Raw genomic sequence first — 347,946 nt, 5'->3', positions numbered from 1 at the left:
GACCGACGTACTGATCGTGCCGCGCGGGCGCAGCCAGGACGTCAAACTGCTGCTGGATGCGATGAAGAAGTAACGGTCAGCCCAGCAATTCGGCGCGGTGGCGCGCCACCAGATCGGCCAGCCATGCGCGGAACGCGCGGACCCGCGCGAGGCGGCGGGTGTCGCGGTGGGTGACGAGCCAGAAGGCGCGGCGGATCGCGATATCGGGCAAGACGCGCACCAGCGCGGGGTTCGCGCCGGCAATGAAGTGCGGCAGCACGCCGATGCCGGCCCCCGATTCGATGAGGCGCGCCTGCGCCTGGATGCTCGACGAGCGCAGGTGGGGGACGAGTCGCGCGTCGATATCGTCGAGGTAGCGCAGCTCCGGCGCGTAGAGCAGGTCGGGGATATAGCCGACCAGACGGTGCTGCGTGCCCAGTGTCGCGCGCGTCGGCGCAGGGTGCGCGGCCAGATAGTCGCGCGCCGCGTAGAGGTGCAGCGCATAATCGGACAGCTTGGCCGCCACCAACGGGCCACTGCGCGGGCGCGCGAGCAGCACCGCGACGTCCGCCTCGCGCCGCGACGGGCTCAGAAAGCCGCTACTGGCCACCAGATCGACGGTCAGCCCGGGGTGCGCCTGCGCGAAGGCGGGCAGGTGGCGCGCGACGAAGAAGGCGCCGAACCCCTCCGACACGCTGACGCGCAGCACGCCCGTCAGCGTCCCCGTCGCGCCGTCGCTGGCGATCGCGTCGGCGGCGCGCGCCATGCGCTCGACCTGCGCCAGCAGCGCCTCGCCCGCCTCGGTCAGCACCTGCCCCTCGCGCGTCTGTTCGAACAGCGTGCGGCCCAGCCTCGCCTCCAGCCGGCGCAGGCGGCGGCCGATCGTGGTGGCATCCACCCCCATCGCCGCGGCGGCGCGCGCCAGCTGCCCCGACCGCGCGATGGCGAGGAAGTCCTGCAGGTCGTTCCAGGGTACCGGCTGCGTCATTGCAGGTGAGCGTTGCAGAATTGCCGCTTGCCTGCAACGCGCCGGCGGGCGCACACCCCGCCCACGGAATATCAGGAGAGAGAAGCCATGCGCACGATCGACCATCATATCGTGGGCGGTGCAGCCGGGGCCGCCGCCCGCACCGGCGAGGTGTTCGATCCCAACAGCGGACAGGTGCAGGCGCGCGTCGCGCTGGGCACGACCGCCGACCTCGACCGCGCGGTCGCCGCCGCGCAGGCCGCGCAGCCCGCCTGGGCCGCGACCAACCCGCAGCGCCGTGCGCGCGTCATGTTCCGGTTCAAGGAACTGGTCGAGGCAAACATGGAGGAGCTGGCGCGCACCTTGTCCAGCGAACATGGCAAGGTGATCGCCGATGCGAAGGGCGACATCCAGCGCGGGCTGGAGGTGATCGAATTCGCCTGCGGCATCCCGCATGTGCTGAAGGGCGAATATACGCATGGCGCGGGGCCGGGGATCGACGTCTATTCGATGCGCACCCCGATCGGCATCGGCGCGGGGATCACCCCGTTCAACTTCCCGGCGATGATCCCGATGTGGATGTTCGGCGTGGCGATCGCGTGCGGCAACGCCTTTATCCTGAAGCCCAGCGAGCGCGACCCGTCGGTGCCGGTGCGGCTGGCCGAGCTGATGCGCGAGGCCGGGCTGCCCGAGGGCGTGCTGCAGGTGGTGCACGGCGACAAGGAGATGGTCGACGCGATCCTGGATCATCCGGCGATCGGCGCGATCAGCTTCGTCGGCTCCTCCGACATCGCGCATTACGTGTACCGGCGCGGCGTGGACGCGGGCAAGCGCGTGCAGGCGATGGGCGGGGCCAAGAACCACGGCATCGTGATGCCCGACGCCGATCTGGACCAAGTGGTCGCGGACCTGTCGGGCGCGGCGTTCGGTTCGGCGGGCGAGCGGTGCATGGCGCTGCCGGTGGTGGTGCCGGTGGGCGAGAAGACCGCCGATGCGCTGCGCGAGAAACTGATCCCCGCGATCGCCGCGTTGCGCGTCGGCGTATCGACCGATGCGGAGGCGCATTACGGCCCGGTGGTGAACGCGGCGCACAAGCAGCGCGTCGAAAGCTGGATCCAGACCGGCGTGGACGAGGGCGCGGAGCTGGTGGTCGACGGCCGCGGCTTCACGCTGCAGGGGCATGAGCAGGGCTTTTTCATCGGCCCGACGCTGTTCGACCGCGTCACCACCGACATGAGCGCGTATCGCGAGGAAATCTTCGGACCCGTGCTGCAGATCGTGCGCGCGCCCGATTTCGAGACCGCGGTGCGGCTGCCGAGCGAGCATCAGTACGGCAACGGCGTCGCGATCTTCACCCGCAACGGCCATGCCGCGCGCGAATTCGCCGCGCGCGTCAACGTCGGCATGGTGGGGATCAACGTGCCGATCCCGGTGCCGGTCGCCTATCACACGTTCGGTGGGTGGAAACGCAGCGCGTTCGGCGACACCAACCAGCACGGGATGGAGGGCGTCAAGTTCTGGACCCGCGTGAAGACGGTGACGCAGCGCTGGCCCGACGGCGGCACCGGCGAGGGCGCCAATGCGTTCGTCATCCCGACCATGGGGTGATGACGGGGTGACGCGATGATGCCGGTGCCTGTTTCGATCCGCTTCGCACGGCGCGGCCGCCGGGCGCTGATATTCGTCCTGCTGAGCGCGCTGGCGGCCTGTTCGTCGCCGCAAGGGGATTACGGCAATGTCGCCGTCCCGGAGCGCGAGGCGGCGGCGCAGCAGGCGATCGAGGCGGCGGCGGCCACCAACGGCGTGCGGGCGACCGCGCGCACCGGCGTGCCGATCGAGGTGAAGCCGCTGACCGCGGCACGCGGCCGCGCGCTGCCCGCGGACTACCAGGGCTATTGGGGCGTCACCCCCGACGATTGCGAGCTGGCCAACACCGCCGCGACGGGGCGCATCAATATCGACGCCGACACGATCCGCTTCCACGAATCCAAGGCGCGGGTGCAGTCGATCGCGCTGCGCGACCCTTATGCGCTGAGCGCCGAGCTGCGCTTTTCGGGGGAAGGCGCGGGCTGGACGCGGCGCAACGATTTCCGGCTGGAGAACGGCGGCACCATGCTGGTACGGCAGGACGGCGCGCAGGTGGTGCGGTACCGGAAATGCTAGGGCGTTCAAACGGCGCGCTGCGTGACGACGGCGCGGGCGATGACAGGATGAGGACATGACCGACCAATTCGACCTGACGGGCGACCAGCGCGAGATCCAGGAACTGGCGCGGCGCTTCACCGCCGACCGGATCACGCCGTTCGCCGCGGAGTGGGACGAACAGCACATCTTCCCGCGCGACACGATCAAGGCGGCAGCCGAGCTGGGCTTCGCCGCGATCTACGTCAGCGAGGAATCGGGCGGGATCGCCCTGGGGCGGCTGGAAGCGGCGCTGATCATGGAGGCGATGGCATACGGCTGTCCCGCGACCAGCGCGTTCATCTCGATCCACAACATGGCCGCGTGGATGATCGACCGGTTCGCCGACGCCGATCTGAAGGCGCGCTACCTGCCCGATCTGGTGACGATGGAACGGATGGCGAGCTATTGCCTGACCGAGCCGGGTTCCGGGTCGGATGCGGCGGCGCTGAAGACCAGCGCGCGGCGGGACGGCGACCATTATGTCGTCAACGGCACCAAGCAGTTCATTTCCGGCGCGGGCGAGAACGAGGTGTACGTCACCATGGTCCGCACCGGGGCGGAGGGGCCGAAGGGCATTTCCTGCCTGGTGATCGACAAGGACATGCCGGGCGTGTCGTTCGGCGCGAACGAGCGCAAGCTGGGCTGGCATGCGCAGCCGACGCGGCAGGTGATCTTCGACAATGTCCGCGTGCCGGTGGCCAATCGCGTCGGCGCGGAGGGCGAGGGGTTCCGCTTCGCGATGATGGGGCTGGACGGCGGGCGGCTGAACATCGGCGCCTGTTCGCTGGGCGGCGCGCAACGCTGTCTGGACGAGGCGATCGCCTATACCCGCGACCGGCAGCAGTTCGGCAAGCCGGTGGCGGAGTTCCAGAACACGCAGTTCATGCTGGCCGACATGGACACCGAATTGCAGGCCGCGCGCTACCTCCTTTACGTCGCCGCGGCGAAGGTGACCGCGGGCGCGCCGGATAAAACGCGCTTCGCCGCGATGGCCAAACGGCTGGCGACCGACACCGGATCGAGCGTGGTCGACCGCGCGCTGCAGCTGCATGGCGGTTACGGTTACCTGATGGACTATCCGATCGAGCGGTTCTGGCGCGACCTACGCGTCCATTCGATCCTGGAGGGGACCAACCAGGTGATGCGGATGATCGTCGGGCGGGAGCTGGTGCGCGCATGACGGACGAACTGATCGTCGCGGTGGAGGGTGCGGTCGGGCGCATCCGCCTGAACCGGCCGAAGGCGCTCCACGCGCTGACCACCGCGATGTGCGCGGGCGTGCTGGACGCGCTGGAGGCGTGGCGCGGGGATGCGGCGGTGCGCTGCGTGGTGATCGACCATGCGGAGGGCCGCGGTTTCTGTGCGGGCGGCGATATCCGGATGCTGGCGGACAGCGGGGCGGGGGACGGCGCGGAGGCGCGCGCGTTCTTCCACACCGAATATCGCATGAACCACCGGCTGTTCACCTATGCCAAGGATACGGTCGCGTTCATGGACGGGATCACCATGGGCGGCGGGGTGGGGATCAGCCAGCCGTGCCGGTATCGCGTGGCGACCGAACAGACGAAGCTGGCGATGCCGGAAACGGGGATCGGGCTGTTCCCCGATGTCGGCGGCGGCTGGTATCTGTCGCGGCTGCCGGGGCGGATCGGCCAGTATCTGGCGCTGACCGGGCACCGGCTGGACGGCGCGGAATGCCTGGCGCTGGGGCTGGCGACGCATTTCGTCCCCGCCGACCGGGTCGAGGAGGCCAAGGCGGCGATCGCGGCACGGCCCGACGACGTGGCGGCGGCGCTGGACGGGCTGTCGGCCGATCCGGGTGCGGCGGCGATCCTGGCGCAGCGCGCCGACATCGACCGGCTGTTCGCGTCCGACCGGCTGGAGGAGGTGTTCGCCGCGCTGGCGGCCGACGACGGCGACTTCGCGCGCGCGACGCTGGCGACGCTGAAGGCGAAGTCGCCGCAGACGATGAAGGTCAGCCTGAAGCTGCTGCTCGACGGGCGCACCATGCCGACGTTCGAGGACGAGATGCGGCAGGAATATGCGGTGGGCAGCCGCGTGGTGCAGCGCCACGATTTCCTGGAGGGCGTGCGCGCGGTGATCGTCGACAAGGACAATGCCCCGCGCTGGGACCCGGCGACGCCCGAGGGGGTGAGCGATCATGTGATCGACCAGATCTTCGCGCCGCTGCCGGATGACGAGGCGTGGACGCCGAACTGACCGTCACCCCAGCGAAGGCCGGGGTCTGGCGCCACGAAGGTCGCGCTCGCGGCCGGAGACCCCAGCCTGCGCTGGGGTGACAATACGGGGAGAAGACAATGGCCGAATACGAAACGATCCTGGTCGAACGGCGCGGCGCGGTGACGCTGGTCACGCTCAACCGGCCGCAGGCGCTCAACGCGCTCAATTCGCAGGTGCTCGCCGACCTGCTCGCCGCCTTCGCCGCGTTCGATGCCGATGCGACGCAGGGGTGTGCGGTGCTGACCGGTAGCGAGAAGGCGTTCGCCGCCGGCGCGGACATCAAGGAAATGGCCGCGCAGGGCTTTGCCGACATGTACGGCACCAACTTCTTCGGCGGGTACGAAACGCTGACGCGGACGCGCAAGCCGGTGATCGCCGCGGTCGCGGGCTATGCGCTGGGCGGCGGGTGCGAGCTGGCGATGATGTGCGACTTCATCCTGGCGGCGGATACTGCGAAGTTCGGCCAGCCGGAGGTCAAGCTGGCGGTATCCCCCGGCATGGGCGGATCGCAGCGGCTGGCGCGCGCGGTCGGCAAGGCCAAGGCGATGGAAATGTGCCTGACCGGGCGGATGATGGACGCGGCCGAGGCGGAGCGCGCCGGGCTGGTCAGCCGCATCGTCCCCGCCGCCGATCTGGTCGAGGACGCGGTGAAGACCGCCGCGACGATCGCGTCGATGGCGCCGCTGGCGGTGATCGCGAACAAGGAAATGGTCAACGCCGCTTACGAGACGACGCTGTCGGCGGGCGTGCAGTTCGAACGCCGGCTGTTCAACGGCCTGTTCGGCACCGCCGACCAGAAGGAAGGCATGGCCGCCTTCGTCGAGAAGCGCGCGGGGCAATGGACGGGAAAATAGGCCGCCGCCGTCGTCGTAACGAGATGGATCGGAGAGGATAATATCATGGCGCGGGTCGGGTTCATCGGACTGGGCAACATGGGCGGCGGGATGGCCGCGAACCTGGCGAAGGCGGGGCATGACGTGCGCGCGTTCGACCTGTCCGCCGACGCGCTGGCGCGCGCGCAGGCGGCCGGGTGCCTGCCCGTCGACAGCGCCGCCGCGGCGGCCGACGGCGCGGAGGCGGTGGTCACGATGCTGCCCGCCGGCGCGCATGTCGAACAGGTCTATGCCGACAGCCTGGGCGGGGTAGCCGCTTCGACGATCCTGATCGACTGTTCGACGATCGACGTGACGACCGCGCGGCGCGTCGCCGACAACGCGGCGACGCGCGGGATCGCGGCGGTCGACGCGCCGGTCAGCGGCGGGATCGCGGCCGCGAATGCGGGCACGCTGACGTTCATGGTCGGCGGCAGCGCGGAGGCGTTCGAGCGCGCCCGGCCGTTCCTGGAGGACATGGGCAAGGCGGTGATCCATGCCGGCGCCAGCGGCGCGGGGCAGGCGGCGAAATTGTGCAACAACCTGATCCTGGGTTCCACGATGATCGCGACGTGCGAGGCGTTCGTGCTGGCGCAACGGCTGGGGCTGGACGCGCAGACCTTCTTCGACATCGCCAGCAAGGCGACCGCGCAAAGCTGGTCGATGACCAGTTATTGCCCGGTCCCCGGCGTTGGCCCCGAATCGCCCGCCGATCGCGACTATCAGGGCGGGTTCGCCGGCGCGCTGATGCTGAAGGACCTGAAGCTGGCGATGGCCGCCGCCGCCGACGCACACGCCGACGTGCCGATGGGCACCCGCGCCACCGAACTGTACACCGCCTTTACCGAGGCCGGGCGCGGCGGAGAGGATTTTTCGGGGATCATCCGGATGCTGGCGGACGCGGCACGATAGGCCGCGCCGGTTCGGCACGCTTGCCAATGGCTCCGAACCGGGCATAACTGCAATGACGACGGGTCGCCGTACAGGACGGCCCGCGACAGGAGGGGATGCCAGCGATGCCGAGCCAGGAGGTGGCGGCGGCGGACCACGGGCGCACGCCGCCCGCGCGTTCGCGCAAGCGCAGCACGACGTCGCGACGGCGCGGGCGCCACTCGGGCGACGTCCTGCTGGACGCGGCCAGTGCGCGGATGATCGAGCGCAATTCGATCACCGTGACCTTTGCGGAGATCGCGGCGCGCGCCGGGCTGAATTCGGCGCTGATCCATTACCGCTTCGGCGGCAAGGACGGGCTGTTCCGCGCGCTGATCGAGCGGGACGTGGGCGGCACCTTCCCGATGCTGGCTGAACTGGTCGCGGCCGACCTGCCGGCGGTGCGCAAGCTGGACCTGCACATCCGCGCGATCACCCAGACCTATTTCGACCATCCGTACATCAACCGGCTGGTCGCGGTGCTGACCCAGGACGTGGAGGGGGAGGGCGCGCGCTTCGTATCGGAACGAGTCGTCCGCCCGCTGCACGAGGCGCAGGCCGCGATCCTGGCGCAGGGGCAGGCGGAGGGGGTGTTCCGCGCGGTCGACCCGATGCTGTTCTATTTCTCGCTGATCGGCGCGTGCGACCATCTGTTCCAGGCGCGCTACGCGCTCAAATGGGCGTTTGCGGTCGGCGACATCGACGACAGCTTGCGCCGCGACTATGCGCAGCACGTCCTGGGGCTGCTGATGGGCAGCCTGATGGTGCGGCCGGGGGAATAGCGGGCCGGATGATCCACGGAAGAGGTTTGGATCACGCGAAGACGCGAAGAAGTAGAATGCGACGCGAAGCGTCCTTGCATCCGCGATTAATGATGATGAGGCCACTTTGTGGCGGGTAGAGATACCTCTTCGCGTCTTTGCGTCTTCGCGTGAACCCAATCGGCTAGTCCGCCGCGACCGGCCCGGACGGGGCGGAGGGGCGGCGGCAGAGCCAGACGAGGACGATCAGCGATCCGGCCAGCCATGCCGACAGGCGGAACAGGTCGGTGGAGGCGAGCAGATACGCCTGCCCGACCATCTGGCGGGTGACCGCGCCGGCCGCCTGCGCGGCGTTCAGCCCCATGCGCTGCAGTTGGTCCGCCGCCATCTGATACGGCACGCCGGTACCGATCGCCTCGGCCAGCCGGCTCTGGTGGAGCGCCTCGCGACGGTCCCAGGCGGTGGTGATGATCGACGCGGCGAAGCTGCCCGCGACGATGCGGCAGAAATTGGAGATGCCGGTCGCCGACGGCAGCCGTTCGGGCGGGATGCGATCCAGCGAGATCGTCAGCATCGCCAGGAAGAACGTGCTCATCGACACGCCCTGCACCAGCAGCGGCAGCACGAAGTCGGAGAAGCTGGCCTGCGTCGTATAGCCCGACCGCATCCAGTAGCTGACCGCGAAGCCGCCGAAGGCGATCGTGGCGAGGATGCGCGCGTCGATCTTTCCCGACAGGCGCGCGACGAACGGGGTCAGGAACACCGCCACCACGCCGCTGGGCGCGGCGACCAGCCCGGCCCAGGTCGCGGTATAGCCCAGCTGCGTCTGGAGCCACAGCGGCAGGATCAGGATGTTGGCGAAGAACACCGCATAGCCCAGCGCGAAGGCCAGGTTGCCGATCCAGAAATTGCGCCGCGCGAACAGCGTCAGGTCGACGGTGGGGTTGGCGTCGGTCAGTTCCCAGATCACCCAGGCGACGAAGCCGACCGCGGCGACGATCGTCAGCACGACGATGGTGGGATCGTTGAACCAGTCGGCGTTCTTGCCCAGGTCCAGCATCACCTGCAACGCGCCGACCCACAGCACCAGCAGCACCAGGCCGATGGTGTCGATCGGCAGCTTCATCGTGGGCGTCTCACGCGCCTTCAGGTTCGTCCAGCACACGATCGCGGTCAGCACGCCGAAGGGCACGTTGATGAGGAAGATCCACGACCAGTGGAAATTGTCGGATATATAGCCGCCCAGGATCGGCCCCATGATCGGCGCGACCAGCGTCGTCATCGACCAGATGCCGAGCGCGGTGGCGCGCTTCTGCGGTGGGAAGATCGAGATCAGCAGCGCCTGGCTGCCCGGCATCATCGGGCCGGACACCGCGCCCTGAAGGACGCGGAAGGCGATCAGCGAATTGAGGCTCCACGCCACGCCGCACAGGAACGAGGCGATCGTGAACAGCACCACCGAGGTGCAGAAGACGCGTACCACCCCGAAGCGGCGCATCAGCCACCCGGTCAGCGGCACCGCGACACCGTTGGCGACCGCGAAGGCGGTGACGATCCACGTCGAATTGTCGCTCGACACCCCCAGGTTCCCGGCGATCGTCGGCAGCGAGACGTTGGCGATGGTGGTGTCGAGCACCATCATGAACGTCCCCAGCGCCAGCGCGAAGGCGGTCAGCCCCAGCCGCGCGCCGGACAGCGGCGCGGGGTCGGAGGATGGGGACGAGGGCGTGGCAGCAGGCGCGGCGGCAGGCTGGGCCATCAGTTCGATCCACCACGTTCATGTTCCCCGGCCAAGGCCGGGGGCCAGTTGCGGGCGGCGCGTGGCATGAGCAAACGATCCGTTCCTGGGCCCCGGCCTTCGCCGGGGAACAGGACGGGGGCATCGTCCGGCGGGGCGGCGGCCGGGGTGGCCATCACCGGTTGGCCGCGACGATCCGGCGGATCTCCGCCTCCACCTCGGGCGTGGTGCCCTGCGCGGTGTCGCCGCGATAGGGGGCGGTCGCCGCCTGCGCCAGCCGCGCGCCGCCGCGGTCGGCGGTGTCGACCGTCGCCTTCACTGACAGTCCCACGCGCAGCGGGTTGGCGCGCAATTCCTTCGGGTCGAGCGCGATGCGCACGGGCACGCGCTGCACGATCTTGATCCAGTTGCCGCTGGCGTTCTGCGGCGGCAGCAGCGCGAAGGCGTTGCCGCTGCCCGCGCCGACGCCGACGACGCGGCCGTGATAGACGATATCGTCGCCATAGGTATCCGCCACCAGCGTCGCGGGCTGGCCGATGCGCAGGTCCTTGAGCTGCGTCTCGCGGAAATTGGCGTCGACCCACAGGCGGTCGAGCGGGACGATCGCCATCAACGGCGTGCCGGCGGCGATCTGCTGCCCGACCTGGACGGTGCGCTGCGCGACCACGCCGTCGATCGGCGCGGTGACGCGCATGTGCCCGCGCACGATCGCGGCGCGGCGATAGGCGGCGATCGCGGCGAGGACGGCGGGGTTGGTGCCCACGTCGGTGCCCTGCACCGCGCTTTGCGTCTGGCGGCGCTGTTCGCGGGCGAGGCGCAGGCCGGCGGCGGCGACCTTCACCGCATCGGCGGCGTGATCCAGTTCCTCGCCCGATACCGCGCCCTGCGCGGCGGCGCCGCGGCGGCGGGCGTAATCGTCCTGCGCGCGCGACAGCTGCGCCTGCGCCTCGATGATCGCGGCATCCGACTGGCCGACGCGCGCGACGTCCGCGCGGGTGGCGCGGACCGCGCGCGCCAGTTCGGCGGCGGCGGCGGCCAGGTTCACCTCTGCGGTGGTCGGGTCCAGCTCGATCAGCGGCTGCCCGGCCTTCACGCTTTGCGTGTTGTCGGCGTGGAGCGCCAGCACCGTGCCCGGATCGCGCGCGGTGATCGCCACCACGTCGCCGGCGACATAGGCGTCGTCGGTTTCCTCCTCGGGCTTGGCCAGCAGGAAGTGGAATACCGCCCAGACGATCAGCGCGACCAGCAGCACCGCGCCCAGCACCGCGAAGGCGCGGCGGCGCCCCTTGGGGTTGCCGGCGGGGGCGGGGGCGGCGGCTTGCGGGGTCTCGGCGGCGGCGGGGGCAGGCGTGTCGGTCATCGGGCGAGGTCCTGGACGGGGGCGAAGCCGCCGCCGAGCGCGGTGGCAAGCTGGGCACGCGCGGCGAGCGCGTCGATGGAACGGTTGGCGACGGCCAGATCGGCGTCGAGGAGGCGGACGTCGTTGTCGACCAGGTCGAGCCGGCTGTTGAGGCCGCTGGCGACGCGCACCGCGTTGAGGCGGTTGGTTTCGCCCAGCGCGCGCTGCATCTGCGCGGTGCGCGCCCGCGCGGCATCGGCGGCGCGGACGCGGGCGACCGCGTCCGCCGCCTCGCGCGCGGCGGTGACGATCGCGCCGTTATAGGCGGCGGTGGCGGCGTCGAGCGCGGCGGTCGCGCCGGCCAGATCGGCCTTGCGCCGCCCGGCGTCGAACAGCGGCAGGTGGATCGCCGCGCCCGCGCCCGCGGTGCCCGAATCGAGGTCGACGAAATTGGCGAAGCCCACCGCCTGCAATCCGACCAGCGCCGACAGGTTGATGTTCGGATAGAAGGCGCGGCGCGCGACCTGCCGTCCGGCGGCGGCGGCCTCCACCCGCGCCTGCGCCGCGGCGACATCCGCCCGGCGCGCGAGCAGGTCGGCGGGCAGCACCGCGGGCACCGGCAGCGCGACCGCGTCGGGCAGGCGCGTGGGGCCGAGCGCGGCGGCATAGTCCGCGCCGCGCCCCGCCAGCGCCGCCAGCGCATCGGCCGCCAGCGCGCGCGCGCCGTCGGCCTGCACCTGCGCCAGCCGCGCCTGCGCCAGCAGCGTGTTGGCGGCCTCCACGTCGATGCGGCTGGCCAGCCGGTTGCGTTCGCGCACGCCGACCAGCTTCAGCGAATTCTCCCGCGCGGCGATGGTGCGCGTCGCGATCGCACGCTGGCGTTCGGCGCGCGCCAGTTCGGCATAGGCCTGCACCACCGATCCGGCCAGCATCAGCCGCGCGGCGGCCAGGTCATAGGCGGCGGCGCGCGCCTGCGCCGCGGCGCCCTCGATCGCGGCTTTCTGCCGGCCGAACAGGTCGAGGTTCCACGACAGCCCCGCCTGACCGGTGCCGAGCGCGCGGACGGTGCCGCGGAAGGGCGGCGGGATGGTGTAATTGCCCGACAGCCGCGCGCCCTGCACCTGCGCGTCGAGCGCGACGTCGGGCGCGCGTTCCGCATCCTGGCGCGCCAGCGCGGCCTCCGCCTGGCGGACGCGCGCGGCGGCGGCGTCGAGCGAGGGGTTGCCCGCCAGCGCATCGGCGACGATGCGGTCGAGCTGCGGATCGCCGATCGCGGTCCACCAGTCGGGCGCCAGCACCACCGCCGGCCCCGCCAGCGCCAGATCGGCCGCGCCCTTCGATGCGACCGACGGGGGGGAAGCGGGCACGGCGCATGCGCCCGTCAGCAGCGCGGCGGCGAGCGGGGGGATCAGGCGGCGCATGGGGCGGCACTTTCCAGCGTGGTGCGCAGCCTTTGCAGCTGCGCGATGAAGGTGGTGATCTCGTCGTGCGACCAGCCGGTCAGCCATTCGTTCCAGCATGCGATGACCCGTTCGCGGCAGCGCATCGCCGCCGCCTCTCCCGCCGGCGTCAGCGACAGCTGGATCACGCGGCGGTCGTCGTCGTCGCGCAGGCGGCGGACCAGCCCCTTCTGCTCCAGCGTGTCGATCATCCGCGTCATCGCGCCCTTGTCATGCGCCAGATCGCGCGCGAGCGCGGCGCAGGTCGGGCCGCGGCCGAAATGGATCGAGATCAGCGCCGACCATTGCACCGCGGTCAGCCCCTCGTCCGCGAAGACGCGGTCGAGCTGCGCCATCCCCAACTGGTTGCACACCCGCACGAGGTAGCCGATCGACGAATCGGGATAGAGGTTGGTGGTATCGTAGAAGCTCACAGGTCGTTGCATTGGCAATGATTGCATCGGCAGTCAATATCGTGTCCGTGGCGCTTGCCGGGCGATGGCCGCGCGCTATGGTGTCGGGTGTAACCATCGCGTGGAGTAACCCTTCTTGTCGCATCGTTCCCTGCTGGCGGCCGGCGTCGCCATGGCCGTTCTGGCGTCCCCCTTCGCCGTCCCCGCCGCCGTGGCGCAGGCCGCCGCCACGCCCGCTCCCGCCGCCGCGCCGGTTTCCACTTTGGTCAAGGCGGTCGACATCCCCTTCACGCAGTTCACGCTGAAGAACGGGCTGCGCGTCATCGTTCACACCGACCGCAAGGCGCCGGTCGTCGCGGTCAGCGTATGGTATGACGTCGGGTCGAAGCACGAGCCGAAGGGCAAGACCGGCTTCGCGCATCTGTTCGAACATCTGATGTTCAACGGCAGCGAGAATGCGCCGGGCGACTTCTTCGAACCGCTGGAACAGGTCGGCGCGACCGACCTGAACGGCACGACCAGCTTCGACCGCACCAATTATTTCGAGACGGTGCCGACCGCGGCGCTGGACCGCGCGCTGTTCCTCGAATCCGATCGCATGGGCTATCTGACCGGCGCGATCACGCAGAACACGCTGGATGTGCAGCGGGGCGTCGTCCAGAACGAGAAGCGGCAGGGCGACAACCAGCCCTACGGCCTGCGCCGCTACAAGCTGACCGAGGGGCTGTTCCCCGCCGACCACCCGTACGGCCACACCACGATCGGGTCGATGGCCGATCTGGACAAGGCCAGCCTGGCGGATGTGAAGGAGTGGTTCCGCAGCCATTACGGCCCGAACAATGCGGTGCTGGTGCTGGCCGGCGACATCGACGTCGCCACCGCGCGCCCGCTGGTCGAAAAGTATTTCGGCGCGATCCCCGCCGGCCCGAAGAGCGTGACCCCGCCCGCGCCGGTCCCCGCGTCGCTGCCCGGCCCGGCGAGCGAGGTGATGAAGGATCGCGTCGCCGCGACGATGATCACCAAGGCCTGGGCGGTGCCGGGGCTGAACGACCGCGACGCCGCGCCGCTGGACGTGGCCGCCGGCGTGCTGGGCGGGCTGGCCAGTTCGCGGCTCGACAATGCGCTGGTCAAGCAGGACAAATTGGCGACGCAGGTGTCGGCCAGCTACCAGAATCTGGCGCAGGTCGGCATGTTCGTCATCACCGCGATCGTCCGCCCCGGGGTCGATCCGGCGACGGTGTCGCAGCGGATCGACGCGATCGTCGCCGATTTCGTGAAGAACGGCCCGACCGCGGACGAGGTGAGCCGTTACGTCACCGGCAGCGTCGTCGATCGCATCGGCGGGCTGGAATCGGTCGGCGGCTTCGGCGGCAAGGCGGTCGCGCTGGCGGAGGGCGCGCTCTATTCGAACGATCCGGCGCATTACAGGAAGGAACTGGCCGACCTGGCGGCGCAGACCCCGGCGAGCGTGCGCGCGGCGGCGGCCAGGTGGCTGACGCGGCCCGCCTACCAGCTGTCGATCGTCCCCGGTGCGCGCGATGCCTATGCCGAGGCGCAGGCGACGCCCGCCAAGGAGGTGCCGGCCGAGGCGCCCGCGCCGGCGGTGAAGGGCACGCGCGGGCCGATCCCGGGCGTCGCGCAGGTCGCCGACCTCAGCTTCCCGGCGGTGGAGCGGACGCGCCTGTCGAACGGGATCGAGGTGGTCTACGCCCGACGCACCGCGGTGCCGATGACGCAGGCGGTGATGAGCTTCGACGCGGGCGTCGCCGCCGACGTCGCCGACAAGCTGGGCACGCAGGCGCTGGTGCTGGCGATGCTGGACGAAGGCACGGCGACGCGCAATTCGATCCAGCTGGCCGAGGACAAGGAGCGGCTGGGCGCGGAGATCGGCGCGGGCAGCAGCGCCGACCGCAGCACCGTGTCGCTGCGCGTGCCGAGCGCCAATCTGGCGGCGGGCGCGCAGCTGTGGGCCGATATCGTGCGCAACCCGGCCTTCCCCGACAGCGAGCTGGCGCGCGTCAAGAACCAGCAGCTGACGCAGATCGCGCAGGAGCTGACCAGCCCGAACGGGCTGGCGCAGCGCGTGCTGCCGACATTGGTGTCGCCGGGGTCGCCCTATGCCAAGATGCGCGGATCGGGCGATCCGCGCGCGGTGGCGGCGCTGACCCGCGCCGATCTGGTCGCGTTCCGCGATGCGTGGCTGCGCCCGGACAAGGCGAAGATCTTCGTCACGTCCGACCTGCCGCTCGCCACGGTGCGCCAGACGCTGGAGGCGCAGTTCGGCGACTGGCGCGCGACCGGTGCGGGCGGGACCAAGTCGTTCCCGGCGACGATCGCCTCCGCTTCGCCGCGCATCGTCCTGATCGACCGGCCGGACAGCCCGCAATCGCTGATCCAGGGCGCGATGCAGACCGGGCTGAAGGGCACCGACGACCTGCTGCCGGTGCAGATCGCCAACGAGGCGCTGGGCGGCAGCTTCCTGGGGCGGATCAACATGGACCTGCGCGAGGAGAAGCACTGGACATATGGCGCGAACGGCAATTTCAGCCGCAACGCCTTTGCCGCGCCCTATGTCCTGTCGGCGCCGGTGCAGGCGGACAAGACCGGCCCCGCGCTGGCCGCGATGAAGCAGGACGTCGCCGCCTATCTGACGACGCAGCCGATGACGGCGGCGGAGTTCGAACGGTCGATCAATTCCGCGACGCGGTCGCTGTCGGGCGAGTTCGAGACGTCGGGCGACGTGCTGACCGCGATGCAGGCCAACGACCTGTATCGCCGCCCCGACGACTACTACGCCACGGTCGCGGCTCGTTACCGCGCGCTGACGCTGCCGCAGGCGACCGGCGCGCTGAAGTCCGCGATCGACCCGGCGAAGCTGGTGTGGGTGGTGGTCGGCGATGCCGCGAAGGTGAAGCCGCAGCTTGACTCGCTGGGCCTGCCGGTCGAGGTCATGCCGGCGTCCGCGGTGGCTGGCGGTCAGGCGGCATCCGCCGCCCCCGCCGCCGCGCCCGCGGCGAAGTAACGACGTTAAGGGAGAGCAAGATGGCCGGAGTGGACGGAACCTACGATTGCACCGTGAAGTCGCCGCTGGGCGACCAGAACCTGACGCTGACGGTGAAGGCCGACGGCGGCAGCTTCACGGGCCAGGCATCGGGCGCGATGGGCGCCGCCGACGTCACCGGGACGGTCGACGGCAACACGCTGTCGTGGAAGCAGCAGATGACGTCGCCGATGCCGATGACGCTGGACATCACCGCCACCGTCGACGGCGACACCGTGACCGGCAACGTCGGCGCGGGCGCGTTCGGCAGCTTCCCGCTGAACGGCAAGCGCACCGCCTGATCGCGGCGTGACGTGAACGCGGCGGCGCGGACGGGCGATGGCCGGTCCGCGCCGCCGTCACATATGGGTTGTGCGGTTCACGACGCCTGTCTGGACAGCTGGATGCGAAACGTCACTACGCCCCGCACGGGCCTTCCCTGATGGTCATGCGCGGGCGTGACCAACGTCTTGCCGGCGATGCGGGAGCATACCGCGGCGACGACGGTGGCCGGAATGTCATCGGACTGAGGTTGGCACTCTGCCGCTACGCCCGTAGCGGAGACGGCGACACGGAATGTTGCATCCAGCACGGGGGCGGGGGACAAGCCCATGATCGCCAGAAGGTCGCGGTTGGCGAGCCAGTCGTCGCGGTCGCGCAGGGCGACCGGCGGCTGTCCCCCCGGCGCGAATTGTGCAGGGTCGGCGCCCCATTCGATCAACTGATCCGCTACGCATCCGCGTAGGGCGGTCACGGCACGGGCGACGCCGGGCAGCGACAGCACGACCGGATCGCTCCCGTCGATGCGAAGGGTCAGCGGGCCTGCACCGTGCAGCCCGTCCAGCAGCTTCGGAGGCAGACCGGCGATTCGTGCGATCACCGTCCCGTCGCGGGCCAGGCGTATCTGCGCCAGCCCACGTACTTCGGCCGCCGCGTCGGTACCGGCGATCGTCACCCGCATCAGCCGGTCGGAGTGGCGAAGTCCCGGCCCAGCCACCACCAAGGCAAAGGTGTCGCTGCCGGGCGTGGTATCGACGGCGAACCGCACCGAAGCATCCTGGCGCTCCAGAACGCAGCGGGCCTGATCGGCGTGCAACACCCATTTGGCAGGTGAGGCGCCGGAGGTTGCAGCCGCCTGCGGGAGTGAAAGCAACGTTGCGGATATCACGATTCCGAACATGCGCCTTCCCTCCGTAACCCGCTTCAGACGCGCGTGATGCGCGTGACATGCCCCATCTTGCGGCCCGCGCGCGTCTCGCGCTTGCCGTAGAGGTGGAGATAGGCGTTCGGTTCGGCGACCAGATCGGGCCAGCGTTCCCAGTCGGCGCCGATCAGGTTTTCCATCTCCACCTGCGTGCCGATCAGCGCGGTGTCGCCCAGCGGCAGGCCGCAGATCGCGCGGACGTGGTTGGCGAATTGCGACGTCGCCGCGCCCTCGATCGTCCAATGACCCGAATTGTGGACGCGCGGCGCCATTTCGTTGAACACCGGGCCGTCCGCGCCGGCGAAGAACTCGCACGTCAGCACGCCGACATGCCCCAGCGCGTCGGCGATCCGGCCGGTCAGCGCCGCCGCCTCGGTCCATTGCGCGGCGATTTCGGCGGGGGCGGGCAGGGTGGAGCGGTGGAGGATCGCGTCGCGATGCTCGTTCCACGGCGGGGGATAGCTGGTGACGGTGCCGTCCTGCCCACGCACCAGCACGATCGAGAATTCGTGCGTGAAGGGGACGAACGCCTCCAGCACCGCGGGCGCGCCGATCGCCTCGAACGCGGCATCGGCATCGGCGGGGGAGGACAGGCGCATCTGCCCTTTCCCGTCATAGCCGAAGCGCGTCGTCTTGAGCACCGCGGGGCAGCCGATCGCGGCGACCGCATCGTCCAGGTCGGCGCGGGTGGCGATCGCGTGCCAGCGCGCCGGGCGGCCGCCGACCTGTTCCACGAACGACTTTTCGCGCACGCGGTCCTGCGCGACCTCCAGGCTCAGCGGGGAGGGGTGGACCGGCACGCGCTCGGCCAGCCAGCGCACCGGCGCGGCATCGATATTCTCGAATTCGTAGGTGACGACGTCGCATTGCGCGGCGAAATCGGCCAGCACCACCTTGTTGTGATAGTCCGCGCGGGTGAGCGAGGAGGCGGTCTGCGCCGCGACGCTTTCGCGGTCGGGCGCCAGCACATGGGTGCGATAGCCCAGGTCCGCCGCGGCGCTGGCGATCATCCGGCCCAGCTGCCCGCCGCCCAGGATGCCGATCGTGCTGCCGGGGGGAAGCGCGGTCATGCCGGGTCGGTCGCCACGCCGTCGGTCTGCGCGCGGCGCCAGTCCTGCAGCCGCTGCGACAGCGCCGGATCGCCCAGCGCCAGGATCGCGGCGGCCAGCAGCGCGGCGTTGATCGCACCCGCCTTGCCGATCGCCAGCGTGCCGACCGGAATGCCGCCGGGCATCTGAGCGATCGACAACAGGCTGTCCATGCCCTTCAGCGCCTTGGATTCGACCGGCACGCCCAGCACCGGCAGGTGGGTCATCGATGCGGCCATGCCGGGCAGGTGCGCCGCACCGCCCGCGCCCGCAACGATCACCTTCAGCCCACGATCCGCCGCGCCGGTGGCGTAATCGTACAGCCGCTGCGGCGTGCGGTGCGCGGACACCACCTTCGCCTCATAGGCTACGCCGAGCGCGTCGAGCGTCTCGGCGGCGTGCCGCATCGTCTCCCAGTCGGAGGTGGACCCCATGATGATGCCGACGTGCGCCATCGCGCGCGACTAGCCGGGCGGGCCGGTGGCGTCCAGCCCCCATGGGTGCGGCCGGTCAGGCGGCGGCGCGGTCCAGCGACGCCATCGCCTCGGCCGTCAGCGCGACCGACCGCTTGCGCGCGTCGTGATCGTAGATCGCGCTGGCGACCATCACCTCGTCCACGCCGGTGCGCGCGACGAATGCCGCCAGCCCGCGCGCCACGTCGTCGCGGGTGCCGATCGCGCTGGCCGACAGCACGTGGTCGAGGATCGCGGCATGGGCGGGCGGCAGCGTTGCGCGATAGCCCTCCACCGGCGGGCGCATCCGTCCCGGATTGCCGGTGCGCAGCGCGACGAACGATTGCTGCTGCGACGTGGCGATCAGCTCCGCCTCCGCGCGCGTATCGGCGGCGAAGACGTTGAACCCGGCCATCGCATAGGGCCGTTCGAGCACCGCCGAGGGGCGGAAATCGCGACGATAGATCGCCAGCGCCTGATCCAGCGCATCGGGCGCGAAATGCGACGCGAAGGCGTAGGGCAGCCCGAGGATCGCGGCCAGCTGCGCCCCGAACAGGCTGGAGCCGAGGATCCACATCTGCGGCCGCGCACCCGCGCCGGGGGTGGCGCGGATGCCGGTGCGCCCGTCGTCCGCGAAATAGCTTTGCAGCTCGACGACGTCGTTGGGGAACTGGTTGGCATCGCTGTTCAGGTTGCGGCGCAGCGCCTGCGCGACGCGCTGGTCCGAACCGGGCGCGCGGCCCAGCCCCAGGTCGATGCGGCCGGGGAACAGCGCATCGAGCGTGCCGAACTGTTCGGCGATCTGCAGCGGCGCCGAATTGGGCAGCATGATCCCGCCCGCGCCGATGCGGATCCGCGACGTCGCCTGCCCGACATGCGCGATCACCACCGCGGTCGCGGCGGACGCGATCCCCTCCATGCCGTGATGTTCCGCGACCCAGTAGCGGTCGAACCCCACCGCCTCGGCATGACGCGCGAGATCGGCGGCGTGGGCGAGCGACTGCGCCACCGTGCCGGTGTCGGTGACGGGGACGAGATCGAGCAGGGAAAGCCGTGTCATGTAGGCAAGGTGGGGATGCCTGCGCCGGGATGCCAGCGGTTCGCGCTTGGGGCGGGTGAAGCGGGGCTTTGGGCGAAGTCGTCACCCCAGCGAGGGCTGGGGTCTTTGCGGGGCGGGCGCTGGTCTGTCCAAAGGGGAGGCCCCGGCTTTCGCCGGGGCGACGATTGTGTTTGAAGCCGTCACCCCAGCGAAGGCAGGGGTCTCCGTGGGGCAGTGGCCGGTTTGTCCCACGGGAAGACCCCGGCTTTCGCCGGGGCGACCCTGTCGATCAGAACGCGGCGATGCCGGTGATCGCGCGGCCCAGGATCAGCGCGTGGACGTCGTGCGCGCCTTCGTAGGTGTTGACGGTTTCCAGGTTCATCGCGTGGCGCATCACCTGATATTCGCCCGAAATGCCGTTGCCGCCGTGCATGTCGCGGGCCATGCGCGCGATGTCGAGCGCCTTGCCGACGTTGTTGCGCTTGACGATCGAGATCATCTCCGGCGCGTAATTGCCCTCGTCCAGCAGGCGACCGACGCGCAGGGACGCCTGGAGGCCCAGCGCGATCTCGGTCTCCATATCGGCCAGCTTCTTCTGGAACAGCTGCGTCGCGGCCAGCGGGCGGCCGAACTGCTGGCGGTCGAGGCCGTATTGCCGCGCGGCGTGGAAGCAGAATTCGGCCGCGCCCAGCGCGCCCCAGCTGATCCCGTAGCGCGCGCGGTTGAGGCATCCGAACGGACCCTTCAGTCCCTCCACGTTGGGCAGCAGCGCATCCTCGCCCAGTTCCACCTCGTCCATCTGGATCATGCCGGTGATGCTGGCGCGCAAGCTCAGCTTGCCCTCGATCTTGGGCGCGGACAGCCCCTTCATGCCCTTTTCCAGGACGAAGCCGCGAATCGCGCCGCCATGCGCGTCGCTCCTGGCCCAGACGACGAAGACGTCGGCGATCGGCGCGTTCGAGATCCACGTCTTGGCGCCCGAGATGACGTAGCCGCCGTCGACCTTGCGCGCGCGCGTGGTCATGCCGCCGGGGTCGGAGCCGGCATCCGGCTCGGTCAGGCCGAAGCAGCCGATGTACTCGCCGCTCGCCAGTTTCGGCAGATACTTGCGGCGCTGCTCCTCCGAGCCGTAAGCGTGGATCGGGTACATCACGAGGCTGGACTGCACGCTCATCATCGAGCGGTAACCGGAATCGATGCGCTCCACCTCGCGCGCGACCAGCCCGTAGCTGACGTATCCGACGCCGACGCCGCCATATTCAGCCGGGATGGTCGGGCCGAGCAGCCCGAGCGCGCCCATTTCGCGGAAGATTTCCGGATCGGTATGTTCGTCGGCGAAGGCGCGGATGACGCGCGGCGCCAGCTTGTCCTGCGCATAGGCGCGCGCGCTGTCGCGGACCATGCGTTCGTCGTCGCTCAGCTGCGCATCGAGGAGGAAGGGGTCGGCCCAGTCGAAACGGATCATGCGGATGAAATGCCTCTCGTTTTGACGACCGCGTTACCGGATCGGCGCGCGCGGGGCCACCCCGTCAGCGCGGCTGCACCGCCAGCAATGCGGCGACCAGCTGCCGGTCCTGCGCCGGGTCGAGCGGGGCGTGATAGGCCTCGCGCATCTTCGTGACGGTCGCCTGCCATTTCTCCGCGGTCAGCGGCGGCTGGCGGGTGACGAGGTCCGCCGAATGGCAGGCGGTGCAATGCTGCGTCAGCAGCTCCCCCGCCGGGCCGGCGGGGAAGGCGGCGGTTTCGGCGGGCAGCGCGATCGCCACCGGTGCCGCGTCGTTCGCTGGAGCGGCGGGCGCGTCCGGTTCGGCCGAACAGGCCGCGAGCGCCATCAGCGCAGCGGGGAGCAGCCGCCTCATGCCGTGCGGATCGCGATCGAGGGGGCGGGATTGCGCATATAGCCGCCGGGGTTCCAGATCGCGTCCATCGCCTGCGTCTCGCCCGCGGTGTTGGTGCAGCGCGCCCACAGGCGATAGCCGCCCGCGCGCAGCCCCGCGATCGTCGCCGACCAGCGGCGGAAGCCGTAGCGCCCCTGATCGGGGCCGAGCCGCGCGGCGTGCCACGTCCGCCCCGCGTCCATCGACAGGTCGACGCGCGCGACGCCATGCGCCCCGCCCATCGCCAGCCCGCGCACGGCAAAGGGCTGATCCGCGACCAGCTTCGCGCCGTCGGGCAGCGGGGTGATGAACGCGCGCGGCACCATCGCGCCGATCGGCACGGTCGGGAAATCCTTCGCCCCCGGCACCACGTTCGCGCCCGGCGTGGCGGGGATGCGATAGGCCTTCGCCATCCAGTAACCGGTGTCGGGCGCGGTCAGCACCTCGATCCGGTCGAGCGACTTGATCCAGTAGGTCGAATACCAGCCGGGCACGACCAGCCGGATCGGGAAGCCGTTGAGCAGCGACAGCGCTGCGCCGTTCATGGCGAACGCGATCATCACCTCGCCATCGCGCGCATGGTCGATCGCCAGCGACTTTTCGAACCATGGCGCGCCGGGCGGCGGCCGGTCCAGCCCCGCCAGCCGCACCGCGACCGCGCCGGGCGCGACGCCGGCCATGTCGAGCACGTCGCGCAGCCGCACGCCGGTCCACATCGCATTGCCGATCGCGCCGTCGCCCCATTGCGCGCCGGGGACGCGCGGGGTGAAGAAGCCGCGCGAATTGCCCGAACACTGGTTCACCGCCGCCAACTCGACGCGCGGCAGCCGGCGCAATGCGTCCAGCGACAGCGCCAGCGGGCGGCGCACCGCCCCGCCGACGCGCAGCCGGAAGGCGGCGGGATCGACCGACAGCGGAATGTCGTCATAATGCCAGCGGACGAAGAAGCGGTCGTTGGGGGTGAAGACGTCCTCCCCCAGCACGTCCATCGGCGTTTCGAGCAGCGGCGCGCGTTCGCGCAGCACGATCATCGCGCCCTTCTGCGGCCAATTGTCCGCCAGCGCGCGGCGCCCTCCGGCAAAGCCCAGGTCGATATCCTGCGCCGCGGCGCGCCCCGCGATGCCGGCCGCGCCCAGCCCGATCAGCCGCAGCGCGTCGCGCCGGTCAGGCATCGGTGAACGACGGCGCCAGGGCGCGCGCGGGCGCGAAGCGCGCCACCTGCCGCCCGACCAGCCGCAATTGTTCGACCACCGCGGCGTCGCTGGCGCCGCCATCGGCATCGAACTTCGTCTGCGCCGAATTGACCGCCGCGGCGAAGGGCGTCGGCCAGCCGCGCAGCGCGTGGACGATCGAGCGCAGCGCCGCGATCGTCGATCCGGTCGCCTGCCAGCCGTAGGCGGTGGCGATCAGCCCGACCGGCACGTCGTGCAGGTACGGGCGATCGGCATCGCGCGCGGTTTCCTCCAGCAGGTCGAGCGCGTTCTTGACCACGCCGGAAATGCTGCCGTGATAGCCGGGGCTGGCGATGATGACCGCCGATGCTTCCCGCACCGCGGCGACGAAATCGCGTTCGTCCGCGGTCCGCTCGGCCGCGCGCGGATCGTACAGCGGCAGCCGCGCCAGCGCCTCGCCTCCGAACAGGCGGGTGCGATAGCCTTCCTCACCCGCGGCGGCGAGCGCGATGCGCAGCGCATGTTCGGTGGAGGACGGGCCGCCGACGGTGCCGCCGATTCCCACCACCAGCGGTTTCGTATCGGCACTGCCCACGGTCTGCTCCCTCACAATGGCGCGTGGTCGATCCGCGGCAGCACGTGGCGCGCGAACAGATCGGCTTCGGCGGCGTGAGGGTAGCCGGACAGGATGAACGCGTCGATGCCCATGTCGCGATACATCTGCAGCTTCGCCAGCACCTGATCGGGATCGCCGACGATCGCCGCGCCGCAGCCCGAGCGTGCGCGGCCGACGCCGGTCCACAGATTCTCCTCGGCATAGCCGTCGTCCGCGGCATTTTCGCGCAGCGCCGCCTGCGCGGCGACGCCCGCGGACGCCGAATCGAGCGACTTGGCGCGGATCGCGGCGCCTTCCTGCGCATCCAGTTTCGACAGCAGGCGATCGGCATAGGCGCGCGCCTCCGCCTCGGTATCGCGCACCACCATATGCGCGCGATAGCCGAAGCGCAGCGTCCGGCCGTAGGCGGCGGCGCGCTGTTTCATGTCGGCGATGATCGCGGCGACATTCTCGCGCTTGTCCGGCCACATCAGGAACACGTCGCAGGCACGGGCGGCGGCGTCGCGCGCATCCGGCGACAGGCCGCCGAAGTAGAGCAGCGGCGCCTTGCCCGATACGGTACCGACGCGCGGCGGATCGACGTCGAGCTGCCAGAACTCGCCCTGGTGATTCAGATGCTCGCCGTTGAGCAGCGTCTTGAGGATCTCCATCGCCTCGACCGTGCGGCGATAGCGCGGGGCGGAAGCCAGCGTCTCGCCGGGCATGTCGCTGGAGATGATGTTGACCTTCAGCCGCCCGCCGCCGGTCATCCGGTCGATCGTCGCGATCTGGCGCGCCAGCTGCGGCGGCCACATCTCGCCGATGCGCGTCGCCATCAGCAGGTGGATGTTCTTCGTCACGGTCGCGATCGCGGCGGCGAAGGCGGTGGTGTCGATCCCCAGCGCATAGCCCGACGGCAGCAGGATGTTGTCGAACCCGCCGGTTTCGGCCTGCATCACGATATCGCGGCAATGCTCCCAGCTGGAACGCAGCGCCGGATCGGGCACGCCGAGAAATTCGTAGTCATCGTCGCACAGCGCGGAAAACCACGCGATCTCGCACGGATTGCTCACTTCCCTCTCCCCTGCCATGTCGTTGCTGCCGGTCGCGTCGTCGCGCGGGGTTACGGCAGCCGTTCGCCGCGTGCCGCGACCAGCACGTCGTACCAGTCCTGCCGCGACCAGCGGATGCGGAAGGCATCGGCCAGCTCGGCGATGCGCGCCGCATTCTGCGTCCCCACGATCGGGATGACGCGCGCGGGATGCGTCATGATCCAGCTGTAGGTCGCCGCGGTGCGCCCGACGCCGAACCGCCCAGCCACCGCGTCGAGCGCGGCGGCCACCGCTTCCTCGCGCGCAGTGCCCGGCTGCGCGATCCGCCCGCCGCCCAGCGGCGACCAGGCGAGCACCGCCAGGTTCAGCTCCATCGCCTGATCGATCAGCCCGTTGGTCAGCGGATCGAGGAACAGGGGCGAGAATTCCGGCTGCTGCGACGACAGCGGCACCGACAGGAACGACGCCAGCGCGCGCGTCTGGTCGGCGGTATAGTTGGACACGCCGATCGCGCGCACCTTGCCGGCGGACACCATGTCCTCCAGCGTGCGCGCCACTTCCTGCGGATGGGTCAGGATGTCGGGGCGGTGGATCTGGTACAGGTCGACATGGTCGACGCGCATCCGCCGCAGCGAGGCGTCGAGCGCCTGCATCAGGTAATCGCGGCCGCTGTCGTACGGGACCGGCGGGGTGATCCCGCCCTTGGTCGCCAGCACCATCCGGTCGCGCAGCGCCGGCGCCTCGGCGAAAATGTCGCCCAGCAGCGTCTCGGCATCGCCGAACCCGCCCGCGCCGTCGAAGCCGTAGATATCGGCGGTATCGAACAGCGTGACGCCGGCGTCGAGCGCGGCCTCGATCAGCGTGCGGCCCTGGGCGGCGCCGGCGCCGGCGAAGCGCCACATCCCCCATGCGATCGGGCTGACGGTGATTCCGCTCTTGCCGAGCGGACGCGAATCGGGCGATAGGGTGATTTCAGACATCGTTGTCATACATAAGGACAAGACGCGTGGGAGAGCAAGTGCGTTACGGCCTGGTCGGCACCGGCATGATGGGGGTCGAGCATCTCAACAACCTGGCGATCACGCCGGGCGCGGTGGTGACAGCGATCGCCGATCCGGTATCGACCTCGCTCGGCTGGGCGAAGGATGCGCTGGGCGACAAGGCCGACGGGGTGCAGGCCTTCGCGACGTCGGCGGAACTCGCGACCAGCGGGATGGTCGACGCGGTGATCGTCGCCAGCCCGAACCATACCCATCGCGACGTGCTGGTCCCGCTGTTCGGGGAAGGGCTGGCGATCCTGTGCGAAAAGCCGCTGGCGACCACGGTGGAGGATGCGCGCTGGATCGTCGAACAGGCGGAGGCGAGCGCGCGGCCGTTCTGGACCGCGATGGAATATCGCTACATGCCGCCCGCCGCGGAGTTCATCCGCGCGGTCCACGCCGGCAGCGTCGGCGCGCTGCGGATGCTGTCGATCCGCGAGCATCGCTTCCCGTTCCTGGAGAAGGTCGGCGACTGGAACCGTTTTGCCGCCAACACCGGCGGCACGATGGTGGAAAAGTGCTGCCACTTCTTCGACCTGATGCGGCTCATCACCCGGTCGGAGGCGGTGCGCGTCTATTGTTCGGGCGCGATGGACGTGAACCATCTGGACGAGGCGTATGACGGCCGCCGCCCGGACATCATCGACAACAGCTACACCACCGTCGATTTCGCCAACGGCGTGCGCGCGATGCTGGACCTGTCGATGTTCGCGGACGGTGCGGAGAATCAGGAGGAGATCACCGCGGTCGGCGACCAGGCGCGGCTCGACGTGCTGATCCCCGAAGGCGCGATCGTGCGGTCCCCGCGCGTCGGCTTCATGAACCCCAAGCAGGTCGAGCGCCGCGTCGTGCATGTCGACGAAGCCGCACTGAACGCCGGCAGCCACCATGGCTCCACTTTCTACGAACACCAGCGCTTCAATGCGGCGGTGCGCGGGGCGGGCGCGGTGGAGGTGACCGCGCGCGACGGGTTGATGGCGGTGGCGATCGGAACCGCAGCCGAAATCAGCGCGCGCGAGAAGCGCGTGGTGGAGATGCACGAACTGGGTTTCTGACACTAAAGACGAACTTGGCTGACAACGCGGTCAGTCGTGATACCCCACCATCAGAGTGGGAATTTCCGGGGAGGTTGAGATGATGACGACCAAGAGCCTGTTTCTGACTGCCGTCGCCGCCGGCGCGCTGACCGCGGCGATGCCCGCCGCCGCGCAGGTGGCGCCCGCACCCGCACCCGCACCCGCCGCCGCCCCCGACCGGGGCGAGACCGACGATGCCCCCGCCGGCGACATCATCGTCACCGCGCAGAAGCGGTCGGAGCGGTTGCAGGACGTGCCGGTCGCGATCACCGTGGTGTCGGGCGATGCGCTGGCGGCGCGCGGCGCGGTGAATATCGAGGGCGCGCAATATCTCGTCCCCACGCTCAACTTCCGCAAGTCGGGCACCGCGATCAACCAGTCGCTGTTCCTGCGCGGCGTCGGCACCTCGACTTTCTCGATCGCGGGCGAACCGTCGATCTCCACCGTGGTCGACGGCGTCGTCTACAGCCGCGCGGGCGAGGCGTTCAGCGACCTGATCGACATCGACCGGATGGAGGTGCTGCGCGGGCCGCAGGGCACGCTGTTCGGGAAGAACACGTCGGCGGGCGTCATCAACATCGTCACCAAGCGGCCGGGCAAGGACCTGGGCGGCTATGTCGAGGGCGGGTTCTTCTTCGACAACGGCAACGAATATCGCGTGCGCGGCGCGATCGACCTGCCGGTCAGCAGCGACGTGGCGCTGCGCGTCACCGGTTTCTACGGCACCTATGACGGCAATATCCGCAACCTGGCCTATGGCGGGGAGCGGGTGAACGGCTACGAGCATTACGGCGCGCGCGCGATGCTGGTGGCGAACCTGGCGCCCAATTTCACCGCGACGGTGATCGCCGACTATCGCGAATCGAAGGACAATTGCTGCGCCGAGGTGATCGGCACGACGCCGACGGGCGCGGCGGGCAGCGCCGGCGCGTTCGCCGCCACCGTCCTGCCGCCCGCGCGCCGCGACGAAACGCGCGAGATCAACCAGGACCTCATCACCCGCACCAACGAAAAGAGCTGGGGCGTCAGCGGCCAGTTCGACTGGGAGCTGGGCAACCAGACCGTCACCTACATCGGTTCGTACCGCGAGTATGATAACGAGGAGATCCGCGACGGCGACTGGCTGCCGCGCGCCTATTCGGGCCTCAACCAGCTGCACGACGTCGGGCCGCAGGTGTCGAACACGATCACGCAGGAACTGCGGCTGACCAGCCCGGCGGACCAGTTCTTCAGCTACGTGCTGGGCGCCTTCTACTCGCGCGCGGAAACGACGCGCACGTTCACCCGCAACGATATCGTCTGCAACGCCGCGCCCGTGGGAACGCCGTGCAGCACGGTGCCCGCACTCACCACGCGCCCGACCGGCACCGCGGTGTTCGGTTCGGTGTTCAAGAATTTCGCGCTGTTCGGGCAGGGCACGCTGAACTTCACCGACCGGTTCCGCGGCATCGTCGGCATCCGCTACACCACCGATCAGCTGGACGTGTTCCACCGCCGCGTCACCACGCTGGCGGGGCCGGGCATCCAGCCCAGCTTCGGCCCGTTCACCGGCAAGACGACCAACGACAACTGGTCCGGCAAGGCGGGCGTGCAATACGATATCGTGCCGCAGTCGACCTTCTACGCCACCTATGCGCGCGGCTATAAGGGGCCGGCGTTCAACATCTTCTACAATCTGACCGCGACCGGCACGAACGTGATCGAGCCGGAGACGGCCGACAGCTACGAAGCCGGGCTGAAGAACACGCTGTTCGGCGGCAAGCTGGTCGTCAACCTCGCCGCTTATTACGCCAAGTACAACAATTTCCAGGCGAACAACCCCGATGAGGTGGCGGGCGTGCTGGTGACGCGGTTCACCAACGCGGGCCGCATCTCCACCCGCGGCGGGGAGCTGGACCTGTTGTTCCAGCCGGTCCGCGACCTGTCGTTCAACGGCGGCCTGGCGTACACCGACGCGCGCGTCGACCAGTTCAAGCTGCCGACCAACGGCAACGTCACCGGCGTGGTGCCGTCGGGCACGCCGCTGGGCTATGCGCCCAAGTGGAAGGGATCGCTGGGCGCCGACTGGCGCGCGCGCACCGGCGGGGCGGTGGACTTCGCGCTGGGTGCGCAAGGGTCGTACCAGTCGAGCCAGCTGTCGCAGCTGGACGCCAATGCCGCGATCCGCGCCGCCACGACGATCAAGGGCTATGGCCTGGTCGACCTGTCGGCGGCGGTGATCGACGCCGACGACCGCTATCGCGTGACCTTCCAGGTCAAGAACCTGTTCGACCAGAGCTTCGCCGCGGCGATCACCTCCGGCGGGCCGGGCGGCAGCTACCGCTACATCATCCCGCGCGAGGCGGATCGCTATTACGGCGTGACCGCGCGGGTGAACTTCTGAGGTAAGAGGAGGGGCCGCCACCGGAAGGTAGCGGCCCCTTCTTCATGTTCGGGCTCCTGCGAATGCAGGAGCCCAGGGTGACGGGCGATGCCGTTCGCGGCCCTGGGTTCCTGCCTTCGAAGGAACGCCGAACGACCTGTCAGTGCGCCACCACCAGCGGCGCGCCCGCGTCCGGCTCCACTGGCACGATCCGCGGGATCAGCACGTGGATTGCCAGCAGTGCCAGCAGGTACGAACTGGCGCAGATCGCCAGCGCGGGGGTGTAGCCCCAGCCGTTCGCCAGCGCCCAGGCCTGGAACTGGATCATCCCGATCGAGCACAGGTTGCCGCAGAACGCCGCGATGCCGATCGTCGAGCCGACCGCGCGCGCCGGCGTCACGTCGGTCGCCACGCCGAACACGTTGGTCGAGAAACCCTGATGCGCGAACAGCCCCAGGCCGAGCAGCAGCGCGGCGCTCCACGGGCTGGACACCGACAGTACCAGCGGCACCGGCAGGACGAGCAGCGCGTAGAGCAGCATCGTCGTCTTGCGCGCGCGGTTGACGCTCCACCCGCCCGCGATCAGCCGCGTCGGCAGCCACCCGCCGGTCAGCGCGCCGCACGCCGCCAGCGCATAGACCAGCGCCACCGGCCAGCCGAGCGTCCCCTGCGGCAGCGCGAACAGCCGGTGGAACAGGTCCGGCAGCCACAGCAGCATGAAGAACCACACCTGGTCCGACAGCACCTTGGCGATCGCGATCGCCAGCGTGGTGCGGCGGCGGACGATGTCGCCCCAGCGGATCGGCGCCGCCTCCATCGCGTCCAGCGCGACCGGCTTCACGCGCAGCGCGAACCACACCGCCACCCACACCAGCCCCAGCCCGCCCGCCAGCAGGAATGCCGCCTGCCATCCGAGGGCGACCGCCAGCGGCGGGATCAGCGCGGGCGTCACCACCGCGCCGACATTGGGGGCGGTATTGCCGATGCCCAGCGCGATCTGCCGGTCGCGATGGTTGAAATAGGTCGCCGCGGTCTTCACCGCCGCCGGGGTGCCGATCGATTCGGCCATCCCCAGCACCACGCGCGCACCGATGAATCCGGTGACGGTGGTGGCGACGGCATGGGCCATGCCCGCCAGGCTCCACACGCCCACGCCGATCCCGAACCCACGGCGCAGCCCGACGCGGTCGATGAACCAGCCGGTGCCCAGGAACGCGAACGCGGTCGCGATCTGGAACGCGGTGCCCATGTTGGCGTAATCCTGATCCGACCAGCGGAATTCCGCCTCCAGCGTCGGTTTCAGCAGCGCCAGGATCTGGCGGTCGACATAGTTGAGCATGATCGCGACGAACACCATCGCTACGATCACCCAGCGCGCGCGATTGGCGCCTTCGCTCATCCTCTTCCCTCCCGCAATTTTCTGTCCGATAACGTTGTCATACGTTTTCGTTCGGCGCTAGTCCTCAACGGACGGCGGCGTATAGGGGGGATCATGACCGGCACCCGTTCACCTTCGTCGTTTCCGATGGCCGCGGACCTGTATGGCGACATCGTCCCCCTGCCGCATAGCACATGGCGCGATCATGTGCCGGGGCTGGTGGTGGTGGCGGCGGGCACGCTGGCGGCGGCGTTCATTTCCGATCACTATGGCGCGCCGCTGACGCTGATGGCGCTGCTGATCGGGCTCGCGCTCAATTTCCTGTCGGCGGACAAGCGGCTGGCGACCGGCACCGCCTTTGCCAGCCGCGCGCTGCTGCGCTGGGGGATCGTGCTGGTGGGGGTGCGCGTCACCTTCGGGCAGATCGTCGCGCTGGGGCCGGTGGCGCTGCTGGCGGTGGTGGCCATCGTCGCGCTGACGATCGGGTCGGGGATCCTGATCGCGCGGCGGCTGGGCTTTTCCGATGCGTTCGGCACGCTGGCGGGCGGGGCGGTGGCGATCTGCGGTGCCAGTGCGGCGCTGGCGCTGGCGACGACGCTGGGCGAACGCCGCGCCAGCCAGGCGCAGCTGACGCTGGTGCTGGTGGTCATCTCCGCGCTGTCGGCGCTGGCGATGGTCACCTATCCGTTCGTCGCGCACTGGCTGGCGATGAGCGACCTGAAGGCGGGTTTCCTGCTGGGCGCGTCGATCCACGACGTCGCGCAGGCGCTGGGCGCGGGCTATTCCTATTCCGATGGCGCCGGACAGATCGCCGCGATCGTCAAGCTGACGCGCGTCGCGCTGCTGGCGCCGGTGCTGGCGGTGGTGGCGCTGTTCCTGCCGCGCGGCGAAGCGGGCAAGGGGCAGGGGGTGCCGTGGTTCGTCATCGGCTTCTTCGTGATGGCCGGGGTCAATTCGACCGGCATCGTTCCCGCCTCCGCCACCCACGCCGCCGAGCGTGCGGCCGCCGGGCTGCTGGCGGCGGCGGTCACCGCCACCGCGATCCGTTCCCCGCTGTCGCAATTGCTGGAGGCGGGGCCGCGCCCGATGGTGATCGTGGCGGGCGCGACGGTGGTGGCGTTCGCGCTGTCGCTGGCCGCGGCGGTGTTCCTGATCGGCTAGCGCCGCGCGGGCGCGGCGGTCGAATCGCGCACGACCATCCGGTGGTCGAGCCGCCGATGCTCCGGCTCGCGGTCCGCGGTCAGCAGCAGGTCGGCGGCGTTCCACGCGAGGTCGCGCACCGGCTGGCGCATGGTGGTGAGCGGGGGCCAGACATAGCCGGCCAGCGGATCGTCCCCGAACCCCGCCACCGACAGGTCGCGCGGCAGCACCAGCCCGCGGCGATGCGCGGCGGTCAGCGCGCCGGCGGCCATCTCGTCCGATCCGGCGAAGATCGCGGTCGGGGGCTGGGGCAGGTCGAGCAGCCGCTCGGCCGCGGCGGCGCCCGATGGGAAATCGTAGCTGCCGCTTTCGATCAGCGCCGGGTCCGTCGCGATGCCCGCATCCGCCAGTGCGGCGAGATAGCCGTCGCGGCGCTGCGCCGCGGTGGCATAATCGGGGTGTCCGCCGATATGCGCGATGCGGCGGTGGCCCAGCGACAGCAGGTGTGCGGTCATTTCCCGCGCGGCGCCGCGATTGTCGATCGACACGGCTGCGCTGTCCTCCGTCTCGAAACCGGGCGACACGCGCACCACCGGGATGCCGCGCCGCGCCAGCAGGTCGAGCACCGCCGCGTCGTCGCTGACCGGGGGGGTGAGGACGATGCCGTCCATCCGGCTGGTATCGACCAGCGCCTCGATCTGCTCCGCCAGATGGGGGGACGCGCGGTCATAGGGCTGGGCGATCATCCGCACGCCGTCCGCCTCGCACCGGTCGCGGATGCCGGTCTGCATCGCGTAGACGTAGCTGGGGCTGGGGTTGTCGCACACCAGCGCGATCTGGAACGCGCGCCGCCCGGCCAGCGCGCGCGCGGCCAGGTTGGGGCGGAAGTGCAGCGCATCGACCGCCGCCTGCACGCGCGCCCGCGTCTCGGCCCCGACATAGCGTTCGTTGTTGAGCACGCGGCTGACCGTCTTGATCGAGACGCCGGCATGTTCGGACACATGCTTGATCGTGGCGCGCAGGGGTTTGCCGTCCGTCATCGCGCGGCTTCTGCCACGGGGCGGCAACTGCCCGCAACCATGGCGCGGCACGGGCGTTGATGCGCGGCCCCGGTTCCGGGGCTGGGAGGGGAAGCGTTAGTGGGCGGCTATTCGAACGACGGTACGGCGCATGACCGCGCCCGCGAGCTGGATCGCCAGGCCGAATCGGCGCGCACCTTCGCCGAGGCGCAACTGCTGGCCGCGCAGGCCGATGCGCTGCGCCGCGCGGCGGCGCGACGCGGGCTGGGCGGTCTGGTGCCGCTGCTGCGCAACTGACGTCAGGTGAGCGACGTCAGGTGGACGAAGCGACCAGCGCGTCGATCTCGTTCGCGGTGATGTTCAACAGCCGTTCCAGCACGGCGTCGTCGATCGCGCCGTCGTTGCCCAGCCGGTGGTGGAAGATGCCGCCCGACAGGACCATGATCGTCTCCGCGACGCAATCGATACGCCGGGCGTCGGCCGCCGGCGCCAGGATATGGAACGCTTCGACCAGCCGCCCGCTCAGCCGCGCGTCGACGGCGCGGAAGATGTCGGCGACGCGGACGTTGCGCGCCGCCTCCGCCATGATCTCGGCGATCAGCCGGCGATCGGGAATGTCGCTGCAAGCGACGAACCGCGCAATCCACGCGCGCACGGCCGCCGGGTCGTCGCAGGCGCAGGTTTCGTGCAGTTCACCCTCGCGCAGATATTCGTCCAGGTCGCGTTCGACGATCGCCGCGACGATCGCCTCCTTGTTCGCGAAATCGCGATAGATCTGGCCGACCAGCACCCCCGACGCCTGCGAGATCGCGGCCATGCCGGTGGCGTGAAAGCCCTGTTCGGCAAAAAGATTCCGCGCCGCCTGGACCACTTTCTCCCGTCGTGCGTTGGCCTTGCCGCCTCTTTCGAGCGGCGCAGGGGGATCATCCATGTCGGTGTGCGTCATTGCGTCTCTCTACTTGACGGCATGGGTTGTTCGCAGTAGCAGCATTTGTGAGTGAGCGATCACTCACACTTTAGAACGAGATTCGCATGACATACAAGGGGTACGCGTTTGCCGCGCTGCTGTTCCTCCCGCTCGCCGCGTGCGGTGGTGGAAAGGAGGCCGCGCAACAGCAGCAGCAGGCGCAGGCAGGGCCGCCGCAGGTCGGCGTCGTGACGGTGCAGCCGCAGTCGGTAACGCTGACGACGACGCTCCCCGGCCGGCTGACCGCGTATGAGACGTCGGAGGTGCGCCCGCAGGTCAGCGGCCTCATCACCGCGCGGCTGTTCCGTGAGGGCGATCAGGTGTCGAAGGGGCAGGCGCTCTACCGCATCGACCCGCAACCCTATGTGACGCAGGTCGCCAATGCCCGCGCCGCGCTGGCGCGCGCCCGCGCCGCGATCGCCTCCACCTCGGCGCTCCAGCGGCGCTATGGCGAGCTGGTCAAGATCAATGCCATCTCGCGACAGGATTACGACAACGCCCTGACGCAGGCGCAGCAGGCGCAGGCCGACGTCGCGGCGCAGTCCGCCGCGCTGCGCTCGGCGCAGATCGACCTGGCGCGCACCACCGTCCGCGCGCCGATCTCCGGGCGCATCGGGCGTTCGGTGGCGACCACCGGCGCGCTCGCGACCGCGGGACAGGCCAATGCGCTGACGACGATCCAGCGCCTCGACCCCATCTATGTCGACGTGCCGCAATCGGCCGCCGACCTGCTCAAGCTGCGGCAGAAGATCGCCGCCGGCGACCTGTCGCGCGGCGGCGGTGCGGCGCGCGTCCGGCTGCGGCTGGACGACGGGTCGGTCTATCCGATCGAGGGGACGTTGCAGTTCGCCGACGTCAGCGTCGATCCCGCGACGGGGACTCAGACGATCCGCGCGCTGTTCCCCAACCCGCGCGCGCTGTTGCTGCCGGGCATGTACGTCCGCGCCGAGCTGGTCGAGGGGACGCAGGCCAATGCGATGCTGGTGCCCCAGCGCGCGGTCAGCCGCGACGAAAAGGGCAATGCGCTCGCGATGGTCGTCGGCCCCGATGGCAAGGTGCAGCCGCGCCCGCTGACGACGTCGCGCACGATCGGCGACGACTGGCTGGTGACCGGCGGGCTGAAGCCGGGCGACAAGGTGATCGTGGAGGGCGGCATGATGCTGCGCCCCGGCATGCCGGTGAAGGCGGTGCCGTACAATCCCAACGCCGCCCCGGCCCAGGGGCAGGGCCAGCCCGGCCAGGGCCAGCCCGCGGCGCAAGCGAAGTAACGCCCCATGTCACGCTTTTTCATCGATCGGCCCATCTTCGCATGGGTCATCGCGATCGTGCTCATGCTGGCGGGCGCGATCGCGATCCGCAGCCTGCCGATCGCGCAATTCCCGGAAATCGCGCCGCCCGCGGTGACGATCAACGCCATGTATCCGGGCGCCGATGCCGAAACGCTGGAACGCACGACCACCCAGGTGATCGAGCAGCAGCTGCGCGGGATCGACAACCTGCGCTATTTCTCGTCCTCGTCCTCGTCGGCGGGGATGCTGACGATCACGCTGACGTTCGAACAGGGCACCGACCCGGACATCGCGCAGGTCCAGGTGCAGAACAAGCTGCAGGCCGCGACCCCGCTGCTGCCGCAGGAAGTGCAGCGCCAGGGATTGCAGGTCGCCAAGTCGGCGGCGAACTTCCTGGTCATCGTCGGCATCTATTCCGACGACAATTCGCACACCGCCAACGACCTGGCCGACATGATCGTGTCGAAGTTCCAGGACCCGATCAGCCGCGTCAACGGCGTGGGCGAGCTGCAGGTGTTCGGCGCGCAATATGCGATGCGCATCTGGGTCGATCCGCTCAAGCTCAACAGCTATCAGCTGACGATCGCCGACGTGTCGGCCGCGGTGCAGGCGCAGAACGCGCAGGTTTCCGCCGGCCAGATCGGCGGCCAGCCGTCGCCCAAGGAGCAGGAGCTGAACGCGACCGTCTCGGTCCAGTCGCGGCTCCAGACGCCCGAGCAGTTCGGCAACATCCGGCTGAAGACCGATGCGGCGGGCGCGGTCGTGCGGCTGCGCGACGTCGCGCGGGTGGAGCTGGGCGCGGAGAATTACGGCTTCGACACCAAGTATAACGGCAAATATGCCGCAGGCTTCGGCGTGAAGCTGGCCGCGGGCGCCAATGCGCTGTCCACGGTCGAGGCGGTGAAGGCACAGGCGGCGCAGATCGCCAAGTCGCTGCCGGCCGACGTCAAGCTGGTCTACCCCTACGATACCACGCCGTTCGTGCGCCTGTCGGTGGAGCAGGTGATCCACACGCTGGTCGAGGCGGTGGTGCTCGTCTTCCTCGTCATGTTCCTGTTCCTGCAAAACTGGCGCGCGACGCTGATCCCGACGATCGCGGTGCCGGTGGTGCTGCTGGGCACGTTCGCGATCATGGCGGTGGCCGGCTATACCATCAACACGCTGACGCTGTTCGGCATGGTGCTGGCGATCGGCCTGCTGGTCGACGATGCGATCGTCGTGGTGGAGAATGTCGAGCGGCTGATCGTCACCGAACACCTCAGTCCCAGGGAAGCGGCGCGAAAGTCGATGGACGAGATCAGCAGCGCGCTGATCGGCATCGGCCTCGTCCTGTCGGCGGTGTTCCTGCCGATGGCGTTCTTCGGCGGATCGACCGGCGTCATCTATCGCCAGTTCTCGATCACGATCGTGTCGGCGATGGTGCTGTCGGTGGCGGTCGCACTGATCCTGACCCCGGCGCTGTGCGCGACGATCCTGAAGCCGCACGACCCGAACAAGGCGGAGAGCAACGGGCTGCTGGCGCGGTTCTTCCGCTGGTTCAACGAAAAGTTCGACAACGGTCAGCGTCATTACGAGCAGGGCGTGCGGCGTTCCGCGCGCAGCTGGAAGCGGTCGATGCTGGTCTATCTGCTGATCGTCGCGGGCGTCGCGCTGCTGTTCGTGCGGCTGCCGTCGGGCTTCCTGCCCGATGAGGACCAGGGCACCGTCATCGCGCTGGTGCAGGGGCCGTCGGGGGCGACCAGCGGGCGCACCGACAAGGGGCTGGATCTGGTGCGCAACCACTTCCTGGGCGCCGAGAAGGCCAATGTCGCGGGCGTGTTCACGATCAACGGCTTCAGCTTCGCCGGGCAGGGGCAGAATACCGGGCTGGCGTTCATCAACCTGAAGCCGTGGGAGGACCGTTCGGGCACCGCGAACAAGGCGCAGACGATCGCCGGGCGCGCGATGGGGGCGTTCAGCCAGTATAAGGACGGCCTGATCTTCGCGCTGGTGCCGCCGGCGGTGCAGGAACTGGGCAACGCCACCGGCTTCGACCTCCAGCTGGTCGACACCGGCGGGATCGGTCACGAACGGCTGACCCAGGCGCGCAACATGATGCTGGGCATGGCGATGCAGGACAAGACGCTGGCACAGGTGCGCCCGCTGAGCCTGGAGGATGCCCCGCAGCTGAAGGTCAACGTCGACGAGGACAAGGCGCGCGCGCTGGGGCTCGACCTGAGCCAGGTCAACTCGACCATCTCGACCGCCTGGGGCGGCGCCTATGTCAACGACTTCATCGATCGCGGGCGCGTGAAGCGCGTCTATGTGCAGGCCGATACGCCCTATCGCCTCCGCCCGGAGGATATCGGGTCGTTCTTCGTGCGCGGTGCCGATGGCCAGATGGTGCCCTATACCGCGTTCACCACCCTGTCCTGGGCCAATGCGCCGGTCGCGCTGACCCGCTACAACGGCCAGCCGGCGATGCAGCTGCAAGGCTCGCCCGCGCCGGGGCAGAGCACGGGCGCGGCGATGAAGGCGATGGAGGCGATCCATGCCAAGCTGCCGCCGGGTACGTCGCTGGAATGGACCGGCCTGTCCTATGAGGAGAAGCTGTCGGGCGGGCAGGCGCCGGCGCTCTACGCCCTGTCGCTGCTGATCGTGTTCCTGTGCCTGGCGGCGCTGTACGAAAGCTGGTCGGTGCCGATCTCGGTGCTGCTGGTCGTGCCGCTGGGCGTGGCGGGCGCGTTGCTGGCGGCGTGGCTGACCGGGCTGAACAACGACATCTACCTGCAGGTTGGCCTCATCACCACGATCGGCGTGGCGGCAAAGAACGCGATTCTGATCGTCGAATTCGCCGAGGAGCGGATCGCGGAGGGGATGAAGCCGTTCGACGCCGCGGTCGAGGCCGCGAAGCTGCGGTTGCGCCCGATCCTGATGACCTCGCTCGCCTTCGTGTTCGGCGTGCTGCCGCTGGCGGTATCGACCGGCGCGGGCGCGGGCGGACAGAATGCGATCGGCCGGTCGGTGGTGGGCGGGATGCTGTCCGCCACGGTACTGGGCATCTTCCTGGTGCCGGTGTTCTTCGTCGTCGTCCTGCGGCTGTTCGGCCACGAGCATGACGGGAAGGCCGGCGACCATGCGCAACGCGATGCGGACGGCGATGCCGGCCCGCAGGGCGACCACCCCCGACCGGCTCATGAAGGAGCCTGATGTGACGACCCGTACTTCCTTCGTGGCGCTGCTGGCGCTCACCACCGCGCTGGCGGGCTGCAACCTGGCGCCCAAATACCAGCGCCCCGACGGCGCGGTGCCCGCCGCGCTGCCGCAGGGCGGGGTCTATCCGCGCGCGGCGACCGATGCGCCCGACGTGACGCAGATCGGCTGGCGCGATTTCTTCCTCGACCCGCGGCTGCAGGGGGTGATCGAGCTGGGGCTGGCCAACAATCGCGACCTGCGCATCGCGGCGGCCAATGTCTTGCAGGCGCGCGCGCAATATCGCGTCCAGCGCGCCGATCTGGTCCCCAATACCACGATCTCCGGTTCGGGGACGTTCACCAACAACCTGTTTGGCGCGGCCGGTGCGGCCGGCGGTGCAGGGGCGGGTGCCGGGGCCGGAGCGGGTGCCGGGGCCGGAGCGGGCGCCGGTGCCGGTGCTGGTGCCGGCGCGGCGGTCGGGACCGGATCGTCGAACATCGAATTCTATTCGGTGAACGCCGGCTTTTCCGCGTTCGAGCTGGACCTGTTCGGCCGGGTGCGCAACCTGAACCGCGCGGCCCTGGAAAGCTATTTCGCGTCGGAGGAGGCGCAGCGCGCGACCCGCATCAGCCTGATCGCGGAGATCGCGACCGCATGGCTGACGCTGGCGTCGGACCAGGAGCAGCTGCAGCTGTCGCGCGATACGCTGAAGGCGTTCGAGGAGACGCAGCGACTGACCCAGGCGCAGTTCCGCGTCGGGGTCGCCTCCGAACTGGAGGCGCGGCAGGCGGAAACCAACTACCAGTCGGCGCGCAACGATATCGCCGCGCTCCAGACGCGCATCGCGCAGGACCAGAATGCGCTCAACCTGCTGGTCGGCACCACGGTGCCCGCCGAACAGCTGCCGACCGGGCTGGGCGATCGTCCGCTGACCCGCGACGCGCTGCCCGGCAACGTCTCGTCGGAGGTGCTGTTGCGCCGTCCCGACGTGTTGCAGGCCGAGCATCAGCTGATCGCGCAGAACGCCAATATCGGCGCGGCGCGTGCGGCGTTCTTCCCGCGCATCTCGCTCACCGCGACGATCGGGACGATCTCGACCGCGCTGTCCGGGCTGTTCGGCGGTGGGTCGTTCACCTACACCGGCGCGCCGTCGGTGGCGCTGCCGCTGTTCGACGGCGGGCGCAACGCGGCGAACCTCGATTATGCCAAGGCGTCGCAGCAGGCGGCGGTCGCCAGTTACGAAAAGGCGATCCAGACCGCGTTCCGCGAAGTGTCCGACGCACTGGCGACTCGCGGCACGATCGGCGAGCAGGTGGCGGCGCAGACCGCGCGCGCCAACGCCGCCAACGTCACCTCGCGGCTGTCGACCGCGCGCTACCGCGCCGGGGTCGATTCGTTCCTCGTCTCGCTCGATGCGCAGCGCACCGCCTACGCCGCGCAGCAGCAGCTGGTGACCACGCGACTGGCGCAGGCCAGCAACCTGGTGGAACTGTACCGGCGGCTGGGCGGGGGACTCAACTGATCCATATTGCGTAACGGACCGTTTGGCGTACACTCTCGTTCATTAGACGAGAGGATGAGCCGATGATGCCGCAAGAGCGCAACGGTGACGAGGCGATGGTGATCCTGCAGACGCTGCTGTGCGTCATGCGGGAAAAGAACCTGTTGTCGCGCGCCGATATCGAGGATCTGTGCAGCCGGGTGGCGATGCGCGCCGCGCAGGCCGAGCGCGATCCGATCCCGTGCTGCGCCCAGGCGGCGAACGCCGCTGCGCACGAGATGGCGAAGATCGGCGATTACATCGGCAAGCATTACGGCGGGAAACACCGCCGCATCTGAGCGGGCGAGGTCGGCGGCGGGCGCGCGTCACGGCGCGTTCGCGACGGACATCCGTCAGGCGCCTCCGTCATGCCGGACTTGATCCGGCATCCATGTGTCCGCGGACGCAAGGTCCGTTACTTTTGCGGCGCCATGGCCTCCGGCCTTCGCGAGACCGTTGAAAAGTCGGTATTCCCGCCGCTTCTTTCCGTCACCCCGAACCTGTTCCGGGGTCCACTGTGCCGCAAATCAGGCGCTTGCCGGTGTGCCGAAACGTGGATGCCGGAACAAGTCCGGCATGACGGCGTGGGTTTCGCGAAGGCCGGGTATCAGATGAAAGCAGCGCGAAAAGCGCCGTTAAGGGGCGGGTAACGCCTCCCCGGTGACAAGCGCCGGCCAACCCTCGAACCCGCCGGGCCGACCGGCCGCCTTCCTTCCCTCTCCGAAAAGAAAGGCGCCGCATCGCTGCGGCGCCCTTTCCGTCTTCCCGCAGTCCCAGGCTCAGTCCAACCGGCGCGCCAGTTCCACGTTCAGGCCCAGCGCGATCAGCGTGCCGAGCGCGCCCGACAGCAGGTAGGCGCCCGCCGCGACCAGCCCGAATGCCTCGGTCAGCGCCAACGCCGCCAGTGGGGCGAAGCCCGCGCCGAACAGCCACGCCAGGTCCGACGTCAGCGCCGCGCCGGTGTAGCGCGCGCGCTTCGGGAAGTTGTTGGTGACCGCGCCCGACGACTGGCCGAACGACAGGCCCAGCAGGATGAAGCCCATCACCATGAACAGCACCTCGCCCGCGCTGCCCGCGCCCAGCAGCTGCGGCGCGAAGCCGCTGAACACCGCGATCCCCGCGGCGGTATAGCCCAGCACGCTGCGCCGCCCGATCCGGTCGGCCAGCATCCCCGACAGCACGATCGCGCCGATCCCGACGAACCCGCCCGCCATCTCGATCAGCAGGAAGCGGGTGATGTCCTCCTGCGTGTACAGCGCCACCCACGACAGCGGGAACACCGTGACCATGTGGAACAGCGCAAAGCTGGCCAGCGGGGCGAACGCGCCGATGATGATGTTGCGCCACTGCGCCTTGATCGTCGCGGTGACGCGCGAGGGGGTCAGTTCGCGGCTCTTGAACGATTCCTCATATTCCGGCGTCACGACGATCCGCAGCCGCGCGAACAGCGCCACGACGTTGAGCGCGAAGGCGACGAAGAACGGATAGCGCCAGCCCCAGGACAGGAAATCCTCGGTCGGCAGCAGCGACACGAACGCGAACAGCCCCGACGCCACGATCAGCCCCAGCGGCGCGCCCAGCTGCGGCACCATCGCCCACCAGCCGCGGTGCTTTTCCGGCGCGTTGATCGCCAGCAGCGAGGGCAGGCCGTCCCACGCGCCGCCCAGCGCGATCCCCTGGCCGATGCGGAACAGCGCCAGCAGCACCGCCGCCAGCCCGCCGATCGTGGCATAGGTGGGCAGGAAAGACACCAGCACCGTCGACGTGCCCAGCAGGAACAGCGCGATCGTCAGCTTGGTGCCGCGGCCGTAGCGACGGTCGATCTTCATGAAGATCTGCGTGCCCACCGGCCGTGCGATGAACGCCAGCGGGAACAGCGCGAACGACCACAAGGTCGCGGTGATCCGGTCCAGATAGGGGAACACCACCGCCGGGAAGACGAGCACCGAGGCGATCGCATAGACGAAGAAGTCGAAGAATTCCGACGTGCGCCCGATGATGACGCCGATCGCGATGTCGGCGGGGCGGACGTGCGGATCGCCGTCCGCGTGGAGCGCGCGGGCGTCGCGTTCGAGCGATGCGGAGGTCGAGGTGGTCATAGGGCGCTGGCCATGAAAGGGTTCCGATCGGGCGTATTGAACCGCGCAATAGCGTAGCGCGTTCAACGATGGGATGGGACAAAATGTCCTATTCCGCTGCACCGCACAAAAGTCTAGGCGCGCCGCATGATCTTCTGTGTTTCCCATCGCGCCAGGATTCGCGGCGCGCTGCTGGCCGGGGCGCTCGCCGCGCTCGGCGGATGCAACACCGTGGTGATGAATCCGGCCGGCGACGTCGCGCGCCAGCAATCGTCGCTGATCGTCTGGTCGACGGTGCTGATGCTGCTCATCATCGTGCCGGTGATGATCCTGACGGTGCTGTTCGCCTGGCGGTATCGCGCGGGGAACGAGGATGCGCCCTACGAGCCGGACTGGGATCATTCGACCCAGCTGGAACTGGTGATCTGGTCGGCGCCGCTGCTCATCATCATCGCGCTGGGCGCGCTGACCTGGGTCAGCACCCACCTGCTCGATCCGTACCGCCCGCTCGCCCCGGGCGCCAAGGCCGCGCCGGGCAAGACCACCGCCCCGCCGGCCGCCGCACCTGCGCCGCTGGTGGTGGAGGTGGTGTCGCTCGACTGGAAATGGCTGTTCATCTATCCTGAACAGGGCGTGGCGACGGTCAACGAACTGGTCGTGCCGGTCGATCGCCCGGTGCGGTTCCAGATGACTTCGTCCAGCGTGATGAACACGCTGTGGATCCCCGCGATGGCGGGCATGATCTACACCATGCCGGGCATGGAGACGGTGCTGCACGGCGTCCTCAACGAACGCGGCACGTTCCGGGGCCAGTCCGCCAACTATAGCGGCGCGGGCTTCTCGGGGATGCATTTCCAGACCCACTCGGTCACCCCGGCGCGCTTCGATCAGTGGGTGGCCGGCGTGAAGCGCCAGCCGCGCCGGCTGGACGCGGGCACCTATCTGCAGCTGGAGCGGCCGAGCGAGAACGTCCGCCCGATCGGCTTCGGCGCGGTCGACGCAGGCCTGTTCCGCCGCATCGTGGCGATGTGCGTGAAGCCGGGGACGTCGTGCATGCAGGGCATGTCGCATGGCGGCCCGGCGGTGAACGACCGCGCGCCGCGCGCCGGCGAGGCGGAGGGCGCGCTGACCCGCGACGCGAGCGAGAAGGGCGAAAGCCCGCACATGAGCGCGCCGCACGGCGCCGCGCATGGGCAGGGCGATCCCGGCGACGCCAGCAACCGCAACATGACGATGCTCGATCATTCTCCCGCGCGCCCGCGCGCCGATGCCCGCCAGCGGGCCTGAGGACACCATGTCGGACGACCTCATCAAGACCATCTTCGGGCGGCTGACGCTCGACAGCTTCCCGATCCACGAACCGATCCTGGTCGGCACCTTCGCGGTCGTCGCGCTGGGCGGCATCGCGCTGCTGGGTGCGCTCACCTATTTCAAGCTGTGGCGCTATTTGTGGACCGAATGGTTCACCAGCGTGGACCACAAGAAGATCGGCATCATGTACATCGTGCTGGCGCTGGTCATGCTGATGCGCGGGTTCGCCGACGCGATCATGATGCGCCTGCAACAGGCGCTCGCCTTCAACGGCAGCGAAGGGTATCTGAACGCGCACCATTACGATCAGGTGTTCACCGCGCACGGCGTCATCATGATCTTCTTCGTCGCGATGCCGTTTGTCACCGGGCTGATGAACTATGTCGTCCCGCTGCAGATCGGCGCGCGCGACGTCAGCTTCCCGTTCCTCAACAATTTCAGCTTCTGGATGACCGTCGCGGGCGCGGTGACGGTGATGGCCAGCCTGTTCGTCGGCGAATTCGCGCGCACCGGCTGGCTGGCGATGGCGCCGCTGTCGGGGCTGGATTATTCCCCGGACGTCGGGGTCGATTACTATATCTGGGCCTTGCAGATCGCGGGCGTCGGCACCTTGCTGTCCGGCGTCAACCTGATCGCGACGATCGTGAAGATGCGCGCACCGGGCATGGGCCTGATGAAGATGCCGATCTTCACCTGGTCGGCGCTGGTCACCAACGTGCTGATCGTCGCCGCCTTCCCGGTGCTGACCGCGGTGCTCGCGATGCTCAGCCTCGATCGCTACGTCGGGACCAATTTCTTCACGAACACCGGCGGGGGCAACCCGATGATGTACGTGAACATGATCTGGATCTGGGGTCACCCGGAAGTGTACATCCTGATCCTGCCGGCGTTCGGCGTCTTCTCCGAAGTCGTCTCGACCTTCTCGGGCAAGCGGCTGTTCGGCTATACGTCGATGGTCTATGCGCTGATCGTCATCTGCATCCTGTCGTACCTGGTGTGGCTGCACCATTTCTTCACGATGGGGTCGGGCGCCAGCGTCAACAGTTTCTTCGGCATCACCACGATGATCATCTCGATCCCGACGGGGGCGAAGATCTTCAACTGGCTGTTCACGATGTACCGCGGGCGCATCCGCTTCGAGCTGCCGATGATGTGGTCGGTCGCGTTCATGCTGACGTTCGTGATCGGCGGGATGACCGGCGTGATGCTGGCGGTGCCGCCGGCCGACTTCCAGTTCCACAATTCGCTGTTCCTGGTGGCGCATTTCCACAACGTCATCATCGGCGGCGTGCTGTTCGGGATGTTCGCGGGCGTCAATTACTGGTGGCCCAAGGCGTTCGGGTTCAAGCTGGACAAGTTCTGGGGCACGATCAGCTTCTGGTGCTGGGTCGTCGGCTTCTGGGTCGCGTTCACGCCGCTCTACATCCTGGGCCTGATGGGCGTGACCCGCCGGCTGCGCGTGTTCGACGATCCCAGCCTGCACATCTGGTTCATCATCGCGGGCGTCGGCGCGGCGATCATCGCCGCGGGGATCGGTGCGATGCTGATGCAATTCTACGTCAGCATCCGCGACCGCGAGAAGCTGCGCGACACCACCGGCGACCCGTGGAACGGGCGCACGCTGGAATGGGCGACCTCCTCGCCGCCGCCGGCCTATAATTTCGCGTTCACGCCCGTCATCCACGATCTGGACGCCTGGCACCACATGAAGTCGAAGAAGGCGGCGCGCCCGACCGAGGGATTCCGCGCGATCCACATGCCCAAGAACACGGGCGCGGGCGTGATCCTGGCGGGGCTGTCGCTGGTCTTCGGCCTGGCGATGATCTGGTACATCTGGTGGCTGGCGGCGGTGGCGTTCGTGGCGCTGCTGGCGACCGCGATCGGGCATACGTTCAACTATGACCGCGATTTCCACATCCCGGTCGAGGACGTGATCGCGTCCGAGGACATTCGCACCCGCCAGCTCCAGACCGCGGAAGTATAAGACGATGGCGACCACCACCCCCACCGCCGCGGCCGGCGAGCCGCCGGCCTATTACGATCTGGACGAGCATCCGCACCCGCCGGGCGGCAGCACGATGCTGGGCTTCTGGCTGTACCTGATGAGCGACTGCCTCATCTTCGCGATGCTGTTCGCCGCTTACGGCGTGTACGGCGGCAGCCTGGCGGGCGGCCCCGGCCCGCGCGAGCTGTTCGACCTGCCGCTGGTCGCGATCAACACCACCATGCTGCTGCTGTCGTCGATCACCTACGGCTTCGCGATGATCGCAACGGACGAGAAGCGCCAGTCGGCGGTGCTCGGCTGGCTGGGCGTCACCGCGCTGTTCGGCCTCGCCTTCCTGGCGATCGAGCTGTACGAATTCAGCCACCTGATCCATGAAGGCGCCGGGCCGCAGCGCTCGGCGTTCCTGTCCGCCTTCTTCACGCTGGTCGGCACGCACGGGCTGCACGTCACCTTCGGCCTGATCTGGCTGGCGGTACTGGTGGTGCAGGTGATGCGCCGCGGGCTGATCGCCGACAACGTCCGCCGGCTGCAATGCCTGTCGATGTTCTGGCACTTCCTGGACGTCGTCTGGATCGGCGTCTTCACCTTCGTCTATCTGCTGGGAGTGCTGCGGTGAGCGCGCACGACAATCCGCCCGTCCACAGCCATGAGCATGGGCATGAGCATGGCCACGGCCATCACGCGCACGACGACCATGGCGGTGCGGCGCACGGCACGCGCAAGGGGTATTGGACCGGGTTCATCCTGTCCGTCCTGCTGACCGCGCCCGCGTTCGCGCTGGTGATGACCGGGGTGATCGCCGATGCGCGGATCACCGCCGGGATCGTCACCGCGCTGGCCGCGGTGCAGATCATCGTCCACATGGTCTACTTCCTGCACATGAACAGCAAGTCGGAGAACGGCTGGACGCTGCTGGCGCTGATCTTCACCGTCATCATCGTGGTGATCGCGATCGCCGGGTCGTTGTGGGTCATGTACAACATGAACGTGAACATGATGCCCGGGATGCACGCGGAGATGACCAGCGGCGGCATGTGATGCGCGGCCGCATCCCGCTGGCGCTCGGCGCGCTGCTGGCGGCGCTGCTGCTGGCCGGGCTGGGGGTGTGGCAGGTCGAGCGGCGCGCGTGGAAGCTCGCGCTGATCGCGCGCGTCGATGCGCGGCTGGCGGCGGCGCCGGTCGCGGCGCCCGGGCCGGGACGCTGGCGCGCGATCGGTGCGGATGACGCCTACACCCGCGTCGCGGTGCGCGGGCATTGGGTGCCGGTGCCGCCCGCTTATGCGCAGGCGGTGACCGATCTTGGCCCGGGTTTCTGGGTGATCGCCCCGGTGGAGACCGGCGCCGGCATCGTCATGGTCAACCGCGGTTTCGTCCCCGCCGACCGGCGCGGGCAGGAACGCGTGGCGACCGGCGCGGCGTGGGTCACCGGGCTGCTGCGCGTCAGCGAGCCGGGCGGCGGGTTCCTGCGCCGCAACGATCCCGCCGCCGACCGCTGGTATTCGCGCGACGTCACCGCGATCGCGCATGCGCGCGGCCTGACGCGCCCGGTCGCACCTTATTTCGTCGATGCCGATGCCGGTTCGCAGGGGGCCGGGCAGGGCGGGTGGCCACGCGGCGGGTTGACCGTGGTGACATTCCGCAACAGCCATCTGACCTATGCGATCACCTGGTTCACGCTGGCCGCGATGATGCTGTATTTCGCCTGGCGGATCGCCCGCGCGGGACCGGCGCGTGACGACTGAGCGCGTGATCGAGGCGCCGCCGGTCGACGAGACGCGGCGCCGCAACGTCCGGCTGCTGTCGGTGCTGCGCTGGCTGGCGGTCGGCGGACAGCTGGCGACGATCCTGACCGTCCATTTCGTGATCGGCGTCCAGCTGCCGCTGGTGCCGATGCTGGGCGCGCTGGCGGCGCTGGTCGCGCTCAACCTAGCGGTGCTGGCCTGGGACCGGATCGGCGAGGATCAGCTGTTCGCGATGCTGCTGGTCGACGTCACCTGCCTGACGATCCAGCTGTACCTGAGCGGCGGGGTCGGCAATCCGTTCGTGACGCTGTACCTGTTGCAGGTGGTGCTGGCCGCGGTTCTGCTGCCGCCCTGGTCCAGCTGGGCGATGGTGGCGATCACCAGCGCGCTGTTCGCCTGGCTGGGCTGGGCCGCGCCGCCGTTCGCGCTGCCGGCGGGGTGGGGATCGACGCTGTCGGTGCCCTATGTCGTGGTCAGCTGGTTCAACTACACGCTCGCCGCGATGCTGCTGGTGCAGTTCGTGACGCAGATCGTGCGCAACCTGTCGGAACGCGACGCGCGGCTGGCGGCGCTGCGCCAGCGCGCGGCGGAGGAGGAGCATATCGTGCGCATGGGCCTCCTGGCCAGCGGCGCGGCGCACGAACTGGGCACGCCGCTTGCCTCCATCGCGGTGATGCTGGGCGACTGGCGCGGCGAACCGGCGATCGCGCGCGATCCGGCGCTTCTGGCGGACCTGGACGACATGCGGGCCGAGGTGATGCGCTGCAAGAACATCCTGTCGGGGATCCTGCTGGCATCGGGCGAGGTGCGCGGCAACGCGCCCGCGCGCACGACGGTGCGCACCTTCCTGTCCAGGATCGTCGCCGACTGGCGCGGCAACGGCGCGGCGCAGGCGCAATACGACCATCTGATGAGCGGCGACCCGCGCATCGTCGCGGACCGGGCGCTGGCGCAGACGATCACCAACCTGCTCGACAATGCGGCGGAGGCGGGGGCGACGGCGATCCGGCTGTGCGCCGCGATCGACGGCGACCGGCTGGTGCTGGCGGTGCACGACGACGGCGCGGGGTTCGCCGCCGATATTCTCGACGGGATCGGCAAACCCTATCTCAGCACCAAGGACCGGCGCGGCGCCGGGCTGGGGCTGTTCCTGGCCACCAACGTCCTGCGCACGCTGGGCGGTACCGTGATGGCGCGTAACCGGGCGGATGGCGGCAGCGAGGTGACGCTGGTGCTGCCGCTGGCGTCGCTGGCGATCGGGGAGGACGGCGGATGAGCGACGGCGGCGGCGACGGCGATGGGGACGGGCAGGGGCAGCGGCGGCTGCTCATCATCGAGGACGATGCGATGTTCGCGCGCACGCTGGCGCGTTCGTTCGAGCGGCGCGGCTATCGCGTCGCCGCGATCGCCGGCCCGGCGGAACTGGAGGCGGCGGTGGCGGCGCTGCGCCCCGATCACGCGGTGGTCGACCTGCGGCTGGGCAATGCCTCCGGCCTCACCTGTGTCGAGCGGCTGCACGCGATCGACCCGGCGATGCGGATCGTCGTGCTGACCGGTTTCGCCAGCATCGCCACCGCGGTGGAGGCGGTGAAGCTGGGCGCGACCAACTATCTGTCGAAACCGGCCAATTCCGACGATATCGAGGCCGCGTTCGAGGCATCGGGCACCGGCGACGCCAGCGTCGAGCTGGACGCCGCGCCCACGTCGCTGCGCACGCTGGAATGGGAACATATCCACCAGACGCTGGCCGATTGCGGGTTCAACGTATCGGAAGCCGCGCGGCGGCTGGGGATGCATCGCCGCACGCTGGCGCGCAAGCTGGGCAAGCGCCACCTGTAGGGCCGCGGAGGTCGCCTTATCTCGACGTCGCCCCAGCGAAGGCTGGGGCCTTTTGCGGCTCCTGCCCGCCCCGTCACCGGGAGATCCCAGCCTTCGCTGGGATGACGCTTACCGGTAAGCCACCGCCTTTCGCCTCAAGCCGGCGTGCCCTCCAGCGCCGCCAGGTCGCCGCGCGCGCGGGCGCGGCGGCCATAGGCAAGCTCGAACAGCGGCGAGGCGATCAGCGTCGTCAGGATCGCCATCATCACCAGGATCGCGAACAGCGCCGGGCCGATGATCCCGCGCTGCAGCCCGATGTTGATGATGATCAGCTCCATCAGCCCGCGCGCGTTCATCAGCGCGCCGATCCCCAGCGCGGTGGGATTGTCCTGCCCGGTCAGCCGCGCCGCCGCCCAGCACGCGCCGCCCTTCGCCAGCACCGATGCGGCGAAGATCGCCAGCGCGACCGCCAGCAGCGCCGGGTCGGCGATCAGCGCCAGCTGCGTGTTGAGGCCGGAGAAGGTGAAGAACACCGGCAACAGCAGCAATACCGTCACCGGCTCCAACTGCTGGCGCAGCCCGGTGGCGAACGCCCCGCGCGGCATCACGACGCCCAGCAGGAAGCCGCCGAACACCGCATGCATCCCCACCGCATCCATCGCGAAGGCGGCCAGCAGGAACAGCATCAGCGCCACCCCCAGATCGCCGTGCGACACGCGCCCGCTGTGCGCCGCCCGCCGGCCGAGCGGCGCCAGCAGGCGCGGGCCGATGCCCAGCACGATGATCGCGAACAGGATCGCCCCGCCGATCGCCTTCACCGCCACCGCCGGCCCGTCGCCGAACGTCGCCAGCACGATCGCCAGCACCGTCCACGCGCCCGCATCGTCGATCGCGCCGGACGACAGCGACAGCGTGCCCAGCGGCGTGTCCGACAGCCCGCGTTCGTGGATGATCCGCGCCAGCATCGGGAAGGCGGTGATCGCGATGCACGCGCCCAGGAACAGCGTCGCCTGTACCGGCGTCACCTGCGCGCTGAACAGGCCGGGGATGGTGCGCAGCCACGGCGCCAGCGCGGCGGCGACCAGGAACGGCGCGACCATTCCCGACAGCGATACCGCCGCGGCGCTGCGCGCGCTCGACCGGAAATGATCAGCGCGAAAGCCCAGCCCGACGATGAACATGTACAGGCCGACGCCCAGCTGCGCGATCGCGTAGAGCAGCCCGCGCATCTCGCGCGGGAACAGCCATTCCTGCACCCCGGGCGCCAGCAGCCCGAGCAGCGACGGGCCGAGTACGACGCCCGCGATCATCTCCCCCACCACCTGCGGCTGGCCCAGCAGCCGGCGGGCCAGCCAGCCGACGCCGCGCGCGGTCGCGACGATCGCGAACAATTGCAGGAAGAACAGCACGCTCATCTGCGCCGGCGCCATGCGATCGTCCCCTGCCTTGCCCCGCCGTCCGTCCCCCGCGGCCGGTGGCGGCCGCCGTAGTGGGTTGCGCGCGGCGGCTCAAGCGGCTGTTTACGCGGCCATAACCCCTGCCGCGTTACGCCGCTTCCCATGATACGCCGAACCGGGGAATCGATGTGACCACGCTGGTGGCGACGCTATACTGCCACGACGCGCGCGGGCGTGCGCGCCATGCGGTGGCGCTGGGGGGCACGCTGCGCGATCCGGTGCGCGCGCCGCACGACGTGCTGGTCAGCGAGGTATCGGCGACCGGATTCCGTATTCCCGCCACGGTCGCGCTGGCGCCGGGCGACGCGATCACGCTGGGCCTTGCCGGCATCGGCGCGCGCGCGGCGCGGGTGGTGCGGGAGGATGCCGGCGGCCAATATGGCTGCGCCTTCATCAGCCCGCTGGACGAGGGGGAATTGGCCGCGCTGCTCGGCCCGCCCGCCGATCCGGTGGTGCCCTGGCCGCTCGTCGCGCCGCCCGCCGAAACCTCGATCGGCGACGGCGTGCAGGGGACGCGCGCGCTGCTGCTGACGATCGCGGCCTGCCTGGCGGGGTGGATCGCGACGATCTGGGCGGCGTTCCGGCTTTTCTAGGCTAGGGCCGCTCGCTCATCACCAGCACTTCGGTCGCGCGCTTGCGGCGTAGCGCGACGATCAGCACCCCGCCCAGCGCCAGCGCCGCCCCCGCGATCATCCGCGCGTCCAGGTGGTCGCCGGTCATCGCGACGCCGAACGCCATCGTCGACAGCGGCGTCATCAGCGTCAGCGGCGCGATCATGTTCGCCTCATACCGCCCGATCAGCCCGTAATAGGCGGTGTGCGCGAACACCGACACCAGCAGCGCGGCGAACAGCAGCGCGGCGACGAACGGCCAGCCCGCCGCGACCGACGTGCTCCATTGCCCGGTTTCGAACGCCGCCGAGGCCAGCGCCAGCGGCAGGAACGAGGTGAGGCCCACCCACGCCTGGAACCGCAGCGGCGGCACGTCGCTCATCTGCTTCATCAGGATCGCGCCCAGCGACCCGGCAAAGGCGCAGGCGACGATGTACAGCAGCCCGCCGGAGATCGCGACCCCGCCGGGCCGCCACACCACCAGCAGCACCCCCGCCAGCGTCAGCGCGATGCCCAGCCCGCGTCGCCAGTGGATACGCTCATGCAGGATCACCACCGACAGAAGCGTCGTGAACGGCACCCCGATCTGGATGACCACCGCCGCGGCGGAGGGGGAGGCGGTCTGCAACCCCAGGAACAGCAATGCGAAATTGCCGCCGCCCATCAACAGCCCGATCGCCACGATCCGCCACGCCGGACGCGGCATCGGCAGCAGCCAGCGCGCGGTCGCCGCGATCACGATCGCGAAGCGCGCCGCGGCGAAGAACAGCGGCGGGACGTGCCAGTCGCTGACCACGATCTTGCTGACGACGTTGCTGAACCCCCAGATGAGGCACACCGTCACCAGCAACAGGAAATCGCGCACCCGCATCGCGCTGCCTTGGGCGGGCGGCGCGCGTAACGCAAGCGGGCGCGGCGCTCAGTCCGCCTCGATTCGCGCCAGCAACGCCCCCTCGGTCACCTGCGCGCCGGTGGCGGCGTTCAGCGCCGCCAGCGTGCCGTCGAACGGCGCGGTCAGCGCGTGCTCCATCTTCATCGCTTCCAGCACCATGAGCTTCTGCCCGCGCACCACGCGGGCACCGGCCGCCACCTCCACCGCGATCACGCGGCCGGGCATTGGCGCCAGGATCGCGCCGTCGCCCGCGCCGCCGCCCGCACCGCCCGCCGCGCGGAACGGCGCCAGCGCCCAGGTCTGCCCGCCTTCGGAGATCAGGATGCTGGTATCGACCGCTTCGTCGGCGATCGGCGCGTCGGTGAAGTCGATCGCGATCGGCTGCCCGTCGAGCAGGAACGCGCCCGCCCGCCGCGGCGCGGCGTTGAGGCGGAAGCCGGGCAGGAAGGCGGGGCCGGTCAGCTCCGCCGCGGCGGCGACCAGCGCCTCCTCGCTCGGCTCGGCGGGCGGCATCAGCGCGTCGCCCGCGCGCGCGATCAACCCGGTGTCCATCGCCTCCGCGACGAAATCGGGATGGTCCAGCGCCTCCACCAGGAAGCCGGCGTTGCTGCGCACCGGCCACACGATCGCCTCGTCCAGCGCGTCGGCGAGCCGTGCGCGCGCTTCCTCGCGTGTGTCGCCATGCGCGATCAGCTTGGCGATCATCGGGTCGTACCATGGCGAGATGACGCTGCCCTGTTCCACCCCGGTATCGACGCGCACGCCGGTGTCCGCCGGGTCGCCCAGGTCGAACGCCTCCAGCGTGCCGATCGACGGCAGGAAGCCCTTGGCCGGGTCCTCGGCATAGAGCCGCGCCTCGATCGCATGGCCGTCGATCGACAGCTCTTCCTGCGTGACCGGCAGCGGCTCGCCCGCCGCGATGCGCAGCTGCCATTCGACCAGGTCGACCCCGGTGATCGCCTCGGTCACGGGATGCTCCACCTGCAACCGGGTGTTCATCTCCATGAACCAGATGCGGTCGGCGGACAGGCCGTCGCTGGCATCGGCGATGAACTCGATCGTGCCGGCGCCGACATAATCGCCCGCGCGCGCCGCGCGCACCGCGGCGTCGCACACCGCGGCGCGCGTCGCCGCGTCCATGCCGGGGGCAGGGGCTTCCTCGATCACCTTCTGGTGGCGGCGCTGGAGCGAACAGTCGCGTTCGAACAGGTGGACGACGTTCCCGTGGCGGTCGCCGAACACCTGCACCTCGATATGGCGGGGCGACAGGATGTATTTCTCGATCAGCACCCGGTCGTCGCCGAACGCCGCCGCCGCCTCGCGCCGGCACGACACCAGCGCATCGGCGAAGGCGGCTGCATCCTCAACCTGCCGCATCCCCTTGCCGCCGCCGCCGGCCACCGCCTTGATGAGGACGGGATAGCCGATCGCGTCCGCCTCCGCGGCCAGCCGTTCGGCCGACTGGTCCTCGCCCAGGTAACCGGGGGTGACGGGCACGCCCGCGGCGATCATCCGCGCCTTGGCCGCGTCCTTCAGCCCCATCGCGCGGATGCTGTCGGGGTTCGGGCCGACCCAGATCAGCCCGGCGTCGATCACCGCCTGCGCGAAATCGGCGTTTTCGCTGAGGAAGCCGTAGCCGGGGTGGATCGCCTGCGCGCCCGTCTCGCGCGCGGCGGTCAGGATGCGGTCGGGCAGCAGATAGCTCTCCCGCGCCGGCGCCGGCCCGATCGCCACCGCCTCGTCCGCCTCGCGCACGTGCAGCGCGGCGGCATCCGCCTCGGAATGGACCGCGACGGTGCGGATGCCCATCGCGCGTGCGGTGCGGATGATGCGGCAGGCGATCTCGCCGCGATTGGCGATCAGCAGGGTGTGGATCATGGGTGGCTCCTGATCCTCCCCGAGCTTGTCTCGGGGAGGGGGACCATGCGAAGCATGGTGGAGGGGTGGACACGATGTTCAAGGACGTTGCGCCGCACGCGCGCGATGGCGGTATCGGCCGCGCACGGCGGTTGCGGCGGCAGATGACCTTGCCGGAGGTACTGCTGTGGCAGCGGCTGCGCGGCGCGCCGCGCGGATGCAAGTTCCGCCGTCAGCATCCGAGCGGGCCGTATGTGCTCGACTTCTATTGCTCCGATGCGCGTCTGGCGATTGAGGTCGATGGGGCGGCTCATGCGATGCGGCGCGAGCGGGACGAGCGCCGGGATGACTGGCTGGCGCAGGCGGGGATCGACACCCTCCGCATCGCCGCGGCGCGGATTCTGGCCTCGCCGGATGACGTCGCCGACGCGATCCTTGCGTGCGCCATCGCGCGGCTGCCCCTCCACCACCCGGCTGCGCCGGGCGGTCCCCCTCCCCGAGACGAGCTCGGGGAGGAGCGCTGATACCTCCCCCCTCACATCCGGAACACGCCGAACGCGGCGCGCTCCGGGATCGGGGCGTTCGTCGCGATGCGCAGCGCCAGGCCCAGGACATCGCGGGTCTGCGCCGGGTCGATCACGCCGTCGTCCCACAGCCGCGCGGTGGCGTGATAGGGGTTGCCCTCCTCCTCGTACTTTGCGCGCACCGGCGCCTTGAACGCCTCGGCCTCCTCCGGCGTCCAGCGGTCGGCGTCGCGGTGGACGGTGGCGAGCACGCTGGCGGCCTGTTCGCCGCCCATCACGCTGATCCGCGCATTGGGCCAGGTGAACAGGAAGCGCGGGGAATAGGCGCGCCCGCACATGCCGTAATTACCCGCGCCGAAGCTGCCGCCGATCAGCACGGTCAGCTTCGGGACGGAGGCGGTGGCCACCGCGGTGACCAGCTTGGCGCCATGCTTGGCGATCCCCTCCGCCTCGTACTTGCCGCCGACCATGAAGCCGGAGATGTTCTGCAGGAACAGCAGCGGCACGCGCCGCTGGCACGCCAGTTCGATGAAATGCGCGCCCTTCTGCGCGCTTTCGCTGAACAGCACGCCGTTGTTGGCGAGGATCGCGACCGGCTGGCCGTGGATCTGCGCGAAGCCGCACACCAGCGACGCGCCGTACAGCGCCTTGAATTCGTGGAAGCGGCTGCTGTCGACCAGCCGCGCGATCACCTCGTGCACGTCATAGGGCGCGCGCACGTCCTGCGGCACGATGCCGTACAGGTCGTCGGCGGGCAGCAGCGGCGCCGTGCCCTCCGGCACCACGCCGTCCGACAGGCCGGGGGGCAGGGTGGCGACGATATCGCGCACGATCGTCAGCGCATGTTCGTCGTCCTGCGCGACGTGATCGACCACCCCCGAACGGCGCCCGTGCGTCTCCGCGCCGCCCAGTTCCTCGGCGGAAATGACCTCGCCCGTAGCGGCCTTCACCAGCGGCGGCCCGGCGAGGAAGATGGTGCCCTGTTCGCGCACGATCACGGTCTCGTCGGACATCGCGGGCACATAGGCGCCGCCCGCGGTGCAGCTGCCCATCACGCACGCGATCTGCGGGATGCCCAGCGCCGACATAGTCGCCTGGTTGAAGAAGATGCGGCCGAAATGGTCGCGGTCCGGAAACACCTCCGCCTGGTGGGGCAGGTTGGCGCCGCCCGAATCGACCAGATAGATGCACGGCAGACGGTTTTCCTGCGCGATCTCCTGCGCGCGCAGATGCTTCTTCACGGTCAGCGGATAATAGGTACCGCCCTTCACCGTGGCATCGTTGCACACGATCATCACCAGCCGCCCGCTGACGGTGCCGATCCCGGCGATCATCCCGGCGCCGGGCACCTCGTCATCGTACAGGCCGTTCGCCGCCAGCTGCCCGATCTCCAGGAACGCGGTGCCGGGATCGAGCAGCCGCTCGACCCGCTCGCGCGGCAGCAGCTTGCCGCGCGCGACATGCCGCTCGCGGCTCTTCGCATTGCCGCCCAACGCCGCGGCGGCGACGCGCTCGCGCAGTTCGTCCGCCAGCGCGCGGTTGTGCGCATCATTGGCGCGGAACGTCGCATCGTCGCGCGACAGCGCGGTGGCAAGCGTCGGCGCGGTCACGAGGCCGCCCCGATCAGCTCGCGCCCGATCAGCATCCGGCGGATCTCGTTCGTCCCCGCGCCGATATCCAGCAGCTTGGCATCGCGCAGATAGCGTTCGACCGGCCAGTCCTTCGTATAGCCCGCGCCGCCCAGCGCCTGCACCGCCTCGCCCGCGACGCGGAAGGCGTTCTCGCTGGCGTAGAGGATCGCGCCCGCCGCATCGAAGCGCGTCGTGCGCCCCGCATCGCACGCCTGCGCCACCGCATAGACATAGGCGCGCGCCGAATTGAGCGCGACATACATGTCGGCGACCTTGGCCTGCATCAGCTGGAAATGGCCGATCGGCACGCCGAACTGCTGGCGTTCGCGGACATAGGGCAGCACCGTGTCGAGGCACGCCTGCATGATGCCCAGCTGGATGCCCGCCAGCACGGTGCGTTCGTAATCCAGCCCGCTCATCAGCACGCCGACGCCGCCGTTTTCCGGCCCCATCACATTGGCGGCCGGCACCTCGCAATCGGTGAACACCAGCTCCGCCGTGGGGCTGCCGCGCATCCCCATCTTGTCGATCTTCTGCCCGATCGAAAAGCCGGGCATGTCCTTTTCGATCAGGAACGTCGTCAGCCCGCGGCTGCCCTCGCCGGTGCGGGCATAGACGACCAGCACGTCGGCATAAGGCGCGTTGGTGATCCAGAATTTCGTGCCGTTCAGCACCCAGCCGGCGTCGGTCCGCTCCGCCTTCAGCTTCATCGACACGACGTCGGACCCGGCCGACGCCTCCGACATCGCCAGGCTGCCGACATGCTCGCCGCTGATCAGGCGGGGCAGGTATGTCGCCTTCTGCTCGGGGCTGGCCCAGCGGCGGATCTGGTTGACGCACAGATTGGAATGCGCGCCATAGCTGAGGCCGATCGACGCGGACGCGCGCGCCACTTCCTCCTGCGCGACGACATGCTCCAGATAGCCCAGGCCCAGCCCGCCGTCGGCTTCCTCCACGGTGATGCCGTGCAGCCCCAGCTCGCCCATCGCCGGCCACAATTCGTCGCGCGGGAACCAGTCCCGCGCGTCGATCCGCGCCGCCAGCGGGGCGATCCGCTCCTCGGCGAAGCGGCGCGTGGTGTCGCGGATCATCTGCGCGTTCTCGCCCAGCGCGAAATCGAGGCCGTTCATGCGTCTCTCCTTTTCGCGCATCCTATCGGCGGCGCGCGCGACAGTAAAATTGCCGCGACGCGCGCCAAACGATAGACACGGTCTATGCTTGACCGCGCGCTGCTGCGCTATTTCCTGGCCGTCGTCGATCACGGCAGCTTCACCCGCGCGGCCGCCGCGTGCCGGGTGACGCAACCGACGCTGTCGGCGGGGATCGCGCGGCTGGAGGCATTGCTGGGCGAACCGGTGCTGACGCGCACCAGCCGCCGGGTCGAGCTGACCGCGGCGGGCAGCCGTCTGGTCGGCGCGGCGCGGCGGATCGAGGCGGAGTTCGCGCGCGCGGAAGGCGGCGGCGTGGCCAGCGCGCCGGCCCGGCTGATCCGCATCGGCATCGTCTCGACCTTGCCCGCCGCGCTGGTCGGCGCGGCGGTGGCGCGCGCGGTGGCGGCGGCGCCCGACGAGCGGCTGGAGGTGGTGGAGGGGCGCGACCGCGAACTGGCCGCCGCGCTCGACCGCGGGCGGATCGACGCGATGATTGGTCCCGACAATGGCGGGACGCGATTGTTCGAGGAAGGCTATGGCGTCGCGATGGCCGCCGCGCATCCGCTGGCGGGCGAGCCGGCGGTGGCGGCGGAACGGATCGCGGGCGAGCCGATGATCGTGCGCCGCCATTGCGAGGCGCTGAGCGAGGTCAGCCGCCATTTCACCAGTCGCGGCGTGCGCCCGTTCATGGCCGCGCGCACCACCAACGACGATCGCGCGCTGGCGCTGGTCGCCGCCGGGCTGGCGGTGACGGTGATGCCGGACTGTTTCGCGCAGCCCGGCGTGGCGCTGGTGCCGCTGGAAGGGTTCGCGCGGCGCCGCGTGATCGGGCTGGCGACGGTGGCGGATTCGGCGCGGCGGGTGGCGGACAGCGCGGCGGTGGCGGCGCTGGCGGCGGGGTTGCGGGAGCAGGCGCCATAGGCCGTTCGGAGCGGCGCCCCCTCCCGTTCGTCATCCCAGCGAAAGCTGGGATCTCTGCGGAGGATGAGCGACGGTCGCCACCATCCGGAAGACCCCTGCTTTCGCAGGGGTGACGGCGGTGGGGCGGGGCAGCGACCCACGCTTGATGGTGACGACGCCGCCAATGCGGCTTACACGTAACATCCGAAACCAAGGGGATGAGATGAGCCTGTTGCGCCGGAAGCCGATCGCGGTCGATCACAAGGGGGGCACCGAACTGGCCCGCACGCTGTCATGGCCGCATCTGGTCGCGCTGGGCGTGGGGGCGATCGTCGGTACCGGCATCCTGACGCTGATCGGCGTCGGTGCCGACCGCGCCGGGCCGGCGGTGATCCTGTCGTTCGTGATCGCCGGCGCGATCTGCGCCTGCGCCGCGCTCGCCTATGCCGAAATGGCGACGATGATCCCGGCATCGGGCAGCGCCTATACCTACAGCTATGTCGCGCTGGGGGAGGTGATCGCCTGGGTGATCGGCTGGTCGCTGATCCTGGAATATTCGCTGGTGGTGTCGACCGTCGCGGTCGGCTGGTCGGGCTATGCCTCGGCATTGCTGACGCCGTGGGGCTTCCCCGTCGCGCTGACGCAGGGGCCGGAACTGGGCGGGCTGGTCAACGTACCGGCGGTGTTCATCATCGCGGTGGTCGCCGGGCTGCTGATGCTGGGGACGAAGGAAAGCGCGACGCTGAACGCGGTGCTGGTCGCGGTGAAGCTGGTCGCGCTGGCGGTGTTCGTCGCGGTCGCGCTGCCGCATTTCGACGCGGCGAACCTGACCCCGTTCATGCCCAACGGCTTCGCCAAGTCGGTGTCGCCCGACGGGACGGAGCGCGGCGTGATGGCGGCCGCGGCGATCATCTTCTTCGCCTTCTACGGCTTCGACGCGATCTCGACCGCGGCGGAGGAGACGAAGAACCCCGGCCGCGATCTGGCGATCGGCATCGTCGGGTCGATGGTGGGGTGCGTGGTGATCTACATGGGCGTCGCGATCACCGCGGTGGGCGCGCTGCGCTACACCGCCTTCGCCGACAGCCCGGAACCGCTGGCGCTGATCCTGCGCGGGATCGGGCGGCCGGGCTTCGCCACCTTCCTGGCGGCCAGCGCGGTGATCGCGCTGCCGACCGTGCTGCTGGGGTTCCTGTTCGGGCAGAGCCGCATCTTCTTCGTGATGGCGCGCGACGGGCTGCTGCCGGCCTCGCTGGCGAAGGTGTCGCGGCGCGGCACACCGGTGCGGATCACGATCCTGACCGCGGTGCTGGTGGCGATCATTGCCGGCGTCATGCCGATCGACGCGATCGCCGCGCTCGCCAATGCCGGGACGCTCGCGGCGTTCGTCGCGGTCTGCGTCGCGATGCTGGTGATGCGCCGCCGCGCACCCGACGCGCCGCGCACCTTCCGCACCCCCGCCGCGCCGCTGGTCGGCACGATCGGCATCGCGGGCTGCGTGTACCTGTTCTTCAGCCTGCCGACGACGACGCAAGTGTATTTCGTCCTGTGGAACGTGGCGGGGCTGGCAGTGTACTTCCTGTGGGGGCGCAAGCGCGCCGGGGCGGCGCTGGCGGGCTAGGCTGGCTGGCCATCACGGCGTCACCCCAGCGAAGGCTGGGGTCTCGCAATTGGCTGGCGGGCCGCCTTGCCGGCGGGAGATCCCAGCCTTCGCTGGGATGACGGTGGTGTCTCACGGATGCGGCGCGATCCCGTCCCACATATCCCGATGGTCGGCGTTATGCCCGTCCATCCCCGGCTTGGTCAGATAGCCGCGCGCCTCGGGGATGTGGCTGTAGATCATCCGCAGCGGGCGTTCGTGCCATTGCACGTTGACGGTCCATCGCTCGGGAAAAAATTCCAGCGACGAATAGGGCAGGTGATCGTGGATCCACCACGCCAGCCGCTTCCAGTCGTCGGGCGCGGTGAAGGCGTCGGCAAAGCTGGTGACGACGATCGCCGCGGTCGCGCCCATGTGGCCGCCCGCGTCGCGCCGGTCCCAGATATGCCCCGCCAGGCTGCGTTCGTTGGGCGCGCAGCCATAGCCCTTGGCCGCGCCCAGTGCGTTGACCTCCGCCGAGCGCAGGCCGGAGCGGATCGACAGCCGCCCGAACGCATCCTGCAACGGTTCCAGCACGTCGGTGCACAGCCGCGTCCCCGCCGCGATCGCCAGATCGGGGTCGTCGGGCACATTCGCCAGCCCGTGCAGCGCGGCGATCTCCGAATAGAGGAAATCGCGCATGTAGAAGCTTTTCGACAGCGGCACCCGCCCCAGTTCGGCCAGCCGCGCGACGGTCTGCGGTTTGTTCACACGCACTCTCCCTGCCGCGCGACGTAGCGGCAAGCGGGGGGCGGTGCGAGCGTTTGTGACAATGATGTGTCCGCCGACGGGACTCAGCGCTTCTTCACGAACTCCGCGCGCAGCACCAGCCCCTTGATCCCGTCGAAGCGGCAGTCGATCTCCTGGTCGTCGCCGGTCAGCCGGATCGACTTCACCACCGTCCCGCGCTTCAGCGTCTGGCTGGTGCCCTTGACCTTCAGGTTCTTGATCAGCGTCACGCTGTCGCCATCGGCGAGCAGGTTGCCGACCGCATCGCGCACCTCCACGCCGTCGCCCGCGGGGGCCGCTGCCGGCGCGCCCGCCTCGCCCGCCGGCACCCATTCGCCGGTCGCCTCGTCATAGACGTAATCGTCGCTCATCCGCTTGCCCCCCAAAAGAAGAAGGGAGGGCGTTGCGGCCCTCCCTTCGAAAAACGATGCTGTTCCCGCGCGTTATGCGGCGAGCTTGCGCAGCACGTACTGCAGGATGCCGCCGTTCAGGAAATATTCCAGCTCGTTGACGGTATCGATCCGGCAACGGGTCATGAACGTCTCGGTCGAGCCGTCCGGACGGGCCAGCGTGACCTCGACGTCCTGGCGCGGGCGCAGCGAGGCGACGCCGTGGATCGTGAACGTCTCGTCGCCGGTCAGCTTCAGCGTCTCGCGCGTCACGCCCTCCGCGAACTGGAGCGGCAGGACGCCCATCCCGACCAGGTTCGAACGGTGGATACGCTCGAAGCTTTCGGTGATGACCGCGCGCACGCCCAGCAGGTTGGTGCCCTTCGCCGCCCAGTCGCGCGACGAACCGGTGCCATATTCCTTGCCCGCGACGATGATAAGCGGGGTGCCGTCCGCCTTGTGGCGCATCGCCGCGTCGTAGATCGGCATCACCTGGCCTTCGTAGCGGCTCATTCCGCCCTCGACGCCCGGCACCATCTCGTTCCGGATGCGGATGTTGGCGAAGGTGCCGCGCATCATCACCTCGTGATGGCCGCGGCGCGCGCCATAGCTGTTGAAGTCCTGCTTCGACACCTGATGCTCCTGGAGCCAGGTGCCCGCCGGGCTGTCCGCCTTGATCGAACCGGCCGGCGAAATGTGGTCGGTGGTGATCGAATCGCCCAGGATTGCCAGCGGCTTGGCCTCGATGATGTCGGTCACCGGCGCCGGGGTCATGCCCATGCCCTCGAAATAGGGCGGGTTGGCGACATAGGTGGAGCCGGCGCGCCACGCATAGGTGTCCGAACCGGTCACGTCGATCGCCTGCCACTTGGCATCGCCGGCATAGACGTTGCCGTAGCGGGCACGGAACATGCCGTCGTCGATGTTGGCGGCCATCAGGTCGGCGACTTCCTGGTTGGTCGGCCAGATGTCCTTCAGGTAGACGTCCGCGCCGTCCGAACCCTGGCCGATCGGCGTCGCGTTCATGTCGGTGGTGACGGTGCCCTTCAGCGCATAGGCGACGACCAGCGGCGGCGAGGCGAGGAAGTTCGCGCGCACGTCGGGCGACACGCGGCCTTCGAAGTTGCGGTTGCCCGACAGGACCGATGCGGCGACGATGTCGTTGCCGTTAATCGCGGCGCTGATCGGCGCGGCCAGCGGGCCGGAATTGCCGATGCAGGTGGTGCACCCATAGCCGACCAAGTTGAACCCGATCGCGTCGAGGTCCGCCGACAGCCCGGCCTTGTCGAGATAGTCGGTGACCACCTGCGACCCCGGCGCCAGCGACGTCTTGACCCACGGCTTGGGCGTCAGGCCCTTTTCGCGGGCCTTGCGCGCGACCAGACCGGCGGCGACCAGCACCGACGGGTTCGACGTGTTGGTGCAGCTGGTGATCGCGGCGATCACGACGTCGCCGTCGCCGATGTCATGCCCGCGATCATCCACCGCGACGCGCGCGGGGGCGGACTTGCCATAGGTCTTCGACAGGTCGGCGTTGAACACGTCGTCGACCTTGTCCAGCGCGACCTTGTCCTGCGGGCGCTTCGGCCCGGCGAGCGACGGGACGACCGTCGACATGTCCAGCTCCAGCGTGTCGGTGAACACCGGATCGGGGCTGTCGGCATGGCGCCACATGCCCTGCGCCTTGGCATAGGCCTCGGTCAGCGCGACCACCTCGTCCGGGCGGCCGGTCAGGCGCATGTAATCCAGCGTCTTGTCGTCGACCGGGAAGAAGCCGCAGGTCGCGCCATATTCGGGCGCCATGTTGGCAATGGTCGCGCGATCGGCCAGCGTCATCTGGTCAAGACCGGGGCCGTAGAATTCCACGAAGCGGCCGACGACGCCCTTGGCGCGCAGCATCTGCGTCACGGTCAGCACCAGGTCGGTCGCGGTGATGCCCTCGCGCAGCGCGCCGGTCAGCTTGAAGCCGACGACCTCGGGGATCAGCATCGACACCGGCTGGCCAAGCATCGCGGCCTCCGCCTCGATCCCGCCGACGCCCCAGCCGAGCACGCCCAGACCGTTGATCATCGTCGTGTGGCTGTCAGTTCCCACCAGCGTGTCGGGATAGGCGATCGTCGCGCCACCCTTGGCATGGTCGCCGGTTTCCTGCGACGCCCAGACGGCATGGCCGATATATTCCAGGTTTACCTGATGGCAGATGCCGGTGCCCGGCGGCACGACCTTGAAATTGTCGAGCGCCTTCGATCCCCACTTCAGGAATTCGTAGCGCTCGGCATTGCGAGCATATTCCAGGTCGACGTTATCCTCGAACGCCTTGGGCGTGCCGAATTCGTCGACCATGACCGAGTGGTCGATGACGAGGTGGACCGGCACCTGCGGATTGATCTTCGCCGCGTCGCCGCCCAGCTTGGTGATCGCATCGCGCATCGCGGCCAGATCGACCACGCACGGCACGCCGGTGAAATCCTGCATCAGCACGCGCGCGGGGCGGTACTGGATCTCGCGGTCCGAACGGCGCTCCTGCTGCCAGTCGACGATCGCCTTGATATCGTCCTGCGTGACGGTCACGCCGTCCTCGAACCGCAGCATGTTCTCCAGCAGCACCTTCATCGAGAAGGGCAGGCGGCTGATGTCGCCGAACTTCTCCTCGGCGGTCTTGAGCGAGAAATAGTCGTAGGACGCGCCCCCGGCCGACAGGGTGGTACGGGCGTTCAGGGTATCCTGGCCGATGGCCGTCATGGGCGTGATCCTTCCTCAAGGGCCGGGCGCGCTCGGGGAGGCGGCGGGTGCCGCACGGGCGCGCGCGGAGGCGAATGTCCGATTTGCCGCGGGCGATAGCAGCGGGGGCGGCGGGGGGGAAGGGGGTTGCCGCTGCGGTTGCGAACGCCGCTCCTTGCCCCCGCCGCCAACGTCACGCCGGCAGCAGCAGGCCTTCCTTCGCGATCTTGTCCTTCCACACCAGCGGGGCGAGCTGGTGGACGTTGTTGCCCTCCGCATCGACCGCGACGGTGACGGGGAAGTCGGCGACCTCGAATTCGTAGATCGCTTCCATCCCCAGATCCTCGAACCCGACGACCTTGCTGCCCTTGATCGCGCGCGCCACCAGATAGGCCGCGCCGCCGACCGCCATCAGATACGCGCTCTTCGCCTCGCGGATCGCGTCGGTGGCGGCGGGGCCGCGCTCGGCCTTGCCGACCATCGCCAGCAGCCCCTGGTCGAGCATCATGCGCGTGAACTTGTCCATCCGCGTCGCGGTGGTCGGGCCGGCGGGGCCGACCACTTCCTCGCCGACCGGATCGACCGGGCCGACGTAATAGATCACGCGGCCCTTGAACTCGACCGGCAGCTCCTCGCCCTTGGCCAGCATGTCGGCGATGCGTTTGTGCGCGGCGTCGCGGCCGGTCAGCATTTTGCCGTTCAGCAGCAGCCGGTCGCCCTGCTTCCACGACTGCACCACTTCCGGCGTCAGCGTGTCGAGGTCGACGCGGATCGCGGCCTTGTCCGGCGTCCAGTTGACGTCGGGCCATTCGTCCAGCTTCGGCGCCTCCAGATAGGCCGGTCCCGAACCGTCGAGCGTGAAATGTGCGTGGCGGGTCGCCGCGCAATTCGGGATCATCGCCACCGGCTTGCCCGCCGCATGGCACGGCGCGTCCTTGATCTTGACGTCGAGGATCGTCGACAGGCCGCCCAGCCCCTGCGCGCCGATGCCCAGCGCATTGACCTTGTCGAAGATCTCGATGCGCAGCGCCTCGATATCGTTCCTCGGCCCGCGCGCCTTCAGCGGCCCCATGTCGATCGGTTCCATCAGCGCCTGCTTGGCGAGCAGCACGCAATGCTCCGCGGTACCGCCGATGCCGATGCCCAGCATCCCCGGCGGGCACCAGCCCGCGCCCATCTGCGGCAGCATCTCGATCACCCAGTCGACGATCGAATCGCTGGGGTTCATCATCTTGAACTTCGACTTGTTCTCGCTGCCGCCGCCCTTGGCCGCGACGTCGACCGATACCGTCGCGCCCGGCACCATCTCGACATGCAGCACGCACGGCGTGTTGTCGCGGGTGTTGCGGCGGGTGAAGGCCGGGTCGGCGAGCACCGAGGCGCGCAGCTTGTTCTCCGGGTGCAGGTACGCGCGCCGTACGCCTTCGTCGACGACCTCCTGCAACGAGCGCGAGGTATCGTCCAGGCGGCAGTCCATGCCCCATTTGACGAAGACGTTGACGATCCCGGTGTCCTGGCAGATCGGGCGATGTCCTTCCGCGCACATCCGGCTGTTCGTCAGGATCTGCGCGATGGCGTCCTTCGCGGCCGGTCCCTGCTCGGCCTTGTAGGCCTCGCCCAGCGCGCGGATGTAATCCATCGGGTGATAGTAGCTGATGAACTGGAGCGCGTCGGCCACGCTCTCGATCAGGTCGGCTTCGCGGATGATCGTCGTCGTCATGGCCGCGCGGTGTAGGGCGCGTCGTCGTTTCGGGCAATATCGCAGGCGACTTCGCCCTCCCGAAGCGCACGGCTAAGCACTTCGGTAACCAGCGTCGGGCTAACCGGGCAGCATGACCCGCCTGCGCGAGCCTGACCTTGATCCCGATGCCGGCCGTGGCCTGGGCGACCTGTTGGGGCTGACCCCGGCGCGCGACGACCGGTGCGAGGACGAACGGCGTGACACGCTGCGCGCGGCGGCGGCGCGCTGGCCGGCGGCGCTGGCGCTGCTGCTGCTGGTACCCGCGACGCTGATCGCGCTGGCGGCGCAGCTGGGCCGCCACGATCTGGCGCTGTCGCTGGCGTTGCGCGCCGCCCCGGCGCTGGTGCTGGCGCCGGCGTGCCTGGTGATTCTGAACGGACGCGGGCTGGGGTGGATGATGGCGCACCGCCGCGCCGCCGCGCTCAGCCTGGCGGCGGCGTGGATCGCGCTGTCGCTGTCGCTGCTGGGCAGCGACGTCGCGGCCTTCGCCGACGGGATCGAGGAAGCGGCGACGGTCGCGCTGACCGGCACGGTCGTCGTCGTCGCGATCGGGCTGCATCCGGTGCGCCCCGCCGCGATCGCCTTCGCGCAGATGTTCGCGGCGGTGATGATCGCCAACGACGGTGTCACCCCCGCCTCGCTGGCCGCGCTGGCGATCGCCACGCTCTACACGCTGGATCAGCTGCGGGTGGGGGTGGCCGAGCGGCGCGACGCCCGCGCGCGCCGGCTGGCGGATGCCGAGGGGACGCGCGCGCGGCTGCTGCTGGGCGAATATGAAACGCACGGCGCGGGCTGGTTCTGGCAGACCGACCGCCACGGCCGGATCAGCTATCTGTCGGCGAAGGTCGCGCAGCAGGTGCGCGGCGCGTCGGGGGCGGACGTTGGCGACGCCGACCCGATCGGCCAGCCGCTGACCGCGATCTTCAGCGTCGAATCGCAGCAGCTGGACACCGAACGCACGCTGTCGTTCCACATGTCGTCGCGCACGTCCTTTTCCGACTATACCGTCTGCCCCGCCGCGGCGGACGCGCCGGAGCGCTGGTGGTCGATCTCCGGCCGCGCGATCCATGACGACCTCGGGCGGTTCCAGGGCTTCGCCGGATGGGGCGCGGACCTGACCGCGCGGCGCCGCGCCGATGCGGAGATCGCGCGGCTGGCGCTGTTCGACAGCCTGACCGGGCTGGCCAACCGCCAGCGGATGCGCCTGTCGCTGGAACAGGCGCTGACCCCGCAGGCCGGCGGGCACGGATCGACCGGGCTGTTCCTGCTCGACCTCGACCGGTTCAAGGCGGTCAACGACACGCTGGGGCATCAGGTCGGCGACGAATTGCTCAAGGAGGTCGCGCAGCGGTTGCAGCGGACGATCGGCGATGCGGGGCTGGTCGGCCGGCTGGGCGGCGACGAATTCCAGGTCGTGATCCCGCGCGAGGGCAATCGCGACCGGCTGGCCGCGCTGGCCGATCGCGTCATCGCTGCGCTGTCGCTGCCCTATCATATCGATCATGCGACGCTGTCGATCGGCTGTTCGATCGGCATCGCCGTCGCCCCGCTGCACGGCGATTCGCCCGAAACGCTGGTGCGCAACGCCGATCTGGCGCTCTACGCGGCCAAGGCCGACGGGCGCGGCGTCCACCGCTTCTACCGCGAGGAGCTGCTGGAGGGCGCGCAGAACCGCAAGCGGCTGGAGGACGACCTGCGCCAGGCGCTGGGGCGCGACCAGTTCCACCTGACCTATCAGCCGGTGGTGTCGACGAAGGACGCGCTGATCGTAGGGTACGAGGCGCTGCTGCGCTGGGAACATCCGCAGCGCGGCGCGATCAGCCCGACCGATTTCGTGCCGGTGGCGGAGGAATGCGGGCTGATCGAATCGATCGGCGAATGGGTGATGCGCACCGCCTGCATGGAGGCGGCCGGCTGGCCCGACCATGTGCGCGTCGCGGTCAACGTATCGCCGATCCAGTTCGCCAACAGCGCCCTGCCCGCGATCGTGACCAGCGCGCTGGCCGCGTCGGGCCTGGCCCCGCACCGGCTGGAGCTGGAGATCACCGAGGGCGTGTTCCTCAACGAGGATGCCTCGTCCGAACAGATGTTCCGCACGCTCAAGGCGATCGGCGTGCGGCTGGCGCTCGACGATTTCGGCACCGGCTATTCCAGCCTCGGCTATCTGAAGAAGGCGCCGTTCGACAAGATCAAGATCGACCAGAGCTTCGTGCGCGGCGCGATCCAGCCGGGCAACCGCAACGCCGCGATCATCAAGGCGATCGTCAGCCTGGCCGACACGCTGGGCATGGAAACCACCGCCGAGGGGGTCGAGCAGCAGGACGAGATCGCGCTGATCCGCGACCTGGGGTGCAGCCATATCCAGGGCTATGTCTATGGCCGTCCCGCGCGGCTGGCGACGGTGCGCGACCAGCTGGCGGCGGCGGGCGGCTATGCCGTGGCGATCGGGCACAAGACCAGCCGCGCGATCCGGCAGAAGATGCTGCGCACCGCGCGGCTGACGCTGGGCGACGAAAGCGGCGAGGTGCGCATCCGCGACCTGTCCGCGACCGGCGTGATGATCGACGGCATCGACCTGCCGGACGAAGCGGTCGGCTATCCGGTGCGGATCGAGCTGGAGGAGGGGCGCTGGGTCGCGGCGGTAATCCGCTGGGTCGATGACGGACGCGCCGGGCTGCGCTTCGACCATGCGCTGGCCGGGCGCGAGAAGGACGATGCGGGTGAGGGCGAGGCACGCGCCGCGGGGGCGTCGTCGTCGTCATCCCCCTCGCCGCCGGCGCGGCGGGCGCGCGGACGTCGTTAACGCACGCTTTACCATGCGATCATAGACCGGGCGGGTTCCGCCTGCGCGCCCGCGGGCGACGGGGGAGCGCCGCGCATGTCCGTCCATCAACCGATCGTGCTGAGCGAGGAGATGCTGCTGGCCACCCGCTTTGCCGGGGCGACGCGCCATCCCAGCCCGCTGGTCGAACTGTGGTCGATGCCCGGCTTCCTCGATCCGGGCGAATGCGACGTGCTGATGCGCTATATTGACGCCAACCGGCGCCCGTCACAGATCGCCTATGGCGCGGCGGACGCGCGCACCAGCGAGACCTGCGCCTTCGATCCCGCGGCGCCGGTGGTCCAGCTGCTCGACCTGCGGCTGTCGTTGCTGCTGGGCATCGCGCCGACGCTGGGCGAGCCGATCCAGGGCCAGCGATATGGGCAGGGGCAGGAATATCGCCTGCACCACGATTATTTCGAGCCGCATCACCCCGATGCCGGCACCCATGCGGCGCGCTGCGGCAACCGTACCTGGACCGCGATGATCTACCTCAACGAACCGGAAGAAGGCGGCGAGACGCATTTCGCCTATCTGGAGGAGGCGTTCATTCCCCGGCAGGGGACGATCCTGTGCTGGAACAACATCGGCGCCGACGGGCGGGCGAACCGCCACACGCTCCACGCCGGGCGCCCGGTGACGCGCGGCAGCAAGTATATCGTCACCAAATGGTATCGCGAGCGCGACTGGAGCGCCGCCGCGCCCGCTACCGGCGCCGTCCCCGCCACGCGCCGCCGTCCGGGCAAGCATCGCCGCTGATCCGACGGCGCGACGCCCGGGGTGGGGTTGGGCGCGGGGTGGGGCAGGGGGTGGCCAGCGGCCGCGCGATCCGATATTCCGTTGCCAAACGAAACGCGACGAGGAGAGTGGTGATGGCGACGCTGGCTCAGGTGGATACGTCCCGATACGCACCCGGCGAGTGGGAGGCGCGCGTCGATCTGGCCGCCGCCTACCGGCTGGTGGCGCTGTACGGCTGGGACGATCTGATCTTCACGCACCTGTCGGCGCGCGTGCCGGGGCCGGAACACCATTTCCTCATCAACCCCTATGACATGATGTTCGAGGAGATCACCGCCTCCTCGCTGGTCAAGATCGACGTCGAGGGCAATCCGGTCGGCCCGTCGACTCACCCGGTCAATCCGGCCGGCTTCACGATCCATTCGGCGATCCACATGGCGCGCGACGATGCCCATGCGGTCATGCACCTCCACACGCCCCACGGGCAGGCGGTGAGCGCGATGGAATTCGGGCTGCTGCCGCATACCCAGACCGCGATGATCGCGGGGCATGACGTCGCCTATCACGATTACGAAGGCATCGCGACCGACCTGGAGGAACGCGAGCGGCTGGTGCAGGACATCGGCGACAAGAGCGTGATGATCCTGCGCAACCACGGCACGCTCGCGGTCGGCGATACCGTCGCGTCCTGCTTCCTGCGGCTCTATTTCCTGGAGCGGGCGTGCGAGGCGCAGGTGCTGATGCTGTCCGCCGGGCGCGAGCATCTCAACAACCCGCCGCAGGGGGTTGAGGACAAGGTGGCCGGCCAGTCCAACCCGAAGGGGATGGGGATGCTGGCACAGAAGCTGGCGTGGCCCGCGCTGCTGCGCAAGCTCGACCGGATCGACCCCAGCTATCGCGACTGACCGCGCCTCACCCGATTGAGGGAGGCCGCCTGCTCCATCGCCCTGTACGGTCATCGGCATCGACGGGGAGATGGATCATGGCGGTGTTGAAGCAGATGTTGAGCATGGCCGGGTTCGGCGCGGAGGCGGCGGCGATCGACCGGCATCTGGACACGATCCAGGAGTTCGCACGCTCCCAGCAGCGCGCGCTGGCCCCGATCCTGTCGCGCGACGGCAGCGACGAGCAGAAGGCGAGCGCGATGAGCGCGCATCTGTCGGCGGGACCGCTGCGGTCGCTGTTCGACCGGCTGGCGGGCGAGGCGGCGCATCCGCGCGAGCGTTCCGTGTTCAGCACCGCGCGGGTCGGATTGCCGCGGGTCGGGGTGGCGCAGGCGATCGTGGCGGTGCTGGCGATCGCGCTGCTGGCCTATGTCGAGGCGTGGATGCTGATCGCGGTCATCATCGGCGTCATCATCGCGCAATTGCTTACCCTGGCGATCCAGCGTGTGGGGACCGATGCCTTGGACACCTCGCTCAACCAGTTCGACTGATCGCGTCGTTCGGCGGCGCGCGGTTCGCCACGAAAAAGGCCCCGGCATCGCTGCCGGGGCCTTTTCCTTTTCAGTCCTTGCGGACCGATCGCTGTCAGTCGCGATCGCCGGTCAGGAACGCCGGGGCGAAGGCCGGGGCGTCGCCCTCGTCCTTGCCGCCTTCGCGGCGCGGGCCGCGGCCTTCGCGGCGGGGGCCGCGATCGCCGCCGCGATCGCCGCCGCGCTCGCCGCCACGGCCGCCGCCGTCACGGTCGCCGCGCCCTTCGCGGCGCGGGCCGCGGTCGCTGCGCTCGCCGCGCGGCTCGCGCGCCGGGCGGGTGTCTTCCAGCTCGGCGCCGGTTTCCTGGTCGACGACGCGCATCGACAGGCGAACCTTGCCGCGCGGGTCGATCTCCAGCACCTTGACCTTGACCTCCTGCCCCTCGGACACGACGTCGCCCGGCTTCTCGACGCGCTCGTTCTTCATTTCGGAAACGTGGACCAGACCGTCCTTGCCGCCCATGAAGTTCACGAACGCACCGAAGTCGACGATGTTGACGACCTTGCCGGTGTAGATCTTGCCGACCTCGGCCTCTTCGACGATGCCCTTGATCCAGTTCATCGCCGCCTCGATCTGCGCGCCGTCCGACGAGCTGATCTTGATGACGCCCTCGTCGTCGATGTCGACCTTGGCGCCGGTCTGCGCGACGATCTCGCGGATCACCTTGCCGCCGGTGCCGATGACGTCGCGGATCTTCGACTTGTCGATCTGCATCGTCTCGATCCGCGGCGCGTGCGCCGACAGTTCGGTGCGCGTGCTCGACAGCGCCTTGGCCATTTCGCCCAGGATGTGCGCGCGGCCTTCCTTGGCCTGGCTCAGCGCGACCTTCATGATCTCCTCGGTGATACCGGCGATCTTGATGTCCATCTGAAGGCTGGTGATGCCCTCCGACGTGCCGGCCACCTTGAAGTCCATGTCGCCCAGGTGATCCTCGTCACCCAGGATGTCGGACAGGACCGCGAAATCCTTGCCCTCTAGGATCAGGCCCATCGCGATGCCCGACACCGGGCGCTTGATCGGCACGCCCGCGTCCATCAGCGCCAGCGACCCGCCGCAGACGGTGGCCATCGACGACGAGCCGTTCGACTCGGTGATGTCCGACGTCACGCGGATCGTGTACGGGAACTCCTCCTTGGTCGGCAGCACCGGGTGCAGCGCGCGCCACGCCAGCTTGCCATGGCCGATCTCGCGGCGTCCCGGCGCGCCGAAGCGGCCCACTTCGCCGACCGAATAGGGCGGGAAGTTATAGTGCAGCATGAAATGCTGGTACGACAGGCCGTTCAGTCCGTCGATCATCTGCTCCGCATCGCGGGTGCCCAGCGTGGTGGTCGCGATCGTCTGCGTCTCGCCGCGGGTGAACAACGCCGAACCGTGCGCGCGCGGCAGGAAGTGGACTTCCGATTCGATCGGGCGGATCTGCGTGGTCGAACGCCCGTCGATGCGGCGGCCGTCCTTCAGGATCGCGGTGCGGACGATGTCCGCCTCCAGCTTCTTGACCAGCTTGGCCGCGACCAGCTGTTCCTGCGGCGTGCGGTCCGCCATCGCGTCCTTCGCCTTGGAACGGGCCGCCGCCAGCGCGGTCTGGCGCGCCTGCTTGTCGGTCAGCTTGTAGGCGGCGGTGATGTCCTTGCCGATCAGCTTCTTCAGCTCGGCCTTGACCGCCTTTTGGTCGTCGCCCGCGGGCAGGTCCCAAGGATCCTTCGCGGCCTGCTCGGCCAGGTCGATGATCGCGTCGATCACCTGCTGCGACGCCTTGTGCGCGAACATCACCGCGCCCAGCATGACCTCTTCCGACAGCTCCTTGGCTTCGGATTCGACCATCATCACCGCGTCATGCGTGGCGGCGACGACCAGGTCCAGGTCGCCCTCGACCGCCTCGGCATCGGTCGGGTTCAGGATGTAGTCGCCATCCTTGTAGCCGACGCGCGCCGCGCCGATCGGGCCCATGAACGGCACGCCCGAGATCGTCAGCGCCGCCGACGCCGCGACCAGCGCGACGATGTCCGGCTCGTTCTCGCCGTCATACGACAGCACCTGCGCGATGCAGTTGATCTCGTTGTAGAAGCCTTCCGGGAACAGCGGGCGCACCGGACGGTCGATCAGGCGGCTGATCAGCGTCTCGCGCTCGGTCGCGCCGCGCTCACGCTTGAAGAAGCCGCCGGGGATACGGCCGCTGGCCGAGAACTTTTCCTGATAGTGGACGGTGAGCGGGAAGAAGTCCTGCCCTTCCTTCACCTTCTTGGCGGCGGTCACCGCGCACAGCACCACCGTTTCGCCGAGCGTCGCGATCACCGCGCCATCGGCCTGACGGGCCACGCGGCCCGTTTCGAGAGTGAGGGTCTTTCCGCCCCACTCGATCTGCACCTTCTTGGTATCGAACATCTGTTTTCCTTCACACCGGCGACCCTATGTCGCCGGGGCCTGTGTTCGAACGGGCAGGTCCCGTTCGTGTGGCGGAGTGTTCCGCCGCCGCCCGCTTGGCCGAATTGCCGGAGGGCGGATACGAGAAGGGCGCCGCGAGGGCGCCCTTCCGAATTACTTGCGAAGACCCAGCTTCGCGATGAGGGCGAGGTAGCGGTCCCCGTCCTTCTTGCGGAGATAGTCGAGCAGCGAACGACGCTTGTTGACCATCATCAGCAGGCCGCGGCGCGAATGGTTGTCCTTCGCATGGCCCTTGAAATGCTCGGTCAGGTTCTTGATCCGCTCCGTCAGGATCGCGACCTGGACCTCGACCGACCCGGTATCGCCTTCGGCGCGGGCATTGTCCTTGATGACGTCCTGGCGGCGTTCAGCAGTGATCGACATTCATATTCCCTAGATCGACATCGTTACAGGTTGAAGCCACGGGTGACGCGGACGTTGCCGTCCTCCACCTCCACCAGCGCGACGGGTATGTCCCCCAGCATGGCGAAGGCCTGACCGTCATCGGCGGCGATCCCGACCAGCACGCGCCCCTGGCGGAGCGCCCCTGCCTGATCGGGGGTGAGCGATAGAGCCGGGATGTCGTCCAGCCCCGCACTCAACGGCAGGAGTTTCTGTTCAAGGCTGCGCGCCTTAGCGATTTCGTCCAGTTTGTCCAGCGTAATCGCATCGGCAAGCGCGAACGGACCCGCCTTCGTCCGCCTGAGATAGGTGACGTGCCCCACCGTGCCAAGGGCCAGGGCGATGTCGCGCGCCAGGCTGCGAATGTACGTCCCCTTGGACACATGCGCGGTAAGGGCGACGCAATCCAGTTCTTCCCCAAGCTCCGCTTGGGGAGGGGGACCGCCAGCCGTAGGCTGGTGGTGGAGGGGCGGATGCGGCACGTTCGCGGCTTCCACCCCTCCACCCCCCGGCTGCGCCGGACGATCCTCCTCCCACGATACGCCGTCACCCCAGCGAAAGCTGGGGTCTCGTGGGGATGGGCCAGCGTTCTCCACGGAAAGATCCCAGCCTTCGCTGGGATGACGTATCCGCAGCCCATGCACCGTCACGTTGCGCTTCGCCAGCACCACCTCCTCGCCCGCGCGCGCCAGGTCATAGGCGCGCTGGCCGTCGACCTTCAGCGCCGAATAGGCGGGCGGCATCTGCGCGATCGGGCCGGTGAAGCGCGGCAGCACCGCGTCCAGCGCGGCGGCGGTGGGGCGCACCTCGCTCGTCGCGATCACCGTGCCCTCGGCGTCGAGCGTGTCGGTCTGCTCGCCGAAGCGGATCGTGAAATCGTACACCTTGTCGCTGTCGAGCATCCGCCCGGCCAGCTTGGTCGCCTCGCCGATCGCGATCGGCAGCACGCCGGTGGCCAGCGGGTCCAGCGTCCCGCCATGCCCCACCTTCGCCTTGCCATAGCCGCCGGTGCGCAGCGCGCGCTTGACCGCCGACACGCCTTGCGTCGACCCAAGCCCCAGCGGCTTGTCGAGGATCAGCCAGCCGTGCATCGCCTCACCCCCCGATCGTGGTGGCGAGCGACAAATACAGGTTCGTCAGCGCCTGCGCCGGCGGCGCGACCAGCCGCTGGACGATGTTCGCCTGCGGCACCAGCGCGGGCAGCACCAGCAGCAGGATGATGAGCAGCGGGAAGCCGAACCGCGCCAGCCCGTCCCATTTCAGCGCCAGCCGCTCCGGCAGCAGCCCGGCGACGACGTGCCCGCCGTCGAACGGCGGCAGCGGGATCATGTTGAACACCGCCAGGAAGACGTTGATGAGCAGGAAGTTGACCAGGTTCGACGCGACGAACGCTGCCACGCTGCCTTCCGCCGCGGTCTCGATCGACTGCGCGAACAGCCCCAGCAGGATCGCACCGACCAGCGCCAGCGCCAGGTTCATCGCCGGCCCGGCCAGCGCCACCAGCATCATCGCGCGGCGCGGATCGCGCAAATGGCGCGTATCGACCGGCACGGGGCGCGCCCAGCCGAACACCGGCGCCTTGGCGATCGCCAGCATCAGCGGCAGCGCGACCGTACCGATCGGGTCGACATGGCGCAGCGGGTTGAACGACAGCCGGTTCAGCCGCTCCGCGGTGCGATCGCCCAGCGCGCGCGCGGCCAGCCCGTGGCTCACCTCATGAAACACGATCGCGATGATGAGCGGGATCAGCCATATCGCGACCGACCAGACGATGCCGTTGGGGTTCATGCCGCGTCAGATAGGCGCACGCGCCGCGTCAGGAAACCCATGTGCGCCGGCGCGCGACCGTGTGCCAGCCGTTGGGGGTGCGGTGCATCGCCCAGATCTCGCCCGCCCCCGACAGCGGCGCGCCGACGATCCCCACCTCGACGAAGGCGATGTCGCCGTGGCGCGCGACCGCGGCCAGCGTCAGCACCGGAAAGCCGCAGCCGTCCGCGGTGCCCAGCCGCTGCCCGGGCGCCAGCCATTCCGCGGCGAGCTTGCCGACGTCGCGCGGCGGGGCGGGGGGCGCGGCGCCCGCGCCGTCCGGCGTATCGCTGGCGTTGAGGTCGCCGACCGCCTCGTCCTCGACCGGCGTCGGATCGCCGCTTTCCGCCAGCGTGTAGGCCGCGTCCTTGACCTGTCGGCGCAACGCCGCGTCGGCGGGGCGATCGGCGGACCATTCCCAGTCGGCGGTCATCGCGCGGATCGTCGTGCGGCGTTCGGCGGGGCCGGGGGCGGCGCGATCGTGGTCTTGCGCGTATTCGTCGATCATCCGCCGGATGCCCGCGAACGGCGCCTCGGTCAGCTGCGCGGGAACGCACATGGCGGCGCCGTCGCGATCGGTCGCGGCCAGCACGCGGCGCAGGATGCCGGCATCTTCATCGGCAACCGGCACCGCCGCGCCGGCGAGCAGCGCCAGCGGCACGATCGTCCAGCGCATCGTCTGCACCCCTACTCCCCCGATCCCGATCCCGATCCCCGCCACGCTAGCCGCAGCGCGTGCGACCGCAAGCGCGTTCACGCATCCGGCTGGAACGCCTGCGTGAAATGCCGCCGGCACAGCGCGACATAGCGGTCGTTGCCGCCGATCTCGGTCTGGCGCCCCTCCGCCACCGCACGTCCCTCGCCATCGACGCGCAGGTTCATCGTCGCCTTGCGCCCGCACGCGCACACCGACTTGATCTCGATCAGCGCGTCGGCCAGCGCCATCAGCCGCGCCGATCCTTCGAACAGCGCGCCGCGGAAATCGGTGCGCAGGCCATAGGCGAGCACCGGGATGCCCGCATCGTCGGCCAGCACGGCGAGCTGCGCGACCTGCGCCGCCGACAGGAACTGCGCCTCGTCCACCAGCACGCACGCCAGCGGCGCCTCGGCATGACGCGCCAGCGCCAGCGCGGCCAGATCGGTTGCGGCATCGAACATCGTCGCCGGCGCGGTCAGTCCGATCCGCGAGGTGATCGTCCCCGGCGCGAAGCGATCGTCCACCGCCGCGGTGAACAGCATCGTGCGCATCCCCCGTTCGCGATAGTTGAAATCGGCCTGCAGCAGCGTGGTCGATTTGCCCGCGTTCATGCTGGCATAATAGAAATACAGCTTCGCCATCAGCCGAGCGTCTCGACGGGGACGGGCGCGTCGGGTCCGGCGCGGCGCGTCAAGCGGCGCTCGAACGTGGCGAAACGTCCGGCGGCGCGCGCCGATGCGATATGAAGATAGTCGGCAAGCTCGCCGGACAGCGCATAGCGCTCGATCGCCCACCGCGCATCGTCGTCGTCCTCGTATCGAAGGCTCAGCAGATCAGGCAAGGCGCGCAGTGCAGTGACGATCTGATCGCGGCCGTAGCCGAAGCGCGACCGCAATACCCACTCGACCTCCTCCAGCACCGTGAAGGAGACATAGAAGACGTCGCGCGCTGCCAGATCGAGCGCGACGGCGACCTGATCGGGATCGTCGCCGACGATCAACCGGATCAGGACATTGGTATCCACCGCGATCACCGGTACGTCAGTCCGTCCAGTCGCGGAACAGATCACCCACGCGGCTCGTCATCTCCTCGACCGGAACAGGCGGCCCCTGGTATTTCGGGACTCGGCGCCGGAACTCTTCATAGCTGATCCGCGGGCGGTCCGGCTGCGGCACTTCCAGAATAATGCGGCGTCCTGCGCGTTCCAGCGTCAGCTTGCCCCCTGCCTCCAGCCCCAGGGCATCGCGCACTTCCTTTGGAATTACGATCTGTCCCTTTGAGGACACCCTGATCTCTATACCCATCCCGGTAAGATGCGTCTTACCTCATTCCCCGTCAAGGTCGCGCGCCACTTCCGGGCGGCGCAGCAGCGCGTCGATATGGCTGCCCTCGTCGAAGCTTTCGTCGGCCAGGAACTTCAGCCGCGCGGCATATTTCATCTTCACGCGCGTCGCCACCTCGCGCTGGAGATAGGCGGTGTTGGTGCGCAGCGCCTTCAGCACCGCGTCCTCGTCCTTGCCCAGCAGCGGTTTCACGAACACCGTGGCATGGCGCAGGTCGGGGGACATGCGCACCTCGGTCACGCTGACCATGTGGCTGGACAGCGTGTCGTCATGCACGTCGCCGCGCTGCAGGATCTCGGACAGCACGTGGCGCACCTGTTCGCCGACGCGAAGGGTGCGGACGGACTTTTCGGGTTGGTTGGTCATGGCGCCGCCCCATCAAGACGTCACCCCGGCGAAGGCCGGGGTCTGGAGCCGCGGGGACGACGCCGATGGTCGTCCCCGCGGCACGAGATGCCGGCCTGCGCCGGCATGACGGTTGCTTCCTTACAGCGTGCGCTCGCGCAGTTCGACCTCGAAGGTTTCGAGGAAGTCGCCGGCCTTGATGTCGGTGAAGTTCTGCGTGAACGTCACACCGCATTCCAGCCCGGCGCGAACCTCCGGCACGTCGTCCTTGAAGCGGCGCAGCGACGCGATCTCGCCATTGTAGATGATGACGTCGTCGCGGGTGATGCGCGCCTTGAGCGACTTGCGGATCGCGCCCTCGACCACCAGCAGGCCGGCGGCGCGGCCGTGCTTGCCCGCGGAGAAGACCTCGCGGATCTCGGCGCGGCCGACCACCGTCTCGAACGCTTCCGGGCCCAGCTCGCCGGCCATGCCCGCCCGGATCTCGTCGATCAGGTCGTAGATGACGTCGTAATATTTCAACGCCACCTTCTGCCGCTCGGCGATCTCGCGCGCCTTGGCATTGGCACGCACGTGGAAGCCGATGATCGGCGCCCCCGACGCACCCGCCAGCGTCACGTCGCTTTCGGTGATGCCGCCGACGCCCGCGTGCAGCACGCGCGCGCGGATCAGGTCGGTCGAAATCTTGTTGATCGACGCGACAATCGCCTCGACGGTGCCCTGCGTATCCGCCTTCACGACCAGCGGATATTCGATCGCCTGGTTCGCCTTCAGCGCGGAGAACATGCTCTCCAGGCTGGCCGGCGCCTGAGTCGTGCGCTTCTGCAGCAGCACGCCCTGGCGATATTCGGCCACCTCGCGTGCGCGCGCCTCGCTCTCGACCACCTGCAGGCTGTCGCCCGCCGATGGCGTGCCCGACATGCCCAGCACCTCGACCGGCATCGACGGGCCGGCGGACTTGAGCTGGCGTCCCTTGTCGTCGACCAGCGCGCGCACCTTGCCGCTTTCCGCGCCGATGACGAAGACGTCGCCGACCTTCAGCGTGCCGCGCGTGACCAGCACGGTGGCGACCGGGCCGCGGCCCTTGTCCAGCTTGGCCTCGACCACGCTGCCCTCGGCGGCGCGATCGGGGTTGGCGGTCAGCTCCATCAGCTCGGCCTGCAGGTGGATCTTCTCGATCAGGTCGTCCAGGCCGGTCTTCTTCAGCGCGGACACCTCGACGTCCTGCGTCTCGCCGCCCATCGCCTCGACCTGCACGTCATGCTCCAGCAGGCGCTCGCGGATGCGTTGCGGGTTGGCGTCGTGCTTGTCGACCTTGTTGATCGCCACGATCATCGGCTTGCCGGCCGCCTTGGTGTGGTTGATCGCCTCGATCGTCTGCGGCATCAGCCCGTCGTCGGCCGCGACCACCAGCACCACGATGTCGGTGACGTCCGCGCCGCGCGCCCGCATCGCGGTGAACGCCTCATGGCCCGGGGTGTCGAGGAACGTGACCTTCGACTTGTCCTTCAGCGTCACCTGATAGGCGCCGATATGCTGGGTGATGCCGCCGGCCTCGCCGCGCACCACGTCGGTGCCGCGCAGCGCGTCGAGCAGGCTGGTCTTGCCGTGGTCGACATGGCCCATGATCGTGACGACCGGCGGGCGCGGCTGGAGCGTCTCCACCGCATCCTCGGTCGTGTCGATCGCCAGGTCGACGTCCGAATCGGACACGCGCACGATGTTGTGGCCGAATTCGGTCACCAGCAGTTCGGCGGTATCCTGGTCGATCGTCTGCGTCATGGTGACGGGCATGCCCATCTTGAACAGCGTCTTGACCAGATCGGCACCGCGTTCCGCCATGCGGTTCGCCAGTTCCTGGACGGTGATCGCCTCGGGCACCTGCACGTCGCGGACCTGCTTGGCCTGCGGCTCGCGCGGGCCGCCGAAGCCACGCTTCTCCTTCTCGCGCGCACGCTTCAGCGCAGCGAGGCTGCGCGCGCGCGCGCCATCCTCGTTCAGCGCGCGGTTGACGGTCAGCTTGCCGCCGCGGCGCTCGTCGCCCTTGCGGTCGCGCTGGGTCGGCCGGCTCGGCGGTGCGTTGCGCGGCGTCGCCTGCCCGCTGGGCAGGTTGCGCGGAGCGGAGGCGGACGAACCGCCCGCGCCACCGGTCGGCTGCGCGGTGGCGGCGGGTGCCGGCTCCGGCTTCGGCTCGGGCTTGGGCTGCGGCTTCGGAATCTCCGGGCGCGCCACCGGCGAAAATCGGCGCGGCGCGGGCATGGAGGGATCGCGGCCCAGCTCCAGCACCGGCGGGGGTGCGGGGGTGGGGGCGGGCGCCGGCGCCGGCGCGGGGCGCGGCGCGGCAGCCGCCGGGGCCGGCGTGCTGTCCGCTACCGGCGCGGGGGCCGGGGCGGGGGTGGGGGCCGGCGCCGGAGCGGCGGGCGCCTCGGCCTGCGGTTCCGCGACGGGAGCAGGCGCCGGAGCCGGCTCGGCCGGCTTGGCGGCAGCGGCCTGGGCTTCCGCCTCGGCACGCGCGCGTTCCTGCGCCTTCTCCTCGGCGCGGCGACGCTCTTCGTCGGCCGCGCGCTGACGCTCGGCCTCCTCGCGGCGGCGCGCCTCTTCCAGCGCCTGCATCCGCTGGTCCTCGGCCTCGCGCAGCAGGCGGGCCTGCCGCTCCTGCGCGGTCTCGTTCGAGGGCGCGGGGCGCTGCGGCGCTGCCGCGACGGGGGCAGGGGCCGGCGTGGCCGGCGGCGCGACGGGCGCGGCGGGGGCCGGCGTCGCCTCGGGCGCGCCGCCCTGCGGACCGAGCACGCGGCGACGCTTCACCTCGACCACCACCGTATTGCTACGGCCGTGGCTGAAGCTCTGCTTCACCTTGCCGGTCTCGACCGTGCGCTTCAGCCCCAGCGGCTGGCGCATTCCGAGTTTCGGCTTGTCGTTGTCGGTATCGCTCACTCACATTCCTCGTCTGTCGTCACGGCCGTTTGCGCCCGGACGGAACCGGGCGCCGATGCGCCTTGCGCGGCCGTAGCGCAAGGTGCGGGGATAGGATCAGGGCCGATAAATTGCAGCCAGCGGCCGAGCGCTTCGCCCAGCCGGCCGGCCGCCGCGCGGTCGATGACGCCGATGTGTACCACATTTTCGCGGCCCAGCGCCAACGACAATATGGGGCGATCGACCGGCAACGCCAAGCCCTTCAGCGAACTTCCTTCTTCGTCGCGCCCGACGCGCCACGCCTGCGCCAGCCGGCGTACCCCGTCGTCGCTGGCGTCGGCGGCGTGATAGAGCGCGTGCAGCTTGCCCGCGCGCGCCGCCTTCTCGATCCGTTCCGAGCCGGTCAGCAGCGTCCCCGCCCGCGATTCGAGCCCCAGCCGGTCCAGCGCGTTGCGCTCCAGCGCGGCCGCGACCAGCGCCGGCAGGTCGTCGGGCACGGTCAGCGCCGCGCCCTTGAACGCCCGCGCCAGCGCGCCGCGCAGCTTGCCCTTGGCGACCGCCGCCTCCAGCCCGGCACGATCGACCCCGATCCACGCGCCGCGCCCCGGCGCCTTGGCGCGCACGTCGGGCAACACCCGCCCGTCCGGCGCCAGCGCCAGCCGGATCAGCTCCCCCGGCGACGCGCGCTCGCGGCCCAGGATGCAGGAACGAACGGGCGCGGTCATGCGGCGGCTCCGTCCGTCATGCCGGGCCTGACCCGGCATCCATCGCGCCCCGGACGCTGGCGCTCGCGGAGGGATGGACCCCGGGTCAAGCCCGGGGTGACGATGGGTTGTGTATGCGCGGCGATCATCGCACGTTGCGGTCCATGCGCGAGCGCCAACCCTGCGTCTACATCCTCGCAAGCGACCGCAACGGCACGCTCTACGTCGGCGTCACCTCGAACCTCATCGGCCGCGTGATGCAGCACCGCGACGGCACCTTCGGCGGCTTCACCGCACGTTACGGCGTTCATCGACTCGTCTGGTACGACGTCGCCGACACGATGGACGCCGCGATCGCCGCCGAAAAGCGCATCAAGCGCTGGCGACGCGAATGGAAGGTCGAACTGATCGAACGCGACAATCCGCACTGGAACGATATCGCTCCGGGGATCGGACTGCCGCCGCCGCAATAGCGCCGTCATGCCGGGCCTGACCCGGCATCCATCCATCCGCGAACGCAGCGCGTGGCGATCCATGGACCCCGGCGCAAGGCCGGGGTGACGGAAGCGGGGGTGTGCGCCTAGCGCCTCATTGCGAGGGTTCCGCATGCGCGTCCTCCCTCGGTTGCGCGGCCGGCGGCTCGTCGCGGTGCGCGATCAGGATGCCGCCGGCGCCGTAATTCTCGGGCGACACTTCCTCGATCACGACCTGGACCGCGGCGGGGTTCTTGCCCAGCCGCGTGACCAGCGAGGACGTGACATCGGCCACGATCCCCGCCTTTTGCTCGACACTCGCGGTGCCGGCCAGTCGGATCGATACGAACGGCATCAGGCGTCCTGCTGCTCCTCATCGGCCGTTTCGCCCGCCGGTTCCTCCGACGATTCGTCGTCGAACCAGTGCGCGCGCGCGGCCATGATGATCTCGTTGCCCTGCTCCTCGCTCAGGCCGTATTCGCCCAGCACGCCGCCCTTGTGCTCGGGACGCTTGGGGGCGTCGTCGTTGCGGCGGCGCGGCTCGACGCGCTTCTTCTCGATCAGCTCGTCGGTGGCCAGGTCCGCCAGATCGTCGAGCGTCTTGATCCCGGCCTTGCCCAACGTGACCAGCATCGCCTCGGTCAGGTACGGCAGCTCGGCCAGCGCATCCTCGACGCCCAGCGCCTGCCGCTCCTCGCGGTTGGCCTGTTCGCGGCGGTCGAGCGCTTCCTGCGCACGGCTCTGCAGCTCCTGCGCCAGATCCTCGTCGAAGCCCTCGATGCCGGCCAGCTCGTCCAGCTCGACGTACGCGACCTCTTCCAGCGCGCCGAAGCCCTCGGCGACCAGCAGCTGCGCCAGCGTCTCGTCGACGTCCAGCTCGTTCTGGAACGTCTCGGAATTCTTGACAAACTCCTGCTGGCGCTTCTCGCTCGCGTCGGTCTCGGTCAGGATGTCGATCGCCTTGGCGGTCAGCTGCGACGCGAGCCGCACGTTCTGGCCGCGACGCCCGATCGCCAGGCTCAGCTGGTCGTCGGGGACGACCACCTCGATCCGGTCCTCTTCCTCGTCGATCACCACGCGCGCCACGTTGGCGGGCTGCAGCGCGTTGACGACGAAGGTGGCGGTATCGGGGGACCAGGGGATGATGTCGATCTTCTCGCCCTGCATCTCCTGCACGACGGCCTGCACGCGGCTGCCCTTCATGCCGACGCACGCACCGACCGGGTCGATCGACGAATCGTGGCTGATGACGCCGATCTTCGCGCGGCTGCCCGGATCGCGCGCGGCGGCCTTGATCTCGATGATGCCGTCGTAGATTTCGGGCACTTCCTGCGCGAACAGCTTCTTCATGAAGTCGGGGTGCGCGCGGCTCAGGAAGATCTGCGGCCCGCGATTCTCGCGCACCACCTTCAGGATCAGGCTGCGGATGCGGTCGTTGACGCGCACCACTTCGCGCGGAATCTGCGCGTCGCGGCGGATCACGCCCTCGGCGCGGCCCAGGTCGACCACGATATGGCCGAATTCCACGCGCTTGACGACGCCGGTGATGATCTCGCCCGCGCGGTCCTTGAATTCCTCATACTGGCGCTCGCGCTCGGCATCGCGGACTTTCTGGAAGATGGTCTGCTTGGCGGCCTGCGCCTGGATGCGGCCGAATTCGATCGGGGGCAGCGGATCGACCAGATAGTCGCCCACCGCGGCGCCGGCCTGCAGCTTCTGCGCGCCCTTGACGTCGACCTGCTTGTAGATGTCGTCGACTTCCTCGACCACCTCGACGACGCGCCACAGGCGCAGGTCGCCGTTGTTCGGGTCCAGCTTGGCGCGGATGTCCATTTCCTGGCCGTAGCGCGTGCGCGCGGCGCGCTGGATCGCGTCCTCCATCGCCTCGATGACGATCGCCTTGTCGATCATCTTCTCCGACGCGACCGAATTGGCGATCGCGATCAGCTCCGCACGGTTGGCGGTGACGCCGGTGGCCATCAGTGGGTTTCCTCTGCTTCGTCCGTCGTGGCGGACGTGTCCAAAATCTCTTCGTCGGCGCCGTCCATCGACAGCGGCACCGTGGCGGCGATCAGCCGGTCGGTCAGCACCAGCTTGGCATCGGCGATCAGCGCGAACGGCACCCTGGCGACGTCGCCGGTGCGCGGGTGGCGGATCGCGATCGTGCCGTCGGCGTCGATGCCCTCCAACTCGCCCTTGAACTGCTTCTGCCCGTCGATCGCCTCGTTGAGGACGATCCGCGCCTCATGCCCGCTCCAGTCGGTAAAGTCCTGGCGGCGGGTCAGCGGGCGGTCGATCCCCGGCGACGACACTTCCAGCCGGTACGCCCCCTCGATCGGGTCGCGGCCCTCGGCCTCCAGCGCGTCGAGCCGGTCCGACAGCCGCCGCGACAGGTCGGCGCAATCGTCGATCGTCAGCTGGCGCGTGTCGGCCCGCTCGGCCATCACCTGCAGCGTGCGTTCGTCGTCCTTCCCGAACAGACGCACGCGCACCAGCGCGAAGCCGAGCGCCTGCGCCTCCGGCTCGATCAGACGGGTGAGGGTGTCGATATCGTTCAAGCGGACCTTCCGGACATGCGTTTTTCGCCGCCGCGGAGCGAGCCCCGCAGCCCCTTGCACCTCGCGATGTAAGAGAAAGCACGACGGATATAGCCGCGTTGCCGCCCGCCCGCAAGCTTCTTGGCGGAACCATGCCCGCACTGGCCGCTTTGACCGGCATTACGATACTCTGTCGAGGACCACCCGCGATGATCCGCCCGCTGATGTTCGCCGCCCTGCTCGCCGCATCGACCGCCTGCACCGGGGAGGAAGCGCAGAATCCCGCCCCGACCCCGGCCCCCGGCGCCAGCCCGTCGCCGTCACCGTCCTCCAGCCCGGCGCCGACCGGCGGGTTCGCGACCACCGCGGTCGCGCAGTTCGATTCGCCCTGGGCGATCGCCTTCCTGCCCGACGCGCGCCTCGTGGTGACGCAGAAGGACGGGCAGATGCTGCTGGTCTCCGCCGACGGCCGCCAGCGCCGCACGATCGCGACGCTGCCGGTCAGCTCGGCGGGGCAGGGGGCGTTGATGGACGTCGTCCCCGCGCCCGATTTCGCCCAGTCGCGGCGCATCTATTTCAGCTATTCGGCGGCCGGCAACGGCGGCAAGGGCGTGGTGCTGGCGCGCGGCGTGCTGGACGGCGCGACCGGCGCCGAACAACTCCGCTCGATCGAGACGCTGTACCGCGCGACGCCGCTGGTCGACGGCGACGGGCATTTCTCCGGCCGGATCGCCTTCTCGCCGGACGGGCAGTATCTGTTCTTCACCGCCGGCGACCGGCAGAAGTTCACGCCCGCGCAGGACAAGGACAAGTCGCTCGGCAAGGTGCTGCGCCTGACGCTCGACGGGAAGCCCGCGGCGGGCAACCCGCTGGCGGCGCAGGGCTTCCTGCCGGAGGTATGGAGCTACGGCCACCGCAACCTGCTGGGCATCGCCTTCGATGCGCGGGGCAATCTGTGGGAACAGGAAATGGGGCCGCAGGGCGGCGACGAGCTGAACCTGATCCTGCCGGGGCGCAATTATGGCTGGCCCAACGTGTCGAACGGGTCGCATTACGACGGGCGCGACATCCCCGACCATGCGCCCGGCGACGGCTATGAGGCGCCCAAGGTGTCGTGGAACCCGGTGATCTCCCCCGGCGGGCTGATGATCTATTCTGGCAAGCTGTTCCCGCAATGGGCGGGCGACGCGTTCATCGGCGGCCTGTCGTCGCAGTCGCTGGTCCGCGTCGACCTGAACGGCACGCAGGCGACGAAGGGCGATCAATGGCCGATGGGCGCACGCATCCGCGACGTAGCGGAGGGGCCGGACGGCGCGATCTGGGTGATCGAGGACGGCGCGAAGGGCCGGCTGCTGAAACTGACGCCGCGGACGTAAAGGGATGGGGTAGCGCGGCCATCACATGCGTCATCCCAGCGAAAGCTGGGATCTCCCAGTGGTCCGCAGCGCCCTGTCCGCAAGAGGCCCCAGCCTTCGCTGGGGCGACGTGATGGGTCGGATGGGGACGTCGCAGGACGGGGCAACCCAAGTCACCCCGCCCCCCCATCACCCCGCCCGCAGCATCACCTCTGCGAGTCGCGCCCGGAAGTCCGCCGGGATGCTCCCCTCCGCCGGATGCGTCATCACGATCGTCGTGTCGCAGGTGGCGATCGCACGGCCGTGCTGGTGCATCACCGCCGCCACGTCCCACGATCGGTTGCCGATGCGCGCGACGCCGGTCGCGATCTCCACGTCGTCGGGGTAGCTGCCCTCGGCCAGATAGTTGATTTCGTTGCGGGCCACCACCGCGCGCAGTCCGTCGGCGCGATCCATCCGGCCCAGCGCGCGGTTGAAGCGGACGCGCGCATCCTCGAACAGGGCGGCGAAGGCGACGTTGTTGATATGCCCCATCGCGTCCAGGTCCTGGAAGCGGGTGGGGATGACGGTGCGGACCGGATAGCTGGCGAGCAGCAGCCGCTCGGGCGATGGCCTGGCCATGGGAAGGGTGGCCGGGCGGCGCGGGACAGGCCCGGCCGCCCGGCCCGGCCGATCAGCGCGGCGCCATGCGGATCGCGCCGTCCAGGCGCACGTCCTCGCCGTTGAAATAGCCGTTCTCGATCATCGTGAGCGCGAGGCTGGCATATTCCTCCGGGTTGCCCAGCCGCTTGGGGAAGGGCACCTGCGCGCCCAGCGCATCCTTCACGTTCTGCGGCGCGGCGGCCAGCAGCGGGGTGTTGAAGATGCCCGGCAGGATCGTGTTGACGCGGATGTTCTCGCTCATCAGGTCGCGAGCGATCGGCAGGGTCATGCCGACCACGCCGCCCTTCGACGCCGAATAGGCCGCCTGGCCGATCTGGCCGTCCTCCGCCGCGACCGACGCGGTGTTGACGATCGCGCCGCGGTCGCCGTCTTCCAGCGGCGGCAGCGTCATCATCCCCGCCGCCGACTTGGCGATGCAGCGGAACGTACCGACCAGGTTGATCTGGATGATCATGTTGAATGCATCGAGCGGGAAATGCTTGATGCTGCCGTCTTCCTTGCTGCGGCTGGCGGTCTTGATCGCGTTGCCGGTGCCCGCGCAGTTCACCAGGATGCGCTCCTGCCCAATCGCGGCGCGCGCCTTTTCGAAGCCGGCGTCGACCGATGCCTCGTCGGTGACGTTCACCTTGCAGAACACGCCGCCCAGCTCGGCGGCCAGCGCCTCGCCCTTTTCCTCGTTCAGGTCGAACAGCGCGACCTTCACGCCCTTCGCCGCCAGCACGCGCGCGGTCGCCGCGCCCAGCCCGGAAGCGCCGCCGGTGATGACGGCCGAAATGCTGTTGTCGAGTTTCATCAATCCTACTCCCCAGAAAATATCCGCCATACCGGCGAAGGCCGGGATCCCGCCCCGCGGGAGCGCGCCCGCGGCATGAGACCCCAGCCTGCGCTGGGGTGACGACAAGATAAGGTTATCGGTCCGTCATGCCGCCTTGGCGTCGTCGCCCTGCCAGTCGCAATTCTCGATGATCGTCACGTTGGCGACGCCGCCGCCCTCGCACATCGTCTGCAGGCCGTAGCGGCCGCCGCGGCGGCGCAGTTCGTGGACCAGCGTCGTCATCAGCTTCGTCCCCGACGCGCCCAGCGGATGGCCCAGCGCGATCGCGCCGCCGTTGACGTTCAGCTTCTGCGGATCGGCCTTGGTGTGGTGCAGCCACGCCATCGGGACCGATGCGAACGCCTCGTTCACCTCGTACAGGTCGATGTCGTCGATCGACAGGCTGGCGCGCTTCAGCGCCTTGTCGGTGGCGAACAGCGGCTCTTCCAGCATCACCACCGGGTCGCCCGCGGTGACCGTCAGGTTCACGATCTTCGCCAGCGGCTTCAGGTCGTACGTCTTCAGCGCCTCCGCGCTGACGATCAGCACCGCCGATGCGCCGTCGCAGATCTGGCTGGACGATGCGGCGGTCAGCACGCCGTCCTCCGACAGCTTCTTCACGCCCGCCATGCCCTCGGCCGATGCGTCGTAGCGGATGCCCTCGTCGGCGGTATGCTCCTCTGCGCCATCGGCGGTCTCGATGGCGATCGGCACGATCTCGTCGCGGAACTTGCCGCCCTGCGTCGCGGCCACCGCCTTGCGGTGCGAATTGAGCGAGAACTCGTCCAGCGCCTCGCGCGTGAAGCCGTATTTCTTCGCGATCATCTCCGCGCCGGCGAACTGGTTGAAGACGATGCCGGGGTATTTCTCCTCCAGCCCCGGCGACTTGTTCTTGCCCAGCCCCGCATCGTAGAACAGCTTGAAGGTCGACCCCATCGGCACGCGCGTCATGCTTTCGACGCCGGCAGCGATCACCACGTCCTGCGTCCCGCTCATCACCGCCTGCGCCGCGAACTGCACCGCCTGCTGCGACGAACCGCACTGGCGGTCGATCGTGACGGCGGGGACGCTCTGCGGCAGCTTGGAGGCGAGCACCGCGTTGCGCCCGACCTGCCCGGCCTGTTCGCCGCCCTGGCTGACGCAGCCCATCACGACATCCTCGACCGCCTCGGGCGGGATGCCGGACCGGTCGATGATCGCGTCCAGCACCCGCGCCGCCAGATCGACCGGGTGGACCCCCGCCAGCTTTCCGCCGCGGCGCCCGCCGGCCGTGCGTACTGCTTCGACGATATAGGCTTCGGCCATCTTCCGACTCTCCGTAACAACTGTTATCCCGCGTCTGATCGCGCAGATTGACGCGAACGGCAAGAGGTGGAGAGGCGAATGGACGTTGCGGACGCAATTCGGGCACGGCGGTCGGTGCGCGGCTATCTCGATCGCGCGGTCGATCCCGCGCTGCTCAGGCAATTGGCGCTGCTGTCGGCGCGCGCGGCGACGGGCGGCAACATCCAGCCGTGGCACGTCGATATCGTCCACGGCGAATCGATGGCGCGGCTGAAGGAGATCATGGCCGGCAAGATCGAGCGGCGCGAAACCGAAACGCCGGGCTACGACATCTATCCGAAGGAGATGGACGACCGGTACCGCCAGCGCACCTTCGCCATCGGGGAGGAGATGTACGGCCGGCTCGGCATCCCGCGCGACGATCGCAAGGCGCGCGCGATCTGGTTCGCGCGCAACTTCCAGTTCTTCGGCGCGCCGGCGGCCTATTTCGTCACCGTCGACCGCCGCATGGGGCCGCCGCAATGGGCCGATCTGGGCATGTACCTGCAGAACCTGATGCTGCTGGCGGTGGAGGAGGGGCTGGCCACCTGCCCGCAGGAATGCTGGGCGGTCTATCCGCAGACGGTCGAGGCCTTCCTGGAGGTACCGGCCGAGCGGATGCTCTTCTGCGGCGTCGCAATCGGTTACGAGGATACCGACGATCCCGCCAACCTGACCCGCTCGGCACGTGCGCCGGAGGAGGAGTGGCTGCGCATCCTGGCGTAGGATCGCGCACCCGCCCGCCGTCACCCCGGAGTCGTTCTAAACCCTCCGTCATGCCGGACTTGATCCGGCATCCATGGCTCCCCGAGCGCACACGTCGGTGCTCTTGCGGCACCGTGGACCCCGGCGTGCGCCGGGGTGGCGGACGGGGCGGCAAGCCGGGCCATAACGGCAAGGTTGTCGTCCCTGCCGGCGTCGGACGATCCCCACCTTACCCCACGCCCACACCGCGGGGTTGACGCTGCACTGCACAATGGCCAGCTATGCCGCGATAACCACCACCATCGGGGACGCGCCATGGCCACCGCCATCGCCGACCGGCCAGCGGCGCCGGTCGGCCTCATCCATCTGTCGCTGGCGGTCGGCGGCTTCGCGATCGGGACGACCGAATTCGCGACGATGAGCCTGCTGCCCGACATGGCGCGCGACCTGGGCGTCGATGCGCCGACGGCGGGGCATGTCATCAGCGCCTACGCGCTGGGCGTCGTCGTCGGCGCGCCGCTGCTGGCGGTGCTGGGCGCGAAGATGGCGCGGCGCACGTTGCTGATCGTGCTGATGGCGATGTTCGCGATCGGCAATGCGCTGTCGGCGGTCGCGCCGGACTATGCGACGATGATGGCGTTCCGCTTCGTCAGCGGGCTGCCGCACGGCGCCTATTTCGGGATCGCGACGCTGGTGGCCGCCTCGCTGGTGGAACAGGGGCGGCGGACGCAGGCGGCGGCGCGCGTGCTGCTGGGGCTGACGGTGGCGACGATCGTCGGCGTGCCGCTCGCCAACGCGCTGGGGCAGGTGGTCGGCTGGCGATCGTGCTTCGTGATCGTCGCGGTGCTGGCGGGGGTGACCGCCGCACTGGTCGCGCTGTTCGCGCCGCGCGACCGTGCCGATCCGGACGCCAGCCCGCTGCGCGAACTGGCCACGCTGCGCACGCCGCAGGTGTGGCTGACGCTGGGCGTCGGCGCGATCGGCTTCGGCGGGCTGTTCGCGGTCTACACCTATCTGGCCGATACGATGGCGGCGGTGACGAAGGTGTCGCCGTCGGTGGTGCCGGTCGCGCTGGCGGTGTTCGGCGTCGGGATGACCGCGGGCAATCTGATCGTGCCGCGTTTCGCCGACCGCGCGCTGCTGCCGACGGCGGCGGGCGTGCTGGCGTGGAGCGCGGCGTCGCTGCTGCTCTGGCCGTTCGCGGCGGGGCATTTGTGGTCGGTGATCGCCGCGGTGCTGCTGATCGGCGTCGGCGGATCGCTGGGCAGCGTGCTGCAGATCCGGCTGATGGACGTCGCCGGCGATGCGCAGGGGCTGGCCGCGGCGCTCAACCATTCGGCGTTCAACGTCGCCAACGCGCTCGGCCCGTGGCTGGGCGGGCTGGCGATCGCCGCGGGCTACGGCTGGACGTCGACCGGCTGGGTCGGCGCGGCGCTGGCGCTGGGCGGGCTGGCGATGCTGGCGGTGTCCGTCGCGGTGGAGCGGGGCGGGCGCCGCGCTACATGACGATGCCGGCGGGCCGCGCCTCCTTGATCGCGGCCAGCACCATCCGTTCCCAGATCGCCACGTCGCCCGCCGCGGCCATCGCCTCGCTGGGCGCGCGCAGCGTGTGGAGCACCGCGACCGCATCGTCGCGATAATCCTTCCACGCCGCGTCGACCGCGCCGGCGGCGGATTCGGTCTGCCCCTCCGCATTGGCGCTCAGCCGTTGGCCGGCGAGCACGCGGGCGATGCGTTCGACGGCGCTGGTATGCGCGATATCCATGGCCTTCCTCTCCGTTGTGGCCGGTTATCCTGCCACAACCGGCGGCGGCGGCAACGGCTCCCGATTGACTCGCCCGGCGCGTCGCGTAGAGGCGGTGGCGTCGATGCCGGGCAACCGGCATGGGCACGCGCGGGAGAGTGCGACGGGCCTTTCAGGCCGCGGGTCGCCGCCGAAGGAGCAACCACCCCGGAATCTCTCAGGCACCATGGACCGCGCGGGCCATCGACACTCTGGAAAGCGGCGGGCGCGTCCACGCGCCGGCCCACCGAAGGGGTAATCCGCCGCCGGCGCGACGGAGAAAGCTCTCAGGTTCCGTGACAGAGGGGGACACGGCATCGACGGCGCGGGGCAGCGGTTCCGTGGCGGCGTTCCACCCTCGTGACGGACATGGATGATGAGCGACACGCTTCCCGACGACGAACTCGAACCGATCGAGATCCTGACGCTGCCGCTCGATGCGTGGCACCGCGCGAAGGGCGGGCGGATGGTCGAATTCGCCGGCTATCACATGCCCGTCCAGTACGACGGCATCATGGCCGAACATCTGTGGACGCGCGAGAATGCCGGGCTGTTCGACGTCAGCCACATGGGCCAGCTGACCTTCACGGGCACTGGCACCGGCCCGGGCGTCGTCCCGGCGCTGGAGGCGCTGATGCCCGCCGACATCGCGGGCCTCGCGCTCAACCGCGCGCGCTATTCGCTGCTGCTGGATGACGAGGGCGGGATCCTCGACGACCTGATGCTGACGCGCCAGGCGGACGAGCAGGTCTATATGGTCGTCAACGGCGCCACCAAGTACGACGACATCGGCCATATGATCGAGCGGCTGCCCGACGAGGTGACGCTGAACCTGATGGAGGATCACGCGCTGCTGGCGCTGCAGGGGCCGAAGGCGGTCGACGCGCTGGTGCGGCTGATCCCCGGTGTCGAGAAGATGGTGTTCATGCAGGCGGGCGCGTTCGACTGGAACGGCCACGCGCTGTGGATCAGCCGCTCGGGCTATACCGGCGAGGACGGGTTCGAAATCTCCGTCCCCGGCGACGCGGTGGAGGCGCTGGCCGACGCGCTGGTCGCGCAGCCGGAGGTCAAGCCGATCGGGCTGGGCGCCCGCGATTCGCTGCGGCTGGAGGCGGGATTGCCGCTCTACGGCCACGACCTCGATCCCACCACCACCCCGGTGATGGCCGACCTGGGTTTCGCTTTGTTCAAGCGCCGCCGCGAGGCGGGCGATTTCCCCGGTGCCGCGCGCATCCTGGCCGAGCGTGAGGGCGGCGCCGCGACGAAGCGCGTCGGCCTGCTGGTCGACGGGCGCCAGCCGGTGCGCGAAGGCGCGGCGGTGGTCGATGCCGCGGGCGCCGCGATCGGCCGCGTCACTTCCGGCGGCTTCGCCCCCAGCGTTGGTGCGCCGATCGCCATGGCCTATGTCCCCGCCGCGCTGGCCGCGCCGGGCACCGCCGTCCAGCTTTCGCAGCGCGGGAAGGTCCATCACGCGACCGTCGCCGCGATGCCGTTCGTTCCCCACCGCTACTTCCGAGGAGTGAAGTAAGATGAGCCGTTATTTCACCGAGGATCATGAGTGGATCGACGTCGATGGCGACATCGGCACGGTCGGCATTTCCGATTATGCGCAGGGCCAGCTGGGCGACATCGTGTTCGTCGAGGTGCCCGACGACGGCCGCCGCATCGCCAAGGGCGACGAGGCCGCGGTCGTGGAAAGCGTGAAGGCCGCCTCCGACGTCTATTCGCCCGCGTCGGGCACCGTGCTGGAAGGCAATCCGGCGCTGGTCGACGATCCGTCGCTGGTCAATTCCGATCCGGAAGGGGAGGGCTGGTTCTTCAAGATCACGCTGTCCGACCCGGCGGAGCTGGAAGAGCTGATGGACGAAACCGCCTACGCCGCGTTCGTCGCCAAGCTGTGATGACGCAGGCCGTCATGCCAGCGCAGGCTGGCATCTCGCGCCGCAGGGACGACGCCGCGATCGTCGCTCACGCCGCCTGAGACCCCGGCTTTCGCCGGGGTGACGGTCTTTTCGAGGGAATATCATGCGCTACCTGCCGCTTACCCCCGCCGACCGGGCTGAAATGCTGTCGGTCATCGGTGCGTCCTCGATCGACGATCTGTTCGCCGACGTGCCGGAAGCGGCGCGGCTCGACGGGCCGATCCGCGATTTGCCCGGCCATGCCAGCGAACTGGCGGTCGAACGCCACATGACCGCGCTGGCGCGCAAGAACATGGTGGCGGGCGACGTGCCGTTCTTCCTGGGGGCGGGTGCGTATCGCCATCACGTCCCCGCCAGCGTCGATCACCTGATCCAGCGCGGCGAATTCCTGACCGCCTACACGCCCTACCAGCCGGAAATCGCGCAGGGCACGTTGCAGATGCTGTTCGAATTCCAGACGCAGGTCGCCTCGCTGCTGGGAACGGACGTGGCGAACGCCAGCATGTACGACGGGTCGACCGCCTGCTGGGAAGCGATCGGCATGGCGCGGCGCATCACGCGGCGGGGCAAGGCGATCCTGTCGGGCGGGCTGCACCCGCATTACGTCTCGGTCGCGAAGACGATGGCGAAATATACCGGCGACGTGCTCGACACCGCGCTGCCGGTTCTGGGCGCCGACACCGATATCGACGCGCTGATCGCGAAGATCGACGACGAGACGTCGTGCGTCGTCGTGCAATATCCCGATATCCTGGGCCGCATCGCGGACCTGACCCCGCTGGCCGATGCCTGCCATGCGAAGAAGGCGCTGCTGATCGCGGTGGTGACCGAGCCGGTGGCGCTGGGCGCGATCCGCTCGCCCGGCGAAATGGACGCCGATATCGTCGTGGGCGAGGGGCAGTCGCTGGGCGTCGGCCTGCAGTTCGGCGGGCCGTATGTCGGGCTGTTCGGGTGCAAGGAGAAATATCTGCGCCAGACGCCGGGGCGCTTCTGCGGCCAGACGGTCGATGCCGATGGCAAGCGCGGCTTCGTGCTGACGCTGTCGACGCGCGAACAGCATATCCGCCGCGAAAAGGCGACCAGCAACATCTGCACCAATTCCGGCCTGTGTGCGCTGGCCTTCTCGATCCACATGACCCTGCTGGGCGAGGCGGGGCTTCGCCGGCTGGCCGGGATCAACCACGCCAATGCCTGTCGCGCGGCCGACCGGCTGGCGAAGGTGCCGGGCGTGCGCGTCGTCAACGATACGTTCTTCAACGAATTCACGCTGGATATCGGGAAGGAGGCGCGACCGGTGGTGCGCGCGCTCGCCGATCGCGGCGTGCTGGCGGGCGTGTCGCTGGGGCGGCTCTATCCGGGTGAGGACGCGCTCGCCAACGGGCTGGTCGTCGCGGTGACCGAAACCGTCACCGACGATGACGTCGAGGCGCTGGCCACTGCGCTGGAGGAGGCGCTGGCGTGACGCGCGACCTGCCACTTGTTCTCCCGTCACCCCGGCCTCGCGCCGGGGTCCATCGAGCCGCGTACGCACCGGCCGACGGGGCGACGAACGGGTGCCTCCCCGTACCACGCCAAACCGACGAACCGCTGGCCATGTTGGAATTCCCGTGCTTTGCCAACCACATGGCACCGGGTCTCAACATTCGCGAAAAGGCCGCGATCGTCTCAACATTCGCAACATTCGTTTTCAGCAACCGTCGTGCCGGCCCCGCCGCCGCGACGTCGAAAGGTCTGTGATCCGATGGCACTGAACCAGAGCGGCTGGCGCCCTAGCACTCCGCAGCAGGGCGATGGCGCCCCGGCGACCTTCACCGGCAATCGCGCGCTGATGCTGGAAGAGCCGCTGATCTTCGAGATCGGCTCGACCGAGACGACCGGCGTCGATTTCGCCGCCGGCGACGTGGCCGGCTCGCGGCTCGGCGACCTGACCCGCACCGCGCCGATCGGGCTGGCGGGCCTGTCCGAACAGGAAACGGTGCGCCACTATACCCGCCTCAGCCGACAGAATTACGCCATCGACCTGGGGCTGTTCCCGCTGGGGTCGTGCACGATGAAGCACAATCCGCGCCTCAACGAAAAGGTCGCGCGGCTGCCCGGCTTCGCCGACGTCCATCCGCTCCAACCGGTCGACACGGTGCAGGGTGCGCTGGGCGTCATCAACGAACTGGCGATGTGGCTCATCAAGCTGACCGGCATGTACGGCGTCGCGATGAGCCCGAAGGCGGGCGCACACGGCGAATTGTGCGGCATCCTGTGCATCAAGGCGGCACTGGAGAAGCGCGGGGAGGGGCATCGCAAGGTCGTGCTGGTGCCCGAAAGCGCGCACGGCACCAATCCGGCGACGGCGGCCTTCGCGGGCTTTACGGTGGAGGATATTCCCGCCACCGCCGACGGGCGCGTCGATACCGCGGCGCTGAAGGCGCGGCTGGGGCCGGATGTCGCGGCGGTGATGATCACCAACCCCAATACCTGCGGCCTGTTCGAACGCGATCTGAAGGAGATCAGCGACGCGGTCCATGCCGCGGGCGGCTACGTCTATTGCGACGGCGCGAACTTCAACGCGATCGTCGGGCGCGTGCGCCCGGGCGATCTGGGCGTCGATGCGATGCACATCAACCTGCACAAGACCTTCTCCACGCCCCATGGCGGCGGCGGGCCGGGGTCGGGGCCGGTGGTGCTGTCGGAGGCGCTGGCACCGTTCGGCCCGCTGCCGTTCACCGCGCGGACCGCCGACGGCTACGTCCACCTGATCGAGGAGGAGCGCGCCGAGGAATTCTCGAACGAGCATTTCGACGGCACGCTCGACAGCTTCGGGCGGATGACCGCCTTCCACGGCCAGATGGGCATGTTCACGCGCGCGCTCGCCTATATCCTCAGCCATGGGGCGGACGGGCTGCGGCAGGTCGCCGAGGATGCGGTGCTCAACGCCAATTACGTGCTGCGTTCGCTGGAGGACACGCTCGACGCGCCGTTCGCGGCCAGCGGACCGTGCATGCACGAAGCGATCTTCAGCGACCGTGGGCTGGCGGAGGGCTTCTCGACGATCGACGTGGCCAAGGGGCTGATCGACGAGGGCTTCCACCCGATGACCATGTATTTCCCGCTGGTGGTCCACGGCGCGATGCTGGTCGAGCCGACCGAGACCGAGAGCAAGGCCGCGCTCGACCAGTTCATCGGCGCGCTGCGCTCGGTGGCGGAACGCGCGAAGGCGGGCGACATGGCGCTCAAGACCGCGCCGCACTTCGCCCCGCGCGCGCGCCTCGACGAAACGCTCGCCGCGCGCAAGCCGGTGCTGCGCTGGAAACCCCCGGTCGCGGTGGCCGAGGCGGCGGAATAGCGGTCGGGCTCTAACGTCGCCCTGGCCGCCGGATCATCAATCGTCCGGCGCCGCCGTCATCGTCTGCTGCCGGCCCAGCCGGTGTTCGCGCCACACGATGAACAGCCCGCTGGCGATGATGATCGGCGCCCCCACCCATGTCATCGGCGCGGGCAGGGCGCCGAACAGCAGCCACCCGTAGATCGTTGCCCACAGCAGCCCCGAATAGTCCATCGGCACCACTGCGGTGACCGGCGCGAGCCGCGACGCGGCGGTCAGCGACAATTGCCCCAGCGCGCCGACCACGCCGGTCGCCGCCAGGATCGCCCAGGTCCCGGCATCGTGCGGCTTGAGGTGGAAGGCATAGGGGATGGCGATCAGCGGCAGCGTCAGCGCGGTGAACCAGAACACGGTGGTGCCGGCCGGTTCGTCGCGCAACTGGCGCAGCAGCACCGCGACCAGCGCGACAAACAGCGCCGCCAGCAGGCCCACCGCCGCCCCCGCCGGCGCAATATGCGCGCCGCCCGGCTGGGCGACCACCAGCACGCCTGCGAACCCCACCAGCACCGCCGCCCACCGCTGGATTCCGGTCGGCTCCTTCAGCAGCGTCGCGCCCAGGATGGTCGCGAAGATCGGCACCGTGAACTGGAACGTCGTCGCCTCCGCCAGCGGCAGCAGGATCACCGCGCCGAACGTGAACACCATCCCCACCAGCCCGACCATCGCCCGCGCCAGATGCCCGCGAAACCGCGTCGTCCGCAACGACGCCAGCCCGCCCGGCCCGCGCATCACGAACGCCAGCACCACCGGCAGCGCACACGCCTGCCGCCAGAACATCCCCTCGAACAGCGTCGCGCCGCGATGCTCGCCCCACTTCACCAGCGCGGACATGGTCGACAGGAAGAAGATGGCCAGCAATCGCAGCGCGATGCCCGCCAGCACGCGATCGCCGGACATGCGCTGCGCGTAGCGGCGCGCGCGGGGCGAAGGAACCCCGCACCGCTCCGGTTGCCAAAATCGCCGGTTCGTTTAGGTCGCGGATCATGAAACACGCCCTTTCCGTCACCCGCGAGGCGGACTTCGCCGCCTGGTACCAGACCGTCATCACCGAGGCCGACCTGGCCGAGGAAAGCGGCGTGCGTGGGTGCATGGTCATCCGGCCGTGGGGCTATGGCATCTGGGAACGGATCCAGCGGCTGCTCGACGATCGCATCAAGGCGACCGGCCACGAGAATTGCTATTTCCCGCTGTTCATCCCGCTGTCCTATTTCGAGGAAGAGGCCAGCCACGTCGATGGCTTCGCCAAGGAGATGGCGGTCGTCACCCACCACCGGCTGGTCGCCGACGGGAAGGGTCGGCTGGTCCCCGATCCCGCCGCGAAGCTGGAGGAACCGCTGGTCGTCCGCCCGACCAGCGAGACGGTGATCGGCCACGCCTTCGCGCGCTGGGTCCAGTCGTGGCGCGACCTGCCGGTGCTCATCAACCAGTGGGCCAATGTCGTGCGCTGGGAGATGCGCACCCGCATGTTCCTGCGCACCGCCGAGTTCCTGTGGCAGGAGGGGCATACCGCGCACGCCACCGCGCAGGAGGCGCAGGCCGAAACGCTCAAGATGCTGGAGGTCTATCGCGAGTTCGCCGAAACCTGCATCGCGCTGCCGGTGATCGCGGGCGAAAAGCCGGAGAACGAACGCTTCCCCGGCGCGGTCGCGACCTACAGCATCGAGGCGATGATGCAGGACGGCAAGGCGCTCCAGGCGGGCACAAGCCATTTCCTGGGCACCAATTTCGCCAAGGCGCAGAACATCCGCTTCCAGAATGCCGAGGGGCAGCTGGAACTGGCCAACACGACCAGCTGGGGCGTGTCGACGCGGATGATCGGCGGCCTCATCATGGTGCATGGCGACGACGACGGGCTGCGCGTGCCGCCGCGCGTCGCGCCGTGGCAGGTGGTGATCGTGCCGATGCTGCGCGACACCCCCGAGGACGAGGCGCTGGTCGCCTATTGCAAGGAATTGCAGGCCGCGCTGTCGCGGGAAAGCGCGCTGGGCGAACCGGTACGCGCGCTGCTTGACCTGAAGGCGGTGAAGTCCACCAACAAGCGCTGGGGCTGGGTCAAGAAGGGCGCGCCGATCGTCATCGAGGTCGGCGGGCGCGACATGGCGGCCGGCAACGTCTCGGTCATCCGCCGCGACCGGCTGTATCGCGAGGACGGCAAGCTCGACAGCGTCGCGACGGCCCGCGACGCCTTCGTCGCCGCGGCGGGGGCGATGCTGGAGGAAATCCAGCAGGCGCTGTTCACGCAGGCGCGCGACCGGCTGCACGCGAACATCACCCCCGCCGCGGACTGGGCCGCGGTGGAGGCGCATTTCGCGGAAGGCGCCAGGAACCCCGGCTGGCGCGAAGTGCAATGGTCGCGCCCGACCGGCGCCGCGCTGGAGGCGGTGGTGGAGAAGCTGAAGGCGTTGAAACTGACACTGCGCAACGCCCCCATGGATCAGCCTGCGGCCGACGGCGCGTGCGTCTTCACCGGCGCGCCGGCCGTCGAACGGGTGCTGATCGGCCGCTCCTACTGATCGGCTGCGGGGGCGGCGGCCTGCCAGCCTAGCCGCAGCCGTCCGCCTGCCACGCCCTCCGTCGCCGCGCCACCGCGCGCGACGATCCCGGCGGCAACGGCGCGGCGCTGCGCCGCGCTGCCACCGTCGATCGTCACGGTACGCCCGCTGCGCATCGCGGCCCAGGCGGCGCTGCCCATTGCCGCATCGTCGATCACGCCATCGGTGATCGCGAGCGTCGGCAGCGGGGTGTCGGTGGGCGGCACCAGCGCGACCGACCAAGGTGCAGCGGCCTGCGTCGCGCGCTGTTCCAGCGACCGATATCCCGCGAGCGGCAGCCCGGGCAGCGCGGCGGCCGTGACGTGGAGCGTGCGCGCGTCCCCATCGGTGCGCACCGCCGTGGCGGGAACGCCCGCAATCAGCGCGACATCGGCGATCATCCGCTGGCGGCGGCGATCGTCGCCGTCGTCGCTTTTGGCACCGGCCGCGGCGCGCGCCAGTTGCGCCGCCTCGGCGCCGCCGTCGTCGGGCGCGACCTGCAACTGGTCGACGTGCAGGTCGATACCATGCGCCAGCCGCCGACGCAGGTCGCCGGCCAGTGCGCGATCCGCCGCGGGGTCGAGGCGCGGGGTGAAGACGACGGCGCGGATGCGGATCGGCTCCGCGCCGAAATCAATGTCGAGCTGCCCCAGCCGCGATGCGGTGGGAAAACGGTTGGCGATCGTCTCGCGCACCTGGCGCTGGGCGATCGCCTCGAACGCGATCTGGCGCAGCGCCGCACCCAGCGGCACCGACAGCAGGCCGAGCGAGACGACGAACAGGACCAGCTGCCAGCCGGTATGCTGCGGCGACAGGTGGCTGCCGAAACCATAGAGCCGCGCGACCAGCGCCGCAGTCAGCGCGATCGTCACCGCATTGGTGGTGAACAGCAGCAGCGCGCCGGTGAAGACCGTCCAGTTGAGCGTCGCGATGCCGAAGCCGACGACGACCAGCGGCGGCATCAGCGCGATCGCGATCGCGACGCCCACCACCGTGCCGCCCCGCCCGCGGATCAGCGCATAGGCGCCCGCGACCGCGGACAGAAGCGCGACGAGCAGGTCGAACAATGTCGGGCGGGTGCGCCCGGCGATCTCGCTGGTGATCGTCTGGATCGGCGACAGGGCGACGCATATCACCGTCAGCGCGATAGCCAGCGCGGCCCCGGCCAGCAGCGCCACCGCCGCGCGGCGTATCTCGCGCGGGTCGACCGTGGCGATGCCGAAACCCAGGCCGATGATCGGCATCATCAGCGGCGATAGCAGCATCGCGCCGATCAGCACCGCCACCGACGGCATCAACAGCCCCAGCAGCGAAATGGCCGCGGAAATGACGATCAGGAAGGCGTAGCGCCCCGACCAGCCGGAATCCTCCGCGATCTGGCGCAGCACCGCATCGTGATCGACCCCGCGCACCACCCACATCGACCACCAGCGGCGCAGCTTGCCCCGCCGCTGCGGTGCCGTCGTTGCCATTCTTCCTGTTCTCCCCGCTCGATGCCAATGCCGGCAGGGTACATACGAAAAAGCCGCCGTCCGGTATCCCGGACGACGGCCTTTCGCGTCAGTTACCCGATCGGGCGGGGAGGATTATTCCCCGGCCTCGTTCAGATACTCGCCGGCGTCCGCATCGGTGCCGTGGCCCGACGGGACCACCGCGGCCAGCGGATCGCTGCCGGTGCCAACCTCGTCGCGCGGGTTGCGCGCATCCTCGGCCGCCTTCACCTGCGCGGCGGTACCGGTCAGGATCATCGCCTCCTGCAGCTTGCGCTGCTGGACCCGCAGCGCGGCGTCGCGGCTGGAGGCCGCCACGCGCAGGCGGTTCATGCCCGCACCGGTACCCGCCGGGATCAGGCGGCCGACGATGACATTCTCCTTCAGCCCCATCAGCGTGTCCTGCTTGCCCTGGACCGCTGCCTCGGTGAGGACGCGGGTGGTTTCCTGGAACGACGCGGCCGAGATGAAGCTGCGGGTCTGCAGCGACGCCTTGGTGATGCCCAGCAGCACCGGCTTGCCCTGCGCAGGCTGCTGGTTCTTCTCCAGCTTGGCGTTGATCGCGTCCATCTCCTCGCGGTCCACCTGCTCGCCGACCAGCAGCGTGGTGTCGCCCGATTCGATGATTTCGACCTTCTGCAGCATCTGGCGAACGATCACCTCGATGTGCTTGTCGTTGATCTTAACGCCCTGCAGTCGATAGACTTCCTGGATTTCGCTGACCAGATATTCGGCCAGCGGCTCGATGCCGAGCACTTCCAGGATGTCGTGCGGATCGGGGCTGCCGCCGATCAGGTTGTCGCCACGCTTGACGTAGTCGCCTTCCTGAACGTCGATCACCTTCGACTTCGGCACCAGATATTCCACGACCTCGCCGCCGTCCTCGGGCTGGATCCCGATCTTGCGCTTGGCCTTGTAATCCTTGCCGAACACCACCCGGCCGGAAACCTTGGCGATGATCGCATTTTCCTTCGGCTTGCGCGCCTCGAACAGCTCGGCGACGCGCGGCAGACCGCCGGTGATGTCGCGGGTCTTGGCCGATTCACGCGCGACACGCGCCAGCACGTCGCCCGCCTGCACCGCGGCATTGTCCTCGACCGACAGCACCGCACCTGCCGCCAGCATGTAGCGTGCGGCCTCGCCCGAACCTTCGTCGAGCAGGGTCAGGCGCGGACGCAGATCCTCCTTCGACTTGGTCGAGGCGCGATATTCGATCACGACGCGTTGGGCGATACCGGTGGCCTCGTCGACCTGCTCGGTCAGCGTCTTGCCCTCGATGAGGTCCTGGAACTTCACCGTACCGGCGGTTTCCGTGATCACCGGCATGGTGAACGGATCCCATTCGGCCATCCGGTCGCCCTTCGACACGATATGGCCGTCGTCGAACATCACGTACGCGCCGTACGGGATCTTGTGCACGGCCAACTCGCGGCCGTCCATGTCGACGATCGCGATCTCGCCCGAACGGCTCAGCACGACGCGGCGGCCGCGCTGGTCCTCGATGATCCGCAGGTCGCGGAACTCGACGGTGCCGTCGACCGGCGCCTCCAGGTTCGACTGTTCGTTCAGCTGCGCCGCGCCGCCGATGTGGAAGGTCCGCATCGTCAGCTGCGTGCCCGGCTCGCCGATCGACTGCGCCGCGATGACGCCGACCGCCTCGCCGATGTTGACCGGCGTACCGCGGGCAAGGTCACGCCCGTAGCACTTGCCGCACACGCCGACCTTGCTTTCGCAGACCAGCGGCGAGCGGATCTTCATCGCTTGAACGCCCAGCGCCTCGATCTGCGCGACCATCGGTTCGTCCAGCAGCGTGCCGACCGGGATGATGACCTCGCCCGACTTGGCGTCGACCACATCCTCGGCCGTCGTACGGCCCAGGATGCGCTCGCCCAGCGAGGCGATGGTCGACCCGCCCTGCACGATCGCCTTCATCTCCAGCGCGCGCTCGGTCCCGCAGTCGATCTCGACGATCGTGCAGTCCTGCGACACGTCGACCAGACGACGGGTCAGGTAACCCGAGTTCGCGGTCTTGAGCGCGGTGTCCGCCAGACCCTTGCGGGCGCCGTGCGTCGAGTTGAAGTATTCAAGGACGGTAAGGCCTTCCTTGAAGTTCGAGATGATCGGCGTCTCGATGATCTCGCCCGACGGCTTGGCCATCAGGCCGCGCATGCCGGCCAGCTGCTTGATCTGCGCGGGGCTGCCGCGCGCACCGGAGTGGGCCATCATATAGATCGAGTTGATCGGCTTCTCACGGCCGGTCTCCTCGTCGATGCGAACGGCCTTGATCTCGTTCATCATCGACGCCGCCACCTGGTCGCCGCAACGGCTCCAGGCGTCGATCACCTTGTTGTACTTCTCCTGCTGCGTGATCAGGCCGTCCTGATACTGCTGCTCGAAGTCCTTCACCTGCTCGCGCGTCTCGTCGACCAGCTTGTCCTTGTCCGGCGCGATCAGCATGTCGTCCTTGCCGAACGAGATGCCGGCGCGGAACGCGTGACGGAAGCCCAGCGCCATGATCGCGTCGGCGAACAGCACCGTCTCCTTCTGGCCGGTGTGGCGATAGACCTCGTCGATCACGTCGCCGACGTCCTTCTTCGTCAGCAGGCGGTTGACGACGTCGAACGGCACCTTGTGGCTCTTGGGCAGGCATTCGCCCAGCAGCATGCGGCCCGGCGTGGTTTCATACCGCTTGAGATACTGCTTGCCGTCCTCGTCGGTCTGCGGAACGCGGCTGACGATCTTGGAATGCAGCGTCACGGCGCCGGCGTTCAGCGCCTGGTGCACTTCCTGCATGTCGGCCAGCAGCATGCCTTCGCCCGGCTCGTTCTGCTTCTCCATCGAGAGATAGTAGAGGCCCAGCACCATGTCCTGCGACGGCACGATGATCGGCTTGCCGTTGGCGGGCGACAGGATGTTGTTGGTCGACATCATCAGGACGCGCGCTTCCAGCTGCGCTTCCAGCGACAGCGGGACGTGCACGGCCATCTGGTCGCCGTCGAAGTCGGCGTTGAACGCGGAGCAGACCAGCGGGTGCAGCTGGATCGCCTTGCCCTCGATCAGCACCGGCTCGAACGCCTGGATGCCCAGGCGGTGGAGCGTCGGCGCGCGGTTCAGCAGCACGGGGTGCTCGCGGATCACCTCGTCTAGGATGTCCCAGACTTCCTTGCGCTCCTTCTCGACCCACTTCTTCGCCTGCTTCAGGGTCATCGACAGACCCTTGGCGTCGAGGCGTGCGTAGATGAACGGCTTGAACAGCTCGAGCGCCATCTTCTTCGGCAGGCCGCACTGGTGCAGCTTCAGCTCCGGCCCGGTCACGATGACCGAACGGCCCGAATAGTCGACGCGCTTGCCGAGCAGGTTCTGACGGAAGCGACCCTGCTTGCCCTTCAGCATGTCGGACAGCGACTTCAGCGGACGCTTGTTGGCGCCGGTGATCGTCCGGCCGCGACGGCCGTTGTCGAACAGCGCGTCGACAGCTTCCTGCAACATGCGCTTTTCGTTGCGGACGATGATGTCCGGCGCACGCAGTTCCATCAGCCGCTTCAGGCGGTTGTTGCGGTTGATGACGCGGCGGTACAGGTCGTTGAGATCCGACGTCGCGAAGCGACCGCCGTCCAGCGGCACCAGCGGGCGCAGTTCGGGCGGGATGACCGGCACGACCTCCAGGATCATCCACTCCGGACGGTTGCCCGATTCCAGGAAGCTCTCGACGACCTTCAGCCGCTTGATGATCTTCTTGGGCTTCAGCTCCGACTTGGTCGTCGCCAGCTCCTCCAGGAGCTGCACCTTCTCGCCCTCAAGGTCGAGGTTCTCGAGCATGATGCGCACCGCCTCGGCGCCGATGCCGGCGGAGAAGGCGTCCTCACCATATTCGTCCTGCGCCTCGAGCAGTTCGTCCTCGGTCAGCAACTGATACTTCTCGAGCGGGGTCAGGCCCGGTTCGATGACGATATACGCCTCGAAGTACAGCACGCGCTCCAGCTGCTTGAGCTGCATGTCGAGCAGCAGGCCGATGCGGCTGGGCAGCGACTTCAGGAACCAGATGTGCGCGACCGGCGCGGCCAGCTCGATATGGCCCATCCGCTCGCGGCGGACCTTCGACACCGTGACCTCGACACCGCACTTTTCGCAGACGATGCCCTTGTACTTCATGCGCTTGTACTTGCCGCACAGGCATTCATAGTCCTTGATCGGACCGAAGATGCGCGCGCAGAACAGGCCGTCACGCTCGGGCTTGAACGTGCGATAGTTGATCGTCTCGGGCTTCTTGATCTCGCCGAAGGACCAGCTGCGAATCTTGTCCGGCGACGCGATCCCGATCTGGATCTGGTCGAAGGTCTCCGGCTTCGCGAGCGGATTGGCGAAATTGGTCAGTTCGTTCATCTTGATGAACCTCTTTCAATTCGTAGCCCTCTCCCCGCCGGGGAGAGGGTTGGGTGAGGGGGCGCCGCAGGCGCTGGCCTCTAGGAGGCGCCGCCCCTCACCCCGACCCTCTCCCCGCCGGGGAGAGGGCGAAGGGCTGTTTACTCCGCGGCTTCGGCCATGCCGTCGTCCTGCGCCTCTTCCATCGACTTGAGGTCGACGTTGAGACCCAGCGAGCGCATTTCCTTGACCAGCACGTTGAAGCTCTCCGGGATGCCGGCCTCGAACGTGTCGTCGCCCTTGACGATCGCCTCATAGACCTTGGTGCGGCCGACGACGTCGTCCGACTTCACCGTCAGCATTTCCTGGAGCGTGTAGGCGGCGCCATAGGCCTGGAGCGCCCACACTTCCATTTCGCCGAACCGCTGGCCGCCGAACTGCGCCTTGCCGCCCAGCGGCTGCTGGGTGACGAGGCTGTACGGCCCGATCGACCGCGCGTGGATCTTGTCGTCCACCAGGTGGTGCAGCTTCAGCATGTAGATGATGCCCACCGTCACGCGCCGGTCGAACGCATCGCCGGTACGCCCGTCGTACAGAACCGACTGGCCCGACGTGTCGAGACCGGCCAGTTCCAGCATCTCCGACACGTCGCTTTCGCGCGCGCCGTCGAACACGGGCGTGCCCATCGGCACGCCGGTGCGCACGTTGTGGACCAGCTCGGCGATCTCCTCGCCGTCGCGTGCCTCGATCTCGTCGACATAATGGTCGCCGTAGATCTCCTTGAGCCGGGTCTTGACCGCGTCGGGCATCTCGCCCGCCCTGGCGTCGGGATTGGCCTCACGCCAGTCCTCCAGCTGCCGCGCGACCTGCATGCCCAGGTTGCGCGCCGCCCAGCCCAGGTGCGTCTCGAAGATCTGACCGACGTTCATGCGGCTCGGCACGCCCAGCGGGTTGAGCACCAGGTCCACCGGCGTCCCGTCGGCGAGGAACGGCATGTCCTCGACCGGCAGGATGCGGCTGATGACGCCCTTGTTGCCGTGACGGCCGGCCATCTTGTCGCCCGGCTGCAGCTTGCGCTTCACCGCGACGAACACCTTGACCATCTTGAGCACGCCCGGCGGCAGCTCGTCGCCACGCTCCAGCTTCTCGCGGCGATCCTCGAACTTGTCGCGGATGCGCTTGGCGGCTTCGTCATACTGGCCCTTCACGGCCTCCAGGTTCGCCTGCACGGCATCGTCCTGGACCGCGAACTTCCACCATTCGTGACGGTCGACGCTGTCGAGCACGTCCATGTCGATGGTGACGCCCTTCTTGACGCCCTTGGGGGCCGCGGTGGCGACCTGATCCAGCAGCATCTCGCGCAGGCGCGACCAGGTGGCACGGTTGAGGATCGTGCGCTCGTCGTCGGCGTCCTTCTTCAGGCGCTCGATCTCCTCGCGCTCGATCGCCATCGCGCGCTCGTCCTTGTCGATGCCGTGGCGGTTGAAGACGCGCACGTCGACGATCGTGCCCGCCACGCCCGGCGGCAGGCGCAGCGAGGTGTCGCGAACGTCCGACGCCTTCTCACCGAAGATGGCGCGCAGCAGCTTCTCTTCCGGCGTCATCGGGCTTTCGCCCTTCGGCGTGATCTTGCCGACCAGGATGTCGCCCGGCTCCACTTCGGCACCGACGTACACGATGCCCGCCTCGTCGAGGTTGCGCAGTGCTTCCTCGCCGACGTTCGGGATGTCGCGGGTGATGTCCTCCGGCCCCAGCTTCGTGTCGCGGGCCATCACCTCGAACTCGTCGATATGGATCGACGTGAACACGTCGTCCTTCACGATCCGCTCGGAGATGAGGATCGAGTCCTCGTAGTTATATCCGTTCCACGGCATGAACGCGACCAGCGCGTTGCGGCCCAGCGCCAGCTCGCCGAACTCGGTCGACGGGCCGTCGGCGATCGTGTCGCCGGCGCGCACCACGTCTCCCACCTTCACCAGCGGGCGCTGGTTGATGCAGGTCGACTGGTTCGAACGCTGGAACTTCATCAGCGTGTAGATATCCACGCCCGATTCGGTCGCACTGACCTCACCGGTGGCGCGGATCACGATGCGGCTGGCGTCGACCTGGTCGACGATGCCGGCGCGCCGCGCCGAGATCGCCGCGCCCGAATCGCGCGCCACCGTCTCTTCCATGCCGGTGCCGACGAACGGCGCCTCGGCACGGACCAGCGGCACCGCCTGGCGCTGCATGTTCGAGCCCATCAGCGCGCGGTTCGCGTCGTCGTTTTCCAGGAACGGGATCAGCGAGGCGGCGACCGACACCAGCTGCTTCGGGCTGACGTCCATCAGCGTCACCGTTTCCGGCAGCGCCATCAGGAATTCGCCCGCCTGCCGCGCCGACACCAGCTCCTCGGTGAAGCGGCCCTCGGCGTCGGTTTCGGCCGATGCCTGTGCGACGGTGTGCTTCTGCTCCTCCATCGCCGACAGGTACACGACCTCGTTGGTCACCTTGCCGTCGAGGACCTTGCGGTACGGCGTCTCGATGAAGCCGTACTTGTTGACGCGCGCGAACGTCGACAGCGAGTTGATGAGGCCGATGTTCGGGCCTTCCGGCGTCTCGATCGGGCAGATGCGGCCATAGTGCGTCGGGTGGACGTCGCGGACCTCGAAGCCCGCACGCTCACGCGTCAGACCGCCCGGCCCGAGCGCCGAGACGCGGCGCTTGTGCGTCACTTCGGACAGCGGGTTGGTCTGGTCCATGAACTGCGACAGCTGCGACGAGCCGAAGAATTCGCGCACCGCGGCCACCGCCGGCTTGGCGTTGATCAGGTCGTTCGGCATCACCGTCGACACGTCGACCGACGACATGCGCTCCTTGACCGCACGCTCCATGCGCAGCAGGCCGACGCGATACTGGTTCTCCAGCAGCTCGCCCACCGACCGCACGCGGCGGTTGCCGAGGTTGTCGATATCGTCGATCTCGCCCTTGCCGTCCTTCAGGTCGACCAGCGTCTTGACGACCGCCAGGATATCCTCGGTGCGCAGCGTCGTCACCGTGTCCTCGGCATCGAGGTCGAGGCGCATGTTGAGCTTGACGCGGCCCACCGCCGACAGGTCGTAGCGGTCGGGATCGAAGAACAGGCCAGCGAACAGCGCCTCGGCCGTCTCCAGCGTCGGCGGCTCGCCGGGGCGCATCACGCGATAGATGTCGGACAGCGCCTGCTCGCGCTCCTCGGCCTTGTCGGCCTTGAGCGTGTTGCGGATCCACGGCCCGGTCGAATGATGGTCGATGTCGAGCAGGTCGATCTTCTCGATGCCGGCCTTGTCCAGCTTCTCGAGATTGTCGGGACCGATCTCGTCACCGGCCTCGACGTAGATTTCGCCGGTGCCCTCGTTGATGAGGTCATAGGCCGAGTAGCGGCCGTAGATTTCCTCGGTCGGGATCAGCAGCGTGGTCAGTCCGTCCTTCGCCGCCTTGTTCGCGGCGCGCGGGGTGACCTTGGTGCCGGCCGGGAACACGATTTCGCCCGACGACGCGTCGATCAGGTCGAACGTTGGCTTGGCACCGCGCCAGTTCTCGGCGTTGAACGGGATCTGCCAGCCGCCTTCGCCGCGGACGAACGTCACGCGGTTGTAGAAGTGGTTGAGGATCTCTTCCGAATTGAGGCCCAGCGCATACAGCAGCGCGGTGACCGGCAGCTTGCGCTTGCGGTCGATACGGACGTTGACGATGTCCTTGGCGTCGAACTCGAAATCGAGCCACGAGCCGCGGTACGGGATCACGCGCGCGGCAAAGAGATACTTGCCCGACGCATGGGTCTTGCCACGGTCATGGTCGAACAGCACGCCCGGCGAGCGGTGCATCTGCGACACGATGACACGCTCGGTCCCGTTGATGAAGAAGGTGCCGTTCTCGGTCATGAGCGGCATGTCGCCCATGTAGACGTCCTGCTCCTTGATATCGAGCACCGAGCGGGTTTCCGTATCCGGATCCACCTCGAACACGATCAGGCGCAGCGTGACGCGCATCGGCGCGGCATAGGTGATGCCGCGCTGGCGGCATTCCTCGACGTCGAACTTCGGCGGCTCCAGCTCGTAATTGACGAAGTCCAGCTCGGCGGTGCCGGCGAAGTCGCGAATCGGGAACACCGAACGCAGCGTCTTTTCCAGGCCCGAGACATAGCCGATCGACGGATCGGAACGCAGGAACTGTTCGTAGCTTTCGCGCTGAACCTCGATCAGGTTCGGCATCTGCACCACTTCGTGGATGTTGCCGAATACCTTGCGGATGCGCCGCTTGCGCGTGCCCGCCTTGTCGGTCCGCGCGGTCCCCGCGTCGATCGGATTGGTCGCCATAAGAGCTTTGTGCCTCGTCAGCCAGAATTCACGGGCGCTGGGGTCAGTAACGACGAAAGGCCGCACGTCTAATCCCGATCATCGGGAGACGGCAGCCTGTCAGCGTCCTGTCTTTCCAGCCCCCATCCGTACGACGCGCTGCGCGACGGCGCGCCATGTCCCGAGGCTGTGGAAAGTTGCCGCGATATAAGCCCGCACTGGCACAGCGTCAACCGCGCGCTGCTATCGCCGCGCGGGTTGAAGGGGTAGGGGAGGGGCATGTTGCGTGTCATCCTCTTGCTGGTCGGTGCCCTGCTGGTGCTGCTCCCCCGTTCCGCCGATGCGCAGGAGGTGTTCGTCGGCGTCCTGTCGCACGGCGTCGACACCCCGCTGACCAAGGCGACCGGGGAGGGCGGCACCGACCTTCAGCTGGGGGTGCGGGGCAAGCCGGTACTGAACGCGGGCGTCGCGACGCTGCGCCCCTATGCCTTCGTCTCGGCGAACACGCGCGGCGACACCAGCTTCGCGGCGGCGGGTCTTGCGCTGACGGTGGGGCTCCCGGGCTTTTTCGTGCGGCCGGGGATTGGCCTGGCGGTGCATGACGGGCCGTCCTATCGCGTCGGGGCGGACGGATTTCGCACCGATCTGGGCAGCCGCGTGGTGTTCGAGCCGGAACTGGGCGTAGGGTTCACGATCCTGCCGCGCGTCACCGCGGAGGTGCAATGGACGCACCTGAGCCATGCGCAGCTCTTCAGCCGGCAGAACCCCGGGCTGGACATGATCGGGACGCGTGTGACGATCCGTTTGCCGTAAATGCGCCTCGCTGACGGTTGACGTCGGCGTGCGGGCGGGTAGCGGGGGAGCGATGAGTTCGCGTCCCTTCGCCCTGCTGGCCGGCGTGTCGGCCGCCATCGCCCTCTTTGCCCCCGTTGCCCGCGCGCAGGACGTGCCCGTTCCGGCGGCGACCGCCTTGCCGGCCGATGCCAGCGCGGTGCCGCCGCCGATCCGCGTGCCGCTCCCGCTCGCCAGCCCGTCGGCTACCGGTGCCGTGCCGCTGACCACCGTGCCACCGGTCCGCACGACGCCCCGCCCGGTCGCGACGCCGACCCCGCGGGCGCGGCCGACGACCAACCCGACACTGGCTCCGACGCCCACGCCAACACCCACTCCGCGCGTCAGCCCGTCGCCCAGTCCGACACCGACGCCTGTCCCCGTGGAGCGGGCGACGCCGGCCCCGCCCGTTCCGGTGGAGACGGCCATACCGGCGCCCGTCGTGACCGCCACGCCGTCCGCTCCGCCGATCACCGCCTCAACGCCTGCCGATGATCGCGCAGGCATCCCATGGTGGGCGATCGTGCTGGCCGTGCTGGCGGCCGGCATCGCGGCGGTGTGGTGGTGGCGACGCCGGTCGGGCACCCTCGTCGCCGATGAGGTGCGTGCGGGGCCGTCGCCGCGGCCCGTCGCCCCCGCGGCGCCGCGCCCGCCGGTCGTCCCGGTTGCCCCGACGCCGCCGGTCGCGCCGGCGCTGCGGGGCTGGGTGGCGTTCGATCTGGTCGCGCGCCGCGCCGGGGTGAACCTGCTGACCGCGACGCTGGATGCGCAGGTCACCGTCCGCAACGACGGCGATCGCCCGGCCGAGGGCATCCGCCTCGACGTCCGGCTGCTCAGCGCCAGTGCGTCGCAGGACGACGAACTGGGCGCGCTGTTCGCCCAGCCGGTGAACGCCCCCGCGACCGCGCCGTTCGCGCTGGCACCGGGTGAGGAGCGGGTCGTCAACGTGCTGGCGACGCTGCCGCGCGCGGCCATCACCGTTCTGACGGCTGGCGGGCGGCCGATGTTCGTGCCCGTCGCGGCGGTCAATCTGCGGTACGTCACCGACGGGGTGGCGGGGCAGACGGCCGGCGCGTTCGCGGTCGGACTGGAGCGCGACGGCGCGGCGAAGCTGGCGCCCTTCTGGCTCGACGGACCGGGACGGATGCACGATTCGGTGGCGGTGCGCCCGCACGCCCTCTCGCTGCGCAGCTGACCGGCGCCGGGCGGCGCGTCAGCGTCGGTGCGCGGCGAAGAACTGCCAGATCGTCGCGCTCGCATCAAACGCGCCGTCCGCCCCGCGGGCATCGGGCCATTCATGCTCGCCCGCTCGCCGGTCCACGAAGCGGACCTCGGCGCCGCTGGAGCATCCGGTGCTGGTTTCCACCACCGCGTCGGCGGTGCGCGTCATGGTCGGCGCGGCGGTGCAGCCGTTGGTCGTCCGCCACGCGTCGACCGACCGGCGGGTCGCCAGGAACGGCCGGGTCTGCATCCGTCCGACGAAGCCCTTCGGACTGGTGCCGCCCGCGAACGGCACCACGTCGTCGCGCTCGCCATGGATTACCAGCATCGGCACCGGCGCGACCGCGCGCGGCTCGTTGCCGAACATCGCGCCCGAGACGACCGCGGCGGCGGCGATCCGGTCGCCCAGCGCGATCGCGACGCGGTGCGTCAGCATCCCGCCGTTCGAAAATCCGGTGACGTAGATGCGGCGCGGATCGACCGCCGTGCGCCGCGCGACATCGTCGATCACCGCCGCGACGAAGGCGACGTCATCGACCCCGCGCGATGCCGCCTCGCCGCAGCAGCCGCCGGCATTCCACGTGCCCATGCGATCGTTGCGACCGATGCCGTCGGGGGCCGCCACGATCGCCCTCGCGCGGCGTGCCTGGTCCGCCCAGCGCGCGATCATCGACGCGCCGTTGCCGCCGCCGCCGTGCAGCGCGACGATCAGCGGGGCCGGGCCACTGCCGCGGTGCGCGTCGAGCAGACGGTAGCGCCGCTGCTGCGCGGCGATCGACAGGTCATGGACGGTCGCATCGGCGCTGGTCCGCTGTTGCGCGCCGCGTGCGTCGCGCCATCGCGCCAGCAGGCCGGGGCGCTCCGCCAGCCCCGCATCGGCTGCGAACGCCGCCAATGCCATCGCCCCCATCAATATTGCCTTGTTGCGCACGTCCCTCGCTCTCGCAGATGGATGTTGCGTATACGTAACGGTGTCATGCCTTCCCGGCGATGAACGACCATGCCGCCAAACGAAAAAGGGGCGGCCCCCATCAGGAGCCGCCCCTATTCTGTCGCTGGCCGTCACGGAAGGACATTCCATGACGTCGCGCGGGTAGCCGGGCCACCCGCCGGCCGTGCGCAGGCGGGACGCGACGCGCCCCGCCCGCGCGTTCGGCTTACTTGAGCTCGACGGTCGCGCCGGCTTCTTCCAGCTGCTTCTTGACCTTCTCGGCCTCGTCCTTCGACACGCCTTCCTTGACCGGCTTCGGCGCGCCTTCGACCAGCGCCTTCGCTTCGGTCAGGCCCAGGCCGGTGATCGCGCGGACTTCCTTGATGACGTTGATCTTCTTGCCACCGTCGCCGGTCAGCACGACGTCGAATTCGGTCTTCTCTTCAGCGGCCGGCGCACCGCCGGCGGCGCCACCAGCGGCCGGAGCCGCCGCAACCGCCGCAGCGGCCGAAACGCCCCACTTCTCTTCGAGCAGCTTCGACAGCTCGGCGGCTTCGAGGACGGTCAGTTCGCTCAGCTGGTCAACCAGCGCGTTCAGGTCTGCCATGATCTTACTTCCTATCAAGCGGGGACAGGTGCCCCAAATTCCAAAACATCAACAGGATGCTGCCTGAAATCAGGCGGCTTCCTTCTCCGAATAAGCTGCCAGCACGCGCGCGATCTGCGCGGCCGGGGCCTGGGTGATGGTCGCCAGCTTCGTGGCGGGTGCCACGATCAGGCCGACGATCTTCGCACGCAGCTCGTCCAGCGACGGCAGCGTGGCCAGTGCCTGCACGCCCGCCACGTCCAGCGGGGTCGTGCCCATCGCACCGCCGACGATCTCGAACTTGTCGGTCGTCTTGGCGAATTCGACGACGATCTTGGCCGCCGCGACCGGATCGGTCGAGGAAGCCAGCCCGACCGGACCAGTCAGCATGTCGCTGAGCGAACCGTAGTCGGTGCCGTCGAGTGCGATCCTGGCAAGCTTGTTCTTCGAGACCTTGTAGGTCGCGCCGGCTGCCCGCATCCGGTTGCGCAAGTCGGTTGACTGCGCCACCGTCATGCCGAGGTTGCGGGTGACGACCACCACGGCAACCTCGGAAAAGGTGCGGTTCAGTTCGGCGACGGCCGCGGTCTTCTGACTACGATCCATGCCATTCTCCACGTTGGGAAGGGGCCGCGCGAACGGACCCTTCCGGGTACGAACCGCCATCCGCAACTGCGGCCGGCGGCATTGTCCAGCGATGGGGAATGGGATGCCCGCTAACGGGCGACGGGCCGCACGTGCGGCTTCCATGGGAAGGCGGCACGACCGGCGCGATCAATCCTGTCCCCGCCTCGGCGGGAGATTAAGGCATCCGGGGATGCCACCCGCTGTCTCGGACGGTGCGCCCTGGCCATCCGGCCGGAGCACGCGGGCGGCGTCATAGACGATCGGCAGCGGGCGTCAAGTCTCCACCCGCACCGGCCCGCCTGTCACCGAACCGACGCCGATCTGTCGTGGGGATGTCGCGGTACCTTCATCGCCATGCCTTTTACCGCGGCCAAGGACGGGCGGGAACATCGCATCGCATCGGGGGATCACCGTGACTGACCTTATCATCGGTAACGATTACGACGGCAACGTCGACGCCAATCCGTCGACCACCACCACGCTGGGCGAACTGGTCGAACAGCGTTATTCGCGCCGCCAGATGATGGGCGGGATGAGCGCGATGACCACCGCCGCGTTCGGCGCCTCGCTGCTGGCCGGGTGCAGCGACGACGAAGACGGCCGCAACGACGTCATCACCGTGTCGGACGGCACCACCGTGCAGGCGCAGGGCGGCCGCGTCGTGACGCTCAGCTCGACGGCCAGCAGCAACGCCACCTCCAGCACCTGGACGCAGGTGAGCGGGCCGACCGTCGCGCTGACGGTCAGCGGCACCTCGGTCAGCTTCGTGACCCCCAACGTCACCGCCACGACCAACATCGTCCTCCAGTTTACCGCCTCCGGTCCGAGCGGATCGAGCAGCGAGCGGTCGACCGTCGTCGTCAGCCCGGCGACGCTGGCATTCACCGCCGTGGCGAAGAACAAGAACGACATCGTGACCGTGCCGACCGGCTATACCGCGACGGTGCTGTACCGCGCCGGCGACCCGATCGCCTCGGGCGTGGCGGCGTTTGCCAACAACGGGTCGGACACCAATTACGCGCAGCGCGCGGGCGACAACCATGACGGCATGAGCTATTTCGGGCTGGCCGCCAGCGGCAGCGCCCCGGACGCCGGCAACAGCACCCGCGGGCTGCTGGCGATCAACCACGAGTATATCAACCCGCAGTACATGCATGTCGGCGCGCCGACGACCGCAGCGGACGCGGCCGGCGTGCAGCGCCGCCCCGAAGCCGAGGTGGTCAAGGAGATCGAGGCGCACGGCGTGTCGGTGGTCGAGGTGCTCCGCGCGGGCAACACCGGCGCGTGGAGCTACGTCGCGGCGAGCGCGCTCAACCGCCGCGTGACGCCCAACACCCCGATGGCCTTCAGCGGCCCGGCGCGCGGCGATGCGCAGCTGCGCACGCGCTATTCGGCGGACGGCACCACGGGGCGCGGCACGATCAACAATTGCGCCAACGGCGCGATGCCGTGGGGCACCTATGCCACCTGCGAGGAAAACTGGGCGGGCTATTTCGCGCGTTCCTCGACCGATACGGCGGTGCGCACTGCGGCGGGCAATGCCCGGCAGGTGACGTCGATGTCGCGCTACGGCGTCGGCACCAGCAGCCGCTACGGCTGGGAAACGGTCGCCCCGGCGGATGCGAGCAGCACGATCTTCACGCGCTGGAACGCCTCGGCGGTCGCGGCCAACGCCGCGGACGGCACGGGCGATTTCCGCAACGAGCCGTTCACCTTCGGCTGGGTGGTCGAGATCGACCCCTATGACCCCAGCTCGACCCCGCGCAAGCGCACCGCGCTGGGCCGCATGGCGCACGAAGGCGTAATGGCGGGCCGCATGATCGCAGGCGTAAAGCCGGCGTTCTACATGGGCGACGACGGCCGCAACGAATATATCTACAAGTTCGTGTCGGCCACCGCCTGGTCGGCGGCGGATGCCACCGCGTCGAACCGGCTGGCGACCGGCGACAAGTATCTGGACACCGGCACGCTGTATGTCGCGAAGTTCAACGCCGACGGCACCGGCATCTGGCTGCCGCTGGTGTTCGGCCAGAACGGGCTGGACGCGAACAACGCGCGCTATCCGTTCGCCAGCCAGGCCGACGTGCTCATCAACGCCCGCCTCGCCGGTGACGTGCTGGGCGCGACCCCGATGGATCGCCCGGAATGGACCGCGGTGAACCCGGTCAACGGCGAGATGTACTGCACGCTGACCAACAACTCGAACCGTCGCGGCGTGGCGTCCAGCAGCAGCACGCGCGCGGTCGATGCGGCCAATCCGCGCGCCTATGTCGACACCCGCACCGACGGCGGTACCAACAGCGGCAATGCCAACGGCCATATCGTGCGCCTGCGCGAAGCCAACGACTCGACCGAGTCGCTGACCTTCACCTGGGACGTCTACGCCTTCGGTGCGCGTGCCAACGCCAATGCCGACAACGTCAACCTGTCGGGGCTGGACGACACCAACGACTTCTCGTCGCCCGACGGCCTGTGGTTCGGCCTGCCGACGAACGCGGCGGGTCAGGCGTCGCCGCTGCTGTTCGTGCAGACCGACGACGGGGCGTATACCGACGTCACCAACTGCATGATGCTGATCGGAATGCCCGGCCGCGTCGGCGACGGCACGACCAAGAGCGTCACCACGACGTCGGGCGGCACCGCCACCACGACGACGCGCGTCGGCGCGGCGCCGGGCGCCAAGCTGAAGCGGTTCCTGGTCGGGCCGAAGGAATGCGAGATCACCGGCATCACCTCGACCGCCGACGGCCGCACGATCTTCGTCAACGTCCAGCACCCCGGTGAGGACGGCAACTTCGCCAACATCACCTCGAACTGGCCGCAGAGCCAGGCGACCGGCACCGGCACCGGCCGTCCCCGCGCGGCGACGGTGGTCATCACCAAGGACGACGGCGGCGTCGTGGGCCTGTAAGGCGCACGCTCTTCGGGCGATCCTGCGCGGCGCCCCGTCGTCCGGCCGTCACGGTCCGGGCGGCGGGGCGTCGTCGTTGTCGGGGGCGGTGGCGGGCGCGTCGATCCACCAGCGTTGCTGCCAGCCGCGTTCCTCGGCGCGGGGGACGCCGCCCGCATCGCGCGCCGGTGCATAGCGGAACCGCTGCTCGATCAGGCGACACGTCGTCGCGTCGAGCGACCCGTTGCCGCTGGATCGCATCGTGCGACAGGCGGTCGCGCGGCCATCGGGTGTGACGGTGAAGCGGACCGTCACGACCCCTTCGATCCGCGCGCGGCGTTCGGCGACGGGATAGTCGCGCGCGCGGATCGCGCCGCGCAGCAGCCGGGCGGGTGTGCCGGCCGCGCCGTTGCCGTCGCCTTCCGCGCCGGTGCCCTTGCCGGTCGCCGTGCCACCCGCCTGCGCGCTGGTGCCGCTGCCGGCGACCGGGGCGGCGACCAGCGGAACGGGTGGCGGGACGGTGACAAGCGGCGGCGGCGCGACCAGCGGTGCCGGGTTCGCGGCCCGGGCGGGTGCCCGGACGGATGATCGCCCCGAAACGTCCGTCGCCAGCGGCGGCGGGGCCGGCGCAGGCGGCGGCACGTCGAACGTCGCGAGCGAGACGCTCGGCGTGGGACGGGGCATCGCCTCACCCGGCGCGAGCAGCCACCATCCCGCCGCGGCATGAAGCGCGATGACCAGCGACCCCACGACGACCCGCTCAGCTCGCCGCGTCCCGGTCATGATCGCGGGTCAGCGCCGCGGGCGGGGCGTGCGTTGGGCCTGATAGCGCCGCTGCGGCGGGCCGCCGGCGCCGCCCTGACCGCCGCGCATCGGCGCGGGCGCGCCCTGCATCGGCTCGATCCGCACGCCGCTCTCGTCCTCGCCATCGGCGTTGGCGCTGGCGCGCACCGCGGCGGCGAAGCGACCGGCGAGCGCGCTGGGCACCTGGAACTGCGTTTCCATCGCGCCGATGCGGATCGCGCCGATCTCCGCCTTGGTCACATGCCCGCGGCGGCACAGCAGCGGCAGCACCCAGCGCGGGTCGGCATTCTGGCGCCGGCCGACGTTCATGCGGAACCACACGACATCGTCGAAGCCCGGGCGGTGCGCCTTCTGCCGGTCCTCCGGCGCGCGGTCGGACAATTCCTCGGGCGCGGGCAGGCTGGCGCGCTGCGCCGCGACGAAGGCGGCGGCGATCTCCTCCGCCGATCGCTGCGCCAGCAGTTCGGCGGCGAGCGCCTGATCGTCCTCGTCCACCTCGACCGGGGCGAGCAGGCGTTCGAGCAACCGCTCGCGATCCTTCGCACGGATCGCCTCGGCGGTCGGCACCTCGCCCCATTCGGCGGCGATGCGCGCGCCGCGCAGCATCATCTCCACACGGCGACGGCGCGGATAGGGGACCAGCAGCACTGCCGTACCCTTCTTGCCCGCGCGGCCGGTGCGGCCCGAACGGTGCTGCAGTACCTCGGCATCGCGCGGCAGCTCGACATGCACGACCAGGCTCAGCGTCGGCAGGTCGATGCCGCGCGCCGCCACGTCGGTCGCCACGCACACCCGAGCCCGTCGGTCGCGCAGCGCCTGTAGCGCGTGGTTGCGCTCGTTCTGCGAATGCTCGCCCGACAGCGCCACCGCGGCGAACCCGCGCTCGACCAGCCCGGCGTGCAGGTGGCGGACATTGTCGCGCGTGGCGCAGAACAGGATCGCGGTCTCCGCCTCGTAGAAGCGCAGCAGGTTGATCACCGCATGCTCGATTTCCGACGGGGAGACGGTGACCGCGCGATAGGTGATGTCGCCATGCCCGCGCTGCTCGCTGACAGTCGAGATGCGCAGCGCGTCGCGCTGATATTTGCGCGCCAGTGCGACGATCGTCTTGGGCAGGGTGGCGGAGAACAGCAGCGTACGCCGCTCTGCGGGCGTCTGGTCCAGCAACGCCTCCAGATCGTCGCGGAAGCCCATGTCGAGCATCTCGTCCGCCTCGTCCAGCACCGCGGCGCGGATCTGCGACAGGTTCAGCGCGCCGCGCTCGACATGGTCGCGCAGGCGCCCCGGCGTGCCGACGACGATATGCGCGCCATGGTTCAGCGCACGGCGCTCGCGGCTCGGGTCCATCCCGCCGACGCAGGTGGCGATCCGCGCATCGGCGTAGAGCCAAGTCAGCTCCTTGGCGACTTGCAACGCCAGTTCGCGGGTCGGGGCGATCACCAGCGCGAGCGGCGCACCGGGCTGTGGCAGCTGGTCGTTGGTCAGCAGCTGTCCGGCGATCGCCAGCCCGAAGGCGACGGTCTTGCCGGAGCCGGTCTGGGCGGACACCAGAAGGTCGCGGCCGATCGCCTCGTCGGCGGTCACCTCGCTCTGGACGGGGGTGAGCGCGGCATAGCCACGCGCTTCTAGCGCGCTCGACAGTGCGGCGGGGATGTTCGTTGCGTTCATGAGATCGTCCAGATGGTATCGCGAGGGCGGAAATGCCAGTGGTGCCGGGTTACCAGCGGTAGTTGAAACTGATGCTGATGCGGTCCGCCTTCGCGGCGTTGGGCATCACTTCGTGCCGCAGCCAGCTTTCCCACAGGAAGATCGTGCCCACCTGTGGTTCGGCGTAGACGAAGGTGTCGGCACGCGGCGGCGCGGCCATCAGCATCGGCAGCCGCGGATCCTCCAGCTTGAGCGCGCCCGATCCCGGCGGCACCGCGACGTAGAAGGTGCCCGACACGACGCTGTGCGGGTGGATATGTCCCGAATGGGTGCCGCCCGGCTTCATCACGTTGACCCACAGGCTGTCCAGCTTCAGCCGGCGCCCGCCCAGGTCCATCCCCGCATCGCGGGCGAAGGCGGCAACGTGCCGGTCGAGATGCCGTTTCAGATCGCCGAACGCCGGGTCGCGCAGCGGCAGATCGTCGAGCGAGGCGTAGCTGGTGTAGCCGCGATAGCCATGCTCCTTCGACCAGCGCCGGCCCGCCATATCGTCCTGCGCCAGCGCGCGGCACGATTCCTCCAGCTCGGCGAGCAGGTCCGCGGCGTCGATCGACGCGTCGTAGAAGTGGGTCGGGAACAGCTGGCGTGTCGGCATCGGGGCGATCCTGTCGGCGGAGGGGGAGGGCGGGTGCGGCATCACCCCAGGCGCAGCGCGACGTCGTTCATGAAGCGCGTGTCGTCGCCCTTCGCCAGCCAGTCCGCCTCCGCCGCGACCGCGCCGAGCAGGTCGGACAGCGGCTCGATCTCCGTCTTGGCGTAATTGCCCAGCACGTGACCGGTCACACGGTCCTTGTGCCCCGGATGGCCGATGCCGATCCGCACCCGGCGGAAATCGGGGCCGAGATGCTGGTCGATCGAGCGCAGCCCGTTGTGCCCCGCGGTGCCGCCGCCCTGCTTCACCTTCACCTTCATCGGCGCCAGGTCGAGTTCGTCGTGGAACACCGTCAGCGCCTCGACGCCCAGCTTGTAGAAGCGGATCGCCTCGCCCACCGAGCGGCCGCTGTCGTTCATGAAGGTCGCGGGCTTGAGCAGCAGTACCTTGTCGCCGCCGATCCGCCCTTCCTGCAACCAGCCCTGGAACTTCTTCGCCGGCGGGGCGAAGCCATGGACCTCGGCGATCGCGTCCAGCGCCATGAAGCCGACATTGTGCCGGTTCATCGCATATTGCGCGCCCGGATTGCCCAGGCCGACCCACAATTGCATGTCGCGTTCCTTCAAAAGGCGAAGGGGCCTCAAAAAGCGAAGGGGGCAGGGGAGCGTCGCCGCTGCCCTGCCCCCGTAAGACTTGCCGTAGGCGGCAAGGCGGCGCGATTACTCGCCCTTGTCCTCGCCCTCTTCCTCTTCGGCGGCGGCTTCGGCAGCAGCCTCGGCCGACGCGGCTTCGGCCAGCGCGGCCTCCTCGGCGGCCTGTTCCTGCGCCTCGGCGAGCATCGCCGACGGGGCGACGATCGTGGCGACGGTGAATTCCGGATCCTCGATCGCCAGCGTCGCGCCCTTGGGCACGCGCACGTCGCCGATGTGGATCGTGTCGCCCACGTCCTTGCCCTTCACCGACACGACGATTTCCGACGGGATGTTCGCGGCGTCGACGGTCAGTTCCAGCTCGGTGGCGACCAGCGTCAGCACGGCGCCCTTCTTCACGCCCGGCGACAGTTCCTCGTCCACGATCACGACCGGGACCGGCACGGTGACGGTTTCGTGCGCGGCGATGCGCAGGAAGTCGACGTGCGTCGGGCGATCGGTGACGGGGTGGAACGCCACGTCCTTGGCCAGCGTGCGCTGACCGTCGACCATGATGACCGAGTTCATGAAGTGGCCGGTCATCAGCGCCTTGACTAGCGCCTTCTCCTCGAGATGGATCGAGACCGGCTCTTTCTTCTGGCCGTAGATCACGGCGGGGACGCGGCCGTCACGACGCAGTGCACGGGAGGCTCCCTTGCCAACCCGGTCACGCGTCTCGGCTGCGAGCGTGATGGTGTCGCTCATGCGATATGCTCCGAAACTTGTGAGTACGTTTCCCGACACGCCTCCAGGGATGACCATGGCGGGAAGCCGGCGCGCTTAGCGGCAACGCGCCGGAAACGCAAGGTCGGCCGGTTCGGCGTCAGTAATTCACCCGCACCGCGTTCAGCTTGTACGCGCCCAGTTGCGCCTGCACGCTCTGGTCGCCCGCCAGATGCCCGGCGCCGACCGCGATGAAGACGGTACCCGGCTGCTTCATCCGCTCCGCGATCCACGCCGCCCAGCGCTTGTTGCGGTCGGTCAGCAGCGCCTTGGCGACCTCCGGCGAATCCTTGAGCGAATCGTTCATCTCCGCCGCGACGCCGTCGGGATTCCCCTTGGCCCAGGCCGATACCATCGTCTCGAACGTGGTCTTCACCTTGGGCAGTTCGTCGAGCGTGCTTTCCAGCAGCTGGAGCTGCCCGTCGCGCGAGATGCTGTCGAAGATGCCCAGCTGCCCCTCGAACGTCTCCAGCCCCTCCACCTTCTTGCCGGCGTCGCGCGCGGCCTTGGCCAGCACGGCTTCGGGGCCGTTGGACGGATCGTAACCCAGTTTCTGGATCGGCAGCAGCGACAGGGTGACCGCGGCGAACCACGGGCGCATCCTGTCGTAGGCGGCGGCGGGGACGTTGCCCTGGCCCATCGCGGTGGCGAAGGCGGCGCGGTAATTGGGGGGCAGCGCCTGGGTCAGCGGGGTGCCGGCGGGGTCGAACGCCTTGGCCATGACGACGCGCTGCTGGGTGGCGGCGTCGGGTTCGACCATTTCCAGCACCAGCGTCTGCGAGGCGTCGAACGCCTTCTTCACGCCTTCGTCGAACCAGCTGAGACCCGGCTTCAGCACGTGGATGGTGCCGAACAGATAGATGGTCGTGTCGGCGTCCTTCACCACCCACAGCGCGGGATCGGCGTCGGCGGGGGACGAGTCGGGCGCCTGTTGCGCACAGGCGGGGAGCGCCAGCAGCAGGGCAATGGCGGTGGTGGCGGTCTTCATGAAGCGGTTCATGCGGCAGGTTCCTGACGAAGGAAATGGGGTGGTGGGAACGGGGTCAGCGATACTTTCGCCACAGCCAGACGATGCCGGAGACCGCGATCATCGCGGCGAGGACCGCCGTGGCGTCGACCGGCGGGAGCACTCCCGCGCGCCAGAACGCCCACCAGACCGGCGCGCCGATCGCCACGGCGTAGAAGCCCGCGACCGCGCCGTCGCGATACGCCTCGCGCTCATGTTCGTCGACGACACGGTGCCAGCGCCACGAAATGACCGGCAGCACCACGCCCCAGGCAAGCGCCAGCACGATCGCGAACCACAAGGGCAGCGGCGCGGACAGGAGATCGGGGTGGCCGCCATCCGGCGCCTCGTGCGTCGCGACCAGGGCGATGCCCAGGCCGATCGCGCCGCCGAGCAGCCCCGACAATGCCAGCAGGCGGTGATTGGCGCGCTGTCGCCCGCCCGCTCGATGGATCCGCGTCATCCCGATCACCCCCGTATCCTGGGCCACGCGAACACCGCCATCCCCGCGGCGAGCGATGCCCACCACAACGGCTCGGCCAGCGCCCCCCTGCCCAGCGGCCCTTCCAGATATTGCGCCAGCGGATGGCCGACGAAGCCGACCAAGCCGATCGTCGCCCAGACCGAAAGGGCGTGGCGGCGCTGCACCTCGTCCGCCTCGCGCCAGCTCCACATGTCCGCGCCGATCGACACCGCGGCGAAGGCCAGAACCGTGCCCAGCACCTCCGCCAGCGGCGCGGCGGCACGATGCGGTCGGCCGAGGAAGCCGTCGGCGAACCCCGACAGGAACGGCAGCGCGGTCATCGCGACGAAGGCGGCGACCAGCACGACGCCCGCGCGGCGCGCCCGGCGACGGCGGCGGTCGCGCACGCGCGCCTCGCCCCAGCCGGCGTCCGTGGCGAGAGGGGCAGGGGTCATCGCCATTCCACCGCGACGTTGACCGCCAGATGCGGCAGCCGCCACGACGCGGACGGCGCGGCATCGCCGGTCGCGCGCCTCAGCACGGTGAGCGGATCATGCCCCATCACCATCAGCCCCAGCACGATGCCCAGCACCAGCTGCGCCACGATATTGCGCCCGCGCGGACGGTCACGCATGGTCCGCATCCCTTCCTTCGCCGTCATCGAAAATCTCCTCGATCGTCAGGCCGAACAGCCGGCCGATGCGGAAGGCGAGCGGCAGCGAGGGATCGTATTTCCCCGTTTCGATCGCGTTCACCGCCTGGCGCGACACGTCCAGCCGCCCGGCCAGTTCGGCCTGGCTCCAGTCGCGTTCCGCACGCAGCACCTTGAGGCGATTCTTCATGTCGCGTCCTTGCAACATCCGCAGCCTCTTGTCAGCATCGCCTGACCCAATGTCAGGTGACCATGACAAAGTGTCAGCGAGTCGCGTCTTTGTCAAGTGTACCTGACAAAATGTCATTCAAGGCTGGCGATGGCGACGCGGCGCGCGCGGTGGCGAGTTGATTCCGGCGGGCGGTTCCGCCACAGGCTGCGCGCGTGAGCGACCCGTCTGCCCCCCGCCCGCTGTCCTTCCAGGCGATGATTCTGCGGCTCCACCAATATTGGTCGGAGCATGGATGTGCGATCCTGCAACCCTATGACATGGAAATGGGGGCGGGCACGTTCCACCCGGCCACCACGCTGCGCGCGCTGGGGCCGGACGCGTGGAACGCCGCCTATGTCCAGCCGTGCCGCCGCCCGACCGACGGCCGCTATGGCGAGAACCCCAACCGGCTGCAGCATTATTACCAGTATCAGGTGATCCTGAAGCCCAGCCCGCCGAACCTGCAGGAACTGTACCTGGGATCGCTGGCGGCGATCGGGGTGGACATGCGCGTCCACGACATCCGCTTCGTCGAGGACGACTGGGAAAGCCCGACGCTGGGCGCCTGGGGCCTCGGCTGGGAAGTGTGGTGCGACGGGATGGAGGTGACGCAGTTCACCTATTTCCAGCAGATGGGCGGTTTCGACATGAAGCCGGTCGCGGGCGAGCTGACCTACGGGCTGGAGCGGCTGGCAATGTACATCCAGAACGTCGACAATGTGTACGACCTGGCGTTCAACGACGCGGGCGTTTCGTACGGCGACGTGTTCCTGGAAAACGAGCGCCAGATGTCGACGTGGAACTTCGAGGTGGCGGACACCGACCGGCTGTTCGACGCGTTTCGAAAGGCGGCGGCGGAGTGCGAGAACTGCCTTGAGGCGAAGCTGCCGATCGCCGCCTATGAACAGGCGATCAAGGCCAGCCATACGTTCAACCTGTTGCAGGCGCGCGGCGTGATCTCCGTCGCGGAGCGGCAGGCCTATATCGGCCGCGTGCGCGATCTGGCGAAGGCGGCGTGCGCGGCGCACATGGAGAAGAACGGATGGGCGGCGTGACGATGTTCACGCGGCGCCGCGACGACGCTGTCGATGTTTTCGCGCAGAGGCGCAGAGGCGCAGAGATGGCACGCGTGGGTTTCGATCGCGCGGCAGCAACGGTCGTTCGGCAGCGTGGTGGCGGCGGAATGCCAGCCGCTGGCGCGGCCTCTCTGCGGCTCTGCGCCTCTGCGCGAACCACCCTTCTTCGCGTCTTCGCGCCTTCGCGTGAACCCTCCTTCCAGACGGCGACCTTCGCATGACCGACTTCCTGCTCGAACTTCGTTCCGAGGAGATCCCCGCCCGGATGCAGCCGAAGGCGCGCGAGGATCTGGCGCGGCTGTTCGCGGGTGAGCTGGCGAAGGCCGGGCTGACCGCGGCGGAGACGGTGACCTATGCCACGCCGCGGCGGCTGGCGTTGATCCTGCGCGGGCTGCCGGATGCGACCCAGGCGGTGAGCGAGGAAGTAAAGGGGCCGAAGGCGAGCGCCCCGCCGCAGGCGCTGGAGGGGTTTCTGCGCAAGACCGGCCTGACGCGCGACCAGCTGGTCGAGCGCGACGGCGTGCTGTTCGCCGTCAACGAACGCCCCGGCCGCGCCACGCCCGAGGTGCTGGCCGAGGCGATCCCGGCCGTGATCCGCGCCTTTCCCTGGCCCAAGTCGATGCGCTGGGGCGCGGCGTCGGCCTCGACCGAAAGCCTGCGCTGGGTGCGGCCGTTGCAGGGCATCGTCGCGCTGTTCGGCGAGGCGGTGGTGCCGGTGGAGGTCGCCGGGATCGCCAGCGGCGCGGCGACGGTGGGGCATCGCTTCCACCACCCCGACGCGGTGACGATCCGCTCGGCGGCGGACTATGTCGAGGCGCTGCGCGATGCGCACGTCATCGTCGACCAGAACGAGCGCGCGGCGATCATCGCCACCGGCGCGGCGATGGCCACCGCCAAGGCGGGGCTGACGCTGGTGCGCGACGAAGGGCTGCTGGCGGAGAATGCCGGGCTGACCGAATGGCCGGTGCCGCTGCTGGGGCGGTTCGACCCCGACTATCTGTCGGTTCCGCCCGAGGTGATCCAGCTGACCGCGCGGGTGAACCAGAAGTATTTCGTGTGCCGTGATGCCGACGGGAAGCTGGCCAACGCGTTCGTCTGTACCGCGAACATCGACGCCGACGACGGCGGCGCGAAGATCGTCGAGGGCAACCGCAAGGTGCTGGCGGCGCGGCTTGCCGATGCGCGCTTCTTCTACGACACCGACCTGAAGGTGCCGCTGGAGGAGCAGGCGACGAAGCTGGACCGGATCGTCTTTCACGAAAAGCTGGGCACGGTCGCCGACAAGGTGGAACGCGTCGCGAAGCTGGCGCGGTGGCTGGTGGAGGAGGGAATTATCCTCCCCGGTACGGGGAGGGGGACCAGCGCAGCTGGTGGAGGGGGTGCGCCACAGGCGCTGCTGCCCGCGGATGCCCCCCTCCACCACCAGCCTGCGGCTGGCGGTCCCCCTCCCCGTGCCGGGGAGGATAATGTCGCGCTACTGGCCGATCAGGCCGAGCGCGCGGCGCGGCTGGCGAAGGCCGACCTCGTCACCGGCATGGTCGGCGAATTCCCGGAATTGCAGGGGCTGATGGGCGGCTATTACGCCGCCGCGCAGGGCGAGGACGCGGCGGTCGCGAATGCGATCCGCGATCATTACAAGCCGGTCGGGCAGGGCGACGACGTGCCGACCGATCCGGTGACGGTGGCGGTGTCGCTGGCGGACAAGCTGGATACGATCGGCGCGTTCTTCGCGATCGGTGAAAGGCCAACAGGCTCAAAGGACCCGTTTGCTTTGCGCAGAGCTGCCCTTGGCGTCCTTTCTCTAACTCAGACGAACGGATTAAGGCTTTCTCTGATTGATCCTCTTGTTCAGGTGTCAACGGCCGCCTTGATCGGATTTATGACGCGGGGTGCTCAGAGTTCAGTAGCGTCCGCAGCTAGATCAATAGTGTCAATGCGAGAAGCAGGCGCAAAGGTTGACGGCGCGACCAGGGAAATTATCGACGCGATACGTCCAATGGTTCAAGAGGTTACCAAGGGGGCGAGTTCGCAGATTGCTGAAAATTTGATACTGACCCTCGACTTCTTCGCCGACCGCCTCAAGGTCCAGCAGCGCGAGGCCGGCGTTCGCCACGACCTGATCGACGCGGTCTTCGCGCTGGGCGGGGAGGACGACCTCGTCCGGCTGCTGGCGCGGGTCCATGCGTTGCAGGCGTTCGTCGCCACCGATGACGGCGCGAACCTGCTCGCCGGGTACAAGCGGGCGGCGAATATCCTGAAGAAGGAGGGTATGACGGCGGACGTCACCCCGGTGAAGGCTGGGGTCTCCGACGAGGGGGCGGGGCAGGAGCCGCGAGAGGCGCCGGCTTCCGCCGGGGCGACCTATGATCGCGAACCCGCCGAGGCGGCGCTGGTCGCCGCGCTCGACGCCGCCGAACCCGCCGCCGCGGACGCGGTCGCGCGTGAGGATTTCGCGGGGGCGATGGCGGCGCTGGCGACGCTGCGCGCGCCGATCGACGCCTTTTTCGATGCGGTGACGGTCAACGATGCCGATCCGGCGAAGCGCGCCGCGCGGCTCGCGCTGCTGGCGCGGGTGCGTGACGCGGTGCACGGCGTCGCCGATTTCTCGCGCATCGAGGGGTAGGCGCGCGTCCGCCGCCGGCGAAAGCCGGGCTGTCGCGCGGTGAGGCGAATCCATATTGCATTCCGGCGCGCAACGGTGTGTTGCGTTGCAACAACGACACGGATGCAAACGGCATCGGCACGGACAGGGACAGGAGACGAACGCATGGCGACGGCGGCTGGGGCAGCGACGGATACACGCTACGTCTATCGCTTCGGCGGCGGCGTGTCCGACGGCGGCAAGGGCGACAAGAACCTGCTGGGCGGCAAGGGCGCGAACCTGGCCGAAATGGCGTCGATCGACCTGCCGGTGCCGCCGGGCTTCACCATCTCCACCGCGATGTGCACCCGTTATTACGAGGAGGGGGAGGCGTTCCCCGACTCGCTGCGCGCCGAGGTCGCCAATGGCATCGCGCATATCGAGCAGGTGACCGGCAAGTCGTTCGGCGATGCCGCCGATCCGCTGCTGGTGTCGGTCCGTTCCGGTGCGCGCGTGTCGATGCCGGGGATGATGGACACCGTCCTCAACCTGGGCCTCAACGATGCGACGGTCGAGGGGCTGGCCGCGGCGAGCGGCGATGCGCGCTTCGCCTGGGACAGCTATCGCCGCTTCATCCAGATGTACGCCGACGTGGTGCTGGAACTGGACCATGGCGCGTTCGAGGAAGCGCTGGAAATCGCCAAGGAAGATCGCGGCTTCACGCTCGACACCGAATTGTCGGCGGACGACCTGCGCGCGCTGGTCGCCGAATACAAGAAGCTGGTCGAGGCGGAATGGGGCAAGCCGTTCCCGCAGGACGTGCACGACCAGTTGTGGGGCGCGGTCGGCGCGGTGTTCGGATCGTGGCAGTCGGAACGCGCCAAGGTCTATCGCCGGCTGAACGACATTCCCGGCGACTGGGGCACCGCGGTCAACGTGCAGGCGATGGTGTTCGGCAACATGGGCGACACGTCCGCGACGGGCGTCGCCTTCACGCGCGATCCGTCTAAGGGCGACCGCGCCTATTACGGCGAGTTCCTGATCAACGCGCAGGGCGAGGACGTGGTGGCGGGCATCCGCACCCCGCAATATCTGACCCGCGCCGCGCGCGAGGAAGCCGGCGCCAAGCCCGCGTCGATGGAAGAGGCGATGCCCGAGGTCTATGCCGAGCTGGCGGCGGTATTCGACCGGCTGGAAACGCATTACCGCGACATGCAGGACATCGAGTTCACCGTGGAGCGCGGCAAGCTGTGGATGCTGCAGACCCGGTCGGGTAAGCGCACCGCCAAGGCGGCGCTGAAGATCGCGGTCGACATGGCGAACGAAGGCCTCATCACCCGCGACGAGGCGATCGCGCGGGTCGAGCCGCAGGCGCTGGACCAGCTGCTCCACCCGACGCTGGACCCGAACGCGCATCGCGACGTCCTGACCAAGGGGCTGCCCGCGTCGCCCGGCGCAGCGAGCGGGGCGGCGGTGTTCGACGCCGATACCGCCGAACGCTGGGCCGCGGACGGCAAGGCGGTGATCCTGCTGCGCACCGAAACCAGCCCGGAGGACATCCACGGGATGCACGCGGCGAAGGGCATCCTGACCGCGCGCGGGGGCATGACCAGCCACGCCGCGGTCGTCGCGCGCGGCATGGGCCGCCCGTGCGTGTCGGGTGCGGGGACGCTGGCGATCGACGCGAAGGCGAAGGTCGCGCGCGTTTCGGGCCGCGAGGTGCGCGAGGGCGATACGCTGACCATCGACGGCAGCACCGGCGAGGTGATGATGGGCGAGGTCGCGACGATCCAGCCCGAACTGGCCGGCGATTTCGGCACGTTGATGGAATGGGCCGACGGGGTGCGCCGGCTGAAGGTGCGGGCCAACGCCGAAACCCCGCTCGACTGCCGCACCGCGCGTGATTTCGGCGCGGAGGGCGTCGGGCTGTGCCGTACCGAGCATATGTTCTTCGACGGCGCGCGCATCACCGCGGTGCGCCAGATGATCCTGGCCGAGGACGAGGCGGGGCGTCGCGCGGCGCTCGAAAAGCTGTTGCCCGAACAGCGCGCCGATTTCACCGCGATCTTCGAGGTGATGGCCGGCCTGCCGGTCACCGTCCGGCTGCTCGACCCGCCGCTGCACGAATTCCTGCCGCATGAGGAAAACGAGTTCGCCGAGGTGGCGAGCGCGGCGGGCGTCGGCGTCGAACAGCTCAAGCGCCGCGCCGCCGAACTGCACGAATTCAACCCGATGCTGGGCCATCGCGGCTGCCGGCTGGGCGTGACCTATCCCGAAATCTACGAGATGCAGGCACGCGCGATCTTCGAGGCGGCGATCGACGTCGCCGAGAAGAGCGGGGAGGCGCCGATCCCCGAAGTGATGATCCCGCTGGTCGCGACCAAGCGCGAACTGGACCTGATGAAGACGGTGGTCGACGCCGCCGCGCAGGCGGTGTTCGCCGAGCGCGGGCGAACGGTCGACTATCTGGTCGGCACGATGATCGAGCTGCCGCGCGCCGCGCTGAAGGCGGGCGAGATCGCCGAGACGGGCGAATTCTTCTCGTTCGGGACCAACGACCTGACGCAGACGACGCTGGGCGTCAGCCGCGACGATGCCGCGCGCTTCCTGGGCGTCTATGTCGAGAAGGGCATCTACGCCAAGGATCCGTTCGTCAGCCTGGACGTCGACGGCGTGGGCGAGCTGGTATCGCTGGCGGCGGAGCGCGGGCGCGCGACGCGGCCGGCGATCAAGCTGGGCATCTGCGGCGAGCATGGCGGCGACCCGGCGTCGATCGCCTTCTGCGAAAGCGTGGGGCTGGATTACGTGTCCGCCTCGCCCTACCGTGTGCCGATCGCACGGCTGGCCGCCGCACAGGCGGCGCTGAAGGCGAGGGGCTGAGCGGACGGGAGCGGCACGATGAAACCCTGGGCGCGATATCTGATCTGTATCGCGCTGGGGCTGATCGTCGGCGTCCTCTACGCCGCCTGGGTCGTGCGGGCCGGGACGTTGGGCTCCGGCACCGCGATCGGCGCGTGGCGCACCGGCACCGATTTCGGATCGCAGGACCAGAGCGCGCGCACCCGCGCGGTGGTGGCGCTGCGCGGGCTGCTGGCGCTGCCCGCGCGCGAGGCGCGTTATTACACCGCCGCCACGGATGACGCCGGCCGTCCGCTGGACGGGCGGTGCCGGTATCGCGTGACCGGCGGGGCGCTGCCGGCGCGGTGGTGGAGCCTGACGCTGTACGACGGCGCCGGCTATCTGGCCGGCGACGGCCCCTATTCGATCGGCAGCGCGTCGCTGTCCCCGGCGGAGCAGGAGCGGTGGACGGTGCTGATCGCGCCGACGCCGCAGCCGGGGCACTGGCTGCCGACCGCGAAGCTCGACCGGTTCGAACTGACGCTGCGCACCTATCTGCCCGCAGATGCGGGACGCACCAGCCCGGCGCGCGATCAATTGCCCTCGATCCGGAAGGAGGCCTGCGCATGATCCGCAACTGGCGCTGGCCGATCGTCGCGGGGCTGCTGGTCGCCGCGCTCGCCTATGTCGTGACGCTGCGCCGCGCGCCGACGATGCTGATGGCGGCGGCGGAACGGCGGCTGGAGAAACTGGGCGGGGTCAATCGCTTCGCGCACGCCCCGCTGGCGACCGCCGCGTCGCGCGCGGTGGTGCGGCCCAGCCCGGACCTGGCCTATTCCAGCTGCGTGTTCGATGCATCGAAAGCGCCCGTACTGGTCGATGTCGCCCCGGTGCCCGCGCGCTACTGGTCGCTGTCGGTGTTCGGCGCCAACACCGACGTCGCGTTCGTGCGCAACAATGTGGAGGCGGGCAACGCGCCGATCCGCGTCGCGCTGGTGATGCCGGGGCAGGCGGTGCCGGCTGGCTATACCGGCGTGCTGGTGCCCGGCGGGCATGGCGTGGCGCTGATCCGCATCCTGATCGACGACCGCGCGCGGTTTGCGCTGGTCGATCAGGCGCGGCGCGTGTCGACATGTGGGGTGGCGGCTGCGGGGTGAGCGGGGTGTGGGGGAGATGGGCTGATCGCGGCTAGAGCGGTTTCCGACCAGGTTGAACCACCGCCATCGCCCTGCGGGCGCCCGCTTCGCGGCGGGGCGCTGTCGATCCGTTGCGGCGTTGCTTGTCGGTCACGATGCCTTGGCATCGCTCCCTCCGCGCGCCTTGCACCGAAGCGACAACGCCTCCGTGCCGATAATTCAACCTGATCGCAAACCGCTCTAGTGCCTCGATCATAACGTTACGGCAGCATGGGGCGGCTGCGAAAGCTCTCATCGTCATGCCGGACCCTTCGGCTTCGCTCAGGAGAGCCTTGTTCCGGCATCCACCGCGCGGTTTACGCGCTGGCGGCTGGAGGTACGGAGCGGTGGACCCCGGAACAAGTCCGGGGTGACGGACTTTGCTGGAGCAGCGGTTCCGAATTCACGAAACTATCAGGCACGTGCGGGGCTGACGACTCGATCATCCGCGAGGGCGGATGATGGCGGGACGTTGATCCACCATCACGCCCGCACCACCCACGTTCAGATCACCGTGCGGTCGTCGCGATAGGCCGGCTCGGCGGCGGGGCGGGCGAGCGGGCGATCGTCGTGGACGATCCGCTCCTCGACGACCGGACGTTCCTGCACGACCGCGCGCTCCTCCGCCACCCGGCGTTCCTCGATCGCGGCATGCTCCTTCACCAGGCGGGCGTTGTCGCGTTCCAGTTCGGCGATCCGCTTCGTCGTGGCGGCATGGGCATCGCGTTCGGCGGCGTAGCGCGCCTTCCATTTCTTGCCGCCCGGATGGCTGGCGAGGCCGAAGAGCCAGCCGGCGACGAGTGCGATCGCCAGCGCGATATATTGCGTGGGGGTGGTGAACAGCATCGCTTCCTCCCTGTTACGCCGTCACAACGACAGGGGAGGAAGCGCGTTCCCGCGGACCTATTTGGGGCCGTTGTTGATGAAGCTGTCGTTGATCGAACAGGCCGCCGGACCCAGGATGACGACGAACAGCACCGGCAGGATGAACAGGATCAGCGGCACCGTCATGATCGCGGGCAGGCGCGCGGCCTTTTCCTCGGCGCGCATCATGCGTTCGTTGCGGAACTCCGCCGACAGCACGCGCAGCGCGCTGGCCAGCGGGGTGCCGTATTTCTCGGTCTGGATCATCGTCGTGACGACACCCTTCACCGCATCCAGATGGACGCGCGTGGCCAGGTTCTCGAACGCCTGGCGCCGGTCGGTCAGGAAGCCCAGCTCGATCGCGGTCAGCGCGAATTCCTCGCCCAGTTCGGGATAGGCCTTGCCCAGCTCCTTCGACACGCGGTGGAACGCCGCGTCGACGGTTAACCCCGCCTCCGCGCAGATCACCAGCAGGTCAAGCGCATCGGGCAGCCCCTTGCGGATTTCCGCGCTGCGCTTGTTGATGCGGTTGGTGAGGTACAGGTCGGGCGCCTTGTACGACAGGATCAGCGTCACCGCGACCAGCGCATAGCGCTTGATCGCGCTCCAGTCCGGAAAGGCATCGAGCAGGTAGACGTAGACGATCATCAGCCCGCCGAACACGATCGGCAGGATCAGCCGGCCGAAGATGACCGCGACCGCCCATTCCTTCTTGCGGATGCCGGCCTGCATCAGCTTGAGCTGTGCGACCTTGACCTGTTCGTCCTGCAGCACGCGCAGCGACGACAGGACATTGCGCAGCCGGTCGGTGGTGGCGTTCTGGCGCACCAGCTTCGCACGTCGCCTGCTGGTGGAGGCGGTGATGCCCGCCTTCAGCTGTTCACGCCGGTCGTTGAGCGCCTTGACCCGGCGCGTCATCGGATCGCGCACGCTGATCGCGGCGAAGATCGCGACGAACACCGCCGCCGCGGCGACCGCGGACAGCAGGGTGGCGAGCGTGACGGCGTCGAGGCCGAGCAGGATCGGGCGGGCGGCAGGTTCCATGGCTCAGATCTCGAAACTGATCATCTTGGACATGATGAACGCGCCCAGCGCCATCCAGCACATGCCCCCTCCGCCGATCACCATCAGGCGGATGTCGCTGAAAAAGCCCAGCATGTACGGCGGGTTGATCATGTAGATCAGCCCGAAGACGATGAACGGCAGCGACCCGATGATATAGGCCGACGCCTTCGATTCCGACGACATCGCCTTGATCTTCAGCTTCATCTGCGCGCGCTGGCGCAGCACGGTGGCCAGGTTCTGGAGCGTTTCGGCCAGGTTGCCGCCGGTTTCGCGCTGGATCGCGATGGTGATGCAGAAGAACTGGAATTCGGGCGTGCCCAGCCGGTCGGCGGTTTCCTGAAGCGCGACGTCCATCGAACGGCCGATCTTCATCTTGTCCGACACCGAACGGAATTCCTCACCCACCGGGCCGGGAACCTCGGCGGCGACGACCTGCATCGTCTCCGAGATCGGCAGGCCCGAACGAAGACCGCGCACCAGCAGCTCGATCGCGTCGGGGAACTTGGCGTTGAACTTGCCGATGCGCCCCTTGATGAGCTTGCCGATCACCATATGCGGGATGAACGCGCCCAGCGCGATCCCCAGGAACATCGCCAGCAGGAACGGTAGCCCGCGCAGCGACAGCAGCGCCGTCACCAGCACCGCCAGCCCCACCGTGGCGGAGGCATATTGGCCGACGGTCCAGCTCTTTCCGGTCATGTCGAGCCGCTTCTGAAGCTCCGCGGGCTTGGGGAAGAAGCGCATCGCCGCCAGGTCGGCGCGCGACGCGCTGCGCCCGGTGATGCGGCGCATCTGCGCCTCCATCGCGCTGGCCTGCGTCACGACATGGCGTTCGCGCACCGCCACCAGCCGGCGGGCGCTGGCCTTGTCCGATGACGGACCGGCGAAGGCGAGCACGACCAGCCCGACCGTCAGCAGCCCGCCGAGCGCAAGCAGCAGCAGGGAGATCATCGGTGTCATCGCCGCCAGGCTCCCCCGCGGGCCATCACTTGGCCTTCGCGCCCTTCTTGCCCACCAGCCCCTTCAGGCCCGCGAACTTGGACAGCAGCGATGCGCCCTTGGCGCTGCCGCCGCCGACGCCGTCGAACGCGCCGTCGTCGGTCATCGCGATCACCCGGTCGGCCACCTCGGCCAGCGGGGCGACGGTCTTGCTGCCCTTGCCCGCCTCGGCCAGCGGCTTGCCCAGCTTGGCGGCCTGCGCGGCCAGTTTCTGATCGAACGGGACCATCACGTCGATCTTGCGTTCGATCGACCCCTCGAAATCCTTGCGTGAGATTTCCAGCTGCGGCCCGGCGTGGACGCGGTTGGCCATCACCGTGACCTGCACCTGCGGCGCATGGGTGCGCAGCCACGACAGCAGCCGGATCGTGTCGCGTGCTGCCGCCAGCGTCAGTTCGGTGACCAGCACCACGGCGTTGATATCCGACAGCAGGTGCGGATGCTGGACCAGCATGCCCCGCGGCAGATCGACGACGGTGCATTCGAACGCGGCGCGCATCTCCTCCTGCAACTGGTAGAAGGCCGCGCCATCGGTGACGATCGGGGTGTTGATCGGCGCCTCGGCCGACAGCACCGACAGCTTTTCCGAAGCGCGCACCATCGCGCGTTCGATGAACAGTCCGTCGATGCGGCTGGGGTTCTCGATCGCGTCGGTCAGGCCGCGGCCAGGCTCCAGGTCCATCGCCAGCGCATCGGTACCGAAATGGACGTCGAGGTCGAGCAGCGCGGTCGAACGCTTGCCCTTTTCGCTCAGCAGCCAGCCGAGCGAGGTCGCCACCGTCGAGGCGCCCGCGCCGCCCCGCGTGCCGATCACCGCCACCGCGCAATGCGGACGGTCCAGCGACGCTTCGGCCAGCTTCGGCGCGCTGACGATCGCATGCGCCTGGGAGAAGGCGTCGCGCACCATGTCGGGGCTGAACGGCTTGAGCAGATAGTCCTGGATGCCGCTGGCGACCAGATCGCGGTACAGCCGCACGTCGTTGACCTGCCCGGCGGCGATGACGACCGTCCCCGGCTCGCACACTTCCGCCAGGCTGTTGATGTCGCCCAGCGGGTCGCCCGATTCGGCCAGGTCCACGAACAGCACCTGCGGGCTGGACGTGACCGACAGCGTCTGCACCGCATTGCGCAGCCCGCCCTTGTAGACATTGTCCGCCGGCCAGCCGAGTTCGGACGCGATCGGGCGCAGCAGCTCGACCGACGCATCGTCGCAGGCGAAGGCGAGGAACGGCGCGCGCGTGCCCGTGCCGCCCGGTTTCCAGGGTGCGTTCACTTGCTGCTTCCTCCCTGCGAGGTCGATTCCGAACGGAGCGTGGTGCCGCCGCCGCCGGTCGGCTGCGCGGCGCGCAGCGTGGTGATGGCGCGCGTGCCCATCTGCGTGTCGTAGACGCCGCTGCCGGCGTTGCCGCGCACCAGATCGGCGGGATTGGCGACCATCGCGGCCAGATTGCCGTTGACCGCGCAGCCATAGTCGGTGGTGTTGTCGTGCTGGAACGCCGGTTCCAGATTGCGGCGCAGGTCGTTGCAGCTGGGCACCGAGGCGCGCGTGCGGCTGACGACGACGCGAACCGTGCCCGGCGCGACCGGCGCGCCGGTGACCGGCGCATCGGCGGTCAGCAGCAGGCCGTAGCGGGCCGCGGCGGCGGCGATCGCGCCATGCGCTGGTGCGCCCGCGCCATTGGGATCGTCGATCGCGACGCTGTCGCCATAACCGAGCCGCAACGCGTCGAGCCAGCCGTACAGCCGCTGCGTTTCCGCGGGCGACAGGCCGTCGTCGCCGCCGGTCTGTACGTCGAAGACGTAATCGGTGCGCGTGACGACCGGCTGGTTGACCGATTCGACCCCGCGGTTGACCGGGCCGCACGCCGCCATCGGCAGCGCGGCGCCGGCAAGGGCGACGAAAAGGATCGGGCGCTTCAACATGATGGGATCCCTTTCAGCTCAGTTGACCGAGAAGCCGGGCGCGGCCGCGGCGGGCCGGCGATCGGCCGGCTTGGCCGCCTTGCGATCGACGGCGGCGGGCGTCCCGGTATCGAGGTTGGGGACCGGCAGGACGGGCACGTCGCCCGCCGCGCCGATCGCCGGCGCGGCGCCGGTGCCGGCGGGGGCCACCTGCATCACCGGCTTGGGCCGGCCAAGCCCGCGCTGCCCTTCGTCCACCGACCCCAGCAACAGGCGTTCCATGTCGCCCGGCGCGCGATAGCCGTCGGTCGGCAGGCGGATGTCGTTGCCGTTGACCGGCTTCACCAGATACGGGGTGATGACGATCACCAGTTCGGTTTCGTTGTGCTGGAACGCGTTCGACCGGAACAGCGCGCCCAGCACCGGGACGCTGCCCAGCCCCGGCGTCTTGTCGAAATTGTTGTTGTGCATGTTCTGCATCAGGCCGGCGATCATGAAGCTTTGCCCCGATCCCAGCTCGACCGTCGTTTCGGCGCGCCGCGTCGTCAGCGCCGGCACGCGCCCGCCGCTGATCGTGATCGCATTGGCGTAATCGAGCTGCGACACCTCCGGCCGGACGCGCAGCGAGATGCGGCCATCGGACAGCACCGTCGGCGTATAGGCCAGGCTGACGCCGAACTGCTTGTATTCGACCGAGGTGGTGCCCAGCGCCTGCGCCAGCGGGATCGGGATTTCGCCGCCCGCCAGGAAGGTGCCGGTTTCACCCGACAGCGCGGTCAGGTTCGGGTTGGCGAGCGTCGTCACCTGACCCATCGTCTCGCCCGCGTCGATCGCGCCGAGCAGGTCGAGGCCCAGCAGCTTGCCTGCCAGCGCGAAGGTCGAGTTTTCCGACCCCTTGGTCACCTGCGATCCGTTCGGCGGCGCCTGCGTGAAGCCGACCCCCAGCGGCCCGCCGGGGACGTATTGCGTCGCGGCGCCGCGCCCGCGGGTGACGCCGAACTGAAACCCGCCGGTGCCGTCGACCGACTGGAGGTTGGCGCCGATGTTCTTGAGGAACGTGCGGCTGACCTCGGCGAACTTCACCTGCAGATTGACCTGCAGCGGCGTCGCGGTGCGCAGGCGGTTGACCACCATCACCTTCAACGCGGCGTTGGGCTGGGTCGCGTCGACGCCGGGGTTGAGCGCGCTGGTCACCAGCCGCTGCGCCTGCGCGCTGTCGTCGGGGGAGGCGACGGTGCCGTTCAGCACCGCGATCTGCCCGACCTGCGTCACATGGATGTCGGCCTCCGGCATCGCGGCCTTCATCATGCGATCCAGCGAGGTCGAATTCTGCGACACGCGGATCGTCGCGGCATAGGCGACGTTGCCGGCCTTGTCGGTCGCGAACAGCGTCGATTCGCCGAAGCCCTTGCCGAACAGATGGATCTGGCGCGGGTTGGCGACATAGACGTCGGCGACGTCGGGGTTCGACGTCCACACGTCGACCACGCTGGCGGGCAGGGTGATCAGTTCGCCCTCGCCGATCGACAGCCACTTTTCGACCGCCGGCTTGGTGACGCCGGGCGGCGGCGGGCCGACGCGCGCGGCGCGGCCGGTGCCGTTGTGGCGCACCGCGGGCGCGGCGCCGGCGGTGGCGGCGGGCAGGATCGCACCGACGGTCATCGCGGCGAGCGCGATGCCATGGGCAAGCGGGCTGGTGACACGCATCTTAATTCTTCCCCCCGACCGGAACCTCGGTCACGCTGTTGCCGCGGGTGACGCGGACGACCGGCCCCACGATGGGTGCGCCCGGCACGCCGCTGCCCGGACCGGCGGTGCCGGTGACCGCCGTGCCGGCGGCCGGGGCCACCAGCGACGGGACCGAGCGGCGCTGGAACCGCGACACGTCGGCGCCGACGACATAGGTGGCGTTGCCGGCCTGCGGCGTGTTCGCCAGCTTGTCGATCATCGCCTTTTCGGCGCGCGGATCCTTGCCGTCGCCGACGCTGGCGGCCCCCGATGCGATCGCCTGTTCGAGTTCGGACGCATTGTCCGCGATCGAGCGCAGCGACAGCGACAGCGTGCCGATGGTCTGCGCGACCGCGATCTGTTCGGCGATGCGCGGCGTCGCCTCGACCGTGACGGTCGAGAAGGTGCGCACGACGGTATTGCCCTGATCGTCCTTGTCGTCGCTGGTCCGCTGATCGGTGGCCAGAACGCGCAGGTTGCGCACGACCGTCTCGCTGGTCTTCAGCGCGGGGCCGTCGTTGGCGCTGACCGACTGGGTCAGGATCAGGTCGATATGGTCGCCCGGAAACACGAAGCCCGCGACCGACGTCTGCGCCGACACCGGCACCGTCACTGCGCGCATCCCCGGGCCGAGCGCGGCGGCCAGGAAGCCGCGGTCGCCCGGCTTGACCAGCTGGCCCTGCGTCACCGGCTGTCCGGCGGTCACCGGCAGGCGCACGACGGTGCCGATCAGCTTCGACAGATCGGTGCCCTCCCGCTTGAAATAGGCGTTCTCGACCAGATCCTTGGGCCACGGCTGGAACTTCAGCGCGGTCGCATCCAGGATCGTGCCGACCGGCAGCGCGCGGGTGGCGACCAGCACCTCCGGCCCGTCGATGACCACCGGCGCGGCGGCCGCGGCCTCCGGCGCGGCGGCGCCCGCCACCAGCGAACGCGCGGCGAACGCGGTCACCGCGGCCACCAGCAACGCCCCCAGCAGCATCATCACCTTGCGACTGTCCATCTGATCCTTGTCCCTCGGGTTCGCGCCAGGTCGTTGAAAGATTTCAGGCGATTATTGGGTAAACTGGTTAAGAAGCGGTTCGCGAAACATCAGCAGCCCGGCCACCGCGATGGCCACGCCATAGGGGACCTCGACCGGCCCCTCGCGCGGGCGCCAGCGTCGTTCGATCATGAACACGATCGTCAGCGCGCCGCCCGCCAGCGACATCATCAGCAGCATGTCGAGCAGCCGGAACGGCGCCAGCCACAGCGCCAGTGCGCCGATCAGCTTCACATCGCCCCCGCCCATCTGGCCGATCGCGAAGGCGCCGACGAACAAGGCGAACACGAACGCGGCGACGCCCAGCTGGATCGCCATGCCGGGCCATGGGTCCAGCCCGATCGCCACCCACCACAATGGCGCCATCAGCGCGATCGCGGCGTTCTTCCAGTTGGCGATCTCCCGCGTGCGCGCATCCTGGATCCCCGCCGACAGCAGCAGCAGCGCCATGATCGCGGGCAACGCCCAGGAAAGAATGTTCCATCCCATGCGACGACCGCTAGACGACAGGGTTTGAGAAACCGTAACCACGCCCGATGACCATCCAGACCGCCCTTGCGCCCTCGCCGATGCCGCGGGTGGCGCGCGCGATCCCGCCCGACGCGCGCGTGACGCACTGGCGCGCGGCGGACGGCTGGGCCGTGCGGCGGTTCGACCGTGACGGGGCGGGTCGCGGTGCGATTCTGTTCCAGGCCGGCCGTGCCGACATGTTCGAGAAGTATCTGGAATGTTTCGATCACTGGCACGCCGCCGGCTGGTCGGTGACCGCGTTCGACTGGCGCGGGCAGGGGGGATCGGGGCGGCTGGGCGCCGACCCCCATGTCGGCCATTGCGCGTCGTTCGCGCCATGGATCGACGATCTGGCGGACTTCTGGCGCGACTGGCGGGCGGAACGCGCCGGGCCGGCGGTGCTGATGGGCCATTCGATGGGCGGCTATCTGGCGCTGCGCGCGATGGTGGAGGGGCGCGTCGCGCCGGACGCGGCGGTGCTGGTCGCGCCGATGCTGGGGCTGCGCTCCCCCGTGGGCGCGCGGATCGGCGGACTGGCGGCGCGCGTTATCGCCGCAATGGGTAATCCCGCGCGCGCGGCGTGGAAGGGCGAGCGCCCCGGCGCGCCCGATCGCCGCGCGCTGCTGACCGGCGATTCGGACCGTTATGACGATGAGGCATGGTGGTTCGCGCACGATCCGTCGCTGAAGCTCGGCCCGCCGAGCTGGGCGTGGCTGGCGCAGGCGTTCGCGGGCACCGCCGCGCTGCGCGCCGACCCGCGGCTGGCGCGGGTGGCGACGCCGGTGCTGACGCTGGTCGCGGATCGCGATGCGCTGGTCGATCCGCATGCCGCGATCGCGACCACCGCGCGGCTGCCCGATGCGCGCACGATCCGCTTTCCCGACGCCGCGCATGAAATCCTGCGCGAACGCGACGCGGTGCGCGACCGCGCGCTGGCGGCGATCGACACGTTCCTGGCCGAGCGGGCGCCCGCGGCATGACCCATGACATCGCGATCGTCGGCGCGGGGATCGCCGGCGCGACGCTGGCCGCCGCGATCGGCGCGCGCGCGCGCTTGCTGCTGCTGGAGGGGGAGGATACCCCCGGCTATCACGCGACCGGGCGGTCGGCGGCCTTCTGGTCAGAAACCTATGGCGGTGCGGGCATCCAGCCGCTGACCACCGCGTCGCAGGCGCCGCTGCGCGATGGCGGCTATCTCGATCCGCTGGGCGCGCTGCACATCGGGCGCGCGGGCGCGGACGAAGGCGCGGCGGCGGCGCTGCTGGCGGAGTTCGCAGACACGCCGGTGGCGCTGGAGCCGGTCGACCCCGCCGCGCGCGTGCCGGGGCTGCGCGAGGGATGGACGCTGGGCGTGTGGGAGCCGAGCTGCGCCTATATCGACGTCGGCCGGCTCCATGCCGATGCACTGGCCGATGCGCGCCGCGCGGGGGCGCAGCTGGTCACCGGCGCGCAAATGGTGGCGGCGGAGCGGCACGGCGGCGCATGGCAGCTGGCGATGCGCGACGGGCGCCATTTCGCGGCCGACGTGCTGGTCGATGCCGCTGGCGCCTGGGCCGATGCGGTAGCGGGCATGGCCGGGGCGCGGCCGCTGGGGATCCGCCCGTATCGCCGCACCATGATGCAGCTGGCCACGGATCCGGCGGCGCCCGCGGGGATGCCGTTCGTCAACCACCTGTCCGGCAATTTCTATTTCAAGCCGGAGGCGGGCGGTAAGCTGTGGCTCAGCCCGCACGACGAACATCCGGTGGATCCGCACGACGTCGCGCCCGAGGAGATCGACGTCGCGATCGCGATCGACCGGTTCGAAGGTGCGGTCGACTGGCGCGTCACGCGCGTGGAGCGGCGCTGGGCGGGGCTGCGATCCTTCGCGCCCGATCGGCTGCCGGTCTACGGCGCCGATCCGCGCACGCCGGGCTTCTTCTGGTTCGCGGGGCAGGGCGGGTTCGGCATCCAGACCGCGCCGGCCGCCGCCGCGATCGGCGCCGCGCTGCTGCTGGGGCAGGGGGCGATGCCCGCGGGGGTGGACGCCACGATGTACGCGCCCGCACGCTTCAGGTGACCCTAGCGGCGGCCCCCCGCCGCCACCGCGGCATCGCTGGCCAGCCGGTCGGCGCGTTCGTTGTCGGGGTGGCCGGCATGGCCCTTCACCCAGGTCCATTCGACGCGGTGGCGGCGCGATGCCTCCAGCAGCGCCTGCCACAGTTCGGCGTTCTTCACCGGCTTCTTGTCGGCGGTCTTCCAGCCGTTCTTCTGCCAGCCGTGGATCCACTTGGTCAGCCCGTCCATGACGTAGCGGCTGTCGGTGGACAGGCGGACCCGGCAAGGGCGGGTCAGCGCGTTCAGCCCCTCGATCGCGGCCATCAACTCCATACGATTGTTGGTGGTCAGCGGCTCGCCGCCCGACAGTTCCTTCTCATGCGCGCCGGCGCGGATCAGCACGCCCCAGCCGCCGGGGCCGGGATTGCCCTTGCACGCGCCGTCGGTGGCGATCTCCACCAGCGTCAGTTCCTCGCCGCCGCTCATGCGAAGGCTCCGGGATGGGCGCGATACCAGTCGAGCCGCCGCGCATAGGCGAGCGGGTCCTTGCGCATCACCAGCGCATCGGCCGGGGTATGCAGCCAGTCCCACGCGCGGCTGAGCAGGAAGCGGATGCACGCGCCCTGCGCCAGCACCGGCAGCGCGGCGCGTTCCGCCGCGGACAGCGCGATCCGCTCGGCATAACCCGCCAACAGCGCGGCGCCGATCGCCGCGTCGGCGGTCCGGCCGGTCGAATCGAACGTCCAGGCCGAATGCATGATCGCCAGATCATAGGCGCGCACGTCGGTGCACGCGAAATAGAAGTCGATCAGCCCGCTGACCGTATCGCCCAGCATCAGGACGTTGTCGGGGAACAGATCGGCATGGATCGCGCCGACCGGCAGCGTGGCGGGCCACGCGGCCTCGACCTCGCGCAGCGCCGCGTCGACCTGTGCGAACAGGCCGGGGGCGATCGTATCCACGTCGGCGCCCATCCGTTCCAGCAGCGGGCGCCAGGTGGCGATGCCCATCGAATTGGCGCGCGTCGGCGCGAAATCGGCGACCGCCATATGCATGTCCGCCAGCGCGCGCGCCGCCGCCAGTGCCTGCGCCGCGGTGGGGTGCGACACCGACACGCCGGTCAGGAACTTGATGAGGCAGGCCGGGCGGCCTTCCAGTTCCTGGATCTCCACGCCCGCACGATCCTTGATCGCGGGCGGCACGGGCAGCCCCCTGGCGGCGAGATGATCGAGCAGCGTCATGAAGAACGGCAGATCGTCCGCCGACACGCGCTTTTCGTACAGCGTCAGGATGAAGCGCGCGGTCGTGGTATCGACCAGATAGTTGCTGTTCTCCACGCCCTCGGCGATGCCCTTGGCGGACACCAGTTCGCCGACGTCGTAGCGCGTGAGGAAGGCGGCCAGCGCCTCCGCGGAAACCTGTGTATAGACTGCCATGAATCGTCCCGCCGGCGTCGGCCGGCCCCCTTTTATCGTGGGATCACGCCGCTTCGGCGGCGTCCAGCCCGCGCGGCAGCTTGAACGAGATGGTCTCGCGCGTGGTCTCCTCCTCGCGCTCGGTCACCGCGAAGCGCGTGGCGAGCAGGTCGACCAGCTCGCGCACCAGCAGTTCCGGCGCGGACGCGCCCGCGGTAATCCCCAGTGTGCCGACCCCGTCGAGGAACGACCAGTCGAGATCGGCGGCGCGCTGGATCAGCGCGGCGCGGATGCCCTGCCGCTCGGCCACCTCGACCAGTCGCAGCGAGTTGGACGAATTGGGCGCGCCGATCACCAGCACGGCGTCGCAGGCCGATGCGATCGCCTTCACCGCCGCCTGCCGGTTGGAGGTGGCGTAGCAGATATCCTCCCCGCGCGGCGCCTGGATCGCGGGGAAGCGCGCCTGGAGCGCGGCGACGACCGCGGCGGTATCGTCCACCGACAGCGTCGTCTGGGTAAGGAAGGCCAGGTTGGCGGGATCGGTGACCGTCATCACCTCCACGTCGGCGACGGTTTCCACCAGCGTCATCGCGCCGTCGGGCACCTGGCCGAACGTCCCGATCACTTCCGGGTGGCCGGCATGGCCGATGAAGACGATATGCCGCCCCATCGCGACCAGCCGTTCGGCCTGGCGATGCACCTTCGACACCAGCGGGCAGGTAGCGTCGAGATAGTCGAGACCGCGATCCTGCGCCGCGGCGGGGACCGATTTGGGTACGCCGTGCGCGGAAAAGACCACCGGCGCGCCATCGGGCACCTCGTCCAGTTCCTCGACGAACACCGCGCCCTTCGCCTTTAGCGAATCCACGACGAACTTGTTGTGGACAATTTCGTGGCGGACGTAGACGGGGGCGCCGTGCTTCTCGATCGCCAGTTCGACGATGCGGATCGCGCGGTCCACCCCGGCGCAGAAGCCGCGCGGCGCGGCGATCAGCAGCTCCAGCGGGCGGCGGTCAGTTGCGGTTTCGGCCATGTGCCTGCGCTTACGCGAATGCTTGCTCCCGCGATAGTCGGTTCCTATGGTGGCGCATGATCCGGGGCCGTGTCCTGCCGTCTGGCGGGGAGCGGCCCCGAACCGTATGTGCCCAACGTGCCCAACAGTCCGGGATATTTTCGTGACCGCTCGCTCGCTCGCCGCCCCGCTGGTCCTCCTCATCGCCGCCGGTTGCGCCAAGAGCGGTGAAATCGACGTCACCGGGGGCGTGGGCATCACCTCGGTCCGCTCGGCGTGCCCGGTGGTCGGGGTGCCGGCGGGCACCGGCGACGTGACCCTGTTCGATCCGCCTGCCAGCCGCGATGCGGCGGCGCTGGACCTCAGTGCCGCGATGAGCGACGTGCGCTCGACCTGCGACGATCAGGGCGACGACGTCATCACCCGCGTCACCTTCCAGGTGGATGCCCGGCGCACCCGCACCGACGCGCCGCGCGATGTGACGCTGCCGTATTTCATCGCGATCACGCGCGGCGGCACCAATGTCGTCGCCAAGCGGGTGGGGCAGGTGCAACTGCACTTCGACGCCGGCCAGGGTCGCGCCACCGCCACGATCGAGGCGACCACCGCGGTCAGCCGCGCGCTCGCCACGTTGCCGCAGGAGGTGCGCGACCGCCTGACCCGCAAGCGCAAGGCGGGCGACGAGGATGCGGCGGTCGATCCGCTGGCCAGCCCGGAGGTGCGCGCCGCGGTCGCCTCCGCCACGTTCGAGGCGCTGGTGGGCTTCCAGCTGACGCCGGACCAGCTGAAGTATAACGCGACGCGCTGAGCCGGGCAGGGGCGGGGCCGATCGGCCTTCGGTCACCCCGGCGAAGGCGTGACCTTTGCAAAACCCACGCCGTCATGCCGGACGAGTTCCGGCATGACGGAGGGGGTTAGACCGAGGCGTCGAACAGGATCAGGCGGTCGGGCGCGCGCCGCCGCCACTGCCGCCGGCACCACGGCCGCGGCCGCCACGGCGACGACGGCTGGCGTTGGCGTAACGGCTTTCGCCCGGCTGCGACGATCCGCTGCCGCCGCCGCGCGCCTGCTGGCCGCGTGCCTGCGGCGTGCCGCCGGTCGCGCGCGGCTGGTGCGTCGCCTTCGGGCGCGCGGGCGGGCGGGCGCCGCGCGGGCGATCCTCACGCGGGGCCGGATCGGCGCCGATCGCCTTTACGCGCTCGGCCTTGATCGCCTCGGCACGGCGCAGGAAATCTTCCGGCAGCGCGACGACCGGCACCTTCTGGCGGGTCAGCTTCTCGATATCCTTGAGGTACGGACGCTCGTCCTCGGCGCAGAAGGCGATCGCCTCGCCGCTCGCCCCGGCGCGCGCGGTGCGGCCGATGCGGTGGACGTATTGTTCCGGCACGTTGGGCAGTTCGAAGTTGAACACGTGGCTGACGCCCGACACGTCGATGCCGCGCGCGGCGATGTCGGTGGCGACCAGGATCGGCACCTCGCCCGACTTGAACAGCGCCAGCGCGCGCTCGCGCTGCGGCTGGCTCTTGTTGCCGTGGATCGCGCTGGCGGCGATGCCGTTGCCCGCCAGCAGCTTCACGACGCGGTCGGCGCCATGCTTGGTGCGGGTGAACACCAGCGCGCGGTCGATCGGCATGTCCTTGACCAGCATGGTCAGCAGCGCCTGCTTTTCCTGCTGATTGCAGAAGATCACCGACTGGTCGACACGCTCCGCGGTGGTCGATTGCGGCACGACGCTGACGGTCGCGGGATCGGTCAGGAACTGATCGGCCAGCTGGCGGATCGACGGCGGCATGGTGGCCGAGAAGAACAGCGTCTGGCGCTTGCGCGGCAGCATCCGCACGATCTTCTTGAGCGCGTGGATGAAGCCCAGGTCCAGCATCTGGTCGGCTTCGTCCAGCACTAGGATCTCGATCATCGACAGGTTCAGATAGCCCTGCTCGACGACGTCGATCAGCCGGCCGGGCGTGGCGACCAGAATGTCGACGCCGCGCGCCACGTCGGTGCGGTTCTTGTTGATGCTGGTCCCGCCGAACACGGTCGCGACCGACAGCTTGGAAAACTGCGCATAGCCGCGCGCATTGTCGGCGATCTGGCTGGCCAGCTCGCGCGTCGGCGCCAGCACCAGCATCCGGCAGTGGGTGGGCAGGACGCGCTTGTTCGCGGCGACCAGCTGCTGGATCGACGGCAGGACGAACGCCGCGGTCTTGCCCGTGCCAGTCTGCGCGATGCCCAGGAGGTCGCGCCCTTCCAGCAGCGTCGGGATGCTGTCGCGCTGGATCGGGGTGGGTTCGTTATAGCCCTTCGCGGCGAGCGCGCGGACAAGCGGCTCGGCAAGGCCGAGAGCGGAAAAAGGCATGAAATACAATCCTGTACGACGCCGACCCGGCGCGTTAAGACGCGCCGGTGGCGGGGAGAAGATGACACCCCGCGTGACTTGGGAAGCCGGTGGACATACTGACCGAAACGGAGCCTGGGCACGGTGGCCCGATCACGCTGCCGACGTCTCGATACCGATCCATGTGCATGTTGCGACGCAAAAAGTCAAGGTGACCGCAAAGATCGCCTGCCGCCGTGAACCACCGCGTATCTGCCGTGTTCAGCCCTTGTCCCCCACCATCCGCAAGATATGCCCGACACCATGACCCTGCCGCCGCCCCCGCCGTCCCGCCGCCAGGCCGATGCCACCAGCGTCGGACGCTGGGACTGGGATATCCTTTCGGATCGGGTGACGTCGGATGCGGGCTTCGCGGCGCTGTACGGCGTACCGCCCGATGTGGCGGCGGCGGGGGCGCCGCTGGCGGAGTTCTTCGACGGTATCCATGCCGACGACCGCGAGCGGGTGCGCGTGGCGATCGACGCGGCGATCGCGTCGGGGGGCGTGTTCGAACAGGAATATCGCGTCGTCGGGCTGGACGGACAGAGTCGCTGGCTCGCCGCGCAGGGGCGGGTCGAGTGCGACGAGGCCGGACGTGCGGTGCGCTTTCCGGGCGTCAGCTTCGACATCGACACGCGCAAGCGCGGCGAACTGCGGCTGGCCGCGATTGTCGAGCTGGGCGACCGCTTGCGCGAACCGGGCGATCCGGGCGATCTGGCGCTGGCGGCGGCGCAGGTGCTGGGGCGCGTGCTGGACGTCAGCCGCGCCGGCTACGGCACCGTCGATCCGGTCGCCGAGACGATCACCACCGAGCGCGCCTTCTGTGCGGAGGGGATCGCGCCGCTGCCCCCGATCCTGCAGTTCCGCGATTACGGGACCTATATCGAGGATCTGAAGCGCGGCGTCACCGTCGCGATCGAGGATGTGCGTGAGGATTCGCGCACCCGCGACACCGCCGAGGGGTTGCGCGAACTGGCGGCGATGTCGTTCATCAACATGCCGATCACGGAGCGCGGCGGGTTCGTCGCGCTGCTGTATCTGAACCACGCCGTCCCGCGCCCATGGTCGCCCGAGGAGCTGGCGTTCGTGCGCGAGGTGGCGGAACGGACTCGCGATGCGGTGGAGCGGCGCCGCGCCGAGCATGAACTGGCCGCGCTCAACGCGCGGTTGGAGCAGGCGGTGGAGGCGCGCACCGCCGAGCTGATGGTGGCCGAGGCGCAACTGCGCCAGGCGCACAAGATGGAGGCGGTCGGCCAGCTGACGGGCGGGCTGGCGCATGATTTCAACAACCTTTTGACCGGCATTTCGGGGGCGCTGGAGATGATCCAGGTGCGCGTCGCTCAGGGGCGCGTCGGCGAGCTGGACCGCTACGTCACCGCGGCGCAGAGCGCGACGCGGCGGGCGGCGGCGCTGACCCACCGGCTGCTGGCCTTTTCGCGGCGCCAGACGCTGGATCCCAAGCCGACCGACGTCAACCGCCTGATCCAGGGGATGGAGGAGCTGATCCGCCGCACCGTCGGCCCGGCGATCTCGCTGGAGGTGGTCGGCGCGGCGGGGCTGTGGCCCGCGCTGGTCGATCCCAACCAGCTGGAAAACGCGCTGCTCAACCTGTGCCTCAACGCGCGTGACGCGATGCCCGACGGCGGGCGGATCACGATCGAGACGGCCAACAAGTGGATGGACGAGCGCGTCGCGGCGGCGCGCGACCTGCCGACGGGACAATATCTGTCGCTGTGCGTCACCGACACCGGCACGGGGATGAGCCCGGAGGTGCAGGCGCGCGCGTTCGATCCCTTCTACACCACCAAGCCGCTGGGCGAGGGGACCGGGCTGGGCCTGTCGATGATCTACGGCTTCGCGCGGCAGTCGGGCGGGCAGGTGCGCATCTACAGCGAGCCGGGGCAGGGCACGACCCTGTGCATCTATCTGCCGCGGCATTACGGCGCCGCCGCCGCGGAGGATGCCGCCGCGCACCGCGCCGAGGATGCGCCGGTCGCGCAGGACGGCGCGACCGTGATGATCGTCGACGACGAACCGACGATCCGCATGCTGGCGGTCGAGATATTGTCCGAACTGGGCTACACCACGCTGGAGGCGGGCGACGGCGCTAGCGCGCTGCGGCTGCTGCGTGCCGGCGCGCGCCCGCACCTGCTGGTCACCGACGTGGGCCTGCCGGGCGACATGAACGGGCGGCAGGTGGCGGATGCGGCGCTGGCGCTGATCCCGGGTCTGAAGGTGCTGTTCATCACCGGCTATGCCGAAAATGCGGTGATCGGCAACGGACAGCTGGCGCCGAACATGGCGCTGGTGACGAAGCCGTTCGCGATGGAGGCGCTGGCCGCGAAGGTGCGCGCGCTGCTGGCGGGATAGCGGCTCAGGCGGCGGACAGCCCCGCCAGGAATTGCGACAGCCGCTGGTCGATCGTCGCGCTGCGCGTCGCCAGATCGGCGGCGAGCGCGCGCATCGCGCCCGCGTCGCCGTCCGCATCGCGCGTGCCGTCGAGGATCGTGGCGATGTTGCGTTCGATATGCGCTGCGGCCACGCTGGCATCGTCGACATTGTCGCTGATGACGCGCGCCGCGCCGCCCTGTTCGCGCACCGCCTCCATCACGCTGGCGGACAGCGCGTCCACGGCGCCCACCGCGGCGGCGACCGCGGCATGCCCGTCCGATACGTCGCCGATCGCCTCGCGGATGCGGCCGACATGGCCGGTGATCCCGCCCGCGGCGTGGCGGGTCTGTTCGGCCAGCGCCTTCACCTCGCCCGCGACGGTGGTGAAGCCGCGTCCAGCATCGCCCGCGCGCGCCGCCTCGATCGCGGCGTTGAGCGCCAGCATCGACGTTTGCTGCGCGATCGAATCGATCAGCGCGACGACGGTGTGGATCGCTTCGGCCGCGTCGGCCAGTGCGGCGACCTGTGTCGCGCTGCGATCGGCCTGCTCCACCGCGCGGCGGGTCGCGTGCTGCGCATCGGTCATCCGCCGTTCGACCGCGTCGAGCGAGCCGGTCAGCGCGCGGCCGCGTTCGGCGATACCGCCCAGGCTCGTGGCGGCCTGTCCGATCGCGCCGGCGACCTCCATCGTGCGCTGGCCGATGTCGCCGGCGCGCGCCGCGATCCGCGCCGACGTCTCCTCCACCGTGGTGGCGGCGCGTGCCAGCTTCGCGACCAGTTCGCGCGCGTCGCCCTGGAATTCGTCCGACAGCCGGTCGATGCGGTCGGCGCGCGCGGTGCGGGCGGCGGTGATCGCGCTGTCGCGCCGGGCCGCAACCGTCAGCAACGCCTGCTGATCGACCACGCCGGCGAAGCGCCCCTGCGACGTCATCACCAGCCCTTCGCCGCCGTCGTCGGTGCGACGCACCTGTTCGAGCGCGAGCGATACCGGCGCGCCTGACTCCACCACCGGGCAGGGGCGCCGCAGCGACGCCACGCCGATCGACAGGCTGCGGTTGCACAACAGCGCATAGCCGAACGGGCTGAACAGCAGCGGGCGAACGTCGCGTTCCAGCAACGCGCCGGTCGGCCGGCCGTCGGCATCGATGAGCGCGATCAGCCGCAGCGTGGGATGCGCGCGCAGCAGATGGACCGCATCAATCAGCGGCGCATCGTCCGGCAGGGCATGGCGATGCGTTATCCAGGCGGGCGACACGGTGTCGCGGTCGACCAGCCTGTCACTGTCCATCCCGCGTCCCATCGACCGATCATCCCGCTTGCGTTGCGGGAACGGCAGTATCCCGATGGTGTGAAGACAGACTTTACCGGGTGTGACGGACAGATGACAGCGATGCCCGCGATGGCGCGGGCATCGCCGTTGGAACGGGTATCACAATTTGCGCGCGATCACTTCCTTCATGATCTCGTTCGTGCCGCCGTAGATGCGGCTGACGCGCGCACCGCGCCACATCCGCGCGATCGGATATTCGTTCATGTAACCCGCGCCGCCGTGCAGCTGCAGGCACTTGTCCATCACTTCCCATTGCAGGTCGGTGTGCCACAACTTGGCCGCGGCGCCTTCCTCGTTGGTCAGTTCGCCCTTCAGGTGGCGGGCGATCGCCCAGTCGAGATGCGCCCAGCCGACCTGCAGCTTCGCCTTCAGATCGGCGAGCACGAATTTGGTGTTCTGGAAATCGAACACCACGCCCTTGAACGCCTTGCGCTCCTTTACGAAGGCGACGGTGTCGTCGAACGCCTTCTGACAGGAGGCCATCACACTGACCGCGATCGACAGCCGTTCCTGCGGCAGCTGGCTCATCAGATAGACGAAGCCCATGCCTTCCTCACCCAGGCAGTTGGTGATCGGCACGCGCACGTCCTCGAAGAACAGCTCGGACGTGTCGGCGGCGTCCTGCCCGATCTTGTCGAGCTTGCGGCCCTTGCTGAACCCTTCGCGGTCGCTTTCGACCAGGATGATCGACATGCCCTTCCACGCCGGCTGCGCATCGGGATCGGTCTTGGCGACTACCAGCGTCAGGTCAGTGTTCTGGCCGTTGGTGATATAGGTCTTCGACCCGTTGATGACGTAGTGGTTGCCGTCCTTCTTCGCGGTGGTGCGGATCGACTGCAGGTCGCTGCCGGTGCCCGGTTCGGTCATCGCGATGGCGGTGATGACGTCGCCCGACACCATCTTGGGCAGCCATTCGGCCTTCTGCTCCTCCGAGCCGTAGGTTTCCATGTATCCGGCGACGATGTCGGACTGGAGCGAGAAGCCGGCGGGGACGCCGGCATAGGCCATTTCCTCGTCGACGATCGCGTTATAGCCGAAATCGAGGCCCAGCCCGCCATAGGCCTCCGGTGCGGTCGGGCACAGCATCCCGATCTCCCCGGCCTTCTGCCAGAACGCCTTGGGCACCAGCCGTTCGCGTTCCCAGGTGTCGACGTGCGGCACGCCTTCCTTGGCCAGGAAGCTGCGGACCGTCTGGCGGAACGCCTCGTGATCCTCGGTATAGGCAAAGCGGCCGGCGACGGTGTCGAGCGTCATGATGATATCCCCTCCGGATAGTTCGTTGCCTCTATCATGCGGCCCCCGCGCGGCGGGTCAAGTAACTTTTGTTATGGCGATGGCGCCGAGGAGCATGCGGTGACGAGGGCGGCGGTGCGCGCGCCATTCAATCCGCGGCGGGTATCGGCGCAGATGCGGCCCGCGCCATCCAGGGCGACGGCATAGGGTAGCCCGGCGGTCGCGGACAGAAAGGCGCGCCGCGCCGCGCCGTCGGGGGGTGTCCAGCGTCGATCGGCAGGCACGCGGGCGAGCAGGCGGTCATCGGGCGCGGCATCGCCCTGCGCGACCAGAACGCGCCACGGCCGCGCGGCGGCGACGATCTCCGGCAGCCGATCGATCTCGGCATGGCAGGGCGCGCACCAATCGGCGACGAACAGGATGATCGTTCGTGGCGGACCGGCCGGCGGGGCGCCGGCGGTCAGCGATAAGGCGGCGAGGATTCGGAGCCGTCGGAGGGGCGGGAGGCTGATCGACATGGGCGCAGCGATGATGCAACGTTCCTGGCACAGGGGAAAGCGGGCAAGGGGGGAAACGGACATGACGGCAGCATTGGTGATCCTGCTGGCGGCGCAGGCGGCGGGGGCGGCGGGGGCGACACCGCCCGCCGCGACCTTGCAGGCGCGGTTCGATGCGGCGAACGAGGCACAGGCCGGTCTGAAATGTGCGGAGGCGATACGGCTGTACACTGCGCTGGAGCAGGAGCCGAAGATCCGTGGCAATGCGCTGGCGAGTGCCGCCATCGCGGTGCGAAAGGGCATCTGCCTGGTCGCCGATGCGACCGCCGACGCGGGGGAGGCCTCGATCCGCCGCGGACTGCCGGCGCTGGAGGCGAAGGGCGCCGAATTCGAGCTGGACGTCGCGCGGGCGTATCGTGCGCTGGGCGACGTCGCCACGCTGCGCTTCGACTATCCGGCCGCGGCGCGCGAGTATCGGCGAGCGGTCGACAGGTCCACGGGGGGAAGCCGGGCGGGGCATCTGCTGGCGCTGTCGCGGGCGACGATGTTCGACGGTGACGGGGCGGGCGTTGCCGCGGCGGGGGAGGCGCTGCGGCTGGCGCTGGATCTGCCGGCGCAGCCGGCATCGTCCGATCCCCAGGCCATCAGGAAGGGCGCTGACGAGCGCCGCGAAACGATCGCCGCCGTGCGGACGCAGTATGCGCGCGCGCTGTTGAACATGGGCAGGAACAAGGAGGCCTATGACCAGCTGAAGGCGTCGTTGCGCGAACAGGGTGGGCTGACGACGACGGTGGGGTTCAACGACATTTCCACCCGCTCGGACCTGGCGATAGCGGCGAAGCTGGCAGGCGATATGGATGCCGCCCGCACTTACCTGTCGTATACGGGAGCGGGCCGCATCGGAAACTCGCCGTTCCAGAGCGCCGACCAACTCGTGTCGGCGCCCTGTGGCGGGGCGGCGGGACTGAAGCCGGAAGACGTGGCGATCGTCGAATTCTCGGTGGAAACCGACGGGCACGTGTCGAGCGTGTCCCCGATCTACACCACGGCGGGGCGCGGCGCCGCGACGGCCTTCGCACAGGCGGCGGCGCGCTGGTCATGGCAACCTGATTCGATCGCCAAGGTGCCGGCGCTGTTCCGTTACCTGACGCGGGTGGAGATGCGCTGTACCCGCGCCAGCGAGCGGCCGCCTTTGACCCAGCCGTTGCAGGATGCGGCGATGGAATGGCTGGCGACGCGCGGTGCGGGCGATACGGCGTGGCGCGACAGGCCGGTGGCGCTGGCCGCCCCGATCGAGCGCGCCGCGCTTGCCAAAGCGCGGTCTGCGGGGGACGATGCAGGCGTGTTCGCGGCGCTCCTGGCCCTCGCGTCCAACGGCGTGGTGACGAACGCGGAGCGCAATGCGCTGGCGAAGGAGGCGGTCGACGTTGCCGGGCGGGCGAACGCGCCGGTTGCGGTGCGGACCTACGCCGCCCTCACCCTGGCGCATCTGCAGGAGGACGGTCGCAAGGAAGCGACGATGACCCGCGCGATCCTGTCCGATCCGGTGGCGATGGCCGATCCGCTGACCGCGGCAACCGTCATGATGCTGGCGGCACAGGCGCCGCGGATCTCGATGGAATCGAAGCCCCCCGCCGACGCGCCGGTCCTGACGCAGCGTGTCATCGACCTTGCCGGATTGCCCGATCAGCATCCGCTGAAGGTCAGCGCCTTGTTGCAGCGGGCCAATCAGTTGGCGAAGGCGGGTGACCTTCCCGCGGCCAGGGCGCTGTTCGATCGCACCGGGCTGACCGAGGAACAATGCGCGATGATCGAGCCCAAGCCCGATGTCAGGCGGAGCGGTTTCAGCGCGCGGAATTATCCGATGGAGGCGCTGCGGAATGGTTTCGAAGGGTGGGTGCAGGCCGAGTTCGATATCGCCGCGGACGGTACGACCGTGGAGCCCCGCGCGACCGTCGCCTATCCGCCGTTCGTGTTCGATGAGGCTGCTGTGGGCATGTTCAAGGCGACGCGCTTCACCAGCAGCTATCGGCCAGCGGGCAGTCTGGCCTGCACGGCGAACCGGAACAAGGTGATCTTCCGGCTTCCCTAGCAGGCCCGCCAGCGGGGACTGCCTTTGCCCTTTTCCGTCCCGACCAATCGCGCTAGGCCGAGGGCAAAGGAGATGGTTGCGCATGAAACTGGCTAGTCTCAAGCACGGGCGCGACGGGAAGCTCGTCGTCGTCTCCGACGATCTGGCATGGTATGCCGACGCCTCGCATATCTGCGCCACGATGCAGGCGGCGCTGGACGATTGGGACCGGATCGCGCCGCATCTCCAGCTGCTGGCGACCGACCTGCGCAACGAGGCGATCCCGCGCGAGCGGTTCCATGAGCACGCCGCCGACGCGCCGCTGCCGCGCGCCTATCAATGGGCGGACGGCTCGGCCTATGTGAACCATGTCGCGCTGGTGCGGCAGGCGCGCGGGGCGGAGATGCCCGACAGCTTCTGGCACGACCCGCTGATGTACCAGGGCGGCTCCGACGGCTTCCTGGCGCCGCGCGACCCGATACCGCTCGCGGACGAGGCGTGGGGCTGCGACATGGAGGCCGAGGTGGTCGTCGTCACCGGCGACGTGCCGCAGGGCGCGAGCCGTGAGGAGGCGCTGGCGGCGGTGCGGCTGGTCGGGCTGACCAACGACGTGTCGCTGCGCAACCTGATCCCCGGCGAACTGGGCAAGGGCTTCGGCTTCTTTCAGTCGAAGCCCGCGTCGGCCTTCTCACCCGTGTTCGTGACGCCCGACGCACTGGGCGACTGGTGGCAGGGCGGGAAGCTGCACCGCAAGCTGATGGTCGACCTGAACAACGCGCCGCTGGGCCGGGTCGAGGCGGGCGAGGACATGACGTTCGATTTCGGCACGCTGATCGCACACGCCGCGAAGACGCGCGCGCTGGGGGCGGGGACGATCGTCGGATCGGGCACCGTGTCCAACCGCGATGCCGATGGCGGGCCGGGGCGCCCGGTCGCCGATGGCGGCGTCGGCTATTGCTGCCTGGCGGAGGTGCGCACGGTCGAGACGATCCGCACCGGCACTGCGACCACCCCGTTCCTGAAGAAGGGCGACACCGTCCGCATCTGGGCCGAGGACGATCGCCACCACCCGATCTTCGGCACCATCGAACAGACGGTCGCCTGACGATGCGGGCATGGAAGGTGCTGCCGCTGGCGGCGGCCGCGGCGGCCTGTGCCGAACAGCCGGCGGCGCGCCCGGCGGTCACCACCCCGCCGCTGGCGGCGCCCGCGACCCCGGCGGACCTGTATGGCGCGCTGTTCCAGGCGGTGCAGATGCGGCGCGTCTTCGCCGACGGGAAGACCTTCGTCGATGCGGTGCCGCGGCGCGACCCCGCGGCGATCATGGCCGATTATCGCGCCGCGCCGCCCGCCGACGATGCCGCGCTGAAGGCGTTCGTGCTCGCCAATTTCGACGTGCCGGCGGAGGCGCCGACCGTCGCGCCCAGCACCGAGCGCCCGCCGCTGGCCGACCATATCCGCGCGCTGTGGCCGCAGTTGACGCGCCCGCCGCTGGTGCCGCCGGCCGGTTCCTCCGCGCTGGCGCTGCCGCGCCGCTATGTGGTGCCGGGCGGGCGGTTTCGCGAAATGTATTACTGGGACAGCTATTTCACGATGCTGGGCCTGGAGGCGGACGGCCACGGCGACCTGACGCGCGACATGATCGAGGATTTCGTGTCGCTGGTCGCGCGCTACGGCCATGTCCCCAACGGCACGCGCAGCTATTACGTCAGCCGGTCGCAGCCGCCGTTCCTGTACCTGATGATGGGGCTGGTGCCCGACGTCGACCGCACGACGCAGGCGCGCTGGCTGGACGCGCTGATCGCCGAACATCGTTTCTGGACCGCGCAGCGCAGCGTGGCGATGCCCGATGGCGCGACGCTGCAACGCTATGGCGACGCGCGCTTCACCCCGCGCGATGAATCGTGGCGCGAGGATGTGGAGACCGGCGCGGGCGACCGGCAGCGGTACAACGACCTGCGCGCCGGGGCGGAAAGCGGCTGGGACTTTTCGTCGCGCTGGCTGGCGGACGGGCGAACGCTGGCGACGATCGACACGACGCGGATCGTGCCGGTCGATCTCAACAGCCTGCTGTACGGCATGGAGCGGGCGATCGCAACGCGGTGCCGCGCGCTGGGCCGCGCGGCGTGCGCCGGGGAGTTCGACCGGATGGCGGACACGCGCCGCGCCGCGATCGAACGCTGGCTGTGGAGCGCGGACGAGGGGCGCTACGGCGATTTCGACCTGGCCGCCGGGCGGCTGCGCGCGGGCGTGACCGCGGCGACCGCCTATCCCTTGTTCACCGGCGTCGCCGCGCCCGATCGCGGCGCACGCACCGCCGATACGATCGCGCGCGTGCTGCTGGCGCCCAACGGGCTGCGCACCACGACGGTGGCGACCGGGCAGCAGTGGGACAGGCCCAACGGCTGGGCGCCGCTGCAATGGATCGCGGTCGAGGGGGTGGCGCGATACGGCCGCGACGACGTGGCGCGGATGATCGGCACCCGCTTCCTGGCGACGGTGGAGCGCGAATATCGCGCCTCGGGCAAGCTTCTGGAGAAATATGACGTCGAGGAAAGCCGCCCGGGCGGCGGCGGCGAATATCCGACGCAGGACGGCTTCGGCTGGACCAACGGCGTGACCCGCGCCTTGCAGGAGCGGTTCGCGCGCTGACGGTCCCCGCCCCGCCGCCTCAATAAGCGGCGGTGAAGCGCGCGCGGGGGTGGCGGTGCTGTTCCAGTTCGTCGACCATCGCGATCGCATAATCGGCGAAGCTGATCCGGCTCTGCCCGTCGGCGTCGGTGACGAGACGGTCGGTGTCGGTGCGATAGCGGCCGAGCCGCGGACCTTCCTCGATTAGCGCGGCGGGCGAGAAGAAGGTCCAGTCGATCGCGGCTTCGTGGCGCAGCGCGTCCAGAAAGCGGATGCCGCCCATCGCGAAGGCGCGCCATTCGTCGGGAAAGTCGGGCGAATCGATCAGCTTCCTGCCCGGTGCCACTTCCAGGCTGGCGGCGCCGCCGGTCACCAGCAGGCGCGGCACCCCGGCCGCGCGCACTGCGCCAAGCAGCATGTCGGCCGTGATGTCGAAATGAAGCGCGCTGATGACGGCATCGTGCCCGCTTATCACCCCGGCCAGGGCGGCGGGGTCGGATGCATCGCCGGCGGTGGCGGTGACGCCCGGCGCGGCGGGAATCGCATCGGGCTTGCGGGCGATCGCCGTCACCAGATGCCCGCGCGCGGCGAGTTCCCTAGTGATTTCCGTGCCCGCGCGTCCGCTTGCGCCCAGAACAGCAACCTTCATCTGCCTACTCCATGGTTTCCACCGGTAACCTGGTGCGCTATCGAAACCGGATCATGCAAGAAGGCACTTTCGCCACATCGAGTCACCTGGCCGAAACCACCTCCGCCCCGCCGGCATGGACGCGCGGCGATGTGTTCGCGCCGCAATGCCCGACGCGCCAGCTGCTCGATCGCGTCGGCGACAAATGGAGCGTGCTGATCCTGACGTTGCTGGGCGGGCGCGATCACCGCTTCAACGAGCTGAAGCGGCGGATCGGCGGTATTTCGCAAAAGATGCTGAGCCAGACGCTGCGGACGCTGGAGCGTGACGGACTGATCCATCGCGAGGTGTTGCCGACCGCGCCGGTGACGGTGTCCTACCGCCTGACCGCGCTGGGCGACGATCTGATCGCGGCGCTGCGGCAGACGATCGACTGGGCGGAAACGCGGATGAAGGACGTGCTGGAGGCGCAGCGGCGCTATGATTCGCGCGTGGCGGAACGCGAAGCCCGGACATGATGCTGCGTGTCCGGTCCGCGATCGGAGTCGTGCCGGGACGCAGCGGCGGGGTGAAACGTCGTCCGTTCGCCGCGATCAATGGAAATCGTGGCTCCTGATCGGGATGACGTCTTCCGCCCGGTCGCGGAAGTGATAGTCGGAGCGGGGGGCGGGGCGCCATTGCTTGTCCTTGTAGCCCTTGTCGCCGCGATCGGGGGCGCCGGGATGCGTCGCGCCGTCGCCGCGCGCGACCAGGCGGGGGAGGTCGATCTCCCCCACCTCGCGCAGCATGTCCGTCAGGTCGGTGACGCGATCGACGATGACGTGGATCACCGCGCCTTCCTTCTGCACCTGCCCCTTCAGGCTGACCATCGCGGCGGACATGACGGTGCGGCGCTGCGCCTCGAACCGGTCGGGCCACAGGATGCCGTTGGCGACGCCGGTTTCGTCCTCGATGGTGATGAACAATACGCCCTTGGCCGAACCGGGGCGCTGGCGCACCAGGATGATCCCGGCGACCTCCACCCATTTGCCGTCGTGCGCGGCCAGATCGGCGCACCGCACGATCCGCCGTTCCGACAGCCCGGCGCGAAGGAACGACAGGGGATGCGCGCGCAGCGACAATTGCGTGGCGCGATAATCCTCCACCACCTCGCGCCCACCGGTCAACCGCGCGAGCGTCACCGGCTCCTCGCGCCGTTCGACCGCGGCGAGCAGCGGCAGCGGCGCCTCGCCCAGCCCGCGGATCGCCCATAGCGCCTGCCGCCGGTCCAGCCCCAGCGCGTGGAAGGCATCGGCGCGCGCCAGCTTCTCCAGCGTGGCGAGCGGCACGCCGGAGCGGCGCCAGATATCCTCCACCGAGGTGAAGCGCGCCCGCGCCCGCGCGGTCAGGATCCGTCCCGCATCCGCCCCCGACAGGCCGGTGACGATACGCAGCCCCAGTCGTAGCGGGTGGCGACCGTCCGCGCCCCGTTCCTCATCGACCAGCGACGTATCCCATTCGCTGGCCAATACGCAGACCGGATGGATCACCACGCCATGTTCGCGCGCGTCGCGCACGATCTGCGCCGGGGCGTAGAAGCCCATCGGCTGGGCGTTGAGCAGCGCCGCGCAGAACACGTCGGGATGGTGGCATTTCATCCATGACGAGGCATAGGCGATCTTCGCGAAGCTGGCGGCGTGGCTTTCGGGAAAGCCGTAGCTGCCGAACCCCTCGATCTGCTGTACCAGCCGTTCGGCGAACGTCTCCGATATGTCGTTGGCGCGCATCCCGGCGATCAGCCGCTCGCGGAACGGCGTGACGCCGCCGGTCAGCTTGAACGTCGCCATCGCGCGGCGCAGCTGGTCCGCCTCTCCGGGGGTGAAGCCCGCACCCAGCACAGCGACCTGCATCGCCTGTTCCTGGAACAGCGGCACGCCCAGCGTCTTCTGCAACACCGTGCGCAGCTTTTCGCTGGGATATTCCACCGCCTCCTTGCCCTCGCGCCGTTTCAGATAGGGGTGGACCATGTTGCCCTGGATCGGGCCGGGGCGGACGATCGCGACCTGGATCGCGATGTCGTAGAATTCGCGCGGCTTCATCCGCGGCAACATGCTCATCTGCGCGCGGCTCTCGATCTGGAACACGCCCAATGTGTCGGCGCGCTGCATCATCGCATAGGTGGCCGGGTCGTCCTCCTGCATCACCGGGCTGGCCATCGTCATGCGGACGCCCTTGTGCGCTTCCAGCAGATCGAACGCGCGGCGCATGCAGCCCAGCATCCCCAGGCCCAGGATATCGACCTTCATGAAGCCCAGCTGCTCGATATCGTCCTTTTCCCATTCGATGACGTGTCGCTGCTCCATCGCGGCCGGTTCGATGGGCACGAGGTCGTGGAGCGGCGCGCGGGTCAGCACGAAGCCGCCGGGGTGCTGCGACAGATGGCGCGGGGTGCCGATCAGCTCGCGCGCCAGTTCGAGCGCGAGCGCAAGGCGCGGTTCGCCGGCGTCGAGGTTGAGCGCGGCGACATGCTCGGTCGGCACGCCCTCGTTCGACCAGCCCCATACCTGGCTGGCGAGCGCGCCGGTCATGTCCTCCGGCAGGCCCAGCGCCTTGCCCACCTCGCGGATCGCGCCGCGGGTGCGGAACCGGCTGACCACCGCGGTCAGCGCGGCATGATCGCGGCCGTAATGGTCGTAGATGAACTGGATCACCTCCTCGCGCCGTTCATGCTCGAAATCGACGTCGATATCGGGCGGCTCGCGCCGCTCCTCCGATACGAAGCGTTCGAACAGCAGCTGGTGCTTGACCGGGTCGATCGAGGTGATGCCCAGCGCGAAGCAGATCACCGAATTGGCCGCCGATCCGCGGCCCTGGCACAATATCTCCTGGCTGCGCGCGAACTGCACGATCGAGTTCACGGTCAGGAAATAGGGGGCATAATCCATCTTCGCGACCAGCCGCAGCTCGTGGTTCAACATGTCGACATAGGCCGCCGGCGGATGCGCGCCGAACCGCTGGCGCAGGCCGTTCCACGCCAGCGCCGCCAGCGCGTCCTGCGCGGTTTTGCCGGGGATCACCTCCTCGTCCGGGTAATGATAGGTCAGGTCGCGCAGCGAGAAGGTGCAGCGTTCGACGATCGCCTCCACCGCCGCCAGCGCATCGGGATGGTGACGGAACAGCCGCGCCATGTCGGCGGGCGGCTTCAGGTGGCGGTCGGCATGCCGCTCGCGGCGCAGGCCCAGGTCGTCGATCGTGCATTTCTCGCGGATCGCGGTGACGACGTCCTGCAATCGCCGCCGGTCGGGATGATGATAGAGGACATCGCCGGTAGCGAGCGGGACAAGGCCGTGCGCGCGCGCCGCCAGCGCCGTTTCGTGCAGGCGCAGCGCCTCCCCCGGGCGGCGGCGGTGCGTCAGGCAAACGTGCCCGCGATCGGGGAACAGCTCCGCCATCCAGCGTAGCGCGCGCACATCATCTTCCCCCGGTACCAGCGCGGCGACGAGGCCATCGGCATGCGCGGCGACATCGTCCCAGTGGAGGAAGCAGCGCCCCTTTTCGCCGTGCTGCGCATCCGCGCGGTTCTTGCCCAGCGACAACAGCCGCGTCAGCCGGCTCCATGCCGCCGCGTCCTGTGGCCAGACCAGCAGCGACGTGCCGTCGACCAGATCGAGCCGGCAGCCGGGCAGCGCGCGCACCGCGCCGCCGCCGTCCCGGGCCACCTGTTCGCTGGCGTAGAGCGCGCGGACGACGCCGGCCACCGAATTGCGGTCGACGATCCCCAGCGCGGGCATCCCCATCAGCGCGGCGGTGGCGAACAGCTCCTCGCACGACGACGCGCCGCGCAGGAAGGAATAATGGGTGGTGACCTGCAGTTCGCTGTACGTCACTGGCGGCCCCGGCGCGAAACGACTATATCGAATGGTCGGTTGGAGGCGCGCATGGGCAAGATCGTCGGCATCACCGAGTTCAAGGCGAAGTGCATCGCGCTGCTCAACGAAATGGAGCGCAGCGGCGAACCGCTGACGATCACGAGGCGCGGGAAACCGTCGCTGACGTTGACCGCGAAGGGGGCCGGGCAGGGCGCGGCGCAAGCCCCGCTGGCGTCGGCGTTCGGGATGTTGCGCCATCCGCAATATCGCTTCGACGATCCCTTCAGTCCGGCGGCGGAACCGGAGGAGTGGGACGCGAACAATCCGGAAGGATTGTACCGGTCGCGATGATCGTCCTCGATACGCACGTTTTGGTGTGGCTGGTCCAGGGCGACCGGCGGCTCGGCGCGACGGCAAGGGCCATCATCGAGGAATCCCGCAGTGTCGACGGCCTGTACATTCCCGCCATCGTCCCATGGGAAATCGCGATGCTGGTCGACAAGGATCGCGTGTCGCTGGGCCTGCCTGTCGACGCCTGGTTCGGCGCGATTCTGGGCAGCCCGGGCTTTCGGATGGCGCCGCTGGAGGTCGCAATGGCGATCGATGCCGGGCTGCTGCCGGGTAGCCTTCATGGTGATCCCGGCGACAGGATCGTCATCGCCACGGCACGCGGCCTGCACCTGCCGATCCTGAGCGCCGACGAGAAGATCCTCGCCTATGCCGCCGCCGGGCATGTCGGTGCGGTCGACGCGCGGCGTTAGCCGAAGGTGCCGTGCATGTACCATGACAGGTCGCCCGTTTCGATGCGTTCGGCGTCGCCGCGGCGGAACAGCCAGAAGCGGTGGCCGTCTTCGTCCTCCACCTGGTAATAGTCGCGCACTGCGTCGCGTTCGGCGGCGCGGCGCCACCATTCGCCGTTGATCCGTTCCGGCCCGTCGCCGCGCACGATGCGATGCGTCATGCCGCGCCAGGTGAAGCGGCGCGGCGGCTGGTCGGGCAAGCCGGCGATGACATTGTCGACCGGTTCGGGCCGGCGCAGCAGGCGCGCGGGGCGCGGCCAGCGCGGATGCCAGGGGTGGTCGCGCCCACGCCGGTCGAGCCGGCGCACATCGTCGCGCGCCGGTGCGCTTGCCGCGCGCGTGGCCAGGTCGAGCGGCGCGGCGGTCCCCACCGACCGTTCGGGCACGTCGCTTTCCACCGCGCGCACGCGCCATAGCCGGCGCGCGCCGATGCGGTTGACGATCGCATCGACCAGCGGCGCCAGATCGGGGCGATCGCCCGCCGCCAGATCGCCGTCGAACGCCTGCGCGCCCAGCGGATCGGCGCGCTGGACGTGGAGCGCCAGCGTCTCGATCCCGAAACCGGGATCGAGCCGGTCGATCCGGCGCACCAGCAGCCGCAGCAGATGGTCGGGCGCGCGGGTCGGGCGCGCCAGTCCGACGCGGACCAGCTGCACCGCGGCATCGACGCGCGTCGCCGCCAGCACCACCGATCGCGCGCCGCGACCGGCGCGCGCCAGTTCGTCGCACAGCCGCGCGACCAGCCGGGCGATCCAGTGCGCGATCGGCTCGGCGGTCAGCAGTGGTTCGGCGAAGCGTTGCTCCACGACGATCGCGGTGGGGGGCACGACCGGGGCCAGCGGCTCGGCGACGCGCCCGCTCGCCTGGTCGAGCCGGTCGGCCACCTGCCGCCCGAAGCGGCGCACCAGCGGCGCGCGCGGCAGCGCCGCCAATTGCCCGACCGTCTCCACCCCCAGCCGCCGCAGCAATTCGAGTGCATGGTCCTCCACGCGCAGCGCGGCGGCGGGCAGCGGCGCGATCGCCGCCATCGTCTCGCCGGGCGGCAGGATCGTCACCCCGCCGGCGCCGGGCCGCGCGTGATGCGCGCAGGCCCAGGCGGCGCCGGTCGTGTCGGCCACGGCGATCCGCGCGGCGATGCCCAGCCGTGCCAGCAGCCGGACGATCCGCCGCGCCATCCGCGCTTCCCCGCCGTGCAGATGCGCGACGCCGGTCATGTCGAGGAACAGCGACTGCGCATCTGCGACCGCCACCACCGGGGTCCAGCGCCGCGCCAGCGCGACCGCCAGCCGGTGGAGGTCGCGTGCGTCGCCGTCGGGATCGGCATCGCGCACCACCACGTCCGGCGTGGCGGCGCGCACCTGCGTCAGCGCCATGCCCGGCGCGATCCCCAGCGCGCGCGCCGCGGGGGAGGCGGCGGCGATCTCCACCCGGCTGCCGATCTTGTGCACGGTGACGAGCGGCGCGGCGCCATCGCCGGCCGCGTGCGGCGCGGGGACGTGGTCGGGCGGGCAGACCCGCGCGACCGTATCGGCGGTGCTGCGCCCGGTGTCGAAGAAGGCGGCGACCTCCTTCACCGTCGCCCCGGCGTCGTTCGAGCCGCAGCGGCGCTCCTTGGCGGCGAGCTTGTCGGGATGCGGGCCGTCGCCGGGGTAGCGGATCGCCGGCATCGCGCGCCAGGCGGCGAGGGGGATGTTGGTCGCCCCGGCGCAGGCCGGGGTCTCTGCGTGGCGGGCGCCGTCCTCTTGCCGCGAAAGATCCCGGCCTTCGCCGGGATGACGAAGGTGGGAGCGGGGGCCGGGCAGCGGATCGGGCGCCGGCGTGCGCATCCCCTGGCCGGCAGCGCGCACCGGCACCCCGGCTGGCTCGGGCCAGCCGCTTGCCTTGCCCCCGTCGTCGCCGGGCAGCCGCTTGTACGGATGGTCGGCGGCTTCGCTGCGGCGGCCCATCTCGCGCATCGGCGGGCGCTGGTGCGCTGGCAAGGCGGCGATGCGGCGCGCGACGTCGGCGCGGGTTTCGCCGCCCCACACGCCGCTTTCCTCCCGCGCCCATTTCGCGCCGGGACGCCAGCCGCTGTTGCGCGGCGCGTCGCATTGCTTGCCGCCCTGTTCGGCATCGCTCGCCGCCTTGATCGCGGCCCAGTCCGGCACCGGCACGCCGAGTGCCACGCGCTCAGGCGGCGGCGCGAGCGACGGCTCCGCCCGCCGCAGCCGGTCGATCGACCAGTCGGGCAGGTAGAGCGATGCGACCCGTTTCATCGCATGCCTCCACAATCAGGTGAAAAGGTTCGCCGCCGCGTTGCCGCGCCAGCGCGACGTCCCAGCGCGCGCGCCCGATCCCGGCGACCGGCAAGGGCGCGGACGGGGCCGAGGCGATGCGCCAGCGGGTGACCGCGGCGGACGGGACGGCGAAGGGATCGGCATCCTCACGCGCGTGCCGCTTCATCAGCAGCGCGATCGTCCGCCCGCCCTCGGCCGCCAGTTGCAGCCGGCGGGTCGAGGCCATCGCGGCGCGGCGCGTCTCGCCGATTACCGCGCCCAGCGCGCGGTGGCGCAACCCTTCCTCCATCAGCGCCAGCACCTCGGCATCGTCGGCCGCCTCGGCATAGAGGACGCGCTCGGGCGAGAGGCCCGACTGGTAGAGGCCGGGGGCGAACAGGTCGCGGCGGCGCACCACCCACAGTACCGGCCCCCAGGCGCGCGCAGCGATCCCGGCCAGGAACAGCGTGGCGGAGGCATCGTCGCCCATCCCCGGAGTGGCGGCGGCGACCTCGTGCAGCGCATCCAGCCGCAACCCGCCGTCCGCGAGCCGCGAATCGATCGCCTCGGCACCGAACGGCAGCACCGGGCGGCGGCGATGGCCGTCGCCTTCGATGGCGCGGAGCGTGGCGCGCAGGGATTCAAGGACGCTCGGACAGGTCACGGGTGGCACGACTCCCAAGGGGGACAATCGTTCCTATTTTGTTCTCTCAATCCGAGTCGAGTCAATCCGCTGATGCGATGAAGTTTTCGGACGCGCGATGGCGCCTCCGCGGCATTTCCTGTCGCCAAAAGGCCACGCGACCCTCTTTCGCTTCGCGTGAAATATAATTACAAGCAAATGATACTAGTGGTCGCACGCCCGGCGGGGTGGCGATGCCCGAGGAGAGTGACGTGGTTGACGCGCTGAGCAACCTGAAGCCGTTGTCGCTGCACGTGCCGGAACCGAAGTTCCGCCCGGGCGATGCGGTGGACTTCGCGGAGGTCGCGGTGCCCGCCGCCGGATCGGTGCGCCGCCCCGACACGCTGGCTCCGGCGCAGGACTTCACCGACCTGGCCTATACGATGGTGCGCGTGCTGGACGAGGACGCGCAGGCCGTCGGCCCGTGGAACCCGCAGCTGTCGCCCGATCGCCTGCGCCGGATGCTGCGCGACATGGCGATGGTGCGCGCGTTCGACGAACGGATGTTCCGCGCGCAGCGGCAGGGCAAGACCAGCTTCTACATGAAGTCGCTGGGCGAGGAGGCGGTGGCCGTCGCCGCCGCGCACGCGCTGGACGACGAGGACATGTGCTTCCCGTCGTATCGCCAGCAGGGGCTGCTGATCGCGCGCGGCTGCCCGCTGGTCGACATGATGAACCAGATCTATTCGAACACCGGCGACAAGCTGCAGGGCAAGCAGCTGCCGATCATGTATTCGGAAAAGCGCTTCGGCTTCTTCTCGATCTCCGGCAACCTGACGACGCAATATCCGCAGGCAGTCGGCTGGGCGATGGCGAGTGCGTCGAAGGGCGATACGCGGATCGCCGCGACGTGGTGCGGGGAAGGTTCGACGGCGGAGGGCGACTTCCATTCCGCGCTGACCTTCGCCACCGTCTACCGCGCGCCGGTGATCTTCAACGTCGTCAACAATCAGTGGGCGATCAGCAGCTTCTCGGGCTTTGCGGGGGCGGAGGCGACGACCTTCGCCGCGCGCGCGATCGGCTACGGGATCGCCGGGCTGCGCGTGGACGGCAACGACGCGCTGGCGGTCTATGCCGCGACCGCCTGGGCCGCGGAGCGCGCGCGCACCAATGCCGGGCCGACGCTGATCGAGCATTTCACCTATCGCGCGGAAGGCCATTCGACCTCGGACGACCCGACGCAATATCGCTCCGCTGGGGAACCGACCGCCTGGCCGCTCGGCGACCCGATCCGGCGGCTGAAGGATCACCTGATCGCGATCGGCGAATGGGACGAGGACCGCCAGGCGGCGATGGACCGCGAGGTCGCGGAGGCGGTGAAGACCGCGCAGAAGGACGCCGAGAAGAACGGCATCCTGGGCCACGGCCTGCACCAGCCGCTCGACACGCTGTTCGACGGCGTGTTCGAGGAGATGCCCTGGCACCTGCGCGAACAGCGCCAGCAGATGCTGGACGAGGAAACCGCGAGCGGCCGGCCATGGGCGCGCAAGTGACGATGGCATCCGTCACCCCAGCGAAGGCTGGGGTCTCGCGCCGCAAGGGCGCGCTTCGTAACAGGGAGATCCCAGCTTTCGCTGGGATGACGTTGCTTTGACCGACACGATCGAACAGCCGGTGGACGACACCACCACCCGCATGAACATGATCCAGGCGATCAACTCCGCGATGGACGTGACCATGGCGCGCGACCCGTCGATCGTCGTCATGGGGGAGGACGTCGGCTATTTCGGCGGCGTCTTCCGCGCGACCGCGGGGTTGCAGAAGAAATACGGCAAGACCCGCGTGTTCGACACGCCGATCACCGAATGCGGGATCATCGGCGTCGCGGTCGGCATGGGCGCCTATGGCCTGCGCCCGGTGCCGGAAATCCAGTTCGCCGACTACATCTACCCCGCGCTCGACCAGCTGGTCAGTGAGGCGGCGCGGCTGCGCTATCGGTCGGGGGGCGAGTTCACCGCGCCGCTGACGGTGCGATCGCCGTTCGGCGGCGGCATCTTCGGCGGGCAGACGCATTCGCAGTCGCCGGAGGGCATCTTCACCCACGTCTCCGGCGTGAAGACCGTGATCCCCTCGACGCCGTACGACGCCAAGGGGCTGCTGATCGCCGCGATCGAGGACAATGATCCGGTGATCTTCTTCGAACCCAAGCGCATCTACAACGGCCCGTTCAACGGCCATTGGGACCGGCCGGCGGAAAACTGGTCGAAGCATCCCGGCGGCGCGGTGCCGGAGGGCTATTACAAGATCCCGCTGGGCAAGGCGAACGTGGTCCGCGAAGGCGAGGCGGTGACGATGCTCGCCTACGGCACGATGGTGCATGTCTGCGCGCAGGTCGTCGCCGACACCGGGGTGGACGCCGAGATCGTCGACCTGCGCACGCTCGTGCCCCTCGACATCGAGACGATCGAGGCGAGCGTGAAGAAGACCGGGCGCTGCATGATCGTGCATGAGGCGACGCGCACCAGCGGCTTCGGCGCGGAACTGGCGGCGTTGGTGCAGGAGCGGTGCTTCTATCACCTGGAGGCGCCGGTGGAGCGCGTCACCGGGTTCGACACGCCCTATCCGCACAGCCTGGAATGGGCCTATTTCCCCGGACCGGTGCGGATCGGCCAGGCGCTCAAGAAGATTCTGAAGGACTAAGGCAGATGGCGCGTTTCACCTTCAAGCTGCCCGACATCGGCGAGGGCATTTCCGAGGCGGAGATCGTCGCCTGGCACGTCAAGGTCGGCGACCGGGTCGAGGAAGACCAGAGCCTGGCCGACATGATGACCGACAAGGCGACGGTCGAGATGGAATCGCCGGTCGCGGGCGTGGTGGTAGAGATTGCGGGCGAGGTCGGCGATCAGGTGTCGATCGGCGCGCCGCTGGTGGTGATCGAGACGGAGGGTGAGGGCGAGGCGCCTGCCACCGAGCCGGAAGTGCCGGAGGCGGAAAACCCCGGCGTCGAGGAAGCGCAGCCGCACACCCTCTCGCCTGCGGGGACCGGGTTGGGTGAGGGGCAGGAGCCTCGTGCAGAGGAACCTCTCGCTGAGACACCGGCCCCTCACCCCAGCCCTCTCCCCGATGGGGAGAGGGAGCCGAGTAGCCATACCCCCATCCTCGCCTCCCCTGCCGTGCGCGCCCGTGCGCGCGATCTGGGCGTCGACCTGTCGCAGGTGCGCATCGCCGAGGGCGATCGGATCCGCCATGCCGATCTCGACGCCTATCTGCGCTACAGCGCCGGGCAGGGCTATCACGCCCCCCACGCCAGCCACGCGCGCGCGGACGAGGAGGTGCGCGTCATCGGGATGCGCCGCCGCATCGCCGAGAACATGGCCGCGTCGAAGCGGCACATCCCGCACTTCACCTATGTCGACGAGATCGACGTGACCGAGCTGGAGCGGGTGCGCGCGGACCTGAATGCGAATCGCGGGGTGCGGCCGAAGCTGACCATGCTGCCGCTGCTGATCGTCGCCATCTGTCGCACATTGCCCGATTTTCCGATGCTCAACGCGCGCTACGACGATGAGGCGGGCGTGGTGACGCGGTCGGGGCGGGTGCACCTGGGGATGGCGACGCAGACCGATGCGGGGCTGACCGTCCCCGTCATCCGCGACGCGCAGGACCGCAACGTCTGGCAGCTGGCGACCGAGATCACGCGGCTGGCGGAGGCGGCGCGCGCTGCCAAGCTGAAGCCCGACGAGATGGGGGGCGGGACGATCACCGTCACCTCGCTGGGGCCGCTGGGCGGGATCGCGACCACCCCGGTCATCAACCGCCCCGAAGTGGCGATCATCGGCCCCAACAAGATCGTCGAGCGTCCGGTGTTTGTCGGCGACGATATCGTGCGGGCGAAGCTGATGAACCTGTCGATCAGCTGCGACCATCGCGTCGTCGATGGCTGGGACGCGGCCAGTTACGTCCAGGCGCTGAAGAAGCTGCTGGAGACGCCGGTACTGTTGTTCGCGGACTGATCGCGGTGCATGGGGACGCCCATGCACTTAGACCTGATCCAGTCGCTCAGCCTGTGCGGGACGCCCGGCACGCCCAATGACGATCGCGTCGGCGCCAGCGCGCGCGCCGGCTGGGTGATCGACGGCGCCACCGATCTGGGGCCTCCGGGGCTGCTGGGGGACCAGGGCGGGGCTGCGTGGCTGGCGGCGGCGGCGGATGCGGCGTTCGGTGCGGCGCGCGGGGCGACACTGCGCGACCGCTGTGCGGAGGTGTTCGCGGCGGTGGAGACGCGATACGCGCATGAGCGGCGCCGCGATCCGGTGGCGGCGTGGGAGCTGCCGAGCGCCGCCTTCGCCGCGGTACAGCTGACGAACGGACGGCTGGAAGCGGCCTGGGCAGCGGACTGCGCGATCCTGTGGCGCGGGGTCGCGGGAACGCAATGGGTCACGCCGACCCCCGATCGTGCGCGGGAAAGCGCGGATGCGGCGGCACTTGGGGACGGGGTGGGCGCGACCAAATTGCGCGATCCCGCCGTACTGGAGGACCGCAGGATCGCGCGGTCGCGTGCAGGACGGCGCGTGCTGAGCGTGGCGGCCGGGGCGTCGTTTTCGTCGATCAGCACGGCCGATGCGGCGATTGCGGGCGGCGACGACGTGCTGCTGATGAGCGACGGGTTCGCGGCGCTGGTCGATGCCTATGGCGCCTATGACGGCGCGGAGCTGTTCGCCGCAGTCGCCGAGCGCGGGCTGGCGGCGCTGGCGGTGGAACTGCGCACGATCGAGCGCGACGATGCCGCCTGCCGCCGCTTTCCCCGGTTCAAGGCGAGCGACGACGCGACGGCATTGTGGCTGCGGGTCGCGGGCTAGACGCGGCGGCCCGAAAACAGCTGGATCAGGCCAACAACCAGCGCGACGACCAGCAGGATGTGGATCAGCCCACCCGCCACATGGAAGCCGAACCCCAGCAGCCAGAGTACCAGCAGGATCGCAACGATCGTCCACAACATGGCATCACCCTTCCTGATTTTGTGATGCTGGCGAAACGAGGCGGTGGCGCGGGGTGTTCCGCGGTCGGACATGTTTCGACACAATCTGCATCAGGCATGGGCGGGCGGTGCCGCTCGATTCGATTGAGAGCGCCGCCCGGCGTGCACGCGAAACCCCTACAAAATTCCTATACGTAATGCCGGACTACGTCATGCCGGACTTGTTCCGGCATCCACCGCGCCGCCAACGCTAAAGGTAGTGATTTTCTCGCGATAATGGAGACGTGGACCGGCACGCCGTGCGGCAGTCGATGATACTGATTTTGCGCGGGTAGAGTCGAAACGCCCATCGGCGCGCACCAAGGCCGACGTGTATGCGGGCCGGTGGATGCCGGAACAAGTCCGGCATGACGGGGGGCGGCGACGGCGGCCGGTGCTGCCGATACCGCCTCAGCGGTCGCGATCGTCCGAAGCCCGCGCCGCCGCTCGGTCGGCCTCCAGATCCTCGCCGTCATGGCCGCCGCCCGCGGCGGCGCCGCTGCCGTGGACCGCGCCGGTGGCGGGGTCGAAGGAAGCGCGGCGGCCGTTGTCGGGGCCGGTGCCGTCCCCGGGCCGTGCAGCGACCGTGCCTGACGGGGCGAGCCGGCCCAGCGTCTCTTCCTCGGCAAGGGTATAGCCCTGGCCGGTCTTGCCGGTGTCCTTGTCGAAGGCGGGGCGGCGGCGGTGCTGGGGGTCGACGGGCTGAGTCATGCGGGGTTCAACGATCCACACGCCGCGTTGCTCCGATGGTTACGGCTGCTTCCCCGTATCCGCGCCACGCTCCGCCGCGAGGGCCATGGCGCGCGCCGTCCCGGTCGCGGGCTTCACCTTCGTATCGTCGCGCCCGGCGGTGATGAACAGCACTGCGGCGATCAGCACCGCGATCAGGATCAGCGCGGGCAGTCCCGAATAGCTGCGCACGCTGCGCTGCGACCGGTCGTCGGACATGTCATGGGGCATGGGAAGCTCCGTTTCGAGGATGAATCCCGCGTCCAATGACGGAGCCGGCGCGGCCGTTCCCGTTGATATGGATTACATTTTGTGGCTGCGACGCCCGGCCGCAGCGGTCGCGACGGTCAGGCGGCGGCGACGTAGCGGTCGGCCAGCGCCAGAGCGGCTTCGGCCTGGTCGAGCGCGCGCGGATCGTCCACGTCGAGCCACCAGTGATCGCCGGTGTCGATCACGCGCGCCTGGCCGGTCGCCGCCAGCGCCTCCACCCCGGCGGAGATCGACCCCGCCCCGCCGGCCGCGATCGAGGCGCGCAACGCGTCATGGAAGCGCGCATCGACCGAGAACACGCCGGTGTCGAAGGCGTCATAGTCGGGCAGGTGCTTTCCGATCGCGACGATACGGGTCGGATCGGTCGGGTCGGTGCGCACGCGCGTCACGTCGTCCAGGTCGACCAGCGGATTGTCGAGCCGCCGGTCGACGCCCAGCACCAGACCGGCGTCGGGCGCGCCCGCGACGGTCGCGATCAATGCGGGATCGACGAGGTGATCGGCCATCATCAGCAGGTGCCGCCGCGCACCGATCGCATCGGCGCCGGTCAGCACCGAATGGCCGTTGGGCAGGTTCCAGTCGGCGGTCCGCACGCACGTGATCGGCAGCGCCAGCCGGGCGGCGGCGGTGGTCAGGAACGCCTCCACCGCATCGCCTTCATGCCCGGTCACGACGGTAAAGGCAGTCGCGCCCCCGTCATGCGCCGCGCGGATCACCCGTTCGATCAACGGCACGCCGTTGACCGGGGTGAGCGGCTTCGACGGCGACACCGCGCGCAGCCGGCTGCCGAAGCCGGCCGCGACGATCAGTGCGTGCATGAACGCTTACTCGGCGGCGAGGCGCGCGTCGGCGTTGATGAATTCGTCGGTCAGCTGCGCCGCGACGTCATCGGTGACCTGCTGCGGCGGGTGCTTGCAGAAATAGGCCGACGGGCCGTTGAGCGCGCCGGACACGCCGCGCTCCAGCCCCAGCTTCACGCAGCGGATCGCATCGACGACGCAGGCCGCCGAATTCGGGCTGTCCTCGACCGACAGGCGCAGTTCCAGGTTCATCGGCACGTCGCCGAACTGGTTGCCCTCCAGCCGCAGGAAACACAGCTTATTGTCGTGCAGCCACGGGATGTAGTCGGACGGGCCGACGTGGATATTCTCGTCCGCCAGCCGCTCGGCGATCACCGCCTGTACCGCCTCGGTCTTCGATTCCTTCTTGCTCGAGAGGCGATTGCGGTCGAGCATGTTCATGAAATCGGTGTTGCCGCCGGTGTTCAGCTGGTAGGTGTGGTCGATCGTCACGCCGCGCTGGCCGAACAGGTTCGACAGCACGCGGTGGACGATGGTGGCGCCGACCTGCGCCTTGATGTCGTCGCCGACGATCGGCAGGCCGGCATCGGCGAACCGCTTTTCCCATTCCGGCTTCGACGCGATGAACACCGGCATGCAGTTGACGACGCCGACGCCCGCCTCGAGCGCGCATTCCATGTAGAATTCGGTCGCTTCCTGGCTGCCGACCGGCAGGAAGTTGACCAGCACTTCCGCGCCCGACGCCTTCAGCTCGGCGATGATGTCCGCCTTCGACGCATCGCGCGTGTCGTCGACCTCGAACCCGCGATCGTTCGCCGCGGTCAGCATGTGCGGGGCGACGCCGTCCAGCTTCGCGCCCATCTTCACGATGGTGCCGGTGGCGGGCACGTCGGCGTGGAACACCTTGGTGCAGTTCGGCTTGGCGAAGATCGCCTCGCCCAGGTCCAGCCCGACCTTGCGCGAATCGACGTCGAACGCGGCGACGAAGTCGATGTCGCCGACCTTGTACCCGCCGATATCCTCATGGATCAGCCCGGCGCCGGTGTTGCTGCCGGCATAGTGATACTTCCCCTGCACCAGGCTGCTGGCGCAATTGCCAACGCCGATGACCGCAACCTTGATCGTCGCCATGAAACCCCGCTCGCCGGCAGTGCCGGCATTGATACAAATCCGTTGCTGCTAGGTGACAGATACGTGGCAGGTGTCAAGCCAAGCCGCCACCTGATAGGGCGTTCGCGGACAGGATCATTGGGGGATACGTTGGACCGACCCGAACCAAGCAACGCGGGAAAACCGAAGGAGTTGCAGGGCTTTCTCAATCGCACGCTCTATCACCCGCTGGCGCACCGGCTGGCGCGCGCGCTGGTGCCGACGCCGGTGACGCCCAATATGGTGTCGATCGCGGGCGCGGCGATCGTGATGGCGGCGGGCGTCCTTTATGCCGTGGTCGGCACGCCCTGGGCGATCGCGCTGGGGTTCGCGCTGCATCTGTCGTGGCATGTGGTCGACGGCGCGGACGGCGCGCTGGCGCGGATGTCCGGGCGCGCGAGCGCATCGGGGGAGATCGTCGACGGCCTGTGCGATTATGCCGGCCATGCGGTGCTGTACGTGCTGCTGGCGATGCGGCTGGATGACCAGATCGGCGGCTGGGCATGGATATTGGCGGTCGGTGCGGGGCTGAGCCGCGCGGTCCAGTCGGTGTTCGCGGAAAGCGCGCGGCGCACCTATCAATGGTGGGCCTATGGCGTGCCGTGGCTGCAGAACGCGAAGGCGAGCGGTGACGGCATCGGCGTGCGGCTGTCGGCGATCTATCTGTGGGTGTGGGACCGGCTGTCCGGCCCGACGCAGGTGGTCAACACGCTGGTCGCCAGTGCGGAGGCGGACCCGGTCGAGCGCCGGCGGATCGCCGGGATCGCGCAGGCGGCGGGGCGATCGACCCTGCCGGTGGTGGCGATCATCGGGGCCAATCCGCGCACGATCCTGCTGGGGCTGAGCATGATCGCGGGATCGCCGCTGTGGTTCTTCCTGATCGAGTTGGTGGCGCTGAACCTTGTGCTGGCGTTCGCGATCATGCAGGCCGCGGCGAGCGGGCGGCGGATCGCGCGGCTGATCGCGGCAGGAGGGGACTGACGATGGCCGGGCTGTGGTTCGAGGAATTTGCGGTCGGGCAGCGCTTCGTTCATGAAATCCGCCGGACGGTGACCGATGCCGACAACGTGCTGTTCAGCGCGCTGACCCATAACCCCGCCGCGATCCACATCGACCATCATTACGCCGCGACGACCGAATTCGGGCGGCCGCTGATGAATTCGCTGTTCACGCTGGGGCTGGTGATCGGGCTGAGCGTGCAGGACACCACGTTCGGCACCACCGTCGCCAACCTGGGGATGAGCGAGACCAGCTTTCCCAGGCCGGTGTTCGCGGGCGACACGATCCGTGCCGAGACGGAGGTGACGGCGCTGCGCCCGTCCGCCTCGCGCCCCGGGCAGGGGGTGGTGACCTTCGCGCACATCGGGCTGAACCAGCGCGACGAGATCGTGTGCCGCACGCTGCGCGCCGCGCTGATGATGGCGCGGCCGGCTTGACCGGAACCGGGGCGCCGCGCCACGGGTTCGCCCGGGACGGATCAACAGGAGGGTCGGTGATGCTGCGGATGATGATGACGGCGGGCGCGGGACTGGCGGCGATGACGCTGGCGGGCTGCAACGACGAAGGCAAGATGGCGACCGGTACGCCGGTGGCGGGCGGGGCGAGCGCGACCGCGATGCTCGCGACGGCGACGGGCACCCCGGTGGGCCGCGCGACCGCGACCGACGTGGCCGGCGGCGTGCGCTTCACTATCGACGCGATGGGGATGCCGCCGGGCACGCATGGCGCGCACGTCCATATGGTCGGCCGCTGCGACGCGCCCGACTTCGCCAGCGCCGGGGGCCATTGGAACCCGACCGCGATGAAGCATGGCGCGATGAACCCGCAGGGGCCGCATCAGGGCGACCTGCCCAACCTGGTCATCGCCAACGACGGGCGCGGGACGATCGCGGCGACGATCCCCGGCGCGACGCTGGCGGCGCTGATGGACGCGGACGGCGCGGCGATGGTCGTCCACGCCCAGCCCGACGACCTGAAGACCGACCCCAGCGGCAATTCGGGCGGGCGCATCGCCTGCGGCGTATTCCAGCCCAGCTGAACCGTCAGATCGCCTCGCCGGCGGCGCGCGCGCGATCCTCGCGCGTGCGTTCGGCGGCGGGGACGGTGCGATAGGCGATCGCACCTGCCGCCAGCGTGACCGGCGCCGTCACCAGCAGCGACAGCATGCCCGTCGACAGGCTGCCCGTCAGCGTCGACACGCGGCCCGCCAGATACGGCCCCAGCGCCAGCCCCAGCAGCGTCGTGCCGATGAAGAAGGTGGCGGTCGCCGTCCCGCGCATCCGCGGCAGGACCAGATCCTGCGTCGTCGCCGCCGCCGCGCCCAGCCCCCAGCTGGCGAAGAATTGCGCCCCGAACAGCCCGATATACAGGACCACCGGCGTGGAGGCGGTGAACGCCGCGATCAGGAACGGCACCGGCAGCGTCGCGCCCAGCATCACCAGCACCAGTCGCCCGGCGGGGTTGGTGCGGCGCAGCCGGTCGGCGATGATCCCGCCCACCGTCACGCCCAGGAACCCCGACAGCGCGCCCAGCCCGCCCAGCAGCAGCCCCGCCTCCGCCGCCGACACACCCAGATCGCGCATCGCATAGGGCGCGGCCCAGAAACCGGCGGCATAGCTCATGAAGGCATTGAGGCCGTAGCCGACGACGGTGCACAGAAACGCCGGCGTGCCGACGATCAGCGCGAAGGTCGGCGGATCGCGGTGGCGCAGCGCGCTGGCCCAGGAAAAGACCGCATAGACGCCGATCCCCACCGCCAGCCATTGCGGCAGCGGCTCGCCCGCCGCGACCAGCCCGGTGACCGCCGCGGCGACCAGCGCCAGCGCCAGCAGGTTGATCGCCAGCGCGCGCGTGCCGATCCGCGCCGCGCCGATCAGCGTCAGCGGCGGCAGGATCGTCACCAGTTCGTCGAAGAAGGCACGGAACGGCGCGGGGTGGCGCTCCGGCTCCGGCAATCCTTCCACCGCGCCGCGGATCGGCTCGCGCAACGTCGCGACGATCAGCGCCAGGATCACGCCGGGAATGCCCACCGCCAGGAACGCCGCCTGCCACCCCGCCAGCCCGAACGGCCCGCCATCGGGATAGGCGCGGTTCCAGTTCTGGACCACCAGCCCGCCGATGAACAGCGAACAGCCGCCGCCGACGTACAGCCCCGCCGAATAGATCGACAGCGCGGTGGCGCGCAGTTTCTTGGGGAAATAGTCGGAGATCAGCGAATAGGCCGACGGGGAGGCGGTCGCCTCGCCCACACCCACGCCGATCCGCGCGGCGGCCAGATGCGCGCCGGTGCTCGACAGCCCCGACAGCGCCGTCATCGTCGACCACAGCCCCAGCCCGACCGTCATCAGCCGCACGCGATGCCAGCTGTCCGCCAGCCGCCCCAGCGGGATGCCGAACAGCGAATAGAAGACGCCGAAGGCGGTGCCGTAGAGGAAGCCGAGATCCTCGTCCTTCAGCCCCAGGTCGCGCTTGATATCCTCGGCCAGGATCGAAATCACCTGCCGGTCGATGAAGTTGAGGATATAGACGAGGAACAGGATCCCCAGCACGTACCAGGCGTAGCCGCTCGCGCGGGTCTCGCTCGTCGTCGTCATCCGCCTCTCCATCCGTTTTGCCGGCAAGCGTAACAGAGGGCTGGAGCGAGGGAAGGGGAAAAGCGGGTCAGCCCGGCGGGATCAGCCCGGCGCGCGCCGCAGGACCTTCGGTATCCGGGACGGCGGCGGCCGGGGCGGGGGCAACCACCGCCGCGGGCGCGGGCGGGGGGGCAGGCGTCGGGGTGGGCGTGGGCGTAGCGCGCGGATCGCCCAGCTTGACCAGCTCGTTCCGCCGCTGGTCTACCGACTGGTTCAGCAGCGCCTTCATCCCCAGAAAGCTGCAAAGCCCGGCATAGCGCACCACCGCCGAGCGCGCGGTCATGTAATCTGCCGGGAATGCCTCACGATAGGTCTGCTGGCGGTAATCGTCCTGCGCGGCCAGCACCAGCGAGCGGATGCTTTCCAGCTCGGGGCCGACGACGAAGGAATCGTGGTAGTTGCGCCAGGTGGAATCCAGCCCGCCGGTCACCGCGCTGGTGCCGCTGACCACCGCCTTGGGCACCGAGGTGATGAGGCCGAGCACGCTGCCCACCGCGGTGCCGACGTCGTTGGTCAACGCGCGGCCGAACTTGCGCCGTCGCATCGAGGCGTTGGTTTCCCGGAAGAAGCGGTCGCAATAAATGTCGGTCAGCGCGAAGCCGGCGGCGAGGTAGCGTTTGATCTCCGCCGCATCCTGCGGGTCGCGAAAGGTCATGACGGGCCGGACCTTTCCGTCCGTACCGGCACGGCTGCCGGTCTGCTCCAGCGATTCGGCCAGTACCTCGATCAGCGCGTCTTCCGTCTGCGGCGACGGCACCGGCTTTGCCGAGAGGTCGGTCGACAGTGCCGACCCCGATACGCACCCCGTCAGCAACATGGCGCCCGAAGCGGCCAGAAACGTCTTCCTCATTTTCGATCCCCCCGAACCGTTGGCGGGTCGATCCTAGCGCCGCCATACGCAGCGGGGCGCGACGATGGGTCCGCTACGGATCATTCCCCGGGGGCGGGCGTTCGCGCCGGCATGGCGCATCGCAAACCGCATCTTCCCGAAAAGACATGCGCCAGCTGCCACCGGCCATTCGCGTGGCGCAAAAAATGGGCGCGCGACTGGGAACAGGTCAAATATTGCTCCGACCGGTGTCGCGGGGTGGGGGAGCGGCCGCCGCCGTGACGTTTGAGAGATGCGACGCTCAGGCCAGCGGCCAGCGGGCGACTGGTTCGTAGCGCGCGCCATCGGCGGACAGATGGCTTTCGTAGAGGATGAGGTGCGGCAGCGCGAACGCCGGCGTGGCAAGGCCGGCATGCTCGGCCACCCAGCGCGCGATCGCCGCGGGATCGGCGCTGTGGCGGCCGAAGCGCGCCAGCGTGACATGCGGCAGGTAGCGGCGCGGATCGGGCGCGACGCCGGCGCGCCCCAGCGCCTGATCGACCTTGCGGTGGAGCGCGGCGAGCGCCTCTCCGGGCACAACCTTCGCCCACAGGGTATCGACGATGCCGCGCCGGTCGAACGTCCCCACGCCGTCGATCCGCACCACGGGGGCGGGCGCGGCGATATTGGCGAGCGTGGCGGCAACATCCTCCGCCTGGTGCCGGTCGACATCGCCCAGAAAGCGGACGGTCACATGCAGTTGATCGTCATCCTGCCAGCGCGCGCCGGGCAGCGCCTCCATCACCGTGGCCAGCGCGGTGCGGATCGGGGGCGGCGGGCGAAGGGCGACGAACAGGCGGTGCATGAAATCTCTGTAACGAACGGTTGCTGTCGGAGCCGTTTCTTGAAAATCGACGTTCCGCAGGCGATATTCAACGCATCCGGAATGATTGCCGGACGAAGGAGCAAGAAGACAATGGCCAACTGGTCCGATCCCCGGCCCTCCGCCGCCCCGTTTGGCGGAACCGCTTCGGGCACCCGCAGCGAGGCGTTCGACGCCGGCCTGCGGTCGTACATGCTGTCCGTCTACAACTATATGGCGTCGGGCGTGCTTCTGACGGGTATCGTCGCGCTGCTGTTCGCCGTGTCGGGCGCGGCCGCGACGGTGTTCCAGACGCCGCTGCGCTGGGTCATCACGCTGGCGCCGCTGGCGTTCGTGTTCGCGATGAGCTTCGGCCAGGGCAAATTCTCGGCCACCGGGCTGAAGGGGATGTTCTGGGGCTTCGCGGTGGCGATGGGTCTGTCGCTGTCGACGATCTTCCTCGTCTATTCGCCGATCGCGATCGCGCAGGCGTTCTTCGCCACGGCGGCGGGCTTTGGCGCGCTGAGCCTGTACGGCTACACGACGAAGCGTGACCTGTCGGCGTTCGGCACGTTCCTGATCGTCGGCCTGGTTGGCCTGATCGTCGCCAGCCTCATCAACCTGTTCGTCCAGTCCGGCCCGCTCGGCCTGGTGATCTCGCTGGTCGGCGTGCTGCTGTTCGCGGGCCTGACGGCCTATGACACGCAGCGCACGAAGAGCCTGTATTTCCAGGTCGCCGGCTACGGCCCGGAGATGGTCGGCAAGGCCGTGGTGATGTCGGCGCTGAGCCTGTACCTCGACTTCATCAACATGTTCCTGTTCATCCTGCGTCTGTTCGGCGGCAATCGCGACTGATCGTCACGCAGGAGCGTTACAGACCGGAGGCCCGGCGGGTTGACCGCCGGGCCTCCTTCTTTTTGCCGTCCGTTTGCGGAGTATCGCGATGCGCCTGTCGATCGAGGTCCACCTCGACTATACCTTCCCGGAGGCGGCCGACGTGCTGCTGCAGATCGAGGCCGCGGCCGAGCCGACGCAGCGGCTGGAGACGCAATCCCTGCTGATCCGTTCCGATCATCCGATCCGCGCGGTCGCGGGGGAGGAGGGGATCGGGCAACGCTGCTGGGCGCGCGGCGAACAGCGGCTGGTCGCCGATTATCGCGCGGTGGTGGCGATCGACCGCCCACTGGCGTTCCTGCCGGCGCTGCCCGCCACGCCGGTGACCGCGCTGCCCGCGGCGACGATCCCCTATCTGCTGCCGAGCCGCTATTGCGCGTCGGACCGGTTCGAACATTTCGTGCGGCGCACCTTCGCGGGGCTGTCCGGCGGGGTGCTGGCGCAGGCGATGGCCGACTGGGTGTACGACAACCTCGACTATGATTCGGCGGGTAGCGCGCTGGGCGGGGGCGCGCTGGAAACCTTTGCCGAGCGGCGCGGGGTGTGCCGCGATTATGCGCACCTGCTGGTCACGTTGGCGCGCGCGGCGGAGATTCCGGCGCGGTGCGCGGCGGTCTATGCCCCCGGCGTCGATCCGCCCGATTTCCACGCGGTCGCCGAGCTGTGGCTGGACGGGGCATGGCATCTGGTCGACGCCACGCGCATGGCGCGCGGCGACGAGATGGCGCGAATCGCGGTGGGGCGCGATGCCACCGACATCGCGTTCATGACCATCTTCGGCAGCGCGCAGATGGCGCGACAGGACGTGCGCGTCGCCCGACTGGCGGACTGAGCGCAGGAACGCGGTTCTCCCCGGCACGTTGACGCGCCGTAACAATGGAGATGGAAGCCATGAGCGCGAACACGCCGACGAACGGGCAGGGAATCGACGAACGCGCGATCGACAGCCTGTCGGTCGCCCCCGGCGATGCCGGGCAGGATGCGGGGCAAGACAGCCTGGACGAGGCGCTGGACGAATCAATGGACGCCTCCGATCCGCCGGCGGTGACCCAGCCGGGCCGCGGCGAACCCGCGCCGTCGTCCGGGTTCGATGCGGCGGAAGAGGCCGAGCGCCAGCGCGACGCCTGATCCGGCCCACGCCGGCCGATTGCCGACCTTAACCGGGCCGGGCGCGACCGATGTGTCGCGCCCGGCCTCGCTTCGTCGCATCCATGTTGCAGTGCGGCAGATGTCGTGTTCGATTGTGACGGCCGAAAGTCGGAGGCGTTAAGGCTGGTGTTAACCAACTGCGCGCATCCTGCCGACGGTTCGATCACTGGTGGGGCGGGGTTGACGATGGCAAAGAGGATGAAGCCGGCCGAAGGCGCGATGACGCTGGCAGAGATGAAGGAATTCGCGGGGTTCGCCGCGGCGACCCAGCGGTACGTGCGCCGCAGCCTGGATGTCGGGCTGGACCGCGACGATGCGATGATCCGCTGGTCGCGCGACGTGGTGGAGGCCGCGAGCATCCGCGCCCAGGCGCAGCATTACCGCCGGCTCCCCGCGATCCGCGCACTGGTGCCCGACGACAGCGGGCTGGAAAGCGCCGAGCAGATGATGGCGCCGCTGATCACGCTGACCGCGTTCGACCTGGGGCAGGGGCGGCTGACCAGTTTCTCGGCCTACCGCTTCCTGTACGAACGGCTGGTCGGTGCGCAGGTACGGCCGTGGCTGCCGGCGGCCTTCTGCGCAGCGTCGGCGATGCCGCACCTTCACCCCGAATTGCGGCGGACGCTGCTCCAGTCGATCAGCGAGGCGGCGGCGACCGCGTCGGGCTGGTCCTCGCGTCAGCCGGCGTTCTTCCCGTACTGGGTCGAGAAGGTGGACGTCACCGCGCTGCCGCACTGATCGGCGCGACGAACCGCATGGCGACCGCCGCGCCATCGCGCGCGGCGTCGTCGAACACCTCGCGCACGCGCGTCATCTGCGCGACCAGCGCGGCGGAAAGCCGCGCGGCGCCGGCGATTTCCACCACCAATGGCGGGCGGGCGCGGTTCTCCCCCGCGACCAGCCCGTCATAGAGGGCGTCGAGGTTGGCGCCATGCCAGTCGGGTGCGCCCAGCCCGGCCAGCAGGTCGCGCCACAGATCGTCGCGATCGTGCCAGCCGCGCGCATCGAGGCGGATCACCGTCACCGGCACGCACGCCACCCCATCGCGCCGCGGCGCGCCTGGTCGAGGTGGAAGTGATCGCGGTGCGCGGCGTTGTAATCGGGGGACAGCACCGTCGCGAACAGGTCGCACGCGCCGTCGCGCACCTCGCGCAGGAAGGCGGCCTTGGCGGGCGTGCCGTTCCAGTCCCCGGCCAGCGTGATGCGCGTGCCGTCGGACAGGCGGAAGCCGGCGATGTCGATCGCGTTGGCGGTGGCATGCTCGCTCCACGATCCGGCGTCGCGGCCATACATGCGGCGGCACGAATAGCTGCCGAAATGGTCGATGCGCGTGACGCGGGCGCCGAAGTGGCGCTGCGCGGCGGGCGCGACGACATGCCATTCCCACAGCGCCAGCGCCGCCGCCACCGGACAGGCGACGCCCGGCACCGGCGCGGCGAAGGGGATCGTGCCCGCGCCGCCGCGCTCCAGCCGCACCGCATCGTCATAGCCGCAGGTGCCCGCCCCCTCCGGCCGCACCGCGGGCAGCGCGGTGAAGCGCACCCCCGCATCCGACAGCAGCGCGCGGCAGCGCGGCGCATCGTCGCCCAGCGCGGTCAGCTTGCGCCCGGTGAACAGCCCGACCGGTTGCGCCAGATCGAGCCGCGTCCACGGCAGGTCCTGCGGCCGGCCGCGCGCCTGTGCCCAGACCAGCAGCGCGGCGATCGCGACCAGCGCCAGCCCCGCCGTGATGGCGACGACGCGCCGCACCGCGCGGATCAGCCGCGCATGGCGTCGCTCAGCCGCTCTGAGGTGACGGGATAGCCCAGATCGTCGGGAATACAGAGGTGGGGCTCCCCATCGCGCGTTTCGTGCCAGGGCGTCACCACCCGCACCGGCGTGGCGCGCGCATGCGCGGCCGCGTCCTCGAAATGGTCGAACTGCGCCAGCCGCTCAAGGTTGCGGCGCGTGGGAAAGATCACCGCCAGCCGACCGGCATCGGCATCGTCCAGCACCGACCGCGCGCTGGCCCATACCAGCCGGACGTTCTCCGTCGCATCGACGCTGGCCAGCGGCGCATCGGCGGGCAGGCACGCCAGGAAGAACAAGGTGTCGAAGATGCGCATGTTGCGATGCGCCGGCCGCCAGCGGGCGAAGGGCACCAGCTGCTCCAGATCGAGCCGCACGCCGGCATCGGCCAGCACCTCCCCGAACGACGTGCCGGCGTGGAGCGCGGCGCGCATCGAAGCAAGGGTGTCGGGGGAGGGGGCAGGCGACAGGCCGATCGGGATGCCCGCCTCCTCGATCGTTTCGCGGATCGCGGCGATCCGCGCCGCGCCATCATCGCCCGCACCGATGACCTCGGCCAGCAGGTGGTCGCCCGGATCGACGCGCCCGCCGGGAAACACCATCGCCCCGGCGGCAAAGGCCATCGCCTTCGCCCGTTCGACCATCAGCAGTTCGGGCGGGCCGCCATCGGCCGCATCGCGAAAGATGACCAGCGTGGCGGCGGGGATGGCGGGCGGCAGATCGTCGTCGCCGCCATCGGGATCGACCAGATGCTCCGCGCGAAAGCTGCGATCGATCATCGGCCCGTCTCCCTTCCATCCAGCCGGCAGGCAGCGTCCGCACCTGTCCGACGGATTACATCATCGGGCGCGATGCCGCGCAGGGCAACCGCCGATCGCTGGAATGACGCGAAGAAATGGGGGCGGGGTGGTGGAGCCGAGGGGAATCGAACCCCTGACCTCTGCAGTGCGATTGCAGCGCTCTCCCATCTGAGCTACGGCCCCGCCCGGGAGCCCGGCATCGCCGGGAGCGCCGCCCTTAGCGAGGCTTTCGGGGCGATGCAACACACCTTTCGCGACCGCCAGCGCTTTTCGATGCCGACCGGACGACGGAGCGGTGCGACGAGTGCCCGTTGCGCGCCCGCAACGAGAGGAACGAAAGCGGTCCCCGATCCCTTCTGCCAGCATCCCCGCAACGTCGCCATGACGTGCGGGGGCGGTCTGACTACGAGGAGGATGCCATGGGTTACGAACGCTATCCGCGCGGCGACGACAACGGTCGCCGCGATCCGCAGGACTATGGGCGCGACTACGGTTCGGGCCGCGATTACGGCTATTCCAGCGCGCGCGACTATCGCGCGGCGGGCATGATCGGGCGCGACGAGCGCGGGATGCGCGGTCAGCGGGATGACGACCGCTCGCGCGACTATGGGGCGCGTGAATATGGGAACGCCGGATACGGCCGCGGCGGGAACGAGCATAACGATCGCGGATACGGCCAGTCGCGTTACGGGCAGTCCGGTTATGGGCAGTCGAGCTACGGGCGGTCCGAATACGACCAGGGCGGCTATGCCCAGTCGAACTACGGCCAGTCGAACTACGGCCGGTCGGACTACGGCCAGGCGCGCGGCGACCGGGAAAGCGAATATCACGGCAGCTACGCGCATGACGGCCGCCGGTTCGAGGATGTGGGCGCGCGCCGCCACCAGGACGACGACAATTACCGTGATCGCCAGCGCGGCCGCGGCGATTACGGGCGCCAGCCGCAGGGCTATGATTATGACGATCGCGGCTTCCTGGCGCGCGCCGGGGACGAAGTGCGCTCGTGGTTCGGCGATGAAGATGCGGAGCGTCGCCGCGAAATGGATAGCCGCTACGACGAGCGTTATTACAACCAGCAGGACCGGCACGACCGCGACGGCGACTATCATTCGTGGCGTTCGGGCCAGATCGCGTCGTTCGATCGCGATTATGACGAATATCGCCGCGAGAACCGCACCAAGTTCGAGAACGAATTCTCGGCATGGCGCACGCAGCGGCAGACGCAGCGCGATTCGCTCGACCGGGTGAAGGAGCATGACGAAGTGCTCGGGTCGGACGGCAGCCATGTCGGCACGGTCGACAAGGTTCGCGGCGACCGCATCCTGCTGACCAAGAACGATGTTGATGCCGGCGGCCAGCACCATTCGATCCCGTCGCGCTGGATCGACAAGGCCGAGGACGGCAAGGTGACGCTGTCGAAGACCGCGGAGGAGGCCAAGCAACACTGGCGCACCGAAGAGAAGAGCCAGGCGATGTTCAGCTATGGCGACCGCGGCGCGCAGGGTGGCGACCAGGACCGCCAGCGGATGGGGGCGTCCAGCTATGCCGCCACGGGCAAGACCGGTGCGGCCGGGAGCGACGATGCGACCGGCACCACGGGCACCGACGCGTCGGGCGGCACCAACCTCAACCGCAGCTTTTCGGGCACCTACTGACCCGAACGCAAGCTGACGAAGGAAAGGCCCGGGCGGCGACGCCTGGGCCTTTTTCGTTCCCGCCGAAAAGGGTGGGGCGGTGGTTTACACCGCTCCGCGGAACGTGTCGCACGCCGCCGGATCGCCGCTTTCCATGCCGCGGCGCAGCCATTCCTGCCGCTGTGCCGAGGTGCCGTGGGTGAAGCTGTCGGGGACGACGCGGCCCTGCGCCTCGCGCTGGAGGGTATCGTCGCCGATCGCCTGTGCTGCCCGCATCCCTTCCTCCACGTCGCCCGGTTCCAGCCGGTTGCGGTTGGCCGCCGCCCAGACGCCGGCATAGCAATCCGCCTGCAGTTCCAGCCGCACCGACAGTGCATTGCCCTCGCGCTCGCTCGACTGGCGCTGCGCCTGCTGCACGCGTTCGGACGTGCCGGTCAGGTTCTGGATATGATGGCCGAATTCGTGGGCGATCACGTAATATTGCGCGAAGTCGCCCGGCGCCTTGAAGCGGTTGGTCAGTTCGTTGAAGAAATCGGTGTCGAGGTAGATGCCCTGGTCGGTCGGGCAATAGAACGGCCCCATCGCCGACATCGCCGCGCCGCAGCCCGAACGGCCGCCGCGTTCGCCGAAGAACACCAGCTTGGGCGCGACGAACCGCTCGCCCGATTTGGCGAAGATCGCCTCCCACGTATTCTGCGCCGAGGAGAAGGCGTTGCACGCGGCGCGAGCGGCCTGGGTGTCGCACGCCTGCGCCAGCGTCTCGCCGCCGCCTTTCGGGCGCGATGCCTGCGTCGACGGGGCCAGATTGTCGCCACCGCCGACCAGCCCGCCGAGATTGCCCAGCCCGCCGAACACCGCCAGCAGCAGCAGGACGACGACGATCCCGCCGCAGCCGAACCGGCTGCCGATCATCGGCAGCAGCCCCAGCAGCAACCCGCCGCCGCCACCCCCGCCGAACCCGCCGCCGGCGCCGCCGCGCTGGTCCTCGACGTTGATGTCGTTGTCGTAATCGTCGAGGCGCATGGGATCATCCTTCGGCTGGATCGTTTCCGTCGCGGCATGAATGCGTCCGGGCGGTGCCGGGTTGCAAGCGCCGCCTGTCGCCCGGTAGGGCTGGGCGATCGGATCGGGAGAGACCAAGGCCATGTTCCTGAAGGGCAAGAGCGCGATCGTCACGGGTTCCACGTCGGGCATCGGGCTGGCGATCGCCCGCGCGCTGGCGGCGGAGGGCGCGTCGGTGATGCTGAACGGCTTCGGCGAGGCGGACGCGATCGAGACGATCCGCGCCGAACTGGCGGCGGCGAGCGGGGCGGAGGCGCTGCACGACGGTGCTGACATGACGAAGCCCGAACAGATCGCCGCGATGGTCGATCGCGCGCACGCCGCGTGGGGCGGGCCGGACATCGTGGTCAACAATGCCGGCATCCAATATGTATCCGGGATCGCCGATTTCCCGCCGGAAAAGTGGGATGCGATCCTGGCGATCAACCTGACCAGCGTGTTCCACATGATGCGCGCCGCGGTGCCGCACATGCGCGCGCGCGGCTGGGGCCGGATCGTGTCGACCGCATCGGCGCACAGCCTGGTCGCCAGCCCCAACAAATCGGCCTATGTCGCCGCCAAGCACGGGCTGGTCGGGCTGACCAAGACCGTTGCGCTGGAAACCGCGACCGACGGGATCACCGTCAACTGCATCTCCCCCGGCTATGTCTGGACCCCGCTGGTCGAAAGCCAGATCCCGGATACGATGAAGGCGCGCGGCATGACGCGCGAGCAGGTGATGAACGACGTGCTGCTGGCGGCGCAGCCGACCAAGGAATTCGTCACCCCCGAACAGATCGCCGCCTTCGCGCTGTTCCTGTGCCGCGAGGAAGCGAAGGCGATCACCGGGGCCAACCTGTCCGCCGATGGTGGCTGGACCGCGGCATGACGCGCCGCCACGCCGCGGCGATGCTGGCGATGACCGCGGCGGGACTGGCACCGGGGCTGGCGCTGGGCGGATGCGCGGGCAAGGCGCGCGGCGCGGCGGCGGCGATGCCCGCCCCCGCCGCGACCGCCGGGGCGGAAGCGTTCGCCGATACCGACTGGCGGCGTATCGCCACCCCCGCCGATCGCGAGCGGATGCGGCGATGGCGCGATGCCTGGGTCGCGGCGCTGGCGGCGGTGCCGCGCGGTTCCGCGCGGGAGGTGGCGGCGCAGGGCGTGCTGTTCGATCCCGACGCCTCGCTGCCCGGCGCGGTGCCCCCCGCCGGCGATTATCGCTGCCGCGTGTTCAAGCTGGGGCGGCGCGGCGGGACCGGCGCGGGAAGCGGCGGGCCGGGCTTTGTCGCCTATGCGTGGTTCGCGTGTCGCGTGGGGGCGCCCCGCGCCGACGGTACGGTGTCGCTGACCAAGCTGACCGGGTCACAGCGCTACGTCGGCACGCTCTATCACCATGACGGGCGGCGCGCCGCGTTCCTGGGGACGCTGGCGCTGGCGGACGAGGTGCGGACGATCGAGTATGGCCGCTCGGCGGAACGGGACATCGCCGGCTGGATCGACCGCGTCGGCACGGCGCGCTGGCGGCTGGCGATGCCCTATCCGGCGTTCGAATCCCTGCTCGACGTCATGGAACTGGTCCCCGCCGCCGGCTGAGCATTGTCGTTGGCCGGGTCGGCCGGCTTCTTGCCGGGCATCGTGCCCGGGGTCGCCTCCGGCGCATCGACGGGCAAGGCGGTATCGAGCGGCGGGTGGGCGGCGAACCACTCCTTGCCGGTCTGCTCCACCGGCTCCAGCGCGCCGGGGTTGGCCTGCGCCACCGCGCGCAGGAAGCTGCTGGGCTTCTTCATCAGCTTCGGGAAATCGACCGTTGCCAGGCCGGAGCGGCGCGCGGCCTCGCGCACGAAGGTGACGCAGTTGCGGCGGTTGAGGTTGTAGGTGGCGTCGCCGGTCTTTTCGTCCCATTCGCGGATCAGGTCGAGGATCGCGGCATATTGCGCATCGCTCAGCGTGCGGCTGAACCGCGCGTGGCTGCCCTCCATATAGCCGCGCTTGGGCCGTTCGACGCGGCCCTTCACATTGCCGAACAGCAGTGCCGGGGTGACCGACTTGGCGGTGAAGCCGTAGCTGGCGTCGACCGGCGCGCCGCCCGCATCGGGCGTGCCGCGCAGCGTGAAGAAGGCGTGCGGGAAGTAATTGCCGAAATCGCGGCTCCAGAAGGTGATCGTCACCGCCGCCTGCGCGGGCAGCGCCGTCATCAACAGGAGCAGCGCGGCGATCCCGCGCGCCAGCCGCCGCAGCGTCACGCCGCCGGCCCCGGTACCGCCACCACCGCGGCATCCTCGCGCCGTTCGGGACGGATATAGATCGACGACAGCCGCGGTTCCGCGGCGCGCAGCCGGTCTTCCAGATCCTCGATCATCCGTTCCCCTTCGCCCATCGTCAGATTGTCGTCGAAGTCGGCGCTGATCGCAACGAAGATGCTGTCCGGCGCGGTATGGATCGTGCGCACGTGGTTGACCGCGACCACCCCGGGATGCGCCGCGACGACTCCGGCGACGCGCGCGATCACTTCCGGGTCGGCACGCTCGCCGATCAGCAGCCCCTTCGACTCGCGCGCCAGGATGATCGCGACCAGCGCCAGGATCACGCCGATCGCGATCGAGGCCGCGCCGTCGATGCGCGGATCGTTCCAGTGGTGGCTGGCCCAGACGCCGACACCGGCGATCAGCAGCCCGGCAAGCGCGGCCGAATCCTCGAACAGGACGATGAAGCCGGCCGGATCCTTCGATTCGCGGATCGCGCGCCACCACGGCATGTCGCCCTTCGCCGCGGCGAATTCGCGCGCGGCGAGCGTCCACGACGTGCCTTCCAGCGCGACCGCGACGCCCAGCACGACATAATTGATGACCGGATCGAGCAGCGGTTCGGGCGTGCGGATATGCTTCCACCCTTCGTAGATCGACACGCCCGCACCGACCGCGAAGATCAGGATCGCGACGACGAACGCCCAGAAATACAGCTCGCGCCCATAGCCGAAGGGATGGGCGGCATCGGGCGCGCGTTTGGCGCGCTTCTGTCCGTACAGCAGCAGGATCTGGTTGCCGCTGTCGACCAGCGAGTGGACCCCCTCGGTCAGCATGGAGGACGAACCGGAGATGCCCGCCGCGACGAACTTGGCGACCGCGATGCCCAGATTGGCGGCAAGCGCGCCGTACAGGACGATATCCTGCCGGATGCGGGCGGCGAGCGTGGCCAGTGTCATTCTCCTTCGCGCGATCGCCGCACGACGGGCGGCGCCACGGGCAAGACGCCGAACGGTCGCCGCCGTTCCGTCGCGCTTCGGTGGATGATGATTATGTGACGGAATGGTGACATTGCCGTGACAGGCGGGCATGGCGCGCACGATGACACGTTCCGTCCCGATCGCGCTGGCGCTGGCCGCCCTGTCCGCTTGCCCGACCGCCGCCGCACAGGTGACGCATGACGCGGGCGCCTGGGTCAACGTCACCGTACAGGGCGCCAGCGCGCGGCCGCTGGCGTGGTTCGTTGAGGTGCAACCGCGGCTTCAGGACGATCTAGGGCGGCTGGATCAGGTGATCCTGCGAGGCGCGCTGGGTAAAAAGGTCGCGAAGGGGCTGACGCTGTACCAGGGCTATGCCCATGTCGCGATGCCCGTGCGCGGCGGGCGCGACCTGAACGAGGAACGGCTTTTCCAGCAAGTGAGCTGGGTGGTGCCCGGGTTGCGACGCGGTGAACTCTCCTCACGCTTCCGGCTGGAGCAGCGCTGGCGGTCCGACGGGACGGATGTGCAGCATCGCGTGCGCGAGATGGTGCGGCTCGAATATCCGCTGGGGCGCGACGACGGCATCCGCGCGTTGACGTCGATGGAGGGGTTCGTCGTCCTCAACAGCGTCGACTGGCGCCGCCGGTCGGGCTTCGACCAGCTGCGCACGTTCGTCGGCGCGGAAATTCCGGTCGGCGGCACGTCCACGGTCGAGGCCGGCTACATGAACCAGATCATCGACCAGCCCGGCGGCGCTGCGAGGGTCAATCACAACGTGTCGCTCGCGCTGTTCTGGCGGCTGTGACCTGGCGGCCGTAGCCGGGCGGATCAGGCGCCCGCGTCGGTCAGCCGCGCCAGCTGCGCATCGGCGAGCGTCAGCGTCATCGCGCCCATCAACTCCTCCAGTTGCGCGACCGACGTGGCGCTGGCGATCGGCGCGGTGACGCCGGGCTGCGCGGCGAGCCACGCCAGCGCGATCTGCGCCAGCGTCGCGCCGCTTTCCTGCGCCACGGCATCCATCGCGGCGAGCACCGCGGCGCCCTTGCCATCCAGCAGATCGGCCATCCGCCCGCCGCGTACGCTTTTGCCCAGATCCTCGCGCGAGCGATACTTGCCGGTCAGGAAGCCGGACGCGAGGCCGTAATAGGGGACGACCCCGATATTCTCGACCACGCAATAATCCTGCAACTCGCCCTCGAACTTGTGGCGGCTGACCAGATTGTATTCGGGCTGGAGCACCTGGTAATGCGGCAGCCCGGCGGCGCGCGCGGTTTCGACCGCGCTCTTCAGCCGCGCGGCGTGGAAATTGGACGCGCCCAGCACGCGGACCTTGCCGGCGGCGACCAGTGTCGCGAACGCCTCGGCCACAGCGTCCTGCGGTTGCGCGTCATCATCCTGGTGCGCGAAATAGAGGTCGATACGATCGGTGCCGAGCCGGCGCAGCGAGGCGTCGCACGCCGCGATGATCCGCGCGGGCGCCAGCTTCTCGCCGCCCTCGCCGGGCAGCATCCCCACCTTGGTGGCGATCAGCACTTGATCGCGCTTGCCGCTGGACCTCAGCCATTCGCCGATCACCGTTTCGGATTCGCCGCCCGAATGGCCGGAAACCCACGCCGAATAGACGTCGGCGGTGTCGATCATCGTGCCGCCGTGATCGACGAAGGCGTCGAGGACCGCGAAGCTGGTCGCGCGATCGGCGGTCCAGCCGAACACGTTGCCGCCCAGCACCAGCGGCGCGATGCGCAGATCGGAGGCGCCTAGGCGGCGATGCGGGATCGCGGCGGTATCGGTCATGGCTGCTGGTTTCCGTCGGCGGACACGTCCTCCAGCGCGACGCTGTTGGCGTCGAGCATGGCGGCGGCGTCGTTGAGCTGGCGATCGTCATCGGCGGTCAGGCCGGGAGTCGGATCGCCGCCGCCCGAACAGGCGGCGGCGAGCAGTGCGAGCGGCGCCGCAGCCAGCGACAGGACGGGGCGCCGCGATCGCATCACTTCTTTTCGTCGCGCAGTTCGTTGCCGGCGCGGACCATCGCATTGCCGGTGGCGTCGGCGGCGTCGTCGCCGGCATTGCGCAGCTTGTCGCCCGCGCGGTCGAGCGAGGTTTCGGCCTTGTTCAGCGCGGCGTCGGTCGCGGCATCGACATTGTCGACCGCGTTGCGCGTCGTCGCGCTGGTGTCGGCGGCGATCGCATTGGCGGCTTCGGCCGATTCGTTCTGTGCCTTCTGGCTGCACGCGGCCAGCGACAGCGCGGTCGCGGCGGCAAGGGCGATGGTAAACTCACGCTTCATCAGGTGTCCCCTCAAAGGTCATTACGCCGGCTTAACTGCCGGAGCGGGATGGCGAACGCCAGAGCGGCGGCAAAAGGTCCGTGCCGTTCTCGTTTGACGTCATATAAAGATATCTTTATATCTAATCGCATGAAACGCGCGCTCGATATCTTCCGTGCCGTCGCCGATGAGACGCGGCTGCGGATCGTCGCGCTGCTGGGCACGATGGAATTGTCGGTCGGCGAGCTGGCACAGGTGCTGGGGCAAAGCCAGCCGCGCGTGTCGCGGCACGTGAAGATCCTGTGCGACGCCGGGATCGCGGAACGGCGCAAGGAAGGCAGCTGGGTGTTCGTCGCGCTGGGCGACCCGCAGCTGGTCGCGCCGGTGATGGCGGCGCTGGAGGCGTTCGATGTCGCCCCGTCGGTCGAGGCGGACGTCGCGCGGCTGGCGGCGGTGCGCGATGATCGCGCGGCGGCGGCGGCGGCGTGGTTCGAGGCGAAGGCGGGGGAATGGGACGCGATCCGCTCGCTCCACATCGCCGAGGAGCAGGTCGAGTCGGCGATGCGCGACATCCTGTCGGACGAGCGGCTGGGCCGGCTGGTCGATATCGGCACCGGCACCGGGCGGATGATTGAGCTGTTCGCGCCCGATGCCAGCCATGCGCTGGGCATCGACAAGAGCAGCGAGATGCTGCGGCTGGCGCGTGCCAAGCTGACGCAGCGCGGGCTGGGCAATGCCGAGCTGCGCCAGGCGGACCTGTACGCGCTGCCGCTGGCGGATGCCGCGGCGGACGTGGCGATCCTGCACCATGTCCTGCATTTCGCGCAGCAGCCGGGCGCCGCGATCGTCGAGGCGGCGCGCGTGCTGGCGCCGGGCGGGCGGCTGCTGATCGCCGATTTCGCGCCGCACGACCGCGAGGAATTGCGCGCGCGCGCGTCGCACAGCCGGCTGGGCTTTGCGGACACGCAGATCGCGGCGTGGTTCGCGGCGGCGGGGCTGCGCCCGGCGCGGATCGAGACGCTGGAGGGCGGGGAACTGACGGTGAAACTGTGGCTGGGGCGCAAGGCCGCCGAGCCGGTGCGTGAGGTGAGGGCGGCATGACGATTTCGGTGAACCAGCTGGAGGAGGCGCGCCGCGCGCTCGACGCGCCGCTGTACGCGGACGTCGGCGGCGACGTGGAGGTGAGCTTCGAATTCTCCCCGCCGAAGACCGACAAGGCCGAGGAAAATCTCTGGCAATCGATCGAGACATTGTGCCCGCTGGGGCCGCGCTTCCTGTCGGTGACGTACGGCGCGGGCGGCTCGACCCGCGACCGCACCCACGCCACGGTCGCCCGGATCGCGCGCGAGACCTCGGTTCCCGCTGCCGCGCATCTGACCTGCGTCGAGGCGACGCGTGAGGAAATAGATGCGGTCGCCAGCGAATATTGGGCGGCGGGCGTCCGCCACATCGTCGCGCTGCGCGGCGATCCGCCGGCGGGCGCGGCGGATTACATCCCGCACCCGGGCGGGTATGAGAATGCAGCGGCGCTGGTCGCGGGGCTGCGGCGGCTGCATCCGTTCGAAATTTCGGTCGCGGCCTATCCCGAAATGCACCCCAATTCGCCCGATCAGGCGGCGGACCTCGACAATCTGAAGCGAAAGCTGGATGCGGGCGCGAACCGCGCGATCACGCAATTCTTTTTCGAGGCCGAAACCTTCTTCCGGTACCGCGATGCGGCGGCGGCGGCGGGGATCGATGCCGAAATCGTCCCCGGCATCATGCCGATCGGCAGCTTCGCGGGCGTTCAGCGCATGGCGGCGATGTGCAACACCGCCGTCCCCGGCTGGCTGGTGCGGCTGTTCGAGGGGCTGGACGACCACCCCGGCGCGCGCCAGCTGGTCGCCGCGACCGTTGCCGCCGAACTCTGTCGCAAGCTGTATGCGGGCGGGGTCGAGCAGCTCCACTTCTATACGATGAACAAGGCGGAGCTGAGCTTCGCGATCTGCCACCTGCTGGGGGTGCGCGCCGCGCCAGTGCAGGCGACGGCCGCGGCGGCGTGACGGAGTTTGAGAGATGACCATCCGCGACACGTTCAACGCCGAGGCGGCCAAGCGCATCCTCATCACCGACGGCGCCTTCGGCACCGAGATCCAGAACTGGAAGCTGTCGGAGGCCGATTACGCCGGCACGCTGACGCTGGGCCACGACCAGAAGGGCAATAACGACATCCTGGCGCTGACCAAGCCCGAGGTGCCGGAGGCGATCCACCGCGCCTATTTCGAGGCGGGCGCCGACATCGCCGAGACCAACACCTTCTCCGCCAACCGCATCAGCCAGGCCGATTACGGCGCCGAGGGGCTGGTGCGGGAGATCAACGTGGAAAGCGCGAAGCTGGCACGCCGCATCGCCGACGAATATCAGGCGAAGGATGGCCGCCCCCGCTTCGTCGCGGGCGCGATCGGCCCGACCAACAAGACGCTGTCGCTGTCGCCGGACGTCAACGACCCCGGCTATCGCGAGATCGATTTCGATTACCTGAAAGACGTGTACCGCGAGCAGATCGACGCGCTGGTCGAGGGCGGCGCGGACTTCGTGCTGATCGAGACGGTGTTCGACACGCTGAATGCCAAGGCCGGGATCATGGCCGCGATCGAGGCGGGCGAGGCGCTGGGCCGCGACCTGCCGATCATGCTGTCGATGACGCTGACCGACCTGTCCGGCCGCAACCTGTCGGGGCATACCGTCGAGGCGTTCTGGCACGCCGTCCGTCATGCGAAGCCGCTGACGATCGGGCTGAACTGCTCGTTCGGCGCGGAGCAATTGCGCCCGCACGTGAAGGTGCTGTCGGAACTGTGCGACACGCTCATCATGGTCTATCCCAACGCGGGGCTGCCCAACGAACTGGGCGCCTATGACGAGGCGCCGGCGACGACCGCCGGGCTGGTCGGCGAATGGGCGTTCGCGGGGCAGGTCAACGTGCTGGGCGGCTGCTGCGGATCGACGCCCGCGCATATCAGGGCGATCGCAGACCATGTGCGCGGAATGACGCCGCGCGCGGTGGCGGTGCCCCCGGTGCGCACCCGGCTGGCCGGGCTGGAGCCGTTCACGATGGCGGCGTAATTGCCCCAAGCCTCGCCCCAGCGAAAGCTGGGGCCTCCCGGTTATCAAAGCACGCCCTTGCGGCACGAGATCCCAGCTTTCGTTGGGATGACGAGGTTTCCCGAATGACCACCTCCTCCACCCAGTTCGTCAACATCGGCGAGCGCACGAACGTCACCGGCTCCGCGGCGTTCAAGAAGATGATCCTGGCCGGCGACTACACCCGCGCGATCGAGGTTGCGCGCCAGCAGGTGGAGAATGGCGCGCAGGTGGTCGACGTCAACATGGACGAGGGGCTGCTCGACGCGCACCACGCCATGACGACCTTCCTGAAGCTGATCGCCGCCGAGCCGGATATCGCACGCGTGCCGATCATGATCGACTCCTCGAAGTGGGACGTGATCGAGGCGGGGCTGAAGTGCGTATCGGGCAAGCCGATCGTCAATTCGATCAGCATGAAGGAGGGCGAGGAACAGTTCCTGGCCCATGCGCGCAAGTGCATGAACTATGGCGCGGCGGTCGTCGTCATGGCCTTCGACGAGGTCGGCCAGGCCGATACCAAGGCGCGCAAGGTCGAGATCTGCGAGCGCGCGTACAAGCTGCTGACCGGTATCGGCTTCCCGCCGGAGGACATCATCTTCGACCCCAATGTCTTCGCGGTGGCGACGGGGATCGAGGAGCACAACAACTACGGCGTCGACTTCATCGAGGCGTGCCGCGAGATCAAGGCGCGTTGCCCGCACGTCCATATCTCCGGCGGACTGTCGAACCTGTCGTTCAGCTTCCGCGGGAACGAGCCGGTGCGCCGCGCGATGCATTCGGTGTTCCTGTACCACGCCATCCCGGCGGGGATGGACATGGGCATCGTCAACGCCGGGCAGCTCGACGTCTATGACGCGATCGACCCCGCACTGCGCGAGGCGTGCGAGGACGTCATCCTCAACCGCGATCCGGAGGCGGGCGACCGGCTGGTCGCGCTGGCGGAGAAGTTCCGCGGCACCGACGCGGCGGCGGAGAAGCAGGCCGCCGAATGGCGCTCGCTGGAGGTGACCAAGCGGCTGGAATATGCGCTGGTCAAGGGCATCGACGCGCATGTCGTCGAGGATACCGAGGAATGCCGCCAGATGTACGCCCGCCCGATCGAGGTGATCGAAGGGCCGCTGATGGATGGGATGAACGTCGTCGGCGACCTGTTCGGGTCGGGCAAGATGTTCCTGCCGCAGGTCGTGAAGTCGGCGCGCGTGATGAAGAAGGCGGTCGCGCACCTGATGCCGTTCATCGAGGCGGCGAAGGAACCCGGCGCGAAGGGCAAGGGCAAGGTCGTGATGGCGACCGTCAAGGGCGACGTCCACGATATCGGCAAGAACATCGTCGGCGTCGTGCTCCAGTGCAACGGCTTCGAGGTGATCGACCTGGGCGTGATGGTGCCGTGGCCGAAGATCCTGGAAGCCGCGAACGAGAATGACGCCGACATGATCGGCCTGTCCGGCCTCATCACCCCGTCGCTGGACGAGATGGTGACGGTGGCCGAGGAGATGCAGCGCGCCGACATGCACATGCCGCTGCTGATCGGCGGCGCGACGACGTCGAAGGTGCACACCGCGCTGCGCATCGCCCCGGCCTATACCGGGCCGGTCGTCCACGTACTGGACGCCAGCCGCGCGGTCGGCGTGGCGACGACATTGGTCAGCGATACGATCCGCGACGATTATGTCGCCGGGGTCGCGGCGGATTATCAGGCGGTGCGCGACGCGCGCGAGGGCAAGGGGCAGAATGCGCTGCTGCCGCTGGACGAGGCGCGCCGCCGCGGCTTCCCCGCCGACATGGCGCTGAAGGCGCCGGCGCCGGCGCGGCCCGGCGTGCATGTGTTCGACGACTGGGATCTAGCGCAGCTGCGCGACTATATCGACTGGACCCCGTTCTTCCGTGCGTGGGAACTGGCGGGCAATTTTCCCGCGATCCTGGAGGACACGGTGGTCGGGGAAAGCGCCTCGTCGCTCTATGCCGATGCGCAGGCGATGCTCGACCGGATCGTCGCGGAAAAGTGGCTGACCGCGCGCGGCGTCGCCGGGCTGTGGCCGTGCCATCGCCATGACGACGATATCTGGGTCCACGACCGCCACAGCGCCGACCACCGCTCGCCCGATGGCGCGGCGGTGCCGGAAGGGTTCGCGGTTCCCGACCTGGACCGCAGCAACGAACATTCCACGCGCCTGCCGTTCCTGCGCCAGCAGATCGCCAAGCGCGAGGGGCGGGCGAACATGTGCCTGGCCGATTTCGTCGACCCGGCGGGCGACTGGATCGGCGGCTTCGCGGTCGGCATCCACGGCATCGAGCCGCATCTGGAACGCTATCGCGCCGACAATGACGATTACAGCGACATCCTGCTGAAGGCACTGGCGGATCGGCTGGCGGAGGCGTTCGCGGAGGCGCTGCACGCGCACGTGCGCACGACCCTGTGGGGCTATGCCCCCGACGAGCAGCTGACCAACGAGGCGCTGATCCGCGAGCAATATCGCGGCATCCGCCCGGCGCCGGGCTATCCGGCGTGTCCCGAACATTCGCTGAAGGGGCGATTGTTCGAGATGCTGGGCGCGCAGCGGAATGCCGGGCTGGAGCTGACCGAGAGTTTCGCGATGCTGCCGACCGCGGCGGTCAGCGGGTTCTACTTCGGCCATGCGCAGGCCGAATATTTCGGCGTCGCGCGCATCGGGGAGGATCAGCTGGCGGACTATGCGCAGCGGCTGGGCGTCGATCGCGAGCGTGCGACGCGGCTGCTGCGCCCGAACCTGGACTGATCGCGCCTCAGCGCGCGATCAGCATCGCCGTTTCCACCGCCGCGGCCACCGCACACCAACTGGCGAGCGTCAGCGCCGCCATGATGCCGATACGTTGCAGGGGCGTGTACAGCCGGATCATCATCCTCGTCCTTCTCGTCCTCCCGGTCATATGAAGCCGGGATGACGCGAAGGATTGCAGAATGGTGACAAGCGAAAAAGCCAGCGCCCCTGTCCCATGTCGAGACAAATTCATGTGGCAGTGATCGCCACCGTCGATCACCGGGCCGCGCAGGGGGGGCGTTCCCCGAGCCGGACGATGCCGCCAGGCACGCTATGCCGTTGACGCCCGGGCCATTTCGATCAGCGCCCTGAACGCGGCCGACGGGTTTCGGCGGGTGGGATAATAGAGGCACAGCGGCGAAAGCGGCGGCGTCCAGTCTTCCAGCAAGCGGACGAGGTGGCCCGCCCGGATGTCGTCGCGGACATCCGCTTCCATGAAATAGCCGACCCCGACATGATCGAGGACGGCGATGCGCGACAGGCTCGATTCGTCGAGCGTGATCGGGCCGGCGACGTCGATCGACACCGATTCGCCGCCCTTCTCGAAATGCCATCGATGTAGCGCGCCGTTGGGCAACCGGATGCGAAGGCACGCATGGCCCATGAGGTCGGGCGGCGTGCGAGGCGTGCCGTTGGCCGCGAGATAGGCAGGCGATGCGACCACGGCAAAGCTTCGGGGGGGACTCACGGGAATGGCGATCATGTCGGTCGGCACCATGTTCGCGGATCGCAGGCCGAGATCGAACCCCTCGGCAACGATGTCCACGATCCGCTCCTCGGTGACGAGGTCGATGTGGACCTGCGGATAGCGTCGCAGGAACGTCAGTAGCAACGGTGCCAGGATCTCCCGGCCGCCCGACGCGAAGGCGTTGATCCGCAACGTCCCCGAGGGCGTTTCCTGCTGCGACCGGGCAGCGCCCATCGCGTCGTGCAGCGTGCGGACCGCCGGGCCGACCTGCTCCACGAAATGGCGCCCCGCATCGGTCAGCGATACGCTGCGCGTGGTTCGGTTGAACAGGCGCACGCCAAGCTGTCCTTCCAGCTTGGCGATGGCATGGCTCAGCGCGGTGGCGGACAGCCCCAGTTCGAGTGCGGCGGCACGAAACGACCCGTGCCGCGCGATCGCCAAGACCGCGTCGAACTCGACCAATCCGTTCTTCGCCATTGTCCCGCCTTTCGCAACAGCGCATGCCGGTTTGGCCCGATTATCGCAAGCATCGCGCCGCGCTAGATACGCTCCCTCACCGCAAGGAGCACAGCAATGTCGATACCGCTGCCCACGCCCATCGCCAATTATGTCGCTGCCAACGCGCGGCTCGACGCCGACGCCATGCTCAGCGCATTCGCCGCCGATGCGGTGTTCCTCGATAACGGAAAACGGTTCGAGGGCCGCGACCAGATCCGGGCGCTGTTCGAAAAGGAGGTGATCCCCGCGAAAGCCGTCTTCACGCCCGACGTGATCCGCCGCGAAGGCGCTGCGGTCGTGGTCGAGGGGCCTGCGCAGGGCGATTTCCCCGGCAGCCCGCTTCGCTTCACCTATCGGTTCCTGCTCGACGGCGATGCGGTGAAGGCAGTGGAGGTGACGATATGACGCCCGGCGTCGACCCGACCGAATTCGCGGGAAAACGCGTCCTCGTCAGCGGCGGGACCAAGGGGCTGGGCCGTGCGACCGTCGAGCGCTTTCTTGCCGGGGGCGCCCGGGTCATCACCGCCGCGCGCGGCGCGGTCGCGGCGGTCGAGGGCGTCGAGTTCATCCCGGCCGATCTGACGACCGCCGACGGCAGCAGGGCATTGGTGGACGCCGCGCTCGACCGGTTCGACGGCGTCGACATCCTGGCGCACGTGATCGGCGGCTCGTCCTCCCCGGCGGGCGGGTTCGCCGCGCTCACCGACGAACACTGGCTTTCGGAGCTGAACCTCAACCTGCTCGCGGCCGTGCGGCTTGATCGCCTGCTGCTGCCGACGATGATCGCGCAGGGCGCGGGGGCGGTGATACACGTCACCTCGATCCAGTCGGTCCTGCCGCTGCCGGAATCGACCACCGCCTATGCCGCGGCGAAGGCCGCACTGAGGACGTACAGCAAATCGCTGTCCAATGAGCTGGGGCCACGGGGGGTGCGCGTCAACACCGTGTCCCCCGGCTGGATCATGACCGGATCGGCCGGAGATTTCCTGCGACGGCTGCAGGCGGCGAACGGCGGAACCATCGAGGATGCCCGTCAGTCGGTGCTCGACGCACTGGGCGGCATTCCGATCGGGCGCGGCGCCGAACCGCAAGAGGTCGCCGACCTGATCGCCTATCTGGCCGCGGATCGTGCCGCGGCGATCCATGGTGCCGAGTTCGTCATCGACGGTGGCACGATCCGCACCGTCTAGGTACGCACGTAACGGAAGTACCACACCTCATGCCCCTGCCGCCGCGCCTTGCGTTCGTAGCGGGTTTCCGGCCAGTCGGCGGGGCGGGTCAGGAAGTCGGCGGGGGTGGCGGCGGTCCAGGTGAAGTCGCGGCGCTGGTTCATCACCATCATCGACCAGCGGCAATAGGTGGGATCGTCGGTGCCCAGCCGGAATTCCGCGCCGGGTTTCAGCTTGGCAGCGATCAGGTCGAGCGGGCCGTGGTTCATCATCCGGCGCTTGGCATGGCGCGCCTTCGGCCAGGGATCGGGATGAAGCAGGTAGACGCGATCGAGCGAGGCGTCGGGCAGCCGCTCCACCACCTCCAGCGCGTCGCCCATGTGGATGCGGACATTGTCCAGCCCGCCGTCGCGGACATGCCCCAGCGCGCCGACGACACCGTTCAGGAACGGCTCGCACCCGATGAAGCCGGTGTCGGGCGCGGCGGCAGCCTGCCCGGCGAGATGCTCGCCCGCACCGAAGCCGATTTCGACATGCAGCGGGCGCGCGTCGCCGAACAGCCGCTCGGCTGTCAGCGGGCCGTCCTCGGGAACCGCGATGCGCGGCAGCAATTCCTCGACCAGCGCGGCCTGACCGGCGCGCAACGCATGGCCCTGGCGCCGGCCGTACAGGCGGCGGATCGTGATGGGATCGTTCATGCAGCGCCCCCTAACGCGGTCCGCCGCGAAACGGAACGCAGGACGCGGCGCCTTCATGGCGGTGGAGCGAAACCCGCGGCCGCCCGTTCGGCACGCGATGGAAAGCGATACCCCCGCCGCCGATGTGGATGACCTGAAGGCGGCGGACGCGCGCGACGTCCATCGCGCGGTGCGCGAGGAGGGCGAGGAGCAACTGGTGCGGCCGGCCGCGTCGCTGCTGTGGTCGGCGTTCGCGGCCGGCTTCGCGATCAACGCCTCGTTGCTGGCGGAGGGGGCGTTGCACGTCGCGGTACCGGAGAGTGCGGCGAAGACGCTGCTGGTGACGCTGGGCTACCCGATCGGCTTCGTGATCGTGATCCTGGGGCGGATGCAGTTCTTCACCGAAAGCACGGTGACCGCGATGCTGCCACTGATGGCGCGCCCGTCGCTGCCGGCGCTGCGCCGGACGTTGCGGCTGTGGGCGCTGGTGCTGGTCGCCAACTTGGCGGGCACCGCGACCGCGACGCTGGCACTGTCGGAGGCCGGGCTGGTCGATGCGGGGCTGCGCGATGCGATGGTGGCGGTTTCGGCGCGCGTGCTGGCGCATGACGGCTGGGCGACGTTCCTGACGGCGATTCCGGCGGGCTTCCTGATCGCGGGGGTGGCGTGGGTGTTGCCGAATGCGCGTGAGCAGGCGTTCTTCGTGATCTACGCGATCACCTTCACCGTGGGCGTCGCGGGCCTCAGCCATTCGGTGGTCGGATCGGCGGAGGCGTTCCTGCTGCTGTGGGACGGTCAGGTCGGCGTCGGCCGCGCACTGGGGCTGCTGATCGCGCCGGCGGTGGCGGGCAATCTGGTGGGCGGCGCTGGGCTGTTCGCGCTGCTGGCGCACGGGCAGGTACGCGGCGAGATGATGGAAGGCAGGCAGTGATGGGCGGCAAGGCAAAGAAGAAGGCGCAGCGGCTGGCGAAGGCGGAGCATCGCGCGGAACGGCCGTTGCTGGCGCTCGCGACGACGCCGCTGATCCGCATGCTGTCCCCCGCGGCGAAGGCGGCGGACGAGCCGCAGCTGCTGGCGCTGGGCATCGGCACCTTCGCGCTCGGCACCGTCCTGCGCCGGCCGACGATGGCGCGCAGCGGGGCACGGATGGTGGCCAGCCATCTCGTCGCGACCGGCCTCAAGACCGCGCTGAAGGCCGCCGTCGACCGCCCGCGCCCGACCGCCGCGGCGAAAAGCGGCACGACGCTGCGCAAGGGGCATGGCACCGCCGATACCGCGCGCAATGCCTTTCCCTCCGGCCATACCGCCGGCGCGGTCGCGGTGGCGCAGGCCGCCGCGCACGCGGCGCCCGGCATCGCCACCCCCGCGCGGCTGGCGGCGGGGGCGGCGGGCGCGTTGCAGGTGCCGCGCGGCGCGCATTACCTGACCGACGTCGCGGCGGGCGCGGCGATCGGCTGGCTGTCGGAGCGACTGGCCGGCTGGGCGGTCGGGACTGCCGAACGCTATGTCGCCAAACGCGCGGTGCGCGCGGACGACAAAGCGGCGCTGGCGGAGGTGGAGGCACACCCCAGCTAAGGCGCGTTCATCCCGCCGTGAACGTCATCCCCGCGCTGGCGATCAGACGTTCGCGCAGCTTCGCGCCCATCAGCGCGCCCGGCGTCCAGATGCCGCCCGCGCCCTCCACATCGCGGATCAGGCACAGCGCGCTTTCGGCCAGCATCTTCGACGTGCAGCCGTAGCCCGGATCCTTGTCGCCGGTGACGACCGCGTCGATGCGCGTGTTGTCGGGCATCAGCCCGGCGAACAATATGTCGAAATGGCCCGCGTCGCGCTCCTCCTTTGACGGGCCTTCGCCGGGCTTCGGCCCCTTGTCGCCAGCCAGCGGATTGATCTTCGCCAGTGCCTCGGCCGCGGCCTTGCCCATGTCGCCCAGCCCGGCGACGACCATCTCGTCATAGACGATATCGCCCCATGGCTGCCCCAGCAGGAAGTTGGTGCGGTGGACGTTCTTCGTATTGATTGCCGCCATGATGAACGGCGCGACCCACGCCTGGATCGTCGGATCATATTCGGGCAGCATCCCGGCGGGCTGCGCGGGGCCGGCATGGCCGGGCGCCAGCGCGAACGGATCGGTCAGCAGCATCGCCAGCGACGGCTTGCGCGCGATCGCCGCCAGCGTCGCCTTCAGGCTGGCGGCGGTGCCGCCGGAAAAGCTGCCCTTCATCTGGCGGACGCGGCACTTGATGCGCGGCACCGGCTGGCCGAACCGTTCCTTTGCCGCTTCCTGCAGCGTCAGCACGCCCAGGTCGAAGGGGATCGAATCGAACCCGCACGAAAACACGATCCGCGCGCCGGTGCGCCTGGCCTCTTCGTGGTGGCGGTCGATCATCTCGCGCATCCACCCCGGCTCGCCGCACAGATCGACATAGGCGGCGCCGGTCGCCGCACAGGCCGCGACCAGGTCGCTGCCGTACAATTGGTACGGGCCGACCGTCGTGATGACCACCTGCGTCCGCTCGCACATGGCGCGCAGCGAGGCGGGATCGTCGGCATTGGCGGTGATGAGCGGGACATCGGCGGGCACGCCCATGTCGTCGCGCACCTCCTGCAGCTTGGTTAGCGACCGACCCGCCATCGCCCACTTGACGCCGCTGGGGTAGGTGAGCGCCAGATATTCGGCCACCAGCCGCCCGGTGAAGCCCGATGCGCCATAAACGATGACGTCGAATTCGCTGGCCATGTTCGCTCTCCTCGATGTGGCTTTCCCGCGATTGTGCGGGAGCCGCGGCGGGGAGGCAAGCGCGGCGGCCTGCGCGTCAGGCCGCTTCGCTGAATTGCAGGCTGGCGAGCCGCGCGTACAGGCCGCCCTGCTGGATCAGCGCGGCGTGGGTGCCTTCCTCCACGATGCGGCCCGCGTCCATCACCGCGATCCGCTGCGCCGCGCGGACGGTGGCGAGGCGGTGTGCGATGACGATCGTGGTGCGCCCCGCCATCAGCCGCTCGAGCGCGCCCTGCACCAGCCGCTCGCTTTCGGCGTCCAGCGCGCTGGTCGCCTCGTCCAGCAGCAGGATCGGGGCGTCGCGCAGCAGCGCGCGCGCGATCGCGACCCGCTGGCGCTGCCCGCCCGACAGCCGCGCGCCGCCCTCGCCCAGGAAGGTATCCAGCCCGTCGGGCAGCGCGCGCAGGAAATCGGCGGCATTGGCGGCCTCCGCCGCGGCCCAGATCGCCGCGTCGTCGGCATCCCAGCGGCCGTAGCGCAGATTGTCGCGCGCGCTGGTGCCGAAGATCACGGTTTCCTGCGGCACCATCGCGATCCGCGCGCGCACCGCAGCCGGATCGGCATCGCGCAGGTCGACGCCGTCGACCATCACGCGCCCGGCGGCCGGCCGGTAGAAATGCTGGATCAGCTGGAACAGCGTCGACTTGCCCGCGCCCGACGGGCCGACCACCGCCAGCGTCTCGCCCGGCGATACGGTCAGCGAAAAGTCGTGGAGCGCGGCGACGTCGGGCCGGGTGGGGTAGCGGAATTCGACATGGTCGAAATCGATCTGCCCCTGCGGCGGCTGCGGCAGCGCGACCGGCTGCGCGGGCGCGGCGATCGTCGGCCGCTCCTGCAACAGTTCGGACAGGCGCCCGGCCGCGCCCGCGCCGCGCAGCAGGTCGCCATACACCTCGGTCAGCGCGCCGAACGCGCCCGCGACGATCCCGCCGGTCAGCACGAAGGCGGCGATCGACCCGCCCGACAGCCGCCCGGCGGCGACGTCGATCGCGCCTTCCCACAGGACCAGCGTGATCGACCCGAAGATGAGGCCGATGACGATCGCGGTCATCACCGCGCGCAGCGCGATGCGCCGCCGCGCCGCCGCCATCGTCGCCTCCACCGCATCGCCGAAACGCGCGCTCTCCCGCGCCTCCTGTCCGAAGGCCTGAACGATCTTCATCGCGCCCAGCGTTTCGGTCACGATCGATCCGACGTCGGCGATCCGGTCCTGCGAGGTGCGCGAATGGCTGCGCACGCGCTTGCCCAGCAGCGCGATCGGAGCGATGATCAGCGGGATACCCAGCAGCAGCATCCCCGCCAGCTTGGGCGAGATCGCGAACAGGTAGATCAGCCCGCCGACCCCGGTGACGCTGTTGCGCAGCGCGATCGACACGGTGCTGCCGACCACCGTTTCGATCTGCGCGGTGTCCGCGGTCAGCCGCGAGGCGATTTCCGACGGGCGGTTCTCCTCGTAGAAACTGGGGCTGAGCGTCATCAGGTGGCGCTGCACGCTGGTGCGGATGTCGGCCACCACGCGCTCGCCCAGCCACGACACGAAGTAGAATCGCACCGCCGTGCCCAGCGCCAGCACCACCACGATCACCAGCATGAAGTGGAAGGTCGCCGACACCGCCGATGGATCGGCACCGCCGCTGATGAAACCGCGGTCGATCACGCGGTTGAAGCTGTACGGGATGCCCAGCGTCGCCACCGACGTCACCAGCAGCGCCAGCCCCGCCGCCGCGATCTGCGCCGGATAGCGGCGGGCATGGTGCCAGATCATTGACAGGTTGCCGATGCGGCGGGACGGGACGACGTCGGTACTGGTGGCCATGACCGCGCGTGTAGCAGCAGGTGGGGGCGCCGCTCAACGCGCCTTGCGGCGCACCTGTGCCCAGGGTGTCACGGCGGGACCGCGATCGTCGCCGGCGCGTTCATATTGCATTGCAGCAATTGCGTTTTGACGTACAACCGATCGCACCCATATCGATGGGGGAAGGATTTTCGTTCGATGCTGTACGACGCTTACGAATTCCAGCGGTCGTGGTTCGCCTCGGCCAGCGCGATGGCGACGTTCGGCGCCAACTGGCTGAAGAGCCAGCCGTCGCTGAACTACCTGGGCGGCGGGCCGCTGATGGCGTCCGCGCTGGAGGTGTTCGCCCACGCCGCCGCGTCGCGCGGCAAGCCCGCATTCGGCTTCACGGAGACGGTCGTCGATGGCCGCACCGTGGCGGTGCAGGAGGAAATCGTCGTGCAACGGCCGTTCGGCCAGCTCAAGCGGTTCGTCCGCGACGGCGTGGAGGGCGGACCGAAGCTGCTGATCGTCGCGCCGATGTCGGGCCATTTCGCGACGCTGCTGCGCGGCACGGTGGAACGGATGCTGCCGGTCGCCGACGTCTACATCACCGACTGGCGCGATGCGAAGCTGGTGCCGACCAGCGACGGGCGCTTCGATCTGGACGACTATATCGACTATCTGGTCGCCTTCATGGAAGCGATCGGCCCGAACGAGGGGCAGGGGGGCGCGCACATGCTGGCGGTGTGCCAGCCGTCGGTGCCGTGCCTGGCGGCGGTCGCGCTGATGAGCGCGGATCGCCATCCGTGCCGTCCGCGCACGCTGACGATGATGGGCGGCCCGATCGACACGCGCGAGGCGCCGACCGCGGTCAACACGCTGGCGACCGAGCGGCCGTTCGCCTGGTTCGAACAGAATGTCATCGCCACCGTGCCGCTGCTGTATCCGGGCGCGGGACGGAAGGTGTATCCGGGCTTCCTGCAGCTGACCGGGTTCATGACCATGAACCTGGGCAACCACATGATGAGCCATTACGAGCTGTTCAAGCATCTGGTCAGCGGCGATGGCGACAGCGCGGACGCGACCAAGGCGTTCTATGACGAATATCGTTCGGTCTGCGATATGACCGCCGAATTCTACCTCCAGACGATCGACGTGGTTTTCCAGAACCATTCGCTGCCCAAGGGCGAGATGACCCATCGCGGTCGCCCGGTGGACCTGTCGGCGATCACCGACGTCGCGCTGCTGGCGATCGAGGGCGAGCGTGACGATATCTCCGGGCTGGGCCAGACCAAAGCGGCGCTGACCCTAGCGACCAGCCTGCCGGAGGAGAAGAAGCGCTATTACATGGCCGAGGGCGTCGGCCATTACGGCATCTTCAACGGATCGAAATGGCGCAACCGCATCGCGCCGGTGGTCGAGGAATGGATGGCCGCGAACGGTTGAGGCTTCGCCCTCGTTCTCCTGCCTGCGCGGGGGCACGGAAGCGATAAAAAAGGGCCGCCCGGTCAGGGGCGGCCCTTTTCGTATCAGCGATGACGCGGTGCGTCAGGCCGGCGTACTCTCCGCGGTGGTGGCCACCTTGGCATGGCTGCCCGCCTCGTCCGAGCGGATCGTGCCGCCGAACAGCATCTTCAGCTTGCCGCCCAGCGACAGGTCGGTTTCCCACAGTTCGGCGCTGTCGATGTCGACGCGCAGCAGCGCCAGGTTCGGGTCGTCCTTGCCGCCCGGAAACCATGCCTCCACCTGCTTGTTCCACAGCTTGTCGATCTGCGCGCGGTCATTGTCGATCCGGCCATTGCCGGACAGGCACGCGAAGAAATCATGCCCCTTCGACACGAACTGCAGCATCAGATCGCTCTTATTCGCGACGCGATTGTCCTTGCCGATGAAGAAGAACAGCGTGTCGACCTGATCCTCGTCCAGCTGCGCGGTCAGCGGTTCGCTGTGCGACGATCCGTCCGCCGGGCCGACCATGACGAACGGGCTGTCCGCCATCTTCTTCCACATGTCTTCTTTCAGCTTGCGGGGGTCGGTGTTGGCGTCCGCCATCGTCAGTCTCCTCTCGATCGGTTCGAGCGGTGAACGAGGGGAACGGGCGTTGGTTGCGCGGCGGTTATTCCCGACCTGCGCGTGTTGCCGCGGGTCGCGTCGTTCCGCATCATGCCCGGCGACGGCAATCTTGCCGTCGAAGCAGAAAGGCAGACCTATGACGTTCGCCGATCTGTGCCTGTTCCTGGGCGCCGTGTTCGCCTTTGCGACGCTGATCGTGAAGGTGATCGAGGTAAGCAGGAAGTAGGTGCACGGGCGGGGGCCGCGCTGACACGCGGTCCCCAAACGGCAAGAACCCCGGCCGCTGACACAGCCGGGGTTCGCAGAAAGGCGCCTATGACGTCGCCTGTGCCGGTATATAACCTACCGGCGGTTGCCTTTCAATTACAGGACCTCGAACAGCCCCGCCGCGCCCATGCCGCCGCCGACGCACATCGTCACGACGACATACTTCGCCCCGCGGCGCTTGCCCTCGATCAGCGCGTGGCCGGTCATCCGCGCGCCCGACATGCCGTACGGGTGGCCGATCGAGATCGCGCCGCCGTTGACGTTCAGCAGCTCGTCGGGAATGCCCAGCTTGTCGCGGCAATACAGCACCTGCACCGCGAACGCCTCGTTCAGCTCCCACAGGCCGATGTCGTCCATCTTCAGGCCGTTGCGCTCCAGCAGCTTGGGGATGGCGAAGACCGGGCCGATGCCCATCTCGTCGGGCTTGGTGCCCGCTACCGCCATGCCGACGTAGCGGCCGAGCGGGGTCAGCCCCTTGGCCGCCGCGACCTTCTCCTCCATCAGCACGCTGGCCGAGGCGCCGTCCGACAGCTGGCTGGCGTTGCCCGCGGTGATGTTGAGGTCGGGGCCGAGCACCGGCTTCAGGCTCTTCAGCCCCTCCAGCGTGGTGTCGGCGCGGTTGCCCTCGTCCTTCGACAGGGTCACTTCCTCGTAGGAGACTTCCTTGGTCTCCTTGTTGACGTTCGCCTTGGTCGCGGTGACGGCGACGATCTCGTCATCGAACTTGCCGGCGGCCTGCGCGGCGGCGGTGCGCATCTGCGAGCGATATCCGTATTCGTCCTGCGCATCGCGGCTGATGCCGTAGCGCTTGGCGACCACCTCGGCGGTCTGCAGCATCGGCATGTAGATGTCGCCGTGCATCGCCAGCAGCTCCTTGTCGGGCGCGACGCGCATTTCCGGCGTCTGCACCAGCGAGATGCTGTCGACGCCGCCGCCGATCGTCACGTCCATGCCGTCAACGACGATCTGCTTGGCCGCGGTGGCGATCGCCATCAGGCCCGAGGCGCACTGGCGGTCCAGCGACATGCCCGACACGCTGATCGGCAGGCCGGCGCGCAGCAGGCTGGTGCGTGCGATATTGCCCGCCTGATGCCCCTGCTGGAGCGCGGCGCCGAACACCACGTCGTCCACTTCCGCGCCGTCGATCTTCGCGCGCTCCACGGCGGCCTTGATCGCATGGCTGGCCAGCGTGGGGGAGGGCAGGTTGTTGAACGCCCCGCGATAGGCGCGGCCGATCGGGGTGCGGGCGGTGGAAACGATGACGGCGGAACGCATGAGCGTGGTCCTTATGATGATGCAGTGAATCGGTGGCGGCGGGCGCAGCGGATCAGACGAATACCTGCGTGATCCATTCGGCGATCATTGCGGGCTTGTCCTGGCCTTCGATCTCCACCGTCGTCTCGGTGGTGTATTGATACTGGCCGGGGCGCTTTTCCTCGAACTCGGTGATCTTCGAGCGGCCGCGCACGCGCGAATTGGACGGCACCGGCGCCAGGAAGCGTACCTTGTTGCCGCCGTAGTTGACGCCCATCTTCACCCCGTCGAGCCGGGGCGCGTCGGGCGTCTTCATCGCCAGCTGCGGCAGCAGCGACAGCGTCAGGAAACCGTGTGCGATGGTGGTGCCGAACGGCGTCAGCTTGGCGCGTTCGGGATCGACATGGATGAACTGGTGGTCGCCGGTCGCGTCGGCGAACTTGTCGATCATGTCCTGCGTCACGTCGACCCAGTCCGACAGGCTTTCCCTGCCGATGGCGGCTTTCATCTCGTCTGCGGTCACGGCCTCTCTATCCCCTCGCTGAACGGATGCGCCTCTCTAGGCCGGGGGCGGGGGGCGCCGCAAGGGTCATGCGGACCGATAGTTTGAAGATGGCGGGTTCCGTACCGTCAATCGAGCGAACCCGACTTTCTAAACGTGAAAAGGGCGCGCCGTCCGGCACGCCCTTTCCGATTCGCACGGGGTGCGTTGACGGTCAGCGGCAGCGCACCTTGCCGCGATCCACCTCGCGCCCCAGCAGTGCGCCGCCCGCGCCACCCGCCAGCGTGCCGAGCAGCCCGCCGCCCAGCACGTTGCCCAGCACCGCGCCGCCGACGCCGCCGACCACCAGCCCGGTGGTGCCGTCGTTGCGGCGGCAATAGGTGCGCCCGTCCTGACCGCGATAGATACGATCGTTGCGGCCCAGGCGACGTTCGCGATAGCGACCCTCGCGGTAACTTTCGGACGGGTTCCAGTTCCGGTCCTCGCCATGCCAGCGATAATCTCGGTCGCGACGCTGGGCATCGGCGGGGGCGACCGCCAGCGGGGCGGTGACGGTGGCAAGCATCAGTGCGGACAGCAGCGCGTTCTTCATGGCCTATTCTCCTCTGCTCGCCCTCAACGTCGTGAGCCGCGTGCAGGTTCAATGCGGCGTGTCGCCCTGCACCGCCGGATGGCCGTGCTCGGGATAGGGCATGACCAGTCGCCCGTCGGGTGCGGCGGTGAAGGTGGTCTGCGTCGGATAGGGGATGCTGATCCCTTCCTCGGCGAAGCGCCGCATGATCGCGACCAGCAGGCGGTTGCGCGTGGCGTGCGCAGTGCCCCAGTCGTCGCCGGGCGTGTCGACCTGCAGCACGAAGTCGAGGCTCGACGCGCCGAAGCTTTCGAAGCCCGCACGCGCCACCTTCGCCTGCTCCGCCTCGACCAGTTCGGTCAGCATGTCGGGCAGGCGCGCCAGCGTCTCCGGCGGGGTCTCATACGCGACGCCGATCGTGTAAGTGACGCGGACGTGGTCGCGCATCGTGGTGTTCTGGATTTCCTTGTCCAGCAGGTTGCGGTTCGAGATGATCCGCAATTCGCCGGTGAAGGCACGGATGCGTGTCGATTTCAGCCCGATCGCCTCGATCACCCCGCTGGTATTGTCGTAGCTGATCTTGTCCCCGCGCCGGAACGGCCGGTCGAAGATGATCGCCAGCGCCGCAAACAGGTCGCCGAAGATGCCCTGCGCCGCCAGGCCGATCGCGATGCCGCCGACGCCCAGCCCGGCGACCAGCCCGGTGACGTTGACCCCCAGATTGTCGAGCACGACGACCAGCGCGATCGCGAACACGGCGAAGCTGACCAGCAGGCGGATCAGCCCCATCGCGCTCATCAGCGCCTCGCCGCTGTAATGTTCGGATCGGGTGCGATGCTCGATCGCGCCCAGGATCAGCTCGCGCGCCCACACCGCCGCCTGGAAGACCGCGGCGACGGTGAACAGGAAGCTGGCGGTCTTGTCGACTTCCGGCGGGGTTGCGGCATAACCGCTGACCAGCCGCGCGGAAACCATGACGATGAAGAAGCCGCCGGTTCGCTCGATCGCGCGCCCGACGACCGCGGACCATCCCTTGCCCGACGCGCTGCGTGCCGCCAGCCGCGCACCCAGCCCGCGCAGCCAGAACAGCAGCAGCGCAATGGCGACGCCCGCGCCGATCGCGATTAGGATCTCCAGCCAGCGTTCCTGAAGCCACGTCACCGCGGAGCCGAACAGCGCGGTCATCTGGTCCCCAACGCGGCCCGTATCCAGTACAGGCGCGGCGGCCTTGGCATTGCTCATGTCAGGCGGCCTTCCGCTCGCACGCGCCGGTGGTTTCCAGGAAGGCGATCAGCCCGCGTTCGGTGCGCGTCAGATATTGCGTGGCGCGGGGCAGCCGAAGCGACTGGCGAAACGCGGCCTGCGCGGCCTTGTCCTTGCCCAGTTCGATCAGCGCGGGGTGGACATAGGATTTGCGCGCGATCGCGGGCGTGTTGCCCAGCCGTTCGACGACCGGTTCCAGCATCGCCTTCAGCCCGATCGGCGCATCGGCCTCGATCAACGCCTCGAACGCGGTGACGCTCGCGCCCCAGGTGCGGAAATGCTTGGCGGTGAATTCGCCCCCGGTCGCCTCGCGGATGTACGCATTGACGTCGGACGATGTGACGCCGTGCGCCTCGCCGTCGTCGCCGACATATTGGAACAGCTTCTGGCCCGGCAGGTCCTGACACTTCTTCACGAACCGCGCGAGGCTGCCGTCGGTGATCTTCAGCCGCCGCTGCTTGCCCGACTTGGCGCGATATTCCAGCGTCAGCGTGGTGCCGCGGATATCGGCATGGCGGTCACGCAACGTGGTCAGTCCGAAGCTCTTGTTCGTCCTGGCGTAACTCTCGTTCCCGATCCGCAGCGAGGCGATGTCGAGGAGCTTGACGATCGCGGCGACGGTGCGCTCCTTGCTGTGCGTGCGGCGCGCCAGATCCGCCTCCATCCGCGCGCGCAGCCGCGCCAGCGCCTGGCCGAACGGCGCGCACAGATCGTATTTGGCCGCTTCCTGCTGGGCGCGGAAATCCAGGTGATAGCGATATTGCTTGCGGCCCTTCTCGTCCCAGCCGACCGCCTGGATATGGCCGTGCGCGTGCGGGCAGAACCAGGCGTCAGTATAGGCGGGGGGCAGGCCGATCGCGTTCAGCCGGTCGATTTCGTCGCGGTCGGTGATGCGCGTGCCGTCGGGGGCGTGATAGGCCCATTTGCCGTGCCGCGTCTTCTTCCGGGTGATGCCCGCTTCGGTGTCATCGCAATAGCTGATCGCTCGCGCCACGCGCCCTCGCCTTTCTCCGTCTGGATGCTCCGACCAATGGTCTCGGGAAATGCGCGGGCCGTCGCTTCGTTCCGGAACGGGGCGGGGCGGGCGGGGGTTCTGCCTTCGCCCCCAGGCACCTATTCCCAGACCTACAGGAGATTTCCATGGCCGACCTGTCGCAAGCCCGCGTGCTGATGATCGCCGCCGACGGTTTCGAAACCGTGGAGCTGTTCGAGCCGAAAAAGGCGCTGGAGGATGCCGGCGCCACCGTGACGCTGGCGTCGATCAAGCGCGACCCGATCCAGGGGATGAAGGGCGATATCAACAAGGCCGAAACCGCCACCCCGGACCTGACGCTGGAGGAGGTCGACACCGGCGATTACGACGCGCTGGTCCTGCCCGGCGGCGTCGCCAACCCCGACAAGCTGCGGCTGGAGGAACGCGTACTGGAGATTGTCGAGGACTTCATGGACGACGACAAGATCGTCGCCGCCATCTGCCACGCGCCATGGGTGCTGGCCGAGGCGGAGGTGATCGACGGTCGCCGGCTGACGGGCTATCCGTCGATCCGCACCGATCTGGAGAATGCCGGCGGCGACGTGGTGGATGAGGAAGTCGTGATCGACGGCAACCTCATCACCAGCCGCAATCCCGATGACATTCCGGCGTTCAACAAGGCGATCATCGATGCGCTGTCGCAGATGGCGACCGAGGAAGCCTGACCGCCGCCTCGCCACCGCCGGTGGTTCAAATAGGGACGCGCCCCGCCCGCTTGGGTGGGGCGCGTCCTTTCGCATTATGGCATCACCCGGCGCGGCTTTCGCTGCCGGAGAGATGCCTGATGCGCCGTATCGCTGCCCTTGCCCTGACGTTCGCCGCCGCCGCATCGGCCAGCGCGCAGGCGCCGAGCGGGCGCTTCGTCGTCGGCGACCAGGTGTTCGGCACGCTGCAACAGGCTGTCGATGCGATCGGCGACGGGGAGGGGACGATCCACATCCCGCCGGGCACCTATCGCGACTGCGCGGTGCAGGAGAAAGGGCGGATCGCCTTCGTCGCGGACAAGCCGGGCAGCGTGATCTTCACGCGCGTGACGTGCGAGGACAAGGCCGCGCTGGTGCTGCGCGGACGCGGCGCGCGAGTGGAAGGGATCGTGTTCACGCATCTGGAGGTGGGCGACGGCAACGGCGCGGGCATCCGGCTGGAACACGGCAACCTGTCGGTGGTGCAGTCGATGTTCCTCGACAGCCAGTGCGGCATCCTGACCGCGGAGGACCCCTCCGCCACCATCTCGATCGACCATTCGACCTTCGCCGGGCTGGGCAAGGACCCGACCGGTAACGGCGCGCATGCGGTCTATGTCGGCGGATACGGCGCGGCGCGCGTCACCAACACGCGGTTCGAGCGCGGGCGCGGCGGCCATTACCTGAAGGTGCGCGCGCCGCGGGTCGAGATCGTCGGCAACAGCTTCGACGATACGCAGGGGCATACCACCAATTACATGATCGACCTGTCGAACGGCGCGCGCGGGCGCATCGCCGACAATGCCTTCGTGATGGGGCGCGACAAGGACAATCACTCGACGATGATTACCGTCGCACCGGAGGGGGCGCGCAACGATTCGACCGGGCTGGTGATCGAGGGCAATCGCGCGTCGCTGGCGCCGGGGGTCGATTACAAGCCGGTGTTCGTCGGCAACTGGTCGGGCGAGCAACTGGTCATCCGCGGCAACGCGCTGGGGGAGGGGATCACCACCACCGCGCGCCGCTGGTGACGGTCAGCGCAGCCGCGATCCCAGCCGCTGCGCCAGATATTCCAGGCAGGCGATCCGGCGCAGCAGCCCGCTGTCGGTGATCGCCTCCATGTGGAAGAAGCGGCGCATCGCCGGATATTCGAGGTCGATCACCCGGCCGAGATAGTCGGGCGACAGCAGCCCGCCATGTTCGTCCGCCATCGCCCCCATCCGCCGCTGGATCGCATAGCTGCGCTGGCGCAGCCACGCCGGGCGGATGCGCGACGACCATTCCTGGAACCGGTGGCGCGGTGACGGCGCACCCGCGAAGTCGTGGCCATAGGCGGACGGATAGGCCGCCAGCACCGGGTCGATCGCGGCCAGCAGCGCAGCCTCGAACCGCCCCGCCTGTTTCATCGCCACCGGCAGCGTCATCGCCTCCGTCACCACCCGATGATCCAGGAACGGCATCAGATAGGCGCCGTGGCGCGCCTCCAGGCTGATCTCGCGCCCGAACAGCGCGCGGCAGCGCACCTTGGGGTAGAGGTGCTCGACCGTCTGGCGGTCCAGCCGCTCGCGCGGGGCGGCGCCCACCGCCGCGCCGATCTTGGTCGCCACGCGCGCGATGAACGCCTCCGCATCGAACAGGTCGGTGGTGTCGGCGGGCAGGAAGCGGGCGAAGAACGTCCGCGCCACCGCATCCGCCGTCGTCGCTCGATCGGGCAGGTAGAAGAAGTCGCGGTAGATTTCGCCGCATCCGCCCGACGCCGCCAGCGCGCCATCCTGGTGCCGCTTCGCGCAGGCCGCGCTATGCCCCCCGGCATCGAAGATGTTGCCATAGGTGGGCAGCGCGTCCCACGCCTCGAACTCCGCCGCGACCTGCGCGGGAAAGGCATCGGGCGCGATCGTCACCAGCGCCTTGTTGATCCACTCGACCGCCACGCCCTCGCCCGCGCCGATCGCCTGCGCGATCGTCACGTCGTCGCTGCCCGGCGGGCCGTAGACGTAGAGGTGCGGCGCGGCCCCTTCGTGGCGCAGCGCGGCGTACAGCAGCCGCGAATCGATCCCGCCCGACAGCGGGCAGCGGATATCGTCACCGAACGCCGCGACATGCGCGCCCACGATGTCCGACAGGCGCGCGCGGGCCCGCGCGATCCGTTCCGGCATCGCCAGGCGCGCCGCATCGCGCGGCAGGGAACGGGTGACGGGGTGGAAGCGCGCGCCGTCCGGCGTCAGCTCGACGATGCGATCGGGGCCGAGCGTCGACAGCCCCTCGAACACCGTATCGTCGCCGATCGGCATGACGTTGAACGCGAATTCGTACACGCCCTGCGCACTGAACCGCACCTGCGGCAGCGCCGCGAGGGCGGCGAGCAGCGAGGTGGAGAACACCCGCGCATCGGCATCGTGGAACAGCTGGAACGCGCCGAACCAGTCGGTGAACAGGAAGCTGCGCCCGGCCCGGTGGACCAGCGCCACGAACTGCCCGCCGATCCGCGACCAGTCGAGCCGCGTCGGATCGCCCGCGTCGAGCAGCAGCGCGAGCGCCTCGGCACCCATCCTGCCGTCGACCACCAGCGTGCCGGCGACCGCGACGCGATCGTCACCGCGCACCAGCCACGTATCCGGCCCGCCGCGGATATACGGGGCGTGCAGCCCGTCCCAGCCCGCGACCGCGAAGGGCGTCGCCGTGGGGAAGCCGTGCCGCGCGAACTGCGCGGCGGCGGCATCCAGCGCGTCGGGGGCGAGGCCCGCGGCGGCATTCGCGGAGCGAAGGAACAGCCCGGCCATCGCCTATGCCCCCGCCGTCGCGGTGACCGGCGGCGGCGCGGGCCGCGCGCGCCGGACCCGCCCGGTCGCCATCATCTCGCGCCGGCGGCGCGTCGCATAGGTATCCACGCCGATCTGCGCCCCCATCATCAGGTACAGGAAGGAATTGAATGCGATCCCGACGAACGCCCCGCCCAGCAGGTAGATGAGGTGCGCGTGCTGCAACGCCCCCGCCAGCCGCCCGGCCCAGGCCAGTTCGTCGTCATCGGCACGGTGGCGGCGGCGCAGCACCTCCATCCGCCACAGCCCGGCGATCTGCAGCGCCAGCCACAGCGCCAGGCCGGGATAGCCCTGTTCGCCCAGCATCTCGAAATAGCTGGAATGATAGGCGCGGCTCTTGTCGACGGTCATGTCGCGCTTGACCGTGGTGGCCGCGCCGCTGCCCTCGACCGCGACCGTGTCGTAGCGGATGCGGTTCTGGATATAGGCGTCGAACCCGCCGCCGAACGGATGCGTCTTCGCGAACTCCCACGTCCATTTCCACACCGCCACGCGGGTGGAGGCGCTTTCGTCCGCCTGATAGGTCTTGATCGTGCCCATCCGCTCGCTGAACGATGCCGGCAGCAGCGGCACCGCCACCGCGCCGGCCAGCGCCAGCGCCGCCAGATAGACCATCCGCCGCTTGACGGTGCGCAGCGACAATATCGCCAGCAGCACGATGCACAGCAGCCCGGTGCGCGCCGACGTCCCCACCGGCATCAGCAGGCACGCGAAGCACAGCGCATAGGCGAAGGTGCGCACCCGCCAGTCGGGCGGAAAGATCGTCCCGTCGCGCGCCAGCCACAAGATGATCGGCACCAGCGCCACCGCCACCGCGGAAATGATGCTGCTTTCGTACAGGCCGGTGTTGTTCGACACCATCAGGTTCAGCTCGCCATAGCCGCCCCCGCCGGTCGCCAGCGTCTTGATCCCGCCGACGATGATGATCGTCGCGGTCGATAATGTGATGAACAGCAGCAGCGCCTCGATCCGCACGCGCGTGCGCAGCGTCAGCGGCAGGAACGCGGCGAAGGCCAGGTTCTTCCACACCCATTCCCATTTGTCCGCCGCCTGCATCGGGAAATCGGCGACCTGCGTCGTGCACCAGCAATAGGCGAGCAGCAGGAGGATCATCGCCTGGCGCACGCTGAACCGCGCGTCGCGCTTGTCGTCGGCCAGCGCCCAGCCGCCGACCGCCAGCAATACCGCGATCAGCGAGATCGGCACGCTGTTGAGCAGGTAATAGGTCAGCCGCTGCGGCGAGACAATGTCGATATAGACATACGATCCGATGAACAGAAACGGCCGCCGCATCCCCGCGCCCCACAGCGCCAGCAGGAAGCCGATGAAGAAGAGGTCACGCACGTCCGCGCCGCCCGCGCCGCGCCGCGCGCGCGCCGTCCGCACGTTCGGCCACGACCGCCGCTTCCCGATCGAGCGCGGGGGTGCGCAGCAGCCGCCACGTCGCCACCAGCATCAGGCCATGGCACAGCAGGAGCGAGAAGGTGTCGATCATCGCCGCCGGGCTTACGGCGGGGCGAGTTGACGCGGCGTTAAGTGGCGCGCGTTCATGAGGGCGGGCGATGCGCATCCTCCACGTCCTCGACCACGGCCTGCCGTTGCAGAGCGGCTATACGTTCCGCACCCGCGCGATCCTGACCGCGCAGATGGCGGCGGGGCATGACGTCGCGGCGGTGACGGGGCCGCGTTACAACCCGGCCGAGCCGCTGCGCGTGACGGTCGACGGGATCGACTTCCACCGCACGCCCGCGGCCGCGCGCGGCGGCGTGGCGGGCGAGGTGGCGGCGCTGGCGCGGCGCGTGGGGCAGGTGGCCGACGCGTTCCGCCCCGACGTGATCCACGCCCATTCGCCGGTGCTCGACGCGCTGGCGGCGCTGTGGCCCGCGCGGCGGCGCGGCATCCCGCTGCTGTACGAAATCCGCGCCTTCTGGGAGGATGCCGCGGTCGGCAACGGCACGGGGCGCGAAGGATCGGCGCGCTACCGCGCCACCAAGGCGCTGGAAAGCTGGGCGGTGGCGCGCGCCGATGCGGTGGCGGTGATCTGCAACGGGTTGCGCGGCGATCTGGTGGCGCGCGGCGTGCCTGCGGACAAGATCATGGTGTCCCCCAATGGCGTCGACCTGACGCTGTTCGGCACGCCGCCGTCGCGCGATGCGGCGCTGGCCGAGCAATGGGGGCTGGGCGACGAGGTGATCGGCTTCATCGGCAGCTTCTACGATTACGAAGGGCTGGACGATCTGATCGCGGCGATGCCCGCGCTGGGGGCGCGCCGGCCGGGCGCGCAATTGCTGCTGGTCGGCGGCGGCCCGATGGAGGGGCCGCTGCGCGCGCAGGCGGCGGCATCGCCCGCCGCGGCGCGCATCCGCTTCGTCGGGCGCGTGCCGCATCATGAGGTGGAGCGTTATTACGGGCTGGTCGACGTGCTTGCCTATCCGCGCAAGCGGATGCGGCTGACCGACCTGGTCACGCCGCTGAAACCCCTGGAGGCGATGGCGCAGGGGCGGCTGGTCGCCGCGTCCGACGTCGGCGGGCATCGCGAGCTGATTCGCGACGGCGATACCGGCACGCTGTTTGCGGCGGGCGATCCGGACGCGATCGCGGCGGCGCTGGCCGGGCTGCTGTGCGACCGGTCGGGGTGGGACGCGCGGCGCGAACGGGCGCGCGCCTTCGTCGCGGCGGAGCGCGACTGGGCGACCAACGTTCATCGCTACGATGCTGTTTACCAACGGCTTACGGGTGCTGCCTATAGCAAGCGGTCATGGTCGCGACGCTCCCCCCCAACCGGCCCGAATCGGGTCTGAACGCCACGCTGCTGCCGGTCGCGGCGATCCTTGCGGGGATCGGCGTGGCCGCCGGCATCGCCACCGCCCCTGGCGACGTGCTGAACGCCGTGGTGATGCGATCGCATCTGCCCGACTGGGTGCCCGCCGCCGCGCCGCCGATCGGCGTGACCGGGCGCACGCTGCTGGCGCTGGTCGCCGGGGCGCTGGTGATGATGGCGGGGCTGGGCGCGGCGGGGTGGTGGCGGCTGCCGCGTCGCCGGCGTGCCGATCCGCTGGTTCCCGCGATCCGCCGTGCGGATGCGCACCCCGATGCGCCGCCGCGCCGTCCGATCCGCGCCAGCGAGGATCTGGGCCAGCCGCTGCCCGACCTTCCCGAACCGGTCGAGGTGCTGCCGGTGATCGCGCGCGGCCATGCGGTGGCGGACGATGCCGACCCGATCGCGCCGGCGAACGAAACGCCGCCCGCCGCCTGGCTGTCGCCCCCGCCCGAACGCCCGCTGCCGCGCGACCTGAACCTGCCGATGAGCGTGTTCGATCCGGGTGCCGTCCCGTCCGAGCCGATGGAGGCGCCGCGCCCGCTGCCCCCGCTGGTCATGCGCGCGACCCCGGCGGCGCCGACGTCCGCCCCCGCCGATGTGGAAGCGGCCGAACCCGTGCCCCCGCCGCCGCCCCCCCCGCCGCCCGTGCGGATCGCGCCGGGGGAGCGGATGGAAAGTTTCGCGCTGCCCCCCGTTCCGCTGTCCACCACCCAGCTGGCGCAGGAATCGCTCGCCTCGCTGGTGGACCGGCTGGAACGCGGCGCCGCGCGGCGTGCGCTGCCGCTGGCCCGCCCGGCGCAGGCCGCCGCACATCTGGCGACGCTGGACGACACGCTCCAGCGGCTGCGGCGGCTTGCCGCCGGCTGACGCGCGCATCACCCGGTCGCGACGGTCAGCCCCTCGATCCGCAGGTGCGTGACCGCCCCGGCGCGGTCGCACTGCGCCAGTTTCAGCTCGGCCAGCAGGTGTCCCGGCATTGCCAGATCGTGCGTCGTCACCTGTTCCAGCCAGCGGTCGAGCGGTTCGCCCGACGGTGCGGACGCGACCAGTTCGTGGCGCTCCCCCGCGAAGGTCGCGCTGTGCCAGGCGGCGCGGCGGTGCCGCTCCACCGACAGCGACGCGCCGGCCAGCGCGGCGGAACGCGCCAGCGCGCGATCGAACGGCGCGGGCCTCATTGCTGGCGCGCCGTGATGATCGCTTCCACCCGCGCGCGCACCCGCGGCCCCGGCTCGCGCCCGCGACGCATGTCGAGCACCAGCCGCGGGTCGTTGACCGCCCGCCGTCCGAAGGTGGTCGCGGCGACCCCGGTGCGCCGCAGATAGCGTTCGATATCCCATAACAACGACATGGCCGACTCCCGACTCCAACCGTGTTCTTGAAATGTTCTCCATTTTCCAACTTGTCGAGGAAATTTCCTGCGCGTAGGGTGCGCCGGTGAGCGACACCCCACAGCAGGCGCTGGAGCACGCGGCGCGCGCGCGCGGGGTCAGCCTGTCGGCGCTGTCGCGGATGCTGGGGCGCAACGTGGCGTATCTGCAGCAGTTCGTCGGGCGCGGATCGCCGCGGCGGTTGCCGGAGCGCGAACGCCGCTTGCTCGCCGATTTCCTGGGGCTGGACGAACGCGTGCTCGGCGCGCCGGAGCCGGTGGCGGCGGACGTGCCGGTGCCGCGCCGCGCGGTCAGCGCCGCGGCGGGGGCGGGGCGCGAGCCGGCGGACGAGCGCGCGCTGCGTGACGAGCCGCTGCCGCGCGCGTGGCTGCGCGCGCACGGCGTCACGCCGGGTCAGGCGTCGCTGATCGACGTGACCGGCGATTCGATGGCGCCGACCCTGCTCGACGGCGACCGGTTGCTGGTGAACGAGGGCGACCGCACGGTGCCGCCGGGCGGCGCGGTGTTCGTGATCCGCGTCGACGACGGCGTGGCGGTGAAGCGCGTGCGGCGCAGCGGTGCGACGATCGAGATCGTCAGCGACAATCCCGCCTACCCAGCGCTGGTCCGCCCGGCGGCGGAGGTGACGGTGATCGGGCGCGCGCGGCTGCTGCTGCGCGATCTGTAGCGCGCGTTACAGTCGCGCGTTGCGCCACCACATCGCGACTGCGATCGCGGCGCCGATCGCCAGCCCGGTGAGGAAGCCGATCGACGGCTGCCGCGCGACCAGGCCGCCGATCGTGCCGAGAAGCGCGCCCAGCGCGACGAAGATGCCGCCGGCGGCGGGGGTGCGGGAAGGGGGACGGGCCATGACCGCGCCCAGATGCCACGGCCGGCGGCGGTGCGCCAGTGCGGCGACGGGCAGGGGTGATGCGATGCCGTGTGCGCGGTGGGGCGTGCCGGCCGCGCGCCCTTGCGCCCGCGCGGGCTGTTTTGGCCCCTTCTGCTGGCCCGCGGCACCGGCTAGACGATGGTGATGGAGCCGGACGCGGGGCGGCGTGGCGCGGTGCTGCGCGTCACGACCGGCATGATGATCGCACAGCTGACGATCGTGGGTTGCGCCGCTGCGGCACAGGTGCCCGCGGCGGCGCAACCTCTGTCGCCGGCGTCGTCGGCCCCGCCGGCGACCGGCGGGATGGAGATCGACCCCGATTCGCCGCTGGCGCCGCTGCCCGATATCGGCGTCGACTGGCCCGAACTGCCGGTGCAGCCGGCCGCATCCTCCGTCCCCGCCGCGACCCAGCGGTCGGTGGCGGCGAGCACGCGCTACGACTGGCGGATCGACGGGATCGACGGCGTCGCCTCGCCGCTGCTGCGCGACCGGTTCCGCGAATTGTCGGTGCTGGCGGGCAATGCGGGCAAGGAGGCGAACGCCGCGCAGCTCGACCGGCGCGCGCGGCAGGATGCCGAACTGCTGCTGACGCTGCTGAAGGGGGAGGGATATTACGACGCGGTGGTGACGACGGGGGTGGAGACCGCCGATCGCCGCCCGATGATCGTGCTGATCGCCGCTCCGGGCGCACAATACCGCTTTTCGGGCGTCACGCTGGCGGGGGTGGAGCAGGCGGGGGCGAAGGCGGACGCGCTGGACAAGGCGTTCGCGGTGGGGGCCGGCGATGCCGTCAACGCCGATGCCGTCGCCGAGGCAACCGCGAATCTGCGCGTTCGTGCCGGAGAGGAAGGGTTTCCGTTCGCCACGGTGGGGGAGCCGGACGTGGTGGTCGATCGCGCGGCGCGTACCGCGACGCTGCGACTGGACGTCGCGCCCGGTACCGCCCGCCGCTTCGGCACGATCACCGCCAATGCGGACAACCGCGTGTTCGATGCAGCGCACGTGCAGGAGATCGCGCGCTTCCGCCCCGGTCAGCCGTACGAGGCATCGCAGGTCGACGACCTGCGCCGCGCGCTGATCCAGACCGGGCTGGTCGCCACCGCGGACGTGACGCCGGTACCCGGTGCGACCCCCGACACCGTCGACATCGCCGTGCGCCTGTCGCCCGCGCCGCCGCGCACCGTGGCTGGCGAGCTGGGCTATGGCACGGGCGAGGGCGCGCGGGCGGAAGTCAGCTGGACGCACCGCAACCTGTTCCCGCCCGAAGGCGCGCTGACGCTGCGCGGCGTGCTGGGCACCGGCGAGCAGCTGGGGCAGATCACCTATCGTCGCAACAATTTCCGCGGGCGCGACCGCGTGCTGACCGGCCAGTTCGCGATCGCGCACCTGCTGCGCGATGCCTATGAGGCGAACACGCTGTCGCTGTCGGCGACGCTGGAGCAGCAGACGACGATCTTCTTCCAGAAGGCGTGGACCTGGTCGCTCGGCGGGGAGCTGGTCGCCACCGACGAACGCGACGTGGACGCGTCCACCGGCCAGCCGCGGCGGCGCACCTTCCTGATCGGCGCGCTGCCGACCAGCCTGGGGTATGACGGGTCGGACGATCTGCTGAACCCGACGCGCGGTTTCCGGCTGTCGGGGCGCGCCAGCCCCGAACTGTCACTGCAGGGATCGGTGTTCGGCTATACCCGCGTGCAGCTGGACGCCAGCGCCTACCAGCCGCTAACCAGCCGCGCGATCGTCGCCGGACGCATTCGGCTGGGCACGATCCTGGGCGCGCCGCGCGACCAGATCGCGCCGTCGCGGCGCTTCTATGCCGGTGGCGGCGCGTCGGTGCGCGGCTACGGATTCCAGTCGATCGGCCCGCGCGATCCCAACAACGATCCGATCGGCGGGCGCAGCCTGGCCGAATTCGCGATCGAGGCGCGGGTGAAGGCGTTCGGCAATTTCGGTGTCGTGCCGTTCCTGGACGGCGGCAACATCTACACCGGCGGCGCGCCCGATTTCAGCGGCTTCCGCTACGGCGCCGGGCTGGGCGTGCGTTATTATTCCAGCTTCGGGCCGATCCGCGTCGACGTCGGCACCCCGCTGAACCCGCAGCCGGGCGACAGCCGGATCGCGGTGTACGTGTCGCTGGGGCAGGCGTTTTGAGGCGGGCGGGCCGGATCGCGCTGGCGATCGTCGCGGTGCTGGCGGCGCTGGTCGTCGCGATCGGCATCGGCATCGACACCGACGTCGGGCACCGGCTGGTCGCCGACCGGATCAACGCGCTGGCGCCCGCCAACGGGCTGCGCTTCCGCGTCGGGCGGATCGACGGGTCGCTGTACGGGCGCGCGCAGCTGGTCGACGTGCGGATGTACGATCCGCAGGGGCTGGTGCTGACGGTGCCGCGCGCCGCGCTCGACTGGCGGCCGTGGTCGTGGTGGGACGACCGGCTGGAGATCCGCAGCCTGGACGTGCCGCTGGCGGTGCTGGCGCGGCTGCCCAGGACGCGCGACACCGGGCGCAGCGGGCCGATCCTGCCGCGGTTCGACATCGTCATCGGGCGGCTGGCGATCGACCGGCTGGTGCTGGGGCGCGCCGTCACCGGCACGGCGCGCAGCGGGCGCGTGCGCGGCGCCGCCGACATTCGCGACGGCCATGCGGTGGTCCGCCTGGCCGCGGCGGTCGCGGGCAGCGACACGCTGGCGTTGCGGATCGATTCGCGCCCCGACGACGGACGGTTCGATATCGACGCGCAGGCGCGCGGCATCGCCGGCGGGCTGTTGTCGCGGATCACCGGGGCGGGCGACGCGGTGTCGCTCGACATCGGCGGGGATGGCGGCTGGCGCGCGTGGCAGGGGCGTGCGGTGGCGCAGGTGGGGACGACGCGGATCGCCGATCTGGCGCTGTCGAACCGCAGCGGCGACTATACATTGGTCGGCACGCTGGAGCCGCAGCGCATCACCAGGGGCAAGCTGAAATCGCTGACCGCGCCGCGCGTCACCGTCAACGGCGGGGCGACCTTCGCGAACCGGCGGCTCGACGGGCAATTGTCGCTGCGCTCCGCCGCGCTGGCGGTGGAGGCGCGCGGCGTCGTCGATCTGGCACGCAGCGCGTTCGGCAATGTGAAGCTGGAGGCGCGGCTGCTCCGCCCGGAGGCGCTGTTCCGCAACATGCGCGCCACCGACATGCGGCTGCGCGCGATCCTGGACGGCAATTTCCGCGCCTTCCGCTTCGACTATCGCATCACCGCGCCGCGCTTTTCGTTCGACGATACCGGGTTCGAACAGGCGCGCGCGGCGGGGCGCGGGCGCTGGTCGAACAGCCCGGTGGCGGTGCCGGTGCGCTTCACCGCGGCGCGCGTGACCGGGGTGGGCGACGTGGCGGGCGGCATCCTGCGCAACCTGTCGCTGGACGGCGTGCTGCGCGTCACCGCGCGGATGGTGACCGGCGACGATCTGGCGCTGCGATCCGACAAGCTGACCGGGCGCATCGGGCTGCAGCTGGACCTGCGCACCGGGCAATATGACATCGGCCTGACCGGCGCGCTGGGCCGCTATCTGATCCCGGGGCTGGGGGTGGTCGATGTCCAGTCGCGGCTGCGCGTCGTCCCCGGCGCGGGGGCCAAGGGCACGCGCGTGGTCGGGCGCGGCACCGCGCAGATGGTGCGGCTGGACAACGCCTTCTTCCGGTCGCTGGCGGGCGGGCTGCCGCGGATCGACACCGGGCTGGAGCGGACTCCCGACGGTATCCTGCATTTCACCGGATTGACGCTGACCGCGCCCGATATCCGGCTGGCGGGCAACGGCTATCGCCGCCGCGACGGCACGTTCCATTTCGAGGGCGCCGGGCGGCAGCGCAGCTATGGCCCGGTGCAGCTGGTGCTGGACGGCCGGATCGAGAAGCCGACGGTCGACCTGGTGTTCCAGCGCCCCAACGACACGCTGGGGCTGCGCGACGTGCGCGCGCATCTGGACCCGAACCCGGCGGGCTTCGCGTTCGTCGCCGGGGGCGGATCGCGGCTGGGGCCGTTCACCGGCGCGGGGCAGATCGTGCTGCCGCCGGGCGGCGGGCAGGCGCGGATCGACGTCGCGCGGCTGGACGTCAGTGGGACGCGCGCGACCGGCGCGCTGGATATCGTGCCGGGCGGGTTCCGCGGACGGATGGCGATCGCGGGCGGCGGGCTGTCGGGCGCGCTCGATCTGGCGCCGGTGGGCGATGTGCAGCGGATCGCGGGGCGGATCGTCGCGCGCGGCGCGCGCATCGGCACGGGCGCGACGGTGCGGCAGGCAACGCTGGATTTTACCACTCTGCTCGACCCCGCCGGCGCGCGGACGGAGGCGACGGTGACCGGTACGGGCCTGCGCCAGGGAGCGCTGTCGCTGGCGCGTTTTGCCGGCAACGTGCGGCTGACGGGGGAGACGGGCGAGGTGCGCGCGTCGATCGCCGGATCGCGCGGCGTCGGTTTCCAGATCCAGACCGTCGCGCAGCTGGCGCCCGATGGCTGGACGGTTCGCGCGCAGGGGACGCTGGGTCAGCGCCCGATCCGGCTGGAGACGCCCGCGGTGCTGCGCCGTGATGGCGACACCTGGGTGCTGGCGCCGACGCGGCTGACCTTCGCGGGGGGTGAGGCGACGCTGGCCGGGCGCTTCGGCGACGGCGATGTGGCGGTGACCGGCAAGCTCGGCAACCTGCCGCTGGCGGTGCTCGACATCGGTTATGCCGGGCTGGGGCTGGGCGGCAATGCCAGCGGGACGTTCGATCTGACCGCGCGCGGCGACGCGCCGCCCACGGGCCGCGTCGACCTGACCGTGCGCGGGCTGACGCGCTCGGGGCTGCTCACCTCCTCGGCGCCGATCGACCTGGCGGTGGCGGGCGTGCTGACCCCGGCGCAGGCGGGGGTGCGGCTGGTGATGGCGTCGGGCGGGCGCGTCGTCGGCCGCGCGCAGGCGCTGCTGAAGCCGCTGGCGGGCGGGGGCGACCCGATCGATCGACTGACGCGCGCCGGACTGTTCGCGCAGCTGCGCTACAGTGGCCCCGCGGAAACCCTGTGGCCGCTGACGCGGGTCGAGCTGTTCGACCTGTCCGGCCCGGTGGCGATCGCGGCGGACGTCAGTGGGACGCTCGCCGCCCCGCAGCTGCGCGGCGTGGTGCGGTCCAGCAATGCGCGCATCCAGAGCAGCGTGACCGGCACCGTGCTCAGCAACATCCGCGCCGAGGGGCGGTTCGCCGGATCGCGGTTGCAGGTGCAGAGCTTCGCCGCCGATGCCGGCGCGCGCGGCGGCAAGGTCAGCGGCACCGGCGCGTTCGATTTCGGTGCAGCGAACGGCGTCGCGCTGGACCTGCGCATGAATGCCGACCGCGCGGTGATGATCGACCGCGACGATATCGGCGCGACCGTCACCGGGCCGCTGGCGTTCACCTCCGATGGCGACGGCGGGGTCATCAGCGGCAACGTGCGGCTCGACGCGGCGCGCTATCGCCTTGGGCAGGCGAGTGCGGTCAGCGCGTTGCCGCGATTGAACGTGCGCGAGATCAACGTGCCCGACGGCGCAGGGCCGGAGGACGACGATGCCGCCGCGCCGTGGCGGCTGGCGATCCATGCCAAGGCGCCCGGCGGGCTGATGGTGTCCGGGCTGGGGCTGCGCAGCGAATGGTCGACCGAGGTCGATATCGCGGGCACGCCGACCAACCCGGCGATCACCGGCCGCGCCGACCTGGTGCGCGGCGATTACGAATTCGCGGGCCGCCAGTTCGAATTGTCGCGCGGCGTCATCCGCTTCGCCGGGGAAGTGCCCGCCAATCCCGCGCTGGATATCGAGGCGAACGCCAACACCACCGGGCTGAACGCGACGATCCGCGTGACGGGCGTCGCGGCGAAGCCGGAGATCGCGTTTGCCAGCACGCCCGCGCTGCCGCAGGACGAACTGCTCAGCCGGCTGCTGTTCGGCACGTCGATCACCAAATTGTCCGCGCCGGAGGCGTTGCAGCTGGCCGCGGCGGTGGCCGCATTGCAGAACGGCGGCAACGGCCTCAACCCGATCAACGCGGTGCGCCGCGCCGCCGGGCTGGACCGGCTGCGCATCCTGCCCGCCGATCCCCAGACCGGGCAGGGCACGTCGATCGCGGCGGGCAAGTTCGTGACGCGGCGGCTGTATGCGGAGATCATCACCGACGGTCAGGGCTATTCCGCGACGCGCGTGGAATTCCAGGTGACGCGCTGGCTGTCGCTGCTGTCGTCGATCTCGACGCTGGGGCGGCAGAGCGCCAACGTGCGCGTGTCGCGGGATTATTGAGGGGGAAGCGTATCGACTTTCCCGCTCCGTCACCCGGCGGAGGCGGGACCTTCGCACACCCCACGCCGGCATGACGGACCGTGAGGCGGAGACGTTTGAAACATGACGTGGGCGACCGGCGCGGCATTCCCGCGCCGGTCGCCGTTCACATCCTCAGGCCGGCGCGCCGACGATCGTCTTGACTTCCATGAAGTCGGTCAGGCCGTACTTGCCGTTTTCGCGGCCGTTGCCCGACTGCTTGTAGCCGCCGAACGGCGCGGCGATGTCGGGCGACCAGCTGTTGATCGTGACCAGCCCGGCGCGCAGCCGCGGCGCGACCTCGGCGGCCTTCGCCGGATCGCCGGAGATGGTCGCCGACAGGCCGTATTCGGTGTCGTTGGCGACGCGCACCGCCTCTTCCAGGTCGCCGTAGCTGGTGATCGTGGCGACCGGGCCGAACGTCTCCTCCCGCGCGATACGCATGTCGGGGGTGACGTCGGTGAACAGCGTCGGCTGGATGAAGAAGCCCGAATTGCGCCCGTCCGGGCGGCCCGGGCCGCCGGTGACCAGCGTCGCGCCTTCGTCGATCGCCGACTGGATCAGTCCCTGGATCTTCTCATATTGCGCCTTGTTGACGACCGGGCCGATGTGCTGGCCATCCTCCAGCGGGTTGCCGACCTTGGTCTGCTCCATCATCGACTTCACGATCTGCGTCGCGTCGGCGACCTGGCTGTCGTGGACCAGCAGGCGCGTCGGCGCGATGCAGCTCTGCCCCGAATTGGCCAGCACGCCCGCCACCGTCGGCGGCAGCACGGTGCCCAGGTCCGCGCCCTCCAGCACCAGGTTCGGCGCCTTGCCGCCCAGTTCCTGATGGACGCGCTTCACCGTCGTCGCCGCGGCCTGCGCCACCGCCACGCCCGCGCGGGTCGATCCGGTGAAGCTGACCATGTCGACGCCGCGGTGCGACGACAGCGCCGCCCCCACGCCCGGCCCGTCGCCGTTGACGAGGTTGAACACCCCCGCCGGTACGCCCGCGGCGTCGAGGATCTCCGCCAGGATCGCGGCGCAGCCCGGCGCCTCCTCCGACGGCTTCAGGATCATCGTGTCGCCCGCCGCCAGCGCCGGCGCGACCTTCGCGCAGATCTGGTTCAGCGGCCAGTTCCACGGCGTGATCATCGCCACGACGCCCAGCGGTTCGTGCACGACCTTCGCCTTGCCCACCGTCTCCTCGAACACGAAGCTGTCGAGCGCCTTCATCGTGGTGGCGAAATGCGCAAGGCCGGTCGGCGCCTGCGCGGCCATCGCCAGCCCCATCGGCGCGCCCATTTCCTGCGCCATCGACTTGGCCAGGTCGGGGATGCGCTTCTTATATTCCTCGATGATGCGCGCCAGCAGCGCCTTGCGCTCGTCCACGCTCGACTGCGACCAGCTTTCGAAGGCGGTGCGCGCCGCAGCGACCGCCGCATCCACGTCCGCGGCGGTGCCCAGCGTGATTTCGGTGCACGGCTGTTCGGTGGCCGGGTCGATCACTTCATGGCGGCGACCGCCCTGGCTCTCCACCCACGCGCCGTTGATGTAATGCTTCAGGTAGCTCTGCATCATCGCTCTCCGTAATTGTTGTTACGTTCATGCGGTGCGGCGCGGTGGGTTGCAAGACGAAACCGGACGCGCCGTGCGTCACCGCGGACAGGTGTCCGCCGCGCCCGCGTCGAGATCGAGGCAGCGCCCGTCGAGGCCGGACACCGGCAACCCGATCGTCGCGGCGAGCGTCGGCACGATATCGACCGTTTCGACCGACAGCGGCTGTTCGAACCCCGCCATCCCCTTGCGCCAAAACAGGATCGGCACGCGCCGGTCGTAATCCCACGGGCTGCCGTGGGTTTCGACGTAATAAGGGCCGGGCGTGCCGATGGTGGTGATGCGCGGCCGCAGCATCACCATCAGGTCGCCCGACCGCTGCGGATCGTAGGAAGCGCGCGCCCGTTCCAGCAGCGTCCACAATTCCGGCGGGGTGGTGGCCATCGGCGTCGCGGCGATTTCGTCGCGGGTATAGGCGGCGGCGACCTGCGGCAGCGCCAGATAGCGCTTCTTCGCCTCCGCCAGCACCGCCGCGCGGCGCGCCTGCGGCACGCTGTCAGAGATATAGACATCGCTTTCCGGCCCCAGCAGTACCGGCCCGGCGATCCCCAGGTCGCGCCCAATCGCGGCGCCAACCATCTTGGCGGCGACCGATCCGTCGACATGCGCCTCCATCGGCATCGCGCGCTGCTGCTGCCGCTCGGTCATGTCGTGCGCGCCGTGATCGGCGGTCAGCATCACCTCGTAATCCAGCCCCCAGCTGTCCAGCTGCGCCAGGAACGCGCCGATCGTCTGGTCGAGTTGGTCCATCTGGATGCACATCTCCGACCCCTGCGTGCCCATCGCATGGCCGATATAGTCGGTCGCCGATGCGCCGATCGCGATCAGGTCGGTCGACGCGCCCTGTCCCAGCTTCATGTCCTGGATCATCCCCGCCGCCAGCGCGAAGACCGCGCCGTCGAGCGCGGGCGAGGCGCGGAACGCCTTGGCATCGCCGCCCGCACGCTCGAACCGGCCGGTACCCAGCGTCTGCGTGCCGACCGCGATCGGCTGCGCCAGCCCCTTGCAATAGCCGGGCAGCGGCAGCGCGGCTTGCGGCGCGGCGAACAGCTTGCCGACCGCGTCATTGGCGCGCTGCACCACCGCGGGCGTCGCGCGGCCGGGGTAGGAGACGAACCTGTCGGTGTTCCAGAACCACACCTGGTCGATCTGGTGCCCGCCCATCATGATCGCCGCGCGGTCCTTCCCCGCGACCGCGACGACGCGCGTCGCGGGATCGGCGCGCTTCATCATCTCGCCCAGTGTCGGCACCTTCAGATGCCAGTCGGAGGGGACGTACTTGCTGCCGTGCTCGGTGCCCGGCACGCGCTCGTCCTCCGCGCAATAGACCATCTTGTCCTCGCGCCCGGCCTTCTGATCGAGCCAGGTGTTGGCGATGATCCCGGTGTGCGCGGGGCGCATGCCGGTCAGGATCGTCGAATGGCCCGGGCACGTCTCCGTCGCGGCATGGCTTTGATAGCCGGACGGGAAGACCACCCCCTGCGACAGCCGCGCGAGACCGTCGGTGAAGCGGTTGCGATATTGCGCGAACAGGTCGGCGGAGAATTGGTCCACCGAAATCGCGACGATCAGCTTGGGCTTGGGGCGCGGCAGCGCGGGGGCAGGTGCGGCGGTGGCGGCGGCCGGCGCCTGCTGCGCGAGCGCGGGCGCGGCGGTGGAGGCGAGCAGGGCGGCGGCGGCTGCGGCGAACGCTTTCATGGGGCGACCTTGGCTGACAAGAGGAGTTGCTTCCGGCTATGAGCCGTGACCGATGGTCAGGCAAGCTGTGCGCGCGGCGCTTTTCACCCTTATGACACTCGCCGCGCTGCTGGCCGCGCCGCTGGCATCCGCCGCGCCCGCCGCGCCGCATCTGGCGATCACGCTGGTGCCCGAAAGCGTGACCCCGGCGGCGGGCGGCGACGTCGCGCTGGCGTTCGCCGCCGTACCCGCGCCGGGGTGGCACGGTTACTGGAAGAACCCCGGCGATGCGGGGGTGGAGACGCGTGCGCAATGGACGCTGCCCGCCGGGGTGCGTGCCGCGCCGCTCGACTATCCGGTGCCGCAGCGGCTGGTGATCGCCGGGTTGATGAACCACGTGTACGAACGCCCCTTCGCGCTGCTGACCCGGCTGTCGCTGCCCGCCGCGCTGGCGAAGGGCACGCGCGTGCCGGTGACGGCGAAGCTCGATTATCTGGTCTGCACGACCGAGATCTGCGTGCCGGAAACGCAGACGCTGTCGACGGTGCTGACGATCGGCGACGGCGCGGTCGATGCCGCGACGCGCGCGCGCTTCGATGCATGGCGGCGTGCGCTGCCGCGCCCGCTGGGCAGCGAGGCGACGTGGCAGCGCGTCGGCGACCGTTTCCGCCTGTCGGTGCCGTTCCCGCGCGACGCGCCGCTGGGGGCGGCGTGGTTCTACCCCGCGGCGGGCGGCGCGACCGATTATGCTGCGCAGCAAGGCGTGACGCGCGACGGCGACCGCGTGGTGATCGAGACGAAGGGCGCGGCCACCCCGGCGGACGGCGCCATCGCGGGCGTGCTGGCGACCGGCGACGGTGTCGGCCTGTCGCTGACCGCGCGGCCCGGGACGGTGGCGGCGGCGCACACCGGGCTGGACTGGCAGGCGGCGGCGCTGGCGTTCGCGGGCGCGGTGCTGGGCGGGCTGCTGCTCAACGTGATGCCGTGCGTCTTCCCGATCCTGAGCCTGAAGGCGCTGGGGCTGGCGCGATCGGGCGAGGGCGAGCGCGCGGCGCGGGCGGAGGCGCTGGCCTATACCGCCGGCGTGATGCTGGTGTGCGTCGCGCTGGGCGCGGTGCTGCTGGCGTTGCGCGCCGCGGGGTCGAGCGCGGGCTGGGCGTTCCAGTTGCAGGACCCGCGTGTCATCGGCGTGCTGCTGCTGCTGGTCAGCGCGATCGCGTTCAACCTGGCCGGGCTGTTCGAACTGCCGGTGCCGGCGTTCGCGGGGAAGGGCGGGGCGACCGGCGCGTTCATGACCGGCGCGCTGGCCGCCTTCGTCGCGACGCCGTGCAGCGGGCCGTTCATGGCCGGCGCGATCGGCGCCGCGCTGGTGCTGCCCGCCGCCGCCGCGCTGACGGTGTTCGCGGGGCTGGGGCTGGGCATCGCGCTGCCGTTCCTGCTGATCGGCTTCGTCCCCGCGCTGCGTCGGCGGATGCCCCGGCCGGGGGCGTGGATGGGGCGGCTGCGCCGCGTGCTGGCGGTACCGATGTTCCTGACCGCTCTGGCGCTCGCCTGGGTGCTGGGGCGGCAGGCGGGGATCGACGGGATGACGATCGGGCTGGCCGCCGCGCTGCTGCTCGCGCTAGGGCTGTGGATCGGCGGGCGGCGGCAGGCGGCGGGGCGGCGTGCGGGCTGGGCGATCGCGCTGGCGGCGGTGCCCGCGCTGGCCGCGACGCTGCTGCTGCACCCCGCGGCGGTCCGTGCGGAGGCGGGCGGCGTGCCGGGCGCCGAACCGTTCAGCGAGGCGCGGCTGGCGGCGCTGCGTGGCCAGGGGCGGCCGGTGTTCGCCTATTTCACCGCCGACTGGTGCCTGACGTGCAAGGTCAACGAAAAGGCCGCGATCGAAACCGCGACCGTCGCCGACGCCTTCGGCAAGGGGAAGGTGGCGGTGCTGGTGGGCGACTGGACCGACGGCGATCCCGCGCTGGGACGCTTCATCGAGGCGCACAACCGCGCCGGCGTGCCGCTGTACCTGTGGTACCCCAAGGGCGCGGCCACCCCGCGCGTGCTGCCGCAGGTGCTGACCCCCGCGATGCTGGCATCGCTGCCGTCCGGCGGGTGATGCGCGCATTTCCCTTGTGCAGTGCATCAAAGTGACGCAGCATGCGGCGAAATCGCCACACAAGCGTTACGAGGGCCGATGGGGACACAGGCGTTCGATGAAATCATGGGGGCGGGCGGCCAGGACGGCGCGCGCCCTGAGCTGGCCGATCTTTGCCGCTGGCTGGACGAAACGCCTCCCGACGAGTTGCGCCGACGACAGCATTCCGCCGAAACCACCTTTCGCCAGCTGGGCATCACCTTCGCCGTCTATGGCGAGAGCGAGGCGAGCGAGCGGATCATCCCGTTCGATATCGTGCCCCGCATCTTCCTGGCCGACGAATGGGAACGGCTGTCCGCGGGGCTGATCCAGCGGGTGGAGGCGATCAACGCCTTCCTGGTCGACATCTATGGCGAGCGCCGCATCCTGAAGGAAGGCGTGCTGCCCGCCGACCTGATCCTCGGCAATCCGCAGTTCCGGCCCGAAATCGCGGGAATCCGCCCGCCGCACGACGTCTGGGCGCATATCTGCGGCATCGACCTCGTCCGCACCGGGCCGGACGAATTCTTCGTGCTGGAGGATAACGCCCGCACGCCCAGCGGCGTCAGCTACATGCTGGAAAACCGCGAGGCGATGGTGCGGCTGTGCCCGGAGCTGTTCGCCAAGTTCCGCGTCGCGGCGGTCGACAGCTATCCCGACATGCTGCTGGAGACGATGAAGTCGGTCGCGCCGCGCGGCTGCGGGCAGAACCCCAATTGCGTCGTCCTGACCCCCGGCCATTACAATTCGGCCTATTACGAACACAGCTTCCTGGCCGATTCGATGGGCATCGAACTGGTCGAGGCGGCCGATCTGGTGGTGGACGACGACGTGGTGTTCATGCGCACGATCGCCGGCCGCGTGAAGGTGGACGTCATCTATCGCCGCGTCGACGACGACTTCCTCGATCCGCTGGTGTTCCGTCCCGATTCGATGCTGGGCGTACCGGGGCTGATCGCCGCTTATGCCGCGGGCAACGTCGCGATCCTCAACGCGCCGGGCAACGGCATCGCCGACGACAAGGCGATCTACAGCTACATGCCGGAGATCGTGAAATTCTATTCCGGCGGCGCGCCGACCTTGCCGAATGTCGAGACGTATCGCTGCCGCGAGCCGCAGGCGCTGCGCTACGTCCTCGATCACCTCGACGAACTGGTGGTCAAGCTGGTCGACGGGTCGGGCGGCTACGGGATGCTGGTCGGCCCGACCGCGTCGCGCGCCGAGATCGAGCGGTTCCGCGCCGCGCTGATCGCCGAGCCGCACCGCTATATCGCGCAGCCGACGCTGGCGCTGTCGACCGTGCCGACGCTGGTCGAACAGGGCGTCGCCCCGCGCCACGTCGATTTCCGCCCGTTCCTGCTGACCGGATCGCGCGGGGTGCAGGTGGTGCCCGGCGGGCTGACGCGCGTCGCGCTGCGCGAAGGGTCGCTGGTGGTCAATTCGTCGCAGGGCGGCGGGACCAAGGACAGCTTCGTGCTGCTGCCCGGCCACGGCGCGCCGCCGGGGATGAGCCAGACGATGGGCGGGATGACCCAGACGATGGGCGTCGGTCCGGGGGGGGCGGCCTGATGCTCAGCCGTACCGCCGCGTCGCTCTACTGGCTGGGGCGCTATGTCGAACGCGCCGATTACATCGCGCGGCTGGTGGAGGCGACGCTGCGCCTCGACGTGCTGTCGACGCGATCGGCGGGCGAGGATGCGTGGCGATCCGCGCTGGCCGTCACCGATACCGAGGACGGCTTCGCCGCCAGCGGCGCGGTGCTGGCGCGCGAATCGGTCGCGCGCTTCCTGCTGAGCGATTCGGCGCATCCCGGGTCGATCCTGCGCTGCCTGGCGATGGCGCGCGACAATGCCCGCGCGGTGCGTACCGCGCTGACGCGTGAGGCGTGGCAGGCGATCAATGGCGCGTGGCTGATCTTCGACCAGCAGGTGCGCCGGCTCGATTCGAACGCCACGCTGGCGGTGGTCGAGGCGGTGAAGGCCGAGACGCGCGGGTTCGAGGGCGCGGTGCACCGGATGCTGCGCAACCAGACCACCCTGTTCATCCGGCTGGGGCAGGCGGTGGAGCGCACCGACAATACCGCGCGGCTGCTGGACGTGAAATATCACATCCTGCTGCCGGAGGGCGAGCGCGTCGGCGGCACCGTCGACCGCGACCAGTGGACCACGATCCTCCAGACCGTCAGCGCCGTCACCGCCTATCGCTGGCTGTACAGCGACGGGCTGAACCCCGCCAACGTCATCGACCTGTTGCTGTCGCGCGCCGAACTACCGCGCAGCCTGGCGGCGTCGATGGAGGAGACGGTGATCGCGCTCACCGGCCTCGCCAAATCGAGCGGCACGCAAGGGGAGGCGGACCGCATGGCCCGCACCCGCCAGGCGCGCGCCGCGCGCACCCGCACCGGCGACGTGATCGCCGCCGGACTCCACCAGCACCTGCAGGCGCTGATCGTCGAGAATGCGCAGCTTCACGACGCGATCGGCCGGCAATTCAAGTTCCATCACTGACATGCGCCTGTCGATCGACCATCGCACCACCTATCGCTTCACCAGGCCGCAGGGGCGGATCGTCCAGCTGCTGCGCGTCACGCCGGGCAACACCCACGACCAGACGGTCGCCGAATGGCACATCTCGGTCGATTGCGACGCGCGGCTTCGCGAACATCGCGACGGCTTCGGCAACCGCACCACGATGCTCTATGCCGAAGGGCCGCTCGACCGGCTGGAGATCGCGGTATCGGGCGAGGTGGTGACCAGCCATTCCGACGGCGTGCTGCACGGCACGTTCGAGCCGCTGCCCCCCGCGGTGTTCCTGCGCGGCACGCCGGTGACGGAGGCGGGGGAGGTGCTGGCCGGCTTCGCGCATCGCATGACGGAAGGGCATTCGACGCTGGGCGCGCTGCATGCGCTCAATCGCGCGCTGCACGACCGGTTCGCGCTGGACAAGGGGCGGCCGGAACCGGGGCTGACCGTCGACGACGCCTTCGCGCGTGAGACGGCGACCCCGCGCGATCTGGCGCAGATGTTCGTCGCCTGCGCGCGCTCGCTGGACATACCCGCGCGCTACGTCACCGGCTATTGCGACCTGCAGGACGGCCGCCGCCCGACCCCGCACGGCTGGGCCGACGGCTGGGTGGAGGGGATCGGCTGGATCGGCTTCGACCCCACGCTGGCGCTGTCGCCGGAAGAACACCACGTCCGCATCGCGGTGGCGCTCGACGCCGCCGGCTGCGCCCCCGTCGCCGGATCGCGGCTGGGCGAGGGCGAGGAGTGCCTGGACGTCGAGGTGCGCGTCAGCGGGCAGTAGCGGGGATCAGTCCGTCGCCCCGATAGAAAGAGTGAAAGTCTCTCCCGTCATGCCGGACCTGTTCCGGCATCCACCGCCCCGCATACGCACAAGGCGTTGCTTTTGCGGCACGGTGGACCCCGGAACACGTCCGGGGTGACGGAGCGCATCGGGCTGCCGAGGCGCATGTCGCCGCCTTTCCCTCTTCGTTGGGGTCACGATTTGTGACGCGGCATTCAGCCCCGATACGTCATCCCAGCGGAAGCTGGGATCTCCCCATTGGATAGCACGCCGCCCGGCCGCGGAAGACCCCAGCCTTCGCTGGGGTGACGCACCGGCCTCGGGCAACAACGCCCCCGGCCGCTCCCCTCAGCCGGCATCCTCGTCGGACAGCGGCGTCCAGCCGCGCGGGCCGAGCATCTCCATCGGGCGATAGCGCGCCTTGTACGCCATGCGCGGCGACCCCTTCACCCAATAGCCGAGGTAGACATAGGGCAACCCCGCCTCGCGCGTGCGGGCGATATGGTCGAGGATGATGAAATTGCCCAGCGCCGGCCGCGCGTCCTCGTCGGTCGCGAAGAAGCTGTAGATCATCGACAGCCCGTCCGCCTGCCGGTCGGTCAGGCAGCAGCCGATCAGCCGCCCCGGCACGCCGCCGCGTCCCGGCTCGCGATATTCGACCACCACCGAATTGACCGGCGATTGTTCGACCATGTCGGCATAGTCCATCTCGTCCATGCCGGCCATGCCGCCGCCGGGATGCCGCGACGCCAGGTATCCGCGCAGCAGCTGATATTGCTCGTCGGTCGCCCACGGGCGGCACGCGGTCACCTCCAGGTCGGCGTGGCGGCGCAGCAGCTTCCTCTGCGTCGCATTCGGTTCGAACTGGTGGCTCAGCACGCGCACCGACAGGCAGGCGTTGCACCCCGCGCAGCTGGGGCGATAGGCGACCGACTGGCTGCGGCGGAAACCGATCCGGCTCAGCGCGTCGTTCAGCTCGGTCGCGTTCGGGCCGGACAGCTCGGTGAACACCTTCCGCTCCTGCCGTCCGGGCAGGTACGGGCACGGCTGCGGGCTGGTGACGAAGAAGCGCGGGAATCGGAAGGGCGCTGTCACCGGTCGTCTGGTCCCCGTGGCGCGCCCGGCGCGGGCGCGCGTCGCGCCTGTATATCGGCCCGGACGCGCGTGGTGAAAAGCTGCTTAACCATCTTTTGCGACGCCCCGCGCGCGCCGCCACGTCAGGCGTGCTCCACCGCCTTCACGTCGAACCCGGCGGTGGTCAGCGCGGCGATCAGCTGGTCCAGATGCGCCCGGTCGCGCGTCTCGCACTCGATGTCGGTGACCAGCCCCTTGGCGGGCAGCGTCGTGAACACGCGCTGGTGATACACCTCGATGATGTTGACCCGTTCCTGGTCGAAGATGCGCGCGACGTTGAACAGCGCGCCCGGCTGGTCCTGCAACCGCAGCCGCAGCCGCGCCAGCCGCCCCGATCGCGCCAGGTCGCGCAGCAGCACGTTGGCGAGCAGCCGCGTGTCGATGTTGCCGCCGCACAGCACGACGCCCACGGTCTTGCCGCGGAAGCGTTCGGGATGCGCTAGCAACGCGGCGAGCCCCGCGGCGCCCGCGCCCTCGACCACCGTCTTCTCGATCTGCAGCAGCAGGCTGACCGCTTCCTCCAGCGAGCGTTCGGACACCAGCACGATATCGTCCACCAGCGCGCGCACCATCTGCGACGTGATCCGGCCGGGTTCCTTGACCGCGATCCCTTCCGCCAGCGTATCGCCCGCGCACGGCATGTCGGTGCCGTTCAGGCGGTTGTACATCGACGGGTACAGCTCGGCCTCCACGCCGACCACCTCGATCGGGCGGCCCGCGGCACGCGCCACCGTCGCCATCCCGGAAACCAGCCCGCCGCCGCCGATCGGCACCACCAGCATGTCGATGTCGGGCGCATCGGCCAGCATCTCGACCGCGACGGTCCCTTGCCCCGCGATCACGCGCGGATCATCGAACGGGTGGATGAAGGTGAAGCCGCGTTCCGCCTCCAGCAGGCGGGCGTGGGCATAGGCGGCGTCGAACGTGTCGCCTTCCAGGATCACGTCGGCGCCGTGCCCCTGCGTCTGCACCACCTTCACGATCGGCGTGTTCTTCGGCATCACGATCGTGGCGGGTACGCCCAGCCGGTTGGCGTGATAGGCCAGCCCCTGCGCGTGGTTGCCCGCCGATGCGGCGATCACGCCCTTCTGCTTGGCTTCCTCCGACAGCAGCATCAGCGTGTTGAGCGCGCCGCGTTCCTTGTAGGCGGCGGTGAACTGCAAATTCTCGAACTTCAGGTACACGGTCGCGCCGGTCAGCTTCGACAGCGTGCGGCTGATCAGCGTCGGCGTGCGCACGATCATGTCGCCGATCCGCGCGTGCGCGGCGCGCACGTCGTCGATGGACACGGGAAGGGCGGGATCGGTCGCATACTGGGTAGCCATCCCGCCCGCCTAGCCGATCGCATCCGCGGGATAAAGCCGATCGCCGCTGGCGGCGGCCGGTGCGACAGCCTAAGGGCATGGCCCCATGAAGATCGCATTCATCGGCACCGGGGTGATGGGCGCCCCCATGGCACGGCACCTGGCGGCGGCCGGGCATGACGTCACCGTCTACAACCGCACCCGCGCAAAGGCGGCGGCGACCGGGCTGGCGGTGGCGGATACGCCCGCGGCGGCGGCGCGCGGGGCGGCGGCGGTCGTCACCTGCGTCGGCAACGATGCCGATCTGGAAGCGGTGACGCTGGGCGCGGACGGTGCCTTCGCCGCGATGGCCGACGATGCGGTGTTCATCGACCATACCACCGTGTCGGCGGGGATCGCGCGGCGGCTGGCGGCGGCGCGCGCGCTGTCGGTCGACGCCCCGGTATCGGGCGGGCAGGCGGGTGCGGAGGCGGGCAAGCTGTCGATCATGTGCGGCGGGTCGCCCGACGCGCTGGCGAAGGCGGAACCGGTGATGCGCGCCTATGCCGCGCGGATCGTCCATGTCGGCGATGCGGGCGCGGGGCAGCAGACCAAGATGGTCAACCAGATCTGCATCGCCGGCGTGTTGCAGGGCGTGGCCGAGGGGCTGCGGTTCGCGCAGAAGAGCGGGCTGGACCTCGACAAGGTGCTGGAGGCGGTGTCCGGCGGCGCGGCGCAAAGCTGGCAGATGGTCAACCGCTGGGACAGCATGGCCGAGGGTCGCTTCGACTTCGGCTTCGCGATCGACTGGATGCGCAAGGACCTGGGGCTGGCGCTGGACGAGGCGAAGGCGAACGGCGCGGTCCTGCCGGTGACCGCGCTGGTCGACCAATTCTATGCCGAGGTGCAGGCGATGGGCGGCGCCCGCCAGGACACCAGCGCGCTGGTGCGGCGGCTGCCGTAGCGCCGAAGAACGTCGCCCCTACGACGGCAGGGGCCTATCGCTGCATCGTCGTGTGGACCGGGCGGACACAGGCGCGGCGCGTGTGTGTCGGGGTGGTAGGATGGACGACGCAGCCATGGGCCCCTGCCTGCGCAGGGGCGACGGATGGTGGGGCCGCGGTCGCGTGATGCGGCACGAGGCCCCAGCCTTCGCTGGGGCGACGTGCCGGGCCATTCCGTCGCCCCTGCGAAGGCAGGGGCCTCCCCGTTATTTCGCGCCGCCCCCGCCGACGGCGAAGACCCGGCGCCATTCCGGCTTCACGATCCGCAGCAGCGCGGGCGTGACCGGCAGCGTCACCTCGTACATCCCCTCCACATAGGCGCCGGCGACATATTGCCCCGCGATCAGGCCGATCCGGTCGATCGCGCGGCGGTTGGTGGAGCCGAGCAGCAGCACCAGCTTATCGATCGTCGGGCAGGGGAACACCGCGTCGGTGCCGGGATCCTCGCCCAGCCGCTTCGTCCGCTCCGCCTTCAGCCGCGCGCACCAGGTCGCGCCCAGCAGGTCCTGCAACGCCGCCGCCGACACGAACATCGCGCGCGGATCGACGCGGCGCCCGCGCGCCTTGTCCCACACGATCGTGTCGATCAGCGTGCCGCCATGCGCGCCGCCGGTGAAGCGGTAGGTTTCGCCCGACAGGCTCAGCAGCTGCGGCGTTTCGGTCACCACCGACCAGTGGCGCGACGCGTCATGCTGGTGGAACGGATAGCCCGCCTTCGTCGCCTCGCGCCGGTCATCCTGCGCATCGCGGCGCGTTTCCGCGGCGAACCGCGCCCGGTCCTGGTCCAGCCAGCGGCGCAGCGGGGCGATGCGCGCCGCGGCGGCGGGATAGCCGTAGCTGAAGTCGACCAGCGCGTCGTCGCGCTTCACCTCGACCGCATCGTTCGCGCGCGGAACCGCTTCGACCGGCATCGCCGCCATCGCCAGTCCCAGCCACCACCAGCCGATCAGCCGTCGCATCGCATCCCCTCGCCAAAGACCGTTCGCCGCCATATGGCAGGCAAGATGAACCTGCGCCAAATCCCCCGCCTGACCGGCATCGTCGCCGGCCTGTCCTCGATCGCCCTTTCGCTGCCCGCGGGGGCGGATGCGCTGATCGACAATGTCGCGGGCCTGACGCTCGACCGCGACGGGCGCGTGGTGCGGTTCCAGGCGATGGTGATCGACGCGCAGGGCAAGGTGGTGCGGCTGGTCCCGGTCGGCGAACAGCCGCCGAAGCGGACGAAGAAGAACCCCGGCCCGACCTATGACTGGCGCGCCGACATGAAGGGGCGGGTGGTGATGCCCGGCATGATCGACGCGCACGGCCACGTCATATCGCAGGGGCTGGCGCTGCTGGCGCTCGACCTGTCGGACACGCGATCGCTGGCGGAAGCGCAGAAGAAGATCGCCGATTATGCGCGCGCCAACCCCGAACGCGCATGGATCGTCGGGCGTGGCTGGAACCAGGAACAATGGGGGCTGGGGCGCTTCCCCACCGCCGCGGACCTCGACGCCGCGGTGCCCGGCCGACCGGTGTGGCTGGAACGCGCCGACGGCCATGCGGGCTGGGCGAACAGCGCCGCGCTGAAGGCCGCCGGGATCACCGCCGCCACCGCCGCCCCGGCGGGCGGGCGCGTCGAAAGGCCGCTGGGCGTGCTGGTCGACAATGCCATGTCGCTGATGGACCGCGCGCTGCCGAAGGTGGGGGCGAAGGACCGCACCGCCGCCTTCCTGGCGGCGCAGCAGCTGCTGCTGGGCGACGGGATCACCGCGGTCGCCGACATGGGCACGTCGCTGGACGACTGGATGACCTATCGCCGCATGGGCGACATCGGCGCGCTGCGCGTGCGGATCATGTCCTATGCCGCCGGGATCGACACCACCGTCGCGATCGGCGGGACCGGGCCGACGCCGTGGCTGTATGACGATCGCCTGCGGCTGGCGGGGGTGAAGCTGTTCGCGGACGGCGCGCTGGGGTCGCGCGGCGCTTGGCTGAAGGCGCCCTATGCCGATGCGCCGGGGGAGCGCGGGCTGGGCTTCCTGACCGACGACCAGTTGCAGAACCTGATGAGCCGCGCGGCGATGGACGGATATCAGATCGCGGTCCATGCGATCGGCGATCGCGCCAACAAGCAGGCGATCGACGCGATCGCGGAATTGGCCGCAACTTACAAGGGCGACCGGCGCTGGCGGATCGAACATGCGCAGGTGGTCGACCCGGCCGACATGCCCGCGTTCGGCCGCTACGGCATCATCGCCTCGGTTCAGCCGATCCATGCCACCAGCGACCGGGTGATGGCCGAGGCGCGGCTGGGCACTGCGCGGCTGGCGGGCGCCTATGCGTGGAAATCGCTGCTCAACAACGGCGCGAAGCTGGCGTTCGGATCGGACTTCCCGGTCGAGAAGCCCGATCCCTGGGCCAATTGGGCGGCGGCGTTCACCCGCACCGGCGCGGACGGGCAGCCCGCCGGCGGCTGGCGCCCGGAGGAAGCGGTGACGCGCGAACAGGCATGGTGGGGCTTCACCGGCGGCGCCAGTTTCGCCGGCTTCGCCGAGGCGAAGTTCGGTATCCTGGCGCCCGGCCAGCGCGCCGATTTCATCATCGTCGACCGCGATCCGCTGGCCGCCACGCCGGAGGCGCTGCGCCAGACCAAGGTGATCGAAACCTGGATCGGCGGCCAGCGGGCGTGGGCGCGCAAGTGACGCTGCTCATCCTGGGCACGTTCCGCGTGCCGCCCGACCGGATGGCGGCGGCGCGCGGGGTGATGGCGCGGATGATCGCCGCCAGCCGCGCCGAGGACGGCTGCCTCGACTATGCCTATGCCGAGGATATCGGCACGCCCGGGCTGATCCGCGTCAGCGAGGCGTGGCGCGACCGCGCATCGCTCGCCCGCCACATGGCCAGCGCGCATCTGGCCGAATGGCGCGCGGCCTGGCCGGCGCTGGGCATCGGCGAGCGCGATCTGCGGTCGTACGAGGCGGGTGACGCCGAAGTGGCGTGACGCGATCGGTCGGCAAGACGCCATCTTCCGGAAGAAGGCGGGAGCGCTGCCACGCCCGTTTCGTCAGGACGCAGGAGCATCGCTACCCCAGAGCGACGTCCAGCCGCGCCAGATCGTCCGGCGTATTGACGTTCGCAAGCGCGACCCCCGGCAGCACCGCCACGGCGCCCGCCGCGCGCGCCCAGCGGCGGATCGAGCGGTCGCCACCGGCGGACAGGTGCTCCACCAGCGGCGCGGCCAGCCGCGCGGGCCACAGCCCGACCGTCGGCGCCTCCGCGGCATGAGCGGTGTCCTGCGCCAGCAGCGCGGCGACCAGCGCGGCCGGCAGCGCCGGCGTGTCGCAGGCGGTGGTCAGCACCGCGTCGAACCCCTCGCGCGCGGCCACCGCCAGCGCGCCGGCGATCCCGCCGAGCGGGCCGAGGTCAGGATGGGGCAGGTCGCGGGCGGTGCGCACCCGCGCGTCGGCGCGGCCGACGACCAGCAGGTCGGCGACATGCGGCGAAAGGCTGTCCAGCGCATGGTCGATCAGCGCGGTGTCGCGCCACGTCGCCAGCGCCTTGTCGCTGCCGAAGCGCGAGGAACGGCCACCCGCCAGGACGGCGCCGAGGATGCGGATCATGCCGGCACTGTCGCAGCCGGCGCGCAAAAGGGGAAGCCCGTTACCGCCCGCTGACCGCCGCGCCGTCGGGCGCGGAGGTCGGGGGCGGTGGTGGGCCGATGGATCAGATCGTGGTCAGGACCACGCCGACCACCAGCGCCTGAGCCGCAATCGCCAGCGCGGTGCTGACGGCGGTTTCGAACGTGCGCATGATGGGTCTCCTGTGCCGGATAGGTCCGACGCGGAGTCATCTACGGATCGTTACGCTGCAGAGCAACAAACGTGCGCAACAATCTTGCTTGCACTTGTTGCAATCGTGCGACGGGGATGTTGCGGTTTCGTGACACCATGCCGCGAGCGTCGCCCGGACGTCCCGCGGCTCAGCCGCCGAACACCCGGTCGAAGATCGTGTCGACGTGCTTGAAATGATAGCCCAGGTCGAACTTCTCGTCGATCTGCGCGGGCGACAGCGCGGCGGTGACCTCCGGATCGGCCTTCAGCAATTCCTGAAGCGACAGCTGGCCGTCCGATTCCCACACCTTCATCGCGTTGCGCTGGACCAGCCGGTACGAATCCTCGCGGCTGACCCCCGCCTGCGTCAGCGCCAGCAGCACGCGCTGCGAATGGACCAGGCCGCCCATCCGGTCGAGGTTCTTTTGCATCCGCTCGGGATAGACCAGCAGCTTGTCGATCACCCCGGTCAGCCGCGCCAGCGCGAAATCGAGCGTGATCGTCGCGTCCGGCCCGATGTAGCGTTCGACCGAGGAGTGCGAGATGTCGCGTTCGTGCCACAGCGCGACATTCTCCAGCGCCGGGGTGACATAGCCGCGCACCATCCGCGCAAGGCCGGTCAGATTCTCGGTCAGCACCGGGTTGCGCTTGTGCGGCATCGCGGACGAGCCCTTCTGCCCGGGGGAGAAATATTCCTCCGCCTCCAGCACCTCGGTACGTTGCAGGTGGCGCACCTCGGTCGCGACGCGCTCGACCGAACTGGCGATGACGCCCAGCGTGGCGAAGAACATCGCGTGGCGATCGCGCGGGATCACCTGTGTCGAGACGGGTTCGATCGCGAGGCCCAGCTTGTCCGCGACATGCTCCTCGACGCGCGGATCGACGTTGGCGAAGGTGCCGACCGCGCCGGAAATCGCCGCGGTGGCGATATCGGCGCGCGCCGCGACCAGCCGGGTGCGGTGGCGGGCGAATTCGGCATGCGCCTGCGCCAGCTTCAGCCCGAACGTCACCGGCTCGGCATGGATGCCGTGGCTGCGCCCGATCGTCGGGGTCAGCTTGTGCTCCTTCGCGCGGCGTTCCAGCACCGCCAGCAGCGCGTCGATATCCGCGATCAGCAGGTCTGCCGCGCGCGCCAGCTGCACCGACAGCGTGGTGTCGAGCACGTCGGACGACGTCATCCCCTGGTGCATGAAGCGCGCCTCGTCGCCGACCTGTTCGGCGACCCAGGTCAGGAACGCGATCACGTCATGCTTGGTCACCGCCTCGATCGCGTCGATCGCGGCGACGTCGATCGCCGGCTTCGTCGCCCACCATTGCCACAGCGCGGCCGCCGCGCTCTTTGGCACCACGCCCAGATCAGCGAGCGCGTCGGTCGCGTGCGCCTCGATCTCGAACCAGATCGCGTAGCGCGCCTCCGGGGTCCAGATCGCGGCCATGTCGGGGCGGGAGTAACGGGGGATCATCGGGCGGTTCCTGAACGGCGTAACGGGACGGCGCGCCGTTAGCAGCGCGGGGCCAGAGGGGCAAATGCGGGGGGCGGGGGCGGCGCCGGACCCGCGCGCCCCGGCGCTAGATCAGGCCCTTGGCGCGCAGGCTCACCTGGCCCGCCGCCCCGACGATGATATGGTCGTGGACGGTGATGTTCAGCGGCTTGCCCGCCGCGACGATCGCGCGGGTGATGTCGATGTCGGCGCGGCTGGGGGACGGATCGCCCGACGGGTGGTTGTGGACCAGGATCAGCGCGGCGGAGCCGATCTCCAGCGCGCGCTTGATGACTTCGCGCACGTGCACCGCGGCCTCGTCGATCGTCCCGCGCGACATCTGTTCGTCGCGGATCAGCATGTTGCGGGTGTTGAGGTGCAGGACGCGGAACTGCTCGATCGTGTCGTGCGCCAGTGCGGCGTGCAGATAGTCGCGCAGCGCCTGCCAGTTGGACAGCAGCGGCGCTTCGCGCGTGCGGGCGCGGACCAGCCGGATCGAGGTGGCGTGCGCGATCTTGATCGCCGCCGCGGTCACGTCGCCCATCCCCTTCACGCGCATCAGCGACTGGGCATCGGCGGCCAGCAATCCGCCGATCCCGCCGAATTCGTGCAGCAGCCGCTTGGCCAGATCCTTGGTATCCTGCCGCGGCAGCGCCACCGCGAGCAGATACTCGATCAGCTCGTGATCGTGCAGCCCCTCCGCATCGGCGAACAGGCGCGCGCGCAGCCGGGCGCGATGCCCCTTGGCATCGGTGACGGGGGCATCGGCATCCAGCATCGCGGCCCACGATATGCCGCCCCCGGCGGGCGCGCAATTGCGTGAGGCGATCGGGCGGGGTTATGCATTGTGCGGATGATGCGGGTGGAGTGGCGTAGATGAGCGCGGCGGCGCAGCCGCCCCGGCGGGGCGGGCAAAGCGGCGGGCGTGCCCGCCGTGCGCTGGTCGCCGTGTCGGTGCTGGCGCTGGCCGCGACCGCGGGCGTGTGGCTGTCGCGCGTGCCGATCGCGACGCATGTCATCGACCGCGAACTGGCTACCCGCGGCGTGCCGGCGCGCTATCATATCGCCGACCTGGGGCTGGGGCGGCAGCGGCTGACGAATGTGGTGATCGGCGATCCGCGCGACCCCGATCTGGTCGCCGACTGGGTGGAAACGTCCACCGACGTCGGCCTGTCGGGTGCGCGGGTCGTTGCGGTGCGCGCGGGGCGGGTGCGCGCGCGGGCGCGGTGGATCGACGGCACGCTGTCGCTGGGCGCGATCGACCGGCTGTTGCCGCGCTCGACGGGCGGGGCGGCGCCGTTCGTGCTGCCGACCCTGGCACTCGACGTCGCCGACGCGCGCGCGCGGGTGGAAACGCCGGCCGGCGTCGTCGGCGTGAAACTGACCGGGCGCGGGCGGCTGGACGACGGCTTCGCCGGCACGATCGCGGCGGTCGCCCCGCGCGTCGCCGCCGGCGGGTGCAGCGTCGCGGATGTCCACGCCGTGCTGGCGGTCGCCATCCGCCGCGGTGCGCCGACGCTGACCGGCCCGCTGGGCGCGCAGCGCGTCGCGTGCTCCGGCGGCGTGACCTCGCAGCAGGTCGCGGCCGGCGCGCAGGTGACGCTGGGCGCTGGGTTCGATCGGTGGCAGGGCAGGCTGCATCATGCCGGCGCCGCGACGGTGCGCGCGCCCGGCTATGGCGTCGAGCGGTTGACCGGGACGATCGCGTTCGACGGCGATGCCCGCGCAACCAAGGGCGAGGTGCAACTGGCGTCGGGGCCGCTCACCGTCCCCGGCGCGCGCGCGAAGGGCGCGACGATCGCGGCCCGCTACGCGCTGGGCGGCACGGCGCCCGCCTTTGCCGGATCGGTGGCGACGCGGGGCACGGCGCTGGCCCCCGCCATGTTGCGGCAGGTGACGGCGCAGGCGGATGCGGCGGCGGGATCGCCGGTCGCGCCGCTGGTGCGGCAGGCCGCGCTGGCGGCGGCGCGCGCCGGTCGCGCGTTCGACCTGGCGGCGCGGGTCAGCCTGGCCGATGGCGCGGTGGCGGTGCCGGACCTGACGCTGACCGCCGTCAGCGGCGCGCGCGCGACGGTGAGCGGCGATGCGCTGCGCGTCGGCGGAGTCGCGCTGGGCGGGCAGATGCGCGTCGCGGGCGGCGGGCTGCCGACGATCGCCGCCGACCTGACGCAGCGCGCCGGCGGCGCGATCGCGGGAACGGTGCGGATGGCGCCTTATGCCGCCAACGGCGCGCGGCTGGCATTGACCCCGATACGCCTCGCGGGCGGGCGGGTGACGACGCAGGTGACGCTCAGCGGGCCGCTGGGCGACGGTGGCCGGGTCGACGGGCTGGTCGTGCCGGTCGATGCGCGCTGGCGCGGGTCGCGCATCGCGCTCAACCCCGCCTGCACCCCGGTGGCGGTGCGCGCGCTGGCGGTGTCGGGGCTGCGGCTCGACCCCGCGCGGCTGGCCTTGTGCCCGACCGGCGCGGCTTTGGTCGAGGTGGCGGGCGGGCGCGTGGCGGGCGGCGCGCGGATCGGTGCGGCGGCGCTGCGCGGCGCGATCGGCGGCACCCCGCTGGCCGTGGAGACGGCGGGCGGCACGGTGCGGCTGGGCGACCGCGGCTTCGCGCTGGCGGACGTGCGCGCTGACCTGGGCGCTGAGGGCCGCGTGACCCGCATCGCCGCCGCGCGGCTCGACGGGCGCGTCACGCCGGCGGGCGTCGCGGGCGCGTTCGCGGGGCTGGGCGGACAGGTCGCCAACGTCCCGCTGGCGATGAGCGCGGGGGACGGCACGTGGCGGCTGGCGGGCGGCGTGCTGTCGCTCGACGGTGCGCTGTCGGTCGCCGACACGCAGACGCCCGCGCGGTTCGAGCCGATGGCCGCGCGCGACGTCGCGCTGGTGCTGAAGGACGGGCGGATCGACGCGCGCGGCACGCTCCACGAACCGGTCACCGGCACGAAGGTGGCCGACGTCACCATCGCGCACCGGCTGTCGACCGGCGAGGGGCATGCGCATCTGGCGGTGCCCGGCATCACCTTTGGCGAAGGGTTGCAGCCCGACCGGCTGACGCGGCTGACGTTCGGCGTGATCGCCGACGTGAAGGGGACGGTCAGCGGGCAGGGCGACATCGACTGGGGCGCGAAGGGCGTGACCAGCACCGGCACCTTCACCACGCCCGGCACCGATCTGGCTGCCGCATTCGGCCCGGTCACCGGGCTGGCGGGGACGATCCGCTTCACCGACCTGCTGGTGCTGGAAAGCGCGCCGGGGCAGGTGGCGACGGTGGCGTCGATCAACCCCGGCGTTCCCGTCACCGACGGGCGGATCGTGTTCCAGACGCTGCGCGATACGAAGGTGAAGGTGACCAGCGGCACCTGGCCGTTCGCGGGCGGCACGCTGTCGCTCGACCCCACGCTGCTGGACTTTTCCGAAAGCGGGCAGACGCGCCGCATGACCTTCCACGTCACCGGCATGGACGCGGGCAAGTTCCTGCAGCAGTTCGATTTCTCGAACCTCAATGCCACCGGCATCTTCGACGGGGTGCTGCCGATGGTGTTCGACGCCAATGGCGGGCGGATCGAGGGCGGGCGGCTGACCGCGCGCGCCGGCGGCGGGGGCATCGCCTATCTGGGCGAACTGACCGAGAAGGATCTGGGCTTCTGGGGCAATCTGGCCTTCCAGTCGCTGCGCTCGCTCACCTATCGCGAACTGGTGCTGGAGATGGACGGGCCGCTGGCGGGCGAGATGGTGACCGGCGTGCGCTTCACCGGCATCCGCCAGGGCGCGGGCGCCAAGAGCAATTTCCTGCTGAGCCGCCTGACGCGGCTGCCGATCGTGTTCAACATCACGATCCGCGCGCCGTTCCGCGGGCTGATCGATTCGGCGGCCAGCTTCTACGATCCGCAGCGGCTGGTCGCGCGCAACCTCCAGGCGTTGATCGCGGAGCAGAACCGGCAGGCGGAAGCGGCCCGGCACTCGCAACAGGGCGGGCAGGGGGAACAGGGGGGCGCCGTTCAGCCCCCGGAAAGCGGGAATGTGCCATGACCGAAACGGGATTGCGGAAGGTGAGCGTGACGACGAAGCTGTTGGCGATGGCGGTGATGACCGGGATGCCCTTGATCGCGGGCGGGTGCGTGAACATCTCGGCACCCGACAAGCCGATCCAGATCAACCTGAACATCAACGTCACGCAGGAAGTGGTCTATCGCCTCGACAACGAAGCGAAATCGCTCATCAAGCAGAATCCGGGGATTTTCTGACGCCATGACCAAGAAAGCCATTCTGATGATCGCCGCCGCGCTGGCCGCGGTGTCGGGCGCCGCCTGGGCGCAACGCGACCCGGCCTATGCCGCGGCGCGCGCGGCGGGCGAGGTGGGCGAACAGCCCGACGGCTATCTCGGCGTGGTGGGCGGCGGCAACGCGCAGCTGCGCGCGCTGGTCAGCAACATCAACATCCAGCGCAAGGCCGCCTATACGCAAAAGGCGCAGGCCAGCGGCGCGACGGTGGAGCAGCTGGCTTTCACCAGCGGCTGCAACCTGATCGCGCAGACGAAGCCGGGCGAGAAATATCGCACCCCCGACGGTTCGTGGGAAACCCGCGGCGCGGGCGCGCCGGTGCGCGATTCGCGGTGCGTGTGATCCGGTAGGACGGGGGTCTGCGCTCGATGAAGGTCCCAGCCTGCGCTGGGAGGACGGCCGATATCCTGCGTCGCCCCTGCGCAGGCAGGGGCCTTTCGCGGTTCCCGCGCACCGCCTCTCCCTGATCCACAACGGTTGACACCCCCCGGACCCCCGGCTAACCGGGCCGTGCCTTGGCGGGGCTGCTCGCCGACAGAGCGACTTCCCCTTCCTGGTTCGTACACGATCACGGGATGGGGATGCTGCGTGTCGGAGAATGGACCCGGACAGGATTTCCACGGCGCGGAAGACCCGCGGCTCGCCTCCCTCGACAAACGGCTGGAGCGGGCACGCAGGGACGAAGCGATCCGCACGGGGGCCGTGCGCGACGATGGGGAGGCCGGCTATCAGCTGGGCAACCGCGTGCTCGCCGCCCTGATCGGAAGTCTCGTCGGCTCGGCGCTGATCGGCTGGCTCATCGACCGCTGGTTCGGCACGACGCCTTGGGCGCTGATCGTGATGCTGTTCCTGGGGATCGGCGTCGCGTTCAGGCAGATCATTCGGTTGACGACCAGGCGCCCGGACGAACCGGGCGCTTGACGTATGTAAGACGGTTGGGGACCAGCGCGTGGCGGCAGAAGGCGGCAAGATCGATCCGATGCACCAGTTCCTGATCGAGCCTGTGCTCGGTCAGAAGTGGGTGGTGGGCGGCTATGATCTGTCGTTCACCAATTCGGCGCTGTGGATGGTCATCACCCTCGTCTGCCTGTGGCTGTTCATGCTGGGCGGGATGAAGCGCGAGCTGGTGCCCGGCCGCTGGCAGGCCGCGGTGGAGGGGTTCACCGGCTTCGTCCAGAACATGCTGACGTCGAACGTCGGGCCGGAGGGCAAGCGCTTCGTCCCCTACGTCTTCTCGCTGTTCATGTTCATCCTGTTCGCCAACGTCCTGGGGCTGATGCCGGTCGGCATCGTGCCGGGCTGGCACCCGTTCACGATCACCAGCCACCTGACCGTCACCGGCGTGCTGGCGATCATCAGCTTCTCGATCGTGCTGATCGTCGGCTTCGGCAAGCACGGCTTCCACTTCTTCAGCCTGTTCGTGCCGCACGGCACGCCGGTGGTGATGATCCCGCTGATCTTCGTCGTCGAACTGCTGAGCTTCCTGGTCCGTCCGTTCTCGCTGGGTCTGCGACTGTTCGTCGCGATGACCGCGGGGCACATCCTGCTGAAGGTGCTGGCGGCGTTCGTCATCAACGGGCTGAACATGGGCGCCGGCTATGCCGCGATCGTCAGCCTGCCCAGCTTCGCGCTGATGATCGGCATCACGCTGCTCGAACTGCTGGTGGCGGCGATCCAGGCCTATGTCTTCGCGCTGCTGACCAGCGTCTATCTCAACGACGCGGTCAACCTGCACTGAGTTTCCTTCGTTCAACCAACTGATTTTTTCACGGGAGTTTACTGACATGGACGCAACCGCCGCCAAGCTGCTCGGTGCTGGTCTCGCCGCGATCGGCATGGGCATTGCCGCGCTGGGCGTGGGCAACGTGTTCGCCGCCTTCCTCGAAGGTGCGCTGCGCAACCCGGGTGCCGCCGACGGCCAGCAGGGCCGCCTGTTCATCGGCTTCGCCGGTGCGGAGCTTCTGGGCCTGCTCGCCTTCGTGACGATGATCATCCTGGTGTTCGTCGCGTAACGACACGCCGACGGACCCGTCCCGTCCGCCCCGTGCGGGCGGGGCACCAAGGATAGCGGACACCCATGCCTCAAATCAGTCAGATCGCCGCCACCTACGCCTCGCAGATCTTCTGGCTGCTCGTCACCTTCGGCATCCTGTATTTCGGGATCGGCAAGATGATGGTCCCCAGGGTGCAGGGCGTGATGGACCTGCGCGAATCGAAGATCGCGCAGGATCTGGCCGACGCCGAAGCGGCGCGCGGCCAGGCCGACACGACCGAGGCGGCATGGACCGCGCGGATGGACGCCGCGCGCGCCGCCGCGCAGGCCGAGGTCGCCAAGGCCAAGGCGCAGGCGGCGACCGCTGCCGAAACGCAGATGCGTGCCGCCGACGCCGACCTGGCCGAGCGCGTGGCGCATCACGACGTGGCGATCGCCAATGCCAAGGCGGCGGCGATGGTCAACGTGCAGACGATCGCGGCGGAAGCCGCACAGGAGCTGGTCGAGCGCCTGTCGGGCGTCGCCATCTCCCCCGAAGCCGCCAACGAGGCGGTGCGCAGGCAGATGACACATGGCTAATCCCACCTCCACCGTCGTGCAGGACATCGAGGCGCAGCCGCTAGAGACGCATGACGTCGCCAACGGCAGCGGGATGACCGGCACCGTCCATGGCGGCGCCGTGGAACATGCCGCGCCGACCGCGCTGGGCTTCAACGACACCGGCTGGGTCGGGATCGCCGCGCTGGTGGTGCTGGTCGGCATGGTCATCGCCAAGGTGCCGGCGGCGATCGCCGGGATGCTCGACAAGCGCATCGGCGAAATCCGCCGCCAGCTGGACGAGGCCGCGCAGCTGCGCCGCGAGGCCGAGGCGCTGCGCGACGAATATGCCGCCAAGGCGCAGTCCGCCGAAAGCGACGCCGCCCGGATGCGCGAGAATGCGCAGCACGAGGCGACCGCGATCATCGCCAAGGCCAAGGCCGACACCGCGCTGCTGATGGATCGCCGCGCGAAGATGGCCGAGGACAAGATCGCCGCCGCCGAGCGTGCGGCGATCGCCGAGGTCCGCGCCCGCACCGCGCAGGCCGCCGTCGCCGCCGCTGCGGCGCTGATCGCCGAGCGGCACGGCCAGGACGCCGACCGTCCGCTGATCGACAAGGCGATCGCCGGGGTCGGCCGGCTCAACTGAGCGCCGCGTTCTGCGTTGCCCGCAGGAAGACCCCGTCGCGTCGCGGCGGGGTTTTCGTGTTTCGGGCGCGGGCTTGCCGCGCGCCGCGCGGCGCGGGATGATGCGGCATGGCCCGTTGGACCGATCGCCTCCGCGCGCTGCTGCGCCGCGATGAGCCGGGCGTCGACCCCGATGGCTTCGGCCAGTCGCTCGCCGACGACCTGCGCTTCCTCCACCGCTTCCGCCGCTGCCGCCGCCGCGCGGTGACGTGGCGCACGCCTACCGCTGCCGAACGCGCCGCGATCGACGGCGACCCGGTGATCGGCCGCTTCGGCGACGACACGGTCGCGCTGGCGCAGGTCGACGGCCGCCGCTGGATCGTGCGCGATCGCGTCTGGCATGGCTGGCCCGACCCGCCCGAATTCGCCTTCTTCGCGGTCGAGCCGGACGGCACGATCTGGGCCGGCGCGGACTTCGATCGCTGGCCGGCGGCGTGGCGGCGGCCGTGATCCGCCTGCGCATCGTCATGCCGGACCCGATCCGGCAGCCATGCCTCCCCGAATCGCACCTGCCGGGCGTTGCCGCCGAGTCCGCGCATCCCTAGATCGCGGGCGATGACCGGCAATTACGGCCCCCCCGACCGCTTCAACGAGGAAGCCGCGACCTATACCGTTCGCGGCGCCGACACGCCCGATCTGGAAACCGGCGTGGCGGCGATCCGCAATGTTCTGAAGACTCTGCCGCTCAAGCCCGGCGTGTACCGGATGCACGATGCCAAGGGCGACGTGCTGTACGTCGGCAAGGCGCGCGCGCTGAAGAACCGCGTCGGCAATTACGTGCAGGTCGAACGCCTGTCGAAGCGGTTGCAGCGGATGGTGTCGCTGACCCGGTCGATGACGATCGTCACGACCAACAACGAGGCGGAGGCGCTGCTGCTGGAGGCGCAGCTCATCAAGCGGTACCGCCCCGCCTACAACGTGCTGCTGCGCGACGACAAAAGCTTCCCGTTCATCCTGTTGCGCGCCGATCACGACTTCCCGCGCATCCAGAAGCATCGCGGCGCGCGGCGGGCGAAGGGCGACTATTACGGCCCGTTCGCCAGCGCGGGCAGCGTCAACAATACGCTCAACGCGCTCCAGAAACTGTTCCTGCTGCGCAGCTGCACCGACGGCTTCTTCAAGACGCGCGACCGCCCGTGCCTGCTGTACCAAATCAAGCGGTGTTCGGCGCCGTGCGTCGGCCGGATCGACGACGCGGGCTATGCCGAGCTGGTCGCCGACGCCAAGAAATTCCTCGCCGGCAAGACCACCGACGTCCAGGCGAAGCTGGGCACGCAGATGCAGGCCGCCGCCGAGAACATGGATTTCGAGCTGGCCGCGGTGCTGCGCGACCGGTTGAAGGCGCTCACCTTCATCCAGGGAACGCAGTTCATCAATGCCGAGGGCGTGGGCGATGCCGATATCTTCGCGCTGGCCAGCCACGAAGGGCTGATCGGGATCGAGGCGTTCTTCATCCGCGGCGGGCAGAACTGGGGCCACCGCAGCTTCTTCCCCGCGCACACCGCCGATGTGCCCGAGGACGAGGTGCTGACCCAGTTCATGGCGCAATTCTATGAGGAGGTGCCGCCCGCGCGCACGATCCTGATCGACCGCGTGCTGCCCGAGGCCGAGGTGCTGGTGCAGGCGCTGTCCGATCAGGCCGGGCGCAAGGTGGAGATGCAGGTGCCCCAGCGCGGCGTGCGCAAGCGGCTGCTCGATCAGGCGACCCGCAACGCGCGCGAGGCGCTGGAACGGCGGCTGGCGGAGAGCACCACCCAGGCGCGGCTGCACCGCGAACTGGCCGAGTTGTTCGAACTGGCCGAGCCGCCCGACCGGATCGAGGTATACGACAACAGCCATATCCAGGGCACCAATGCGCTGGGCGCGATGGTCGTCGCCGGGCCGGAGGGGTTCCGCAAGGGCCAGTATCGCAAGTTCAACATCAAGCAGGCGGCGACCGACGACGATTATGCGATGATGCGCGAGGTACTGACCCGCCGCTTCGCACGCGCGCTGGAGGAGGACCCGGACCGCGACGGCGATACCTGGCCCGATCTGGTGCTGCTGGACGGCGGGCGCGGGCAGCTGAACGCGGCCAAGGCGGTGCTGGAGGATCTGGGGATCGAGGACGTGTGCCTGGTCGGCGTCGCCAAGGGGCCGCACCACGGCCGCGAGGGGCGCGAGGTGTTCCACCTGATGGACGGGCGCGAACTGACGCTGCCGGTCAATGCGCCGCTGCTGTTCTACCTCCAGCGGCTGCGCGACGAGGTTCACCGCTTCGCGATCGGCGCGCACCGCGCCAAGCGGGCGAAGGCGATCGGCGCCAGCCCGCTGGACGAGGTGCCCGGCATCGGCCCGGCGCGCAAGAAGGCGCTGCTGATGCATTTCGGCACCGGCCGCGCGGTGCGCAACGCCAGCCTGGAGGATCTGCGCAAGGCGCCCGGCGTCAGCGCCGGGGTGGCGCAGCAGGTGTACGATTTCTACCACGCGCGGTGATGCGGGGGGGGCGGGGCGGGCGGCCCTTTCCTTCGGCCCGAAACGTCGCCCCAGCGCAGGCTGGGACCTCCACCGGCTCCTGTCTGCCGCTATGACCGGGATATCCCAGCCTTCGCTGGGATGACGACCGATTCGATAGGAAGGGTGATGGGTGGCGGAATGTCGCGCCGCTCCGGCCCGAAACCAGGGCTTTCCCTTTCACGGCGACCCGCTACGCTGAACTGCGGGGAACATATCCGGGGGGACAGGGGTGATGCGGCAATGGCCGTTGGCGGTCGTGCTCATGGCGAGCGCGGCATCGGTGCAGGCATCCGAAACCGTGCGCTACGCGCCCGCGCCCGACTGGGTGGCGGCGGCACCCGCGATTACCGCGGCGCAGGTCAGCGGCGATGCCCCGGCGATCGTCCTGTTCGACAATCAGGCGCGGCTGGATGGCGCGCAGTCGGTCACCTATATCGACACCGCCACCCGCGCGGTGACCCCCGCGATGCTGGCGCAGATGGGCAACCTGTCGATCCCGTGGATGCCCGATCGCGGCGACCTGACCATCCACCGGCTGGAGATAGTGCGCGACGGCAAGACGATCGACCTGATCGCCGCGGGGCAGAAATTCACCGTGCTGCGCCGCGAACAGCAGATGGAACAGAACGTCCTTACCGGCCTGTTGACCGCGACGCTGTCGGTCGAGGGGTTGCAGGTCGGCGACGTGCTGCGCACCAGTTTCTCGATCGGCCAATCGGACAAGGCGCTGGGCGCGCATGCGATGGTGGTCACCATGACCCCGGCCGCGCCGTTCCGCGCCGGTTTCGCGCGGTCGCGGCTGATCTGGCCGCGCGCGCAGGCGGCGAAGTGGAAGGGCTATGCCGCCGGGCTGGCCACGACCGAGCGTGACGTCGGCGACCTGCACGAGGTGATCGTCGCGCTGCCGCTGCCCAAGGCGCCCGACATGCCCGAGGACCTGCCCGACCGACTGCAACGCCTGCCGATCGTCGAGGCGACGAACTTCGCCGACTGGGCCGACGTGTCGCGCACGCTGGCGCCGCTGTACGCCACCGACGGGCTGATCGCGCCGGGCAGCGCGCTGGACCGCGAGGCGGCGGCGATCGCGGCGGCGGAAGGCGATCCGCTGCGCCGTGCGCAGCGTGCGCTGGAACTGGTGCAGGGCAAGGTCCGCTATCTGGCGGTGGGGATGAACGGCGGCGCGCTGACGCCGCAGGCGCCGGCGCGGACGTGGGAATTGCGCTACGGCGATTGCAAGGCGAAGACGCTGCTGCTGCTGGCGCTGCTCCACCGGCTGGGGGTGACGGCGGAGCCGGCGTTGGCGAGCGTGCAGATGGGCGCGATCGTCGCGACGCGGCTGCCGTCGGCGGCGGTGTTCGACCATATCCTGGTGCGCGCGACGATCGGCGGCGAGACGCTGTGGCTGGACGGCACCGGGCTGGGATCGCGGCTGGAGGATATCCACGACATGCCGCCGCTGCGCCATATCCTGCCGCTGCGCACGGCTGGCGCGGCGCTGGAGGCGCTGCCGCTGCGCGCCGATGCCCGCCCCGACCGCATCGTCGAGATGAAGTGGGACCAGCGCGCCGGCGTCGAATTCCCGACGCTGTTCGACGCCAGCATCATGATCCGCGGCCGCATCGCGGAGATGTTCGCCGGCGCGGCGAGCCAGGCGGATGCCGAGCAGCGGCGCGACCTGCTGCGCGGCATCATCACCGAGGAGACGGGCGAGGCGCAGTTCGTGTCGGAGGATATGCGCTACGACGCCGCCACCGCGACCGCCACCGTGACGGGGCGCGGTATCGTCACCACGCCATGGCGGCGGGAGAACCGCCGCTATCGCATGAATGTCGACCGGGTGGTGAGCCTGCTGGATTTCACGCCTGATCGCGCGCGCCAGGCGTGGCGCGACCTGCCCGTCTCGACCGGGACGCCGGGTGGCACGGTGTACCGCGCGACGTGGCAATTGCCCGACAAGGATGCAGCATGGGAGCTGGAAGGATCCCGCACGCTGCCCGCGATGCTGGCGGGGCGGCAGCTGCGTCGGCAGGTGGCGCTCGACGGCGGCACCTTCACCATCGAGGAGCGCGTCGACGCCATTGGTGCCGAGGTCGCGCCGGACGCGCTGGCCGCGGAGCGCGCGCGATATGCCCAGGCGCTTGCCGACCTGTTGCGGCTGAAGGCGCCGGCGGCGCTGCCCAACCGCGCCGAACAGGTGCTGGCAGGGCGCAAGGACGGTCGGTTCAGGCCGCTGGAGGCGGCCCTCTCCGCGGTCATCGCGCGCGATCCGAAGGAAGCGAACGCCTTTGCCAGCCGCGCGTCGTTCCGCGCCGGGCTGTTTGACAATCCGGGCGCGATCGCCGACCTGTCGCGCGCGATCGAGCTGGAGGATTCGGTGCGGCTGCGCACGCAGCGCGCGGCGCTGTATATCGAGGAGGACCGCCCGCGCGAGGCGCTGGCCGATTACCAGCAGGCGCGCGGGCTGGAACCGGACAATGACGGCGTGCTGCTGGCGCTGGCGCAGTTGACCGCGCATCGCGGCGACCGGCCGGCGGCCTATGCGCTGCTCGACGAGCGGATCGCGCGCGGCGACCGTGAACGGATCGGTGCCGTCCAGACCCGCGCGGAACTGATGGCGGCAAAGGCGGGGGGCGAACCCGACCAGGCCGTCGCGCTGCTCGACGCGATCGTTGCCGAACGGCCGGGCGATTCCGGGCTGCTCAATGCGCGCTGCTGGGTGAAGGGGATCGGCAATGTCGCGCTCGACACCGCGCTGAAGGATTGCACCCGCGCGATCGAACTGTCCGACAGTGCGGGGCCGGCGCTGCACAGCCGCGCCTTCGCTTATTACCGGATGGGCCGGTTCGACGAGGCGCTGGCGGACCTGGACGCGGCGGCGGACATCATGCCGCGCTCGGCCGACGTCCTGTACCTGCGCGCGCTGACCCGCCGCCATCTGGGTCGCACCGCGGAGGCGGCGGCGGACATGACCGCGGCGACGATGTTCGACAAGCAGATCGCCGCCACCTACGCCCGCTATGGCGTGACCGGGTAGCAGGCGGCGCAGTCGTCCGTTTACCTTCGGCTGCTACACCCCCCGTCATGCCGCACGTCTTCCTGACCATCGACACCGAGTTCCGCTGGGGCGATCACGCCGCGGGGCTGGCGTTGCCGGCGATCAGCGAACGGTCGATCGAACCGGCCGGGGTGGGGCTGGCGTGGCAGCTCGACCTCTTGGCGCGGCACGGGCTGAAGGCGACGTTCTTCGTCGATCCGATGCCCGCGCTGGTCTACGGCGAAGAGGCGATCGCGCGCGTCGTCGCGCCGATTCTGGCGGCGGGGCAGGAGGTGCAATTGCACCTGCATCCCAATTGGGTCGGCGCGCATCCCGGCGACGGCGGGGCGACGCATGGCCGGTTCGAACTGATCGATCATTCGCGCGACGCGCAGGCCGCGCTGCTGGCGAAGGGGATCGCGCTGCTGACCGCGGCGGGGGCGCCCGCGCCGGTCGCGTTCCGCGCCGGCAGCTATGCCGCCAACGACGATACGCTGTCGGCGCTGGCGATGCTGGGCATCCGCTACGACAGCAGCCACAATGGCGCGCACGCGCCCTGGCCCAGCGCGATCGGGCTGCCCGCGGCACAGATCGCGCCGGTGTGCCGCCGCGGTGTGATGGAAGTGCCGGTGACGCTGATCGAGGATCGCCCCGGCCGCTATCGCAACGTGCAGGTGTGTGCGCTGTCCACCGCCGAGATGCGCGCGACGATCGACCATGCGGTGGATCGCGGGCATGAGGCGCTGACCATTGTCAGCCACAGTTTCGAACTGGCCAACCGCGCCGCCACCGCGCCCAATCGCGTCCATGTCCGCCGGTTCGAGGCGCTGTGCGCGATGCTGGCGGCCCGGCGTGATGCGGCGCCGACCGCGCATTTCGCGGACCGCCCCGCGTTGCGCCCCGGCCGCGACGACGCGCCGCTGCCGCCCAGCGCGCTGCGATTGCGCTGGCGACAGGTGGAACAGGCGTGGTCGACGCTGGTCGAGGAACGCGCCGCGTGAGCGCGCCTCCCGCGTCGGGCGGGGCGGCGGGCGCCTTGTCGTTCCGCATCGGCGCGCGCACGCTGGCGTCGATCCCGCGCGATCTGGTGCGGATCGGCCTGTCGCTGGACGAGGCGCTGGCCGGGCACGCGCCGGTGCTGCCCGCGCTGGCCGCGCATCAGGACGGCTGGTTCGTCACTTCGCTGCCCGATGCCGCGGTCATCGCCGCGCCGGGGATCGGCCATGTCCGGCAACGCTACCGACGCTATTACGTCGATCTGACCGCGGGCGAGGCGGCGTGGCGTGCCTGCCTGTCGGGGCAGGCGCGATCGGGGATGAAGCGCAAGGCGAAGAAACTCGCCGCGGCCAATGGCGGCGCGCTCGACATCCGCCGCTACCGCACGCCCGCCGACATGGCGGCGTTCCACCCGCTGGCGCGCGCGGTGGCGGCGACCACCTATCAGGAACGCCTGCTGGGATCGGCGCTGCCCGGCGATGCGGCGTTCGTCGAGGAAATGCGCGAGCGCGCGGCGGTCGATGCCGCGCGCGGCTGGCTGCTGTTCCTGGGCGATGCGCCGATCGCCTATCTGTGGGGCGCGGGTGAGGGCGATTCGCTGCGCTACGACTACGTCGGGCACGACCCGGCGTTCGGCGAGCTGTCGCCGGGCAGCGTCCTGATGGAGGCGGCGCTGACTGATCTGTTCGCGGACCGCTTCGCGCGGTTCGACTTCACCGAGGGCGAGGGCCAGCACAAGCGCACGCTCGCGACCGGCAGCGTCGCCTGCCGCGACGTCCTGCTGCTGCGCCCCACGCTCGCCAACCGCGCCGCACTGGCGGGGCTGGCCGGGTTCGAACGCGCGGTGACGGCGGCGAAACGCTGGGCGGAAGTGCCCGCGGTGGCGCGCGCGGTGAAGCGGGTACGGCGGTAACGCCGGGCGGAGGGGCGCTCTCCCACGTCATCCCAGCGCAGGCTGGCATCTTCGGCGTGTGCCGGGGCAGGAGCCGCGGGGAGGCCCCTGCCTGCGCAGGGGCGACGCGTGCGGTCGCATCGCCTATATCCCGCCCATGCACATCCGCGCCGATGCCGTGATCCTGTCCGTGCGCGCGCACGGCGAACATGGCGCGATCGTGCGCGGGTTCACGCGCCTGCACGGGGTCCAGCCGGGCTATGTCCGCGGCGGCCATGCGCGGCGGCTGCGCCCGGTGCTGCAACCCGCCAATGCGATCCGCGGCGAATGGCGCGCGCGCACCGACGAGCAACTGCCCGTGCTGACCGCCGAGCTGATCCACAGCCGCGCGCCGCTCCATGCCGAGCCGTTGCCCGCCGCCGCGCTGGAATGGCTGACCGCGCTGACCGCCGCGACCCTGCCGGAGGGGCAGCCCTATCCGCAGCTCTACGATGCGCTGGGCGCGGTGCTGGATGCGATCGCGGCGGCGCCGTCGGCGCGGGGCTGGGCCGGCAGCATCGCGCGCTACGAACTGCTGCTGCTCGCCGAACTGGGCTTCGGGCTGGACCTGTCGGCGTGCGTCGCGACCGGCGCGACCGACGACCTGGCCTTCGTCAGCCCGAAGAGCGGCGGCGCGGTCGCCCGCGCGGCGGCGGCGGGATATGAGGCGCGGCTGTTCCCGCTGCCCCCGTTCCTGACCGGCGGCGGCGCGGCGGACAGCGGGGAGGAGGCGCTGGCCGCGCTGGCGATCACCGGGTATTTCCTGGCGCGCGACGTGCTGACCGATCGGCGCCGCGAGATATTGGCGGCGCGCGAACGGCTGGTCGCGCGCGTCAACAGGGCGGTTGCGTAGCGCCGCGCGCCGCGCCATGCGGTCGGGCCATGACGGACACGAAACTGATCGCGATTCTGCCGGGCGACGGCATCGGCCCCGAAGTCACCGCGGAGGCGCGGCGCGTGCTGGAGGCGCTGGCGCTGCCGCTGGCGTTCGAGGAGGCGCCGGTCGGCGGCGCGGCCTATCGCGCCAGCGGCCACCCGCTGCCCGCGGAGACGCTGGACCTTGCCCGGCGCGCCGACGCGATCCTGTTCGGCGCGGTCGGCGATCCGGCGTTCGACGGGCTGGAGCGCGCGCTGCGCCCCGAACAGGCGATCCTGGGGCTGCGCAAGCATCTGACCACCTTCGCCAACCTGCGCCCCGCGCGGATCTTCGCCGGGCTGGAGGACGCCTCCACGCTGAAGCCGGAGGTGGCGCGCGCGATCGACCTGGTGATCGTGCGCGAGCTGAACGGCGACGTCTATTTCGGCGACAAGGGCCGCCGCACCACCGACGCCGGCCTGCGCGAGGGGCACGACCTGATGCGCTATGACGAGGCGGAGGTGCGCCGCATCGCCCACATCGGCTTCCAGACTGCGGCGAAGCGGCGCGGGAAGCTGTGCTCGGTGGACAAGGCCAACGTGCTGGAAACCTCGCAATTGTGGCGCGACGTGGTGATCGAGGTGGCGGCGGAATATCCGCAGGTCGAACTGACCCACATGTACGTCGACAATGCCGCGATGCAGCTGGTCCGCAATCCCGGCGCGTTCGACACGATCGTGACGGGCAACCTGTTCGGCGACATCCTGTCGGATCAGGCGAGCATGTGCGTGGGGTCGATCGGGATGCTGCCATCCGCGTCGCTCGATGCCGATGCCAAGGGGCTGTACGAGCCGATCCACGGCTCCGCGCCCGATATCGCCGGCCAGGGGAAGGCCAATCCGTGCGCGGCGATCCTGTCCGCCGCGATGCTGCTGCGCCATTCGCTGGCGCTGCCCGAACCGGCCGACCGGATCGAGGCGGCGGTCGCCGCCGCGCTCGCCACCGGCGTGCGCACCCCCGACCTGGGCGGCACCGCGAGCACGCGGACGATGGGCGACGCGGTGCTGGCCGCGCTCTGACCCGACCGGCGATGACGCCCCCGCTCGACGTCGCGGTCGTCATCCCGACCTTCAACGAGCGTGCGAACGTCGCCGTGCTGGTCGCGCGGCTCGATGTCGCGCTCGCCGGGCTGGCGTGGGAGGCGATCGTCGTCGACGACGACAGCCCGGACGGCACCGCCGATGCCGCGCGCGCGCTGGCGCTGGCCGATCCGCGCGTCCGCGTGATCCAGCGGATCGGGCGGCGCGGGCTGTCGACCGCTTGTATCGAGGGGATGTGCGCCACCGCCGCGCCGCTGGTCGCGGTGATGGACGGCGACCTCCAGCATGACGAGGCGCTGCTGCCGCGGATGGTCGCTGTGCTACAAGGCGATCCGGCGCTGGACCTGGCGATCGGATCGCGGTTCGCGCCGGGCGGCGGCACCGGGGAATGGGACCGCGACCGGGTAGCGAAATCGGCGCTGGCGACGCGGCTGGCGGCGCTGGTGCTGCGCTCCGACCTGGCCGATCCCATGAGCGGCTTCTTCATGATCCGCACCGCCACCGTCCGCGCGCTGGTGCCGCGGCTGGGCGGGATCGGGTTCAAGATCCTGCTGGACATCATGAGCGCCAGCCCGCGCCCGCTGGCGTTCGTCGAACTGCCCTACACCTTCCGCACCCGCGCGGCGGGGGAAAGCAAGCTCGACCATGTCGTCGCGCTGGAATATCTGATCGCGCTGTACGATCGGCGGATGGGGCGGATCGTGCCGGTGCGCTTCGCGATGTTCTCCGCGATTGGCGCACTGGGCGCCGGGGTGCACATGGCGGTGCTCAGCCTTGCCTATCTGCTGCTCGGCTGGTCGTTCCTGGCGGGGGAGATCGCCGCGACCGCGGTGGCGATGACGTTCAACTTCTTCCTCAACAACGCGCTGACCTATCGCGACCGGCGGCTGACCGGCGCGCGCGCGCTGTTCGACGGCTGGATCGCCTTCTGCCTGGTCTGTTCGGTGGGGGCGGTGGCGAACGTCGGCGTGGCGGCGTTCCTGCACGACGTGCGCGCCGGCTACTGGGCCGCTTCCGCACTGCTCGGCGTGTTGGTGGGCGCGGTGTGGAATTACGCGCTGTCGTCGCGTTTCACCTGGGGACGCTATCGCTGAACGGCACGCCTTGCCCGCGCGCGCAAAGCCACTACGCTGCGCGAAAAAAGGGGGGAGGTGCCGTATGAACGCCGTGTGGATCGCGCTGGGCGTGGTGTTGCTGAGCGTCGTCACGACGTCGGTCGCGTTGCTGGCGGCGTCGCGCAAGCCGCGGTAGCCCGCCGGCTTCGTCATTTCGGGTATCTGGCGTCGGCGCCCGTGATCGGGCAAGACACCCGGCGCGCGGGCCGACCGCGCCGCGCTGGGGGGCAGGACGTCGTGACCAAACCGCATTTCCTGACGCTGGATGCGATGCGCGGCGTGGCCGCGATCACGGTCGTGCTGTTCCACGGCGCGCGGCTCGCCGGGGTGCAGACGATGCCGCACGGCTATCTGGCCGTCGACATGTTCTTCGCTTTGTCCGGCTTCGTCATCTCGCGCGCCTACGACCGGCGGCTGGCGGCGGAATGGACGCCGCTGCACTTCTTCCGCCTGCGGTTGGTGCGTTTCTATCCGCTCTACGCGCTGGGACTGGCGATCGGTGCGACGCGCGAGCTGCTGCTGGTGGCGACGCACAACCACTTCGCCTTGCCCGTCCCGCTGCTGTTCGGGGCGCTGGCGGCGGGGGCGCTGTTCCTGCCGTTCCCGGTCGGGCAGCGGGGCGATTATCTGTTCGCGATGAACCCGCCCGCCTGGTCGCTGTTCTACGAACTGCTGGTCAATATCGGCTATGCGCTGGTGTTTCGCTGGCTCACGGTTCGCACGCTGGTTGCGATCGCGCTGGCCGGTCTGGCGGCGATCTGGGTTCTGGGCATTCACGCGGGGACGCTTGAGCTGGGCGGCACGGGCGCGCAATGGCCCGGCGGCGCCGCGCGCACGATCTTCGCCTTTTCGGTCGGCGTGCTCATCAACCGGCTGGACATCCGCACGCGCGCGGTGCCGCCGTGGCTGCTGCTGGCGCTGGTCGTCGCGATCGGGGCCAGCCCGGCGCATTGGGGCGTCGCGTTCGATCTGGCGATCGTCACCGTCGTCGTGCCCGTGATGATCGCGGCGGGTGCCTCCGCGACGGTGGGGGCGCGGCAGCGCGGGCTGTTCGCGTTCCTGGGCGCGATCAGCTTCCCGATCTACGCCATCCACGGCCCGTTGCTGCCGATCGCGGAGATGGCGGCGCAGCGGCTGCCCGGCGTGCCGCGCCCGGCGCTGCTGGCGGCGCTGGTCGCCGCGCTGCTGGTCGCCGCATGGTTGCTGGAGCTGTTATACGACGCGCCGCTGCGCCGGCGGCTGCGCCATGTCGCGATGCCCGGCGTCACACCCAGCGCGCGAACCACGTCCAGCGGCTGAACGCGCCCGCGTGCGCCAGCGGCTCGGCCGACAGCACCGGCAGGAAATACAGCGCCAGCGCGAACGCGACCAGCAGATAGACCTCCACCCACGCGCCCAGCGCCGCGCGCCAATGGTCGATCGCCACCGCCAGCGCGACCGACAGGAAGACGCCGGCCGGATAGTAATAATAATAGAATCCCAGCGACTTGGGGATGATCGCGAACATCCCCAGCGCCAGCGCCCACAGCATCGCCGGCGCCAGCAGCCGCGCCGATCCGGTGCGGATCCACCCGTACAGGCACGCCGCCACCGCGATCAGCCCGCCCCACATCACCGCCGGATTGCCGATCATCAGGATGCCGCGCTGGATGCCGTCGACCGGTTCGTACAGATACCAGATCGGGCGCAGCATCAGCGGCCAGCCGTACCACGCCGCCTGATAGGTGTGCGGCGGCAGCACCAGCGTCTGACGCTGGTACATCTCCCACTGGAACGCCAGCAGCCGCGCCGGGGTCAGCGCCTCGTTTGCGTAGAAGAAGGCGGGCGCGAAGGTCAGGAAATAGACCCCGACCGATACCGCCCCCAGCACCGCGATCGCCGGCAGCGCACGCATTCCCGGCCAGCGATCGGCGCGCCCGCGGCGCATCACCAGGAACGCGACCGCCGCGGCGGCAACATAGGGCGCGGCGCTCCATTTGCACGCGGTCGCGCAGCCCAGCATCGCCGCGCCCGCGGTCCATGCCGCCATGCTGCCGCTGCGCGCGCTGGCGGCGATCAGCGCGATCCCGCCGATCAGGAACGCGACCATGAACGTGTCGAGCATCGCGATCCGCGCCTGGACGTAGACGGTGAACCCAAGCAGCGCGAGCGTCGCGGCCAGCAGCGCGGGGGGCGTGCGCCGCGTCAGCACGCGGGTCAGCGCGAAGACGCCGCCGATCGTCGCCGCACCCGCCACCGTCGAGAAGAACCGCCAGCCCAGCGGCGTATCGCCGAAGATCAGCATGCCCGCGGCGATCAGCTCCTTGCCCAGCAGCGGATGCTCGATATTCTCCGGCCCCGACAGCGTCAGCAGCACGCGCGCGGCGCGCACGTAATGCACCTCGTCGAACACCAGCTGCGCCGGCACGGTGACGCGGAACAGGAAGATCGCCCAGGCGAGCAGCGCGACCAGCGGCCCCACGATCCACGGCCTCACGATCCATGAAGTGTCGACGTTGCGGCGCATCGGCCCCGATTCCCCCTTCGCGTGCCCATCCCCCTTGTCTCGATCCGTCGCGAAAGGCAAAGCGTGGCGCCATGAAGCGGCGCACCGGACAGGACCGATCCATCACCCAGGGCTGGCGGCCCGCCACCCAGGCCGTGCGCGGCGGCACCGCGCGCAGCGAGTTCGGCGAAACGTCGGAGGCGATCTTCCTCACCTCCGGCTATTGCTACGACCGGGCGGAGGATGCCGCGGCGCGCTTCGCCGGGGAACAGCAGGGAATGACCTATTCCCGGCTGCAGAACCCCACGGTGGAGATGCTGGAACAGCGCATCGCGCTGCTGGAAGGGGCGGAGGCGTGCCGCACCATGGCCACCGGCATGGCGGCGATGACCGCGGTGCTGTTGTGCCAGTTGCAGCAGGGCGATCATGTCGTCGCGGGCCGCGCCGCGTTCGGCTCGTGCCGCTGGCTGGTCGATACGCTGCTGCCCAAGTTCGGCATCGCGACCACCACCGTCGACGCCCGCGATCCGCAGGCGTTCCAGGACGCGGTGAAGCCCAATACGAAGGTGTTCTTCTTCGAAACCCCCGCCAATCCGACGATGGACGTCGTCGATCTGGCGGCGGTGTGCGGCATCGCGCGCGAACGCGGCATCGTCAGCGTCGTCGACAATGCCTTCGCCACCCCGGCGCTCCAGCGGCCGATGGACTTCGGCGCGGACGTCACCGCTTATTCCGCGACCAAGATGATGGATGGGCAGGGGCGCGTGCTGGCCGGCGCGGTGTGCGGGACCGAGGATTTCATCACCAACACGCTGCTGCCGTTCACGCGCAACACCGGCCCGACGCTGTCGGCGTTCAACGCCTGGGTGGTGCTGAAGGGGCTGGAGACGCTGGACCTGCGCATCCGCCGCCAGTCGGACAATGCGCTGGCGGTCGGGCGCTTCCTCGAGGGGCGGGTGCCGCGCATCCTGCACCCCGGCCTTCCCAGCCATCCGCAGCATGACCTGGCGATGCGCCAGATGGTCGCGGCGGGCGGCATCTTCGCGTTCGAGGTGGAGGGGCGCGCGCAGGCGCATGCGCTGCTCGATGCGCTCCAGCTGATCGACATATCGAACAATATCGGCGATTCGCGCTCGCTGATGACGCACCCGGCATCGACCACCCATTACGGTGTGTCGGCGGAGGCGCGCGCGGAAATGGGCGTGACCGAGGGGCTGCTGCGCCTCAACGTCGGGCTGGAGGACCCCGCCGACCTGATCGACGATCTCGACCAGGCGTTGCGGCAGGTGGGGCTGTAATGGCGGTCGGCGCGATCGGGGCGCTGTTTCCCGACGCCGCCACCACCGGCGACGTGACCGTGCGCGTCTCCGCCAGCTACCTGCCCGAACAGTCGGAGCCGGCGCGCGGGCGCTGGTTCTGGGCCTATCACATCCGCATCGAGAACGACGGGGCCGGCGCGGTGCAGCTGCTGACCCGCCACTGGATCATCACCGACGGCCGCGGCGCGCGCCATACGGTGGAGGGGGAGGGCGTGGTCGGCGAACAGCCGCTGATCGCGGCGGGCGCCAGCTACGATTACGTGTCCGGCTGCCCGCTCGCCACGCCGACCGGGGCGATGCAAGGCAGCTACCGGATGATCGGGCAGGACGGGTCGCTGTTCGACGTCGCGATTCCGCGCTTCGCGCTGACCGCTCCGGCGGTCGCGGAATAGGGGCGGGGGCCATGAAGCGGACCCATCTGCCGCTCAACGGGCTGCGCGTGCTCGACGCCGCGGCGCGCCACCTGTCGTTCACCCGCGCCGCGGACGAACTGGCGGTCACCCCCGCCGCGGTCGGCCAGCAGATCCGCGCGCTGGAGGATACGCTGGGCGTCGTGCTGTTCCGCCGTACGACCAAGGGGCTGGAACTGACGCCGGAGGGCGATGCCGGGCTGGCCGCGCTGCGCCGCGCGTTCCTGGAATTCGAGGAAGCGGTGCGCGCGATGCAGGCGGGGCAATCGTCCCGCTCACTGACGATCGCCGCGCCGCGCGACGTGACCGAGAAATGGCTGCTGCCGCGGCTGGCGCAGATCGCCGCGGGCGACGCCGAAACCCGCTTCGCGCTCGTCACCGCGGACGAAAATGTCGATTTCACCGAGGCGAACCTCGACCTGGCGATCCGCTGGGGCGAGGGGCCGGGCGATCATGAGGGCGAGGCGATCGAGAGCGAGGGGCTGGTGACGGTCGCCCGCCCCGGCGGCGGCGCGGACACCGCGATCGCCTGGCCCGGATCGCCCGATGCGGAGGGCGGCGCGCTGGTCCGCGTCGGCGATGCCGGGCTGGCGATCGACGCGGCGGCGGCCGGGCTGGGCCGCGCCACCGTCCCCGAACTGCTCGCCGCGCGCGACATCGCGGCGGGGCGCGTCGTCACGCTGGGCACGCCGCAGCCGTCGCGCAGCGGATACTGGCTGGTCGCCCCCACCCCGCAATGGCGGCAGAAGAAGGTGCAATCGCTGGTCGAGGCGCTGGTCGGCTAGGGTCGCATACGCCAGCCCGCATCCACGTCACCCCAGCGAAAGCTGGGGTCTCTTCGAGCTGAAACGCCAGTGGCCTCAGACCGTGGTTTTCGCCTCGCGCAAATCCCGCGCCGCCTCGGTGCGCAGCGAACGCGTCGCCATCTGCGTCCACGCCGCCTCGGCGCGCAGGCAGCGGTCGCGGACATTGGCCAGCTCGGCCGCATCCGCCTGCTCGCGGCAGTCCGCGGCCCGCTGGGTGAACATTTCCGAATCGCGCATCGTCGTCACTTCCGTGCGGTGGATGAAGGGGGGCGCCGCGGCACTCAGACGGCGGCCAGCCCGGGGGGGTGCAGCGCCTCGTCCATCAGCAGAGTGTCGCTGTCGCGCAGGCCATGGAGGCGTTCGTTGATGCGCCGGGCATAGCCCTGCGCCATCAGCGCATGGCTGTAGCGCGCCTCGCGGCAGACCGCGGCGGCGGCCTTCATCAGCGATACCTGCTGGCGGTGGAGGAGGTAGTTGAGGTCCATGTCGGCTCTCCCATCTGTAAGCGGGAGCGCACTCGGTCTCTCAGTCGCTGCCGCCTACGGCATATGTGGCAGCGATGGTCCCCATATAGCATCGCGGGCGCGAAAACGCCACCCTCAGCTCTTCAGCTTCCACCCGCGGCGCAGCAGCACGTAGCACAAGGTCGCCAGCGCGACGTCCAGCGCCAGGATCACCACGCTGCCCGTCAGCACCGGCGAATCGGCGGTGCCCAGGAAGCCGTAGCGGAAGCCGGAGATGACGTAGAAGAACGGGTTCACATGGCTGAACGCGCGGAATGCCGGGGCCAGGTGATCGACCGAATAGAAGGTGCCGGACAGCAACGTCAGCGGCGCGACGACGAAATTGGTGACCGCGGCGGCATGATCGAACTTTTCCGCCCAGATCGACGTCAGCACGCCCACCAGCGCCAGGAACGCCGATCCCAGCAGCCCGAACCACAGCACCGCGCCGGGGTGGCGCGGGGTGACGTGGACGCCCGGCCACAGCGACATCGCCAGGAACACCGCGCACCCGACCAGGAACGCGCGCGTCACCGCCGCGCCGGTCAGCGCCGCCAGCAATTCTGCGGTGGACAGCGGCGGTTGCAGGTAATCGACGATATTGCCCTGGATCTTGCCCACCAGCAGCGAGAAGCTGGCGTTGGCGAAGGCGTTCTGCAGCATCCCCATCACGATCAGCCCGGGCGCGACGAAATCGGCGAAGGGCACCACCTCGCCCCCCACGCGCACCGGGGTCCGAGCGCCGCTGGCGACGGTGAAGATGACCAGGAACAGCAGCGTCGTGATCGCGGGTGCCCAGATCGTCTGGAGCTGCACCTTGAAGAAACGGCGCACCTCCTTCACATAGAGCGTCTTCAAGCCGCCCCAGTTGACGTTCCGGATCACCGGTTCGCCGGGGGCGTGCCTGACGCCTGACGGAAGTTGACGACCGGGGGAGGGCTGGCTGCTCATCGCGTCTGCGGGTAGACGCTGGCGCGGCTGCCCGCAACCGGCACGCATGAGGAAACTAGAATGTCGTGGACCGACGAGCGGATCGATACGCTCAAGACGATGTGGGAAGCCGGGCAGACCGCCAGCCAGATCGCCGAGGCGCTGGGTGGGGTCAGCCGCAATGCGGTGATCGGCAAGGCGCATCGACTCGGGCTGCAATCGCGTCCCTCGCCGGTGGTCAGCAAGGAGGAGGCGCGCGCCGCCGCGGAGAAGGCCGCCGCCGCGCCGCCGGCACCTGCCGCCGCCGCCTCTACTTCTTCCGCTGCGCCGCCGCCCGCCGAACCGGTCGCGCCGCCGCCGGCCCCGGCGGTTGCCGCGCGTCCGGCGCCTGCCCCGGCCGCCCCACCGCCGTTCTCGACCGCCCCCGCCGCCCCGCGTGAGGCCGCCGCCCGCCCGCCCGTCGCCCCCGCGGCGGAGCCGGACGATGCCGACGAACCCGCGGCGCCGACGCCCGCGCCGCAGCCGATCCTGCGCTCGGTCGGTCCCGGCGGCTTCGTCCGCCAGGCGCCGGGCGAACAGCAGCCGCCGATCGCTCCCGCGCCGCCGCGCCGGCTGGTCCCCGCGCGCACCGCGCCGGAATATGCCGACAAGACGTCGCTGCTCGATCTCAACGACAAGATCTGCAAGTGGCCGCTTGGCCACCCGGGCGAGCCGGACTTCCACTTCTGCGGTGAGAAGGTGAACCCCGGTTTCCCCTATTGCGTCGCGCATTGCGGCCACGCCTATCAGGCGCAGCTCCCCCGCCGCGACCGCCGCGGCGCCCCCCCGCTCCCCTTCGGCGGCCCGCGCGCACGCTGACCGCGCGCGCGGAAGGGGGGCGTCACCGGCGCAGGCAGGAGTCTTCATGGGGGAGCGGCATCCTCCTCCGCGGGAGATCCCAGCCTTCGCTGGGATGACGGGGGAGAGCCACCGGTCCTCCCGCATCGCCGCGTAGGGCCATCCAATACCTCTCACGTCGCCCCAGCGAAGGCTGGGGCCTCCACGGGGAAAGCGGTATCGCCCGCCCCACGCCGTCGCCCCTGCGCAGGCAGGGGCCCATGTCTGTCGCGTCCCGAGGAACCGTCGACTCATCGGCGTCCCCCGTGTGTCTACCGCCGCGCGGCACGACACAGCGATAGGCCCCTGCCTGTGCAGGGGCGACGAAGCGGGAGGGCAGGGCGCGTCTGTCCTGCGAGGTCACGTTTTTCGCTGCGACAACGTGGGTGATGGTGGCAGGCGGCCAATGCCGGTCGCGAACCACGGCTGACCGCGCTGACCTGACCCGTCGCCCCTGCGCAGGCAGGGGCCTATGTCTGTTGCTGCACGTGGAACCGTCGACTCATCGGCTGCGCTCGTGGGTCCACCGTCGCGCGGGACGACACAGCGATAGGCCCCTGCCTGCGCAGGGGCGACGAAACGGCACGCACCAAAACCTACCGCCGCTCCCCCGGCAGTCCCTGCCCAAAAAAAAGAGGCGCCCGGATCGCTCCGGACGCCCCCTTTGCCGTTACGTCGCGGGTGCGATGATCAGGCGCTGTAGTACATGTCGAACTCGACCGGGCTGGGGGTCATTTCCCAGCGCGCGACGTCGGCCCACTTCAGCTCGATATAGGCCTCGATCTGGTCTTTGGTGAACACGTCGCCCTTCAGCAGGAAGTCGTGGTCGGCCTGGAGCGATTCCAGCGCCTCGCGCAGTGAGGCGCAGACGGTCGGGACTTCGGCCAGCTCCGCCGGGGGCAGGTCGTACAGGTTCTTGTCCATCGCCTCGCCCGGATGGATCTTGTTCTGGATGCCGTCCAGACCCGCCATCATCAGCGCGGCATAGGCCAGGTACGGGTTGGCCATCGCGTCGGGGAAGCGCACCTCGACGCGCTTGCTCTTCGGGCCGGTGCCGTACGGGATGCGGCACGATGCCGAACGGTTGCGCGCCGAATAGGCGAGCAGCACCGGCGCCTCGTAGCCCGGCACCAGCCGCTTGTAGCTGTTGGTGGTCGGGTTGGTGAAGGCGTTGACCGCCTTGGCGTGCTTGATGATGCCGCCGATGAAGTACAGGCAGGTTTCCGACAGCCCGGCATAGCCGTTGCCCGCGAACAGCGGCTCCTTGCCGTTCCAGATCGAGAAGTGCGTGTGCATCCCCGAGCCGTTATCTTCCTTGATCGGCTTGGGCATGAACGTCGCCGACTTGCCATAGGCGTGCGCGACCTGGTGCACGACATACTTGTAGATCTGCATCCGGTCGGCGGTGGTGGTCAGCGTGCCGAACGTCAGGCCCAGTTCGTGCTGCGCGGCGGCCACCTCATGGTGGTGCTTGTCGCACGGCAGGCCCATTTCCAGCATCGTGGTGACCATCTCGCCACGGATGTCGACCGCCGAATCGACCGGCGCGACCGGGAAATAGCCGCCCTTGGCGCGCGGACGGTGGCCCAGGTTGCCGCCCTCGTAATCGCGGCCGGTGTTGGTCGGCAGCTCGATGTCGTCGATCTTGAAGTAGCTGGTGTTGTAGGCGGTTTCGAACCTCACGTCGTCGAACATGAAGAATTCGGCTTCCGGCCCGACATACACGGTGTCGCCGATCCCGGTCGTCGCCAGATACGCCTCGGCGCGCTTCGCGGTGGTGCGCGGGTCGCGGGCATAGCCCTCACCGGTCGACGGCTCGACGATGTCGCAGAACACGATCAGCATCGGCGTGGCGGAGAAGGGGTCGGTGTACACCGCGTCCAGATCCGGCTTCAGGATCATGTCCGATTCGTTGATCGCCTTCCAGCCCTCGATCGAGCTGCCGTCGAACATCAGGCCGTCGGTCCACTCGTCCTCGCCCATGACCGAGGCGACCATGGTCAGGTGCTGCCACTTGCCCTTGGGATCGGTGAAGCGCAGATCGACCCACTCGATCTCCTCTTCCTTGATCTTCTTCAGAACGTCTGCGGCCGTGTTCGCCATGATGCTTCTCTCTCTCGGGTTTGCGTCACCCCAGCGGGAGCTGGGGTCTCGCCGTAACTAGAAGACCCCAGCTTCCGCTGGGGTGACGTAGAAAAAGGGAAAGGTCAGATCGCGTCGTCGCCGCGCTCGCCGGTGCGGATGCGCAGCGCGGTTTCGACCGGGATGACGAAGATCTTGCCGTCGCCGATGCGGCCGGTCTGGGCGGCGGCGGCGATCGCCTCCACCACGCGCTCGGCCAGCCCGTCCTCGACCACGACCTCCAGCTTCACCTTCGGCAGGAAGTCGACGACATATTCGGCGCCGCGATACAGCTCCGTATGCCCCTTCTGCCGGCCGAAGCCCTTGGCCTCGGTCACGGTGATGCCGCTGACCCCGATCTCGTGCAGCGCTTCCTTCACTTCATCCAGCTTGAACGGCTTGATGATCGCTTCGATCTTCTTCACGCGCCTGACGCCCCACCCAGGTGAACTCGACATGCCCCAACCGGCAGCCCCGATTTGTGCATTGCACCGATCGTGCCAGCCGCCGCGCCGAAGGGCAAGGCGGCGACTCGCCCGCGGGCAGCGTTAACTGTTGCTCAACGATTGGGCAGTGGCGCGGCGCGTGCCGGTTTTGGCGGCAGCGGGGGGTATTCAGCCGCGCGTCACGACCGGCGCGCACCGCACCGGAAACGCCACCGATCGCGCGATGAAGCACAGGTGATGCGCACGCTCGTGCAGCGCGTGCGCGACGTCCGCATCGCTGCCCGCCGCGATCGTCACCTGCGGGTTGAGCGTCACCGACACGAACCGCCCGCCGCCATCGGCTTCCTCGATCATCTCGCCCGCGGCATCGTCGTGATAGGCGGTGACGATCACCCCCGCCTCGGCGCACAGCGACAGATACCATAATTGGTGGCACGCGCTCAGCGAGGCGACCAGCAGCTCCTCGGGATTCCAGCGCGCTGCGTCGCCGCGGAACGCCGGGTCGGACGATCCGGCGATCGCATGGTCCTTGCCCGCGCCGCTGACGTCATGTGCGCGCTCGTACCCGCGATAACCCGCGGTGCCGGCGCCGGTGTTGCCGGTCCAGTCGACACGCACGCGATAGTGATGCGTGCGCCCCGCCACGGGTCAGATCCCGCCCGGCGTCGCGGCATGGCCCGCCGCGGCCAGCCGCTCGGCGACGTCGGCCAGGCAGGCGTCGACCGCCGCCTCGTCCGGGCTGCGGACGACGAAATTGGCGCCGGTGCGCCCGTCGCGAAAGAACGGATAGCTGCCGATCGCCACGCCGTCGTGCGCGCGCTCCGCCTCGCGCAGCAGGTCGGCGACCTCGCTTTCGGCGACCCAGCTGCCGATCGTCTTGCTGACGACCGGGCGCCCGCCCTCCAGCGTCCCGGTCAGCGCGTCGAGCATCCCGGCGGTGATATGCGGCACGCCGGCCATGATGAAGATGTTGCCGATGCGGATGCCCGGCGCGCCGCTCATCCGGTTCTCGATCAGCCCCGCGCCCTCCGGCACGCGCGCCATGCGCAGCCGCGCCTCGGTCGCGCCGCCGCGCGTGGCATAGTAACGCTCCAGCACCGCCACCGCCTCCGGATGGTGGATCACACCGACGCCCAGCGCGGCGGCGATCGCGTCGACGGTGATGTCGTCGTGCGTCGGCCCGATCCCGCCGGTGGTAAACAGATAGTCGTTACGCGCGCGCAGCGTGTTGACCGCCTCGACGATCGCTTCCTCGCGGTCGGCGACGACGCGCACCTCGGCCAGGCGGATGCCCTGGACGTTCAGCCATTGCGCGATCTGCGCGACATTCTTGTCCTGCGTTCGGCCGGATAGAATCTCGTCGCCGATCACCACCAATGCCGCGGTCCAGATGCGTTCGCTTGCCATGATGCGGGCATAACCTCGCCATCGCGCGCACGCCACGCTATATCGGTGCGCATGACCGAATATGTGACCGTCACCAGCGATGCGCCGCTCGGGCGCAACGGCGCCATCAAGCTGCATGGCCGCGAAGCCTTTGCGGGCATGCACAAGGCCGGGCGGCTGGCCGCCGAAACGCTCGACATGCTGGTGCCGCACATGGTGCCCGGCGTGACCACGGCGGAGATCGACCGGCTGATCTACGATTTCGTTCTGGCCGGCGGGGGCGTGCCCGCGACGCTCGGCTATCGCGGCTACACCCATTCCAGCTGCATTTCGATCAACCACGTCGTCTGCCACGGCATCCCGGCGGACAAGCCGCTGAAATCGGGCGATATCGTCAATGTCGACGTCACGCCGATCGTCGACGGCTGGCACGGCGACACCAGCCGCATGTACCTGATCGGCGACGTGCCGCTGAAGGCGCGGCGGCTGGTCGACGTCACCTACGAATGCCTGATGATCGGCATCGAGCAGGCGAAGCCCGGCAACCACATGGGTGACGTCGCCAACGCGATCCAGCGCCATGCCGAGGCGCACCGCTATGGCGTGGTCCGCGATTTCTGCGGCCATGGCGTCGGCCGGCTGTTCCACGATGCGCCCGAAGTGGTGCACGCCGGCCGCCCCGGGACCGGGCCTGAATTGCGCCCGGGGATGATCTTCACGATCGAACCGATGATCAACATCGGCCGCCCCGACGTGAAGCTGCTCGACGACGGCTGGACCGCGGTGACGCGCGACCGCTCGCTGTCGGCGCAGTTCGAACATTCGATCGGCATCACCGAGGACGGCTGCGAAATCTTCACCGCCTCCCCCGCAGGGCTGCACCAGCCGCCGTATTGATCCCCGCGTCCCGGTTCGCCTGGCCCCCACGTCACCCCCAGCGAAGGCTGGGGTCTTTATGGGGCGGGCGAAACGGCCGGCAACGGCGAGGCCCCAGCCTTCGGTGGGGCGGACCGAAGGTTGATCACGCGAAGACGCGAAGAAGAAGGGGTTCACGCGGAGGCGCGGAGGCGCGGGGGATGGTCGCCGATCACCCTTGCCGTCGCCGCATCGCAGGGTGGCGATGCAAAGACGCTTCGCGTCGTCGTGCCTCCTCGCCGCGAAATCCCACCTCTTTGCGTCTTCGCGTCTTCGCGTGAACCCAATCCAAACCCGTCACCCCAGCGAAAGCTGGGGTCTCTGCGTGGCGGTCGGGACGGCCGGCAACAGGGAGGTCCCAGCCTTCGCTGGGACGACGGTGTGGCCCCGGCGCATAGCACAGCCGGGAAGAGCGGTTCCCCACGAAGCGTCTCTCATCATGTCCTCGGCCGGTGCCGCCACGACGCCTACGATCGGCCGCAACTCTCCGCGTCTCCGCGCCTCTGCGTGAACCGCTTCTTCTTCGCATGGTCGTGCGCCACGCGGCATCGCCCACCACCGGACGGTGCCAACCCGCCGCGCCGCACCCGGCCGCTACGCCGTCTCCAGCAGCCGCTGCGCCTGCGCGCGCGCTTCGTCGGTGACGGTCGCGCCGGACAGCATCCGCGCGATTTCCTCGCGGCGTTCGTCGCTGTCCAGCGGGCGCACGCCGGTGCGCGTGACCGTCCCGTCGCTCGACTTGGCGATCAGCAGGTGCGCCGCGCCGCGTGCCGCCACCTGCGGGCTGTGCGTCACCACCAGCAGCTGCGTCGCCTCCGCCAGCCGCGCCAGCCGCTCGCCGATCGCGCTGGCCACCGCGCCGCCGACGCCGCGGTCGATCTCGTCGAAGATCATCGTCGCCGCACCGCCGGTTTCCGCCAGCGCGACCTTCAGCGCCAGGATGAAGCGCGACAATTCGCCGCCGCTGGCGATCTTCGCCAGCGGGCCGAACGGCGCGCCGGGGTTGGTGGCGATCTCGAATTCCACGCGATCCTGCCCCGCGGCGGACCAGTCGCGCTCGTCCAGCGGCGCGACGACGGTGCGGAAGCGTGCCGCGTCCAGCTTCAGCGGCGCCAGTTCCCCGGCCACCGCCGCGTCGAGTCGCGCCGCCGCCTCGGTACGGATCGCCGTCAGCGCCTGCGCCGCATCGCGATAGGCCGCGCGCGTCGCCGCGACCCGCGCGTCGAGATCCGCCAGCCCGTTCTCGCCCGCGTTCAGCCGTTCCAGCCGCTCGCGCAATTCCTGTTCCAGCGCGGCCAGGTCGTCGGGCTGGACGCGGTGCTTGCGCGCCATCGCGCGCAGTTCAAACAGCCGCGCCTCGTCCTCCTCCAGCTGGCGGGGATCGTGCATCAGCGCCAGCGCGGCGTCGCGCAATTTCTCCTCCGCCACCGCACCCTCGATCACCGCGCGGTCCACCGCCGCCAGCGCCTCGGCGAGCGCGGGATGGTCGCCCGCGATCCGTTCCAGCACGCGCGCGGCCTGGCGCAGGTGCGTCATCGCGCCCGCGCCGCCCTCCAGATGCTCGGTCACCGCGTCCAGGTCGCTGGCGATCTTCTCGGCGCGCTGCATCGTCCGGCGGCGTTCCGCCAGCGTTTCCTCCTCGCCGGCCTCGGGCGCCAGCGCGCTCAGTTCGGCGACGGCATGTTCCAGCCAGTCGCGATCGCGCTGCGCCGCGGCGATGCCATCGCGGGCGGTCGCCAGCGCCTCCTCCGCCGCGCGCCACGCGGCATGCGCCGCCGCCACCTCGCGCGTGCCGCCGCGCGCATAGGCGTCCAGCAGCGTCCGGTGCCCCGCCGCCGCCAGCAGCCCGCGGTCGTCGTGCTGGCCGTGGATCTCCACCAGCATCCCGCCGATCTCGCGCAGCAGGGAGGCGGAGGCGGGCTGGTCGTTGATGAAGCCGCGGCTGCCGCCGTCGGCCTTGACGATGCGCCGCACGATCAGCGGCTCGCCCGCGTCGATGTCCCAGCCGTTGTCGGCCAGCAGCGCGGTGACCACGTCAGGTGCGTCGAACGTCGCGGTGACGACCGCCTGGTTCGCGCCGCTGCGCACCAGCGCGCTGTCGCCGCGCCGCCCCAGCGCCAGCCCCAATGCGTCGAGCAGGATCGACTTGCCCGCGCCGGTTTCACCGGTCAGCACGCCCAGGCCGGCGCCGAATTCCAGCTCCAGCGCCTCGATCAGCACGACGTCGCGGATGGATAGAGCGGTCAGCATGGCCGCATGCTCCCTAGCCCGAATCGGCGTCCGTGTTGACCCCTTTTGTTCCGCCTGCGCGCGGGCCGCGGCGCCGCGATCAGGGCTGCGACGGCGACGGCGGCGTGGCGGTGCCCGCGCCCGGCGCGGTGCTGCCCGACGGATTGTCGCCGCCGGTGGTCGCCGGGGTGGTGGGGGCGGGGGCGTCCGCCGACGGCGGGTTGGCGGTCGCCTCACCCGGGGTGGACGCGCGCACCGGCTGCGGCACGACCAGCTCGCCCGGCGCCAGCGGCGCGATCGGCTTTGCCGGATATTCCTGCATCAGCTTGTACGCGCGCGCATACCAGTCGCTGCCCGGATAATTGGCGCCCAGCACCGCCGCGGCCTTTTCCGCCTCGCCGCGCACGCCCAGCGCCAGATAGGTTTCGGTCAGCCGCATCAGCGCCTCGGGCGTGTGGGTGGTGGTCTGATACTGGTCGACGACGCGGCGGAAGCGCAGCGTGGCCGACAGCCACTGGCGCCGCCGTTCGTAGAAGCGGCCGATCTCCATTTCCTTGCCCGCCAGATGGTCGCGCACCAGGTCCAGCTTCAGCCGCGCGTCGGCGGCGTAGCGGGTGTTGGGATAGCGGCGCATCAACTCGCCCAACGCATCCTGCGCCTGCGAAGTGATCTTCTGGTCGCGGCTGACGTCGCTGATCTGCTCGTAATAACTGAGCGCGACGAGGTAATAGGCATAAGGCGCGTCGCGGTTGCCCGGGTGGACCGACAGGAACCGCTGCGCGCCCTGGATCGCCTGGGTATAGTCGCGGTTCAGGTAATAGCTGAACGCGCCCATCAACTGCGCGCGGCGTGCCCATACCGAATAGGGGTGCTGACGCTCCACCTCGTCGAACAGCGCGGCGGCTTCCTTGTAGCGGCCCTGGTCCAGCCGCTTCTTGGCCGCCGTGTACAGCGTGCCGACGTCGCGCGCGACATAGGGCAGGTCGCCGCGATTGCGGTTGGTGGCGCAGCCGGCGATGGGAAGCGCGAGCGCGGCGAGAAGCCCCAGCGTGAGCGGGCGGAAAAGGGGGGTACGCATTGACCCGGCTCTTAGCGTAGACAGGCGGGGGCGAACAACGGCTTTTGCGCATCGGGAGCGCGAGCGGCCGTTGCGCGTTGTCGCGACCGTCCGCACCACCTGCCGAACCGAGGAGTTTCCATGCCCGCCACCCTGCTCGCCACCAAGCGCGTCGAGAAGCCGTGGGGGCGCCATCACCTCTATCCCGGCTTCCCCGATCCCGCGCCCGATGCCGAGCCGATCGGCGAGGTGTGGTTCCAGTCGCCGCATCCGGAGGAGCCGGAACTGCTCATCAAATATCTGTTCACCAGCGAAAAGCTGTCGGTGCAGGACCATCCGTCCGATGAGGAGGCGAATAAGCGCGGGCTACCGCGCGGCAAGGACGAATGCTGGACGGTGCTGGCCGCCGAACCCGATTCGACGATCGCGATGGGGCCGCTGGCCCCGATGACGCGCGACGACCTTCGCGCCTCCGCGCTCGACGGCAGCCTGGAGGACAAGCTGTTCTGGAAGCCGGTGAAGGCCGGTGACTTCTATTACGCGCATTCCGGGCTGATCCACGCGATCGGCGCCGGGCTGACCGTGATCGAGGTGCAGCAGAATTCCGACACCACCTATCGCCTGTTCGATTACGGCCGCCCGCGCGAATTGCACCTGGACGATGGCGTCGCGGTCGCCGATCTCGAACCCTATGTCGCGCCGTCCGCTCCCGGGGAGGTCGCGCCGGGGCGTACGATCCTGGTCGAAGGGCCGAAATTCGTGCTGGAACGCTGGACCGGCGGGGATCGCGCGATCGACCTGCCCGCGGGCAAGCAGGGCTGGCTGATCCCGATCAAGGGCACGGGCGTCGTCGCCGGCGTCGAATGGAAGGCGGGCGAATGCGTGCTGGTCGACGGGCCGGAGGCGCTGCATGCCTCGGTCGATGCCGACCTGCTGTTCGCCTATACCGGTGCGGTTCGACTAAGGTAGGGATTGACCCCGATCCCGTCGGCCTTCCACATCGTCGGCCATAATCCTCCCCCGGTGGCTGACAACGTTATCGAACCGCGGGGGGACTATGCAGGGATCCGGCGTGCGCAGCCTCATGAGCTGCCTTGTCGACGTTGATTTGGCCGTGTGTGACGTCGACGACGGCTATGCCGCGGCGATCGGGCGTGCGCGCGACGACGTGATCGGTTGCCATCTGCCGGACCTGATCCATGCCGACGATCGCGCCGCCTTTTCTGAACGGCTGCGTGCGCTGTGCATCGACGGGCGCGGCTTCTCGACGACCGTACGCCTCGCGGGGGACGCGACGCGCCGGGTGTGGCTGACGCACCATGTGTCGCTGCTGCAACTGGGATCGTGGCGCCGCGTGTCGATGACGGTCGCCTATGAGGATGTTCCCCCCGTCGATGACGAACGCCGCGTCCTGAAGCGCGCCGCGGAACGCATCCTGGGCAAGCGCCGGCTCCGCGAACGCTATCTGGGCAGCGCGGTGGTCGGCGAGCCGGCCTTCGACCTGCTGCTGGAACTGTTCGTGCAGGAGGCGGAGGGGCGCGCGGTCTACACCACCAGCGCGGCGGTCGCGTCGGGCGCGCCGCTGACCACCGCGCTGCGCCAGATCGCGATGCTGGTGGAAAGCGGGCTGGTGCGCCGGCTGCCCGATCCGATCGACCGGCGGCGCGTGATCGTGCAACTGACCCCCGATGGGATGCGGACGATGACGGATTATCTGGCCGCTACGCAGCGCGTGTGACGCGCGCGTGGGCGGGCCGTTAAAGCCGCGCTTACCCCCGTGCGGCTAATGCCCCTGCCATGCTGCGCGTACTGACGCTGTCGACCCTGTTTCCGGACGCGACGCGGCCGAACTTCGGCGTGTTCGTCGCGCGGCAGGTCGCTGCGCTGGCAAAGCGCGACGGGGTGGCGGTGCGCGTCGTCGCACCGCTGGGGCTGCCGCCGTGGCCGCTGTCGCGCCACCCGCGCTATCGCGGCTGGGATGCGGTGCCGCGGCGCGAGGTGCGCGATGGCGTCACCGTCGACCGCCCGCGCTTCGGCATCGTGCCGGGTACGGGCGGGCGCTTCCATGTCGCCGCGCTGACCCGCGCGCTGGTGCCGCTGCTCGACGCGATCCGCGCCGATTTCCCGTTCGACGTCATCGACGCGTCGTTCTTCTTCCCCGATGGCCCGGCGGCGGTCGCGTTGGGGCGCCGTTACGGCGTGCCCGTGTCGATCAAGGCGCGCGGGGCCGACATCCACCATTGGGGCCATGCGCCCGCCACCGCCCCGCAGGTGCGCGCCGCCGGCCGCGCCGCCGACGGACTGCTCGCGGTCAGCGCGGCGATGCGCGCCGACATGGCCGCGATCGGCATCCCGGCGGAGCGCGTCCGCGTCCATCACACCGGCGTCGACCTCACCCGCTTCGCCCCCGCCGCCGATCGCGAGGCGCTGCGCGCCGCGCTGGGCATCGCCGGGCCGCTGGTGCTGTCGGTCGGCGCGCTGATCCCGCGCAAGGGGCATGACGTGGCGATCGCCGCGCTCGCCCGGCTGCCCGGCGTCACGCTGGCGATCGCGGGGGAGGGGCCGGAGCGCGCCCGGCTCGCCGCGCTCGCGGCGGCGGCGGGGGTGGCCGATCGCGTCCGGCTGCTCGGCGGGATCGCTCACGACGATCTGCCGCGCTGGTTCGCCGCCGCCGATGTCATGGCGCTGCCCTCGTCGTCGGAGGGGCTGGCCAATGCCTGGGTGGAATCACTCGCCTGCGGGACGCCGATCGTCATCACCGACGTGGGCGGCGCGCGCGATGTCGTGCGCGATCGCGACGCGGGACGGATCGTCGCGCGCGATCCGGCGGCGTTCGCGGGCGCGATCGGCGATCTGCTGGCACATCCGCCCGCGCGCGATGCGGTGCGCGCGCACGCGCTGGGCTTCACCTGGGACGCCAATGCCGAGGCGCTCCACGCGCATCTGGCCGGGCTGGTTCACCTGTATCAGGCGCCGCGCGGTTGATGCCGCGCCACGCGAGGCGCAGAGCGGGGCGATGGACACGCACGACACGGACGACGATCGCTTCGTCGATGCCACGGGGCACCGCTGGACGCCGCTCAGCCCGCTCAGGACCGGGCCGGCCGGGCGCTGCCCGCGCTGCGGCAAGGGGCATATCTTCCGCGGCTTCCTGACCGTGCGCGACGGATGCGAGGTGTGCGGGCTGGATTATTCCTATGCCGATCCGGCGGACGGGCCGGCGGTGTTCGTGCAGCTGTTCGCCTGCATTCCCGGCGTGGTCTTCACGCTGATGCTGCAGATCCTCGCCAGCCCGCCGTGGTGGGTGCACCTGCTGGTCAGCATGCCGGTGCTGATCGTCAGCACCGTCCTGCCGCTGCGCCCGATCAAGGGGTGGCTGATCGCCAGCCAATTCTACTTCCGCGCGCGCGAAGGGCGGCTGATCGACGAGTGAGGCGGTGAGGGGCGGGGGTAGGTCCGCCGTCACCGCGGACGGGTTCGAGACGCCTGCGCCCCCCTCCCGTCATGCCGGACGTGTTCCGGGCATCCACGTTTCCCCGATCGCATCGGTCGTTGCTTTTGAGGCACCACGGACCCCGGCTTTCGCAGGACCTTTGCATAATCCACGCCGTCATGCCGGACGTGTTCCGGCATCCACGTTTCCGCACGCGGACAAGCGCATGATGTCGCGGCACCACGGACCCCGGCCTTCGCGCGGTGACGGAGGGGGAAGCAGAAAAGCCCACCTCAGCGGTCACGAGCACGTCCAACGTTACGAAAGGGCACGCCATCCGCCCACGTCGGCGCCGCCCCTACGCCTCCAGCGGATACAGCGCGGCGGCGATCTGCCGGTCCTCGGCGCGCAGGATGCCCCAGGCGCGCGCGGCGGCGCGGCTGTCCATCGTCTCCACCCCGATCCCGCGTGCCTCCAGCGCGGCGACCAGCGTGCGCGGCGCGCGGCGCAGTTCGGCGCCGGTGCCGATCAGGATGAATTCCAGCGGCCCCGCCAGGATCGGCGCCAGCGCCGCTTCGTCCAGCGCCGCCAGCGCGGGCGGGGACCAGCCGTCGGCGCGCGTCGCCGTCAGCAGCAGCGCGGGATAGACGCCCATCGTCCCGTCGGGCGCATCCACCTTGAACCCGCCCGCGCCGAAGCCGCGGACCAGCGGCCCCGCGGCCGGCCGGTCGCGGTCGACGCGCATCAGGCGCGCGGTGCCACGCGCTCGGCGTCGCCCATGCCGCCGCCGCGCTTCGGCTTGTCGTCCGCCTCCGGCTCGGCACGCAGCCCCAGCGAGATCAGCAGCGAGGACGAGACGTAGATCGACGAATAGGTGCCGACCACGATGCCCAGCACCATCGCCGCGGTGAACCCGCGCAGCACGTGCCCGCCCAGGAACAGCAGAGCGAACAGCGCCAGCAGGATCGTGACCGACGTCATGACCGTACGCGGCAGCGTTTCGTTCACCGACAGGTTGACGATCTCGCGCATCTCCATCTTGCGATAGCGGCGCATGTTCTCGCGGATGCGGTCGTCGATGACGATCTTGTCGTTGATCGAATAGCCGATGATGGTCAGCACCGCCGCGACGATGTTCAGGTCGAACTCGAACTGCGTCAGCGCGAAGAAGCCGAGCGTCATCAACAGGTCGTGCACGATCGCGACGATCGTCGACACGCCGAACTGCCATTCGAAGCGGAAGATCGCGAACAGGCCGATGCCGATGATCGCCAGCACCACCGCCAGCACGCCGTTGCGGATCAGCTCGCCCGACACCTTGCCCGACACGGTCGAATAGCGGCGGAATTCGGCACCGGGGAATTGCTGCGACAGCGCGGCCTCGACCTTGCGCACCGCGGCGTTGGTCGCGCCTTCGTCGCCGCCCTGCTGCACCGGCAGGCGGATGGTGATCGTGCGCGGGTCGCCGAACTGCTGCAGCGACGCCTCGCCGACGCCCTGTGCGTCCACGACGGCGCGCACGCGGTCCAGGTCGGGGCTGGCGGCGAACCGCTCCTCGATCATCAGGCCGCCTTCGAAATCGACGCCGAAGTTCAGCCCCTTGTAGACGGTCAGCCCGACCGCCAGCACGCTGAGCAGCAGCGTCAGGCCGAACGCCCAGCCGCGCAGGCGGACGAAATCGAAATTGGTATCGTCGGGGACGAGCTTGAGCAGTTTCATAGCATTTCACCGTCACCCCAGCGAAGGCTGGGGTCTTTCTCCAACGGGGAGACCCCGGCCTTCGCCGGGGTGACGCGGGGGTGGGCGATCATATGTTGATCGTCTTCGGCTTGGCGCGGCGCAGCCATCCGGCGACGAGCATCCGGGTGAAGGTCACCGCGGTGAACACGCTGGTGGCGATGCCGATCAGCAGCACGACCGCAAAGCCCTTCACCGGGCCGGAACCCAGCACGAACATGATGATGCCCGAAATGGCGTGGGTCACGTTCGCCTCGAAGATCGTGCGGCTGGCTTCCTTGTAGCCCAGCTCCACCGACTGGACGATGTTGCGCCCGCGCCGCCGTTCCTCGCGGATACGCTCGTTGATCAGCACGTTGGCGTCCACCGCCGTACCGATCGTCAGCACGAAGCCCGCGATCCCCGGCAGCGTCAGCGTACCGTTCAGCAGCGCCATGACGCCCAGGATGACGAACACGTTGATGACGACCGCCAGGTTCGCATAGAACCCGAACCGGCCGTAGGTGATCAGCATGAACGCCACCACCAGCGCCACCGCCACTGCGGACGCCAGGATGCCGGCGCGGATCGAATCGGCGCCCAGGTCCGGCCCGACGGTCGATTCCTCCACCACCTTCAGCGCGATCGGCAGCTTGCCCGATCGCAGCGCGATCGCCAGCTGGTTGGCGCTTTCGACGGTGAACCCGCCGTTGATCGCCGCGCGCCCGCCCATGATCGGCTCGTTGATGTTCGGCGCGGAGATGACGCTGTTGTCGAGGATGATCGCGAACGGCTTGCCGACATTTTCCTGCGTCGTGCGCGCGAAGCGGCGGCCGCCCTGGCTGTCGAAGGTGATCGACACCTGCGGCGCGTTGGTCTGCGGCTCGAATTCCTGGCGCGCGTCGGACAGCATGTCGCCGGTCAGGATCGCGCTGCGCCGCACCGCGATGAACGGCACGCCCGACGGATTGTTGGGATAGGGCAGGATCTGGTCGCCCGCCGGTGCCTGGCCGCGCGCCAGCGCCTGCGGATCGGCGGTGGTGTCGACCAGCTTGAATTCCAACTTGGCGGTCTTGCCCAGCAGGTCCTTCAGCGCCTGCGGATTCTGCAGGCCGGGGACCTGCACGACGATGCGGTTGGTGCCCTGACGCACGATCGTGGGTTCGCGCGTGCCCATTTCGTCGATGCGGCGGCGCACCACCTCGGTCGCGTCGCCCATCGCGGTGTCGACCGCCTGCGCCAGCCCGGCGGCGGTGGGGGTCAGTACGAAACGGCTGGTGTCCACCACCTGGATATCCCACTGCCGCTGGCCGGTCATCCCCGCGCCGGTGCCGGTGATCGACAGCAGCCGTTCGCGCGCGGCATCGACCTGCGAGGGGTCGCGCAGCATGAACGACAACTGGCCGTTACGGCTGGAGATGTCGCCGATCTCGATACGCGGGTTCTGGCGGCGCATCTCGGTCTGCACCTGTTCGCGCATCGCCTCGACGCGGGTCGCCGCGACGTCGTTGGTGTCCGCCTCCAGCAGCAGGTAGCTGCCGCCGGCCAGGTCCAGCCCCTTGTTCACGCGCGGCAGATGGATGCCCCACGACTTGGTGACCTCCTCCGGCACGAACGTCGGGATCGACAGCGAGACGAGCGCGATCAGGATCAGCCAGATCCCGGCCACCTTCCAGCGGGGAAAGTCCAGCATGTCAGTCGTTCGCCGGCTTGCCGCCCAGCGGGGTCACTTCCGCCAGCGTCGCCTTGACCACGCGCACCTTGACGTTGGGGGCGATCTCGACCTCGACGATCGTGTCCTCGACGCGGGTGACCTTGCCGACCAGCCCGCCGGCGGTGACAACCGAATCGCCCTTCTTCACGCCCGCGACCGCGGCCTGCAGCGCCTTCATGCGGCTTTGCTGCGGGCGGATCATCAGGAAGTAGAAGACGATGAAGACGAGGAACAGCGGCGCAAGGCCGAGGAAACCGGCAAGACCGCCCGAGGAGGCGGCGCCGGTCGCGGATTGCGCATAGGCGGGAGAGATCAGCATCGGATTCCGTGCATGGCCATGGAGCGGCCGGGGTACGGCCGCTGGAAGGCGTTGCCGCTATCATCGCGCGGCGCGCCGCGCAACGTCGGCGTAATCGCGGCGATCATCCGCTTGCATCCTGCGCGCCCGCGGCGTAGAGGCGCCCCCTCGGTCGGGGCGTAGCGCAGCCTGGTAGCGCATCACACTGGGGGTGTGGGGGTCGCAGGTTCGAATCCTGTCGCCCCGACCAGAGATTTCCTTCCACATCGCCGGATCGCCCGTCGCCGCTCGGCGGCAAGCGCGTTGATTCCGCCGCGTCGGCGCGATACCGCGAACGCGCGTGCCCCCGTAGCTCAGCAGGATAGAGCGACGGTTTCCTAAACCGCAGGTCGTGAGTTCGAATCTCGCCGGGGGCACCACAACCGGGGAAGGGGCGCGGGGATGCAGGCGCGGATACGCGCGGTCGCGCAGGCGGCGGGGCTGGCGATCGGGCTGGGGCTGGCCAGCGTCGCGCTGGCGGCGCTGACCGGCGGGCTGACGGGCAGCTTCCTTGGCCCCGACGAATCGGCGCATTACGTCAACACGCTGTTCATCGCCGACTGGCTGCGCGCCGGAATGCCCGCGCCGATGGCGTTCGCGCGCGATTTCTATGTCCATTATCCCAAGCTGTCCATCGGCCACTGGCCGCCCGGCTGGTATGCGCTGCTCGCCCCCGCCGCGGCGATCTGGTGGCCGGGGGTGGCTACGGCGGCGCTGGCCAGCGCATTCGTCGCCGGGCTGCCCGCGATCCTGCCCGCCTGGGCGCTGGCGCGCGCGGGGGCGTGGCGCGCCGGGCTGGCCGCCGCGATCGCGATGCTCATCCTGCCGCTGGTGGTGGAAAGCGCGCGCGCGTTCCTGCTCGACCAGCCGGTGGCGCTGGTCGCCGGGCTTGCGGCGGTCGCGTGGCTGCGTGCGGCGGAGCGACCCGGCTGGGGCCGCTTCGCGCTGTTCGGCGCGCTGGCCGCGTTCGCGCCGCTGGTGAAGGGCAATGGCGCGCTGGTCGCGCTGATCCCGCCGATCGAGATCGCGCTGTCGCGGCGCTGGCCGCTGCTGCGCGATCCGCGGCTGTGGGCGACGGGCGCGCTGACCGCGCTGGTCGTCGCGCCATGGTACTACGTGTCGTTCCGCATTTCGGCGGGCGGGTTCAACTATGCGCCCGGCCCGGCCTATGCATGGCTGGCGCTGCGCAGCAATGCGGCGGCGCTGCTGGGCCAACTGGGGATCGCGGGCATCCTGCTGGCGCTGATGGGTGCGGCGGGCGGGTGGCGCGATCCGCGCGCTGGGGCGGTGGTGCGGCTGGCGCTGGCCGCGATCGCGGCGACGCTGGCGTTCCAGTCGATCGTGCCGGTGGCGCTCGACGCGCGCTACGTGCTGCCCGCGCTGCCGTGGTGCGTCGCGCTCGCGGCGCTGGGGGTGGTGCGGGCGTGGCGCCACGGCGGCGCGGCGATGCGCGTCGCGGCGATCGCGCTGCCCGGCGTGGCGCTCGCATCGCCGGTGGTGGCGCTGGCGCGGCTGGAGCCGAAGCGCGACATGGCCGCCCCCGCGATCGTCGCGGCAATGCCGGCGGATTCGTCGATCTGGATGGTCGACGGCCGCGCGGGCGGCGAAGGCGCGATCATCGCGCAGGTCGCGCATCGCGACGGCGGAACGCGCGCGACATGGGTGGCGCGCGCATCGCAATGGCTGGCGGGCAGCGACTTCATGGGGCGCGGCTATCACGTCATCGCGCGCACCCCCGATGCAGCGCGCGCCATCCTGGACCGGATCGGCGTGTCCGGAGTGGTGATCGTGCGCGACCGGATGCAGGATCCCTATCCGCACAGCGTGATCCTGCTGCGCGCGGTCCGCCAGGGCGGCTACATCGTCACCCACCACCGCTTCGCGCGCGGTGCGGGCGAGGTGATCGTCGGGCGGCGCGACGGCGCGGCGCTGCCGCATCCCGACGTGCTGGAGGATGCCATCGCATCGGACAATCTGCGCGCGATGACCCGCCCGGCGCGGGGCGACCGCCCGTCACGGCCCGCGCAAGCACCACGGAACCCGTCATCGCGGTAACGCCGCCGATCACGCTACCCGAGGTGAAAGGGGCGCCTCCGCGCTGCGCTTGACGCCGCACCACGCGGTCATGTCGCCGACTACCTGCGGCGAATGGCGGGAAAGTGACGGGAGAAGGGGCGGGAGCGACCGCTCCACCGCCGGGAACGCGCGCCGGCGCAAATGCGCACGGCGCGGGTCCGTGTGCCCCCGCCGCGCGCGTCGTCGCGCAGCGGCGGGCGGCACGATGCCGTCAGGCCTTGACGTGCTGCGAGATGTACTTGTTCATTTCGAACATCGTCACCTTGTCGCGGCCGAAAACCTTCTTCAGCTTTTCGTCGGCGATGATCTCGCGCTTGTTCTCCGGGTTCTGCAGGTTGTTGGACTTGATATAGTCCCACACCTTGCTGATGACCTGGCTGCGCGGCAGCTTCTCGTTGCCGACGACCGCACCCAGTTCAGCCGACGGCTGCACGGGGGCGTGGATGCCGCCGGTCTTCGGGGCAGCTGCGTCGGCCTTGGTCTTGGTAGCCATTACATTCCTTCCTGTTGCGCCGGCCAACGGGCCGGCTCCTCGCGGAATCACGCCTTCTTGAGCGCAGTGCGCTTGTGCGCCGCCTTTCCGCCGTTGTCACTCTCTACCAGATATTGCGGGTCGTCGCTCGACGCGCGGACCTTGTGGCCCTTGATCGTCGTGTCGTGGGTCAGCTTCTTCTCGACCGTGCCGTGCGCGGTGCCGCCATGCGACTTCCACGTGACCTCGTCACCCTTCTTCAGACCGCTCGCCATGTCGCCGCTCCTTCGTGATAGACCGATGGGGTCAATCCGCGGGAGCGGCGCATGGTTGCGTCAGCGTCGCCGGATCAGAACTTGAACCCGGCGGCCACGCCGTAGCGGCGCGGTTCGATGGTGAAGATGTTGGTGAACAGGCCCGACGACTGGTCGGTCACGTACATGCCGGTGGTCGAATCGTTGCCGGTCAGGTTCTGCACGAAGCCGCGGATGTAGAAGCGGTCGTCGGGTGCGTTGACCTGAAGCTGCGCGTTGACGACTTCGTATCCCGGCATCCGGTCGATCGGGTTCTTGTTGAAGATCGTGCCGTAGGCGTTGCCGGTATAGTTGATGTCGGCACGCGGCACGACCGTCCACCCGCTGCCGCCCACGTCGACCGTATATTGCGCACCGACCGACCATTTGTAGGTCGGCGCGTTGGGCAGCTGGTTGCCGCGCACGTTGACTTCCACGCCCGAGCCGAGCACCTGGATGCCGCCGAACGCCGCACCGATCGCGGCGGCCTGCGCGGTCAGCGCCGAGCAGATGCTGAACGCGCCGTTCGCGGTGGTGCCGGGCACCGCCACCGGCGCGGCCAGCCCGACCGCGCCGTTCACCGCGGTGACGAAGGCGTTGGCGCCCGCGCGGTTGCCCGCGGTGGTCGGCACGACCGCGCAGTTCGATGCGTTGGTCACGTCCTTGATGATGACCGCGTCGGACCGGCCGCCCGACGGATCGCGCGGATTGGCCAGGAAGCGATCCGCCGACACCTTGGTCTTCAGATAGCTGAAGTTGGCGTTGACGACGAAGCGCGGGATCGGGCTGAGCACCGCTTCGGCTTCCACGCCGTAGATGTCGGCGTTGATATTGTCGTTCACCGACGTGCGCGCGACGATGCGCGACAGCTGCAGGTCCTTGTACTTGTAGTAGAAGCCGGTGAGGTTGATGCGCAGCGCGCCGCCGCCGAACGTGTTCTTCGATCCGATTTCGAACGCATCGACGCTTTCCGGCGCGAAATTGGTCGGCACCGCGAACAGCGGCGACAGCGGCGGGTTGATGCCGCCCGACTTGTACCCGCGAGAATAGGAGGCATAGAGCAGGTTGTCGTTGGTGATCTTGTAGTCGATCACCGCGCGCCCGGTCAGCCGCGAGAATTTGACGTTGCCGATCGCGAACGCCTGGTTGCCCGGCAGGGTCGGGTCGAAGTCGACCGCGCCGCTGTCCAGCTGCGGGAAGGCGGTGGTGGCGCCATAGGGGACGGGGACGTTGGCCAGCGTGGTGCGCGCGCGCACCATCTTGTCGTCGTGGTTGTAGCGCAGGCCGATCGTCAGCTTCAGCTTCTCGCTCGCCTGGAAATACGCCTCGCCGAACGCGCCCCACGACTTCAGCCGGAATTCGGGCGAGCTGTTACGGTAGAAGGGCGACGCCAGATAGGCGGTGCCCCCCGACGCGCCCGATCCCAGCAGGCCGGTGGCGTAATCCAGCCCGAACGCGTTGACGTAATAATCGTTCTGCTGCTTGCTGTCGAAATAGATGCCGCCCAGCAGGAAGTTGAACGGCCCGTCGAACGAGCTGTCGATATGCGCCTCTGCGGTATATTGGCGCACGTGGTTGTACGACCGGTCGAAGTCCAGGCTGGTCGGCGCGCAGACCGCGTTGCCGCCGTAGACGCCGGTGTTGCTGGCCTCGGGCAGCGACTGGCACAGCGTGCCGGGGCCGTTGGGGATCAGATACTGGCGCACGTTGTTGAGCACCGCGCCCGGCAGCCCCGGCCGCCCGATCGCGTTGAGCAGGTTGAGGCCGGCGTTGCCCGCATAGGAATTCTCGACCGCCAGATTGTAGTCGGACGTCGAATCGACGGTATTCTCCATATAGCCGCCGGTGATGTTCAGGCTGACCGGGCCGAAGTCATGGAACAGCTTCAGCGTATATTGCTGTTCCTCGGCGAAGTAGGTCGGCTCGTAATCGACTCGCACGCGGCGCACGTCGGCCGGGTTGGTCACCCCCGCGAAGCTGTCCGCCGCCTGGTAGACGCTGCCCAGCGCGAACGGGGCCAGCGCCCCCGCGCCGGAAATGGTCAGGAATTCGCGGCTGGTCAGGATCGTCGCCAGCGTCGAATTGCCGTTGGTGGTGCCGAAGCCCGCGCCGTCCGGCGAACAGCCCAGGATGCCGGTGGAATCGCGGTTGCACAGCTGCTTCTGGATGCGGCTGCGATTGTCCTTCTCACGGAAGTAATAGCCGATCAGGTCGACGCGCGTGTCGGGGCTGGGTTCCCACGACAGGGTGCCGCGCACCGCATACAGGTCGCGCCCGTCGATGCGGTTGCCGGTATAGTCGTTCAGCGTATAGCCGTCGCGGTTCAGGTACGTGCCCGCCACGCGCAGCCCCAGCGTGTCGCCCAGCGGCAGGTTGAACATCGCCTTCACGCGCTTCGAATCGTAATTGCCGTATTCGAACTCGCCCGCCGCGCGGATCCCCGACAGGTCGGGCTTGGCGGTGATGAAGTTGACGACGCCCGACGTCGCGTTGCGCCCGAACAGCGTGCCCTGCGGCCCGCGCAGCACCTCGACCCGCTCCAGGTCGAAGAATTCGCTTTCGAACAATCGCGTCGCCAGCAGTGGCATGTCGTTGACGTGGATCGCGGTCGCCTGGTCGCAGGTGACGCCGACGCACAGGTCGCCGATGCCGCGGATCGTGAAGCTGGACGAGGTGAAGTTCGTCTTGGTGAAGGTGATGTTGGGCAGCGACTGCTGCAACGCCACCGGGTTCACGATCTGCTGCTTGTCCAGATTGTCGGCGGTGAACGCGGTCACCGCGATCGGCACGTCCTGCAACCGCTGCGACTGGCGCTGCGCGGTGACGACGATGTCGGAGGCATAGCCAGCGGACGTATCGGTCGATACGGAGGAGGGCGCTTCCTGCCCCGGGCCGTTGGTCGGTGCGCCATTCTGGGCGGTGGTGGTGGCGCCGGTCTGTGCGGCAACGGGTGCGGCCGCCAGCAGGCTGATGGCGGACGCGCACAGCAGGTCGAACTTCCTCATGAACATCCCCTCCGTAAGCCGCACGCGATCTTGTGTCGTCATGTCGGCGTTTGATGATGCGGTATGGAAGGTAGCGACCGAAAATTTCCGCCGTCAAACGTTTTTGCGTAGGATTCGTGCGGCAAACGTCGTGAGTGACAATAAAGCATCAACGGCCAAATCGAAATTCGGTCATGCTGCGTTGCGAAAGATGAAGGGTAAGTGAAAAAGATGGCGGACGATCACGCACATACACCCCATGGCGACCCGGCGGACGGCGATCTGGTCGGCGGCGACGGCAAGCTGCCGGTGCCCGACGACGTCGCGGCGGCGGTGCGCACGCTGATCCGCTGGGCCGGCGACGATCCCACCCGCGAAGGATTGATCGACACGCCCAAGCGCGTCGCGCGCGCGTGGCGCGAATATTGCGCCGGCTATGGCGACGATCCGTCGCAGCACCTGTCGCGCGTGTTCGAGGAGGTCGGCGGCTATGACGAGATCGTCCTTCTGAAGGACATTCCGTTCCAGTCGCATTGCGAACATCACATGGCGCCGATCATCGGCAAGGCGCACATCGCCTATCTGCCGCGCGACCATGTCGTCGGCATCTCGAAGCTGGCGCGCGTCCTCCACGCCTATGCGCGGCGGTTGCAGGTGCAGGAACGGCTGACCGCCGAGGTCGCCGACTGTATCTGGAACGGTCTGAAGCCGCAGGGGGTGGCGGTGGTGATCGAGGCGAGCCACGCCTGCATGACCGCGCGCGGCGTGCGCACCCCCGGCGTCGGCATGGTGACCAGCCGGATGATGGGCGTGTTCCGCGACGACGAGCGCAGCCGCAAGGAAGTGCTGTCGCTGATGGGCATGGGCTGAGGATGACGGGCCCGGATTCGGCAGCGCCGCCGGGCGGCGCGCGCGTCCTCGTCACCGGCGGGGCGAAGCGGCTGGGCGCGGCGATCGCGCGCGCGGTCGCGGCGGCCGGCTACCGCCCGGTGATCCATTACGGGACGTCGCGCGACGCGGCGGAGGCGCTCGCGGCGGAGCTGGGCGGGCAGGCGATCCATGCCGACCTGGCCGATGCGGATCAGGTCGGCACGCTGATCGCGCGCGCCGCCGCCGACGGGCCGCTGTTCGGCCTCGTCAACAGCGCCTCGCTGTTCGAATTCGATCGGCCCGAGGCGATCGACCTGGCGCTGGCCGCACGGCTCCACGCGGTCAACGCGCTCGCCCCCGCCCGCCTCGCCGCCGCGCTCGCGGAGCAGCCGGGCGAGGGGGAGCGTGCGGTGGTCAACCTGCTCGATCAGAAACTGGCCAATCCCAATCCCGATTTCTTCTCCTACACGCTCAGCAAGGCCGCGCTGGACAGCGCGACGGTGCTGCTGGCGCAGGCGTTCGCGCCGCGCGTGCGCGTCAATGCGGTCGCCCCCGGGCTGACGCTGCCCAGCGGCGACCAGAGCGCGGAGGAGTTCCGGCGCACTGCCAGCGCCAACCTGCTGCAACGCCCGGTCGGCGCGGATGCGGTCGCGGCGGCGGTGGTCTATCTGCTCGGCGCGCGCAGCGTCACCGGGCAGACGCTGTTCGTCGATGCCGGGCAGCGGTTCGTGAAGCGAGACGGCGATGTGATGTTCGAAGGGCGCGTGCATGGCTGACTACACGATCATCCTGTCGGATTTGGCGGTGTCGATGCGGCTGGGCATCCACCCGCACGAACAGGTGCCGCAGCGGGTGCTGGTGTCGGTGTCGATGACCGTCCGCTACGATGCGCCGCCCGCTGCCGACGCGATCGAGCAGGTGCTGGATTACGACGCCGTGCGATCCGGCATCGCCGCGCTGGCGCAGGGGCCGGGCTTCGCGCTGCAGGAAACGCTGGTCGAGGCGGTGGCGGCGCTGTGCCTCGCCGACCCGCGCGTGCGCGAGGTGCGCGTGCGATCGGTCAAGCCGGACGTCTACCCCGACGCGGCCGTGGGGTGCGAGATCGTGCGGACACGCGGCTGAAGGGGCGCGATCCGGGTTTGGCCCGGAAAGTCGTCGCGACCCATGCGAACGCCCCCCACCGTCATGCCGGACTTGTTCCGGCATCCACCGTGCCACGCACTCACCAGACGTCGATCTTGCGGAACGGTGGAACCCGGAACACGTCCGGGGTGACTGATGGAGTACTGCACGCCCCGCCTGTCCTACACCCAATGTTCTCACTATGTTCCACCCATCCCAATCAAAGGAGCGGAACATGATCGACGAGTTGATCGAGGCGGTGATCGACCGGGAGGGCGGGTTCGTTCATCATCCCGCCGATCGCGGCGGCGCGACGCGCTTCGGCATTACCGAGGCGGTGGCGCGCGCCAACGGCTATGCCGGCGACATGCGGCATTTCACCCGGCCGGCCGCGCAGAGCATCTACCGCCGCGCCTATTGGCTCAATCCGGGGTTCGATCGCGTCGCCGAACGCTCCCCGCGCGTCGCGGCGGAATTGTTCGATACCGGGGTGAACATGGGGCCGGCGGTGGCGACCGCCTTCCTCCAGCGCGCGCTCAACGCGCTCAACCGCGGCGGCAGCGACTATCCCGATATCGTCCTCGACGGGCGCATCGGCCCGCAGACGCTGGCCGCGCTCGATCGCTTCCTGGCGACGCGCGGGGTGCGCGCGCCGACCGTGCTGGTGAAGGCGATCGAGGCGTTGCAGGGCGAACGCTACCTGACCCTGGCCGAACAGCGCCCCGCGAACGAGGCGTTCCTGTACGGCTGGCTCGCCAATCGCCTCGGCTGACGGAGAGGGGAGGAAACCGACATGGCATCACTGATCGACGGCATCATCGCGCCCATCGCCGGGCTGATCGACAAGATCATCCCCGATCCCAAGGCGCGCGAGGCGGCGAAGCTGGAACTGCTGCGCATGGAGGGCACGCAGGAACTGGAACGGATCAAGACGCAGATGGCCGCTGTGCTGGCCGAGGCCGCCTCGCCCGATCCATGGACCAGCCGCGCGCGCCCCAGCTTCCTCTACGTCATGTATGCGCTGCTGCTGTGGAGCATCCCGATGGGGCTGATCGCCGCGGCCCAGCCCGACATGGCGCTGGCGATCGGGCGGGGGATGAACGCCTATCTCAACGGCCTGCCCGAGCCGCTCTACGCGCTCTTCGGCACCGGCTATCTCGGCTACACGGTCGCGCGCGAATGGGGAAAGGCGCGGGGGAAATAGCGCGCGGCGTCCGTCATGCGCCGGGGTGATGGAGGGGAGCGAGACCGCTCATCCCACACCCCTACGTCACCCCAGCGAAAGCTGGGGTCTCCACGAAGAATACGTCCGGCCCGCAACGAAAAGATCCCAGCCTTCGCTGGGATGACGGCCCGGTGGTATGGAGTAGCCGCCCCTCCTACCCGCGCCGCGCCAGCCGCTGCGGATCGGGCGGCAACCGCATGTGCGCGCCATGCGCGGCGTCCAGATATTCGGTCGCCATCTGGTAATGCGCGGCGCATACCACGGGGTCTTCCGCCTCGGCCGCCAGCCGCAGCTGCGCCTCGGCACGTATCTGGAAATACAGGCGGTCCTTGTCGGTAATCATCGTCGCTCAATCCTTGGACCTGCCTATGGCCTGAGCGGCCGACAAGTTCCATCGCCGTGGTTATGTGCAGCGCAAAATGGAGCAAAATTGGACGGGGCTTGCCGGACCGGCCGGCCGCTCCCCATATCGCGCGCCATGAGCGGGAACGATCCACACGCCATGCCGGTCTGGCACGGCACCACCATCCTTTCGGTTCGGCGCGGCGGCAAGGTCGTCGTGGCGGGCGACGGTCAAGTCTCGATGGGACAGACCGTGATGAAACCCAATGCGAAGAAGGTCCGCCGGCTGGGCGCGGACGGGCAGGTGATCGGCGGCTTCGCCGGCGCCACCGCCGACGCCTTCACGCTGTTCGAGCGGCTGGAAGCAAAGCTGGAACGGCACGGCGGCCACCTGATGCGCGCCGCGGTCGAGCTGGCCAAGGACTGGCGCACCGACAAATATCTGCGCAACCTGGAAGCGATGATGATCGTCGCGGACCGGGACGTGACGCTGATCCTGACCGGCAACGGCGACGTGCTGGAGCCGGAGGCCGGGGTCGCGGCGATCGGGTCGGGCGGCAATTTCGCGCTCGCCGCCGCGCGCGCGCTGGTGGAATATGAGGACGACGCCGAGGTCCTGTGCCGCAAGGCGATGAAGATCGCCGCCGAGGTGTGCGTCTACACCAACGACCGGCTGACCGTGGAGACGCTGGAGAGCGCGACCTGACCGGCCTTCCGTCGCCCCAGCGAAGGCTGGGGCCTCCGGGTTGGGACGCACGCGCTCGCGGCACGAGATCCCAGCTTTCGCTGGGATGACGAACGTCTCAACTTTCGCCGCCAGCGTCTCAACATTCGCAACATTCGCCGATCAGGGCTTTGAAAACATGAACGACAATCTCACTCCGAAAGCGATCGTCGCCGCGCTCGACGCGCACATCATCGGGCAGCGCGATGCCAAGCGCGCGGTTGCCGTCGCGCTGCGCAACCGCTGGCGCCGGCAGAAGCTGGCGCCCGACCTGCGCGACGAGGTGACGCCCAAGAACATCCTGATGATCGGCCCGACCGGCTGCGGCAAGACCGAGATCAGCCGCCGCCTGGCGAAGCTGGCCGACGCGCCGTTCGTGAAGGTGGAGGCGACCAAGTTCACCGAGGTCGGCTATGTCGGTCGCGACGTCGAACAGATCGCGCGCGACCTGGTCGAGGAAGCGGTGCGGCTGGAAAAGGAACGCCGCCGGCTGGCGGTGAAGGACAAGGCGGAGGCCGCCGCGATGGACCGGCTGCTCGACGCCTTGGTCGGCAAGGACGCCAGCCAGGCGACCCGCGACAGCTTCCGCCAGCGCTTCGCGGAGGGGCATCTGGCCGACAAGGAAGTCGAGCTGGAACTGCAACAGGCACCGCAAATGCCGTTCGAACTGCCCGGCGGGGCCGGATCGGTCGGCATGATCAACCTGTCCGAGATGATGGGCAAGGCGTTCGGCGGCGGCCCGAAGCAGCGCCGCAAGCTGCTGGTCCCCGCCGCGTGGGAGAAGCTGGTCGAGGAGGAAGCCGACAAGCGCCTCGACCAGGACGAGGTCAGCCGCGTCGCGTTGCAGGATGCCGAGGCGAACGGCATCGTCTTCCTGGACGAGATCGACAAGATCGCGGTCAGCGACGTGCGCGGCGGATCGGTCAGTCGCGAAGGCGTGCAGCGCGACCTGCTGCCGCTGATCGAGGGGACGACCGTCTCGACCAAATACGGCCCGATGAAGACCGACCATATCCTGTTCATCGCATCGGGCGCGTTCCACGTCGCCAAGCCGAGCGACCTGCTGCCCGAGCTTCAGGGCCGGCTGCCGATCCGCGTCGAGCTGAAGGGGCTGACCGAGGACGATTTCGTCGCGATCCTGTCGGATACCAAGGCGTCGCTGCCCGCGCAGTACAAGGCGCTGATCGCGACCGAGGGCGTCGAGGTCAGCTTCACCGACGACGGCATCCGCGCGATCGCCCGGATCGCGGCGGAGGTGAACGGCGAGATCGAGAATATCGGCGCCCGCCGGCTCCAGACGGTGATGGAAAAGCTGCTGGAGGAAGTCAGCTTCGATGCCGAGGATCGCGCCGGCCAGGCGCTGGTGGTCGACGCCGCCTATGTCGACAAGCAACTGGCCAGCGTCGCGCGAAACGCCGATCTCAGCCGCTTCGTGCTGTAATGGTGGGGAGAGCGGGCCGCCGCCCGCTCACCCCGCCGCGATGATCGCGATCTGCCGCCCGTATCCCGGTTCGCCGCGATGCGTGGCGCGGCGATAGCTGAAAAAGCGCGCTTCGTCGGCATAGGTGTCCAGGCCCAGCGCCTCGATCCGCGTCACCCCGGCGGCGGCGAGGCGGTGGACGACATAGCCTTCCATGTCGAATTGCGCATGGCCGGGGCGCGCGGCATCGGCGAAGAACCGTTCGTTGGCCGCGTCCGCTTCCTCGAAGCGGCGGCGGAATGCGTCGTCCACCTCGTAGCTGGCGCGCGCGATGCACGGGCCGACCGCCGCCGCGATCCGATCGCGCCGCGCGCCCAGCGCCTCCATCGCGGCGATGGTCGCGTCGGTGACCCCGCCGATCGCGCCCTTCCACCCGGCATGCGCGGCACCGACGACGCCCGCCTCGCGATCCGCCAGCAGTACCGGCGCGCAATCGGCGGTGATGATGCCGATCGCCAGCCCCGGCCGGTCGGTGGCCAGCGCATCGCCGCGCGGCCGCTCGCCCTCGAACGGCCCGGTGACCGTGACGCAATCGGCGGAATGGACCTGGTACGGCGTCAGCAACGTCGCGCCCGGCCGCACCGCCGCCAGCGCCGCATCGCGATTGGCGCGCACGATGTCCGCGTCGTCGTCCGATCCCAGCCCGACGTTCAGCCCGGCATGGATGCCCGTCGACGCACCCCCGCGCCGCCCCAGGAATCCGTGCGGCAGGTCGCCCAGCACGCGGGCGCGCAGCACCTCCGGCGCGGTGTCGGTCACAGGTCCAGCCTCATCACGATATCCTCGTCCGCATGGTCGCCGACCATGAACGCATAGGGGCCGACCTCCACGAATCCTTCGCGCGCATAGAAGCGGCGCGCGCGCGGATTGTCGGTGAATACCGACAGGAACAGCGCGCTTGCCCCCCGCGCCCGCGCCTCGGCGATCGCATGATGCAGCATCGCACGCGCCAGCCCGCCGCCGTGATAGGCAGGCAGCACGTAGATCTGCCGCAGCTCGATCGCGCCCGCGGGCGGGGTGAACGGCAGCGACGGCGGCCCCAGCTTCATATAGGCGACCGGCTGCCCGTCCGCCTCCGCCAGCCGCACGGCATAGGCCGGGTCGGCGATCTCCGCCGCCCAGTTCTCGGGCGTGTGGATCGACAGGAACGCGGCGAGGTTCTCCGGCGAATACAGGTGCCCGAACGTGTCGGCGAACGTCTGCCGCGCCAGCGCCGCGATGACGGGGGCATCGGCGAGGGTGGCGGGGCGGATGGCGGGAAGGTCGGTCATGCGAAACCTGCGGGCTGGGGCCAATGGGGATGGGTGGCGGCGATGACGCGGAACAGCGCGCCCATGTCCTCGACCAGCCGCATATGATCGGCGGCGACGGCGGGGCCGAGCGCGGCGGCGCGCTGCGCGATGCCCAGCGCGGTCAGGAACGCGCCCTGGCCGACCGGCCCGGACAGCGTGGCGCCCGACGCGGTCGCGACCAGTCCCAGCGTCGCCATGTCGACATGCGCGGTCAGGTCCTGGTTGCCCGGCGCCTCGAACGGATTGGCGAAGGCGTGGCCGCGCACCGCCTGCAACGTCTCGCCCACCGCCGGCCCGTCATAGCCATAGTCGATCACCAGCGCCGCGCCGCCCTGCGCGACGATCCGCGCCGACAGGTCCGCCATCACCGCGACGCTGGCGGGCGACGTCTCGATGATCGCGCCGGGTGCCGCGGTCACCAGATCGGGCGGCAGGATCGTGTCGGGAACGCGCGCGCCCGCGATCGGCAGGAACAACGTGTCCTGGCACGCGACCAGCCGCTCGTGCCAGCCGTCGCGGCCCCGCACCAGCTGGCGGATCGGCAGCGCGTCGAAGAATTCGTTGGCGACGACGATCAGCGCGACATCCTCCGGCAATGTCGCCAGCGAATCGTGCCATGTCGCGCCCGGCACGCGCGCGGCCTGCGCGGCGCGCAGCGTCGGGCTGGTTTCCACCAGATGCACCGGCGGGGTCAGCCCCGCGCGCGCCATCACGCGCAGCGCGTCGGCGGTCAGCGTGCCGCGCCCCGGACCCAGCTCGACCCAGGCGACCGCCGGCCGCCCCGCACGGTCCCACAGGTCCGCGGCCCAGGCGCCGATCAGTTCGCCGAACATCTGGCTGATCTCGGGCGCGGTGGTGAAGTCGCCGCCCGCGCCCAGCGGATCGCGCGTCGCATAATAATGCGCGTTGGCGGCGGCCATGAACTGGCTGACCGGGATCGGCCCGCCAAGCGTGATCGCACGCGCCAGCCGCTCCGCCAGCAGCGGTTCGTCGGGGGCAGGGCGCGCGTCGTCGCTCACGCCGCCCGCGCTCACGCCACGCTGCCCAGCCCGCCGGTCGCCTCCACCCGCACGCGGCGTGCCCGCGACGTGACAACCAGATAGACGCCGCCCAGGATCATCGGCACGCACAGCCACTGGCCCATGTGCAGGCCCGTGGCGCGCGCGAATTCCACCAGCTGGCGGTCCGGCTCGCGGAAGATTTCGACCGTGAACCGCGCGATGCCGTATCCGATCAGGAAGATGCCGGTCAGCCGCCCCGGCTGGTAGCGCGCATTGGTGCGCCAGAAGAAGAACCACAGCAGCACGAACAGCGCGATACCCTCCAGCCCCGCCTCGTACAGCTGGCTGGGGTGGCGCGCCGGTTCGGGGATGCCGTAGGGCACGGTATTCTCGAACACGATCGCCCAGGGCACGGTCGCCGGCTTGCCCCACAATTCGCCGTTCACGAAATTGGCGAGCCGGCCGAAGAACAGCCCGAACGGCACCACGCAGGCGACGTAATCGTGGATGCGCAGCCAGTGCAGACCGTTCTTGCGCGCGAACCAGATGATGCCCAGCGACGTGCCGATGACCCCGCCGTGGAACGACATGCCGCCGTCCCACAATCGCAGGATCGACAGCGGCCGCAGCAGCATTTCGGGCGCGTAGAAGACGACATAGCCGATCCGCCCGCCCAGGATGATGCCCAGTGTGGCGTAGAACACCAGATCGTCGGCATGGCGCCGCGCCATCGGCGCGCCCGGCTGAGCCAAAAGCTTGAGCAGATACCACCAGCCGACGACGATCCCGGCGATATAGGCCAGGCTGTACCAGCGCAGGGTGAAGAAGCCGATCGTGAACACATCCGGGTGCAGCCCCAGATCGGCGAAACGGATGGGACCGGCGGCGGATGCCGCGGCGGCGAGCATGGGCAGGATCAAGGCTTTCCCCTTCTGATCGGCGCCTCCATAATGGCCGCAACGAACAAACCCAAGTGGAGAGAGCGATGCGCACCGAACTGGACCAGCGGATGGACGCCATGATGGCGGCACTGACGGGCGAGGGCGGTCAGCTGGCGCTGGGACAGGTGGAACGGTTCGGACGCACGCTGCCCTATATCGCCGCCGCGCCGCCGACGCTGACCGCCTATTTCGCGCATTTCTGCGCGCAGCATCGCGACACCGAATTCCTGGTCGCGGGGGACGAACGGCTGACCTTCGGCCAGGTGCATGACGCCGCCACCCGCGTCGCGCATGCGTTGGTCGACGGATACGGCGTGACCAAGGGGCAGCGGATCGGCATCGCGGCGCGCAATTCGCCGTCGTGGATCGTCCTGTACATGGGCATCCTGATGGCCGGCGGGGTGGCGACATTGCTCAACGGCTGGTGGCAGGCCGAGGAGTTCGAAGGCGCGATCCGCGACGTCGGCGTGACGTTGGTGTTCGCCGATCCGCCGCGCGCGCGCCGACTGGCGGCGATCGCCGGGCTGGGCGATGTCGCGGTGGAAACGTTCGACGACCTCCAGCCGCTTGCAGTCGCGCTCGACCCCGTGTTCGCCCGTGCGAAGGGCGGCGATCTGCCTGCGATCGACGGCGCGGACCATGCCACGATTCTGTTCACCTCCGGCTCGACCGGGCAGAGCAAGGGCGCGCTGTCGACGCATTTCCAGGTGGTGCAGGGCATCTTCAACTATCTGGCGTCGGCGCTGATGATGCTGGGGCTGTCGACGCAGGACGGGGTGACCAGCACGCTCCAGCCCGCGACCTTGCTCAACGTGCCGCTGTTCCACGTCACCGCCGAGGTGCCGGTGTTCCTGCAGAGCCTGGCGATCGGGCGCAAGCTGGTGCTGATGCCCAAATGGGATGCCGAGGAGGCGATGCGCCTGATCGACAAGGAGAAGGTGACCTATTTCGTCGGCGTGCCGCTGATGAGCTTCGAGATGCTGACGCATCCCAATCGCGCGAACTACGACCTGTCGACCGTCACGGATATCGCCGCGGGCGGCGCGCCGCGCCCGGTCGAGCATGTCAAGCGAATCGACGCCGAGATGGAGGGCGCGCCGCTGATCGGCTACGGCCTGACCGAGACGAACGGCGTCGGCACCGGCAACTGGCGCGGCAATTACCTGGCGAAGCCCAATTCGGCGGGCCGCGCCTCGGCGCCGCTGGTCGATCTGGCGATCCTCGACGATGACGGCCGCCCGGTGGCGCAGGGCGAGCGGGGCGAGGTGTGCATCCGCTCGGTCGCGTGCTTCCAGGAATATTGGGGCCGCCCCGACGCGACCGCCGCCGCCTTCACCGCGGACGGTTATTTCCGCACCGGCGACCTGGGGTATCTGGACGATGCGGGCTATCTGTTCATCGTCGATCGCAAGAAGGACATCATCATCCGCGGCGGGGAGAACATCAGCTGCCAGGAGGTCGAGGCCGCGCTGTACGAGCATCCCGAAGTGGCCGAGGCGGCGGTGTTCGGTCTGCCCGACGAACGCTATGGCGAGGTGCCCGGCGCGGTCGTCCACCTGGCCACCCCCGGCGCGGTCGAGGCGGAGGACCTGACCGCGTTCCTGTCGCAGCATATCGCCGCGTTCAAGGTGCCCAGCCGCATCTGGATCGCCCCCGATCCGCTGCCGCGGCTGGGCACCGAGAAGATCGACAAGGTCACGCTGCGCAAGACCTATCGCGAGCGTGTCGGCGCGGAGTCGGTGTAACCGCGATCACCCTGACCGGGTTTTCCGCCTTCCCCGCCGCCCGCGCGCCCGCTACGCGATAGCGCATGGCCGCGCTGACCCGACGCTCCCTGCTTGTTTCCGGCGGCGTCGGCGCGGGGTTGCTGGTCGGCTGGGCGGTGTGGCCGCGCCGCTATCTGCCCGCGCTGCCCGCCGCGCCGGGGGAGACGGTGTTCGGCGCCTATCTGAAGATCGGGCGCGACGGGCAGGTGATCGTCGCGGTCCCGCAGACCGAGCATGGGCAGGGCGCCTGGTCGGTGCTGGCACAGATCGTCGCCGACGAACTGGGCGCCGACTGGCGCACCGTGGGGGTGGAGGCCGCGCCGATCAGCCCGCTCTACGCCAATCCGCTGGCGGCGGACGCGCTGTTCGGCACCGCGCTGTCGCACGTGCCGCAGGCGGTGCGCGACGAGGCGTGGACGCGCGACGCGCTGATGCTGACCGCCGCCTCCACCAGCGTGCGCCGCTTCGAGGAGCCGCTGCGCGAGGCGGGGGCGGCGGCGCGCGTGCTGCTGTGCAAGGCGGCGGCGCGGCGCTGGGATGCCGACTGGCAGGAATGCGACACCGCCGGCGGCTTCGTCGTGAACGGCGCGCGCAAGCTGCGCTTCGGTGAACTGGCGGAGGCCGCCGCGAAGGAGGCGCTGCCCGACGAACTGCCGCTGCGCATCGGCGAGGAAGGGCGGCTGTCGGGCCAGCCGCTGCCGCGCCTCGATGCGCCGGCGAAGACCGACGGATCGGCCAATTTCGTCGCCGACATCCGCCTGCCCGACATGGTGTTCGCCAGCATCCGGCAGGGGCCGCGCGCGCACTCGCGCCTTCTGTCGGTCAACCGCGCCGCGGCGGAGCGGGTGGCGGGGGTCGCGGGGATCGTCCAGACCGACCATTGGGTCGCCGCCGCGGGCATCACCTGGTGGGCCGCCAACCGCGCGCTCGACGCGCTGGCGCCGCGTTTTTCCACCGACGGCGCGCTGCCCGATGACGCCGCGATCGCGCGCGCGCTGGATGCCGCGCTGGCGGGCGACGGCCACCGGCTGGCCGGCGCGGGCGACGTCGACGCGGTGTTCCGCGATGCGAAGCTGGTGGAGGCCGAATATACCGTCGCCCCCGCGCTCCACGCCGCGGTGGAAACTCCCGCGGCGACCGCGCAATGGCTGAACGGCCGGCTGGAATTGTGGATCGCGACCCAGGCACCCTCGCTGGCGCGCGACGCGGCGGCGGCGGCGATCGGCGTGTCGGCGGACAAGGTGGTGCTGCACGCGATGCAGGCCGGTGGATCGTTCGGCGCCGCGCTGGAAGTGGACGTCGCGGCGCAGGCGGCGGTGCTGGCGCAGCGGTTGCGCCGCCCGGTGCAACTGATGTGGTCGCGCGGGGAAGCGTTGCTGAACGACCGCGCGCGCGCGCCGGCCAAGGCGCGGATGCGCGCGCGGCTGGCCGCCAATGGCGCGATCCTGGGCTGGCATGCGCAGATCGCGGTCGCCGCGACCGGGCGCGAACTCGCCGCGCGGCTGATGCCGGGCGATGCGCTGCGCCGCCTGTCCGGGGTGCTGGCAGGGCCGCTGCTGGGGGGCGCGGATCGCTACGCGATGTCGGGCGCGATCCCGCCCTATCGCCTGCCCGCGTTCGCGGTCGATCACCATCCGGTCGCGATCGACCTGCCGACCGGGCACCTGCGCGGCGGCGCGGACGGCTACACCGCCTTCTTCACCGAATGTTTCATCGACGAACTGGCCCGCGCCGCGGGTAGCGAGCCGATGTCCTATCGCATCGGGATGCTCGGCGGCGACCCGCGGCTGGCGCGCTGCCTGACCACCGCCTCGGCGCTGGGCGGCTGGGGCGGCGGCGTCGACGGCAGCGGGCAGGGGATCGCCTGCCACGCCATGGCCGGCAGCGCGATCGCGGTGCTGGCGGAGGCGCATGTCGAGGAGGGCGCGCGCATCGTCGTCGACCGGCTGGTCGCCGCGGTCGATGCCGGGCGCGCGATCAACCCCGATGTCGTGCGCCAGCAGATCGAGGGCGGGCTGGTATTCGGCACCGCGCTGGCGACCGGCGCGGGCGCGTCGTACCGCGACGGGCTGGCCACGCGGCGGATGTACGGCGACCTGGCGCTGCCGGTGCTGGCCACGTCGCCGGAGATTACCGTGGAACTGATCGCCTCCTCGGGCGATCCGGGTGGGGTGAGCGACCTGGGCGTGCCCGCGGTCGCCCCCGCCATCGCCAATGCCCTGCGCGCCGCCACCGGAGAGCGGCGCCGCCATCTGCCCGTCAGGAGCGTTCCATGATCCCCGCCGGCCATCCCCCCGTCGCGCGCCCGCGCATCGGCGTCCTGCTCATCAACCTGGGCACCCCCGACGCGCCCGATGCGCGCTCGGTCAAACGCTATCTCGCCGAATTCCTGTCGGATCGCCGCGTCGTGGAAATCCCGCAACTGGCGTGGCAGCCGATCCTGCGCGGCATCATCCTCAACACCCGGCCGAAGAAATCCGCCCACGCCTATCAACAGGTGTGGGGCGAGGGCGGCTCGCCGCTCGCCGCGGTCACCCGCGCGCAGGCGCTGGCGCTGAAGGATGCGTTCGGCGACGGCGTGACCGTCGACTGGGCGATGCGCTACGGCAATCCCGCGATCGGCGACCGGCTGCGCGCGTTGAAGGAGGCGGGGTGCGAGCGCATCCTGCTGGCGCCGCTCTATCCGCAATATTGCGCCGCCACCACCGCGACCGCCAATGACAAGGCGTTCGCCGCGCTGGCGGCGATGCGCTGGCAGCCCGCGCTCCGCACGCTGCCGCCCTATCACGACGATCCGGCCTATATCGACGCGCTCGCCGCCAGCGTCGCGGCGCAGGTCGCCGCGCTCGATTTCGAGCCGGATACGATCCTCGCCAGCTTCCACGGGATGCCGCAGCGCACGCTGGAACTGGGCGATCCCTATCACTGCCATTGCCGCAAGACCGCGCGGCTGCTGGGGGAGCGGCTGGGCCGCCCGCTGACGGTGGCGTTCCAGTCGCGCTTCGGCCGCGCCAAGTGGCTGGAGCCGGCGACCGACACCACGCTGGAGGCGCTGCCGGCGCAGGGCGTGCGCAAGGTGGCGATCGTCGCGCCCGGCTTCTCCGCCGATTGCCTGGAAACGCTGGAGGAACTGGCGATCCGCGGCCGCGAGAGCTTCGTCGCGGCGGGCGGCACGCATTTCGCCTATCTGCCGTGCCTCAACGACACGCCCGTCGGCATTGATATGTTACGAACGATCCTGGGACGGGAGCTTGAAGGGTGGCGCGCGCCCCTCTAGCCTGATCGCGATCAGGAGAGGGAGTAGCCGAATGACGCGGGTAGCGATCGTGACGGGAGGGACGCGCGGCATCGGCGAGGCGATCAGCGTGGCGCTGCGCGATGCCGGAATGACCGTCGCCGCCAATTACGCCGGCAACGACGAACGCGCGCGCGACTTCACGCAGCGGACCGGCATCGCCGCCTACAAATGGGATGTCGGCGATTACGATGCGTGCCAGGACGGCGCGGCGCGGGTCGCCGCCGAACTGGGGCCGGTCGATGTGCTGGTCAACAATGCCGGCATCACCCGCGACGGCACCATCCTGAAGATGACCTACCAGATGTGGAAGGAGGTCATGGACACCAACCTGGGCGGTTGCTTCAACATGGCCAAGGCGGTGTTCCCGGGGATGCGCGATCGCAAATGGGGCCGCATCGTCAACATCGGGTCGATCAACGGCCAGGCCGGCCAGTACGGCCAGGTCAATTATGCCGCGGCCAAAAGTGGCATCCACGGCTTCACGAAGGCGCTGTCGCAGGAAGGCGCGAAGCTGGGCGTCACCGTCAACGCGATCGCGCCGGGCTATATCGACACCGACATGGTCGCCGCCGTGCCGCCCGAGGTGCTGGAGAAAATCGTCGCCAAGATCCCCGTCGGCCGGCTGGGGCAGGCACAGGAAATCGCGCGCGGCGTCGCCTTCCTGTGTTCGGAGGAAGCCGGCTTCGTCACCGGATCGACGCTCAGCATTAACGGCGGGCAGCATATGTACTGACGGGCGCAGGCCCGCGCCACGCGGGCCGGTGCGCTGGCGGCAACGCCGCCGGGCAGCGTCCGTCACGGCCGGCGGGTCGGCATCGCCGAACCCGTCCGACGGCGCGGCTTTGCCGCGGCGCGACCCGAAAGCGGAGACGGTCATGACCGAAGACGCGATCTTCCACCCCGACGGCGCGGGCTATCGCGCGACCGCGCATGCCGCCGGGCCGTGGCATCCGCAGATGCAGCACGGCGGCGCCCCCAGCGCGCTGGTCGCACATGTCGCCGAAACCGTGCCCACGCTGGCGCCGATGCGGATCGCGCGCGTCACGGTGGAACTGCTGCGCCCGGTCCCCGTCGCGCACCTCGATACCGCGGTCGAGGTGCTGCGCCAGGGCCGCAAGCTGCAACTGCTGCAGGTGCGCCTGCTGGCCGAGGGTACGGAGGTGACGCGCGCCACCGTCCTGCGGCTGCGCACCGCCGACACCGAATTGCCCGACGCCGCGCAGCCGCCGCTGCCCGATGTCCTGCCGGAGGATGTCGCGCCGGGTGGTGCCGGGGTGGGGGGCACGACTGGCTTCGGCGCCAATTTCGAGATGCGCCGCGTGCGCGGCGGGTTCGGCGAACTGGGGCCGGGGCGGATGTGGTTCCGCCAGCACCGTGCGCTCGTCGCGGGCCGTCCGCTTGCTCCGCTGGAACGCGCGATGACGGTCGCCGATTTCTCCAACGGCATCGCGCCGGTGCTGCCCTTCGCGGACTGGACGTTCCTCAACGCCGACCTGACGGTCAGCCTGGCGCGCGCGCCGGAGGGGGAGTGGATCTTCTCCGATGCGGAAACATGGCCCGGCGGCGACGGCATCGCGCTGGCGATGACCCGGCTGGCCGACCGCCGCGGCTATTTCGGCCGCGCGGTCCAGACCCTGTTGCTGGAACGCCGCGGCTAGGGCTGGCGGCGCCCAGTCCGATCCGTCATGCCGGACCTGTTCCGGCATCCACCGTTCCGCGTACCTGCCAGTGGTTGGTTTGCGGGTTGATCGCCTCACGGAACGCGTCCGGGTGATGGAGCCAACCACGTCCGACCTGTCCTACGCCACCCTCCGCGCGCTATCCGAACATCACCCGCAACGCCCCGCGGCACCCGATGAGAAAGGACCGCCAGCGTCTCAACATTGACAACATTCGTCGTCGATCGGCTCAACGTACAACAGGCCCGGCACCTTTCGGCACCGGGCCTGCGCCCTCGATACGCTACGCGAGGAAACTGAACTGGTGGGGGCGCGTCCTGGCGACGTCGCGTGGCGGCGGGGGACGCCCCGCCGCCCGCGGGCGTCAGCGGCAGTAACGCGGGTTGTTCGACTTTTCGACGGCGTTACCCGCCACCGCGCCGCCGACGCCGCCCAGCACCGTGCCGAGCGTCCGGTCGCCGCGGGTGTCGATCGCGCGGCCCAGCAGGCCGCCGGCGATCGCGCCGACGATGGTGCCGGTCGTGCCGTTCGAGCAGCGGCGGTTGTAGTTGTAACGACGGTCGTAGCCGCGACGATCGTAGCTGCGATAGTCGCGCTGATCGTAATAGCCCCGCTGGTAGCGGTCGCCGTAATAGCGCTGCGCATCGGCAGCGGTCGGCGCAACGGCGGCGGTGCCCATCGCAAGCGCGGCACCGGCAAGGGCGAGATTCTTGAACATGGTCGTTCTCCCGTATTCCTGTTCCGGTCGGCGGGCTTCCCCGTCGATGTTGCGGTTATCGCCGAGTCGCCTTGAGCCGACCCTGAATGTGTCCGTTATCCGCGGTTCATCCTTTTTTGATGCGGCGGGGGCGCTACAGCGCGGGTGATGCGCTGGCCGATCGCCCTTGTCGCCGTGCTGGCGCTGGTCCCGCCGTGGAGCGGCGATCCGCGCCGCCCGATGATCCGCGGCGACGTGACCGTGCGCGCGGTCCGCTACGCGCCGCCCGGCGGCTGGCCCGCGCGGGTCGGCGATCTGGTCCCGGTGGGCGCGCTGTCGCTGTCCGCCGACGATCCGGCGTTCGGCGGCTTTTCCGCGCTGGCGCTACGCGATGGCCGCGCGCTGCTGCTCAGCGACGGCGGCAACATGGTCTGGCTGCGGATCGCCGGCGGGCGGATCGCGACGCTGGGCGCGCGCACCCTGCGCGAAGGCCCGGCGGAAGGGTGGCTGCGCACCGATCGCGACAGCGAATCGCTGGCGGTCGACCCCGCGACCGGCCGGATGTGGATCGGCTATGAGCGCGCCAACGCCATCTGGCGCTACGCCCCCGATCTGACTGCCCAGGCGCATCACGTCCCGCCCGCGATGACGCGCTGGCCCGACAATACCGGCGCCGAATCGCTGGTGCGTTTGCCGGACGGCCGCTTCCTGGTGATTCGCGAAGGGCGCGGACGGCGCGAGCCGCCGGGGCATGAGGCGCTGCTGTTCGCCGGCGATCCCGCCCTTCCGGGCACGCGCGTCGCGACGCTGCGCTACTTCCCGCCGCCCGGATCGGTTCCCAGCGACGCCGCGCTGCTGCCCGACGGCGACCTGATCGTCGTCAACCGCCGCTGGCACTTCCCGCTGCGATTCGCCGCCGTGCTGGTGCGTGTGCCCGCGGCGCAGCTGCGCGCGGACGGAGTGCTGCGCGGACGGATCATTGCGACTCTGGGGCCGGAGGTCGGCGGCGAGAATGTCGAAGGGGTCGCGGTCACGCGTGAGCGCGGGACGACGATGATCTGGCTCGTCACCGACAATGACGTCGCCTTCTACCGCCGCACCATCCTCGCCAAGTTTCGGCTTATCGAATGAACGCCGGACATGCGAAGCGGCCCGCCGGCACTCATGCGCTGGCGGGCCGCGTCGGATCGCGAACGGGCAGGCGCGTTTTACGCCGCGGTGGCGGCGGCGCGCTTCTTCACGACGTCGCGCTTCAGGCGGCGCGCCTTCAGCGACAGCTTGTCGTCGGAGGTCTTGACCAGCCAGTTGTCGAGGCCGCCATTGTGCTCGACCGAGCGCAGGCCGTGCGTCGACACGCGCAGCTTGATCGACCGCTCCAGCGTGTCGGACAGCAGCGTTACGTTCTGCAGGTTCGGCAGGAACGTGCGCTTGGTCTTGTTGTTGGCGTGGGAAACGTTGTTACCCACCTGCCGGCCCTTGCCGGTCAGCTCGCAGATGCGCGACATGTGTGTGATCCTGAATTCGGTTGCCCGGAAAGTCGGCGCCACTACCGCGCGATCCGCCCAACGTCAAGCGCGGGATGGTGCAACCCCGGCCAGCTGGCGGCGTTGTTGCGGCAGCGAATCAAGCCGTGACGGGAGGAATATCACATGCGCACGCTTCTGGTATTGGTGGGTGTAGCCGCGCTGGTGGTGCTGGCTGCGATGATGCTGGGCTTCGTGCGGTTCGACCAGACGCAGACCGCGCAGCTGCCGCGACTCGAGGGCGGGCAGGCGCCGAAATTCAACGCCGACGTCGCCAAGGTGACGGTCGGCACCGAGAAGAAGACCGTCGAGGTGCCCGCGGTCGAGGTGCAGAAGCCGGGCGAGAAGAACTGACGCGGGATACCGCAAGGCTGGCGGCGGCCCCTCCGCCGGGCTAGGCGGGGGGCATGTTCCCGCTCCCCGCCCCGATGCGCGCCGCGCTGAATGCCGCGCGCGACGCCGGTGCCGCGGGCGAGGTGCCGGTCGGCGCGGCGGTGGTGCTGGATGGCCGCATCGTCGCGGTCGCCGGCAACGCCCCGCGCGCGCTGCGCGATCCCACCGCCCATGCCGAGATGCTCGCGATTCGCGAGGCGGCACGCGTATTGGGCAAGGACCGGCTGACCGATTGCGATCTGTGGGTGACTCTGGAGCCGTGCGCGATGTGCGCTGGCGCGATCGCGCACGCCCGCATCGCCCGGCTATATTACGGCACAAACGATCCGAAGGGCGGTGCGGTCGAACACGGTCCCCGCTTCTTCGCACAGCCGACCTGCCATCACCGGCCCGAGGTGTTCCCCGGCATCGGCGCGCAGCAGGGCGCGGCGCTGCTGCGCGATTTCTTCGCACAGCGGCGGCGATAGCGGGTCGCCATCGCCGCCGCCGTACGGGACGGGTCAGTAGCGGCGCGGCGGCAGGTCGTTCTGCGACACCGGCACGATCTTGATCTCCACCCGGCGGTTGGCCGCGCGCCCTTCCTCGGTCTCGTTAGAGGCGATCGGCTGCGTCTCGCCGAAGCCGCGCGTCGCGATCCGTGCCGCCTGGACGCCGTGGCTCGACAGGTAATCCGCCACCGACGCCGCGCGACGTTCCGACAGCGTCTGGTTGTACGCGTCGCTGCCGGTCGAATCGGTGTGGCCGTACACGTCGATATAGCTCTGGTTATATTCGCTCAGCACGCCCGCGACGCGGTCGAGCGTGGCGCGGAACTGCGGTTCGACGTTCGCCGAATTGTACGCGAAGTTGATGCCCGACGGGATGTTGAGCAGCAGGTCGTCGCCCTGCCGCACCACCTGCACGTCGGTGCCCGCGGTGCGCGCCCGCATCTCGCGCTCCTGCTTGTCCATGTACGATCCGACCGCGGCGCCGGCGATGCCGCCGATGCCCGCGCCCAGGATCTTTTCCGTCCGGTCCTGACGCCCGCCGACCAGGTCGCCGAGCAGATACCCGCCGAGCGCGCCGCCGATCCCGCCGATCGCGGTCTTCGAGATGCGGCGCTCGCCCGTGTCCGGGTCGGTGGTGCACGCCGACACGCTCACCAGCGACAGCGTGGCGGCGGCGGCCAGCAGCTTCGACGACATCTTCATCTCACGTCCCTTTCCCTATCGTGCCGATCTAACTTGGATCGGTCGGATATTGTTCCGGGGCCGGACTGAACGGCGCCTGACGCGCGGCGGGCGCGAATTACCGATTGTCGCGCGCGCCGTTTCGCGCCAAGAGGGCCATGCATCATGCTACCGCCGTTCCCCTGGTTCGACGTCGTCATCATCCTGGCGCTGGTTGCTCTCAACGGCGTGTTCGCCATGAGCGAACTGGCGATCGTGTCGTCGCGAAAGGCGCGGCTGGAGGCGATGGCCCGCGCTGGCAAGCGCGGCGCGGCCTCTGCGCTGGAGCTGGCCGCCGATCCCGGCAAGTTCCTGTCGACGGTGCAGATCGGCATCACGCTGATCGGTATCGGCACCGGCGCCTATTCGGGCGCCAGCCTGGGCACGCCGACGGTCGCGCGGCTGGAGGCGCTGGGCCTTTCGGCGAAGCTGGCGGACAATCTGGGTTTCGTGATCGTCATCGGGCTGACGACCTATGCCTCGCTCATCATCGGCGAGCTGGTCCCCAAGCAGTTCGCACTGCGCAAGCCGGAACCGGTTGCGGCGCTGGTCGCGGTGCCGATGACGTGGCTGGCGGTCATCACCAAGCCGCTGGTGTGGCTGCTCGATTCGACCAGTGCGCTGGCGTTCCGCATCCTGGGCCTCAACCGCGAGAGCGAGGATCAGGTGACCGCCGAGGAACTGCACCTGATCGTCGCGGAGGCGAGCAAGTCGGGCGTGATCGAGGAGCATGAACGCTCGATCATCTCCGGCGTCGTGCGGCTCGCCGATCGCCCGGTGCGCGAGGTGATGACCCCGCGGACGGAGGTCGACTGGCTGGACATCGCGCTGGACGATGCCGGAATCCGCCAGAAGCTGCTGTCCACCCCGCACAGCCGCCTGCCGGTGGCGCGGGGGTCGATCGACGCCGTCGTCGGCGTGGTGCAGGCGCGCGACGTCGCGACGGCGCTGTTCCGCGGCGAGACGCTGGATCTGGCGAAGCTGACCCGCAAGGCGCCGGTGGTGGTCGACCAGATCGACGCGATGGACGCGCTCGACGCGCTGCGCCGTGCCGAGGTGCCGATGGCGCTGATCCACGACGAATACGGCCATTTCGAAGGCGTGGTGACCCCCGCCGACCTGCTCGCCGCGATCGCCGGGGAATTCGCGTCGGATGCCGAACCGGGCGAGGGGCCGAACGTGGTCGAGCGCGACGACGGATCGCTGCTGGTCGCGGGCACGATGGCGGCGGACGCGCTGGCCGAACGGCTGGGCATCGACCTGCCCGAGGATCGCGATTACGCGACCGTCGCCGGTCTCGCGCTGGCGGTATTCCGCAAGCTGCCGGCGGAGGGCGAAAGCTTCGAGGAACAGGGCTGGAAGTTCGAGGTGGTCGACCTGGACGGCCGCCGCATCGATAAGCTGCTGGTCAGCGAGGCTTGAGGGCTGGGGCGGCGCAGCGCGGCGATCCATTGGCCTGTAACCGGGACGTATTCGAGCCTTATATCAATCTGTGCCAACATGAACTCCGGCCTTCACCCGGGTGACGGATGGGATGACGCAAGAAGACCGACCTTCGCAGCAACCACTAACAATTCCGGGTTGCCGACTCTCAGGCGGCATGCGTCGCCAGTTTCTCCGACGTCGGCTTAGGTGCTCGCCCCGTTCCCGCCCGTTCAACCGACCGCGATCACCTCGATCGCATCCTCGCGCCCGTTGAACGCGATCGTCTCGCCCGCCTCGGCGCCCATCAGCGCGCGGGGCAGGGGGGCGGAGAAGGACAGCAGCCCGGCCGCCGGATCGGCTTCGTCGTCGCCGACCAGCGTCGCGGTCCGCTCCGTGCCGGCCATCCGGAACGTCACGCGCGATCCGAAGCCGACGATGCCGTCGGTGCGGGCGGCGGTCTCGATCGCGGTGGCACGGCGCGTCTTCCAATAGCGCAGGTCGCGCTGGATGCGCTTGGCCGCCTCCTCATCTGCCGCGTCCGGCAGCGAGGCTTCCAGCAGGGCAATACGCTCGTCGATCAGCGCCCGCCCGCGCGACGTCACCAGATTGGGCCCGGGCGGGATCGGCAGTTCGAAGCGCGGCTCCAGATGCTCATCGTCGCTTTCGCGGCGGAAGGCGACGCTCATCCCAGCTTCCCGAACTGTGCCTCATAGGCGGCGCGGTTGCCGCCGGCGAGCAGCCGGGCCTGTTCGCGCCAGCGATCACGCTCCATCCGCCCCTCGAACGGCGACAGCTGCGCGTCCAATTCGGCGGCCTCGGCATCGTCGATCCACGCCAGCTGGTCGACGCGGGTGATGCCCAGGTCGGCGAGGCGCGCGGCGATCTTGGGGCCAAGCCCCTTCAGCAGCGACACCGGCTGCGCGCCGGGGTCCGCGGAAGGGGCCGCAGCGGTCGCGGAGGCCGGGGAAGGCGCATCCGCGGCGATGCTCGCGGGCGTCGCGTCCAGCGGCGCGGCGGCGGCGATCGGTTCGTCGGCGAGCGGCGCCTCGGTTGCCGGTCCGTCGGACAGCATCGGTTCCGTCGACGGTTCTTCGGCAGGTGCGATGGGTGCCGCTACCGGGGCAGGGGCAGGAGCAGGGGCAGGGATACCCGCGGGCGGCGACGCCTCGACGCCATCGGCCTTCAGGTCGGCGATACGCTGTTGCTCGTCCGCCTCCGCCGCCCGGCGCGCGCGCTTGTTGCGGGCGCCGACGATCATCGCGATGACCGTCAGGATCGCGGCAATGGCGACGACGACCAGCGCGATCGTGACCAGCACGCCGTCCTGCGACACCGGTTCGAGAGAGAAGCTGCCTGAATTCATCTGGGCATCCTGTTAGACGTGCCGCCTGTTAGACGTACCGGGAGAGATCAACCTTTGTCGACCGCCTTGGCTCCGATATCGCGGCGGAAGAATCCGGTCGGGAAGTCGATCGCATCGACCGCGGCATAGGCCGCGCGTTGCGCCGCGGCGATGTCAGCACCGGTCGCGGTGACCGCCAGCACGCGCCCACCGGAGGCGACCAGCTGCTCGCCGTGCAGCGCGGTGCCCGCCTGGAAGGCGACCGCGCCATCTCGTTCTGCCGCCGTAATGCCGCCGATCGCGCCGCCCTGTTCCGGGGTGCCGGGATAGCCGTTCGCGGCCATCACCACGGTCAGCGCGGCATCGTCGGCGAAGGCGGGGGCGGGCAGGTCGGCCAGCCGCCCCTCCGCCACCGCCAGCAGTACCTCGGCCAGATCCCCGGCGAAGCGCATCATCAGCACCTGGCACTCCGGGTCGCCGAACCGCACGTTATATTCGATCAGCTTCGGCCCCTCGGCGGTCAGCATCAGCCCGGCGTACAGGACGCCGACATAGGGGGTGCCGGCGGCGGCCAGCGCGTCGATGGTCGGGCGCACGATCTCGCCCAGCGCGCGTTCCTCCAGCTCCGGGGTCAGCACCAGCGCGGGGCTGTACGCGCCCATGCCGCCGGTGTTCGGGCCGGTATCGCCGTCGCCGACGCGCTTGTGGTCCTGCGCCGATCCGAACACCGCGGTCGCGCTGCCGTCGGACAGGACGAACAGGCTGGCCTCCGGTCCCTCCAGCCGCTCCTCGATCACCGCCTCGACCGGGCCGTTGGCGTACAGGTCGCGGATCGCCGCCTCCGCCTGGGCGCGGGTGTCGGCCACCACCACGCCCTTGCCCGCGGCCAGGCCATCGGCCTTGATGACGCAGGTGTCGCCGAAATCGTCGAGGCAGGCGAGCGCGCCGTCGCGCGAGGTGACGCGGAAATAGCGCGCGGTGGGGATGCCGACGCGGGCGCACAGATCCTTGGTGAAGCCCTTCGACCCTTCCAGCCGCGCGGCCTCACGCCCCGGCCCGAACACCGGCACGCCGATCGCGCGGATATTGTCGGCCAGCCCGTCTACCAGCGGGCCTTCGGGGCCGACGACCACCAGCCCGATCTGCTGGCGGCGGACGAAATCGATCACCGCGCGGTGATCCGCCACGTCCAGCTCGGCGATCGTCGCATGTTGCGCGATGCCGGGGTTGCCCGGCGCGGCGAACAGCGTATCGAGAAGCGGCGACTGCGCGAGTTTCCACGCGAGCGCATGCTCGCGGCCCCCAGACCCCACCAGCAGGATGTTCATGGCCGACCCCCTTTACGATACCCACCCCCACGACAGCGGGGCGGGGCGGCTGGTAGCCGAGGCGATGCCCGGCGACAATGCGATGGCGCTCAGCGTCAGCGAACTGTCGGGCCGGCTGAAGCGGATGGTTGAGGGCGAATTCGGCCATGTCCGCCTGCGCGGCGAGATTTCGGGGTACAAGCGCGCCGCGTCCGGCCACGTATACCTGTGCCTGAAGGACGATGCCGCAGTGATCGACGGAGTGATGTGGAAAGGCAGCGCCGCGGGCCTCGCCTTCCACCCGGAGGACGGGGTGGAGGTGGTCGCGACCGGGCGCCTGACGACCTATCCCGGCCGCTCGAAATACCAGATCGTCATCGACCGGATGGAGCTGGCCGGTGCCGGCGCGCTGATGGCGCTGCTGGAAAAGCTGAAGGCGAAGCTGGCGGCGGAGGGGCTGTTCGACCGCGCCGCGAAGAAGCCGCTGCCGTTCATGCCGCGCACCATCGGGGTCGTCACCTCGCCGACCGGCGCCGTGATCCGCGACATCCTCCACCGGCTGGAGGATCGCTGCCCGACGCATGTCGTCGTCTGGCCGGTGAAGGTGCAGGGGCAGGGCGCGGCGGAGGAGGTCGCCGCGGCGGTGCGCGGCTTCGACGCGCTGCCCGTGGGCGGCAGCGGCCCCGTGCGGCGCCCCGACCTGGTGATCGTGGCGCGCGGCGGCGGCTCGATCGAGGATCTGTGGGCCTTCAACGAGGAAGCGGTGGTGCGCGCGGTCGCGGCCTGCACGATCCCGATCATCTCGGCGGTGGGACACGAGACCGACACCACCTTGTGCGATCACGCCGCCGACCTGCGCGCGCCCACGCCCACCGCAGCGGCGGAGATCGCGGTGCCGGTGCTGGCGGAGTTGCGCCTGTCGCTCGACGCGATGGCCAACCGCACCGAACGCTGCGCGCGCCGCTATGTTGAGCGCGGGCGCGAGCGGCTGGAGGCGCTGGCGCGCGTGCTGCCGGCGCGCGACCGCCTGCTGGGGCCGCAGCGCCAGCGGCTCGATGACCTGGGCGGCCGGCTCGACCGCGGGCTGGAACGCCGCGTCACGCGCGCGCGCGGCGAGCTGGACCGCGCGGGCGGCGCGATCCGCCCCGCGACGCTGGCACGGCGCGTGGAGGCGGCGCGCGCGCGGCTGGCGGACGTCGGCCGGCTGGTCGACAGCCTCAACCCCGACCGGATCCTGGAGCGCGGCTATGCGCGGGTGGAGGGGCAGGACGGCGCGACGCTGACCACCGCCGCCGCCGCGCGCGCGGCCGGCGCGATCCGCCTGCGCTTCCGCGACGGCGCGGTGGCGGCGCGGGTAGAGGATGGCGATGGCACCGCCGTGCCGCCGACGCCGAAGGTTGAGCGCAAGCCCGCGCGAGCCTATCCCGACCCCGGTACCGCGCAGCCGCGGCTGCTGTGATCCCCGTTCGAAGGTTCGTTGACCGATGCTGATGTCCCACGCCGACCGCGCCGCCAGGATCCATTACATGGCCAACGGCTTCCGCATCCTGTCGCCCGGCGATCACGTGCCGTGCGCGGTCACCGGCGCGCGCATCGCGCTGGAGGACCTGCGCTATTGGGACGTCGCCACCCAGCGCCCGTTCGCCAGCGCCGCGATCGCCGCGCAGGAAATGGCGCCCGCGCGCTAACGCAGGCGAATGGCGCGATAGCTGCGGCTGTCGACGTTGATGAAATAGCCGCCCATCGCACCGCGCCGGACGCGCACCTTGGCGCCGGCGCGCGGCAGGAAGTTCATCGCATCGGTGGTCTGCCACACCGGATGGCCTTCGTCGGCCAGCACGATCTCGCCGCGCCCGTTGGGGCCGGCGCGCGCGGCCTGGACCGTGCTGTTGATCTCCGTGAACGCCTCGCGCTCGTCGTCCTTGTCGCCGTCGCCGCCGCCGAAGATGCCCAGCGACGGCAGGTTCAGCCCGAACAGCGAGCGCCGCGCCTTGCGCACGTCGCCGCGATCGACGATCCGCACGTCCCGCGCTGCCACCGCCTGCTCCAGCGCCGCGCTCGCCTTGTCGAAACACGCCAGCCGCGCGTCGGCCGCGGCGATGCGGCGGCATTCGGCAAAGGACGCCAGCACGCGCGTCGCGCCGCCATCGGTCGCGCGGTCCTGCGCGGCCGCCAGCGAGGGGCAGGCGATGGTCGCCAGCGCGACGGCTCCTACAATCAGCTTCCCGGTCATCCCTGTCTCTCCCGAACCACGTGCTGCGCGCCGTAGGTCGCGTCATCGGCACCGGCAAGTCGACTGTGTGACCAACATGTAACACCCGTGCGAAAAATGTGGCTATGGCATGACACATGTTGCGGTCGCGGGGTCCGCCGCGATAGCGAAACGACATTCCGGGCGACGCACGCCCGGGGCACACAAGGGAGCGCGCCGGAAAACCGGCGTCTACAAGGGGACTTATATGCTGAACGTCTATCGTTCGCGCCTGCTCGCATCGACGCTGCTCGTCGGTGCGGCGGTGATCGCCCACCCGGCACTCGCACAGACGGCCGATCCGGCCAGCCAGCCCAAGACGGGCGTGCAGAGCACCGATCCGTCGGCGCCCGCCGCCGGCATCTCCAGCCAGGAATCGGCCCCGCCGGCCGGCGACAACAGCACCGGCGACATCGTCGTCACCGGCACGCTGATCCGCAACCCGAACCTGATCTCGTCCAGCCCGGTGTCCGTGATCGGCCAGGAAGAAATCCAGCTGCGCCAGCGCAACACCGCCGAAGAACTGCTGCGCGACCTGCCGGGTGCGGTTCCGTCGATCGGTTCGTCGGTCAACAACGGCAACGGCGGCGCGTCCTTCGCCGACCTTCGTGGCCTGGGCAACTTCCGCAACGTCGTGCTGCTCGACGGTAACCGCATCGCGCCGTCCAGCGCGATCGGGCGCGTCGACCTCAATAACATCCCGCTCGCGCTGATCGAGCGTACCGACGTTCTGACCGGTGGCGCTGCCACCACCTACGGCGCGGACGCGGTTGCGGGCGGTATCAACTTCATCACCCGCTCCGACTTTTCGGGTATGGAGCTGAATGTCTCCGAAGGGATCACCGAGCGCGGCGACGGTGAGCGGACGCGCGTCGATCTGACGGTCGGCTCGAACCTGGCGGACGGGCGCGGCAATGTCGTCTTGTCGGTCGGGTACCAGAACGCGGACCCGATCTATCAGGGGGCACGCGATTTCGCGCTCAACAACTATACCTCGACGTCGGGTGCGGTGGGCGGCTCCGGCACCACGGTGCCGACCCGCTTCAGCCTCGCCGGCCTCGCGCCGGCTGGTGATCCGACCCGGATCGCGGGCAACCGTCAGATCAACCCGACGACCGGCGCGCTGACGTCGCCGGTGGTGCCGTTCAACTTCAACCCGTACAACGTTTTCCAGGTGCCGTTCCGCCGTTACAACATCTACGGTGCGGGTCACTATGACGTGTCGGACACGGTGCAGGTCTATGCACGCGGCATGTTCTCGAAGAACACCGTCAGCACGATCATCGCGCCGTCGGGCATCTTCGGGTCGAGCCTGGCGATTCCGTTCTCCAACCCGTACCTGCCGGCCGCCGCGCGCGCTCAGTTCTGCGCCAATAACCCGACCTTCACAGCGCAGGGCGTGCAGGTTGCCCAGCTGACCGCAGCGCAGTGCGCCGCGGCCGCGACGGCCACTACGGTCACCGATCCCAACTTCCGCTATTTCACGGTGGCGACCAACCGCCGCACGACGGAAGTCGGCTCGCGTATTTCGGACTATGTCACCACGCTGTTCGACTATCGCGCCGGCGTGAAGGTCGGTCTCACTGACCGGATCTCGTTGGACGTCAACGGTTCGTACGGTGAATCCGAGAACACGCAGACCATTCGCAACTACGTGCTGACCTCGCGCGTGCGGTCGGCTGCGTTCGCGACCAACACCACCACCTGCCTCGGCGGTGCGCCCGGCGGTGCGGACGTCGCTGCGGGCACCGGTTGCGTTCCGATCAACCTGTTCGGTGCGCAGGGATCGATTTCGCCCGATCAGGTGGCTTACCTGACGGCGAACAGCACCTCGTCGAACCGCACCAGCCTGGCTCAGGCGCGGGCGCTGCTGTCGGGTGATGTCGGCTTCTCGTCGCCGTGGGCCAGCGAGCCGATCGGCTTTGCGCTGGGTACCGAGTATCGCAAGTATACCGCCGGCCAGGACTCGGATATCCTTGCTCAGACGCCGGGTGAGCTGGGCGGTGCCGGTGGCGCCGCGCCGACCTTCTCGGGCAGCTACGATGTCTGGGAAGGCTATGGCGAGCTGATCCTGCCGCTTGTCGCCGACAAGCCGCTGTTCCGCAGCCTGACGCTGGAAGCGGGCGCGCGTTACTCGTCTTACAAGGTCGATGCGCCGGGCAACCCCAGCTACGACACCTGGACGTACAAGGGTGGCGGCACCTGGGAGCCGGTCGACGGCGTACGCATCCGCGGTAACTACCAGCGTGCGGTGCGCGCGCCGAACATCGGTGAGCTGTTCTCGCCGGTTTCGACCGCTCTGACCAACCTGTCGTACGATGCGTGCGCGGGTGCGGCGCCGACGACCAACGCCAATCTGGCCGCGGTCTGCCGTGCGCAGGGCGCGCCTGCCGCGTCGATCGGGAATATCGAAATCCCGACGGCGGGTCAGGCGAACTTCACGTCGGGTGGCAACATCAACCTGCGTCCGGAAACGTCGAATTCCTACGTGGCCGGGATCGTGTTGCAGCCGTCGTTCGTGCCGGGTCTGTCGATCAGCGTCGACTATTACAACATCAAGATCGACGACGCGATCTCCCAGCTGACGGCCGGTGCCGCGTACAACCTGTGCTTCGGCGATCGGGCCGGCTCGGGCATCACCGCCGCCAGCGCCACCAGCCAGGCGTGCTTGAACATCGCCCGTAACCCGGCGACCGGTGCGCTTGACGGCGACCCGGCGACGACCCGCGGTCTGATCATTCAGCCGAGCAACGCCGGTAACATCCTGACCGATGGTATCGATCTGGGTGTCAACTATCGTCGCGACCTGGGTGTCACGAAGCTTAACCTGACCTTCCAGGGCAATTGGACGAACCGCTCGCGGTTCCAGGCAGCGCCGGGGTCCAACATCCTGTCGTGCGTCGGACTTTATGGCCAGAACTGCGGTTCGCCGGGTTCGGCGGGTCCCAGCTCGAGCGCCGGTTCGCTTCAGCCGGAATTCAGCTGGAACCAGCGCACCACGCTGACCTTCGGCCAGGTCGACGTGTCGCTGCTGTGGCGCCACCTCTCCAGCATGAAGGTCGAGCCTGGTGTCACGACGTTCTCGGGCACCCTCACGGGCGGTTCGCTGGCAGGGCGGGCCGTCAACTTCGGGCGTATCCCGGCGTATAACTACCTGGATCTGGCTACCCGTTTCGGTGTGAGCGACAACTTCGACCTCACCATCACGGTCACCAACCTGCTCGACAAGGATCCGCCGCTCGTTGGCGGGACGGTCGGTTCGACCTCGTTCAACAGCGGCAACACCTATCCGTCGACCTACGACGCGCTGGGCCGCCGCTTCAGTGTGGGTGCGCGGATCAAGTTCTGATCCACGTCACTACAACGAACCTGATGAGGGGGGTGGGCTTCGGCCCGCCCCCTTTTTCTATTGTCCGGTGCCTGGACCGCGGGCGCGCGGCGCCGACCGGGTGCTGCGCATGCCTATCGTCATGTGCGTGTATGATCTGATCGCCGTGCCCGACGGCGTCGGCTGTTGCGCCTAGTCGGCGAACCCGTAGCGTTCGATCCAGGGCGCCAGGATCGGCAACGCCGGCGCGAGTTGCTCGGCATAGCGGCGCCACTGGCCGCGCCCGTCGAACAGCCCCTGTCGCACCTGCGTCGCGCTGGCGGTGCCGACGCCGCGCCGCTGCGCGGTACGGTCGAAGCGCAGGAAATCGTCGGTCCACGGCAGGTCGATGAACGCCGCCATCGCGCGCACCGTCGCCTCGAAATCGGTCACCAGCCGGTCGTAGCGCACCTCGTGAAACGCAAGCGGCAGGTGCGCGCGGCACGCCTCGGTCAGCCGCATCAGCGCATCGTAATGACGCGCGGCCTCGGTCAGGTCGCTGAAGCACCACGCAGCGGGGCTGGGGGTGAAATTGATGCGATAGCAACTGAGCACCACGTCGCGCGGGTCGCGCCGCATCACCAGGATGCGCGCATCGGGAAACAGCTGCGCGATGATCGGCAGCTTCGCGCCGCCCAGCGGGTTCATGTCGACGAACGTGCCGTCGGTGCTGGCGCCATAGCCGCGCACCCGCTGCCAATAGGCGGCGCGCAAGGCGTCACGCTGTTCCTCGCCGATCGCGTCCAGATCGGCCAGCGTCCCGTCGTCGTGCAGCAGCACGCCGTCGGTGGCGGCCAGGGTGTCGCGTTCCTCCAGCGCCGATACGTCCGCCGCGCTTGCCAGGATGTTCTCGACCAGCGTGGTGCCGGATCGCGGATAGCCGAGCAGGAAGACGTGGCGCTTCGCCGCCCCCTCGATCGCCGGCGGGGGCGGGGCGGGGGCGACATCGCCGCGTGCCGCGACCTGCTCCGCGATCCGCGCGATGAACGCGCGATGCGACGGCCGGTCCGCGTCCTGGGCCAGCACGCGGCGATAGACGTCGCGGAAATTGGCCTGCGCCGCGTCATAGGCCTCGAACGCCTCCGCGGTGCGTCCTTGCCGGTCCAGCGCGTCGCCCAGCAGCGTCAGCGTGCGGGTGCGATCGTCGCCGCGCACGACCGGCAGCAGCGGGCGAAGCCGTGCCTCCGCGCCCGGCCCGTCGCGCGCCTCGACCGCGATCATCGCCAGTGCCGCTGTCGCACTGGGGTCGAGCGGCGCCAGCGCCAGCGCCCGTTCGGCCAATTGCTGCGCCTCGGCGGCCTCCCCACGTCGCGCGGCGGCGTCCGCCAGCCGTCCCCAAGCCGGTGCAAGGGTCGCATCGACCGCTACCGCACGCCGGTAACTGTCCCCCGCGGCCGCTTCCAGCCGCATCGCTTCCAACGTGTAGCCCCGTTCCAGCCATGCCGCACCGTGACGCGGCTCGGCTGCGACGACGCGGTCCAGCGTCGCCAATGCTTCGCCCAGCCGACCGTCTTTCCGCAGCACTGCCCCGATCGCGCCCGTGATCAGGACGTCCCCCGGCGCGATCGCCAGTGCGCGGTTGAGCAGGTCCAGCGCCGCTGCGTACTCCCCGGCCTCCTCCCGCTGCCAGGCAGCGAGATTGAGATACATCGGCTCCGTATCGCCCGCCGCCACCGCACGCTCGGCGATCCGCGCCGCCGCGGCGATGTCGTTCGCCGCCAGCGCCCGCTCGACCTGCGCCCGCACGCGCGCGCGCTCGGCGGTGGTGGCAGGGCGGGGGCGGCGGGGAAGCTTGTTTGACATAGGACCGGCATGGCTTTTAGCCTGACGATGACGTCCTGCCACCTCTTACGATGGAATCGCGCATGTTCGACCTGCTTTCCGCCGCGCTGACCCTCGCAGTTCTCGCGGCGGCGCCTGCCGCCCCGGTCCCATCGGCCAAGCCGACCCCCTCCGCGGATGCGCGCGACAAGATCGTGTGCAAGCGGTTCGTCGAGACCGGCTCGCTGGTGAAGAGCTATAAAACCTGCAAGTCGAATGCGGATTGGGAGCGCGAGCGCGCCAACATCCGTCAGAACAACGATCGCTCGAACAGTTGCCGCATCGCGGGCGAAGGCGGCGCCTGCTGATCCACGATCAGGGCAGCAACGGCGCGGGGGGTGTCATCGACAGCCCCAGCGCCTCTGCCGTGCGTTCGGCCCACGTCATGACGATGTCGATCTCGCGCGCGTGATGATCGGCCGCGGTGCGGTGTTCGCTCTCACGACTGCCCGCATCGAAGCGATTGCCGAACTTGGAATGGCGGGTGAAGGCCGGACCGCCGACGATCGCCTCCAGCGCCGCGTCGTCCAGCGGCACGCCGAACAGGTGCGCCATCGCCGCGATCGCCGCGCGCGGCTGCTCCATCAGCGTCGCACTGTCGAACGTGCGCACGCGCTGCGGGCCGAACCGCGTGACCAGATCGCCGAACAGCGCGTGCTGCCCCAGCCAGCCGACGGCCGCGACCTGCAGGTCGGTGAAGCCCAGCAATTCGCGGGTGGAAAATCCGAACCGCGCCATGCCGTCATCGAGCATTCCGGTCAGCAACGTGCGCACCCACAACCGCCCCTCGATCTCCTTCTTCGCTACGGAGGTCAGGAAGGTGCGCAGCGGTGCGTGGAGCAGCAGCGCATTCAATGCCGGTCGCAGCGTCAGGATTGCGGGGGCCAGCGCGTTGGCGATCGTCGACGGCTTCACCACCACCGCCTCGCCAGGAGCGAACGGCCGCGCCACCAGACGCAGCATATCGTCCAGCACGCTCGCCATATCCGGCCCCTGATCTCCGCGGCGGCGCCATCCGATCAGGTCGTTGAAGATCACCGGCTCCTTCAGCCCCATCGCCGCGCCGGGCACGTCGAAGGCGCGCGCCAGCAGCGTCGAGCAGCAGAACGCCGAGTGGAAGATGAAATGCAGCGGTGCTGGCGCGATGGCGGAGGCGATCGCGTCGCCACGGTGCAGGACCAGCGGTGCCAGCCCGGCGGGAAGATATTCGTCGGTCAGGAACGTCGCCTGCCGGTGGGTTTCGCGCGGCACCGGGAGGAAGTGAACCGCATCGCCCGTCGGATCGTAGCGATGGGCGAGCCACCCGGCGTCAAGAACGGTGGGCAGACCAGACAGGGGCGTCGTCATCGTCGCGGTGTGCGCAGCGCCTTCGCCATTGTCCACCCGTGGCGTTGCAATATAGGCTGTGAATATGGATCAGGGGGAAGTTCATCGCTTGCTGGGCGCTGCCATGGAGGCGCGGGGCGCGGGGCGGCGCGACGAGGCGCTGCGGCTGTTCGAACGGGTGGTGGCGGGCGGCGTCGAACACCCGCTGGCGCTTAACGCGCTCGGCATGGGGTGCCTGGCGCGCAACGATCCCGCGGCGGCAGCGGCGCTGTTCCGCCGCGCGATCGCCGCGGACGGTCACGCGCCGGACCTGTGGATGAACCTGGCGCGCGCGCATCGCGACCAGCACGACGACACCGGGGAACGCGACGCGCTGGAGGGTGCGCTGGCGATCGACCAACGCCATTTCATGGCACTGGTACGGCTCGCCGAATGGCATGAGCGGCGCGGCGAGGCGGCGGCGGCGGCCGAGCGATGGGGGCATGTGCTGGCGATGGCGCCGCTGCTGGACGATCGGACGCCCGGGACCGATGCGTTGCTGAACCACGCGCGGGATGTCGTGGCGGACCATTCCGCCGCCTTCGCGCGCCGGGTGGAGGCCGCGCTGGCACCTGCGCGATCCGATTTGACCGCATTGCAGCGGCGGCGGCTGGATGCGTGCGTCGACCATGCACTGGGCCGCCGGGCGATCTACGCCAACCATTGCGCGGGGATGCATTTCCCGTTCCTGCCCGCCGACGAATTCTTCGACCGCGAACATTTTCCGTGGCTGGCCACGCTGGAAGCGCAGACCGCGGTGATCCGCGAGGAGTTCCTGACGGTGTGGCGGGATGCCGGCGACGCGATCCGCCCCTATGTCACGATGAAGCCGGGGACGCCGGAGAACAAATGGTCGCCGCTTGACGGATCGCTGGCGTGGGGCGCGATGCATCTGTGGAAGGACGGGCGGCGTGACGATGCGGTCTGCGCGCGGGTGCCGCGGACGGCGGCCGCGGTGGAGGCACTGCCGCTGTCCGACCTTCCGGGGCGCACGCCGACGGTGTTCTTCTCGATCCTGAAGCCGGGGACGCATCTGCCGGCGCATACCGGGGTCAGCAACGTGCGGGCGATCGTCCACCTGCCGCTGGTCGTGCCGGCCGATTGCGGTTTTCGCGTCGGTGGCGAGACGCGCGTGTGGGAGGAAGGGTGCGCCTGGGTGTTCGACGACACGATCGAGCATGAGGCGTGGAACCGGTCGGACCAGCCGCGCGCGATCCTGATCCTGGACGTGTGGAATCCGCATATCATGCCGGAGGAGCGCGACTATCTGCGCCGCTTCTTCACCGCGACCGGGATCGAGGCGCAGCCGGGACTGCGGCTGGGTATCGGCGACTAGCCGACGTCGAGCGCCGCGCCGATCACTGTGCGTACCGCAGCGTCGTCGCCATGGGCGCCCGCGACATCCTGCGCCTCCGCCAGTTCGGCGGCAAGGGCGTGTTCCAGTTCGGTGCGGCGCGCCAGCCGCGCGTCGTTGTCGAACGCGACGGTGGGATTCTTCGAATAGGTCGCGAACAGCGGCCCGGCGACGATCTGTGCGATCGCGGCCTGGTCCAGCGGCAGGCGAAGGTGCGTGGCGGCGGCAATCAGCACCGGGGCGGGATCGGCGAAGAACGTTTCGGCATCCAGTGAGCGCAGATCATCCGGGCGGGCGGCAAGGGCATCGGCGAAGGCGCGCATCTGCGCGTTCCACAGGATCGCGGCGCGATGCGCGTCCGACCGGCCCTCAAGCACGCCCAGATGCGGCGCCAGCTGGGTGGTGACCCGGCGCAGCCAGTCGCGATGCTGGTCGCTGCGCAGGATCGCGAGTAGATAGTCGCGCAGCGGCAGATGCAGCAGGATCGCGCGCGCCGCGCCCAGTACCGGCCACATGCGCGGCAGCAAGAAATTGACCGGCACATTCGCCTTCACCAGCGTCGGCGCATCGGCGCGATAGCGGCGCGTCGCCATGCCCAGCACCAACTGTAATCCGGCATCGTCCGGGTCGAGCGCCATCTGACGCAGCGCCTGCGGTTCGCGCAGCACCAGCGCGCCGTCCAGCGCATCCAGCGCGCGTGCCAGCAACGTCGACCCGCAATGGGCGACGTGAAAGATCCAGGCGCTGGGCAGCGCGCGCGGTGCGGCGGGCAGCAGCATCGCGGCCGGCACGCGCATGTCGCGCGGCGCGGCCGGGTCGATCCGCGCATCGAGGAAGATCGAGCGGTGATAGGCGCCCCGGTCCATCGGCACGAACACCGCGTCCCGCCCCTCGAACCGCTGAAGATAATGGTCGGGCGAGGCGATCAGATCGGCGAGGGTCATCGACATGGCCGGGGTATAGCCTGACCGTGGCGGTGCGGCTATGCCGCGGACATGGCGCATGTGTCCCTTCCCGTTGCCGGCCGCCCGCAGGTACTGATCGAAGCCGAAGCGGGGGAGACGCTCGACCAGCTCGATCGCGAAACGATCGTCGATCTGTACCGCGCGCACGGCGCGCTGCTGCTGCGCGGGTTCGGCGCCGATGTCGCGGCGTTCCGCGGTTTCGCGAAGCGTTTCTGCCGGACCGCGGTGGTCAACGAAAGCCCCGGGCGCCGCCCGATCGACGAGGCGGCGAACATCCACACCGTCGACGGCGGGACGGGCGCGTTCGCGCTGCACCCCGAATTGTCGCGCGAGCCGTGGAAGCCGGACGCGGCGTTCTTCTGCTGCCTGTCGGCGCCCAGCCGCGGCGGGAAGACGACGATCTGCGACGGCGTCGCGCTGGTGCGCGAAATGCCGGCCGCGGTGCGTGAGGCGCTGGCGCCGCGACGGCTGTTGTACATCAAGCCGACCTGGCCGGCGCTGCTGGACTATTGGCTGGGCACGCCGACGCCGGACGACGCGCGGCTGGCGGCACCCCCGCCCGAATGCCCGTATTTCTTCCGGCGGCTGCCCAACGGGATGATCGTGCGCGCCTTCACCCGCCCGGCGCTGCACCGGCCGATGTTCACCGATGCGCCGGCGTTCGGCAATTTCCTGCTGTTTGCGCGGTTCAACAACGGGCGACCCGATCACCCCGTTCTCGACGACGGCCATCCGGTGCCCGAGGCCTGGCTTCAGGCGATCAAGGCGGCGGGCGATCGGCTGGCGGTGCCGGTCGAATGGCGCAATGGCGACGTTGTGATGCTCGACAACACCCGTTTCCTGCACGGGCGCACCGCGATCGTCGATCCGGGCGAGCGGTTGATCGCGACCTATTTCGGCTATGTCGACTTCGCGATCCCCGATCCGGAGGAGCCGCGCGACGCGATCTGGCGGCGCGAGGATTTCGCCCCGCCGCTGCCGCCCGACCATCCGCGCCTGCGCGAACAGGCAGGCAGCGGCGCCTAGAACAGCCCCGCCACCTCATCCTTCGTCAGCTCGATCCCGAACATCAGGCCCAGCCGCATCCGGTAGACGCGCGGATCGGTGATCTCCCCCTCAGCGGTCGTGTCGGCGGCGCGGCGGCGATAGGTGCGGTCGGTCAGGCTGGCGAAGCCGTGCGGCAGGACGATGCTGACCACATTGTGCCGGGTGAAGCGGCTGGTGGGGGCGGTGGCGGACCAGTGGTTGCCCATCGCCAGATCGCCGTCATGCACCATGTCCAGCGTGAAGCTGTATTGCGGTCGCCAGCCGTCGCCGGTGTCGCGCCCGTCGGTGGCTGCCGGGTCGCCGTCGCGCAGCAGCATCCAGCCGCCGTCGCCCGCGCGCGGATCGTCGCGCACCAGCCGGAAGCGCGCGCCGTCCGGTGCGGTCGCCTCCGCCCCGTCGGCGAGCGGGAGGACGGGGGTGTAGCTGCCGCCGAAGCCCGCGTCGGCGATCCAGCGCCCGCCGTCGATCGTCACCAGCGCCAGCGTGTGGGTCAGCGGCGGCACCGCCGTCGCGCCCAGCCACACGCGCGCCAGCAGCGGCCGCGCGTCGAACCCCAGCGCCGCCAGCGCATCGAGGAACAGGCGATTGTGTTCGAAGCAATAGCCGCCGCGCCGCGCCCCGACGAGCTTTGCCGCGACCGACGCGCTGTCGATCGCGATCGCGCGGCCCAGCCGCACGTCGAGGTTCTCGAATGGGATGCGCAGCCGGTGCTGCCATTGCAGGCGCGACAGGCCGGCGGCGTCGCGGGTCGGCAGTGCGGGCAATTCGATGCGGGCGATATAGGCGTCGAGGTCGAACATGGCGCCCGCGGTAGCCTGTTCGTCCGCCGATGAGAACCATCGCGGTTGACCGTGCCGCCATGCATCGCCATCCCGGCGTAAACCATTGAAGGAGGCGAGGATGAGCGACGTGACGGGTTTGGAACTGCGGTCGGCGGTGGATGCCGAAGGTCAGCTGACGCTCAGCCTGGAGGAAGTGACGCACGGTGCGCCCGCGGCGGACGAGGTGGTGGTGCGCGTCGAGGCGGCGCCGATCAATCCGTCGGATCTGGGGCTGCTGCTCGGCCCGGCGGACGTCGCGTCGCTGACCGCGTCGGGGACGGCGGAGCGCCCGGTGCTGACCTTCCAGGTGCCGCGCGAGCGGATGGGCGGGGTGCGCGCGCGCATCGGCCAGTCGCTGCCGGTCGGCAACGAGGGCGCGGGCACGGTGATCGCCGCGGGTGACGAGGCGCAGGCGCTGGTCGGGCGCAAGGTGGGGATGATGGGCGGCGCGATGTACGCCCAGTATCGCACGCTGAAGGCGCGCGACGTCGTGCCGCTGCCCGATGGCGCCAGTGCCGCGGATGGCGCGGCGATGTTCGTCAACCCGCTGACTGCGCTCGCCTTCGTCGAGACGATGCGGATGGAGGGGCACAAGGCGATCGTCCACACCGCCGCGGCGTCGAACCTGGGGCAGATGCTGCAGAAGATCTGCCTTAAGGACGGCGTGCCGCTGGTGAACATCGTGCGCAGCGACGCGCAGGAGAAGATCCTGCGCGATATCGGCGCGACCCATGTTCTCAACAGCAAGGCGGAGGATTTCCGCACGCGGCTGGTCGACGCGATCGTCGAGACCGGCGCGACGATCGCGTTCGACGCGATCGGCGGCGGATCGCTGGGTAGCGACATCATGCAGGCGATGGAGCAGGCCGCCAACCGCACGATGACCGAATACAGCCGCTACGGATCGAACACGTTCAAGCAGCTGTACATCTACGGCGCGCTCGATCTGGCGCCGACGACGCTCAACCGGCTGGCGTTCGGCTTTCAGTGGAGCGTGTCCGGCTTCCTGCTGACGCCGTTCATGCAGAAGGCCGGGCGCGAGGTGGTGGGGCGGATGCGCCAGCGCGTCATCGACGAGCTGACCACGACGTTCGCCAGCGGCTATACCGCGACGATCGGGCTGGCCGAGGCGCTGAACCCCGACGTGCTGCGCGCCTATGAAAAGAAGGCGACCGGCGAGAAGTATCTGATCGACCCGACGCGCTGACGGCTGCGTCCCGGCGGTCAGCGCAGCGCGCGGGCCGCCGGGGTATCGAGACAGCGCAGCATCGCCGCGCGCGTCATCATCGGCCGCGCGGCGGGGGCGCGATAGACCGGAACATCCTGCGCCACGCCGATCGGGGCGGGGGAAAAGCCGGCGTTGCCCGCGCAGGCATTGGCAAGCGCCAGCAGCGCCGGGGGCGTACGATAGGCCTCATAGCTCAGCCGGAACGTGCCCCAGTGAATCGGCAGCGCGTGCGCGGCGCCCAGCCGCTGGTCGACCAGTGCGGCATCGGCGGGGCCGATATGCGCGCCAGACGCCATCTGGCCGGGCGCGAAGCGGAACGCGCCGATCGGGATCATCGCGAAGCGGATCGGGCCGAGCGCGGCGGCCTCACGCGGCCAGTTGCCGTCGCCGAAGCCGGTGTCGCCCGCGAAGAAGATATTGCCCCCCGACGGCAGCGTCACGACGAAGCTGGACCACAACGCCCGGTTGCGATCCGCGAACCAGCGGCTGCCCCAATGATGGTTGCGGGTCACCGCGACCGTGATGCCCGGCCGGAGCGCAAGCCGTCGCCCCCAGTCGAGCGCCACCGCCCGTGCCCCGCTCTGTGCGATCACGCCGTCATTGCCCAGGCTGGTGACGATCGTCGGCCGGTCGCGCTGCCACAGGCGGCGCAGCGTCGCGAGTTCGAGGTGATCGTAATGGTTGTGGCTGACCAGCACGACGTCGATGCGCGGCAGGTCGTCGAAGGTGATACCGGGCGCCGCGACGCGGCGCGGCCCCAGCCCGAACGGGCCGGCGCGATCGCCGAAGACGGGATCGGTGAGGATGTTCAGCCCCTGCGTCTGGATCAGCACGGTGGCATGGCCGATCCAGGTGACGCGCATCCGGTCGCCGGCGACGCGGGCGGCCGGACGGCTGGTGCGGACCGGAACGCGATCGGGCCATGCCGGCCGTCCGTCGCTGCCGGTCAGGTAGCTCCACACGAACCCGCGGCGGCCGGTCTTCCCCGGCGGACGCAACGTGTCGTCGTCGCCATCGGGGTTGAAGAAACGTGCGCCGTCGAAATGCGCGCTTGCCGGCCCTTCGTAATAGATGCGGTCCAGAAAGCGCGGGACGATCGTGATCGCCAGACCGCCGGCGACGACCAGCGCCAGCAATGCCGTGCCGATGATCCGCAACACCCGCATCATGCGCGTTCCATGACCGTCATTGCAGCAGTTCGTCGCGCACGCGGATCGCGTGGATCGACAGCCGCACCTCCACCAGGAAGGCGACGAAGGCGGCGATCAGCAGCGACATCGCGGCGATGAAGCTGAACGCGACGATCTCTGCCAGCCGGTATCGCGTCAGCGCACCGACGAACAGCATCGCGACCACCGCACAGGTCGCGACCGCGCTGGCCACCGCCAGCGCCAGCGCGCGGTTGATGACCGCCATGCGCCGTGCCAGCAGCCGCAGTTCCTGCACCACCGGGGTGCGATCGCCGTCCGCCAGTGCGCCGTGGCGATCCTCGAGCTGGCGGGCGCGATCGACGACGCGCGCCAGCCGCCCGGTCAGGACGTTGAGCAGGGCGCCGATCCCGGTCAGCATGAAGACCGGGCTGACCGAGGCGTGGATCGCCTCGACGATCGTGGGGAGGGCGGGGCTATAGTCCATGGCGTATCCTTCCTGCCGCGCGCGGCGGCTGCGCACAACCGGTTGGTAACGGCCTCGCGCTAGGTGCGGTGGCATGACCAATGCCGCGTGGCCGACCGATGATCTGAACGCCGCGCCCGGTCGCGCGGTGGCGACGTGCGTCGCGGGTTTGCCCGACACGATCGACGCAGTGGCCGCCGCGGCGCCCGACACGCACCGCTTCCTGCGTCGTCAATGGTTTGCCGCTGCGGTGGACGCCTACGGCGGACCAGCGCGCACGATCGTGGCGACGCAGGGCGGGGCCGCCATGCTCGCCATCCCGATCGTCGCGGCGGGACCGCGCTGGGCCGGCATCGGCGCGGTGCCGGGATGCTATTGGCCGTTCCGCAGCATCCCCGTCGCCGCGACAGCCAGCGCGGAGGCGGTGGATGCTGCGCTGGGTGCGCTGGCGTGGACGGTACGGGCGCTGCGAATCGGGCCGGTCTATGACGGCGATCCGGGGCTGGAACGGTTGCTGGCGCGGGCGCGCGCCGCCGGCTGGGGCGTGGTGACGCGGCCGGTGGCGGACAGCTTCCTGCTGGACATGGCGGCGGCGCGCGAGGAGGGGCAGTGGCCGCGCGGGTCGACCCTGCGCAAGAACCGTTTCCACGAAAAGCATCTCGCCGGTCACGGCACGCTCGACTGGCGGTTCGCCCGGAAGGACGACTGGCCGGCGGTGTTCGACGCCATGGCGATGGTGGAGGAGCGCAGCTGGATCGCGGACCGGACCGACGGCCGCGACGCCAAGTTCACCCGCACCGGCCATGGCGCGTTCTTCCGCGCGGCGGCGAGCGATCCGGTCATCGCCGCGATGTTCCATGCCGCCTTGCTGTACGTCGATGGCGCGCCCGCGGCCTTCTCGTTCGATCTTGATGCGGGTGCGACCAAATATGCGATCGCCAACAGCTACGACCCCGCCTTCGCGAAGCATTCGCCGGGCAAGCTGCTCTATTACCGCAACCTGATGGAGGCGATGGAGCGCGGGATCGAGCGGGTCGACTGGGGCGCAGGCGACAGCGGCTACAAGCGCGTGATCGGCGCGAGCGAGGGGCCGGCGATCCGCGACTGGCTGTTGCTGCGTCCCGGCCTTGTCGCGCGCTGCGCGCCGCTGGTGCGAAGCGCGCTCGCTGGTCGATAGCGTCAGGCCGTCGCCGGGTTGCGCAGGATCGCCTCCATCGCATCGATGATCCCGGTCAGCGCGTCCGGCCGGCTCCAGAAATGATGATCGCGATTGTCGGAGCGGTCGAGCGCCGCTTCGCGCGCGGCGACCAGCGTCTGCATCGCCAGCCCCGCGAACAGCACGCGCTGGTTGGCGAGCACGACCGGCAGCGGCGCGAGCAGCCGGCGGACGTGCTCGACGTAGCGGCGATAGCTGTCGGAATGTTCGGGCACCGTGTCGCGGAACAGTTCGCGCCGCTCGTTCTGGACGTTCACGATGAAGCGGAAATAGGTTTCCTCCTCCCCCGTTTCGCCGCGCAACTCGACATTGGGCAGGACGATCGCGTCCACCAGATCGCGCAGCGTCATCGCCGCGCCCTTGCGCTCGGCGGCGTCGATCAGTTCCTTTCGCCGTGCCTCGATCAAATCCGCGCCGTCGATCAGCAGTTCGCGCAGCAGGTCGTCCTTGCTGCCGAAATAATAATGGACCGCGGCGGCGTTGCGCTGCCCCGCGGCCTCGACCACCTCGCGCATGCCCACCGCCGCGATGCCGCGTTCGGCGAACAGCCGCCGCGCGGCGCGCTTCAGCTCGTTGCGGGTCGCACCGCCGCGGGTGGCGGGGGAGGAGGGACGGGGCGCGGTCATAGCCGTTCAGCATCGGCGAAATCCCGCGCCCCGGCAAGCATCCGCGATCAGGATGCGGCGGGATAACCCTCGTTCTTCAGCAGGCGGGCAAGATGCGCGGCGTTGGTGGCCAGCATCGCAGCGGTCTTCGACACCTTCTCGGGGGTTTCGGGCAGATCCTTGAAATCGGTCGAGCCATAGGCCTCGCCCACCCAATATACCGCACCCATCGCGGGGATGGTGAAGCCGACGTCGTTGAGCGCCTGGAACATCTGCGCGCTGGAGATATGCGCGCCGTCCTCGTTCCCGACGATCGCACACACCGCGACCTTGCCGTAGCTGGGCAGACGTCCTTCGTCGTCGGTTTCGCTGAGGAAGGCGTCCATCCGCTCCATCACGCGCTTGGCGACGCTGCCGAGCTGTCCCATCCAGATCGGGCCGCCGAGGATCAGGATGTCGGCGTCCATAATCCGGCGGCGCACCTCGGGCCATTCGTCGCCGTCGCCTTCGTCGCTGGTGACGCCCGGCTTGATGTTCATCGCGGCGATCCGCACGGGCGCGTCAGTGGTGACACCGTGCTGCGCCAGGGCGTCGGTGACCACCTGCAGCATCGCATCGGTCGACGACGTGGCGCCGGGATCGGCCTTGAGCGAACAATTGAGGGCAAGCGCACGCAATGTCATGGGAAACTCCCGTGTGAGGAGCCGCGACAACGCGCCGATCGCCGCTTCTGTCCGTGCGTCAGCGCCGCTCCGCTGCCAGCCGGCTGATGAGGATCGCGCTGCGCAGTCCCTGGCGCTGGATGCTGGGCAGGTCGACCCATTCGCCATCGGCGTGTGCGCCGCCGCCCGCCGCGCCCATCCCGCCGATCGTGTCCGCATCGGCGGCGACGAAGCTGGAGTCGGCCGCGCCGCGCTTCGCCGGATCATATTCGGGCATGGCGGGCAGCCCCAGGTCGCGGTTGACCGCGTTGAGCCGCGCCAGCAGCGCGCGATTGCCCGCGGTCGGCGCCATCGGCGGATAGCCTTCGTTGAACGTCAGGGTGGCGCCGGTGCGCGGCAGATGCTGCGCCACGATCGCCTGCATCTTCGCACGGGCCGCCGCCTCCTGCGCGGGCGTTAGCGCGCGAAGGTCGCCGCGCGCCACCGCGCGTTCGGCGACGATATTGGTCTTGCCCGATGCGGTGGCGGTGAAGCTGTCGCCGACGAAGCCGGCCGGCGTCCCGCCCGCCAGCACGCCGACATTGGCGGTCAGGTTGGCCTCAGGCAGTTCGCGGCGGAACCCGTCGAGGATGCGCGCCAGCTCGTAATTGGCGCCATAGCCCAGTTCCGCGCCGAACACCCCGCCCGAATGGCCGGGAACGCCGGTGGTCACCAGTTCCCAGTCGCTGGCGCCGCGCCGGGCGACCGTCCCCGCGTCACCGTCCGGGGTGACTGCCAGCCCTTCATATTCCAGCGCGACATCGGCCCATTTGCCCGCCGCGACCAGATCGGCGCGCGACCGCGACAGCGGCTTGCCGCTGCGTTCCTCGTCCCCGGTCAGCACCACCATGACGTCCGCGCCCTTCAGCGTGCCGGCCGCCTGCATCGCGCGCAGTGCCGCGACGATCACCACCATGCCGCCCTTGTCGTCGCCCACGCCCGGGCCGATCGCGCGCGTGCCGTCGCGGCGAAAGCCGGTGAAGCGGCTGTCGGGTTCGAACACCGTGTCGAGATGCCCGATCAGCAGCACGCGACGACCGCGGCCGTCGCCCTTGTGGGTGGCGATCAGATGCCCGGCGCGGCCGGTGTCCTTCATGTCGACCCAGCGGACGTCGAACCCCAGCGGCGCCAGTTCGGCGCGCATCATCTCCCCCACCTTCGTCACGCCGGACAGGTTGAGCGTGCCCGAATTCTGGAGCACCAGCCGTTCCAGCAGCGCCTCGTTCCGCGTGGCGTCGGCGGCGATCGCGGCCTTCATCCGCGCCTCCGCCGGGGAAAGGCCGGCGGCGACGCCGGGCGTGGCGAGACAGGCGGCAAGAAGCGCGGCGGGGGCGAGGAAGCGGCTCATCCGGCATGCGTAGCGCGCCGCGCCCGTGACGCCAATGTAATGATATGTTTCGGCTTGTCGCGATGCGGTTGCGGCCCGGGCGGGCCGGCATATGTCGAAGGGGCCACCGGGCAGGATGGCTCGGGGCACCGCAGAAGGAGAATGCTCATGAGCTTCATCATCGCTGCCGGGCTGCTGCTCGGCTCCCCGCTCGCCCCCGAAACGCATCAGGTGCAGATGGATCATCGCGGCCAGCGCGTCGACGTGACCTATCGCAGCGACGTGGCGGTCCAGCATCGCCAGGTCGGCACCGCCGGCGCGCCGGGCCGCCCGTCGTCGCTGCGCTGCACCTGGACGGCGTCGGTGGACGTCCACCGTGAGGCGCGTCACGCCGCCGGCCATGTCCTGACGCGCCGTATCAGCGCCGACGCACCGATCAGCGGCACGCGCCCCGGCTGGTGCGATGCCCAGCGCGGCGCGATCGCGCAGGAGATCGCGGCGAAGAGCGGCGCGGTGCGCGACCATCTGCTGGCGGTCGCCGAGCGCGATCAGGCCGCGATGCTGGCCGAACTGGATGCCGCGCACGATCGCACGCGCGGTTGAGGATGCGGTTTCGCATGATGGTGGCTGCCGCGCTGTCGGGCGCGGCGGCATGGCCGGCGGCGGCGCAGGTGTCACCGCACGCCGGCGTCGAGATCGCAACGGACGAACGGCGGCGCGGGATCAGCTGGAGCGACGGACGGGCCGCACCCGCCGCTTGGGCGCGGGTGGATCTGCCCGCCGGGTTCGATGTCGGCGTCCGCGCGCTGGCGACGCGCGGCGATCCGCGGCACGGCGGCGCCGAAGCGGTGGTGGAACCCACGCTGGGATACAGCCGCGACGCGGGCCCGATCCGCCTGGACCTGTTCGGAACGGCGCATCTGTTCACCGGCGGCGCGGGGGCGCTCGATTATGTCGAGGGGGGTGCCGATGCCAGCTACTCGCTGGGACCGGCGCAGGTTTCGGCGGAGGCGCGGTACGCTCCGGCGCAGACCGCGATCGGGGGCGACAACCTGTACCTCTCGCTGCGGGGACGCGTGGGCATTCCGGCAACCCCGGTGACGATGACCGCCGCGGTGGGGCGGTCGAGCGGGACGGTGGACGATCCGATACGCGCGGCACGTTTACGGCCGGCAGGGCGCTACGCCGACTGGTCGCTGGGCGCGCAATATGTCGTGGGGCCGTTGACGCTGGCGCTGGAATATACCGGCACAGATATCGACGATGGCGGTGTCGCCGCATCGCCTTTTGCCGCTCTACGGCATGCCGGGGATCGACTGGCGGCGAGCGTGGGCGTCAGTTTCTAACAATGAGAAGGGGCGGCTTCCGATCCGGAAGCCGCCCGTTCATCGTCAGAAGCGGAACGCCGCCGTGGCGCGCAGGCTGTGCCAGCGGAACTGCTGGTCCGACCGGCGCAGGTCGGTGCCGTTCACCGTCCCGCCGTTCGCCGCATTGGTAAACGGGGTGCCGGCCGGGCCGCCGACGCGGACGCGATAATCGTCGTCGCGATACTGGTGATAGAGATATTCCATCCCGATCGAGAAGTGGTCGCCGAACCGCTGCTCGATGCCGCCGCCGCCCTGGATACCGAACTGGTTGCGATCACCACGCCCGGTGAAGGTGTTGGCGGTGTTGGTGGTCGAAAACTCGCGGTTGATCCGCGCATAGCCCGGACCGAACGTGCCGTAGAACAGCGTCGAATTGTTCGGGGTGAAGCCGGCGCGCGCACGGATGCCCGCTTCCCAGGCGATGTCGCGGTACATGGTGTAGCTGGCCGGGGTGCCGGAGAAGGCGGTGACGCTGTCGTTGATCTCCGACTTGCCGAATTCACCGACCACGCCGACGACAAGCGCGCCCATCTGCTGGTCGATGCCGACGCGCCCATAATAGGCCCAGCTGTCGCGATCCTTGCGGCAGCCGTTGCCGCCGTTGTTCGGCCCTAGCGACCCGCTGACCCCGCCGCCGCAGAAGCCCGGGCCAAAGGCGTTGGCGCCGGCCGCGTTCAGCACGGTGTCGTTGAAATTGCCGTCGAGGTTGCGGTCGAACAGGATGCGCGAGCCGCCGTCGTTGGGCTGGACGTCGTACCCGCCGGCACCGCCGACATAGATGCCCGAGAAGCCCTTGCTGACCGACGGATCGCCGTTGCTCATTTCCTGCGCGAGCGCCGGGGTAGCGGTCAACAGCGCGGCGGCGGCCAGAAGATACGCCTTCATACGTCACAACTCCCTGAATATGCGCGCGGGCAACGACCACGGCTTGATCGAGGTTGCGTGACGAATGGTTGCTGGCGGTCGCTTGGGGTTTGCGCAGCGCCATCCTATAGCTGGCGCATGTCCGATCTGTTCGCCTCCGCCACCGCCGGTTCCCCCAGCTATGACGCTTCCTCGATCGAGGTGCTGGAGGGGCTGGAGCCGGTCCGCCGTCGCCCCGGCATGTATGTCGGCGGCACCGACGAGCGCGCGCTGCACCATCTGGCCGCCGAGGTGCTGGACAATGCGATGGACGAGGCGGTCGCCGGCCACGCCACGCGGATCGAGGTGACGCTGGAGCCGGGCAACCGGCTGACGATCGTCGACAACGGTCGCGGCATCCCGGTCGATCCGCACCCGAAGTTTCCCGACAAGTCGGCGCTGGAGGTGATCCTGTCGACGCTGCATTCCGGCGGCAAGTTCGCGGGGAAAGCCTATGCGACGTCGGGCGGCCTGCACGGCGTCGGCGTGTCGGTGGTCAACGCGCTGTCGTCCGACACCGTCGTGGAGGTCGCGCGCGAGCGGCAATTGTACCGCCAGCGGTTCGCGCGCGGGATCACGCAGGGGCCGCTGGAACATGTCGGCGCCGCGCCCAATCGCCGTGGCACCTCGGTCAGCTTCGTGCCGGATACCGAGATTTTCGGGCCGGAGCTGCACTTCAAGCCGGCGCGCCTCTACAAGCTGGCGCGGTCAAAGGCGTATCTGTTCGCGGGCGTCGAGATTCGCTGGAAATGCGCGCCCGAACTGGTGGAGGGCGCGGACACGCCGGCGGAGGCGGTGTTCCAGTTTCCGGGCGGTCTGGCCGATCACCTGCGCGAACAGGTGGGCGGGCGCGAATGCGCCACCGCCGATTTCTTCACCGGTCAACAGGATTTTGCGGATTCACAGGGCAAGGTGGAATGGGCGGTCGCCTGGCCGCTGTGGAGCGACGGCAGCTACAGCTGGTATTGCAACACCATCCCGACGCCCGACGGCGGCACCCACGAACAGGGGCTGCGCCAGGCGCTGGTGCGCGGGCTTCGCCAGTTCGGCGAGCTGGTGAACAACAAGAAGGCCAAGGAACTGACCGCCGACGACGTGATGGTCGGCAGCGAGTTGATGCTGAGCGTGTTCATCCGCGATCCGCAGTTCCAGAGCCAGACCAAGGACCGCCTGACATCGCCCGAGGCCGCCGGGCTGGTCGAAAAGGCGATGCGCGACCATTTCGACCATTGGCTGGGCCAGAACATGGAGCGCGGCAAGGCTTTGCTCGGCTATGTCATGGAGCGGATGGACGAGCGCCTGCGCCGCAAGGCCGAGCGTGAGGTGAAGCGCAAGACCGCCACCTCGTCGCGCAAGCTGCGGCTGCCGGGCAAGCTGACCGATTGCGCCGCGGACAGCCCCGAGGGCACCGAATTGTTCATCGTCGAGGGCGATTCGGCGGGCGGTTCCGCCAAGCAGGCGCGCGACCGCAAGACACAGGCGATCCTGCCGATCCGCGGCAAGATCCTGAACGTCGCCAGCGCGACCAGTGCCAAGATCCTCGCCAATCAGGAGATCGCCGACCTGATCCAGGCGCTGGGCTGCGGCACGCGCAAGGATTGCCAGCCGGATGCGCTGCGCTACGAACGGATCGTCATCATGACCGACGCCGACGTCGATGGCGCGCATATCGCCACGCTGCTGATGACGTTCTTCTTCCAGGAAATGCCCGAACTGGTGCGGCGCGGGCATCTATATCTGGCGCAACCGCCACTCTATCGGCTGACCGCGGGCGCCAAAAGCCTGTATGCGCGCGACGATGCGCATCGTGCCGAGCTGGAGCGCACCGCATTCAAGGGCAAGAAGGTGGAGGTCGCGCGCTTCAAGGGGCTGGGCGAGATGAACCCGCAGCAACTGCGCGAGACGACTATGGATCCGGCGAAGCGCAGCATGATCCGCATCACCCTGCCGCAGGAATATGAGGAGCGCGCCGGGGTCAAGGATCTGGTCGACCGGCTGATGGGGACCAACCCGGCGCACCGCTTCGCCTTCATCCAGGAAAATGCCGCGCGGCTGGACGAGGAGGCGATCGACGCATGAGGCGCCACCCGCGTGGCGACTGGTGGCTGGCGGCGGCGCTGGCGATGCTGGCCGGGTGCGTCGATGCGATCGGGTTCCTGCGCGCGGGCGGCATGTTCGTGTCGTTCATGAGCGGCAATACGACACGGATGGCGGTGGACGCGGTCGCGCGGGAGGCGGCGGCCTATACAGCCGCGGGGCTGATCCTGGGCTTTCTCGCGGGGGTCGTCGGCGGGGCGGTGATCGCGCAGGCGGCGGGGCGGTGGCAGCGGCCGGCGGTGATCGGGGCGACCGCGCTGCTGCTGGCGCTGGCGGCGGCGCTGTCCGCCTGGCCGCTGGCGGTGGTGTTGCTGGCGGTGGCGATGGGCGTGGTCAACGCCGTGTTCGAGCGCGGCGGGGAGGTGAGCATCGGCGTCACCTATATGACCGGGACGCTGGTCAAGCTGGGGCAGCATCTGTCGGCGGCACTGATGGGCACCGCGCCGCGCACGGCCTGGGTGCCCTATCTGTTGTTGTGGAGCGGGCTGGCCGCCGGCGCGGTGGCGGGCGCGGCGGCGTACGGGCGCTACGGCACGGCGGTGCTGTGGGCGGCGGCCGGCGCGGCGGCGCTGCTGGCGTTGGCGACGCTGCCCGGCGCGGCGGGGGCGCGGCGCGACGGATAGCACGCGCGAGTGGTGTTGTTCGCGACGGTCTTTGGCGGTATCAGGCTTGGCGGGCGGCCTCATATCGGGCCGCCCTTGTTCTTTCCGATGAGGAGAAGGCTGCCGTGTCGTCCGACGCAACCATTTCGCCGTTGATGCCCGTTTACCCGCGGTGCGGCGTGCGACCGGTGCGCGGCGAGGGCGTATATCTCTATGGCGAGGACGGGGCGCAGTATCTCGATTTCGCCAGCGGCATCGCGGTCAACGCGCTGGGCCATGGCCATCCGAAACTGGTGAAGGCGATCGCGGATCAGGCCGCGACGCTGATGCACGTCAGCAACCTGTACGGCAGTCCGCAGGGCGAACATTTCGCGCAGCGGCTGGTCGATGCCAGCTTCGCCGACACGGTGTTCTTCACCAATTCGGGCGCGGAAGCGGTCGAGTGCGCGATCAAGACCGCGCGCCGCTATCATTATGCCAACGGCCAGCCCGAACGGCATGACCTCATCACCTTCGACACCGCGTTCCACGGGCGGACGCTCGGCACCATTTCGGCCACCAACCAGGCGAAGATGCGCGACGGGTTCGAACCGCTGCTGCCGGGGTTCAAGTACGCGCAGTTCAACGACCTTGAGGGCGCGCTCGCGCTGATCGACGAGCATACCGCGGGCTTTCTGGTCGAACCGATCCAGGGCGAGGGCGGCATCCGCCCGGCGACCCCGGAGTTCCTGCAAGGGCTGCGCAAGGCGTGTGACGAGCATGGCCTGCTGCTGGTGCTGGACGAGGTGCAGGCCGGCTATGGCCGGACCGGCAAGCTGTTCGCGCATGAGCTGTACGGCGTCGTCCCCGACATCATCGCCGCGGCCAAGGGCATTGGCGGGGGCTTCCCGCTGGGCGCGTGCCTGGCCACGGCCGAGGCGGCGAAGGGAATGGTGTTCGGCACCCACGGCTCCACCTATGGCGGCAATCCGCTGGCGATGGCGGCGGGTGAGGCGGTGCTGGACGTGATCCTGGCGGACGGCTTCCTCGACAACGTGACCCGGATGGGCGAACGGCTGCGCGCCGCGCTGGAGCAGATGATCCCGAACCACGACCAGCTGTTCGCCGGCGTGCGCGGCCACGGCCTGATGCTGGGACTGAAGCTGACCAGCGACAGCCGCCGCTTCGTCGCGCATTGCCGCGATCACCACGGGTTGCTGCTGGTCGCGGCGGGCGAGAATGTCGTGCGCATCCTGCCGCCGCTGACCATCGACGAGACGCATATCGCCGAATGCGTCGAGAAGCTGAGCGCGGCCGCGCGGGTATACGTGCCCGTCGCCGACGATTGATGGCCTGTACCCCGCCGCGGCGGGGAGGGGGGATAAGATGCGCCACTTTCTGAATCTCACGGATGCCGGGCCGGACGCGATCGCGGCGATGCTGGACGATGCGCTGACCCGCAAGCAGGCACGCGCCGGCTGGCCGAAGGGGCGCGCCGATGCCGACGCGCCGCTCGCCGGCCATGTGCTGGCGATGATCTTCGAGAAGAATTCGACCCGCACGCGCGTCAGCTTCGACATGGCGATCCGCCAGCTGGGTGGCCAGTCGATCGTCATGGAGGCGGGGCAGATGCAGCTGGGCCGCGGGGAGACCGTGGCGGATACCGCGCGCGTCCTGTCGGCTTATGTCGACGCGATCATGATCCGCACCGACGACCATGCCAAGGTGGAGGAGATGGCGCATTATGCGACCGTCCCGGTCATCAACGGGCTGACCGACGCCTCGCACCCGTGCCAGATCATGGCGGACCTGCTGACGATCATCGAAGCCGGCAAGGCGCTGCCCGGGCTGAAGGTGGCATGGCTGGGCGACGGCAACAACGTGCTCGCCTCGATCGTCGAGGCGGCGGGGCTGATGCAGTTCGACGTCGTCGCCGCCTGTCCGCAGGGCTTCCAGCCGGAGGAGGAGGCGATCGTGCGCGGCAACGGGCGCGCGCGCGTCGTGTCCGACCCGCGTGAGGCGGTGGCGGGCGCGGACATCGTCGTCACCGATACGTGGATATCGATGGGGCAGGCGCATGCCGATACCAAGCTGCGCGCGATGATGCCGTATCAGGTCGATGCGGCGCTGATGGCGACGGCGAAGCCGGACGCGAAGTTCCTCCACTGCCTGCCCGCGCATCGCGGCGAGGAAGTGACGCCGGAAGTGATCGACGGCGCGCAGTCGCTGATCTGGGCGGAGGCGGAAAACCGCCTCCACGCGCAGAAATCGGTGCTGCGCTGGTGTTTCGGGCAGATCGGTTGATCGCGGGCGCCGTGCGCCCCAGATAGGCGTTACCCCGGCCGCTCCGTGCCGCAGAAGCTCCGGCCGCCGCCGGGGTGACGAAAGATATCATGACCGATCCCACTCTATCGCCCGCCGACGTCGACCGCGCGCTCGGCTTCACCATCACCCAGCGGCACGCGCGCGGGCGCATCGTGCGGCTTGGCCCGGTGCTCGACGAGATCCTCTCTGCGCATGCCTATCCCCCGGCGATCGAGAAGCTGCTGGCGGAGGCGCTGACGCTGACCGCGCTGATCGGCGCGACGCTCAAGGATCCCGCCGGGCAGCTGACGCTCCAGACCCAGACGCAGGAGGGCGTCGTCAGCCTGCTGGTGTGCGATTATCGCGGCGGCGACGTGCGCGGCTATGTGCAGTTCGATGCCGAGCGGCTGGCGCAGGCGCCGGGCGATCCGTCGCTGGCGGTGCTGTTCGGGCAGGGGTATCTGGCGATCACCTTCGACCTGGCCACCACCGGCGAGCGCTATCAGGGGATCGTTCCGCTCGACGGCGAGACGCTGGCCGAGGCGGCGCAAAGCTATTTCTACCAGTCCGAGCAGATCCCGACGCTGGTGCGCGCGGGAATGCGCAAGGACGATGCCGGACGGTGTGTCGCCGGTGGCCTGCTGATCCAGCATCTGCCCGAAGGTGAGGAGGGGCGCGAGCGCCTGCACACCAAGCTGGATCACCCGGAATGGGACCATGTCGAGGCGCTGGCGCGCACGATGGGCACCGACGAGCTGGCGGATCCCGCGATCCCGCTGGAGACGCTGATATGGCGGCTGTTCAACGAGGAAGCCGAGGTGCGCGTGCTCGCCGCGCAATCGCTGGCGAAGGGGTGCCGCTGCACGCTTGACCACATCCGGTCGGTGCTGGCGAAGTTTCCGGTGGAGGAGCGCATGGCGATGGCCGACGAAGACGGGGTCATCGCGGTGGATTGCGCATTCTGCTCCACGATCTTCCCGATGCGCGCCGAGGATCTGGCCGCTTAGCGGCTTCTTAACCGTTCGCGGTCTAGGTTAAGTCGTTGCCGCATGGCAATTTTCTCCCTTGCTTGCTTGACAGGCACACTGGCGGGCTGCCGTGATCGGCGGCCCGCTTTTTTGTGCGACGGTTGCGCGCGGGCGCCGCAACGCCTAGCTGGCGCGGCATCATGACCCACCCAACACCTGCCGTCGCGCTCATTTCGGGCGGGCTGGATTCGATGGTTTCCGCCGCGCTCGCGCGGGAGGCCGGCTATCCGCTGCTCGCGCTGTCGATCGACTATAACCAGCGCCACCAGATCGAACTGGCTGCCGCGCGCCGCGTCGCGCGCGCGCTGGGGGCGGAGCGGCACGTCGTGCTGCCGATCGACCTGTCCGCGTTCGGCGGATCGGCGCTGACCGACAGCGCGATCGACGTGCCGAAGGATGGGGTGGGGGATGCCATTCCGGTCACCTACGTCCCGGCCCGCAACACCATCTTCCTCAGCCTGGCGCTGGGCTGGGCGGAAGCAGCGGGCGCCCGCGACCTGTTCCTGGGTGTCAATGCGCTGGACTATTCGGGCTATCCCGATTGCCGCCCCGAATTCATCGCCGCGTTCGAACGGCTCGCCGAACTGGCAACCAAGGCGGGTGTGGAGGGTGCGCCGTTCCGTTTCCACGCCCCGCTGCAGCATATGACCAAGGCCGATATCGTGCGCGAGGGCGCGCGGCTGGGGCTGGACATGGGGCTGAGCTGGTCGTGCTACGATCCCGCGCCCGGTGCGAAGCATTGCGGGTTGTGCGACAGTTGCCGCCTGCGTCACAAGGGGTTCGAGGAAGCGGGCATCGCCGATCCGACCGTCTATGCGGTCGCGCCCCCGGCGCCCTGACGATGAGCTATGCCGTCAAGGAGATGTTCCTGACGCTCCAGGGGGAGGGCGTGCAGGCGGGGCGGCGGGCGGTATTCGTCCGCTTCGCCGGCTGCAACCTGTGGTCGGGGCGCGAGCAGGACCGGGCCAGCGCGGTCTGCCGCTTCTGCGACACCGATTTCATCGGAACCGACGGGCTCGGCGGCGGGCGCTTCGCCGATGCGGCTGCCCTGGTCGCGGCGGTGGAGGATTTCTGGGGTGCGGGGCGCGAGCGGCGCTTCGTGGTGCTGACCGGGGGCGAGCCGATGCTTCAGGTCGACGATGCGCTGGTCGACGCGCTGCACGATGCGGGCTTCTTCGTCGCGATCGAGAGCAACGGGACGCTGCCGGTCCACCCGCGCATCGACTGGGTGTGCATCAGCCCGAAGGCGGGGAGCGAGACGGTGCAGCGGCGCGGCGACGAACTGAAGTTGGTCTGGCCGCAGCCCGGCAGCGATCTGTCCATGATCGAGGGATGGGCGTTCGACCATTTCCTGTTGCAGCCGATGGACGATGCGCGCGGACAGGCGAACGTCGACGCCGCGATGGCGCTGGTCATGGAGCGCCCGCGCTGGCGACTGACGCTTCAGACCCACAAGATGCTGGGGCTTCGCTGAGCGAGCGGCCGCGCGCGTATCGATCATCACATTTCGATGATACAAGGTCACATCGAATCGCGATGTTAGGATGACCGATGCCGATCACCGTAGCCCGCCCGCGCCGCATCGCGATCGCCGGGGCGCTGATGCTGGCGCTGTTCGGTGCCGGAACGGGCATCGCCAAGCGTGAGCGGGCCGAGGGCTATCTGTCGCCCGGCGACTTCGACGTGACGACGGTTCTGGAGCCTGCCCCGCGCAAGGGCGATCCGCGCTACGACGCCGATCGCAAGATCTTCCGTGCCACCCGCGTGCTGTTGAACACGCCACGCGGGGCGATGGCGACCAGCGACGTCGACACGTCCAATGCGGCGCTGATGCGCGATTTCAGCTGCGCGGTCGGCATGTCGCTGACCCCGCAGAATGCTCCGGCGACGCTCAACGTGGTCGCGCGCGCCGGGGCCGATACGGCGGCGCAGACGACGATCGCGAAGAACGTCTATCGCCGCGCGCGTCCCTTTCATCAGGATCGCGGTGCGGTATGCCAGCCGGTGGCGGAACTGGGCGACAGCTACGACTACCCCTCGGGACATACGACATGGGGATGGACCTGGGCGTTGATCCTGAGCGAGCTGGCGCCGGATCGGGCCGGGCCGATCCTGCGCCGCGGGCGTGCCTATGGCGACAGTCGCTTCGTGTGCGGGGCGCATAACGAAAGCGCGGTCGAGGGCGGGATGCTGTCGGGTAGCGCGACGATGGCGGTCGTGCGGACCAAGGCCGCGTTTCAGGCGGACCTCGCCAGCGCCCGCGCGGAAATTGCCCGGTTGCGCGCCGACCCGGCGACACCGCGCCCGCAGGGATGCGCTGCGGAAGAGGCGTTGGTCGCGCAGCGGGTGATGCCGCGACTGGATCGCTGACGGCGGGCGGCGGGTCGCGCCGCCCGGCTGCGTTCATCAGCGCGCGGCGTAGGTGATCGGCGTCAACGGTTCGCCGCAGCGGCGCACGTCGAAGTCGGACTTCTTCCAGCAATCCTTGTCGAAGCGCGGCAGCGTGGCAGGCAGCACGCGAAGCCGCGGGAATTGTTGTTCGCCCCATGGCGTCAGGCTGTTACGCAGCTCACGCATCCGCCCCATGGCGACATCGCCGAACCCGCCGCGCGGTGCGTAAAGCGCGGCGCGGCCGATGTCGGCGGCGGTCGTGCAGAAGCCGAATTGTGCCGCGACGGTCGCAAAGCCGGAATAGGTGCGCGTGCCGAACTGGTCGAGCGCGTTCTGCCCGTCCTTCTTCGTCTTGGCGACCCGCTCGAAATATTTGGCGAGCATGGCGTAGGAGCTGGCCAGCTCCGCCTTGTGATCGGCCAGGATCGCGTTGTAGTTCGCGACCGTCAGCAATGTGGGTTCGAACTGGCATTGCAGCGCGGCGACGTTGAGCGCGGCGCGCATGTTCCAGATCACGCTGGCGCGCAATTCCGCGGGAGTGGCGCCAGGCAGCGGCTGGCCGATCCCCGGTTCGACACCGGTCACCGGTTCCCCGCGCAGATCCTTCGACTTGAAGTAGAATTGTGCCGATGCCGGCATCGCTCCCATGACGCATGCCGCCAGCGCCGCAACCGCGCCGGCGAACCCCACCTTTTGCATTACACACTCCATCGTCGCGGTGGACCCGCGTTAACCCTCATACGGCAAAGCGCCGCATCGTCCCAAGGGCTTTCTGTCACCATTCGTCGCGCAAGGGGCAGAAAATGGCGGAATTTCGATGGTCTGGCGTAACGATCGCGGCACGTTCCGCCGGCTGGCGAACGGGTTGCCTGCCCCAAAAGAAAAGAGCCGCCCGGTCACCCGGACGGCCCGTTCCCAACGTAATTGCCGTACGGCAGATTACATGGCGTTCGACATGTTGGTCATCATCATGTCGTTGCCCATGGTGTCGTTCGCCATCATGCCGCCGTTCATGGTGCCGTCCACTGCCGTCATGTTGTCGGTCATGGTGTCCATGCCTTCGGTGGCATTCATGTCGGTGATCATGGTGTTGTCCGTGGTCTCCGTCTTCGAACCACACGCCGAAACCGCGAGCGCGGCTGCCGCGAGCGCCGAACCGGTCAGAACCTTGGTGATGACTGCACGCATGAAATTGCTCCCTAGACTGTGGATTTGGCGACCTTCGGGGTCTTTCATCCCAAATCGACGTAGACATTAATCGCAGATGACCGGCCCCTCAAGCCTCGATTTCAGCGTCACAAGTCAAGCTTGTCAGAAAGGCCGTAGCGGTGAACGCGAGCGCCGCATCGAAAGTTGCATGATCGCACGTTATGCCAAGGGCTTGCGCGCTGGTGACTGGATATTCGGCGATGCCGCACGGCACGATGCCGCCGAAATCCGACAGGTTTGGCGCAAGGTTCACCGAAAAGCCGTGGAGCGTGACCCAGCGGCGCACGCGAATGCCGATCGCGCCGATCTTCGCCTCCTGGCCGGAGGCGTCATGCGTCCAGATGCCGATCCGCCCCGGCGCGCGGAACGCGGTGATCCCGATCCGCGCCAGCGCCGCGATCACCCAGCCTTCCACCCCGTGGACGAAGCAGCGCACGTCGCGCCCGCGGCGGTTGAGGTCGAGCATCAGATACCCGATCCGCTGCCCCGGGCCGTGATAGGTGTAGCGGCCGCCGCGCCCCGCCGGCACGACGGGGAAGCGCGGGTCGATCAACTCCGCCGGGTCGGCGCTGGTGCCGGCGGTATAGACCGGCGGGTGTTCCAGCAGCCAGATCAGCTCGGACGCCTCGCCCGCGGCGATCGCGGCGGCGCGCGCCTCCATCGCGGACAGCGCCTCCGCATAATCGGTCAACCCCGGCGACACGCGCCACTCGATCCCGTCCGGTCCCTGCACCTGTCCCAGATGCGGTCGCGCGACACGATTGGCAAGCGCCGGCAGGATCGGCTAGGCGATCGGTCCACTGGGGCGGGCAGGGGAGCCGCGATCGTCATGGCTGCAATCAAAATGGGAACCGTCTGGGATCGCACGCTGGATGTGATCCGCGGGCGTATGGCGATCCTGGCCGGTATCGCGCTGGCCACCGTCTATGTACCCGGTCTGCTGGGGCCGGCCTATGCCGCGGTGACCGGTCAGCCGGCGGACGCCGGCGCGGTGCAGGGGGTGATCGGGATTATCTCGGCGGTGCTGACGATGATTGGCGTGCTGGCGATGACCGCGGTCGCCACCGATCCGGCGGTCGACGGTGCGCAGGGCTTGCGGCTCGGCGCCGCGCGGCTGGGCCCGGCGCTGGCCAATCTGATCGTGTTGGTGATCGCGTTCGGCGTGCTGTTCCTGCCGTCGATCGTCGCCCTGTTCGCGGCGGGCGCCACCGTGGGCGTGGCGGGCAAGGTCGATGTGACCGGCGCGTCGGGCGGTTTGCTGATGGTGTCGGCGCTGCTGATGATCGTCGCGCTGATCGTGCTGCTGTGGTTCAGCGCCCGGCTGGTGCCGCTGTTCGCGGTGATCGTGAACGAACGCCGTGGGCTGGGCGCGATCCCGCGCAGCTTCGCGCTGGCGCGGGGATCGGCGCTACGGCTGTTGGGGGTGATCATCCTGTTCGGGATCGTCCTGCTGGTCGTCATGGCGGCGGTGGGATCGGTCAGCGGGGTGATCGCGCGCCTGCTGCTGGGCGGCGAGGCGGAAGCGATGGTGACGCTGGTCGTATCGCTGTTCGTCACGCTGGTCACCGCGGCCGGCACGGTGGTGCAGACGGTGTTCTACGCGCAATTCTATGCCGCGGCGCTCGCCCGCGACGAGGCGGCGGCGCAACTGGCATGACCTTTACCTTCGCCGGATTGCTGGCGGCGACGTGGCGCCTGCTGCGTCGCAGCCTGGACCCGGTCGTCGCGATCACCGCGCTGTTCGTCTTCCTGCCTGCGTTCGCCGCCTTGTTGCTGAGCGATCCCGTCCCGCCGATACCGCCTGCGCCGCGCGACGAGGTCGCGATGCAGGCATGGGTGACCGCGATGGCGCAATGGGGGCAGGCCAACGGCTTGTGGTTCGTGCTCGCCGACGTGGCGGGCATCTTCGGCGCGGCAGCGGTGGCGGTGCTGCTGCTCGATGCCGATCGCCCGACCGTGGGGCAGGCGCTGCGCAGCGCGGCGCGCGCTTTCTGGCCGTTCCTGCTCGCCAGCCTGGCGATCGCGGTGCCGGTGGGGATCGGGCTGTGGCTGTTCGTCCTGCCGGGCCTGTACGTGCAGGCGCGGTTGATCGCGGCGATCCCCGCGATCGCGCAGCAGCCGGGGCTGGGCGTCGGCCGGGCGATCCGCGTCAGCCTGGCGATGACGCGCGGGCACGGCTGGGCGATCACCGGTGCGCTGGTGACGCTGTTCCTGGCGCAATATCTGCTGGCGGTGCCGCTGATGCAGGCCGACGAATGGCTGCGGATGCCGGGCAACGCCAATCCGCTGCTGCTGTCGCTGGTCGATGCCGGGATCGCGGCGGTCGGTGCGTTCTATGCCACCGGCACGCTGCTGGTGGGGATCATCATCTATCGCGTGCGCGCCAGCAACGGCACCTGAGGCGCCGCATCGGCCGGCAGCACGCCGAGCACGCGCGGATCGGCAAACACCTCCACCGTCCGCGCCATCGCGGTAAAGCCCTGCGCGCGGTAGAAGCCCAGCGCCGACGGGTGGTCGAGCGTGCAGGTATGCAGCCACACCCGCCGTGTTCCCGGCGTCCAGGCGCGCGCCAGCGCCTCCGCCATCAGCCAGCGGCCCAGCCCCTTGCCGGCCAGTTCGGGGACGAGCGCGAAATAGCCGATCTCGCACGCGCCCGCCTCGCGCCGGTCCAGTTCCAGCATCCCCAGTTCGACGCCCGCGCGATCGACCGCGGCGAACACCTCCACCGCCGGATCGTGGATGATCGCGGTCAGCGCCGCATCGTCCATCACCAGCCGCGAATACCACAGCCAGCGTGCGCCCACGCGGCGGAACAGCGTGCGATACCGGTCCGGGTCGGGCACATCCCAGCGCACGAGCCGCAACGGCGCGGTCGGCATCGGCCGCAGCGGCGGGCGGGTGCGCATCTCCAGCGTGGTAACGATCGTGGCGACATGATCGTCGGGCACCGCGTGCAGCCCCGCCACCCGCGTCACTCCCATGTCGCGAGCGGCGGCAGACTCATCAGGATGGCGTCGATATTGCCCCCGGTCTTCAGCCCAAACAGCGTGCCGCGGTCGTAGACCAGATTGAACTCGGCATAACGGCCGCGCCAGCGACGCTGTTCGGCCAGATCGTCGGCGGTGAACGGATCGGCCATCCGCCGCCGGACGATTCGCGGATAGGCGGCGAGGAACGCACGCCCGACGTCCTGCGTGAACGCGAAATCGGCCGCGAAGTCGGTGTCCAGGTGATCGTAGAAGATTCCGCCCACCCCGCGATGCACGCCGCGATGGGGGATGTAGAAATAGTCGTCGGCCCACGCCTTGAACCGCGGGTAGTAGGCCGGGTCGTGCGCGTCGCAGGCGCGCGCCAGCTCGGCATGGAAATCGGCGGTATCCTGTGCGACCGGCAGCGGCGGGTTCAGGTCCGCGCCCCCGCCGAACCACTGTTTCGTCGTGCGCAAGAAGCGCGTGTTCATGTGTACCGCGGGCACGTGCGGATTGGCCATGTGCGCGACCAGGCTGATCCCCGTCGCGAAGAAGCGTGGATCCTCCCCCGCGCCATGGATGGTACGCGCGAAATCGCCCTCGAACGTGCCGCCGACGGTGGAGACGTTGACGCCGACCTTCTCGAACACACGGCCCTTCATCACGCCGCGTACGCCGCCGCCGCCCGGGGCGCCGGACGGATCGGCGCGATCCCAGGGGATATAGTCGAAGCTGGCGTCGGACCCGGCCTCCCGCTCGATCGCTTCGAACTCGGCGCAGATCAGGTCGCGCAGATGCTCGAACCAGGTGCGCGCGGCGCGCTGTTGCTCGTCCAGTTGCATACCCCTGCCATCGCGGGCGCGGGCGGCGGGGTCAATCGGTCAGTTGGTCCCACCCGCCGGTCTGTCGCAGCGCCTCGCCCAGCACGATCGCGCCCGCGACCGCGACGTTGAGCGAGCGCAGGCCCGCGCGCATCGGAATGCGGACCGCCAGATCGGCGCGCGCATGAACGCCGGCGGGAACGCCCGCACCCTCGCTGCCCAGCAGCAGGATATCGTCGCCGGCGAACCGCGCGTCCGGCAGCGGCACGGCATCCGCCGCCGTGGTGGCCAGCACGATCCGCCCGCGCGATGCGGCCAGGAACGCGTCCCAGTCGACATGGCGGGTCACCGCGACCTTCCCGGCATAGTCCATCGCGGCGCGTGCCCATGCCCGTTCGCTCCACGCAAAGCCCATCGGTTCGATCAGGTCGACCGCCACGCCCAGGCACGCGCCCAGCCGCAGCACGGTGCCGACATTCCCGGCGATGTCCGGCTGATACAGGGCGATGCGCATGGCGGTGCGCCTAGCCGGGTTGGGGCGCCTTCGCAAAATGCTGTTGGCAAAGCGCGCCCGGCATGGCTATCAGGCCGGGCGGGCCGCCGTGGGGACGGGCAGGCCGGCGGCGGGGCGTCGATATGTCATCACGGCATGGAGCCGGCCCGGCAACAGACGAACGGGTAGAGGTGCGACGCGAATGGCGACGGCAGACGACATGATCCCTCCGGGCGAGAATCCCGCGCCCTATCACGAGGAGGCGCACGATCCGCGCCGTCGCGATTTCATCAATATCGCCGCGGTCTCCTTTGCCGGGGTCGGCGCGGTTGCGATCGTCCTGCCGCTCATCAACCAGATGAACCCGTCGGCC

329 protein-coding genes, 3 tRNA genes, 2 pseudogenes and 1 riboswitch (1 of these 335 cut by a window edge) are annotated in these 347,946 nt (G+C 69.7%); of the genes and pseudogenes, 165 read left to right on the top strand and 169 right to left on the bottom strand.

What is annotated here, in order from left to right; all coding sequences use genetic code 11:
* Nucleotides 1–76: 76 nt before the first annotated feature.
* Nucleotides 77–967, bottom strand: coding sequence for a LysR family transcriptional regulator (locus COA07_RS07450; RefSeq protein ID WP_066713938.1), 891 nt, complete (start codon nt 965–967; stop codon nt 77–79).
* Nucleotides 968–1,054: 87 nt separating this feature from the next.
* Here COA07_RS07450 and COA07_RS07445 point away from each other — a divergent pair, with 87 nt between their 5' ends.
* From COA07_RS07445 to COA07_RS07415, 7 genes are all read left to right on the top strand, one after another.
* Nucleotides 1,055–2,554: a CoA-acylating methylmalonate-semialdehyde dehydrogenase gene (locus COA07_RS07445; protein ID WP_096640697.1), complete on the top strand. Its 1,500-nt coding sequence runs from the start codon at nt 1,055–1,057 to the stop codon at nt 2,552–2,554.
* Nucleotides 2,555–2,572: 18 nt separating this feature from the next.
* Nucleotides 2,573–3,109: a hypothetical protein gene (locus tag COA07_RS07440; protein WP_141396490.1), complete on the top strand. Its 537-nt coding sequence runs from the start codon at nt 2,573–2,575 to the stop codon at nt 3,107–3,109.
* 55 nt (nt 3,110–3,164) lie between these two features.
* Nucleotides 3,165–4,310: an acyl-CoA dehydrogenase family protein gene (locus COA07_RS07435; RefSeq protein ID WP_066712403.1), complete on the top strand. Its 1,146-nt coding sequence runs from the start codon at nt 3,165–3,167 to the stop codon at nt 4,308–4,310.
* Entirely contained in the window at nt 4,307–5,350 is a 1,044-nt protein-coding gene (locus COA07_RS07430; RefSeq protein WP_066712401.1) for an enoyl-CoA hydratase/isomerase family protein, read from the top strand. The genes COA07_RS07435 and COA07_RS07430 overlap by 4 nt, the downstream gene beginning before the upstream one ends.
* A 98-nt stretch (nt 5,351–5,448) precedes the next feature.
* Nucleotides 5,449–6,225 carry an enoyl-CoA hydratase gene (locus COA07_RS07425; protein ID WP_066712399.1) on the top strand — a complete coding sequence of 259 codons (777 nt, stop codon included), beginning with the start codon at nt 5,449–5,451 and terminating at the stop codon, nt 6,223–6,225.
* Between the two features lie 45 nt (nt 6,226–6,270).
* Nucleotides 6,271–7,155, top strand: coding sequence for a 3-hydroxyisobutyrate dehydrogenase (gene mmsB, locus COA07_RS07420; RefSeq protein WP_096640695.1), 885 nt, complete (start codon nt 6,271–6,273; stop codon nt 7,153–7,155).
* A 104-nt stretch (nt 7,156–7,259) separates the two neighbouring features.
* Complete coding sequence (locus COA07_RS07415) at nt 7,260–7,955, top strand: TetR family transcriptional regulator (protein ID WP_066712541.1); 696 nt, start codon at nt 7,260–7,262, stop codon at nt 7,953–7,955.
* Between the two features lie 163 nt (nt 7,956–8,118).
* Here the strand turns inward: COA07_RS07415 and COA07_RS07410 are convergent, their stop codons facing one another.
* The 4 genes from COA07_RS07410 to COA07_RS07395 all read right to left on the bottom strand — a co-directional run bounded on the left by COA07_RS07410 (nt 8,119) and on the right by COA07_RS07395 (nt 12,896).
* The gene (locus COA07_RS07410) at nt 8,119–9,693 is read right to left on the bottom strand and encodes a DHA2 family efflux MFS transporter permease subunit (RefSeq protein WP_066712544.1); all 1,575 of its coding nucleotides are present in this window, start codon (nt 9,691–9,693) and stop codon (nt 8,119–8,121) included.
* A 154-nt stretch (nt 9,694–9,847) separates the two neighbouring features.
* Nucleotides 9,848–11,032 carry an HlyD/EmrA/EmrK family protein gene (locus COA07_RS07405; protein WP_066712547.1) on the bottom strand — a complete coding sequence of 395 codons (1,185 nt, stop codon included), beginning with the start codon at nt 11,030–11,032 and terminating at the stop codon, nt 9,848–9,850.
* Entirely contained in the window at nt 11,029–12,432 is a 1,404-nt protein-coding gene (locus COA07_RS07400; RefSeq protein ID WP_096640693.1) for an efflux transporter outer membrane subunit, read from the bottom strand. The genes COA07_RS07405 and COA07_RS07400 overlap by 4 nt, the downstream gene beginning before the upstream one ends.
* Nucleotides 12,420–12,896, bottom strand: a complete 477-nt coding sequence (locus COA07_RS07395) for a MarR family winged helix-turn-helix transcriptional regulator (RefSeq protein ID WP_245842055.1) — start codon at nt 12,894–12,896, stop codon at nt 12,420–12,422. The genes COA07_RS07400 and COA07_RS07395 overlap by 13 nt, the downstream gene beginning before the upstream one ends.
* 139 nt (nt 12,897–13,035) lie before the next feature.
* Here COA07_RS07395 and COA07_RS07390 point away from each other — a divergent pair, with 139 nt between their 5' ends.
* A complete protein-coding gene (locus COA07_RS07390) occupies nt 13,036–15,885 on the top strand; it encodes a M16 family metallopeptidase (protein ID WP_066711172.1) in 2,850 nt (949 codons plus the stop codon).
* Nucleotides 15,886–15,905: 20 nt separating this feature from the next.
* Nucleotides 15,906–16,205: a hypothetical protein gene (locus COA07_RS07385; RefSeq protein WP_066711168.1), complete on the top strand. Its 300-nt coding sequence runs from the start codon at nt 15,906–15,908 to the stop codon at nt 16,203–16,205.
* 77 nt (nt 16,206–16,282) lie between these two features.
* On the opposite strand, the gene COA07_RS07380 is transcribed toward COA07_RS07385, so the two are convergent.
* The 10 genes from COA07_RS07380 to COA07_RS07335 form a co-directional block, all read right to left on the bottom strand.
* Nucleotides 16,283–17,083 carry a hypothetical protein gene (locus COA07_RS07380; protein ID WP_066711166.1) on the bottom strand — a complete coding sequence of 267 codons (801 nt, stop codon included), beginning with the start codon at nt 17,081–17,083 and terminating at the stop codon, nt 16,283–16,285.
* Nucleotides 17,084–17,106: 23 nt separating this feature from the next.
* A complete protein-coding gene (locus COA07_RS07375; protein WP_066711164.1) occupies nt 17,107–18,177 on the bottom strand; it encodes a 5-(carboxyamino)imidazole ribonucleotide synthase in 1,071 nt (356 codons plus the stop codon).
* On the bottom strand, nt 18,174–18,650 hold the full coding sequence (gene purE, locus COA07_RS07370) for a 5-(carboxyamino)imidazole ribonucleotide mutase (RefSeq protein WP_066711162.1): 477 nt from the start codon (nt 18,648–18,650) through the stop codon (nt 18,174–18,176). Before purE ends, COA07_RS07375 begins: the two co-directional genes overlap by 4 nt.
* A 55-nt stretch (nt 18,651–18,705) precedes the next feature.
* Nucleotides 18,706–19,707: an LLM class flavin-dependent oxidoreductase gene (locus COA07_RS07365; protein WP_066711160.1), complete on the bottom strand. Its 1,002-nt coding sequence runs from the start codon at nt 19,705–19,707 to the stop codon at nt 18,706–18,708.
* A 268-nt stretch (nt 19,708–19,975) separates the two neighbouring features.
* On the bottom strand, nt 19,976–21,151 hold the full coding sequence (locus COA07_RS07360) for an acyl-CoA dehydrogenase (protein ID WP_066711158.1): 1,176 nt from the start codon (nt 21,149–21,151) through the stop codon (nt 19,976–19,978).
* 64 nt (nt 21,152–21,215) lie between these two features.
* Nucleotides 21,216–21,545 carry a hypothetical protein gene (locus COA07_RS07355; protein ID WP_066711156.1) on the bottom strand — a complete coding sequence of 110 codons (330 nt, stop codon included), beginning with the start codon at nt 21,543–21,545 and terminating at the stop codon, nt 21,216–21,218.
* Entirely contained in the window at nt 21,542–22,735 is a 1,194-nt protein-coding gene (locus COA07_RS07350) for a molybdopterin-dependent oxidoreductase (protein ID WP_096640691.1), read from the bottom strand. Before COA07_RS07350 ends, COA07_RS07355 begins: the two co-directional genes overlap by 4 nt.
* Nucleotides 22,728–23,330 (bottom strand): NADPH-dependent FMN reductase, encoded by a 603-nt coding sequence (locus COA07_RS07345; RefSeq protein ID WP_066707974.1) that lies wholly within the window; start codon nt 23,328–23,330, stop codon nt 22,728–22,730. The genes COA07_RS07350 and COA07_RS07345 overlap by 8 nt, the downstream gene beginning before the upstream one ends.
* An 11-nt stretch (nt 23,331–23,341) precedes the next feature.
* Entirely contained in the window at nt 23,342–24,403 is a 1,062-nt protein-coding gene (locus COA07_RS07340; protein ID WP_245842053.1) for an LLM class flavin-dependent oxidoreductase, read from the bottom strand.
* A 50-nt stretch (nt 24,404–24,453) separates the two neighbouring features.
* Nucleotides 24,454–25,362 carry an aldo/keto reductase gene (locus COA07_RS07335; protein ID WP_066707969.1) on the bottom strand — a complete coding sequence of 303 codons (909 nt, stop codon included), beginning with the start codon at nt 25,360–25,362 and terminating at the stop codon, nt 24,454–24,456.
* A gap of 38 nt (nt 25,363–25,400) precedes the next feature.
* On the opposite strand from COA07_RS07335, the gene COA07_RS07330 reads away from it, so the two are divergent.
* Nucleotides 25,401–26,477: a Gfo/Idh/MocA family protein gene (locus COA07_RS07330; RefSeq protein ID WP_066707961.1), complete on the top strand. Its 1,077-nt coding sequence runs from the start codon at nt 25,401–25,403 to the stop codon at nt 26,475–26,477.
* A gap of 79 nt (nt 26,478–26,556) precedes the next feature.
* A complete protein-coding gene (locus COA07_RS07325; protein ID WP_066707959.1) occupies nt 26,557–28,881 on the top strand; it encodes a TonB-dependent receptor in 2,325 nt (774 codons plus the stop codon).
* 139 nt (nt 28,882–29,020) lie between these two features.
* On the opposite strand, the gene COA07_RS07320 is transcribed toward COA07_RS07325, so the two are convergent.
* Nucleotides 29,021–30,259, bottom strand: a complete 1,239-nt coding sequence (locus tag COA07_RS07320) for an MFS transporter (protein ID WP_066707957.1) — start codon at nt 30,257–30,259, stop codon at nt 29,021–29,023.
* Between the two features lie 93 nt (nt 30,260–30,352).
* Here COA07_RS07320 and COA07_RS07315 point away from each other — a divergent pair, with 93 nt between their 5' ends.
* The gene (locus COA07_RS07315) at nt 30,353–31,399 is read left to right on the top strand and encodes a YeiH family protein (RefSeq protein ID WP_373853866.1); all 1,047 of its coding nucleotides are present in this window, start codon (nt 30,353–30,355) and stop codon (nt 31,397–31,399) included.
* Here the strand turns inward: COA07_RS07315 and COA07_RS07310 are convergent.
* Nucleotides 31,396–32,418, bottom strand: a complete 1,023-nt coding sequence (locus COA07_RS07310) for a LacI family DNA-binding transcriptional regulator (protein WP_083956741.1) — start codon at nt 32,416–32,418, stop codon at nt 31,396–31,398. The genes COA07_RS07315 and COA07_RS07310 overlap by 4 nt on opposite strands.
* 99 nt (nt 32,419–32,517) lie before the next feature.
* On the opposite strand from COA07_RS07310, the gene COA07_RS18235 reads away from it, so the two are divergent.
* The gene (locus COA07_RS18235; RefSeq protein ID WP_157085173.1) at nt 32,518–32,694 is read left to right on the top strand and encodes a hypothetical protein; all 177 of its coding nucleotides are present in this window, start codon (nt 32,518–32,520) and stop codon (nt 32,692–32,694) included.
* Between the two features lie 16 nt (nt 32,695–32,710).
* On the opposite strand, the gene COA07_RS07305 is transcribed toward COA07_RS18235, so the two are convergent.
* Nucleotides 32,711–33,328, bottom strand: a complete 618-nt coding sequence (locus tag COA07_RS07305; RefSeq protein WP_281254078.1) for a TetR/AcrR family transcriptional regulator — start codon at nt 33,326–33,328, stop codon at nt 32,711–32,713.
* A 101-nt stretch (nt 33,329–33,429) separates the two neighbouring features.
* Here COA07_RS07305 and COA07_RS07300 point away from each other — a divergent pair, with 101 nt between their 5' ends.
* The 4 genes from COA07_RS07300 to COA07_RS07285 all read left to right on the top strand — a co-directional run bounded on the left by COA07_RS07300 (nt 33,430) and on the right by COA07_RS07285 (nt 39,666).
* A complete protein-coding gene (locus COA07_RS07300) occupies nt 33,430–34,632 on the top strand; it encodes an efflux RND transporter periplasmic adaptor subunit (protein ID WP_066707949.1) in 1,203 nt (400 codons plus the stop codon).
* 6 nt (nt 34,633–34,638) lie between these two features.
* The gene (locus tag COA07_RS07295) at nt 34,639–37,842 is read left to right on the top strand and encodes an efflux RND transporter permease subunit (RefSeq protein ID WP_066707946.1); all 3,204 of its coding nucleotides are present in this window, start codon (nt 34,639–34,641) and stop codon (nt 37,840–37,842) included.
* Nucleotides 37,829–39,349: an efflux transporter outer membrane subunit gene (locus COA07_RS07290; RefSeq protein ID WP_066707983.1), complete on the top strand. Its 1,521-nt coding sequence runs from the start codon at nt 37,829–37,831 to the stop codon at nt 39,347–39,349. Before COA07_RS07295 ends, COA07_RS07290 begins: the two co-directional genes overlap by 14 nt.
* A 62-nt stretch (nt 39,350–39,411) precedes the next feature.
* Nucleotides 39,412–39,666, top strand: a complete 255-nt coding sequence (locus tag COA07_RS07285) for a hypothetical protein (protein WP_066707943.1) — start codon at nt 39,412–39,414, stop codon at nt 39,664–39,666.
* A 480-nt stretch (nt 39,667–40,146) separates the two neighbouring features.
* On the opposite strand, the gene COA07_RS07280 is transcribed toward COA07_RS07285, so the two are convergent.
* Nucleotides 40,147–41,466, bottom strand: coding sequence for an MFS transporter (locus tag COA07_RS07280; RefSeq protein WP_066707940.1), 1,320 nt, complete (start codon nt 41,464–41,466; stop codon nt 40,147–40,149).
* A gap of 126 nt (nt 41,467–41,592) precedes the next feature.
* Here COA07_RS07280 and cyoA point away from each other — a divergent pair, with 126 nt between their 5' ends.
* From cyoA to COA07_RS07245, 7 genes are read left to right on the top strand one after another with little or no spacing between them, the layout of a single operon-like run.
* Nucleotides 41,593–42,732: a ubiquinol oxidase subunit II gene (gene cyoA / locus COA07_RS07275; protein ID WP_174525798.1), complete on the top strand. Its 1,140-nt coding sequence runs from the start codon at nt 41,593–41,595 to the stop codon at nt 42,730–42,732.
* A gap of 7 nt (nt 42,733–42,739) precedes the next feature.
* Nucleotides 42,740–44,740 (top strand): cytochrome o ubiquinol oxidase subunit I, encoded by a 2,001-nt coding sequence (cyoB, locus tag COA07_RS07270; protein ID WP_066707977.1) that lies wholly within the window; start codon nt 42,740–42,742, stop codon nt 44,738–44,740.
* Between the two features lie 4 nt (nt 44,741–44,744).
* Nucleotides 44,745–45,377: a cytochrome o ubiquinol oxidase subunit III gene (gene cyoC / locus COA07_RS07265; protein WP_066707937.1), complete on the top strand. Its 633-nt coding sequence runs from the start codon at nt 44,745–44,747 to the stop codon at nt 45,375–45,377.
* The gene (gene cyoD, locus COA07_RS07260) at nt 45,374–45,799 is read left to right on the top strand and encodes a cytochrome o ubiquinol oxidase subunit IV (RefSeq protein WP_066707934.1); all 426 of its coding nucleotides are present in this window, start codon (nt 45,374–45,376) and stop codon (nt 45,797–45,799) included. The genes cyoC and cyoD overlap by 4 nt, the downstream gene beginning before the upstream one ends.
* Entirely contained in the window at nt 45,799–46,503 is a 705-nt protein-coding gene (locus tag COA07_RS07255) for an SURF1 family protein (RefSeq protein WP_096640687.1), read from the top strand. Before cyoD ends, COA07_RS07255 begins: the two co-directional genes overlap by 1 nt.
* Nucleotides 46,493–47,779: an ATP-binding protein gene (locus COA07_RS07250; protein WP_096640685.1), complete on the top strand. Its 1,287-nt coding sequence runs from the start codon at nt 46,493–46,495 to the stop codon at nt 47,777–47,779. The genes COA07_RS07255 and COA07_RS07250 overlap by 11 nt, the downstream gene beginning before the upstream one ends.
* Nucleotides 47,776–48,342 (top strand): response regulator transcription factor, encoded by a 567-nt coding sequence (locus COA07_RS07245; RefSeq protein ID WP_066712191.1) that lies wholly within the window; start codon nt 47,776–47,778, stop codon nt 48,340–48,342. The genes COA07_RS07250 and COA07_RS07245 overlap by 4 nt, the downstream gene beginning before the upstream one ends.
* A 134-nt stretch (nt 48,343–48,476) precedes the next feature.
* Here the strand turns inward: COA07_RS07245 and COA07_RS07240 are convergent, their stop codons facing one another.
* Nucleotides 48,477–49,751: a cation:proton antiporter gene (locus COA07_RS07240; protein ID WP_066712193.1), complete on the bottom strand. Its 1,275-nt coding sequence runs from the start codon at nt 49,749–49,751 to the stop codon at nt 48,477–48,479.
* Nucleotides 49,752–49,906: 155 nt separating this feature from the next.
* Between COA07_RS07240 and COA07_RS07235 the strand changes: the two genes are divergently transcribed.
* Nucleotides 49,907–50,371, top strand: a complete 465-nt coding sequence (locus COA07_RS07235; protein ID WP_066712195.1) for a hypothetical protein — start codon at nt 49,907–49,909, stop codon at nt 50,369–50,371.
* A 1-nt stretch (nt 50,372) separates the two neighbouring features.
* Here the strand turns inward: COA07_RS07235 and COA07_RS07230 are convergent, their stop codons facing one another.
* Nucleotides 50,373–51,260, bottom strand: coding sequence for a DMT family transporter (locus tag COA07_RS07230; protein WP_066712198.1), 888 nt, complete (start codon nt 51,258–51,260; stop codon nt 50,373–50,375).
* A 48-nt stretch (nt 51,261–51,308) separates the two neighbouring features.
* Nucleotides 51,309–53,159, bottom strand: a complete 1,851-nt coding sequence (locus COA07_RS07225) for an acetyl/propionyl/methylcrotonyl-CoA carboxylase subunit alpha (protein WP_096640683.1) — start codon at nt 53,157–53,159, stop codon at nt 51,309–51,311.
* A gap of 74 nt (nt 53,160–53,233) precedes the next feature.
* Here COA07_RS07225 and COA07_RS07220 point away from each other — a divergent pair, with 74 nt between their 5' ends.
* Nucleotides 53,234–53,662, top strand: coding sequence for an endonuclease domain-containing protein (locus COA07_RS07220; RefSeq protein ID WP_066713055.1), 429 nt, complete (start codon nt 53,234–53,236; stop codon nt 53,660–53,662).
* Between the two features lie 11 nt (nt 53,663–53,673).
* Here the strand turns inward: COA07_RS07220 and COA07_RS07215 are convergent, their stop codons facing one another.
* Together COA07_RS07215 and COA07_RS07210 are read right to left on the bottom strand one after the other, a co-directional pair.
* Nucleotides 53,674–55,272: a carboxyl transferase domain-containing protein gene (locus COA07_RS07215; protein ID WP_066713054.1), complete on the bottom strand. Its 1,599-nt coding sequence runs from the start codon at nt 55,270–55,272 to the stop codon at nt 53,674–53,676.
* Nucleotides 55,269–56,423, bottom strand: a complete 1,155-nt coding sequence (locus COA07_RS07210) for an acyl-CoA dehydrogenase family protein (RefSeq protein WP_096640681.1) — start codon at nt 56,421–56,423, stop codon at nt 55,269–55,271. Before COA07_RS07210 ends, COA07_RS07215 begins: the two co-directional genes overlap by 4 nt.
* A gap of 84 nt (nt 56,424–56,507) precedes the next feature.
* On the opposite strand from COA07_RS07210, the gene COA07_RS07205 reads away from it, so the two are divergent.
* Complete coding sequence (locus tag COA07_RS07205) at nt 56,508–57,365, top strand: LysR family transcriptional regulator (protein ID WP_096640679.1); 858 nt, start codon at nt 56,508–56,510, stop codon at nt 57,363–57,365.
* Nucleotides 57,366–57,567: 202 nt separating this feature from the next.
* Nucleotides 57,568–58,965: an amino acid permease gene (locus COA07_RS07200; RefSeq protein ID WP_066710287.1), complete on the top strand. Its 1,398-nt coding sequence runs from the start codon at nt 57,568–57,570 to the stop codon at nt 58,963–58,965.
* 111 nt (nt 58,966–59,076) lie between these two features.
* On the opposite strand, the gene COA07_RS07195 is transcribed toward COA07_RS07200, so the two are convergent.
* The 4 genes from COA07_RS07195 to COA07_RS07180 form a co-directional block, all read right to left on the bottom strand.
* Nucleotides 59,077–59,694 carry a hypothetical protein gene (locus COA07_RS07195; protein ID WP_066710295.1) on the bottom strand — a complete coding sequence of 206 codons (618 nt, stop codon included), beginning with the start codon at nt 59,692–59,694 and terminating at the stop codon, nt 59,077–59,079.
* A gap of 83 nt (nt 59,695–59,777) precedes the next feature.
* On the bottom strand, nt 59,778–60,083 hold the full coding sequence (locus COA07_RS07190) for a zinc ribbon domain-containing protein YjdM (RefSeq protein WP_066710297.1): 306 nt from the start codon (nt 60,081–60,083) through the stop codon (nt 59,778–59,780).
* A 72-nt stretch (nt 60,084–60,155) separates the two neighbouring features.
* Nucleotides 60,156–62,843, bottom strand: coding sequence for an aconitate hydratase AcnA (gene acnA, locus COA07_RS07185; protein WP_066710300.1), 2,688 nt, complete (start codon nt 62,841–62,843; stop codon nt 60,156–60,158).
* A gap of 172 nt (nt 62,844–63,015) precedes the next feature.
* On the bottom strand, nt 63,016–64,542 hold the full coding sequence (locus tag COA07_RS07180; RefSeq protein ID WP_066710302.1) for a fumarate hydratase: 1,527 nt from the start codon (nt 64,540–64,542) through the stop codon (nt 63,016–63,018).
* A 112-nt stretch (nt 64,543–64,654) separates the two neighbouring features.
* Between COA07_RS07180 and COA07_RS07175 the strand changes: the two genes are divergently transcribed.
* The 4 genes from COA07_RS07175 to COA07_RS07160 all read left to right on the top strand — a co-directional run bounded on the left by COA07_RS07175 (nt 64,655) and on the right by COA07_RS07160 (nt 69,557).
* Nucleotides 64,655–67,366, top strand: a complete 2,712-nt coding sequence (locus tag COA07_RS07175) for an EAL domain-containing protein (protein ID WP_083956833.1) — start codon at nt 64,655–64,657, stop codon at nt 67,364–67,366.
* 75 nt (nt 67,367–67,441) lie between these two features.
* Nucleotides 67,442–68,143: a prolyl hydroxylase family protein gene (locus tag COA07_RS07170; protein ID WP_066710308.1), complete on the top strand. Its 702-nt coding sequence runs from the start codon at nt 67,442–67,444 to the stop codon at nt 68,141–68,143.
* Between the two features lie 113 nt (nt 68,144–68,256).
* A complete protein-coding gene (locus tag COA07_RS07165; RefSeq protein ID WP_066710311.1) occupies nt 68,257–69,027 on the top strand; it encodes a class II aldolase/adducin family protein in 771 nt (256 codons plus the stop codon).
* A gap of 77 nt (nt 69,028–69,104) precedes the next feature.
* A complete protein-coding gene (locus COA07_RS07160) occupies nt 69,105–69,557 on the top strand; it encodes a hypothetical protein (protein WP_066710314.1) in 453 nt (150 codons plus the stop codon).
* A 94-nt stretch (nt 69,558–69,651) separates the two neighbouring features.
* On the opposite strand, the gene pnp is transcribed toward COA07_RS07160, so the two are convergent.
* From pnp to COA07_RS07105, 11 genes are all read right to left on the bottom strand, one after another.
* A complete protein-coding gene (gene pnp / locus COA07_RS07155) occupies nt 69,652–71,979 on the bottom strand; it encodes a polyribonucleotide nucleotidyltransferase (protein WP_096640677.1) in 2,328 nt (775 codons plus the stop codon).
* Between the two features lie 153 nt (nt 71,980–72,132).
* Nucleotides 72,133–72,402 carry a 30S ribosomal protein S15 gene (gene rpsO / locus COA07_RS07150; protein ID WP_066490321.1) on the bottom strand — a complete coding sequence of 90 codons (270 nt, stop codon included), beginning with the start codon at nt 72,400–72,402 and terminating at the stop codon, nt 72,133–72,135.
* Between the two features lie 23 nt (nt 72,403–72,425).
* The gene (gene truB, locus COA07_RS07145; RefSeq protein ID WP_066712584.1) at nt 72,426–73,511 is read right to left on the bottom strand and encodes a tRNA pseudouridine(55) synthase TruB; all 1,086 of its coding nucleotides are present in this window, start codon (nt 73,509–73,511) and stop codon (nt 72,426–72,428) included.
* A 4-nt stretch (nt 73,512–73,515) separates the two neighbouring features.
* Nucleotides 73,516–74,208, bottom strand: a complete 693-nt coding sequence (locus tag COA07_RS07140; RefSeq protein ID WP_066712582.1) for a site-2 protease family protein — start codon at nt 74,206–74,208, stop codon at nt 73,516–73,518.
* 28 nt (nt 74,209–74,236) lie between these two features.
* Nucleotides 74,237–74,911: a hypothetical protein gene (locus COA07_RS07135; RefSeq protein ID WP_096640675.1), complete on the bottom strand. Its 675-nt coding sequence runs from the start codon at nt 74,909–74,911 to the stop codon at nt 74,237–74,239.
* A gap of 68 nt (nt 74,912–74,979) precedes the next feature.
* Nucleotides 74,980–75,564, bottom strand: coding sequence for a thymidine kinase (locus tag COA07_RS07130; RefSeq protein ID WP_066712792.1), 585 nt, complete (start codon nt 75,562–75,564; stop codon nt 74,980–74,982).
* Nucleotides 75,564–75,947, bottom strand: a complete 384-nt coding sequence (locus COA07_RS07125; RefSeq protein ID WP_255266824.1) for a type II toxin-antitoxin system VapC family toxin — start codon at nt 75,945–75,947, stop codon at nt 75,564–75,566. The genes COA07_RS07130 and COA07_RS07125 overlap by 1 nt, the downstream gene beginning before the upstream one ends.
* Before the next feature lie 16 nt (nt 75,948–75,963).
* On the bottom strand, nt 75,964–76,227 hold the full coding sequence (locus COA07_RS07120; RefSeq protein WP_083956999.1) for an AbrB/MazE/SpoVT family DNA-binding domain-containing protein: 264 nt from the start codon (nt 76,225–76,227) through the stop codon (nt 75,964–75,966).
* Nucleotides 76,228–76,248: 21 nt separating this feature from the next.
* Nucleotides 76,249–76,632 carry a 30S ribosome-binding factor RbfA gene (gene rbfA, locus COA07_RS07115; RefSeq protein ID WP_066712782.1) on the bottom strand — a complete coding sequence of 128 codons (384 nt, stop codon included), beginning with the start codon at nt 76,630–76,632 and terminating at the stop codon, nt 76,249–76,251.
* Nucleotides 76,633–76,752: 120 nt separating this feature from the next.
* A complete protein-coding gene (infB, locus tag COA07_RS07110) occupies nt 76,753–79,545 on the bottom strand; it encodes a translation initiation factor IF-2 (RefSeq protein ID WP_096640673.1) in 2,793 nt (930 codons plus the stop codon).
* Entirely contained in the window at nt 79,542–80,249 is a 708-nt protein-coding gene (locus COA07_RS07105) for a DUF448 domain-containing protein (protein ID WP_066711262.1), read from the bottom strand. The genes infB and COA07_RS07105 overlap by 4 nt, the downstream gene beginning before the upstream one ends.
* Before the next feature lie 143 nt (nt 80,250–80,392).
* On the opposite strand from COA07_RS07105, the gene COA07_RS07100 reads away from it, so the two are divergent.
* Nucleotides 80,393–80,701, top strand: coding sequence for a GIY-YIG nuclease family protein (locus COA07_RS07100; RefSeq protein ID WP_066711280.1), 309 nt, complete (start codon nt 80,393–80,395; stop codon nt 80,699–80,701).
* Between the two features lie 115 nt (nt 80,702–80,816).
* Here the strand turns inward: COA07_RS07100 and COA07_RS07095 are convergent, their stop codons facing one another.
* The 3 genes from COA07_RS07095 to rimP are packed head-to-tail and all read right to left on the bottom strand — an operon-like array spanning nt 80,817 to nt 83,259.
* Nucleotides 80,817–81,056 carry a tautomerase family protein gene (locus COA07_RS07095; protein ID WP_066711264.1) on the bottom strand — a complete coding sequence of 80 codons (240 nt, stop codon included), beginning with the start codon at nt 81,054–81,056 and terminating at the stop codon, nt 80,817–80,819.
* On the bottom strand, nt 81,056–82,681 hold the full coding sequence (nusA, locus tag COA07_RS07090) for a transcription termination factor NusA (protein ID WP_066711266.1): 1,626 nt from the start codon (nt 82,679–82,681) through the stop codon (nt 81,056–81,058). Before nusA ends, COA07_RS07095 begins: the two co-directional genes overlap by 1 nt.
* A complete protein-coding gene (gene rimP, locus COA07_RS07085) occupies nt 82,681–83,259 on the bottom strand; it encodes a ribosome maturation protein RimP (RefSeq protein WP_066711268.1) in 579 nt (192 codons plus the stop codon). Before rimP ends, nusA begins: the two co-directional genes overlap by 1 nt.
* Before the next feature lie 188 nt (nt 83,260–83,447).
* Between rimP and COA07_RS07080 the strand changes: the two genes are divergently transcribed.
* Nucleotides 83,448–84,614, top strand: coding sequence for a PQQ-dependent sugar dehydrogenase (locus tag COA07_RS07080; RefSeq protein ID WP_066711270.1), 1,167 nt, complete (start codon nt 83,448–83,450; stop codon nt 84,612–84,614).
* A 168-nt stretch (nt 84,615–84,782) separates the two neighbouring features.
* Here the strand turns inward: COA07_RS07080 and COA07_RS07075 are convergent, their stop codons facing one another.
* The 3 genes from COA07_RS07075 to COA07_RS07065 all read right to left on the bottom strand — a co-directional run bounded on the left by COA07_RS07075 (nt 84,783) and on the right by COA07_RS07065 (nt 87,375).
* The gene (locus tag COA07_RS07075; protein WP_066711272.1) at nt 84,783–85,214 is read right to left on the bottom strand and encodes an acyl-CoA thioesterase; all 432 of its coding nucleotides are present in this window, start codon (nt 85,212–85,214) and stop codon (nt 84,783–84,785) included.
* A gap of 52 nt (nt 85,215–85,266) precedes the next feature.
* Nucleotides 85,267–86,049, bottom strand: coding sequence for an SDR family NAD(P)-dependent oxidoreductase (locus tag COA07_RS07070; RefSeq protein ID WP_066711274.1), 783 nt, complete (start codon nt 86,047–86,049; stop codon nt 85,267–85,269).
* Nucleotides 86,050–86,175: 126 nt separating this feature from the next.
* Nucleotides 86,176–87,375, bottom strand: a complete 1,200-nt coding sequence (locus COA07_RS07065; protein ID WP_066711276.1) for an acetyl-CoA C-acetyltransferase — start codon at nt 87,373–87,375, stop codon at nt 86,176–86,178.
* A gap of 78 nt (nt 87,376–87,453) precedes the next feature.
* Here COA07_RS07065 and COA07_RS07060 point away from each other — a divergent pair, with 78 nt between their 5' ends.
* Both COA07_RS07060 and COA07_RS07055 read left to right on the top strand, forming a co-directional pair.
* Nucleotides 87,454–88,119, top strand: a complete 666-nt coding sequence (locus COA07_RS07060) for a nitroreductase (protein WP_066711278.1) — start codon at nt 87,454–87,456, stop codon at nt 88,117–88,119.
* A 294-nt stretch (nt 88,120–88,413) separates the two neighbouring features.
* Nucleotides 88,414–89,604, top strand: coding sequence for an MFS transporter (locus COA07_RS07055; protein WP_066711279.1), 1,191 nt, complete (start codon nt 88,414–88,416; stop codon nt 89,602–89,604).
* On the opposite strand, the gene COA07_RS07050 is transcribed toward COA07_RS07055, so the two are convergent.
* Nucleotides 89,597–89,863 (bottom strand): hypothetical protein, encoded by a 267-nt coding sequence (locus tag COA07_RS07050; protein ID WP_066488138.1) that lies wholly within the window; start codon nt 89,861–89,863, stop codon nt 89,597–89,599. The two genes, COA07_RS07055 and COA07_RS07050, sit on opposite strands and share 8 nt — an antisense overlap.
* A 120-nt stretch (nt 89,864–89,983) precedes the next feature.
* Nucleotides 89,984–90,086, top strand: a riboswitch (glycine riboswitch).
* A gap of 171 nt (nt 90,087–90,257) precedes the next feature.
* On the opposite strand from COA07_RS07050, the gene gcvT reads away from it, so the two are divergent.
* From gcvT to gcvPB, 4 genes are all read left to right on the top strand, one after another.
* Nucleotides 90,258–91,409, top strand: a complete 1,152-nt coding sequence (gene gcvT / locus COA07_RS07045) for a glycine cleavage system aminomethyltransferase GcvT (RefSeq protein WP_066711602.1) — start codon at nt 90,258–90,260, stop codon at nt 91,407–91,409.
* A 1-nt stretch (nt 91,410) separates the two neighbouring features.
* Nucleotides 91,411–91,782: a glycine cleavage system protein GcvH gene (gene gcvH / locus COA07_RS07040; protein ID WP_066711600.1), complete on the top strand. Its 372-nt coding sequence runs from the start codon at nt 91,411–91,413 to the stop codon at nt 91,780–91,782.
* Nucleotides 91,783–91,906: 124 nt separating this feature from the next.
* The gene (gene gcvPA / locus COA07_RS07035; protein WP_066711599.1) at nt 91,907–93,265 is read left to right on the top strand and encodes an aminomethyl-transferring glycine dehydrogenase subunit GcvPA; all 1,359 of its coding nucleotides are present in this window, start codon (nt 91,907–91,909) and stop codon (nt 93,263–93,265) included.
* 279 nt (nt 93,266–93,544) lie between these two features.
* Complete coding sequence (gene gcvPB / locus COA07_RS07030; protein WP_066711598.1) at nt 93,545–95,140, top strand: aminomethyl-transferring glycine dehydrogenase subunit GcvPB; 1,596 nt, start codon at nt 93,545–93,547, stop codon at nt 95,138–95,140.
* A 36-nt stretch (nt 95,141–95,176) separates the two neighbouring features.
* On the opposite strand, the gene COA07_RS07025 is transcribed toward gcvPB, so the two are convergent.
* On the bottom strand, nt 95,177–96,076 hold the full coding sequence (locus tag COA07_RS07025; protein WP_066711597.1) for a DMT family transporter: 900 nt from the start codon (nt 96,074–96,076) through the stop codon (nt 95,177–95,179).
* Nucleotides 96,077–96,162: 86 nt separating this feature from the next.
* Between COA07_RS07025 and COA07_RS07020 the strand changes: the two genes are divergently transcribed.
* Nucleotides 96,163–97,692 (top strand): aminoacyl--tRNA ligase-related protein, encoded by a 1,530-nt coding sequence (locus COA07_RS07020; protein WP_174525832.1) that lies wholly within the window; start codon nt 96,163–96,165, stop codon nt 97,690–97,692.
* Here the strand turns inward: COA07_RS07020 and COA07_RS07015 are convergent.
* The 3 genes from COA07_RS07015 to rpoB form a co-directional block, all read right to left on the bottom strand.
* The gene (locus tag COA07_RS07015; protein ID WP_245842050.1) at nt 97,686–99,182 is read right to left on the bottom strand and encodes a DUF389 domain-containing protein; all 1,497 of its coding nucleotides are present in this window, start codon (nt 99,180–99,182) and stop codon (nt 97,686–97,688) included. The two genes, COA07_RS07020 and COA07_RS07015, sit on opposite strands and share 7 nt — an antisense overlap.
* A 114-nt stretch (nt 99,183–99,296) precedes the next feature.
* Complete coding sequence (gene rpoC / locus COA07_RS07010) at nt 99,297–103,583, bottom strand: DNA-directed RNA polymerase subunit beta' (RefSeq protein WP_066712075.1); 4,287 nt, start codon at nt 103,581–103,583, stop codon at nt 99,297–99,299.
* A 140-nt stretch (nt 103,584–103,723) separates the two neighbouring features.
* The gene (gene rpoB / locus COA07_RS07005; RefSeq protein ID WP_066712165.1) at nt 103,724–107,899 is read right to left on the bottom strand and encodes a DNA-directed RNA polymerase subunit beta; all 4,176 of its coding nucleotides are present in this window, start codon (nt 107,897–107,899) and stop codon (nt 103,724–103,726) included.
* A 258-nt stretch (nt 107,900–108,157) separates the two neighbouring features.
* Between rpoB and COA07_RS07000 the strand changes: the two genes are divergently transcribed.
* Nucleotides 108,158–108,691 carry an acyloxyacyl hydrolase gene (locus tag COA07_RS07000; protein WP_066712163.1) on the top strand — a complete coding sequence of 178 codons (534 nt, stop codon included), beginning with the start codon at nt 108,158–108,160 and terminating at the stop codon, nt 108,689–108,691.
* Nucleotides 108,692–108,743: 52 nt separating this feature from the next.
* On the top strand, nt 108,744–109,904 hold the full coding sequence (locus tag COA07_RS18565) for a hypothetical protein (RefSeq protein WP_245842049.1): 1,161 nt from the start codon (nt 108,744–108,746) through the stop codon (nt 109,902–109,904).
* An 18-nt stretch (nt 109,905–109,922) separates the two neighbouring features.
* On the opposite strand, the gene COA07_RS06990 is transcribed toward COA07_RS18565, so the two are convergent.
* From COA07_RS06990 to rplJ, 3 genes are all read right to left on the bottom strand, one after another.
* Entirely contained in the window at nt 109,923–110,861 is a 939-nt protein-coding gene (locus tag COA07_RS06990; RefSeq protein WP_169803559.1) for a CE1 family esterase, read from the bottom strand.
* 226 nt (nt 110,862–111,087) lie between these two features.
* Nucleotides 111,088–111,468 carry a 50S ribosomal protein L7/L12 gene (gene rplL, locus COA07_RS06985; protein WP_066712002.1) on the bottom strand — a complete coding sequence of 127 codons (381 nt, stop codon included), beginning with the start codon at nt 111,466–111,468 and terminating at the stop codon, nt 111,088–111,090.
* A 69-nt stretch (nt 111,469–111,537) separates the two neighbouring features.
* Nucleotides 111,538–112,053, bottom strand: coding sequence for a 50S ribosomal protein L10 (rplJ, locus tag COA07_RS06980; protein ID WP_066712004.1), 516 nt, complete (start codon nt 112,051–112,053; stop codon nt 111,538–111,540).
* A 433-nt stretch (nt 112,054–112,486) separates the two neighbouring features.
* Here rplJ and COA07_RS06975 point away from each other — a divergent pair, with 433 nt between their 5' ends.
* Nucleotides 112,487–114,985: an alkaline phosphatase PhoX gene (locus tag COA07_RS06975; protein ID WP_066712011.1), complete on the top strand. Its 2,499-nt coding sequence runs from the start codon at nt 112,487–112,489 to the stop codon at nt 114,983–114,985.
* Between the two features lie 48 nt (nt 114,986–115,033).
* Here the strand turns inward: COA07_RS06975 and COA07_RS06970 are convergent, their stop codons facing one another.
* The 10 genes from COA07_RS06970 to COA07_RS06925 all read right to left on the bottom strand — a co-directional run bounded on the left by COA07_RS06970 (nt 115,034) and on the right by COA07_RS06925 (nt 121,790).
* Nucleotides 115,034–115,747 carry an energy transducer TonB gene (locus tag COA07_RS06970; RefSeq protein WP_096640671.1) on the bottom strand — a complete coding sequence of 238 codons (714 nt, stop codon included), beginning with the start codon at nt 115,745–115,747 and terminating at the stop codon, nt 115,034–115,036.
* Nucleotides 115,748–115,756: 9 nt separating this feature from the next.
* On the bottom strand, nt 115,757–117,436 hold the full coding sequence (locus tag COA07_RS06965) for a DEAD/DEAH box helicase (RefSeq protein ID WP_141396489.1): 1,680 nt from the start codon (nt 117,434–117,436) through the stop codon (nt 115,757–115,759).
* Nucleotides 117,437–117,485: 49 nt separating this feature from the next.
* Nucleotides 117,486–118,070, bottom strand: coding sequence for a TIGR02466 family protein (locus tag COA07_RS06960; protein ID WP_066712265.1), 585 nt, complete (start codon nt 118,068–118,070; stop codon nt 117,486–117,488).
* Between the two features lie 41 nt (nt 118,071–118,111).
* A complete protein-coding gene (gene pth / locus COA07_RS06955) occupies nt 118,112–118,678 on the bottom strand; it encodes an aminoacyl-tRNA hydrolase (RefSeq protein WP_066712275.1) in 567 nt (188 codons plus the stop codon).
* A gap of 108 nt (nt 118,679–118,786) precedes the next feature.
* A complete protein-coding gene (locus COA07_RS06950; protein WP_066712268.1) occupies nt 118,787–119,461 on the bottom strand; it encodes a 50S ribosomal protein L25/general stress protein Ctc in 675 nt (224 codons plus the stop codon).
* Between the two features lie 118 nt (nt 119,462–119,579).
* Nucleotides 119,580–120,479, bottom strand: a complete 900-nt coding sequence (locus tag COA07_RS06945; RefSeq protein WP_066712271.1) for a TraB/GumN family protein — start codon at nt 120,477–120,479, stop codon at nt 119,580–119,582.
* A 43-nt stretch (nt 120,480–120,522) separates the two neighbouring features.
* Nucleotides 120,523–120,975 carry a hypothetical protein gene (locus COA07_RS06940; protein ID WP_066712273.1) on the bottom strand — a complete coding sequence of 151 codons (453 nt, stop codon included), beginning with the start codon at nt 120,973–120,975 and terminating at the stop codon, nt 120,523–120,525.
* Entirely contained in the window at nt 120,954–121,403 is a 450-nt protein-coding gene (locus COA07_RS06935) for a hypothetical protein (RefSeq protein ID WP_141396488.1), read from the bottom strand. Before COA07_RS06935 ends, COA07_RS06940 begins: the two co-directional genes overlap by 22 nt.
* Nucleotides 121,400–121,582, bottom strand: a complete 183-nt coding sequence (locus tag COA07_RS06930; protein ID WP_096640667.1) for a hypothetical protein — start codon at nt 121,580–121,582, stop codon at nt 121,400–121,402. The genes COA07_RS06935 and COA07_RS06930 overlap by 4 nt, the downstream gene beginning before the upstream one ends.
* Nucleotides 121,575–121,790 (bottom strand): helix-turn-helix transcriptional regulator, encoded by a 216-nt coding sequence (locus COA07_RS06925; protein WP_066713290.1) that lies wholly within the window; start codon nt 121,788–121,790, stop codon nt 121,575–121,577. The genes COA07_RS06930 and COA07_RS06925 overlap by 8 nt, the downstream gene beginning before the upstream one ends.
* A gap of 236 nt (nt 121,791–122,026) precedes the next feature.
* Here COA07_RS06925 and COA07_RS06920 point away from each other — a divergent pair, with 236 nt between their 5' ends.
* From COA07_RS06920 to COA07_RS06900, 5 genes are all read left to right on the top strand, one after another.
* The gene (locus COA07_RS06920) at nt 122,027–122,866 is read left to right on the top strand and encodes a glycine--tRNA ligase subunit alpha (protein ID WP_066485382.1); all 840 of its coding nucleotides are present in this window, start codon (nt 122,027–122,029) and stop codon (nt 122,864–122,866) included.
* A 238-nt stretch (nt 122,867–123,104) separates the two neighbouring features.
* Nucleotides 123,105–125,510 (top strand): glycine--tRNA ligase subunit beta, encoded by a 2,406-nt coding sequence (glyS, locus tag COA07_RS06915; protein WP_096640665.1) that lies wholly within the window; start codon nt 123,105–123,107, stop codon nt 125,508–125,510.
* 144 nt (nt 125,511–125,654) lie between these two features.
* A complete protein-coding gene (gene ppdK, locus COA07_RS06910; RefSeq protein ID WP_066711427.1) occupies nt 125,655–128,348 on the top strand; it encodes a pyruvate, phosphate dikinase in 2,694 nt (897 codons plus the stop codon).
* An 18-nt stretch (nt 128,349–128,366) separates the two neighbouring features.
* Nucleotides 128,367–128,936: a DUF1214 domain-containing protein gene (locus COA07_RS06905; protein ID WP_066711428.1), complete on the top strand. Its 570-nt coding sequence runs from the start codon at nt 128,367–128,369 to the stop codon at nt 128,934–128,936.
* Entirely contained in the window at nt 128,933–129,463 is a 531-nt protein-coding gene (locus COA07_RS06900) for a DUF1254 domain-containing protein (RefSeq protein WP_066711429.1), read from the top strand. Before COA07_RS06905 ends, COA07_RS06900 begins: the two co-directional genes overlap by 4 nt.
* Nucleotides 129,464–129,985: 522 nt before the next feature.
* On the opposite strand, the gene COA07_RS18560 is transcribed toward COA07_RS06900, so the two are convergent.
* From COA07_RS18560 to COA07_RS06860, 8 genes are read right to left on the bottom strand one after another with little or no spacing between them, the layout of a single operon-like run.
* Complete coding sequence (locus COA07_RS18560) at nt 129,986–130,327, bottom strand: hypothetical protein (RefSeq protein ID WP_066711430.1); 342 nt, start codon at nt 130,325–130,327, stop codon at nt 129,986–129,988.
* 57 nt (nt 130,328–130,384) lie between these two features.
* Nucleotides 130,385–131,389 (bottom strand): type II secretion system F family protein, encoded by a 1,005-nt coding sequence (locus tag COA07_RS06890; RefSeq protein WP_066711431.1) that lies wholly within the window; start codon nt 131,387–131,389, stop codon nt 130,385–130,387.
* Nucleotides 131,390–131,392: 3 nt separating this feature from the next.
* Nucleotides 131,393–132,361: a type II secretion system F family protein gene (locus tag COA07_RS06885; RefSeq protein WP_066711432.1), complete on the bottom strand. Its 969-nt coding sequence runs from the start codon at nt 132,359–132,361 to the stop codon at nt 131,393–131,395.
* 34 nt (nt 132,362–132,395) lie between these two features.
* Nucleotides 132,396–133,682, bottom strand: coding sequence for a CpaE/TadZ family protein (locus COA07_RS06880; protein WP_066711433.1), 1,287 nt, complete (start codon nt 133,680–133,682; stop codon nt 132,396–132,398).
* The gene (locus COA07_RS06875) at nt 133,679–134,332 is read right to left on the bottom strand and encodes a CpaD family pilus assembly protein (RefSeq protein ID WP_066711434.1); all 654 of its coding nucleotides are present in this window, start codon (nt 134,330–134,332) and stop codon (nt 133,679–133,681) included. Before COA07_RS06875 ends, COA07_RS06880 begins: the two co-directional genes overlap by 4 nt.
* Nucleotides 134,333–134,350: 18 nt before the next feature.
* A complete protein-coding gene (locus tag COA07_RS06870) occupies nt 134,351–136,018 on the bottom strand; it encodes a type II and III secretion system protein family protein (RefSeq protein WP_096640663.1) in 1,668 nt (555 codons plus the stop codon).
* A 1-nt stretch (nt 136,019) separates the two neighbouring features.
* Nucleotides 136,020–137,042, bottom strand: coding sequence for a Flp pilus assembly protein CpaB (cpaB, locus tag COA07_RS06865; RefSeq protein ID WP_096640661.1), 1,023 nt, complete (start codon nt 137,040–137,042; stop codon nt 136,020–136,022).
* Between the two features lie 51 nt (nt 137,043–137,093).
* Nucleotides 137,094–137,570: an A24 family peptidase gene (locus COA07_RS06860; RefSeq protein ID WP_066714024.1), complete on the bottom strand. Its 477-nt coding sequence runs from the start codon at nt 137,568–137,570 to the stop codon at nt 137,094–137,096.
* Nucleotides 137,571–137,617: 47 nt separating this feature from the next.
* Here COA07_RS06860 and COA07_RS06855 point away from each other — a divergent pair, with 47 nt between their 5' ends.
* Nucleotides 137,618–138,571, top strand: coding sequence for an alpha/beta fold hydrolase (locus COA07_RS06855; protein WP_245842048.1), 954 nt, complete (start codon nt 137,618–137,620; stop codon nt 138,569–138,571).
* Complete coding sequence (locus COA07_RS06850) at nt 138,568–139,650, top strand: NAD(P)/FAD-dependent oxidoreductase (RefSeq protein ID WP_066712383.1); 1,083 nt, start codon at nt 138,568–138,570, stop codon at nt 139,648–139,650. Before COA07_RS06855 ends, COA07_RS06850 begins: the two co-directional genes overlap by 4 nt.
* Before the next feature lie 2 nt (nt 139,651–139,652).
* Here COA07_RS06850 and rnhA read toward each other — a convergent pair whose 3' ends face one another.
* The 3 genes from rnhA to ispH are packed head-to-tail and all read right to left on the bottom strand — an operon-like array spanning nt 139,653 to nt 142,076.
* Nucleotides 139,653–140,114 (bottom strand): ribonuclease HI, encoded by a 462-nt coding sequence (gene rnhA / locus COA07_RS06845; protein WP_066712389.1) that lies wholly within the window; start codon nt 140,112–140,114, stop codon nt 139,653–139,655.
* Nucleotides 140,111–141,064 (bottom strand): homoserine kinase, encoded by a 954-nt coding sequence (thrB, locus tag COA07_RS06840; RefSeq protein ID WP_066712392.1) that lies wholly within the window; start codon nt 141,062–141,064, stop codon nt 140,111–140,113. The genes rnhA and thrB overlap by 4 nt, the downstream gene beginning before the upstream one ends.
* Nucleotides 141,065–141,107: 43 nt before the next feature.
* Entirely contained in the window at nt 141,108–142,076 is a 969-nt protein-coding gene (gene ispH, locus COA07_RS06835; protein WP_066712394.1) for a 4-hydroxy-3-methylbut-2-enyl diphosphate reductase, read from the bottom strand.
* Between the two features lie 106 nt (nt 142,077–142,182).
* On the opposite strand from ispH, the gene COA07_RS06830 reads away from it, so the two are divergent.
* The gene (locus COA07_RS06830; RefSeq protein ID WP_373853927.1) at nt 142,183–142,863 is read left to right on the top strand and encodes a hypothetical protein; all 681 of its coding nucleotides are present in this window, start codon (nt 142,183–142,185) and stop codon (nt 142,861–142,863) included.
* Nucleotides 142,864–142,992: 129 nt separating this feature from the next.
* Here the strand turns inward: COA07_RS06830 and COA07_RS06825 are convergent, their stop codons facing one another.
* Nucleotides 142,993–144,411: a DEAD/DEAH box helicase gene (locus tag COA07_RS06825; protein WP_096640723.1), complete on the bottom strand. Its 1,419-nt coding sequence runs from the start codon at nt 144,409–144,411 to the stop codon at nt 142,993–142,995.
* Nucleotides 144,412–144,681: 270 nt separating this feature from the next.
* Between COA07_RS06825 and COA07_RS18805 the strand changes: the two are divergent.
* Nucleotides 144,682–144,987, top strand: a pseudogene (locus tag COA07_RS18805) (PAS domain-containing protein); the annotation flags it as partial.
* A gap of 105 nt (nt 144,988–145,092) precedes the next feature.
* Nucleotides 145,093–146,799 (top strand): annotated as a pseudogene (locus COA07_RS06820) (ATP-binding protein); the annotation flags it as partial.
* Between the two features lie 4 nt (nt 146,800–146,803).
* Here the strand turns inward: COA07_RS06820 and COA07_RS06815 are convergent.
* From COA07_RS06815 to COA07_RS18230, 3 genes are all read right to left on the bottom strand, one after another.
* Nucleotides 146,804–148,108, bottom strand: a complete 1,305-nt coding sequence (locus COA07_RS06815) for a methyl-accepting chemotaxis protein (protein ID WP_066711315.1) — start codon at nt 148,106–148,108, stop codon at nt 146,804–146,806.
* A 141-nt stretch (nt 148,109–148,249) separates the two neighbouring features.
* Nucleotides 148,250–149,404 (bottom strand): acyl-CoA dehydrogenase family protein, encoded by a 1,155-nt coding sequence (locus COA07_RS06810; RefSeq protein ID WP_066711314.1) that lies wholly within the window; start codon nt 149,402–149,404, stop codon nt 148,250–148,252.
* 71 nt (nt 149,405–149,475) lie between these two features.
* Complete coding sequence (locus COA07_RS18230) at nt 149,476–149,964, bottom strand: TlpA family protein disulfide reductase (protein WP_169924223.1); 489 nt, start codon at nt 149,962–149,964, stop codon at nt 149,476–149,478.
* On the opposite strand from COA07_RS18230, the gene COA07_RS06805 reads away from it, so the two are divergent.
* From COA07_RS06805 to treF, 3 genes are all read left to right on the top strand, one after another.
* The gene (locus COA07_RS06805; RefSeq protein ID WP_169803533.1) at nt 149,963–151,972 is read left to right on the top strand and encodes an energy transducer TonB; all 2,010 of its coding nucleotides are present in this window, start codon (nt 149,963–149,965) and stop codon (nt 151,970–151,972) included. The two genes, COA07_RS18230 and COA07_RS06805, sit on opposite strands and share 2 nt — an antisense overlap.
* 82 nt (nt 151,973–152,054) lie before the next feature.
* Nucleotides 152,055–153,056, top strand: a complete 1,002-nt coding sequence (locus COA07_RS06800; RefSeq protein WP_066711311.1) for a fumarylacetoacetate hydrolase family protein — start codon at nt 152,055–152,057, stop codon at nt 153,054–153,056.
* Between the two features lie 2 nt (nt 153,057–153,058).
* A complete protein-coding gene (treF, locus tag COA07_RS06795) occupies nt 153,059–154,603 on the top strand; it encodes an alpha,alpha-trehalase TreF (RefSeq protein WP_096640657.1) in 1,545 nt (514 codons plus the stop codon).
* A 19-nt stretch (nt 154,604–154,622) separates the two neighbouring features.
* Here the strand turns inward: treF and COA07_RS06790 are convergent, their stop codons facing one another.
* Nucleotides 154,623–155,231, bottom strand: coding sequence for an NAD(P)-dependent oxidoreductase (locus COA07_RS06790; RefSeq protein ID WP_066711789.1), 609 nt, complete (start codon nt 155,229–155,231; stop codon nt 154,623–154,625).
* A 53-nt stretch (nt 155,232–155,284) separates the two neighbouring features.
* Here COA07_RS06790 and COA07_RS06785 point away from each other — a divergent pair, with 53 nt between their 5' ends.
* Nucleotides 155,285–155,728, top strand: coding sequence for a winged helix-turn-helix transcriptional regulator (locus COA07_RS06785; RefSeq protein ID WP_083956933.1), 444 nt, complete (start codon nt 155,285–155,287; stop codon nt 155,726–155,728).
* A 75-nt stretch (nt 155,729–155,803) separates the two neighbouring features.
* On the opposite strand, the gene COA07_RS06780 is transcribed toward COA07_RS06785, so the two are convergent.
* The gene (locus COA07_RS06780) at nt 155,804–159,076 is read right to left on the bottom strand and encodes an error-prone DNA polymerase (RefSeq protein WP_066711788.1); all 3,273 of its coding nucleotides are present in this window, start codon (nt 159,074–159,076) and stop codon (nt 155,804–155,806) included.
* Between the two features lie 51 nt (nt 159,077–159,127).
* Here COA07_RS06780 and COA07_RS06775 point away from each other — a divergent pair, with 51 nt between their 5' ends.
* Both COA07_RS06775 and COA07_RS06770 read left to right on the top strand, forming a co-directional pair.
* Entirely contained in the window at nt 159,128–159,409 is a 282-nt protein-coding gene (locus COA07_RS06775; RefSeq protein WP_066711787.1) for a type II toxin-antitoxin system Phd/YefM family antitoxin, read from the top strand.
* Nucleotides 159,406–159,819, top strand: coding sequence for a type II toxin-antitoxin system VapC family toxin (locus COA07_RS06770; RefSeq protein WP_066711786.1), 414 nt, complete (start codon nt 159,406–159,408; stop codon nt 159,817–159,819). Before COA07_RS06775 ends, COA07_RS06770 begins: the two co-directional genes overlap by 4 nt.
* Here the strand turns inward: COA07_RS06770 and COA07_RS06765 are convergent.
* A complete protein-coding gene (locus COA07_RS06765; RefSeq protein WP_245842047.1) occupies nt 159,816–162,113 on the bottom strand; it encodes a Y-family DNA polymerase in 2,298 nt (765 codons plus the stop codon). The two genes, COA07_RS06770 and COA07_RS06765, sit on opposite strands and share 4 nt — an antisense overlap.
* The gene (locus COA07_RS06760; protein WP_211280947.1) at nt 162,028–162,777 is read right to left on the bottom strand and encodes an ImuA family protein; all 750 of its coding nucleotides are present in this window, start codon (nt 162,775–162,777) and stop codon (nt 162,028–162,030) included. The genes COA07_RS06765 and COA07_RS06760 overlap by 86 nt, the downstream gene beginning before the upstream one ends.
* 230 nt (nt 162,778–163,007) lie before the next feature.
* On the opposite strand from COA07_RS06760, the gene COA07_RS06755 reads away from it, so the two are divergent.
* The 4 genes from COA07_RS06755 (at nt 163,008) to COA07_RS06740 (ending at nt 167,594) form a co-directional block, all read left to right on the top strand.
* Nucleotides 163,008–164,288 (top strand): 3-methyl-2-oxobutanoate dehydrogenase (2-methylpropanoyl-transferring) subunit alpha, encoded by a 1,281-nt coding sequence (locus COA07_RS06755; protein WP_245842046.1) that lies wholly within the window; start codon nt 163,008–163,010, stop codon nt 164,286–164,288.
* A gap of 142 nt (nt 164,289–164,430) precedes the next feature.
* A complete protein-coding gene (locus COA07_RS06750; RefSeq protein ID WP_066710525.1) occupies nt 164,431–165,435 on the top strand; it encodes an alpha-ketoacid dehydrogenase subunit beta in 1,005 nt (334 codons plus the stop codon).
* Nucleotides 165,436–165,440: 5 nt separating this feature from the next.
* Nucleotides 165,441–166,748, top strand: a complete 1,308-nt coding sequence (locus COA07_RS06745) for a dihydrolipoamide acetyltransferase family protein (RefSeq protein WP_066710513.1) — start codon at nt 165,441–165,443, stop codon at nt 166,746–166,748.
* A gap of 21 nt (nt 166,749–166,769) precedes the next feature.
* On the top strand, nt 166,770–167,594 hold the full coding sequence (locus tag COA07_RS06740) for a hypothetical protein (RefSeq protein ID WP_066710511.1): 825 nt from the start codon (nt 166,770–166,772) through the stop codon (nt 167,592–167,594).
* Here COA07_RS06740 and COA07_RS17715 read toward each other — a convergent pair.
* From COA07_RS17715 to COA07_RS06720, 5 genes are all read right to left on the bottom strand, one after another.
* Complete coding sequence (locus COA07_RS17715) at nt 167,591–167,734, bottom strand: lmo0937 family membrane protein (protein ID WP_141396487.1); 144 nt, start codon at nt 167,732–167,734, stop codon at nt 167,591–167,593. The genes COA07_RS06740 and COA07_RS17715 overlap by 4 nt on opposite strands.
* A gap of 429 nt (nt 167,735–168,163) precedes the next feature.
* Complete coding sequence (locus COA07_RS06735; protein ID WP_066710508.1) at nt 168,164–168,463, bottom strand: hypothetical protein; 300 nt, start codon at nt 168,461–168,463, stop codon at nt 168,164–168,166.
* A 39-nt stretch (nt 168,464–168,502) separates the two neighbouring features.
* A complete protein-coding gene (locus COA07_RS06730; RefSeq protein ID WP_141396486.1) occupies nt 168,503–168,712 on the bottom strand; it encodes a hypothetical protein in 210 nt (69 codons plus the stop codon).
* 116 nt (nt 168,713–168,828) lie between these two features.
* A complete protein-coding gene (locus tag COA07_RS06725) occupies nt 168,829–169,569 on the bottom strand; it encodes a phosphocholine cytidylyltransferase family protein (protein WP_066710502.1) in 741 nt (246 codons plus the stop codon).
* Nucleotides 169,570–169,575: 6 nt separating this feature from the next.
* Nucleotides 169,576–170,682 carry an inositol-3-phosphate synthase gene (locus COA07_RS06720; protein WP_066710500.1) on the bottom strand — a complete coding sequence of 369 codons (1,107 nt, stop codon included), beginning with the start codon at nt 170,680–170,682 and terminating at the stop codon, nt 169,576–169,578.
* 171 nt (nt 170,683–170,853) lie between these two features.
* On the opposite strand from COA07_RS06720, the gene COA07_RS06715 reads away from it, so the two are divergent.
* The 3 genes from COA07_RS06715 to COA07_RS06705 are packed head-to-tail and all read left to right on the top strand — an operon-like array spanning nt 170,854 to nt 172,738.
* Nucleotides 170,854–171,681 carry a CDP-alcohol phosphatidyltransferase family protein gene (locus tag COA07_RS06715; protein ID WP_066710498.1) on the top strand — a complete coding sequence of 276 codons (828 nt, stop codon included), beginning with the start codon at nt 170,854–170,856 and terminating at the stop codon, nt 171,679–171,681.
* Between the two features lie 2 nt (nt 171,682–171,683).
* The gene (locus tag COA07_RS06710) at nt 171,684–172,136 is read left to right on the top strand and encodes a MaoC family dehydratase (protein ID WP_066710491.1); all 453 of its coding nucleotides are present in this window, start codon (nt 171,684–171,686) and stop codon (nt 172,134–172,136) included.
* A 59-nt stretch (nt 172,137–172,195) separates the two neighbouring features.
* Nucleotides 172,196–172,738 (top strand): superoxide dismutase family protein, encoded by a 543-nt coding sequence (locus tag COA07_RS06705; RefSeq protein ID WP_096640655.1) that lies wholly within the window; start codon nt 172,196–172,198, stop codon nt 172,736–172,738.
* 4 nt (nt 172,739–172,742) lie between these two features.
* Here the strand turns inward: COA07_RS06705 and COA07_RS06700 are convergent, their stop codons facing one another.
* A complete protein-coding gene (locus COA07_RS06700; protein WP_245842045.1) occupies nt 172,743–174,293 on the bottom strand; it encodes a spinster family MFS transporter in 1,551 nt (516 codons plus the stop codon).
* Between the two features lie 67 nt (nt 174,294–174,360).
* Nucleotides 174,361–175,182, bottom strand: coding sequence for a hypothetical protein (locus tag COA07_RS06695; protein ID WP_066711077.1), 822 nt, complete (start codon nt 175,180–175,182; stop codon nt 174,361–174,363).
* A gap of 111 nt (nt 175,183–175,293) precedes the next feature.
* Between COA07_RS06695 and COA07_RS06690 the strand changes: the two genes are divergently transcribed.
* Nucleotides 175,294–175,443: a DUF2256 domain-containing protein gene (locus COA07_RS06690; RefSeq protein ID WP_083956867.1), complete on the top strand. Its 150-nt coding sequence runs from the start codon at nt 175,294–175,296 to the stop codon at nt 175,441–175,443.
* Nucleotides 175,444–175,462: 19 nt separating this feature from the next.
* On the opposite strand, the gene thpR is transcribed toward COA07_RS06690, so the two are convergent.
* Nucleotides 175,463–176,005, bottom strand: coding sequence for an RNA 2',3'-cyclic phosphodiesterase (gene thpR / locus COA07_RS06685; protein WP_066711079.1), 543 nt, complete (start codon nt 176,003–176,005; stop codon nt 175,463–175,465).
* A 111-nt stretch (nt 176,006–176,116) separates the two neighbouring features.
* Here thpR and COA07_RS06680 point away from each other — a divergent pair, with 111 nt between their 5' ends.
* The 4 genes from COA07_RS06680 (at nt 176,117) to COA07_RS06665 (ending at nt 178,783) form a co-directional block, all read left to right on the top strand.
* The gene (locus COA07_RS06680; RefSeq protein WP_066711081.1) at nt 176,117–176,857 is read left to right on the top strand and encodes a Bax inhibitor-1/YccA family protein; all 741 of its coding nucleotides are present in this window, start codon (nt 176,117–176,119) and stop codon (nt 176,855–176,857) included.
* Nucleotides 176,858–176,945: 88 nt separating this feature from the next.
* A complete protein-coding gene (locus tag COA07_RS06675) occupies nt 176,946–177,728 on the top strand; it encodes a transglutaminase-like domain-containing protein (protein ID WP_066711083.1) in 783 nt (260 codons plus the stop codon).
* A 59-nt stretch (nt 177,729–177,787) separates the two neighbouring features.
* Entirely contained in the window at nt 177,788–178,024 is a 237-nt protein-coding gene (locus COA07_RS06670; RefSeq protein WP_066711095.1) for a hypothetical protein, read from the top strand.
* Between the two features lie 207 nt (nt 178,025–178,231).
* Nucleotides 178,232–178,783, top strand: coding sequence for a hypothetical protein (locus COA07_RS06665; protein WP_066711085.1), 552 nt, complete (start codon nt 178,232–178,234; stop codon nt 178,781–178,783).
* On the opposite strand, the gene COA07_RS06660 is transcribed toward COA07_RS06665, so the two are convergent.
* The 4 genes from COA07_RS06660 to COA07_RS06645 all read right to left on the bottom strand — a co-directional run bounded on the left by COA07_RS06660 (nt 178,764) and on the right by COA07_RS06645 (nt 180,816).
* Nucleotides 178,764–179,075 carry a barstar family protein gene (locus tag COA07_RS06660; RefSeq protein ID WP_169803527.1) on the bottom strand — a complete coding sequence of 104 codons (312 nt, stop codon included), beginning with the start codon at nt 179,073–179,075 and terminating at the stop codon, nt 178,764–178,766. The two genes, COA07_RS06665 and COA07_RS06660, sit on opposite strands and share 20 nt — an antisense overlap.
* Entirely contained in the window at nt 179,066–179,794 is a 729-nt protein-coding gene (locus COA07_RS06655) for an extensin-like domain-containing protein (protein WP_066711089.1), read from the bottom strand. The genes COA07_RS06660 and COA07_RS06655 overlap by 10 nt, the downstream gene beginning before the upstream one ends.
* An 8-nt stretch (nt 179,795–179,802) precedes the next feature.
* Nucleotides 179,803–180,612 carry an NUDIX hydrolase gene (locus COA07_RS06650; RefSeq protein ID WP_169803528.1) on the bottom strand — a complete coding sequence of 270 codons (810 nt, stop codon included), beginning with the start codon at nt 180,610–180,612 and terminating at the stop codon, nt 179,803–179,805.
* A 128-nt stretch (nt 180,613–180,740) separates the two neighbouring features.
* Nucleotides 180,741–180,816: transfer RNA gene (locus tag COA07_RS06645), tRNA-Ala, on the bottom strand.
* Nucleotides 180,817–181,052: 236 nt separating this feature from the next.
* On the opposite strand from COA07_RS06645, the gene COA07_RS06640 reads away from it, so the two are divergent.
* Nucleotides 181,053–182,288: a DUF2171 domain-containing protein gene (locus COA07_RS06640; protein ID WP_066711091.1), complete on the top strand. Its 1,236-nt coding sequence runs from the start codon at nt 181,053–181,055 to the stop codon at nt 182,286–182,288.
* Between the two features lie 84 nt (nt 182,289–182,372).
* On the opposite strand, the gene ypfJ is transcribed toward COA07_RS06640, so the two are convergent.
* Nucleotides 182,373–183,290 carry a KPN_02809 family neutral zinc metallopeptidase gene (ypfJ, locus tag COA07_RS06635; protein WP_066711099.1) on the bottom strand — a complete coding sequence of 306 codons (918 nt, stop codon included), beginning with the start codon at nt 183,288–183,290 and terminating at the stop codon, nt 182,373–182,375.
* A gap of 121 nt (nt 183,291–183,411) precedes the next feature.
* On the opposite strand from ypfJ, the gene COA07_RS06630 reads away from it, so the two are divergent.
* Together COA07_RS06630 and COA07_RS06625 are read left to right on the top strand one after the other, a co-directional pair.
* On the top strand, nt 183,412–184,197 hold the full coding sequence (locus COA07_RS06630; RefSeq protein WP_066711093.1) for a 3-hydroxybutyrate dehydrogenase: 786 nt from the start codon (nt 183,412–183,414) through the stop codon (nt 184,195–184,197).
* A complete protein-coding gene (locus COA07_RS06625) occupies nt 184,194–184,901 on the top strand; it encodes a DUF4893 domain-containing protein (protein WP_245842043.1) in 708 nt (235 codons plus the stop codon). The genes COA07_RS06630 and COA07_RS06625 overlap by 4 nt, the downstream gene beginning before the upstream one ends.
* On the opposite strand, the gene COA07_RS06620 is transcribed toward COA07_RS06625, so the two are convergent.
* Complete coding sequence (locus COA07_RS06620) at nt 184,844–185,551, bottom strand: hypothetical protein (RefSeq protein WP_245842042.1); 708 nt, start codon at nt 185,549–185,551, stop codon at nt 184,844–184,846. The two genes, COA07_RS06625 and COA07_RS06620, sit on opposite strands and share 58 nt — an antisense overlap.
* The gene (locus COA07_RS06615) at nt 185,548–186,510 is read right to left on the bottom strand and encodes a cation diffusion facilitator family transporter (RefSeq protein WP_066709786.1); all 963 of its coding nucleotides are present in this window, start codon (nt 186,508–186,510) and stop codon (nt 185,548–185,550) included. Before COA07_RS06615 ends, COA07_RS06620 begins: the two co-directional genes overlap by 4 nt.
* 142 nt (nt 186,511–186,652) lie before the next feature.
* On the opposite strand from COA07_RS06615, the gene COA07_RS06610 reads away from it, so the two are divergent.
* The gene (locus COA07_RS06610) at nt 186,653–187,336 is read left to right on the top strand and encodes a DUF2490 domain-containing protein (protein WP_066709796.1); all 684 of its coding nucleotides are present in this window, start codon (nt 186,653–186,655) and stop codon (nt 187,334–187,336) included.
* Nucleotides 187,337–187,359: 23 nt separating this feature from the next.
* Here COA07_RS06610 and COA07_RS06605 read toward each other — a convergent pair whose 3' ends face one another.
* Genes COA07_RS06605 through COA07_RS06595 form a run of 3 tightly spaced genes read right to left on the bottom strand, consistent with a single transcriptional unit; the run spans nt 187,360 to nt 188,818 of the window.
* Complete coding sequence (locus tag COA07_RS06605; RefSeq protein ID WP_066709783.1) at nt 187,360–188,325, bottom strand: aldo/keto reductase; 966 nt, start codon at nt 188,323–188,325, stop codon at nt 187,360–187,362.
* Entirely contained in the window at nt 188,322–188,519 is a 198-nt protein-coding gene (locus tag COA07_RS06600; RefSeq protein WP_066709794.1) for a hypothetical protein, read from the bottom strand. Before COA07_RS06600 ends, COA07_RS06605 begins: the two co-directional genes overlap by 4 nt.
* On the bottom strand, nt 188,519–188,818 hold the full coding sequence (locus tag COA07_RS06595; protein WP_066709780.1) for a hypothetical protein: 300 nt from the start codon (nt 188,816–188,818) through the stop codon (nt 188,519–188,521). Before COA07_RS06595 ends, COA07_RS06600 begins: the two co-directional genes overlap by 1 nt.
* 129 nt (nt 188,819–188,947) lie before the next feature.
* On the opposite strand from COA07_RS06595, the gene COA07_RS06590 reads away from it, so the two are divergent.
* The 4 genes from COA07_RS06590 (at nt 188,948) to metH (ending at nt 194,676) form a co-directional block, all read left to right on the top strand.
* Nucleotides 188,948–189,898, top strand: a complete 951-nt coding sequence (locus COA07_RS06590) for an ArsR/SmtB family transcription factor (RefSeq protein ID WP_066709778.1) — start codon at nt 188,948–188,950, stop codon at nt 189,896–189,898.
* The gene (gene metF, locus COA07_RS06585; protein WP_066709775.1) at nt 189,895–190,839 is read left to right on the top strand and encodes a methylenetetrahydrofolate reductase [NAD(P)H]; all 945 of its coding nucleotides are present in this window, start codon (nt 189,895–189,897) and stop codon (nt 190,837–190,839) included. Before COA07_RS06590 ends, metF begins: the two co-directional genes overlap by 4 nt.
* Before the next feature lie 13 nt (nt 190,840–190,852).
* Entirely contained in the window at nt 190,853–191,899 is a 1,047-nt protein-coding gene (locus COA07_RS06580) for a homocysteine S-methyltransferase family protein (RefSeq protein ID WP_066709772.1), read from the top strand.
* Between the two features lie 104 nt (nt 191,900–192,003).
* Entirely contained in the window at nt 192,004–194,676 is a 2,673-nt protein-coding gene (metH, locus tag COA07_RS06575) for a methionine synthase (protein ID WP_066709770.1), read from the top strand.
* Nucleotides 194,677–194,989: 313 nt separating this feature from the next.
* Here the strand turns inward: metH and COA07_RS06570 are convergent, their stop codons facing one another.
* The gene (locus tag COA07_RS06570) at nt 194,990–195,883 is read right to left on the bottom strand and encodes a LysR family transcriptional regulator (RefSeq protein ID WP_066709767.1); all 894 of its coding nucleotides are present in this window, start codon (nt 195,881–195,883) and stop codon (nt 194,990–194,992) included.
* Nucleotides 195,884–195,979: 96 nt separating this feature from the next.
* Between COA07_RS06570 and COA07_RS06565 the strand changes: the two genes are divergently transcribed.
* Together COA07_RS06565 and COA07_RS06560 are read left to right on the top strand one after the other, a co-directional pair.
* Nucleotides 195,980–196,309: a nuclear transport factor 2 family protein gene (locus COA07_RS06565; protein ID WP_066709765.1), complete on the top strand. Its 330-nt coding sequence runs from the start codon at nt 195,980–195,982 to the stop codon at nt 196,307–196,309.
* Nucleotides 196,306–197,094: an SDR family oxidoreductase gene (locus COA07_RS06560; protein ID WP_066709762.1), complete on the top strand. Its 789-nt coding sequence runs from the start codon at nt 196,306–196,308 to the stop codon at nt 197,092–197,094. The genes COA07_RS06565 and COA07_RS06560 overlap by 4 nt, the downstream gene beginning before the upstream one ends.
* Here COA07_RS06560 and trmB read toward each other — a convergent pair.
* On the bottom strand, nt 197,091–197,771 hold the full coding sequence (trmB, locus tag COA07_RS06555) for a tRNA (guanosine(46)-N7)-methyltransferase TrmB (RefSeq protein WP_066709759.1): 681 nt from the start codon (nt 197,769–197,771) through the stop codon (nt 197,091–197,093). The two genes, COA07_RS06560 and trmB, sit on opposite strands and share 4 nt — an antisense overlap.
* A 97-nt stretch (nt 197,772–197,868) precedes the next feature.
* Between trmB and COA07_RS06550 the strand changes: the two genes are divergently transcribed.
* Together COA07_RS06550 and COA07_RS06545 are read left to right on the top strand one after the other, a co-directional pair.
* On the top strand, nt 197,869–198,681 hold the full coding sequence (locus COA07_RS06550) for a formate/nitrite transporter family protein (RefSeq protein ID WP_066709756.1): 813 nt from the start codon (nt 197,869–197,871) through the stop codon (nt 198,679–198,681).
* A complete protein-coding gene (locus COA07_RS06545) occupies nt 198,681–199,325 on the top strand; it encodes a phosphatase PAP2 family protein (RefSeq protein WP_096640647.1) in 645 nt (214 codons plus the stop codon). Before COA07_RS06550 ends, COA07_RS06545 begins: the two co-directional genes overlap by 1 nt.
* Before the next feature lie 7 nt (nt 199,326–199,332).
* Here the strand turns inward: COA07_RS06545 and COA07_RS06540 are convergent, their stop codons facing one another.
* Nucleotides 199,333–200,490: a saccharopine dehydrogenase family protein gene (locus COA07_RS06540; protein ID WP_066713761.1), complete on the bottom strand. Its 1,158-nt coding sequence runs from the start codon at nt 200,488–200,490 to the stop codon at nt 199,333–199,335.
* A 76-nt stretch (nt 200,491–200,566) separates the two neighbouring features.
* A complete protein-coding gene (locus tag COA07_RS06535; RefSeq protein ID WP_096640645.1) occupies nt 200,567–202,345 on the bottom strand; it encodes an ABC transporter transmembrane domain-containing protein in 1,779 nt (592 codons plus the stop codon).
* A gap of 177 nt (nt 202,346–202,522) precedes the next feature.
* Between COA07_RS06535 and COA07_RS06530 the strand changes: the two genes are divergently transcribed.
* Nucleotides 202,523–203,752: a polyhydroxyalkanoate depolymerase gene (locus tag COA07_RS06530; RefSeq protein ID WP_066710049.1), complete on the top strand. Its 1,230-nt coding sequence runs from the start codon at nt 202,523–202,525 to the stop codon at nt 203,750–203,752.
* A 102-nt stretch (nt 203,753–203,854) separates the two neighbouring features.
* Here the strand turns inward: COA07_RS06530 and COA07_RS06525 are convergent, their stop codons facing one another.
* The 6 genes from COA07_RS06525 to COA07_RS06500 form a co-directional block, all read right to left on the bottom strand.
* On the bottom strand, nt 203,855–204,358 hold the full coding sequence (locus COA07_RS06525; RefSeq protein ID WP_066710046.1) for a pyridoxamine 5'-phosphate oxidase family protein: 504 nt from the start codon (nt 204,356–204,358) through the stop codon (nt 203,855–203,857).
* A gap of 384 nt (nt 204,359–204,742) precedes the next feature.
* Entirely contained in the window at nt 204,743–205,921 is a 1,179-nt protein-coding gene (locus COA07_RS06520) for an acetyl-CoA C-acyltransferase (RefSeq protein WP_066710043.1), read from the bottom strand.
* A 52-nt stretch (nt 205,922–205,973) separates the two neighbouring features.
* Complete coding sequence (locus COA07_RS06515; RefSeq protein WP_066710040.1) at nt 205,974–206,408, bottom strand: MaoC family dehydratase; 435 nt, start codon at nt 206,406–206,408, stop codon at nt 205,974–205,976.
* A gap of 208 nt (nt 206,409–206,616) precedes the next feature.
* The gene (locus tag COA07_RS06510) at nt 206,617–206,994 is read right to left on the bottom strand and encodes a glycine zipper 2TM domain-containing protein (protein ID WP_066710037.1); all 378 of its coding nucleotides are present in this window, start codon (nt 206,992–206,994) and stop codon (nt 206,617–206,619) included.
* Between the two features lie 48 nt (nt 206,995–207,042).
* Nucleotides 207,043–208,215 carry a mechanosensitive ion channel family protein gene (locus tag COA07_RS06505; RefSeq protein ID WP_066710033.1) on the bottom strand — a complete coding sequence of 391 codons (1,173 nt, stop codon included), beginning with the start codon at nt 208,213–208,215 and terminating at the stop codon, nt 207,043–207,045.
* 1 nt (nt 208,216) lies between these two features.
* Nucleotides 208,217–209,230 (bottom strand): DNA topoisomerase IB, encoded by a 1,014-nt coding sequence (locus COA07_RS06500; protein ID WP_066710030.1) that lies wholly within the window; start codon nt 209,228–209,230, stop codon nt 208,217–208,219.
* A 146-nt stretch (nt 209,231–209,376) separates the two neighbouring features.
* On the opposite strand from COA07_RS06500, the gene COA07_RS06495 reads away from it, so the two are divergent.
* Together COA07_RS06495 and COA07_RS06490 are read left to right on the top strand one after the other, a co-directional pair.
* Nucleotides 209,377–209,934 carry a type 1 glutamine amidotransferase domain-containing protein gene (locus COA07_RS06495; protein WP_066710027.1) on the top strand — a complete coding sequence of 186 codons (558 nt, stop codon included), beginning with the start codon at nt 209,377–209,379 and terminating at the stop codon, nt 209,932–209,934.
* Nucleotides 209,935–210,053: 119 nt separating this feature from the next.
* Nucleotides 210,054–210,983: a right-handed parallel beta-helix repeat-containing protein gene (locus COA07_RS06490; RefSeq protein ID WP_066710024.1), complete on the top strand. Its 930-nt coding sequence runs from the start codon at nt 210,054–210,056 to the stop codon at nt 210,981–210,983.
* A gap of 3 nt (nt 210,984–210,986) precedes the next feature.
* Here COA07_RS06490 and COA07_RS06485 read toward each other — a convergent pair whose 3' ends face one another.
* From COA07_RS06485 to COA07_RS18225, 3 genes are read right to left on the bottom strand one after another with little or no spacing between them, the layout of a single operon-like run.
* Nucleotides 210,987–212,732 carry an asparagine synthetase B family protein gene (locus COA07_RS06485; RefSeq protein ID WP_066710021.1) on the bottom strand — a complete coding sequence of 582 codons (1,746 nt, stop codon included), beginning with the start codon at nt 212,730–212,732 and terminating at the stop codon, nt 210,987–210,989.
* A gap of 3 nt (nt 212,733–212,735) precedes the next feature.
* The gene (locus tag COA07_RS06480) at nt 212,736–214,115 is read right to left on the bottom strand and encodes a putative O-glycosylation ligase, exosortase A system-associated (protein WP_066710056.1); all 1,380 of its coding nucleotides are present in this window, start codon (nt 214,113–214,115) and stop codon (nt 212,736–212,738) included.
* Nucleotides 214,108–214,266, bottom strand: coding sequence for a hypothetical protein (locus tag COA07_RS18225; protein WP_169803513.1), 159 nt, complete (start codon nt 214,264–214,266; stop codon nt 214,108–214,110). The genes COA07_RS06480 and COA07_RS18225 overlap by 8 nt, the downstream gene beginning before the upstream one ends.
* A gap of 67 nt (nt 214,267–214,333) precedes the next feature.
* On the opposite strand from COA07_RS18225, the gene COA07_RS06475 reads away from it, so the two are divergent.
* Together COA07_RS06475 and COA07_RS06470 are read left to right on the top strand one after the other, a co-directional pair.
* Nucleotides 214,334–215,572: a TIGR04063 family PEP-CTERM/XrtA system glycosyltransferase gene (locus COA07_RS06475; RefSeq protein ID WP_096640643.1), complete on the top strand. Its 1,239-nt coding sequence runs from the start codon at nt 214,334–214,336 to the stop codon at nt 215,570–215,572.
* Entirely contained in the window at nt 215,530–216,459 is a 930-nt protein-coding gene (locus COA07_RS06470; RefSeq protein WP_096640641.1) for a hypothetical protein, read from the top strand. Before COA07_RS06475 ends, COA07_RS06470 begins: the two co-directional genes overlap by 43 nt.
* 8 nt (nt 216,460–216,467) lie before the next feature.
* On the opposite strand, the gene COA07_RS06465 is transcribed toward COA07_RS06470, so the two are convergent.
* Nucleotides 216,468–216,767 (bottom strand): hypothetical protein, encoded by a 300-nt coding sequence (locus tag COA07_RS06465; protein ID WP_096640640.1) that lies wholly within the window; start codon nt 216,765–216,767, stop codon nt 216,468–216,470.
* Entirely contained in the window at nt 216,764–216,940 is a 177-nt protein-coding gene (locus tag COA07_RS18220; protein WP_169924222.1) for a hypothetical protein, read from the bottom strand. The genes COA07_RS06465 and COA07_RS18220 overlap by 4 nt, the downstream gene beginning before the upstream one ends.
* 86 nt (nt 216,941–217,026) lie before the next feature.
* On the opposite strand from COA07_RS18220, the gene COA07_RS06460 reads away from it, so the two are divergent.
* The gene (locus COA07_RS06460; RefSeq protein WP_096640639.1) at nt 217,027–217,647 is read left to right on the top strand and encodes a S24 family peptidase; all 621 of its coding nucleotides are present in this window, start codon (nt 217,027–217,029) and stop codon (nt 217,645–217,647) included.
* A gap of 6 nt (nt 217,648–217,653) precedes the next feature.
* Here the strand turns inward: COA07_RS06460 and COA07_RS18215 are convergent, their stop codons facing one another.
* Entirely contained in the window at nt 217,654–217,830 is a 177-nt protein-coding gene (locus COA07_RS18215; protein WP_169803595.1) for a hypothetical protein, read from the bottom strand.
* Nucleotides 217,831–217,995: 165 nt separating this feature from the next.
* Between COA07_RS18215 and COA07_RS06455 the strand changes: the two genes are divergently transcribed.
* Complete coding sequence (locus COA07_RS06455; protein ID WP_066713242.1) at nt 217,996–220,002, top strand: autotransporter assembly complex protein TamA; 2,007 nt, start codon at nt 217,996–217,998, stop codon at nt 220,000–220,002.
* Nucleotides 219,999–224,129, top strand: coding sequence for a translocation/assembly module TamB domain-containing protein (locus COA07_RS06450; RefSeq protein ID WP_211280946.1), 4,131 nt, complete (start codon nt 219,999–220,001; stop codon nt 224,127–224,129). The genes COA07_RS06455 and COA07_RS06450 overlap by 4 nt, the downstream gene beginning before the upstream one ends.
* Before the next feature lie 153 nt (nt 224,130–224,282).
* On the opposite strand, the gene COA07_RS06445 is transcribed toward COA07_RS06450, so the two are convergent.
* Together COA07_RS06445 and COA07_RS06440 are read right to left on the bottom strand one after the other, a co-directional pair.
* Entirely contained in the window at nt 224,283–225,707 is a 1,425-nt protein-coding gene (locus tag COA07_RS06445) for an aldehyde dehydrogenase family protein (RefSeq protein WP_066711809.1), read from the bottom strand.
* A 78-nt stretch (nt 225,708–225,785) separates the two neighbouring features.
* Nucleotides 225,786–227,444 (bottom strand): alkaline phosphatase family protein, encoded by a 1,659-nt coding sequence (locus COA07_RS06440; protein ID WP_096640638.1) that lies wholly within the window; start codon nt 227,442–227,444, stop codon nt 225,786–225,788.
* Between the two features lie 91 nt (nt 227,445–227,535).
* Here COA07_RS06440 and COA07_RS06435 point away from each other — a divergent pair, with 91 nt between their 5' ends.
* From COA07_RS06435 to COA07_RS06420, 4 genes are all read left to right on the top strand, one after another.
* Nucleotides 227,536–229,524: a protein-disulfide reductase DsbD family protein gene (locus COA07_RS06435; protein ID WP_245842040.1), complete on the top strand. Its 1,989-nt coding sequence runs from the start codon at nt 227,536–227,538 to the stop codon at nt 229,522–229,524.
* 78 nt (nt 229,525–229,602) lie between these two features.
* Complete coding sequence (locus COA07_RS06430) at nt 229,603–231,111, top strand: circularly permuted type 2 ATP-grasp protein (RefSeq protein ID WP_066711249.1); 1,509 nt, start codon at nt 229,603–229,605, stop codon at nt 231,109–231,111.
* Entirely contained in the window at nt 231,111–232,049 is a 939-nt protein-coding gene (locus COA07_RS06425) for an alpha-E domain-containing protein (RefSeq protein WP_066711247.1), read from the top strand. The genes COA07_RS06430 and COA07_RS06425 overlap by 1 nt, the downstream gene beginning before the upstream one ends.
* 1 nt (nt 232,050) lies before the next feature.
* Nucleotides 232,051–232,848 (top strand): transglutaminase family protein, encoded by a 798-nt coding sequence (locus COA07_RS06420; protein WP_066711242.1) that lies wholly within the window; start codon nt 232,051–232,053, stop codon nt 232,846–232,848.
* A 348-nt stretch (nt 232,849–233,196) separates the two neighbouring features.
* Here COA07_RS06420 and COA07_RS06415 read toward each other — a convergent pair whose 3' ends face one another.
* Both COA07_RS06415 and COA07_RS06410 read right to left on the bottom strand, forming a co-directional pair.
* A complete protein-coding gene (locus COA07_RS06415; protein ID WP_066711240.1) occupies nt 233,197–233,943 on the bottom strand; it encodes an arginyltransferase in 747 nt (248 codons plus the stop codon).
* 122 nt (nt 233,944–234,065) lie between these two features.
* Nucleotides 234,066–235,307, bottom strand: a complete 1,242-nt coding sequence (locus COA07_RS06410; protein WP_066711239.1) for a threonine ammonia-lyase — start codon at nt 235,305–235,307, stop codon at nt 234,066–234,068.
* An 85-nt stretch (nt 235,308–235,392) separates the two neighbouring features.
* Between COA07_RS06410 and COA07_RS06405 the strand changes: the two genes are divergently transcribed.
* Nucleotides 235,393–236,229 carry an NAD(P)-dependent oxidoreductase gene (locus COA07_RS06405; RefSeq protein WP_066711237.1) on the top strand — a complete coding sequence of 279 codons (837 nt, stop codon included), beginning with the start codon at nt 235,393–235,395 and terminating at the stop codon, nt 236,227–236,229.
* A 246-nt stretch (nt 236,230–236,475) separates the two neighbouring features.
* Here the strand turns inward: COA07_RS06405 and COA07_RS06400 are convergent, their stop codons facing one another.
* Complete coding sequence (locus COA07_RS06400; protein WP_169803532.1) at nt 236,476–237,228, bottom strand: DUF4163 domain-containing protein; 753 nt, start codon at nt 237,226–237,228, stop codon at nt 236,476–236,478.
* 45 nt (nt 237,229–237,273) lie between these two features.
* Here COA07_RS06400 and COA07_RS06395 point away from each other — a divergent pair, with 45 nt between their 5' ends.
* Together COA07_RS06395 and COA07_RS06390 are read left to right on the top strand one after the other, a co-directional pair.
* Nucleotides 237,274–238,953 carry an amidohydrolase gene (locus COA07_RS06395; protein ID WP_066711253.1) on the top strand — a complete coding sequence of 560 codons (1,680 nt, stop codon included), beginning with the start codon at nt 237,274–237,276 and terminating at the stop codon, nt 238,951–238,953.
* Nucleotides 238,950–239,252: a putative quinol monooxygenase gene (locus tag COA07_RS06390; RefSeq protein ID WP_245842039.1), complete on the top strand. Its 303-nt coding sequence runs from the start codon at nt 238,950–238,952 to the stop codon at nt 239,250–239,252. Before COA07_RS06395 ends, COA07_RS06390 begins: the two co-directional genes overlap by 4 nt.
* Before the next feature lie 82 nt (nt 239,253–239,334).
* Here the strand turns inward: COA07_RS06390 and COA07_RS06385 are convergent, their stop codons facing one another.
* The 3 genes from COA07_RS06385 to radC form a co-directional block, all read right to left on the bottom strand.
* Nucleotides 239,335–239,871, bottom strand: a complete 537-nt coding sequence (locus COA07_RS06385) for a molybdenum cofactor guanylyltransferase (protein WP_096640634.1) — start codon at nt 239,869–239,871, stop codon at nt 239,335–239,337.
* 359 nt (nt 239,872–240,230) lie between these two features.
* Nucleotides 240,231–241,544 (bottom strand): adenylosuccinate lyase, encoded by a 1,314-nt coding sequence (gene purB / locus COA07_RS06380; RefSeq protein ID WP_066713285.1) that lies wholly within the window; start codon nt 241,542–241,544, stop codon nt 240,231–240,233.
* 106 nt (nt 241,545–241,650) lie between these two features.
* Nucleotides 241,651–242,340: a RadC family protein gene (radC, locus tag COA07_RS06375; RefSeq protein ID WP_066713288.1), complete on the bottom strand. Its 690-nt coding sequence runs from the start codon at nt 242,338–242,340 to the stop codon at nt 241,651–241,653.
* 98 nt (nt 242,341–242,438) lie between these two features.
* Here radC and COA07_RS06370 point away from each other — a divergent pair, with 98 nt between their 5' ends.
* From COA07_RS06370 to COA07_RS06290, 17 genes are all read left to right on the top strand, one after another.
* The gene (locus tag COA07_RS06370; RefSeq protein ID WP_096640632.1) at nt 242,439–245,588 is read left to right on the top strand and encodes an intermembrane phospholipid transport YdbH family protein; all 3,150 of its coding nucleotides are present in this window, start codon (nt 242,439–242,441) and stop codon (nt 245,586–245,588) included.
* Nucleotides 245,585–245,803 carry a YnbE family lipoprotein gene (locus tag COA07_RS06365; RefSeq protein ID WP_066710990.1) on the top strand — a complete coding sequence of 73 codons (219 nt, stop codon included), beginning with the start codon at nt 245,585–245,587 and terminating at the stop codon, nt 245,801–245,803. The genes COA07_RS06370 and COA07_RS06365 overlap by 4 nt, the downstream gene beginning before the upstream one ends.
* 4 nt (nt 245,804–245,807) lie before the next feature.
* Nucleotides 245,808–246,182 (top strand): YdbL family probable chaperone protein, encoded by a 375-nt coding sequence (locus COA07_RS06360; protein ID WP_066710991.1) that lies wholly within the window; start codon nt 245,808–245,810, stop codon nt 246,180–246,182.
* A gap of 246 nt (nt 246,183–246,428) precedes the next feature.
* Nucleotides 246,429–246,761, top strand: coding sequence for an AtpZ/AtpI family protein (locus COA07_RS06355; RefSeq protein WP_066710993.1), 333 nt, complete (start codon nt 246,429–246,431; stop codon nt 246,759–246,761).
* Nucleotides 246,762–246,789: 28 nt separating this feature from the next.
* Complete coding sequence (locus COA07_RS06350; protein ID WP_066710995.1) at nt 246,790–247,578, top strand: F0F1 ATP synthase subunit A; 789 nt, start codon at nt 246,790–246,792, stop codon at nt 247,576–247,578.
* A 46-nt stretch (nt 247,579–247,624) separates the two neighbouring features.
* Entirely contained in the window at nt 247,625–247,852 is a 228-nt protein-coding gene (locus COA07_RS06345; protein WP_066491509.1) for a F0F1 ATP synthase subunit C, read from the top strand.
* Nucleotides 247,853–247,917: 65 nt separating this feature from the next.
* The gene (locus COA07_RS06340) at nt 247,918–248,412 is read left to right on the top strand and encodes a F0F1 ATP synthase subunit B family protein (protein WP_066491507.1); all 495 of its coding nucleotides are present in this window, start codon (nt 247,918–247,920) and stop codon (nt 248,410–248,412) included.
* A complete protein-coding gene (locus tag COA07_RS06335) occupies nt 248,405–249,019 on the top strand; it encodes a F0F1 ATP synthase subunit B family protein (protein ID WP_066710997.1) in 615 nt (204 codons plus the stop codon). Before COA07_RS06340 ends, COA07_RS06335 begins: the two co-directional genes overlap by 8 nt.
* A gap of 107 nt (nt 249,020–249,126) precedes the next feature.
* Nucleotides 249,127–249,507, top strand: coding sequence for a hypothetical protein (locus COA07_RS06330; RefSeq protein WP_066710998.1), 381 nt, complete (start codon nt 249,127–249,129; stop codon nt 249,505–249,507).
* A gap of 105 nt (nt 249,508–249,612) precedes the next feature.
* The gene (gene uvrC / locus COA07_RS06325) at nt 249,613–251,532 is read left to right on the top strand and encodes an excinuclease ABC subunit UvrC (protein ID WP_066710999.1); all 1,920 of its coding nucleotides are present in this window, start codon (nt 249,613–249,615) and stop codon (nt 251,530–251,532) included.
* 277 nt (nt 251,533–251,809) lie between these two features.
* On the top strand, nt 251,810–254,587 hold the full coding sequence (locus COA07_RS06320) for a DUF3857 domain-containing protein (protein WP_245842060.1): 2,778 nt from the start codon (nt 251,810–251,812) through the stop codon (nt 254,585–254,587).
* Between the two features lie 47 nt (nt 254,588–254,634).
* A complete protein-coding gene (locus COA07_RS06315; protein ID WP_096640630.1) occupies nt 254,635–255,588 on the top strand; it encodes a polysaccharide deacetylase family protein in 954 nt (317 codons plus the stop codon).
* The gene (locus COA07_RS06310; RefSeq protein WP_245842038.1) at nt 255,585–256,496 is read left to right on the top strand and encodes a GNAT family N-acetyltransferase; all 912 of its coding nucleotides are present in this window, start codon (nt 255,585–255,587) and stop codon (nt 256,494–256,496) included. Before COA07_RS06315 ends, COA07_RS06310 begins: the two co-directional genes overlap by 4 nt.
* Before the next feature lie 136 nt (nt 256,497–256,632).
* Nucleotides 256,633–257,367 (top strand): DNA repair protein RecO, encoded by a 735-nt coding sequence (recO, locus tag COA07_RS06305; RefSeq protein ID WP_096640628.1) that lies wholly within the window; start codon nt 256,633–256,635, stop codon nt 257,365–257,367.
* A gap of 29 nt (nt 257,368–257,396) precedes the next feature.
* Complete coding sequence (gene leuB / locus COA07_RS06300) at nt 257,397–258,449, top strand: 3-isopropylmalate dehydrogenase (RefSeq protein ID WP_066711780.1); 1,053 nt, start codon at nt 257,397–257,399, stop codon at nt 258,447–258,449.
* A gap of 11 nt (nt 258,450–258,460) precedes the next feature.
* Nucleotides 258,461–259,564 (top strand): glycosyltransferase, encoded by a 1,104-nt coding sequence (locus tag COA07_RS06295; RefSeq protein ID WP_066711779.1) that lies wholly within the window; start codon nt 258,461–258,463, stop codon nt 259,562–259,564.
* Nucleotides 259,565–259,822: 258 nt separating this feature from the next.
* Nucleotides 259,823–260,884, top strand: coding sequence for an acyltransferase family protein (locus COA07_RS06290; protein ID WP_141396484.1), 1,062 nt, complete (start codon nt 259,823–259,825; stop codon nt 260,882–260,884).
* On the opposite strand, the gene COA07_RS06285 is transcribed toward COA07_RS06290, so the two are convergent.
* Complete coding sequence (locus COA07_RS06285) at nt 260,850–262,061, bottom strand: glycosyltransferase family 39 protein (RefSeq protein ID WP_245842037.1); 1,212 nt, start codon at nt 262,059–262,061, stop codon at nt 260,850–260,852. The genes COA07_RS06290 and COA07_RS06285 overlap by 35 nt on opposite strands.
* Before the next feature lie 101 nt (nt 262,062–262,162).
* Between COA07_RS06285 and COA07_RS06280 the strand changes: the two genes are divergently transcribed.
* From COA07_RS06280 to COA07_RS06270, 3 genes are read left to right on the top strand one after another with little or no spacing between them, the layout of a single operon-like run.
* Complete coding sequence (locus COA07_RS06280; protein ID WP_066711776.1) at nt 262,163–263,368, top strand: trans-sulfuration enzyme family protein; 1,206 nt, start codon at nt 262,163–262,165, stop codon at nt 263,366–263,368.
* Between the two features lie 14 nt (nt 263,369–263,382).
* Nucleotides 263,383–263,781: a Co2+/Mg2+ efflux protein ApaG gene (gene apaG, locus COA07_RS06275; protein ID WP_066711781.1), complete on the top strand. Its 399-nt coding sequence runs from the start codon at nt 263,383–263,385 to the stop codon at nt 263,779–263,781.
* An 11-nt stretch (nt 263,782–263,792) separates the two neighbouring features.
* Nucleotides 263,793–264,584, top strand: a complete 792-nt coding sequence (locus tag COA07_RS06270; RefSeq protein WP_096640626.1) for a LysR family transcriptional regulator — start codon at nt 263,793–263,795, stop codon at nt 264,582–264,584.
* A gap of 75 nt (nt 264,585–264,659) precedes the next feature.
* Here the strand turns inward: COA07_RS06270 and COA07_RS06265 are convergent, their stop codons facing one another.
* From COA07_RS06265 to COA07_RS06255, 3 genes are all read right to left on the bottom strand, one after another.
* Nucleotides 264,660–264,842, bottom strand: a complete 183-nt coding sequence (locus COA07_RS06265) for a hypothetical protein (protein ID WP_066713730.1) — start codon at nt 264,840–264,842, stop codon at nt 264,660–264,662.
* Nucleotides 264,843–264,886: 44 nt separating this feature from the next.
* Nucleotides 264,887–265,090: a hypothetical protein gene (locus tag COA07_RS06260; protein ID WP_066713728.1), complete on the bottom strand. Its 204-nt coding sequence runs from the start codon at nt 265,088–265,090 to the stop codon at nt 264,887–264,889.
* A 114-nt stretch (nt 265,091–265,204) separates the two neighbouring features.
* Nucleotides 265,205–266,059, bottom strand: coding sequence for an ABC transporter permease (locus tag COA07_RS06255; protein WP_066713726.1), 855 nt, complete (start codon nt 266,057–266,059; stop codon nt 265,205–265,207).
* 60 nt (nt 266,060–266,119) lie between these two features.
* Between COA07_RS06255 and COA07_RS06250 the strand changes: the two genes are divergently transcribed.
* Nucleotides 266,120–266,896 (top strand): GcrA family cell cycle regulator, encoded by a 777-nt coding sequence (locus tag COA07_RS06250; protein WP_096640624.1) that lies wholly within the window; start codon nt 266,120–266,122, stop codon nt 266,894–266,896.
* Between the two features lie 708 nt (nt 266,897–267,604).
* Here the strand turns inward: COA07_RS06250 and glnA are convergent.
* The 4 genes from glnA to COA07_RS06230 form a co-directional block, all read right to left on the bottom strand.
* Nucleotides 267,605–269,017, bottom strand: coding sequence for a type I glutamate--ammonia ligase (gene glnA, locus COA07_RS06245; RefSeq protein WP_066713154.1), 1,413 nt, complete (start codon nt 269,015–269,017; stop codon nt 267,605–267,607).
* Nucleotides 269,018–269,121: 104 nt separating this feature from the next.
* On the bottom strand, nt 269,122–269,460 hold the full coding sequence (locus COA07_RS06240) for a P-II family nitrogen regulator (protein WP_066492102.1): 339 nt from the start codon (nt 269,458–269,460) through the stop codon (nt 269,122–269,124).
* 189 nt (nt 269,461–269,649) lie between these two features.
* Entirely contained in the window at nt 269,650–270,126 is a 477-nt protein-coding gene (locus tag COA07_RS06235) for an OsmC family protein (protein ID WP_066713162.1), read from the bottom strand.
* Between the two features lie 3 nt (nt 270,127–270,129).
* Nucleotides 270,130–270,888 (bottom strand): competence/damage-inducible protein A, encoded by a 759-nt coding sequence (locus COA07_RS06230; protein WP_096640622.1) that lies wholly within the window; start codon nt 270,886–270,888, stop codon nt 270,130–270,132.
* Nucleotides 270,889–270,939: 51 nt separating this feature from the next.
* Between COA07_RS06230 and map the strand changes: the two genes are divergently transcribed.
* Complete coding sequence (gene map / locus COA07_RS06225) at nt 270,940–271,764, top strand: type I methionyl aminopeptidase (RefSeq protein WP_066713147.1); 825 nt, start codon at nt 270,940–270,942, stop codon at nt 271,762–271,764.
* Nucleotides 271,765–272,376: 612 nt separating this feature from the next.
* Here the strand turns inward: map and recN are convergent.
* Nucleotides 272,377–274,032, bottom strand: a complete 1,656-nt coding sequence (gene recN / locus COA07_RS06220) for a DNA repair protein RecN (protein WP_096640620.1) — start codon at nt 274,030–274,032, stop codon at nt 272,377–272,379.
* Between the two features lie 79 nt (nt 274,033–274,111).
* Entirely contained in the window at nt 274,112–275,089 is a 978-nt protein-coding gene (gene bamD / locus COA07_RS06215; protein WP_096640618.1) for an outer membrane protein assembly factor BamD, read from the bottom strand.
* A gap of 120 nt (nt 275,090–275,209) precedes the next feature.
* On the opposite strand from bamD, the gene COA07_RS06210 reads away from it, so the two are divergent.
* The 4 genes from COA07_RS06210 (at nt 275,210) to COA07_RS06195 (ending at nt 278,501) form a co-directional block, all read left to right on the top strand.
* Nucleotides 275,210–276,037: a class I mannose-6-phosphate isomerase gene (locus tag COA07_RS06210; protein ID WP_066713197.1), complete on the top strand. Its 828-nt coding sequence runs from the start codon at nt 275,210–275,212 to the stop codon at nt 276,035–276,037.
* A gap of 145 nt (nt 276,038–276,182) precedes the next feature.
* A complete protein-coding gene (locus COA07_RS06205) occupies nt 276,183–276,806 on the top strand; it encodes a hypothetical protein (RefSeq protein ID WP_141396483.1) in 624 nt (207 codons plus the stop codon).
* A 59-nt stretch (nt 276,807–276,865) separates the two neighbouring features.
* Nucleotides 276,866–278,053 carry a glycosyltransferase gene (locus COA07_RS06200; protein WP_096640614.1) on the top strand — a complete coding sequence of 396 codons (1,188 nt, stop codon included), beginning with the start codon at nt 276,866–276,868 and terminating at the stop codon, nt 278,051–278,053.
* 31 nt (nt 278,054–278,084) lie between these two features.
* Nucleotides 278,085–278,501 (top strand): DUF983 domain-containing protein, encoded by a 417-nt coding sequence (locus COA07_RS06195; protein ID WP_066713870.1) that lies wholly within the window; start codon nt 278,085–278,087, stop codon nt 278,499–278,501.
* Nucleotides 278,502–278,859: 358 nt separating this feature from the next.
* Here the strand turns inward: COA07_RS06195 and COA07_RS06190 are convergent, their stop codons facing one another.
* The 4 genes from COA07_RS06190 to yajC form a co-directional block, all read right to left on the bottom strand.
* Nucleotides 278,860–279,246 carry an Mth938-like domain-containing protein gene (locus COA07_RS06190; RefSeq protein WP_096640612.1) on the bottom strand — a complete coding sequence of 129 codons (387 nt, stop codon included), beginning with the start codon at nt 279,244–279,246 and terminating at the stop codon, nt 278,860–278,862.
* Nucleotides 279,246–280,220: a protein translocase subunit SecF gene (gene secF / locus COA07_RS06185; RefSeq protein WP_066712973.1), complete on the bottom strand. Its 975-nt coding sequence runs from the start codon at nt 280,218–280,220 to the stop codon at nt 279,246–279,248. Before secF ends, COA07_RS06190 begins: the two co-directional genes overlap by 1 nt.
* 88 nt (nt 280,221–280,308) lie before the next feature.
* Nucleotides 280,309–281,910, bottom strand: coding sequence for a protein translocase subunit SecD (secD, locus tag COA07_RS06180; RefSeq protein WP_066712975.1), 1,602 nt, complete (start codon nt 281,908–281,910; stop codon nt 280,309–280,311).
* A 1-nt stretch (nt 281,911) separates the two neighbouring features.
* Nucleotides 281,912–282,250 carry a preprotein translocase subunit YajC gene (gene yajC, locus COA07_RS06175; RefSeq protein WP_066712978.1) on the bottom strand — a complete coding sequence of 113 codons (339 nt, stop codon included), beginning with the start codon at nt 282,248–282,250 and terminating at the stop codon, nt 281,912–281,914.
* 152 nt (nt 282,251–282,402) lie between these two features.
* Between yajC and COA07_RS06170 the strand changes: the two genes are divergently transcribed.
* The 3 genes from COA07_RS06170 (at nt 282,403) to COA07_RS06160 (ending at nt 284,323) form a co-directional block, all read left to right on the top strand.
* Nucleotides 282,403–282,479, top strand: a tRNA-Pro gene (locus tag COA07_RS06170).
* 92 nt (nt 282,480–282,571) lie between these two features.
* Nucleotides 282,572–282,648 (top strand) — tRNA-Arg (locus COA07_RS06165).
* A gap of 22 nt (nt 282,649–282,670) precedes the next feature.
* Nucleotides 282,671–284,323, top strand: coding sequence for an ArnT family glycosyltransferase (locus tag COA07_RS06160; protein ID WP_096640610.1), 1,653 nt, complete (start codon nt 282,671–282,673; stop codon nt 284,321–284,323).
* A gap of 232 nt (nt 284,324–284,555) precedes the next feature.
* Here COA07_RS06160 and COA07_RS06155 read toward each other — a convergent pair whose 3' ends face one another.
* The 3 genes from COA07_RS06155 to COA07_RS06145 form a co-directional block, all read right to left on the bottom strand.
* Entirely contained in the window at nt 284,556–284,837 is a 282-nt protein-coding gene (locus COA07_RS06155) for an SWIB/MDM2 domain-containing protein (RefSeq protein WP_066709439.1), read from the bottom strand.
* A 47-nt stretch (nt 284,838–284,884) separates the two neighbouring features.
* Complete coding sequence (locus COA07_RS06150; RefSeq protein WP_066709442.1) at nt 284,885–285,091, bottom strand: hypervirulence associated TUDOR domain-containing protein; 207 nt, start codon at nt 285,089–285,091, stop codon at nt 284,885–284,887.
* 74 nt (nt 285,092–285,165) lie between these two features.
* Entirely contained in the window at nt 285,166–288,114 is a 2,949-nt protein-coding gene (locus COA07_RS06145) for a TonB-dependent receptor (RefSeq protein WP_066709492.1), read from the bottom strand.
* A gap of 210 nt (nt 288,115–288,324) precedes the next feature.
* Between COA07_RS06145 and folE the strand changes: the two genes are divergently transcribed.
* The 5 genes from folE (at nt 288,325) to COA07_RS06120 (ending at nt 291,289) form a co-directional block, all read left to right on the top strand.
* Nucleotides 288,325–288,963, top strand: coding sequence for a GTP cyclohydrolase I FolE (folE, locus tag COA07_RS06140; protein ID WP_066709445.1), 639 nt, complete (start codon nt 288,325–288,327; stop codon nt 288,961–288,963).
* Nucleotides 288,964–288,965: 2 nt separating this feature from the next.
* Nucleotides 288,966–289,739, top strand: coding sequence for an SDR family oxidoreductase (locus COA07_RS06135; protein ID WP_066709448.1), 774 nt, complete (start codon nt 288,966–288,968; stop codon nt 289,737–289,739).
* The gene (locus COA07_RS06130) at nt 289,732–290,085 is read left to right on the top strand and encodes a dihydroneopterin aldolase (protein ID WP_066709451.1); all 354 of its coding nucleotides are present in this window, start codon (nt 289,732–289,734) and stop codon (nt 290,083–290,085) included. Before COA07_RS06135 ends, COA07_RS06130 begins: the two co-directional genes overlap by 8 nt.
* Before the next feature lie 235 nt (nt 290,086–290,320).
* Nucleotides 290,321–290,857, top strand: coding sequence for a glycoside hydrolase family 108 protein (locus COA07_RS06125; RefSeq protein ID WP_066709454.1), 537 nt, complete (start codon nt 290,321–290,323; stop codon nt 290,855–290,857).
* 21 nt (nt 290,858–290,878) lie between these two features.
* On the top strand, nt 290,879–291,289 hold the full coding sequence (locus COA07_RS06120) for a holin family protein (RefSeq protein WP_066709457.1): 411 nt from the start codon (nt 290,879–290,881) through the stop codon (nt 291,287–291,289).
* 175 nt (nt 291,290–291,464) lie between these two features.
* On the opposite strand, the gene COA07_RS06115 is transcribed toward COA07_RS06120, so the two are convergent.
* Nucleotides 291,465–291,653, bottom strand: coding sequence for a hypothetical protein (locus COA07_RS06115; protein WP_066709460.1), 189 nt, complete (start codon nt 291,651–291,653; stop codon nt 291,465–291,467).
* 159 nt (nt 291,654–291,812) lie between these two features.
* Here COA07_RS06115 and hslV point away from each other — a divergent pair, with 159 nt between their 5' ends.
* Both hslV and hslU read left to right on the top strand, forming a co-directional pair.
* Complete coding sequence (gene hslV, locus COA07_RS06110) at nt 291,813–292,358, top strand: ATP-dependent protease subunit HslV (RefSeq protein ID WP_083956800.1); 546 nt, start codon at nt 291,813–291,815, stop codon at nt 292,356–292,358.
* Nucleotides 292,359–292,515: 157 nt separating this feature from the next.
* The gene (hslU, locus tag COA07_RS06105; RefSeq protein ID WP_066709474.1) at nt 292,516–293,817 is read left to right on the top strand and encodes an ATP-dependent protease ATPase subunit HslU; all 1,302 of its coding nucleotides are present in this window, start codon (nt 292,516–292,518) and stop codon (nt 293,815–293,817) included.
* 27 nt (nt 293,818–293,844) lie between these two features.
* Here the strand turns inward: hslU and pgeF are convergent, their stop codons facing one another.
* The 4 genes from pgeF to lgt are packed head-to-tail and all read right to left on the bottom strand — an operon-like array spanning nt 293,845 to nt 297,057.
* Nucleotides 293,845–294,615: a peptidoglycan editing factor PgeF gene (gene pgeF / locus COA07_RS06100; protein ID WP_066709477.1), complete on the bottom strand. Its 771-nt coding sequence runs from the start codon at nt 294,613–294,615 to the stop codon at nt 293,845–293,847.
* On the bottom strand, nt 294,612–295,127 hold the full coding sequence (locus tag COA07_RS06095; RefSeq protein ID WP_066709480.1) for a GNAT family N-acetyltransferase: 516 nt from the start codon (nt 295,125–295,127) through the stop codon (nt 294,612–294,614). The genes pgeF and COA07_RS06095 overlap by 4 nt, the downstream gene beginning before the upstream one ends.
* Entirely contained in the window at nt 295,124–296,167 is a 1,044-nt protein-coding gene (locus tag COA07_RS06090) for a class I SAM-dependent methyltransferase (protein ID WP_066709495.1), read from the bottom strand. The genes COA07_RS06095 and COA07_RS06090 overlap by 4 nt, the downstream gene beginning before the upstream one ends.
* Before the next feature lie 11 nt (nt 296,168–296,178).
* Nucleotides 296,179–297,057: a prolipoprotein diacylglyceryl transferase gene (lgt, locus tag COA07_RS06085; protein ID WP_066709484.1), complete on the bottom strand. Its 879-nt coding sequence runs from the start codon at nt 297,055–297,057 to the stop codon at nt 296,179–296,181.
* Between the two features lie 77 nt (nt 297,058–297,134).
* Between lgt and COA07_RS06080 the strand changes: the two genes are divergently transcribed.
* The 5 genes from COA07_RS06080 to COA07_RS06060 all read left to right on the top strand — a co-directional run bounded on the left by COA07_RS06080 (nt 297,135) and on the right by COA07_RS06060 (nt 303,812).
* A complete protein-coding gene (locus tag COA07_RS06080) occupies nt 297,135–298,835 on the top strand; it encodes a class I adenylate-forming enzyme family protein (RefSeq protein WP_066709487.1) in 1,701 nt (566 codons plus the stop codon).
* Between the two features lie 65 nt (nt 298,836–298,900).
* On the top strand, nt 298,901–301,132 hold the full coding sequence (locus tag COA07_RS06075) for a xanthine dehydrogenase family protein molybdopterin-binding subunit (protein ID WP_096640608.1): 2,232 nt from the start codon (nt 298,901–298,903) through the stop codon (nt 301,130–301,132).
* Nucleotides 301,129–302,133, top strand: a complete 1,005-nt coding sequence (gene hemH, locus COA07_RS06070; RefSeq protein ID WP_066712083.1) for a ferrochelatase — start codon at nt 301,129–301,131, stop codon at nt 302,131–302,133. Before COA07_RS06075 ends, hemH begins: the two co-directional genes overlap by 4 nt.
* Before the next feature lie 31 nt (nt 302,134–302,164).
* Complete coding sequence (gene phbB, locus COA07_RS06065) at nt 302,165–302,887, top strand: acetoacetyl-CoA reductase (RefSeq protein WP_066712085.1); 723 nt, start codon at nt 302,165–302,167, stop codon at nt 302,885–302,887.
* 142 nt (nt 302,888–303,029) lie between these two features.
* Nucleotides 303,030–303,812: a thioesterase family protein gene (locus tag COA07_RS06060; RefSeq protein WP_066712091.1), complete on the top strand. Its 783-nt coding sequence runs from the start codon at nt 303,030–303,032 to the stop codon at nt 303,810–303,812.
* Nucleotides 303,813–304,197: 385 nt separating this feature from the next.
* On the opposite strand, the gene COA07_RS06055 is transcribed toward COA07_RS06060, so the two are convergent.
* The gene (locus COA07_RS06055; RefSeq protein WP_066712087.1) at nt 304,198–304,551 is read right to left on the bottom strand and encodes a glycine zipper 2TM domain-containing protein; all 354 of its coding nucleotides are present in this window, start codon (nt 304,549–304,551) and stop codon (nt 304,198–304,200) included.
* Nucleotides 304,552–304,698: 147 nt separating this feature from the next.
* On the opposite strand from COA07_RS06055, the gene COA07_RS06050 reads away from it, so the two are divergent.
* Entirely contained in the window at nt 304,699–305,661 is a 963-nt protein-coding gene (locus COA07_RS06050) for an esterase-like activity of phytase family protein (protein ID WP_066712089.1), read from the top strand.
* 77 nt (nt 305,662–305,738) lie between these two features.
* Here the strand turns inward: COA07_RS06050 and rpmB are convergent, their stop codons facing one another.
* The gene (gene rpmB, locus COA07_RS06045) at nt 305,739–306,035 is read right to left on the bottom strand and encodes a 50S ribosomal protein L28 (RefSeq protein WP_066711755.1); all 297 of its coding nucleotides are present in this window, start codon (nt 306,033–306,035) and stop codon (nt 305,739–305,741) included.
* Nucleotides 306,036–306,179: 144 nt separating this feature from the next.
* Here rpmB and COA07_RS06040 point away from each other — a divergent pair, with 144 nt between their 5' ends.
* Nucleotides 306,180–306,407, top strand: a complete 228-nt coding sequence (locus COA07_RS06040; RefSeq protein ID WP_066711756.1) for a hypothetical protein — start codon at nt 306,180–306,182, stop codon at nt 306,405–306,407.
* A 74-nt stretch (nt 306,408–306,481) separates the two neighbouring features.
* Nucleotides 306,482–306,913, top strand: a complete 432-nt coding sequence (locus COA07_RS06035) for a nucleoside deaminase (RefSeq protein ID WP_066711757.1) — start codon at nt 306,482–306,484, stop codon at nt 306,911–306,913.
* A gap of 33 nt (nt 306,914–306,946) precedes the next feature.
* On the opposite strand, the gene COA07_RS06030 is transcribed toward COA07_RS06035, so the two are convergent.
* Complete coding sequence (locus COA07_RS06030) at nt 306,947–307,636, bottom strand: YiaD family glycine zipper/OmpA-like lipoprotein (protein ID WP_066489929.1); 690 nt, start codon at nt 307,634–307,636, stop codon at nt 306,947–306,949.
* A 144-nt stretch (nt 307,637–307,780) separates the two neighbouring features.
* Between COA07_RS06030 and COA07_RS06025 the strand changes: the two genes are divergently transcribed.
* The gene (locus tag COA07_RS06025; protein WP_066711758.1) at nt 307,781–309,076 is read left to right on the top strand and encodes a hemolysin family protein; all 1,296 of its coding nucleotides are present in this window, start codon (nt 307,781–307,783) and stop codon (nt 309,074–309,076) included.
* A gap of 233 nt (nt 309,077–309,309) precedes the next feature.
* Here the strand turns inward: COA07_RS06025 and COA07_RS06020 are convergent, their stop codons facing one another.
* The 3 genes from COA07_RS06020 to purD are packed head-to-tail and all read right to left on the bottom strand — an operon-like array spanning nt 309,310 to nt 311,749.
* Nucleotides 309,310–309,765, bottom strand: a complete 456-nt coding sequence (locus COA07_RS06020; protein ID WP_066711759.1) for a GreA/GreB family elongation factor — start codon at nt 309,763–309,765, stop codon at nt 309,310–309,312.
* Entirely contained in the window at nt 309,762–310,442 is a 681-nt protein-coding gene (locus COA07_RS06015) for a hypothetical protein (protein WP_141396482.1), read from the bottom strand. The genes COA07_RS06020 and COA07_RS06015 overlap by 4 nt, the downstream gene beginning before the upstream one ends.
* 47 nt (nt 310,443–310,489) lie before the next feature.
* Complete coding sequence (gene purD, locus COA07_RS06010; RefSeq protein WP_066711761.1) at nt 310,490–311,749, bottom strand: phosphoribosylamine--glycine ligase; 1,260 nt, start codon at nt 311,747–311,749, stop codon at nt 310,490–310,492.
* Here purD and xseA point away from each other — a divergent pair.
* Together xseA and COA07_RS06000 are read left to right on the top strand one after the other, a co-directional pair.
* Nucleotides 311,748–313,187 carry an exodeoxyribonuclease VII large subunit gene (gene xseA / locus COA07_RS06005; protein WP_096640606.1) on the top strand — a complete coding sequence of 480 codons (1,440 nt, stop codon included), beginning with the start codon at nt 311,748–311,750 and terminating at the stop codon, nt 313,185–313,187. The two genes, purD and xseA, sit on opposite strands and share 2 nt — an antisense overlap.
* A gap of 25 nt (nt 313,188–313,212) precedes the next feature.
* Nucleotides 313,213–313,416: a DUF2093 domain-containing protein gene (locus COA07_RS06000; RefSeq protein ID WP_066707990.1), complete on the top strand. Its 204-nt coding sequence runs from the start codon at nt 313,213–313,215 to the stop codon at nt 313,414–313,416.
* Here COA07_RS06000 and COA07_RS05995 read toward each other — a convergent pair.
* Nucleotides 313,413–313,961: a hypothetical protein gene (locus COA07_RS05995; protein ID WP_066707998.1), complete on the bottom strand. Its 549-nt coding sequence runs from the start codon at nt 313,959–313,961 to the stop codon at nt 313,413–313,415. The two genes, COA07_RS06000 and COA07_RS05995, sit on opposite strands and share 4 nt — an antisense overlap.
* 226 nt (nt 313,962–314,187) lie before the next feature.
* Here COA07_RS05995 and COA07_RS05990 point away from each other — a divergent pair, with 226 nt between their 5' ends.
* Nucleotides 314,188–317,328 carry a TonB-dependent receptor domain-containing protein gene (locus COA07_RS05990; RefSeq protein WP_066708000.1) on the top strand — a complete coding sequence of 1,047 codons (3,141 nt, stop codon included), beginning with the start codon at nt 314,188–314,190 and terminating at the stop codon, nt 317,326–317,328.
* Nucleotides 317,329–317,499: 171 nt separating this feature from the next.
* On the opposite strand, the gene COA07_RS05985 is transcribed toward COA07_RS05990, so the two are convergent.
* Nucleotides 317,500–319,149, bottom strand: a complete 1,650-nt coding sequence (locus COA07_RS05985) for a tetratricopeptide repeat-containing sulfotransferase family protein (protein WP_066708002.1) — start codon at nt 319,147–319,149, stop codon at nt 317,500–317,502.
* A gap of 62 nt (nt 319,150–319,211) precedes the next feature.
* Between COA07_RS05985 and COA07_RS05980 the strand changes: the two genes are divergently transcribed.
* Nucleotides 319,212–319,475, top strand: a complete 264-nt coding sequence (locus tag COA07_RS05980) for a hypothetical protein (RefSeq protein WP_141396481.1) — start codon at nt 319,212–319,214, stop codon at nt 319,473–319,475.
* A 7-nt stretch (nt 319,476–319,482) separates the two neighbouring features.
* On the opposite strand, the gene COA07_RS05975 is transcribed toward COA07_RS05980, so the two are convergent.
* Entirely contained in the window at nt 319,483–320,514 is a 1,032-nt protein-coding gene (locus tag COA07_RS05975) for a hypothetical protein (RefSeq protein ID WP_066708061.1), read from the bottom strand.
* 88 nt (nt 320,515–320,602) lie between these two features.
* On the opposite strand from COA07_RS05975, the gene COA07_RS05970 reads away from it, so the two are divergent.
* Nucleotides 320,603–321,868: an aspartyl/asparaginyl beta-hydroxylase domain-containing protein gene (locus COA07_RS05970; RefSeq protein WP_245842035.1), complete on the top strand. Its 1,266-nt coding sequence runs from the start codon at nt 320,603–320,605 to the stop codon at nt 321,866–321,868.
* Here COA07_RS05970 and COA07_RS05965 read toward each other — a convergent pair.
* On the bottom strand, nt 321,865–322,836 hold the full coding sequence (locus COA07_RS05965) for a hypothetical protein (RefSeq protein ID WP_066708010.1): 972 nt from the start codon (nt 322,834–322,836) through the stop codon (nt 321,865–321,867). The two genes, COA07_RS05970 and COA07_RS05965, sit on opposite strands and share 4 nt — an antisense overlap.
* A 45-nt stretch (nt 322,837–322,881) precedes the next feature.
* On the opposite strand from COA07_RS05965, the gene COA07_RS05960 reads away from it, so the two are divergent.
* Nucleotides 322,882–323,877 carry a TauD/TfdA family dioxygenase gene (locus COA07_RS05960; RefSeq protein WP_066708013.1) on the top strand — a complete coding sequence of 332 codons (996 nt, stop codon included), beginning with the start codon at nt 322,882–322,884 and terminating at the stop codon, nt 323,875–323,877.
* Here COA07_RS05960 and COA07_RS05955 read toward each other — a convergent pair.
* Entirely contained in the window at nt 323,874–324,698 is an 825-nt protein-coding gene (locus COA07_RS05955; protein WP_066708021.1) for an arylamine N-acetyltransferase family protein, read from the bottom strand. The two genes, COA07_RS05960 and COA07_RS05955, sit on opposite strands and share 4 nt — an antisense overlap.
* 100 nt (nt 324,699–324,798) lie before the next feature.
* Here COA07_RS05955 and COA07_RS05950 point away from each other — a divergent pair, with 100 nt between their 5' ends.
* Nucleotides 324,799–325,926, top strand: coding sequence for a zinc-binding dehydrogenase (locus COA07_RS05950; RefSeq protein WP_066708024.1), 1,128 nt, complete (start codon nt 324,799–324,801; stop codon nt 325,924–325,926).
* A gap of 17 nt (nt 325,927–325,943) precedes the next feature.
* Here the strand turns inward: COA07_RS05950 and COA07_RS05945 are convergent, their stop codons facing one another.
* Nucleotides 325,944–327,116: an MBL fold metallo-hydrolase gene (locus COA07_RS05945; RefSeq protein WP_066708027.1), complete on the bottom strand. Its 1,173-nt coding sequence runs from the start codon at nt 327,114–327,116 to the stop codon at nt 325,944–325,946.
* Nucleotides 327,117–327,132: 16 nt separating this feature from the next.
* Nucleotides 327,133–327,582: a DUF2721 domain-containing protein gene (locus COA07_RS05940; RefSeq protein ID WP_066708030.1), complete on the bottom strand. Its 450-nt coding sequence runs from the start codon at nt 327,580–327,582 to the stop codon at nt 327,133–327,135.
* A gap of 73 nt (nt 327,583–327,655) precedes the next feature.
* Here COA07_RS05940 and COA07_RS05935 point away from each other — a divergent pair, with 73 nt between their 5' ends.
* A complete protein-coding gene (locus tag COA07_RS05935) occupies nt 327,656–328,738 on the top strand; it encodes a GNAT family N-acetyltransferase (RefSeq protein WP_066708033.1) in 1,083 nt (360 codons plus the stop codon).
* Nucleotides 328,739–328,740: 2 nt separating this feature from the next.
* Here COA07_RS05935 and COA07_RS05930 read toward each other — a convergent pair whose 3' ends face one another.
* Genes COA07_RS05930 through COA07_RS05920 form a run of 3 tightly spaced genes read right to left on the bottom strand, consistent with a single transcriptional unit; the run spans nt 328,741 to nt 331,431 of the window.
* A complete protein-coding gene (locus COA07_RS05930) occupies nt 328,741–329,403 on the bottom strand; it encodes a TetR/AcrR family transcriptional regulator (protein WP_066708036.1) in 663 nt (220 codons plus the stop codon).
* Between the two features lie 47 nt (nt 329,404–329,450).
* Nucleotides 329,451–330,065, bottom strand: coding sequence for a flavodoxin family protein (locus COA07_RS05925; protein ID WP_066708040.1), 615 nt, complete (start codon nt 330,063–330,065; stop codon nt 329,451–329,453).
* A gap of 58 nt (nt 330,066–330,123) precedes the next feature.
* Nucleotides 330,124–331,431 (bottom strand): M20/M25/M40 family metallo-hydrolase, encoded by a 1,308-nt coding sequence (locus COA07_RS05920; RefSeq protein ID WP_066708043.1) that lies wholly within the window; start codon nt 331,429–331,431, stop codon nt 330,124–330,126.
* Nucleotides 331,432–331,578: 147 nt separating this feature from the next.
* On the opposite strand from COA07_RS05920, the gene COA07_RS05915 reads away from it, so the two are divergent.
* On the top strand, nt 331,579–332,013 hold the full coding sequence (locus COA07_RS05915; protein WP_066708046.1) for a hypothetical protein: 435 nt from the start codon (nt 331,579–331,581) through the stop codon (nt 332,011–332,013).
* A 14-nt stretch (nt 332,014–332,027) separates the two neighbouring features.
* Nucleotides 332,028–332,756 (top strand): TorF family putative porin, encoded by a 729-nt coding sequence (locus tag COA07_RS05910; RefSeq protein WP_245842034.1) that lies wholly within the window; start codon nt 332,028–332,030, stop codon nt 332,754–332,756.
* Nucleotides 332,757–332,801: 45 nt separating this feature from the next.
* Here the strand turns inward: COA07_RS05910 and COA07_RS05905 are convergent, their stop codons facing one another.
* The gene (locus tag COA07_RS05905) at nt 332,802–333,662 is read right to left on the bottom strand and encodes an outer membrane protein (RefSeq protein WP_066708052.1); all 861 of its coding nucleotides are present in this window, start codon (nt 333,660–333,662) and stop codon (nt 332,802–332,804) included.
* A gap of 117 nt (nt 333,663–333,779) precedes the next feature.
* Here COA07_RS05905 and parE point away from each other — a divergent pair, with 117 nt between their 5' ends.
* The 8 genes from parE to COA07_RS05865 all read left to right on the top strand — a co-directional run bounded on the left by parE (nt 333,780) and on the right by COA07_RS05865 (nt 342,060).
* Nucleotides 333,780–335,759 carry a DNA topoisomerase IV subunit B gene (gene parE / locus COA07_RS05900; protein WP_066708055.1) on the top strand — a complete coding sequence of 660 codons (1,980 nt, stop codon included), beginning with the start codon at nt 333,780–333,782 and terminating at the stop codon, nt 335,757–335,759.
* Nucleotides 335,756–336,400 (top strand): YoaK family protein, encoded by a 645-nt coding sequence (locus tag COA07_RS05895; RefSeq protein WP_096640604.1) that lies wholly within the window; start codon nt 335,756–335,758, stop codon nt 336,398–336,400. The genes parE and COA07_RS05895 overlap by 4 nt, the downstream gene beginning before the upstream one ends.
* A gap of 122 nt (nt 336,401–336,522) precedes the next feature.
* Complete coding sequence (locus COA07_RS05890; RefSeq protein ID WP_281254077.1) at nt 336,523–337,707, top strand: aspartate aminotransferase family protein; 1,185 nt, start codon at nt 336,523–336,525, stop codon at nt 337,705–337,707.
* Nucleotides 337,708–337,744: 37 nt separating this feature from the next.
* On the top strand, nt 337,745–338,662 hold the full coding sequence (gene argF, locus COA07_RS05885) for an ornithine carbamoyltransferase (protein ID WP_066711364.1): 918 nt from the start codon (nt 337,745–337,747) through the stop codon (nt 338,660–338,662).
* 89 nt (nt 338,663–338,751) lie between these two features.
* Nucleotides 338,752–339,669: an Hsp33 family molecular chaperone HslO gene (hslO, locus tag COA07_RS05880; RefSeq protein WP_066711365.1), complete on the top strand. Its 918-nt coding sequence runs from the start codon at nt 338,752–338,754 to the stop codon at nt 339,667–339,669.
* A gap of 161 nt (nt 339,670–339,830) precedes the next feature.
* Nucleotides 339,831–340,529, top strand: coding sequence for a 7-cyano-7-deazaguanine synthase QueC (gene queC / locus COA07_RS05875; protein ID WP_066711373.1), 699 nt, complete (start codon nt 339,831–339,833; stop codon nt 340,527–340,529).
* Between the two features lie 2 nt (nt 340,530–340,531).
* On the top strand, nt 340,532–341,164 hold the full coding sequence (queE, locus tag COA07_RS05870) for a 7-carboxy-7-deazaguanine synthase (RefSeq protein WP_066711366.1): 633 nt from the start codon (nt 340,532–340,534) through the stop codon (nt 341,162–341,164).
* Between the two features lie 77 nt (nt 341,165–341,241).
* On the top strand, nt 341,242–342,060 hold the full coding sequence (locus COA07_RS05865; RefSeq protein WP_066711367.1) for an acid phosphatase: 819 nt from the start codon (nt 341,242–341,244) through the stop codon (nt 342,058–342,060).
* Nucleotides 342,061–342,096: 36 nt separating this feature from the next.
* Here the strand turns inward: COA07_RS05865 and COA07_RS05860 are convergent, their stop codons facing one another.
* The 3 genes from COA07_RS05860 to lipB form a co-directional block, all read right to left on the bottom strand.
* Nucleotides 342,097–342,780 (bottom strand): hypothetical protein, encoded by a 684-nt coding sequence (locus COA07_RS05860; protein WP_066711368.1) that lies wholly within the window; start codon nt 342,778–342,780, stop codon nt 342,097–342,099.
* Between the two features lie 240 nt (nt 342,781–343,020).
* Nucleotides 343,021–343,269, bottom strand: coding sequence for a hypothetical protein (locus COA07_RS05855; RefSeq protein ID WP_066485714.1), 249 nt, complete (start codon nt 343,267–343,269; stop codon nt 343,021–343,023).
* Between the two features lie 88 nt (nt 343,270–343,357).
* A complete protein-coding gene (lipB, locus tag COA07_RS05850) occupies nt 343,358–344,023 on the bottom strand; it encodes a lipoyl(octanoyl) transferase LipB (RefSeq protein ID WP_066711369.1) in 666 nt (221 codons plus the stop codon).
* A 96-nt stretch (nt 344,024–344,119) separates the two neighbouring features.
* Here lipB and COA07_RS05845 point away from each other — a divergent pair, with 96 nt between their 5' ends.
* Together COA07_RS05845 and COA07_RS05840 are read left to right on the top strand one after the other, a co-directional pair.
* A complete protein-coding gene (locus tag COA07_RS05845; protein ID WP_141396480.1) occupies nt 344,120–344,947 on the top strand; it encodes a hypothetical protein in 828 nt (275 codons plus the stop codon).
* On the top strand, nt 344,944–345,690 hold the full coding sequence (locus COA07_RS05840) for a hypothetical protein (RefSeq protein ID WP_066711371.1): 747 nt from the start codon (nt 344,944–344,946) through the stop codon (nt 345,688–345,690). The genes COA07_RS05845 and COA07_RS05840 overlap by 4 nt, the downstream gene beginning before the upstream one ends.
* Here COA07_RS05840 and COA07_RS05835 read toward each other — a convergent pair.
* From COA07_RS05835 to COA07_RS05825, 3 genes are all read right to left on the bottom strand, one after another.
* Nucleotides 345,660–346,196, bottom strand: a complete 537-nt coding sequence (locus tag COA07_RS05835) for a GNAT family N-acetyltransferase (RefSeq protein ID WP_245842059.1) — start codon at nt 346,194–346,196, stop codon at nt 345,660–345,662. The genes COA07_RS05840 and COA07_RS05835 overlap by 31 nt on opposite strands.
* A gap of 65 nt (nt 346,197–346,261) precedes the next feature.
* Entirely contained in the window at nt 346,262–347,101 is an 840-nt protein-coding gene (hemF, locus tag COA07_RS05830; RefSeq protein WP_066708556.1) for an oxygen-dependent coproporphyrinogen oxidase, read from the bottom strand.
* Nucleotides 347,102–347,132: 31 nt separating this feature from the next.
* Complete coding sequence (locus COA07_RS05825; protein WP_066708552.1) at nt 347,133–347,594, bottom strand: tRNA (cytidine(34)-2'-O)-methyltransferase; 462 nt, start codon at nt 347,592–347,594, stop codon at nt 347,133–347,135.
* A 181-nt stretch (nt 347,595–347,775) separates the two neighbouring features.
* Here COA07_RS05825 and petA point away from each other — a divergent pair, with 181 nt between their 5' ends.
* Nucleotides 347,776–347,946, top strand: the 5' end (the start) of a protein-coding gene (gene petA, locus COA07_RS05820) for a ubiquinol-cytochrome c reductase iron-sulfur subunit (protein ID WP_083956764.1). 414 nt of this gene lie beyond the right edge of the window; 171 of the gene's 585 nt are visible here — the first part of the coding sequence; its start codon is at nt 347,776–347,778; the stop codon falls past the right edge of the window.

The organism is Sphingomonas adhaesiva (assembly GCF_002374855.1).
In the GTDB taxonomy this organism is placed as follows: domain Bacteria; phylum Pseudomonadota; class Alphaproteobacteria; order Sphingomonadales; family Sphingomonadaceae; genus Sphingomonas; species Sphingomonas adhaesiva.
Note: the sequence above shows the minus strand (reverse complement) of the source record. Positions and strands in the feature narration are given on the sequence as shown.

Coding starts and splice junctions, on each gene's coding strand:
- COA07_RS18565 (WP_245842049.1), top strand. CDS start 108,744: ATGAGTTCGCGTCCCTTCGCCCTGCTGGCCGGCGTGTCGGCCGCCATC.
- mmsB (WP_096640695.1), top strand. CDS start 6,271: ATGGCGCGGGTCGGGTTCATCGGACTGGGCAACATGGGCGGCGGGATG.
- COA07_RS06405 (WP_066711237.1), top strand. CDS start 235,393: ATGAAGATCGCATTCATCGGCACCGGGGTGATGGGCGCCCCCATGGCA.
- COA07_RS06665 (WP_066711085.1), top strand. CDS start 178,232: ATGGCAAAGAGGATGAAGCCGGCCGAAGGCGCGATGACGCTGGCAGAG.
- COA07_RS07425 (WP_066712399.1), top strand. CDS start 5,449: ATGGCCGAATACGAAACGATCCTGGTCGAACGGCGCGGCGCGGTGACG.
- COA07_RS07055 (WP_066711279.1), top strand. CDS start 88,414: ATGGCCACCGCCATCGCCGACCGGCCAGCGGCGCCGGTCGGCCTCATC.
- COA07_RS18230 (WP_169924223.1), bottom strand. CDS start 149,964: ATGTCCGTTTCCCCCCTTGCCCGCTTTCCCCTGTGCCAGGAACGTTGC.
- COA07_RS06630 (WP_066711093.1), top strand. CDS start 183,412: ATGTTCCTGAAGGGCAAGAGCGCGATCGTCACGGGTTCCACGTCGGGC.
- COA07_RS06020 (WP_066711759.1), bottom strand. CDS start 309,765: ATGAGCGTCGCCTTCCGCCGCGAAAGCGACGATGAGCATCTGGAGCCG.
- COA07_RS07315 (WP_373853866.1), top strand. CDS start 30,353: ATGACCGGCACCCGTTCACCTTCGTCGTTTCCGATGGCCGCGGACCTG.
- COA07_RS06345 (WP_066491509.1), top strand. CDS start 247,625: ATGGACGCAACCGCCGCCAAGCTGCTCGGTGCTGGTCTCGCCGCGATC.
- COA07_RS07290 (WP_066707983.1), top strand. CDS start 37,829: ATGAAGGAGCCTGATGTGACGACCCGTACTTCCTTCGTGGCGCTGCTG.
- rpsO (WP_066490321.1), bottom strand. CDS start 72,402: ATGTCGATCACTGCTGAACGCCGCCAGGACGTCATCAAGGACAATGCC.
- COA07_RS07200 (WP_066710287.1), top strand. CDS start 57,568: ATGAGCCTGTTGCGCCGGAAGCCGATCGCGGTCGATCACAAGGGGGGC.
- COA07_RS06145 (WP_066709492.1), bottom strand. CDS start 288,114: ATGAGGAAGTTCGACCTGCTGTGCGCGTCCGCCATCAGCCTGCTGGCG.
- COA07_RS06670 (WP_066711095.1), top strand. CDS start 177,788: ATGAGCGCGAACACGCCGACGAACGGGCAGGGAATCGACGAACGCGCG.
- COA07_RS05860 (WP_066711368.1), bottom strand. CDS start 342,780: ATGCAAAAGGTGGGGTTCGCCGGCGCGGTTGCGGCGCTGGCGGCATGC.
- COA07_RS07175 (WP_083956833.1), top strand. CDS start 64,655: ATGACCCGCCTGCGCGAGCCTGACCTTGATCCCGATGCCGGCCGTGGC.
- COA07_RS06650 (WP_169803528.1), bottom strand. CDS start 180,612: ATGATCGATCGCAGCTTTCGCGCGGAGCATCTGGTCGATCCCGATGGC.
- yajC (WP_066712978.1), bottom strand. CDS start 282,250: ATGCTGATCTCTCCCGCCTATGCGCAATCCGCGACCGGCGCCGCCTCC.
- COA07_RS06340 (WP_066491507.1), top strand. CDS start 247,918: ATGCCTCAAATCAGTCAGATCGCCGCCACCTACGCCTCGCAGATCTTC.
- COA07_RS06440 (WP_096640638.1), bottom strand. CDS start 227,444: ATGAAAGCGTTCGCCGCAGCCGCCGCCGCCCTGCTCGCCTCCACCGCC.
- COA07_RS05935 (WP_066708033.1), top strand. CDS start 327,656: ATGACCAATGCCGCGTGGCCGACCGATGATCTGAACGCCGCGCCCGGT.
- COA07_RS06470 (WP_096640641.1), top strand. CDS start 215,530: ATGGTCGCGACGCTCCCCCCCAACCGGCCCGAATCGGGTCTGAACGCC.
- COA07_RS18215 (WP_169803595.1), bottom strand. CDS start 217,830: ATGGCCCGTCCCCCTTCCCGCACCCCCGCCGCCGGCGGCATCTTCGTC.
- ppdK (WP_066711427.1), top strand. CDS start 125,655: ATGGCGACGGCGGCTGGGGCAGCGACGGATACACGCTACGTCTATCGC.
- COA07_RS06965 (WP_141396489.1), bottom strand. CDS start 117,436: ATGAACGCAACGAACATCCCCGCCGCACTGTCGAGCGCGCTAGAAGCG.
- COA07_RS06740 (WP_066710511.1), top strand. CDS start 166,770: ATGCACTTAGACCTGATCCAGTCGCTCAGCCTGTGCGGGACGCCCGGC.
- COA07_RS06080 (WP_066709487.1), top strand. CDS start 297,135: ATGCGCACCGAACTGGACCAGCGGATGGACGCCATGATGGCGGCACTG.
- COA07_RS06255 (WP_066713726.1), bottom strand. CDS start 266,059: ATGAGCAGCCAGCCCTCCCCCGGTCGTCAACTTCCGTCAGGCGTCAGG.
- folE (WP_066709445.1), top strand. CDS start 288,325: ATGGCGGACGATCACGCACATACACCCCATGGCGACCCGGCGGACGGC.
- COA07_RS06150 (WP_066709442.1), bottom strand. CDS start 285,091: ATGGCGAGCGGTCTGAAGAAGGGTGACGAGGTCACGTGGAAGTCGCAT.
- trmB (WP_066709759.1), bottom strand. CDS start 197,771: ATGAACGATCCCATCACGATCCGCCGCCTGTACGGCCGGCGCCAGGGC.
- COA07_RS07380 (WP_066711166.1), bottom strand. CDS start 17,083: ATGTTCGGAATCGTGATATCCGCAACGTTGCTTTCACTCCCGCAGGCG.
- COA07_RS07060 (WP_066711278.1), top strand. CDS start 87,454: ATGGACGTTGCGGACGCAATTCGGGCACGGCGGTCGGTGCGCGGCTAT.
- COA07_RS06580 (WP_066709772.1), top strand. CDS start 190,853: ATGACCATCCGCGACACGTTCAACGCCGAGGCGGCCAAGCGCATCCTC.
- COA07_RS06815 (WP_066711315.1), bottom strand. CDS start 148,108: ATGGACAGTGACAGGCTGGTCGACCGCGACACCGTGTCGCCCGCCTGG.
- queE (WP_066711366.1), top strand. CDS start 340,532: ATGAGCTATGCCGTCAAGGAGATGTTCCTGACGCTCCAGGGGGAGGGC.
- COA07_RS07180 (WP_066710302.1), bottom strand. CDS start 64,542: ATGACGACGACGATCATCCGCGAAGCCGACCTGATCGAGAGCGTGGCC.
- treF (WP_096640657.1), top strand. CDS start 153,059: ATGCGGGCATGGAAGGTGCTGCCGCTGGCGGCGGCCGCGGCGGCCTGT.
- COA07_RS07355 (WP_066711156.1), bottom strand. CDS start 21,545: ATGAGGCGGCTGCTCCCCGCTGCGCTGATGGCGCTCGCGGCCTGTTCG.
- COA07_RS06625 (WP_245842043.1), top strand. CDS start 184,194: ATGACGCGCCGCCACGCCGCGGCGATGCTGGCGATGACCGCGGCGGGA.
- COA07_RS07120 (WP_083956999.1), bottom strand. CDS start 76,227: ATGGGTATAGAGATCAGGGTGTCCTCAAAGGGACAGATCGTAATTCCA.
- COA07_RS05835 (WP_245842059.1), bottom strand. CDS start 346,196: ATGCGCACCCGCCCGCCGCTGCGGCCGATGCCGACCGCGCCGTTGCGG.
- COA07_RS06435 (WP_245842040.1), top strand. CDS start 227,536: ATGACACTCGCCGCGCTGCTGGCCGCGCCGCTGGCATCCGCCGCGCCC.
- COA07_RS06330 (WP_066710998.1), top strand. CDS start 249,127: ATGGCCCGTTGGACCGATCGCCTCCGCGCGCTGCTGCGCCGCGATGAG.
- COA07_RS06810 (WP_066711314.1), bottom strand. CDS start 149,404: ATGACGCTCGACACCGTCGCCGGCCGCTTTGCCTATACCGAGGATCAC.
- COA07_RS06605 (WP_066709783.1), bottom strand. CDS start 188,325: ATGACCGATACCGCCGCGATCCCGCATCGCCGCCTAGGCGCCTCCGAT.
- COA07_RS06710 (WP_066710491.1), top strand. CDS start 171,684: ATGGCCGGGCTGTGGTTCGAGGAATTTGCGGTCGGGCAGCGCTTCGTT.
- radC (WP_066713288.1), bottom strand. CDS start 242,340: ATGCTGGATGCCGATGCCCCCGTCACCGATGCCAAGGGGCATCGCGCC.
- COA07_RS18225 (WP_169803513.1), bottom strand. CDS start 214,266: ATGATCGACACCTTCTCGCTCCTGCTGTGCCATGGCCTGATGCTGGTG.
- COA07_RS07285 (WP_066707943.1), top strand. CDS start 39,412: ATGATGCCGCAAGAGCGCAACGGTGACGAGGCGATGGTGATCCTGCAG.
- COA07_RS07280 (WP_066707940.1), bottom strand. CDS start 41,466: ATGACCACCTCGACCTCCGCATCGCTCGAACGCGACGCCCGCGCGCTC.
- COA07_RS05845 (WP_141396480.1), top strand. CDS start 344,120: ATGGCTGCAATCAAAATGGGAACCGTCTGGGATCGCACGCTGGATGTG.
- COA07_RS06935 (WP_141396488.1), bottom strand. CDS start 121,403: ATGACCCCTGCCCCTCTCGCCACGGACGCCGGCTGGGGCGAGGCGCGC.
- COA07_RS05995 (WP_066707998.1), bottom strand. CDS start 313,961: ATGACCGGGAAGCTGATTGTAGGAGCCGTCGCGCTGGCGACCATCGCC.
- COA07_RS06695 (WP_066711077.1), bottom strand. CDS start 175,182: ATGAGGAAGACGTTTCTGGCCGCTTCGGGCGCCATGTTGCTGACGGGG.
- leuB (WP_066711780.1), top strand. CDS start 257,397: ATGACGGACACGAAACTGATCGCGATTCTGCCGGGCGACGGCATCGGC.
- COA07_RS06900 (WP_066711429.1), top strand. CDS start 128,933: ATGATCCGCAACTGGCGCTGGCCGATCGTCGCGGGGCTGCTGGTCGCC.
- ispH (WP_066712394.1), bottom strand. CDS start 142,076: ATGGCCGAAACCGCAACTGACCGCCGCCCGCTGGAGCTGCTGATCGCC.
- cyoA (WP_174525798.1), top strand. CDS start 41,593: ATGATCTTCTGTGTTTCCCATCGCGCCAGGATTCGCGGCGCGCTGCTG.
- COA07_RS07160 (WP_066710314.1), top strand. CDS start 69,105: ATGGCGGTGTTGAAGCAGATGTTGAGCATGGCCGGGTTCGGCGCGGAG.
- COA07_RS06420 (WP_066711242.1), top strand. CDS start 232,051: ATGCGCCTGTCGATCGACCATCGCACCACCTATCGCTTCACCAGGCCG.
- COA07_RS06970 (WP_096640671.1), bottom strand. CDS start 115,747: ATGACCGGGACGCGGCGAGCTGAGCGGGTCGTCGTGGGGTCGCTGGTC.
- COA07_RS06265 (WP_066713730.1), bottom strand. CDS start 264,842: ATGCGCGATTCGGAAATGTTCACCCAGCGGGCCGCGGACTGCCGCGAG.
- COA07_RS06035 (WP_066711757.1), top strand. CDS start 306,482: ATGCGCGCCGCGCTGAATGCCGCGCGCGACGCCGGTGCCGCGGGCGAG.
- COA07_RS05950 (WP_066708024.1), top strand. CDS start 324,799: ATGAGCGACGTGACGGGTTTGGAACTGCGGTCGGCGGTGGATGCCGAA.
- gcvH (WP_066711600.1), top strand. CDS start 91,411: ATGAGCCGTTATTTCACCGAGGATCATGAGTGGATCGACGTCGATGGC.
- COA07_RS06945 (WP_066712271.1), bottom strand. CDS start 120,479: ATGAACCGCTTCATGAAGACCGCCACCACCGCCATTGCCCTGCTGCTG.
- COA07_RS06425 (WP_066711247.1), top strand. CDS start 231,111: ATGCTCAGCCGTACCGCCGCGTCGCTCTACTGGCTGGGGCGCTATGTC.
- COA07_RS06690 (WP_083956867.1), top strand. CDS start 175,294: ATGGCGCATCGCAAACCGCATCTTCCCGAAAAGACATGCGCCAGCTGC.
- COA07_RS07015 (WP_245842050.1), bottom strand. CDS start 99,182: ATGGCAACGACGGCACCGCAGCGGCGGGGCAAGCTGCGCCGCTGGTGG.
- COA07_RS06925 (WP_066713290.1), bottom strand. CDS start 121,790: ATGAAGAATCGCCTCAAGGTGCTGCGTGCGGAACGCGACTGGAGCCAG.
- COA07_RS05915 (WP_066708046.1), top strand. CDS start 331,579: ATGAGCTTCATCATCGCTGCCGGGCTGCTGCTCGGCTCCCCGCTCGCC.
- purD (WP_066711761.1), bottom strand. CDS start 311,749: ATGAACATCCTGCTGGTGGGGTCTGGGGGCCGCGAGCATGCGCTCGCG.
- recN (WP_096640620.1), bottom strand. CDS start 274,032: ATGCTGACCGCTCTATCCATCCGCGACGTCGTGCTGATCGAGGCGCTG.
- COA07_RS07190 (WP_066710297.1), bottom strand. CDS start 60,083: ATGAGCGACGATTACGTCTATGACGAGGCGACCGGCGAATGGGTGCCG.
- COA07_RS06890 (WP_066711431.1), bottom strand. CDS start 131,389: ATGGAACCTGCCGCCCGCCCGATCCTGCTCGGCCTCGACGCCGTCACG.
- COA07_RS06015 (WP_141396482.1), bottom strand. CDS start 310,442: ATGAATTCAGGCAGCTTCTCTCTCGAACCGGTGTCGCAGGACGGCGTG.
- COA07_RS06465 (WP_096640640.1), bottom strand. CDS start 216,767: ATGAGGCCCGCGCCGTTCGATCGCGCGCTGGCGCGTTCCGCCGCGCTG.
- COA07_RS07240 (WP_066712193.1), bottom strand. CDS start 49,751: ATGGCGCCGGCGCAGATGAGCGTGCTGTTCTTCCTGCAATTGTTCGCG.
- uvrC (WP_066710999.1), top strand. CDS start 249,613: ATGACCGGCAATTACGGCCCCCCCGACCGCTTCAACGAGGAAGCCGCG.
- COA07_RS07230 (WP_066712198.1), bottom strand. CDS start 51,260: ATGCGGGTGCGCGATTTCCTGTTGCTGGTGACGGTGTGCCTCATCTGG.
- COA07_RS06770 (WP_066711786.1), top strand. CDS start 159,406: ATGATCGTCCTCGATACGCACGTTTTGGTGTGGCTGGTCCAGGGCGAC.
- COA07_RS06745 (WP_066710513.1), top strand. CDS start 165,441: ATGGCGCGTTTCACCTTCAAGCTGCCCGACATCGGCGAGGGCATTTCC.
- COA07_RS05985 (WP_066708002.1), bottom strand. CDS start 319,149: ATGTCAAACAAGCTTCCCCGCCGCCCCCGCCCTGCCACCACCGCCGAG.
- COA07_RS07360 (WP_066711158.1), bottom strand. CDS start 21,151: ATGATCCGTTTCGACTGGGCCGACCCCTTCCTCCTCGATGCGCAGCTG.
- COA07_RS06075 (WP_096640608.1), top strand. CDS start 298,901: ATGGCCGCGCTGACCCGACGCTCCCTGCTTGTTTCCGGCGGCGTCGGC.
- COA07_RS18560 (WP_066711430.1), bottom strand. CDS start 130,327: ATGCTGTTCACCACCCCCACGCAATATATCGCGCTGGCGATCGCACTC.
- rnhA (WP_066712389.1), bottom strand. CDS start 140,114: ATGAGCGGCGGCGAGGAACTGACGCTGGTGGAGATCGCCACCGACGGC.
- COA07_RS05965 (WP_066708010.1), bottom strand. CDS start 322,836: ATGTCGATGACCCTCGCCGATCTGATCGCCTCGCCCGACCATTATCTT.
- COA07_RS06950 (WP_066712268.1), bottom strand. CDS start 119,461: ATGAGCGACACCATCACGCTCGCAGCCGAGACGCGTGACCGGGTTGGC.
- COA07_RS05895 (WP_096640604.1), top strand. CDS start 335,756: ATGAGGCGCCACCCGCGTGGCGACTGGTGGCTGGCGGCGGCGCTGGCG.
- rplJ (WP_066712004.1), bottom strand. CDS start 112,053: ATGGATCGTAGTCAGAAGACCGCGGCCGTCGCCGAACTGAACCGCACC.
- COA07_RS06930 (WP_096640667.1), bottom strand. CDS start 121,582: ATGCGTGACCGTCCGCGCGGGCGCAATATCGTGGCGCAGCTGGTGCTG.
- COA07_RS17715 (WP_141396487.1), bottom strand. CDS start 167,734: ATGTTGTGGACGATCGTTGCGATCCTGCTGGTACTCTGGCTGCTGGGG.
- pth (WP_066712275.1), bottom strand. CDS start 118,678: ATGCAATTGTGGGTCGGCCTGGGCAATCCGGGCGCGCAATATGCGATG.
- COA07_RS07395 (WP_245842055.1), bottom strand. CDS start 12,896: ATGCAACGACCTGTGAGCTTCTACGATACCACCAACCTCTATCCCGAT.
- COA07_RS07305 (WP_281254078.1), bottom strand. CDS start 33,328: ATGGATGATCCCCCTGCGCCGCTCGAAAGAGGCGGCAAGGCCAACGCA.
- COA07_RS06960 (WP_066712265.1), bottom strand. CDS start 118,070: ATGCCGACACGCCAGCTGTTCCCGACCCACTTCTACGACGCGTCGATC.
- COA07_RS06270 (WP_096640626.1), top strand. CDS start 263,793: ATGAAGCGGACCCATCTGCCGCTCAACGGGCTGCGCGTGCTCGACGCC.
- COA07_RS06495 (WP_066710027.1), top strand. CDS start 209,377: ATGGCCGACCTGTCGCAAGCCCGCGTGCTGATGATCGCCGCCGACGGT.
- COA07_RS06130 (WP_066709451.1), top strand. CDS start 289,732: ATGGCTGACTACACGATCATCCTGTCGGATTTGGCGGTGTCGATGCGG.
- ypfJ (WP_066711099.1), bottom strand. CDS start 183,290: ATGCGCCTCGACGATTACGACAACGACATCAACGTCGAGGACCAGCGC.
- COA07_RS05855 (WP_066485714.1), bottom strand. CDS start 343,269: ATGCGTGCAGTCATCACCAAGGTTCTGACCGGTTCGGCGCTCGCGGCA.
- COA07_RS07390 (WP_066711172.1), top strand. CDS start 13,036: ATGGCCGTTCTGGCGTCCCCCTTCGCCGTCCCCGCCGCCGTGGCGCAG.
- COA07_RS06365 (WP_066710990.1), top strand. CDS start 245,585: ATGACCGAAACGGGATTGCGGAAGGTGAGCGTGACGACGAAGCTGTTG.
- acnA (WP_066710300.1), bottom strand. CDS start 62,843: ATGACGGCCATCGGCCAGGATACCCTGAACGCCCGTACCACCCTGTCG.
- COA07_RS06400 (WP_169803532.1), bottom strand. CDS start 237,228: ATGCGACGGCTGATCGGCTGGTGGTGGCTGGGACTGGCGATGGCGGCG.
- COA07_RS06830 (WP_373853927.1), top strand. CDS start 142,183: ATGTGCCCAACGTGCCCAACAGTCCGGGATATTTTCGTGACCGCTCGC.
- COA07_RS07140 (WP_066712582.1), bottom strand. CDS start 74,208: ATGAACCCCAACGGCATCGTCTGGTCGGTCGCGATATGGCTGATCCCG.
- COA07_RS07105 (WP_066711262.1), bottom strand. CDS start 80,249: ATGACCGCGCCCGTTCGTTCCTGCATCCTGGGCCGCGAGCGCGCGTCG.
- COA07_RS07295 (WP_066707946.1), top strand. CDS start 34,639: ATGTCACGCTTTTTCATCGATCGGCCCATCTTCGCATGGGTCATCGCG.
- COA07_RS06095 (WP_066709480.1), bottom strand. CDS start 295,127: ATGACCGACCTTCCCGCCATCCGCCCCGCCACCCTCGCCGATGCCCCC.
- COA07_RS06505 (WP_066710033.1), bottom strand. CDS start 208,215: ATGAGCAATGCCAAGGCCGCCGCGCCTGTACTGGATACGGGCCGCGTT.
- truB (WP_066712584.1), bottom strand. CDS start 73,511: ATGCACGGCTGGCTGATCCTCGACAAGCCGCTGGGGCTTGGGTCGACG.
- COA07_RS06395 (WP_066711253.1), top strand. CDS start 237,274: ATGAACCTGCGCCAAATCCCCCGCCTGACCGGCATCGTCGCCGGCCTG.
- COA07_RS06025 (WP_066711758.1), top strand. CDS start 307,781: ATGCTACCGCCGTTCCCCTGGTTCGACGTCGTCATCATCCTGGCGCTG.
- parE (WP_066708055.1), top strand. CDS start 333,780: ATGTCCGATCTGTTCGCCTCCGCCACCGCCGGTTCCCCCAGCTATGAC.
- COA07_RS06295 (WP_066711779.1), top strand. CDS start 258,461: ATGACGCCCCCGCTCGACGTCGCGGTCGTCATCCCGACCTTCAACGAG.
- COA07_RS05990 (WP_066708000.1), top strand. CDS start 314,188: ATGCTGAACGTCTATCGTTCGCGCCTGCTCGCATCGACGCTGCTCGTC.
- COA07_RS05940 (WP_066708030.1), bottom strand. CDS start 327,582: ATGGACTATAGCCCCGCCCTCCCCACGATCGTCGAGGCGATCCACGCC.
- COA07_RS07440 (WP_141396490.1), top strand. CDS start 2,573: ATGCCGGTGCCTGTTTCGATCCGCTTCGCACGGCGCGGCCGCCGGGCG.
- COA07_RS07075 (WP_066711272.1), bottom strand. CDS start 85,214: ATGGCCAGGCCATCGCCCGAGCGGCTGCTGCTCGCCAGCTATCCGGTC.
- purB (WP_066713285.1), bottom strand. CDS start 241,544: ATGATCCCCCGTTACTCCCGCCCCGACATGGCCGCGATCTGGACCCCG.
- COA07_RS07225 (WP_096640683.1), bottom strand. CDS start 53,159: ATGATCCACACCCTGCTGATCGCCAATCGCGGCGAGATCGCCTGCCGC.
- COA07_RS07100 (WP_066711280.1), top strand. CDS start 80,393: ATGCGCGAGCGCCAACCCTGCGTCTACATCCTCGCAAGCGACCGCAAC.
- secF (WP_066712973.1), bottom strand. CDS start 280,220: ATGAAACTGCTCAAGCTCGTCCCCGACGATACCAATTTCGATTTCGTC.
- COA07_RS06705 (WP_096640655.1), top strand. CDS start 172,196: ATGCTGCGGATGATGATGACGGCGGGCGCGGGACTGGCGGCGATGACG.
- rpoC (WP_066712075.1), bottom strand. CDS start 103,583: ATGAACGAACTGACCAATTTCGCCAATCCGCTCGCGAAGCCGGAGACC.
- rpoB (WP_066712165.1), bottom strand. CDS start 107,899: ATGGCGACCAATCCGATCGACGCGGGGACCGCGCGGACCGACAAGGCG.
- COA07_RS06260 (WP_066713728.1), bottom strand. CDS start 265,090: ATGGACCTCAACTACCTCCTCCACCGCCAGCAGGTATCGCTGATGAAG.
- COA07_RS06370 (WP_096640632.1), top strand. CDS start 242,439: ATGAGCGCGGCGGCGCAGCCGCCCCGGCGGGGCGGGCAAAGCGGCGGG.
- COA07_RS06135 (WP_066709448.1), top strand. CDS start 288,966: ATGACGGGCCCGGATTCGGCAGCGCCGCCGGGCGGCGCGCGCGTCCTC.
- COA07_RS06385 (WP_096640634.1), bottom strand. CDS start 239,871: ATGATCCGCATCCTCGGCGCCGTCCTGGCGGGTGGCCGTTCCTCGCGC.
- purE (WP_066711162.1), bottom strand. CDS start 18,650: ATGGCGCACGTCGGCATCATCATGGGGTCCACCTCCGACTGGGAGACG.
- COA07_RS07255 (WP_096640687.1), top strand. CDS start 45,799: ATGCGCGGCCGCATCCCGCTGGCGCTCGGCGCGCTGCTGGCGGCGCTG.
- cyoC (WP_066707937.1), top strand. CDS start 44,745: ATGGCGACCACCACCCCCACCGCCGCGGCCGGCGAGCCGCCGGCCTAT.
- COA07_RS06360 (WP_066710991.1), top strand. CDS start 245,808: ATGACCAAGAAAGCCATTCTGATGATCGCCGCCGCGCTGGCCGCGGTG.
- COA07_RS07450 (WP_066713938.1), bottom strand. CDS start 967: ATGACGCAGCCGGTACCCTGGAACGACCTGCAGGACTTCCTCGCCATC.
- COA07_RS06590 (WP_066709778.1), top strand. CDS start 188,948: ATGAAACGCGCGCTCGATATCTTCCGTGCCGTCGCCGATGAGACGCGG.
- COA07_RS06885 (WP_066711432.1), bottom strand. CDS start 132,361: ATGATCTCCCTGCTGCTGCTTGCGCTCGGCGGGCTGCTGACGGTCGGG.
- COA07_RS06805 (WP_169803533.1), top strand. CDS start 149,963: ATGACGGCAGCATTGGTGATCCTGCTGGCGGCGCAGGCGGCGGGGGCG.
- COA07_RS06920 (WP_066485382.1), top strand. CDS start 122,027: ATGATTCTGCGGCTCCACCAATATTGGTCGGAGCATGGATGTGCGATC.
- COA07_RS06200 (WP_096640614.1), top strand. CDS start 276,866: ATGCTGCGCGTACTGACGCTGTCGACCCTGTTTCCGGACGCGACGCGG.
- COA07_RS07310 (WP_083956741.1), bottom strand. CDS start 32,418: ATGACGGACGGCAAACCCCTGCGCGCCACGATCAAGCATGTGTCCGAA.
- COA07_RS06055 (WP_066712087.1), bottom strand. CDS start 304,551: ATGTTCAAGAATCTCGCCCTTGCCGGTGCCGCGCTTGCGATGGGCACC.
- COA07_RS07165 (WP_066710311.1), top strand. CDS start 68,257: ATGGCGACGCTGGCTCAGGTGGATACGTCCCGATACGCACCCGGCGAG.
- COA07_RS07430 (WP_066712401.1), top strand. CDS start 4,307: ATGACGGACGAACTGATCGTCGCGGTGGAGGGTGCGGTCGGGCGCATC.
- gcvPA (WP_066711599.1), top strand. CDS start 91,907: ATGCGCTACCTGCCGCTTACCCCCGCCGACCGGGCTGAAATGCTGTCG.
- COA07_RS06675 (WP_066711083.1), top strand. CDS start 176,946: ATGCGCCTGTCGATCGAGGTCCACCTCGACTATACCTTCCCGGAGGCG.
- rpmB (WP_066711755.1), bottom strand. CDS start 306,035: ATGTCGCGCATCTGCGAGCTGACCGGCAAGGGCCGGCAGGTGGGTAAC.
- COA07_RS06615 (WP_066709786.1), bottom strand. CDS start 186,510: ATGACACTGGCCACGCTCGCCGCCCGCATCCGGCAGGATATCGTCCTG.
- glyS (WP_096640665.1), top strand. CDS start 123,105: ATGACCGACTTCCTGCTCGAACTTCGTTCCGAGGAGATCCCCGCCCGG.
- COA07_RS06800 (WP_066711311.1), top strand. CDS start 152,055: ATGAAACTGGCTAGTCTCAAGCACGGGCGCGACGGGAAGCTCGTCGTC.
- COA07_RS07050 (WP_066488138.1), bottom strand. CDS start 89,863: ATGGATATCGCGCATACCAGCGCCGTCGAACGCATCGCCCGCGTGCTC.
- COA07_RS06565 (WP_066709765.1), top strand. CDS start 195,980: ATGTCGATACCGCTGCCCACGCCCATCGCCAATTATGTCGCTGCCAAC.
- COA07_RS05955 (WP_066708021.1), bottom strand. CDS start 324,698: ATGTTCGACCTCGACGCCTATATCGCCCGCATCGAATTGCCCGCACTG.
- argF (WP_066711364.1), top strand. CDS start 337,745: ATGCGCCACTTTCTGAATCTCACGGATGCCGGGCCGGACGCGATCGCG.
- COA07_RS06485 (WP_066710021.1), bottom strand. CDS start 212,732: ATGGCCGGGCTGTTCCTTCGCTCCGCGAATGCCGCCGCGGGCCTCGCC.
- COA07_RS06160 (WP_096640610.1), top strand. CDS start 282,671: ATGCAGGCGCGGATACGCGCGGTCGCGCAGGCGGCGGGGCTGGCGATC.
- COA07_RS06860 (WP_066714024.1), bottom strand. CDS start 137,570: ATGGGATGGAACATTCTTTCCTGGGCGTTGCCCGCGATCATGGCGCTG.
- COA07_RS06510 (WP_066710037.1), bottom strand. CDS start 206,994: ATGAAGAACGCGCTGCTGTCCGCACTGATGCTTGCCACCGTCACCGCC.
- rplL (WP_066712002.1), bottom strand. CDS start 111,468: ATGGCAGACCTGAACGCGCTGGTTGACCAGCTGAGCGAACTGACCGTC.
- COA07_RS05920 (WP_066708043.1), bottom strand. CDS start 331,431: ATGAGCCGCTTCCTCGCCCCCGCCGCGCTTCTTGCCGCCTGTCTCGCC.
- COA07_RS06430 (WP_066711249.1), top strand. CDS start 229,603: ATGGGGACACAGGCGTTCGATGAAATCATGGGGGCGGGCGGCCAGGAC.
- COA07_RS06490 (WP_066710024.1), top strand. CDS start 210,054: ATGCGCCGTATCGCTGCCCTTGCCCTGACGTTCGCCGCCGCCGCATCG.
- COA07_RS06230 (WP_096640622.1), bottom strand. CDS start 270,888: ATGGCAAGCGAACGCATCTGGACCGCGGCATTGGTGGTGATCGGCGAC.
- COA07_RS06640 (WP_066711091.1), top strand. CDS start 181,053: ATGGGTTACGAACGCTATCCGCGCGGCGACGACAACGGTCGCCGCGAT.
- COA07_RS06550 (WP_066709756.1), top strand. CDS start 197,869: ATGGAAAGCGATACCCCCGCCGCCGATGTGGATGACCTGAAGGCGGCG.
- secD (WP_066712975.1), bottom strand. CDS start 281,910: ATGCTGGACTTTCCCCGCTGGAAGGTGGCCGGGATCTGGCTGATCCTG.
- COA07_RS06850 (WP_066712383.1), top strand. CDS start 138,568: ATGACCCATGACATCGCGATCGTCGGCGCGGGGATCGCCGGCGCGACG.
- gcvPB (WP_066711598.1), top strand. CDS start 93,545: ATGGCACTGAACCAGAGCGGCTGGCGCCCTAGCACTCCGCAGCAGGGC.
- COA07_RS06115 (WP_066709460.1), bottom strand. CDS start 291,653: ATGATTACCGACAAGGACCGCCTGTATTTCCAGATACGTGCCGAGGCG.
- COA07_RS05865 (WP_066711367.1), top strand. CDS start 341,242: ATGCCGATCACCGTAGCCCGCCCGCGCCGCATCGCGATCGCCGGGGCG.
- COA07_RS06595 (WP_066709780.1), bottom strand. CDS start 188,818: ATGAAGCGTGAGTTTACCATCGCCCTTGCCGCCGCGACCGCGCTGTCG.
- COA07_RS06750 (WP_066710525.1), top strand. CDS start 164,431: ATGAACATGATCCAGGCGATCAACTCCGCGATGGACGTGACCATGGCG.
- COA07_RS07400 (WP_096640693.1), bottom strand. CDS start 12,432: ATGCGCCGCCTGATCCCCCCGCTCGCCGCCGCGCTGCTGACGGGCGCA.
- COA07_RS06785 (WP_083956933.1), top strand. CDS start 155,285: ATGCAAGAAGGCACTTTCGCCACATCGAGTCACCTGGCCGAAACCACC.
- rbfA (WP_066712782.1), bottom strand. CDS start 76,632: ATGACCAACCAACCCGAAAAGTCCGTCCGCACCCTTCGCGTCGGCGAA.
- COA07_RS06250 (WP_096640624.1), top strand. CDS start 266,120: ATGTCGTGGACCGACGAGCGGATCGATACGCTCAAGACGATGTGGGAA.
- COA07_RS06570 (WP_066709767.1), bottom strand. CDS start 195,883: ATGGCGAAGAACGGATTGGTCGAGTTCGACGCGGTCTTGGCGATCGCG.
- cyoB (WP_066707977.1), top strand. CDS start 42,740: ATGTCGGACGACCTCATCAAGACCATCTTCGGGCGGCTGACGCTCGAC.
- queC (WP_066711373.1), top strand. CDS start 339,831: ATGACCCACCCAACACCTGCCGTCGCGCTCATTTCGGGCGGGCTGGAT.
- COA07_RS07020 (WP_174525832.1), top strand. CDS start 96,163: ATGAAACACGCCCTTTCCGTCACCCGCGAGGCGGACTTCGCCGCCTGG.
- COA07_RS07375 (WP_066711164.1), bottom strand. CDS start 18,177: ATGACCGCGCTTCCCCCCGGCAGCACGATCGGCATCCTGGGCGGCGGG.
- xseA (WP_096640606.1), top strand. CDS start 311,748: ATGGCCGACCCCCTTTACGATACCCACCCCCACGACAGCGGGGCGGGG.
- COA07_RS07210 (WP_096640681.1), bottom strand. CDS start 56,423: ATGAACGGCCTCGATTTCGCGCTGGGCGAGAACGCGCAGATGATCCGC.
- hemF (WP_066708556.1), bottom strand. CDS start 347,101: ATGCAACTGGACGAGCAACAGCGCGCCGCGCGCACCTGGTTCGAGCAT.
- COA07_RS07320 (WP_066707957.1), bottom strand. CDS start 30,259: ATGAGCGAAGGCGCCAATCGCGCGCGCTGGGTGATCGTAGCGATGGTG.
- COA07_RS07070 (WP_066711274.1), bottom strand. CDS start 86,049: ATGAAACTCGACAACAGCATTTCGGCCGTCATCACCGGCGGCGCTTCC.
- COA07_RS06870 (WP_096640663.1), bottom strand. CDS start 136,018: ATGCGTGTCACCAGCCCGCTTGCCCATGGCATCGCGCTCGCCGCGATG.
- COA07_RS06040 (WP_066711756.1), top strand. CDS start 306,180: ATGCGCACGCTTCTGGTATTGGTGGGTGTAGCCGCGCTGGTGGTGCTG.
- COA07_RS06335 (WP_066710997.1), top strand. CDS start 248,405: ATGGCTAATCCCACCTCCACCGTCGTGCAGGACATCGAGGCGCAGCCG.
- COA07_RS05930 (WP_066708036.1), bottom strand. CDS start 329,403: ATGACCGCGCCCCGTCCCTCCTCCCCCGCCACCCGCGGCGGTGCGACC.
- COA07_RS06905 (WP_066711428.1), top strand. CDS start 128,367: ATGAAACCCTGGGCGCGATATCTGATCTGTATCGCGCTGGGGCTGATC.
- COA07_RS06315 (WP_096640630.1), top strand. CDS start 254,635: ATGCCGCACGTCTTCCTGACCATCGACACCGAGTTCCGCTGGGGCGAT.
- lgt (WP_066709484.1), bottom strand. CDS start 297,057: ATGCTCGCCGCCGCGGCATCCGCCGCCGGTCCCATCCGTTTCGCCGAT.
- cpaB (WP_096640661.1), bottom strand. CDS start 137,042: ATGGACAGTCGCAAGGTGATGATGCTGCTGGGGGCGTTGCTGGTGGCC.
- COA07_RS06765 (WP_245842047.1), bottom strand. CDS start 162,113: ATGAAACGGGTCGCATCGCTCTACCTGCCCGACTGGTCGATCGACCGG.
- hslV (WP_083956800.1), top strand. CDS start 291,813: ATGCCGGTCTGGCACGGCACCACCATCCTTTCGGTTCGGCGCGGCGGC.
- hslU (WP_066709474.1), top strand. CDS start 292,516: ATGAACGACAATCTCACTCCGAAAGCGATCGTCGCCGCGCTCGACGCG.
- metF (WP_066709775.1), top strand. CDS start 189,895: ATGACGATTTCGGTGAACCAGCTGGAGGAGGCGCGCCGCGCGCTCGAC.
- COA07_RS07205 (WP_096640679.1), top strand. CDS start 56,508: ATGCTTGACCGCGCGCTGCTGCGCTATTTCCTGGCCGTCGTCGATCAC.
- recO (WP_096640628.1), top strand. CDS start 256,633: ATGCACATCCGCGCCGATGCCGTGATCCTGTCCGTGCGCGCGCACGGC.
- map (WP_066713147.1), top strand. CDS start 270,940: ATGACCGAATATGTGACCGTCACCAGCGATGCGCCGCTCGGGCGCAAC.
- COA07_RS07405 (WP_066712547.1), bottom strand. CDS start 11,032: ATGACCGACACGCCTGCCCCCGCCGCCGCCGAGACCCCGCAAGCCGCC.
- COA07_RS05910 (WP_245842034.1), top strand. CDS start 332,028: ATGATGGTGGCTGCCGCGCTGTCGGGCGCGGCGGCATGGCCGGCGGCG.
- COA07_RS07385 (WP_066711168.1), top strand. CDS start 15,906: ATGGCCGGAGTGGACGGAACCTACGATTGCACCGTGAAGTCGCCGCTG.
- COA07_RS06680 (WP_066711081.1), top strand. CDS start 176,117: ATGGCCAACTGGTCCGATCCCCGGCCCTCCGCCGCCCCGTTTGGCGGA.
- phbB (WP_066712085.1), top strand. CDS start 302,165: ATGACGCGGGTAGCGATCGTGACGGGAGGGACGCGCGGCATCGGCGAG.
- COA07_RS06600 (WP_066709794.1), bottom strand. CDS start 188,519: ATGCGATCGCGGCGCCCCGTCCTGTCGCTGGCTGCGGCGCCGCTCGCA.
- COA07_RS05980 (WP_141396481.1), top strand. CDS start 319,212: ATGTTCGACCTGCTTTCCGCCGCGCTGACCCTCGCAGTTCTCGCGGCG.
- COA07_RS07170 (WP_066710308.1), top strand. CDS start 67,442: ATGTCCGTCCATCAACCGATCGTGCTGAGCGAGGAGATGCTGCTGGCC.
- COA07_RS06775 (WP_066711787.1), top strand. CDS start 159,128: ATGGGCAAGATCGTCGGCATCACCGAGTTCAAGGCGAAGTGCATCGCG.
- COA07_RS05925 (WP_066708040.1), bottom strand. CDS start 330,065: ATGACATTGCGTGCGCTTGCCCTCAATTGTTCGCTCAAGGCCGATCCC.
- COA07_RS05975 (WP_066708061.1), bottom strand. CDS start 320,514: ATGACGACGCCCCTGTCTGGTCTGCCCACCGTTCTTGACGCCGGGTGG.
- COA07_RS07245 (WP_066712191.1), top strand. CDS start 47,776: ATGAGCGACGGCGGCGGCGACGGCGATGGGGACGGGCAGGGGCAGCGG.
- COA07_RS06120 (WP_066709457.1), top strand. CDS start 290,879: ATGGCATCACTGATCGACGGCATCATCGCGCCCATCGCCGGGCTGATC.
- COA07_RS06410 (WP_066711239.1), bottom strand. CDS start 235,307: ATGGCTACCCAGTATGCGACCGATCCCGCCCTTCCCGTGTCCATCGAC.
- COA07_RS06700 (WP_245842045.1), bottom strand. CDS start 174,293: ATGACGACGACGAGCGAGACCCGCGCGAGCGGCTACGCCTGGTACGTG.
- COA07_RS06855 (WP_245842048.1), top strand. CDS start 137,618: ATGACCATCCAGACCGCCCTTGCGCCCTCGCCGATGCCGCGGGTGGCG.
- metH (WP_066709770.1), top strand. CDS start 192,004: ATGACCACCTCCTCCACCCAGTTCGTCAACATCGGCGAGCGCACGAAC.
- COA07_RS06455 (WP_066713242.1), top strand. CDS start 217,996: ATGGAGCCGGACGCGGGGCGGCGTGGCGCGGTGCTGCGCGTCACGACC.
- thpR (WP_066711079.1), bottom strand. CDS start 176,005: ATGCACCGCCTGTTCGTCGCCCTTCGCCCGCCGCCCCCGATCCGCACC.
- hemH (WP_066712083.1), top strand. CDS start 301,129: ATGATCCCCGCCGGCCATCCCCCCGTCGCGCGCCCGCGCATCGGCGTC.
- COA07_RS06000 (WP_066707990.1), top strand. CDS start 313,213: ATGCTGATGTCCCACGCCGACCGCGCCGCCAGGATCCATTACATGGCC.
- COA07_RS07025 (WP_066711597.1), bottom strand. CDS start 96,076: ATGTCCGGCGATCGCGTGCTGGCGGGCATCGCGCTGCGATTGCTGGCC.
- COA07_RS06210 (WP_066713197.1), top strand. CDS start 275,210: ATGCCCGCCACCCTGCTCGCCACCAAGCGCGTCGAGAAGCCGTGGGGG.
- COA07_RS06515 (WP_066710040.1), bottom strand. CDS start 206,408: ATGAAAGCCGCCATCGGCAGGGAAAGCCTGTCGGACTGGGTCGACGTG.
- COA07_RS07365 (WP_066711160.1), bottom strand. CDS start 19,707: ATGACACGGCTTTCCCTGCTCGATCTCGTCCCCGTCACCGACACCGGC.
- COA07_RS07080 (WP_066711270.1), top strand. CDS start 83,448: ATGATCCGCCCGCTGATGTTCGCCGCCCTGCTCGCCGCATCGACCGCC.
- COA07_RS07300 (WP_066707949.1), top strand. CDS start 33,430: ATGACATACAAGGGGTACGCGTTTGCCGCGCTGCTGTTCCTCCCGCTC.
- COA07_RS06050 (WP_066712089.1), top strand. CDS start 304,699: ATGCGCTGGCCGATCGCCCTTGTCGCCGTGCTGGCGCTGGTCCCGCCG.
- gcvT (WP_066711602.1), top strand. CDS start 90,258: ATGAGCGACACGCTTCCCGACGACGAACTCGAACCGATCGAGATCCTG.
- COA07_RS06520 (WP_066710043.1), bottom strand. CDS start 205,921: ATGCGTTCCGCCGTCATCGTTTCCACCGCCCGCACCCCGATCGGCCGC.
- bamD (WP_096640618.1), bottom strand. CDS start 275,089: ATGCGTACCCCCCTTTTCCGCCCGCTCACGCTGGGGCTTCTCGCCGCG.
- COA07_RS06280 (WP_066711776.1), top strand. CDS start 262,163: ATGAAGCGGCGCACCGGACAGGACCGATCCATCACCCAGGGCTGGCGG.
- COA07_RS18220 (WP_169924222.1), bottom strand. CDS start 216,940: ATGTCGTTGTTATGGGATATCGAACGCTATCTGCGGCGCACCGGGGTC.
- thrB (WP_066712392.1), bottom strand. CDS start 141,064: ATGGCAGTCTATACACAGGTTTCCGCGGAGGCGCTGGCCGCCTTCCTC.
- hslO (WP_066711365.1), top strand. CDS start 338,752: ATGACCGATCCCACTCTATCGCCCGCCGACGTCGACCGCGCGCTCGGC.
- COA07_RS07435 (WP_066712403.1), top strand. CDS start 3,165: ATGACCGACCAATTCGACCTGACGGGCGACCAGCGCGAGATCCAGGAA.
- COA07_RS07095 (WP_066711264.1), bottom strand. CDS start 81,056: ATGCCGTTCGTATCGATCCGACTGGCCGGCACCGCGAGTGTCGAGCAA.
- COA07_RS06525 (WP_066710046.1), bottom strand. CDS start 204,358: ATGGCGGACGCCAACACCGACCCCCGCAAGCTGAAAGAAGACATGTGG.
- COA07_RS07410 (WP_066712544.1), bottom strand. CDS start 9,693: ATGGCCCAGCCTGCCGCCGCGCCTGCTGCCACGCCCTCGTCCCCATCC.
- COA07_RS06560 (WP_066709762.1), top strand. CDS start 196,306: ATGACGCCCGGCGTCGACCCGACCGAATTCGCGGGAAAACGCGTCCTC.
- COA07_RS05840 (WP_066711371.1), top strand. CDS start 344,944: ATGACCTTTACCTTCGCCGGATTGCTGGCGGCGACGTGGCGCCTGCTG.
- nusA (WP_066711266.1), bottom strand. CDS start 82,681: ATGGCCACCGGCGTCACCGCCAACCGTGCGGAGCTGATCGCGATCGCC.
- COA07_RS07130 (WP_066712792.1), bottom strand. CDS start 75,564: ATGGCGAAGCTGTATTTCTATTATGCCAGCATGAACGCGGGCAAATCG.
- glnA (WP_066713154.1), bottom strand. CDS start 269,017: ATGGCGAACACGGCCGCAGACGTTCTGAAGAAGATCAAGGAAGAGGAG.
- COA07_RS05945 (WP_066708027.1), bottom strand. CDS start 327,116: ATGATGCGGGTGTTGCGGATCATCGGCACGGCATTGCTGGCGCTGGTC.
- COA07_RS07325 (WP_066707959.1), top strand. CDS start 26,557: ATGATGACGACCAAGAGCCTGTTTCTGACTGCCGTCGCCGCCGGCGCG.
- COA07_RS06030 (WP_066489929.1), bottom strand. CDS start 307,636: ATGAAGATGTCGTCGAAGCTGCTGGCCGCCGCCGCCACGCTGTCGCTG.
- COA07_RS07415 (WP_066712541.1), top strand. CDS start 7,260: ATGCCGAGCCAGGAGGTGGCGGCGGCGGACCACGGGCGCACGCCGCCC.
- COA07_RS06535 (WP_096640645.1), bottom strand. CDS start 202,345: ATGGCCACCAGTACCGACGTCGTCCCGTCCCGCCGCATCGGCAACCTG.
- COA07_RS06125 (WP_066709454.1), top strand. CDS start 290,321: ATGATCGACGAGTTGATCGAGGCGGTGATCGACCGGGAGGGCGGGTTC.
- COA07_RS07000 (WP_066712163.1), top strand. CDS start 108,158: ATGTTGCGTGTCATCCTCTTGCTGGTCGGTGCCCTGCTGGTGCTGCTC.
- COA07_RS06190 (WP_096640612.1), bottom strand. CDS start 279,246: ATGCGCGTCGACCGCGACCGGCCGGCCGCGGGGCCGCTGGTCCGCGGC.
- pnp (WP_096640677.1), bottom strand. CDS start 71,979: ATGTTCGATACCAAGAAGGTGCAGATCGAGTGGGGCGGAAAGACCCTC.
- COA07_RS06720 (WP_066710500.1), bottom strand. CDS start 170,682: ATGGCGACGATCAAGGTTGCGGTCATCGGCGTTGGCAATTGCGCCAGC.
- COA07_RS06825 (WP_096640723.1), bottom strand. CDS start 144,411: ATGCCTTTTTCCGCTCTCGGCCTTGCCGAGCCGCTTGTCCGCGCGCTC.
- COA07_RS06060 (WP_066712091.1), top strand. CDS start 303,030: ATGACCGAAGACGCGATCTTCCACCCCGACGGCGCGGGCTATCGCGCG.
- COA07_RS06445 (WP_066711809.1), bottom strand. CDS start 225,707: ATGCAGAGCTACCTGAAGCATTACATCAACGGCGCGTGGGTGGAGAGC.
- COA07_RS06875 (WP_066711434.1), bottom strand. CDS start 134,332: ATGTTGAAGCGCCCGATCCTTTTCGTCGCCCTTGCCGGCGCCGCGCTG.
- COA07_RS06540 (WP_066713761.1), bottom strand. CDS start 200,490: ATGGCCAGCGAATTCGACGTCATCGTTTATGGCGCATCGGGCTTCACC.
- COA07_RS07445 (WP_096640697.1), top strand. CDS start 1,055: ATGCGCACGATCGACCATCATATCGTGGGCGGTGCAGCCGGGGCCGCC.
- COA07_RS07350 (WP_096640691.1), bottom strand. CDS start 22,735: ATGCCTGACCGGCGCGACGCGCTGCGGCTGATCGGGCTGGGCGCGGCC.
- COA07_RS06790 (WP_066711789.1), bottom strand. CDS start 155,231: ATGAAGGTTGCTGTTCTGGGCGCAAGCGGACGCGCGGGCACGGAAATC.
- COA07_RS06610 (WP_066709796.1), top strand. CDS start 186,653: ATGACACGTTCCGTCCCGATCGCGCTGGCGCTGGCCGCCCTGTCCGCT.
- COA07_RS05905 (WP_066708052.1), bottom strand. CDS start 333,662: ATGAAGGCGTATCTTCTGGCCGCCGCCGCGCTGTTGACCGCTACCCCG.
- COA07_RS07335 (WP_066707969.1), bottom strand. CDS start 25,362: ATGTCTGAAATCACCCTATCGCCCGATTCGCGTCCGCTCGGCAAGAGC.
- COA07_RS07065 (WP_066711276.1), bottom strand. CDS start 87,375: ATGGCCGAAGCCTATATCGTCGAAGCAGTACGCACGGCCGGCGGGCGC.
- COA07_RS06475 (WP_096640643.1), top strand. CDS start 214,334: ATGCGCATCCTCCACGTCCTCGACCACGGCCTGCCGTTGCAGAGCGGC.
- COA07_RS06195 (WP_066713870.1), top strand. CDS start 278,085: ATGGACACGCACGACACGGACGACGATCGCTTCGTCGATGCCACGGGG.
- COA07_RS05825 (WP_066708552.1), bottom strand. CDS start 347,594: ATGCGCATCGCCCTGTATCAGCCGGACATCGCCGGGAATGTCGGCACC.
- COA07_RS06545 (WP_096640647.1), top strand. CDS start 198,681: ATGGGCGGCAAGGCAAAGAAGAAGGCGCAGCGGCTGGCGAAGGCGGAG.
- COA07_RS06530 (WP_066710049.1), top strand. CDS start 202,523: ATGCTGTACGACGCTTACGAATTCCAGCGGTCGTGGTTCGCCTCGGCC.
- COA07_RS06735 (WP_066710508.1), bottom strand. CDS start 168,463: ATGACTCAGCCCGTCGACCCCCAGCACCGCCGCCGCCCCGCCTTCGAC.
- COA07_RS05960 (WP_066708013.1), top strand. CDS start 322,882: ATGGCGCATGTGTCCCTTCCCGTTGCCGGCCGCCCGCAGGTACTGATC.
- COA07_RS06155 (WP_066709439.1), bottom strand. CDS start 284,837: ATGGCTACCAAGACCAAGGCCGACGCAGCTGCCCCGAAGACCGGCGGC.
- COA07_RS07220 (WP_066713055.1), top strand. CDS start 53,234: ATGTTCAAGGACGTTGCGCCGCACGCGCGCGATGGCGGTATCGGCCGC.
- COA07_RS06730 (WP_141396486.1), bottom strand. CDS start 168,712: ATGCCCCATGACATGTCCGACGACCGGTCGCAGCGCAGCGTGCGCAGC.
- COA07_RS06725 (WP_066710502.1), bottom strand. CDS start 169,569: ATGCACGCACTGATCGTCGCGGCCGGCTTCGGCAGCCGGCTGCGCGCG.